Genomic DNA, 461,373 nt, shown 5'->3' with positions numbered 1-461,373 from the left:
GTCCCCTTGGCCTCCAAATAGGTGTTAAATTCCTTGAGCACATAATCTGGAATAAAAAGGGTGTCCGTTTTTAGCTGCTTAAGTTCCGCTTTGGCGGGCCCAGGCCGAAAGCCAGAACGCTTTTGTCCCCGCTCCAAATAGTCTTGCATCTGCTGCAAATAATTTTTAAGCATCCCCTCCGACCAATTAAAGATATGGCCTTCCGTATTAAATCGATAGTCATAAATCAGCGATGGATCTTGACTCGTCTGCGCATCGGGGTACAACTCCATGCGCGCCAGCCGCTTTTTTTGCGCATTTGCCCAAAGCCAAAGTTCCAAATAAACATAACTAGAGCGCTGGCTGGCATTGCTAATTTTATCGTCTCCAAAAAGCAAATAAGCATAGCCCTTTTTGTTTTTATACTGCAAATATTCTTGATAAGAGACAAATTTTAAAGGCGTCAACCGCCATTCTTGCTCAATTATTTGCCGATAACTATGGTTTTGAGCGGTATCATAAGCAGGCATAAACACCAAGGTCGTACAGCTTTTCAAATCGGGCAAAAACTGACAATTCTCAATATCCAATTGGGCAGATAGGCTATGGCCCCAAAAAAGGCTAAAAATCAAAAGAGATAATAATCGCATAAGTAATATAGGTTAATCTGATTTAATTTGGGGCTGCCCTTCGCTACGCTCAGGTCGGGCTATCTCGCAGCTCGCTCTTCGCTCGGCCCTGCGCGGGCTTTGCCCGCTGGGTCTGGCCCTTTGGGCCACCCCTGTCTATCCCTCAGCCAGAAAGCGTTCTGGCCAAGACTAAATCGGAAGAGAGTTAAATTTTGGCTAGGCACCGAAAAAATTGGGCCGTAAATAGTTCCCTAATTTAAGTAGGGTAGGATTGTTCTTAACAAATATTAACATAAGTTAAAATACCTATGCTTATTATTTAGATTTATTAGGTCCTATCGGCCTTAGCCAAAGAATGGCTTGAGGACCGATTTTTTATTAGAGTTTTCTTTTTAAAATTAGTTTGCCATAGTTTTTTACTATTAAAAAACCATATGGCAGAAAATTTTTTGTTTTGCCTGCATTGAAATAGGTGATTTATATAGTTTGAGGATTAAATTAAATACTTGGTTTATTTATAATGTTTGAGTTTAGTTTTAAAATTTTATTTGGTTAAGACTTTTTTTTCTGCTTAAATTTGAAGCAATCAAAAAATCTATTAAACTATTTAATCCCTGGTTTATGAATTATTTATCCTTTAAACAGCTAGCCTGTTGTCTTTTTTTATGTTTTTCTTTTGGCCTTTCGGCTCAGCATAACCATCCTCCTGGCCCTCGAAATTGTCATGCTATGGATGTTTTGCAACTGCAACAGCAAGCTGATCCCGCTACGCTACAACGTATGCAAGATATTGAGCAGCATACTCAGAACTACATCCGTTCAGGCCAAGCAAGTAGTAGTCGTTCGGTAGTGACTATCCCTGTAGTTGTGCATGTAATTTATAACACAACTGCTCAAAACATTAGTGATGCACAAATTCTTTCTCAAATTCAGGTGCTCAATGATGACTTCCGTCGAACTAATGCCGATGCAGACAATACTTGGTCTCAAGCTGCGGATTCAGAAATCGAATTTTGTTTAGCAACTGTAGATCCTGACGGAAATGCCACAACGGGAATCACCCGAACTTATACTTCTGTCTCTAGCTTCTCTACCAATGATGCTATGAAGTATAGCAGCCAAGGAGGAAAAGATGCTTGGCCACGTGATCAATACCTCAATATGTGGGTCTGTAATATCGGTGGCGGCATTTTGGGCTATGCGCAATTCCCTGGCTCTGGCTCTGCCGCTACAGATGGTGTAGTGATGGGCTATAAGTACTTTGGTACAGTAGGCCAAGCTACTGCTCCCTTTGATGGCGGACGTACTGCTACGCATGAGGTGGGCCACTGGCTCAACCTTCGCCACATCTGGGGCGATGGCGCTTGTGGAGTTGATGACTATGTGGGAGATACTCCCGCCTCTGATGCCGCTAACTATGGCTGCTCTACAGGCCATACATCTTGTGGCTCTACAGATATGGTCCAAAATTACATGGATTATTCTGATGACGCTTGTATGAACTTGTTTACAGCTGGACAAAAAGCTCGTATGCAGGCCCTCTTCGCTCCCGGCGGCTTCAGAGAAAGCCTCCTTAGCTCTAATGGTTGTGGTGGAAGCACTGGCGGAGGAACTACATTCTGTAGTAGCGCTATTTCTAGCTTTCCCTATTCAGAAGGCTTTGAGTCTGGCCTAGGTAATTGGAGCCAAAGCAGTAGCGATGACATCGATTGGACACAAAATAGCGGAGGAACGCCCTCGTCTTCTACTGGTCCCTCTGCAGCTTCAGAAGCGACTAACTATCTCTATATTGAAGCCTCTTCTCCCAATTATCCAAGTAAAGTGGCCATTTTGAATGCCCCTTGCTTTGACTTGGCCGCTCTAGCCAATCCCGAATTTAGCTTTGATTACCATATGTATGGATCGGCTATGGGAACACTTAGTCTTCAAGCTAGTACCGATGGAAGTAGCTGGACTACTCTATGGACAACTTCATCAAATCAAGGCAATACTTGGCTATCTACTACTGTAGATCTTAGTGCTTATGTTGGAGAAGTCGTGCAACTCCGCTTTTATGGCAGTACAGGAACTAGCTATACTAGTGATATGGCTATTGATAATATTCGTCTAGAAGATGCTGATGGTAGCACAGGAGGAGAACCGAGCTGTGGAGAAACCCTAAGTCTCAATATTAACTTTGATAATTACCCTGGAGAAACAAGTTGGGAGATCATTGATGCAAGCAGTACGGTGGTAGCTAGTGGCGATAACTACAGCGGTAGCAGCTATAGCGAAGATGTATGTTTGCCTTCGGCTTGCTACGACTTTGTTATCTATGATTCTTATGGAGACGGTATCTGCTGTAGCTATGGTACTGGTAGTTATAGCCTCACTAACGCCCAAGGCGATGTACTTGCTAGCGGCGCTAGCTTCGGCAGTAGCGAAACTACTAATTTCTGTCTTTCTAGCAATAGAATTGCAGCTAATGTAACTACTACAGAGAATTTCTCTCTTTCGCTTTATCCCAATCCCGCTCGCGAACAACTAACCGTAGAGCTCAATAGTCAAGGAGTTGTCGATGCCCAAATCTTTGATGCTATGGGCCGCCAAATTTGGTCTGGCCAATTGCAAAATGGACAACATAGCATTGCCCTCGATCAACTAACCGATGGACTCTATTATTTTACAGCCATCCAAGCCGATGGCCAGCAAATCAAACAGAAGTTTGTTAAAATCAACTAATTAGTTGAAGATATAAGCACTTTTTGGGCGACTCCATTCTTTGGAGTCGCCCTTTTTTTGTCCCAAAATAAAGGAAGCGCTTTATTTGGCCGTATAAGCAAGGATCTCTTTTTAATAGAGGGGGGACCCTTAAAGAAAAAATAGAGGCTTAAATTAAGCCACGGAGCCAATCTGAGAAGTCCGTAGCGTTCCGTGGCGGCCACGGAGCCAATCTAAGAAGTCCGTAGCGTTCCGTGGCGGCCACGGAGCTAATCTGAGAAGTCCGTAGCGTTCCGTGGCGGCCACGGAGCCAATCCGAGAAGTCCGTAGCGTTCCGTGGCGGCCACGGAGCTAATCCGAGAAGTCCGTAGCGTTCCGTGGCGGCCACGGAGCCAATCCGAGAAGTCCGTAGCAGTCCGTGGTGGCCACGGAGCTAATCCGAGAAGTCCGTAGCAGTCCGTGGTGCCCAAAAAGCAATTTACTTTATCCTCTAGCTGAAGATGCTTATTGAGTTTAAGTGCTAGATGGCCCCTCTTAGATGACTATAGGCCTAAGACGAAAAATAATCGGCATCCAAAATATCTGTATTCTCCAAAGATTTATCCTTGGGCTGATTCAAAGGCTGTGATAAAAAACAAAAGCTCATCCCCATGGCCCCCATAGCCCAGGCATAATAGCCCCAATCAAAGCCAGTGCGCAAGAGTAAAGGCCAGATAAAGGTCCCAACTAACATCAAAATTACTAGAGAATTTTTGAGTAGAATATAGCTCCCAAAAGGCCGCAAGAGCTGATAGGCAAACATGAACAAGACCAGAAAATTGGCCATATTGGCAAAAAGTAATAAAGGATGATCGACCATCTGCTTGAAAAAATAAATAGGGACCTGATAGCCCCAAAGCGACTGGGCCGGCATATCCAAGCCAAAACGCTCCTCAATCAATAACTCTACTAAAGGATGTAGATGATAAGCAGGTAGACAAAAACCCAAAAGGTAAAGGACCGCAAAAACATAAAAGGCTGGTTTGGCCCAAGGGTAGGAGGTCCGTTTAATTGGAGCGTGCAACATATTCCTGAAATTTGTTATTTTGGGGATGTACAATAGCAGAGAAAAAATAAGAACGACAGAGAGAATGAGGCCCTTATCTTACTCGTCTAATGCTTGAGGACTATTTTATACTTCCTTTGCTAATATAGCCAACTGATGAAGACTAAAAATAAGCAAAGAACAGCGCAAAATTAACCGCCAAGCGCAAGGACTCTCCTCTTTAAATGCGTTCTAAAAATAGATGTCGACTAAGATGCAAAATGTATTTATATATGCCGCCAGCCGAACGCCTCGTGCCGCTGGCCAAAATAGCGGCCCTCTACAAGAGATCAAACCGATCCAGCTGCTAGATAGCAGCATACAAGCGGTCTTGAAGGCCCAACCTACCGTTGCCGACTATATTGGTGACCTCTTTTTGGGCTGCATGACCCCCGTGGGCGAACAAGGTGGCAATATCGCCAGAGCCGCTGCCCTTTATGCAGGCTTGCCCTATCAAGTGGCAGGTACCCAAATTAACCGCTTTTGCGCCTCGGGCCTAGAAGCTCTGCAAATGGCCGCAGCTAAGATAGAACTCGGTTGGGAGCAATTGGTTTTGGCCGGAGGCCTAGAAAGTATGAACCGCGTGCCCGAACTCAGCGACGGAGGTGCCATGATCTACGATCCATTGGTCCGAGCCGCCGTGAATTTTGTGCCGCCCAGCCTAAGCGCCGATCTCCTCGCCAATTTGCAGGGATTTAACCGCCAAGAACTAGATGAATACGCTTTCGAGATGCACCAAAGAGCCCTAAAAAGCCAAGCCGCTAAATGGCTTCGCCACAACGCGGCCCTCGTCTATGACCAGAATGGCCTGCCTATTCTCGAAAAGAACGAATGTCTCCGCCATGGCCTAAAGGCTGAAGATATGGCCCAGTTCGCCCCCATTTTATCCGAAAAAGAAGCCAAGGACCTCGATGTAATGGCCCTTATGCGCTATCCCTCTTTGGAATATGTGGAGCATTTGCATACTCCCGCTTCTGCCGCCCAACTGGCCGATGGCTCGGCTATGGCTCTGCTCGGTAATGCCGAAATTGGCGAAAAATTAGGCCTCAAAGCCAGAGCTAAGGTCCTTAGCGCTAAGGTGGTGGCCGTCGATCCTACCCTCAGCTTTACCGCTGGCCTAGAGGCGGTCAAGCAACTACTGGCCCAAACAAAAATTGACAAAAAAGATATTGAACTCTGGGAAAAAGTGGAGCTTTTCGCCGCTGTCGGCCTACATTTTACCCAAGCACTAGATATTCCACTGGATCGATACAATATTTTTGGTAGCGATATCGCCTGGGGCTATGCCGCTGGCGCCATGGGCGGCATCGCTTTGGCCAATTTGCTCGATGGACTCGAAAAAGAGGATAAACGCCTAGGTTGTATCTCTATTTCGGCCCGAGCGGGGCTTGGTGCCGCCCTGCTGATTGAACGAGTTGAATAAATAACCCTTACTGCTGCTTTTTTGGGGCGTTACTCCTTTCAGTCGTCGAACTGCGGACTAAAGTCCTTGTTGTCGCCTCGCTGCACACTCCTTTTAAATAACAAATGGGGGCCTAAAGGGCTTGCTGTTCGGCAGCTCGCTGTCGTTTTTGGACCTCCGCCTCGCTTTGCTCGTCGGCGCTACGTTCGGCAGCTCGCTCTTCGCTCGGCCCTGCGGCCTGACGGCCTGGGTCTGCGGCTGCGCCGCCCTGCCTTCCATCGCTAGGCCTGCGGGCCTTCGGCCCTGTAGGACGCAGTAGTTGGACCAAAAAGGCGGCCCACTTATTTTTCTACTTCAATCTCGATTTTCATGCTAGACTTTAGATCCGATACCGTCACTCGGCCAAGCAAAGGAATGTTGGCCGCCATGCAAAAGGCCCCCCTAGGCGATGACGTTTTTGGCGAAGATCCCTTAACCAATGCCTTAGAAGAAGAAACAGCTCAACGCTTTGGCTTTGAGGCCGGCCTCTTCTGTCCCTCTGGGACCATGGCCAACCAAATTGCGATCAAAAACCATAGCTCGGCTCCTGGTAGCCTCATTTGTGATCAACGGGCTCATGTATATTTATATGAGGTAGGGGGCATTAGCTTTCACTCTGGCCTTACCCCCATTTTGACCAATGATGAGGCGGGATTGATGCAGCCTGCGAGTTTGTTGGCCGCCTTGCCCAATCCCAATGATTTGCATAAGGCCGCAGCCCAGCTTTTAGTTTTGGAAAATACCTGTAATAAAGGAGGTGGAAGCTGTTATGAGTTGGACCAAATGCAGCAATTATCTCAATTGGCCCGTGCGCAAGACTTAGCCGTCCATTTAGATGGGGCCCGCATTGCCAATGCCATTGTGGCCAAAGGTTATAGCGAAAAAGAAGTAGGGGCCTGCTTTGATAGCATTTCGATCTGTCTTTCTAAGGGCCTAGGGGCACCTATTGGCTCTTTATTATTGGGCGCTAGCAGTTTTATCCGTTCGGCTAGACGTCTGCGCAAGCTCTTTGGTGGTGGAATGCGGCAAACTGGCCAATTGGCGGCGGCTGGGCAATATGCTTTGGCCCAACAATGGGATCGTTTGGCGGAGGACCATGAGAAGGCGGCCCAACTAGGCGCTTTGTTAGAAAAACAAGGCTATTGTGAAGAATTGGCCCCTGTACAAACTAATATTGTTCTCTTTCGTTTAAGGGATGAATTATCGCCTCAGGCATTTTTGGACCAATTGGCGGCCAAAGGCCTGTTTGCTGTTCCCTTTGGGGGGCAATGGATACGTCTAGTTACTCATCTGGATATCTCTGCAGCAGATATGCAGCAGGCCGAGCAAATCTTGCGCTCTATTTAATTAGGCCGTGCAGGGCGGCTGGGCTGCCCTTGGCCCAAAGGGCCAAAATGGCAAAGGCCAAATGGGAGTCCTGTCACTTCTATCCTTTGATTTAAATTCCTGCTATTCAGCGTTATTTTTCTCAGCCATAGCTAAGGCTATGCCTTTAAAAAATGCCTTGACTAGCCTGAATTTTTTATCCAAGGATGGCCGAAGCACAGGACTCCCATTTGGCCTAGCGATGTGGAGCAGTGGCCGCAGGCCAGACCGAGGCGCAAAGCGCCGAAGGGCCGAGCGAAGAGCGAGCTGCGCAACGTAGCGCCGCAGCTTTGCTGCGGAGGCCCCAAAACAGCAGCGAGCTGCGCAACGACAACAAGGACTTTAGTCCGCAGTTCGACGACCAAAGGGAGTAACCGCCGACGAGCGAAGCGAGGCGGAGGCCCCAAAAGAAAAATAAAAAGAAGAAATGGAAAAGATCAAAATAGGCTATTCGCCTTGTCCCAATGATACCTTTATCTTTGATGCTTTGGTGCATGGGAAAATAGATACAGAGGGATTAGAATTTGAGGTACATCATGCGGATGTAGAGGAGCTTAATCGCTTAGCTTTTGCGGGGGAGTTGCCTGTTTGCAAGTTGAGTTATCATGCTTTTGCGCATTTGTGGAAAGATTATCAACTCTTGCGGGCGGGTTCTGCTTTGGGGAACAATTGTGGGCCTTTATTGGTGGCGGCACGGCCTTTTTCGGAAGAAGAAGTGGCGGGAGCAAAAATTGCGATTCCGGGGCAGCATACCACGGCAAATTTCCTTTTATCCTTTGCTTTTCCTGCGGCTCAGCAGCGGCAAGAATATTTGTTCTCGGATATTGAGGGGGCTGTTCTTGCTGGGCAAGTAGATTTGGGCTTGTTGATTCATGAAAACCGTTTTACCTATGCCCAAAGAGGCTTGCATAAGGTAATGGATTTGGGGCAATATTGGGAGGAGCAAACGGGTTTGCCAATACCTTTGGGCGGCATAGCGGTTCGTAGAGATTTGCCAGAGGAGCTCAAGCAAAAGATTGGGCGCTTGTTGCGTAAATCGGTAGAATATGCCTTTGCGCACCCATTAGCTTCGGCGGAATATGTAGCGGAGCATGCGCAAGAAATGGATGTAGAAGTTTGTCGGCAGCATATCAATTTGTATGTTACCGAGAACAGTATAGATTTTGGACCAAAGGGAGAGGCGGCCATTGCCCAGTTGATGCAGAGCCTCAATATTCAAGCAGATTTGCCCCTTTGGGTAGCGATTTAAAGGCCTTATTTTGTCAGCAGAAATTATTGACCGCTATACGACTTTGGCGGAGCCCCGGGAGGGATTGTATAAGGAAAAAGGGAGTAAATTCATTGCCTATGCCTATGAGGTAGAGGATGAAGAGGAGATCCAGTTATACTTGGAAGAGGTTCGGCAGTTGCATTTTAAGGCGAGGCATCATTGTTATGCTTGGCGTTTGGGTTTAGACAAAACGCATTATCGGGCCAATGATGATGGAGAGCCTTCGGGAACGGCGGGCCGGCCTATTTTGGGCCAAATTGATAGTTTTGGATTAACGCATTGTTTAATTATTGTGGTGCGTTACTTTGGGGGGACCAAATTGGGGACTTCAGGTTTGAAAACGGCCTATAAGGCGGCTAGTTTTGAGGCCTTGAATGAGGCACCGACGGTTGTTCGGATTCTGAAACAGAAAGTCAAGCTCTTCTTGCCCTATCCTTTACTTAGTGATTGGATGAACTATTTAAAGGGGGCGGATATGGACATCAAAAGTTCTGATTATGCGGCGGAAGAAGTCGTTTTGACGCTTTCGTTGCCCTTATCTCGCTTGGCAGAGTTGCAGGCGCGCTTGGATGATCCTTTGATTACAGATATTAAGACGGAAGGGCTAGAGGAATAGCCCCGAGGAAAAGGAAAATATAATGAAAAAAGCCCTCAAGCTATTCGCTTGGGGGCTTTTGTTGGTTAAGTGCTTTTTTGTTAAGACCTCCAGCGCCAGAAGGCGAGTAGGAGGAGGAAAAAGGCTGCGGCTCCGCCCAGATAGTAGGGCCAATAATTTGGCTGGGGGCTTAGGGGCAGGGCTTGGCGGTTGCCAAAGATAATAGGAGCGGCCCAGAAAAAGGGATGGCAGTGTATTTCTTGGGCATTATTGAGATAATCTATTTTGGCGGCTTGTAGAGCCTTATCTTTAGGGAGGCCTTGTTCGAGTTGGATATAGAAGCGGCGCATAAGGTAGACGGCCGATTCATCGTTCCAGGACCAAAGCGTTACCATAGCCGAGGGGGCGGCGCTATGGGCCAAAGCTCGACCAAGGCTCATAACCCCTTCTCCATTACTTTGTTTGCCAAGGGCAGTTTGGCAGGCGGAGAGGACGAGCAGATCTTGTTTCTCTAGAGAAAGGGCGGCTAGTTCTTTACTATCTAGTCGACCATTTTCGCCTTTTTCGGGTAAAAGCAAAAAGGCGTCACTACTATCTGGGGCCAGAGCGTGCATAGCCAAATGTACTAATTGATAGCCGCCAATACTAGCCAACAACTGTTGCTTATTGGGGAAAGGCTCTATTTTTTGAGAGCGATAGCGACTGTTTAGCCAAGATACTTCTTCTTGGGCACCAGCTAAGGGTTTATGTATGGGGCTTTCCCAATTATAAACGGGGGCCAAGGCAAGCATCTTAGGTCTTTTTTGGGGAATATGTTGTTCTTGTTTTTGTAATACCTCCCAGTTGTACACATATCGGACACTTTTTGTTCGGATGAGATAGGGCAGGGTCTTGAAATTATCTTCGGGTAGAACTGCACGGCTAAAGAGGAGTTCAAAGGGAAGGTATTCCAAGACGCCATCACTAACGATACTCAACTGGTCAAACTCTGCTATGTTTTTGGGGAGCAGGAGTTCTGATAGGAGTTGAGCATCATCTACAAAGTTTTTGTAGCGTTGTTTGGCATCCAATTCAAAGAGTTGTTCGCTTTGGTAGAAGCCATTGAGTAAGCGGGCAAGCGGGGCTTTGAGTAATATTTTGTTCAGTTCTTTCAATTGAATTTCCTGACGGCCGATACTCAGACAAAAGTGATTGTCTTTATGAGAAAAATAGTGGAGGAGTAATTCTTTGGTCCCTAATTCTGCTTGTAGTTGTCTAACATTGGGCAGTTGCCAGTTAGCTGCATTTTTTCGGGCTTTGTCTAGGCCAAACTCTTTTTCTAGTTTCTGCCAATTACTTTTTGCTTGTTCATATTGCTTTTTGAGGCGGGCGAAGGCCGCTTTATCCTGAGGATCGGCTTGGGTCCAAAGCTCTTCATAATAAACAGCTTGATTGCGTGCTTTTAAGCAAGCTTTTTCTTGAGCGGGGGAAAGTTGTAGGCTCCGAAGTTTTTGGTGTAGGGCCAAGCTGTGGTTCAAGAGGACCGATTTGCTGGTTTCAAAGAGGGCGAGGAGTTGGTTGCGCATGTCTTCTTTTTGAAGATACTGCGCTTTGTGTCGGTAAATATGGTCAATATAGGCGCCATAAAAGTGTTTGGCGGTATTGAGCAATAGTTGTTTATCACTTTGGTTAGGGCTGCGTTCCAATTGTTTATGAATATCGCGTTGGAGGGCGAGCAATTGTGTTTTTTTGCCTATAAAGTCATTATAGTTGGCATAATTTAGCCAGAGCGTCCAGCAGCGAAGGGCTAAGCGAGGTTCTCGATAGTTATCTTTACCTAGATAACGATTTTTTTCTAGGGCCTGAGTTGTTTTTTCCAGAATGACTTTGCCCAGTTTATGTTTATCTGCCGCATCGGCCCATTCAAAATAGAGATCGGCTAGGGCGGGGCCATTTTGCGTGATATTTTTTAGTAAAATGCTTTCGGCTTCTTGAAAAAGGACTTGAGCGGCAGGCCAATCTCGCTGAGATTTAACCTTGGCCAGCCTCATTTTAGCAACACTTACTTTGGGGCTGTCTGCACCTAAGCTTTTTATATAGATGTTTATGGCTTTTTGTAGGCGCTTTTCCGCTTGTCCGTATTGGTTGAGTTTGTAAAAAGAAACAGCTGAGTGTTGTAAGACGAGGGCATAGCGGGGGTGGTCTTCTCCAATTAGCTTTTTGGCGATATCTAGGGCTTGGTGTTGGTATTCCAAGGCGTTTAAGGGGCGATCCATACGATGGTAGAGCACGCCCATATTGTCATATAACCAAATGAGGGAAAGTTGTTCTTCTCCCCCGGTTGCTTTTCGCAAAGCGAGGGCTTTGTTGTAGTAATTTAGGGCACTGCCAAAGCGGTCTTGATAATCGGAAAGAACGGCCAAATCATTATAAATTTTGGCCAAGCTTTTTTGGATTTTAGGGTCCTTAGGGTTGCGTTGACTTTCAATTTTGAGGGCCTTTTGCAAGAGTCGATCCCCTTCTACATAAAAGCCTTTTTTTATTTCTCGGGCGGCTTGCAAGACCAGTAAGCTACTATAGCGGCTACTGTCTAAGGTTTCAGCAGATTCACAAAGCCAAAGGGCGGTATCGCCATAGCTTTGCTCTAGTTCATAGGCTTGGCTATAATAGCCAATATCGGCAATGAGGCGATAGGCATCTAGGGTTTCTACATCCTTGTCCCCCAACAACTTTTTGCTGTTGTTGAGGCAGGCAAAACCATGTTTTTGGGCCAATTCATATTGGCCAAGGACTCTAGCCATTAGGCTAGCATTATAATAGGCGCGAACCTTTAGCGTAGCTAGTTCGCCTGTGTCGAGCAAATGAGTTCTACAGCGAATTTCTTCTTCAAAAAGCTGTAGTGCTTCACTATAATTTTTGGCTTTAAATTCTTTTTTGGCCCATTGGTTATAGCTTAAGGCGCCCAAAATACTTTCCTCCTGCCCCAAGGCTTTTAGGCTGTCAATGCGCCCCTTTTCTTGGCCCATTAAGCTTTGGGGCAAAAAAAATAGAAGAAGGGCTAAAAATAGGATTGCTAGGGGATGTTTATAGTATATCTTCTTCATCTTCTTGCCAATAGGGTTCTACAATACAAAGGAAATGAAAGGGGGTATCTCCTTTTTGTTCGACATATTGCTCGGCCTGAGCAGGAACTAAACAGCAATCACCTGCTTGAAGCAATTGCTCCTGACCATTGATGAAAATGCTGGCTTCTCCAGAGAGCACATAATAAAGCTCACTGCCTTTTAAGCGATGAGGCAAACTCGATTGCCCTACATCCAATTGGGCTTTGGCCAAACTATAACCAATGGGCCAGCTATCTTTTAGGGGGTGGGCAATTTCTTGCAGAAGGGTTGCATCGCCTGCTAAGAAAGCGGGACTTTCTCGGGCGGCTTTGAAGTATTGAGACATGTTTGTTTGTTTTATCTGTTTATAAGATAAAACTTATCGCCCAAAAGATGAAAGTAATACTCTCTTTTGTGACAAAATACTTTGAAGGCTTGTTTAGTCTTTATTTTGGGGCCCGCGGCCAGCAAGCTGGCCGCCGCTATGCTTCGCCGCTCGCAGGTTTGCTCGGCCCTGCAGCCCTGCGGGCTTTGGTCTGGCCTGCGGCCACGGCTGCGCAGCGCTGGGCCGCTCAACGATCTTTTTTTCTTTGGGCTTTTTGTCTTCGGCCCTTAAATTCAGGAGGGTTTTAATCCTCCTGAGTAAAATCATTGCGAAGCAATACCATTTGGCTGTGGGCTAAGCCCACAGCAAGGCTGAGGGGCTGGAGCAGGGCCGCCGAAGGCGGCAGACCAAAGCGCTGAAAGCGCTGCAGGGCCGAGCAGACCTGCGAGCTGCGCAATGGCCCGACCCGCCCGTAGGGCGGGGCAGCCCCTAATCTTCTTCTTTTAAAAGCACCAACTGAAAGGCCTCATTTTTAAAGAGAAGGGGGAGTTTTGTTTTTGTTTCGGCATACAGCAACGCATATTGGGCCTGATATTTTTGTCCAAGGACCAAAAGCAGGCTATCGGGCCGTTGTTTCCAGTGAGGGACAAAGGCATAATCTACGGCAGCAAAACTCTGTTGATCGGTCCAGCCATAGACATCAAAAATACGCTCTTGCCAGGCTTTCATAGCTGTACCGCTAAAGGGAAAGGCCTTAAAATCGACCACCAAAGCGCGCTGGGCCAAATAGCGCAATTCGGGCTGCATGGGGGGGCTTAATAGGCGGGCATCTTTGGGGGTTGCCTCCTTTATGTATTGGGCTACTTCATAGAGTTCAGGCTGATAATAAGCTTGGTCAGATAAGCTATAGAGGCGACTCATATCTCGTTCAAGCGGCGACATGCCTGGAGTTCTGGCTGTTTGGGACCAAAAAATAATGAAAGCAAAGCTGGCAAGTCCTGACAAGTAAGTTGGCCATTTTTTTTGCGGATATATGCTGTACATAACAGGCCCAAAAAGCAAAAAGGCGATCCATAGATAGGCTTCGGGAGAAAAATCTAAGGAGAGATAAGTTTGCCAAAGTCCGTAGACGGTTAGGGCGAATAGAAGGGGGAGTTCTAGGGCAAGGGACCAGCGCCAATTGGGGAAAAAGCGGTTACGCAGGCGAGTGAGGATAAAAAGTAGGGCAATGCGGAGCCCATTGGTCCAGCAAAAGCTATTGAGTAAAAAGGCCCAAACATAAAATTGGTCGAGTTGCTTGCCTTGTCGAATTTGGCCAATGGCGCCAGCCAAGCCCAAAAGAAAGAAAAATTTGCCGAGATAGAGAATGCGATAAACTTGGGCGGTGGCCATTAATTTGCTGGGCTGGATTTCTACAAAATAATAGCCGATATAGGCTAGGCCCAAAAGGCTAAGAATAAGGCCCAGAATAAAAAAGCGATCAATTTTTTGGAGCTGCAGTACGCCTTTGGGCAGATATAGAATGGCTAGGTAGGCAATTAGATAATAGGCATTTTTGGGTTCATCACGGACCAAAAAGTGGCTAGGGAGAATATGGTGAGGAGCTCTAAAGTGTACATATATATTATAGAACTCCTCTACGCTAATATTCTCTTGGGCCGAAAGAAAATAGGGACCAAGGCTGAGAGCGGCAGCCAAGCCAAAAAGTCCAGCTCCTAAGGCTAAAGCTTTCCATTGCTTGGCGGTAAAGTGGGGGCGAAAAGGAAGGCTAAGGGCATAGAGTCCGCCTAGCAAAAGTGTAGATTCTGGACCCACCAAAGGGTGAATTAGGGTGGCGAGGGCAAGAAAGGCCCCAGCTTGCACAAATTTTTGTTGCCAGAGCTGTGGGAGGGCCAGCAAAACCAGGGCAAAAGCCATACTATTGGGCGTGAGATAAACCGCATGGATTTCGGCTACGGAGCCTAGGCTTAGGGTGGGAATAGACAGGCAAAAAAGCGCCGCTAAATTGGCCGAAAGTTCATTCTTAAACAGCAATTCTCCCATGCGATGCGCTGCCCAAGCAATGGCCCAATTGGTCAGAAAACAGAGCAAAAAAAAGGCTAGGGGCAAACCAAAAACCTTTATAAACAAAATAGTGAAATAATTGCTGTAAATTCTGGGGTTGAAGCCAGAATCATTGGCATTGATAAAGGCATCGGAGGGTAAGAAGTCTGAATTTAGCTGACGGAAGAGCAAACTAAGGTGCTCTTGATGGTCCCAAAGTCCAAATTGATAGCCCCAAATAGTAGTAGTAAGGGCCATGAAGGCGATAAATAGCTGAGGGTTAGCCCATTTAGCGGCAAGCATTTAATTGTTTTGGTTAAATTTTGAGAAAATTTAATTTTTTTGCGTCAATTCTGTAACCAAATGGATTCAGCTGCGTAAAAGAGAGTGTATTTAATCAAACAGAGATTGCAATCTAGTTCACATTCATAATCCTTCTACAAAACATTACGCATGAGCAAATCTTTGAAGTCCAAAGAAGAAGTCCAAAAGGCCTTTAAGCAGTTATTGGCCCAGTATGAAATCCAACAAAAAGCGATTCTGACTAAAGAAGAATCGGCTCGCTTGGAAAGAGAAGCCGCCCTTTTGGAAGAAACTGAAGGCCTCAGCCCTCAAGGGATCATCAAAAAAATTGCAGACCTACAATGGGAGGTAGCGAGTACCACCGAAAATCTTCGCGAGCGAGTATTGGCCGAAGTGGATCAACTCGAAAAAATGCGGACGGCCCTCAAGGTACAAGAAAAAAACCTAGAAGCTCGCTATCAAACAAAAATTGCCGCCAATGCACTTTTCATCCTTCAGCAAGAGCAAAAGCAAAGAGCCGAAGAATTGGAAGAAGAGCATAAAGAGGCGCTAGAAACTTTGCAGGCAGAAATGCAAGAGCAAAGAGCTGATTGGGAGCAAGAAATTGCCGATTTCCAAGAAGAACAGGCCGAAAATAAGGCACAATTGGAAAAAATGCGTGAGCAAGAACTGGAAGAATATCGCTATCAGCTTGAACGCCGCTATTTGCGTGAAAAAGATGCTTTCGAAATGCGAAAAACGCAGCTTTTGCGCAAACTAGATGAAGAAGAAAGAGAAAAACAAAAAGATTGGGATCAGCGCCTTAAATGGTTGGAAGAAAAAGCCGAGGAATTTAAGGAGCACAAAGAAAAAGTGGATGGTTTTGAAACCGAACTAGAAGAAGAGGTCAAAAAGGCTAAGGATAAAGCCTTTAAAGAGGCCAACCGAGATGCCAAAGAGGCTCAAGAACTTTATGAAAAGGAAATGGAAAGCAAGCGCAAAATTGCCGAGCTCCAAATTGAAAGCCTATCGAATCGATTGGAAAACCAAAAGTCCGAAATTGAAAAACTCAAGGCCGAACTCAAGGAATCTGTGGCTCAAATGCAAGCCCTTTCTATTAAAGCACTAGAAAATAAACAGGCTTCCTAAGTATCTAGGCCAAAAATGTAGAGGGATTTTTTAACGCCCCAAAGTCCCAAACCTCAAGGGAGTGCAGCGCAAGCCGCTATTTTGCTCCATTAGCCAGATGATTCTGCTTCGTTTGAGGGCTGAGGGGAGTTAAAATCTCTTCTTTTATCGCTTATATCTTCTTTTTGTCTTCAACTCTAAAATATATATATCATGGCTGTATCCATGCGCAATACCAAAAACCAAATCATGAATGCCTATAAAGAGGCTTTGGCTAAGGTCAAAGATTTGGAAAAACAACTCAAGAGCAAAGAAAACGCAGTTGCTCCAACTACAACAAGCAGCACCAAAACGGTTATCCAAGAGAAAGTGGTCTACAAAACGGCGGAACTCAAAAATTTGGAAGGCATTATTGCTACTCTGAAAGCTGTAGAACAAGGCATTGCCCCCGCTTTTAGCGATAATTCTGCCTTGCAAGCCGTAGAAGCCGAAAAACTCCAAAATCTCCAAAAGAAATTGGAAGAAGAAGGCCAAGAGATTCAAAAACTCTATGATATTGAGGTAGATGCCGATAGCATGCTCAAAATTATTGAGGAATATCTCGATAGCCAAAAGCAGTTTGAAGAAGAATTTGAGGCCAAAGAAAAAGCCTACAAAGAACAGCTGGAAGAACAGCAAAAAAACTGGGATAAAGAACAGGAAATCAAATCGGAAGAAATTGCCGAAATGCAACGGGAAGCCGAACAAGAACGCAGCCGCGATAAAGAACAATACGATTACCAACTGAAGCAGGAACGCAAAATAGAAGACGATAATTACAAGCAAAAATGTAATCAACTCGAACTCGAATTGCAAACGATTCAGGAACAGAAAGAAGACGCCTGGAAAGTAGAGGAAAAAACAGTCAAAGATCAGGAGGAAGAACAGGCAAAATACAAGGCCGACTTTGAAGAACTAGAAGAAAAACTCCGCAAAGAGGTCAAAAAAGTAGAAGCCGAAGCCAAAGGCATCGTCGAAAGAGATCATAAGGTCAAAATGAAAATGCTCAAAACTGAGCAAGAAGGCGAACTCAGCGCTCTTCAACATATTATTGATGATCTAAATAGTACTTTGGATAAACAAAAGGACCAAATCCATAAGCTCTATGCACAACTAGAAGATACACAACGTCAAGCTCAACAATTGGCCGTCAAAGCATTAGAAAATTCTTCTTCTGCCGATTCGTTCAAAGCGATGCGCGAAATTGCTATGGAACAAGCCAAAAATATGGGCAAAGGCAAATAAGCTACTTTTTTAATTGGAATGTGAGAGGGGAGCAGCGAAAGCTGCTCCCTTTTTTTGTCCTTAAAACCGATAAAGCGGAGCCGAAAAAGGCTTGTCAAAACCCAAGCGCAATCCAAAATTCAGGGTTTCGGCCCCCAGTTCAGAACTGCCAAAGCGAAAGAAGAAGGCAAAACGCCGCTTTTGTTTCTCTTCAAATTGGACCAATTGCTCTAAACCAAATGCCAACTCAATAACCCAACTATAAAAATAGGGATTGGGAATCTGCCGCAGATTTTCAGGCCGATCATAAAGATGTATCCGACTCCACTGCAAACCCGCTCCCAAACTCATAAAACCCGCAACAGCAGCATCTTTCTTGCTGAATCGTTGCTGTGCCCGAAAAATAATAGGAAAAGATAGACTGCCCAACCCCCCATAGTTCTGGCTGTTCATCGCAAAAGGCTGATACTCTGCCGCTACCAAAAGCTGATAACTTTGCCCATTACTAGCTTGCCGATGTAGCCCCAAACCTAAACCCGGCAATAAATTAAGCCATTGCCCCGCCGAAGCGCCCTTTTGTCCAAGTAACTGCGCCTGCCGATAGTTTTGATAAATATTGAGGTCCAAATAACTGCTCCAACCCCAACTTTGAGCCGATAGGGGCGATAAACTGCAGTAAAATAATAGAAAAATGAGCTGCCTGTGCATAAAAGACCAATCAGAAATGAGGAATTGGCCGCAGTTTTTTATTTCCCTTAGGACGCAATTGAAGCTGTAGTTGTGGACTATACCCCAACTGGCCCGAAAAAGCATTGTAATGCGGCCGCGCGCCAATATTCCACTGCAAACTAAGATCGTCGCTTACATCAAAACTACTCAGATGAGCGTCTACAAAAGCATCTAAAATCGTTAGCCCGTAAAATCCAATCAGCCCGGCTACAGAATACTCATACTGCTGCCGGTAAGCATCACGCAAAATTTTTAATTGGGCATCGGTCAAACTCGGATCACAAGTATTTACAGTATTCGGATCATTGTCAACCACAGCCAAATAAGACTGTCGATAGCACTGATATTTTTGGCGGTTGTCTATAGATAGATACACTAAGGTCCCTATGCCCCCATAGACAATCGGCAATTTCCAATAACGACGGTTATAAATTTGTCCGCCTCCCGGAATCAAAGCCCAACGCCAAGCTTTCTGTGGGTCCAATTGTCTAGTTTTTGCCTTTGCTCTGGGCCCATCCTCAGGCACCAAACGCAAACTGTCCTGCCCCCAAAGAGGACAGGACAATAGCAGTAAAAAAGCAAATAAAAAATTAAGCTTCATAGTTGAGTTGCTCTAAAATGCGCTCCAAATCATCGGGATCCATAAAGTTGATAATGATCTGCCCCTTGCCCTTTTCATTGGCCTTGAGCTGCACCTTGGCCCCCAACTGAGATTTTAACCGATCTTGCAAATTCTGATAAGCAGGCGATAAGGTTTTTTTCTTCTCCTCCTTGGGCCCTTCCTCTTCCTGCTCCTTTTTCGCCAATTGCTTGTTGAGCCAAAGACGTGTCTCTTCTACCGACCAGTTGGAACGAATGATTTCTTTATACAAATAAAGTTGCTCGTCCAATTTCTCCAACCGACTGAGCTCCGCCAAATGCCCCAAAGCAATCATACCCGATTTCAAACCCATTATGGCTTTGTCCAATGAATTGCCCTTTTGCAAAAGCTTGCTGTATTGCTCTACCTTGCGCACTGATAACTTATCTTCCATGCAGGCCTCAAACAAAATGCTCTGCAATTGCTCTTCATTCAAACCCGCCAAGGCCCGCGCATGCCCCATAGATATCTGCCGCGCCTTAATAGCATTCTGAATCTGACCCGGCAAACGAAGCAAACGCACATAATTACTCACCGTGCTCCGCTTCTTATTGACCCGCTTAGATAATTGCTCTTCCGTCAATTTCAACTCATCCATCATCCGCTGATAGGTACTCGCAATCTCTATCGCATTCAAGTCCTGCCGCTGAATGTTCTCAATCAAAGCCAATTCTAACATGGCCTCATCATTGGCCACCCGAATGTAGGCCGGCACCTGCCCCAAAGCCGCCAGCTTAGAGGCCCGTAATCGACGCTCTCCAGAAATGAGCTGAAACTGATTCTCCCCCAAATGCCTTACCGTTATCGGCTGAATGAGCCCATGCTTCTTAATCGATTCCGATAACTGCAATAAGGCCTCCTCATCAAACTCTAAACGAGGATTGTCCGGATTGAAACTGATCTGATCTAAGGGAATATCCGCCACCGTGTTCGATAATTCCCGAACCAATTCCTCTTTATTCACCTCAATATTGGGATTGATTTTCGAAAAAAGGGCCCCAACCCCTTGTCCTCTATTTAGCTTTTTTGCCATGGTACTTTATAAATCGTCTAGTTGAAGCCCCAAAAATACGCTTTTTTTACAGAAGTTGCCTAAAAACTATCTCTTCCCTTTTTTTTAGGGGCGTTACTCCTTTCAGTCATCGAACTGCGGACTAAAGTCCTTGTTGTCGCTGCGGCTTCGCCTTGCGGCGCTACGTTTACTCCCGTTGGTCGTCGAACTGCGGACTAAAGTCCTTGTTGTCGCAGCTCGCTGCTGTTTTGGGGCCTCCGCCTCGCTTCGCTCGTCGGCGCTACGTTCCGCAGCTCGCTATTCGCTCGGCCCTGCGGCCTGACGGCCTTGGTCTGCGGCTGCGCCGCACTGCTGCACATCGCTAGGCCGCTCATCTTTTCGCCCTGCTTTAAACGCCTGTTTTCAGCCGCCTATCTACTGGACCCCCCCTAGAGTCATCTGTATTCTTACATTTAGCTGTGGCGTTGCGCCACAGTCGTCTGCATTCTTACATTTAGTTAGGGGAATTCCCCCAAGGCGTCTGCATCGATACATTTAGCTAGGGGGATTCCCCCAAGGCATCTGCATCAGTACATTTAGCTAGGGGGATTCCCCCAAGGCGTCTGCATCGATACATTTAGCTAGGGGGATTCCCCCAAGGCGTCTGCATCGATACATTTAGCTAGGGGGATTCCCCCAAGGCGTCTGCATCGATACATTTAGCTAGGGGGATTCCCCCAAGGCATCTGCATTGATACATTTAGCTAGGGGGATTCCCCCAAGGCGTCTGCATCAATACATTTAGCTAGGGGGAGCTGTCTAAGGCCCTATCTTTTTTTCTGGACCAACCCTACGGCAGTTTAGCTAGCTTGGCTTAAAAACAAAATATAGAAACCCCTTGTATTTTGGGGCCAAGAATCCTGCAGCCTAAAGGCTGCAGGGCCATAGCTGTAGGTTGAAACCTACAGCCAATTAACGAATACATTTTAACATAGTATGCAGGGTTAAAACCCTGCATAAACAAACATCTTCTAGGCTGCCTAAATCATAAATGCAGCAATTCTGAGGGCCGTTAAAAGCTGTGGAGGGTTTTAACCCTCCACGCTATGGATCTAGGATATTTTTTGTTGTCTGGCTGTAGGTTTCAACCTACAGGCCCATGTAGCAGGCCCGAAGGGCCGCAGGCCTAGCGATGTGCAGCAGTGGCCGTCAGGCCAGACCAAGTAGTCGCGCCCTCCTTCGAGGAGGCTTTTTGTTTAGCTCTATTGATTAACTAGGTCTAGACTGAATTTTCTGTATTGGTCCTTTGGTGCAAAATTTCTATCCTATAGTCCTGTGGGTTAAAACCCACAGCAAAAAGGGAGGCCATGCTGGACCTACAAAATGGGCCGAAGGTTAAAACCTTCAGCCTATAACTAGATAAAAACAGCCAGTTCTAAGGCCAAAAGATTTAAATCAATGAGGGTTAAAACCCTCATTCCATAAAAACATTGCGAAGCAATACCACCCTTGCTGTAGGTTTCAACCTACAGTATCGGCCTAGCGATGTGCAGCAGTGGCCGTCAGGCCAGACCAAGCGGGCCTCAGCCCGCGCAGGGCCGAGCGAATAGCGAGCTGCGGAACGTAGCGCCGACGAGTGAAGCGAGGCGGAGGCCCCAAAACAGCAGCAGAAGAATCATTAGAGAGGCATAAAAACGGCCTGCAGGGGAGGATAAAGGTCTAGGTATATAGGGGGATGTAAATATTAAGGAATATTTAAATTGAGTAGAGATTAGTTTTATACCCTATTATTTATTAGACTTTTGTTAAGATCGCTAGGGGTTTTATTGGAATAAAAAGACTGGATAGGAAAAATGCAATCTCAGGATTTTTCACGTTCTTTAATATAAGCGCTTAGAGCGGCACTACTTAACAACAATTATTAACTGCCCCCTAATTTACTTACAGCATGCATAGAAAAATAGCATACATTTTAACACTTTTCCTGCTATGGTCCCTGAGTTGGGGGCTAAAAGCGCAGATCGCCTATGTGGATGTTCCGGATCAGACCTTGACGGTGGGGCAATCGGCGACTTTTGATTTGACATCGGATGGAGACAATGAGATCAACATCTCGGTCAATTTGAGTGGGAGTACATTTATTACCTTTACGCGGCCTGCTTTAAATGCGGGGGTTAGTCAGACGGCGACCCTGCAATTATCGGGGCCGAACATTCAGAAATTGGCGGCTGGTGCTTCGATTGGGCCGAGTTCTGGGACCTATACTGCGGGTTCTACTTTTTTCTGTTCGGCTTGTATTCAGGCACTTTATCCTTGGGCGGCCCCACCAGTTAGTGATGTTTATGTGGGCTTTCGGTTTGTACGGAATTCGGGGACCACGCATTATGGCTGGGTACGAGTAGATGTACCGACTACGGCCAATACGGTAACCATTAAGGATTTTGGTTGGGAGCAAAGCCCAAATACGGCAATTATTGCTGGGGCAACGGGGCAGGTTTTGGTCAATCAGATTGTGGTTTATGGACAAGGCGGGCAAAATACGATTAGTACGCCTAGTGGCAGCCTTCAGATGTTTGCGGCAACCACGCCTACCAATGCCACGGATACTTCAAAAACTTGGACGACCAACAATAACGCTATAGCAACAATTAACTCAAGTACGGGGCTTTTACAGGCTGTGACCAATGGTACAGTACGAGTTTTTGCTACGGCCAATGATGGTTCTGGGGTATCGGGATTTAAGGATATTGTCATTTCTGGGCAGTTTAAGCCTGTGAGTAGTATTCAGATTGGGGGCCAAGGCGGAGCGAGCGCTGTGGTGTCTACCCAAACCCTACAAATGACTACTTATGTTTTACCCACAGATGCGACGGATACCACAGTAAGTTGGGGCGTCATCAATGGGACGGGAACGGCCACGATAAACGCTTCGGGAGTATTGACTGGGGGGAATCCTGGTACGGTGCAAGTAACGGCTACGGCCAATGATGGTTCTGGTAATTCGGCCACGGCCAATATTACGGTAGATCCTTTGATGGTATCTAGCATTTCGGTGCAGGGCCAAGGGGGAGCAACAAGCGTGCAGGCTGCTGCTAGCTTGCAGATGGTGGCCACAGTCAGTCCTACTAATGCCAGCAATACAGGTGTAAGCTGGTCCGTAAATAATCAGACGGGTTCAGCAACAATAAATCCGAGTACGGGTTTGCTTTCGGCAGGGAGCCCAGGAACGGTAGAAGTTTGTGCCACGGCCAATGATGGTTCGGGTGTAGTGGGATGTACTGTAATTACGGTAGATCCTATTTTAGTATCTAGTATTACGGTGCAAGGGCAGAGTGGGCAGACAAATGTGCAAGCTTCTGCTAGTTTACAGATGTTGGCCACGGTTAGTCCAGCCAATGCTTCTAATCCATCGGTTAGTTGGTCTGTAGTAAATGGAACAGGAACGGCGACGATCAATAGTTCTGGGCTATTAACTGGGGGGAATCCTGGAACGGTGCAGGTTTGTGCCACGGCCAATGATGGTTCAGGGGTATCGGATTGTGTAACGATTACGATTGACCCTATTTTGGTGTCTAGCATTAGTGTGCAGGGGCAGGCTGGGGCGACGAGCGTGCAGGCTTCAGCTAGCTTGCAGATGTTGGCCACGGTCAGTCCTGCTACGGCTTCTAATCCATCGGTTAGTTGGACTGTAACGAATGGCACAGGAACGGCGACCATCAATAGTTCAGGTGTATTGTCTGGGGGGAATCCTGGTACGGTGCAAGTATGTGCTACGGCCAATGATGGTTCTGGGGTATCGGATTGTGTGACGATTACGATTGATCCTATATTGGTGTCTAGCATTAGTGTGCAGGGCCAAGCTGGAGCGACAGTTGTACAATCTTCTTCTAGCTTGCAGATGTTGGCTACAGTTAGTCCAGCTAATGCGACCAATAATACGGTCAGTTGGTCCGTAGTCAATGGGACGGGAACAGCAACGATTAACAGCTCAGGTGTATTGACAGGGGGCAACCCAGGTACGGTGCAAGTATGTGCTATGGCCAATGATGGCTCAGGGGTATCGGATTGTGTAACGATTACTGTAGATCCTATATTGGTGTCTAGCATTATTGTGCAGGGCCAAGGGGGAGTCGGTACAGTACAGTCCTCCTCAACCTTGCAGATGTTGGCTACGGTTAGTCCTGCCAATGCGACAAATAATACAGTTAGCTGGTCCGTAGTTAATGGCACAGGCTCAGCGACGATCAATAGTTCTGGTGTATTGACTGGGGGAAGCCCTGGAACGGTACAAGTATGTGCTACGGCCAATGATGGCTCAGGGGTGTCTGACTGTGTGACGATTACGATCAATCCTATTTTGGTGTCAAGCATAACGGTGCAGGGCCAAGGGGGGGCGACAGCGGTGCAGTCATCTGCTACATTGCAGATGTTGGCCACGGTCAGTCCTGCGACGGCTTCTAATCCATCGGTCAGTTGGACCGTAACAAATGGAACGGGAAGTGCGACGATTAACGGTTCTGGTGTATTGACTGCGGGTAGTCCTGGCACGGTGCAAGTTTGTGCCACGGCCAATGATGGCTCAGGAGTGTCGGATTGTGTAACGATTACGATTGATCCCATTTTGGTGTCCAGCATAACGGTGCAGGGCCAAGGAGGTGCAACAGCTGTGCAGTCATCTGCTAGTTTGCAGATGTTGGCCACGGTTAGTCCCGCCAATGCTTCTAATCCTTCTGTAAGTTGGACCGTAACAAATGGAACGGGAACAGCAACCATCAATAGTTCAGGAGTATTGACTGGGGGTAATCCTGGAACGGTACAAGTTTGTGCTACGGCCAATGATGGTTCTGGGGTATCGGATTGCGTGACTATTACGATTGATCCTATATTGGTGTCTAGCATTAGTGTGCAGGGCCAAGGCGGAGCGACAAGCGTGCAAGCTTCTGCTAGCTTACAGATGTTGGCCACGGTTAGTCCCGCCAATGCTTCTAATCCCTCTGTAAGTTGGACGGTAACAAATGGTACGGGAACAGCGACCATTAATAGTTCAGGTGTATTGACAGGGGGCAACCCTGGCACGGTGCAAGTTTGTGCTACGGCCAATGATGGTTCTGGGGTATCGGATTGTGTAACGATTACGATTGATCCTATTTTGGTGTCTAGCATTAGTGTGCAGGGCCAAGGGGGAGCGACAGCGGTGCAAGCTTCTGCTACATTGCAGATGTTGGCCACCGTTAGTCCAGCCAATGCGACAAATAATACAGTCAGCTGGTCTGTCGTAAATGGAACGGGAAGCGCAACGATCAATAGCTCAGGTGTATTGACGGGAGGCAACCCAGGAACCGTACAAGTATGTGCTACGGCTAATGATGGCTCAGGGGTATCGGATTGTGTAACGATTACGATTGATCCCATTTTGGTGTCCAGCATAAGCGTGCAGGGCCAAGGCGGAGCGACGAGCGTACAATCCTCTTCTACATTGCAGATGTTGGCCACTGTTAGTCCCGCCAATGCTTCTAATCCCTCAGTTAGTTGGACCGTAACGAATGGTACGGGAACAGCCACGATCAATAGTTCTGGCGTTTTAACAGCGGGTAATCCAGGTACGGTACAAGTATGTGCTACGGCTAATGATGGTTCTGGAGTATCGGATTGTGTAACGATTACGATTGATCCTATATTGGTGTCAAGCATAACCGTGCAGGGTCAAGGGGGAGCGACAACTGTACAATCCTCTTCTACATTGCAGATGTTGGCTACGGTCAGTCCTGCCAATGCTTCTGATCCCTCAGTTAGTTGGACCGTAACGAATGGTACGGGAACAGCGACTATCAATAGTTCTGGCGTTTTAACAGCGGGTAATCCAGGTACGGTACAAGTATGTGCTACGGCCAATGATGGTTCAGGGGTATCGGATTGTGTAACGATTACGATTGATCCTATATTGGTGTCAAGCATAACCGTGCAGGGCCAAGGCGGAGCGACAATTGTACAATCCTCTTCTACATTGCAGATGTTGGCTACGGTCAGTCCCACCAATGCGTCTAATCCTTCTGTAACTTGGACGGTAACAAATGGTACGGGAACAGCGACTATCAATAGTTCAGGTGTATTGACAGGGGGTAATCCAGGTACGGTGCAAGTTTGTGCTACGGCCAATGATGGCTCAGGGGCATCGGATTGTGTAATGATTACGATTGACCCAATCTTAGTGTCAAGCATTAGTGTGCAGGGCCAAGGAGGCGCAACTACTATTCAGGCAGGAGCTAATCTTCAGATGGTGGCTACAGTAAGTCCAACTAATGCTTCTAATCAGACGGTAGTTTGGTCCGTAAATAATCAAACTGGAACGGCTACAATTGATTCGAATACAGGCTTGCTTTCGGCAACTACAGCAGGAACGGTAGAGGTTTGTGCTACGGCTACTGATGGTTCTGGGGTATCGGGTTGTACCGTCATCAATATTACAACAACGACAATCTTTGTGAGTAGTATTAGTGTACAGGGTCAAGGTGGAGCGACTAATGTGCAGGCAGGATCTAGCTTGCAAATGGAAGCGACAGTCAGTCCCGCTAATGCCTCTAATCAGACAGTAGTTTGGTCGGTAACGAATCAGACGGGGACGGCCACAATTGATCCGAATACAGGTTTGCTTTCAGCAACTACAGCAGGAACGGTAGAGGTTTGTGCTACAGCTACTGATGGTTCTGGGGTATCGGGTTGTACAACAATTACGATTTTAACTGCAGTGGTAGCTGTTAGTAGTATTACCGTACAGGGGCAAGCTGGACAAGCTAATGTAACCTTAGGAAATACCTTACAAATGCTGGCGACAGTAAATCCGGCTAATGCAACAAATACTACAGTAAGTTGGTCCGTAAATAATCAAACGGGGACGGCTAGCATTGATCCTATTACTGGCTTATTGACTACTAATACAGAGGGAACGGTAGAGATCTGTGCTACGGCTACGGATGGTTCTGGAGTGTCAGGCTGTACTATTATTACGATTGATCCGATTTTAGTGTCTAGTATTACGGTGCAAGGCCAAGGCGGAGCGACAACTGTGCAGTCTTCGACTAGTTTACAAATGTTAGCGACAGTCAGTCCCGCTAATGCCTCGAATCCATCTGTGAGTTGGGCTGTGAATAACCAAACAGGAACAGCGACGATTAACTCTAGTACAGGGGTCTTGACCGCTGGTAATCCAGGAACGGTAGAAGTTTGTGCTACAGCTAATGATGGCTCAGGCGTATCGGATTGTATAACGATTACGATTGATCCGATTTTAGTGTCTAGTATTACGGTACAAGGCCAGGGCGGTGTTACTAATGTACAGGCTAATGCAAGCTTACAAATGTTGGCTACGATTAGTCCTGCTAATGCGTCGAATCCTTCTGTAAGTTGGAGTGTAACGAATGGAACAGGAACTGCAACCATTAATAGTTCTGGTGTTTTGACAGCTGGTAATCCTGGGACGGTACAAGTTTGTGCCACCGCTAATGATGGCTCAGGCGTATCGGATTGTATTACAATCACGATTGACCCAATTTTAGTGTCTAGTATTACGGTACAAGGCCAAGGCGGTCTTACTAATGTACAGGCTAATGCAAGCTTACAAATGTTGACGATGATTAGTCCCGCTAATGCGTCGAATCCTTCTGTAAGTTGGAGTGTAACGAATGGAACAGGAACCGCAACCATTAACAGTTCTGGTGTTTTGACGGCAGGTAATCCTGGGACGGTACAAGTTTGTGCCACAGCTAATGATGGCTCAGGCGTATCGGATTGTATTACAATCACAATTGATCCGATTTTGGTATCTGGTATTACGGTACAAGGTCAAGGCGGAGCGACAACTGTTCAATCCTCTACCACATTACAGATGTTGGCGACGGTTAGTCCTGTCAATGCTTCTAATAATAGCGTGACTTGGTCGGTGAATAATCAGACAGGCACAGCGACGATAAACTCAAGTACAGGAGTTTTGACAGCGGGCAATCCTGGTACCGTCGAAGTTTGTGCTGTGGCTAATGATGGCTCTGGTGTATCGGATTGTATAATAATCACGATTGATCCCATTTTGGTATTTGGTATTACGGTACAAGGTCAAGGGGGAGCTACGGCTGTACTTTCTTCTTCGACTCTACAAATGCAGGCGATTATTAGTCCTGCGAATGCCTCTAATCCAAATGTAACTTGGACTGTAAGCAATCAAACAGGAACAGCGACCATCAGTAGCTCAGGTGTTCTGACTGGGGGCAACCCTGGTACTGTGGAGGTTTGTGCTACAGCTACCGATGGTTCTGGCGTTTCAGATTGTACTACTATTACGGTCACTACCAATATTGTATTGGTATCGAGTATTACGGTACAAGGTCAAGGGGGAGCAACAACTGTTCAATCCTCTTCTACATTGCAGATGTTAGCTACAGTAGCTCCTGCGAATGCCTCTAATAATAGTGTGACTTGGTCGGTGAATAACCAAACAGGAACAGCAACGATAAACTCAAGTACAGGAGTTTTGACAGCGGGCAATCCTGGTACCGTGGAAGTTTGTGCTACAGCCAATGATGGATCTGGAGTTTCAGATTGTATCATCATTACGATTGATCCTATTTTAGTGTCTAGTATTACAGTACAGGGTCAAGGGGGAGCAACAACTGTTCAATCCTCTTCTAGTTTGCAGATGTTGGCTACCGTAGCTCCTGCGAATGCCTCTAATAATAGTGTGACTTGGTCGGTGAATAACCAAACAGGAACAGCGACGGTAAACTCAAGTACAGGAGTTTTAACAGCGGGCAATCCTGGTACCGTGGAAGTTTGTGCTACGGCTACGGATGGCTCTGGTATATCAGATTGTATCATCATTACGATTGATCCTATTTTGGTGTCTAGTATTACGGTACAAGGTCAAGGTGGAGCAACTACAGTGGCTAGCTCTTCTACTTTACAGATGTTGGCTACAGTTAGTCCTGCCAATGCCTCTAATCCTACTGTCACTTGGTCGGTCAATAATCAGACGGGCTCTGCAACGATTAGTGCCTCAGGGGTGCTTAGTCCTACTTCTGCAGGCACGGTAGAGGTTTGTGCTACGGCTACGGATGGTTCTGGCGTTTCAGATTGTATTATTATTACGATTAGCAATGTCTTTATTCCTGTTACAGCAATTAGTGTACAGGGCCAAGGAGGAACGGCTAGTATCAACTCAGGGGCTAGTTTGCAGATGCAGGCTACGGTAACTCCTGCTAATGCAACTAATCCTACTGTGACTTGGTCGGTGAATAACCAGACAGGTTCTGCTACAATTAACGCGAATACTGGGCAATTGATGGCTGGTAGTCCTGGTACGGTAGAGGTTTGTGCTACAGCCAATGATGGTTCTGGAGTTGTGGGTTGTACAATTATCACGATCAATGCTGTTTTGGTCAGTGCGATTAGCGTACAGGGCCAAGGTGGAGCAACTACAGTTCCCGCTAACGCTAGCCTACAAATGTTGGCTACAATTACTCCTGCTAATGCAACCGATAATAGCGTGACTTGGTCGGTGAATAACCAAACGGGCTCTGCTACGATTAACCCTAGTACAGGGGTGCTTACTGCTGGTAGTCCTGGTACAGTAGAGGTTTGTGCTACAGCCAATGATGGATCTGGTATATCAGATTGTATCATTATTACAGTAGATCCTATTTTGGTCAGTACGATTAGTGTGCAAGGCCAAGGGGGAGCAACTACAGTACCTGCCAATGCTAGCCTACAGATGTTGGCTACAGTAACGCCTACTAATGCTTCAAATCCTTCAGTTAGCTGGACGGTCAATAACCAAACGGGCTCAGCCACGATTAACCCAAGTACAGGGATGCTGATGGCAGGTAATCCTGGTACGGTAGAGGTTTGTGCAACGGCTACTGATGGTTCTGGCGTTTCTGATTGTATTGTGATAACCGTAGATCCTATCTATGTTAGCGGAATTAGCGTGCAGGGACAAGGGGGCCAATCTTCGATCACGACACTGAATGGCAATTTGCAAATGATTGCTACGGTAACGCCTACTAATGCCTCTAACCCAACCGTAGTTTGGTCTGTAAATGATCCTACAATAGCGACGATTGATCCTAATACTGGTTTATTGACAGCAGTAAGTAATGGTTTGGTGACTGTAACAGCCACAGCTACTGATGGATCAAATGTCTTTGGTTCTACAGTTATTGTGATCAATAACCAATCGGTAATGGTGCAAAGCATTTTGGTGAATTCTCAGTCGGGAATTGACCATATTACAAGCAATGCAGGGAGTTTGCAAATGATTGCTACGGTGCTGCCCACTAGTGCCAATAACCAAAATGTAAACTGGTCGGTATCAAATAGCAGTATCGCAAGCATTAACGCTACGGGTGTGCTACAAGCACTTACTAACGGCGTTGTGACGGTAACTGCAACGGCTACCGATGGCTCTGGCGTATCGGGTAGCAAACAGATTACGATTAGTAACCAAGGGGGACAGGGCCAGATTCTGGTCTCTTCAATTCAAGTGCTTTCTGCAGGTGGAAACACAGAAATTAACTTGCCCAATGGGACCTTGCAACTGTTTGCAGTAGTTTCTCCAGCCAATGCAGATAACCCTAATGTGAGTTGGTCCGTTTCTAATACTTCTGTGGGCACGATTGATCAATCTGGAGTCCTTACTGCTAGAGGAAATGGTCAAGTATTAGTGGTGGCTACAGCTCAAGATATGTCTGGGGTTTCTGGCTCTATTCTAATTGACGTGAGTAATCAGCCAACAGCTACAAATCCTATTGCGTTGACTGAAGGACAGTATCGGATTTATCCAAATCCGCTTCAAGAGATTCTAAATTTAGAGTTGGAATTGCCAATGGCTGTGCCTGAAGCCCGCTTGCAAATTTTTGATTTTGCGGGCCGCTTATTGCTTGATCGTGGATTGAATCTTCCCGAAGGTTTCTCGAATACACAAGTTCAGCTTCCAGCTGATTGGCCTTCTGGACTTTATTTCCTACAATTACAAACACCCAAGGGCCAGCTCTTGGGCCAAAAGCTACAAAAACCATAAGCTAGCTTTGTATAACTGAGAAAAGCCTGTTTGCTATTTGCAGACAGGCTTTTTTGTTTTGGGGCCTGCCGCCTTTGGCGGCCGGGCCCTTTCGGGGCTCGCAGCTTTGCTCGGCCCTGCGGCGGCTTTGCCGCCTGGGGCTGGCCTGCGGCCACCCCTTCAGGCCCCTAGGCCAGGCTGCCCTGCGGCTCAGCTACAAGCCGCTGTCGCGGCTTCAAGCTTCGCCGGCTCGCGCCAAGCGCGCCCGGCCGGCTCTGGCCCCGCTAAATCTATCTTTTTTACTTGAATGAGGCAGGGGAGCAGTAGGCTAGACCTAGCTTTGGGCATTCGTTGAGGCGGGGCTTCGCCTGGGGGCTGGGCTCCTTTGGCCTTGGGGGCCAAAGCGCCCAGCATTCCGTTCGTCGCTCCGCTCCTCACCCCTAAAAATTATGCATTGGTCCATCCTCCCCAAGAGCTTCCCTAAGGAAGCTCGCAGCGGGGAGGGTGGGCGGGGACATATCAACAAATGACGAGCGCAGCGAGGAATACCACTCTGGCTGAGGGATGGATAGCAGTGGCGCGAAGCGCCAGACCCAGCCGCCAAAGGCGGCGCAGGGCCGAGCGAACAGCGAGCTGCGAAACAGCCCGACCCGCCCGGAGGGCGGGGCAGCCCCCAAAAAAGCTGCTGCAACAAAAATGTTACAGCAGCTAATAAACAGCAGCTTCAGTATACTTACTTCACAATATCCAAAAGCTCAATTTCGAAGATCAGAATAGAGTTGGCGGGAATTTTTTTGCGCTTTTGAGCGCCATAAGCTAAGGCAGAGGGAATATACACTCTCCATTTGGCGCCAGTGCCCATCATGGGCACAACCTCTTGCCAGCCCTTAATTACCCCCTGAATGGGAAACTCGGCGGGTTCGCCACGGTCTACAGAGCTGTCAAAAACAGAACCATCTAGCAAAGTACCGTGGTAGTGCGTGCGTACTTTATCGGTAATAGTTGGTTTTGGCCCTTTCCCCTCTTTGAGTACCTCATACTGAATACCAGAAGGCAGGCTAATGATCTTCTCATTTTTCTTGGCATTCTTTTCAAAAAATGCCTTTTCCTGCTCTTTTGCCTTTTGGGCCATTTCGGCCAGCATCTTTTGGTAGGTCGTATTGACAATTCGTTGGGCATTTTCGCCAGTCATGCTAGGGGCTCCTTCAAAAACAGAGGCAAAGCCCTTGTCAAAGCCAGCAAAGTCAAAGTTATTGGCGTTGAGCATCCCTTGCGACTTTACATTAAAGCCCACCATAAAGCCAAACTCAGCCGAAAAATTCTCTGGGGCTTGTGGCATAGGGTTTCCAGATTGCTTAGCGGCGGCACAGCCCCCCATATATTGTTGGATTTTTGGCCCAACTGTCTGCATTTGGAAAGGCTCTTCTCCTTTCATGGCCTTTTGGAAGTTAGCCGTAAACTCAGCAACATTCAAGACATCGGCAGTAATGCCAGCGCCATTCATGAGGTCGCTAGCGATATATACACCAAAGGCCTCTGCTAAACGCGCTGTTGTTTGTTGTTCTTTTTCTGTTTGGGCCATTGCGCCAAAATTGGCGAGAAAGAGGAAAAAAAGCCCGAGGGTTATCATTTTCATTTTAGCGAGTTATAGTTAAAAAAATACTTCTGCAGCTATATAGCCACAGAAGTACCTTTTAGTTACAAAAAATGGGAAGTCATCTACTTCACAATATCCAAAAGCTCAATTTCGAAGACCAAAATAGAATTGGCGGGAATGCCTGGGCGGCCTTGAGGACCATAAGCCAAGCCAGAGGGAATATAGACCTTCCATTTAGCGCCAGTAGCCATCATGGGCAAAACCTCTTGCCAGCCCTTAATTACGCCCTGAATGGGAAACTCGGCGGGTTCGCCACGGTCTACAGAGCTGTCAAAAATAGAACCGTCTAGCAAAGTACCGTGATAGTGCGTGCGCACCTTATCCGTAATGGCTGGTTTTGGTCCTTTCCCCTCTTTGAGTACCTCATATTGAATGCCAGAAGGCAGGCTGATGATTTTATCATTTTCCTTGGCATTCTTTTCAAAGAATGCTTTTTCATCTGCTTGAACAGCCTTAGCCGCCTCTGCCTGTAGCTTCGTCATTGCAGTTTGGATAAGCTGCTGGGCATTTTCGCCAGTCATGCTAGGGGCTCCTTCAAAAACAGAGGCGAAGCCTTTGTCAAAGCCAGCAAAGTCAAAGTTATTGGCGTTGAGCATTCCTTGCGACTTTACATTAAAGCCCACCATAAAGCCAAACTCAGCCGAAAAATTCTCGGGGGCTTGGGGCATAGGGTTTCCAGATTGCTTAGCGGCGGCACAGCCCCCCATATATTGTTGGATTTTTGGACCAACTGTCTGCATTTGGAAAGGCTCTTCTCCTTTCATGGCCTTTTGGAAGTTAGCCGTAAACTCAGCAACATTCAAGACATCGGCAGTAATGCCAGCGCCATTCATGAGGTCGCTAGCGATATATACGCCAAAGGCCTCGCCCAAATTGCCGGCAAGAGCAGGGGCATCGGTAGCGGCTTTTTCTTCCATTTGTTCTAGGTTTTCGCCTAGTTCTGCAGCACCTGCTTTTTCTTTATCTTCTGTACAGCCAACAAGGCCCAAACCAGCAGCTAGTGCTAGTACTAAAAACTGTTTTTTCATTTTAATTTGATCGTTCTGAATAGTCTAAATAATGCGTTCAATTACTCTCCAATAGAGAGTAGCTCAATTTCAAAGATGAGAATAGAGTTGGCGGGAATACTACCCACTGCTTGACTTCCATAAGCTAAAGCAGAGGGAATATAGACCTTCCATTTAGCGCCAGTGGGCATAAGCTGTAGGATCTCTTGCCAACCTTGGATCACGCCACCAACGGGAAAGGTAGCTGGCTGTCCACGCTCTACCGAACTATCAAATACGCTCCCATCCGTAAGGGTGCCATGATAGTGTGTAGTTACGGTGCTTTCAGCTGTGGGCTTTTCGCCCTCGCCAGCTTGTAAAACTTCATATTGAATGCCTGACTCTAGCGTCTTGATGTTTTTGTTGTTTTTGGCATTGTCTTCAAACCATACTTTTTCCTCAGCTAGTTTAGCTTCGGCTAAAGCAGCTTGCATGGCCTCCATACGAGCCATAAAGCGCTCTTGAGCTTGATCCATCATCTGAGGGCCTAACTCACTTTCTAGCGCTTTCATGATTCCAGCGGCAATTTCTTCTCCAGATAAAGAGTCTTTGGGAATACCTTGCATAGCAATGCTAGCGCCAACTAAGAGGCCATAATTATAACTGAGGCCTAGACTGTCTACTTGTACAGTTTTCTGTTTTTTCTTACGCTTTTTCTTGCGTCTTTGGGCCGAAGCCTCAGGAGTCATGCTCAACATCAAAATGAGCAGCAAAAAAGCAGCACCCCAAGAAGAGGCATTCATAGATAGTTTCATATAAAGTAAAGTTGTATGCTGTACTAGTTGGGATAGCCTCAAAAGGCTATACAAACAGAAGGCTCGTTAGTCCAAAAGGAACAAAACGAGCCTTAGCATAGTGAAAGTTATGATTTAGGCCTTAATTTCTTGGCCGTATAGTAGTGCCCGTTGCTCTTTGACGCTTGGGTCACGGAGATAATCATCATAAGGCATGAGCTTATCAATGATTCCATTGGGCGTAATTTCAATAATTCGGTTGGCAATAGTTTGTACAAACTGATGATCCGAAGAAGTAAAGAAGATATAACCAGGGAATTCAACCAAAGACTCGTTGAGCTTAGTGATTGACTCTAGATCAAGGTGAGAAGTAGGTTCATCTAATACTAAAGCATTACCCTCTTCAAGCATCAGGCGAGAGAGTAAGCAACGTACTTTTTCTCCCCCTGAAAGGACTTTAGATGATTTTTGAGTCTCTTCTCCAGAGAAAAGCATACGACCCAAGAAACCGCGGATAAAGGTTTCATCTTTTTCTTCAGAATATTGGCGCAACCAATCCACTAGATTGAGGTCCACATCAAAGTAGTGATTGTTTTCGTTGGGTAAATAAGACGGGGTTACTGTAACGCCCCAGTTAATGCTGCCCGAATCAGGCTTGAGTCCCTGCTCACCAACTAGACACTCTAGGAATTTAGAAACCGCCAAGCTGTTCTTAGACAAAAAGGCAATTTTTTGATCTCTTTGAACGGTAAAGCTAACTTTATCAAAGAGCGTTTCTCCACCTAGGCTCATCTTAAGATCGCGAACCTCTAGGATTTGGTCTCCTACTTCACGGTTTTGCTTAAAGATAATACCGGGGTAACGACGAGTAGATGGCTTGATCTCATCCAAGTTGAGTTTTTCCAAAGCCTTTTTACGAGAAGTTGCCTGTTTGGCCTTTGAAGCATTGGCCGAAAAGCGCTGGATAAAGTCCGTGAGCTCTTTTCGCTTTTGCTCCATTTTCTTATTCTTATCAGCCATCTGGCGAGCAGCTAACTGGCTAGACTCATACCAGAAGGTATAGTTACCAGTATGTAGATTGATGCGCATGCGATCTACATCGGCAATATGTGTACAAACAGCATCGAGGAAGTGACGGTCGTGAGATACCACAATAACGGTATTTCTAAAGTCAGCCAAGAAATCCTCTAACCACATGATAGTTTCTGCATCCAAGTCGTTTGTAGGCTCATCGAGAATCAATACATCGGGATTACCATAAAGTGCTTGGGCCAATAATACCCGCACTTTTTGGCTAGTATTGAGCTCTTTCATGGGCTTGTGGTGTAGCTCTTCGGCCACGCCCAAGTTACTCAATAGCTCGGCCGCATCGCTTTCTGCTGACCAGCCGCCCATCTCTTCAAAATCGGCGCTGAGTTCTCCAGCACGCATACCGTCAGCCTCACTAAAATCGGGCTTTAGGTAAATTTGATCAAGTTCTACTTTGGTATCGTACAACTTTTTGTGGCCCATCATGACGGTGTCCAAAACGGCAAAATCATCATAGGCAAAGTGGTCCTGCTTAAGCACAGACATCCGTGTACCAGGCTCTAGAGAAATTTGACCAGTGGTGGGATCAAGCTCTCCAGATAAGATTTTTAGGAAAGTTGATTTACCCGCTCCATTGGCCCCAATAACGCCATAGCAGTTGCCGGTAGAAAAAACAACATTCACCTCATCAAAAAGGATGCGTTTGCCGAAACGCATAGAAAGATTGCTGACAGTTAGCATTTATGGTTGGTTTGTGGCGGTGTTCAAATGATTTCACTTAGTTGGCCGCAAAGTTACTGATTTATCATTGGATTTCCTGATATCCCTTAGATTTTAGCAGTTTTAAGCCCGAACTTATTGTTTTGAGGGGTGTTAGCTCGTGATTTACGTTTAATTTACGGGGAGCAGCAGCTTTAGCTAGATGTCAGCGAAGTTTGTTGAAAGCAACGAAGTTTCATTTGGCTGAGGGATGGAAAGTGGGGCGGCGAAGCCGCAGACCAAAGGCAGGCGTAGCCTGCCTGCAGGGCCGAGCAGACTTGCGAGCCACGACACAGCCCGACCCGCCCGCAGGGCGGGGCAGCCCCAAAAAAGAATAAAAATAAAAACATGCTTCATTTGTAGTGATTAAATGGAGCAAAGTTAGGATAGGGGGAATTATTTAGGTGGACATGGATAGTTTTCGGTTTTTAGTGCTCCATTCAATAGTGACAATGAGCAATAAACTAAGGCCAAATAGGGGGAATAATAGGCCCAATAGGCCAATTAAGCTATAAAGGAGATAAGGTTTTTTGAAGTTGCGGTGTTGGCTGGGGAAGCCCCAGGCGCCCTTGGGTTTTCTGTAGAGGTAACTGGCTAAGGCAAACAGGCTAGAAAAGAATAGGGAAATGCCCATGATTAGGACGAGTAAAAAGTTCCAATAGCCAAATTCTCCTTGATGAAAGGCCATCAGCCAGAGTCGGGCTTGCATCAGTGGGCCAATATCGGTCCAGCTGCCTCTATAGAGTACTTCTCCGCTGTAAGCATCTAGGTGGTAGATTACTTTTTTCTCCAAAGCTACTTGGTTATTGCTCAAACTATAGACTTCTTTGGCAGAATTAGGCAAGCTTAAGCTCAATTCTCCTTCTACGTCCAGTTGCTCTACAATTTGAATAACTTCATCTAGAGATAAGGCTGTAGTTTGAGGATTTGATTGCCAGGAACGGGCATGCCATTCTTTGGGAAATCCCGTATTTGTCTTCTTTTGGATGAACTTAAAGGCACCGCCCCAAACATCTGTCCATGGCAAACCACCCAAAAGTAATAGTAGGAGGGGGATGGCAAAAATAGCTGATAAATAACTGTGTAGTCCTATTACTAATTGTCGCCTCCCCTGCTTCATATACTTATACTGCTGCCAATTGGGCCAAAATAAATACAAACCCGTAATGATTAAGACAATCATCCAGCAAGCTACTAACTCCACGAGTTTGGTTCCATATCCTCCAAGCAATAACTCTCCGTGCAGTTTTCGGACCTTATAGCTATTGGTTTCTCGCAAGGCATACTGATGGGTCAAATTCCCTTGATAAGGGTTAATATAGGCAAATGCTTTACGGCCAAAACGGCCATGAGAAAAAACGCTATATTGTTCATTAGACAAGCCTAGTTCAACAGTTTGCGGAACCAATTCCCAGTCTTTTTTTAGTTGATCCCATTGCTCTTGCCAGCTCCTTTTTTCTTTCAACTGTTCCACTTGCGGAAGCTTTTGAGCGAGTTGATCTTCCTCATAAGCATCTTTGAATAAATAAAGGACGCCTGTAAAAGCTAGGATTAAAATGATAGGAAGACTGAATAATCCTCCTATAAAATGCCAACGCCAAACCCAAGCAAATAGCTGTCTGTTTTTCATGATATAAATAATATGGGGGCCTTTAGAGCAAGTTGTAGTAATTATTTTTTTAGTCTTAGCACTACAGCTTAAAAAGCTTATGCTTGCCAGAGTGCTTATTGCCCAAGGCCCCAATAATAAAGGAAATAGAGATGATTTCGAGCCAGTTTATTGGCTGTACAAAAAACTACTTAAGGGTATAAGCAACCCCCAGTTGCAAGTAACGGGGGCGCCCTAAAGAATAACTCTCTCCCCATAGACTCGCACTAGCTACTGTAGCGTAAAGCTCATCGCTTAGATTCATCAAATGGGCCCAAACTTCTAGATTCTTATACTGATACCCCAACCTGAGATTAAAGCAGTCAAAGCCATTGTACTCTTTACTATTAGCCTGGTCCATATAGTACTTATTCAGGTGACGCCATTCTAAACGCAATGAGAGGCCCTTTGCAAATGAAGGCTGATAGCTGAGCATACTATTCATGAAGAATTTAGGTGCTAAAGGCATATCGTTGCCAGAGAAATCATTTCCTCGACTATCTTCAAAGTCTGTAAAACGATGAATGGAGTTAGTTGCTTGCACACTCAGGTTCAAATCCTTTAACAACTGAATGCGTAAACTATACTCTAGCCCATAATGCACTGTTCCACCAGCATTTTGACGGATAGTCGTGCCATCATCTTGTAAAACGGAGATAATTTCATTCTCTCCACTCATATAGTAGGCCGATAATTCTATGCGAAGTCGGTTTTTCCAAATCCCCAAATAACTACCTAACTCATAGTTTTGATAGTAAACAGCATCTAACATAGGAATGCGCTGCCCTACGTATAGTGCAGATACCTGAGGTGGCACAAAGCCCTGTCCATAGTTAAGGTAAATGCCCTTAGTTTTGCTGAAGTTGTAATTCAAGCCCAACTTAGGCGTTAAGCGATAAAAACTGTTGCTGCCATCTTCTACTGCTGTATAGGCATTTGCCCCTAATTGATTGTCAAATGAATAGTTGAAATAATCAAACCGAAGCGCTGCAGTTAGCTTTAGCCCTTCAAAAAGGTCCATTTGGTACTGCATATAAGCTGCGGTATTCAAAAGATGAGCGGTATAATCGGCTAAGCTGCTGTCTGTAGTTGTATAGCTATTATACAATCCCTCTTCTGTCTTCTGAATTTGAATATATTGAGCCTCATAAGTATTGGGACTATAATCTAGTTGTCCACCAATAATCAACTGAGCATTTTGCCAGGCCCAATTTTCCTGATGTTGCCCTAAGAGCCCCCAACTAATAAAACTATTGTCATTGATTTGTCCATGCGCCAATAAGGGATCACCCTGCCCACTCCAAGGTTTGTAATCATCGCTGACTCGATAAGAAGGGTTTTGCTCAATCCCATTATTCCGAAAGTAAACAATGGCTTTACTAAATGAATGGCTGTTCCACTGGCGCTTGGCATCTATTCTTGCTCGATAAGATTTTACCTTCCGATAAGTGAAGGTCTGATCTGAATCATAGGAACGACTAAAAAAAGCAGTGCTATCCAATGATCCTCGCATCTCTGAATGGTAATCTAAGATAGAGAGCTTGGCCGATAAACTTGTTTTGTCATCCAATTGATAATTCCCCCCAATATTTAAGGCCATTTTGTAAAAATCACTATGTGCTAATAATCCATTCCGCTGCTGAGCATAGTAACCATTCAACTGTATGCCCAAACGTTTATTGAAACTACTAGAAGCTTGCAAATCTGCTCTTGCATAGCCCATGCTACTGCCCTGTATTCCCAACCTCGCCTGAGGCGTCAAACTACCTCTAGACGAAATGAAGTTGATGGCTCCCCCAATGGCCTCACTGCCATATAAACTAGATGCCGGCCCCCGAATTAACTCAATTCGCCCAACATCTGCCATGTTGATCTCTAAAAGTGCATTATGATTGAAGACCCCAGAGGCCCGTATTGGTAACCCATCTTCCATATATAAGTAAGAAGCGCCATAGTCTACGGGCCTGCGAATGCTCATGCTGTGCTGCTCATTACCCAAATCAACCATGTTCACCCCCGCCAACTGATTGACTAGCTGGTCAATTGTAGTGGCCTTGGTTTGCTTTATGTCTTGAGCAGATATACTGCTAATGGCTACTGGTGATGTACTTCGACTCGCTACCGATCGACTTGCACTAACTAAGAGCTCATCTATCGCTAAAGCTTCTGCCGATAAAGAAATATGAAGCGCTTCTGTCGCTAAAACAACTAAGGAAGTATAGCCTAATAACCGAATTTCTAAACTGTCCTTCTCTGCTTTTGCTGAAATCTCAAACTGCCCTAAGTCATTAGTTTGAGTATATGATAAACCATTGCGGTTTATAATCTGTACATAGGGTAATGGCGAGCTACTCTCGCTATCAATTACCTGACCTTTGATCATTGTTTGCCCCCAACTATTGAGGCTAAGGCATAGAAATACCATTAAGACAAATAAGTCTTTCATTTTTTAGAAGGGAATAAATAAGACCTAGAGCTCATGATCAAAGAAGTACTCCTCTGGGCCTATATATGTTAATTAAATTGAAATTTATGCTGCAAATGTAAGCGCTTCCCCGCTAAGGCAAATACTATAAATATGGTCAAGCATGTCCTTTTTAAGGACTATATCCCGCTTTGGGGGATATCTATAAAAAAACCGCTAGCCCTTACTCAGAACTAGCGGTTTTCTATATTAACATCTTCTGCAGATGGCTATTTGACCAACTTCATCTCGTCAATCAACCAGCTGGCCTCGCCATAACGGTCAATGACCCAAAGCACATAGCGAATGTCTACCACAATGTTGCGACAACGCGATTCATCAAACATGAAGTCACTCATGGTACTCTCCCAACTACGATCAAAGTTAATTCCCATCAAACGCCCTTTGGCATCAATGACCGGACTACCCGAGTTGCCCCCCGTAGTGTGGTTGGAAGCCGTAAAACAGACCCAAAGCTTCCCATCCTGTGTGTAGGGACCAAAATCCTTGGCCTCATACAAATCAATGAAACGCTGGGGCAAATCAAAATCAGGATGATCTTTCTGATACTTCTGCATCACCCCATCAATAGTAGTATAAGGCAAATATGCCATGCCATCATGCGGAGCCGAACCCTCTAGTTTGCCATACGCAATGCGCAAGGTAGAGTTGGCATCCGACCAATGCCGCTGTTTGGGAAACATCGTCAATGCTCCCTTGACATAGGTTTCCATCAAGCCCTCTTCCTGAGCCTGAAACGCCCCATAACTAGGTGCTACCTTTTGTAGGTAGTTGCTGTATAAACTAGCCGCCAACTTTAAGGCGGGGTCCTTCGCCAATTCCTGAGCGCTTTTGGCATCAAAACGCTCTAATAAGGCCGCTACTTTCTTTTCATGAAGAAGCAAAGAGCCGCCAAAGATAGTTTTACCCATTTCAGCCCATCCTTCAGCAAAGTCATCAGGCAAAAGACTCTTGTCCATATACTCTACATAGAGCGGGGTCAATTGCTCATAGATTTTTTGGTCCACGCCCAAATCGTAGTTCTTGAAAAAAGCCGCATTGGCTTCCTTCAAACGAGCAATTTCCCCTTCTAGCTTACCCGAAGCAGCTAACTCCTCGTAGCGATTGGCCAAGTTGTTAAACCCATAGCTAAATCGCAAGAATTCTGGCCCTACAAAGAAGTACTCAATGAATAAAGCCCGAGCAAACTCATATTTCTGATTCTCTTTTTGCAAAACTGCCAATTCCTCTAGTACGCTACCAAATTCTTTACTCCACTCTTCTTTGCTCTGCGCACGAGTAGTGTACTTTTTCTCCCAATTGGCCTTTTTCTCCAAGGCCTTGAGATCACGCAAGCCCCCCAATTGGCCAATCCACTTCTTCCAAGCATTGGCTACTGAAGCCTGCTTAGCAGCATACTTGATGCGAATCTCATCAGAATTGTTCATCGCTGGCTTAATGATACCTAAAGTAGTCTCTCTCATCTTAATCCGAGCAGGACGCTCCTGATCCATGTAAAACCCTAACTTGGCCGCAGAATAATGCTGGTCTGTACGACCCGGAAAACCATATACCATCGTGAAATCTCCCTCTTGCTTGTCTTTCATACTAATAGGCAAGTAATGAGCAGGCTTGTAGGGACGGTTGGCCTCACTATGTGCCGCAGGCGCATTCTCCTCATCCGCATAAATGCGAAAGACAGAAAAATCACCCGTATGACGTGGCCATACCCAGTTGTCCGTATCTCCTCCATACTTCCCAATGGCCGAAGGCGGAGCCCCAACCAAACGAATGTCATTGTAATCTTGCGTGATTAACATATAGTAGACATTTCCCTTATGGAAAGGCTTGATCTTGGCTTTATAGCCCTTTTCCTGCGCCGCCGCTGTTTCCAAAGCTTTGATGTTGGCCGAAATCTTTACGGCTTTCTCTTCTTCGGTCATGGCCTCTGTGGTCCCCTTCAATACATCATGGGTCACCTCACGCATCTCCTTAACAAAGGTCACATGCATCCAAGGACAAGCCAATTCCTCCGAACGATTCTTGGCCCAAAATCCATGCTTTAAGTAGTCATTCTCTAAGGAAGAGTGCTGCTGAATGGCATCAAACCCACAGTGATGATTCGTCAAGATTAAGCCCTGATCAGAAACAATCTCTGCCGTACACCCCCCGTCAAACTGAACGATGGCATCTTTCAAACTCGATTTATTGGTCGAGTAAATCTCTGAAGGCTTTAACTTTAATCCATAGGTCTTCATGTCCGAATAGAACATATCAATCAGCGCCGGAATCCACATCCCCTCTCCAGCCCAACTCATAGGCATGAAGAGCAATAGCGCCACTACAAATGCTAATAATTTTTTCATTAGTTAGTTTTATATATACACAATGTTTCTATTTTTTTGGGGCTGCCCTTCGCTTCGCTCAGGTCGGGCTGTCTCGCAGCTCGCTCTTCGCTCGGCCCTGCGCCGCCAAAGGCGGCTGGGTCTGGCCCTTTGGGCCACTGCTGTCCATCCCTCAGCCTGCGGCCCTTCGGGCCTGTACACTGGATAATTCTAGCAGACTAAAAGAATTGCTTTAATAGTTGCTTGGCCTCAGCATTAAATCTACTGTTCTGATCTTCCACCCAGCCCTTGAGCTGCTTCTCTTGCATGGCCTCCGCTTTTGGACTTAGCGCAAAGTCCGCCAAAAACTGATAAAACTTATAGTCGCTGTTCTTACTTAAGTGCAAGTCTTCATCATACAATTGCGCAAAGCGCTTTAATTGCCCCCTAGCCTTGGCATATTGGTCCTGACGTAGGTATATGGCCGCCAATCCCTCTACCAATTCATAGTTATCTGGGGCTGTTTGTAGCAGTTGCACCAAGATTTTTTCGCTTTTCTCATACTCGTAGTTCTCAAAGTATAAACGAGCTAAAGCAAATAGCTCCTCAAACTCGGGCGCAATAGCCGTGGCCCGCTCATAATAGGGAATGGCCTTATGATACTTATGCTCTGGCAAATAGGCAAAGCCCATCATCTTATAAAGGTCCGCATCAAAGGCATTGATGGCCTCGGCCTTGGCCAAATAGTCTTGACTGATGGCCAACTCGCCTTTTAAGATATGCAATAGGACCAATGATTTGTAGATTAAAAAGGGATTTTCTGGCTCTTCTTGGAGCAACTCAAGGTAGTCCCGCTCTAAAGCCCCTAAGGCCTTGAGCTGCGCCCCCTTGGCCCTTAATTGGAAAGGTTCCTTCTTAGAAAACTGATCGAGCTCCAAAAAGAAGACTTTATAGAATAGGGCCGTGAGCTGCGCCGTCTTTAAGGCCAGCTTGATCCGCAAGGCTTTGGGGTTTTCCCGCTCTGCACGCTCCAAAAAGCTAAGGTCCAATTCAAACTTAGCTAGCTCTTCCAAACCATAGTTCTCCCGCTGAGCAGGCAACTGCATCATGGCCCGATAGGTCGTGAAGAGTAAAGCCGTTACATAGATATTGGGATCCATCGGGTCCAGTTGATAAGCTGTATCTAGCTGCCGTTGGGCCTTATCTAGCTGAAAGGTCTGCAACTGATATAGGGCCAATTGCGCACGAGCCCGCGCTAGCTTCGGTTGCCGCTGACAAAAGCCCTCCCATAAGGTGGGTAAGCCCTCTAGGTTGCCCACCGTCAACATCATATAACTAATGTCTTCCAATACCTCTATGTTGGAGGGATTGGCCTCATAAAGCTCTACCGAATAGTTATAGGCTTTCTGCAAATAGGGAAAACCCTTGTCGGGCTTGCCCTGATCGTAATAACTTTGATAGATGTCAATCAAAAGCTGAACATCATTCTCCAGTTTGGGGTCCTCATAAGCTAAGAGTAGCTCTTCTAGACTGCGCTCTGGTGCCTGCGCTTCTGGCGGCAACTCTGGCTCCAACATAGAGCGGTTGTAACTCAAAATGATGCTGGCATTTACTTCTGGAAAAGCCACCGCCTGCCGAATGGCTAGGCTGTCTCGCCCATCTCGCAATAGCTGGGCCGCTAAACAATAGGGAAGCAACAGAATGACAAATAAATGAGCGGTTCTAATCATGACAGTTTGCTTTTTTTATGGGGAAATGAGTGGCTGATCCAGAGGAGCGCAGCGACTGGCTGAGGGATGGAAAGCAGTGGCCGCAGGCCAGACCCAGTTTTTTTGAGCGCAGCGAAAAAAAACGCAGGGCCGAGCAGACCTGCGAGCTGCGACACAGCCCGACCCAAGGCCGTAGGCCGCAGGGGCAGCCCCAAAAAAGACTAGTCCTGTTGCTGCTTATAACTTTCAATATGCTCGATCAAAGCAGGCAAGGACCAAGCCGTTTCTACGCTATAGTCCCCAATCTTGGTCCGTCTAAGGGCCGTCAAATAGGCCGCATTATCTAGGGCTCGACCAAAATCATAGGCCAAAGAACGAATGTAGGTCCCCTTGCTACAAGCTACCTCAAAATCAACCAAAGGCAGCTCGCGCTTTGTCAACTGAAAGTCGAATATCTCGATATGACGCGCTTTGCGCTCCACTTCTTTGCCCTTTCTCGCCAACTTATACAAGGCTTGGCCCTTAATCTTTACGGCCGAAAACATAGGCGGATATTGGGCAATAGGCCCCAAGAATTGCTGCCGTGCCTGCTCTAAGGCTGCAGCATCAATCCCCTCAATAGATTGCTGCTCTATCTCTTCAGATTCCGCATCATAGGAGGGCGTAGTGGCCCCCAACTTGAGCTGGCCCGTATAGGTTTTGGGCATGCCCTGCAAGCCATCAATTTGTTTGGTGTATTTGCCCGTGCAAATGAGCAACAAACCCGTGGCTAAGGGATCTAAGGTGCCCGCATGTCCCACCTTGATTTTTTTTACGCCCAAGCTGCGACAAAGGGCATAGCGAATCTTATTGACCACATCAAAAGAGGTCCATTCTAAAGGTTTATCGACTAAGAGGAGGGCCCCTGCCTGAAAATCATAGGGCGCTGTTTGATTGAGTACTTCCAAGGTTCTTATTTTGATTGTCATCGAACAAATGAGGACCAAGCCCAAAGGGCCCGCCCTAGCTGCGCAAAGCTAGGCTTTTTTGGGCAGTTTTGCTAAGGCCTAAGCCTTTTTGACTAGCTGCAACCGCAGGCGATCTGGCCCAGCCTTCTGCTCAAAGAGATGCCCCAAACGACGGCCTAAGACGGCCAAAACTTCTTCGCTATTGGCCAAAAGATATTGGGCCTCCCGCTCAAATTGACTGAGCTGCTCATCTTTGTAATATTTACTGAGCTTTTTCTTTTGTCCCCCCATGCCCAATGGCCGAAACCGATCGCCCTGCTGCTGTTGACGGATATGTAGCCCCTTTTCTAGCTCTTCCGCCATTAGCCCAGGCCCTGTTTGCGCCCAATAGAGCCGCAAGCTTTGCCCATTGGGTAGGGGCAGCCGACTTTCTTGGCCCTTTTCTGGAATAGGCAGCGTTAAGGGAGCCATAGGGGGCCGCTCAGCTTCGGCCAATACTAAACCCCAAGCCATTTCCTGCAAACGATATGCAGGGGCTAGATAAATACCGCCAGCCTGCTGCTGCCGATTCTCCCAAAGGGCCCGAATCTGCTTAGGGGCAAAGCCCAAAGGCCGCAACCAATATTGTAGAAAGAGCGCCGGCTCCGAACAATCCTCTAGGGCCAGCCAACTTAGCCGAGCCAGCTCCCCATTTTTCCCAGCAGCCAATAAACGGAGGCGATAAGCCTGCATCTCCTTCTGGATAAAGCGGTTTTCCTCCTGCAATAAGCTTATATTTTGGGCCAAACGTCGCTTATAATGCGGATAAGCCTGCTCAATTTCAGGCAAGACCCGATTTCGCAGAAAATTTCGCTTGTACTTGCTCTCTCGATTAGAAAGATCCTCTTTCCAATGAATGTTTTGCCGTAGAGCATAGGCTTTGAGCGCCTGTTTGGGGACCGACAAAAGGGGGCGGCAAAGCTTGCGCTGCTCATCCTTGGGCAAAATTCCTTGCATACTGCCCAATCCCCCGCCTCTTAGCTGCTGCAAGAAAAAGGTTTCTACCAAATCATCTAAATGATGGGCCGTCAGGATGTATTTGGCTCCCTCTTGCTGCCGAATTTCCTCAAAATACTGATAGCGCAGACTCCTAGCTCGCCCCTGCAAATTGCCGCCCTGCTCGGCTAACTCTTGCCCCAAGTCATAAGTCCGACTATAAAAGGGGATGCCCTTTTCTTCCGCCAATTGGGCCAGAAAATCCGCTTCTTCCTGAGCACTAGCCCGCAATTGATAATTAAAATGTACCCAAACTTGGGGCTGTTGCCACTGCATAAGCAAATGGGCCAAGACCATAGAGTCTAAACCACCACTGATCCCCAAAACAAGCAAATCCTCCCCAATCTCAAAAAGCGATTGAGCTGCTACATATTCTCGAAGCTCTTGGGCTAAAGACATAAACTGTAGTTCTATATAGAATGAAGGTGTAGTAAATGATTTTTTGGGGGCTGCCCCGCCCTACGGTCGGGTCGGGCTGTGCCGTGGCTCGCAGGTCTGCTCGGCCCTGCGCAGGCAAAGCCCGCTCGGTCTGTGGCTACGCCACACCACTATCCATCCCTCAGCCTTAGGCGCTGCGCGCCTTGGCGGCGGCTAAAGCCGCCTGCAGGGGCTAAAAAAAAGCTCTTTCAGCAAAAGAAAGAGCTTTTTTTATGGAGCAAGAAGACTTAGGCCTTGTATTTATGCCATTCGGCCTCTATTTCCTTTTGTAGACTTTGAAGGTCCTCATGTTCTTTAAACAACTGACGTAGAGGATGGAATTTGTGCATCGATGGCGCTACAAATTGCTCTACATCCGCTCTCTTGATGCTGTTTTCACTCAAGATGATGAGCCGCTCAATAACGTTGCGCAACTCTCGGATGTTCCCCGTCCAATCCATCTCCTGTAAAAGGGCCAAAGCATCGGCCTCTACTTTCTTGGCTGGTCGTCCATAGTCTTGGCAGATGGCTTCTACAAAATGCTCGACCAATAAAGGAATGTCTTCCTTGCGCTGGTTAAGAGAAGGGACCTGTATAATGATTACAGCTAGACGATGGTATAAATCTTCACGGAATCGGCCCGCATTGATCTCCTCGCGCAAATCCTTATTGGTAGCAGCTACCACTCTTACATCTACCTTGATCTCCTTATCGCCCCCTACTCGAGTAATTCGGTTCTCCTGTAAGGCCCGTAGTACCTTAGCTTGAGCCGACAGACTCATGTCGCCAATCTCATCTAGGAAAAGGGTACCCCCATTAGCCTGCTCAAACTTCCCGATACGCTGCTTGACCGCCGAAGTAAAGGCCCCTTTTTCATGACCAAAGAGTTCGCTCTCAATTAACTCCGAAGGTATGGCGGCGCAGTTGACTTCTACAATCGGTTGATCGGCCCGATTACTTTTTTCATGCATCCATCGAGCGACTAGCTCTTTACCTGTTCCGTTGGGACCAGTAACCAAGACCCGCGCATCAGTAGGCGCTACTCGATCTATCGTCTCTTTGATGCGTTGCACCCCTTCCGATTCGCCAATGATCTCTTGGGTCTTGCTCTTTTTGATCCTTCTTTTGAGGACTTTGGTTTCTGTAACCAAAGAAGACTTATCCAGCGCATTGCGGATGGTAATCAGTAAGCGATTGAGGTCTGGCGGCTTAGAGATATAATCAAAAGCCCCTTTTTTAACGGTCTCTACCGCTGTATCTATGTCTCCATGCCCCGATATCATAATCACGGGCAAATCAGGTTGCAGGATTTGCACTCTTTCAAGTACTTCCATCCCATCCATCTTGGGCATTTTGATATCACAGATGACTGCATCGTAGCCGCCCTTCTTAAGTTTAGATAGGGCGTTAATGCCATCCTTGGCCTCATCTACTTTGTAGTCTTCCATTTCTAGAATATCTCGCAACACATTGCGGATACTCTCCTCATCATCAATGATTAGTATTTTTACCATAGGGTTTGCTCTTTTTATAGGGCCTTAAGATAAAGATTATAGGCCATTTTTAAAATTGGGCAGCCCTTTTTCCTCCATTACATATATAGACTAGCCCTTAATGAATAGCTGGCGAAAGGCGCTAGGGGAAAACTGGCCTTTTGGGGCTGCCTTTTATCTCGTTCATTATTAGTGGTTTCTAATAAGATAGCTTAGAAGAGCTGCCGCCCTATTATTTCCGCCAGAGCAGGGAAACGGAGCGTGGATTTGGGGCTGTGGCTGCCACAGAGTAAAAACGGAGCGTGGATTTAGGTCTGTGGCTGCCACAGAGTAGAAACGGAGCGTGGATTTGGGTCTGTGGCTGCCACAGAGTAGAAATGGAGCGCGGATTTGGGGCTGTGGCTGCCACAGAGTAAAAACGGAGCGTGGATTTAGGGCTGTGGTCGCCACAGAGTAAAAACGGAGCGTGGATTTAGGTCTGTGGCCGCCACAGAGCGGAAACGGAGAGCGGATTTAGGTCTGTGGCTGCCACAGAGTAAAACGGAGCGTGGATTTAGGGCTGTGGCCACGACAGCGCAGAGACAGAAGTTATAAGTAGTCTTATGGGGATCATCAGCCTAAATCAGTTGAAAAGAGTAGGGGAATTGGGGACGGGATAGGCCCGACTAGATAAAATCCTAGGGCTGTTCTTTTCCTAAGTCCTAGGAGACCAGTAGATAGCCTTATCGGGAAGGTAAAAACAGGGCAACAGAAGTTAAACAGTAGCTAATGGTAATAACTTAGATATAGTTGGATGTAAGCCTAAATATTATTTGCGTAAATTAAAAGTGTTAAAAAGTTAGATTTATTTATAGTTACGCTTGTAGTTGTAAGATAAAAGATCTATACTTGTAACGTTACGATATTGTAGCATAACCATAAAGCAGTATTATGGAGAATAACACTAATTGGCACTGGCTGATTAATTTCTTCTACAACAGCACACGAACTTCTAATAAGAAGATGCATCAGTTAGCGTCTGATCATGTGAGCAAGTTGCGCCAGGTAGCCCCTCGGGATGCCGAGATTCAATTTCTATTGGATTTTTTGGAGCCTTTCTTTTCCGCATTCGTTATTCAGTATGAAAAATCAACGGATGATCGTGCGGTCTATCGAGATTTGACTGCTCAGTTTAGCAGTTTATTGACGGATGTAACTTCTGAACAGCTACATGTTTGGGATTTGCAGATACAGTTGGCTTATGGACGCAATAGCCGAGAGTATGCGGTTTTGTTTCCGCAGGGTCGGGCGCCTTTTCAGACGGGGGGCTATGAACCTCGGATTCGAGCGGTAAAAGCCTTGGGACGTGCTTTGCAAAATGATCCGCAGTTGGCTACTTTGGGGCAGGATATCCTGGCTTTGGGGCAACAATTGGAGGACTTACGCAATAGCCAACAAGGGATTGAGTTTGACTTTAGCAGTAACTCTTTGCAATTGAGCCGAAAGCGAAAAGAACTAGCAGAAGCCTTGTTTGGGGTTTTTGGTCGCTTGAAATTTCATTATTACAAAGAGCTAGCGACAGTAGAAAACTTCTATGAGCTCAAGTACTTCCGTTCGGCGGCTAATGCTGGGGTAGAAGAAGAGGAAAGTCCGATCATGGAACTTCGTTTGAGCCCCAACAGTCAGCAGACCTTTTTTGCTGGACAAATAGAGGGAGGCGAGATTGTTCGCTTGGTCAACCTAGAGGGGGGCGATATTCAGTATTACTCTCTAATAGAGGCCACAGATAGCCCTGACCGCAAGTTGGATTTGTTCTCTGGGCAGAACCTGGACTACAGTGTTCCTTTGGACCATAGAATTTTGGTTTTGGAGAATACCAACTCCACCGAAGTTAAGCTATCCATCGAACTCATTTAATGGAGAAATGACCAATTCGTTATGTTTAATTGTAGGAGAGACTATCTAAGCAAAGATGATAGTCTCTTTTTCTTTTTTAGGCGGGAGGAGTTCTGCGCTTCTGTTTAGAGTTCCTTATATTCGCCCCTCAAAATTATTGTATTGCTTATGTCTGCATCTAGCTTATTAGACCTCTTTGAAACTGGGGGAGGCGTGGAGAAAAAAGGGACCTATGTAGAGGTCATTTTGCCCTTGCCTTTACCTAAATTATATACCTATTCTGTTCCTTTTCATTTGAAGGAATGGTTACAAAAGGGGGTGCGAGTAGAGGTGCAGCTTGGGCGGCAGGGGCGTTATGCTGGTTTAGTATATGCCATTACCGAGGAAAAGCCCGACTATCAAACGCGGCCTATTATCTCGGTTTTAGATGATTTTCCAGTGGTCACGGAGGAACAGTTTCGCTTATGGGAGTGGATGTCGGATTATTATCTCTGTAGCATGGGCGAATTGATGTCGGCAGCATTGCCTGCGGGCCTTAAACTAGCGGGGGAAAGCAAACTATTGTTGGCCGAGAACTATGAGAGTAAGCCTTGGATGCAACTGCATCAAGAATTGCCAGGAGATGAGGCCTTAGTGATTGAGCAATTACAAAAAAAAGGCGAGCTCAGCTTGACCGATATTCAGCGGATGTTAAAGCTTAAATCGGTACATAAGCTGGTCAAATCGCTAATAGATAAACAGTTGGTGCAGCTCAAAGAGGAGTTGCAGGAGCGTTATAAGCCCAAGCTAGAAGATTGGGTAGCTTTGGCCCCACCTTATGAGCTCAACAATCCAGCAAGTATAAAAGAAGCCTTTGATCTCATTGGTAGTCGAGCGCATAAGCAAATAGATACCTTAATGGCCTTTATGCAATTGGGGCGGGAACAGAAAGAAGTGCGTAAAAAAGAGCTGTATGAGCGGGCCAAAATAGATAGTGCCTTGCTCAAAAAGCTAGTGGACAAGGGGATATTTAGCATCTATCAAAAGGAATTATCTCGCTTAGACGACTATGAGGGCGAGGCCGAGGGGAACTATGCTCTTTCTGAGCAGCAGCGGCAAGCCTACAGCCTATGTTTGCAGCAGTTTGAGCAGAAAAAGCCCGTTTTGTTACATGGGGTGACGGGTAGTGGGAAGACACAGGTTTTCGTGGAGTTGATTGAGCATTATATAGGGCAGGGGCAGCAGGTCTTGTATCTTTTGCCAGAGATTGCTTTGACGGCTCAGATTGTGGGGCGTTTGCAAAAGCACTTTGGAGACCAGATATTGGTTTACCACTCTAAGTTTAATAACAACGAGCGGGTAGAAATTTGGCGGGCGGTACAAGAAGGCGTGCCGATTATCTTAGGGGCGCGTTCTGCCTTACTCTTACCTTTTCAGAGTTTGGGGCTAATTTTAGTTGATGAGGAGCATGACCCCTCTTATAAGCAGCAAGATCCGGCGCCTCGATATAATGCCAGGGACACGGCTGTATTTATGGCCCATTTGCATGGGGCCAATATTCTTTTGGGTTCGGCTACTCCCTCTTTAGAGAGTTATCAGAATGCTTTGGAGGAAAAGTATGCTTTGGTGCAGCTTGATCAGCGTTATGGGGGGCTGGCCTTACCTAAGATAGAGATTGTGGACCTAGGAGAGCAGCAGCGGGAGAAGCGCATGCATGGTATTTTCTCTGCCTATTTACTAGAGGCCCTCAAAGAGACCTTAGCAAATGGGGAACAGGCTATTCTGTTTCAGAACCGCCGAGGATATGCGCCAGTATACCGTTGTAAGAGTTGTGGTTGGACGACAGAGTGTAAAGATTGTGATGTCAGTTTGACCTACCACAAATACAGCAATAATTTGCGCTGCCACTATTGTGGCTATCAGCGTTCTTTGCCTAAAAGCTGTGATGCTTGCGGCAGTCATGAGTTAGAAATTATTGGTTTTGGGACCGAAAAGATAGAGGATGAGCTACAAATCTTTTTGCCAGAGGCTCGTTTGGAGCGGATGGACTGGGATACCGTTCGTGGGAAAGACGGGCATGATCGGCTCATCAATCGCTTTGCCGATGGGCAAATAGATATTTTAATTGGGACACAAATGGTGACCAAAGGCTTAGACTTTGATCATGTTGGTCTAGTGGCGGTCCTATCTGCGGATCAAATGCTTCAGTTTCCCGATTTTAGGGCCAATGAACGGGCCTTTCAGTTGATGACACAGGTAGCTGGGCGTGCTGGACGGAAGAAAAAGCAGGGGAAGGTCTTGATTCAGGCCTATCAGGCTGAGCATGAAATCCTGCGGGAGGTTTTGCAGCACAACTTTCAGCAGTTTCAGCAAAGGGAGTTGGCTGAGCGACGCAGTTTTAAGTACCCGCCTTTTCAGCGTTTAATAAAAATACAGTTTAAGCATAAGAAGCGGGACCAGCTATTGATGGCGGCAGAATGGGGGGCTAAGTTTTTACAATCGCGTTTGGGTGACCGGGTATTGGGGCCAGCGGAGCCTTCTATTGCTAGGGTGCGGACCTACTACTTAATGGATTTGTTAATCAAATTGGGTCGAGGAGGAAAAAGTTTGCGGGCGGCCAAAGATAAGATTAGGGATATGCAGGAAATGCTTCGGCAGAAGGATGGCCTAAGTGGTTTGAGAATTGTCATTGATGTAGACCCATATTAAAGACATAGGCTTAGGGCTGGCTATTAGGCCTAAGCTTTGTTTGGGCCTAGCGCTGTGCAGCAGTGCGGCGCAGCCGCAGACCGAGGCCGCAGGCCGAAGGGCCGAGCGAAGAGCGAGCTGCGAAACATAGCGCAGCAAGGCCGTAGGCCGCAGCTGAGGCCCCTAAAAAAATAACAGCAGATTGTTAATCTTCCCCTAATCTAAAAGGGGAGACTTGAGCAAATGGAATTATTTTTGGTAAATTGGGGAAGAAACTAGTAAAAATTATAAAACAGGATATTATATGAAATGGACGACTCGTCTTCTTTTTGCGGCTGGTTTGTTTAGTGCCAGCTATGGTTTACAATCTTGTGGAGAGCCTGCGCAAGCGGCGCCAATGCCTTCAGTAGTTAGTCAGGAATCGGCCCCTAAAGGGGACAATTTTAGTTATGCTTATGGGATGCTTTTAGGAAGCAATCTCAAGGCGATGGGCATGGATTACAATGATGTAGATACTAAAGAATTGCTAGCGGGTTTGCAGGCTGCTTTGGAGGGTAAAGGAGAGGCGATGATGGATCAGGCGGCGGCACAGCAGTTAGTCAATAAGACGTTTCAGGATATGCAGGCTAAGGCGGGGCAGGCGAACTTAGTGAAGGGGCAGGAATTTTTGGCAGAGAATGCCAAGCGTCCCGAGGTAAAGGTGACTGAGTCTGGTTTGCAGTATGAGGTACTCAAAGAGGGTGTGGGTGGAAAGCCGAGCATTAGCAACAAAGTGAAAGTACATTATCATGGGACCTTGATTGATGGAACTGTTTTCGATAGTTCTGTGGATCGGGGCCAACCGATTTCCTTCCCCTTAGGAAATGTGATTAGAGGCTGGCAAGAAGGTTTGCAATTGATGCCTGTAGGGGCTAAATACAAATTATACATTCCGGCAGACTTGGGATATGGAGGCAGAGCAGCGGGTAAAATCCCTGCGAACTCTGCGCTTATCTTTGAGGTAGAGCTATTGGCTATTGAATAAGCTTGGGATAAAATAGAAAGAGCGCTTGCATCCTTGGGATAGCGAGCGCTTTTTCGTATCATTGCGGCAGAATTTATACAATCGAAATCAACTTATGAAAGAACTTAGTTATCAAATTGGGCTTTTGCTTGGTAGCAATCTCGCCAATCAAGTGAATCCTCAGGATATGGATGTAGAAGCGATGGGTCAAGGTATCCAAGCTATTTTTGGAATGTCTGCTACCAATGAAGAGCTACAGGCTGCTTCTCAGGCGGTACAAAACTACATGCAAGGTATTGCTGCTGCTCAGGCTGCAGAATCTGTAGAGCAAGAAAAGAGCTTCTTGGAAGAGAATGCTAAACGTGAGGAAGTAGTTAGCCGCGAGAGTGGTTTGCAGTATGAAGTATTGGTAGAGGGTGATGGTACTATCCCCACGGCTAAGAATACTGTAGTTGCACATTACGAAGGTCGTCTACTCAACGGAAAAGTATTTGACAGTTCTGTATTGCGTGGGCAGCCTGCTACTTTCCCTGTAGGTAATTTGATTCAAGGCTGGCAAGAAGCCTTGCAGTTGATGCCTGTGGGATCAAAATGGCGTCTATACATTCCTTCTGCTTTGGCTTATGGAGCCAACGGAGCAGGAAATGACATTCCTCCTCATGCTACTTTGATTTTTGAATTGGAGTTGTTGAGCATCCAAGGCTAATCCGTTAGCGATAAAGTATAAAAAGAGTCCAGTTTTGGGCTCTTTTTTTTTAGGCTATAGTCATCGATAAAAAGAGGAAGTTGGTCTTTATGGACTATGAGGGGATAGGGTAAAGCAGTGGATCATTATTATCTTTAGAAGATTATCTTCACAATCAATAAAACCAAAAAACATGAACGTACAAGCTTATGCCGCTCAGGAAGCGGGTGGAAAACTAAGTCCTTATACTTATGAGTTGCCGGCTATTGGCAAAGAGGAAGTAGATGTAAAAGTACATTATTGTGGGCTATGTCATTCGGATTTGAGTATGCTCAACAATGAGTGGGGGAGTACTCGTTATCCTTTTGTTCCTGGCCACGAGATTGTGGGGGAGGTAGTAGCTGTAGGTACTGAGGTGAAGGGATTAAAGGTAGGCGATTTGGTTGGCGTAGGTTGGTTCTCTTCCTCTTGTATGCACTGCCCTAGCTGTATGGGAGGGGAGCAGCATCTTTGTGGAGAGGCGCAGGGGGTTATTGTTGGTCGGCATGGAGGTTTTGCCTCTCATGTTCGGGCACATTGGTCTTGGGCGATTGCTTTACCAGAGGGAACCGATATGAGTAAGGCGGGGCCCTTACTTTGTGGAGGGGCTACAGTTTTTAATCCCATTTTGAATACGGGGGTGCGTCCCACGGATAAGGTTGGGGTAATTGGAATTGGTGGATTGGGCCATTTGGCGCTCAAGTTTTTGAAGTATTGGGGATGCGAGGTAGTGGCCTTTAGCTCTAATCCAGCTAAGACCGAAGAAATTTTGGCCATGGGAGCAACCAAAGTAGTTAATTCACGTTCTGCAGATAGTTTGGCAGCAATCAAGGGGCAGTTGAATTTTATCATCAATACCACAAATGTAGCTTTAGATTGGAACGCCTACCTCAGTTGCTTGGCGCCCAATGGTCGTTTGCATACGGTGGGAGCTGTTCTAGAGCCTATGCAGATTCCTGCTTTTAGCTTGATTGGTGGACAGAAGTCTGTGAGCGGTAGCCCCGTGGCTAGCCCAAGCGATATGCTCAAAATGTTTGAGTTTTGCTTGCGTCATGATATCTACCCCGAAGTACAGGAGTTTCCTATGAGCCAAATCAATGAAGCCATTGCGCATTTGGAAGCGGGCAAGGCCCGTTACCGTGTTGTCCTAAAGAATGATTAGTTCTGATAATCAGGAGCTTAAGATATTTTGTAAATCAGGGATAAAGTTGTACTTTTGTGCTGATTTTATCACTCAATCTAGTTGTTAACTGAATGGAAACAGTAAATAAGTTGAACTACAAAGTAAAAGACATCTCACTAGCTGACTGGGGTCGCAAAGAAATTACGCTAGCCGAAGCAGAAATGCCTGGTTTGATGGCCTTGCGTGAGAAATATGGAGAGAGCAAACCTCTTAAAGGAGCTCGTATTGCAGGTTGTCTGCACATGACTATCCAAACTGCTGTTTTGATCGAAACTTTGGTCGCCTTGGGCGCTGATGTAACTTGGTCATCTTGTAACATTTTCTCTACTCAGGACCAAGCTGCTGCTGCAATTGCTGCTGCTGGTGTACCTGTTTTTGCTTGGAAAGGCATGACAGAAGAAGAGTATGAGTGGTGTATCGAGCAAACACTACATGCTTTTGAAGATGGTCAATCTTTGAACATGATCTTGGATGATGGTGGAGACTTGACAAATGTAGTTTTGGATAAATATCCCGAAATGGCTAAAGGCGTATTCGGTATCTCTGAAGAAACCACTACAGGTGTACACCGTTTGTATGAGCGCGTGAAAAAAGGTACTTTGCCTATGCCCGCTATCAATGTAAACGACTCTGTAACTAAGTCTAAGTTTGATAACAAATATGGCTGCCGCGAGTCTGCTGTAGATGCTATCCGCCGTGCTACTGACATTATGTTGGCTGGTAAGGTTGCTGTTGTAGGTGGTTATGGTGATGTAGGAAAAGGTACTGCTGCTTCTTTGCGTGGTGCTGGTTGCCGTGTAATCGTTACCGAAATTGATCCCATTTGTGCCCTTCAGGCTGCTATGGACGGTTTCGAGGTGAAAAAGATGAGCAACGCTATTCCTCGTGCCGACATTATTGTTACGGCTACAGGTAACAAAGACATCATCCGTGCTGAGCACTTCAAAATGATGAATGACAAGACCATCCTTTGTAATATCGGCCACTTCGATAACGAAATCGACATGGCTTGGTTGAACAAAACTTATGGTAACACTAAGGTAGAAATCAAGCCTCAGGTAGATCTTTATAATGTAGACGGAAACGACATCATCGTATTGGCTGAAGGCCGCTTGGTGAACTTGGGTTGTGCTACTGGACACCCTTCTTTCGTTATGTCAAACTCATTCACCAACCAAACTTTGGCTCAAATTGAACTTTGGACCAAGCGCGACGGAGATGAGTACGGCAAAGACGTATATATGTTGCCCAAGCATCTTGATGAAGAAGTTGCTCGCCTACACTTGGCCAAAATTGGCGTTGAGCTAGAAGAGCTTAGCCAAGAACAAGCCGAATACATTGGCGTAACAGTAGAAGGTCCGTTCAAACCAGAACACTACCGCTACTAAACCATATCGCCCTTTAGGGCCAAGAGGTCACCGAATGCCTTCGGTGGCCTTTTTCTTTTTCTTATGGCTGCGGCCAGTTGCAAAAGCAACGAAAAAAGCTTAGTTTTAACCAACTTATTAAACGTATAGTATTTAGATGCAGAAAATGCTGTTACATCAGGAAGGATTTCATGGCACAACAGGTCCAATTATCCCAAAGAAGAAAGCCAAGTTACGCTTTGAAGATTTTTTGAACTTTTTTCCGCCTGTAGAACTTCCCCTAAGCATCAGCTCTGATACAGAGAAGCTCATCTCAGAGGCTCATGAGCCCCTAAATGCAGCTTGGATGTATGAATTTGTATTGGAGTATGGCGAAGAACTAGATGAGTTTACTGAATTTATGCCCTGTTTTTGCCTCGCCCAAAGCGAACAGTTTATCGGCTTGGTCTATTGGCAGGCTTCTTTGGAGGGCAGCGCCTACTTTTTAGCTACTTTTTCTCCTGCTGGCCATATTATTGACCATAAGATTTTGGCCGGAACGCTTTATTTGGAAGACGGCATCAAGCAGATGGTTTGTACCGTGGCCAAAGATTGGAGCATTCAGCGAGTAGAAGGGCAAATTGATGCTCAAGGCCAACTCCTCAAAGAGAATACGACCCAAAGCAAACGCTTGCAGATCACACTAGATGGAGAAATCCTAGAAGATGTCTAATTCGTTTGTCATTTAATCCTTTTGGGGCCCGCGGCAGGCTCAGCCTTCGGCTTCGGTTTGCCGCCGCTATGTTGCGGGGCTCGCAAGGCTGCTCGGCCCTTCGCGTTTTGCTGCTGGGCAGCAAAAACGCTCGGTCTGGCCTTCGGCCACCCACTCCACAGCGCTGGGCCAACTAATCCCCAAGGTTTCCCTAGCTTTTAGCAACAAAGAAGAGCAAAGCAAAAAACAAAAGAGCAAGACAAGGCGCAAAATGTCTTGGACCAAAAAAAATACTATCCTCCTTGATTGAACTTAATGCAAGAACAAAGGCTTTAAGTAATGATCTAAAAGGCCCGCAGGGCCTAACTGGCTGAGGGATGGACAGCAGGGCCGCCACAGGCGGCAGACCAAAGCCCGAAGGGCTGCAGGGCCGAGCGAGCAGCGAGCTGCGACACAGCCCGACCCGACCAAAGGGAGGGGCAGCCCCAAATCATCATAAAAAGACTAGTCTATAGCTTGTAAGAAAGACTAGCACAAACTGGGTATAAGGCCTCCGAAAATTGAGGCAGCCCTATTTAATCAATATAGGCTTGCAAAGGCAGGCCGCCCCACTGCTCCGTTTTTTGAGTATGGCCCCGCCAGGGCCCAAAGAGCAGTATTAAACAAAAGAATATGGCACATAAAAAAAATAAACCCAAGCGCAAGAAGCAATTGAGCGCTGGAGAACTGAAAAGTCAAATTGCTAAACTCTTTATCAATGACCACAAGGCCCGTTTGGGCGTGAAAGATATTGTTAGAAAATTACCTATTGCCAATAGCACGGATGCGGTGCAATCCGCTCTGACGGCCCTGCAAGAAGAAGGGGTCATTTATCCATTAGCTAGAGGAAATCGCTATCGCATTGACCGCTTTTATCAGCAGCGATTGGTAGAAGATGACCGCAATGGGCAAGGGCAGTCGGGACGTAAGGATCGAGATAACCGCAAAAAGGGATCGGGCTGGCAGACAACTACCGGAACCGTAGACCCCACCCGCTCAGGCGCTGCCTATATTGTACCCGATGACGCAGAGTTGGACCGTGATGTTTTTGTTCCTCAAGGCGCATTGGAAGGCGCGCTCAAAGGCGATTTGGTGCAGCTAAAATGGCGCTTATCTCGCCGAGGCAAACCCGAGGGCCGAGTGATTAAGATTTTAAAGCGCAACCGAGAAACCTTTATTGGTACGCTGGTGGTGTCTAAGCGCTTTTGCTTCGTCATTCCCGATGAGAATACGGTCCCTATGGATATTATTGTGGACCGCAACAGCCTGATGGAGGGCCAAAGTGATGATAAGGTAGTCGTACATATTACCGAATGGCCCAAACCCAATAGCAATGATAACCCCAAGGGGGTAATTACGGCCGTATTGGGCAAGGCGGGAGGCAATGATATTGAAATGAAGTCCATTTTGATAAAACAGGGCTTCGAGCTAGATTTTCCAGAAGATGTAATGGCCGAATCGGAAGCTATTCCACTCGAAATTCCCGAAGAAGAAATCCAAAAGCGTTTGGACCTTCGCAAAATTCCTACTTTTACGATTGATCCCGCTACGGCCAAGGACTTTGATGATGCCCTTTCGGTAGAAATGTTGGACAATGGCAATTATCGAATTGGTATTCACATTGCCGATGTAACTTATTATGTGGCCAAGGGAAGTCCATTAGATAAAGAAGCCGCTAAGCGGACCACTTCTGTCTATCTGGTAGACCGCGTTTTGCCTATGCTCCCCGAAAAGCTATCTAATGGGGTTTGCTCTTTGCGTCCGCATGAAGATAAGCTGACCTTTTCGGCCCTCTTTGAGTTGAATGCCAAAGGACATGTGGTCGAAGAGTGGTTCGGGAAAACGGTTATCCACTCGGATCAGCGTTTTGCTTATGAAGAGGCGCAGGAAATTTTGGATGGGGCAGAAGGGCCCTATAGCCAAGAGTTGCGCATCCTGAATCGCTACGCACATATTTTGCGCAAAGCTCGCTTTAAGAAAGGCGCCATCAGTTTTGAGTCGCCAGAAGTACGCTTTACGCTAGATGAAGATGGCAAACCTGTAGATGTTTATCTCAAGCATCGCAAAGATGCGCATATGTTGGTCGAGGACTTTATGCTATTGGCCAACCGCCGTGTAGGGGCCAAGATTATGAATATCTATCGCAATGGAGGCAAAGAAATTCCTTTCGTCTATCGCATTCACGACCTCCCCGATATGGAGAAGGTCAATGGTTTTGGAAAATTTGCCGCTCAATTGGGCTATCGCCTAAAGATTCAGGATGTGGACCAAGTGGCTGGCGCCTTTAATAAGATGCTGAAAGCCGCTGAGGGCAAACCTGAGCATGCGGTCTTGCATCAGTTGGGCATCCGCACCATGTCGAAGGCTGCTTATTCTACCCAAAATATTGGGCACTATGGATTGGGTTTTGAGGATTACTCGCATTTCACTTCGCCTATTCGCCGTTATGCGGATGTATTGGTCCATAGAAACTTGCAGCATTTCTTAATGAATGAAAAGCCGCCCTATACTTCAGAGAAACTAGAAGAAATTTGTGGACATATCTCCAAAAAGGAGCGTAATGCCATGGATGCCGAAAGGGAGTCGATCAAGTATAAGCAGACCGAATATTTGCAGGGACGTTTGGGCCAGGTTTTTCAGGGCCATATCACGGGCATGACCGAATATGGTATTTTTGTCGCCCTAGATGAGAATTTCTGTGAAGGAATGCTCCGCTTTGAAAATATGTACGATCAATTTGTGCTAGAAGAAGACCGGTTTCACATTCGCTCTTCCTCAGAGCGCTTCAAAATGGGAGACCCCATTTGGGTGCGGGTAGCTAGTGCCAATTTGGAAAAACGCCAGGTGGATTTCCAAATGGTCCGTGCAGAAGATGCCATTGCCGAATTGAACTTGAGCGAGGAAGATTTGCGCCCCAAACTAGAAGAAGGCAAAAATGAGGTGGTCGAGATTGAAGCCGTTCGCCGTACCGATTTAGATGAGCTTTATGTTCGTTTAGCGGAGACCTTCGGCAGTAGCGATATCTGTCAGGAAAATGCAGAAGCAGAGCGCAATTGGACCTATCAACTAGCCAGTTCTACCATTCATCGCAAAGGAACTGTTCTTTTGCAATATGCTTGGTTAGCCGAAGAAGGGCAGGAGTATCCCGCACAAATGACCGCCCCCGATGGCGAAATCGATCAGGAGAAATGGGCCAAGATAATGCCTGAGCTAAAGGCTTATATTCCCAACTTCTCTTTGGACCAATTGACTGACACGGCTTATTGTCCATTCTATACCGATAAGGAGTCGAGTATCAGCTCTGCGGACCTGATGCGTTGTCAAGCCTTCTTCTTTGACTGGATGTCTTATTTGCAGGCAGAACAAGTGCTTTGTTTCTCGGCTCGCTTGAAGAATTATTTGGTCAAAAATGGCTTGATCCGAGAGCTAGAAGAGCTAACGGTAACTTCTGGCAAAAGAGAGATTCGCATCTTTAGAGGCTATATGCCTTTGGCCAATAAAAAACTACGTTTTGCTTTCTTTCCTAGCTTAACCACTAGCTACAACAAAAAAGCAAAAGAAGAAGCTTGGACTTGGGCCCTAGAAAAGCCATAAGCCAAAGCTGGATATAAGGAAAAGCCGCCTACACAGTTGTGTAGGCGGCTTTCTTCTGTTAAAACGACAGCTATTTTCCTTCTTTCTGAGCCCAAGCCAAGGCTTTTTGCTCATGTAGCTGAATAAAATCATTTTTATGGGCCACATAGCCCGCTGGATCTAGGCGATATAAGCGAGCCCCTTCCAACTTAATGGCTTCATAGGCTTGGCGATGTTCTGCAAACTGCCGAAGGTAGTCCCGAAAGGCCAAATGTCGCTTTGCTCCATAAGAATCAAGCACAAAAGCATGTAGTTGATGGCTGCGGTTTATTTCTCCCTTTTGGAAGTAGCGTCGGCCTGGGATGCCAAATTCTCCTTTGACCAAATAGCCCAATTGTTCTAGCTTGTGGGCTGCTTGGTCCAGCTTTGCTAAGCTATCAACCTCCATCAATAGGTCAATAATCGGTTTGGCCGATAGGCCAGGCACAGAAGTGCTTCCAATATGATGAATTTGGACCCGCATATTTTGGGGTAAAACACTCAAAATGGCCGCTTTTTCTTTAGCAAAGGCTTGGGGCCAGTCTTCTTGATAGGGACAGACCTCAATAGTTCTGATGTTCATATACTTTTGTTTTGAGGGCAAAGGTAGCGGATCTCTGCTATAATGCAGTTCTTCAAAACAGGCTTTGTTTTTAAACTAAAACCTGTACCTTTGTTGCCAGAAAGATCATCCTTTCTGTTTAACTAAAACTATGCTTCAATATGGATTTTGATATCATTGTTTTGGGCAGCGGCCCTGGCGGATACGTAACGGCCATTCGGGCCTCTCAATTAGGTTATAAAGTAGCTGTTGTAGAGCGGGAAGCCCTTGGTGGTATTTGTCTCAATTGGGGATGTATTCCCACTAAAGCACTGCTCAAAAGTGCACAGGTATTCAATTATATTCAGCATGCTGCTGATTACGGCATTCAGGTTAGCGAAGCCAAAAGCGACTTCTCTGCTGTAGTGCAGCGCAGCCGTGGCGTAGCTCAAAAAATGAGCGGCGGCGTCAATTTCTTGATGAAGAAGAATAAAATCACGGTTCTTATGGGCGAAGGCAAGTTGTTGCCTGGCAAAAAGCTTGAAGTGACCGATGATAAAGGCCAAAAGAAAGCTTATTCAGCCAAACATATTATCGTTGCTACAGGCGCTCGCGCCCGCCAGTTGCCCAATTTGGCCATTGATGGCAAGCACGTAATTGGCTACCGCGAAGCGATGACGCTACCCCAGCAACCCAAGAGTATGTTGGTGGTAGGTTCTGGCGCTATCGGAATGGAATTCGCCTATTTCTACAATAGCATGGGCACGGAAGTCACTGTTGTAGAATACCTAGACAACATCCTTCCCCGCGAAGATGTAGATGTCTCTAAGGAAATTACTAAGGTCTATAAAAAGGCCAAAATGAAGATTAAAACCAAAGCCGCCGTACAAAAGGTAACTCCTTTGGCTAATGGAGGCTGTGAGGTGGAAATCCAACAGAATAAAACGGGAAAAGTAGAGAAAGTAACTGTAGATGTTGTTCTTTCTGCTGTTGGCGTAACCCCCAATACCGAGAATATTGGCTTGGCTAATTTAGGCGTTAAAACAACCAAAGCTGGCCATATCGAAGTAAATGAAGTTTATGCTACCAATGTTGCTGGCATTTACGCAATTGGCGATGTGCTAGAAACTCAAGCTTTGGCCCATGTTGCTAGCGCAGAGGGAATCACTTGTGTGGAAGCAATCGCTTATAAGGACGGTAAGTTTGAGCACGCCCCTCAAGCTATCGATTATGATAATATTCCCGCCTGTACTTACTGCTGGCCCGAAGTGGCTTCTGTTGGTATGACGGAGGAGCAAGCTAAAGCTGCTGGCTACGAGCTTCGCATCGGTAAATTCCCCTTCTCAGCTTCTGGAAAAGCTAGTGCCGCTGGCGATAATGCCGGTTTTGTCAAATTGATCTTTGATAAAAAATATGGCGAGTTGCTCGGTGGCCACATGGTGGGCGCTAATGTGACCGAAATGGTGGCCGAACTAGTAGCGGTTCGCAAACTAGAAACTACAGGCATGGAACTGGTGAAAACAGTACACCCTCACCCCACCATGTCAGAGGCAATTATGGAAGCTGCCGCTGCCGCCTATGATGAAGTCATTCACCTATAGAATTTCTAGGTCAAGGATGTTTTGGGGCCTCCGCTGCGGCTTCGCCTTGCGGCGCTACGTTTCAGGGCTCGCTATTCGCTCGGCCCTTCAGCGCTAAAGCGCTTCGGTCTGGCCTTCGGCCACCCTTGCACATCGCTAGGCCATTATACAGCAAAGCCGCTGCCCAATTAAAGGGCAGCGGCTTTTTGCGGTTTGGACCAAAAAATACTTAGGCAATGGCCACTTCAAATACCATCAGTTTTTTATTGAACGCATAAAAAAAAGCTTAGAGGCCTAAAAAATAACAGCATTTTTATACCTTATAAAGACAAATGAGAGAAAACAGTTTCCCTACACAAAACCGATAAGATGAAAGCCAAAAAAATAACCCTTTCGCTAGCTGTTCTAGGTCTAATGGGCCTACAGGCTTGCCAGCCTTCTACTCCCAAACGAGGCTTTGAACCTATAAAAACAGAAGAAGCCGAAACAAAGGCAGCTACTGCAACTACTCAAGAGCAAGAGCAATTGGTCCAACCCGATAAAGTAGAGCTCGTTTATCCCAAAACAGAAAAAGGACAAACCGTAGACGATTATTTTGGCCAAAAAGTAGCAGATCCTTATCGCTGGCTAGAAAAAGATACAGATGCCAAAGTAGAAGATTGGGTGGGCCATCAAGAAAAGTTGAGCCGCAATTATTTGGATGCTTTGCCTGGCCGAGAAGCCTTAAAAGATCGCCTAGAGAAAATCTGGAACTATAACCGCTATTCGGCTCCAAGAAAGGAGGGCGGCTATTATTATTACACCAAAAATACGGGCCTACAAAATCAGTCGGTCCTTTATCGTTCCGCTAGTCTAAATCCCTTAAAAGAAGAATTGGTTTTAGATCCCAATACCTTGTCTAAAGATGGTTCTGTTTCTTTGATGGGGCTTTGGTTTTCTAAAGATGGGCGTTATATGTCTTATGCGATTAGCGAATCGGGCTCAGACTGGCGCAGCATTAAGGTGATGGACCTAAAAGATAAAAAGGTCTTAGCGGATGAGGTAAATTGGGTGCGTTACTCCAATGTTAGTTGGTTTGAGAATGGCTTTTTTTATAGTCGTTACGATGCCAATGAAGCAGAGGATAAATATAGCCGTAAAAACGAGTTTCATCAGTTGTACTACCACCGTTTGGGCCAAAAGCAGGCAGAAGATGAGTTGATCTTTGCCGATAGAAGTCACCCGAGCTACAATTTTAGTCCAGAAGTAACAGAGGATGAAAATTACCTGCTCATTTATAGTACAGCTAGCACTAGTGGCAATGGAATTTATTATAAAAATCTCAAGCAGAAAGATGCAGGGGTAGAAGTTTTGGTGAGTAATTTTGACTATGATTATAGCTTGGTCAACAATAAGGGCAGTCGTTTGTATTTTAAGACCAATTACAAGGCGCCCAATTATCAATTGTTAGAAATAGATCTTAAGCAGCCCGAAGAAAAAAACTGGAGTTCTATTTTGCCCCAGCAGAAAGAGGCTTTAGAGTCGGTGATTATGTTGGGCGATCAGTTTGTGGCCAATTACATCAAAGATGTGCGCAATCAGTTGCGGGTATATGATGCCAAGGGAGAATATAAGGGCCGTTTGCATTTGCCCAAGGTTTTGGGTAGCGATAGCCCTGTGGACATTAGTGATTTGCGGGCCTTTCCGAATGGAAAGGGGGGGAGTTATAGCGTAAGTGCGTTTACCATTCCGAGTACAGCTTGCACCTTTGAGTTAGATAGCCGAAAAAGTGAAACTTGGCAGGCGCCCAAATTGGCCTTTAATCCCCAAGACTTTGTAACGCGGCAGGTATTTTATAGCTATAAAAATGGAAAAGAAACCGTTCGCATTCCTATGTTTATTACGCATAAAAAGGGCCTAAAAGCGGATGGGAAACGGCCAACCTTGCTCTATGGTTATGGTGGATTCAACATCAGTATTATGCCTTCATTTGCTTTGGAGCGTATTCCACTATTGGAAGCGGGAGGTATTTTCGCGGTAGCCAATATTAGAGGGGGAGGAGAGTATGGTAAAGATTGGCATCAGGCGGGAACGCAGTTGAATAAGCAAAATGTGTTTAATGATTTCATTCAGGCGGCGGAGTATTTGGTCAAAGAGGGGTATACCAATCCCGATAAATTGGCTATAGAGGGCCGTTCTAATGGAGGCTTATTGGTTGGGGCTTGTATGACGCAGCGTCCAGACTTATTTAAAGTGGCCTTTCCGATTGTGGGTGTTTTGGATATGCTTCGTTATCAGGAATTTACCATTGGTCGTTTTTGGGCGGCAGATTATGGTTTGAGTACTGATGAAAAGCAGTTTAAGAATTTATATAGTTATTCGCCAGTGCATAATGTAAAGGCGCAAAAGTATCCAGCGACCTTGGTCATGACAGCGGATCATGATGATCGGGTGGTGCCTGCGCACTCTTTTAAGTTTGCGGCGGCCTTACAGGCCAATGCGCAGGGGAATGCTCCAGCTTTATTGCGGATAGATCGTTCGGCGGGACATGGAGCGGGCAAGCCCACGGCCCAGCGGATAGAAGAGATTGTTGATAAATTGGCCTTTATGCAGTTTAATATGATGGATTAGGCGGTATTTTAGGAAAGAGAAAAGCCCACAGCTAAAGAAGCTGTGGGCTTTTCTCTTTTTTTGGCGGCGGAGCCGTCTTTTAAGGCCTAGCGATGTGGAAGGGGGGCCGTTAGGCCAGACCGAAGCGCTTTAGCGCTGAAGGGCCGAGCGAACAGCGAGCCCTGCAACGTAGCGCCTGCCGAAGGCAGGAGGCCCCAAAACAAAAAGGGGAAAAACTTGTTTTGGATTATTGGTCGTATTGATGGAGTCGGTATCTTTCGATCAGTTCGATTAGTTTGCTAGGGTAGGAGGAAGAAGTGGCATAGCCGGCTTTTCGGAGGCCTTTGGCCCAGCCTTTATAGTCTGTAGTTTTGAGTTTGAAGAGGTCGGCATATCGGCTGCCATTTCGGAGGAAGTCGGAATGTTGTTTAAAGCTTTCTTCAGCGCTGCTATAGGCTCTGAAGCAAGAGGCTTTGAGTTTATAGGTTTTTCCGTTCCAGTTGCTGCCGCATTTGATTCCGAAGTGGTTATTGGCTTTTTTGGCGAGTTCGCTGCGGCCGTAGCCAGATTCGAGGATAGCTTGGGCCATTTTGATGCTAGCGGGAACGCCCGTTCGTTTCATCTCGGCAATAGCGATAGGTTTGAAGCGTTCTATGTAGGCGGAGGCGGTAGCCGTGGCGCTACCACTGCTGGCATTACTATTATTATTGTTAGAAACCTCTAGGAGGTGACAGGCTGAAAGGCTAAAGAGCAGGCAGATGGCCAAGAGGCGAGAGCATGTTGCGGACATAAAAACTTTTGTTTTTAAGGATAAAAAAGTGACTTTTCGGGCTTTAAGACGTTCCTTTGGGCTAAATATTGTGGTCTTTAGCGTTGATTTTTTAGGCAAAGCAGAAAAAGCCTTATTTTTGGGGCTGAAAAATAACTAAAGCTTATGGAAAAGAAAATTATGCTCACGCCTTTGGAGCTAAAGGTGATGGATATTTTATGGAAATTAGAGCGGGCGTATATTAAAGATATCTTAGCGCATTGGCCAGAGGCCAGCAAACCGGCTTACAATACCGTTTCTACTATAGTCCGCATTTTGCAAGATAAGAAGAAGTACATTGGGCATATGGAAAAGGGGAGGAGTCATCAGTACTACCCTTTGGTGTCTAAGGAAACCTATCAGCAAGATTTTTTGGAAAATGCGGTAGAGAAAGTCTTTTCGGGTTCTGTACACTCCTTGCTTTCTGCGCTTATAGAGCAGGAGGGAATGACGGACGCGGATTTAGAGGAGCTCAAAAAATTATTGGACCGATAAACGCTACTTATGCTAATTTTTCTACTTCTTTCTGCGCTACTATTGGCTGCAGGGGCGCTCTTTTATTGGGCATTGAGAAAGCGATTGTCTTGGCAGAATAGAAAATTATTCATCTGGACATTTTTGCTAGCGGCTCTGCTTTTGCCTAGTCTTATGCCTTCTTTGGAGCATTATTTTGAGAAGACATGGATTGACTATGAGAGTTATGAGGGTTGGAATCAGGTAGATATTGAGGATCCTAAATTATTGTCTTGTTATAAATCGGCCAATAATAGTGAGGGGGTTTGTCATTGTGAGATTAAGCAAAAGGCGGCCTTAGTTGACTTTCAGCCTGATCCCTATTATGATACCTTAATGGATGTTCGTTGGGCTTTGGAGTCGGTGTTTTTGCTCTTAGCCACTTATTTTTTACTGCGATTTTTATGGCGGTTTGGGGGCTTGATTTGGTTGCGCTTGCAATCTTATGCAGAGCCTAGGGAGCTAGAGAATCAGTCATATCAAATGCTTTATCCTAAGGGGTATAAAAGTTATCCCTTTAGTACGTTCAGTTTGCTGCGACATTATATTCTTTGGTCGCCAGCTTTAGATTGTTTAAATGAAGAAGAGCAACAGGCTGCATTTTATCATGAGTTGGGGCATTTGAAGGGGCGAGATAGTTGGGCTGGATATTTTTTGGGCCTATTACAGATTTTTTGGTTTTGGCATCCGCTCTATTATGTTTTTCGCAAAGAACTCTTGGAAATCAATGAACTTTTAGCAGATGATTATGCGGCTCAGCGCTTAGCCAGCCGTAGAAGTTATGCAGAAATGCTGCTCAAGATGACAGCCTTTCAGCACAAGGGACAGGCTTTGGCCTTCTTTTTGGCTAAGAAAAAATTGCAAAAGCGCTTAGAAGTTTTGCTCTTTCAAGCCGCTCCAAAAGGCTGTACCAAAAAACAGTTTCAATTGTTACAAATTTGTTTGTTATCAGGGCTTTTTCTGCTTTCTGTTGGCTTGTATTTCCCTTTACATCGGCAATTTGATGCGCAACCAACAACAAAAAAGGAGCAGTTTTTTTTACCTAAAAATACAGAAAATGGTTAGCCTGCGTTATATAATAAGATGCAGCAGAATAATCAATGTATACGTTTTAAGATCAATCAAACTAAATTAGATGAAAAATATACTAGCCTGTAGCTTGGTCGTTTTATTTCTCTTTATGGGACAAAATGCTCAAGCTCAACAACAAACTGGACCCAAAATTAGTACAAATATTCGCAAGCTGCCTACAAATGCCGAGGAGGTGAAACGGATAGAAAAAGATATTGCCAAAGTAAAGCAAAACCCTGATCGTATTGCAGATGGAACGCTGGCCAAATATGAGGCTGCTTTGGCTCGCCGCAAAAAAGCTTTAGCCTTAGAAAATGAGGAAAGAGCGGGTTTGGCTAAACAACAAAAGTCTTCAAAATAAGATGGATAAGGGGCTGCCCCTCGCTTCGCTCGGGTCGGGCTGTTTCGCAGCTCGCTGCTCGCTCGGCCCTTCAGCGCTAAAGCGCTTCGGTCTGGCCCTGCGGGCCACTCTCTCCATCCCTCAGCCTGCGGCCCCTAAGGGGCCTGTATAGCACCCAACCTCCCCCACAAATCAAGCGCTTAGCGCTTTTTTTTATCGCTTAGAGGCAATAGCCTTTTAAATCAAGCTAAAATCTATGCTATCCTACCAGCAGATGACTCGATTTTTTCTATTACCACTTTTGGCTTTGCTGCTGATGCCAGCAGCAGCCTCGGCCCAAGGGGCTACTTGTGCAGCCGCAGAGCCCTTTTGTTCTGGCTCGGGCGTTACTTTTCCTGCAGGGACGAATCAACCAGATGCGCCTGCAGGAAATAACTATGGTTGTTTAGGGTCTCAACCCAACCCCGCTTGGTACTATCTACAAATTGATCAACCCGGCAGTCTGACTATTAACTTGACAAATAGCAATAACGTAGATATTGATTTTATTCTCTACGGCCCCTTTAATAACGCAGGTGCAGCTATTGGACAATGTGGCAACCTCGGTAATGGGGGGGCTAGTGGAGCAATAGAGTCTTGTAGTTACTCTGCGAGCGCTAATGAAACAGTAACAATCACTGGAGCTACTCCTGGAAGTGTATATGTATTACTGATTACCAATTACTCTAATCAGCCTACTCAGATATCAGCAAGTCAGTCAGGGGGGAGTGGGACAACAGATTGTGGTATCCTTTTACCCTGTGCCCCCGTTAATTTTAATGATCTTACAGTGAGTAGTCCCTATGATTGTACTGGAGGGGCTATTACATTAACAGCCGATCCTACAACTGCCTCTCCAGGCGATTTAGGAATCACCCCTGGTTTCGCTTTTGATATCATAACAGATGCTTTTTCTGCCACGCAGAATACTTTGCGCGTTTATGATGGACCCAATGCAACAGGTAATATTATTGCCTATTGGGGGCCAACAAATACGGGAGGGAACTATCAGGGGCAATTGCCCTCAAATAGTCAGTTCCAAACGACAATTGAGTATTTAGATCCTGCGACTTCCTACTCAATGGAGTGGTGTGATTTGGGGAACAGCGGAACATTTAGTAATGAAATCCGAATGTCAGGGTCCAATACCATTATTTCTAATACCATACTGAATGGTGGTGCGGGTTGTACCATTATTAACTTAGGTACTCCTGAAGGTATAGGTACTTTTTCTGGACTAGGTGTTGTTGACAATGGTAATGGTACAGCTAGTTGGGACCCTTCAATTGCTGGAGGAGGAGTTCATAATATTATTTATGATTGGGATAGTGGAGATGGTTGTGTCGGAAGCGAGCAGCAAACGGTAATTGTTTGCTGTGATACAGGGGCAACTCTAATTACTGCAGCACCCGATACAGTTTGTAATGGAGATTCTACTTATCTCTCTGCTAATTTGCCAGGTGCGGTCACAACTCCTTCTGTTTTTAGCAACCCCAATAGTGTTGGTATTAACTTTGGCGGATATGTACGTTCAGATATTACAGTAGGAGCTGTATCACCTTTAGTTTTAACTAGTAACAGCATTGATTCTGTATGTGTAAATATTACGAATAACCCAACCTCTAATATAAACTTAACATTAGTATCCCCGAATGGAGACAGTATTGATTTATCTAGCGGAAATGGAGGGATAAATACAGGAGCTTTTAATAATGTCTGCTTTTCTCCTAGTGCAACAACCTCTATTACAGCATATTCAACTCCTTTTTCAAATATACCAGCCAATGCGATTGTTTCTCCTGAAGAGCCTTTTTCTAATCTTAACTTAGGAGCTAGTAATGGAACTTGGTCTTTAGCTGTTTCTCATAATTCTTTAGGGGGAGCAGGGACAATTAACAATTGGTCTATTTACTTTGCCCCTTCTTCTGCTAGTAATACTTATGTTTGGTCTGGACCAAACCTAAGTTGTACGACTTGCGCAAATCCTGCAGCTGGACCTACTGTTAGCTCAGATTATAGTGTAACCCTCACCGATGCAGTGGGGTGTACCTATGTAGATTCTGTACGAATTGAGGTAGGAAGCTCTTTAGCTCAACCTACGGTAAATTGTGGAATGACTACTGCGAATGATATTACGTTTGATTGGGGCGCAGTTCCTTCAGCTACAGGATATGAGGTGAGTTTAGATTCAGGGCTAACCTGGCTTAGCCCAACAGGAGCGCTAAGCCATACAGTAACTGGTTTGGCACCAAGTACTTCTGTCCATATTTATGTGCGTGCTTTGGGAGGGACTGGGATTTGTCCAAATCCTATTGATTCTATTACTTGTACAAGTTTGAGTTGCCCTCTTATTCTGACTATCAACAATCAAACTAATGCTAGTTGTAACGGCTTTGCAGATGGAGAGGTAGATTTTGTTGTGAGTAACGATATAGGAGCATTAAGTTTTCAGCAAATCGCCCCAAGCTTAGGAGCTGTCCAATCTAGTCCTAACTTTACCGGTCTTGCAGCAGGAACCTATACGTTTGAAGTAAATGACGCTAGCCTTGGATGTGGCGTAAGCTCTATAGTAACAATTACAGAACCTGTGGCTCTGAGTATAACAACAACAGGTCAAGACGTGAGCTGCAATACGGGAAATGATGGGGAGGCGACGGCTACAGCCCAAGGAGGAACTTTTCCTTACACCTATAGTTGGGATGATGCTTTAAATCAAACCACCGCTACTGCTAATAACCTAGTTGCGGGAATTTATAATGTAACAATTACAGATGCAAATAGCTGTAGTATAACTGATCAAGTAGTGATTTCTGAACCTACTGCAGTAAGCAGCACAATGAGTAGTACGGATGTAAACTGTTTTGGTGGAGGAGATGGATCAGCTTCTGCTGTTGTAACAGGTGGCGTTGCTCCCTATGTTTATATATGGGATGATCCTTTGGCTCAAAATACACCTACAGCTAATAATTTAACAGCAGCTACTTACACTGTTAGTGTTACAGATGCGAATGGTTGTTTGCATATCAATTCTATTGTAGTTAATGAACCCACAATTGCGCTTACAGCTAGTCTTACGGCTATAGATGCTGCTTGTTTTGGACAAGCAAGTGGAAGTGCAACAGTTATAGCTTCAGGTGGAACTAGTCCTTATACCTATCTGTGGAATGATGCGAATGGGCAAAGTACTGCTACTGCTATGAACCTTGAGGCTGCAACTTATACTGTAGAAGTTACAGATGCGAATGGTTGTCAATTAGTGGATAGCGTTGTTGTTAACAATGGAGTTATTATTACTTCTACGACAAGTGCTAGTATGGTGTCATGCAATGGTGGAAATGATGCTAGTGCAACGATTACCCCTATCAATGGAAGTGCACCTTATACTTACCTTTGGGGCGATGGTCAGACAACCCAAACTGCTACAAATTTGTCAGCTGGTTCTATCTGCGTAACAATTACAGATGTAAACGGTTGTTTGCATGATACCTGTATCCAAATTACAGAACCTACAGCCATCACTGCTACTTTTACAACTAATAGTATCAGTTGTTCTTATAACACGGATGGAGAACTTACTGTAAATGCCACAGGGGGAACTGGAACCTATAGTTATATTTGGTCTAATGGCCAAACTACACAAACAGCCACGGGCTTGTCTGCACAACAGTACTACCTAACAGTAACTGATGCTAATGGCTGTACATATGTTGACAGTGCTCAGGTAAGTAGCCCTCCAGCATTGCAGCTTAGTTTAATCACAGATTCTGTAAGTTGTCGTTTTGGTAATGATGGCCAAGCTTCAGCCACTGTATCTGGAGGAACAGCTCCTTATGTATACCACTGGTCACCTACTAATAGTGGTTTAGCAGTCAATAGTGACTTAACAGCAGGAACTTATCGATTGACAGTAACTGATCTTAATGGGTGTACTATTACAGATAATGCTTTGATTGGTGAGCCTGCTACAGCTGTACAAGTAAACTTTTTGAGCTCTAATGATGCTGGTTGTTTTGGTGCTGAAGATGCAAGTATTGATGCAGATGCTCAAGGAGGAACACCTAATTATACTTTTGTATGGTCTAATGGAGAACTTACTGAAGATCTCAATAATATAGAAGCTGGTACATACACACTTACAGCTACAGATAGTCGAGGCTGTTCAGCAACAAATACAATTACTATTTCTCAACCTGCAGAGATTGTATTGAATGTCCAACAATACTCTAATTACAATGGAGCAGCGATTAGCTGTCCAGGAGCCTCGGATGGAGCGGCACAGGTGACGGCTAGTGGAGGCGTATCGCCTTATGTATATGCATGGTCTGGTCCACAGGCGCAGAATGGTACACTTGCGACGAACTTGGCGGCAGGGACTTATGCGGTAACGGTGACGGATGCCTCTGGCTGTACGGCAATAGATAGTATTAGTTTGGCGGATCCTGTACCTTTGGATGCGACAATCCAGCAGGTGAATGTCTTTTGTGCCAATGATTGTGATGGACAGATTATCGCTACGGCCGTATCTGGCACAGGAACGCTAGGTGTTAATGGCTATGAATACCGAATATTAGGTCCTGGTCAAACGGGTAATGTATTCAGTAGCAATAATAACTTTACGGGCCTTTGTGCAGGGACTTACACGGTAGAGGTTCGTGATGGGAATAACTGTGTGTTGCCTGTATCGGTAACGATTACGGAGCCAACAGCCATACAGTTGAGTCTGAGTGATACAGATGTGTCTTGTTCAGGAGGTAGCGATGGAACGGCTACGGTAAGTGCAACAGGCGGAACGGCTCCATATAGCTACAACTGGGATAATGGGATGACTGCTGCGACGATTACAGGCCTATTGGCGGGTACTTATGAAGTGACGGTAACGGATGCGAATGGCTGTGATATGGTATCGACTACAGAAGTAGAAGAGCCAGCAGCGTTAACAGCGAGTATGAGTGGGAATGAACCTAGCTGTAATGGAAGTACAGATGGAACTGTAGCCGTAATGGTTCAAGGAGGTACGCTTCCTTACACTTACTTCTGGTCAGATGGCCAAGGAACGGCTACGGCCGTGGGCTTGTCAGCGGGCACACATAGTGTGACGGTAACAGATGGGAATGCTTGTCAGCTTGTAGAAAGCTATGTTCTAGGCGAGCCTACATTGCTGACAACCAGCATTACGACTAATGCGGCAGCCTGTGCTGGAGCGAATAGTGGAAGTGCAACAGCGGTACCGACAGGAGGCACGGCCCCATATACTTACCTTTGGTCAGATGGTCAAACGACAGCGACTGCGACGAACTTGGCGCCAGGTGCTTATTCGGTAGTGGTTGTGGATAGCCAAGGCTGTTCGGTAACGGATCAGGTTTTATTGCAAAATCCCGATCCAGTAGTATTGAGCTTTGTCTCAAGTGTGAATCCGAGCTGTCATGGAGATATGGATGGAAGTGCAACGGTAGTTGCTACAGGAGGGGCAGCCCCCTATAGCTATGCTTGGCCCAATGGCGAGATGACAGCTAGTGCTACAAGTTTAGCAGGCGGACAGCATACGGTAACGGCTACAGATGCGAATGGTTGTAGTACGACCTTAACGGTGAACTTGGTAGAGCCCGCGCTCTTGGTTGTCGATACGATTCGGACGACAGGGGTGAATTGTAAAGGGGGCTCAGATGGTACAGCGACGGCCTTCTTGACAGGGGGAACGCTACCTTATAGCTTTGCATGGTCCAATGGCATGACGGGTCAAAGTATTAGCGGTTTGGCCGCAGGTACTTATGTGTTGACGGTAACGGATGCGAATGGTTGTCAGACGCTTAGTCAGGTGATTGTCATGGAGCCAACAAGTGCTTTAGTAGCGACATTGAATACAGCAGATGCCCTATGTTTTGGAGGTGCTTCTGGTCAAATTACGGCCATTGTGAGTGGGGGTACGCCCAATAGTAATGGAGACTATACTTATGCTTGGTCGAATGGAGCGAGTACAGATGTAAACTCGAACTTGAGTATAGGAACCTATAGTGTGACAATCACGGATGGGAATGGCTGTTCCGTGGTCCGTACAGCAACAGTGAACGAGAGTTCAGGAATCACGAGCCAGATCGTGAATGTAACGGATGCCAGTTGTGCAGGTAGCGCAGATGGAAGTGCACAGGTAACAGCTTCAGGGGGAACAGGGACCTTGAGCTATCAGTGGTCAGATCCCTTGGGTCAGACGACGAATGTAGCGACGGGTCTATCTGCAGGGACTTATTATGTGAGTGTAACGGATCTGAATGGCTGTACGCAGGTAGATACGGCTGTAGTGGGAGAGGCCTTGGCCTTGAGCATTACGGTAGCGATAGAAGATGCCTCTTGTTATGGAGAGTCTACAGGTTCTATAAGCATAACGAACTCGAATGAGCCTTTGCAGGCGAGCTATTGGAGTAATGGCGTTGTAGGAACGAGCATTACGAATGTAGCGGCAGGCGAGTACGAAGTAGTGGTCCAGTCGATCAATGGTTGTGTGGATAGCTTTAGCTATGTGGTAGGCGAGCCTTCGGAATTGTCGGTGAGCTTGAACCAAGTACGGGCAGTAGATTGCTACAATAACAGTACAGGCGCCTTAGGTTCTACAGTAGAAGGCGGAATATCACCTTATGTTTATATCTGGTCGAATGGGTTGGCAACGCCAAGCTTAGACAGCATAGCTGCGGGCAACTATACGCTTAATGTGGAAGATGCGAATGGCTGTAAGGCAGATACGAGCATCAATTTGGCGAATCCGACGGAAGTAGGTATTGGCAACCTCAGTATTAGAGGCGTAGCCTGTGTGGATGATGCGAACGGAAGTATCCAAGTAGATGGAATTGGTGGCTCGACCCTATTGGGGGGCTACACTTACAGTTTGGATAGTGTAAACTTTACAGGAGGCAATCTTTTTGTTGGTTTGGAGTCGGGAATTTATCCTTTGTATATCCGAGACAATAATGGTTGTATGTATGATACGCTAGTAACAGTAGAGGCGGCAGATCCATTCTTCCTGACGAGCTTTGGTCCAGCCTTAGATTCAGGCGAAGTGGAGTATGTGTTGGAGTATGGAGATACGTTGACGCTATTTGCAGACTTGAATGATACGACTGGGGCGATTTGGGCTTGGACAGAGATTAACTCTGGGGCATTGGTGGATAGCAGTTTGACGGCTTCACTGACGCCTTATGATGCAGGCATTTATCAGTTTACGGCCACGAATGCTTCGGGCTGTGTTCAGGATAGCTCGATTGTGGTGAAGATGGTTAAGCCTAGAAATGCAGCAGCCCCTACGGCCTTTACGCCGAACAGTGATGGGAATAATGATCGTTTCTTTGTTCAAGCTGATGAAAAGGTAGAGCAGATTCTAAGCTTTAGAGTCTATGACCGCTGGGGCGAATTGGTGTATGAGGGCTTGAACCTTGATCCGAATGATCCTTTACAGGGTTGGGATGGTAGCTTTAAGGGCAAACCAATGAACTCTGGAACCTTTGCTTGGTCTGCAGAAGTGCTCTATATTGATGGAGAGACGACTGTGATTAAGGGCGCAGTGAATTTGCTTCGCTAGTTAGCGGAAGGAATTAAATAGATAAAGGGCTGTCGGAAAATCCGACAGCCCTTTTTTTGTGGAGGATGGGCCCGAAGGGGGCATGTCATGCTGGGCGCTTTGGCCCTTGGGCCAAAGGAGGCCAGCCCCCAGGCGGAGGCGGCGGAAGGGAAGGCTGAACTTGAAATGGAATATATTGAGGGGCAGACTAGGTTAAAAGCAGGGGAGGAGGTGGCCGCCGCCTACCGCCGGCCGGGCGCGCTTGGCGCGAGCCTGCGAAGCTTGAAGCTGCGGCAGCAGCTTGTAGCTTCGCAGTTGGGCGGGCAGTGGCCTAGCGATGTGAAGGGGTGGCCGCAGGCCAGACCGAGCCGCTGAAAGCGGCGAAGGGCCGAGCGAATAGCGAGCCCTGCAACGTAGCGCCCGCCGCAGGCGGGAGGCCCCAAAAAATTATTGTTTAATAAGAGGCTGTGCCCCATAGGCTGTTTGCAAAATATATTGTCCAGCGGTTAAGGATTGAAGATTTAGACGATAACGACTGCCTTTTTCGCCCTCTTCAATGAGTTGGTAGGAAAGAGGGAGCTCTTGCCCCATAAGGTTAAAAAGGCGCAAGGAAGCTGATTGGACAGGACAAAAGATAAAAGCCTCTTCTTTGGCGGGCTGAGGGTAGAGTTTAGTTTGGAATTCAATGGCCTGACTGCTTTGCAATAGCTTAGAATAAAGCTGTAAACCTGTTTGTTTCTTAAGTACAAGACGATAATAACGATCAGCAATTAATTGGCGGTTGTCCTCATAAGTTTGAAGCTCTTCCTTAATCGAAAAATTAGCTATAGTACTCCACTGCTCTATTCCATTGGGGCTAGACTGCAACTCGAGTGATTGAGCACTGCTATCTGGCCAAAAGTTCCATTGAAGTTGTGTTCCATTGAGTTCAAAATCGGTTACCCAATCTTGAGCAAGTAAAATGGTATTACAGCTATTATCTGCAGGGCAACTAAAAACGGGGCTACCATCTGAACTACAGCCATAACAGGTCAATGAGGCACAAATGACCATATTGCCATCCAAGCGATCATAGCTATAAAGGTTAGTCGCTTGCAAATAGCCACAGCTGCTAGAGTATAGGGGGCCATAGGCTTGTACATCATTCTGGACGAAAATGCGTCCAGAGTTGTCAACGGTACCAGGAATGTCTAAGTAACTACTATAGATCTCTCCTTGAGAACCCGGATGGCAATCGCAACCAAAGTTTTCTAATAAACTAGAGCTATTATTGACCGCCAAACGAGCAGAAGTCTCTAAATGACCATAATTACTGATCCGCCCAGAGTTAAGCTGTAAATCTCCCTGAGCAATCAGACTGCCCTCCTGGATAACTGTTGAATTATTAAAATCTATATCTCCAGCTATAAAAAAAGTTCCGCCTATCGCATTCTGCAAAAAGGCGGAACTGAACTGAACTGTGCTAATATCTACCTGCCCATAGTTGTAAAAATAATCTCCACTAAAACTGACCCCATAAGGCTGCCCACTACAAGGAAGCGAAGGAACATTAGTAAACTGCCCATAGTTTTGCATAATACTCGTATTGGCGAAGTTGCTGGAATAAAAATTCGTACTTCCTGTATTATAAAACAAAGGTGCATTATAACCATACATGTTTATATAGCTTGCCGATAACTGCCCATGATTGTAAACTTCCCCAGGATGGTTTAAAATACCAACATTTAAAATGCCCTCATTCGTAATCTGTGCATTGGCACCATAAGCCCCAAAATTATAACAATTGCCCGAAGCTTGACTTAGATTACCCGTAGGAGAAATATATAACTCCCAATCCCCAGCAGAATAATCCTGATCTAAGGTAATCGTATGGGTAATAGTAATTGTAGGACTTCCATAACCTGGAGGAACTTGCCCATTAAGCCAAGTACTAGGATCCGACCAGTTGCCATCCTGAACGGTTTGGTATTGTGCATAACTACTCGCCGAAAAGAGCAAAATACTGTAGCATAAAATTAAGAGCCGATTGATGTTCATAATGTAGATGTTCTTTATAAGTGTTGGTGATTAAGGTAATGAAAATACAGCTAGATCCCTTAGTATATAGATTTCTAAATTTAATTCTATGTGAACAAACCTAAGACAAAAGCTCTAACCGAAAAACGCTAGGAAACTTTAAGTTGTTATCAAATGAAGATGAGAGTTTTCCCCCCTAAGGTATTTTAAGGATAACACCTAGGAATAATACTTATCGGGCATAAAAAAAGCCTAGACTCCAAACTTGGAATCTAGGCTTAGCTTTATTCTTTCAACTTTAAGTCGCGAATGGCCCGCACATTAGAGAGCCGATTTCGATGCTGTAAGTATTGTTGCTGTCCCGATTTTAAAAATCCTCGCTCCTGCAAGATAATTAGGGTGTATCCCTGTAAAGAAGGTTGCAAAATAATCTTATTTGGTAAGTCCGATTGATCATTCTGCTCAAAGATGATCCGCTCTGTATCAAATTGACTAAGCATATACCGAGCAGGTAAACGGCTATCATCTAAAGGAAGATCAAGAAACACCTGACGCAAATCCTCATCATAAAAAATTCGCATCCGCTCCTCAAAAATTTTATCCTCTCCTTTCTTCAATACCGCTATGCCCTCTATCACATTCGGCCCTAATAGCCGCCAACGCTCAATCGAGGTTCCCGCCTCTGGCGTCTGATCTTCATACTCCCCCAATAACCACTCAAACAGCTGAATGCGAGGGTGTATCTTATGCCGAACCACTTTCTTTCTCGACTTTTCCTTGGCTCTTTTACTAACTAAGCCCCGCTTATTCAACTGCTCAGCCTCCTTAGGAGCCGTCATTACTGCATTTTGCTCCTGTAAGGCCTCTATCTGTGGGGCCAAACTAGGATCTGCAGCCGGAGGACTAGCATAGTTCCTAGCTATAGACGGATTCATTTTAGGCAAAGGATAATCAAATTCCGCCCTCGCCTCTTCCTGAACCAATAAGGGTTCCTCTTCTACAACTTTTTCTTCCGGACTCAGAATAACAATATCATCCGAAGCCTCTTCCTTTGATAACTTAATATCATCAAAATCATCTGCGGCTAAGGGCTTGGGAGCCTTCTCTTGCGCAGCCCGAAAAATCTTTTTGGCTTGCTCTTTCTCTTGGGCCTCAAACTGAGCTTCCTGCTCCTCCGCATTGAGCGGAAGCGCCTCACTTTCACTCTCCAACTTCATTTCTTCCGCCAATAAACCCCGATCAGAAGACTCCGCCATTTGATGGGCTGTCTTTAGCTCGGCCTCCCGCTCAAAAAATAAAGGACTCGCCAACAAAACCGCAGCCACAATGGAGGCCGCCGCAAAATAAGGCGCAAGCTGCATCAGTCCGCCCCTAGGCCGAGCCGCCGACTTGGGAGAAACTTGTTCAAATTTAGGCAAATCCTCCTGCTCACTACTGCCCTCAGGACGATCCAATTCCCCGCTAATGCGAGACCATAGATCATGACTAGGCTGTTCGTCTAGCTTGTCGGCATTCTCCCGAAAGAGCTTAGAGATGTAATCCTCTCGACTCATAATTTAGTGTGTATAATAACATTTTAAAAATGGGATGAAATTTACTCCGCACGTCGAATCTGTCGGGCCGCCTCCACTAATGCACGCATCTTCTTTTTGGCCAAGATCAATTGCGATTTCGAGGTATTGATGCTAATGTCCAACATCTCCGCAATCTCCCGATGCTTATAACCCTCAACAACATAAAGATTGAAAACGGTCCGATAACCCGTAGGCAATTGCTCCAGCAAATCCAAAATCTCTCTGGCCGATAACTCGTCCTCTACACTCACCTGAACCGCCTTGGCTGGCACTTCCGTGATCTCTACATGCTCACTAAATCGATACTTCTTCCGCAAAAACATCAAGGCCTCATTGACCACAATCCGACGAATCCAACCCTCAAAACTCCCCTGCCCAGAATACTTGTCTATCTTCCTAAAGACCTTGCAAAAGGCCTGTACCAAGACCTCCTCCGCATTTTCGGTGGTCTTCACATACCGCCTACTCAAACCAAACATCTTGGCAGAGTAACGCTGGTACACCTGCTCCTGAGCAAGGCGGTTCCCAACACGGCATCCTTCAATGAGTTCCTCTTCGGTCACAGTTTTAGTGCTTTGATGTACAGAATAGCTTCGAGCTGCTGGCATAGGGTTGTATTTTCATAATTCAACCTTATAGATGCAACTACCGTCTGATTAGGCGTAAACCTTAGTCCAAAATTACTCTTTTTTTATCAACTTACTATATAATGTTTACTTTTTGGGGCCTCCCGCCTGCGGCGGGCGCTACGTTGCAGGGCTCGCTATTCGCTCGGCCCTTCGCCGCTTTCAGCGGCTCGGTCTGGCCTGCGGCCCCCCTTCCACATCGCTAGGCCAAAAAAATGCCCTGCAGGCAAACAAAAGCAGCCTGCGGCCGCTGAAAAATAACGACAAAGAACACAAAACTAGCTTTCAAGCGCAAGAGGAGTTGTTTTTAAGAGGAGTTCTGAGAACTGCTTTAAAGACGAGTTTCTTCCTCCGCGCTTGAGTACTAGTTTTTTGCTGTTTTAGGCATTTTTTGACAGGATAGCAGCGCTATCGTGGAGAAAAAAAACGAAGCAAGAGAGTAAAATTAGTTGTCAGCTGCAAGAGGAGTTATTTTTAAGAGGAGTTCTGAGAACTGCTTTAAAGACGAGTTTCTTCTCCGCGCTTGAGTACTAGTTTTTTGCTGTTTTAGGCATTTTTTGACAGGATAGCAGCGCTATCGTGGAGAAAAATAACGACAAAGAGCGCAAAACTAGCTTTCAAGCGCAAGAACAGTTGTTTTTAAAGGAGTTCTATAATAAATAACAAAAAAAACCGACCTTTAGGTCCGAATTTACCTACTCACACATAAATTTGCATTTTATGTCTATCATTACCACTGCCCAATATATCCTAGAAGACCTACAAACTGCCATCGAACAACTCAGCGATGAGCAATTTTCTACCCCCAATACCCTAATCAACGCTTCCGTAGGTCAACACAGCCGCCACATTATCGAGTTTTTCCAATGCCTAGAAGAACAAGCCCCAGAAGGAAGCATCTGCTATGACCTGCGCGAACGAAAAAGAGAAATCGAAACCTCTACCGAAGCCGCTAGCCTCGCTATCGACGAAATTCTCGCCTGGCTCCAAACAGAACCCCAAGAACAAGAACTACAACTATTGGTAGATCACAGCCTAGCCAAAGAAGAACAAGAAAAAAGCCCCATCCAAAGCTCTCTACATCGCGAAATCGCCTTTAATGTAGAACACGCAATCCACCACATGGCTATCTTCAAAATTAGCCTCAAATATGCCTACCCCCAAGTCGAACTAGCCGAAACTTTCGGCCTAGCTCCTTCTACTTATCGCCACCAACAGCGACAAAACTAATCCAGACCGCCTTTGGGCCCTGAAAATAAAAACAAAAGTCCTCCAGCGACCGAGATGGTCGTGGAGGACTTTTTATTGCCTGAAAATCAAGATCGAATTAGCCCTTGTCCTAAGCCGAAGGATATTGCTCTATCATCACCTCAGCCACAAATTCATTGGGATTCTCCAAGATGAGTAAATGATGCCCTGCTGGAACAATAAGACTAACCGACTCATCCAACTGTAGGTGGTGGACCGTCTGCGCCTGATCTCCCGCATTGGCCAAGGTATAAGCCATTACAGCCGCTCCCCCCGTATTGGTCAAGACCAAACGCTGGTCCATCTCTAATTCATTCTCTAAAAAACGCTCTCGACTGCTGGGCGCCAAATTAACAGACAAACTATTAAGAGCCTCATCGACAGCTTTGCTATTCCCTGTAGAACGTAAGTACTGCATTTCATAAAGCTCCTCAACAATGTGCAAGGACTTATTATAAATCTGAAGCAAACCCGCAAATACATAGTGAATCGCATCTGCTAATTCGATGCGAAGACGCTCCAACTCTCCACCATTCCCATCTTCCTCCTCTTCAATCCCCTGCTGGGCCCCTCTTGCATCTCGAATCTGCTGGGCAAACTGACGAACATCCTGCTCTAAGTTGCTTAGACTCGAAAAACGCTGCAAACTATCCGCTAAGACAAATACCGCATCAATACGCATCTCATAAGCCCCCGTCTGAAAAGGAGCACGCCCACGAGGAAGCAAAGCCTGATATTCAATGCTCGTAATCGGATGCTGTACCTGTATCAATACATCCCAAGTCCGAATCAAACTGCCCGATAGCTCCGCCAAAAGCCGCTCTATCGTTAATGTATTGATCCGATAGTTACGCGTATCTAATTGCCGCTTCCGATAATGTGTAATGTAAGCATCATAATAGGGAATCAAATACTGCAACAAAGGATCAATCCGAGGCTCCCGCAATGCCCGTCTACGCAAACGATCAATGTGATCCGTAGCTAGCAAGTACATCAGCTTGAAATTCTTTTTTGTCCTGTTATCAAAGGTGTTTTGCAGAAACAACCAAAGTGTATCGTTCATCTGCCTGAAGTTTTATTGTTTATAAAATAGTTATAACATTACAAGTGTAGGGCTAATGTTTTGAAACATCAAGAAGTTTACTAAAAAAGTTATAACTTTTTTGATATTTGTCTTTAGGGCTATAGTATATACATGTTTAAATTAGGATTGCCAAGCTGCTATTTCAATATCTTTCTGTTTAATAGCTTGTTACCCTTTGAAAATGGAAGGACCAATAAATAGATACAAAACTGTGGAGTGTTAGCCACGGAGGTCTACGGACATCTCGGATTGGCTCCGTGGCGGCCACGGAGGTTTACGGACATCTCGGATTGGCTCCGTGGCGGCCACGGAGGTTTACGGACATCTCGGATTGGCTCCGTGGCGGCCACGGAGGTTTACGGACATCTCGGATTGGCTCCGTGGCGGCCACGGAGGTTTACGGACATCTCGGATTGGCTCCGTGGCGGCCACGGAGGTCTACGGACATCTCGGATTGGCTCCGTGGCGGCCACGGAGGTCTACGGACATCTCAGATTGGCTCCGTGGTGGCCACGGAGGTCTACGGACATCTCGGATTAGCTCTGTGGCGGCAGTAGCATGTCCTTCATGAGCCCAACCGTCAGCCCCAAAAACAAAAAATGCTGCCCCTTATTTATAAGGGGCAGCATTTTTTTATTGCTAGACAATGATTTTCTTTGTAATAGGGCGGTGAATTTAGTTCTGTAGGATGAAATTTATTATCTTATAGCTTATTCTAAAATAAAAATATAAAGTAAATGAAGAAGACAATTGTTGTTGTTTATGGACGATCTAATGAAGGTAAATCTGAGACAATTAAAGCTGTTTGTCGAAAACTGTTGGAGATGTTTCCTAATGCAAAAAAACATTTACCTGAAGGCGTTTCGGATATACAATGGGAGATAGATGTTTTAGCGGCCCTAACTGTTAATGGTGTAAAAATTGGCTTTGAAAGCCAAGGAGATCCAAAAAGCAGAATGGTAGAAGATGAAACATTAGAGTTATTAGCATCTCCAAATGGGGATTTGGGAAATTGCGACATTATTTTCTGTGCAACACGAACTAGAGGAGAAACAATCAAAACCGTAGAAAATGTAGCAAATAAACATGATTATTATACTATCTGGAGTAGTAGTCTTTTTGGACCTAATTTAGATACGAAGGTTCTTAACGATATCGCAGCGGATGCTTTTGTACAATTAGTTGTATCGTTAATGTTGAATAGAGTATAAGTACAGAGCAAAGAGAGTATAGACTCTACTTGAAATAGATTCTAAAAAACAAAAAATGCTGCCCCTTATCCATAAAGGGCAGCATTTACTATAATATATAGTATAAGGTTTAATGACCATTCTTTAGGGCCGAATCTCTAAGGCGTTGTAAGAAGGGAGAAGCAAAGATAAAGTCTTGTAGTAGTTCATTATCGCTACCCATAACTTCTCCGCAATTGCCGACCCAGGCCAACTCGCCAAAGTAAAGGAGGTTGATCTTATCGCCAATCTCCATAACCGAGTTCATATCGTGAGTGTTGATGACGGTGGTCATCTGATTTTCTACGGTAATTTGATGAATGAGTTCATCAATGCGCATAGAGGTAGTAGGGTCTAGTCCAGAGTTGGGCTCATCGCAAAAGAGGAACTTGGGCTTGAGGATGATAGCTCGGGCAATACCAACCCGTTTTTGCATCCCTCCACTAATCTCTGAGGGGTATTTATTATTGGCGCCGCCTAGCTCTACTCTTTCTAAGGTCTCATCTACGCGGATGCGCTTTTCTTTAGCCGTCAATTTGGTAAACATATCGAGGGGGAAGCGTACATTTTGCTCTACAGTCATAGAGTCAAAAAGGGCCGAGCCCTGAAAAAGCATCCCCATTTCGGTGCGGATTGCTTTACGTTGTTTATTGCTGAGCTGAGTGAAATTGGTATTGCCATACCAGATATGGCCAGAAGTAGGTTGTAGCAGACCCACCAAAATTTTGAGCATAACGGTTTTACCCGCTCCACTCTTACCAATAATGAGGTTGGTTTTTCCTTCCTCAAAGACGGTACTAATGCCTTTAAGGACCTCTTGTTCACCAAACTGTTTCTTAATATTTTCTACGCGAATCATAGCGGAATTGGACTAATGGTAAAGATGAAAATCTAAGGGGCCGAAGCCGAAGGCCGAGCGCAAGAGAAATGGTGGAGCGGCCTAGCGATCTGTAAGGGTGGCCGAAGGCCAGACCAAGGCGCTTTGCGCCGAAGGGCCGAGCAGAACTGCGAGCCCTGAAAGGTAGCGCCGCAGCAAAGCTGCGGAGGCCCCAAAAAAATAAAAAAAGAAGGAGCAAAAGCCATTAGGTCATCAAGAGGGCAATCACATAGTCGGCCAAAAGGATCATGATATTACTAATCACTACGGCCGAAGTACTGGCTTTTCCCAACTCGATGCTACCGCCTTTAACGAAATAGCCTTGGTAGCAAGAGATAGACGTGAGTAGGAAGGCGAAGACAAAGGCCTTGACTTCCATCATGAAAACGTTGTAGGGAATGAAGAAGGAACGCAAGCCCTGCATAAATTCAGAGACCGTGACGAGCTGCCCGATCACACAGGCCAAATAGCCGCCAGCCATTCCCATAAAGGCAGACAAAATGACGAGCATGGGAATCACAACGACGGCGGCAATGATCTTGGGCGCCACCAAATAGGCTGCTGTATCTACCCCCATCACTTCTAGGGCATCAATTTGCTCCTTTTGGCGCATCCCGCCAATTTCTGCCGCAATGTTAGAGCCCACTTTTCCGGCCAAGGCCAAACAAGAGAAAGTGGGGGCTAGCTCGATAATCATGATATCGCGAACGATATAGCCAACGTAGTAGGGCGGGATCGAGGAAGCCTGCAATTGATAGGCGAACTGAACGGCGGTAACCGCTCCAATAAAAACAGAGACGAGGCCCACAATAATGAGAGAGCCTACACCAATATCATTCATCTGCCGAGCGGTCGCTTTCCAGTACATAGAAAACCGCTCGGGTTTGGCAAACATACTCTTCATGAGTATGAAATACCGACCGAGATGGTAAAACATAATGCGTAATAATTTTTGGCAAAGCTACTATTATTTTTTGTCCTCTAGCTTGCTTTCTGCCTTTTTTTGTCCTTATAGCTCTTTAATAAGCCTTTTATAATGCTGTATAATGATCTGTTCATCAAAACGATTAAGGGCCATTTGACGACCTGCCTCTCCCATCTTTTTTAGTTGCTCTTCGGGCAACTGGCTCATTTTGAGCATAGCAGCTGCTAGGGCTTGAGCATCTTTGGCAGGGATCAGATAACCATTTAGACCTTCTTCTACAGTTTCTCTACAGCCCGCTACGGCGGTGGTAATTACCGCTTTAGACATGGCTAGGGCTTCGAGCATCACTCTAGGCAAGCCCTCTCGATAGGAAGGAAGAACCACGACATCGGCCTGGGCCATAAAGTCTTTGACCTTATCGGAGCGGCCAAAATACTGCAAATTGCCTAAAGCTTGGGCCGCTTCTAAGGTTTCTGGAGCAATACAGGCGGGATTATCGGGGTCTAGCCCCCCAAGAACCCAAATTTGCGCCTTAGATTGGGCGGCTTGCAAAAGCTCTGCGGCTTGCAAAAGCTCATTGACCCCCTTGTCCTTGAGCAAACGCCCCACAAACAAAAAGGTAAAGGCCTGAGGTTTTTCTTGCCCATTTACTGGGGCAAAAACTTGGGTGTTGATGCCCGAACCCGGGATGAGTAAGCTCTTTTCTTGAGCCACTAGTTTCCGATCAATAAAGAGTTGGCGATCATCACGGTTCTGAAAAGCCACCCAACTGGCCCTTTTGAAGGCATACTTATATAATCCTTGGGCCAATTTGCTGACGATATTGTCATGCAAGAAGGTATACCCCAAACCCGTAACCGTACAGATACTGGGAATGCCTGCCCATTTTGCCGCTAAGGCCCCATAGATATTGGGCTTAATGGTATAGAGCAAAACTAAGTCGAGCTGCTCCTGCTTAAATGCTTTATAGAGTTCTCGGCAAAGCTGCATCTCTTTAAGGGGGTTGCTGCCCTTACGATCGAGCTGCCCAAGGGGCAAGAAGCGGGCTCCTGTCGCCTCAATTTGGGGGACATATTCATCTGCAGGGGCAATGGCCACTACCTCATGCCCATCGGCAATCAATTGTTTGATGAGGCCAAGCCTGAAGTTGAGAATGTTCCAAGCCGTATTGACGACTAAACCTATTTTTTTTGCATTTGCCTGCTTCGCCATGCTTTTTTACTTAAATTTGTCTGTCCAAAAAACTGGGCGCAAAGTACAGACTTTCTATTACTTTTCTCGAATTTTATTAAGGCTTTAGCCAAATGCCCTTACCCACTTCCTGCCTGGCCCTGGTCCCCATTCTGACGAGCATCGACTTTTTGCTCCTGCCGTTTTTTATCCTTTTTTACACAGGGATATTCTGGGCATTTCGGAACTGGCGGTACAAGGACCCTATCGTTCGCCGATACTTTTTGCCCGCCCTATGGTTTCGTCTAGCTGGGGCTTTTCTGACTGCCCTAATGTATCAATACTATTATGGCTATGGCGATACCTTTTATTATTATCAAGGGGTAGTCGATATCTTCAATGCCTTTTTTAGATCGCCAATTACAGGCCTAGAGATGATTATCTCGAACTATGATAATTATTCGGGAGAAGCTAAGGATGCCTTAACCTACCATCTGCTCTTTCGGCAAAATTCTGCCGCTGCAGTAATCCGTACAGGAGGCTTTTTTAGCCTTTTTAGCTTTGGGAGTTTTATCGGGACCTCTTTTGGCATAACCACTTTGGCCTTCCTCGGCAATTGGATGCTCTATCGGGTGTTTACGGATATCTACCCCAAACTACATTTACCCTTTGCCATCGCTGTACTTTATGTCCCTTCTCTTTGCTTTTGGGGGACAGGCGTGATGAAGGACCCTCTTTCGCTAGCAGGCTTGGGGATGTTTGTTTATGGGCTCTATTTTTTAGCCTATAAACGAAGTCGAGGATATATTTTACCCATTTTTGCCCTGATTATAGGCCTATATTATGCCGCAGTGATTAAGGCTTATATCGCTTTGGCACTGATGCCCGCCTCCTTGGTTTGGATTACACTTTTATATAAGGAGAAGATTGAAAATAAGACGGTTCGGATGCTGATGGGGCCAGTTCTCCTCGTCTTTGGGACGGCCTTTGGCGCTTTGGCTTTAATGCAATTGGGCAGCATCTCTGAAAAATTTGCCCTAGAAAACATGATGGTCGAGGTAGTCCGCACACAATGGTGGCTGTCGGTAAGTACCGAGCGAGATGGAGGAACGGGCTATAGCTTAGGTCTAGTAGAGCCTACCGTCATGGGCATGCTCAAAACTTTTCCTGCCGCAGTCAATGTGAGCCTCTTTCGTCCCTATCCCTGGGAGGCCCGCAAAGTGATTGTTATTCCCTCTGCCGCCGAGGCCCTATTTACCCTTCTTTTTACGGTTTATGTTTTCGTCCGAGTAGGCGTATGGACCACTCTAAAGGCTCTCTTTAAAGATCCTACGGTGCTTTTCTGCCTCATTTTTGCCATCATTTTCGCCTTTGCGGTCGGCTTCACCTCAATGAACTTTGGCGCCCTGGCCCGCTACAAAATTCCCGCTCTTCCCTTCTACTTCTCGGCCCTAGTTATCCTGCTCTCCTACAAAAAGAAATAGAGCATTCTCGACTAACTCAAACTTCTTGAGTATCTTTGTGGTTGATTTGGGGCCTCCGCAGCTTTGCTGCGGCGCTCCCTTGCAGGGCTCGCAGTTCTGCTCGGCCCTTCGGCGCAAAGCGCCTTGGTCTGGCCTTCGGCCACCCTTACAGGCAGCTAGGCCTGCGGCGGCTTCGCCGCCTGTAGGGCGCCCAAAAAGAGCCCGCCCAAACTAAAAGAAGAAACTAACTTATGATTTTTGATACTTATGATGTCGTTGTTGTTGGTGCAGGCCATGCGGGCTGCGAAGCTGCCGTAGCAGCAGCCAACCTAGGGGCCAAAGTCATGTTGGCCACCATGAATATGGAAACCATTGCCAAAATGTCTTGTAATCCCGCTATGGGCGGGGTGGCCAAAGGGCAAATCGTTCGAGAAATCGACGCGCTAAACGGCTATTCAGGCATTGTGACGGACCATACCATGATCCAATTCCGTCTGCTCAACCGCTCAAAAGGCCCCGCTATGTGGAGCCCCCGCGCCCAAAGCGATCGTATGCGCTTTGCCGAAAAATGGCGCCTGATGCTAGAAGCTCATCCCAATATTGACTTCTGGCAAGAAATGGTCACGGGAATTGTGGTCAAAGACAAAAAGGCCGTTGGAATTCGCACCTCTTTGGGCCTAGAAATTCCCGCCAAATCGGTTATCCTCACCAACGGGACCTTCCTCAATGGCATTATCCATATCGGAGAAAAGCAAATGGGCGGTGGCCGTGCTGGAGAACGAGCCGCTAAAGGCATTACCGAACAATTAGTAGAGCTTGGCTTTGAAGCTAGCCGTATGAAAACAGGCACCCCGCCTCGGATCGATGCTCGCAGCATCAATTGGTCGGCTCTGGAGATTCAAGAAGGAGATCAGCCTGCGGGAAAGTTTTCTTATACAGATACTCCAGAACTCAAAGAACAACGTCCCTGTCATATTGGTTATACCAATAAGAAAGTGCACGAATGCTTGAAAGAAGGCTTTAGCCGCTCGCCCATGTTTAATGGTCGAATTCAGGGCCTAGGTCCCCGCTATTGCCCTTCTATTGAGGATAAAATCAACCGCTTTTCAGAAAGAGATCGACATCAGTTGTTTGTAGAGCCTGAGGGCTGGAATACCGCCGAGATTTACCTCAATGGTTTCTCTAGCTCCTTGCCCGAAGATGTACAATTTAAGGCCATGCGCCTGATTCCTGGTTTTGAGCAGGCGAAGATGTTTCGCCCTGGCTATGCCATTGAGTACGATTTCTTTCAGCCTACACAGCTCAAACAGACCTTAGAGACGCGTCTGGTAGATGGACTTTATTTTGCTGGACAAATTAACGGGACCACAGGATATGAGGAGGCCGCTTGTCAGGGGCTAATGGCGGGAATCAATGCCATCCGCAAGGTCCGTGAAGAAGAGCCTTTCGTACTCAAGCGCTCTGATGCCTACATTGGGGTATTGATTGATGACTTGATTAACAAGGGGACCAATGAACCCTATCGGATGTTTACTTCTCGGGCCGAATATCGCATCTTGCTCCGTCAAGATAATGCAGATATTCGCCTTACACCAATTGCTCAGGCTTTGGGCATGGATGTAGAGGAGCGCATGCAGAGAGTTCGGGCCAAAGAAGCGGCTGAGCGAGATATCCGTGAATTTATGGAGACCTATAGTGTGCGTCCAGAGGCCATCAATGGCTATCTGGATAGCTTAGGGTCTGCGCCTTTGCGCCAACCGCTTAAGTTGATGAAGGTATTGCTTCGTCCCAAGGTAAACGCTACTGATTTGGCGGTGCATTTGCCAGAACTCAAGGCGGTCTTGGACCAATATCCTGCAGAATTTGTCGAGTACAGTGAGATTAAGGCTAAATATGCGGGCTACATTAAAAAAGAAGAAGAGCAGGTAGAGAAAATGAACCGTTTAGAGTCGGTACGTCTACCCGAAAACTTTAATTATTACAACATCCAGGGCCTATCAGCAGAAGGGCAGGAGAAACTGAGCCGTATTCGTCCGGGCAGTATTGGTCAAGCAAGCCGCATTAGTGGGGTGTCGGCCAGTGATATCTCTATTTTGTTGGTGTATATGGGCCGATAAATATCTATTAGTATGTCAGGACATCATCATGAGCATCATACGGGCTGTAGTCATGGACATCATCATCACCATCATCATGGGGATAGTGAAAACATGGGCCGTGCATTTCTGATTAACATCAGCTTTGCGATTTTAGAGTTGTTTGGTGGTTTTTGGACCAATAGTGTGGCCATTTTATCGGATGCTTTACACGATTTTGGCGATAGTTTAGCTTTGGGCATTGCTTGGGGGCTAGAACGCTATGCGAGTAAGGGGCGGACCAAAAAGTATAGTTTTGGTCATAAGCGCTATTCTGTTTTAGGGGCTTTGATTACGGCTTCTATTTTGGTTTTGGGTTCTATTGGGATCCTTTGGGCGGCAATTGGTCGCTTTATGGCGCCAGAACCTAGCAATGGTTTGGGGATGTTGGGCTTTGCCGTTTTGGGTATACTCGTCAATGGTTGGGCTGTCTTTAGCTTAAAGGATAGTGATTCACTGAATGCAAAGGCCGTGCGCTTACACTTATTAGAAGATGTCATGGGCTGGGTCATTGTATTTGTGGGTTCTTTGGGCATCTACTTTTTTGAGTGGTATTGGCTTGATCCATTGATGTCGGTAGCTTTGGCGCTTTATATACTATATAATGTATCAAAAACCTTAAAGCAGACCTTTGAAATCTTTTTGCAAGCTACGCCAGTAAGCATTGATACAGATGAGCTTAGCGCCTTTTTGTTGGCCGAGCCTGCTGTTTTGGACCTACATGATTTGCATTTGTGGACCATCGATGGGCAATCTCATATCTTCTCGGTGCATTTGGTGGTCGATCAAGCTTATCAGAGTTTAGCAGAGCTTTCTCCGATTAAGGCCAGGTTAGAAGCGGGCCTAAAAGAGAAGGGCGTGAGCCATGCCACCTTAGCTTTTGAGTTAGATGGGGTAGCTTGTAGCTTGGCAGACTGTTAATCATCATATTAACGACTGAGCCCTGAAGGGGCGAAGGCCAATAGCGGCTGCAAGCCGCAGGGCCTAGCGCTGTGGAGCAGGGCGGCGCAGCCGCAGACCAAGGCGCTTTGGCCGCAGGGCCGAGCAGAACTGCGAGCTGCGCAACATAGCGCAGCAGCTTTAGCTGCTGAGGCCCCAAAAGAATTATACAACAAACAGCAAAATAGCGAAAAATGAAAACGGAACAGCATCAGAAAGTCAATACATTATTTAACAGTTGGGCGGGCACAGAACGTGGCGAGCGCATGGCTTTGGGGCATGATCCTTTGTTGCAGCCGCTAAAAACCGATTGGAATTGGGAGCAAGTAGAGGCTGTTTTGGACCTAGGTTGTGGCAATGGACGGGCTTTGTCTTTGGCGCAGGCTTGGGGGGCAAAGCAATTGGCGGGTTTGGATGTATCGGACAAAATGATTGCCGAGGCGAAAAAGAATGTTCCTACTGCAGATTTGCAAGTGGGGAGCATTGAGGCCTTGCCTTGGGCCGAGGATAGCTTTAGCCATGTACTTTCGGTAGAAGCTTTATATTATTTAGAGGATCCAAATCAGGGATTGGCTGAAATCCGCAGAGTATTGAAAGCGGAGGGTCGTTTGGCCATCATGATTGAGTTCTTTGCGGAGAATGAGGCTTCTCATGTTTGGGCCGAGAACTTACCGACGGCCATGGTCATTTGGTCGGAAGCGGAATGGGTAGCGGCCTTGAAAAAAGCGGGTTTCCCCAATGCCAAAGCGAGCCGCATTCGGAGAACGACGGTCAAGACAGAGGCGGAATTTCAACCCTCGCCCTCCTTCCCTTCTTATGCACAATATCTGGCTTATGTAGAGGCGGGTGCGCTTTATCTTCAAGCTTAATGAATAGCTAGAAAGGTCCTTAGTAAATCTTACTAAGGACCTTTTTTTGAGGAGTTTAGCGAGTATTGGTTTTAGACCAATTCTAAAGGAGGGCTTAGATTTTTTGCTCTGCCCTTTTAGCCTTATTTTTGTATTGAATAGTGAAATAGATAGGGGATAATAGTCACCTAAAAGTGTAGGTTCTTGCCTTATCTTTGTTTTAGAAAATCACCGATGATATGAAAATACTTAGCCTTAGTTCTTTGGCCTTAGTGGCCTTATTTTTCTTTTTGCCCAAAGCGCCAGAGGTGCAGCCTATTCCATTAACGCCAGCATTGCCCACTAATGCAGCGGAGTTGGGGGAGCGTTTATTCTTTGACAGCATTTTGTCATTGGATCGGACGATTAGTTGTGCTTCTTGTCATATTCCAGAGTATGCCTTTGCGGATACTTCTGCTTTGAGTAAGGGCGTTGGTGGGACTTTAGGGGATCGGAATACGCCTTCGGCGATGAATATGCTTTCTCGAGACATCTTTTTTTGGGATGGGCGAGCGGCTACTTTGGCCGAGCAGGCGCTTGGGCCGATAGAGAACCCTGTAGAGATGAACTTGCCTTTAGATTCGGCTATTGCTCGTTTATTGGCAGACGAATATTATGCTGCGGCTTTTGCGGCCCTTTATCCAGAAGAAGGATTGACCAAAGAAAACTTGGGTTTGGCCATAGCGGCTTATGAAGAAACCTTAGAGACGGGTTCTGCTTATGACCAGTTTGCGGATGGGGATAGCTCGGCAATTTCGGCCTCGGCTATGCGAGGCATAGAGATCTTTAATGTAAAGGGGAAATGCTTTGACTGTCATTTTGGTCCAGACATGACGGGAGATGAGTTTAAGAACATTGGGACCTACAATGGGCAGCAATTTAATGATGTTGGGCGTTTCTCGGAGACCAAAGACAGCAATGATTTGGGTAAATTTAAGGTGCCAGGTTTGCGCAATGTAGCGGTTACGGCTCCTTATATGCATGATGGAAGCTTTAAGACGCTGCGTGAAGTGATTGAGTACTACAACAGGCCTGATGCTTTTCGTCCACATGCTATAGGTCGAGACACGCTATTGAGAGAACCTTTGGGCTTGACCGAGCAGGAGATGGATGATCTAGAAGCCTTTATGCGCAGTTTAACTGCCCCTCAATTTGTACATTTATTAGCAGAGAAAGAGGATTAGGAGAGATGCTTAGTGACAAATTAGAATTAGTGCCATAAAAAAGGGCCAAGCAATTGCTTGGCCCTTTTTGTTTTAGCGGATGATCGCTTTATTATTCTCCTTGAGAAAGCGAGTAAGCCCGCTCATCGTCAAAGTTGTAGAGGTTTTCTGTTTTTACTACATCAAAACCTTCGGCATGTAGGCGTTGGAGGAGGCCCAAAACGCTTTCGTAGCTAGCGGCACCTTCTTGGCTGATGAAGCGGCAAGGCCAGTGGTCTGTACAGTAGGTTTCTGGGCGACCGTTGGGATAAACCTTTTGGCCACGGTTGGTCACGGCTTTGAGGCGGAGACCATTTTGGGCTAAGGCTTCTAGTTTTTGGCCCAAGGTATTGGGGTTACGCTCGCCATTTTCGCCAGCCCATTCTAAAAATACATCGATACCTACCAATTCTTTCTTCGCACGGCTAACAGTGGGGCGTTTAGCTTGTACGGGTTTGGCATTAGCGTCATAAGTCACCTCTTTGAGTTGGCTTGGTACGCGGCCTAGGCGTTCGATGATTGCATCGGCAAAGGCTTGAGTGCCCACTTTTTCTTTGCTGCTTCCTTCGGTGTAGATATCGCCAGTGTGGATACCATCTTCGAGGGTCACCATCAAAGCGTTTTGGATTTTAGCAGCTACTTCGGCTTGGCCGAGGTGTACCAACATCATGCAAGCGCCATTGAGCAACCCAGAGGGGTTAGCGATGTCTTTGCCTGCGATATCGGGAGCAGAACCGTGGATGGCTTCGAACATAGCGAAAGTTTCGCCTACATTAGAAGAACCACCGAGTCCAACAGAGCCAGCTACTTGAGCAGTGATATCAGAAATGATATCGCCATAGAGGTTAAGAGTAACGACTACATCAAAACGTTCGGGTTGATCGGCCAAAAGAGCAGATCCGATATCAATAATCCAGTGATCGGCTTCGATTTCGGGATATTCTTTAGCTACTTCATTAAAGATTTGGTGGAACATACCGTCGCTCATCTTCATGATGTTGTCCTTAGACATACAAGTCACCTTCTTGCGGTTGTTGGCTTTGGCATATTCAAAAGCGTAGCGGATGATGGCTTCGCTACCGGGGCGAGAAAGCAACTTGAGGCATTGGAAAACCTCAGAGGTTTGGCGGTGCTCAATCCCTGCATAAAGATCTTCTTCGTTTTCACGGATAACCACAACATCCATAGTGGGGAAGTGGCTATGTACATAAGGCGTATAAGCCTTAACGGGGCGTACATTGGCGAAAAGGCCCAAAGTTTTGCGAATGGTTACGTTTAGGCTTTTGTACCCGCCTCCTTGGGGAGTAGTAATGGGGCTTTTGAGGAAAACGCCAGTCTCGCGGAAAGTCTCCCAAGCAGAGGGATCAATGCCAGACTCTTGGCCAGAGAGATAAACCTCTTTACCAATTTTTACCGTTTCATATTCCAATTCAGCACCAGCTGCTTTCATAATTTTAAGTACGGCCTCCATAATTTCCGGTCCAATACCGTCTCCGTAAGCCACTGCGATCTTTTTCATGCAGGTTTTTCTTATTTTTGCGTGAAGTAATTATCCAATAAGTTATTGGTAGTATTGCTCTATATATAGATTTCGCAATTTAGTTTAAAAATCATAATATGCCAAGGTTTTGGGCGCTCTTATCCGTTTTATCTTTAGTTTTTGTGAGCAGTTGCACGATTCGTTTTAATGATTGGGACATTAGTCAAGACGTAAAGACATTTTCCATTCAGCAATTTGAAACAACGGCGGGCAATGCACCGCCCACCTTGGGCCAACAGTTCTCGGAGCAGATTAAGGAGCGGATCATGAATGATACACGTTTGGTCTTTAATGCCAATAAGGGGGATATACAGTTTTCGGGAGCGGTAACGAACTATGAGGTTAGTCCTATTGCGCCTCAGCCTGGGGCTACTGTTAGTTTGCAGCGCTTGACGATCAAGCTGAATATTCAGTTTAGGGATAATACAGACAAGGAGAAGAACTGGGAGCAGAGTTTTAGCCGCTTTTCAGATTTCTCGGCTGATGTGGATATCTCTTCGGTGGAGAGCCAGTTGGTGGAAGAGATTTACGCCCAAGTTATTGAAGATGTATTTAATAAGGCTTTTGGGAACTGGTAATTCTTGGTCCAATAAACGGTTTTGCAGGCCCGAAGGGCCAATGGCCATAGCCAGATTTAAACGCACTCGCTTTTATAGTTTGCAGCAATTTCCGGCTAGTCGTCCCTATTTTTCTCGGCCATAGCGAAGGCTATGCCCTTAAAAAATAGCTGGCCTAGCAGAAAATTCATAGCAAACCATGGCCAAAGCAGCGCGATTAAATCTGGCTGAGGGATGGTAGTGGGTGGCCGAAGGCCAGACCCAGCAGGCGAAGCCTGCGCAGGGCCGAGCGAGCAGCGAGCCCACGCACAGCCCGACCCGAGCGAAGCGAGGGGCAGCCCCATAAATAAGCCAGTTACTTGATCGGTAACTGGCTTCGTCTTTTGCTAAAGTTTATTCCTCAAAAAGGAATTGGCGCAATTCGTTTGCTTCATCGGCTTTGATTCTGCCGGCCAAAAGAAGGCGCATTTGGCGGCGGTGGAGGGCCTCCTCATAGCGTTTTTCTTGTTCGGCGGTTAGGGGCAGTACCTGTGGGACCTCTCGAGGGCGTTTGCTTTCGTCATCAACGGCCACAAAGGTAAAATAGGCATCATTGCAGCGGCGGGTATTTCCGCCTTTGATATCGGCAGAAAAGACCTCGACATAGACCTCGACGGAGGTTGAAAAGGCGCGAGTAACGCTACATTGTAGTGTAATCACATCGCCTAGTGGAATAGGTTTTTGGAAAGAAACATGGTCTACAGAAACAGTGACTACATAGCTTTCGCAATGTCGGCCGGCGCAGATGCCAGCGGCCACGTCCATCCATCGCATTAGGTTGCCGCCCATTAGGTTATGGATAGGGTTGGTGTCGTTGGGCATAATCATTTCGGTCATGACCGTTTTCGAGTCGGCTACTTTTTTTGCTTTCATGCTAGAATCTAAAGAGTTTTGAAATGCTATTTTAGGAGGGGGAGCCTCAGCAGCAAGCTGCTGCGGGCCTTTTCAGGGCTCGCAGGTCTGCTCGGCCCTTCGCTGCTAAAGCAGCTCGGTCGGGCCTGCGGCCCCCCTTACAAGTCCCTAGGCCTGCGGCGGCGAAGCCGCCTGTACGCGGCAATAAAATCTCGGACTATCGCTAAAATATGGGGCAAAGGTAAACGCTTTTTCATTATTTTGGGCCAAATCGAACTTAAGCTAGGGTTAAATCAACTAAATATAAAGCATGACCAGCCAGTCCACCACCGCTCAATACTTTGCTTCCATTCGCAGCTCGGCAAAGGCCTTGCAAGCCTTTTTTGAGGCTTTTCCCAAAGGGGGGGATATCCATCATCATGCTTTGGGGGCACTTTTGCCCGAGGCCATTTGGGCTAAGGGAGAATGCTTTTGGGCCAATGCAGAGGGGCAGTTATCGACTATTGCTCAACCTGGCTTTTTGCCTTTGTATAGTTACGATAAAAGCGAAATGCTAGCGAACTGGTCAGTAACAGGGGCGGCGCCTGAACAACATGCTCAGCAATTTTTTGATTTCTTTGGTAAAATTGCCCCCATCTTTCAGGGCCAAGAAGGCTATTGGTTGGGCCAAATTGCCCAGCAGGCCGCAGCGGAGAATATCCTTTATGTAGAAACCTTAATTGAGGCCCCAGCTGCCCGTCAAAAGTTATGGAGCTGGACCGACGACTGGGAATATAATCAGCCTGACTTTGAGGGCTGGAGCCAAAGCCTAATCAACTATGGAGTAGGGGATTTAATCCAAGAAGTATTGGCCGAAATAGCCACTTGGAAAGCGGAATATCAGGCTTTAGCGGGGCCAAAGGCCCAGCTTGGGCTACAGTGGTATGCGGTACGGACCTATCCCTTGCCCATGGTATTTGCCCAGTTGTATCTGGCTTTTCAGTTGGCTCAGGAATCGGATTGGGTTTTGGGCGTCAATTTAGTGGGGCCAGAACATGCCGAGCTCTCTCAGGCAGAATTTGAGGGGCAGATGCAGGCAATTCGCTACCTCAAACAATTATTTCCAGCCGTTTCTTTGGCCCTACATGCTGGAGAGTTAAGGTCCGATATTTTGGCGGGCCGCCCTTACCAAAATCCCATTGAGCAAGCGATCCAAATTGGGGCGCAGCGCATTGGGCATGGGGTGGGCTTAGCTTTAGAAGAGCATTCAGCCACTTGTTTAGAAATGATGAAAGAGCGAGCTATTCCCTTAGAGTTATTACTGAGTAGCAATGCCTTTATCTTGGGGCTGTCTCCAGATCAACATCCTTTTTCTACTTATTTAGCGGCTGAAGTACCTATTGTGCTCGCTAGCGATGATCCGGCCCTTTTGGCCACTAGCCTGAGTCAGGAGTATTGCCTTTTGGCCCAAAACAGTCAATTGGGCTATGAGGACTTTAAACAGCTCTCCTTTAATAGTATTCGATATAGTTTTTTGCCTCAAAGAGAAAAAGAAAATTTGGAGCAGGAACTAAAAAAGGCATTTTTGTCTTTTGAAAGCCGTAAAATTAACCCCATTAACCAATAAAAATTAAATCTAATGATCAATTTTGAAGATCGTCTGAGGCAAGCCCTAGAGCAGGGCTATGATTTTTCGCCCACCGAAGTTGTTGGCCGCGCTTATGAGATTGTGAAATCTCAAATGGGCTTTTTTATAGGCTTTACGTTAATTTATCTTGTCGTCAGTGGAATAGCTTCTAGTTTAGCTCAGGCTATTTCGCCAGGTTTAAATAATGTTATATCAACGATTTTATCGGCCCTTTGGATACCGGGCTTCTTTTATGCCGCCCATAGCGCTCAAAAAGGCGAGGCCATCTCTTTCAATACCTTTATGCAAGGCCACCAAAAGGCTGGCAAACTCATTGGTTTTCAGGTTTTGTTGGGGATACTCGTTTATTTGCCTCTACTCCCTGCCATTGCTTCTCTATTTCTGCAAGATAATATTGTGGAGGAGATTATATTGATGCAGGAAATGGCCCAAGAGGGAGAGTTTTATATGCCTGTAGTGAGTAGCCTGTCCATTATCCTTTTTGCTATTGGTTTTGCGATTACTCTTTTCTTGAGTGTCGCCTATTCTTTGGGGCAAGTTACGGTGGTTCTATCTGACTTTAGTGTTTGGGGCTCTTTAGAGGCTAGCCGCAAATTGGTCCAGCAAAAGTTCTTTACTTTTGTCGGCTTCTTTTTTGTCATTTTAGGGATTAACCTACTTGGTGCTCTGCTGCTTTTTGTGGGCATGTTAGTGTCTATTCCCGTCAGTTTAGTCAGTACTTATATCGTATTTGCGGATATCTTCAAACTTCAAGAAGATGATGATCAGGAACAAGATCTTAGGGATCATTTTGTTAGCCACTAGCCTAGTTTTAGGCAGTTGCGAAAAGGCCAGCGAAGAACGCTGGATCAATGAGCGGAATGAAATCAGAAGCTTTTTAGAGCAAGCGGGAATCGACTATTATGAAGATCCTGAAGCGGGTTATTTCCTCTACTTTTTGCAAGAGCCAGATACCCTTAAAGATCAGCCCGATATTTCTTCTACGCTAGAGCTGCGCTATAAGGGCCAAATCTGGCAAGGGGCCACTTTTTACAACAGCTTTGATAGCAGCTCGGCCGATATGCTGCCTCTTTCGGGGACTATCCCCGGCTTTCAGCTCGCTAGCCAAAAGATGTATGTGGGCAGCCAAGCTGTATTTATTTTGCCCTCTCGCCTAGCTTATGGCGAGCAGGGCCTAGCCCCGGATATTCCTGGGCACAGTATTCTCTCTTTTGAGCTTTCTCTGGAAGAGGTGCATGTACATTTCTAAATTTTTCTAAACTCTAAATCAATGAACAACTTTGAGCGCCGCTTAGAACAGGCGGTGCAGAACAATTATCGCTTCTCCGCTGGCGATGTACTCAACAAAGGCTATGAACTCCTGCGCGATTACTTTTTTTATTTTATTGGCTATACCTTATTATGGGGGCTAGCTAAGTTTCTGCTTGCCATTATTGGCCAGCTGACTTTTGAGATCTTATCAGATATACTAAACCTTTTTGTTAATGCTTTTTTTGTTGCGGGCTATTATTATATGGCCGATAAAATTTATCGAAAAGAAGAACCGAAGTTTAGCGATTTCTTTCTGGCTGGCCCCAAGCTGCTTAAACTCACATTAACCTATTTTTTAATTTGCATATTGGTTGTCATTCCCTTTTTGCCGATGATAATTGTTTTGATCATTGATCAAAATAGTGAGTTTGATTCTCTATCTAATATGATTAGCTCTAGCATTGGCCAGTCTTCTTTTGGCATTATTAGTTTCAGTCTCTTATTTTTAGGGGGAGTTGGTTGCTTTTTAACCTATGCCGCAACCTCTTTGGCGCTGCCTATTGTCACTTTCTCTAATTTAGGACCAGTAGAGGCACTGAAAGCAAGTCTGAAACTAATGAAAGGGAATTTTCTGAGCTGGTTTTTTTATGCCTTTATCTCTTTGCTCTTGCTATTTTTCGCCGCTATCGCCTTGTTAGTCGGCTTGTTGGTGGCCATACCCGTTGTTATGCTGGCCCAATATGTCATCTTAGCCGATGCCCTCAAATTTGGCCAAGAAGAAGAAATAGAAGACGCTGGAGATCTAAGCGACCATTTTATTATAGAATAATATTTTTTTGGGGCTGCCCCTTCCGCGGGCTTGAAAGCCAGCGCAAAGCGGTATCGCTTTGCGAAGCTATACAAAATGAGGGTGAAAACCCTCATGAATGATCGGGCGGGTCGGGCTGTGTCGGGGCTCGCTGCTCGCTCGGCCCTGCGCAGGCTTCGCCTGCTGGGTCTGGCCTTCGGCCACCCACTGCCATCCCTCAGCCAGAAGGTTGTTTATTGCCTTGAACGTTTAACAAATAACAAAATCAGTGTGTATGAAACTTAGCCCTATTTTTTATCAAAAAATAATGCTGGCCGTCTTAGGTGTAGCTATGGTTACTATGGCTACTCATGCAATTACAGACAACTACAATCGCAAGAAATGTCGTGAAGTGGCCGAAACATGTGAAAATGGATTTACTGATTATAGCTATTCCAGCTATTATATAGGACGCTGTAATTGCCGTATAGAATGTGCTGATTAGCAGCTTTGTATTGACTGCTGATTTGTGCTCTGTTTTCCAATCAAGCGCTCATTTTTTTCCAAAAAAATGAGCGCTTTTTTCATTTGGGCGCAAACTTTGCCTTAGCCTAAGCGAACTCAAGATCTTTTACTAAAAACAGACTCGCTATGAAAATGATCAAAATATGGGGAATGGCCCTAATGGCCTTGGCTTTAACCACTCAAGCAGAAGCCCAAAATGCAGTAAAAAAATTGAAAGTGACTCAAGCCGATCTCAACCGAGATCAACAAGAGTTAGCTGATTATCAAGTTCGCCTAAATGCCCTTAAGTCAGCTTATTCGGCTAAAGATTATGCTGGGGCCGAACGTCAAAAAAATCTTTTGCTTCAAGATGTGGCTCGTGAATTTGGGCAAACCCAAAATCGTATTAACGAAGCAGGAATCAAAATTAAAGAGCGGCCCGAAAAAGGGGAGGGCCATAAGGGCAAAGGTAAAGGAAAGGGCAAAGGCAAGGGCCACAAAAAAGGTAAAGGCCATCAGAAAGCCCACAAGATGCAAGGACCAAAAAAAGTCTATCACCAACAAAGACGCCTAAACGAAAAACTTCCTCAAGCACAATTTGGAGCCAATCTGGACGCCGAAAAAATGGATAAAGCCATCAAAGGATTTGAGCGCTTTGCCCAAACCCTAGAAAGCGATATTATCAATACCAAAAAAGCTTTGGGTCAACTGCCTATAGAAGAGCGGCCAAATAAAGGCAAAGGAAAAGGCAAACAAAAAGATACCGAAGAACTAGACGATTAAGGAAGATCAAGCAATTTGGTCCAAAAGCGCCCGCTGCCCCAAGCAGCGGGCGTTCTGCGTCTAGAGGCGGCGCAGCCGCCTGGCCTAGCGATGTGAAGGGGGGCGGCGTAGCCGCAGACCAAGGCGCTTTGCGCCGCAGGGCCGAGCGATCAGCGAGCCCCGAAACGTAGCGCCTGCCCTAGGCAGGAGGCCCCAAAATGTTACTAAAAACTTAAAGTATACAAATATCGCCTGCGATACAAAAGTCTAGATTATATTTGTATCGTAAGCGACATTAAAAATCACCAAAAACCAACATAATTATGCTTATTTACAGCACAGCAGCCAAGGCCAAAGGTGGCCGAAATGGAGAAGTAGCCACAGAAGATGGCGTTTTGAGCGTATCGGTACGCATGCCCAAGGCTTTGGGTGGGGCCAATGACGAACACACCAACCCTGAGCAATTATTTGCGGCCGGTTATGCGGCTTGTTTTGATAGTGCGCTCAATTTGGTGGCACGAACCCAAAAGCTCAAGATTACTTCTGAAATCAGAACGGAAGTGGGTTTGATTAAGAATCAGGAGGGCGGTTTTGACCTCAAAGTGGCGATTGAGGCCAAAATTGAGGGCGTAGAAAAAGCCCAAGCTCAGGCGCTTTTAGAGGCTGCCCATGCCGTTTGTCCTTACTCTAGAGCCATTCGAGGGAATGTAGATTGCAGCATCAGCTTAGCAGATTAGGGGCAAGAATTTTAATTCTTTGTAGGGAGAGGGCTATCTTTGGTCCTCTCTTTTTTTGTTTAAATCTGTACTTATGGACGAAAAGACAGCTTTACGGCTCGACCAGCAGTTTTGTTTTCCGGTTTATGCGGCTTCGCGCCTGATTATTCGGGCTTATCAGCCTTTGTTGGCCCCTTTGGGCATTAGTTATCCGCAATATTTGGTCTTTTTGCTCCTTTGGGAGGAGGATGGCCGTAGCATGAAGGATTTGCGAGAGCGCCTTTTGCTCAATAGCAACACCATCACCCCCTTGATAAAGCGGATGGAAAAAGAGGGCTGGTTACAGCGCCAAAAAGACCCTCAAGATGAGCGAGTTTGGCGTATTCATTTGACAGACAAAGGGCAAGCGCTCAAAGAGGAGGGCCAAAAAGTGCCTACTCAATTGATTGCGGGCCTAGAAAAAAGTGAATTGCAGCTAGAAGACCTGCATGAACTCAAAAAAGGCCTAGAGTTGCTGATCGAACAATTGAGCTAGTTCGATAAGTTGTTTATCTTTGCGCCCATCAGCAAAACTCTAATTTCTTGAAATATTACTGCATTGCCGGAGAAGCTTCTGGCGACCTACACGCTAGCTTTTTGCTTTCGGCCCTCAAAACCCTAGATCCTCAAGCCCAGTTTCGCGCTTGGGGGGGCGATCTTATGCAGGCCCAAGGGGCCGAGCTAGACAAACACATTCGGGAGCTGGCCATTATGGGCCCCGTTGAGGTTTTGCTCAAGATTTTTAAGATTTTCCAGAACTTTGCCGATTGCAAAAAGAATATTCTCGACTTTCAGCCAGATGTCCTGATTCTCATTGATTATTCGGGCTTTAATCTGCGTATGGCCAAATGGGCCAAAAGTCAAGGCCTAAAGGTGGTCTACTATATTTCGCCTCAGGTTTGGGCCAGCCGCGCTAGCCGTGTCGAGAAGATCAAGCAATATGTAGACGAAATGTATGTGATTTTGCCTTTTGAGGAGGAATTTTACCGCCAAAGGGGCATGAAGGTGCATTATGTAGGCCATCCGCTGATTGAGGTGGTGGATAAACACCATCCCAATCCCGATTTTCTGGCCCAAAATAATTTAAGCGCAGATCAACCCATTATTGCGCTTTTGCCCGGTAGCCGAAAACAAGAAATTCGCTCTATTCTCTCCTTGATGTTGACCGTTTTGCCCAGTTTTCCAGAAGCTCAATTTGTGGTGGCAGGTGCACCGAGTTTAGAGCCCGAATTTTACCGCAATTTTTTGGCGCCTTTTCCCCAAGTCACTTTTGTCCAAAACCAAACCTACGACCTGATGGCGCACAGCCAAGCAGCCCTGGTCACTTCGGGAACAGCCACCTTAGAGGCCGCTCTTTTCGAGCTCCCGCAGTTGGTTTGCTATAAAACGCACCCAATTTTTTATTGGATTGCCAAGCAAATTATCAAGGTTCCTTATATTTCGCTGGTCAATTTGATTATGCAAAAGGAGTTGGTGCCCGAATTGATCCAAAATGATTTGAATCCTCAACGCCTAAAAGCGGAACTCCAACAACTTTTTGAGGATGAAAATCGTCAACGTATAGCCCAAGAATATAAGGCGCTGCGCAATAAACTTGGCCAAGCTGGCGCCCCTCAACGGGTGGCCCAAGGCATTTTGAAGTTTCTGGCGCCTCCAAAAAATTAAGATATGATGTACTTAGCAAAAATTGAATTTGCCTCTCCCAATTATGACGACTTGGTGGCTCTCCGCAAAGAGGCCCTGATTGATCCTCTGAAAATGACTTTTGAACTGGAGGACTGGACCGCCGAGGCCGAGCTTTTGCATTATGCCCTCTTTTCTGAAGACCATGAGCTTTTAGGCGGCGTGATCCTCAAACCCGAAATCGAAACGGAGGCGGGCAAACGCAACGAAAAAGCCGAATTGCAGCAAATCGTGATCGCTCCAGAATATCAGGGCCAAGGCCTTGGCCGATTTATGCTCTCTCAACTGGAAAGAGTGGCCCTTTTTGCAGGCTGGAACCACCTCAGTCTGCTCACACATACCGCCGCTAAGGCCTTCTACGAAAAATTAGGCTATAAGCAACAAGGCAAAGAAAAAATGATTCAAGATCAGGCCCACCACCTGATGGTTAAACGCATGAAGGAAGAGTTGTTGGTAGAGGCCGAAGCCCCTCAGTTGGAAGCCCCCATTACCGAAGAAACAACGGAAGAAGAGCAGTAAGATGAAGGTTTGGGGCCTCCGCTGCGGCTTCGCCTTGCGGCGCTACGTTTCGGGGCTCGCTATTCGCTCGGCCCTGCGGCGCAAAGCGCCTTGGTCTGGCCTGCGGCGCCCCCCTGCACATCGCTAGGCCTGCGGCCCTTTGGGCCTGCTGAATCCAAAAGTACCTTCGCTTCATCATAAAAACAGCTAAATTGAAAAAAGGAACTACCCTAGAATTAGATATCGTAGATATGGCCTTTGGCGGCAAAGGCATTGCTAAACTCCCTACCGAAAATGGGGAGTTTATTGTCTTTGTAAACAATAGTATTCCAGGCCAAAAAGTAGCGGCTCGCATTACCAAAAAGAAAAAGCGCTTTGCCGAGGCCAAGCTCATTAAGGTTTTGCAGCCCGCAGCCGAAGAAACAGAATTGCCCTACCAACGGATTCCAGGCGCTCCTTTTGCCGCTTGGCCCATAGAAAAGCAAAGAACGGCCAAAGAGCAATCTACCCTAGAGATGTTCAAGCGCCTAGGCGAATGGGAAAATGTAGAAGAGGTTTTTGAAGGCTATATTGCCTCGCCCAAAAGCTGGCACTACCGCAACAAAATGGAATATTCTTTTTCTAGCCTGCGCTCAGAGCTAGGGACCGAAGAAGAAAGTTGGGATTTTGCCCTAGGCTTCAAAAGAAGGGGCCAATGGTGGGCCGTAGAAAACCTAGATGCAGATTCTGGCCTCTTTGATGAGCAATTGGAGTCGCAGCTGTTCCGCATTCGCGAGTTTTGCGAAAAAACGGGCCTTCCCGCTTGGGATCCCGCCAAAAGCGAAGGATTTTTCCGCTTTTTGGTGGTCCGAAAATCATTTGCTCAAGATGCGCTTTTGTTTAATTTGGTGACTACCTCTAAAGGCTTGGACCAATTTGACCAAGCTGCATTTGTGGACCTACTCAAAGATATTTTGGGCGAAGACCGTCTAGCCGGCGTTTTGCATAGCCTCAATGATGAGGTAGGCGATGCGGTCAAGCAATTGCCCGAAAACCAAAAGTTACTTTATGGGGAGCCCAAGGTGGTAGAAGAATTATTGGGCCTCTCTTTTGAGATTTCTATGCAGAGCTTTTTCCAGACGAATCCCGCCTGTGCAGAATTGCTCTACCAAAGAGCCATTGATTATGCCGAAGAAGCTATGGCCAAATTGGGCCAAGAAGGTCTTTGGGTGATGGACCTCTTTTGTGGAACGGGAACCATTGCCCAGCTTTTGAGCCGTAGCCCCAAAATTCAAAAAATTATTGGGGTAGATATTGTCCCTGAAGCTATTGAGGATGCGGCCAAAAATGCGGCCCGCAACAATATTGAAGGCATTGAGTTTTATGCTGCTGATGTGCGCAAATTCCTTTGGGAATATCCACAGTTTAAGCAAAAAATTGGGGTCATTGTATTGGATCCGCCTCGTGGGGGAATTGTGCCCAAGGCCTTGCTAAGAGTGATTGAGTTGGAGGCGCCTGCTATCGTTTACATTTCTTGTAATCCAGCTACACAAGCTCGTGATAGCTTGGTCCTTAAAGAAGCGGGCTATGAGGCAGTAAAACTCAGTTTGGTGGACCAGTTTCCGCACACTAGCCATATTGAATCGGTCATTTTATACTTGAAAAAATAGCCTAGACGTCTGGGAGGTTGCAGGCGGGCAAAGCCCGCCTGCAATTGGCCTAGCGATCTGGCTGTTTTTAGCTGTAGGTTAAAACCCACAGCAACTGTGGTATCGCTTTGCGATTATATATAAATGAGGGGTGAAACCCTCATGAATTAAACGTAGCGCCCGCAGCTTGCTGCGGGAGGCCCCAAGAGATACAAAAGTCTTGCGATTTTATAAGAATTTGATTCCCCCAATTTGGCAAACTGCTCGAGCCATTTTGCAAGAGGGAGCCCATGCGCACCGCAGCATACAGCAGCTTTTGCGGGCCAACAAAAAATGGGGCAGCCGCGATCGTCGTTTTGTGGCCGAGCAAATTTACGAGCTTATTCGCTGGTATCGTTTGTACTATGAGCTGGCCTTGGAACGGCCGCCAGAGACGGAAGCTGATTGGTGGTTGATGCTAAAAACTGCTTGGTTGTTGCAAGGGCAGCAGCCGCCAGAAGATTGGCCAGAGATGCAGGGATTGGATAGTTTAGAAATCTGGCGTCGGCATCGCTTAGCGGTAGAAAATCGAGCGATTCGAGAGTCTATTCCAGATTGGTTGGAGGAGCGTGCCCTACAGGAAATGGGGGAGGAGCGTTGGGCGAAATTATTGCCTGCACTCAATAGTTCTGCCGATGTGGTTTTGCGGACCAACAGTCTTAAGGCGCCTCGGCAAAAGGTTTTGCATCGTTTGCGCAAAGAGGGTTTGCCCGTAGAGCTTTTGGGGGATCGGGAAGCTTTGGTTTTGGGTCAAAACCGAAAATTTACGCATTTAAAATCTTATGAAGAGGGTTGGTTTGAGGTGCAGGATTATGCTTCTCAGCAGTTGGCCCATTTTCTTAAGCCGCAGGCGGGCAGTTACTTGGTAGATGCTTGTGCGGGGGCCGGTGGAAAGAGTTTGCATTTGGCTGCCTTGATGAAAAATCGGGGAGAAATATTGTCTATGGACCTCTCTGAGCATAAGCTCAAAGAGTTGCAGAAACGGGCCAAAAGAGCAGGAGTAAGCATTATTAAAACAGAGAAAATTCCTGCCTCAGGGCGTTTTTCGCCAGCCTACTACAACATTGCCGATTATTTGGTTTTGGATGTACCTTGCTCGGGTTTGGGCGTATTGCGTCGAAACCCACAGACAAAGTGGATCATCAATCCAGCGTTTTTGGAAGAAATACAGGCTACACAGGCGCATATATTAAGAGAGTATTCACTTTTGTGTAAGCCTGGCGGGCAGTTACTTTATGCCACTTGTAGCATTCTGCCTTCAGAAAATGAGTGGCAGGTTCAGCGTTTTTTGCAAAGCGAGGACGGTCAAGAGTTCGAATTGCTCAAAGAGCAGCATTTAGGGCCAGATCGGGGGCCTGAAGACGGTTTTTATATGGCGCTATTGCAGCGCAAAGGCTGATTTTCTGGAGTGATAAAAGATGTTTTTCGGTCAACTTCATTATTTTAGGGCGCTTTTTAAGGAAAAACTAAAAAACCTTAAGGCGCTAATAAGGTCGAAAAAAAGTAAAACAACTTATATATATTTGCTCCATCCCCATTGGGCCAAATATGCTTTGCATAAAGAGCGAAATCTCAATAAAATCTAGCGAATTGGCAAGTGAAAATTTGGTGATTATACCCACCTATAACGAAATTGAAAACATTGAACATATCATCAGAGCAGTTTTGGCTTTGCCCGAAGATTGCCCTTTTGATATTTTGGTGGTTGATGACGGCTCTCCTGATGGTACAGCCGAAAAAGTACAGGAATTGCAAAAAGAAGTTGCCGATCGGCTTTTTCTTATGCAAAGAGCAGGCAAACAGGGCCTAGGAACTGCTTATATAGCAGGTTTCAAATGGGCCTTGGAGCGAGATTATCAATATATTTTTGAGATGGATGCCGATTTTTCGCATAATCCCAAAGATCTTCCTCGCTTGGCCAAGGCCTGCAGTGAAGGAGGCGTGGGCGTAAGCGTAGGCTCTCGTTATGTGAAGGGGGGGAAATTAGTGAATTGGCCGCTTAAACGCATCCTGATGTCAAGAGGGGCCTCTTTTTATGTTCGCCTGATCACTTGGATGCCCGTTTCGGATGCTACAGCTGGCTTTGTTTGCTATAAGCGAGATTTTTTGGCCCAACTAGATTTTGAGAAAATCCGTTTTAAAGGCTATGCCTTTCAAATTGAGATGAAATTTGCCGCCTGGCAATTGGGCTTTAAACTCCGAGAAGTTCCTATCACCTTTAAAGACAGAGAAGAGGGCGCCTCTAAAATGAGCACCGCAATCTTTAGCGAGGCGTTTTGGGGCGTTTGGAGCATGCGTTTCAAAGCTTTTGGTAATTCTTATGCCCGTCAGTAGGGCCCTTCCTTTTGCACAACAACTTTATAAAACATATGGATATCCTCTATTATTTATCGGTATTTATTTTGGGCTATTTGCTGCCTTTTGCCGGTATTTCCAAACTCTTTGAAAAAGCAGGAGAAACAGGCTGGAAAGCCTATGTACCCATTTTGAACTACCTGAGTTGGGCCAAAATTGTGGGCCGACCTAGCTGGCATATCATCTGGCTTTTTATTCCTATCGTCAATATTTTTACTGTAGCCGCTATGGCTATTGAGCTTAATCGTAGCTTTGGAAAATATGGCTTTTTAGATAATGTTTTTGCCATTGCAGCCCCCTTTGCTTGGTTTCCCTATATGGGCTTTGTCAAAAAAGATGAATTGAGTTATAAAGGCCCAGCCCATCAACAGAGAAAGGAGTATAAGGCCGCCTATAAAATGGCTGTGAAAAATAAGGACCAAGTGGCTATCCGCCGATTGGAAAAAGAACGCCCTTTTCCCAAAAAGACTTTTATTCGGGAATGGGCCGATTCTATTCTCTTTGCCGTTTTTGCCGCTCACTTTATTCGCCTTTTCCTAATCGAAGCCTATACGATTCCCACTCCATCTATGGAGGGCTCGCTTTTGGTCGGAGATTTTCTTTTTGTGAGTAAGGTGCATTATGGCTCTAGAATGCCAATGACGCCACTATCTTTCCCCCTTTTACACAATGTAATGCCCCTAACTGGCGGCGAATGCTATTCTAAATGGCCAAGTTGGGATTATAATCGAGCTCCAGCCCTACAAAAGGTAAATCGCTACGATCCTGTGGTCTTTAATTATCCCGAAGGCGATACTATTATCAAAGGGGTAGACTATTCTAGCGATTATCATAATATTCTTAAAAGAACGCCCAAAGCACAAAGAGAGCTGACCCGCCAACAATTGCTTAAACGCTTTAATAATCGTATTGTCACTCGCCCTATAGATAAGCGAGATCACTATATTAAGCGTTGTGTGGGACTGCCAGGCGATAAGATTGAGGTTCGCGCTAACCGACTTTTTGTCAATGGCCAAGAACCCGATATTATTCCTGGTGTGCAGTATGCTTATGAGTTAGTGCCTCAAGATAATAAGAGCATCAACATGAATTATGTAGATGATAATTACGCACTTTCTATTACTTCAACTTATGGAAAGGCTAGTAATACCAGAAATATTTCTCCTTTGGTGGTCGAGCAGATGTTGCAAGACCCTCAGTTGGCTCCTATCCTAAAAGAAATTCGCCCTATTGTAAAGGAAAAAGGCGCAGGTCAAGGGATTTTCCCCTACAATGCAGCGCTTTTCCCTTGGAATAATCATAATTATGGGCCTATCTGGATTCCCAAAAAGGGCGAAACGATAAAGCTCACTATGGATAATATCGATCTCTATAAAAGAGTAATTACCGCCTACGAAGGCCACGATTTACTTATCCAAAATGGCCAAATTACCATTGATGGCCAAACGACAAATAGCTATACTTTCGAAATGGATTATTACTGGATGATGGGAGATAACCGCGATGATTCTGCGGATTCTCGTTCTTGGGGCTTTGTTCCCGAAACCCATGTCGTCGGTAAACCGCTGTTCGTCTGGATGTCTATTGGTCCCAACGGTATTCGCTTTGACCGCATTTTAAAAAATGCCGCTCAATAAAAAGCGAGATGAAAGTTTTAAGCCCTTCTGCAGTTTGCTGTAGAGGGGCTTTTTTGGGGCTGCCCCTCATTGCATTCGGGTCGGGCTGTTCGGGGGCTCGCTGCTCGCTCGGCCCATCGCCAGCAAGCTGGCTTGGTCTGGCCTTCGGCCACCCCCTACCATCCCTCAGCCAGTGCGGCCCTTCGGGCCTGTAGGACGCAGATCTTGGTCCAAAATAAAAGGCCCAAACCTTTAGGTTTGGGCCTTCCTTGCTGTAGGTTTTAACCTACAGCATCGGCTGAGGGGCTGTAGCAGGGCCGCCGCAGGCGGCAGACCAAAGCGCTGAAAGCGCTGCAGGGCCGAGCAGACTTGCGAGCTGCGCAATGGCCCGACCCGCCCGCAGGGCGGGGCAGCCCCAAAAAATAATTGACTAATCTCTAATAATCAAAGCTTCGCGTTCTGGACCAGTAGAGATCATTTTCATCGGTACAGCTAGCTCTGTTTCTAGGCTATGAATGTAATCTTGTAGCTTTTGTGGAAAATCCTCAAACTTTTGAATGCCTTTGAGGCTGCTTTGCCAGCCCTCATAGCTGCGATAGTCCAAGCTAATGTCTTCAAGGACCAAATCATGTGGAAGATCTTGGCTTTTTTGTCCGCCATAATTATAGGCTGTAGCCACTTTGAGTTCTTCCATTTCGTTAAGGACATCTACCTTAGTAATGACCAATTGGGTCACTCCGCTCAACATGATGGTATATTTGAGCTGGGGCAAATCGAGCCAACCGCAGCGGCGGGGACGGCCTGTAGTTGCGCCAAACTCTCCACCTGCTTGGCGAAGATTTTCGCCTTCTTCGCCAAAGAGTTCAGAAGGGAAGGGGCCGCTACCTACGCGGGTGCAATAGGCTTTGGTAATGCCGATAACCTCTCCGATCTTTTGTGGAGCCACGCCTAGGCCATTGCAAACCCCAGCGCTAATGGTATTGGAAGAAGTGACAAAGGGATAAGTTCCAAAATCAATATCGAGCATAGAACCCTGGGCACCTTCGGCCAGAACTTTTTTGCCTTGGGCCAACTGCTTATTGATAAAGTATTCGCCATCTACCAGTTGATGGCCTTTTAGGGTTTCTACAGCGGCAAAAAAGGCTGCTTCTTGTCCAGCCAAATCAAAATCTACTTCAGGGTAAATTTGGGCCATTTTCAAGTGCTCGGCTTTGAGTTCTTCATAGCGGGCTTTGAAATTGGGCAAGAGAATATCGCCCATACGGAGGCCACGGCGAGCAATTTTATCGGTATAAGTGGGGCCAATTCCTCTGAGGGTAGAGCCAATTTTACCATCGCCTTTGGCGGCTTCCATCACGGTATCGAGCAAACGATGTGAGGGCAGGATAAGCTGTGCTTTTTTGGCAATAAAAAGCCGCTCCCCAAAATTTGGGACAGCGGCAGAGATACTTTCCATTTCTTTAATGAGGGTAGTGGGGTCAATCACTACGCCATTACCAATCAGGTTGAGCACCTGTGGTCTGAAAATCCCAGAAGGGATGGTGTGCAGTACAAATTTTTGGCCATCGAGGACCAAAGTGTGCCCAGCATTGGGGCCTCCTTGAAAGCGAGCGACAATATCGTATTGTCGAGCTAAATAATCTACGACCTTACCTTTTCCCTCATCTCCCCATTGGAGTCCCAACAGAACATCAACCATAGTTGCAAAATTTTGTGTAGCGAAAAATGTAGATGGAATCTACTTTTGGCGCACAAAAATAAAAACAACTTTTGAAAAGCGGTCAAAGAACTTGCTTTAGTTCTTCATCAAGGCCTGCAAAATATTTAAGGCCTCTTCTCGGCTGTCGGCTACTTCAAAGGTAGAGCGCAAGCGAGTCATGAGTAGGAGTTGCTCAATTTTAGGAGAGATGTGGCAAAGGGCCAATTCTCCACCGGCAGAGCGGGCACGGGTTAAGATGCTAATTAAAAAGGCTAATCCAGAGGAGTTCATAAACTGCATTTGCCCCAAATCAATCAAAAAAAGGCGTTGTCCCTGAGCAATCAAATGCTCTACTTCTTGAATGATGGCCTGATTCTCTTCTGGATTCCAAAGATCATCCAGCGCTAGGATGCAAATGTCTTCTAATTGTTCTAGTTGAAAAGTCATTGGGCCCTATTTCTTTTTTTCGCGGCCTTCTTTGCTGTACCCATAGAAGGTTAGCGAATGGTGAGTAATTTCGAAGTCGAGCATTTCGGCTACCAACTCCTTGATTTGCTGAATACGGGGATCACAAAATTCAAAGACTTCTCCAGTCTCAATACAAACAGCATGATCGTGCTGCTTAAAGCCATAGGCTTTCTCATATTGAGCCAAGTTTTTTCCAAACTGATGCTTGCGCACCAAATCACAGGCCACCAAAAGCTCTAGCGTATTATAAACTGTAGCTCGGCTAACCCGATAATTCTGGGTTTTCATATGAATATATAGCGCTTCTGCATCAAAATGATCATTGCGCTTATAAATCTCTTCCAAAATGGCAAAGCGTTCTGGGGTCTTGCGAAGGCCATTTTTAACCAAGTAAGTAGAAAAGATTTTGGTTACTTCGTTTATAGTGTTTTGCGTTTTGTTCTCTGACATAAGTTCGACGGTTGATGAGTTCGATTTGAATGGGCCAAAATAGGTAATTTTCTATATATAACGTTCTTAACTGTAAAAGGTTTTTGTGACATCTACAAAATGGAGTAGAGTAAAATTCCCAAAATGAGCACAAAAAGTACAAAAACCCATTGAAAATAAGAAGATTCGCTTTTGTAGTCCTGAAAAAGTAGCTCTAAAAGCTCTGGCCACTCTCTTCCTTTTGCCCGTCCTTCTCGGGCCAAAACAAAATAGGGACGCCCCCCTTTGGGGCCTTGCTGTCCATGCTTCTTAAGAATAAAAAAGTCAAGGTCCAAAAAGACCAATTCATAGAGCTCATGTTTACCCCCAAACTTAATAATTAGGCCACCTAGACTAGCTTCCCAACTTCCGCTGGCAATGTCGCCATCCAAAATGCGCAGATAGCTTCCGCCCTCCTTAAATACATGTAAAACCGACTCCTGAAAATCAAGGTCGTCACGTACTTCTAACCAACGTTTATCTACATAAACTGGAGTATCTGCTAAACTATCACTCATGCTCCGAACTCTTCCCATGAGATATCCAATTCCCTCTGGTAGGCTCTTAAATTCAGGTAGTACCTCGTCTACGGCACCAAAAGCATTGTTCCAAAACGCCATTTTTCTATCGTTTAGTAGGGGCAGTGTTTGCAGCCATTGCCACAACAATATCCCCGCTGAATCAGGTAGTATTTGCTAAATATCCAAAGCCCATTTTCCTTATAAAAATGCTTGCCTTCTACAAATTCATGGGCCTTTTTAGGTAGCGATTCCTGAGCCGCCTGCGCACAAATTTCATTCAATTCGCACAAGCAGTTTGCACAATAACAATCTTTCTTACTCTTGGCCAAATGGGCCTTTAAGGCAGGTCCAATTTCTAGGCCCACACACTGACAAATGGCTATATTTTCAGGCTGACACTCAAAGTTTTTGTGACAGCTTGGACATTCTTTTTTCATTTTGTTTCCTTTTTAGGGGCTGCCCCGCCGGCGGGTTAAAACCCAGCGCAAAAGCGGTTTCGCTTTGCGAAAATCTATGAATGAGGGGGAAGTCCCCATAAAATTGCCTGCGGGTGCTGTGGGCCCTGCTAGACGCAAAAGGCCAAAATCGGCTTTTTTTATACAAGTGCCAAGAAAATATGCAGAAGATAGAAAAGACTAAGGCTGAAAGGGACGGCCCTCAAAACGAACTAAAAGATAGATTTCTCCTGCCCGACAAGTTTTTAAGAAACGCTCTAAAGCTCGCACTTGTCGATTCAAATCTAAATCTAAACTGCGATCATCAAACTCAATTTGCTGCAATAAATAACTGGCCGCTGCCCGATTGATTAACCCATAAGAATAGGGAATAAGCGGTTTTTGGCCAATTCCTTCGGTATCGGTCCCATAAGGACCAATCTGCAAATAACGCTTCATCTGATCCAATTCCCAAGCTTGTAGCGCTTGCATGACCTCAAATTCCTGGTGCAAATCAGAATATTCAAAAATATCTGTTGCTCTTGCCGGAGCCGCTGCCCGAATATTCTCCACCAAAGTTTCCGAAAAATAACGCTCTTGCCCCATAAACCAATAATGAGGGTAAAAACGCTCACTCTCAAAGGCCAAAACCTGCATCAAAAAAGCTGTATGGTCAAAATAATGACACTGATTACTGCGCCATCTCGCTCGATATATTTGTAAGGATTTTATCGTAGAGCTCCTAACTACTTCTACTTGCTGCTCAAAATCACTATAATTGGCCCTATACCAAAGCTCAAAACTACGGTTGGTTTGCTTAGAATCAAATTTTCGCAAATCCTTGAGCATCTTCCGAATTTGAGCCTGTACCTTTCGCTCTTCACCCTTTTGTACCGCCTCCGCAATTTCTAAAAAACGCTCAAATCCCCCCTTCTCTATAGTGTAAAAGCAAACTTTGGCGTAGGTAGTAGGACGTTCCGTTTTGTTCTGGGCCAGAAGAAAAGAAGAGCAGATCAGCAAAGATAAAATAAGGCAAAAAGTTCTTAAACTGTTAAATTTCATAAGCTTACCCTCTCAATGAAAGAGATTCTTTTGGTTTTTGGGCCAAAATAAATACATTTGCAGCCGCTTTATGTGAAAAAAGATTTTTGATCGTGTCTTTGGTCCTCCCAAAAATAGCTGCTTAAACTAAGCAGAAGGACGAAAAACAGAAGAATAAAATATATGAATTCCATATCTAAGGTAGAGATCTTTCAGATTTTTTTGCTCTATATGACCCTCTTGATCGTAGGAGATCAATACATTCGGATGCAGCAAGAACAATTGGCCGAAGAAAAAGCCCAAGCCGAAGAATTCGCCGCAACTATGGCTACTTTTGCCGAAAAAGTAAAAGTTATCCAAGCCCTAGAGCTAGAAAAAGCCCAAATTGAACAATCGGATATTACTGGGATGAAATCACTCATCCAACGCAAACGCCAAGCCGCAGCCAAAGCCAAACGCCGCGCTCAATTGGCCGAAATGCGCCAAGCTGTTTATCCTCCTGTTCCCGTAAAGTTCCAAGGAGAACTTACCCTAGAAAAACGGATCCTCATCCGCTCTGAAATTACTGCCGCCGCCAAAAAATACTTAGGTCGCCCTTATGTTTATGCCGCCAAAGGCCCCAATGCCTTCGATTGCTCTGGCTACACTTCTTTCGTAATGCGCCTCTTTGGAATCGAAATCTCTCCCGGCTCTCGTTATCAAGCAACTCAAGGAAAACATGTCGACCTAAAAGACGCAAAAGTAGGAGACCTCCTCTTTTTTAGCCGTTACGGCAAAGGCGGTATGGTTACTCATGTAGGACTTATTCTCAGCAATACCGCAGAAGGCATCACGGTTATTCATGCCAATGGCCCCCGCCACGGTATCATGATCGAAAATGTGAGCAAGTCTTCTTACTGGAAAAAGAAAATCCTATTCGCTCGTAACGTTATTGACCCCGTCGGAGCAGAAAATCAAGCTGCTCCCTTGGCCGAAAAATAAAGTCAGCCTTGCCAAAAGGGCCGCTCTCCATTAGAGAGCGGCCCTTTTTTTGTTCGCTTTTCTATAAACTTGGAGGCTTTCTCAAGTTTATATCATTTCCCCACTTTTGTAAAATCCCTCAACTTATGAAGAATGTAATTCTAGGCTTAAGCCTATTGACGCTAATGGGCTGCAAGCGTAGCTGGTCCGCAGAACCCAGCCTCTTAGTCAAAGCCGACCAACTTAAAAGCTTAGACCTCAGCGATGGGGCCTGGCAAAGAGTTTCTAGTGATATTGCGCAATTTGATCAACTAAAAAAGCTAAATTTAGCGGAAAATGAATTGGAGGACCTGCCCGATGATATTACCAAATTGCAGGCCCTCAAAAAACTAGATCTCTCTAACAACCAGTTTGAAGAACTCCCCCCTAGCATTTTTCAACTGAAGAATCTCAAGGAGCTAGATTTGCGACATAACCGATTGGACAAGATTCCCAAAGAAATTGCCCAACTCAAGAAGTTGCAAAATCTCTACCTAGGAGGCAATGCCATTTCTGCAGCAGAGCGGCAAGAGCTTCGAGGCTATTTGCCCAAAACTCAAGTGGTTGGCGGAGAGGAATAAATCTTTTGAACTATGAGCAAGATGTATGCAATGGTCTTGGACCAAAAAAAATCTCCCGCAGTTTATCGCCAAATTGAAAAGCCTAGTCCCCAAGCTGATCAAGTACTGATTAAGGTGGAGGCCGCCGCGCTCAATCATCGCGATTTATATATTACGCAAGGCCTTTATCCTGGCGTTCGAGAAGGTGTTATTCTAGGCTCAGATGCTAGTGGCGAGGTGGTGGAATTAGGTCCCCAAGCCGATAAAAAATGGCTGGGCCAGAAGGTTATCGTCAACCCCAACCAAAATTGGGGCGAACAACAAGCCGTGCAAGCCAAAGCATATAGCATTTTGGGAATGCCTCAGCATGGCAGCATGGCCGAGTATCTTCTGGTCCCTCAAGATCGCCTGTTTTTGCGACCCGCCCACCTTTCTGCCGAGGAGGCGGCCGCCCTACCCTTGGCTGGACTCACGGCCTATCGCGCGCTCTTTAGCCGAGGCCGCTTGCAGACAGGCGAACGCCTATTTATTTCGGGTATTGGTGGGGGCGTGGCCCTGACGGCCCTGCAATTGGCCCAGCCCTTGGGTATTGATATTTGGGTTAGTTCTGGACAGGCCGAGAAGATCGAAAAGGCCAAGGAAATGGGGGCCCTAAACGGAATTTCCTATAAGGAAGAACAATGGCATAAAGCCTTGTTGGCCCAAGATCCCGCTGGCTTCGATTTGATTATTGATAGTGCTGGCGGCGCAGACTTTAGCTATTTTGTTGATTTGGCCCGCCCTGCTGGACGGATCGTTTTTTATGGCGGAACCCGAGGCAAATTCCAAATTAACCCCCAAAAGATGTTTTGGAAACAGCTCGATATTATGGGCAGCACTATGGGCAGCGATGAAGACTTTGCCCAAATGATTGCTTGGGTAGAACAGCATAAAATCAAACCGTTGGTGGAGCAAGTTTGGCCATTGGCCGAAGCACAAAAAGCCTTTGATTGTATGGATAAAGGCCAACAGTTTGGCAAATTGGTCCTGAAAATGAATGACTAACTCCATCTCTTTAAGTGCGATATAGAAGAAGCTGCAGAAATGTAGCTTCTTTTTTTTTAGGGGCCCGCGGCCGCCGCTATGCTGCGGGGCTCACAGGTCTGTTCGGCCCTTCGCTGGCTTCGCCAGCTCGGTCTGGCCTTCGGCCACCCGCTCCGCAGCGCTGGGCCTTTTGGCCTTCGGCCAAGGCGGCTTTGCCGCCTATTATTGGACCAAAATAACTTTCTTTTCAGGTGGGCTAGATAGGACAGGAAAAAGAAGCTCTCTCCTAAAAAGAGATAAATTCGTGTTGGCCTAGGTCTAGAAGGAGCGAAGCGACTGGCCTAGCGATGTGCAGCAGTGGCCGTCAGGCCAGACCTAGGCGGCAAAGCCGCCGCAGGGCCGAGCGAAGAGCGAGCTGCGAAACGTAGCGCCCGCCGAAGGCGGGAGGCCCCAAAACAGCAGCGAGCTGCGACAACAAGGACTTTAGTCCGCAGTTCGATGACCAAAGGGAGTAAACGTACCTCCGCAGCAAAGCTGCGAAGGCCCCAAAAAAGACAAATAAAATTATTTTAAATACTTTCATTCTATGGTAGAGGCGCTTAGAAGGCCAATAATATTTTAGATCTGATATAAATTACCCAATCTTTTTGTTGAGTAAATTAAAATGCTTACCATTATATAGATTTTTATATATAAGCGATAAAACAGATCGACTATGCCTGAAAAGACCTATGATGAACTCTATAATTGGAGTTTGGAACAGCCCCTAGAATTTTGGAAAGCGCAAGCCCAGCGTTTGGCTTGGCATAAGTTTCCGGAGACCATATTGGATGATACAGGAGATTATCCGCAATGGTTTGCGGATGGGGAGTTGAATTTATCGGCGCTTTGTTTGGACCAGCACATTGCGGATGGATATGGGGAGGATTGTGCGTTGATTTATGATTCTCCGGTTAGTCAGACCAAGGCGAAATATACGTATAATGAATTGCGAGATTTGGTAGCGGCCTTTGCTGGAGGTTTGCGGGAGTTGGGTTTAGAGAAAGGGGATCGAGCGGTAATTTATATGCCGATGATTCCGCAGGCTGTAATTGCGATGTTGGCCTGTGCTCGTTTGGGAGTGACGCATTCGGTTGTTTTTGGTGGATTTGCGGCTCATGAGTTAGCGATTCGGATAGATGACTGCAAGCCGAAGGTCTTGATTACGGCTTCTGCGGGGATTGAAATACAAAAAATAATTCCGTATAAAGTATTGGTGGATGCGGCTTTAGAAGAGGCGGAGTTTCCGCCTGAAAAGGTTGTATTATATAATAGACGGTTGGGCATTGAGCATCCTGAGCGGGATTATGATGTAGATTTTGAGGAATTGCTCAAGGCGGAGCCTGTAGATCCTGTGATTGTATTGGCTAATCATCCTTCTTATATTTTATATACATCGGGCACTACAGGAACGCCCAAGGGGGTTATTCGAGATACGGGGGGCTATGCTACGGTTTTGCATTTTAGCATGCAGCATATTTATGGGTTGAAGCCAGGAGAGGTTTTCTGGGCGGCTAGTGATATTGGTTGGGTTGTGGGGCATAGTTATATTGTCTATGGACCATTATTGCATCGGAACACCACCATATTATTTGAGGGCAAGCCGATTAGGACGCCAGATGCGCGTACTTTTTGGCGGATGATCGAGGAGTATAAGGTATCTTCTATGTTTACGGCGCCTACGGCTATTCGGGCGATACGTAAGGAGGACCCAGAAGGGGAGTGGATCAAGAAATATGATTTATCTTCTTTGCGTTTTCAGTTTTTGGCTGGAGAGCGTTGTGATGCGGCGACTTTAGAGTGGTTGCAATCGAAGTTAAACAAGCCAGTGATTGACCATTGGTGGCAAACAGAATCGGGTTGGCCTATGTTAGCCAATATGGCGGGGCATGAATTGATGCCGATCAAGCCAGGTTCTGCGGGTCGTCCAGTTTGTGGATTTGCCTTTGATATATTGGATGAGGATGGGCAGGCATTGCCTGCGAATGCAGAGGGGTTGTTGAGTATTCGGACGCCATTGCCTCCGGGTTGTTTGATGGGGCTTTGGGAAAATCCAGTGCGTTTCCAGAAAAGTTATTTTAGTCAATTTGAGGGCTATTATAGCACAGGAGATGGGGCTTATATAGATGAAGAGGGGTATTACTTCATTACGGGCCGGGTGGATGATGTCATCAATGTGGCTGGGCATCGCTTGTCTACGGCCGAGATGGAAGAGGTGTTGGCTGGGCATCCAGCGGTAGCGGAAGTTGCTGTAATTGGACGAGCTTGTGAGCTTAAAGGGCAGCGGCCTATGGCTTTTGTCGTTTGGCAGGGGCAAGAGGGGAGAGCGGAATCTGTATTAGAAAAGGAATTGGTGCAGTTGGTACGGACAAAGATTGGTGCGGTAGCGGCCTTAAAAGAGATTTTGCCTGTGCAGCGTTTGCCCAAAACGCGTTCGGGTAAAACCTTGCGTCGGTTGTTGCGAGACATCGTAGATCAGCGTCCTTACAAAATGCCATCTACAATAGATGATCCTAGCGTTATTCCAGAATTGCAGGCCCAAATTCAGGCCTATAGATAGTATTGATTAGAAAGCCCCTATTTAGGGGCTTTTTTGTGATTGTAGGTACAGTTTTTTGATAAAAGTTTTGGATATTAGTTGCTTAGACCATTTTAAACATCAATGAGGGTATGGCAAAACAAATTCGGACAGCTGTAGCGGAGCTAACTCAGTTAGGGCCCAACCTAATCAAGGAGGTTTATACTGCAGAGCAGGTTCATGAGCTATCGATTGTAGAGGAACATGTTAGGCAATGTCATGAGCATTTTGGGGTTGGGGGCTATTATCTGACGGATATTCGCAAGCTAAAATCGGCTAAAAAAGAGGCAAGGGAATATTTGCGAGATCATTCTCAGGTGGTTGCTGTGGCTATTTTAGTGCAGGGGGGCTTATCTATGTTAATGGGAAATTTATTTATAGGCTTTACTAAACCCCCTTATTTGGCAAAGGTTTTTCATAAGGAAGAATTGGCCTTAGCTTGGTTGGTTAAGCAGGGGGCAGAGCTTTACCCCTAAGGAAAAGCTTAAAACTAGGCTTTTAGCGAACAGAAATGATTTCCAAGGAGTTCTGTTAAGGAACGAACAAGATTATATATGAGTAAGCAAATTAACACTGCTTTTGCAAAGGTTTGGCAATTGAGCCCAAATCTAATAAAAGAAGTATACCATCCAGGGCGGGCAAATGATATGGATATAATTAAGGATCATATACAACTTTGTCATGAGACATTTGGTTTAAACCAGTATTACGTCACAGATATTCGATTATTAAAGTCAGCTTCTAAGGAAGCTAGAGAATATTTGAGAAATCATTCTGGAGCAGCGGCAGCGGCAATTATTGTAGGTGGGGGGCTATCAAAGATGCTAGGCAATATGTATATGAGTTTTAGTTCGCCACTTTATCCCACTCGAATTTTTCAAGATGAGAGAAAAGCAATAGCTTGGTTGATTGAACAAGGTGCCGAGGCTCCGTAAATTATACAAAGATGAAAAAAGTAGAGACAGCATTGGGGAGAGCTTTATTTTTTGTTCAGGAATATGGTCAAAGGGATAAGGACCAAAAGCTAGAGGAGAGGACCTATAAGAAGTCAAGGCACATATGGCGCTTATAAAGGAACTTTTTATGTCAGATAAGTACATTTTTTTCTAAAAAAATAACACATTAGTAGGCGCTCTTAGAAGCAGCCAATTTTTAATAACTAAGAACTATGGCAAAAAAAATACATACAGAAGTAGGCTATATACTTCAATTAGGACCAAATGTCGCCAAGGAGGTCTATTTAGTACCCGAGGTAAAGGAAATCAATATGGTCAAGGACCATGTTAGGCAGGGGCAGGAGCTCTTTGGAGTAGGGGGGTATTGTCTGACCGACATTCGCAAATTAAAGTCTATTAGCAGAGAGGTTAGAGAGTATATGAAGGAGCACTCTACAGTCACTGCTGTAGCCATTTTGGTTAATAGTGGTCTATCGATGATGGTGAGCAACCTATTTATAAATATCAGTCGCCCCCCCTATTTGGCCAGAGCTTTTCGGAAAGAATCGGCGGCATTAAAGTGGTTGGAAGAACAAGGCGGGATCTTGTATTCTGAGTAGGATCCTACCTCTGAGAAATCATTCTGGAGCAGCGGCAGCAGCGATTATCGTGGGGGCGGTCTATCAAAGGTGTTAGGCAATATGTATATAAGTTTTAGTTCGCCACTTTATCCCACTCGAATTTTTCAAGATGAGAGAAAAGCAATAGCTTGGTTGATTGAACAAGGTGCCAAGGCTCCGTAAAACAAATCCCCATGAAAAAGATAGAGACCCCCTTAGGCGATGTATATCAACTTTCTGATAATTTGATTAAGGCTGTAATAAAATTGGCTAAGGTTGATGACTTGGAGTTGGTTAAACAACATATGCAAATGGTCCGCGATCATTTTGGAACGCATAGTTTTTACTTATCTGATACTCGTTTAGTTAAACATACGAGTATGCGGGTTCGTAAGTATTTGGCAGAGCAGGCTACAGTTTCTGCGGCAGCCATTTTGGCTAAAAATAGCATCACAGTGATGCTCGCCAATATGTTTATTAACTTTAGTAAACCCCCATACCCCACAAAGCTATTTAAAGAAGAGGCCGAGGCTATTGCTTGGCTGATCGAGCAGGGCGCTCAGCCCCTTACAAAATAAACCTTATGAATAAAGTGAAGACTCCTCTAGGAGAGGCTTATGCCTTATCTGGAAATATTGTGAAGAGCATTACCTTGGTGGCTCAACTGAATGATTTAGAGGTCGTCAAAGAACATGTAAAGGCTATTCGAGAGGCCTTTAGTGATAATAATTATTATATCTCGGATACACGCTTTGTGAAGCATACCAGCATTGAGGTCCGACGATATTTAGCGGCGAACACGAGGGCCAAAGCGGTAGCTATTTTAGCCAAAAGTGGCCCTGCGGTCTTGCTCAGTAATATCTTTATCAGCTTCAATCGCCTTCCTTACCCGATTAAGCTTTTCAAAGAAGAAGCAGATGCTATTGCTTGGTTGGTAGAACAGGGGGCTGAAGCTCCAAAAAACTAGTTTTTTTAGTAGTTTTGTCGCAGAACAATATCTACTATGAATCAAACTATACTCGACCTTTATCAGGAGCATTTTGGCGCAGCCGCCCAAGAGATCAAAGCGCTGCCCCTTTCTGGTTCCGATCGCTTATATTATCGTCTTTCTTCCCCTTTTGGACAGGCTCTGGGGGTGGAGAATCCCGCTCAAGAAGAGAATTTGGCCTTTGTTTCTTTTACGCAAAGCTTTTTAAAATTGGGCTTGCCCGTCCCTAAACTTTTGGCCCAATCCCTAGACCAAAATTGCTATTTGATTGAGGATTTAGGTCCCAATACGCTACTCCAAAGCCTAGAAGAAGCCCGCCAAAATGGAGAAGGCCATTTTCCCAATCGCTTCTATCAATATTATAAAAAAGCCCTGATCGCTCTGCTCGATTTACAGATTGAGGGCCATCAAGAAGTAGATTATAGCTTGGCTTATCCCAAAGCTGATTTCGATAAACAATCCATGCAGTGGGATTGCCAATCATTTAAGTATTGGTATTTGCTACCCGCCAAACTCCCCTTTGATGCCGAGGCCCTAGAGCAAGATTTTGATCGCCTAGTCGAATTTTTGGCCCAAGCTCCTGCGCATTATTTCATGTTTAGAGATTTTCAAGCGCGCAATATCATTATTAAAGATGAACAGCCTTATTTTATTGATTATCAGGGAGGAAGACGTGGTCCGCTTCAATACGATTTGGTCTCTTTGCTTTTTCAGGCCAAAGCGCAATTGTCCAATAAAGATCGCGAACGCTTGCTAGAAGAGTATTGGCAGGCACTCAAAAAACGAGACCCCAAATGGGATCGCCAAGAGTTTGAGCGCTATTATCTGGGCTTTGTGCTTTTGCGCAGTTTGCAGGTCTTGGGCGCCTATGGTTTTAAGGGACATTACCAAAAGAAGGGACATTTTCTGGCCAGTATTCCCTTTGCCTTGGCCAATATTCGCTGGTTGCTGATGCAAGATTTATTGCCGCTACCCGAGCTGAATCGCCTGCTTAAAGGGCTAATCCGACAGCCACAAGAACAATTGCCCCAACCCCAAGAACAAGCCCTTCGCCTACATATTTCTTCCTTTTCCTACAAAAGAGGCTTGCCCGAAGATCCCACGGGGGGACACGGAGCTGGCTTTATCTTCGATTGCCGATTTATCCATAATCCAGGCCGATATACGCCCTACAAAAAGAAAACGGGCCTAGACGAAGAGGTCAAACTCTTTTTGGTAGAAGACGGCGAAATTGAACAGTTTTTAGCCCAGATTTTTCCTGTTATTGAGGGGGCTATACAAAAGTATTTGGACCGTGGGCATTCCGATTTAGGAGTGCATTTTGGTTGCACGGGCGGCCAACATCGATCGGTCTATTCTGCCGAGCGATTACAACAGTTTTTGCAAAGCCGTTTTGGCCCAGAACTCGATATTCGCCTCAACCACCGAGAACGTCCTCATTGGCCAAAATAACAACTGTATTTTTGTTGTGTTTTGGGGCCTCCGCCTCGCTGCGCTCGTCGGCGCTACGTTTCAGGGCTCGCAGGTCTGCTCGGCCCTGCGCGGGCTAGGCCCGCTGGGTCTGCGGCTTTGCCGCCCCCCTTCACATCGCTAGGCCCGCGGGCGCTGCGCGCCCTGTCCGCCGCAAAATAGGATCAATAGAAAAGCCGCATTCTCTAAGTAGAGAATGCGGCTTTATTTTAATCCATCGCTTAGCGATTAGATTTTCTTAAAGAGGGTCAAGATATCGCCCACTTTATCCTTGAGGTTTTTACGCTCTACAATAAAGTCGAGGAATCCGTTGTGAAGGAGTGATTCTGCTCTTTGGAAACCTTCGGGCAATTCTTTTACCTTAATAGTTTCCTTTACAATTCGGGGACCTGCAAAGCCGATAAGCGCGCCAGGTTCCGAAAAGTTAAAGTCGCCCAACATAGCAAAAGAAGCGGTAACACCTCCTGTGGTGGGGTCAGTCATAAAGGAAAGATAAGGCAGGCGAGCATCAGCCAATTGGGTGAGCTTGGCCGATACTTTGGCCATTTGCATAAGAGAGAAGGCTGATTCCATCATACGAGCGCCGCCAGATTTAGAGATAATCATAAAAGCGCAGTTGTGCTTAATACAATAATCAATAGCCTTGGCAATTTTTTCACCTGTAACAGCTCCCATAGATCCGCCGATGAAAGAAAAATCCATAGCGGCAATAACGAGATCATTTTTATGGACCTTTCCTTTAGCTACGCTAAGGGCGTCGACTAGGCCCGTTTTTTTGCGGGCGGCTTCTAGGCGTTCTGGATAAGGCTTGAGATCTACAAAGTTGATAGAATCTACAGCGGCGATATTCTCAAATAGTTCTTTGTATTTTCCATCATCAAAGAAGAGTTCAAAGTAAGCGCCAGAGCCTAGGCGCTCATGGTGCTTACAGCTAGGACAAACATAGAGATTTTCTCTGAGGTCCTTTACCGTTACACGGTGCTGGCATTTCCCGCACTGATGCCAAATTCCTTCTGGAGCTTCTTTTTTCTCGCGGGTAGAGGTTGTAATACCTTTATTGTCTCTTTTGAACCAACTCATAGGCAATTCATTTTTCTTCGGTCAGGCCGATGGTTTTGGATGATCTGTGTGGTATCCGAGTTCCTTTAAACTAAGTTGGTCAGGGACCATTATTTTAAAGGCGCTCTCTTATAAGATACAAAAACTAGAAGCCTTCCCCCAATCGAATTTGTCAGGGGAAGGCTTATTTTTTATTTTTCTTTAGGAAAAATCTTTGCGAAGAGGTCGTATTCTGTTGCATCGGTAATTTCTACCCAGGCAAAATCACCAAGGCGGAGATAATCGTTTTCTTGCATTTCGATAAGGACCTCATTATCAACTTCTGGGGAGTCAAATTCGCTGCGGCCTACAAAGTAGCCTCCTTCGATGCGGTCGACCAAAACCTTGAGCTGTTGCCCAATTTTTTCTTGGTTGAGTTCGAAAGAGATAGCTTGTTGGACTTGCATAAGGCGGTTAGCGCGTTCGGTTTTTACCTCTGGGCTAATATCATCTTCTAGCTGATGGGCTAGGGTATTTTCTTCATGAGAGTATTGAAAAACGCCAACGCGTTCGAAGCGCATTTCTTCGACAAAGGCGAGGAGGTCTTCAAATTCTTCTTCTGTTTCGCCGGGGAAGCCAACGAGGAAAGTGGTACGCACGGCAATACCGGGAACGAGTCGACGAGCTTCCTCGATCACTTCTTTGGTCCCTTGGCGGTCAATTTGGCGGCGCATTCTTTTGAGTACTTCCGTATTGATATGTTGTAGGGGCATATCGAGATAATTGCAGACCTTGGGCAGCTCTCGGATAGCGTCAAAAACGTCTGTGGGGAATTTTGAGGGATAGGCGTAGTGTAGGCGGATCCACTCTAGGCCTTCAATTTCGTTGAGGGCATGTAGTAATTGGGCAAGACGGCGTTCTTTATAAATGTCGAGGCCGTAATAAGTGAGTTCTTGAGCGATGAGCATTACTTCTTTCACGCCATTTTTGACTAGGCCTTTAACTTCTTGGACCAAATCTTCGATGGGTTTAGAAATGTGTTTGCCGCGCATAAGGGGGATGGCACAAAAAGAGCAGGTACGGTTACAGCCTTCCGAAATTTTGACATAAGCGTAATGAGGCGGAGTCATGAGCATGCGTTCGCCTAGTAAATCTTGGCGATAATCGGCCTCTAGTTTTTCGAGTAGGGCGGGCAGCTCAAGAGTACCAAAGAAAGCGTCTACTTCGGGGATTTCTCTTTGGAGGTCCTCTTTGTAGCGTTCAGATAAGCAGCCCGTGACGTATAATTTTTCAATATTGCCCTCGGCCTTTTCGTCTGCATAGGCGAGGATTGTATTGATTGATTCCTCTTTGGCTCGGTCGATAAATCCGCAAGTATTGATAATAATAATATCCGAATCATCTTCTTCGCTATCGTGGCTGACCTCAAAATCGTTGACACGGAGTTGGTGCATAAGGATTTCGGAGTCGACCATGTTTTTAGAGCAGCCCATGGTGATCACATTGACCTTATCCTTTCCTATCTTTTTGGTTTTCATTTTCTTTCGTTCTAATTTTTGGCCCTAATTCCGATTAGGGTAGGCGCAAAGATAAAGAAGTTGAACGAAAATTGCCTTTGTTGGCCAACTTTTAGGCATTTTTGCGGGGCTCTTTTTTAGGGAACTTTAGTTCAAAGAAGTTTTTTTTTAGAGTAGAGAGTAGAATTTATTTTTTGTGTAGGGGGTTTTGCAGCTTTGTAGGGTGGAGCGTTGGGGCCAAAGAGAGAGCTATTCTTTTGCTTTTGTCAAAGCATACTTGAAGCGAAGAATTTGCATTTGGCCTAGCGATGTGCAGCAGTGGCCGTAGGCCAGACCGAGCCAGCAAAGCTGGCGGAGGGCCGAGCGAATAGCGAGCTGCGGAACGTAGCGCCGACGAGCGCAGCGAGGCGGAGGCCCCAAAAGAAGATTATACATTTAATACCATATATATGCGATATTTAGTAGGAAGTTGTTGGTTAGTTTGTCTCTTTTTGGCTACGGCTTGTCAGTCTGATCAGCCAGCGGCAGTAGTAGATAGTGAAGCGCGGGCTGCGGCTCAGCGGGAGGCTGGGCCTGGTTTTCAGTTGCAGATTTCGGGAGATACGGCTCATTATGAGCAGCTTGTATTGGCCAAGGAGGTAGAGCCATTTGGGGAGGAAGCGCAGGTGACGCAAATTCGTTTGAGTTATCCGAAAATTACGGATTTCAAGGCGGAAGAAGTGAAAGACAGCATCAATGCGGTGATTTATGAGATTATGTTGCTCAATGATGCGGGGGAGATTGCGTATGATAACTTGCAGCAGCGCTTGGATGCTTTTATTCGGGAGTATGAGATGGCCAAGGAAGAGATGAAAAAGCAGTTAGTTTTACCTAATCGTTGGACTTGTGAGGTAGAGATTAAGGTCGTTTTGAACAGCAATCGGATTTTATCTTTGCAATTGCATGAGGCCAATTTTACGGGTGGGGCGCATCCGAATAGCTACACGAGGTACTTTAATTTTGATTTGAAGACGGCTAAGTTATTGGCTTTAGAGGATATTTTTGTGGAGGGGTATCAGCAGGAATTATTGCAGACAGCCGAGCGATATTTTCGGATGGCTAGGGAGATTCCGGCTAAACAGCCGATGGGGGAGACGGATTATGAGTTTCCGGGAGGGCGTTTCTTATTGCCTCGGAACTTTGCCTTGGGGAAAACGGGCATAGCTTTTTGTTTTAATCCGTATGATATTGCGCCTTATTCTATGGGGACCATAGAATTTGAGTTGCCCTATCAGGCCATTTTGCCAATTTTAAAGCAAGAGGCTGTTTTATAGATGCTTTCTTATTGTTTTATTACGCAAACTAGTTGAAATGAATTAGTTTACGTTTTTTAAAATGATAAACAACAAAGTAAATGTTTGACACTAAAATGTTGAGTATTTCGAGGCTTCCTCAACCTCGTCTACCTAAAAACAACGAAGAATTATTGGAACGGGCGAAATCTAAAGCCAAAGCATTGGGTTTGTATTTAGATGGGCTTTATTTGGGGCATCATGATATGTCTGCTTATTTATACCCCTTTGCAGATGAAGATCGTTTGATTGGTGCAAGTTTGATGACGACCTTATTATACTATGTAGATGATCTTTTTGGAGAGGATAATAAAGTTCGGTATAGCTTTGATTTAGATCGGTTTAAGGCGGCTTGGGAGCGGGGTGAACAGCCTGCCGCAAGAGATGAAGTTGAGGCGCAGTTGTATAAGGCTGCAGCTAGTTATGGGGCTGATTTTAGAGCTGCTGTACCGGAAGATTTTTGGAATTATTATCAGGGATATTTGGATGCTCATTTGGCGCACAGCATATCGCCTGCAGCTTATACGAATAGCGAAGAGTATTTGGAGACACGCCTTCATTTTGGGGGAATGTATCCGACTTTGTTGTTAATTGAGTATTGTGCAGAAGAGTATTTATCCTTGGATTTGCGAGAGCATCCTGACTTTGTGGCTGCTCAGAAAGCTTTGGCTTTGATTGCAGTGATTTCTAATGATTTGATGTCTTACCCTAAAGAACAGCACAGTCAGTTTAACTTGCTGAATGTATATTTAGAGACTGCAGAAGCGGAGACTTTAGAGCAGTCTATTCAAAAGACAATTATCTACCTCAATCAGTTACATAAGAATTATGAGCAGGCTAAGGCTGCTTTTTTAGCAGCAGAAGAAGCTAAAGAGCCATTTATTAAACAATATATTTCTTATTTAGATAATATGCTGGCAGCCTGTTATCATTGGCAGGTTCAGACCGATCGTTATAAACATCCGGAGCATATTTTAACAGATTTAAAAAGTAGTTAGCCTTTTAGAGAATGGTTATAGTCTATTTTCTCTTTGAGCAAGAAAGAGACTGTTTTATAGGGAATAATGTTTATATTTGCATGCTACACAGGCTAGTATTGAGCTAGTCTGTGTTTTTTAATAGATTTCCCCAACTAATTTTTGAAGAACAAGCAGATGTTTTACGCGAAAATGTTGAGTATTTCGGCTTTACCTCAACCGGAACTCCCTAAAAACAACCAAACTGTATTAACGAAGGCAAAAGAAAAAGCCAAATCTTTGGGTTTGTATTTAGATGGACTTTATTTGGGCCATCATGATATGTCAGCCTTTCTTTTTCCCTATGCAGATGAGGAGCGCTTGATCGACGCTAGTTTGATGGCGAGTTTGCTTTACTATATAGATGATTTATTTGGAGAGGATAGCGAAGTACGGTATAGTTTTGATTTGAATAACTTTAAGGCTGCTTGGGAGCGTGGAGAAATAAGTTGTTCTAGTGAACCTATTGAAAATCAATTGTATGAGGCGGTGTCTAGTTTAGGGGCGGCCTTTAGAGCTAAGGCCTCAGAAGAGTTTTTGGTTTTTTATCAGGGCTATCTTTATATGCATTTGGACCATAGCTTGGCGCCTTGCTTGTATACAAATAGCCAGGAATATTTAGATTCTAGAGTGCATTTTGGAGGGATGTACCCAACTATACTATTGATTGAATACTGTGCGAACCAATATTTGTCGCCAGAGATGCATGCAAATTTAGATCTTTTGGCAGCACAAGAAGCTTTGGCGTTGATTGGAGCTATTTCTAATGATTTGATTTCTTACCCCAAAGAAAAGCATAGTCAATTTAATTTAATTAATGTTTATTTGGCAACAGGAGAAGCCCAGAATCTAGAGCAAGCTATTCAAAAGACGATCCTTTATATTAACCAGTTACATAAAACTTATCAGCAAGCAATATCCGCCTTTTTAGCTAGCCCTGATGCGTCTTCAGTGGCTCGGCAATATGTTGATTATCTAGATAATATGCTGGCAGCCTGTTATCATTGGCAGTTGCACAGCAAACGATATAGACATCCAGAGCATATTTTAGAAGACCTGAAATTACTTTAGGCAAGTAAAAAAATATATTAGCAGGCACAAAAGTTGAGGAACTAAAGGGCAGTATATTTTAAACCCATATAACCCTCAAATCATGAAAAAAAAGCTAGGGCAATCTGAGCATTTAGAGTATTGGCTAAGAGCAAATGGAATATTTGAGATTGCGCCTGCTCATGGTAGTAGCAAAACCAAGGAAATAGGTTTGGAGGAGGCTAAATATAGCTTATCACTTCAAAAAGCCTGTTTTGAAGAAACTGGAAAAAAGGTCAGGATTATCGCCAATTTAGCCAATATGTCTAATGTGAGTAAGCCCGCCCGAGATTATGGTAAAACGGAAGAGGGAAAGGAGATAAAAAAATACGTGCGAGCATATGCCTTAGTCGCTCCCAACTTATTTGGGCGTTTGGTGGGGAATATGCTGGTGGGTAGTTTTAAGACAGACTATCCTGTAAAGCTCTTTGCTACAGAAGAAAAGGCAGAAAAATGGCTACTCTCTTTAGAAGATTAGCCTTAATAAGTTGAAAAAAAGTACAAAAACGCAAACTGTTTGAAGAGCAGTTTGCGTTTTGTAATTTATGTCACATAGGCTTTTATTCCTCTGCAAAAAACCTTAACTTGAAAGAAGAACAACCAATTGCAACTATGGAACAACTTCAAAAACTAGGGCAAACTCAAAATAGTGCTTATTTTATGAGGCCAGACGGCCTTATTCTTGCCACAACAGTTAATTCTACTCCCTTGACCAAAACAGTCATTTTAGAAAATTTTGAACTAATTAAGCAAATTTCTACAGACCTCGGTCAACCCATAAAAATTTTAGCCGAATCAGAGCAACTACAGCGCTTGAGCCGTTGTGCTAGAGACTATATGCGTACAGAAGAAGCGCAAAAATATGATCAATACGTTATAGGAACAGCAATGCTTACCCAAAATCAACTGGCTAAAATGTTGGCCAATTTTATTATGGGGCTCCGAAAGCAAGCTCGCCCTATGAAAATTTTTACCAACAAAGCCGATGCTCTTGTCTGGTTAAAGAGTCTTTAGACTAAGTCTATATTTTTTATAATTCAATGAAGAACAGCTAACCCCATGATTTCCCCAAAATTAGCAAAACATGAATTTAGAAAAAATTGGTGTAGCGGGCCCCACCCACTACTTTCTTCGCCCAGATGGTATCATTTATACCCAAAGTTTTGAACCTACCCCCATTACCTTAGCCGTTTTTCAAGCTAACTTCGAGTTTATTAAACAACTGTCCGAAGAACGAAATGAACAACTTCGGATGATTATTAACATTGCCAATGCGAGTAGCTTAGATAAGGATGCGCGAAACCTTATTAGAAGTGCTCATATTCAGACGCATTATGGTGGCTACATTGCAGGTGTCGCTATTCTAGCCGCTAATCAATTATCCAGAATGATCGGTAATTTTATGCTCGGCCTTCGAGGGAAAACATTGAGCCCTTATCCCCTCAAGGTCTTTGTACAACAAGAAAAAGCCGCCAACTGGCTAGATGCAATCTAATTTTTATCTAAGATGATTGATAGACCTTTCTCAAGAAAATCAACTATCAATCATCTTAAGGTCTATCCCCTTCATTGGCTCAGCCAAAATTGTCTAAAATCCCCATTATTCATGCAACTAGAAAAAATTGCTACCCTAGGCGAAACTACCTATTACCTCCGCCCAGATGGTATTGTTTATACGGAAAGCTCTAATAATGCCCCTCTTAGCGTGCAGGCCATTCAAGAAAGCTTCGAGTTTATTAAAAAAATGGCCATAGAACGCCAAGAAGCCTTATTGCTGCTCAATAATTTTGATGGCACACAAAAGCTAAGCAAGGAAGCTAGAGCCTACATTAAAGGTGCCGATAGCGAAGTCTATAATGACTACGTTTCAGGCTCCGCCTTAGTCGCTAGAAACCCCATCGCTAGAATGATCGGCAACTTTATTTTGGGCCTGAAACAAAGCGAACAAGAAGTGAAAATGTTCTCTTCAGAAGAAACGGCTGTAAAATGGCTGCTCGAACGCCCCAAAAAAAAGGTGAATTCTACAAATTGAACACTTAATTTCAGAAATGTCTAGGGGCTGCCCCTTCGGCCCTCTGGGCCTTCGGGTCGGGCTGTATCGCAGCTCGCTGCTCGCTCGGCCCTGCGCCGCCAAAGGCGGCTGGGTCTGGCCTGCGGCCACTGCTGCCCATCCCTCAGCCAGGCGCTGCGCGCCTTGGGCGGGCGCTTTGCGCCCTACTCAAAAATTCCTTTTCTCTTTACCTAATACACCCTTCAAACTTAATTATCTATGCAACTAAAAAAAATTGCAAGGGTTGGCCCTACCAATTACTTTTTGCGCCCCGATGGAATTGTTTACACGGAAAGCGAATCCCCTTCTCCACTGACCGTAGAAATCATGATCGAAAATTTCGAGTTCATCAAACAATTGGCCCTCGAAAAAGGTGAAGCCATACGCATGCTCACCGATTTTAATGCGGCCCAAAAAGTAGATAAAGAATGCCGAGCCTATATCAAAAGTCCTGAAAGCCAAGTTTATGATGATTATATTGTTGGCACCGCTTTGCTAAGCGAAAAAGCAATTGCCAGAATGATCGGCAATTTTATTTTGGGGCTTAGAGGAACAGGGAAAGAGGAACAGCAACATGTAAAACTTTTTCAATCGGAAGAAAAAGCAGCTCAATGGCTGCTCCAACTCCCCGATAAACCATTAACCGCCCCACAAGATGAAACTAATCGGCCAAAATAATAGCACAGATTATTTTCTGTTGCCCCAAGAAATTATCCTCCTGAAAGCTAGGAGTTCAGTGGTTAAGCCATCTATCGACAGTGTTCGAGAAAGCTTAGAACTCAATAAAAAGATTTCTATAGAACGAGCAGAACCGCTCTTGCTTTTGGTCCAACTAGAAGGAATGCAACGCCTCAGTAAAGAAGTGCGAGATTTTCTTAAGTCTGAGGAAGCTAAAAGTTATGATGTTTATATCCGTAAATCTGCTTTTGTGACCAAAAGTCAGCTAAGTAAAATGTTGGGCAATTTTATTATCGGTTTACATAAGACGAATTACCCTTTGCGTATTTTTTCTAAGGAAGAGGTGGCCCGTAATTGGCTTCTAGATAGCTAGTTTTAGGTCCTAGAGGGCCGAAGGCCCGCCGGCCTAGGGATGGTAACTGGTGGCCGCAGGCCAGACCCAGCTTTTGAGCGCAGCGAAAAAGCGCAGGGCCGAGCGAAGAGCGAGCCAGTGCACAGCCCGGCCGCCGCAGGCGGCAGGCCCCAAAAAGAAAAGGCCCAAAACATAAGTTTTGGACCTTTTTTTATGCTTGGCAACAGGCTAAATGACTTCTAGTGCTTTGCCCACTTTGGTAAAGGCAGCAATGGCTTTTTCTAGTTGCTCGCGGCTATGTCCTGCCGACAATTGCACCCGAATACGGGCCTTGCCTTTGGGGACCACGGGATAGAAAAACCCAATCACATAAATGCCTTCTTGCAAAAGCTGAGTGGCCATTTTTTGGGCCAAAACGGCATCATAAAGCATGATAGGCACAATAGGGTGATCGCCAGGAATGATATCAAAGCCAGCCTTGGTCATTTCTTTACGGAAAAATCGGGTGTTTTCCTCTAGGCGGTCTCTCAATTCCGTTGATTCCATCAATAAATCGAGCGCTTTAATTGAAGCGCCAACGATAGAAGGGGCCACGGTATTGGAAAAGAGGTAGGGACGAGAGCGCTGGCGCAGCAGGTCCACAATTTCTTTGCGAGCGGCGGTAAATCCACCCGAAGCGCCACCTAGGGCTTTGCCCAAAGTGCCCGTAATGATATCTATGCGGCCCATAACATTGCGGTATTCATGGGTTCCGCGGCCAGTTTTGCCCAAAAAGCCAGTAGAATGGCATTCGTCAATCATGACCATAGCGCCGTATTTTTCGGCTAGGTCACAGATTTTGTCAAGCTGGGCAATGGTGCCATCCATAGAGAAAGAGCCATCGGTAACAATCAGTTTGCGGCGGCAATCGGCGGCATCTTGCAACTGCTTTTCTAGGTCCTCCATGTTATTGTGTAGGTAGCGGAAACGCTGGGCCTTACAGAGGCGAATGCCATCGATAATAGAGGCATGATTCAGTTGATCGGAAATAATGGCGTCTTCTTTTCCCAAAAGGGGCTCAAAAACGCCACCATTGGCATCAAAAGCGGCCGCATAGAGAATGCTGTCTTCAGTGCCTAAAAATTCGGCAATTTTTTGCTCCAATTCGCGGTGAATATCTTGTGTGCCACAAATAAAGCGCACAGAAGAAAGACCATAACCTCGGTAATCAATGGCATCTTTAGCCGCCTGAATAAGGGCGGGATGAGAGGATAGGCCAAGGTAATTATTGGCGCAGAAGTTAAGGACTTCGCCTGCTTCTTGGGTATGAATTTGGGCAGCTTGCACACTATCAATAATCCGCTCGCTTTTCCAAAGGCCAGCATCTTTAATGTCTTGGATTTCGGCTTCAAAGCCAGCTTTTACATTATCGTACATAAGTTTAGAGAAATTGAGTCTCGTTATAATTCGGTTTCTTGCGCTTTTGCAGTTGTTCAATCATATCTTTGGTCATACTGCTCAGGTCGTATTCTTCTTGCCAGCCCCAATCTTGGCGGGCTAGGCTATCATCAATGTTTTCGATCCAAGAATCGGCAATGGCCTGACGGAAGTCGGGCGTATAGCTAATACTAAAATCGGGAATATGTAGTTGAATTTCGGCCGCAATTTCTGCAGGCGTAAAACTCATGGCTTGTAAATTATAGGCATAATGAATCGAAAGTTGGTCTACTGGCGCCTCCATAAGCTCTAAAGTAGCCCGAATGGCATCGGGCATATACATCATAGGAAGTTTGCTATCGGCCCGCAAAAAACAATCGAAATGCTCGCCATTAACGGCCTTGTGGAAAATATCCACGGCATAATCAGTGGTCCCTCCACCAGGCATAGATTGATAGCTAATGAGACCAGGGTAGCGAATTCCCCGCACATCTAATTGAAACTTTTCAAAATAGTAGTTGGCCAAATCTTCGCCCACCTTCTTAGTAATGCCATACATAGTAGAAGGTTCAAGGGGCGGAAACTGCGGTGTATTTTGCTTGGGCGTGCGCCCACCAAAAACTGCAATAGAACTAGGATGAAAAATTTTGCGAATCCCTGTATTTTGGGCTACCTGCAAAACATTCAGAAAGCCCTGCATATTCACATTCCAAGTGAGCATAGGGTTTTCTTCCCCTTTAGCCGACAAAAGAGCCGCCAAATGGTAAATTTGACTCACCCCATATTTTTGAACAATTTCGCCCATGCGCTTGGCATCCAAAACATTGAGCTGCTCAAAATGCCCAATAATTGTTTGTCTAGGCGCCTGCAAATCAGAGCAAATGACGTTGGCTATGCCGTAAATTTGGCGTAGATTTTCGGCCAGTACGCTCCCAATTTGGCCATTGGCCCCCGTAATTAAAATGACTTCTTTGCCCATAGTTGTAATAAAAGTAGCTGTTTAAAATAATAAAGGTTTTGGGGCGTTACTCCCTTCGGTCGTCGAACTGCGGCTTTGCTGGCTCGGTCTGGCCTGCGGCCACTGCTCCACATCGCTAGGCCAAATAGCGCCCGGCCACAAACTAGGCCCTAAAAGCGCAAAATAAAGACCTTGGGCTCAAATTATTGCTTTTTTAGCAAAGCTTAAAGCCTAAAAATCAAAGAATATTTTTTTGTTAAATGCCCCTTTTGTAGATATATATTTTTATATATAGCTAGAAGGCAGCTCCTTAGGGCCTTATATCGAACAACTTATATTTTTAGCGGGTTAATTAGCGGGAAAGCCTTATCTTTGAGGAGAAAAACATCTTTACCTATATTTTACGCAAAAATATTATGCTAAATCTCATTTTATTTGGCCCTCCCGGTAGCGGAAAAGGCACCCAAGCTGCAAAATTGGTAGAACGCTATGGTCTTTTGCACATTTCTACAGGGGATCTATTTCGCTCAGAAATCAAAAATGAAACGTCTCTAGGACTAGAGGCCAAGTCTTACATCGATAAAGGTGCTTTGGTCCCTGATCAAGTGACCATTAACATGTTGGCCAAAAAAATGGGAGAGCATCCTGAGGCCAAAGGCGTTATCTTTGACGGTTTTCCTCGTACAGTAGCTCAAGCAGAGGCCCTAGATGAGTTGTTAACTCAAAAAGGTACAGCTGTAAGTCAACTTCTTTCCTTAGAGGTTGAAGAGGCAGAAATCGTGAAACGCCTACTTGCCCGTGGCAAAGAATCTGGCCGTAGTGATGACCAAGATGAAAGCATTATCCAAAACCGAATTGCTACTTATAAAGCACAAACTACTCCCGTTGCAGACTATTATGGTGCTAAGGGAAAAGCTCAAAAAGTAGCCGGAATGGGAAGCATTGATGAAATTTTTGAGCGTCTTTGCACTAAAATTGACGCTGTTTTGGTATAAAATCCAAAGTTTTTTTGTTTTTTAGTAAGGAATTTAATTCAAGGTTGTTCAACTTTGTATTAAACAGACAAGCCCCAGCAACAAACTGCGGGCTTGTCTGTTTTACTTTTTTGGGATGGAAGTGAACCGCTTGCTTCCAATTCTTACTCAAGAAATTGAGTGCCTAAAGCAAACAGTTCTTAGCTTCAGCTCATTAAACTTCCATAATAAAGAAGTTTACTAATAATCATTTAACACCCATACCTTAAGATTTTTAAACTTATGTACTACCGCCTGTCCCTCTTGGCAGAAGACCGGATAGAAATGCCTGGCCCCTCACATTTCATTGATGCCAATGCCGCTGTCCTCCGACTATTCGAAACCGCAGAAGACAATATCGTCTACGAAATGGTGGAAAAATATGTGCGCGATGCCTTCGACACAGAAGACTTTGAGTTGCTGGTCCAAAATATTCAAACCTTTGCAAAACGTTCAGACCAAGATGAGTTTGAACGCCTTATGCAATTATTGACTGACGAGCACTGGAAAACTATTCAGGAAAAAGGCTTTCAAGCCCTGCCCGCAGAAGCTACCGAAAATGCCGCAGCTTATTGGTACCTCACCAATATTATGGGTGCTGCCCGCCCTGATCGCGTTCAGCCCAAAGAGGCGTTGCGCATTCAGTTTGAGGTAGAGGGTAATGGCGAAGACCCTCTCTTTACTGCGGAGGATACTGGCCGTTATGGTGAGCTTTATCCCTTTGCTGTTCGAGCTTTGCTAGATGCTACTGCTGCAGAAGGCGAAATTGGAGATTATGAATTAACTGGTCCTTTAGTCACGTATTTTGAAAAACTAAAGGAGTCAGAAAAAACGAGTTTAGCTAGTGATGAGCCTTTTGACTTTGGTAGCTTTGGGGATGATGCTTATGGTGTTGTCTTTGGTGCTCAAGTTATTCAAGGGCCAAGCGAAAATGCAGATGGTGTAGAAACTGCTATTTATGAGTTTATTGTAGAGCCTAACTGGTTGGCTGCAGCACTCAAAAAAGAATGTCAAACTTATGCTTTCTCTGAATTTGGAGAATAAGCCAATGAAGTACTACATATAGGTAAAAGCGCCTGAGCAAATTTGCTCAGGCGCTTTCCTTTTTGGCCCAATGGCTTTATGCTAAAAAAAGTAAGGGCTTTTTAGTAGTTTTGCAGCAAGAAAATGGCCAGGCCCTTTTGGCCTAGCGATGTGTAGGGGTGGCCGCAGGCCAGACCGAGCAAAAACTTGTTTTTTGCGAAGGGCCGAGCGAATAGCGAGCCCCGAAACGTAGCGCCGCAAGGCGAAGCCGCAGCGGAGGCCCCAAAAAAGAAAATTAAAAAAGAACAATGGCAGATAGTCCAAACTTTATAGATCATGTAAAAATGCATTGTCGCTCAGGTGCTGGGGGCAATGGTTCTGTACACTTTTATCGGGATAAATTGACCTCTAAAGGGGGGCCTGATGGGGGGGATGGTGGCCGTGGTGGCCATATTATTTTGAAGGGAAACAAGCAACTTTGGACCTTGTTGCCACTCAAATATATGAAGCATGTGATTGCTTCGCCAGGGCAGTCTGGTAGTGGTAGCCGCTCTTCTGGGGCGAATGGAGAAGATATTATTTTGGAGGTGCCTTTGGGGACCATTGCCAAAGATGCCGAAACGGGCGAAATTGAGGCTGAAATCACAGAAGATGGGCAGACCTATATTTTGTTGGCAGGTGGACATGGTGGAAAGGGAAACTGGCATTATCGCTCAGCGACCAACCAAACTCCGCAGTATTCTTCTCCAGCAGGAGAGGGCAAGGAAGCTTGGAAAGTATTAGAGTTGAAAGTTTTGGCCGATGTAGGCTTGGTGGGCTTCCCGAATGCTGGAAAATCTACCCTTTTATCGGTACTTTCTGCAGCCAAACCCAAAATTGCCAATTATCCATTTACTACTTTGGTGCCTAATCTTGGGGTAGTTTCTTATCGGGATAATCGCTCTTTTGTGATGGCAGATATTCCTGGAATTATTGAGGATGCGCATAAAGGAAAGGGCATTGGACACCGATTCTTGCGCCATATTGAGCGTAATGCGGTATTGTTGTTTATGATTCCGGGCGATGCTGAAGATATTAAGGAAGTGTATCGGATTTTGCTCAATGAGTTGAAGAGTTATAATCCAGAATTGCTGGATAAGCCTCGATTATTGGCCATTTCTAAGTCAGATTTGCTAGATGAAGAGCTCAAAGAGTGGATCACGGCTGAATTGCCCGAAGATTTGGAGACGCTCTTTATTTCTTCTGTGGCCCAAAAAGGTCTGCAAGAATTGAAGGATAAGTTGTGGCAAATTATGAATATTAGTATAGAGGATTAGTATGAAAAAATCGCAGCTATACGGTTTGCTAGGGGGATTTATTTCCTCTGCGGCCTTGGCCGTTTTATATGTAACGGACAAAAACTATTTGTTGGAAGGCTACGAAAAGCTAAGTTGGCTCATCATCTGGGCGGCTTGCTTTATTGCGGTAGCTCAGGAGCGTTCGGCCAAAGAAGACCAATTTATTGGCTTTTATGAGGCTTTGCGGCCTGCCTTTCAAACCTTTGTCTATGCTTATGTGATCAAGACAATTTTTATTTATCTTCTTTTTGTGTACATAGATCCCGAATTACTGGAGCTATCGAAGCAAAAAGCGATAGAAATTTTTATTGAGCACAAACCCGCCGAAGAACCTCAAGAAATTTTTAATGGGCGTCTAGAAGCCTATAAAAAAGAGTATTTTGGACCAAGGCTTTTTGATTTGGGTATTATGCTAGAAGTCATTTTGGGCTTTGTCCTCTCGGCAATTACGGCCTTTGTGATGCGTCGTGATCGCCCTGATTATTAAATTCTAATGAAACGATGACCAAAAATGTATTGAGCTGGGGCCAAATTGCCAAACAAGCGGCCTATTTGGGCTCCCTAACTGGACTTGGCTATTTTGTCGGAATTACGCTGATGCACTGGGCCGGTATGGGCCTAGGCGATTGGATTAACTGGGTGTATAGAATTGCCGTTATTACGGCAATTGTTTGGACCATCATGGCGTTGCGTTTGCGCAATCCCGCTGGGCTTTCTTTTCTAAAAGCTTATTCGGGTGGCCTAATGGTTTCAGCTGTTTTGGGCCTTTGGATGATGGCTTCTGCCTTTATTTTTTATGGCCAAATTGCCCCCGATTATCTCCAAGAGTATGAGACCTTTTATGTGCGCAACCGAGAAGCGCAGATGTATAAAACTCAGCTCAAAAATATCAATGCCGAACTCGCAGAAGATCAAGCAGCCAAAGAATTAACGGCCCAAGATAGCCTGATTGTCCAGAACGGCTTGGAAAAACACATGGAAGGTACAGCCTATTTTTTTAGCGTTTCTGGCCAAGCGGTAATCAACCTGATTTATAGCCTCGTTTGGGGCCTGCTCGTGAGTTTGCCCGTGGCTTATATGTCGATGTCTAAAAAAGAATAGCCCTAAACTTACGCTTATGCTATCTTCAAAGAAGGTCCAATATCCCTATGATATTTCAATTGTGGTTCCCCTCCTCAATGAGGAAGAATCTTTGGCCGAATTGGCCTCATGGATTCGCACGGTCCTGCAAGAACATAAATTGAGCTACGAAATTATCTTTATTGATGATGGAAGTAGCGATTCTTCCTGGTCAGTTATCCAACAATTGGCCCAGGAACAAGCCTGCATCCGCGGCCTGCGCTTCCGCCGAAATTATGGCAAATCCGCCGCCCTCAATACGGGCTTTCAATACGCCCAAGGCGAGGTGGTGGTCACTATGGATGCCGACCTGCAAGATTCTCCCGATGAACTGCCCGAACTCTACAAAATGATCGTAGAAGATCGCTTTGATCTGGTTTCTGGCTGGAAGAAAAAACGCTACGATCCACTCTCCAAAACAATTCCAACCAAAATCTATAATGGGGTGACCCGCCTGATGAGCGGCATCCACCTCAATGATATGAATTGTGGCCTCAAAGCCTACCGCAATGATGTGGTCAAAACCGTAGAGGTTTATGGCGAAATGCACCGCTATATTCCCGTCATCGCCAAGGCTTCTGGCTTCGATAAAATTGGCGAAAAAGTGGTCCGCCATTACCCCCGCAAACATGGGGTAACCAAATTTGGCATGAACCGCTTTATCAATGGTCCACTCGACCTGCTTTCGATCATTTTTATCAGCCGATTTAGCAAAAAACCCATGCACTTTTTTGGGACCATGGGCCTGCTTTCCTTCTTTATCGGCTTCCTCATTTTAGCCTACCTCAGCATCGTCAAGCTGCTTTATTCCGAATATGGCATGACAGATCGCCCCATTTTTTACCTGGGCATTCTCTCTGTCATCCTAGGGAGCCAACTTTTTCTCACAGGCTTTTTGGCCGAATTGGTCGCCCGCTCGGCACCCAATCGCAACCAATACGCAATCTGGGAATACCTCCAAATTAAAAAGAAGAAAGAGGAGGACGATGATGAAGAAGATGATGATTAGGGGCCTCCGCTGCGGCTTCGCCTTGCGGCGCTACGCTTCAGGGCTCGCAGGTCTGCTCGGCCCTGCGCAAAAAAACAAGTTTTTTGCTGGGTCTGCGGCTTCGCCGCCCCCTTTCGCATCGCTAGGCCATTTGGACCAGCTTCTTGCTCAAACATGATAATAATCCCTACTTATTCAATTTATAAAATACAGATATATGCTTATTCAGGATATTTTCGCCCGCGAATTGCTCGATTCTAGAGGAAACCCTACCGTAGAAGTAGAGGTCGTTACAACTAATGGCATTGTAGGCCGTGCAATGGTCCCCTCTGGTGCTTCTACCGGTAAGCATGAGGCCGTTGAATTACGCGACCAAGATCCCGACCGCTATATGGGTAAGGGCGTTCAGCAAGCCTGCCAAAATATTAGAGGCCCAATTACAGAAGCGCTACTCGGCTTCAATGTTTTTGAGCAAAAAGCCATTGACGAAATCTTGATTGCCCTAGATGGTACGCCCAACAAAAGCCGCCTAGGCGCCAATGCTATTTTAGGCGTTTCTTTGGCCGTAGCCCGTGCTGGTGCTCAAGAATCTGGCTTGCCACTTTACCGCTATATCGGTGGTTTGGGCGCAGATCAAATGCCCGTTCCCATGATGAATATCCTCAATGGAGGTTCACATGCCGATAACTCTATCGATATTCAAGAGTTTATGGTGATGCCCGTTGGCGCAGCCAGCTTTGCCGAAGCTTTGCGAATGGGAACAGAAGTGTTCCACCAACTCAAAAAGGTCCTCAAAGCTAAAGGCCATTCTACCAATGTTGGTGATGAAGGTGGTTTTGCCCCCAACTTAGGCTCTAATGAAGAAGCTATCGAAACCGTTTTAGAAGCTATTTATGCTGCGGGCTACGAGCCCGGCCGCGATTTCTATATTGCCCTAGATGCCGCTGCTTCTGAGTTTTATATTGAAGAAGAAGGCGTTTACCACTTCCACCAATCTACAGGACAAAAATTGACCACTGAAGAAATGGTCGATTTTTGGGCCGATTGGGTAGAAAAATATCCTATTGCTTCTATTGAAGATGGCCTCTTTGAAGATGATTGGGAAGGCTGGCAATTATTGACTGAACGCTTGGGGCATATGGTCCAATTGGTTGGTGACGATTTGTTTGTGACGAACACAGAGCGACTCTCTAGAGGCATTGCCGAAGGTTGCGCTAACTCTATCCTAATTAAAGTTAACCAAATTGGTACCCTAACCGAAACCCTAGATGCTATCCGCATGGCACAACGCCAAGGGTATACCGCCGTGATTAGCCACCGTTCTGGAGAAACAGAAGATACCACAATTGCCGACCTAGCTGTAGCCTTGGCCACAGGCCAAATTAAAACAGGCTCTGCTTCTCGCTCAGACCGTGTTGCCAAATACAACCAATTGCTCCGCATTGAAGAGGAGTTGGGCGAGCAGGCAGACTTTTTGGGCAAAGGGGCCCTTAAAATCTAGTTATAAAACAAAAAGTTGTTTTAAAAGCCTCCGAAAGGAGGCTTTTTTGTTTATTTGAAACAAAAAGTTGCTTTTTCCGTAAAATAGAGCTGTAGGTTTATTTCTTAATTACCAAAAATCAGCAGCCTATGCAGGAAGAAAAAGGGCGGGATGCGCTCCATCAGCGCTTTAAAGAGGTCTTTGCCCTCTTGGAGCAGAATGAGCAGATTGTGCGGCGACATCGAGAGAAGGGCTTTTCCGCTTTGGCCGAAAAGCTATTTGGCGATCGACGTTACGGCAGTCTGCTCAACCAATTTTTACAGGACAAGCGGCAAATTAACTTTGAACAAGCTCAAACTTTTGCCCAAATTTATGGCCTCAACGAGGCCTATTTACTGTTTGGAGAAGGGCCCATTTTTGAAAAGGCCCATGAACGCTCCCTAACGGGAAATGCCCAGTTTGTGGGGGGACAAAGAGGCAATATCTTATTCTCCAATATCGAAGCCCTGGCCTCTTCAGCCATTGATGTAGATTTGCGAGAGGAAAATCAATGGTTTTCTATTCCAGGCCTAACGGGCCAAGATTATGTCGCCTTTTATATTAGTGGGAACTCCATGAGCCCCACAATCGCCGCTGGAGATATGGTGATCTGTCGCCCGATCGAAAGCTTTGAATACATTCAGGATAATGAGGTCTATGCCTTGGTCCTTCAAAATGCCGTACACGTAAAAAGAGTGCAAAAAATTTATGAAAAGAGTAAGCTCAAACAGCTCAAACTCATTTCAGATAATCATTTGGAACATGACCCTTTTTATATCGATTTGCCCGAACTGCGTAAACTACTCAAGGTAGAGCGCAGACTCTCTAGCTTATAAGTTCGTCTCTAGCCTCCGTTTAGGAGGCTTTTTTTGTACCTTAAGGAAGCTAAAATAAATAAATATGTGGTTTGAAGAACTATTTGGCTTTGCCGAGCAAAATCCCGCCCAAGTAAGGGCCAACTTTCGCTTAGATGGAGAGTATTTGGAGTCCCTCGTTAATGAAAAACGCTATGCTTGGGGGCGTTTAGAATGCCCCAGTTTGGCCGATTTACGAGCCAGAGCTCAAGTTTGCTCTAGCCCAGGCCCACTAAAGCTGTCCGAATTAGTGGCCAATGTACAAGAATTACATATCGAAGAAGAAGCCAATGGCCTATTTCAAGTGGCCTCTCAGTTTAATTTATTGGAAATGGCCAAACCCAGTTTGCAACCAGAAGATGGTATTGGCATTTATGAGTATGACCGGACTCAAGGACCCGCCGCAGCCATTTCTTGTGGGGCAGGGACGGTCTACCGAAATTATTTTGTCCCCATGGAACAGCAATTGGGACAAACCGCAGGGCAACAACTAAACATGATTGCTGATCTTTTGGCGGCCCTAAATTGCCAAGATTATCAATATCAAAATGGCTATTTGTTTATGGAAAAGGCCAGCTTGCTTAAAATTAACGAGCAACTGGCCCAAATGTCAATTGCTGAGCGAGAAGCACTAAAGGGCAAACTAAGAGTTGGCCTGCAATGGCAGGCCGAAGTGACTTTAAGTAAAGCCCAAAAACGCCAAAGTCAGATTTATGCCTCTGCTTTGCCTATTGCTTATTCGGCTTTACCGCAAGCAGATTGGGCCCCGCTGGCCCAAATCGTTTTATCGGCTAGTTATGAGATGAGTTTTTATTTGGCCCTAGAAAATTGGCAAAAACAGGGAAATCCCCGCTTATACCTGACTCTTTTGGGTGCAGGCGTTTTTGGGAATCCCTTGTCTTGGGTATTAGCGGCTATTGCCGAGGCCAAGGCAAAATTTATAAACTGTCCGCTAGAGGTGAAAATTGTGAGTTATGGGCAGGCTAATCCTGCTTTGCAATCGCTCTTCTAGCACGCAAAAAAGCCCCTCCAATTGGAGGGGCTTTTTTGTTTTTTTATGGCCTAGCGATGCGGCGGGGTGGCGCGTAGCGCCAGACCCAGGAGCCGAAGGCGACGCAGGGCCGAGCAAACCTGCGAGCCCCAAAGCGTAGCGCCGCAAGGCGAAGCCGCAGCGGAGGCCCCAAAAAATAATTATCCAACAGGAGCCATAGTCACCATGGCTTCCAAAGTAGGGGCCGCGCTACCGCCTTTAGGCTCAATAGTGATGGCAAAAGCTTGGGGCTGAGCCACAGATTTCATGGGCAAAATGCTGCCTTTTTGGGCTTGATCGGGCAAAACGCCCAAATCGATGGGTTGGCCTTTGACGATAGCCCAAAGTTGATAAGATTGATTATTGGGAAGTTGAGGTAGTTGGCCCGCCAGCAAATAAGTTTGTTGCGCTTGGGGGTTCCAGAAAATGGTTGCCCGTTTATCGGGATGTCCTTCTGTGCCTGGCAATTCTAAGCGCTCTAAAGCGGGTTGGGTCAAGATATTTCGTTCCTCTTCACAGGCCAAAAGTTGAGCATTTAGCTGGGCCAAATCTTGTTCTAGACTTTTCTGTTTCGCGCTCTCTTTTTCTAGGCTACTCAAGAGCTTTTCTTTCTCTGCTTTCTGTGTGAAATACATGCAGCTGGCCAGTCCAAGGCCCATAGATAGGCCCAAAGAGAGCAACCAAGGCAGTTGCGCCATCCAATGAAAAGAAGATTGTGCTGGCTGGCTAGTTAGGCTGGTCGGAGCAGTTTGCGGATTTAGTTTTTGGGGGCCTTTAGGCGGTAATTGACTCAAAATTCGTTCTTTGAGTTCGGGAGGGGGAGACGTACTTTCGGCCGCCGCCAAAAGTTCTAGGCCCTCCTCAATGCTGTTCAGCTCTTGGCGAAGCGCTGGATATTGCACTAAAAGGCGTTCTACCTCTAGGTTTTGTTCTTCAGAAGTGAGGCCCAGTGCATATTCTTCCAGAATGCCAGATGCTATATATTTTTGAATATCCACGCTATTAGTTTACTAGTTTTCTCAATTCGCGAAGCCCGATGCGCACTCGACTTTTAACGGTGCCCAAAGGGATATTTAGTTCTTCAGCAATTTCTACCTGCGTATAGCCATCAAAATAGGCTAACTCAATGACCTTTTGGTAGTCAAGAGGGAGTTGTTTGACAATCTCTTTCAGGCCAATCGTATTCACATTCAATTCCGTTTTTCCAATTTCAACGCCTTGTTCTAGGCTATTGGTCTTGTGATATTGATGTTTGTAGGCATTGGAGCGGTAGACGTCGATGGACCGATTGCGTGCAATTCGGAGCATCCAAGTCAGTAAACGCCCTTTTTGGGCATCATAACGATCAATGTTTTGCCAAACCTTGACAATTACTTCCTGTAATACGTCTTGCGCTAGGGGCTCGGATTTTACAATTTTGAGAATCGTCCCATATAAAATGCCCGAATAGCGCTCGTAAAGCAGCTCCATTGCCGCCTTGTCGCCTTCTCTGAGGCGCAAAATTAGGCGGTCTTGTTCCATGTTGTAGCTAGTATTTGTTGTAGACAAAAGATTCGGATAAAAATGAGGAAATCAGTAGGGAATGGCTCGTTCTTGGCGTTAAATAACGCAGCTTGCCACTTAAATGTAAGCATTTAAAGGAGAAACATTTTTTATAATTAAAGGTTTTCTTGAAATAAGAAAGACTAAAATCCCGATTTTGGCAAATTTAAATTGGATGAATGGCGGTTTTTCTTTTGGGGCTGCCCCTTCCGCTAGGTTGAAACCCAGCGCAAAGCGATATCGCTTTGCGAAGCGATACAAAATGAGGGTTAAAACCCTCATGAATTATCGTTCGGGTCGGGCTGTCTCGCAGCTCGCTATTCGCTCGGCCCTGCAGCGCTTCGCGCTTTGGTCTGGCCTGCGGCCACTGCTGCCCATCCCTCAGCCGCGTCGCTTCGCTCCTTTGCGGCGGCTGCGCCGCCCCCTAGCCGCAAAAAATATGGACCTAAAAAACAAGAACTACTTATAAACTAAAGATTTTTTTATTCCTACAGATAAAGTTTCGTAATTTTGCCCCCTCAAAAGCGCCTAGCCGCTTAATTAAAGAAGAATCAACGACTTGAAGATTATGCTGATACAGCGATTTAAATCTAAAATTCACCGCGCTACGGTGACCGAGGCGAACCTCAATTATGTGGGGAGCATCACAATTGACGAAAGCCTAATGAAAGCCGCCAATATCTTGGAGGGCGAACGCGTGCAAATCGTCAATAATAACAATGGCGCAAGATTAGAAACTTACGTCATTAAAGGAGAGGCCAATTCTGGGGTAATCTGCCTGAACGGTGCCGCTGCTCGACTCGTACAGCCTGGCGATGTGGTTATCATTATTGCTTATGCATACATGACTCCTGAAGAATCAGCCAGTTTTGAACCTATTACTATCATGCCCAAAGAAGGTAACCGCTTGCCCTAATCTATCTTAGACTAACTGCTTTATGGCCGAAACAAAGAAGAATTCTCCCCTAAAAACATTTATCCAATTCATTCTATTTCTGGCCGTGGGCCTAAGTATTCTCTATTTTGTCTATAGCAATCAAGAAGCCGCCTATCAGGCAGAATGTGCTTTTAAGCTCGACTATGATTGTGAGGGCAAATGCGAGCATGATAGCTTACTCAACAAGCTGATTGTTGATTTTGGGAGTAGCTCTCCTTTTTGGTTGTTTCTGGTTTGCCTAGCTTTTATGCTTAGTAATGTCAGTAGAGCTTTGCGCTGGAAACTCCTAATTGGACAGCTAGAAGATGGTCGTTACAACATCAAATGGTACAATGCATTTTGGGCCACGATGGTCGGCTATTTGGTTAATTTGGCCCTGCCCCGAGCAGGAGAACTAGCCAAACCCGCCACCTTGGCCCAATATGAAAAGCTTCCCCTAGACAAACTCTTGGGAACAATCGTTACTGACCGCATTATGGATGTGGTTATGCTCTTGCTCATTATTGGCTTGACCTTTTTGCTGCAGTTTGAGCAACTCTACAATTTCCTAATGGGAAAAACCAAGGCCGAACTCATCTGCGCCAAAGAGTTACCTATAGTCGAGGCCAGCGATAATAGCTGGCTACTTTGGCTATTGGGTGGAGGAGTTGTAGCTGGCCTTTTGGCCCTTGTACTTGGTCTAATTTTCCGCAAGCAATTGATGCAACTGTCTATTGCACAGAAAGTCTGGGAAATGGCCCTTAATTTCTGGGCAGGCATCAAAACCGTTTTCTCGCTACGTCGCCAAAAGCTCTTTTGGTTTATGTTCCATTCTGTAGTCATCTGGCTGATGTACTTCCTGATGACCTACCTTTGCTTTTTTGCTTTTGGTCCCACCGCTCATTTAGGCCTGATGGCGGGGTTGCTCGTCTTTGTTTTTGGCGCCTTTGGGATCGTTATCCCTTCTCCAGGTGGGATGGGCACTTATCAAATTGCCGTAACGGCAGGACTTGTAATTTATGGCGTTGGCCGAGCAGATGCCTTCGCTTTTTCCAATATCTGTTTTTTCACAATCAACCTATTCTGTAATATAGGGTTTGGTCTTTTGGGCTATATGTTGTTGCCTTTGCTCAACAAAAACTATCAGCCTAGTTGGACCAAAGAAAACAATTAGAAGATGCAAAATTTAGGGCTGATTGATACCCATGCACATTTATATTCGGATAAGTTTGAAGAGGACCGCAGCCAAATGATGCAGCGGGCCTTTGATGCAGGCTTAAGCCATATTTTTCTACCCAATATTGATAGTAGTTCTATTGCTCCTATGCTAGAGCTAGAAGCGGCCTATCCCCAACAATGTTTTGCCATGATGGGGTTACATCCTTGCTCTGTAGGGGGAAATATGGAAGAGGAATTGGCCTTAGTTAAAACTTGGCTAGAGCGTCGTCCCTTTGTTGCTGTAGGCGAAATAGGATTAGATTATTATTGGTCCATGGAGTTTGTAGAACAACAAAAAGAAGCCTTTCGCAGACAGTCTCGCTGGGCCATGCAACTCGATTTGCCTATCGTTATCCATGCTAGAGATTCAATTGACGACCTCATTAGCCTAGTAGAAGAATTACAAAAAGAAGGTCCCCTAAGAGGAGTGTTCCATTGTTTTACGGGAACCCTAGAACAGGCCCAAAAAATTATTGATTTAGGCTTTTATCTTGGTTTTGGTGGTGTGCTTACCTTTAAAAAAGCAGCTTTGGACCAACTTATTCCACATCTGCCACTTTCTAAACTCGTTTTAGAAACCGATGCGCCTTATCTCAGTCCCACACCTAAAAGAGGCAAACGCAACGAAAGTGCTTACCTTTTGTATGTGGCCCAAAAAATGGCAGAGATCAAAGGCATTTCTTTAGAAGAATTGGCCCAAGTTTTAAAAGCCAATAGCTTAGAATTATTTGATCTTTCGGTTTTGGAGAAAAGGAGTAGCTTGTCGCTAGATTAAACAACTATAGCTGTAGAAATATAAAGGGGCTGTCGATAACTCGACAGCCCCTTTGATTTTAGCCTTCTTTCTGAGTCAATAACCACTCTATGGCTTTTTCTTCTGTAGGGAAAATCTTCATGGGATAGCCATGCTTAAACAAAGACATAATCATATTGCCAATCATGCGAGACCACAAATTGCTAGCTACAAAAGCATAAGCTAGAACATAATTATCCACTTCTTTACCTGCTGGCGTTTTGGCAAAATCTCGAACCTCCTTAGAGATTTTAGTCATGCTCGTCAAATTGGAAAGCACAAGGATTTTTTTGCCCTTTTCTTCAGAAATACGCTTCTGTACCCCTAAAGAATAAAGTGCTTCTTCCATATTGACTTCAATCACTTTTGCATTTTCATTGGCTACGCGAATTGTTAAAATATCATGTTCGTCTAGCCAAAATTCTAGCTGTTTGGATTGATCTATCTTTTTACTCATGAATCTGTGTTCTTTTCTTAGCCCTTAGTTAGTGATAAGATTATCTGCTGTGAAAATCTTGGGGTAGGGGAATAGAGGATTATGAATTAAATTCTTATTGAGTTGTTGAAGCTGTTCGCTGTTCTAACAACCAAGCAATAGCTTTCTCTTCAGAACTGAACATCTTAATAGGATAGGTTCGTTTGAAGATTCTGCCAAACATATTTCCCATCATTCGATTCAAGCGGTTGGGGGCAATTAAAGCATAAGCCAAGGCATAATTGTTAATTGCTTGGCCCTCATTGCTCTTGGCAAATTCTCTAGCCGCTTTGTTGACTTTAGATAAATCGCCTAAGTCTGCTAAAATCAATAATTTCTGTCCCTGATCTTTAAATAAGCGTTGCTGTACTCGTAAGGAATGACGAGCATCTTCTTCATCAATCTCTTTCTTCCCCGTCTTATCTACTAAGCGAATCACTAAAATATTATGCTCTTCTAGCCAATACTCAAATTGACCAAACTCATCTATCTTCTCTGCTGTCATAATTGTTGTTTGGACAAATTTAAAGCTTTTAATGCTTTTTCCCAGCTCATTAGAACGAATCTAATCATTTTTAATTAGTATTTTTCTAAATAAGGAATACTATGAGTGTCAATTTTATCCATTCTATCGATAAGTGTAACATGGCCCAGCGCTGCGCAGCGGTGGCCGCAGGCCAGACCAAAGCCCGTAGGGCTGCAGGGCCGAGCGAATAGCGAGCCGCGAAGCATAGCGGCGGCCGACCTAGCCGAAGGCTAGCTGGCCGCGGGCCCCAAAACAAAAAAATAAGTTCAATAAATCAGCAAAATAGGCTTCTCGTTAAAAAGCCGTATTTTGGACCCAATAAAATTAGAGAAGATGACAAATAAAGCGATTGCCGACCAATTTAAATTGTTGGGGGGGCTGATGGAACTGCATCAGGAGAACCCCTATAAGATAAAGTCCTATAAAACGGCTTACCAAAACCTGAGAAAAGTGGATGGCGCCTTGGCCGAAATGCCCAAGGCGGAGCTGAAAAAAATTAGGGGAATTGGCGATGCAATTGCAGATAAAATTATAGAGTTGCAGGAAAAAGGCGAACTGCGTCTATTGCAAGAATATAAGGCCAAAACGCCCAAAGGTATTATTGCTTTGATGAATATTAAGGGCTTGGGGACCAAAAAGCTTTTGCAACTTTGGCAAGAATTAGAAATTGAAAGCCCAGGAGAGCTGCTATACGCCTGCCAAGAGAACCGCCTACTTAGCCTTAAGGGATTTGGAGAGAAATCGCAGCAAAATATGGAAAGCCAACTGCAGTATTATTTTCGCAGTTTGGACCAGCACCGCTGGGCCGAGGTGGCCGATGAAGCCGAAGATTTATTGTTAGATCTCCAAGAGGTTTTTGGGACCGAAAATGTAGCGCTTACAGGGCCTTTTCGCCGTGAAATGCCTGTTGTAGAGGCCCTAGATTTTCTCATTGCCGATTTTGATGGCGACCAGCTAGCGGCTGCCCAACTTTTTGATGATTTGGGCCCAGTAGAACCCAATTTGCCCTCTTATTGGCAGGCGCATTCTAAGGATTCTAATATTTTGCTGCGCTTTCATCCTTGTGCCAAAGATCGTTTTGGCTTGGGGCTTTTGCAATCTACGGGAGGCGTTGATTTTTTTAGAACCCTTACGGAGCAAGAGGATTTAGAGGCTTGTGTAGGTCTTTCTGAAACCGCCATTTTTGAGAAATTGGAACTGCCTTTTATCTGGCCCAGCCAAAGAGATGCGCCAAAAATCTATTGGCGAGCTAAGGCGGGGAAAATCCCGCCCGCTATTGAGCAAAAAGAGATACAAGGAATGCTGCATTTGCATTCAACCTATAGCGATGGGGCCAATAGTCTAAGCGAAATGGCCGAACATATTCGCAGCCTAGGCTATGCTTATATGGGGATCACGGACCACTCTCAATCTGCCTTTTATGCCAATGGCCTTAAACCCGAAAGAGTAAAGGCGCAATGGAAGGAAATCGATGAACTAAATGCAAACTTTTCGGATTTTCATATCTATAAGGGCATCGAGTCAGATATCAAATATGATGGGAGTCTAGATTATGAAGCAGAGGTATTGGCAGGCTTCGATTTTATCATCGCTTCTGTGCATAGCCATCTAAAAATGAGCAAAGAAAAGGCTATGGAGCGCTTGCTCAAAGCAATTGCCAATCCTTATACCAATATGTTGGGCCATCCTACAGGCCGCTTACTACTTTCTCGTCCTGGTTATCCCGTAGATCATGCTTTATTGATAGAAGCCTGTGCCAAATATAATGTGGCCATTGAAATTAACGCCAATCCTTTGCGTTTAGATTTGGACCACCAATGGATTCCCTACGCCTTAGAAAAAGGCGTGAAATTAGCCATCAATACAGATGCCCACCAACTCAGAGGCCTAGACGATATCCGTTATGGCTTGCAGATGGCACGCAAAGGCCTTTTACCCCGATCGGCCTGTATCAACTGCTTTAGTGACAGTGAATTTGCGGCTTGGTGTAAACAAAAGCGTTAATTTTGAATTTTAGCGACTAATTTGCATCTTTAAGTTCATATCCTCCCCACAGCTACCCTAGGCCCCACCAAATTAGCTAACTTATGAAAGTATATTGTGTTCCTGGCCTAGCCAATGACTATCGAATGTTTGAGAACTTGGCTCCTAAATTATTGAGTCAAAATATTGAGTATTTAGAACATCTACCTCCTCAACACCTCAAAGAATCGATAGAAGAATACGCCCAGCGTTTATATAAAACGATCGAGGCACAAAAAGAAGAGGAGGCCGTTATTATTGGGATGTCATTAGGAGGGATGATCTCTGTTGAACTCGCCAAATTGCGCCCTTTTAGTAAGGTTTTTCTCATTTCTACCGTAAAGCATCCAGCCGAAATGCCCTGGCAAATCAAGCTAGCGCGCCGCCTTCCATTGGAGAAGGTTCGGATTCCAGCCTGGCTGCTTCGTTCTACCGTAAAGCCCGTTACTTGGATGATGGGCGTGACCAACTCCATTGGTCGAGAGCATATTAAAGCCATGATTGATTCGGCAGATCCTCAGCATATTGCTTGGGCGCAGTATGCGGCGGCCAACTGGCAAAATGATCTGATTCCAGACAATTATGTGCATATTCACGGCAGTCGCGACGAGATTTTTCCCGCCTATATGGTCAAGGCTAGCCATTTTATCAAGGGCGGCAACCATTATATGATTATGGACCGTTCTGATGAGTTGGCCCATATCATCAACCAAGAATTAGCGATCTTAATGGGGCAAAAAGCCTTGCCTTTTTCTATGATGAAGTAGATGTTTAGGGGCCTCCGCAGCAAAGCTGCGGCGGTTATTCCCTTCGGTCATCGAACTGCGGCCTAAAGGCCTTGTTGTCGTTTCGGGGCTCGCGCTCTGCTCGGCCCTGCATTTTTTTCGCTTTGCTCAAAAAACTTGGTCTGGCCTGCGGCCACCCCTCCACATCGCTAGGCCGGGCGGCTTCGCCGCCCCCAAACCCAAAAGCGCATGAATTACGATTTACCCCCACCCAATGAGGCCCAAATCCGATGGATTGAGCGTTTGTTACAGCCTTGGAACTGGCTCACAGAGCCGGTATATTTATCAGATTATAATATTCCTGATAAAGGGCCTGTATTATTTGTGGGCAACCATAGTTTGATGGGGGGCTTGGATGTGCCTTTGTTAGCCTTACATCTTTATCAGGAACATGATATTTTTCTGCGCATTTTGGTTGATCATGCTCATTTTAAGTTGCCTTTGGTCAAAGATTTTTTGGCTCGCTTGGGCGAGGTAGAAGGTAGTCGAGAGAATGCCTTGGCCTTAATGCGGCAAAATCAATATTTATTGGTTTATCCGGGAGGGGCTAGAGAGGCCTTCAAGCAAAAGGGAGAGGCTTATCAGCTATTGTGGCGGGACCATTTGGGGTTTGCGCGTTTGGCCATAGCGGCGGCTTGTCCCATTGTGCCCTTGGCAGCGGTGGGGCCAGAAGAATGCTATGATATTGTATTGGACCGAGAAGAATTATTGCAAACGCCTTTGGGCCAAATTATGGAGCGTTTTCGGCTGCGCAAAGATTTGTTGCCGCCTTTGGTCAGGGGCTTAGGGCCGAGTTTTTTGCCCAAACCCCAGCGTTTTTATTTCAAGTTTGGCCGCCCCATAGATAGTCGCCCTTTTGCGGCTTTGGGTGAAGAGGCAGGGCCACAGGCCCTGCGGGATCAAGTAAAAATGGCTCTAGAAAAAGAAATAGCCGATTTGCAAGAGTATCGGAAAATAGATCCCAAAAAAGAATTTTGGCGAAGAATATTGCCCTTTTGATGGAGCGCAGCGGCTATAGCCGCTGCGCTCTTTTCGTTTAAACTCATTTTGGCTGAGCGATGTGCAGGGGTGGCCGTAGGCCAGACCGAGGCGGCATTGCCGCCGAAGGGCCGAGCAGGCTTGCGAGCCCCGAAACGTAGCGACCCGACCAACGGGAGGGGCTGCCCCAAAACAAAAAACTAGCGTTTAGAAAAAAGGAGCAAATAAAGCGGGCCTAAAAAGTGGGGGAAACGGACGAGAAATTCGGAAAAATAGAGGGCAAAATCGCCTAAATCTAGAAAGGCGTAGCTATTGGCTAGGGGGCGGGCGAGAGCGGTGATGAGGCCCCATAAAAAACAATAAAATAGGCCGATTTTTCGGCTTTTGGGCCAGAACAGCAAGCCAACAGCTAGGAGATCAAGGGAGCCCATAAGCAAGAGAAAACTTTTGGCTTGTTCGGCCGAGAGTTGGAGGAAGTGCATACACCAATTGAGCCAGTCGACAGGAGGGGGATAAAGGCCAATAGCATAGCAGGCGTGGGCTGTAAAGCAGATGCCTGTGGCCCATAGAAGCAGGCGATTCCGTTGGGGGACAATGAAGAGCAGCGGCCAGCAAACTTGCAGGCTATACTCCCAAAATTGGGGAGCTTGTAGATTTTTACTCAGGGCAAAAAGCAGGGCTAGAAAGAGAAGACTTAGGCTACTGCTGTAGGCTAAAAATTTTGTTTTGAAGAAGGGGAGGAGGCTGGCCGTAAGCAGCCAAAAACAGCCCATGATAAGGCTAAAAACATTAATATAATCCTCTTGAAAGAGTTGGATATAATTGTTTTGGGAGAGAAAGAGGAGCCAGATGTCTTCATTCCAAAAAAAAGCCCGCCAGGGCAGGTCGGCAAAAAAGGCTTGCCAGCTACGGCCGAGAAGAAGGGCTAGGAGTCCGACCTTAAGCCAGAGATTGGGATTTAACATATATGGCATGAAATTAACTATAAATTGCTTGTCAGTTTTTGGTAAGATTTGATATAAAAAATTAAATTTACTCAACATAAGCAAAGAAATATGAATATAGACGCCAATAACACCCAAATAGATTTGGCTCCAGGCCTTATTGAGTTTTTGCCAGAGCGCAGATTAGTTGTGATTACGATTAAGCCCGTAAAAATCAATGCAGAAGATGTTGAGTTATTAAAATCTACGGCCCGGAAGTTAATAAATGTTCATCAACAGCTAATGTATATCCTTTTTGATATTCGGAAAATCAAGGGCTTTACTAAAGATGGTCGAGATGCTTTTTCTAAGGATAAAACGCCTATGGGGCGATCGGCGGGAATATTGGTTGGCTTTGGAATTTCTAGGATTGTCGCTAATTTTATGTTAGGTTTAAATAAGCCGCCTTATCCGATTAGGGCTTTTCGAATAAGGAAAAAGCTTTGGATTGGTTAGAGCAGCAGCGGGAAAAGTTAGATCCAGATTTTGCTTAAAAAAAGAACTATGCAAATAGACCCAAAACAAGAGACTATCGATTTAGTTGGAGGAGTTGTTCACTATATAAGTGATCGGCGGTTATTTAGTTTGACGATTAAGCCGACTAAAATATCGGCTGTAGAAGCGGCTGAGTTCAAGATGACAATTCGAGCTATGGCTGCGGCCCAAGGGCAGCCAATCTACGCCCTTTTTGATATTCGGAAGATCAAGGGCTTTACCAAAGATGGTCGAGATTATTTTGCGCATGATCCTAATCCTATGGGGCGTTCGGCAGCTATCTTGGTTGGCTTTGGAATTTCTAGAATTGTCGCTAACTTTATGCTTGGTTTAAATAAGCCGCCTTATCCGATTAAAGCTTTTTCTAATAGAGAAAAAGCCTTAGATTGGTTAGAAGCGCAGCGGGAAAAACTTGATTCAGACTTTAGTTAGAACTATGGCAAAAAAATTAGGAGCATTTGGCCAGTTAGAGTATTGGTTATTAGATAATGGCATTCTTTCTATACAAGCTCAGGGAGAAAAAACGGAAGAATTAACCTTGGCAGAGGTAGAGTATGCAATACAGACACAAGCAGAGTTGTTTGAGCAGAATTCGAATCAAAAAATCTTGATTCTGGCTAATTTGGGGACAATGTCGAAGCTGAGCGCAGAAGCAAGAACTTTTTTAAAGTCAGACCAAGGAAAACAGGTTAATCATTCTATAAAGGGCAATGCTTTGGTTGCGCCTAATTTGCTAGGGCGAATGATGGGCAATATGTTAATGGGAATTTTTAAGCAAGAGTATCCTATTAAGCTGTTTAAAGATGAGAAACAGGCTATAGCTTGGCTACTTAGCTTATAAAAAATATAAAGATGGCAAAGAGGATAGATGCTTTTGGTCAATTAGAGTATTGGTTATTAGATAATAGTATTTTAGAAATACGCACAATTGGAGATAAGAACAAGAGCAAAGAAGTTTCTTTGGAAGAAATTGTGTATGGGATAGAGGTTCAGCAACGTTTGGCCGAAGAAGAGCAGCAAAAAATTATTTTGCTTGCGGAAATGTCTAGTATGTCGAATTTAAGTAAGTCTGCCAAGGCTTTTTTAAAGTCAGGAGAGGGGCGTGAATTAAATGATATCACATTAGCAAATGCCTTATTAGTGACTAATGCCTTTAGCCGAATGTTGGGAAATATGCTTGTAGGGATTGTAAAGAGTGATTACCCTGTAAGGATATTTAGTAATAAGAGCGAAGCAATAAAGTGGTTGCTGGCTTTTAGAAAAAAGTAGGATGGAAAAGAAAATAGATAGTTTTGGCCAAATAGATTACTGGCTACTAGAGAATGGAATCTTAGAGTTCCGATTGGCAGAAGGGCTAAGTAAAGCCCAGATGTTAAGCTTGGATGAGGTGTTGTTTACACAGCAGCTACAGCAGCGGCTTTATCAAGAGCGCAAAGAGAAACTCAGAGTTCTGGCGCGCTTAGACAGCATCTCTAGTATGTCTAAGGAGGCTAAAAATTTTGCAAGAACAGATGAAGGGCTAAGTTTAAATAAAATTACGATGGCTTATGCCTTACTTGCCCCCAATCTAATTACGAGGATGCTAGGGAGTGTGCTGGTTCGTATTTATGGCCAAGATTACCCTATTAAGTTATTCACAAACCGAGAGCAGGCCATTGAATGGCTCCTATCTTTATCCGAAGACTAATTTACTGTTTTAGGGCTTTGCGAATAGCGGGCTTGAGTTCTCTATACGTATAGGTTGCGTCAAAACTGCTGCTGCCCGTAAAATATTCGATAATTTTTCCGTTTTTATCAATCAAAATATTAGAGGGATAGGCGACAACCTTATAGGTTTTTGCTACTTCTTGGGCGTTATAAAGTAGGGGGGATTTGCTCTTAAACTCTTGGGCAAAGGCTTGCGTTGTGGTCAGATCATCTCTAGATAGGCCTAAAACAACTAGCCCTTCTGGCCCAAAATCTTCTTGAAGCTGGTTCAAACTAGGCACTTCTACCTGACAGGGTTTGCAATTCTTGAAAAAGAAGTTAACTAAAACAACCTGGCCTGCATAATCGCTTAATTGGACGCTTTTTCCATCCAAATCTTTAAGCTGAAAGTTGGGCGCTTTTTGGCCTAAAATGGCCTTTTTTTGATTCTCCAAATACTGAAGATAGTCTACTTCCCCTTGTTCCGGATTACTTTCGGCAAGGGGCTTTTTTGTGCCACAAGCAAGGCCCAATAAGAGCAAACTAAAAATGAGTAGACGCATAAATTACTTGGATTTGATATTACAATACTGAGCTTGGGCGCGGGCAGCTTTGTCTAGGCCCAAATTTTTGGCCTCTTCTAAGCATTGACAACCTTTTTCGGCTAGCCCCAATTGCAAGAGCAATACGCCTTTATAATAAAGGGCTTCGGTCCAGTTGGGCTGATAACTCAAAGCTTGTTCATAGGCCATTAGTGCTTGGCGATAAGCCTGTTGTTGTTGCAATAAGAGGCCTTTTTTTAGCCAAGCTTTGGGGTTATCAGTTTGCAAACGCAAGCTTTGATCTAGGTCTGAATAAGCAGCCTGGTTTTGCCCCAACTGCAAGAGGGCAGAAGCTCTATAATAGTAATAATGCGCCTTATTATCAACAAAGCTAATGGCGGTATCTAGCTGATTTTTGGCAGCGCCATATTCCTCAAGTTCCAAATAACAAAGGGCCTTGTAGTAAAACAAAATATCGCTCAATTGTCCTTCTTCATTGGCTTGCATGGCTTGGTCCAAGGCCAAAACAGCCTGTCGATACCGTTGCCCATCAAATTGTGCAATGGCTGTTTTCAAGAATGCTTCGGCTTTGGGTTGCAATTCTAGCTCATTGAGGGTTGGAAAGCTTTTTTGGCCCCAAAGTGAAGCAAAACTAGCTAAAAAAAGGCCCAAGAAAAGGCCATAAGGAGAAAGAGAAGATAACATTGCAGTCAAATATTTAATCAATGGATACTGTTTTGGGGCTGCCCCTTCCGCCGGGTTGAAACCCAGCGCAAAGCGGTATCGCTTTGCGAAGCGATACAAAATGAGGGTGGAAACCCTCATGAATTATCGGTCGGGTCGGGCTGTGTCGCAGCTCGCAGTTCTGCTCGGCCCTGCGGCGGCTTTGCCGCCTGGGTCTGGCCTGCGGCCACTGCTATCCATCCCTCAGCCGATGCTGCGGTTAAAACCGCAGCCAGGGCCGTTATAGCTTGCTCATTGGGTTTTGTCGGACAAGCGGCCAGGGCTGCTCAGCCAGAAGCAGAGAAATTCTGTGGAGCGGCCCAGCGCTGCGCAGCGGTGGCCGTAGGCCAGACCGAGGGCAAACGAAGTGCTGCCCGAAGGGCCGAGCGAATAGCGAGCCGCGCAGCATAGCGGCGGCCAGCTCTGCTGGCCGCGGGCCCCAAAACAAAAACTGATCCTATCCTTTACTCATTATCTAGAATCTGATTATTTAGGGCAAAGACCACTAAACCCGCAACATTTTTGGCCCCTGTTTTCTCGAGTAAATTGCGTTTGTGGGCATCTACGGTGCGTTTAGAAATATAGAGTTCATCGGCAATTTCCTGATTAGAATATTCCTTGATAATCAGGGCTAAAACTTCTTTTTCTCTAGAGGTGAGGGGGGCTAGTGGATCGAAGCGAGAGCGTTTTTTTCGGTTGGCTGTCCCCAAATTATTCATAACAATTTGGGTAACTTCTGCGCTATAAAAATTTTGGCCTTGATAAACAGCTCTAATTCCTTGTTTGATTTCTTGCTCGGTAGCTGTTTTGAGCAAATAGCCTTTGGCGCCTGCCTTAATCATCTCTTTAATATGCTGGTTTTCGGCCAGCATACTGAGGGCTAGAACATTGAGCTCGGGGAGTTCTTGGCTAAGGATTTGGGTGCAGCTGATGCCATCCATTCCATCCATATTGATGTCCATCAGGACCACATCTGCGGTAATTTCCTTGAGTTTATTGATTGCTTCTTGGCCATCGGCAGCTTCGCCAACAATTTCGAAGTCTTGAGCTTCTTCTAGGTGGGCCTTAATGCCATCGCGAATGAGTTTGTGGTCGTCTACGAGGAAAACTTTTATTTTTTGCATAGTAGTGAAGCTTTAGAGGGGGATTTCAACCATAATAACGGTACCCTGTTGTGGGCGGCTTTCAATAGTAAGGGTACCGGAAATGGAGTTACTTCGGTTGCGCATACTATTGAGGCCAAATTGTTGTTTGCCCAACTTTTCTTGAGCATCAAAGCCTTTGCCATCATCTTCGATAATGAGCATGATGACATCGGGGTAGTGCATAAGTTGGATACTAACTTGTGTAGCTTGGGCGTGTTTAAGAATATTCGTAATGGCCTCTTGTGTGATACGGAAGAGGGCGAGTTCGACTTTTTGAGGTAGACGTTTATTGTGTAGATTATCATAGAAAATGAACTCAATGTCATCTAGTTTTTGATAACCTTCTAACATAGATTGTACGGCAAGCACATAGCCATAATCATTGATGGCTTTGGGCATGAGGTTGTGCGAGATATTTCGGCCTTCTGTGATAGCCTCCTGCAAATACTGCAGGGCGCGGTCTAGCTTTTGTTGATTGCGCTCTGTTAGTTTTGCGCGATCTTTTTTCAGCCCTTCTAAATTGAGAGAAATGGCCATGAGGAGTTGTCCTAAGCTATCGTGTAATTCCTTAGCAATACGGGCGCGTTCTCGGTCCTCGGTGGCCAAAATAGCGGCGACGGTTTCCTCCTCACTTTGTTTTTTCTCAATGAGAAAGGCAATTTGGGCTGCTACAGCTTCGATGAGTTGTAGTTCTGTTTTGAGGAAGGGGTCAGCGCCTTGGTTTTTGAGTTGACTTTCCTTGTAGGCTAGGCGTAGCGTTCCTGTTTCGCCATTTTTAAGTGGGATATTAGCGCTGAGTTGATAGATGCTTTCTTCGGGGAAGTCATCTGTTTGCCATTTTTTATTTCCCAATTGAATTTGGGCCTGACAAAATTCTGGAAACTGCCAACTAGGTGGAATTAGTCGTAGAGCTTTTTCAATCAACTCTTCTAAGTTGGCAAATTCATGAGCGGCCAAACGAGAGAGGTCTAAAATACAGCGTAGCTGTTTATTGCTTTCAGAAAGGTCATAGTAAAGTTCTTCTATGCGCTGTTCATAGCGAATTCGGTCGCTAATATCACGAACAATTAGGTGGCGAAGTCCTTGACGCAATACGCCCTGCGTTCCGCTTTCCCATACTTCGGCCATAAAAGAGCTCCCATCGCTTCGGTAAAGGGGGATGCGGTCTAGTTTTACGGTATCACTTTGTTCTAGTGCGGCTTGTAAACTTCGGCCACCTAATTGAGCAATTTTTCGAATATTTTGTCCTGTAAGTTCTTGTTCACTCCAGCCAAAAAGGGTACAGGCGGCATGATTTACTTCTTGGATGTATCCATCTTTATAGATAATAACCGCTTCTCGAGTAGCATTAGATAGGCGCTTGTATTTCTCTGTACTTTCTTTGAGTAAGCGTTGTTGTTGTTGGTTTTCACTCATATCTCGGATGAGTAAGTAACAAAGGTCGCTATCGGCTAATTTTCGATGATGGAGTTGAGCGGGGAAGAGTTGTTTATTTTTGTGTTTGAGTACTACGTCTTTGCGGAAAATGGGCTCTTGTACAGCCATTTTTTGGAGCTCGATCAATTGTTCTTCGCCTTCAAATAGGAGTTGAATACTTTTCCCAATAACTTCCTGTTCTAGATAGCCCAACATTCGACAGAAGGCACGGTTGACCTCTCGGATGACGCTTTTTTCCAAGATCATTACGCCTTCAAAGCTGGCATCCGCTAAGTTTTTATATTTATTACGGCTTTCTTCTAGTGCTCGTTTAGCCTCTTCGGTTTGAGTGATATCTCGAATAATGACATAGCGGAGCTTTTGCTCCTTGTTATACATAATGCGCTCTTCAAACTCTACTGAAAAGGTGCTTCCGTCTTTTTTTGTCATTAGAGAACGGCCAGAAATCTCTTCATCGCTTTGGTAAAATTGTCGAATTTCTCTGCGGCTAAACTGTCGATTTTGAAAGTTGAAGGTAGACATGAGATCAAAGGTCTCTGAGCCAATGAGTTCAGTTTCTTCATAGCCAGTAAATTCACAAAAGGCTCTATTGACTTCTTGAATAATGCCATCTTCATGAATGAGAATAAGCTCCTTGGTTGCATCAGACAGCCGCTTATAACGTTGCTCGCTTGCTTTGAGCATTTGTTCAGAGAGATGCTCTTTGGTGATGTCTCTAATAATCACATAGCGATAGGAGGTATTATCTAATTTGATTTGGCTGCCTCGTACTGAAACATACATGACTTGGCCCGATTTCTTGTGGCGAGATTTGACAATAGACTGTCGTTTAATACCCGCATCTTGTTTATTCTCTCGGAGAAAGGTCAAAATTTGCTGCACTGCATCTTCATGCACCAAGGCAGAAATAGGAAGTCCAGACACTTCGTCTTTATCTAAACCTAATATCTCTCGGGCTCGAGTATTCATTTCTTGAACTATGCCTTCTTCATGAATGACTATGCCCTCTTCTGTGGCACTAGAAAAGCTGTCATAACGTTGCTTTACTTCTTCTAAAGCAGAGGTACAAGCTTTTTCATTGCTCTTATCTATGAGATAAATATAGTGAGCTTCTGCTTTAAGACAAAAGTATCCCCATTCTCCGTTTTTCTTTTGTAACTCTAGTTCAAAAGCATCTGCAGACTCCTCTTTCTGTAAACGCCGCCAAAGATAATTGAGTAAGTCCGCTTGCTGTTTAGAAACTAATAACTCTCTAAGATCTTTACCAACAACCTCTTCTTGGTTCCAACCCATAACCTCCTGGAAACGAGGGTTTACTGTTTGGACTTCATAGTGGTTGTGTTGAATGAGTAGCTCTCTACTCATTTCAAAAATCTCGGCAACCTTAGGCTTTTTGTCTACGGGAATTAAAATACTTTGAATGTAGCCCTCTGGCTCTAATATAAGCAACTGCTCTTGTATCCAAATAGGCTGAGGGCTAGAAGCTGCTAGACGAAAATAAAGCTCTAAACGCCTTTCTCCCCTTTTTATAGCTTGCCGGATTTGTTCATTATACCAAGACTGGTCTTCTTGTTTTAGCAATTCTAAAAAGCTACTTCCGACCTCTAGATGTAAACCATTAGTAGGGCCATGCCAATCCAAAATTGAAGCATCAGGACTTAATGCGCGCTTACAATAAATAAGACCAATGCTATTCAAAAAATGCAGTCTATCCATTGGGGTAAAACTTAGAGTAAAGGGGAGAAGAAGGGCGGTCTAAACCGCCCCCCAAAAAAAACTATTCGCCAAAAAAATCAATAAAAGCATCCGCGATTTCTAAACCAATATAACGCTGTGCTTCTAGTGTAGAGGCCCCAATATGAGGAGTTGCAGAAATTAAAGGATGCTGCAAAACTGCCTCTGAAGGACTAGGCTCATTATCAAATACATCCAATGCCGCTCCAGCCAATTGACCACTATCCAATGCCGCTAATAAATCAGCCTCAGAAATTACTCCTCCTCTAGAGGTGTTGATGATGCAAACGCCTTTCTTCATCTGGGCCATTTCTTTGGCCGTAATCAAATCTTTACCACTAGGAACATGAATCGAAATGAAATCACTCTCCTCTAGTAGTTGCTCCATCGGTACGGTCTGTAACTCTACCGCCAAACTCGCATTCTCTACCGCCGGAGGCTTAATGTAAACATTGACCTTGCGCTCCTCCAAATCTGTAGCCAATACTTCCATCCCAATTCCCATGGCTAAACGAGCCAACTCCTGACCAATTCGACCAAAACCAATGATCCCCAATTTGCGACCACTAACCTGCAAGCCCTGCGCATACCGCTTCTTGAGCTGCTTGAACTCACTACTGCCCGTCTGGGGCATCGCCCGATTGGCCTGATACAAATAACGAGACAAACTGAAAATTTGCCCCAATACCAACTCTGCTACCGCCAAAGAAGATGCCTTGGGCGTATTGATGACCTTAATGCCCTTCTCCCGAGCATAATCCACATCAATGTTGTCCAAACCTACTCCCGCACGAGCAATGATTTTCAGTCGTGGACAAGCATCTATCAACTCTTTGCGGACCTTGGTCGCCGAGCGAACAATAATCGCATCATAGTCCTGTAACTTATTGATCAATTCCTCTTGAGGAATTTTATTGGTGTCTACCTCGTAATTGGCCTCTTCCAACAAGAGTTGACCATCGGGATGTATGCCGTCATTGGCTAAAATTCGGATCATTTTTTCTGAAATTTGCGGGCAAATAAATATTTTTTAGATCTATAGAGACCCCTTTAAAGATAGAAATTATTCAGAGCCTAACTAAGGCTACTCTTCTTTTTTTTAATTCAACTAAGCTAGCCCCCTGTCTATCAAAGAAAAAAGCTCTCAATATGGAAGTAGTCCATATTGAGAGCTCTGAAATTATAAGAGATATTTTCTACCTAACGAAGCCCAAAAAGCTCCTTAGCCGAAATCCAGCCCTTAATTTCGCCATTCATCTCCTGTACCTCAAGCCAACCATCCATTTGCTGCAAAACAAAAACTACAGCAAATTTATCTAGTTTCCCCTTGGCCTCTGCTTGCTTGGCATCAGCATATACACTAGCCTCTTGGCTCAATACTCCCACACGCAAATAAGTGGCCGGCTGAGATAACATCAATTTCTCGCCCTCGCCATACAAACTAGGATCACATTGCCCACCAGGATTAGCCGCTAACTTTAACGTTACCGCCTGTATCTCCTGTGTCAAAGTTCCCTCTACTACCTCTTCACTGCCCGGAAAATAAGCCTTTACCGCCACTTCTTTGCCTGCCTCCGTTAGCTGTCCCTCCAAAAAGAAACTACAACCATTACCAGAACCCAAAGGCATATCATAATAACCCGTAAGCTGATTGCCCTCAAATCCAAGGACCAAACTGCCATACTCCCCAGTCGGAAAACTAACTTTAGCCTCCGCAGCGACTACTGTTAACTCTTCCTGTGGAGCCTCCGTAGCCGATTGCTCAATCTCTGACTCATCTTGCTGCTCAACCTTGGGCGCAGATTCTTTACAAGCCGCTAGACTCACTAGCAATAGGACCAAAAGGGCCCAATTCTTCAAAATAGTCATGCTTTTGTATACTTGTTTATTGTCCGTTAATCGCTTCTACAGCTACAATTTCAGGAATAGCCGACTTAACCGTAGACTCAATCCCCGCTTTCATCGTCATCCCACTCATCGAGCAAGACTGACAATTGCCTAGCCACTTGATCTTTAGGTGCATCTCTTCGGTCAAATCAATTACCTCTATGCCGCCTCCATCTGCCTTCAAATGCGGACGAATGCTGTTCAATGCCTCATCCACTTTGGCCAATACTTCTTCTTTATTCATAGTTCTTACTGTTTTATCATTTTTTAGGGGCTGCCCCGCCCTTCGGGCGGGTCGGGCTGTTTCGCAGCTCGCAGGTCTGCTCGGCCCTTCGCCGCAAAAGCGCTTCGGTCTGGCCCTGCGGGCCACTGCTGTCCATCCCTCAGCCTGCGGGCGCTTCGCGCCCTGCAAAACGCAGAGAAATAGCCCGAACACAAAAATACGCTTTTTTAGCAAGAACTTTAAAGAGCTGTACAGTTTTTAAAAGTTCAATAAGCCTTGCAATTGATCGCCAATCAAACTCTTTTGACGCAAACCATAATATAAAGAGCAAGCAAAATATGGAGAAGGAGCCAAATCTGGAACAACTAAATGCTCCTGCCCCAAGATATCCAATTGCCGATAAGGCATATAGCCCCCCTCTAAATAAAGCTTCCAGCCCTTCTTACTCTTTAAATGCAAGGCCAAACCCGTCCGTAAATGCAATTGCTGAAAGTATAACCGCTGCCCAGTTCTCGGACTCGGATAACCCATACCCGTACTCCCCAAACTCGCCAATAGGTCCAATTTGCTATACCGATTAAATTTATACTGCAATCTCGTCTGTAAGGGCAAAGTAATATTCCACCAAGTCTTTTTCCCCAAACGCAAATCGGTCCCTATAAACGGAAGGGCCAAAACCGGAAAAGCCTGATCCGCACTAGCCGATACCGCCAAGCCATAATACCAATAGTAAAATATCCGCTTGAAGTTAACGACCCCAATCGCCCCCTGAAAATAAGGCTGAGTCCGATCCAATTGACTAATGTCTTGTTGCATCCCCAGATTAAATGAATAGAACAATAACCGCCATTTGGGAATCAAATGAATGCCCGTGATGCCAGTCTGTAGGCCCAAGGCTTGCTGCCCCTTCGGATTCATAAACCCCAAACTATCCGCTAGGCCCGCTTGTGGATATAATTGCGTGAACTGCGGCTTGAAGGTCCAAAATATCTGATAGGCCTTGATCTTGCCCATCTTGGCCAAATCCTGCCATTTCCGTACTTCCCAGATTTTGTTCCAACGAATGCCCAAACCCAATTTACTCTTAATTGGCACCACCAATTGAGCCGAAAAACGAGCAATATGAGGCGCCTCTAGCTGCTCCGCCCCTGGCAGTTGATAATCAGCATTGAGCTGCAAACTAGGCTGAAAAAACCGATTGAGTATAAAAGACTGTGCCCCCAAAGAACTCCAAGAACAACAGAGTCCTAGGCCCAAAATATATAAGGCTATTTTTGACATAAATCATAAAGGTTGAAATGAGCTAAAGCTCCTTTAATGGACAAAGCGCTAGAAATATGGCCCAGGGCGGGCTGGCCTAGCGATGTGAAGCAGTGCGGCGAAGCCGCAGACCAAGGCCGTCAGGCCGCAGGGCCGAGCAGACCTGCGAGCTGCGAAACAGCCCGCAGCAAGGCGAAGCCGCAGCTGAGGCCCCAAAATAGTTGTTTAATCCATCAACTGAATGGGAAAATGTGCCTCGCTTTTGGCCCCTTTGAGTCGAAGGTAGTATTGCCCCGCAGGCAAATCCCCCACAAAATATTGCGTTTGCCCCATAAACTGCGCTTGGCGCAATAAGCGGCCCAAAGCATCGTAAAGCTCTAGCTGCTGCTCTTCTTGAGCGGGCCCCTCTATTTGTAGGTGTTGGCGGGCCGGCTGGGGATATACCCGATAAAAGCTTTGGGCAGTAGACAAATTGGCCAAGCTCGTTTGCAAATTGATACCCTTTTGACGAGGCAGGCTAATGAGCTGGGCCTCATCCTCGGCCGTTAGCGATATTTGGGCCGAACTATGTCCCGCATCAAACTCGATTTCCACCTGACTTCCATTGGCATTTTGGTTAATGATCTGCCCATTTTGGACCGACCAACAGTAGTGCTCACCCACCTGCGGCTGCGTCACCGAATAAGTCACTGCTTGTTGTGGCGCAGCTGCCACTGGCCCCTGAATCTGTGGGGCCGCTGGACGCATCTGGGCATAGAAAAAGGCCGCCGTTTGCTCAATCATAGGCAACCAAAAACTATTGGGCCCATTACTGCCCCAGTCGCCATTGTTTACGCCCCAGTATTCATGCCCTTCGCCCGCCTCTATCTGCGTCTGATGAGGAACATTGAGGGCCGTGAGGACCGAATCCATTGGCCGACTCCCACAAACCACAGGAGCCGTGAGCAAAATAGACGAAAATGGCCGAGCACAATCTACATCTACAATCGCATCTTGGTCGCCATGAAAGAAAATAACTGGCGCCTGATTGTTGCCGCTCAACATATCTAAATCAGCAATAGCGCCCCAATAAGAAGCCACAGCTAGCGGGATAGAATCGACATCCTGAGCCGCTACATTGCTCCCCATAAAGGGATTGAATCCAGTTAACTCAACAACGGGCCGACTGTGCAAGGAGCCCAAATCATCGGTAAATAGGTTTTGCTCATAGCTTTCTGGAATCCGCTCACTCTCTTCCACAAAAGCCGCATGCAAGCAGGCAAAAGCCCCCGCACTACTTCCCCCCACAAAAACTTTATGGGGGTCAATGCCAAACCATTGGGCATTCTTTCTAAAGAAGCGAATGCCCGCACTAATATCTTGGCTGCCCCGCCAAACTGCCCGCTTAACACTACTTCCATTGGCGGGATCAAAGCCCGTGCGGTACTGAATGCTAGCCGCAACAAAGCCCCAATGAGCCAAGGTATCGGCCAAGGCTTGTACGTCTTCATTGTCTTTGGTGCCCACTAAAGTAGTGCCCCCCATGAAAAAGATATTGACAAATCCACCCCCATGGGCCAAAATTACAACAGGCCGATTGCGGACCGTATCCGTAGGGGGCGGCATATAAATGTCCATAACCAAATCTTGGTCAAAGGTAGTCTCGGCCCCAAAAGAAGAACCCAATAAAGAAGGAGCATCTTGACTATAAACCACCTCTTGAAAAACTTGAACGGAGGAGAAAATACGCTCTTGATAACGTTTGCCTAAACAGTCTTGAGCCTTCAATAGAAAAGGAAGAAAGCTCAAGAATAGGAGGGTAGAAATTCGCATAGTTGTTTGATTTATTGTTAAACTCCTAAAATAAGCAAAAGCAAGGGATTTTTAATAAAGGAAAAGAACTAGAGAGAATAGGTGAAACCCCTCAGGATGGGTAAGGCAACCCCTCAGCTTTATTTTCATAGAGAAAAGCCTAATAAAATAAAGGAATCCGCTTATTTTTTATAAATAAAGCAACTATTTTAAGGTTGTCTCTGATCGATAACCCTAATGAAATTGAAATTATGTCTTACCGAGAAGTAACACACAAAAGCTGGTTTAGCCGCATCATCAACTCCTTTGTCGGTGTCTTGTTTGGCTTTCTCTTTTTTCTAGGCTCCTTTTTTCTACTCTTTTGGAATGAGGGCCGAGTTAACCTAGCTAAAGTGGCCAAAACGGCTCAAGAAATAAGCGCGGGAGGAAGCGCAGAGGCGGGCCAACTCATTGCCTTAACTGGCGCACTGAAATCCTCCTCTTCCTTAGGCGATGACTACCTCAAAGCTGGCAACTATATTTATCTGAATAGACGGGTAGAAATCTATGCTTGGAAGGAAGATAAGGATAGCAAAACCAAGAAAAATATTGGAGGTTCGGAGACGACCACCACAGATTATAATTATCGAAAAGAGTGGACCTCTAGCCCAGAAAACTCTAGCAATTTTAAGGTAGATGGTTATCATAACCCTAGCATGCGCATCAGAGAAAAGGAGCAAAAGGCCAATCAAATAGAACTAGAGGGTTTTCAGCTGGAACAAACGGAGGACCTCAGCCTAAGCGCCGAGCTGCTCCACCTCAGTCAAAGCCTGCTCAAGGACCAAAATGAGGTAGTTTGGGCCAGTGACCACTATTTGTTTTCGGGCCAAGGGAGTCTAGAAAACCCTCAGATAGGCGATCTCCGCATTAGCTATGAGGCTCTGCCCAATCCCAGTCCCCGCATGACACTTTTTGCAGCCTATTCGGCCACTAATCGCTTGGCCCCTTTCAACAATGATCGAGTAATGGGCTTTTACCGTGCCCTAAAAGGCGATAAAACCGAAGCCATTAACTACCTCCAAACGGAACATAATACCACGCGCTGGATCCTTCGAGGACTAGGCTTTTTCCTAATGTGGATGGGCCTATCCATGATCTATGCGCCCATCTCGGTTTTTCTCGATATTGTGCCTATTGCGGGCCGAGTCACTCGCTTTATGGCGGGGGCGGCCTCTTTCCTCATCTCGGCCATATTGAGCAGCATCACGATCCTCATCTCCCTAATTCTACACAACTGGATCGCCCTTTTAATCACTATTTTGCTGGTTGGGGGTGGCATCGTCTACTACCTCAAATCTAAAAAACAAGCCGCCTAAACAAAAAGGCCAGCTCTTCCTCAAGAGCTGGCCTTTGATTTTTTTAGACTAGATGATTTTTTTTTGGGGCTGCCCCTCCCTTTGGTCGGGTCGGGCTGTTTCGCAGCTCGCTGTTCGCTCGGCCCTGCGGCGCCTTTGGCGGCTCGGTCTGGCCCTTCGGGCCACCCGCCAGGCAGCTCAGCCTGCGGCCCTATCGGGCCTGTAGAGCCGTTTAATAGGACCAATCATTTTCCATCATTAGCTTAGAGAGGCGGCTCATATCTTCGGCAAAGACTTCATAGCCTTTGGTTTGCATAATAAATTGATGGGCGGCTAGCACGGCCTGCTTAAACCAGGGCATCTCTTTGGTCAGGGCCAACAATTTGCTGAGGCCATAGGCAAATTGCTCGGCTTGGATGAGTTGGAGGGCGTGCTGCATTCTATAGTGAGGGCTCCAATAAAACTCCTCGGCATATTGTTCCCAATGTTTTAGATTGGCGCTTTTTTGCAAAAAGGAAATGGCATAAATAGGGGCCTGTAAACCGCCTTGGGCCAAAGAAAACAATTGCTCAAAGGGGAGTTGTTGTTGGCCTTGGGCCAGCTCTTGTAAAAAGCGTTGATAAATGGGCTGGGCTTTTTGGACCTCTCCTTGCCAAAGCCAGATTTCGGCCTGTTGGAGCTGGGCGGCTTTGAGCAAAGGCTCTTGTTTTAGGGCTTGGGTCAAAAGCTCAAGGGCCTTTTCATTTTGGTCCAATACAAAATAGAGTCGAGCCTGCTGAGCCAAAAAGTCAGCAGAGGGCGTTTCATTCTTCTCTTTGAGGGCTGTTTGGGCCAAGCGATCATCAATAAGGCGGTGCAGCTTTTGCCAGGGGGCTAGTTGAGCGCCCAGCAAACGATCTAGAAGGGCATAAACTACCGTGCGTTTGTCCCAAGGGGCATCTACGGCTAGCCAATCTTTAAAGGCCGCGGGATAGGCTTGGGCAAAGGATTGAGGGAGTCCCTGTTCTGCTTTCCATTCTAGTTCTAGGCCTTGGGCCGGAAAGCCCAAATAGCGAGAAATGAGCCGCTGGCAATCCTCTTCAAAGGCTTGGGGATCGGGTGGGCTAAGGATTTCCTCTTCTATTGGCGGCGGAGAAACTTCCTCTAGGGGAGGAGTTTCGGGGGCAGCGGCTTTTTCGGGCTTTGTTTTTTTGGACCAAAATTTCTTAAACATCAATCTTTAATCTTAAAGACAGCCGTGCGCACTGCTTTAGTGCTTTGGCCGTCGGGTTCTTCTTCTAGAATAAGGGCTTGGGCGGCTTCTTGTTCAAATACTTGGGCCATATTTCGGACAAGGCCAAGCGGGACATTGGTCTCTAGAGCACCTTCTAATAGCTCTTGGCTCTCCCATTTGCCAATGGCTTCGGCCAGTAGTTCGGCTAGGGCAGAGCGGTTTTGCAGGCGGTTTTGATTCTCTAGGAAACGAGGATCTTTGGCCAGCTGCTCTTCTCCGATGAGTTGGCAGAGGGCCAAAAACTGTCGGTTGCTGCCAATAGCGGTAACGACTAATTGGTTGTCTTCTGTTTTAAACTGTTCGCCATAGGGGGCAATATTGGGATGCAGAGAGCCCATGCGTTGGGGCAGATGGTTTAGCATTAGGTAGTTGCTAGCTTGGTTGGCTAAGGCGGCAATAGCTGCATCAAAAAGGGAAACGCTGACATAGGCGCCCTTATGTTCTCTTTCTCGGCGCCAGAGGGCTAGCAAAATCCCTTCTTTAAGTTGGTGAGCGGCGAGCACATCAATAAGGGCGACGGGCATTTTAGTAGCGGGGCCATCGCTTTGGCCATTCATATACATAAAGCCTGTTTCGGCTTGAAGGACTAGGTCAAAGGCGGGGCGTTTGGCTCCTTCGCCAAAGCCGTTAATGGCCCCATAGATCAGCATGGGGTTAATTTGAGAGAGGATATTATAATCGACACCTAGTTTTTCGGCATCGCCGGCTTTAAAATTAGTGATTACAATATCGGCTTCTTCGGCTAGGTGATACACCACTTGGCGTTCATCTTCATCTTTAAGGTCGAGAGGGAGGATTTCCTTGCCCCAGTTGACCGAAGCGAAGTAGGCTGAGCGGGGGCTATTGGGGTCTTCTTGTTCTAGTTTCCAGCTTCTGGTGACATCGCCCTTTGGGGTTTCGATTTTGAGGACATCGGCGCCTAGTTCGGCAAAGAACATCCCGACAGAGGGGCCGGCCAAAACAGAAGAGAGGTCTAAAACTTTTATATTTTCTAAACTAATCATTATATTTTTTTTGTAGATGAGTTCTATTAAACTAGCGTTTCTATTAGAGCTCTTGGGCGCAAAGATGGGCATTCCCAGCTTTTTTTAGTAAAATTGTCAGTAATCTTCTAAAAAAAAGAGGAGAAAGGCGTTTTTTGTCTGCAGGAATTGGCGACCGCAGGGAGCCAATTGGCTGAGGGATGGACAGCAGGGCCGCCTTAGGCGGCAGACCAAGGCGCTTTAGCGCCGCAGGGCCGAGCGAATAGCGAGCTGCGAAACAGCCCGACCTGAGCGAAGCGAGGGGCAGCCCCAAATCAAAATAGGGAACTTCCTGATTAAAGCTATCCTTATCCTGCTGTTGAAAATTGGCCTAGCTTTTGGCCCAGAACGACCTACATTATTATTATCATAACGCAATAGCCATGACATTTAAGCGAACCGTATTGTTGGCACTGTCTACTTGCTTTGGCATTTCTCTATCGGCCCAACAGACGGCCTTGGAGCGTGCGGGAGCCCTCTATAACGAGCAGAAGGTAGATTCGGCCCTATTCTATTATGAACAGGCCCTTAGCCAGACCCCCACAGACAAGAATTTACAATTGAAGATGGCAGAGTTGTATCTGCAAACGAATCGTCCAAAAAAGGCTGCCCAGTATTATGGCAGCTTGATCGAGTCGCCCAATGCGGGAGTCGATCTATATTTTTGGTATGCTTATGCCTTGCAGATGGATGGGCGTTATCAGAAGGCCAAGGAGGTGCATGAAAAGGCCAAAAAGCACCCGGATATGGCGGGCAATTATGCGGCTTTACCTTTGTTAGATGCTTATATTGCTTCTTGTGATTTTGCGTTGAAGCATCAAGGGAAGCGTCCAGTTTTTGATGTTCGCAATGAGACAGCGGTCAACACTTCGGCAGCGGATTTTAATCCGGTATTTGCTGGAGACCAGATTTACTTTGCGTCTAAGCGTATTGTGCAAGATCCAATGGGGATTGGTGGGTATTCTGATGCCAATGAAGATTATTTGTATCAGGCCGATCGTCAGAACAACCGAGATTTGAAGAATGCGGAGACAGTATTTCCCAAGGGGAATATGGATTTTACCAACCGTTATAAGCTTTCTCCTGTGAGTAGCCTCAATGGGTTGACCTTTGTGAGTGGGAATAACTTTTCTGCTGCGGTGCGTCACCCGATGGCTTTGGGAGGGGGCAGCAGTAGCTTTAAGATGGGTTACTATAATGCACCCTTGGCAAGTATTCCGCCAGAAGATCCCACAGAATTTCCGCATTATGCCAATCAGTCGGCTTTTCCTGCCTTATCTGATGGGGGCAAAACCTTGTACTTTGCGGCCAAGGGCTTGCCGGGTAGCTATGGTGGTTTTGACCTATATGTAAGTTATTTTAAAGAGGGGCGTTGGACTACTCCGCAGAATTTGGGTCCCAATGTCAATAGCATTCGGGATGAGATTTCTCCCTTTGTAGATAGCAAGGGCATTTTGTACTTCTCTTCTGATGGAAAGCCTGGTTTTGGTGGTTTTGATGTTTATCGAGCGGAGAATGTAGCGGGTAGCTGGAAAAAAGTGCGGAACATGGGGCCTAACCTCAACTCTAGCCAAGATGATGTTTACTTTATCTTTGAGCCGGAGAAAAATATGGGTTATCTGGCCTCTAATCGTGAAGGTGGACAGGGCGATTATGACATTTACTCTGCTTATTTGCAGGGAAATGTAGAAGGGATGCCTTTAATTTCTAGTCAGGAAGAAGACTATGTTGTAAAGAATCCAGAAGGGCAGTCGGGCCTTACCAAAGAGCAAGAAGATCAACTCAATACCCTAGAAGAAATTGCAGACAATGTAAATGGGGGAGAAGGGAATGGAAGCAATATGTCTAAGGATGACATCAATGACTATGTGGTCAATCCACCTAGCACTGATGACAATAAAGGCACGAGCAATAATGAGGGTTATGTAGCGCCAACGAATAATAATACAGGAGGCAGCAACAATTCATCTACAACCAATAATCAGAATACCAACAATAATCCTTATGCGGGCAAGCAAATCCCTTGTGCGGATAATGCTTATATTGGAGTAGTGACCGATGCTGTAAGCAAAAGACGTTTGGCTGATGTTTGGGTATATGTTCGCCACCTGAAAACAGGGGTAGAGTATAAAAAACAAACCTCTAAATATGGAGAATATGCGTTGATTTTGGAGCCACAGTCTCAGTATGAGATTCGCTTTTCTGCTGCGGGTTACCAAAACGACATCATGGAAGTATTTACGGGAGATGGCCAAAAGCGAACACTTTTGGGTAGCAAGGCCATTCAGCCTTCAGCAACCAATGGTTTGGCTTTAGTCAATAATGATGGACAGTTTATGGGCCGTTCTGGAACACAAGAAGAGGCTTTGCCCAATCAATTCCGCAGAGCCAATGAGTTACCACAGGCGCTAATGCCAGACAAAGGCTATTTGGTGCAAGTTGGCGTATTTAAATCTATGGACAAAGAGCTACAAAAGGAGTTGGGCCAATATGCCAACCTTCTCACGGCTCCCTACAAAAATGGAGAAGCAAAAATCTATCGCTTAGGTGTTTTTGCCGATAAGGCTCATGCCGATGAGGTATTGGCCAAAGTACAAGGCATTAAAGGCCTCAACAAGTCTTTCTTGAAAACCGAAGCCTTGAGTAATCGCACTGCAGCTGAGCGCATGACTAACAATATGCAAGTGGTCTTCCCTTTGAAAAAGGAAGTGGCTGAAGTGAATCCTCCAGCAGTCGAAGAAAAGCCTGCAAACAATACCAACAAAGAGGAATTGCCTCCAATTGTAGAAGACCCCAGAAATAGTTATGCAGATAACCAACTGCCTGAGGGAACTACTGCTCGTGGAGGGGCCAGCCTTTTACCTGCGGAGCGTCCTTTAGAGTTTAAAGTGCAGCTAGGCGCTTATAAAGATGCCTCTGCCGCCAATTATCCCGATTTAAGTCAGATTGGACGAATTGAGCGCCAGCTTAATCCCAACAATGGATTGACTTATTTCTATTTGGGGGGCTATAGCAATATTGATGATGCCCGTAAAGCCGATACCGAAGTAAAACAAAAAGGACTCAAATCCTTTATCGTGGCTTTTAAAGATGGAAATAAAATTCCTGTTAGCCAGGCCGTCAAATTGGCCAACTAGACCCCTTGGCCTAAGCCAAAGGCCCGCTAGCAATTTGCTAGCGGGCCTTTTTTATTCCACTTATTAAACCAGAAAATCAGGCATGCGACTACTTTTAATCCTCCTCTGTTTACCTTTTCTTTTACTCGCTCAAGAACAGCCTTTTCAACAGCGTTTTTCTGGCCAAATATCTGGCGTGCAGGCTTGGTCGCCCCAACAAGGAACCGCTCACTTTTCGGGCCTGCGCTATTTACCCAATTATTTTGCTAGTCGTAGTTGGGACAGCAGCCAGCAGGCCATTAGCTTTGATGTAGCCTTGAACGTATCCGCTTCCGCAAGTTATTTGGGGGGGGCTTTTGAGACAAATCTTCGCCCTTACCGCTTTTGGTTGCGCTATACAAGACCCCGATTAGAACTGCGCTTAGGCCTGCAAAAAATAGATTTTGGCAGCGCACAATTGCTACGCCCTTTGCAGTGGTTTCATCAAATTGACCCAAGAGACCCCCTCGCCTTGACCAATGGCGTTTATGCCTTTTTGGGCCGATATTACTTTAAACAAAACGCCAATATTTGGTTTTGGGCCCTCTATGGTAATCAGCAAAGAAGAGGTTTTGATTTATTATCCACTCAGGCCAATTTACCCGAATTGGGCGGCCGATTTCAGTATCCTTTACCCAAAGGAGAACTGGCCCTGAGCTACCACTACCGCTGGGTGAAGTCGGATAGCAGCTTGGCCTATCTGCCCAATATGGGGGCCCTGCCTGAACATCGCTGGAGCCTAGACGGTAAATGGGATTTGGGGATCGGCCTCTGGTTGGAAGCCGTACAGGTCTATCGCATGAAGGCACTTGGCCCTTACCGAGCTGTGCAACAACTCAACCTAGGTCTAGATTATACCTTCGCTTGGGGCAATGGCCTCAATTGTAGCGCCGAATATCTATTTTTAGGCTACGGAATTAGCCTGTTTCAGCGGCCTTTGGCTGGACATACCTTCGCCTTTCAGGCGAGCTACCCCCTTAGCCTCTACGACCAATTATCCCTAATTTACATTAGCGGTTTTCAGGGGAAAAGAGGCGGCCAACTCAGCTATAGCCATCAGTTTAAGCACTTATCCCTTTACCTAATCGGTGGCTATAATCCCAGGGTAGGGACTATAAACGTACAACAAAATGACTTGAGCCAGCAGTTTTTAGGCTGGAACCTCCGACTCGTTTTGGCCTATAATTATTAAGATTTGGGGCTGCCCCTCGCTTCGCTCGGGTCGGGCTGTCTCGCAGCTCGCTATTCGCTCGGCCCTGCGCAAAATTTCGCTACGCTCATTTTGCTGGGTCTGCGGCTTTGCCGCCCTGCTGTCCATCCCTCAGCCTGCGGCCCTTCGGGCCTGTAGAACGTATAACTGGACCTAAGTATTCCTGCGCTTTTTTATAAAATGTAGTTGGGCCAATTCTTCAGATCATAGCCCGTTGTTTTTGAAAAGTTCTTGAGAGAAGCGCAAAAAAATAACTACTTTTGTGGCCTAAAATGAACAGTAAGCAAACCCAAAAGGGAAAAAGCTGTTTTGTTAAAGAAAACAAAATTATAGACTATATAAAGAACTTATGGCTAAATCAAAAGTAAAAAATGCGCTAATTGCTTTGCCTTTAGTATTTGTGATGATCGTATTTCCCTTGGCGGCAGTATATATGTCGAGAGCAGGTTTGATGAATTATAAGGAGCGTAAAGCGCAAATGCACTATTTGGCAGACTCCATTAAGTTGGAGAATATCCATTTGCAGGATACTGCCGGAGAGGCCTATCCCTTAAATAAGTATGAGGGCCGGGTATTACTGCTTAATTTTTATAAGGATGGAGATGCCGAGAATGAAAAAGTATGGTCAGAAATGCTGCGGGTACAAACCGAGTACAGTAAAAAAACCACTAAGCGTTTGCGCTTGCTGAGTTTACCCGTTGGTGCAGATAGTCTGAAAATGCTGAAACAGTTTTGGGCCAAAAATGAACTGCCAGACAATAACTGGCAAACCCTCAAAGGACGGCCCGATAAGATACTCAACTTGGCTGTAGAAAATTGCAAGTTGGGCCAAGATACCTTAGGACATACTTTAACTTTAGTCTCTATGGACCAAACCCTGGCCATGCATTATAATGCCTTAAAACCAGAGGAAATCAACCGGATGATGGAGCATATCGCCCTCTTATTACCCGCTAAAAAGGACCGAAAAAAATTACGTTATCAGGGAGAACAGGAGCTTTATCAATAGCCTTTATCTTCTATAAATTTAACAAATTATGAGTGAACCTATCTTAGACGAACAGGGAGCAGGAGTAAAGAACCACAAAAAGCTAAATCTAATTATCACAATTATTTCTGTGGTATTGCCTTTGGTGGTGGCCCTGCTGTTCTCTGTGAAAATTGAGGTCAATTTTCCATTTAATGTGTATTGGCTACCTGCAATTAACGCCATCTTAAATGGCGGAACTGCAATTCTGCTGGTTTTGGCACTAGTAGCGGCCAAGCAACATAACGTGAAATTACATAGCCAAATGATTTATGCCGCTATGGGATTATCACTACTTTTCCTATTGGTTTATGTGCTTTATCATGTGACTACAGGACATACAAAATTTGGTGGAGAAGGCACAGAAAAACTAATTTATTTGTTACTATTGTTTAGCCATATTGCCTTGGCTGCAATTCAGGCGCCCTTGGTTCTATTTGCCTTCTTGTATGGCTATACCGGACAAGTAGAGCGCCACAAGCGATTGGTAAAGTTTAGCTATCCAGTTTGGCTATATGTTTCTGTGACTGGAGTCATTTGCTATTTTATGATTGCACCTTATTATCCCGCTTAAACTATATCTTATATGAAAGCGATAAAAAAATATCTCTATCTGTTTAGCCTAGGATTGTCTTTACTGTTAGTAGCAGCTCCCCAACAGGAGTTGGCTGCTCAGTGTCCCATGTGTCGAATGTCAGCAGAAGCGGACCTGAAAGCTGGGGGAACTAAAGCCAAAGGTTTAAACGACGGTATCCTCTACATGTTAATTTTACCTTATATCCTAATGGGAACAATTGGCTTTATCTGGTACCGCAACCAACGCCAAGTCGGACAGCAACAACAGTTTAAAGACTTGCGCCTGCTCCTAGAACCACTAGACTAAACTGAACAAGCATTTAAAGTTTGGCCCAATTTTCGATTGAAAGTTGGGCCTTTTTCATTTTTTAATGGCTTGTATGCAAAAGTTTCAGGTTTCGGCTTCAGTCCTTCATTTTAGCCCTCAAGTGGCCGATCATTTCAATAAATTGGGGATAGGCGTAGAGCTTTCTGCTTTTTCTTTACCCCATTATTTGTCGCCTAATCGCTTGCCCGATTTGTTGACCCAAACAACTAATTTACTTTCCAATTTTAAGGGGCCAGTAAGCATGCACGGCCCATTCTTCGATATGAATCCCATTGCTCGCGATCCCTGGATTTTAGAGGTCTGCCGCAAACGAATGCTCCAAAGCTTAGAGTTAGCAGACCGCCTAGGCGCCCGCCAATTGGTCTTTCACGCCAATTATATCCCGCATCGCGCAAAAGATCACGACCACATCTTTGTCGAAAAACAATTGGAGTACTGGCCAAAAATTGTTCGAGCAGCCGAAGACTACGATATTAGATTGTTGTTGGAAAATACTAGGGAGCATAGCCCCAAACTCTTATACGATATTTTGACCCCTATCAATTCCCCTCATTTTAAAGCTTGCCTAGATACTGGGCATACGCACTGTTTCACTCACTCTAAGCTCCCCCTAAAAGATTGGGTGGCTGGCTTAGGCGAACAATTGGCTTATGTGCATTTGCATGCCAATCATGGCGATTTAGATGAACATCTGGCCTATACCGACGGTAATCAAGATTTTACAGGCTTTTTTGAAGGCCTACAAGCCCTACCCAAATGGCCCGATTTAATTATTGAGGTGAAGACAAAAAACGCCTTTTTACGCTCTTTGGGCGCTTTGCAGCGAGCAGGATATTTAGCCCCAGCTTATGTCTAATGCTTCTACCTATTTATACCCAGTCCAATGGCTAAGAGGTTTAGCAGCTATTGCAGTTATGCTTTTTCACTTTTCCGAGGGCTATTTGCCTGCCTCTAGTTGGGCCCATCAACTATTTGCTTTTGGTGGACTGGGGGTACCCGTCTTTTTTATGCTGTCTGGCTTTATTTTACCCTATAGCCTAGACCAAAACGGCTACACGCATCAACAGTTTGGCCATTATTTTAAACGACGACTCTACCGCTTAGAACCCGCTTATTTACTGAGCATAGCTACAGCTTTGGCTTTGGCCGCTTTGGCTGCCTACTTTTTTCCACCCTCTAATTTTGTCTGGAGCTGGCCCCGCTTATTTTTGCATCTAGGCTATTTGATTCCTTTTGTAGAGGAACAAACTTGGCTTAATCCCGTTTATTGGACCTTGGCCGTGGAGTTTCAGTTTTATCTGTTTTTGGGCCTGACTTACCCCTGGATCAAAAATCCACTTTCGCCCAAAGCTTGGCCTATTTTGTTGCTGCTTTTTTTAGGCCCTTGGCTTTATAGCTCACCCGTTTTTTTTCCCTTTCATGCCCCTTTGTTTCTTTTGGGCTTGCTCTATTATTATTGGCGCAAAGCTGCCGTACCCAAAACTATTTTACTTCTCCTTATAGGCAGTTTACTCTTCTTTCTGAGTTTTCGTCGGCCTGATATGCCCTGGATTTTATTAGGGGCCTTTTTAGTGCTGGAGGCGCCAAACCGCCCTAGTCGTCTAGCCAACATTTTGGGGCAGGCTTCTTATCCCCTCTATTTATTCCACAATATTATTGGCGCCTCCGTTATTTTGCATCTTCTGGCTCCCCGATTTGATGGCGTTTGGCGCCTGCCTCTAGTCTTGGGTACAGCCCTTTTTTGCTTGTTTTTTTCTTATGCCATCTACTATTTTATAGAGCGACCTATTTTAAAAAAAGGTTGACTTTGGGGCCCGCGGCCAGCTAGGCTTTGCCTAGCTTGGCCGCCGCTATGCTGCGCCGCTCGCAGGTCGCTCGGCCCTGCGGCGCTTGCAGCGCCTTGGTCTGGCCCTTTGGGCCACTGCTGCACATCGCTAGGCCTGCGGCCCTTCGGGCCTTCGCAAAAGCGGTATTCGTCGCTTCGCTCCTCATCCTTAATTAGGACCCCGCCCACCCGCCCCTCCAATGGATTCCCTAAGGAATCCATTGGGGGCGCGCTTGCGGGAGCTGTTTAATATCGCCCAAAAAAAGCAAGGCCACCTAGCCTTGCTTTTTTCTTTACTTCAACTTATGTCCTTGTGGATCTATCAACTTTCGTCTTTTGATGCTCCAGGTTTGGGGTTTAAGGTAAGCATATTGTTTAGAGGGGGAGAGCTGAAAGGTGAACTCAAAATGCTTGTGGTGTTTATTTTTTTCGGGATAGAAAAAACTGCTTTGTCCGTTAATTTGTAGCTCTACTTGGGCCAAGTTTTCGCCTTTAGGGAGCTTGCAATTATAGTAGAGTGGGGCATAAGTCTTGGCCAATTCTTCCCGTTCTTCAGCTGTTCCTGCTCGCTGAACTTTACCTCTTTCCTCAATTGTTGCTAGTAGCTTGTCCTGATCCTGTCGGCAATAAAAGCTATCATTTACAATCAAGCTGCCAATTTCTTTGGGGGCGGCTTGAGCCGAAAGCGCATTGATGCAAAGCGATAAATTTTCTGGTCCATGGCTTAGAGAATCAGACTGGACCAAAAAGCTATCAATCTGATAATCAGATTGTAAAAAGAGTTTGTCTCCTTTGGCCTTCCAGCTGCCTTCAGCGCTTAATCTCGCCCATTTTTCAATGCGGACATATTCAAATCTTCCTTTTTCTTTCAAATTAAGTTGGATTTCTATATCCTTATCCTTATATATATAACTGCCTTCTTGGGCCAAAACTGAGGAAATAGCAATAAAAAGCAGGGGGAACATCCAGAAAAATTTTTGCATAGTTCTTTTCTTTGTTGTTTAGAATTGACGATTATTCTTGCAAAAACTGCGCCCAGCATGAAAGCATTAGAAGTCCCTTTGCTTGCCTACCAAGAGCAGCTACAAATTAGAACCCTAGAGGGGCAAAAACAAATTTTTGATCCTGTCCGCCGTAAGTGGCTGGTCCTACAGGCCGAAGAATGGCTGCGCCAGCTTTGGATTCAATATCTCCAAGCCGAAAAGGCCTATCCCTTTAGTAAAATGCAGGTTGAGAAAGGCTTGGCGGTTTATGGCCAAAAGCAGCGAACCGATTTGCTCTTATTTGATAAGGAGAGCAGGCCTTCGGTGCTCTTTGAGCTTAAAGCACCGCGGCAGGCCCTCAATGAGTTGGTATTGGACCAGATTATGCGCTACAATAGCAGCCTGCAAATGCCTTATTTGATTATCTCGAATGGACGACAGAACTATGGCTTTGTTTGGAACGGTAAATTAAAAGCGTATGAAGTTTTAAGGGAAATTCCATTTTACGCTGAAAATTAAGAGGGAACTTCCTATCTTAATTACTTGATTTAGCCCCAACTATTTTGCTCGAGCAAAGTTGGTCCAATTGGCCTAGCGATGTGGAGCAGTGGCCCAAAGGGCCAGACCAAGGCGCTGCAAGCGCCGCAGGGCCGAGCGACCCGACCAAAGGGAGCCGACGCAGCGAAGCAAGTAATAGCGAGCTGCGCAACGTAGCGCCGACGAGCGCAGCGAGGCGGAGGCCCAAAACAGCAGCGAGCTACGCAAGGACGACAAGGTCTTTAGACTGCAGTTCGACGACCAAAGGGAGTAACCATCGCAAAGCAGCGGAGGCCCCAAAAAAGAAAAAACAGCTAACAATAAAAAAGAGTAACTTTTAATTAAAAATGAGGGGAGAACTACTCCCAAGCTCCATTAGAAACTCAGAAAAGCATTTTCGATGGACCAAGAGAGCCCGTTTGAACCTGTAAATTTAGCACTCTATTATTATGAGTAAATCCATGCGTTTTTCCGCATTAGAAAGCTTGCTAGCCCGCGAAAACACCCCCGTACAAACGCCTAGCAGCCGCATTTCAGACTATTTTGGTAGCCAGGTTTTTGGCAAAAAAGCCATGCAAGAATTTTTGCCAGCCCGGATTTACAAACAAGTCATCCAAACAATTGAATCAGGGGAGAACCTTGACCGTGAGACTGCCGACCACATTGCCGATGCAATGCGCAATTGGGCCAGTTCTAAAGGCGTGACGCATTATGCGCACTGGTTTCAACCGCTTACTGGCCGTACGGCCGAAAAACACGACTCTTTCTTTACTTTAGATGGCCGAGGAGAAGCCATTGAAGAGTTTAGAGGAGAGGCTCTTGTCCAACAAGAACCCGATGGCTCTAGCTTCCCTGGTGGAGGTTTGCGTTCTACTTTTGAGGCCCGTGGATATACGGCCTGGGATCCTAGTTCTCCCGCTTTTATTTTGGAAGTAGGAGATGATAAGACACTTTGTATTCCAACTATTTTTGTCACCTATGGGGGGCAATCATTAGATTATAAATTGCCTTTACTCAAATCGCAATCTTGCTTGGAAAAGGCGGCGGTAAAGGTTTGTCAGCTTTTTGACCCTGCAGTACAAAAGGTCTATGCGACTTTGGGCTGGGAACAAGAGTATTTTTTGATTGATGAAGCGCTTTATGAGGCTCGTCCTGATTTGCGTTTTACGGGTCGCACCCTTTTGGGCCGTTCTGCGCCCAAGGGGCAGCAATTAGATGACCACTATTTTGGTTCTATTCCAGAGCGCGCCTATGCCTATATGCGTGATTTGGAGGTAGAATGCCATAAATTGGGGATTCCCGTTCGCACTCGTCACAATGAGGTGGCTCCTTCTCAATATGAGTTGGCGCCTCAATATGAAGAAATCAATGTGGCTGTAGACCACAACCAATTGTTGATGGATTTGATGGATCGCATTGCGCGCCGCCATAAGTTGCGGGTGCTTTTGCATGAGAAGCCCTATGCCAATGTGAATGGCTCGGGTAAGCACAACAACTGGTCAATTGCCACGGATACAGGCAAAAACCTCTTGTCTCCAGGTAAAAACCCAGGCAAAAATCTACAGTTTTTGACCTTCTTTGTCAATACTATTCGCGCCGTTTATGAGCATGCAGACTTATTACGAGCCAGTATCGCTTCTGCGTCTAATGACCACCGTTTGGGGGCCAATGAAGCGCCTCCCGCTATTATTTCTGTCTTTGTTGGAGAAGCCTTGACCAAGGTTTTAGATGCCATTGAAGAAGGCGATAGCACAGAGGCTGAAGTGAATCGGGTGTTCTCTTTATTGAGCAAAATTCCCGATCTTGAGAAGGATAATACAGACCGCAACCGAACTTCTCCCTTTGCTTTTACGGGCAATAAATTTGAGATTCGGATGGTAGGCTCTACGGCCAACTGTGCTGGTCCAATGACGATTATGAATAGCATTATGGGCCAGCAGCTAGAAAAATTCTATGCTGATGTAGAGGCCCTAAAAGCAGCTGGTCAAACTCAGCAGTCGGCTATTTTACAAATAATTAAGCGTTATCTTGTAGAATCTAAGCCCATTCGTTTTGAGGGCGACAACTATAGCGATGAATGGAAAGAGGAAGCAAAAAGCCGTGGCTTGAATAACTTCACAACCACTCCAGAAGCTCTTGCTGCTTATGCTTCAGATAAAGCCAAGGCGCTATTTACGAGCACCAATGTACTTTCTGAAGAAGAGTTGGAGGCCCATTTAGAGGTCCGTTTAGAAAGCTATGCTTTGCAACTGCAAATTGAATCGAGAATTTTGGCCGAGATGGTCGTCAATCAAGTGATTCCCGCTGCCGTTCGCTACCAAAATAGCTTGGCGCAAAATGCCTTGCAACTCAAACAATTGGGTCTAGATGAAACTAGCTACGCGGCTCAAAAAGAGTTGCTGGCCGAGCTTTCAGAGGGCATTTCGGCTCTAAAAACAAAGGCTTATGCAATGAAACAAATTCGCGTTAAAGCTTCTGCTCAAGAGACCGAAGAAATGGCCCATACTTATTGTAATGAGGTGAAACCATTGATGGATGAAATCCGTACGGTTTCCGATCATTTAGAAGGTTTGGTTGATGACCAAGAATGGCCGTTCTTGAAATATCGCGAAATGATGTTTATGAGCTAAACATCTTGCTATAAGGCATAAAAAAGCGGATCCACTGAAGTGGATCCGCTTTTTACTTTTATCACCTAAATTTTTTAAATGCTATAGGTTTTCCCTTCTTCGGCTGCGGCTGTTTCTGCAAATTCGCTCTGCGCTTCCCGCAAAAGCTCATCTGTATTTTGATAGCGGGTCGAAAAATGCCCAATCAATAACTTTTTGACCTCAGCCAGTTTGGCCATTTCTCCAGCCTGTTTGGCGGTGCTATGCCCCGTCTTCTTAGCATTTTTCAGTAGCTCGTGCAAAAAAGTGGCCTCATGATAAAGCAAATCTACTCCTCGAATGAGCTCTGCCAAAGGTGGATGAAAAGCAGTATCCGAACAATAGGCATAAGTTCGGGGCGGGGGAGGGGGCGTACAAAGCTCTTCATGTGGCCAAAATTTACCCTCTGCATCGGTAAATCCTCCTCCCGCTTTAATGGCGGGAATTTGTTGGTAGGGAATCCCCAACTCCAAAATGCGATCTTTACGCATATTCGGATAAGCTAGTTTTTCCTTAAACAAAAAACCCTGACAAGCCACTCGATGTGCCAAAGGTAAACTAAATACTTGAAAACTAGGGGTGTCGAGTAAAAGCTCTGATTGCTCCGAATCACACTCCCGAATTTCCAACGGATAACTCAAGTAAGCATTCATTAGACGCATTTGGACCTCCACCCACTCCCGAATTCCTTTTGGGCCATAAAGTCGCAGCTTTTTCTGTCGCTGATTCAAGCCAAAAGACATCAATAAACCCATTAGGCCCAAAACATGATCTCCATGCAAATGGCTAATGAAAATATCTTTAATCTGAAAGGCCTTCACCTGATAACGCTGCACGGCAATCTGACAACCCTCACCACAATCAATCAGGCAGTAATGCTCCCGAATATTCAAAAATTGGGCAGAGGTAAAACTCTTATAAGTAGGTAGGGCCGCATTGCTGCCCAAAATGCTTACTTCAAAACGCATAATTATACTTCGTCTTCTTCAGCTGGTGTCTCGTTCTCCAATTGAGAACGTAGGGCTTGCATCATCACCCATTTTACAGCCTGTTCCAAATTCTCCTTGATATCCAAAACGCTATCTAAGCGCGAAATGCTAATCAAGGTTTTTACACTGGGATGCTCTACGCCCGTAAGCACAAACTGCCCCCCTTCTTCCGTCCACAAACGGTTGCCTGTCAAAATGGCACTCAATCCAGACGAATCGACATACTTCACTGCCGACAAATCCAAGATCAAATTTTTGTTTCCGGCATTCTTCAACAGAATCAATTCCGATTTTAGTTCAGGTGCCTTCAAAGAATTCAAATTTTCTTCCTGAAGGCTGACTAGAGCGTACTCTTCTGACTTTTCTACTGCGTATTTCATAGTCTGTTTTCTTTTCTGGTTCTATACAATATTAGGTCCTTTCCAATAAAAAATCTAGCCATTTTTGGCCATTGTGGACCCTTTTTTGTCTTTTTTGATTTAAATTGATTTTTGGGGCCTCCGCCTCGCTGCGCTCGTCGGCGCTACGTTTCGCAGCTCGCTATTCGCTCGGCCCTGCGGCCTAACGGCCTGGGTCTGCGGCTGCGCCGCACTGCTGCACATCGCTAGGCCTGCAAAACGCAAAAAAAAGGACCAAAGCCCTCAAAAGTATAGGGCCTAAAATAAAAATAAATTCTTTCGATTTAAGAAAATAATCTTTAATATTGGACAGTCAAGAGACAAGGCCAAATCTTTTTAAAGCGGCTTGCGTTTATAAAAGTGAGGCCATTTGCCCTTGAATACCCGATTTTAGAAAATAACCTTAGTTTGAATATGCCTGATAATCGCTTTTCTCCCAAAGTCAAAGAGGTCATTTCTTTCTCTAGAGAAGAAGCCCTTCGCTTTGGACACGACCAAATTGGAACCGAACACCTTTTGCTCGGTATCCTTCAGGATGAACAGAGCCTGGCTGTGGCCGTCCTACAATCTTTAGATGTAGACGTTGCCGAATTACGCCAAGCCATTGAAGATTCTGTACAAAAAACAAAAAGCAGACAACGCCCTTCTTATACAGTAGGCAACCTGCCCCTTACTCGCCAAGCCGAAAAGGTGCTCAAAATTACTTTTTTGGAGGCCAAACGCATGAAAAATGATTTGGTAGGCACCGAGCATATTTTGCTCTCTTTACTCAAGTATCCAGAAAATCTAGCTGCTCGCGTTTTACAAGAGTTTGAGATTGATTATAATGGCTATAAAGCAGAATTAGATTATTTGCTGGCCGAAAGCAATCCCAACTTACTCGATGCCGCAGGCGGAGAGGATGAGTTTGAGGAAGAAGCAGGCAGATCTGGTGGCCGTGGCCGCGCTGCTGGCGGTGCTGCCAAAGGTAAATCGCATACGCCTGTACTCGATAATTTTGGCCGCGATATTACCAAATTGGCAGAAGAGGATAAATTAGATCCTATTATTGGCCGCGAAAAGGAAATTGAACGCCTTTCGCAAATTTTGTCTCGCCGTAAAAAGAATAACCCTATTCTCATTGGAGAACCTGGTGTGGGAAAAACGGCTGTAGTAGAAGGTTTGGCCCTTCGCATTCAACAGCGCAAAGTGTCTAGAACGCTTTTTGACAAGCGCATTGTGATGTTGGACCTAGCTGCATTGGTAGCTGGAACCAAATATCGCGGACAGTTTGAAGAGCGGATGAAAGCCATCATGACAGAACTGGAAAAATCTAGAGATGTCATCCTCTTTATTGATGAAATTCACACGATTGTAGGCGCTGGTGGAGCTACTGGCTCTCTAGATGCTTCTAATATCTTTAAGCCCGCTCTCGCCCGTGGAGAACTCCAATGTATTGGTGCTTCTACTTTGGATGAGTACCGTCAGTACATTGAAAAAGATGGCGCTCTAGATCGTCGTTTCCAAAAAGTAATCATTGAGCCACCTTCTCCAGAAGAAGCCATTCATATTTTGAGCAATATCCGGGAGAAGTACGAGGCTTTCCATCATGTAGAATATACAGATGAAACCCTAGAGGCTTGTGTAAAACTTTCTGATCGCTATATCTCTGATCGTTTCTTGCCGGATAAGGCCATTGATGTTATGGATGAAGTGGGCGCTCGCGTACACCTCAAAAATATCCATGTGCCGAAGCATATTATGGAGCTAGAGGCCGAGATTGAAAAAGTGAAAGAAGAAAAGAACCAAGCTGTTCGAGACCAAGAATATGAAAAGGCTGCAAATTTCCGCGATAGCGAATCTAAGTTGATTCGTCAGCTAGATCAGGCCCGTATTGATTGGGAAGAAGAATCGAAGAGCAAGCGTTATCCAGTTACCATTGAGGATATTGCCGAGGTAGTATCTATGATGACGGGAATTCCCGTAAGCAATGTAGCAGAAAGCGAAAGCGTCAAGCTATTGAGCATGGGCCAAGACCTCAAGGATAATGTAATTGGTCAAGATGAGGCCATTGTAAAGATTACTAAAGCCATTCAGCGTAACCGCGTGGGCCTAAAAGATCCGAATAAGCCAATTGGAACCTTTATTTTCCTCGGTCCAACTGGGGTGGGTAAAACAGAGTTGGCCAAAGTATTGGCCAGACAGATGTTTGACTCAGAAGATGCTTTGATCCGCATTGATATGAGTGAATACATGGAGAAATTCTCTGTGAGCCGTCTTATTGGAGCGCCTCCCGGCTACGTAGGTTATGAAGAAGGGGGACAATTGACGGAAAAAGTTCGCCGTAAGCCTTATTCTGTGGTCCTTTTGGATGAGATCGAAAAAGCGCATCCCGATATCTTCAATATTTTGTTGCAGGTATTGGATGATGGCCAATTGACAGATGGCTTGGGCCGTAAGGTAGACTTCAAAAACACTTTGATCATCATGACCTCAAATGTTGGGGTACGCCGATTGAAAGATTTTGGAACAGGAGTAGGATTTTCTACAAAAGCAAGAGAAGAAGCTGCTGCCGATGAGGCAAAAGGTGTGATTCAAAATGCGTTGAAGCGGACCTTCTCTCCAGAGTTTTTGAACCGTATTGATGATGTAATTGTCTTCAACTCTTTGGGCAAAGAAGAAATCTTTAAGATTATTGATTTGAGCCTTAAGAACTTGTATAAGCGAGTAGAAGAGTTAGGATTCAAATTGCAGTTGAGCGATGAGGCCAAAGATTTCTTGGCGGAAAAAGGTTATGATCCGCAATTTGGTGCTCGTCCACTCAATAGAGCGATCCAAAAGTATTTGGAGGATCCGCTAGCCGAGTTTATCCTCAATCAGAAAAATCAGTTGGCAGATGGCACCGTGCTAGAAGCTAGCCTGAATAAAGATGAGGAAATGGTCATTGCGGTTTTCTCTGAGGAAGAAAGTAAATAGGTCCAAATAGACCAAGCACAAAAAGAGCTAGCAATTTGCTAGCTCTTTTTTTTGTTTAGCTGGTCGAGCCGGCCTAGCGATGTGCAGCAGTGGCCCGCAGGGCCAGACCGAAGCCCGAAGGGCTGAAGGGCCGAGCGAATAGCGAGCTGCGAAACGTAGCGCCGACGAGCGAAGCGAGGCGGAGGCCCCAAAACAGCAGCGAGCTGCGGAAGGACAACAAGGTGTTTAGACCGCCGTTCGATGACCGAAGGGAATAACCAAGGCAAAGCTTCGGAGGCCCCAAAAAAGAAAAAAAAGAAGTGCTAAAAGCCTAGTATTTTGTAATTCTAACTTTGATAGTCCGACGAAAATCTACTATATTAGCCAGTGAACAGGGGCAAGAGCAACTGACTATCATATTCATTCACAATAACCGCATCCCTATGAATAGCTTTGAAAAAGTGAAGAATTATCTGCTGGAAATGGGCCATGAAATTACCCATGAAAGCGTGGAGGATAATATCTTTGTATTAAACAATGAGAATCAAGGTATTTGTAATTTAATGTTGGACTGCGAGGGCGAAGTCCTTGTTATGGAACAGCACATTTTTGATATTGAGGAAAAAGACGCTGCTTTTTTGAAGCGTTTGCTACAGATTAACCGCGAACTCATTCATGGCGCTTTTGTTTTGGATGAAGAGGGACGTCGAGTGCTTTTCCGCGACACATTGGCCCTAGAGAATTTGGACCGCAATGAGCTAGAGTCTTCAATTAACGCTATGGCGATTGCTTTGGTAGAACATGCTGAAGAATTTATGGACGTAGCGGCCAAATAATTGAACTTTTTCCTTTTATTTATCATCTTATCTAAGTGAGCGCCTTAAACGCTCTTCTTCTATCAACTAAAATATCTGACCTATGTGGCAATTTTTGAAGCGCTTGTTCCGCCTTGGTAAAGCCGAAGCTAACTCTGCCCTTGATAAACTAGAGAATCCCATTAAAATGACTAAGCAGGGGATTCGCGATTTGAAAACAGACCTCGACAAAAGCCTACAAAGTTTGGCTGAGGTTAAGGCAATTGCAATTCGTACCAACCGCGAAGTACAAACCTACAAACAAAATGCGGATGATTACGAAAAGAAAGCTATGGCTTTACTCAAAAGAGGCCAAGCTGGACAAATGGAGCCTGCTGAGGCTGAGCGTCTAGCTACTGAGGCTTTGGCTCGTCGGGAGGAAAACCTTAAATTATATCAGTCGGCTCTTCAGAATAAGAAGAAATATGACGGTATGGTGACCACCATGGAAGGCAAAATTCGTACGCTCAAAAGCCAAATCGCTAAATGGGAGAACGAATTGCGCAGCCTAGAAGCTCGCGATAAAGTGAGTAAGGCAACCACCAAACTCAACAAACAATTGTCTAATATTGATTCTTCTGGAACCATGAGCATGCTTGAGCGCATGAAAGAAAAAGTGGAAGAGCAAGAATCTTTGGCTGAAGCTTATGGCGATATGGCTGATGAGAGCAAAACGATTGATGATGAAATCGATACTGCACTCAATGATCCTACCGTAACAGCTTCTGCTGCTTTGGATGATCTAAAACGCAAAATGGGAATGCTTCCTGCTCAGGAAGAGCGCATCGAAATCAAAGAGAAAAGTGATGTGACCATTAAGATTGAGGTAGATGACAAAACAAAAGGTGCTTAATCCACCTTTGTTTGCACAGTAAAAAAGTCGCTCTCCAATATTGGGGAGCGACTTTTTTATGATCTTTATCGAAGAATTTATAAACTGGCAATCTGCAAGCCAGAGAGTTCAAAGGCTGTAGTTAGTGCCTCTTTCATACTACCGCTGGTTTCAATTTCATCTAATTGAATGCCTAGTTCTACAATAGTTTGGGCTACTGCAGGAGAAATACCAGACAAAATGCAGCGGCAGCCCATCAGCCGGCTCGCCTTACTAATTTTGAGGAGATGGTTGGCTACGGCGGTATCCATAATAGCCACTCCACTAATGTCTAAGACAAAAACCTTAGCTTGTTTTGAGGCAATTTGATTGAGTACCGTTTCCATAATATCTTTGGATCGTTTAGAATCCATGATCCCTACAATGGGTAAAAATAGAATTTCCTCCCAAATTTGGGCAACAGGGGTAGATAAAGATGCGTTTTGCAATTCTAGAACCTCATTAGAAATAGAATTGTAACGATCTACGATTAAGGCCGTATCCATATTGAGCAACTCATTATAGGCCGTCCATAAATCGAAACTGGCTATCTTTTCTTGCTGAAAAAAAGTTTTGAATAACTTCGAAAAGAGAACGATGCCATCATAGTAAAGGTCCATAGGTAAACCTACTCGAGCATGTACTTCGCCAATGCGCTTGCGACTCTGAATGTAGTTCTCATCTACTTTGGCAGCCCAAAAGCTTTGCCAGTAGCGAAGATGTAAGTTCTTGAGATGCTGAACCTGTGCTTCTGATTCGGCATAGGCCGAAAATTTAGGGTAGCTGAGCATGCGTTCATAAAAATCGTCAACAAGTTGGGGGAGTTGGGTAAGAATTTGGGGACTAACAGAACGAATCTGCCCTAAAGTCTCCTCACTGATATAGAAATGGAGCTTATAGGCCTCGGCCGTGAAAGTCTGCATATAGTTGTTTTTTTACGTAAAATTTGTTTTTGTGACGCAAACTTAAAGACAAAAAACTGATTCTAAAGTTTAAGAATAGGATTTAATTTTTTGCTAAGCGCCTCCATTATGGAGAGCACTTTATTTTACCTTGGTCACTAACCAAAGGAAATAATTTTAGGAGTTTTCTATGAGTTAAGGGATCTCTTCGACCAAATGCTATAGATTTATTATTTTTGTCATTCTAAACAATAGGCGAACTGAAAGTCGGCTATTCCTAAATTATATTATATGCTATCTACCTTATTTCAGTGGCTACTTATCTTGAGCCAGTTTAGTCCCGCTCAAGAGCTGCCAGAACCCGCAGTAGCGGCACAAAAAATTTGCGATTGTGCCCAAACTTCTGAATTGATTGCTAAAGAAGCTGCTTTTCGAGCAGCCCCCAAAACAGCTGCTCAAGGCGAATACCTAACGGCCTTTAAAACTTTTCATCAATGCGCCGATTTTAATGGAATGCAGACGAGCTTGCGAGAATTGCCTGCTCGAGATCGTGCCCAATTCGAAGGCGCCTTAGAAGAAGCTATCTCTGCTAGTTGCCCCGATTTGGCCCAATTACTGACCAAACTCCGCTAAATTTATGCGTCTTCTTTTTTTCTCCATTTTTGCCCTATTTTTGACGGCCTGTCAACCCTCTCCAGATGAATTGGCTAGGCATTTGGCCAAAGATTGGTGCGATTGCAACCGCGTTCTTCTCCCTCTCTATGATAGTTTGGAACAGCAAAATAGTCCTGGGCAAAAATTGCAACTCTTAGATAGTATGCAACTTAAAGTAGCCGAAAATATCGCCTGCTTAGGAGGTGAGCAACTTTTGCAAGAGTTAGAACAAAAACTCAATCGCCAAAATAGAGAGCTGCTGATTCGACAGTTTGAACAACAGCAAGCCGAGCAATGCCCCGAACTGCTTCGTTTACAAGAGCGCATGCAGCATACTGTTCCTTCCCGTTAAATGAGTTCAACAAAAAAACAGCCGATATGTCTACTTCTTCCTCTGCTTGGTTAGAGCAGTTTCAGCTCTGTTTGCAGTGCCAAAATTTGGCCCTATTTCAACAACTCTGGGCCAATGTCGCCCTTGAAGATGCCCCATTTTTGTCAGCATCCGACTTTTTTCAAACTTGCCTAGAATTAGGCGATGCCATTCGCCTAGGCCAAGAAGAACGCTTAGATGAGCAACACCTTCTGTTAGAAGTAGAGTTTTATTTGGGCCAAAAAGAAAGCTATAACGATAGCCTCTGGCTGCTTTTGGTAGAAGAAACGGCAGGCCTAAAAATTTGGGCTGCTGCCGAAAGTGCTGCTGCCGAAGCCCTACAAGCTATTTGGGAAAGCCAACAATCTACAACCGAAGAAAAACCAGTACATTTAGCCGCCGCCGAAGAAGAAGTTCAAGGTTTTTTGACAGATTTTGAGCAACTTTTGCAAGCTGAAGATATGGAAGGCCTGGCCGCCCGCTCTAGTTCCAAAGCTTTTAATCACAATTTAGCCGGTACCGGCGGCCTAGCCGTAGAAGAGTTTTGCCGATTGAGAGCCCTCTACCGCTGGGAAATTCAGGCTTGGCCTGACTATGCCACCGAATTTAAGGAAGAAAAAGCCCTTTTGCTCCCCATCAGTTGCACACACCCACAAGCCGCCCGCTATAATCGCGAGCTCTTACTTTTATTGGTCTACCAAAATGAATGGAAAATCTTAGGCATTGGGGCCGAACTCCGAGAAATGCGCCACCTCTTCCTAAGCTTTAAACAAGGCTTACTCGTTAAGCGATAAATGAAAAGAGAGCAGACAGTTTGTTTGCTCTCTTTTTTTGTTCAATGATTTTTTAGGTTTTTGGGGCCCGCGGCCAGCTAGGCCTTTGGCCTAGATTGGCCGCCGCTATGCTTCGCCGCTCGCGCTCTGCTCGGCCCTGCATTTTTTTCGCTTTGCTCAAAAAACTTGGTCTGGCCTGCGGCCACGGCTGCGCAGCGCTGGGCCTGGGGAGCGGCTTCGCTTCTGATTTTTTGTTTGATTTAGAGCTTAATATTTAATAGTAATACCTAATGCTTTAGGGGAATTTTAGCCATGAATAAGGGCAGATACCCTATAACTTTCTGCTTCATGAGCAGAGGAGTGGCGCTAGAAAGTTTAAAGGTTTCTTGGCCAGCATAATAAAAATAAGGACATAGGTATAAGACCAAAAGATATTTTCTTTTGAAGGACTTATAAAGGGGGAAACAAAATATGATAGAAGAAGGTAGTTGACCCAAGAAAAAATCTTAAAAAAAGTTAAATATAGCTGTTCCTATACGACGGTATTTTTGTCATAAACCAGTAAATTCCCAACAAAATGATATTACTCGCCAATTACCTCCTAGAGAACACTGAATTATGAAAAAGTATTACCTGAGTTTATTGCTCTTGAGTGTATTGACTGTTGCTTGGGGGCAGCGGAAAGCAAGCAATGGCAGTCAATTGATTGAAGGGCTCTTAATAGATGCAGAAACCCTAGAGCCTTTGGGCGGGGTCATCGTTTTTGTAGAAGATAGCTACCCTATTATTTCTACAAGTTCTGATGCTGATGGCTATTTTCGTTTGGACCGTGTGCCACTAGGTCGGCAAACGCTCAAAGCACAAAAAGCAGGCTACCGTACTTTTTATACGGACAATATTGTTTTGCGCTCGTCTCGGCCTGCTTATGTTGAAGCGAGTATGGAGGCCGAAAAGGATTTGAAATGGGGAGATGATTTTAGAGAAAACCGGCCATTAAATAGCTCTTCTGTAGTTTCTTCTCGCTCCTTTAATGTAGAAGAAACACAGCGCTATCCTGGCGCAATCAACGATCCAAGTCGAATGGCACTCAGTTTTCCTGCGGTCCAATCTTATTGGGATAATAATGCAGATATGATTATTCGGGGAAACCCTACGGCTACCCAAACTTTTTTCTTAGAAGGGGTAGAACTCTTAGGAATGGGCCATTTTGCGGCGCCCATGAGTAGAAATGGAGGTGTATCGGCTTTGAGTATTGCGCTTTTAGATAAATCAGATTTTTCTGCAGGGGGCTTTGCTGCAGAATATGGCAATACCCAATCTGCTATTTTGGATATGCACTTTAGAAAGGGGAATCCAAATCATCAAGCTTATAGTTTTCGATTTGGAGTAATTGGTATTGATTTTAGTGCAGAGGGTCCCATTCAGAGAGGACAAAGTAGTTTTTTGGTGAACTATCGTTATTCTACCTTAGGATTGCTTTCTCAATTTGGTCTTCATGTGGTCCGTTCTAATGTGGCCAATACTTTTCAGGATTTATCTTTTAATTTAAATTGGGAATCAAAAGATCGTCGAAAAGAAGTTCGCTTTTTTGGTCTTGGCGGTTTGGGCTCTGAGCAGTGGCTGATTAAGGAAGATACGACTAATTGGATCAATCGCTTGGATCATAATAGTATTGATAGCCGTACTGCAAATGGAACTTTGGGCCTGAAATATAGTGAAGTCTTGGGCCGTGGGGCATATTTTCAAGCAACTTTGGGTGCTTCTGTAAATGGAACTATTTATAATGTGAATAACGCGCCCATGGATTCTGTTCGGATTGAGTCGAATAGCCTTTTGGTCCAACAATACAGCATTTCAGGCGTGTATAGCAAAAAACTAGATCAAAAGTTTCGTTTGAAAACGGGATTGAGTGTTTATGGGCAGCTATACGATTTGCATCACGATTATTATAATTACGATACCGAGCGACTAGATACTTTTTTACAAACTGGCTTGAAGTTTAATTATTGGGCCAGAGCTTATGCGCAAATTCAATGGAATCTCTCTAAGCGCTGGCAAATTTTGGGCGGTGGGGCCTTGCTCTTTCAAGGTTATAATAATACTTATTGTATTGAACCCCGAACAGCTTTGATGTATCGACCAAGCAAAAAAACAAAATTGGCCCTTTCTTATGGTGTTTATGGTCAATTGTTGCCTTTGGGCACTTATGAAACACAAAGCAAAATTAACCCCAACGAAACTTTAAAGATTGCGCATTCGCAGCATCTTATTTTAAGTTGGCGCCAAGCATTGCGTTATGATTTATCTACTTTGGTGGAAGCATGGTATCAGTATGGGAGTAACCAACCAATTGGTAGTGAGACGGGAAGTACATTTTGGTTATACAATCAAAGAAAGAGTTTTGGCCGCGTTCCGCTTACTTCTTTGGGCGCAAACCGAAATTATGGTATTGACCTGAGCATTGAGAAAGTATTTCGCAGAGGCTTTTTCTTGATGAGTTCGCTTTCGCTTTTTAGATCTAATTATAGAGCGATTGATGATAATTGGTATCGCAGTCGCTACGATAATAATTATGTAGCTAATTTTACCACGGGTTATGAGTGGACTTTGCCAAAAGGCGGACGATTATTGTGTAGTGCTCGTTTGTTGAGCAATGGCGGTTATCGTTATATGCCTGCCGATACGGCGGCTTCCTTGGCCCAAAACCGAATGGTTTTCGATGAAAGTCAAGGTTATACCTTAGGGCAATCAGATGAAGATGTACCTGTTTATTATCGGGTAGATTTGCGTTTGGCGTATCGAAAAAATTATAAAAAATCTTCTCTGACCCTTTCTTTGGATGTGCAAAACTTGACTAATAATGTCAATAATTTGTATCAGCCTTTTTATCATCATTTGGAAGATCGAATTTACAATGCCTATCAAAGTGGGTTGTTGCCTGTTCTTGCGATGGAGTTAGATTTTTAAATAGATTTTAGCAGAAGATGCGAACCGCTTACTGAATTTTCAGTAAGCGGTTTTTTTGTCCATTTTATTCTTTCAATTTTAGAATTAGTTGGCTGTTATGCTCATTTTTTTGCTTGGGCCATTATTAAATAAATTTCTGAATAGCTCTATCTTTTTTGTAAATTTGGCGCAGGTCCAGATTGCGGTGGACAGGGCGCGCAGCGCCCGCATCGGCTTAGGGATGGACAGGGGGGCGGCGCAGCCGCAGACCCAAGTTTTTGAGCAAAGCGAAAAAACTGCAGGGCCGAGCGAATAGCGAGCCCCGAAACAGCCCGACCCGAGGCCCAAAGGGCCGAAGGGGAAGCCCCAAAAAACTAGAAGTCGTTATAAAATTGCGGAGAATATGTCAGAAAGCTCTCGGAAAAGAAGGGAAAGAAAAAGAGCCCAGGAAGAGGCCAAAAAACAACAACAAAAACAAATAAAGTTAAATTTGGAGGAAGCCCCAAAAGAAAAAAAGGGTTTGTTGGCTGTTTTGCGCCCCATTGAGTTGGTGAGCGGTGGTTTGTTAATCGGTTCGCTTTTATTGTATGGGGTGTCTAGATGTAGCCGAACGGAAGAGCTTCCGTCTCCAGAAGTGGTTGCGGTGGATAGTGCGGCGGTGCTACAGCCTGCTGCTCCTCAGGCGGCGGCGGTTAAATATTATGTGGTTTTAGATAGTTTAAAGTTTCGGACGGGCCCTTATTTGGATAGCACATTGATTCGGATTTTGCCGCATGGCGAAGAATTGATTTCTTTGAATAAGGTAACGGATTTTGAACAGGGCCTTAGAGTTTCTGTTGATGAATTTACGCGAGAGCCTTGGGTGAAAGTGCGCGATAAAAATGGCCGTGAAGGTTGGGTTTATGGTGCAGGTATTCGTCCTTACCGCAAAAATAAACCTGCGCCTCGGCCGGAGCCTGTGGTGGAAGAGGAAGCAGAGAATAGCAATAGCGAAACAGAACAGTAATTTTAGATGAAAATTTATCGCCAACTAGAAGCTTTGCCCAAATTTAAGCGGGCAGTGCTGAGCATGGGCTCTTTTGATGGAGTACATTTGGGGCATCAACATATTATTAAGCAGTTGGTCCAACTGGCTAAAGAGCGAGATGGAGAAACTGTTTTATTAACTTTTGATCCGCATCCACGAATTGTTTTGGCCCAAAAAAGAGGCGAACCGACCAGCTTGCGTTTGTTGACGAGTTTGGAAGAAAAAGCCGAAATTTTGGAACAGGCGGGCATTTCTCATTTGGTGGTGGTGCCTTTTACCGAAGCCTTTTCTTCTTTGAGTCCAGCAGATTATTTGGACCAATTTCTCTTGCATTATTTTCAGCCCGCTTGCATTGCCATTGGTTATGACCATAAGTTTGGCAAAGGGCGCGCTGGTGATATTCATTTTTTAAGAGAGGCACAAAAAAGCCGCAGTTTTGAACTCAAAGAGTTTGATAAAAAGGAAGTGGATGAGATTGCCGTGAGCTCGACTAAAATTCGCAGAGCAATTTCTGAAGGCAAAATTATGTTGGCCCAACAATTATTGGGGCGGCCGTATAGTTTTGGCGGAAAAGTAGTGCAAGGTTTGCAACTAGGCCGAAAACTAGGTTTCCCCACCGCCAATATTGCCGTAGAGAATCCCTATAAGCTCTTGCCGCCAGAAGGTATTTATGTGGCGCAAGTTATTTTGCCCAATGGCGAAAAAAAACAGGGCATGTTGTATAGAGGGCCGCGCCCCACTTTGGAAAATGAACCAAATATTACACTCGAAATTAACATTTTTGATTTTGAAGGGGACCTTTATGGCCAAGAACTCAAAGTAGAAATGCTCAAATATTTAAGAGCGGATGTTCGCTTTGAAAATTTGGACCAACTTTCGGCACAATTGGCGCAAGATCGCCTAGATAGCCTCGCTTTTTTTGCCCACCAATAAATTTTAATAAAAATGCCTACTTCTAAAGTAGCAGCCCAAGCGCCGCTGGTGGCTATCGCCATACTCAACTATAATGGAGCCGATTATCTTGAGCGTTTTTTGCCCTCGGTTTTGCAAACGACTTACGCAAATACCCAACTTTTTGTCATTGACAACGGCTCTACAGATGATTCTATTGATCGGCTAAAAAAATGGGGCTTTGAACGCTTTATGGCCACGGCCGACCAACCTTTGCCCCCCGCACAATCTGCAGATAGAAAAATTCCACGCTATTATATTGACTTGCCCGAAAATTATGGTTTTGCAGAAGGCTATAATCGAGGCTTGGCCCAATTGCAACATGCAGATTATTATGTGCTGCTCAATTCTGATGTAGAAGTTAGTCCCGATTGGATTGAACCCCTCATTCATTGCCTAGAAAAATCGCCCCAACGAGCAGCCGCCCAACCAAAAATTTTAATGGAAGCCCAGCGCAATTTATTTGAACATGCTGGCGCAGCAGGCGGTTGGATGGACCATTGGGGCTATCCCTTTTGTCGCGGACGAATTTTTTCCGAATTAGAAGAAGATAAAGGGCAATACGATCAAACCGAAGAAATTTTTTGGGCTTCTGGAGCCGCACTTTGCATTCGTAGCCAACTTTATCATCAGTTTGGCGGATTAGATGCCGATTTTTTTGCACACATGGAAGAAATAGATCTTTGTTGGCGATTAAAAAGAGGCAATTATCAAATTTATGTTTGTCCCAAGGCCAAAGTTTGGCATGTAGGCGGCGGAACCCTCCCAATGTATAACCCCCGCAAAGATTATCTCAATTTTAGAAACAGTTTGGTTTGCCTACTCAAAAATAAAGAGGGGGGCTTGGGCCTCTTCCTCCTTTTATACTGGCGACTTTTATTGGATGCTTTGGCCGCCATTCGCTTTATGAAAGAAGGAAAATGGGGGAGTATTGGCGCTATCGTGAAAGCACATTGGCATTTTTTCTTTGCCTTTCCAAAACACTGGAAAAAAAGAGCAGAGATCAAAGAACGCCTCTCTGCTTATGCCTATAACAAAAAACCTCAGTTTAATAGCACGGGCTATTTGCGCAAAAGTATTGTCTGGCTGCATTTTGCCAAAAAAGTAAAAACCTTTAAAGAACTGGACCTATAAAATTTTTTTGGGGCTGCCCCTTCGGCCTACGGCCTTGGGTCGGGCTATGTCGTGGCTCGCAGGTCTGCTCGGCCCTGCAGTTTTTTCGCTGCGCTCAAAAACTTTGGTCTGCGGCTGCGCCGCACCACTTTCTATCCCTCAGCCGCTCATCCATTTTTTTTCTTTGGGCTTTTTTCTTCGGCAGTTTTGCTGTTGTTTTTTTAGGACCTCTGGGTTAAAACCCACAGCAAAAAAAGAGACCATTCTACATCCAATAAAATGAGCCGAAGGTTAAAACCATCGGCGCATAAAAAATATTGATTGTAGCTGAGGATTTTAATCCTCGGCTACTTTTTTTATGCTGTTTTGCAGCGGTTGCTGTAGGTTTTAACCTACAGGTCCAATTATTTTTTTCACCCTAAAAATTATTCATCAGATTTATCCATTTTTTCCCAAGAGAAATTTCTGCCCTTGTTTTTTATGGAGGCTTTTAAGCCTCCATTTTTAATGCAATGCCTTTTTGTTGCATGGCTGTAGGTTTCAACCTACAGACCATAGCAGTTTTTTTGCCCTAATTACTAATTGAAAGCCGCTAATTGAAAGGGGATTTTTTCTTCGGCAGTTTTGCTGTTGTTTTTTTAGGACCAGTGGGTTAAAACCCACAGCAAAAAAAGAGACCATTCTACATCCAATAAAATGAGCCGAAGGTTAAAACCATCGGCCCATAAAAAACCTTGATTGTAGCTGAGGATTTTAATCCTCGGCTACTTTTTTTATGCTGTTTTTGTACTCTTGCTGTAGGTTTTAACCTACAGAACACTGCAGTTTTTTCTCAGCAGAAAAAAAATGTAGTTAAAAATCTTTTCATCGCCTAGGGACAAGCACCTAGCTAAGTTTTTTTGTCAGCTCACTAATATTCTATATCAAAGAAGCCTTCTAGACTTTCTCCATAAATTTCGGAAGGAATTGCTTCTGTACCATTTCTAACGATTTGACTTAGACAATGGCTAATTTCTTCTTGATTAAAGGCTTTGCCTAGAATAAATTTTTTAAGCTGAAAGAGTTGGGGACTAATTGTTAAGGGAAGGATTAAGTCTTCTTGGCTGCTTAAAGCAGTTTGCTCAGGATAAAAACTGAACTTAAGGATAAAAGAAGGTTGTTTTCTTAGCAGAAAGCGTACTCTAGCGCTAATATTTTTTATTTCGGGATTATTGGGGGCATCTTCTATACTTAGAATTTCTGCATCGGCCTCTCTTCGGTCCATATAGTCACGCATAATTTGGTAAGCATAATTTTCTAGGCATTCCTCATCATATTTCATAAAGGTATCAATTCTCACAGAGAAGTTTCGCTGCTCAAAAAACATTTCAGGAGTGTATAAGCTTATCTTTTGTTGACTTTGATAAAGGTATTCTGCTTCTAATTCTTGGGGCAAAAAAACACTTGGAAGAGAACGGCTTATTTTTTCAAGCAAATATTGGATGAGTAGCTCGATTAACTCCAGAGACAAAGCCTCCTTGGTCAAGTAGATATAATGTTTATTGCGCTTATCAAAAGATAGATTTTTTTCAGGCGGAATATTTTCGAGCTGAGTCTTAAAAAAGGCATCTAGCCGCCATAGTTCGACATAATAAGGATCTCTAATATCAAATTTTGGAAACAGCACCTCAAAATGGAGACGATACTTATCTTTTGGGGCTAAGTCTGTATTATTCAGCTCTTCTAGGCCCAAAAAGTGGAGACTTAGTTCTTCGCTAAGCTTATAGTATGTATGCAGGCTCATTTTAGGCAATTTGTTTAAAATATTTTTTTTCTGTTGGGCCATATAATAAGTCCCAGCCTTTGAGCAAAACTTGATAATAGTTGCTTAAAAAGTGGTTCAATAGATCTACAGGCCGTTTGATAGCCATCAATTTGATAGTTGGCTGTTGATCCAACTGCTTTTGTGGCAAATCTTTTTGCGACTGCCCTTTTAATAAGCCCAAGCTAATGAGTTGCTCATAAATGAGTGCTAGTTCTGCCAGCTCTTCCAAAATGGCTGTGGGTTGGCCCAAAGCTTTAAAAATGAGGAGAAACTCTGCAAAGAGAAATTTTCTGCGGCCAATAAAATGCTCCAAACCCGCAGCGCGCAAGCGTTTGCGCAAAGTGGGATAAGAAATGCCGTAAAAAGCCTTGAGCATTTTCTTAGTTAATTTATAATCCTGCATTTTTTGTTGGAGACTCATCATGGGGCTATATTTTTTGTTGTTTTTAAAGTTAAAACTAAAAAATACTAATGTCAATAGACTGAGCAATAATTTTTTAGACAAAAAAAGCGGCAGAAAAATCGATCTGATTTTTCTGCCGCTTGCTAATTGAAAGCCGCTAATTGAAAGGGGAGAAAATTATCCTTTCTCTTTGGCGTCTTCTTCTGCTGCACGAGTCAAAATTTGATCAATTTGCTCGGGATCTAAGCGTTTGTACAAGATATTTTTTTCTTGGTCCAACAAATAGACAAAAGGATTCACTTTTACATTATAAAGTTTTTTGGTCAAGGCCAAAGGATAAGCTTTATCGCTGGTGTTGATCCAGTTCATGCCCAATTCTTTGATCTTTTTCTTACAAGCATCTACATCATCAATGTTTTTGCTGCAAATCCCATAAATTTCAAAGCCTTTGTCTTTCCATTTTTCATAAACGGGGACCAATTTCTTAGAGTTTTTGCTACAATTCCCACAGCTAGGATCCCAGAAATAAACGGCTACAAAACGCTTTTTCAAACCATAAAGGCTAACGGGCAAGCCCGTTTTAATATTTGTGAGTTTAATATCCTGCGCTTTTTCTCCACAAAGGCTATAACGCAAATCTTCTACATTCTCACAAATTTTCTCCAATTGCTCTTGATCTACCCACTCAGGTTTTTCAGCCCCACAATAATATTTGCTACCAATATGATAATAAACATTATCCATGCAAATTACTTTGCTATTGGCGTAGCGATTGAGCAAATGCGCAGCCGCAAATTGATACATATCTTTGTCGCCAGCTTTAATAATATTGCCCAAAATAAAATCAACAGAAGCATTTACAGAGTCAGGATCTTGCACTGTTAATTTATCACAGTAAAAATCTAGTTTTTGCTGAAATACAGGTGTGCGAATCAAACGCATATCACCAAAGTCAAAATCATCCCAATAATGTTTCTTGAAATAATAATAAGCTTGGGTGCGATCGCCTGCAATAGATTCGGGCACTTCGGGTTGACGAGAAGCCAAAATTAACTTGGTCGATAAGTAGTTGGGGCGCTCCTTAATCATTTTTTCCTGATAAGCCGTCACTTCGCCATTGAGCGTTTTCATTTTTTGTTCTAGCTCTTCTTTCTCCGCCTGTAATTTTGCCTTTTTTGGCCCTTGGCCCTGCATTTCATCCAACTCTTTTTGCAGTGCTTGCAAGCGAGTTTGCATATCTCTATTCTTTTCGGCCTGCTTAGACAAAAAATGTAGATAATCTACAAAGGCCGTATTATCCTCAGAGCCTTTAATCTTTAAGTTTTTAACCCAGTTTCCCCCCTCATCATTGGTTTCTATCGTCAATTTCTGCTCTTCATCAGAAGGGACCAAGAATTCAAAATAACTATTGGTCGGCTTGGTCAAAATCAAATACACCCCTTTTTCTAAAAGCGTATCTTTTTTAAACTCAAAATAACCCTGATCGTTGCGGCCAATGGCCGTATCTTTTACATAAGTTTTGTCTCCCAAACGATAACCCAAAATACAAGTATCGTTCTTATAATCTTTTAATTTTACTTTGATGTCATAGCCTTTTTGGGCCCAAACTCCTTGCGCAAAACAAAGCAAGGAAAAGGCGACTAAGCTGCGTGCAATCCAATTCATGTAAAGCATTTTTGTTATTGAGATAAATCTAAATACTGTCAACAAAACTAAGTTTTTTTAACTAAGTTTCTAGTTAATGGCTATTTAAAACCAAAAACGGCAATTTTGTTGGCAAAATCTGTTCAAAAGCTAGGCCAGCAAGAAAAAAACGAATTCTGCCGTTTTTTTGTCCATTTTAGGAGCATAATTTTTTGGGGGCCTCAGCTGCGCTGCGCTTGCTGCGCTACGTTCCGCAGCTCGCTCTTCGCTCGGCCCTGCGCAAAAAAACAAGTTTTTTTGCTGGGTCTGCGGCTACGCCGCACTGCTGCACATCGCTAGGCCAAAAGCGTTTTTTTGCGCTGAATTTATTTCTGGGGCTTTTTTTTCGCTTTGGCTAAACAAGAACGCCAAAATGGGCTTAAAGAGAGGTAGGGTTTTAAAAATATGGCCTAAGTTCTTAGCTTCGTTGCAAGGCTTAGGAAATTTGGTCCTTGGCCCGCAGGGCCAAAATGGCCTAGCGATGTGCAGCAGTGGCCCGCAGGGCCAGACCGAGCAAAAAATGCGCAGCATTTTTTGTGAAGGGCCGAGCGAGTAGCGAGCTGCGCAACGTAGCGCCGACGACCGAAGGGAGGCGGAGGCCAAAAAAATTATCATTTAAAAAAATGTATGAATATGAAACTAGAACACATTGGAATTGCCGTAAAAGACTTGGCGGCCAGCAACGAACTTTTTGCTAGCCTTTTGGGCCGAGCGCATTACAAAATTGAAGCCGTAGAGTCGGAAGGGGTGAGCACTAGCTTTTTTATGGCTGGCGAGAGCAAAATTGAGCTTTTGGAGGCCAGTCGAGCAGATAGCCCCATTGCCAAATTTATTGAGAAAAGAGGGGAGGGGATTCATCATTTGGCCTTTGAAGTAGAAGATATTGAGGCCGAAATGAAAAGATTGCAGGCTGAAGGTTATCGTTTGTTGAATGAAACGCCCAAACGCGGGGCCGATAACAAACTCATCTGTTTTTTGCATCCGAAGTCTAGCAATGGTGTTTTGGTAGAGCTTTGTCAAAGTATCAAAGACTAATGCCCGATGATATTTATTTATACCTTTTAGCGGCTTTTGGAAGTTTACTAGCGGGTTTTATCAATACTTTGGCGGGCAGTGGGTCCGTCATTACCTTATCCATTTTGATGTATGTGGTGGGGTTGCCGGCAAAAATTGCGAGTGCGACCATTCGCTTTAGCATTTTGGCCATGTTGGGTTTTACCTTGCCACATTATCAACGGGCGGGAAAAATTGATTGGAAACGAGACTGGTTAATGGTTGCGTCTACAGCAGTGGGCGGAATTTTTGGTATCTTTCTACTTATCTATGTCGATAATGCCGTCTTTAAAGACAGCATGAAGTATGTTTTTCTCGCTTTATTGTTTGTCGTTCTATTTGATAGTAAACGTTGGTTGAAAGAAACGGATCCTTCTGCGCTTTCGCCTTGGATTGTGGTGCCGCTTTTTTTTGTTGTGGGCCTTTATGGAGGTTTTATACAGATGGGCGTGGGCTTATTGTTCTTGGTGGTGACTGTTTTGGGGGCTGGCTATAATATTATTGATGCGGGCGGAATAAAATTGGCGGCAATTGCTAGTTATACCATTTTTGCGGTTTTGCTTTTTGCGTATAGTGGTTTGATTCGCTGGGATTTTGCCTTGGCCATGAGTGTAGGAGAAATTGCGGGTGGACAATTGGGCGCTCATTTTGCGGTTAAGCATCCCAAAGCGGGACTTTGGGCGCATCGGATGTTGGTCGTCTTGCTAATTTCCGTAGTCGTTCGCGCTTTCTTCTTTTAGCAAAGAATTTTCAAATGTTTGGAAAAAATAACTGGTCGGATCGTTTACAAAAGCGATTAACGGCTTATATCGATGAGCGTTTTGAGGAATACCGAGAGCGTTTGGCCGAAGATTTGGCGAGGGGAGTGGCTCAATTGGGCCAACTCCTCAGCCTTTTGGCTATTTTGTTATTGGTGGGATTATTCCTTAGTTTAACCCTAACTTTATTGTTAGCGGGCTTACTTTGGCCACTTTTGGGCGCTTGGGCTTTAGTCTTGGCTTTTGGCTTGATGGCAATAGGATTGAGTGCAGGAGGCTATTATCTTTGGAAAAATCGAACAAAATTAGTGCATAGCCCCATTTTTGAGCAAATTCATCAGGCCTTATTGGGCGAAAGCAAGGAGGCCAAGGACTTAGCAATAGAAGAAGAAATAGAGATAGAATTTCCCACTCCATTAAGCGAAAATAAGGAAGATGAGCAAGAGCGCAACGAACAATAATAGCCAGCCGCCAGCAGGGAGCCTACGCATTTATTCTTGGGCCCATTGGGCCATAAGCAGCGCCTTATTGATGGCTATTTTACTTTTTGTAGCTTATCTTCAACTCGAAGAAATTCTTTTCTTGAAAGGAGAGCTCTTGCAATTGAGTTTGCCTGCTTTTACGGGAATTTACCTGACCTTAGCCAACTGGAATTTTATTAAAAAATGGGCTTTGATCCTTTTGCCCATTTGGTTAGCCGTAGCTTTAGCTATTGGATTATTGGGAATTTTAGGCGCTACCCTTTTTCTCTCAGAAGTAGAACCTGGAGAGTATTGGTGGATTGATTTTTTGGTCCAAATTCTCCCCGCTTTATTATCGGGCCATTGGTTGTATAATGGCTATAGCCAGATGAGTAGAAGAGGAAGTTGGACCGTTTATCTCCTCTTACTTTTTTGGTGCGTTTTGGGGAGTCTGCTCTTTTTTAGCGATACGATCAACTTTTTTATTTTGCAAGCCATTTATTTGAGTGGTTTGGGAAGTATTCTACAACTGATTCATCGTTTGGGTTGGGACAAAACTTAAAACGGAACAAAAAAAAAGTGAGCTCATTTGAGCTCACTTTTTTTTGCAGTAAGAAAAGCGCTTAGAGGCTAACCGTTGCTTCTGGAGCAGCAGCTAGGATTTCTTCATTGGCTTGATCCTTAAATTTATCGAAATTATTGACAAACTTGTTCGCTAGATTTTGAGCCTTCACATCATAAGCTGCTTTATCGGCCCATGTATTACGAGGGTTCAAGATTTCGGCAGGAACGCCGGGGCAGCTTGTAGGCATAAAGAGACCAAAAACGGGCATTTCTTCATAGTCAACAGCTTCTAGTTGTCCTTCCAATACCGCCGTGATCATAGCACGAGTATATTTTAGGGCAATGCGGCTACCTACACCATAAGGACCAGCAGACCAGCCCGTGTTGACCAACCAAACATTAACATTGTGCTTGCGCATGCGCTCGCCCAACATTTCGGCATATTTGGTGGGGTGTAGGGGCAAGAAAGGTGCACCAAAACAAGCAGAGAAAGCACTTACGGGCTCGTCAATACCTGCTTCTGTACCTGCAACCTTAGCGGTGTAACCAGAAATAAAGTGATACATAGCTTGGCCAGGCGTCAATTTAGACAAAGGAGGCAAAACACCAAAGGCATCACAAGTCAAGAAGAAAATATTTTGTGGAATCCCACCTTTAGAAGGTTCTAAAGCATTATCAATATGATGAATGGGATAAGATACGCGAGTATTTTGAGTAATGCTGGTATCGGCAAAATCAGGGGTGCGAGTATTGGGCAAAAACTCCATATTTTCTAGAATAGCACCAAATTTAATGGCATTCCAGATTTGGGGTTCTTTTTCCTCACTCAAATCGATAGTTTTGGCATAACAGCCTCCCTCAAAATTGAAAACGCCTTCTTCTGACCAGCCGTGCTCATCGTCTCCGATAAGGTTGCGCTTAGGATCAGCAGAAAGCGTAGTTTTTCCTGTGCCAGAAAGGCCAAAGAAAACAGCAGTGTCGCCATCTTGGCCCACATTGGCCGAGCAGTGCATAGAAAGTACATTGCGCTCTTGGGGCAAAACATAATTGAGGACAGAGAAAATTCCTTTTTTAATCTCTCCAGTATAGCCTGTTCCTCCAATGATAATCGCCTTTTTGCTAAAGTTGATGATCGCAAAGTTCTCTTGGCGAGTACCGTCAACTTCTGGATTGGCCATAAAGCCAGGCGCACAGAGAATGGTCCATTCTGGATTTGCGTTTAGCAGTTCTTCTTCGCTAGGGCGCAAAAACATATTGTTGGCAAACATAGCCGACCAAGGCTTTTCTGCAATCAGACGCAAGCTTAGGCGGTAGTTTTCATCAGCACAAGCATAAGCATCGCGGATGAAGAGGTCTTTGTCTGCAAAGTATGCGGCAATTTTGTTGTAAAGCGCATCAAATTTTGCCGGCTCAAAAGGCATGTTGATGCTGTTCCAATCTACGGTGTTCTCCGTAAGTTCATCTTGTACTACAAAGCGATCTTTGGGCGATCGACCTGTAAATTTGCCCGTTTTAATTCTGATCGCTCCCGTATCTGCCAGAACGCCTTCTCCAAGTTGGATGGTATGCTCTACTAGTTCGGGAACAGGAAGGTTCCAGTAAGCAGTCGCAAAATTGCTTAGGCCATAATTGGCCAAGTCAGCCTTCGGGTTTTTAATTCCTACATGCTTCATTGCGTCGTTATTTTGATAGGTACAGCTGCACTTCTGTTTAATTAGTTTCTAGAAAAGCAGCTGAAGATGAAAGATTTAGAGGCAAAACCTCTGATTTTAAAATAAAAAAAACGCCTACTCATATTTTTTTTTGCAGTAGGCGTAGTTGTTCTATATTAACGATGATTCGCTAGTTGATTATTGTTAATCGTGCGGCCAGGATAAAGTTTTAAAGCTTCTTCTAGGCAATCTAAGGCCTTATTCAAATCCGCTTCATTCAATACATAGGCAATCCGCACTTCTTGTAAACCAAGGCCCAAGGTGGCATAAAAACCAGAACCAGGCGCCAACATGACCGTTTCCCCATCTAGCTGAAAAGATTCTAACAACCACTGGCAGAAATTGTCGGTATCATCCACAGGCAACTGAGCCAACAAATAAAAAGCACCATTGGGCGTGGGAGCAATTACCCCCTCCATAGCTCTTAAACGAGCCAAAACCAACTGGCGACGCTTGTCATACTCAATTCTTACCTGATCCAAATAATCCATATCGGCATCAATAAAGGCCTCTCCCATAATTTGACCCAAAGTAGAAGGACTCAAACGCGCCTGGGCAAATTTCATGGCCGTTTCCAATACCGCCTTGTTTCTAGTCACCATCAAACCAATTCTAGCCCCACAAGCACTATACCGCTTCGAAATAGAATCAATCATAATTGTGTGCTCCTCCAATCCCGGAATCGCCAAAACCGATAAATGCTTCCGACCATCATAACAGAAATCTCTGTACACTTCATCCGAAAACAAATATAGATCATATTTTTTTACCATCTCCCCCAAAGCCTCTAACTCGGCAGGGCTATACAAATAACCCGTGGGGTTGGCCGGATTGCAAATCAAAATCGCCTTGGTATGCGGCGTGATTAAGGCCTCAAAAGACTCGATCGGCGGCAAGGCAAAACCATCCTCAATACTAGAGGTTATCGGACGAATATTGATGCCCAAACTTTGCGCAAAACCATTGTAGTTAGCATAAAATGGCTCAGGCACAATGATCTCATCCCCCGCATCCAAACAAGCCATCATCGCAAACATCAAGGCCTCAGAACCTCCATTGGTCACAATAATGTCGTTATGCGTGAGCTGAATCCCATAACGTGTATAAAATTCGACCAACTTGAGCCGATAAGACTCCATACCCGCAGAATGACTATACTCCAAAACCTCTATATTGGCCTCCTTTACGGCATTCCAACCAATATCTGGCGTGACAATATCCGGTTGCCCAATATTCAAATGATAAACTTTTACCCCCCGGTTTTTGGCCCTTGTCGCAAAGGGAACCAATTTCCGTATTGGCGAGGCTGGCGTGTACTGACCTCTCTGTGAAATCGATGGCATAAGCGTAAAATTGTATTGTTGTTGTTGCTGTTGTTTTCTTTTTGGGGCCTCCGCAGCAAGCTGCGGCGCTACGTTTCGGGGCTCGCTATTCGCTCGGCCCTTCGCCAGCTTTGCTGGCTCGGTCTGGCCCTGCGGGCCACCCCTTCACATCGCTAGGCCTGCGGCGGCTGCGCCGCCTGCTATTCGCAAGAAATAGGACCACAAAAATATAAAAAGGCTTGGGCTTTTGAGTTCTCTCTCTGCTTTATTTAGCTCAAGCCCCCTCTTTTTTTGACCAAAAGCAGACAAATCTAGCCCAATCTCTTCTTTAATAACTACTTATGTAAAACGCTCCAACTTTTGCTAAAGTTGGAGCGCTTGCTCTTTGGCTATTGTTCTGCTAACAGATTCTAAAGCACTTTGTTGTGTTTTAATGCTGCTCTTTCTCCTAATACTTCTTCTACATAGTCAAATGTAGAGAGAATCTCAGGTTTGCCATCTACTACAGCTACATTATGCTCAAAATGCGCAGAAGGCTGCCCATCAATAGTAGAAATGGTCCATTTGTCTTCTAAGGTATGCACCTTATGGGTGCCCAGGTTAATCATCGGCTCAATGGCAATCACTAAACCCTCCTTGATCTTTTTGCCCTGCCCCTGACGGCCATAATTCGGAACCTGCGGATCTTCATGCATCTTTTTGCCCAATCCATGCCCCACCAATTCGCGAACAACACCATAGCCTCGCTCTTCAGCCAATGCCTGAATTGCATGCCCAATGTCTCCAATGCGCTTGCCTACTCGGGTTTGCTCAATACCTCTATACAAACACTCCAAAGTAGTATCCAACAAACGCTGACGCTCATCAGAAATATCTCCTACCGGAAAGGTATAGGCATGGTCTCCATAAAAACCATTCATCAACACACCACAGTCTACCGCAATGATGTCCCCATTCTCTAAGGGACGCTCGGTAGGTAAACCATGCACTACCTGCTCATTTACTGAGGTAAGTAGGGTGCTCGGACAACCATAAAGGCCCAAAAAACCAGGCTTTCCACCATTATCACGGATAAAAGCTTCTGCCAATTGGTCCAAATGCTTAGGCGTTACCCCAGGCTTGATCTCACTGGCCAACATCCCCAAGGTCTTTGAAACCAAAAGGGCACTTTTGCGAACCAGCTCTATCTGTTCTTTCGTCTTATAAATAATCATAGCGCGGATATATAAATTTGCTGGGGCAAAGGTACAAATTTTTCTAGCCAACCAAGCCCTCCGCTTAAATTATGTCGCCACCCCCTTAACTAGCTATCTAAATCATTCAACCACTTATGTTCTCGACCTAACCAGTTATGTTTTTTAGTAAGCCAGTTATGTTTCAGACATAACTTTTGCCCTTTTTGATTTTGTTACATTATTTTTGTTTTTAACAACTCCCTAACAATTGAGGATTGAAATCCTATTACTGCAGCCTAAAGGCCGCAGCCAATTTTTTGGGTTCAACCCACAGCAATAGGGGGGCTTTTTCTGTGATTCTCTTACTTCGCCAATAAAATTAGAGGCTGACTAAAGGGGATGGCGATGATTCTATAGCCTAGGGCCTTGGCCCTAGGGTCTATTCATATTAGCCTTGATGGCCGAAGGCCAAATCGGCCTAGCGATGTGCAGCAGTGGCCCGCAGGGCCAGACCGAGCCAGCTTTGCTGGCGAAGGGCCGAGCGAATAGCGAGCTGCGCAACGTAGCGCCCGCCGTAGGCGGGAGGCCCCAAAAAAAATTAAAAAACTTAGGATATGTGTGAAGAGCTACATCAGTTGTATCGAGAAAAATATGGGATATCGGAAGTGGATTGGGCGCTTTTTTCGGCCAAGTTGCTGCGGCAAAATTTTGATCGGAAGGCGTTGGTTTTGGCGGCGGGTAAAAGAGAGGATTATCTTTCTTATGTGGAAGCGGGTATTTTGCGTTTGTATTTGCCTTTAGGCGAAAAAGAATTGACCTTGGGCTTTGTGTTTGCGGGAGATTTTATTTCGGTCTATGATTCTTTTTTGGAGCAAAAGCCCAGTCTTTTTTCGGTAGAAGTAGTTCGGGCGGCTACGCTTTGGCGCATCAGTTATGCGGATTTGCAGTTGATTTATGCGCAAACGGAGATAGGGAATTTGATTGGGCGGAAAATGGCGGAAGAGTTGTTTTTGCTCAAGCAAAAGCGAGAAATTGCCTTGTTGACTAGGACGGCCGAGCAGCGGTATTTGGATTTATTTGAGCAGCGGCCAGAGTTGATTCGGCAGATTCCCTTGAAATATATTGCCTCTTATATTGGGGTGAGTCCGCAGGCATTGAGTCGAATTAGGAAGCGGATCAGCCTTTAGGGCGTTTTTCTTAACCGAGGTTCATTTTATTATTGGTCTTGGGCGCGTACTTTTGAGTCGAATCAAAATACGACTTATGAAACCGCTTATACTCTTAGTTTCTGTCTTTTTATTGCTGCTGTTTATTCAAAAGTTGAGAAAGCAGCCTTTGGCTTATTTTGTGGCTGGGCGCTGGGCGCTTTCGGCCATGTTTCTGTTTACGGCTGTGGCGCATTTTGTCTTTAGCGAGGGCATGGCCCTGATGTTACCTAGCTATATTCCCTATCCATTTTTCTGGGTATATCTGACGGGAATAATAGAAATTTTAGCAGCCATAGGCCTACAAATAAGGGCCGTTCAGCGACTGACGGCCCTATTGCTCATTATATTTTTGATCTTAATTTTGCCTGCCAATATTTATGCGGCCTTGCAAACTGTGAATTATCAAACGGCTAGTTTTGATGGGCCTGGATTATCCTATCTCTATTTTAGGATTCCCTTGCAGTTATTTTATATATTCTGTTGTTGGTTTTTTGGTTTTGCTAGCAAAAAGTAGTCTACCAGCCCCCAGAGGCGCCACCGCCCCCAAAACTGCCGCCCCCCCAAGAAGAAGAGGAACTGGAGGAGCTATAACTGGAGGAAGAGGAGCCCGAGTAGGAACTATAGCCGCTGCTGCTATAGCGGCCACTGCCACCGCCACCACCGCCCTTGAAGCTATCCTTGGTCATTTCGGCAAATTGTCCCCGAAAATAAATGGCCCAAAACAGCAGCAAAACTAGGTAAATGCCAAATTGAGTCCAGACTAAAGTGGGGGTATAAGAAAAGCTTTTGCTGGCAATCAGGTAAACGGGCAAAAAACAAAGCCCCACCACGATAAAAAGGTAGATAGGGGCGCCCAAAAGGGCCATGAAAAAGTTGATCCAAGGATAGGGGCGAATGGTAAGCCCCTCATAAAGGGCCGATAAAAAAACGACAATCAAAAAGCTGTATAAGACCCAATCAAAAGCCTGGTTTTCGGCAATGAAGGCTTGGGCAGAAAGGCTGCGATTGATGCTAATTTCATTGGGGAGTCCCTGCAATTGCAATTGGACCATTTGCAGGCCTTGCAAACAACCCTCGCCAAATTGTCCCTGTTTAAAAGCGGGCGTTAAAACTTGGTCGATGACTTCTTGGCAGTATAAATCGGGCAGGTGTTCCTCTAGACCATAGCCCACTTCAAAACGGACCTTTCGCTCTTCTTTGGCCAAAAGCAAAAGCAGGCCTTGGTTCGTTTGGGCATTGCCAATGCCCCATTTTTCGGCCAATTGTTGGCTGTAGTCTTCAATGCTCCAGCCGCCCATATTTTGGACCGTAATCAGGGCAATTTGTACCCCTGCTGTATCATTAAAGGCTTGGAGCTCTTGCTCTATTTCTGCGGCTGAAGCCGCATCAATCATCTCTGCAAAATCATTAACGGCTCTATAATTGGCGGGCCGAGTTGGAAAATTTTGGGCCTGCAAGCAAACGCTCAGGCCCAAAATAAAACTGATAAAAAGTAGTCTCATGCTAGTCTAAAATTACAAAGCTCGTTCGGCGATTTCGCTGATGCTCTTCCTCTGTACAACTATTGCAATCGCAGCTAGCGGCCGGGCTAGATTCTCCGTAGCCTTTGGCGGTCAGGCGATTTTCTGAAATCCCTGCTTGAATTAAGTATTGCATAGTTGATTCGGCCCGTTTTTGCGATAAACTTTGGTTGTAGCTATCGCGGCCGCGGCAGTCCGTATGCGAGCCCATTTCAATATTGAGTTCGGGGTTTTCATTGAGCAAACGCACCAATTTATTGAGTTCTTCAGCCGCATCTGGCCGAATATCCCATTTGTTGTAATCAAAATAGACATTTTCTAGCACAATCTCTTTTCCTTTTTCAAAGGGAGACAATTCAATCTGAATGGCCAAGGTCCATTGATTGGTATCGGCTGGAATATTCAAATTGAAGGTGGAAAGGGTATCTAGAGCAGTAAAATAACCCGCTTTGGTCGTCTGAAAAAAGTAGGTTTCATTCGTATCCAATTGACTAAAGAAACTCCCATCGACATCTGAGCCCATAATCCAAACGGTATCTTGAGTAGAAATCCGAATGCTAGCGCCCATCAAGGGATTTTCTTGGGCGGGCTCGCCATTGAGGCTATCTGCGGGAATAATTTCTTTGACCATACCCGCTAGCAAGAGCTGAAATTCTTTTTCTTCTAAGGTATCGCTTTCAATAGGCTCTTTAGGCAAGGCTTCCGTAAAGGCATAAATATCATCAGAACCTCGGCCAGTATTGCGGTTGGAACTAAAATAGCCCTTGCGAATAATGCTGTCTTCCTTCTCGGCATAAGGGTTTACGATAAGCCCAAAATCATCGGCTCCCGAATTGATTGGGGCTTTGAGATTTTGGGGATTCACCCAGCGGTCCAAAAGGCGAGGGGCCTTAAAAATATCCAAGCCGCCCATGCCAGCATGTCCATCCGAAGCAAAATAAAGGGTGTCGGCATCTAGGGCTGGAAAAACCTCATTGCCCTGCGTATTGATTTCGTTGCCCATATTTTGGGGCTCGGACCAGCGCTCTTCGCTGCTCACCCAAAGCGAAATATATAAATCATAGCCTCCAAAGCCTTTTTTGTCATTGGCGGCAAAAATGAGCCAGCGGCCTTCGGGATCAATGCAAGGGTGCATATAATTGACAAATTTTCCCCCTAGGCGAATTTCCTTGGCCTTAGACCAGCTGCTGCCCGCTTTTTCGGCCATCATCAGGCGGCAAAAGTCTACGCCTTCCTTTTTATCCGAGCCACATTCTGTAAAAAAAGCCCATTTTCCATCGGCAGAAAAAACGAGATTCCCCTGATGAAATTCTGGGTCCCAATTGCTCACCTCTAGACGTTTTAGGCTGTCTGTTTCTAGGTCCAAACTATAAAAGTCAAAAAACTTTTTGTTGGTCCATTTATAGCTTTTCTTGCCCTCAGATTCCTCTCGGTCGGAAGAAAAAACAAGGGTTTGTTTATCCTGTATAGCGGGCGAAAAATCGGTAGCCTCCGTATTAAAAGGCAAATTTTCAATGCTAAAAACGCTACTATCGGCTAGAGCGAGCCATTGTTTGGCTTGTCGGCAAGCCTGAATATGCTCTAAATAGCGGTTGGCATCGCCTGCATCGCGCCCTGCTGTTCGATAGGCCTGAATAGCCAAATCATAATCTTCGGCCTGTTGCAACATTTTGGCCTGAAAAAGGGCGGCATCGGTGGCATAGCGCAGTTGGCTGGCTTCGGCATACCAATTGGCGGCCTCTTTATATTGGTGGGTGCGGCGGTAAGATTCGGCCAATTCATAGGCCTTTTGGCCCTTGATTTTACTTTCTTTAGCCTTCTTAAATTCCTTTTGCAACATCGGAATCGCCACCGAAAATTGCTTGCGATCATAGGCGGTGCTACCGTCTTTTATCCGCTCGGTATAGGTACAAGCTTGCAGGCTCCAAAGGGCCAAAACAAGCAAGGGAAGCCAATATTTATACATAGATGATTATTTTTTAGGGTAAGATGACTGATCTTTTGGGGCTGCCCACTCGCTTCGCTCGGGTCGGGCTGTGTCAGGGCTCGCAGGTCTGCTCGGCCCTGCGGCACTTGCAGTGCCTTGGTCTGCGGCTTCGCCGCCCCCTTTTCCATCCCTCAGCCGCGGCGCTCCGCGCCTGTAGGGCGCAGAAAGACCAATTTTAGCGCATTTTGCTGCGCTTCACCAAATAGGGGAGAAGTACTTGTCTAAAGTCTTCTTGGATATCGGCCTCTACAAAGTCAATTTTATATTGTAAACACTTCAGTTTAAGCGATTCCTTATACTTTTTGACCTGTTGCTTATAAAAGTCTTTGAGTTGATTGGGCTGCAATTTGAGTTTTTCTCCTGTTTCAATATCAATAAACTGATAAGGGCGGTTCTCAAATTCAAAGTCCAATTCGTATCGCTTATCTACCACATGAAAAAGGATGACCTCATGCTTATTGTACTTTAAGTGTTGGAGGGCCGAAAATAGCTCTTCGCCATCGCCATCCTCAAACATATCGCTAAAGATGACCACCAAAGAGCGGCGATGAATGCGCTCGGCAATTTCATGTAAGGCTTGGGCGGCATTGGTCCCCTTTTGTCTACTTTTTTGGCTGAGGTACTGCTCGATATAAGAAAAGAGCAAATGCCTATGTTTACTACTCGATTTGCAGGGGGTGTGTAGTTCTACCTCTTCTCCAAAGACCGAAAGTCCGTAGGCATCCCTTTGTTTTTGGAGCAGATGGACCAAAGAACCCGCTGCTAAAGCAGAAAAAGCCAATTTATTCAGATGGGGCGTTTTGCTAGCTTTGGGCGCTTCTGGAAAGTACATCGAAGAAGAAATATCGAGTACAATTTGGCAGCGGAGGTTAGTTTCTTCTTCAAATTGTTTGGTATAGAGACGATCGGTGCGGGCATAGACTTTCCAGTCGATATTTTTGGTCGAGTCTCCTTGGTTATAGATGCGATGTTCGGCAAATTCTACAGAAAAGCCATGAAAAGGCGATTTGTGTAGGCCGATAATAAATCCCTCAACGACTTGTCTGGCTAAGAGGTCCAAATTTCCATGTTGTCGAAGGTCGTATTGTTCAAGAATAGAAGGCATAATTAAAATTTGATTGGTCCACAAACTAAGAAGTTTTGTGGATTAAGCGAAACGGGATAGCCAATAGAAAAAATAGCCTTGTCTTCACTTTTTGAAAACAAGGCACTATCAAACTATTCAAGAGATGGCGTTGATCTATCTTGTATGGATGGGCCATCGTTTAGTACAACGGCCCTCGAACTAAAAAGATAGTCGAGGGCCGTCACTTTTTGAGTACTTTAACAAACTTTATTTGGCTTAGGCCTTATAAAAGTTTTGGATGAGGCGGGCCTTCATTTCTCTAAACTCATTCTCATCGATTACGCCCATATCTTTAAGTTCGGCCAATTCTTTGAGTTTTTTGACAATGACCTCATTGCCGTCATTGGCTGGGGTTTCTTCTGTTTTGGGGGCTTCTTTTTTTGCTTCAACTTCCACCTCTACTTCTACGGTGCGGGCTTGGTCTTCTACAGAATCTGTAGCTTTGGCTTCTTCTGCTTTGGGGGTTTCTTCCTTAGCTTTTTCCTCTTTACGGATATCTTCGGCTACTTTTTTCCCTTTTTCGAACTGCTCGTTATAGTAGCGTTTGAAGCGGTCGCTATCAAAGTCCATAAGGTTCCCGCCGCTTTCAAAGTGTTGTTTAAACACTTGGCCAAGGGCATAAGTAGAGGCCGCCGACATAATAGACATCGAAGCGCCACCTAGGGCAGAGCCTACGCCTGGAATCAGTTTGATGAGGGCGTTGGCGCCTACTTTAGAGAGGCCTGAGCCCGTAATAGAGGTAATGAGGGCTTTGCCTTCAGTTTCTTTAAAATCTACTTCATAGATGTTGCTGATCGAGCGGATCATATCGAGTTGCACGGCGGCAACGGCTAGAAAGTCAGCAACGGGGAAGGGGATAAAACCGGCCCCCATAGACCACATAACGTGTGCACGAATAGTTCTTTCGGCTTTTTGAGCCCGGTCTTTACCATTGTTGTTCGACATTTTTTTGGCGAATTTGTATGCTTTATAAATTGAGTTGGGATCCATCATGTGTATTGATGATTTCAGCTATAAGATAGTTTAATCTAGGCGAAAAAAGGAAGAGAAGGTTATTTTGGTTCCTTTTTAAATTCTTTTTAAGAAGTTGGGTTTGGCCCTAGCGCAGGCGTAGCCCGCGCAAGGCCTAGCGATCTGCAGGGGTGGCCGCAGGCCAGACCGAAGCCTGCAGGGCTGAAGGGCCGAGCGAACAGCGAGCTGCCGAACGTAGCGCCTGCCGCAGGCAGGAGGCCCCTAAAAGCCATAATACAATCCTGCTCGGTAAGTTACTGGATTGACATAGGTGGTTCCGTTACGCAAATAATAGATGTCGAAGAGGAATTCGCTAAAAATGCCAAAGCCATTTTCAAAATTGCTGGTATAGCCAAAGCCGATATTGGCTCGGGGTTGAATGTCTTGGAAATATTTGGGGGAATTGGGTCCTCCGGTATAATTAGGGTTACTTTCTCGGATATAGAGCTGTTCTAGTTCGCCATGTAGGTAAAAGCTTTCCCAATATTGGGGGAGGGGGCGGATGCGGGCAAAGACCTTGGGGCCAATGAGGTGGAGGTTAACTTGGCTAGTCATTTCATACATATAGGTGTAGTTGATACCAAGGCCGAAATGAGCAAAAGTGCTTAAACGGTAGCCTATTTGGGGGCTAAAATCAATACGGAAAAGGGAGTTCCAGAGGTCTAAGCCGGCAGTGCTACCAATAAAAAAGCCTTTGAGAGGATTTGTTTTTTCTCGACTTAGGTCGCCAGGGCGGTTATTGCGCAAAGGTTTGCGTTCTTCTTCCATATCATAGGCTTCATCTTCAATTTGGGCAAAAGTAGAGAGGCTCAGGAGGGAGAAGAGGAGGAGGAAAAAGTAGCGGTAAGTCATTTTTATCATATTAAAATTGCTTTTCGAGGAACTTTTCAAGAAAGGGGCCAAAATAAGCCTAAAATTCTCCTTTAGGAGGGAATTGAGCGCAAAGGTAGTCAACTCATTTTTTTAATGGGGTTTGTTCTTCAAAAACGCAGGCTAGTGTATAAAAGTAAGGCGGTTTTGGTTCAGATAGCTTGTCAATAGTATTCTGGCTTTAAATAGAGGCCTTTATTTGGACAGATTACTGATACTTTTACTGTGATTTAGCGCACTATTTTTTTGGTTTTAAACTGTTTTTTTGTGACAGAGGCAGTCCGCCTCCTTAAAGAGAATGAACAAACCAAAAGAACGATGATGAAACAACTACTGCTTTATTTTTTTCTATTGCTCACTATTGGGCCGGGGCTGTTTGCCCAGCAAGCTGTCGATTTCCGTATGTGGATTGAGCCAGTAGATAGCTTTAGTCAGATTCCAGCTTTGCAATCTTATGTGATTGGCCACCATAATAATAAATGGTTGGTTATGGCGGGCCGAATAGATGGTTTGCATCAGCGGCAGCCCAATGCTTCCTTTAGTAGCAGCGAAGCGAACAATCAGATTTATGTGATTGATCCAGAACAAAAAACTTTTTATGCGGCTCCTCTAACGGCCTTGCCCACTTCTTATCAGGAGCAGTTGAGCTCGACCAACCTCAATTATATTCAAAAAGATAGTACGCTTTATATTTGTGGGGGCTATGGGTATAGCGCTACGGCTCAGGATCATGTGACTTATCCCTACTTGTTAAAGCTGGATATTTCGGCTTGTATGCAGGAAGTGATGCAAAGCCAGACGGTTTCTAGTCAGCATTTTATGCAGTTGCAGGATACGGCTTTTGCGATTACGGGGGGGCAATTGAATTATATCGATTCTACTTTTTATTTAGTTGGGGGACATTTCTTTGGGGGGCGTTATAATCCTCAAGGTCCTACACATGGCCCTGGTTTTACGCAATATTATAGTGATGCGATTCGCAGTTTTAGTTTGAGTGAACAAAATGGGCAATTGCAAATTAACAATTATCAGGAGCAAGTAGATAGTGCCAACCTTCATCGCCGAGATTATAATTTGGTGCCTCAGGTTTTTCCTAATGGAGAGGAGGGGTTTACGATTTTTACGGGCGTGTTTCAGCATCAGGTCGATTTACCTTGGTTGAATACCGTAGACATTGATGCGCAGGGGAATTATACTGTTCGTCCCGTTTTTGAGCAACTGCTCAATCAGTACCAAACGGCTCGTTTGCCGATTTACGAGGCGCATAATAATAGCATGCACACCTTCTTTTATGGGGGAATTGCCCAGTATTATTTTGATGCCAATGGTCAATTGATGAATGATCCCAATGTTCCTTTTGTAAAAACCATTAGTCAGGTCAGTCGTTTTGCTAATGATAGCATGCAGGAGTATGAGTTGGTCCAGAAAATGCCTGCTTTTTTGGGCGTTGGAGCCGAGTTCATTCCGCAACATTCCGCTTTTCGCCATAATGGCATCTTAGAGCTGGATCAATTGCCAATTGGGCCCAATTTAGTGGGCTATATTTATGGGGGGATTGAATCGGATTTTGACAATATTTTCTTTATCAATGACGGTAGTCAATCTCGACCATCTACCCAATTGTTTAAGGTTTATGTAGAGCGGGATTCTGCCTTGTATACTGCTGTAGAATTGGTCCAGGACGATTTAAATATAGGACTAAGGCTGGCCCCAAATCCTACTGTAGGCCAGTTGCAGCTCTCTTTCCAATTAGCTCAAACTGAAAATCTAAAATTTGCCATTTACAACAATAAGGGGCAATTGGTTTGGGAAGAAAAAGCCAGCCAATTTGCCGCAGGTCAACAGCAAAAAATAATTCAGTTGCCTGCTCATTGGCCTGCGGGCAGCTATTACCTAGAACTACAATTGAAGGCGGGGCAAAAAACGACATTGCCCTTTGTCTTTCAACCCTAATAGTTGATTCACTACTTGGATGCTCCTGCTGGCTACGGTTAGCGGGAGTTTTTTGTTTTGGGGCCTCCCGCCTACGGCGGGCGGTTACTCCCTTCGGTCGTCGAACTGCGGCCTAAAGGCCTTGTTGTCGTTCGGCAGCTCGCTGCTCGCTCGGCCCTGCGCAAAAAACAAGTTTTTGCTTGGTCTGCGGCTTTGCCGCACTGCCTACCATCGCTAGGCCAGGGAGTATTTTGCTCTCGGCCTTTTCTAAGTGGAGGGATAGCCTTTTTTTCTATAAATCACTTCAATAATGGCCCGCTGAAAAGCTGCGGCTTGCCCAAAGGCAATTTCAACTTCAATGGGGAGAACATAAATGGCTTGTTCTTTCGTCCAGGGGGCCAAGCGGATGCTATCTTTTTCGGTGGTCAGCAAAATAGCTTTTGGCCCTAGTTGTTTCAGCTTTTGCTGAATATTTGCCCAATCTTTTTGGGTATACAAGTGATGGTCGCCAAAAGCCATTAAGTTAACATTCAGGCCTTGCTGCTCCAGATAGTGGACCAAGGGGGCTGGTTTGGCAATTCCTGTCAATAACAAAATAGGCTGGCTTATCCAGTTAGAGGGTTCCTGCTTCTCTCTGGTCGAACCCAACAAATAGGCCTGCCCATAGCGGAAATAGGAAAAGAAGACCTTTTGATGGGGGAGGGGCTTAATTTTCTTCAAAAAGGCTTGGGCTGCCTCCTCACTCAAGTCGGCTGGGCATTTACTGACCACAATAATTTTGGCCCGCTTATAATTGAAGGCAAACTCTCGTAAACGGCCAGCAGGCAAGGGGGCATCCTTAAAAAAGGGCTGCTGATAAGTGGTCAATAATAAATAAGCATCGGCAATCAGGGGCCAGTGTTGCATAGCATCATCCAAAACGACCAATTCGGTAATTGGGGCTTTCTGTAGGATGGCTTGCATGCCTTCGGTTCGCTTTTCGGCAACGACAAAGGGAATTTGTGGAAACTTTTGATGAATCTGCAAGGGCTCATCGCCTACCTCTTCGGCTGTAGATTGCAAACTCAACCAGCGAAGTCCTTTGGTTTTTCGGCCATAACCTCGGCTCAAAACCGCCAAATGATGGTAGCTCCCCATTTGCTTTAAAATATATTCTACATGCGGACTTTTTCCCGTGCCGCCCATAGATAAGTTGCCTACTACCAAACTCGCCCGTTCAAACCGCCGACGTTCCCAAAACCCTTGGCGATAGCCCCATTTGATTAACTCAACAATGCTACCGTAAATCAAGCCCAAGGGCCAAAATAAATACTTAAAAATGCCGTAGCCCATTTTTACATTAAAGATAATGAATGCTAAAAAAAAAGCGAGCCTCTTGTAGAGACTCGCTGTATAATTTCTAGGTTAAAAAAGCCTTATTCTTCAGTAGGTGCAGTGGCTTCGTCGCTACTGGCTTCTCCATCCTCAAGAATCTCTTCATCTTCCTCCCGATCAGCATCCTTAATCAGGGCCACATCGGCAATGGCATCGCCATTTTTGAGGTTGATGAGCTTAACCCCTTGAGTAGAACGACCATTGATTGGCAACTGTTCCACCATAAAGCGAATCGTCAAGCCCGATTTGTTGATAATCATCAAATCATCGCGATCGGTCACGGCCTTAATGGCAATCAATTTACCCGTTTTCTCAGTCAATTGCATGGTCTTGATTCCTTTACCACCACGGCTTTGGAGACGGTACTCTTCTAGCTCCGTACATTTACCCAAACCATTTTCAGAGATATTGGCAATCTTTTTCTCCTCTTCGCCTTCTGCAAAGGTAATCATACCAATGAGCTCTTCGTCTTTGCCGAGGTTCATACCTTTTACCCCTGCGGCATTACGGCCCATAGAGCGCACATCTTCCTCTGAGAAGCGGATGGCTTTACCATTGCTGGCCGCCAACATGATTTCTGATTTACCATCAGTCAATTTGACTTCTAGCAACTCATCGCCTTCTTTGAAGGAAATCGCATTGATCCCTGCTGCACGAGGTCGAGAGTAAGCGCGCAAAGGCGTTTTTTTCACTAAACCTTTGCGGGTAGCAAAGGTCAAGAAGTGATTATCTAGGAATTCATCATCTGTGAGATCTTCAAGAACGATATAAGCTTTCACCTTATCATCTTCGGGTAATTCCACAAAGTTTTGAATAGCTCGGCCCTTAGTACTTTTGCTTCCTTCGGGAATCTCATACACTCGCTTCCAGTGACAACGTCCCTTTTGGGTAAAGAGCAATAGGTAGTCATGTGTATTAGACACAAACAAATGCTCCATAAAGTCTTTATCACGGGTAGCTGCAGCTTTAGACCCTCTACCACCACGGCTTTGCGTTTGGTATTCGCTACTTACCGTGCGCTTGATATAGCCCAAATGAGAAATAGTAACGACTACTTGCTCATTCTTAATCATATCCTCAATAGAAATCTCTCCAGCGGCATGCGTAATATCAGTCATGCGTTCATCTCCATATTGAGCAACTACTTCTTGTAGTTCTTCCTCAATAATGCCTTCTCGACGCTCTACTCTAGCCAAAATATCTTTAAGGTCCTCAATCTCGGCCATGATGCCTTTGAATTCCTCTTGCAAGCGGTCTCTTTCTAAGCCTGTAAGGCGCTGCAAACGCATATCCAAAATGGCCTTAGCTTGTTTCTCTGAGAGCTTGCCTCCTTCTAAGGGGAATTCTTTTAAGAAACTATCTAAAGCATCTCCTTTGGGCGAGAAGTCAAATTCCATTAAAGCTTGGCGAGCTTCCTCTCCATTTTTAGAGGCTCTAATAAGCGAAATGATCTCGTCTAAACGATCCAAAGCGGCCAATAGACCTATCAAGATATGGGCTCTGGCTTCATTCTTTTTGAGGTCAAACAAGCTACGTCGCTCAATGACTTGCATACGGAATTTTACAAATTCCACAATCAACTCTTTTAAGCTCAATAAACGAGGGCGACCATCCACTAAGCAGATGTTATTGACCCCAAAAAAGCTTTGTAGAGCAGAGTATTTATAGAGTTTGCTCAAGACTACCTGAGCATTGGCATCTTTGCGCAAGATAATTACAATGCGCATCCCTTTACGATCCGACTCATCACGAATGTCCGTAATGCCCTCAATCTTTTTGGTATTGACCATCTCGGCAATTTTCTGAATGAGGTTGGCCTTATTGACTTGATAGGGAATTTCACGAACAATAATCGCTGTGCGGCCATTCACTTCCTCTATTTCGGCTTTTCCACGCAAAGTGATGCGACCACGGCCTGTTTCAAAGGCCTGACGAACCCCCTGTGTACCATAAATAGTGCCTCCAGTAGGGAAATCTGGCCCTTTGATATACTGCATCAAGCCTTCTACATCAATTTCTTTATTGTGCAAATAGGCAATGATTCCCTCACAAACCTCCGTGAGGTTATGCGGCAACATATTAGTTGCCATACCTACAGCAATACCAGAGGCTCCATTCACCAACAAATTGGGAATGCGAGTAGGCAAAACAGTAGGCTCCTGCAAACTATCATCAAAGTTGTATTGATAATCAACGGTCTCTTTTTCAATATCCGCCAACATCTCCGCACTGATTTTGGCCAAACGAGCTTCCGTATAACGCATAGCCGCAGGACTATCGCCATCTACAGAACCAAAGTTTCCCTGACCATCAACCAAGGTATAACGCAAAGACCAATCTTGAGCCATACGCACCATGGTGTCATAAACAGAGCTATCACCATGAGGGTGGTATTTACCCAAAACCTCCCCGACAATACGGGCAGATTTCTTATGGGCTTTGTTATGGACCAATCCCAGTTCATGCATGCCATACAATACACGGCGATGAACCGGCTTGAGCCCATCGCGCACATCTGGCAGGGCTCTCGAAATAATTACAGACATAGAATAGTCGATATAAGCCGACTTCATCTCATCTGTAATGTTAATAGGGACAATTTTCTGTTCTGGATTCATAATATATAAAACGCTCTTTTGAGACTAATTCTTTTATTATTTTTGGGCCTCCGCCTCGCTCTGCTCGTCGGCGCTACGTTTCGCGGCTCGCTATTCGCTCGGCCCTTCGCAGGCTCCGCCTGCTCGGTCTGGCCTGCGGCCACCGCTGCGCAGCGCTGGGCCAAGGCGGCTCCGCCGCCTTCCTAAACCGATTTTGCCCCAAGGATTAAAGAGCCCACAAGATAGTATTTTTATGCTATTTTTTATAACTTATCTAAGGGTATTTCCCCTACTGAAAGTCCTTGTTTTACTAGCTTTTTACCGCATTTTTTTGGTACACAAATTTAAGCCAATGTTTAAGTGGATTCTCTGCCTTTTTATCTTCGCTTTTTGCTTGTATAGCAGGCCATTAGCTGCTCAATTTAAGCGTTTTCAAATTGGCCCTAAAAGTTATCGATTAAAACTTAAGGCCGAATATTCCCTTTCTAGTGGGGCTACTTGGGCGCTTGGTTCCTTTGCCCAACTAGAGGATCGAGCGGACCTTGCCCGTGGGGCAGGCTATGGCGCTTTTGTAGAGGGCCGAATCCAATTCCGATCTAGCCAACACCCTATCTGGATCCCCCAATTACAACTGGGCTATATGCAATTGGGCCAACAAACAGCAGCTTGGAAAGAGCAGTATAATCTATTTGAGGCAAAAGCGCAAGACTGGTCTAATCTTTACTTGATGCCTGGGTTGAGCTTTCAAGGCGGACATTGCTTGCAGTTTCAAATCCGGCTAAACGCAGGTGCTTTTGTCCTTTGGGGCTGGAACGCCCAAAGAGGAATACTCAACGCAAACGAACAATTAGATCGCTATAGCTGGAGCTTTTCGCCCGCAGTGGGCGGCGCCCTAGAATTAGGCGCTAGCCTCCAATATCGCCTAAATGAAAAATGGACCCTCTTTAGCGATTTTTCCTACTTCAGAGGCCGAGCAGGCCGCGAAGGTACCCGCCGCCACCAACTCTTCGCCTTAGATAGCCAACAAAACCCGCTAAGTCCGCCGCTCTTTGAGCTAGATGAACTCTTTTTGCAAAGAGTAGATTGGCTGAGCCTAAAATTAAGTCTAGGCCTGCGTTATCGAGCCTTTAAGTATTTACACAACCCCAACAAACGTTACTGGAATTATTACTAAAGAGCTAAATCAAGGGCCAACCTCTTTAAGAGGTTGGCCCTTGCTCTACTTGCTAGCGGGACTGTTTGAAATTTTGTGTCTGCCCTTTTCTGCGCCTAGGGGCTTCCCTAGGCGATGATGTTTGAAGTGTCATTAACGACTTCTGAACTATAGTCAACGATGTCTGGAGCATCATTAACGATGCTAAAAAGGTCATTCTTTAGTTCTTTGGATAAGTTCAGTTATCAATAACTTTAACAAAATCTTCACGAAAGCCAAAAAGGGCTTCAGTCCGCTAGTCTACAGCGGCCATAAAGCCTTTAGCCCAGAGACCTAAAAGAGCAAGAGAAAAGCTAGGTCGAGCTAGGAAAAAGTTAGCTCAGTAGACTAATTGATTAAGTTCCTTTACTTAATGCTTTAACTAGTTCATAACAGAAGATAAGTAGTTAGCCATAGCTTAGTCTGGGCTAAACCAATGATTTAGCGCTTGGAGTTGGGGGCAAAAAAAAAGGGGGCTGGGCCCGCTGGGTTCAAAAACCAGTTGGAAGTTACTTAATTTGGATAAGCCCAGGTTTTGGGGCATAGAGAAAGGGACAAGCGAAATTTCGCTTGTCCCTTTTTGGTCCAATGAGCAGTAAGTTTGGGGTGGCGGAGCCGCCTTGGCCGCAGGCCAAAATGGCCCAGCGCTGCGCAGCGGTGGCCGCAGGCCAGACCCAGGAGGCAGAGCCGGCGCAGGGCCGAGCGAACAGCGAGCCCCGAAACGTAGCGCCGCAAGGCGAAGCCGCAGCGGAGGCCCCAAAGTCATCTTTTAATCTTGGAGACAGCGACAAGAGGCCACTAGAGATTTATCAACTTCATCGCGTTGAACGCTATAGTAAAAGCTACTGCTAATGTTTCTGGTAAATGCTTTTGAGGAGTTGTTATCGCTACTGCTCCAGAAGGATGCATATAGAATAGTTGCGTTTGTGTTTAGGGGAAGAGCATTAAAGTTGTAGGAATCGTTGGCGGGGGCCGTGGGGGCCCAACTAAGGGAACGCATAGCAGGGGCATGATCGCTTCGCCAACCTGGCCCCAGCCAGTCTAATTGACTGCGAAAGCGAGGGCTGTGTATTTTTTCTAGTTCGGTCCATTCTAGATCAGAGGGGAGGCGCCAGCCTGGGGGGCAGGCCGTCATAGCGGTATTCCAATCATACAAACGGCCATATTCTGGGCCAGAGTTGTTTGGGGGAAGGCTAGAGCCAGCTGCATTATAGCGAAGGTTTTGGGCAAACCAAGTCATGTTTTTTAGTTGAATAACATCATAGACTTCGCCATCTCGAGGATCGGTAAACTGTTCTAATTGAGGGGCTATTTCAATAGAAATGCTACTGCTCGCTTGGCCTAAAATAGGTGATTGATATTGTATCTCTAATTGTTCATTGGTCACTGTATTATTGAAGTGCCCATAAATAGCTAGTTGCAGGCTACTATCAGTTAGGTCTATAAAGTAGCTAGAAATTTGGTTCCCAGGGAAAACAGTACGGATGTATTCGCTGTCAAATAATCGTCTTTTTTCCTGAAAGCTTTGTTGCTGCTCTAGAGCCAAGGGGGGGCAATTAAAGTTTTGCGGAAATAGGTCGTTCCAAATGCTAAAAAGTTGTGTTAGGTTACTACTAGCTTGTTCTAAGCTTTGACAGATGGGCAGCTCGCTTTCTTGGTCCAGTTGGTAGGGACTGCGATAACTCAGGCTATGCTGGAACGTTTTTGTTTGGGCTTTTTGCATTTGTACGCTTGTACTAATTGGAAGGGGAAGACCTGTGCTAGCGTCTATTTCCGATAAATAAAGCTGATGAGGAATGAAGGCCGTTTGCATGAAATCATTATGTAGCCAAGTACAACTCATAAAATCGCTATACCCATTGCTTAAAGCAAACTGAGCAGAAATATTTAGACCACTAGAAGCAGGGGCCGCCAAACCTTCCTTTACCCAAGCAATTAGTTTGGGAAAATGCTTTTGGATGCTATTTTTGCGGGAGTTGTAGTAATTAAATTGGCTTTCAATAGCTTGCTCTAAATAGTCTTCATGCAGACTAGGCGCTTGATAATTACTCAGATTATAGGGCGAAATATGGATTTCATCCATCCACCAGCTATTGGCCATTAACATCCTAGCGGCTTCTTCCTTCTCTGCTAGGCTTCCATTCACTAGCGCTTGTTCGGCTAGTTGGAAATATGTGCGCAATAGTTGAATATCCTGACGAAAGGAAACACTATCGATATTAGCGGGTAAATTTTCTAGATCATCTAGTTTGCTGCTCAACCTAGCTTTATATTCATTCAAATATCTACTGTGATCCGAAATATGGATAGGTCCCTCCTCAATATAAGTAGCCTTAAAATCAATACCATTGAGATAGCTTCGCCACTGGTGCTGGCCTTCCCCTAATTCTGGAATTTGAAAAACCAAAAAATCACCGACTTTATATATGTTTACAGCATATTCATTGTCAATAACAGCTGTATATTGATCTTTGGATAGAGACTGCCCCGCTATGGAAATACAGGCATATTCTAAGGGCCTGTAGCTTGTCTCTGGAAATTGAAGGGGGGCGCCATCAATTTCATTAGCCTCTTTTTTACAAGAACTTAGACTAAAGAATAAAAGAACAAAAGGGACTAGAAGGGGGATAAATGGTTTCATAGGATTAGGCTTGTTTTCTGTTGTTTTTCCCAAAAAAAGGGACTTAACCTGTTGCATTTCTATCCCAAAGACTTTTTTTAACTCTAAATAGTTGCTTTTTGATTTTAATTTGGGGCTGCCCCTCGCTTCGCTCAGGTCGGGCTATGCGGCAGCTCGCTGATCGCTCGGCCCTTCAGCGCTTCGCGCTTCGGTCTGGCCTTCGGCCACTGCCTACTATCCCTCAGCCTGTGGGGGCTTCGCCCCCTGTAGGGCGCAAAAAAGCGGCTAGCGGGAAAATCCCACTAGCCGCAGACTAACTTAAACTTACTGAACGAATACGTCCAATCCCAAAAGGCTTACAAACTATTTTCTAATACATATTCTTCATGCTCTCGGCCTGCTTTGCCATCAGCGGCATCTACTGCGGCCTGAACATCAATAAAGAAGTTTTCGGTACCAATATGCTCAATAATATGCCCACGGTAAAGAGCATCTCGAACGGGACCCTTGGCCCCCGCCACAAAGAAATGAGTCCCTTTGGCCTGAATCTCTTTGGCTACATCTTCTAAGGCATGCATGGCACTAGAGTCAATGGCATTGATACTTTCTGCATTGATGATGATGGCTTTGAGTTCTGCTCCCGCTTCTTCTACCAAGCGCTCAATGCTTTCTCGGAAGAAAGTGGTGTTGGCAAAATATAATTGGGCATCAAAACGGAGAATGAGCAGGTCGCTGCGCTCTTCCAATTTATCAAAACGCTTCACATTACGGTAGTGCTTACTGCCTGGAATACGGGCCAAAATGGCCAAATGTGGGCGGGTCGTTTGGTAAATAATGCTAAATAACGAAACGACAACCCCTAAACCAATTCCTTGCTCAATCCCTAGCGAAAGGGTAGCTGCAAAAGTGAGGATAAGCATCCAGAAATCGCGGCGGTCAGCTTTCCAAAGATGAATCGCTTCTCGATAATCAATTAAGCCAAATACTGCCACCATAATAACCGAGGCCAAGATGGCTTTGGGCAAATAGTAGAATAAAGGCGTAAGGAAGAGCAGAGTCAAAATAATGAGTGAGGCCGAAAGAATAGCCGCCATGCCCGTTTTGGCTCCCGCTTGGTCATTTACTGCCGTGCGAGAGAATCCCCCCGTAGTAGGAAAGGCCTGCAAGAAAGATCCACCAATATTGGCTAAACCTAGGCCAATAAGCTCTTGATTGGGAATCACTTTATAGTTTTTGTGCTTTGCCTGAATGGCTTTGGCTACGGCAATAGACTCCATAAAACCCACCAAAGAAATGGTCAAGGCAATAGGCAATAATTTTTGGAAGTTCTCTAGGCTAAAAGTAGGAATTTGAGGTGTAGGCAAACCACTAGGCACCTCGGCCACAATTTTTACTCCCGCATCAACAAGGCCCATTCCCCAAACACTAAGAATACCAAATACAACGGCTACCAAAGGGCCAGGAATATTGATGCCCACCTTTTTATTCAACTTTTTGAGGGCCAGAATAATAGCAATTCCCCCCAAACCAATGAGCAAGGTACTTATATTGGTTTCTCCTGCTCGCTCAATAGCTTGCCCAATAATATCATGCACATGATGCGAGCGCTGTAGGTTAATTCCTAACAAATGCTTGAGCTGCGAAAATCCAATAATGAGGGCCGCTGCAGAGGTAAAGCCACTAATCACTGGATGAGAGAGAAAGTTGACCAGAAAACCCATGCGCAAAACCCCAAGGGTGAACTGGAAAATACCCACCATTAGGGCCATCATGATAGCCAATTTTACAAATTCATCGGGATCTTGAGTAATGGCCCCAACACCAGAAGCCACCAACAAAGAAACCATAGCTACTGGACCAACGGCCAGCTGTCTAGAGGTCCCAAAGAAAGCATAAATAATTAAAGGAAGAATAGAGGCATAAAGCCCATAAATAGGCGGCAAACCAGCTAACATAGAGTAGGCCATCCCCTGAGGAATCAACATAACCCCCACCGTCAAACCTGCGGACAAATCGCCTTTTAGGTCATTTTGGGAGTATTTGGGGAGCCACTCTAAGGCGGGTATAAATTGCTTGATATTCATAATAATTTGTACTTTAATGCTGTAAAAGAGGTCAAGAATTATATTGAGGCGTTCCGTCTGTTAACAAAAGTACTGCAGCCAATTTTTAAAAAAGGTGACGTCTATCACGATTTGACCAAATTGTTTACTGATTTTTCCAACTTTTATGCAAGATCCCCAAATAAAATCTTTGCTCAGCCAACTGAAGCAAATGCAAAACCGCATTGAGGAAGAAAGCTTTAGCCAAGAGGAATACAAAGAATTGGCCCTCTCTTTAGGTCTGAGTTATACGGATTGGGACAAACTAGAAGCCGCCTACGAAGATTTTATCGGTAGGACCAAAGGCTATATTCAGCACCAACTCGGACTGGAGGCCTTACAAGAGCTAGAACAGGCTCGACTCATTCGGCCGCAGGGCGAAGACCTGGCCCTCTTCATGGCCCAAGCATATTTGCTCTGTTACCAAGAAAAAGGAAAGAAGACCGACCAAAAAGCAGCCAAAGATTGGGCGCAGCGACAATTACAGCTCAATCCTGAGGACCAAAGAGCTATGCAGCTGCTGGTGCAGTTAAAAGAAGAAGAAAGGGCCCCCTTTAGAGCCCAAAATGCGGCCCCTAACTTTGATTTGGCCAAAGCTCCTCAACCAAAGCCCATAAATAAAAAGGCTAATGGTATTGCTTTAGTCATTCTGATGGCATTACTAGCTGTTGGGGGTTTAGTACTTATGCCTGGCCAAAGTCATGATCGAATCAATCAAATTCCCGAATTAGTAGCTCCTCAAGTAGTTAAAGCCAGTGAATCTATTGCTGCCCGCTGGGAAAAAAGCAACATGATTGCTGGAGATGGCGAGATTGTGGGCTTATCTGCCGAACTAGAAACGATCCATCGGGCAGAGGAAAAAGAGTTTACCTATCGTCTAAAGGGCTATTTCAAACTCCTGAGTTCGGGCAGTGGTAGTGTAGTGGCTTGGGTGCATTATTTGGACCAAAATGGGGAGAAGCTCTGGAGCAGCCCATTAACTTTTGATATTCCAAAAGGGGCCAAAATGGGCGATTATGTGGCCATTCAAGAGCGGCATCAGTCTTATGGAGATCCGCCTCCTGTAACAGAGCTCTTGTTGGAGCTAGAGTTGGTCAATATTAAGGACCGCTTCAGCCCAATGCTTCCAAAATCGCTAAAGCTGTTTCCCGAAAAGCTGAACCAAAAGTATTTTTTTAAGGCGGAGGCTATGGCTAGTGAATTAAGCTATAACCAATTTTCCAACTCTGTTTATCATCATTTGAGTTTGCGCCTTAAGCAGTCGGCTAACTCGCCAATTAAAAAACTAAAGGCAAAAATTGTATATCTAGATGGGAACGGCCAGCCTATAGATAAGCAGGAGCTGCTGTTGATTGGGCCTGAGGACTCGCCATTGAGTAATCGCTATCCTTATATTAAGGCCTATCAAATCAAGACGGCTTTAAAAAATGCCGAAAAGATAGCCGATTATCAAATTGAGCTTTTAGAAATTGAGGAGTAGGGGCCCTCAAAATTTTTTAATAAAAAACTAGATAGATGAAAAAAAATAAGCTTTCCACTACAATAATGTTTTCCTTGGCTATGACCTTTATGGCCGCTTGTGGGCAAAAGCCAGTTATTGAAGCAAAACAAACTCCCCCAGAAAAGCCAACAATTGCTGAAAGGGCAATGCCTCCTGCTGTTAATGGACAAGCCTTGGCCACTAATACTGAAAAAATATCGGATCAGCTAATTATCATAGAGCAGTTGAGCGCCGCATTAGACACTATCGACAAGCCAGGCCAACCCAAAGAAGGACAACTACTCATCTCTAATACAAGCTTTGTTATTGAGTCAAAAGCTTATTTTAAAGTAGTAGATAGTGAGCTTCAGCTGCTTACTTTTTGGGTCAAATATTTAGACGATCAAGATAATGTGCTTTGGATGGATCCTTTTTCGATAGATGTACCAGATGGCTTGACTCCTCAAGATTATTTGCCCCTCTATCTAAAATATGAAGGAGAGGGGGAAATTCCTCCTGTGGCTAAGCTAGCCTTTGAGGTAGAGAATCTTTTGGAGGGAGAAATAGTGGATGCAGTAGCCAAGCCTATAAAGTTGATCAATTCGGAAAAAAGTCAAAAATATGGGCTAAAATTAGAGGAACGCTTTTCCTCTTTTACTAGGGAGGACAACGGCATTATTCATCACCTTAGCCTGAGGCTGCAACAGTCATCTAAAGCGGATATCAAGTTTTTAAAAGCCCGACTTAGTTATTTTGACCAAGATAAAAAGCTGTTAGATCAACGGCCATTAACGCTCCTTGGCGCTAAGGATATGCCCCTAAATAGTCAGTACCCCTATATGAAAGGCTATAAAATTAAAACAAGGCTAGAAGACAGCACTGCAATTGGAAATTATCAAATAGAGCTTTTAGATATTAAGGAGTAGGGGCTGCCCCTCGCTTCGCTCGGGTCGGGCTATGCGGCAGCTCGCTGCTCGCTCGGCCCTTCGCCAGCTTCGCTGTCTTGGTCTGGCCCTTTGGGCCACTGCCTACTATCCCTCAGCCTGCGGCCCTTCGGGCCTGTAGAACCGCATAAAAGTGGCTGTTTTTACTGTAGGTTAAAACCCACAGCAACTGTGGTATCGCTTTGCGATTATATATAAATGAGGGGTGAAACCCTCATGAATTAAACTAGCGCGCCCTTTTCGCAGGCCCTTGGGCCTGTTCTCTTCGGCCTAGCGATGTGCAGGGGTGGCCGAAGGCCAGACCGAAGCGCGAAGCGCTGAAGGGCCGAGCGATCAGCGAGCCCCGAAACGTAGCGCCGCAGCTTTGCTGCGGAGGCCCAAAAAAAGGTCCCTAACAGCAACAGTTAGAGACCTTTCTTATTTAAGCTTCTTGGATGAGTTCCACCACAGCCTCCACCCAAAGCGGATGGTCATTGAGGCCTTCTACCAGTTGGAGATGTTCTCCGCCCATCTCTTCAAACTCTTCGGCATATTCTTCCGAGATTTCGATAGTAGTTTCTAGGCAATCGGCCACAAAGGCGGGACAAAAGACCAGGATTTTGCGGTCGCCTTTCTCGTAACGTTCTTTGAGCAAATCGCTGGTATAGGGTTCTAGCCAAGGGTCTCGGCCGAGGCGAGATTGAAAGCAATTGCTATATTTTTCTTTGGGCAAATTTAGGGCCTCGGCAATAGCGCGGCTAGTGTCATAGCATTGGGCGCTATAGCAATGTTGGTTCTTGATGCTGAAGGTTTGACAACAATCTTCGGATTGCATACAGTGATTACAGCGGTCGGCCTTGACAAGTTGGCGTTTGGGCAAGCCGTGATAAGAGAAAAGAACATGATCGTATTCCTCAATATTGTGTTCTTGGGCACGAGCCACGAAGGCAGCGATCATTTTGGGATGATCGTGATAAGAATTGATAAAGCTAATTTCGGGAATAATTTGCTCTTGGCGGAGCAGGCGCATGACCTCATCATGCACAGAGCCCGTAGTAGCCGAGGCATATTGCGGGAAGAGAGGAAGAACGACCAAGCGGCTAATTTGTTGGGCCAGCAAATGATCTAAGGCCGATTTGATCGATGGATTTTGGTAGCGCATCCCAAGTTCTACGATATAGTCCTCGCCCAATTGTTTTTGGACCTCCTCCTTGAGAAAATAGCCAAAGACCTTGAGAGGCGAGCCTTCTTCAGTCCAAAGTTCTTGATACAATTTGGCTGAAGCGCCTGAGCGGAAAGGGGCAATAATGCCACGGACCAGAATATTTCGGGCAATAGGGTTAATGTCAATAACCCGCCCATCTAATAAAAACTCTTTGAGGTAGCGGTAAACTGCTCCTCTAGTTGGGGCATCGGGAGTGCCCAAGTTAACAAGTAGAACCCCAGTTTTTCCGGCTAAAGCCATAAATTGTCACTTCAAGTCGTCAAGAAAATAAATGTACCTATAAAGCGATCCAAGGACCGTTTTGTTTAAGGAAATGCCCAAAAAAGCGCTGCAAACTTAATCATTATTTCTTTTTTTGTGGGGCTTTTATTCAGATTATAGGTTTTGGGGGCTTTAGTTTTTTATCTTTAGGAGCAGCGTATTGCTGTTTAAAGCAGTTTAGTCCTAGATTCGCAAACCTTTCTTTATGTTTTATGCAGCAGCCCAGAAGGCAGCACACTATTTTGATTCGGCCCAGTACATAAACTGTTTAGAGGCCTTGATTCGGGCGGCGGGCTTTTATCTATTTGAGTTGAAAGAAGGGCAAAAGCCAACTTTGTTGCAGCTGCGGTTTTTAGGCGATTGTGCTTTAATGCAAAGTCGATTAGCCGAGGCGCCTTTTGTATATTTGGCAGAGCCTAACCCTTTGTTTACATTATTGATTGATTCAGAGAAAGTTGATGTAACGGCATTAAGTTTGGCCTTAGTTGCCTTTCAGCAGCAAACGGCTTTGCTCTATTTCGTCTATTTTTTTATGGAGCAGCAAGGGGAGCCTTTGGCGAGTAGTGAAATACAATTTCGCTTGAGTCAACCAGAACATATAGCTTTTTATTGCAGCAGTCAACATAAAGGAAAAGAAAAGCTAACAGAAAATTTTCAACGGTTGTTCAAAGAAAAGCGAAGGCAAGCCTTATCTTTGTCAGAAATTAAAGCCTTGCCCGCTAGTTTAGAAAAGGTTTCGATACTGGAAAAAATGCTTGTTACGAGAGCAAAAAAAGAAGTGGCTTTGCTTTTAGCACAAACATACATGGACCTAGAAAGGCTAGAAGAGGCCTTAGAGGGCTTCTTAAAGGCACAGTTGTACGGGGCCTCCAAGCAGCAAGTCATTTTGCCTTGTCGACAGTTAGCCGCTCGTCTTTTAAGGCAGGCCAAAACGGGCAAAGAACGCAAACATTGGATAAGCTTTCTCGAAAAAATCAACTAGTTACTGGAATTTATCTACTCAAAATGAACCGATAAAATGCCAGTTTGATTATATTTATACGATGAATTTAATGAGTTTAATAGACTCATTTCGCTAGAAATTGATTTTTTTTGTCGTAAGAACAAGATATTCCCCAATCCCCTTTCCCCCTTAGAAAATGTTCTCACCAATAGACTTTCAACTTCTCGACCAACACTACACGTTTAATCTAACAGGCTTATGGGGCAATTATATCTACATACTTTTATCTTTTTTCTGACTAGCTTTTTGCTTAGCTTGGGCATAAATGCTCAGACTCAAGATATATTTGAGAGTCTAAGAAAACAGGCTGAATTGGGAAAAACCTACTTCATTGGCTTAGCCAATGCAAATAGTGAAGAAAGCTATGATCTGGCTGAGGGCTATTACCTTAAGTTTGTCCCCGCCGAATATGAAGTAACCGAAGATAGTATTCTCGTCTCTCCAGCCCTAAATGGAAATTTTGATACGACGAATTATTTCATGAGTACCGAAATTTTAACGCTCAGAGATCCCGTCTCAGAATGGCGGCCCGCAGATGTTTCTGAAATCTGCCGCCAAGATGAAGAACCTAAACATAAGGTAGCCGCTTGTTTGGTCAAATTAGCCCCAGAATATAAAGTTGTCAATACGCGCTTTTATCCCTTTAAAGATATTTTGGACACCAGCCGTACGGATCATGTGATCCCCGCAGTCTATGAAGTAGTCAAAAGACAAACCCTAAAACAAAAAAGCCGAATTGAAATTATTCCAGAATCCTCAGGTAGACCCAGTCTCAAAGCAGGAGAAAAATTGCGCTATTTGCCCCCAGGCCAATGGCAAAGTTGGGCAGAAGTTGTCTGCCCCTTTGGCGTATTTAATGCCCCCACCGCCTACGAAATTCAAGAGGCTTTGCGCAAATTAGGCTACAAAATTTCTAAAACAGGCGACTATGACGAAGCTACCCGCCTTTTCCTCCGCCAATTCCAAAAAGACTATGGCATCAATCCCGAAGAAGGCGAACTCTCTCAAGCAACTATAGACAAACTTGGCCTAGAAAGACGCCCGCTGATTAGCGTAGATTATTAGGACCAAAGTCACATAACAAAGAAAAAAACTTAGCTACCTTAAGTAGGTGGCTAAGTTTTTTTTTAGGCTAATCAAATTAACAATTACTTAATGCCTTTATTCCCTTAGCCGATAAATTATTATTGCATTTTGAGCCTCCTAAAGCCAAAGACTTTTTGATGCACTAATCTATATCACGAAATGCCAGAAATATACATCTATCTCGGCTTTGCCCTCGCGGCCTATTCGGTCATCGGCAACGATGTTATCCAAACCCTTGGAACCTTTATCAGCTCTAATGAAAAGCGCCCCTGGTGGGTCCTTTGGCTATTCGCTGGCGGTATTCTTACGGTCACCCTTCTTTACGGCTGGTATACCCATGGCGGAGACGTTTCTTACGGCCGCCTAATCGGAGACCCCGACAAATTTAGCTTAGACAACCCCAAATACCCCTTTATCCAAGATATGAGCTGGTGGTATATCCTTCCACCGCTAGTCCTTTTAGTCGTTACCCGACTAGGAATCCCCGTGAGTACTTCTTTCCTCATCCTCACTTTTTTTCTCCCCAAAGGGCTCACGCCCATGATCATTAAGTCGCTGATTGGCTACGGCGTAGCCTTTGGCACTGGACTCGTCTTTTATTTGCTCGTTTCTCGATTTACAGAACGCTATTTCTTGCGCAATCCCGAAATTAGCAAAAAAGGTCAGCTGTTTTGGACAGTCCTACAATGGGGCTCTACAGGTTTTCTCTGGACCCAATGGCTAATTCAAGATTTTGCCAATATCTATGTCTACCTCCCCCGCCAAATTAGTCCCCTAGAAATGACGCTTAGCCTCGGCTGGCTCTTGCTACTTTTGGGCTATATCTTCAAAAAACAAGGAGGCGCAATCCAAGGCATTATTAAGTCTAAAACCAATACCAGCGACATCCGCTCAGCTACTTTTGTAGACTGTATTTATGGCGTGGTCCTCTACTTTTTCAAAGAGCTTAACCGCGTTCCTATGAGTACAACTTGGGTGTTTTTGGGCTTGCTGGCTGGCCGCGAATACGGTATCCGCATCGCTGTAGAAGGCCGCGCAGATGGCAATATGCACCGCATGGTTTTCCGCGATATCGGTAAGGCCGCCCTCGGTCTCGTGATTTCTGTGGTCCTCGTTTGGGTGATCCACGTCATCAAAACTGGCGAACTTTGGATGGATATTTAATTCCATCTCTACTGAAATAGGAAAACAGCCTGCAATTGATTTTGTAGGCTGTTTTTATTTTGGGGCCTGCCGCCTTCGGCGGCCGGGCCCTTTCAGGGCTCGCAGGTCTGCTCGGCCCTGCGCCGCTTTCAGCGGCTGGGTCTGCCGCTACGCGGCACCCTTGCAGGCCCCTAGGCCAAATGGAAGCCCTGCGCTTTGGGCCTTGCAAAATGACCTTAAAACAAAAGATAAATCAACGGAGCTTGCCCCTCTTCCTTGGCCCGCTCATTGACCGCCGCCACAGCATCTAATAACAAAAAGAGCCAGCGCTTCCCTTTAGGCGAATCATAGGCCGAAAGCTGCAAAATAAGCTGCTCTTCCAAGCCCAAATGGATGTTGCTCATGCCGTCTTCTTCATAGCGCAAAGAGGACCAACAATCAATTAAAGCGTGAATATTGGCCCCATAAAATGCAGGAAAACCAAAAAAAGAAGCCAACTGAGCATGTAAGTCCGCTTCTTCCTTAAAGTCTACTAATCGTAAATCTAGTTGCATGAAAAGAATTTAATCGGTTAATAAGGAGGCGGCTTTTTGGCCCAACAAACTGCCTAGGGCTACGCCCATACCGCCCAAACGCAGCGCATAATAAACGCCTTCCTCAGTTTGGCCCAAAAGGGGCTTTTTTTGTGGCCCTACGCCCAAAATACCCGACCAACTTTGGCTAATGCCTACCTTTTGGTCCAGTACATTATGCAAGTAATCCGCTAAAAAATCTTGAATTATAGCCGTTTGGCCCAGCTCATCGGTTGTTTCTCCTGCAAGGTCCAGATGTCGGCCACCACCCAACAAAATCCGTCCCGCTATGGGCCGAAAATAAACATAGCCCGCTTGGGCGTGGCAGGGCCGTTTGAGGGCCAAATTGGGAATGGGATTGGTCAAAATTACCTGATTTCGAGCAGGTTTTAGGACTAGTTTAGGCAATAGGCGAGGGCCAAAACCATTGTTGCAAATTAAGAGTTGTTGGCTGTATAGCGCTAGTTGTTCTGGACCAAAACGGAGATTTAAACAAAGGCCCTTGGGGCTTTGTTCCCAGTCTAAAAGCTCGGCTCCCCAACGGATGCTAATCCCAGCCATTTCTGCTTTTTGGACCAGGCTTTGCATCATTTTTCCCGTGTCAATTTGGCCCTCTAAGGGATTTTTGAAAGCTGCCGAAAAATTTTGTAAACCTTCTTTTTTTAGCGCATCTTTGGCCAAGGGAACAAAGAGTTTTTGGCCCTCAAAAAGGGGGGCTAAACGCTTGTTGAAGCTGGGCAACTGGGCCAAAATGGCTTGATATTGCTCTTCTTCTTCTGTCCTAAAAAGTTCTAGGCTAGCACTGGCTTGATAAGCTATGTTTTGATCGCCTAGGGTTTCTCGCAATAAGCGCAAGCCCAAATAGCGTTGATAGAGTAGCTCCTCTAATTCTGGCCAGTTATGTGTTTTAAGGTCTTCGTACAGTTCGCCAGGGCTACCAAAGCAGGCAAAGCCTGCATTTCGGCTACTGGCCCCAGCGGGTAAGAGGCCTTTTTCTAGGACCAATATTTTAGCTTGGGGCTGTTGTTGTTTTAAATTTAGGGCGGCATTTAGGCCGACCAAACCGGCTCCGACAATAACCACATCTTGTGGTCCGAAGAATTGTTCTTTTTCCCAGAAACTTAGCATGAAACTATCATTTAGTTGGCTTTCGAGCATTAAGTGTATTGGCCTAGCGATGTGCAGCAGTGGCCGTTAGGCCAGACCCAGCCGCTGAAAGCGGCGCAGGGCCGAGCGAATAGCGAGCTGCGAAACGTAGCGCCGACGAGCGAAGCGAGGCGGAGGCCCCAAAAAATCAAGATACTAAAAATGAAGAAAAACGTCTTATTCTGTTTATTCCTTTTGGGTTTTGGCTCTATGCAGGCCCAAAAACTTTTATTGAGTGAAAATTTTGATGCGATAGAGGATTTAGACAAGGCAAAAGGCTTGCATTGTCAGGGTTCTGCGGCGATTATCCCTACGGGTTGTGCGGCGGATAATCCGGCGCTTTTGCTCTTGGGAAATGGCTCGAGTATGGAGCTCAGGTTGCCGGAGTCGCCTTATGGCATAGGGAGTTTGCGCTTTGATTATCGGGTGCAAAATGTGAGTGCGGGCCATGGATTTAGGATTGTGTACAGCTATTATTCGGAAGAGGATAAAAAATGGTCGGAATATAGCAGTCAGGAAATCAAGAGCAATAGTAGCATTTGTTTTCCCAATCCGATACAGTTGGATGAGTTGGCCTTGAGCAAGTTGAGTCGGGTCAAAATGAGCATTCAAAATTATGAATCTGGAGAATTATTGATTGATAATATTCAGGTAGAGGAACTGTCACAAACTGCATTTAATCGTATACAAACCTCTCGAATATTGGAGGTAGAGAAAGTGAAGATTGAGGAAAATATTTTGGAAAGTATTCGGAAGGCGGAGCATCGAAATTATGCCAAGGCAGCGAGGCGGCTCAAGGACATTTATTATAGTGAGGTGCAGACCATAGGCAATGTGTATAATTATGTGGGCCATATTGACATCTCCTTGCAGATTTATGATATTTTTCATGAGCGCAGTGAGATGGCCAATCCCTTGGCTTACCAGGAGTTTCAGGCTTGGTTGGGGACCATGGAAGAGCTATCGGATTTGGCGCAAAAGGATTACATCAAAGATTTGAGAGAGGAGTTTGAGCGGCAGCGACAGCAATATAATGCAGAGCTAGTACAAGGGCGTTCGAGAGCGGGCAAGGTGCTCAATTTTGCGGCTGATGTGGGAAATATTTTGACTGGAGGCAAGCTAAAGAGTGTCATCAATAGTTTTAAGGGCGTATTTTCGAGCTTGTTTAGTCGGGCCAATATTGAGGCCAAGTACAAGCCCTTTAAAGAGGTCATTTTAGAGAACGTTCGTTTGGATGGATGGAGAGGCAAACATAATGTGAAGGTCTATCAAATGGATCCAGCAATACAGGAAAAGAATGACTCTTTAATCCAAACGGGCCGGCAAAAATATCAGCATTTTTCGGCTTTCTTTTCTATTGTAGAGGCGGAGTATGCTTCCTTGGATCATCATTCTAATAGTTGGAAAAATGTCAATTTGCGGATGCGGGACTTGAGTAAAGATGCAGAAGAGTTGTTATCTGAATACATTGCTTTGATTGATCCAAAGTTGGCTCAGGACGGCGCTTTTATCAATAAAGTGTTGGATAATGAAAAGGAGGCGATGAAGAAATTGAGTGCTTCTGTAGATCAATATTTTGAGAATTTACTCAAGTTTTCGACGAATAAGGAAGAAAAAGAAGAGCAGATCAAAGCGATTTCGGCAAAAATACAGGAAGTGGATGCTCTTTTGGAGCGCTATCGTTTGGCCAGCATGCTCTTTAAAAACCTTTTTGAGGGTTTGCGTCAAACTTTAGAAGGCCGCAGCAATCCTTGGGAAGATTGGATGAAAAAGCAAAACTCTAAGGAGTTTGAAAAAGCGGCGGGGCATTGGAATGATAAGCGGAAAAAGCTGGTTAAGGACCTATTGCCGCAAATCATTGAGAAGATTGATGATGTTTATGTACAGGTCAATTTGAGAGAAGTGCAGCCTATTTGGCGAGAATAAAAAAAGGCCCCCAAGATCATTGATCTTGGGGGCCAACTTTATGCTACCCACTTAATGAAATGGGATTTAAAGCTTATCGTTGGATAACGATAGGCGCTGTATGTTGTGTGCGGCTCTCTTCATCAATGATGCGGAGCATATACATGGCTGGAGCCAAATCCTGTGTATTGATCTGCAAGTTTTGTTGACCCACAGCATTTAGGCTTTGCGTATAGACCACTTGGCCGTTTAGGGCTACCAGTTGTAGTTGAAGCTGACGGCTTTCGGTCAACTCAAAGTTGAGGTTTACATAATCCTGAGCAGGGTTAGGGAAGATGCTTAGTTCATCAAGCCCTTGGATACCTTGAATGCTAAGAACGATGATAGTCACTGTATCGCTAGCTTGACAACCATTAGCATCAGTAACAATAACGGTTTGGAAGCCGGTATCTTGGATGCTTGCTGTGGTTTCTCCATTAGACCAATTGTAGCTGTAAACAGCAACACCACCAGCAGCATTAGCTGTAGCCGTACCATCGTTATTGTCTACTGCATTTACTGTCAAAACAGTGGGTTCAGTAATTTGAACGCTATTTTGTGTACCACAACCAATGCTATCTGTAATGGTAACACTATAAGTTCCTGCATTGAGGCCTGTAGCTGTAGCCGTAGTTTGGCTGCCAGCATTGGCATCCCAAACATAGCTATAAGGTGCAATACCAGCTAGTCCTAAAGCAGTAGCTGTACCACTAGCATCTCCATTACAAGCTAAATTTACAGCTGAAACAGTAGATACAGTATTAGAAATCGCCAATACTTGAGTATATACATTGTCTGTACTGTCGTAATCGCCAGGCACCTCAATGCTTACCTCAAAGATTCCGTTGCCAGAAGCAGCCGGGAAGGCAGGAAGGTTAACCACTACAGAATCATCCATAGGAACGTTGTAGACCGTGTCTACAAGAATAGTAAAGGGCAGAGTGCTTAGTGTCATGGTATAAGGAACCATGGCCAAATCACTATTTCCGCCATTGTAGATGACCATTTGTGAGCTAGGGATATTATTGGCATTACAATATGTATTTTGTAGGCCATTAACTACCACTGTTGCACTAACTGCAGGGTCACAACGTACCGCATCAACATTGAGGCCGTAGTTTCCTGTGTTAGAGCCAAAACCTTCTACTAAGATGTAGATAGTATCTCCTGCATTATAGCTAGGATCATTAATGATATCAAGAAGAAGGTAAGAGGTTGTTCCTTGTCCACCATCATCATTGTAATCCAACTGAGTAGTGCCGTCAGCTGCATAAACACGGAGGTATGTATCAAAATCAGAGCTATCTAAGCTAATGAATAGCGTATCTGTACAGTTGTCAAGTACATGCTGGAACCAAACATCGGCAGAGCTATTTCCAATAGTATTTTGGAAACAACCTGTCGTTGCTCCAGAATTACTAAAAGGAAATGCATTGATGCTAATGGCTTCTTGAATAGTATTACCAGCAAGAGGAGGAAATACCGCCTGTACATCTAGCTGGAAGTTTCCGCTGGCAGTTCCAGCGCCTTCTACCAAAATATAAATGGTATCTCCAACACTAATAGTAGTGCCCACAGGAATGCTAAGCGCAGCATTGCTGTTCCCAGCACTATTGTCATCACTAAAAAGTAGGGTTGTGCTATCCGCAGCATAGATGCCCAAATAAGAGTCATAATCAGAACCTGCTAAAGAGATGACAATAGAGTCTAGGCAGTCTTCTACAATATATTGCAACCAAACATCAGAAGCAGCTTGCCCAGTACTATTGCTGTAACAAATAGTAGCGTTGCTGAATGCAAAAGGAAGAGTATTCATAGAAATAGCCGTATTGGCCCAATCTCCGGCAGGAGAACTACTTGTAGTGGCTTGTACATCTAGTACATAGTTCCCTGTGCTAGATAAAAAACCTTCTACCAAAATATAAATGGTATCTCCAGAATTAAAGTTAGCATTATTTAAAATGCTCAATGCTAAACGAGAAGTAGATCCTGCACCACCATCGTCATTTGTTGCCAAAGAAGTTGAGGCATCAGCAGCATAAACACGAAGATAAGTGTCAAAATCAGAACTATCTAAACCAATGTATAAAGAGTCTGTACAACTAGGAATCACATACTGGAACCAAACGTCAGCAGAACTATATCCAATAGAGTTGGTATAACAAGAATCTGTTGGACCAGCTTGATTGAAGTTAGGCGTGCTAATAACAATCGCATCACTAGCTACATCTCCCTGAACACCAAGGCAAAGTGTAGTGAAACTAACTGGACCTACCCAGTTTGTCTGACCACCCGTAGAACAAGTTTCCCGTACATAAACATCATAGGTGGTTCCATCAGCCAAACCCGTAGCTGCAAAAGGGTTATTTGTAGTTGTTGTCCCTGAGGTAGGAGCAGGAGCCCCACTAGCTACAATGGCTACTTCAGCCTGTCCCCCTCCACTATTGCTAGACCAACTAATGTCTGCAGAAGTGGCGGTAATATTACTTGCCGTCAAAGCTGTGGCATCCAAACAAGGAGTAGCCCCAATGCTCAAATCATCAATGTACCAGTTGTCTCCATCATTTTGCTCCATTACAAAAGCAACATAAATAGATTGGCCCACATAAGCACTAAGATCTACTGTCTTAGGGGCATAAGTCGTCCCAAAATCAGTCTCTACCTGAGTGTCAATCGTCGTAAAAGTAGTCGTGTCCGTCTGAGAGGTAGTTGATACTCGAATGGTATAAACAGTACCATAATCAGTACTTAAAAGCTGACGCTGGTAAAAAACCATGCTACTCGCTCCAGCACTAATATTAACTAAAGGCGTTACCATCCAGTCTACAGCATTTCCTCCCGTAACACTCTCAAAACGAACATAGGCCGCCTGAGCCCCCGTATTTGAGGAGGTAGAGGCCTGCCAAGACTGCGCTGTCCCAATCCCGTTATCAAAAATAGCCCAACCCGTAGGAGGAACGCTGCCCTCAAAATCTTCTATCAACTGGGCCGAGGCCGAGAAAGACAGAAAGCTGAGGCAAAACAGCATAAAAAATTGAATCGATAGTTTTTGCATACAAAAGTAGATTTCAAGCAGGTGTCCCCGCTTTGTGGAAAAATGGTTAACCCCAAAAATAAGCGTTCTTTAGTAGAAAAAGGCAGCTTTTAAACGCATTTTCGGACTTAACTAATAATTAAGTTCTTTTTTTTTCTGTAAAACACAAATTTAGATCTTGTCACAAAATAATAAAATTTATGATCTAATCTAGGGGCTGCCCCTCGGTTACTCCCTGCGGTCGTTAAACTGCGGCCTAAAGGCCTTGTTGTCCCTCGGGTCGCTATGCTTCGGGGCTCGCAGGGCTGCTCGGCCCTGCGCGGGCTTTGCCCGCTGGGTCTGCGGCTAGGCCGCACCCGCTCCGCAGCGCTCAGCCAGCTCCACCTTATTAGGTTGCTTTGCCCGCGCAGCTGCGGCCCTTTGGTCCTCCAGTACGCATTAAGTTTAAAGGGCCGAAGCCGATAACTTAGGGCCTGCTCATGGGATGAGCAGGCCCAGCGCTGCGGCGGGGTGGCCGAAGGCCAGACCAAGGCGCTGTAGGCGCCGCAGGGCCGAGCAGCCCTGCGAGCCCCAGAGCATAGCGGCGGCCGCCTTTTGAACAAAAGGCGGCCGCGGGCCCCAAACTAAATCCCCTAAATAGAGAATTAGTTTAGATATTTAAGCATTTTTTTAGAATTTGGACCATCTGATAAACATCCTCAAAAGAGTTGTAGATGGGGGCCGGCGAAATGCGAATGACATCGGGCTCTCTCCAGTCACCAATTACTCCATTTTCAACCAAATCATCAAAAAGACTGCGGTCAGCGCCCTTTACTTGGATAGAGAGTTGTGCGCCCCGGTCTTTAGGATCTTTGGGCGTTAGAATACGGATGCGATCGGTGGGTAATTGGTTGAGCAAAAACTCTAAATAAGCCGTGAGTTTTTTGCTTTTGGCCAGCAAACGATCCATGCCCGCTTCATTGAAAAGGGCCAAAGAAGCGCGCATAGGCACCATGGCCAAAATAGGTGCATTACTAATCTGCCAAGCATCGGCATTGGGGGCGGGTTCAAAAGTAGCCGGCATCTTAAAGCGGCTTTCTTTGTGGTGGCCCCACCAGCCTTCAAAACGAGGAATATCTTTGCGGCCAAGATGACGCTCATGCACAAAGGCGCCCGCAATACAACCAGGGCCAGAATTGAGGTATTTGTAATGGCACCAAACGGCAAAATCCATCCCCCAATCATGCAACTGAAGCTTAACATTACCTGCGGCATGGGCCAAATCAAAGCCCACCATAGCACCAATTTCATGACCCTTTTTAGTAATGGCTTGCATATCAAAACATTGGCCCGTATAATAATTGATACCACTCAACATAACTAGAGCAATGCTGTCTTTTTCCCGCTCTAAGGTTTGTAAAATATCTTCGGTCCGCAAATGATCCTCGCCCATACGAGGACGAAGTTGAATCAATCCATCTTGAGGATCAATTCCATGAAAACGCAATTGCGAATCTACCGCATATTTGTCTGAAGGAAAAGCGCCGCCCTCAATCACAATCTTATAACGCGTTTTTGTGGGCCGATAAAAAGAGACCATCATCAGGTGCAAATTGACACTTAGGGTGTTCATGACTGTGATCTCTTGAGGAAGAGCTCCTACAATGGGCGCCAATTGCTGGCTAAACTCTTCATGATAGGTCATCCAAGGCCGCTTGGCTTTAAAATGCCCCTCTACGGCCAACTCTTTCCAAACATTCATCTCTTCTTGCATCAGCTCTTGAGCAAGGCGGGGCTGTAGACCCAAAGAATTGCCGCAAAGATAAATGATAGGGGTTCCATCAGCCTGCTTGGGAAAATGGAACTGGGGACGGAAATGCGCTAGGGGATCACTAACATCCTGTGCTCTGGCATAGTCCAAAGCATCTTCAAATTGTACCTCTTGCATTAGATATGTTTTTCAATCGAAAAAAAGACTTTCTCTGGGCCTGAAGTTACACTTTATTCAGGGCAAAACAAAAGCGCCCCCAATATTCTTGGAGGCGCTTAAATGTTCGGCTAACCCAGCCTTAGAAAGGAAAAATATAGCCTAATTCTTCTTTTTCAATATGTTGTATTTGTACCGATAGATTGCTCGTATGGAAAACTCCACGGCTAAAATCGAGGATAAATTGAGGCGCAATTTGATACATCAATTTTTCTGCCATGGAGGTCGGATCAAAAATAACCACCCCTCCAGCTGCAGTAATGTCTTTTTGGAGCTGCAATCGAGCTTCTTGCGCCAATTCTTTCCCTTTGAGATCTTTGATTGGGAGCTCTTCTAAAGCCCCAATTTGCTCCTCTAGTATCTGGCTCAAGCCCATTGCTTCGCCTTCTTTTGCATTAGATAATGGCTGGAATCGCTCAAGCTTGATTTTGCCATCAATTTTTCCAGAAAAACTCATGCGGCGCTTTTGGTTTTGAACCATGTCCCCTTGAGCAATCTCAATCTGAATAGGGCTGTAAACTACTCCTTCTGCTGCCGCCAAAACAGGACGAATCGCATAGGGATAATACTCAAATTGATGCGTCTTTTTGTTATAGGCAATCAAGGCCACAATATCAAAATCGCTAAAATCTGTGAGTTTTACTTCAGTTTTGACTTCATGCTTTTCCTCTTCTAGGGTCATGGGGTTAAAAGAATAAACCTCATCATCCCGCTGCGGATAAGCCGCCATCCATTGCGCAGGATCTGGAGAATGAGGCAAGCCCGCAGAACTAACGTTTTTTAGCTCTTTTTTGACTAAAGCATCATGCAACTTAAGCCCTAAATTTTGAACTAATGTAGCCCCAGAATTCTCTTTTAAAGAAAATGTACTGCGCCCCATAAAACTAATTTCTTCTCTACCGCTGAGTTGATCTAGTAGTTTTTGAGGCTGAGCATAGGCCAGTTGAACGAATAAAATACTAAGGCAAAACATAAGGAGATTTCGCATAGAATAGTTATTTAAACATATAAAAAACAAAATGAAAAATTTAAAGACAGGGCCGAATAGGGAATTTACCGCTGCCTTCTGCTTACTATTTCCTAAAAACCGAATTTAACTATTTTGTTACAGACTCATCGGAAAAAAACTCTGCTTGGGCTGCATAAAAATGGATTATGTCCATTTAACTTAGCGCCTATGTTTGTTTTTTCCCTAAATTAGAATGTCGTTTTTGACTAAACCCTAAGATTTTTTTATGCGTAATCTACTCCTTCTTGTTTTTTTAGCTTGGGCCCCCCTTTTGATAGCCCAAAAAATTGTACTAACAGGACAAGTAATTGATGATGACACGGAAGAGGGGGTCCCTTTTTGTAGCGTGTTTATCCCAGGTGATATCCCACTAGGGGTAACCTCTGATGTAGAAGGAAAGTATCGAATAGAAATGGAGCTTTCTAGCTTACCCAGCGATACTATTATGGCCGCTTCCGTGGGCTACGATAACCTGATAAAAAAAATTGATACGACAAAGCTAGAATTGATTATCAATTTTCGTCTAAAGAGTAGCTCTGTAGAGCTAGAAGCCGTAACCGTTCTGGCCGGAGAAAATCCAGCGAATGAAGTCGTTCGCCGTATTGTAGCCAATAAAGAACGCAATAAGCGCAAAAACTTTGATAATTATCAAGTAGAATGCTACTCTAAAACAGAATTGGACCTCAATAATATTGACCCAAAAATGAAGGATAGCCCTTTGTTTAAAGACCTCCAATTTATCTTCGATAATATCGATTCTACCTCTGATGTTAAACCCTTTTTGCCCGCTTATGTAGCTGAACGTATCTACGATATTTTCTATGTTAATGGTAAGGGCAAAAAAGAACTACTCAAAGCCCAAAAAGTATCCGGCGTAGAAAATACAACCGTTGTCGACTTTATCGGCCAAATGCATGACGAATTTGACCTCTACGATAACTATATTACCGTACTGGGTAAAGAGTTTATTAGCCCCTTCGCCAATAATGGCCTCTTTTTCTACGAATACTATATCATCGATTCTACTCACATCGAAGACGAATGGTCCTATAAACTTAAGTTTAAACCCAAACGCCGTGGCGAAAATACCTTCTATGGCGACTTCTGGGTCTCTGTTGAAAATTATGGGCTCGAAATCGTCAATATGAGAATGAGCGAAGACGTAAACGTGAACCTCGTGAACCGCCTGCTCATCTATGCCGAATACAAACAACAAGATAGTATCTGGCTCCCCTATAAAGAAAAAACCGTTATCGACTTCGCCCTAAGCAAAAAACGAGAAAAAATGATGGGGGTGATCGGCCGAAAAACCCTGATGTTTAAGGACTTTAAAATTGGCAAAGAGACGGTAGTAGAAACCTATAAAGAAGTCGATCCTGAGGATATAGATTTCATCTCCCTCGAAAAAGCCGATTCTTTCTGGACCGAACAACGACACGAAAAACTGACCGATAACGAAAAAGCAGTCTACAAAATGGTCGATAGCATCAAAACGGTCCCTATCTACCAAACCGCAACCAAGCTATTATCTACCATATCTACAGGCTATTATGAACAAGGCCCCCTCTACCTCGGCCCCTATGGCTCTATCTTCAATTATAACGATATCGAAGGAATCCGCCTAGGCTTTGGCGTCGGAACAGGCCCTAAATTCTCTAAAAGATTACGCATCTATGGCTACGGGGCCTACGGCTTCGGTGATAAACGCTGGAAGTACCGTCTAGAAGGCCAATATGTCTTCAACCGATTCAAAAGAAGAGAAGTTGGCGTAAAATATATTAACGATGTCCTTTTCGATAACCGAAATAGCGAACAAACCCCTAGCCAAGGCCTTTTTGCAGGCTTCCTCCGCCGAAATGTGCCCCCAAAAATGCTGGCCGTTAAGGAGTTTAAAGCCTATTATCAACATACCTACAAAAAAGGCTTCTCCAACCGCCTGGCCGTTATCCACCGAAATCTAATCCCCCAAGGAGCCGCTTTTAGCCGCTCCGATAGAGGCTTCAATTTCCGCTATTATCCCAATGCCAACGACTACACAAAAATCGATACGGCTATTACCACTACCGAAATCCTCCTCAAGTTTCGCTACGCCTACAAAGAAAAACTCCTGCGTAGCTACTTTAGCGACCTCTCTATCGGTACCGAATTTCCCATTATCGAACTGAGCTACCTGGCCGGAATCAAAGGGGTGCTAGGCAGCAAATACAATTATCACCGCATTAGCGCCGAAATCTCCCACTGGTTTAATGTCGGTCCCATCGGCTGGTTTTCTTACCGAATCGAAGGCGGAAAAGTCTTTGGCCGCCTGCCTTACCTCCTGCTCGAAAGCCATCCCGGTAATGAGGCCTATTTCTACAATCCCGAATCCTACAACCTCATGAATAGCTTCGAGTTTGTGAGCGATATCTGGGTGGGCGTTCGCGCCGTCCAACATTTCGACGGCTTTTTCCTCAACAGAATTCCACTCATCCGAAAACTCAAATGGAGAGAGGTGGCCTTCTTCCGCGGCGTTTGGGGCAGCCTGAGCCAAGAAAATCAAGCCGCCAACGCCCTCAACCACCAAGATAATGGCGGCCCCTATTACGGCAGCTTCAACCGCGGCCCTTATATGGAAATTGGCGCCGGAATCGAAAATATCTTTAAGGTTATCCGAGTTGATGCCCTCTGGCGCCTTAGCTATTTCGATAACCAAGATGCCCAAAAATTCTCGGTCCGTGCTACACTAAGCTTCTATTTCTAAAGATTTGGGGCCCGCGGCCGCCCTCCAATTTGGGGCGGCCGCCGCTATGCTCCGCAGCTCGCTATTCGCTCGGCCCTTCGCAGGCTCCGCCTGCTCGGTCTGGCCTGCGGCCACCGCTGCGCAGCGCTGGGCCATTTTGGCCTGCGGCCAAGGCGGCTCCGCCACCCCAAACTTACTGCTCATTGGACCAAAAAGGGACTAGCGAAATTTTCGCTAGTCCCTTTCTCTATGCCCCAAAACCTAGGCTTATCCTAATATAACTGACGGAAAATAGTTTGCATCTGTTTGTCTCCTACCCGATACTGCTCCCGTACCTCCGCCGAAAATTGCTGACTCAAGACCCGCAAGTCCTGCGCCTTATCCAAATTAAATAACTTCCAACTGGTTTTTGAACCCACCGGCCCTGAACGCTGAAAAGCCCGTAATCCCCAATTGTTGGCCCTAGTCAAACCCAAACAAAATGGCTCGACGACCCGCCAGTCATCCTGATCATTATATCTAAAGGCTACAAGTAATTGCTGGGAAATTGCATGATGTAGGTTGAGATGAAGTGCTGTGTTCGATTTCATAAGTCTAGCCGTTTTAAAGATGATGTAACTATTTTACGTACAAAGCTGTATTTTGTTACCTTTTTGCTTAGTTTTTTAGGCCTCAAGCCCCCCTTTTTTATACCCAACTCCAAGCGCTAAATCATTGGTTTAGCCCAGACTAAGCTATGGCCAACTATTTATCTTCTGTTATGAACTAGTTAAAATATTAAGTAACGGAACTTAATCAATTAGCCTATTGAGCTAACTTTTTCCTAGCTCGACCTAGCTTTTTACTTGCTCTTTTAGGTCTCTGGGCTAAAGCCCAAGCTTTCTGGCCGCTGCAGACTAGCGGACGGAAGCCCTTTTTTTGCTTTCGTGAAGGTTTTGTTAAAGTTATTGATAACTGAACTTATCCAAAGAGCTAAAGAATGACCTTTTTAGTATCGTTAATGATATTCCAGACATCATCGCCTAGGGGCTTGTCCCTAGGCGCAGGAAAGGGCAGACACAAAATTTTAAATAGTCCCGGATTTCGATTTGGCTGAGGGATGGACAGCAGTGGCCCGCAGGGCCAGACCAAAGCGCGCAGCGCTGCAGGGCCGAGCAGACCTGCGAGCTGCGGAACGTAGCGCCTGCCGCAGGCAGGAGGCCCCAAAACAACATAAAAAAAGCCTAGCATCTTAAAGACACTAGGCGAGCTGGTTAATGCTGAGAGCAGAATGGCTTATTCGGCAATTTTGCTTTTGTCATTAGTTTTGATGCTACAGCCAAAAGCGAGGGTGCTATTAGGGCTGGGGGCTTCATTTTTGAGCAAGGCCTCCAAGGCATCGGCCAAGAAAGTTTTGCTTACCTCTTCTGCTTCTTTGCTATCGTCAAAAGCTCCTTTGTAAACGAGTTTAAGTGCATCGCCTTCTTTGTTGAGCAAAAAGCAGTGAGGCGTTTTGGTTGCGCCAAAGAGAGGGAAAACGTTTTGGCCTTCATCGAATAGATAAGGGAAGCTAAAGCCTTTTTCTTTGGCTCTTTCTTGCATTTTTGGGTAGCTATCATCTTCATTGACCTCAGGGTCATTGGGGTTGATCGCGATAACGGGATAGCCGAGTTCCTTGTACTTTTTGTCCAAGGCGATAATGCGGTCCTCATAAGCGATAGAGAAGGGGCAGTGGTTGCAGGTAAAGATGACCACAAAGCCTTTGGCTTCGGGATAATCGGCCAGGCTGACCATATTGCCATCTACGTTTTTGAGTTTGAAATCGGCTACGGCATCGCCCAATTCATAGCGTTTGCTAGGGGTGGTTTCTGCTGTTTCTGTTTTGCCTCTAGTTTCGGCAGTTTGTTCCGTTTTGTTGGTTTCATCTGTGGCCGTTGTTTTGGGCGCCTCCGATTGGCAGGCTGTAAATAGGCCCAAAAACAAGAGCATAATTAAACTTTGCTTGATCATGTAATTATTATAAAATAGTCAGGAAATACGATGAAATTACAGGGGCAAAATGGCCTTGAGTTCTTCGCTGCTATGGAAGCTTTGGCGGTGGAACTGATGTTGGCCTTTGCCTAAAATGAGGGTGGCGGGAATAGCGCCAGACCAGTTTTCGTCAATTTTGGGGAGCCATTCATTCACCTTTTTTTGGTCCAAGAAAACCACCTGCCCAATCTCTTCTTTATCCATAAAGGGCAGTAGTTTTTTCTCTAGGCTTTTGGTAAAATCGAGGCTAACGTAAAGGAATTTGACCTTGCCGGCTAGTTCTTTTTCTAGGGCGTTGAAGTAGGGTAATTCCTTAACACAGGGGCCGCACCAGGTTGCCCAGAAATTGACGACATAGAGTTCTTCGCCATCTTTTAGGCTCAGAATATCTTTTTCGAAGCCTTCAAAATGATAGATTGGGAGCGATTTACCTGCTTCGGTAGTTAGGATTTTATCGGCATTGGGAAAATCGCTAGAAGTTGTGTTTTGCGATTTTTCTTCTACCACCGCCACGGTTTGGGCGGGTTGTTTGTTGGCTGTGCTAGCCGTTTTGCTATCTGTTTTAGCTTCTTGGCAGGCGCCCAAGCTAAGGGCGAGCAGTGCAGTAAATAGGAGCTGTTTCATACTGTTTTTTTTTAGTCCTCCTCAAATAGGAGAAGGAAATCTTTTTGGAGAGGGTTGAGTTCTTGCAGCAATTCGGATAGCCATTTTTGGCCACCTAGGCGGAGGTAAAATTCCATAAAATTGCTGTATCGTTCTTGGAGTTTGCCTTTGGGTAAGAGCTTGTGTTGTAGTTTTTGAATTTTGGCTAATTCGGTATCCATTTTTTGTTTTTCGGCCCGCATCAATCGCTTTTGGAGTTTATCCAAGCTCTTTTGAATTTGGGCTTCTTGCGCGGCCACCGAAGCTTTGAGGGTAGGGTCTACGGCTGCGGTTTTCTCGCCAATTTGTTCAAAAATGGCTCTGATTTGGGCTTGTTCCGCTTCAAAATTGAGTTCGTGTTCGGTTTGTCGGCGGACAAAATCCTGTCTTAGTGGTTCGGTTTCTTCAAAGAGTTGAGGCCAATCAAAACCTAGGGCCAGCCAATTTTTTGCCGAGCGGGCATCGATCAACTGTACCGAGTTTCGGCGGACCAAAATGGGAAAAGGCGTTTGGTAATGGGCAAATTGGGCTTTGCGCTCCATCCAATAAGCCAGTTCGCCGCCGCCGCCTATGTAGGCTAGGTTGGGCAAAATCTGCTCTTGATAAAGTGGGCGCAAAATGACATTAGGGCTAAATCGCTCGGGATGCTGCTTCAATTCGGCCAAAATTTCAGATTCAGAGAAGTATAAATCTGTATCTAAAATCTGATAATCGCCAGCTTCGTTTTGGATAATTCGGCTGCGGCGATTAGGGCTTAGGTAAAAGAGGTTGATATCGCGGGCGTAGGCTTGTGGACCAAAACCCGCTGATTCTAACTCGGCATAGCTTTTCTCCAAAATGGCCTTAGAGGTCTGCTGCAAAAGCTCTTCTTTCATCACTTCGGCAAAGCTCGCTTTTAGGGCGGGGCTGCCTGCGCGCAGCACCACTAAGCCATAGCGACCAAAAAGGGCATGCACCCATTCCATAAAGGCTTGGCCATAGGTTTTGGGGCCAGAAAAGGCGGCTTGTAGGCTCGTTTTTAGCTCTTGGGCTTCTGGGCTATCGCCCAAAATTTCAAAAAGCTCGCTCAAAACAGGCGCTAGGCTTTCTATATCGTATTGCCCCAAAGGCCCGCCTTGATGGTCTTCCCAAACTAAGGGGTGGCCAAAAAGGTAGGTATGGTTAATTTCTTCAAAGTCGTGATCTTCTTCGCCTAGCCAATAAACAGGCACAAAATGATATTGGGGGTAAGCCGTTTTTAGCTCTTCTGCTAAACGGATAGTGCCCAAAATTTTATAGACAAAATAGAGTGGACCTGTAAATAAATTGGGTTGATGTCCAGTAGTGACCGTAAAGGTTTTTTCTTGCCCAAGGGCGGCCAACTGCTCTTTTAAGATTTGGGGCTGCTCCAAGTTAGCGTATTGGGCCTGAAGTTCTTGGACCAAAAGCGCACGGCGCTTGGTCGAGAACTGCCGTTGCTGAATGGCTGGACCAAAACTGTCTATTTTGGCCGAAGCAGCATAAAATGGCCGTAGGCGCTGGTCGCCAGCTTGGTAGGCCTGATCAAAAGAAGAGAGTTGGGGGATTTTGGAATAAGGAAGCGCTAGGCGTTGCATGGCTGTATGTCTGATAAAATGCTGTTTAGATAATGGTTGAACTGAGTTTAAAAAGTGGAGACAAATAAAAGCCAATAGAGTTCATTTTTTTTTGGGGCTGCCCCTTCCGTCGGGTTGAAACCCAGCGCAAAGCGGTATCGCTTTGCGAAGCTATACAAAATGAGGGTTGAAACCCTCATGAACTATCGGGCGGGTCGGGCTGTGTCGCAGCTCGCAGGTCTGCTCGGCCCTGCGCCGCCAATGGCGGCTGGGTCTGGCCCTTCGGGCCACTGCTATCCATCCCTCAGCCATTGCTGAATTAGCCTACTCAAAATTTCAACTAAACTTTTGGGTGAATTGATCCAAAGATAAAATCTCTATATAAAAAAGGTTTGTTCTTCATGGGTTTTAAGAAAACAAAAAGCCTAGCTGTTGATTAAACAGCTAGGCTTTTTGAGGAAAAGGAAGGCGAAATTAACGCATATCCACTTCTCTGATGCCAGGATATTTTGTTTTGTCAAAGACAAAATCGCTGGCTTTGGGTTGGGCGGCTTTAAGGACCTTAATATCTAGGGTGTAGATAGTACCGTCCTTGGCAAAAACTTTAATTTCATTAACCATTGGTTTAGCACGGTCAATTGTGGCTCTAATTTTAAAGAAATCGGCATCTTTGTCATGGGGTTTGAATTCGATTTCGCAGATATCGCCTCTTTCTTGGGTGAGGGCGTAGAAAAATTCATCTTCGGCCTCATAGATCTTCATAATTTTAGAGGGAGACATCATGTCTTCATCTTCGGGCTCATAATCATTGATTTGGAGCTCATTATTATTTTTCATGTACATCCAGAGCGTGCTGCCATCGCAATATATTTCGTTGCCATTATTATTAACGTGAAACTTATCGCCTTCTTGGGTAATTTGGCCTTGTTGGCGTTCTTGAGTTTCACGGTTATCAATAAGCAACTCATATTCTGCATAAATTGCATTATATTGAGTGTACTTTTTTTTCAGTTTTTCCAGAACCTTTTTGGCGGCTGGGTCTGATTTTTCCACATTGGCTAGGGCCTTTTTAAAGAAAGGCGTTTGGGCTTGCAGGCTATTTAGGCCGAATGTCATCATTAGGCAAAAAGCGAAAAGCAATTTAATTGTTCTCATGCTAATAAAGTAGTTGTAGGAAGTTCTGAAAACGCTAGTTTGTCTTTTGGGGGTATAGTGACTTGAATTGTTTAGTTAGTAGGGGGAGTCAAGGGGACCGAACTTGGTTAAAAACAAAAGCAATTCCAACTTTTGTTTATTGGGACTCGTCTCCTTGCAATTTGCTCTCGCCAATCAAAAATTATTCCAAGGCGTTATTTATCTTAACATAAGCAGTCGATAGATATTTTGAATATTTTAGGAGCACTTAGAGCTTTAATAGGCAGTGCCGATATGGCCAATATTGAGTTAGCCTTTAGTTTGGCGGAGGGGCAGTCTGTGCCTTTGCGGGAGCTTTTGGCGCCATATTATATGCTTTGGCCAAGGGCGGAGCCGCCAGCAGAAATGAGTAAGGAAGATCTTTGGGCTTTATTGCAGCGTCCTTTCCTCAACTTATCTAATCGAAAGTTAGTAGAGTTGCCCAAAGAGATTGGGCAGTTTAGGGCTTTGGAGCAATTGGACCTTTCTGGAAATCAGTTGGAGACTTTGCCACAGGAGTTGGGAGAATTGCCTTATTTGCACAGCATCAATCTGAATACGAATCGATTAGAGGCATTTCCTAGTTTTTTGGGGGCTTTGCCTCATTTGCAGCAGTTGTTTTTGGGGGTAAATAAGATAAAAACCTTGCCTAAAAGGGCCGAGGGGTTTCGGGCCTTGCGTAATTTGCAGCTTTTTGATAATGAGTTGGAGGAAGTTTCCTTTAGTTTTTTTCAGGCCGAGGATTTTGGGATGCTCAACTTGAGTCGAAACCCTTTGCGGGAGCTTTCTCTTTTTGCAGATGGGCAGTTTGGGCAGCTGCGTAAGCTGGAGTTGAGTGGTACCCAATTGAGGCAATTGCCAGCGGATATAGGTCTTCTTTACTCACTGACGCATTTAGATCTTTCTTATAATCCGAAGTTGGAGGAATTGCCAGCGAGTTTTGAGCGGCTAGATCGGCTGCAAATTTTAGAAAGTAGAAACACGCCGCTCAAAAAATTGGACCAGTGGCTGCAACGAATGCCATGGGTCGACTTTTTGGTTTAGCTTTGCTTGGCCTAGCGATGTGCAGCAGTGGCCGTTAGGCCAGACCCAGCGGGCGCAGCCCGCGCAGGGCCGAGCGAATAGCGAGCTGCGAAACGTAGCGCCCGCCGCAGGCGGGAGGCCCCAAAATAAAAACAGAACCCTATGAAACAACTATTTATCCTATTACCATTTTTACTGTTGAGTTGGGCCGTATTGGGCCAAAAAGAATTGAAAACTGCCAAAAAGCTATTGAATCGAGGCGATTTTTATGGGGCGGTAGAAGCTTATGAGCAGGCCTTTAAGGAAGAGGCATTTCAGGGGCAGTCGAAATCTAAGCAGGCCGAGGCTTATTGGGGCTATGCAGAGGCCTGTCGGCAGAGTTTTAATTTTGGCAAGGCCGAGTCTTATTACCGCAAATTGAGTCGGATGGGAGAGGAGCGGGAGGCTTTTCCGAGTATGGACTTCTACTATGCGTATACCTTGAAACACAATGCTAAATACTCGGAGGCTGTTGTAGAATTTGAGGCTTTTTTGGCTAAGCTGGTTAAGGGGAAAGAATTGCAATTGTTGCAGGAGCGGGCCAAGCATGAGTTGGCAGCTTGTAAATTTGCGGAAGAGATTTACAAAAAGCCGATAGAAGGGGTAGAAGTGATTTCTTTGGGGGAAAAAGTGAATACGGCTTATTCTGATTTTTCGCCACATTTGGTTGGTAATGAGCTTTATTTTTCGGCTTTGCGTTTTGAGCAAGATGCTAAGCGTAGGATGAGTGCCAAGGCTTCGACCAAGCAATATTTGTATGGTAAGATTTTGCGTTCTAGAGATCGTGGAGCAGGAGATGCTGGTTTTGCGCCTGGTCTCAATCGGAAATATACCAGTGTGGGTAATTCGGCGCTTAGTGCAGATGGGCAGTGGTTATATTATACGCTTTGCGAGCGGAATCCAGAGAATGAATTGGAATGTGAGATTTATAGAGTGCCGAAAAAAGGCAATGCTTGGGGCAAGCCAGAGGCTCTGCCCAAATCAGTGAATGCGTCAAGGGGGTATACAACGACTCATCCTAATCATAGTTTTGATAGCTTACAAAATAAAAGTTTGCTCTTTTTTGCTTCTGATCGCAAAGGGGGATTTGGGGGCTTGGATATTTGGTGCGTAGAAGTTTTGGGGGAGAATCAGTATGGAAAACCCTTTAATTTGGGGCCTGAAATCAATACTAAAGGAAATGAGGCCACGCCTTTTTATCATGCCAAAACGCAAACGCTTTATTTTAGCTCTACTTGGCATTTGGGTTTGGGGGGCTATGATATTTTTAAGGCCAAACGAAAGGCAGATAGTTGGTCGGCCCCTCAAAATGTGGGCGTGCCGCTCAATTCTGCGGCCAATGACTTATACTTTTACATTGCGCCAGAGCTAGACACCTTTGGTTATTTTTCTTCTAATCGGCCTGGCTCTAAAATCTTGACAGGAGAGTCTTGTTGCAATGATATATATGCCTTGACCTTGCCGGTGGAGATTGAGCCTGGGGACTTGATTGTAGAGCCAGAATTGAGTCCTTTGGATAGCCTTTTGGCCCAAGATCCAGTATTGACGGGGATAGAATTGGAGCCAGAAGCCCCAGCGGCAGTTCCAGAAGCGCCCAAAAAAGATAGTAGTTTAACGCCTCCTGTGGCCGTTGTGGATCCTGTTGATCCGCCAGTAATCGAGCCTGAAGTGCTAGACAGTTTGCCCACAGAAGTTGTTGAAGAAGCGCCTAGCATAGCCAATTTACTCGAGAAACTGCCCATTAGTTTGTACTTCCACAATGATAGTCCAGACAAACAAACTTATGCCACTACTACAAAAATGAGCTATACAGAATCCTACCAAGCTTATTTGCAACTACAAGCGCAATATGAGGAGGAGTTTTCGGCCCAATACGATGGGGTAGAAGTGCAGCAACGGGCCAAAGCTAGAGTAGCTAAGTTTTTTGAGCAGGAAGTGGCGGGCGAGTATGCCCGTTTACAGCATTTTTTGGGGCAGTTGCTCACTCTTTTGGAGTCTGGGCAAGCCGTAGAGTTTCACTTGAGAGGCTATTGTAGTCCCCGTTCTTCTTCGGCTTATAATATTAACTTGGCCAAAAGACGGATTTCGAGTATGCGCAATGAAATGGAGCAATTTCAAAACGGGGCCTTTCAGCCTTATTTGCGCTCTGGGCAGCTCAAATTTGTAGAGCTTTCTATTGGTGAAACGGAGGTGCCCGCTGGCGTTAGCGATGATATTAACGATCCTCGCAACTCTATTTATAGTGTAGAGGCTGCGGGCCAAAGAAAAATACAGATTGAGATGATTATGGCGCAGCCAGAGGAAGAGTAGGTTTAAGTTATCAATAACTTTATTTATTGAAATAAGTTTAGTTTGGATTTTAGTTTTGGGCATTATCTGGATTTTGAAATTATTTTAATAATGCTCTATTACTTATTCTACTCATTGTCTATCTTTTTAGTTTGGGGGCTGGCCTTTTTGTATGGAGGCCAACCCTCAAATTATAGCATTTTGTTGGGGCTATTCTATACCTTTTATGCTAGCTATTATATTCGGCAGTTGATTAAGGGCACTGAAACCAAATGGCATATTTTATTAAAGCTATTTGCTCCCCTGCTTTATTTTGGGCTATATATCTATACCTTAAAGGAGAGGGGCTATTCTTGGATGGTCCTGCTTAATTCTCCATTTACGGCGGCTACTCTGTTAACCCTAGGAATTCAGTTTGATCGCCGTTTATTCCCGAAGCAAGCCATGCAGTTTTTCATTTTGACAGGAATTATCATTTACAGTTTTCGCTTTTATCCTCAGCATATAGAGTTATCTAACTATGAGCATCATCAGCAGGAGCCTAGCTACAATTTTGCAGAAAAAAAAGCAGAGGAGCCCAAAAGAGATAGCAGTTACAATATCTTTAGTCAATTCTTTTTGCAAGAGGAGGGAGATACTGTGACCTTGGCTCAAAATGGCCATTATGTGCTGATTGAAACTTGGCATGAACGCTGCCCACCTTGCCTGAAGGCCATTCCAGATATGCAGCCTTTTTATCAAGAACTAAAAGGAAAGTTGGATCAATACTACATTTATGTTCCAATAGATAAAATGACAGAATTAAACCAAAACAAAGTCTTTAACTTTGAAAAAATTAAAGAGCATGAACGCATTCGCATTGATTTAGGGCTACAGCAGCAGTTGGGCCTCAAAGGGTTTCCATATTTTCTGTTGTTTAATCCCCAAGGAGAGCTAATTTTTGAGCAAAGAGGCTACAATGAAAAAAAACGTTTGGAGCTAGAAGCCCTAATCCGGGAAAAAATCTTGTAGGCCGAGAAAAAAGGACAAAAAAGTCGATTTTTTTATTAGATTTGTGCAACAAACTACTTTCGTGCTGCTCAAAAGGAAAAAGAGAGCAGTACACTTACCATCAATGCATTTTAGTTATGGCAACTATTACCGGAATTCCTCAGGTAGACCTGAGTCAGTTCGTAAAGGGTGATGCCTCTCAGCAAGCTGCTTTTGTTGAGGCCCTAGGAAAAGCATTTACAGAAATTGGTTTTGTGGGCGTCGTGAATCACGGCATTCCCAAAGAGTTAATTAAGAAGTTCTTTGAAGAGTCTGAGCGCTTTTTTGCACAAGACTTAGAAACCAAAGACAAATATGAGGTCAAAAATGGCGCTGGACAAAGAGGATATTGCTCTTTTGGCCGCGAACATGCCAAACAATCTAATGTTGGTGACCTTAAAGAATTTTATCAGTTCGGCCAAGAGTTGCCCGAAGGACACGAACTCAAAGATGTGTACATGGATAACATCTACACCGATGAGTTGCCTGAGTTCAACAAAACAGCCCGTGAGTTGTACCAAGCTTTTGAAGCTTCTGGCGCTCACTTGCTAGAGGCTATCGCTATTTTCTTGGGACTAGACCGCAATTATTTCAATCCTCATATTGAGGGCGGAAACTCTATTTTGCGCGCTATTCACTATCCTCCCATCACAGAAGAACCCAAATCGGCTATCCGCTCAGAAGAGCATGAGGATATCAACCTCATTACCCTTTTGGTGGGCGCTTCTGCCGACGGACTACAAGTGCGTCCCTTGGGCCAAGATTGGATCGATGTGAAAGCCTTGGGCGATGGTATCGTCATCAATGTTGGAGATATGCTACAACGCCTCACCAACAACAAATTGAAGTCGACTACGCACCGTGTAGTGAACCCACCACGCGAACTTTGGCACACTTCACGCATCTCTATTCCTTTCTTCTTGCATCCCCGCAGCGATATGGATTTGACTTGCCTAGAAGATTGCGTAACCGAAGAAACGCCCCTACAATACGAGCCAATTACCGCTGGCGAGTACCTAGATGAGCGTCTACGCGAAATCGGACTTAAAAAATAAACGCCTTGCTTGCAAGCGTTTTAAATAGAAGAGCAGTCTCGCTTTAGAGGCTGCTCTTTTTTTGATTTTTTTATAGATTTTTGTTTTTTGGGGCCTCCGCTAAATATAATGTGGCGGCGGTTACTCCCTTCGGTTGTCGAAGACAAACTAAAGTTCTTGTTGTCGTTGCGCAGCTCGCTGCTGTTTTGGGGCCTCCCGCCTTCGGCGGGCGCTACGTTGCGCAGCTCGCTATTCGCTCGGCCCTTCGCCAGCAAGCTGGCTCGGTCTGGCCTGCGGCCACTGCTCCACATCGCTAGGCCAGGGCCCAACCCTTTTGCCAATACATCAGTTTAAGGAGAAATGGCATCTTTGATAGGGCAGGGCAATTATTTTTGGCCCAAAACTTGGCTAATAGGCTATAAAGGGCCGCAGAAAAGGGCCAAAAGTCCCCACTACAGCTGAGCGGCTGAGGGATGGACAGCAGGGCCGCCAAAGGCGGCAGACCAAAGCGGCTTTGCCGCTGCAGGGCCGAGCGAATAGCGAGCTGCGAAACAGCCCGACCCGCCCGCAGGGCGGGGCAGCCCCAAAAATCAAATACTGAATAATTAAAAAAATAGAAATGAAAAACCTCTTATTAAGCCTAACGCTACTGTTGTCTACCATGAGCTTTTCCTTTGCACAAAGAGCGGCTTATGTGGATATGACCAAAATTATGGATGCTGTGCCCGAATATAAAACGGCACAGGCCGAATTGGACCAGTTGGCAGAGCGTTGGCGGCAAGAAATTGCCAAAGAATACGAACAAATTGAACAACTTTATCGCGAATATCAGGCAAGAGAGGTCTTGATGAGCGAAGAGATGAAAACCCAAAAACAAAACGAAATTATTGAGAAAGAAAAGGCCGTTAGAGCCTTGCAAGACCAGCGTTTTGGACCAGAAGGAGAGCTTTTTACTAAGCGCCAAAGTCTAGTGAAACCCATTCAGGAAAAGGTTTACAAAACCATCGAGCTATTGGCCAAGGAGCGCAATTACGACTTCATTTTTACGGCTCCCGATGGCAGCCAAATGATTTATGCCAAAGCCGATAAAGACCTAACTGCAGAGGTCGTAAAGCGCTTGGGTAAATAAGTTCCTTAGATTTCGCCAAAAAAAATTATTTTTGTGCGCTTAATTCGTCAAACTTCAAAATTTTAAGAAATACTATGAAAAAGCTTATGCAGCTCAGCAGCATTTTGATGTTGCTTACTTTTATGGCCTTTAGTTCAGTGAGCTACGGCCAGCAAAAAATTGCCTACGTAGATGCTGATGTCATCATTCCCAATATGCCCGAATATAAAAGAGCCAAAGCCGAGGTAGAATCTTATCGCAAGATTTTGGAAAAACAACTAGAGGGCAAGCAAGCTGCTATGCAGCAGTATTATGCTGATGTCATGGCTAAAGTTCAAGCGGGTCAAATGACTCCTTTGCAACAAAAAGAAGCCGAGCAGAAATTGGCCAAAATGCAAGAAGATTTGCAAAAACAGGCCCTAAAAGCCGATGAGGATTTGGTACGCAAAGAGCAAGACCTCACTAAGCCCCTATATGAAAAATTTGAGGCTAAACTCAAAGAAGTGGCTACTGATAATGGTTATGCTTACATTTTGGACAAAAAAATGTTGCTTTATCACCAAGGTGGCACTGATGCCACAGCCAAACTAAAAGCCAAGCTCGGCATTTAATTTCACCCCAAAACAATCAGAATTATGAAATTTGCTTCTTTTTTTAGCCTAATGGCCTGCTTGCTCTTTTTAGCAGCTACGCCATTGTCGGCCCAAAAAATGGCTCATGTAGATGGCGATGCGATTATTCCCAATATGCCCGCCTATAAAAGAGCAAAAGCAGAGGTAGAATCTTATGGCAAAATTTTGCAAAAGCAACTAGAAGCTGAAAGCAAAAAGGTCCAGGATTTTTATACTAGCACCATGGAAAAAGCACAGAAAGGTTTGCTTTCTCCTGCACAACAAAAACAAGCGGAAGAACAACTGCAACAAATGCAGCAAGGTCTGCAGCAAAAAAGCGCAGAAGCAGAGCGTTCTTTGGCCAAAAAAGAACAGGATCTTGTTAAACCACTCTATGAGCAGTTTAATAAGGCCCTTACCGATGTAGCTGCCGAAAATGGCTATAGCTATATTATGGATATCAAGCTCATTATGTACTCTGAAGGAGGCATTGACGCTACCGCAAAAGTAAAAGCAAAGTTGGGCATTTAATCCGTTTTGTTTTACGAGAAAAAAGGGAGTTGACCATTCGGTCAACTCCCTTTTCTTGTCCTAAAGCAGCCTTTTTACTTCTTAAGGTCGTTTAGTAAACAACTTCACCAATCAAATTTACCCAACTATGCGCTTTTTTTTTCTTAGTTATTGGTTGCTATTTTCGACTTTGCTTTGGGGCCAAACGCTGCCTGGAGAGTATATTATCTTGCTTCATAAAGAAGGCCAAATTCGTCAGCTGATGGCCAAATTGCCTGGCCAATGGGCCGCCCCAGAATTATTGATTCCCCAAGGACGCTATTATTTGCTCAAAACAGATGCAAGTACAGATTATTTGCCAGAACTTTTAGCTCAGCCTGAGGTACAAATGGCCCAAAAAAATCGCCGCCTTAAATACCGCCAAATTCCCAATGATAGTTTATTGGGCCAACAATGGCAACATCAAAATACAGGACAAGCTGGAGGTCCCACGGGCTTAGACCATAACGCTTTTCCCGCCTGGCAATTGGCTGGCGGTGGCGATAGCAGTGCCTTAGGTGATCCGATCGTTCTGGCCATTGTCGATGACGGTATAGAAAAAACGCATCCCGATTTAGCTCCCGCTATTTGGCAAAACCAAGCCGAAATTCCCAATAATCAAATTGATGAGGACCAAAATGGCTATGTTGATGATTTTTGGGGTTGGAATAGCAACAGCCAAAATGACCAAATTCAAGGGGGAAATCATGGGAGCTCTGTAGCCGCCTTAGCCGCTGGTCGAGGAAATAATGCTACGGGCATCGCAGGTCTAGCCTGGAACAGCCAACTGCTGATCGTCCGAAATGATTTTAATACCACTGAGGCCAATATTTTGGCTGCTTATGGCTATGTATTGCGCCAACGGCAACGCTACAATCAAAGCAATGGACAAGAAGGGGCCTTTGTTGTGGCCTGTAATTCTTCTTGGGGCTTAGATAATGCCTGGCCACAGAGCGCTCCACTTTGGTGTAGCTTTTACGATAGCCTTGGCCATGCTGGAATTTTAAGTGTGGCCGCTACCACCAACAATAATGTCAATGTAGATCAAGTCGGCGATTTGCCCAGCCTTTGCAACAGCGAATATCTTATCATTGTAACTAATCTTAATCGTTTTGGCTTGTTAGCGGGGGGCTATGGAGCTGCTTCCGTAGATATTGGTGCTTTTGGCGATGGGGTCTTCACTGCCAGAAATGGAAATAGTTATGGCGTTTTTGGCGGAACTTCTGCCGCAACTCCCTCTGTAACTGGAAGTATTGCCTTGGCATACTCTGCCGCCTGTCCCAACTTTATACAATGGGCCAAACGCTGGCCCGCCGCTGCCGCTCGAACAATCAAAAGGATGGTTTTGCAAAATGGAACGCCTTCTGGTAGCCTGCAAGGCATTACGAGAAGCTCTGCTTATCTCAATGCAGGCCAATTGGTCCAAGGAATGCCCTGCCCCATAGATAGCTGCCTTTTGCCCCCCGATTTTTATCTCGAAGCTTTTGAAGAGGGCTTTTACCTACACTCGCCACATTATGAGGATAGTCTGCAAGTTTTGCTTAGAACCGATGCTAGCTTCCCTTGGGATACGCTCTACTTGTCTAGCCGAGATACCATTTCAGGCCTAAATAATTGCCAACTGTATGAGTTGAAAATCTATCCGCTTTGTGGACCGAGCGATAGCCTTTTGCTGCAATTAAGTACCACAGATTGTTGTTTACCCCCTCAATCGGAAAGCTGGAGCCTGAATAGCAATCAACAAAGGGAGTTATTGGCCCATTTGCCCAGTAATGCCGCTAGCTCATCCCTGCGTTTTCGGCCCTATAATAGCGGACAAGCTTGGCAACAATTGAGCTCTGCCGATAGCTTTTTTATTTTGCCATTGCTCGATAGCTGCCTCCTTTTTGAATACCAACTCCAAAGTCATTGCCTAAGAGGCGATAGCAGTGATTGGGGGCCCTTACACTTTTTCCGTACAGAGGGCTGCCAAGATTGCGGCGCCCAGCAATATTGCGATATGCAGGGCCAACAAAATACCTTTGATTGGATTGAACGCCTTCGTCTGGACCAATATGAGTCGCAAACGGGCAATAATGGTGGCTATTTTTATCAAGATAGCACGGTGTTGCATTGGCCTATCGGCCAGTCTATTTCTTTTGAGGTGGAACAGGGTGATGTTTATCAGGAAGCGCTCCGAATTTGGCTAGATCTCAATGCCGATGGCGATTTTGATGAGACCAATGAGCTGCTGTACGAAGGCCAATTTAATGGACAACGTATTCTTGCGGGCCAATTGTATTTGCCCCAACAAGCACAGCCCGGCCCCAGCTTGTTGCGATTCAGCCTGCGCTGGAACCAATACGCGGAGCTCTGCCAACAATATCAAAATGCAGAAACAGAAGACTATTGCGTTTATCTTACGCCTTATACCAGCACGGTTTTTAACGAAAAACAAGCCCTAAAACTTTGGCCCCAACCCAATTCGGGCGAATTTCAACTCAGTCTGCCCACCGCAGGCAATTTTCCCTATACACTCTACAACCTACAAGGCCAAATTCTAGAAAAAGGACAACTTCAAGGCCCAAATACCAGCCTAAGTTTACAAAATAAATATCCCGCTGGACAGTACTTTTTGCAAGTCGGTTCTTGGGCTAGCCCATTGATACTAATAGATTAGTTGTTTTGGGGCTGCCCCTTCCGCCGGGTTGAAACCCAGCGCAAAGCGGTATCGCTTTGCGAAGCGATACAAAATGAGGGTGGAAACCCTCATGAATTATCGGGCGGGTCGGGCTGTGTCGCAGCTCGCTGATCGCTCGGCCCTGCGCCGCCTTTGGCGGCTGGGTCTGGCGCTTTGCGCCACTGCTGTCCATCCCTCAGCCAGATTTAATTGCGCTGCTTTGGCCATAGTTTGCTATGAATTTTCTGCTAGGCCAGCTATTTTTTAAGGGCATAGCCTTCGCTATGGCCGAGAAAAATAGGACCGACTAGTGGGAAATTGCTGCAAACTATAAAAGTGAGTGCGTTTAAATTTGGCTATTGCCTGCGGCCCTAACGGGCCTGTAAAACGCAGAAATTACTCTTCTCGCTTATAATGTTGAGCGGGATGAAATGAGCGCAAACTCTCTTTCAAATAGCGATTATCTAATTGGCTATAGAGCTCTGTGGTGGTTATAGAAGCATGTCCTAAGAGTTGCTGGACCAAACGAAGATCTGCTCCGCCTTCTACCAAATGCGTAGCAAAACTATGGCGAAAACTATGGGGCGAAATGTTTTTATCTATGCCCGCATCGGCTACCGCTTTCTTGACAATCAAGAAAAGCATTTGCCGAGAGAGCTGTTTGCCTCTTCTATTTAAAAAGACAATATCTTCTGATTTTGGGGCAATCTTTAGATGCTTCCTTTGGTCCAAATAAAAAAGTAGCTGTTGTTTAGCTGATTCACCAATAGGGACAATGCGTTCTTTTTGGCCCTTCCCCCAAAGGCGAATAAGGTCCATTTCTAGCAAAAGGCCCGATAGTTTAAGCTCGCAAAGCTCGCTGGCCCGTAGCCCACAGGCATAAAGCAGCTCAAGCATGGCCCGATTGCGGTGCCCTTGGGCCTGAGAAAGGTCAATGGCATTAAAGATTTTGTCCACCTCATCAATGCTGAGGTATTCGGGTAATTTACGCTTTTGTTTAGGCGCCTCTAGTAGGGCAGATGGGTCCTTTTCTATCAGGCCCTCTAAACGCAGATAGGCAAAAAAGCTTTTGACAGAAGAGAGCATACGAGCTTGGCTGCTGTTGGCCAAACCCAACTCTTGCAGCTCTTTGAGAAAAGCACGAAGGATATGCTTGTCAATTTCGGCCAGTTGCTCTGCCTGGCCATTGAATTTAAGGTAGCGGTTAAGTTGCTTCAAATCACTTTTATAGGCAGCCAAAGAGGCTGGTGATAGGCCTTTTTCTAATTGCAAAAAAGCCTCAAAACCTGGTAGGTAAAGATCTAGCATACTGATAATTGGAGATATAGAGTATAGCCTTAAAATGAAAGAATTATAAAATAGAAATTTAAAAAAGTTAAAATTTGTCTAATAAAAAAGCAGAAAAGGCTGCTTTCGCAAAATTTATTTCCCTAAATTAGAAGCCTAAAGCGGAAATTTATGTACCGTTATTCTGAAAGTGTAGAGGTTTTTTTCCCACAAGGGGAAGAAAATCTCTTTTTTTTGGTCCTATTCGGTTCTACAGGCCCGTCAGGGCCGCAGGCTGAGGGATGGACAGCAGTGGCGCAAAGCGCCAGACCCAGCCGCCAAAGGCGGCGCAGGGCCGAGCGATCAGCGAGCTGCGACACAGCCCGACCCGCCCGATAATTCATGAGGGTTTCCACCCTCATTTTGTATCGCTTCGCAAAGCGATACCGCTTTGCGCTGGGTTTCAACCCGGCGGAAGGGGCAGCCCCAAATAAAAAAAAGCACAACAACCATAGCGGTTATTGTGCTTGTGTTTTGGCAAAAAGAAAAGCCTAGCCCAAGTCGAACTTGGCAAATTTCTTTTTGAACTTGTCGATACGTCCAGCAGTATCTACAAAAGTCATCTTTCCTGTGTAGAAAGGATGAGAGGCGCTAGAGATCTCCAATTTAACGAGGGGATACTCATTGCCATCTTCCCAAGTGATCGTGTCTCTGCTAGGAGCAGTAGAACGAGTTAGGAAGCTGTAGTCCGTAGAAATATCTTTGAACACGACAAGACGATAGTCTTCTGGATGCAATCCTTGTTTCATGGCCAAAAATTGGTTTTGAATGATGATTCATAATAAAGCGAGGGCAAAAATAAGCATAAATCTCAAAAAAGCAAGAGAAAACCCAACTTTTATCGGAGCTGAGTGAGCTCTGAACGCAAAAGTTTAATTTTCTGGTTGAGGTCTTTGAGTTTATGTTCTTCGCCATGTAATTCTATGAGTAGTTCGTTACGGGTTTTGAGCAATTTCCGATAAGCTTTATCGAGTAATTTGTCGTCGAGTTGAGATTCTTGGCGAATTTCTTTAGAGGCTTTTTTGACAATATCCTCGATTTTAATTTTGTGTGTTTCTCCTTCTTGGACCAGTTGCTGTTGGGCTTGGTCGTAGCGGTTTTGGATGTGGTTGAGCTCTTCTTCAAAGCGATTTTTCCAGTCTTCTAGCTGTCGAGCAATCTGAGCTTCTTGGCTTTTGTCGATGCCCTCGGCGCCAGCCCAATAGGGCAGTTGTTGGAGTTTTTGCTCTGGGCTATGGCCCAAAATATTGGCATAGGGGGCCACTTGCAAATAGTCGTGATACTTTTGTCGAAGCGCCCGGATTTCCTTGGCTTCGGCTCGCATTAACTCTCTGGCTTTTTGGTCCTGTACCTTAATTTGATAGCTTTCTTTAGCAATATCTGCTTGAATCCGTTGGTTGGCTGAGCGAACATTTTTGCCATAGGTGTTTTGGAAGTTTTGCTCTCGCTTTTCTTTGAGTTTTATCAAGGTTTCTAGCTCTTGGCGAATATCCTGTACCTTTTGTTTAAGCTTAACCCGCTCCGTAAATAGGCTATATTGTTTGTCCTCTAAATAGCGGCGACGCTGTGCTTTGGTCAACGCCATTTGTTCTTGAGCAAACTCTACGACTTGCCCTACTTTTTTGCTCACAAATTTTAGGATACTTTGGCCTGAGCTAATAATTAGCGGAATGAGCACGAAAATCCAGCTGGTAGGGCTAGTGATTAGGTTAAAAATGGTTCTTGGGATAAAGAAAAAGAGTTCAGAGAGCACCTCAAAAGCAGTTGCAAAATCGAACTCATCGGAGACAAGACCTATGAGGAACACAAAGATGACAATTACGACAAAGACAATTCCTACAAATTTGAGCAAATTGAGGGCAATGCGTCCTGCTGTACGATAAATTTTTAGGGTTTTATCCTGAAAGCCTTTTCGGTTCAAGGGACCATCAGCCATTTGTTGCTGCAATTCCTTGAGTTCAGGAGCAGCCAGCTTGAGCTCATCTACAGCTCGGCTTACGGCCAGCTCATACCAGTTTTGCTGCTGTTTGTGTTCTACCGAAAGGACCTTAGAAGGCAAAGGCCGATCAATCAACAACAATGGGCTATTCAAAAAAGTATTGCCCCATTCTTCTGCCGAGATACGCTGTTCTGGCTCCTGATGCCCATCGACAAAAGTCCGATTAAAGAGTGTTTGTATCTCTTCTTCGAGCTCTTCAAATTGTTGGTGAGGAGGCGGAATAACACTAAACAACCCTCGCTGATGATGCACATACAAGCCCTGATGAATCTTATCGCCCAAAGAAACCAAATGGTCATAAGGTGGTAGGGCAGAGGCCGCAAATGGGTGAATCCCCAACAAAAGACGGTAAAAAATAACGGCCAAACTAAACTCATCCCAACTCTTAGGAATAGATTTTTCGCCTGGACGAAGGCCTTCATAATACTCTGGCGGTGTATATTCAGGCGTTACCACTGTAGCGGGAAAAACAGTTTGCCCATTTTCTACAACCTCAATAGAATCCATATCCACCAAAGCAATCAATCCATTGCTCTGAATCAAGACATTATCTGGCTTGAGATCAACTAATACATAGCGGCCCGTGGCATGCAATTGTGAAACCGCTGCCGCAATATTATAGCAAACCTTCATCCGAAGACGCCAAGCATCCTCATGCCCAAAGGCTAGGCGCTGCCAAGCCCGGCCCAAACGCTTGGGCAAATTGGGCGCACAAAGCACTTCCAGCTTTTCACCTTTGGCCTTGGGCATGAGGTAACCCACAAAATTATCTTGAGCATCATAGAGCAACTGATCCACCCAAATAATGGGCTGATGCATACCTTCTTGCTCCACATTTGGCCGATTTTGAAGCATATAGCTCAACTTCTCCTCTCGGCTTTCGCTTTTGCGCTTATGCGGATGATAAATTTTGGCCACATAATCTAAATAACGAACGGGATGCTCAATGGCATACAGACCGCCCTCCCCTCCACTCGCAAAGGGTTTATCGGGCAAACTGATGGCCTCTTTACTGCCGGCTATATAAAACTGTTGGGGCATAGTTTAAAAATGGGTAGAAGATAAAGGATGGAAGCACTTGTATTTTTTCTTTGGGGCTTCCCCTCGCTGCGCTCGGGTCGGGCTGTGTCGCAGCTCGCTGCTCGCTCGGCCCTGCGCGGGCCTTGCCCGCTAGGTCTGCCGCCTGCGGCGGCCCTGCTGTCCATCCCTAAGCCAAGGCGCGAAGCGCCTTTCTGGACCTTTAAATATTTTTTTCTTGGGGCACCTCCGCTAGACGAACGGCCAAAATCATACTTTTGTCGTCAATCTCATGCTTAAATTGCTTGGTGCCAGCGGTCAAAAAGCCGCTCCATAGTTTATTGATTTCTTCCTGGCTTTTTTGCTCTTTGTGCAGCTGGCGCAAACCAGGCACATTAGGCTCAAAAAAGCGAGGAAAAGGACGATTGGGATCGCTGTATTTCTTTGTCTTGGGGTCAAAGATATTGACCTCAAAAGCGGCCTTTTCACAACCGTCACTCATGAGGGCAAAGGCGCGAATTGGGCCAGTCGTTACCGAGCTTTCAATGTACTCTTCAATGCCAGCGGGATTCCAAATTCTAGAGGTAATAAAGACTGTTTCATTGGCCTCATTACCTCGATAGGGCGCTATAAGCGCCTTCCATTGGCCTGGAGCATCTGAATAAGCAGCCCGGCCATCGCCAATATGGACGCTCAGCAAAGCCCCTTCACAATAAAGGGTAGCCAAAACTGTACAGGCCAACTGAGGGAGAGGAATTTCTCTCTGCTTCGCAAACTGCATCAGCCTTTGCATCACCAATTGCAAGGCTCTTTGGGCCTCTTTGCGCCAAGTTTTTTCATCGGGCAATTGGCTGGGGGACCAAGCACAACGCTTAATCACCTCCTCTAAACAATGGGCCGTGTTTCGGGCCACAAAATCAGACCCAATATGTGATTGGGCCGCAGAACCTGCACCGTCACAGACTACCGCCACGCCCCAATCTTCATTGATGCGATGATGTGCTGTGCTATCTTGGCAAGGGATACCCGATTGAATATGTCCGTTGCCAATTACCGAAGCATAGGCTAAGACCCAAGGGCTTTTTTCTTCCTGACTCATAAGCAATAAAAAATCAAGGGCTCGCAATTTGGGCCAACCCTTATTCTAAATTATAGGGAAGCAGTTCTTGAGAATCGTCTCAAGAACTGCTTGGCAAAAAAATTAAAACTTCATTTGGGCCCAATCACTAATTGGGGGAAGCTCAATGGTTTCTCCTTCCTTAGATTTAGTGATGATTCCAATACTGTTGCTCAACCACTTGAAGAACTCAGAGAACTTGTAGCCAGCTAGGGGCATGGGGGGAGCCGAGGGCGGACAGATGCGCTGCAAGGTTGCATGATTGTAGCCTTTTACCCCCAATCCAAAGAAAGTAAATCGCTTGCCTTCTACGGCCTCGCGGATTTCGGCAGAAATGCCATTGACATCCTGGTCTCTATCGGGTTCGCCATCAGTAATAAGAACGACAATTGGGCGATAATAAGGCTGTCCTGTTTCTTTGTACCATTGTTTGCGCTCTTCGGTTTTGCGCATGGCTTCTCGAACGGCATCGACCAAACGAGTAGTTCCACTTACGCCCAAAGTAGGCATATCAAAGCCCTCAATGAGAGAGGGTTCTTGAATGGTGTTGATGCGGCTACCAAAGGTCACAATGCTTACCTCTAAGCGGTTGGCCGCAATAAGGTCCTCCTCAATGGCGGCATAAAACTCTTGCAAGCCACGGTTGAGCTCGCGAATAGGTTCTCCACCCATAGAGCCCGAAGTATCGAGGACCAAGGTGCACAAACATTTTTGTTCGTAATTGTCTGGGGTTTCTCCCTGAAAGTAACTCATAACTATATTGATTATTTCAGCTGATGCACGAAGATTTTATCTATTATTTAAGTGTTTTTTTGTTTTCAAGGTTCAGTTAAAAGCCAACTTAATTGGTCCTATTGGCCTAGCGATGTGCAGCAGTGGCCCTTAGGCCAGACCAAGGCGCTGTAAGCGCCGCAGGGCCGAGCGAATAGCGAGCTGCGAAACGTAGCGCCGACGAGCGCAGCGAGGCGGAGGCCCCAAAAAAATAGCTTATAAGCGCTTTTCATTGATAATGGCCAGCAGCTCGTCGCGATAATTTTTGCCTACGGGAATGCTTTTGCCGTTGAGCTCCAGCATATTGCCTTCTAGCATAGCTATTTTGCTCAGGTTGGCGATATAAGAACGATGCACCCGCTTAAAGAGATGGGCGGGCAGTTTGGCTTCTAGTAATTTCATGGTTTGCAGGGTGACGATACGTCCTTGCGGGGTGTGCAAAATGACATAATCCTTGAGCCCTTCAATATAAAAAATTTCGTCAAAACGGACCTTAATGAGCTTTTTATCTGCTTTGACAAAAATGTAGTCGCTGCCTTTGGTCTGTGGCTCCTCTACTGGTGCTTGTCGTTCTTGGCCGCGATTTTTTTGTAGTTCTATAGCCTTGTTGATTGCTTTGACAAAGCGATCGAAAGCGATGGGTTTGAGCAGATAATCAACTACATTGAGTTCATAGCTTTCTAGGGCATAATTGGAGTAGGCCGTAGTAAAAATGACCAGTGGAGGTTGGGCCAATGTTTTGAGAAAATCAATGCCAGAAATTTGGGGCATGTGAATATCGAGCAGCATCAAGTCTACCTTTTGGCTATTGAGTTGCTCAAAGGCTTCGATGGCGTTTTGGCAGCTTCCGATTAGTGTTAGGCTGGGGAGCTTTTCGATATAAGTTTGCAGCACGTCTCTGGCTAGGGGCTCGTCATCAACGATTAAAACATTCATATTTCTTCCTTTGTCAGTGTTAAGAGGACCTGATAACTGCTGGGGTCCTCCATGATTTGGAGTTGGTGTCGTTTGGGGTACAATAGCTCAAGTCGGCGGCGGACATTACTCAGGCCAATGCCACCTTGGTGATAAAGCTCGCCTTTGGGCTCACTACTTTTGCTATTTTCTATCCTAAAGTTAAGTTTTTTTTCTTCAATTTGTAATTCTATCCAAACATAGCCCTCTTCAATACTGTTAGAGAGCCCGTGTTTAAAGGCATTTTCTAGAAAGGGAATAAAAAGCAGGGGCGGAACTTCTACGCTTTGCGGAAGCGGCTGCGGGTAATGTAGCGCAATTTGGGCCTTGTCGCCATAACGGATTTGTTCCAAGGCCAGATAGTTCTCCATATAACTGATCTCTTTTTGTAGCGGGACCATCTTTTCGTTGCATTCATAAAGCATATAACGCATCATGGCCGAAAGGCGGAGGACCAACTCTGGCGCCTTATCCGATTTTTTTAGGCTGAGCGCATATAAGTTATTAAGGGTATTAAAAAGGAAGTGGGGATTGATTTGAGACTTGAGAAAACTAAGCTCTGATTGCAGATTCCGCTTTTCTAAATCTCTCTTGATGCGCTCTTGCCGCAGCCACTCTTTGCCAATCTTTAGGGCCGTACTCAGGCTCAAAACAAAGAAGTTGAAAAGAAAATGAATATGTTGGTTTCTCAGCAGATGTTCCTGGGCCGCCGTATATTCGTCCATGACCCAATATAAACAAATGAGCTCTAGAGGTGTAATGAGGAAGGTGGCAAAAGTAGCCATCAAAAAATACTGGCCTATTTTCTTCTGCGCCAAATATTGCGGCAAGATTTGCCAAAGATTCCAGTAGACCAAGGCCATCACAAAAAACAGATGGATGCCCAAGGTTTTGAGGGTAAAAGGTAGCTCTGGCCAACCATTGTAATTGATGGTCAGCATCAGGTTGAAATAGAGCAGCCACAACAATAGATGGTAGAGCCAAGGACGCTCTACATAGCTCCAAAAGCGGCTCATCCAATTTAAGGGGACAGTCGATTCCATAGGTTAAAGTTCTTCACTCCAAAACAGCTAATGCTCATGAAGCTATATCATCAATTTATATTGGTGGGCCTTTTGGCCCTTATTGGTCTTTATTTGTACTGGATAGAGCCCGAAAAGGGCCTTAGTCCAGCAGAAAAAGCCACAGCCTACCAAGAGACTCTGGCCCAAATTGATCAAAAAAAGCGCATTTTCCAAAAAAAATATAAGGAGGACCGCATGCTGGCTATAGCCGAAACGCGGGCCTTTGTTACGGACCAACTCAGCCAAAAGATTTTTCCAGCCTGGTATGGCACGCCCTGGGCCTTTCATGGCACTAGCCAACAACCTGGACAAGGAAAAATTGCCTGCGGCTACTTCGTTAGCGGCTGCCTCAAAGATGTTGGCTTTAAGCTCCCCCGTGCCAAAATGGGGCAGCAAGCCGCCTCGGTCATTATCAAGTCTATGGCGGCCAAATCTAGTATTCAAACCTACACCAAAATGGCTGACCTCCAGTTTTACCTCAAGCGAGCTAGCCCCGGAATCTTTATTCTGGGCCTGGATAAACATGTGGGCTTTATCTGGAAAAATGAGGCGGAAGAGTGCTTTTTTATCCACTCCTCGGGCATGTACCCCCGCCAAGTGGTCCAAGAACCCTTAGCAAAATCTAAATCTGTCCTGAAATCTAAGATTAAAATGGTCGGCGCCCTAGGCCCTAATATGGCGCTTTGGCAAAAATGGATGCATAATGAACGGATTAAACTGGCTTCTTAGCTCAACCCAAAAAGAAGAGCAGCACTCAAGGCCCCAAACCTAGGTTTGGGGCCTTTTTTATGCTAGCAGCTTTATAGGAGGAGTTGGGGCCTCCTGCCTGCGGCAGGCGCTACGTTTCGCAGCTCGCTATTCGCTCGGCCCTTCGGCGCTACGCGCCTTGGTCTGGCCTGGGCCACTGCTGCACATCGCTAGGCCAAGAATGATATTGCTCCGCAATGTTTTTATGGAATGCGGCTTAAAACCCATATTGATTTAAATCTTTTGGCCTTTTATCTATCTCATCTTAGTCAATTGATCCTCCTCTAGTTATGGGCTGAAGGTTTTAACCTTCGGCCCATTTTATTAGGGCTTAGATGGACTCCCTTTTTGCTGTGGGTTTTAACCCACAGGGCTATATATTCTAGCCTAGGGCCTTCGGCCATGGCTGCAGAACCTCCTAAATAATTTGAAGAAGAGCTATTCGGGATTTGTGCAATGGCATTTGTAAAGTTAGGTAAGCTATTGGGGATTTGCGAAATGGCATTTGTAAAGTCGGGTAAGCTATTGGGGATTTGTAAAATGGCATTTGTAAAGTTGAGCAAGCTGTTTTGGATTTGTAAAATGGCATTTGTAAAGTCGGGTAAGCTATTAGGGATTTGTGAAATGGCATTTGTAAAGTTGGGTAAGCTATTAGGGATTTGCGAAATGGTATTTGTAAAGTTAGGTAAGCTATTGTGGATTTGTGCAATGGCATTTGTAAAGTTGAGCAAGCTATTCGAGATTTGTAAAATGGCATTTGTAAACAATTTTCATCTTTCAGCTTCGGCGCTAGCTACCCGCTTTCGGTCTATAGCGCAGACAGAAAATAAGCTCTTCAATAAGCTCATTTTTAAAGCGGGGCTTTGTACCTTTGCGCAAAAAGCGATGCCCCGATATATCTACATCCTATTGCTGCCCTTCTTTTGGGCCTGTCAATCAGAGCCTGCGCCTTTGGTCGAGCAACAACCCTTGCTTGAGCCTGATAGCCTGCCTTTGCCTGCAGCCGAACCCATAGATAGTCTGCCCATTGATTCCTTAATCAAGGATTGGCACAAAAAGGACCTAGGCCAGGGCTACAGCATCTGCTTTCCCAAAAAGCCTAGACGATTGCGCAATAAGAGCCGAAGCAAAACCCGCTACCGCTTAGAGGCCAAAGCTTATAGCTTGCAACTAACCATAGCCGACCTCAAAGAAGAGCAATCTTATGCAGACTATCAGAAAGATAAAGAGCGCTTTTATGATCTGGTCTTGCAAGATCTAATCATGGACCTAGATGCCAGTAGCCGAGAGGCCAATAGCATTGATTTGCAAACAGAAGAAAGCTTTTTATATCAGGATATTTATCCAGCGCGCAACTTTCGCTTAGCTGGGGCCGACTTTCAGCTATCGGGACGATTGATCGTTATCGGTAGACATTTATATAGCCTAGCTGTTGTCTCCTTTGAGGGCTGGACGCCCGATGTACAGGAAGTAGAACGCTTATTTATGGCCTCTTTGCAAAAAGAACTGTATATTGAATAGCTAAGAAAAAAGATAATCCCCTCCGAACTCATTGGTACCTAATTGTCCTTTCTACTGGATGACTATTTACAATGGGACCACTAAAAAAAAGAAATCATGAAAATACTGACACTAGAACAACTAAGAGCTGCAGAACAAGCTGCCTTAGAGGCCGAGCAAATTAGCAATTTGGACCTTATGCAACGGGCGGCCAAAACTTTTGCCGATTGGGTGGCCGAGCAATTTCCCGCTGGAGAATACCAATGGCTTAGCTTTCTTTGTGGCTCTGGTAATAATGGTGGAGATGGCTTGGCCGCTGCCCGCATCCTTTCCGAAATGGGCTATGGGGTAGAGGTTTTTATCTACCGCTTACAAAGAGAAACCGAAGACTTTTTGGACCAATATGAGGCCCTGAAAGCTAGCGGAGAAGTAGAAATTACCGAAATTTTCAGCCTAGAGGATCTTCCCGTTTTCGATGAACGTGAAATTATTGTAGATGCCCTTTTGGGCTCTGGCCTCAACCGCCCCTTAGAGGGCGAATTGGCAGAGATCGTAGAAGCCATCAATCAATGTCCCAATATCATTTTGGCCCTAGATAGTCCCACGGGCCTACAGGCCGAACAACCTACGCTCAGCAGTAGCATTCAGGCCGATTATACCCTGAGCTTTGAGACGCCCCGCTTTGCTTTTATGTTTCCCGATAATTATGATCGGGTGGGCGAGTTTCACTTCCGCTCTATTGGCTTGCCCGAGGAGTTTATTGCCGATTTGCCAGCGCACAATTATTATGTGACGCCTAAAACGATTGCCAATATTTACCAAAAACGAGGCAAGTACGCCCACAAAGGCCTTTTTGGACATGCCTTGCTCATTATGGGTAGCCACGGAAAAATGGGGGCGGCTATTTTGGCCACCCGTGCTTGTTTGCGGGCGGGTGCTGGCCTAGTGACGGTGCATGTGCCTAGCTGTGGATATGAGGTGATTCAGGGCGCTGTGCCCGAGGCGATGGTCAATTTAGATGATGATCGCTATGTGTTTACCCGCATCTACGACCTCCAAAAATATAATACGATTGCCATCGGTTGTGGCCTGAGTACGAAGAACAAGACCCGCAATGCGCTTTGCTATTTGCTCAAACATCGAGATACGCCCACCGTTTTGGATGCGGATGCTTTGAATATTTTGGCGCAGAGTCCCGACTGGTGGGAGTACATCCCCAAACAGAGTATTCTCACGCCTCACCCCAAAGAGTTTGAGCGTATGTTTGGCCGCAGCCACAACAATTTTGAGCGCTACGAATTGCTGCGCCAAAAGGCCATGGAACTAGAGGTATACATCATTCTCAAGGGGGCCAATAGTTGTATTGCGACTCCAGAGGGCAATTGCTACTTTAATTCAACGGGCAACCCAGGTATGGGGACCGCAGGTAGTGGCGATGTATTGACGGGCATTTTGACGGGCTTGTTGGCCCAACCTTACAGCCCCTTAGAAGCTTGTATTTTAGGGGTTTATGTACATGGTTTGGCCGGTGATTTAGCCGTAGTCGAAAAGAGCCAAGAGGGCCTAATGGCAGGTGATCTAATTGATTATTTGGGCAAGGCCTTTTTGGCCCTCAACCCCAAGCGCAAAAAGATACAGAAGAAGGTCGAGAGCAAGCATCCTATTGTCTAGATTTGGGGCCCGCGGCCGCCTTTTTGGTCCAATTTCTTTAAATAAGCAAAAGCATGCAAGAACATTTAGAACGATATATAGAGGCCCTGATATTTAGTGCAGAGCTGCCTATTAAGTTGGGCGAAATAGTAGATTGCTTGGAGTCTGCTTTTAGTGATAGTTTCAGCAAAAAGCAGGTACAATTGGCTATAGAGGGCTTAATGGCGCGCTATCAACAAGAGCAGTATAGCTTTGAGCTTTTAGAAATTGCAGAAGGCTATCAGTTTTTGACCAAAAGCAATTACTATGATTTGATCGGGGTTTATCTCAAGCAGAAGAGCAAGAAAAAACTATCGCGTTCGGCCTTAGAGACCTTGGCCATTATTGCTTATCAGCAGCCAGTGTCTAAGTCGGAAATGGAGCGAGTGCGGGGGGTAAGCTGTGATTATGCGGTGCAAAAATTACTAGAAAAAGAATTGATAGAAATAAAGGGGCGATCTACAGAGCCAGGGCGGCCCTTATTATATGGAGTGAGCAGTAAATTTATGGAGCATTTTGGTTTAGCTTCTATGAAGGATTTGCCCAAGCTCAAAGAGTTTAAAGTGCCAGATAACGCCATTGGCGAGGCAGAAAAGTTAATATAAGCATGAAAAAAGAAAAGTATACGGGACCATTTCGCAATAGACGAAAGGGGCAACCCCAGGAGCAGAAAGAAGAGCCTAAGGGGCTACAAGAGGAGCGCAGCGATATGCGTCTGAATAAATATTTGGCCCATTCGGGCGTAAGTTCTAGACGCAAAGCCGATGAGATCATCAAAGAGGGGCGAGTTACTGTAAATGGCCAGGTCGTTTTGGAAATGGGGCATCGGGTAGAGCCAGAAAAAGATGAAATCAAGTTAGATGGGAAAGTCATTACGCCCATTAAAGAGTATGTTTATTTGTTGATGAACAAACCTTATAATGTCATTAGCACCGTTAGTGATGAGCGGGGGCGGCGGACCGTATTGGATATTGCCAGAGAGCATACGTCTAAGCGGGTGTATCCTGTTGGGCGTTTGGACCGCAACACGACGGGTTTGTTACTTTTGACCAATGATGGAGATTTGGCTCAAAAAATGGCGCATCCCAGTTATGAGGTGACCAAAATTTACCGCATTACTTTAGATAAGCCGGTGGCGGAGGAGCATGTAGAAGCTATTCGCAACACTTTAGAGTTGGAGGATGGTCCGGCTCCGGTAGATAAAATTGATTATGTGCCGGATAGTGATGGCCGCAGTTTGAATGTAGAGCTACATATTGGTCGCAATCGGATTGTGCGGCGATTATTTGAGCATTTTGGTTATGAGGTCAAGCGTTTGGACCGAAGGAAATACGGCATGTTGACCAAAAAGGGTTTGCGGCCGGGGCATTGTCGGCCTTTGCGGGCGGATGAGTTAGCGGTTTTAAAGCATTTGACCTAAGTAAGTAGAAAAGGAGTTAGAGAGATGAAATCTCTAGCTCCTTTTTTTCGTTTGGGGAAAGCGGGAAGGTTTTTGGCCTAGCGATGTGGAAGGGTGGCCCTCAGGCCAGACCAAAGCGCGCAGCGCTGAAGGGCCGAGCGAATAGCGAGCCCTGCAACGTAGCGCCGCAAGGCGAAGCCGCAGCGGAGGCCCCTGAAAAAAAAGAAGAACAGCAGGGGAAAACGGATAAATATTTGCAGTTTAGTAGTATAAAACATTCACTAATAAGAAACCATATAATTATGAAAAAGCAGATTTTGGGGTTATTCCTTTTGATGATGGGGGCCATACAGTTGCAGGCGCAGCTACAGTGTTTGAGTGGAAACTGTGACAATGGGATTGGTCGGGCTCGGAAGTTTTTGGGGGAGATGCCTCAGGGGACCTATGAGGGAGAATTTAAGAATGGGAAATTTGATGGATTGGGAAAGTTTTCTTTTGTCAAGGGAGGCTTTTTTGAGGGGCGATTTAAGAGTGGTTTATATAATGGCGAGGGGGTATTGGTTGATCCTGAGGGGAATATCAAGGCGGGTCGTTGGGAGGACAATATTTTGGTAGAGGTCAATCCCAAGATTCGCAAAGCGAGTGAGTGTTTGGAGGGCGATTGTGAGCAGGGTTATGGGAAATCGATGGATTATAAGGGTCGAGTTTATGAGGGCTACTTTGTCAATCGGAAATATGAGGGCAAGGGCAACTTGACTTATACGGATGGCAGCAAATATGAGGGAGATTGGAAGAATGGTTTGCCAGATGGAGAGGGCACGCATTATTATCGGAATGGGCACAAATTGAGTGGTCGTTGGGTAGAGGGGCGTTGCACAGAGAATCCGATTAAGATGTGGGCAGTAGTTGTTGGGGTGGCCAATTATCAGGACTTTGACAAATTGACCTATACTATAGATGATGCGCGAAAATTTTATAGTTTTTTGCGTAGTCCAGAGGGGGGCGCTTTGCCCAATGAGCAGATTAAGTTGTTGTTGGATGAGGAGGCTACGGCCAAAAACATCTTGAATACCATGGGGGATTTGTATGAGCAGGCGGACAGCAATGATCTCATTATATTTTATTTTGCGGGCCATGGTTTAGAGGGGGGCTTTTTGCCTGTAGATTATCAGCGCAATGGTAGCAACACCTTATATCATACGGCAGTGGCCAATATGTTGAATGACAGTGAGGCCAAGTTTAAATTGATTTTGGCGGATGCTTGTCACTCGGGTAGTTTGATGGCCACTTATGCGGAATATCGGGACAATGGCAATGAGTTGCCGCCTGCCAACAACATGAACATGGGCCGTGATGTGATTGCGCAATATAAAGAGAGTTTTAAGCGGGTAGATGGTGGTTTGGCCATGATTTTATCTTCTGCCTCGGAGGAAATTTCTTTAGAGACCAAAAAATTTGAGCAGGGAGTATTTTCTTATTTCTTGATCATGGGGCTCAAAGGTTATGCGGATAGTGATGGGAACTACATCATTACGGTGCAGGAGTTATTTGACTTTATTGCTAAGAATGTTCGCAAGTTTACCTATGGCTTTCAGACGCCCAAAATGATGGGATTTTTGAGTGAGGATTATATGCCCAAGGGCTTGAACAGTGAGGAGATGGAGGAAAAAAACAAAGAATTTGTAGAAGAGATGCCAGTAGGTTTTGGTTCTAAAAAATAGGGTGGGGGAGGAGCTTCTCCTTTGAATAATAAGGATTTGGGGCCCGCGGCCGGCTAGCCTTTGGCTAGGTCGGCCGCCGCTATGCTGCGCGGCTCGCAGCTCTGCTCGGCCCTGCGGGCTGCGCTTTGCTTGCCCTGGGTCTGGCCTTCGGCCACCGCTGCGCAGCGCTGGGCCAATTGAAAAAATAGCTTCCTAGTTAGGAAGCTATTTTTTTGGCAAAAAGTCTAAATTATAGTGTAAATACGTATAAATTAGATCTAGATATCTTGACAAAAGGAGAAAAGACTCTTTTGAGGGGCTTGTTCAAAGTAATAGATTAGAAAATGAGAGCAGCTAGCCAAGCTAAATCTGATACTAAATAATAATTAAAAGTTAAGCGACAAACTGGACTAAATCTAAGCAGGGGGCAAACTAAGGCCTTAGTTTTTTTCTTAAAAGTTAAGGACTTAATAAAAAAATCATTTAGGAGGGCCTAGATAAAGCAGCATAAAGCTTAGGTAAAACGCTTATAAAGTATTAGTTTTAGGAGTTGTACGCATCAAGTAAAAGGATTAACCTAGAGAAGAATATATGAGACAAATTATACTTAATTTTTTGTTGTTGTTTTTGTCGGCAACGACAGTATTTGGGCAATTGGATGGCAATCTAGCGTGGTTGTTACGGGACACGGCTGCACCTATGCCCTTGATGGGGAATAATTATGGGGTAGTCACTAATGATCATGGACAGGGAGTAGCTCATGACACAGATGGCAATATATATACAGTGGGTTCATATAATGATGGCCGTATTTTTTTATACAAGCTTTCTCCTGCGGGTGATATTTTGTGGGAGGTAGACATGAGAGTGGACAATAGTGCTCCTAATCCTGCATCAATGAGTCCTTCAGAGGGAAATGCTATTGTAGTTGGTACGGATGGGGTGTATATCTCGGGCTATTTTAGTACGAGTAAAAATGCTACTCGATTATTATTTTCTCAGTCTGGAGGAAATTCCCAAGCTATTCGAGATGTCAATAAGCCTGTTTTTTTTGTTGCTAGATATAATTTTGACGGGACTTATTCTGATGCTACATTTATTACTGCGGAGAATTCTGTCGGTGGTTTGTTTAACACGGTTTCGGTTCTTTATGGTATAGATATAGATTTAAATAATCAGTGTTTTATTGTTGGAAAAACCTCATTGTCTTTGACGGGAGAGAGTACTACTAATGTTTTGAATAAGACTACTTGTTATAATGGTCGAGGGACAGAGGGAGTTATTGCTTCGTTGAGTGTAGGGGGGAGCATTCCGTTAAAATCTATGAAGGGGTTTACCTCTAATTATAATGTAGCTTTATATGGTGTGGCGGTTGATCCTTCGGGAACTGATGTTTATGCAGTAGGGGGATACACAGGGGATTATATTGGGGAGCATCATTTTGGTTCGGCTACAGGAACTTGTTCTACTAATTCTGGCCCAGCAAATTTAAGTACGAGAGAGAATGGTTTTGTTGTTCGCTTGACGAAAAGTCCTTTTGCAGTTAATATGCGTAAGCATTTGACAGCAGCTAATAGTTTTTCTTCACAGCGGGTTGTAGATATAGAGATAGATCCTTCTGAGCAGCATGTTTATTTGGGTTTTCAGTATCAGACTGAAACAGCTGTAAAGGTAAATGCTGCAGCGCTATCATTGACAGAAGTAAACTCGGCTTCAGGTTCTTGGTCTGTGGGGGTTGGAGAGTTGATTACGACTTCGACAGGTAGTGATTTAGATTTTGCATGGTTGCAGCGTTTGGGGGGGGCTCCTGAACTACCTGTAGATGCCTTAAGTCCGGGAAATATTTTGGAGCTTGATGATTTGGGCAATGTCAATATTGTTGTTGCCATAGAGGATTACCCTAGTTTATCGGTGGGGAGTAGTCCAATTGTTAATGGTACGGAGCCTGGGTTACAAGTTATAGGAAGTCCTTTGTTGTCTGGAGATGGAGGACAAGACATTGCAATCGTAAGTTTTGGTCCTTCTGGTAGTTATAATAATCATGTTGCTTTTTGGGGAACGGGAGATGAGTATGTAAAGGGGATTATCTTTTTGGATGATGCTTATTATCTTTCGGGTTATTCTGATGGGGAGACAAATTATTCTCCAAATCCTTCAGCGATGTATACGGAGACTAGTTCTGGTAATGATGCCTTTATTGCGAAGTATGACTGTCCGACGATCGCATTGGTTGGGGAGAAAGATACGATTTGTTATGGAGAAGGGATTGATGCGTTGATTTCGGGGAGTACACCTCCGTCTAGTGTAAATTTTCAAAGTACTTGGATAGATGTTACACATGGGACTACGGTAACTAATAGTCAGTCCTATTATGGTTTAAATACGAATACATTAGGTACAAATCAGTTAGTTGTTGAGGCTGTAGAGACTTATTCTGGTTGTGTAGACCGAGATACCTTAGATTTTACGGTTAACCCAGCTGTTTCTGTAAATACCTCTGTGAGTAATTCTGTGATTTGTTTTGGTGATTCGACAACTTTGGGAGCTTCGGCTACTCCATCTAATGGAGCTAGTTATGTTTGGTATGATGAGGGGCAGAATATTGTATCTACGGCACAGAATGCTTTATTATTTGATAATGGTATTTATACTGTAGAGGCCACTGTAGATGGTTGTAAGGGGCAGACTTCTGTTAACTTGGACTATTATCCTTTTACTACGGCACGCATTATTCCTGACACGGCAAAAATCTGTGCTAATACTGGAGCTTTATTAACGGTGATTGACTGTCCTGGATGTAGTTATGTTTGGGATGCTCCAAATAATTCATGGTCTAGCTCAAATAATGAAAGTATTTTAGCAGATGTTTCGGGGACTTATCGGGTAGATGTGGCAGATCAGTATGGTTGTCCATCAAGTTTGCAACGTTATGTATCTCCGGGTAGCTATTTGACTCCCCCCATTTATGCAGAAGATATTAGTGGAGATTTCCGTGCTTCTATATGTAATGGCAGCCCTGTTGTTATTCGCTCAACGCCTAGGGATTCTTGTTTAACTTGTCAATATTTGTGGAGTGATGGTAGTACTAATGCATATACCTTTGCAATGGGAACGGGCACTTATAGTGTAACGATTACAGACGTTGTTAGTGGTTGTGAGGGGCGTTCTAATGATTTGGTTATTGCTAGTAGTAGTTTAGCTACTCCTCAGGTTGTTGCGGATCCGTATAATATTTGTGGATCTAGTGCAGCAACAATAAGAGTGGATAACCCATGTTTAGGCTGTAGTTATGGTTGGTATAGAACTGATAATAATGGAAATATATCTTCAGGTACGGTTGGCGTAGGAGTTGTGCTGAATCGATCTAATCTAGCAGATACAGGGAGTTATATAGTTAGAGTGACTGATAGCTTAGCTTGTGAAGAGGAGTCTTCTGTTGTGGATATTGGGTATTCAGTGGGACCAATTCGTCCAGTGATTTCTGCTACTGGGGAACATTTGTGCGGTACAAATACTATTGCAATGAGCACAGTGAGTTGTGTAGATTGTAATTATCAGTGGACTCGAAATAATGCGATAATTCCTGGGGCGACTTCTTCTACTTATACTGCTAGTCAAGCGGGAGATTTTAGAGTTGTTGTACAGTATCCTAATAGTTGTAGTAGAACATCTGATCCTAAGACAATCAGTTATATTCCATTTTTACCTACTATTGGGCCATTAGACCCATATTTGTGTAATGGAAGATCAGTAGAGTTAAAAATCCAGGGGACTATTCAGCAGCCACCTCATTGGACTTATCAATGGATGTATAATGGTCCTGCTATACCTAATGCTGTTGGGTATTATTATACGGCAACCCAACCTGGGACATATCGTTTGCAGGTAACTAATGAGCATGGTTGTGTAGCACTTACGGATAGTGTTGTTGTTCGTTCTTCTGCTGCTGGAGCAAATCCTGTAATTAATGCAACACCCTCTATTTATAGTTGTGGAGGAGCTCCTGTAACTTTAACTGTTCCTCCATGTACTACTTGTAAATATAGTTGGTATACGGCTACTGGTGGTTCTCCATCTACAAATACTTTGGTAAATTCCTATCAGACTAATGTACCTAATGGCTATTATGTAGAAGTTGAAGATACATCTTCAGGCTGTACTTATCAATCGCCAGTAATTGAGATTAAGGATACTATTCTTCCTGTGCCAGCAGTTGCTGTAGCTAGCGCTACAAATATCTGTAGTACAAGTCCTGTTGTTTTATCTACTCCTGCTTGTGCAGGTTGTCAGTATATTTGGACATACAATGGGTATGATGATGTTGGTTTACCTGTAAGCTGGAAAGATACTGTAAGTCAAAGCACATATTCTGCAGATACAACAGGTGGGTATCAGGTGCAAACTGTACAATCTGGTTGTGCATCTCCATTTTCGAATTCTGTCCCTATTACTCGTTCTTCATACAATGCGCAGTTAAACACAGCACCTTTGGCGAATGTTTGTAATCAAGATACTGTTATTATCGAGGCTGTGCCAGATACTACTGTTTGTCCAAATTGTACTTATGAGTGGTTTCAGGATAATGTCCAAGTACCTATACCTAGCGATCAAGATTATTTTGAGGTAGTACAGGGGGGGGATTACTATGTAGTAGTTACCCAAAACTATCCAGGTTATTCTTCTTCTCCTTATACATTTGGCTGTACTGATACTTCTGTGGTACGAAACTATAGTGATGTTAGTTTGGGGGTAGCGATGCGGGCTTCTTCTGAAGCTATTTGTGGTCCTTCAGGCCAGGTAGTATTAGAAGTTGATTCTTGTGTGGGTTGTACTTATAATTGGTATTTTGATGGAGATACTACTAATGGATACAATTATAGTAACTTAGGGGTAAACGATACCTTTTACCTTGTTAATGGGGTAGCCGCTACTGGGATGTATAAGGTGCGGATCGGCTTAAATGGTTGTACTGTAGAAGATTCGATTTATTTATATGATACTACTGCTTTAGCTATTGCTTTAGATACTACTACAGCACCCTATGCAAATATTTGTAGTGGACAGCCTTTTGAGTTGTCATCTAATTGTTTAAGTTGTGATAGCATAAGAAATGCTTCACTTAGTTATCAGTGGTATAGAGATAGCGTTATCATTCCTGGAGCAATTGGTGCTTCTTATCAAATTGATAATGCAGCAAACTATCAGTTGGTTGTTTCTGACCAATTGGGATGTGTTAATTACTCTAATTTAACAACAGCAATAGAGGTTGTCCCTCCAACTAATTTTGGGTTAGTACTTGATCCTGTTTCTGTTGTTCCTATTTCTCAAGGACCTATTTTATTAGATAATTATTTGCAGCCAGCTACGGTGCATAATTCTGGAAGTTACTTTGCATTGCCTCAGGCTGCTGCAGTTACTACAGATAGCTTTATACCAGCTTTGGCCGGGTCTGGGAGTCATATTGTTACCTTTGAGTATCAAAACCAAAACTGTTTCTTTGAAACGTTTGATACAATTGATGTGCTATCTCCACCAAGTTTAGATGTGAGTAATCTTAATCCCTTAGCTCCTGCAGAAGAGGCGTGTCTACGCGATAGTTTGTTATTTTATTTAGGGAATATTACTTTAGAACCGAACCAACTACTTTTTGCTACATCTGCCACTACTTATGATACAATCCCTGTATCAACAGCAGGGTTAAGTCAATACGCGGGTGTATGGTCTGGAAGTATCCCTGTGATAGTACCTTCTTCGGCCGTAACAGGTAAGGTTGTTTTGCGAGATAGTATTAGTGGAAATGAATATATTTCAGACTTTTTTCTAGTTGTTCAGAATCCTTCTGTAGCAATTAGCTTGAATGGGGTCCCTCAACCACTTTGTTCCGCAGCTGATACTATTGCCCTTTCAGGTTTCCCTCAACCAGGAACATTTAAAGCAGCTTATGCTGCTACTCCAACTACTTATGAGCCAACACTTATTGCTGGTAATGATTTGTTAGTGGAAAATGTGCAGAACTATACTCCTATTTCGGGGACGCAGCAACTAGAGGTTACCTATATATATCAACCTACATATTCTAATAATGCAGCAGCCTGTCCAGATTCTGTGGTGGCGGTTATCCCTGTTAGTGTGAATAATAATGAGGTTGATAGCATTGAGTTTACTCCTATATCTATAACAGAGACTAATGTTCCAATGACGGAACTCACTCGTTTAATTTGGCCACTTGATAACCGCTTTTTTACAGGTTCTTATGTAGGAACTTATATTAACAATGGAGAATTACTTGCCAATACGATTCCTATGCCTGCTGCAGCTAATGAAACAGTAGATACGGCGATTTATCGCTTTGTGAATGGAAGTTGCAGAAATGAAACTGAGCAATTGATTGATGTTTGGCAAAAGCCTATTACCCTAGATTCTATTCCTAAATTTCTATGTCGTAATGCAGATACTATCTTTATCGGTCGGACTGCTAACTCTATGTATCTAGAAATAGATGGAATGACATATTTACTGGACTCTAATTATGCTTATCGACCTAGTTTAGGGGTGACAGATAACGTAAATTATAGTTATGATGAGTTTATCAATGTAATGACTCTAAGCTCTAGTAATGGTGGACTTCAGCCGATTAACTTGACACAGGGAGCCGAGCGCTACGCCTTTATCCCTACGCTGGTTTCTGGTACAACAACAAATCTCTCTATTAGCTTCCGTTACGAGCGCTATCATACTTACTTCACGCCAAGCTTTTCTTCAAGTAATGTAGTTTATACTATTGCCCAATTAACGAAGCAGGTGGTAATTGAAGATCCTATTTCGGCTCAAATCAACCCAGCCATTTTAGCAGATACTGTTTTCTGTCAAGACAATAGTACTCAACAGTTTTCAGGGATTCCTAATGGAGGACAATATTATATTAACTACCAACCATTAGCAGGGAACTTGTTTAACCCTAATCAGCAGGCAGCTAGCCAAGGGGTTGGTAGCCAATTACTTACTTATGTGTATCAGGGGAATGCCTGTGTAGATTCTACCTCTGCTTATATATACATCCCTGACACCTTTTCGGTGAGCATCTTTGCGCCAAATGGACCAGATTACTGCCGCTTGGATCCTGCAGATACGATTTCTGTTAGTTCTTCAGTACCTGGAGTACTAGATACTGCTGCTGGAATGTTTTTGGTCGGAACAATCCGATCTGGACAGGTCTTTAATCCCGCTTATGCTCCCGCTGTTGTGGGTGGAAATAATGTGGTATATATCGCCCAAGATACCTTTGGCTGTGAGGCTCGAGACAGTGCACTTTTTACAGTCTTTGCTATGCCTGATATTGCCATTACAGCTCTTGATTCTGTTTATTGTTTAAATGCAGATACCACAGTTCTAGACCTATATGAACATAATACAAGCTGGCATTTGCAAACATCAGCTGGGTATAATACTGGAGATATAGTGCAGTTGACTGGTAATGGTGTCCGCAATGGCGGAACAAATCCTTCAGACCCGATCTACAACCCCTCTGCCGCTGGTGTAGGCTTAGATACTATTACTTACGACTATACAGATGTAAATGGTTGTAATACAGTACTTACACAGTATGTGGAAATTTTGGCCTTGCCTAACTTGACACTTACTACCGATAATGGGGCTTCTCTAGACTCTTTTTATTGTGAAGGAGACTCTATTCAACTTTTTGCGACACCTTTAGGCGGAGATTTCTTTAGCCTATTTAGCTATGAGCAAGGAAACTCTAGTAATACTATCCCGTCTAGCTTTGATACCTCTATAAGCCCCCCTCTCTTTACACCATTTATTAGTGGAACGGCTATTCCCTTTGGTGAAGAAGGACTTGCTTATACTTATCAAGATCCCGTGACGCTCTGTAAGGACACCATTGTGGATACTATTCAAATCAATAACTTCCTTACAGATGCAACAATTACAGGCTTACCTACTCAGATTTGTGCCGATGATACAATCTATGTATTAACTGTTAATCCTAATGGTGGACCAATGCCCACCCCAGGGCTAACTACAGGCTATTTTGGAGCTTTTTCTGCTATAGATACAAATATGATTGTAGACCCAGTGGCTGGACATTTTAATCCCGCTCTTTCTGGAATTTTTGATCGAGGTAGAAGTGCAATTGTTACCTATACTTACTTATCAAATGGCTGTTATAATACAGTTTATGATACCGCTGTTCTTAACCCTCTTCCACAGTTGATTTACAACATGCCAGGTGATAGCCTCTTTAATCGGAATGATCCTACTATTCATGCTTGTTTTAGTCAACCCGCAGCCACTTTACAGGCTTATAACCAATATCAAGGAAATATTAACCCCATTCCTCAATATATTGGTACGCAACCTAGCCAAAGCCAATCAGGTATTTTTACCACTAGTAGTGGTTTGGGAATGACCTGGAGTGTTACCTTTGGTAACTGGGCTTATGAAGCTCAACAAGCCAATGGTGGTGTAGACACTATTCACTTTAGCTTTACAGATGCACGCGGTTGTAGCAATACCCGTTCAGAAGTAATTGTGATTGATACCGTACCAACGCTAGGATTTGCTGGCTTTGATGTCAAGCATTTAGATACTACTCGAGGCTATTATGTATACTGTGAAAATGATCCAACAAGCTTGATTATTCCATCTCCTTTTGGCGGAACGAGCTACTTGAATTACAATGAGATCCCCACGGGTATCTTTGAACTAATTCCTGATACACTAGCTTACGGAGATACCACTAACTTGCACCGAATTACTTATGAGTTTACCTCTGCCCGCTATCATGCTGGAGGTGTCTGCTTAGACTCAACTATTCAATATGTTGAAGTTCGACCTACACCAAACCTTCAATTGATGAATGCTCCTAGTACGTTCTGTGTGGCCGATAGCGCTCAACGTGTTCCTCTCTCAGCAACTCCTTATGGCGGAACTTTTGAGGATATTACACTTGGAGCTATTGCAGGCATTGTTGGAGATAGCCTGTTTAATCCTATGGCCCAATTGGGGAGTCGACAAGTTATTTATTACTATACCGATACTGTTTCTGGATGTACAGATACAATTCAGCATCAAATTGATGTCTATAATGCACCAGAGGTCCATTTCTTTAGCGAAGGGGGCTGCCAAGGAGATAGTGTTCTCTTTAATGCTTCTTCTCCAGGCCTAAGCAATAGTATTCCTGCTCTAGATAGTATTACAATGGTCATCTGGAATTATGGCGATGGTTCAACAGATACATTATTCAATTTGTTAGACCCCGTTAATGTGCCCACACAATATCATAATTACGCACAAGCTGGCATTTACTTCCCCTCTCTCACTATTGTGAACCGAGGCCAGTGTGATACAACTTTCTCTCGTCGGATTATTGTATCGCCTAAATATCTAGTAAATGATACTACGCCTTATTTCCAAGACTTTGAAGTGGATGCAGGCAACTGGTTCCAAGAAAATGAAGATAGCACCATTAACCTACCCAATGACTCTCTTTGGGCTTGGGGACTAGCAGATGGCTTCCGAATTACAACCATTCAATATGGTAACCATGTTTGGGCTACTACACCTAATGGAGCATATCCTGCCGCAGAGGCCGCTTGGGTCTACAGCCCTTGCTTCGATATCTCTACTTTGCGCCGCCCAATGGTTAAACTAAATATCTGGAGAGATAGCCGCCAAGGAACAGATGGTGCAGTGATGCAATATTTTGATGATTCTACACAAACTTGGAGAAACCTAGGGGTTCGTAATAAAGGACTCAATTGGTACAACCCAACTTATGTAGTTAGTGACCCAGGTAATCAAGATGGAGCACCTATTGGTTGGTCTGGAACTAGCAACGGCTGGGAAGATGCCCGATATCGCCTAGATGTGAGTGGTGGTGATTTACGCAATAGCAATAATCTCCGACTCCGTCTTGCTTTTGCTGCCGCTGAGGGTAGTGGAGGAGCTCTTTATGAAGGCTTTGCTTTTGACGACGTATATGTCGGTAATCGCAGCCGCTCCGTTTTGATAGAACACTTTAGCAACCAGAATGCACCAGGTATTGATGATGTAGAAACAGATCTATATAATACAGTATATAGCAACTTATACGGACGCGATGTACATATTCTACAAATTCATACTAATTACGGGGCTTATGATTACCTCAATGTGTTCTCAGCCAGTGAATCTAGCGCCAGAGTTTTGTACTACGGAATTAACGATGCCAATCAGGTTCGCTTAAATGGAGCTAACCTAGCTAGCTCAACCGCCAACTTGGTCCGTTACCAACAAGAACTCATGGATATGCAGATGCTGCAAGATGCTATGTTTGATATAAAAATGTACCCTGTAGACGTACTCAATGGAGTGTTAACTGCAGATTTTGAAATTAAAGCGCTTCAAGATCTCGCACTTACAACCGATAGTTTGGATGTACATGTAGCCATTACAGAGGATACTATTGGAAGCCTCCAAGGGCACAATATGATGTCTGTTATGAGAGTTATGTTGCCCGATGGAGCAGGAGAACATATCCCCAGTACTTGGGTGATGAACGATATGTTACCTTATACCAGAACATGGACCTTTAACCCCACTACAGTCAATCCCAATAGACTTAAGGTGACGGTGTTTATCCAAAATCGCCAAACCAAAGAGGTTTTGCAGGTCAATAGTTCTAGAAACCTCAATATCTTTAATGGCCCCGTAGGCCCTGTTTCTGTTGAAACTTTAGCCGATGAAGATGGAGCCGAAATTTTGGACCTCAATCTTTATCCCAACCCGGCCAAAGAGCAGTTCCAAGTTGATTTTGGAGCAGCCTTGAAAGGGGAGTATAACTGGCAATTGGTCGATCTATTGGGCCGCCAGTTGAGAACGGGCGAATTGCGTGAAGGAGACCAAAATTTACAAGTACAAACCACTGGATTGACACCTGGAGTTTATATCTTTAGTGTATATAACGAGACGGTATATAGCCAGCGAAAAGTGGTTGTTTATCGTTAATAAGCAGGTGAGTAGTAAAGCAAAAGGTTTACTACTTGCCTCTCTTTAGGCAAATGTGCTTTTCTAGAAAAGCATATTGTTTTTGGGCCTCCGCAGCAAAGCTGCGGCGCTACGTCCGGCAGCTCGCTGTTCGCTCGGCCCTGCGCAAAAAACAAGTTTTTGCTGGGTCTGCGGCTTTGCCGCACTGCCTACCATCGCTAGGCCATTTTGGCCCTTTGGGCCAAGGGCGGCAAAGCCGCCTCGAGCTTAGCGTATTGGCTTCGCGCCAAGAAAGGGAAGCGGCCCAAACAGCCGATAGCAGAATGCTTAATTTGGCTTATTGGCTTATTGGCTGAGCGGCCTAGCTGCCTGAAAGGGTGGCCCTTAGGGCCAGACCGAGCCAGCTTGCTGGCGAAGGGCCGAGCGAAGAGCGAGCCCTGTAAGGGAGCGCCCGCCGAAGGCGGGAGGCCCCTAAAAAGAAAAAAGAAAAAAAGACCATATCAAAACAAGCAGTCTATGCTACACAAACTTTTACAAACGGTTTTTACTTTTGGCCTACTGTTATGGGCCAGTGCTTCTTGGGCGCAAAACTGTTCATTGCCAGCTACAGGCTATCTTTTTGCGGTAAATGATGCCAATGGGAATTGTATTCATAGAGAGCCGCTCACAGATCCTTATCAGTCGCCTTCTGGATCAATGGCAACTCCTGATTATCAATTTAATTATTGTACATCGGGAGGAACAAATTTGTCATTAGCTGCGGGGGGATCTTGGTCTAACATTACTTGGGGGCTTGAAACCTCAAGTCCAGATTTGTCTTTGAATACTACGGGTGCTGGTGGTATAAGTAATACACATCCACTTAGTGGAGGGACAGTTGGTACTAATTATCCGGTGCTGGAAATTGACGCAGCTTATGCTGGTACAACCATAATGCTAAGATTGGAGTATACAGGAGCTGCTGATTCGAATAATGATAATGGAGGCATTTATTATATCCAGATTAACTTGACAGATCCTATTGCTGATGTTACGCTAGATCCTACTGAATTGAGTATTTGTAATGGAGAGTCAACGGATATTGATGCGAGTGCGAGCAACTGTGTATCTTGTCCTACATATAGTTATGAATGGTTTGATGGGGCTAGTTCGATAGGAACGGCGGGAGCTAACTTAGTGGTTAGTCCTACTTCTTCTACAACCTATACATTGGTTACAACCACAGATAATTATTGTGTGCATTCTCAGCCTGTTCCTGTGACGGTTCAGGATGTGCCTGTTTTGAATCCAATATCGGCAGCTGATATTTGTGCAGGAGGGGTGACTAGTGTAACTACTTCTCCCTCTCTTTGTTTGTCGGGTACTTGTCCAAATGGAATAATTTGGTCTTGGTCGGTTACGCATGGAGCGACATCAGACCCTGATGAGTCGGGAGGGGGACAGACTACTCCGGTTTTTAACGATTTGCATACTGCTGCAGGGACTGAGACAGTTACATTAACTGGGAATTTGAATGGTTGTATTGCAAGTGTATCTAGTGGTTTTACGATTTTTGCAAAACCTTCTTATACAGCAACCACGAATTCAACGAGTATTTGTTTGGGGGAAACAATTAACTTAGGGGCGAATATTTCGGGCAGTATAGCTTCGCCCTATACGGCTACATGGACTTCTAGTGACCCTGTAAATGCGGCTGTAGGAACTCCGTCTGTGAGTTCTGTGACTACTAGTTCTACTCCTTCTGCGCCTTCTGGTTCTTATGATTATACTTTGAGTATTAAGGATAATAATCAATGTACAGGAGCGACTGTTGCGGTAAGTGTGGAAGTGAAGGATAGTTTTGTGTTTGCTGCGGGGCCGTATAATGTTACTTCTGTGAGTACTGTAGGGCCTGTTATTGGGGGGGATAACACCACTGAGATACAGATAGATGATCTAATCCAACCGACAGATAATCGTTGCGATGGTAATTTTACAGATCATAGGGGGCAGGGCGGTGAATATCAGAATAATAAAGATTATACTAGAACTATTTGTCCGGGTACTCCTGGGGCCATGCTGCAGGTTGTATTTACTTCTTTTGAGTTGGAGACTTCTTATTACACACCGACAGAAGATTATTTACAGGTATATGATGGGACAAATACTTCGGCTACTATGATTGACGAGTATTATGGCTATAATGGTTCTCCCTATGGTCTTTATGGATCATCTAATTATGGTTCAAATGTACCTGGAACGATAACGGCTACGAATCCTACAGGTTGTTTAACGTTTAAGTTTCATTCTAATGGAAGTTATCATTATGATGGTTGGACAGCGGATATAAAGTGTATAATTACTCCTTATGTAGATAATATAAGCTATGATAACTCTGCGATGGTGAGTAATATATGTCAGGGGGATTATACTGTTTTGGCTTTATCGGAAAGTGATCCTGATTTTGATTTCCCGTCAAATGCGGCAGATATTGATTGGCAATTTGTCAGTGGTCCAGCTGCTGCTCCAGCGGCTTTATATTTCAATGACAATAAGGAGGTTTATGTAGGACCATTCACTACGGCAGGAACTTATGTTTACCGGGTAGATGTAGATGCTGCAGGAACGGATTGCCCTTCTGTGCATTGGTTTGAGGTACAGGTAGATCCTCAGCCTACAGTAACTTTGAGTACAACAAATGGTACAGGGCCTTTCTGTTCGAGTGAGGCTGTAGTTTTGTCAGGTTCTACATCTGGAGGTAGTTTTTCTCGTTGGGAGAAAAACGGAGTAACTATTGCTGGTGCGACGAATCCGACAACTTTGAGTGATATGCATAGTAATGTTGGGGGGAGTTCTACGGAGACGGTGACATATTCATATATAGCGGGTTCTGGGCAGTGTGAGGCGGTAGCAACTATAGATATAGAGTTTTATCCAGAAACTGTTGCAGATATTCCTCATTCGGGAAGAACTTATTGTGTTACGGGGAATCCTATTCCTGTACAGGCTTCGCCTGATCCTAGTCAGGGCGGGAGTTATGCTTATAGCTGGTCGGCTTCCCCTGTATTAGCTCATAGCATTAGTTCTAATGGCTCGGAGTATACTTTTGACAATCCTTTGGATGGGGAAACCTCTACATTAACACTGACGGTAACAGATGTAAATAGCTGTACGGCTACGGATACAGAGTTATTTGAATTTGAGGATTGTGGGACCTTCGTTTTAAATACAACCCCAGTATCTGGAGATGTTTGTATGGGGGATAATATCATTTTGGAGGTAGTAGACAATCAGGATGCAGCAGCTATTGCCGATGGTAGTTTACGAATAACCTACGATTGGTTTGATGGAACAAGAACACTTTCTACAACTCCTGGTGGGAATCAGCTCACCTACTTGACATCTCCTTCAATGCCAACAAATTTAGATGTTACGGTAACATTGGAGCAGTATGTATGTTTTTTAGGTTCTGGTACGAATCCTTCAACATGTCTTTTTGGGGCTTATCAGCTTGTATTAAGTGATAATTTGCCTGCGACCGTAAATGTTATTGATCCTTCTCCAGTTTTGGAGCCAGATACGGCTGTAGGGCCTTATTGTTATGGAGATACTTTAGATGTAGAGGCGAGTTGTTCTTCATGTCCTTATCCTTTGACTTACAGTTGGCCTAGCCACCTATCTTTTTCTGGTGAGGGGCCACATCGAATTGATCTTTTACAAGATACGATGGTTATTGTAGCTGGACATTATAATGGTTGTGAGGGAAGAGATACTGTATATTATCAGGTCAGGCCTTCTTTGGAGCCTACTATTGTGCAGGGGAATTCTATAGCTTCTTGTTTGGGCGATTTTGTTAGTTTGGATGCGACAACAGTAGCTTGTTCAAATTGTAGTTATAGTTGGAATACTGGACAGTCTGGAACAAATATATCTGTTAGTCAAGATGGGGACTATATTTTTTCTGTAGAGCAGTATGATTGTGTAGAACACGACACAATAACACTTGTTAATTACAATCAGGTGCAGCCTATTGTAGAAACTGCGGATTCGGTGGCAATAACGGGAATTTACTTGCCTCTTTGCGATGGAGCGCCCGTGACACTTCATGTGGATCCTACTTCTTGTCCTTCATGTAGTTTTGCTTGGAGTAATGGATCTACAAGTCCAAATTTTACGGTGAATACTTCTGGAGGATATTATGTTAATGTTATTGATAGTAATGGTTGTAGAGGATCTTCTGCTCCTATTTTAGCAGTACCTTCATTGGAGGGACAGGGGGCGATTGCTACAGCCTCGCCCAATCCAATGTGTAATGACTCTATTGTAGAATTGACAGCTACGGCTTGTGCTTCTTGTAGTTATGTTTGGTATGATAGTAATAATGATACTGTTGGTTTGGGGCGGACTATTACCTTAACTGGAGGATCTGCAGCTGATACCTATTATGCAATTTTGACTAATGAAGATGGATGTGAGTATGCAACCAATCTTGTAGATGTAACATACACTGTGCTTAATGCACCTCAAATTCTAGCTACTGCGGATAGTATTTGTGTGCCTAATGGGACTTCAACCTTAAATGTGGTGGTGGAGCCAGATTATATTGGTTATCAGTGGTATAAAGGTTCCACAATGCAAAGTGGCTATGTTGGTTCTAGTTTTACTGCAACATCAACAGGTGCGTATTGGGTAGAGGTATTACACAGTAGTGGTTGTGTTTTATCTTCTGATACTATCGTGATAGATACAGCTGGTTTTGCTCCAACGGCAGCAACTTTGGCAGGAAATACAACTGAAACAGTCTGTCCAGGTGATTCTGTAACCATTACTACTGCAACAGAGGTAGGTTGGACTTATCAGTGGTATCGAAATGGAATTGCAGTATCAGGTGCTATAGGTTCCGCATATAGTGCTAGCCAAGCAGGAAACTACTATGTAGAAGTAAATGCTCCAGGTTGTTTTGCCATAACTAATCAGGTAGTTATACAAAAAGCTGCTGTAGATAGTGTTAATGCAAGTACTGATAAATTGGCTATTTGTCCAGGTGATGAGGCAACTTTGTCTGTAACGCTTTGTATCGGTTGTGAGTATCAGTGGGTAAATGCTACGAATGGTTTAGACCTTACAACATTAAGTAATACTAATTCTAGTTATACAACTAATGTTGGAGGCTCTTTCTACGCTAGAGTAGAAAGCAATAATAATGGTTGCTTTGTAAATTCTGATACGATAAACATTGCTTCCTTGGCTTTAGTGACCCCAGCAATTAACATTAACAGTAGTTCACCTTATGTTTGTGATGGCCAAAGTTCTACTTTAACAACATCTCAATGTAGTTCTTGTACTTATACGTGGATGAGAAATAATGTTCCTGTTTTTGGAGCCTTAAACGACACGTTTTTTATTGTTTCAGATCCTTCTGATGCAGGAACTTATAGTGTAGCAGTAACTTATGCTAATGGTTGTCAAGATACCTCTATTGTGGAAAGTATTTTAGATGGTTCTTATGATCTAGCAATTGAAATTGATCCTAATAGCCCAGACAGTATTGTATGTAATAATAGTCCTGTAGACCTTCAAATTGATTCGGTGACTTCTGGGAGTTTGTACTGCAACCTAGGCTGTACCTTCCAGTGGTTTAGAGGGGGATCTCCTTTGGTGCCTTCTAATGCGAATGCTTATACGACTACTGAAGGTGGTTTTTTCAAATTGCGGATGACTGACTCTAGAGGATGTATTGAAGAGTCAAACACTGTAACTGTACGAGAAGTGGACCTTAATCCATTTGTAACTTCTAATGCTACAGCGATTTGTGGTCCTGGAGGAACTGTGGAACTTAGTTATACTGATTCTTCTAACTGTGTAGGTTGTAGTTATCAGTGGTTGAAAGGGGGCTCTGCGGCACCACTCTATGGATTAAATACAAGTAACACAACACCTTTCTATGAAACAGACTCTGTAGGAGTATATTCTTTAGAGGTAACGCAACTTGGGTGTGCTGCTTTATCGAATCAAGTTGCCCTAAATCGTCTTAATGGCTTGAGCATTCCTGTAAGCTCTACAAAGGCTAATATTTGTGATGGAGATACGCTAACGATTTACCGTATGGGCGGAGGTTGTGCAGGTTGTCAGTTTCAGTGGTTGCTGAATGATCAGCCTATTCTTTCTGCGACGACTCCAAACTTTTTGGTAAATAATATTCCTGGCAATTACACTCTAGAAATGGTTGATGCAGCAACTGGCTGTACAGACACTTCTGCTACGATTAGTTTATCTAATGTAGCTGCGCCTACTGGATTTGACCTAACACTTTCAGCAGCAGGTATTAGTCCTTTAACACCAACTGGTGCAGCCGTAAGCTTATATGATGCTGTTCAGCCTTCAAGTATTCGTCAGTCATTAAATGACAGCTTCTATAGCCAGCCTTTTGATGCTAGCTTGAATGCAAACTCAGGACTATTTGGTATTGGAAATGAAAGCTTTGATCCTTCCATATCTGGGGCAGGATATCATCAAGTTTACTATCGATATGACACTTTAGGTTGTAACTTTATTGCTGATGATATCATGTTAGTCTTTGAAGATCCTTCCGTAGACATTTTTAACGAAAACCCTGTAGCTCCAAGTCTTGAAGCCTGTGTAGCTGATACATTACAGCTCCAAGTCAACAATATGCCATTTTATGTCGATTCTATCTATTTACGAGATGTAACCAATAATTATGTTCTTGTACCTATTGAAACTAATGGGCTACAGGCTCAAACCTATGGTTCTGATATTGTTTACACTGGAGTGATCCGTTTGGGAATCCCTGCATGGGCCCAGGAAAGTTTTATGATGATGACTTCTGCTGCTAATGCAGATACCTTTTTTACTTCTTTTGTTCTTGTTCATAATGAAAATTTAGAAATATCTGGATTGCCTGGAGTTATATGTTCTAATGGAGATTCAATTGAACTAACAGGGACTCCAACAGGAGGTTTCTTTACAGCAGAATATACTGGAGCCTCAGGAGGTTCTACTATAGCTGCAAATACCCTGATTCCTGGGGCATTTAGTGGCTCAACCTTTTATCCAACAGCTGCGACTTATGGAAGTTATGGTAGCGATCAAGTGCAAAATGTAAAAGTAATTTACAATTATGTAAATACTTATACCAATGGTTCTACCTGCCCGCTAACAGATACAGATACTGCCTGGGTTGATGCTAGAGGTGTATTTCTAGATAGTATACAGTTTAATCCAATCTCTATTTCTCAAGATAGAGAGCTATTGAAAAACCTTGTTTACCGCGTTTATCCATATTCAGCACAACCTAGTCAGTGGGAAGCAGTAGGTACCATTGGATTTAGTGGCAGCTTTACCTTCCCCGCAGGGGCTCCTATAGATTTCTTGCCACCTAATGCAGGTTTAGGAACGCATGCTATGACTTATGTTATTAACAATGGTGGTTGTGAAAATTCAGTAGAAGATTCTATCGAAGTGATAGAGGCTCCTCAATCGATAGGAATTCGGGACTCTATTTGTCGAACAGAAACCTTTGCTAACTTTGGTCGTGAAACAGGACTCTACAGCTACTTTGATGGGCCTAACATTCCAATCCAAGCTGGTGTAAGCTTTAGCGATACAATCAATATTATGGTAGTTGGTAATACAGCTGCTGCTGGCTTGACAACTGTGAACTCTGCTACTAACTTAGAAGAGTATAATTATGACCCCACAGCAGTCCCAGGTAACTATGATACGCTAAGTTTAGAATATGTTTATCGAAAAGTAGAGTACGTTTTTGGTACTCCTGTAGACACAGTAGAGTATGTAGTTGGTTCTATCGTTACACCAATATTTATTGAGGATACTTTCCAAGTAGAAATTATTGATAGTATCGTGAATGATATTTATTGCGAAGAGAATGAACTCTTTCTCCTTGGAGGAGCTCCCAGTGGAGGAATCTTTACCCTTTCTGGTGGAACTGCAGCTTATGCAGCTGGAGACACATTAGTAAATAACATTTTGAATCCTTTTGATGTGCATAGTCCAGAGTCTAGTAATACTACTTATGACTTGACTTATATTAAACAGGGAGCAGTTTGTCAAAACTCTGATACAAAACAAATTACGATTCCTGAACCACTTGACCCTAGTTTCTTGCCTGCTAGTATGAGCACTATTTATTGTGCTTCAGACCCTATTGACCCAATCAACATTAGTACTCAAGGAAGTAATTTTACGAGCTTATGGTTGGTTAATGGTGTAGCACAGGGAGGCCTGTTTTTTAATCCTGGGCCATTAGTTCCAGGAAATCAAGTGGTGACACATATCGTAACAGATACAATTTTTGGTTGTAGCTATGAAGCAATAGATACTTTTGTAGTTAATGCTTTGCCTCAGCTTTCTGTAACTCCCTTATTACAGTCTAGCTATTGTACAAATGATTCTATTGTAACACTAGAGGTTTCTCCTAACCCAGTCTGCGCTCAGTTTGTCTCTGGTGGACAGGATATTCTATTTGCTAACTTTGATTCTTTGGCTTTCCCTCCAGGTGGGTGGTTGGCTTTGAATAATAGTGCAAGCGGTAACCCTTGGGTGAGAACAACTATTGCTCCCTATTCTGGTGTGGGGGCAGCCTATGTAAATAGCTCTAACGATGTGGAAGATGCATGGTTGTTTACCCCTACGCTTAATCTCGTCACTGGGCATACATATCGCATTAGTTTCTTTGCTAAAGCCGATAACTGTACTCCTCCTCCTTGTGATCCAGCTCAAATCAATGTCTATATGGGGCAAGGACAAAGTATCAGTGCCCAACAAGCTGGTATCCAAATTGGAGACACTGCTATTCATCAAACTTTCTATAATCCCTACTCTTTTGATTATCTCCACACAGGAGTAACTGGAAGCTTTAATTTTGCTTTCCAAAATGCGTCGGGTATAGATGCTCAGGGAATTACACTGGATGATGTTAAAGTTGAAGACCTATCACAAACGGGTTGTATAGCAGGTGGTTCAGGATCTATGATTGGTCCTGGCATTAGCTATGTTGTAGACTCTACTTATACTTTCAACCCTCAACTGGTTACCCCTGGCGCATATAATGTACGCTATGTGTATACTGATGCAAGTACGGGCTGTACAGATAGTATTCAAATGCCAATTAAGGTGAAGCCTCACCCTATTGTGAGCTTTACAAATCTAGATTCTCTTTATTGCTCTAATGCAGCAGCTATTGCACTTAACCCCAGTCCTCAAGGAGGAACGTTCACAAGTACAGGACCCAACCTTGATTTAGCTGCTTTGGCCTATGATCCTGTAGCAGCACATAATAACGAAGTAGTAAGCTATAGCTATACTGACCTCAGCACTTTATGTACCTCAATTATTCGCGATACAGCTACTGTTATGGCAATTCCTGATAGTGCAACGTTTAATGGGGTCGATACTTCTTATTGTGTTTATGAGGACTCTATTTTCCTTGATTTTGTTCCTGTTTTTGGGGCCCCCTTACCAGGTTATTTTGTAGGGGCCGGAGTTTATCCCGATTCTGCGGGAGCTGGCGTTTCTGTCTTTTATCCCGATTCTGCTGTCATCCAATCAGGGCGCTATGGGGAATTTGAACTCCGCTATATCTATCCTACAAATAGTATTTGTGTAGATACCGCTAAAATTATTACCCGAGTAGATGCTCGGCCTGACTTGAACTTTACCAATATGCCAGATAGCATTTGTCTAAATGCAGGGGCGGTTCAAATTCGAGTGAATAATCATGTAATTACTGGCGCACAAGGCCAAATAGAATACGACACCTTGGTCGGTATTGGTCCTGTGTTTGGCGGCAACTTCTTGCCTAGCTTAGGCTTGCAAGATACCCTAGTGGCCCGCAATTTTGGCGTAGGCTGGCATCATATCGATTATAGCTATACAGATAGAAATGGTTGTAGCTCATCCATCTCAGACTCTTTCCGCGTAGATACAATTCCAGAACTCTACTTTACAGGGTTAAATGCAGATCGAGTATACTGTGAAAATGAGACGCCAAGCCTCTTATTAGCTTACCAACCCTATTATCCTGGTTCTGGTTACCTAGAAATTACTTCTGGACCAGATACCTTTAATCTTGATAGTAGCTTCTACCTAATCGAACCTATACGATTAGTAGATACCAATAGTACTACTCGTCTTTACGATGTGTACTATACCTATACGGATTTGAATGGTTGTACAAATGAGTTGACAGACTCTTTTGAAGTCCGACCTTATCCACGAATTTTCATGAATATCTCGCAAAGCTTCTGCTCTGCAGATACTATTGAAAACTTGATGCCTTATGTCACGCCTCAAGGAGGTATATTTACAGATGATCTAGTTGTTACTGATATTCGCCAAGATTCTTTCTTGGCCCTTAATGGCAATTCAGGACCTCGAAATATTACCTACTATTATTACGATACACTTACAACTTGCTCTAACAGTGATCAACAAGTTGTTACTCTCTACAATACCCCCGAAGTCGATTTTTATGCTTTAGGCGGTTGTGTAGCAGCAAATATCACTTTTGTGGAAGATACCTTGGCGTCTAACCTAGTCGCTGGAGTAGATAGCATTTGGCAAATAGAATGGATTTATGGTGATGGTAATAGCTCTGTCGTTGTTCCCGCATCTGGCGTGAGTATCCCCAACCAAGTCCATACTTACAACACAGATGGTAACTATCAAGTACAACTGGTGGTGAATAACCAAAACCAATGTATTGATACAATGAGTAACCAACTGATTGTTTCGCCCTATGTGAATACAATTCACCAAACACCTTATGTCGAAGATTTTCAAGTAGATGCCGGCGGTTGGTATCAAGAAGAAGCAGATGTTCTTCTACCTGATTCTTTGGCCCTATGGCAACGCGCTGAGCTAGTCGCTCCCGCAATCAATGATCCTGGAAATTTTGCTTGGGTAACTGCTGCACAAGCCCCTTATACTTACGGTGCAGGTGAACATGCTTGGGTTTATTCTCCCTGTTTTGACTTTACACAATCTTGGCGCCCCATGATTGTACTCAATACTTGGAGACATACACTCAATGATATTGACGGTGCTATTATGGAATACTATGATAATGCTACTAATGAATGGCTACGCTTAGGTGATCCTCAGGTAGGAATTAACTGGTACCAAACAGACTTCCTCCTTTCTCGCCCAGGTAACCAAGCTGGCTTGTCTAGTCCAAAAGGTTGGACCGATAGTAGCAGTACTTGGGATAATAGCCGATACCGCCTAGATCACCTGACTGGTGAAGATTTTGTCCGCTTCCGCATCGCTTTTGCTTCAGATGCTAGCACAATTACTACGGATGGATTTGAAGGCTTTGCTTTCGATAGCGTCTGGGTAGGAGAGCGTAACCGCAATCTTCTTCTTGAGCATTTCTCTAACTATTATCATGTCAATACTCAGGGAGATTCAATGGATGCAATCAATGCTTATGTATACAATGACCTTGTCTACAATAATAACAATGGTCGCGACCTTAACCTGATTCAATATGCTACAGATATCAATAGCCAAGATCCACTCAATGTTCTTAACTGGGAGGATAATAGTGCCAGAATATCTTATTATGGCGTATCTGATAATAGTAGCTACCGACTCAATGGTACTATCCGAGGCGTTAACTTTACAGAAGAATTAGATCAATGGAATATCGATTATGATATGATGCAGTTCGCTGACTTTAATCTCCAACTCGATCCCATTGTCTTTTCTGGAAATACACTGCAGATTGATGCAGAAGGAGAGGCGCTTAAACAACTAGATTCTTCAGATTACTCTTTCCATGTCGTGATTACAGAAGATCGAGTTTCCAATTACAGAGGATTCCCAGAAATGGCCGTAATGAGAACTATTCTGCCCGATGCAGCTGGAGTGCAATACGCACAGCCTTGGGCTGTAGGCGAACAGTTTAGCTACTCTGGAAGCTGGGTGTATAACCTAGGCTCTCTAGATTCAAACAACCTACAAGCAGTAGCCTTTATTCAAGATAATGCGACTAAACAGGTCCTTCAAGTAGCAACTACTCGAGACCTTACTATTTATCCACCTACGGGCGTACTCAACGAGGAAAGTATTCAATCTATCGGAGAGGAGCTCAACGGCATTACGCTTTATCCTAACCCCGCTACAGAAGCTTTCCAAGTTGCCTTTACTAAAGGACTTAGCGAGGATTGCCAATGGCAGCTTGTGGATGTACTCGGCCGCGTACTACAAGACGGAACAGCTCAAGCAGGAAGCCTGTCTATTCAAGTGCAAACGCCTAACCTCAGCGAAGGAACTTACTTCTTCATCCTAAAAAATGGACAGGCTATGGCCCAACGCCAAGTCGTGATCGTTCGTCCTTAAGCTGATTTTTGATAGGTTGATTTTTATAAGGTCTAGCTCTTTTAGAGCTAGGCCTTTTTTGTTGAAATGATTTGGGGCTGCCCCTCCCTACGGTCGGGTCGGGCCATTGCGCAGCTCGCTGCTCGCTCGGCCCTGCAGGCTTTTTCGCTTCGCTTCAAAAGCCTTTGGTCTGCCGCCTTCGGCGGCCCTGCTACAGCCCCTCAGCCTGCGGCGGCCAAGCCGCCTGCAAATCGCAAAAAGTGGTATTCGTCGCTGCGCTCCTCATTTCTTGATATTCACCCGCCCACCCTCCCCTCCAAAGGATTCCTTAAGGAATCCTTTGGGGGAGTCCGGGCCATTGGTCCAATCTGCTCACAGCAGGCGGCAAAGCCGCCGCAGGCCTAGCGATGCGGCGGGGTGGCCGTTAGGCCAGACCAAGGCGCTGAAAGCGCCGAAGGGCCGAGCGAGCAGCGAGCCCCAAAGCGTAGCGCCGCTAGGCCAAAGGCCGAAGCGGAGGCCCCAAACAAAAAAAAGCCAACCGAAAACGGCTGGCTCTTTTAAAATAGCGTACAAAAAAACTTAAGGATTGTACTTGCTAATGCGTTCTGTGCGAATAATATGGCGATTTTCATCAAGCATCCGAAGCATATAAATACCACGGGGCAGGCTGCTCACATCAAATTTATCTTGTTGTCCATTTACCTGAAACTGCAAGAGCTTTCTACCCACCACATTATAAATCTCTAGGTATTGGACCTGCTGCGCAGCATCTCGAAGCATTAGGTGCTCCACCACAGGATTAGGATAAACTGTAGGCTTCTCGGCTTTGGGCGCATACATTTTTTTAGCCGAATGCTCATTTTTTGCCGAGGCAGAAAAGAGCACCGTTTGAGCATCTTGCTGTTGGCCCTTTTCATAAATCTTAATTTCTAAGTTGCCAATACCTTCTTTACCATTAGGACGAAAATTTACCCGGAAATTGTCTAGGCTCTCTTGTGGCCCTAGGTTAATTTGCTTCTTTTGAACCAAAGAAGAATAGCATTGTCGATCGCAAACCGCAACTTCCCAACCGTCTGGGCAGAGATTGCGGTTTTGTTCCCAAATTAGGGTGATGTTCTGCTTGCTTTCATTTTTAAGGCTGATTCTAGGCCCAATTTCTGACTGGCAGCCGCCCTGAAGGCTTGCATAATCTGCCGAGACCGAAAAGTTTTGAGCGGAAAGAAAGCTAGTGAAAAAAAGAAAACAAAAAAGATGTATAGTTTGCTGCATAAGCGAGAGGGTTGAGTTGGATGATTTTTGGATGGTTTCAGCCTAAATTGGGCCAAAGCAAGCTTGCTTGCGCAAAAAGACTGAATTTTCATTTAATATACAATTTATCCGACTAAAAATAACCCCTATTCACAAGCTTTTAACGATTTGATGACTTTCCCGAAAACTAGTTTAAACAGTTCCGCCATAAAGCTAAAAAAAGTCTCTTTGAACGATTGTCAAGAGACTTTTTAACTTATCGTATTAGCGCTTGTCGTATTCTAAGAATATAGGAACAATATAACGCTCTGTAGAAGTAGCAGAAAATTCAATCTTATTCTCTTTAAACTCAATATGATGATTGCCTACAATCTTTTCCTGATGGGCGGCATAAAAACGTTGGAAAAGGTTGAGCTGGCTGTCCTCCATTTCGTTAATTTCCATAAGAAAGCTTTCTGGTAGAATCTGTTTCTTAGAAAATAGAATACAGATATAATTTTTAGTGCCGTCAGGATCTACCTTAAAATGATCTCCTTTAGCCGTAGGCACTCTAAAATTGCTTTTTTCATCCTTAAAATATTGTTGATCGCCTTCTTGTGGATAGAGTAGACTGAAGCCTCGTTCTTCATCACCTTCAAGGATATAAATAAAGCCTTTTCGGAAGTTGGTAATCTCAAAGAAATAGGCTGTTTCAGGCAAAAAGTTGCCATTTACCCTGTAGAGGTTTTGAAGCAACTGCACATTGGGCGTACTCGCATTGATGTTGAATACCACCTCTCCTTCTTGACCATACTTCTCTTTTAACTTTTTTAGGTACTTTTTAGTGGCATCCGCTGGAGGCGGAAATTTAATATAATTACGAATATAAGTAGCCGTATATAACATACGCTTAAGCTGACCACGACTGAAACTTGTCCGACAACCCTCTCTAGGGTTATCCGACATAATATTATTCACCATAGGCTTATAAAACTTGCGGTTGGCATCTTTTAAAGTACCTACATAATCACAACGATCATCAATAGAGCGACGATCAAGTCCTGGATCAGCAGGCGTATCGCAAACCTGATCGCCTTCTGTCTGACAGTTCTCGCCAGAAACTAACTCTTCACTTCTTTGGCCCTCTATAGGCCCCGCAGTAGGGTACAACCCAAAGAAATGCCCCATTTGTCGCTTAAGTGTAGTTTGATTACCCAAAGCTTTTTGGCTAATAAAAATACGATTTATAGGATTGGCAGAAGGTGGATGAGTATACCCAGAATAACTATTGCGCTCCCCTTGGATTTTATTTACGATGTAAATGTTAATGACATTCGTTCGATCATGTTGGCGGCAAAGCTTTTCTTCATCAACAACAGGAAAACGATAAAGCGCATCATCTCGAACATAATTGTAGTCTTCTAAAGGCAAAAATCGAATGCTAGCCTTTAAAAAACTCTTGTTGAGCTCTCGAATTGCAGCCTGAACTTCTGCTATTTCACTGCCTCCACTACCATCACTCTTCGCAACAATGTGAATCTTGAGCGGAAACTCTAATAGACCACGACTAACACTATCGTTAAACTGCTCAATAGCTTTAATGTGATCTTTCATAAAATCGAGCTGCTCTTGGTTGTAGGTTGTACCAGATAACTTTTTACCAAAACCACCAAATCCTCCACTCCGAGGACGCTGAGCCATTAAGCTCGTACTAAGCAAAAAAACAAAAAATAGTAAACTGAACTGGGCTTGCCTCATAATAAGAAAATTGAAGTTTTTTAAATTAGGAATTCATACAGAGGACTACAAAACTAAGGCCTAGCTACCGTATTTACGAAGGACAAAGCAAATTTTATAAGCCCTAGGATGTTATTTTATAAGTACTCTTGATAAGTTAAGCGCCTTAATGCCAATAAAAATTAGGAATACTTGTAAGAGCACTTGTTTAAGTCTACAAAACTCAATATATTCGACTCGCTAAAGCAAAATAAAACATTAACCTGCCAACGTATATACCTATATGAAAACGAAAATTGATTTCTCTAAAATTGCGGAGCTAACAAAACCTGCTTACGAAAAAGAATTTAAACGCCTAAGTAAAGCTGCTTTTACGCAAGCTAATAGCGAAGATACCGCTGTTACTTTTTATGTAAAACGCCAACACAAGTTTGCCTGTGGTGCTGAAGGACCTCTTATGCTTATTGCAAAACTAGATGCAAAATGGAAAAAACAAGCTAAAGAAGATCTCAAAGGCGATAAAAAAATGATCATGATCGCCAAGGCCTTTGTTAAGGAAGGTGAAAATGGTGCTACGCTAGAAGTTAGCCCTATGAAAGGAAATGCTCCTTTAGCTAAAATCGCTAAAGAAGCTAAGGCTATGCTTAAAAAAGCAAAATTGACTTTGAGCGAATTTACAGCTAGCGCCGCTTCTGCAGAGCTAACCGATGCAGCAGAAACTGCTGAAGAACAGCCCCAAACAGAAGAAACCACAGCAACAGAAGAGCCCGCAGCTACTGCTCCTGAAGCAGCAACAACGGTTGACCCTCAACTAGAAAAGAAAAAGGCTAAAGCCCGTGAGGTAATGGCCAAAATGCTTGAAAATCTTCAGAAGATTGAAAGCAAACTCCAAAAATAAACCAGCAGGCTAAAGACTGACCTCATTAAGAGAGTGCTGATCGAAGTGCTTAAAAAAGAGCTTTTCTTTAGCTCTCACTCTCTATCCGTTCAATTTTAAATTAAACTATAAGAGCATGGCCAACGTAGAAAAGCTACAGCAACTGCTTGGGAAATATCAAGAGCAACTCAAAACGCTCAAAGACTTGTTTATGGCTGACGGTAAAATCGATGCCAACGAACAAGCGACACTCAATCAAATTGAAGAACTAATTAGCTCTATCGGTGCATCTATCGGATCTGCCGTAGATGGAGCTACCGCAGCGGCCGCTAGCAGTCGCTCTATCTCTGCCTCTGTCGGTAAAGGCGGAACCAATAAATTGGAAGATGTAAAAGTCGTTCAAGAATTACTTAACCAAAAAGGCCAAAACCTAACCGTTGATGGACTTTGTGGAAAAGGAACCATCGGCGCTATTGAGGCCTTCCAACAAGCCGAATTCGGCTGGAAAGATGGCCGCATCGATCCAGGTGGAAAAAGCTGGAGCGCCCTTTCAGGAGGTGGAAGCGCTGCCAGTAGCGAAGATGCCGCCGCCGCCGACGAAACAAGCAGCGAAGAAGGATCTAGCGAAAGCAACTCTGGAACTACCGATGCCGCTGCAGCCTCTGGCGAGGTGGAAGAAGCACTTTCTGCGAGCTCTAAAATCTCTGCCTCTGTAGGTGCTGGTGGAAAAAACCAATCGGCAGATGTGCTCCGCGTTAAACAATTACTCAATAAATTCGGACATAAATTGACCGAAGATGGAAATGCAGATGCAGCACTTACGGCCGCTATCAAGGATTTCCAAACTAAATATCGCGGAAGTAGTAATCCCGATGGTCGTGTCGATGCAGGTGGACGTACTTGGAATTCTTTGCTAGGTATGGGCCGAATTCAAGGCCAACTAGAAGCAATGGCCAAACAATATAGCGTAGAACCTGCCGTTATTATGGCTATCCAAACCGTAGAGTCTGGCGGAAATGGCTTCTTCTCTGATGGCCGCCCCAAAATCCTTTTTGAAGGACATATTTTCTGGAACGAACTCAAAAAAGTGGGCAAAGATCCTAACGCTCTCCGATCTGGAAACGAAAATATTATCTACCCCAAATGGGATAGTAGCCAATATGCTGGCGGAACTAAAGAGTACGACCGCCTCGCAAAAGCCGAAAAAATCCATAAAGAAGCCGCCTATAAAGCAACTTCTTGGGGCGAATTCCAAATCATGGGATTCAACCATTCTACCGTAGGCTATAGCGATGTTTTCTCTTTTGTAGAAGCCATGAAAGTTCCCAATGGTGCCTCACTCAAAGCCGTGATGGAGTTCGTTAAAAATAACAATCTTCTCCGCCACGTACAAGGCAGCAGCAAGGACTGGGCTTCTTTCGCCAAAGGCTATAATGGCCCTGGCTACGCCAAAAATCAATATGATAAAAAATTGGCCGCCGCTTTCGCGCGCTTCCAAAAAGTATAACATTCAGCCCCAAAGCTGAGGACTAATACTAAAAGTCTCGTTCCTAAATGGAGCGAGACTTTTTTGTTTTTGGGGCCTCCGCAGCTTTGCTGCGGCGCTACGTTGCAGGGCTCGCTATTCGCTCGGCCCTTCGCCAGCAAAGCTGGCTCGGTCTGGCCTGTGGCCACCCTTCCACATCGCTAGGCCGCTCAACAGCCTTTTTTGCCCAAAATAATTGCTTCGGCCCTCTGATGCCCTTAGAGAAAAGCCAACTTTTAAAAAAACTTTTCCTGAGGTGCTAACCTTGCTGGTTGTAAGGAATAAAAAATAGAAATGAAGTACCTCTTATTCCTTTGCCTGCTTTGGTCCGCTAGTCCCTACGCCAAAAAATATGGGACCAACTACCAAAAAGCCCTCAACTTTTTAGAAAAGCATCAAACCCTTTTGGACCAAACAGCAGCTAGCCTAAATATAGAAACAGCCGAACTCAATGCTGTGGTATTTCCAGAACTGCTCCGCTACAACCAATTGCAAGATATACTAGAAACAAAAGCCCTAGAACAGGCCTATTTGCGTGGTTTAGCTGTCGATTTTTCTATTGGCCCTTTTCAAATGAAGCCTTCTTTTGCCCAAACTTTAGAAGATCGTCTTGATTTAGAGATTGATAGAAGTCCGCAGGCGCGTTTGGCCCGTCTCAAAACCCTAGAAGGACAAGTATTTTATTTGCATTGCTTTTTAATGCTCTGCCAAAAAGAAAAACTGCCCACAAGATGGAACAAAGTAGAGCTTTGGAGTTGTAAATATAATTCAGGCCTAGATAAAACAATAGAAGAGTTGGCCTATTGGCGTCAGCAAAAAGCCTTTCCCTACGGACCAAAAGTGAGTCCCGATAATCAAGATAATTATACTGATATCGCCTTAGATTATTATGCCCAATTTGGCCCAAAATAGTTGGCAAGCCCAGCTTCGGCCTAGGGATAGAAGCTGGTGCGGCGCAGCCGCAGACCAAGGCCGTCAGGCCGCAGGGCCGAGCGAACAGCGAGCCAGCGAATAGCCCGGCCGCCCTAGGCGGCAGGCCCCAAAAAACATCATCAACAGAAAAAAAAGGACCTATGAAAAAGCAAATGTGTATACTTGGTTTGGCATTACTTAGTCTATTTGCCTGCCAAGAAAAAATAGGGGAAGAGCAGCCTCAAAAAATGAGCTGGCAGGCCCAGCGGCCCTTTCAGGATATTGATATTCCCTTTGAAGAATATGAAATTGATGCGGATCAAGATACCGTTTTGGTTTTGCCTCAGGGCGGCGCTTTTTACTTTAAGGGAGGGGCTTTGCGCCAGGCCAATGGCGATACTGTTTATGGAAAAGTAAGTTTAAAATATCGCATTTTTCATGATGCGCCCAGCGCTTTTTTGGCGGGCATGCCCATGGCTTATGAGGCGCAGGGAAAAAAGCAATATATGGCGACAGCAGGCATGTTTGAGTTACGGGCAGAGCAAAATGGGGCCCAATTGCAGATGGGGGAGGCCATGAAAATGAAAACGCCCTCCTTTCAGAAAGAAGGAAATTATAGCTTTTTTCATTTGAAAGAGGAGGATGGAAAATGGGAGTATTTGGACCAAGAATATGAGATTGAGGAAAATAAAAGCAAGCAAAAGGCGCTCAAAAAAGTAAAATATAAGGCTCAAAACATCTTGAAAATGCCTTTGGAGGCCAAGTATTTTTGCTTTGATTATTCGGCTATTTTGGATGTGACTTATAGTGAAGATTACGGTCAAATATATGCGAATCGGGAAAATCCAGTAGTGGGCCAAAAAGCCCATAAATACGGTCTTTCTTGGTTAAATAGTAGCTGTTATAAATCTATTGATTACAAGGGGACTAGCTTGCCAGCGGCCATGATGGTTTGGAAGCGATTGAGTGGTGGGCGTTTTCCGGCTTGGACCAAAGATAAAGATTTTGATGCCTTAGCGTTAGAGCCTATTCGGGGCAATATTTATCGTTTGACTTTAAACTCTCATGATGGGACTGAGGAATGGAGTGGGCGGATAGAGGCGGTCATGCCTTTGAAGCAGCTCTATCGTTATAGTCCAGAAAGTTGGGCCCGTAACTATGAGAAAAATATGGCAGAAATTGAGGTAGAGATGCAGCGATTGCGTCAAGAGGCTGATTTATTTCGCAGTTTTGAGCTCAGTGAATTTGGCATTTATAACTATGATCGCTTTTTGAAGTGGGAAGATGCACAGCCTATTGTGGCTCAGTTTGAAGTGGAGGGAATTGATTTGCCGGCTAATTTTAAGCTAGAAAAAGTCTTTTGCTTTCCGCTTAATGAGGCTAGTTTGATTGATTTGCCGGCTCATGATTGGAATAAAATCCGTTTGCATCCTGATCGGCCATTGCGTTTTTTAACGGTCTTGCCTAATGATCAAGTGGGGCTTTTTGATTTAGATGATTTTGCGGCTATAGATTGGGCTGAAATTGATAATCGTCCTGCAGATCAGCCCTATCGAATTGTATTGCAGGCGCAGTCGGGCCAAATAAAAACCTTGGCAGATGTAGAGCAGCTTTTTGCGCCAAAGTTAGCGGTCCGCTAGCTTTTATAGGCGGATAATTGTTGTTCTAATTTGGCCTTTTTTTGCAGAATAGTTTCAATTTCGGTTAAATTATTTGGGGCCCAAGGTCGTAAGAGATGCTTTTCTTCTTGGAGTTGAAGGTGTAATTTATGTTGATGTAGATGCTTGAGATTATCGAGTTGCTCCTTATGTTTTTTATGTAGTTGTTTAGCCTCTTCTTCCAGTGTTTGGTAGAGGGGGCTTCTTTCATCAAGAATAGCTTGCATTTTTTTATTAAACATCTGCTGGGCTTGGCGGACTTGTTGTCGCTTTTGCTGATAAGCTTGACGTATATTTTGGGCTTTTTGGGCCAAAAAGGCATCTCGGGCCTGCTGTTGTAAGTCGGCTTTTCTTTTGGCAAATTTAGGGCGTGCTAAGCGGGTTTTTTCTTCTAATTTCTCACGTTCTTTGGCGTAAAATTTATCAATGCGCTGTAGTTCTTGCAGAAACAGTCGCTCTTCTTTATAGCTAGCCTGTAACCAGATCATGAAACGGTGGGCCATATTAACATCAGACTGGCTAAAGTCGGATAAATTAAGTGTACGTCCATCCTTAAAGATCAGTTGAGCTTTGGGGATATTGATTTCCTTTAGTTGGCTCATAGAGTGAAAACCGGCCTTATTAAGTTTAAGGATGAGTCTTAGGCCTTCTCGAGCTCTTAAATGCAAATGTTGCTTATGGCCTATTTTGAGGTTATTGAATCGGCTGAGGTTATCGTGTTGGGCTTGTATGTCTTGCTTTTGGCGATCTTGCAATACTTCTCGTTGCTCTTGAATGTAAGATAAGAAGTGTTTCTCTTCGGTGGCAAGGCGTTCAAAGGCGAGGCGCTTTTCTTTTTGGGCCATGGCTTTAAACTGATGGAAATCTTGGCCCAATTCTTCTTGCTGGTTGTCAATGAGTTGGTCTTGTTCAGCTTTGCGCAAAATCTCAAGGGCGGACTTAAAGTCATGAGCTGGGCTCAATAAAGGCAGTTCTTTTTGGAGTTGGGTCAGAATGGGCGCCAAAATATAGGCTTTATGTTCTTGTTCTTGGGCCAGTAATTTCTCAAAGGCGGAGTCTAGTTTTTGTAGTCCCTCCAAATAACTCTGCTTGATGGCCTTACTTGTTGTTTCTAGCGTTTGGAAATTGGGAAGTTCTGTTTTTAGAACTTGCAACAAGTTGGTTTTTGCCTCTTCTAGCTTTTTATGCCATTGGTCCAATTTTTTTTGTTGAGCTTGAGCATTCTTTTTTAGGGTTTTCCATTTGAGGCGTTGGGGATTGATGAGTAGGTGAATGCCATGTAAAGTAAAAGGGAAAATAAGAATAGGGAAGGCAAAAAAGCCTTGGATGATGAGCATTATTTGCCAAAAGGGGTACTGAAGTAGGTCCCTTGTCATCCATTGATAGATGGCTGGAAAGCTGTTGAGTAGAGCTGCTACGGTAACAATAGTGGCAATAATACTCAGAATAAAATTTCCCCAGCTATCCATATTGCTCTGTATATTGATTTGCTGTACAGACTTGGGATATTGTAGTTGAGGCATTTGCCAAGCTAGGGCCATTTTATAGTCTTGGGGAAGGTAGTCGCTCCACTTTTTTTCTAGTTGTTCTAGGGGCGGCAAAATATCGGAGGGGCGGCGTAGCCGCTTAAATTGCAGGTCCTGTTGCAGCAGCATTTGCTGAAAACGTTGTTTGAGTTCTGGGTCTTTTAACTCTTCGAGTATGGCCCAGCACCATTCTTCGGCTAGGGGGCGCAGTTCGGGCAGGCTATGGCCTTCTACAAAGCTATGCATAAATAGTGTTTGCAGACTAGTAGATAGCTGTAGAAATTCTTGATGGGGTGGGGGGATGATCTTAAATAACCTTTTGGCTTCTGGATGATGGACAAATAAACCCGCCTCAATTTTTTGGTGTAAACTTACCAGTTGGTCATGGGGCGGCAAAGCAGAAGCTGCATAGGGATGAATACCCAGTAGAAGTTTGTAGAGAATAACAGCTAAAGCAAAGCTATCCCAGCTACTCTTAAAGCTGTTAGGTTTAGGGTTTTGGTAATATTCTGGAGCGGAGTATTCGGGGGTGGCTACAGGGGCCATAAATTTTAGTTGGCCATTTTTATGGACCTGTACAGAGTCCATATCTACCAAAGCTAATTGGCCATTGCTCTGCAGGATTACATTTTCGGGTTTGAGGTCGACTAAGACGTAGCGATCTTGCTGGTGCATTCGATAGATGGCCAGGCTAAGGTTAAAGGCGATGCGAAGTCTTAGGTCGCGGCTATTTTTTTGGTCCAATGCCAAACGTTGCCAATTTGCATTTAGCTTTTTGGGGAGTTTGGGGAGGCAGAGTAATTCTAATTTTTTGCCTTGGACAAAAGGCATAACAAAGCCTAGAAACTGTCCAGATTGGCTGAGTAAAATATCTTGGGGCCAGACAAAACTAGGCCATTGGCCGGCTTGAAATTCTTCTGGGGGGTGTTTGATCAGGAGGGCGATCTTTTCTTCTCGCTCTTTTGTTCGTTTGGGGCGATGGTAGATTTTGGCCACCATACCTCGCCAATGAGTGGGGCTTTTGATGCGGTGTAAGCTGCCTTCTCCGCCAGAGGCAAAGGGTTTTCTTTGGAGTTGGATTTTATCTTTGGTGGTTTTGGCGTAGCAAACTAGGGTCATAGACAAAAGGGATTGTGGCAGAAGAATAGGCAATCTACTGAAAAACTAGCTGAGTTCTTAGGCTAAGCCTGCCTTTTGGTCCAATTTGCGGTGGACAGGGCGCAAAGCGCCCGCAGGCTGAGGGGCTGGAGCAGGGCCGCCGCAGGCGGCAGACCAAGGCGGCTTTGCCGCCGCAGGGCCGAGCGAGCAGCGAGCTGCGGAATGGCCCGACCCGACCGAAGGGAGGGGCAGCCCCAAAAGAGTAGAATAGACAAAATATTTTTTATCTCTTTTAAATCCCCTACCTTTGGCCCGAACTTTCCGTTTTGTTTGGAAAAGGGGTAGAAATCTGCTCCCAAATCCATGTTTTTAGAAAAAAAGTCTGCCAAAAACGCATGAACTACAACTCTATACGGCTAGGCGTTTACCTAGCTTGCCTGTTTTGTCTGAGCCAGCCCCTATTGGCCCAAAGTGATAGCCTCAGCACTATTTCTGCTGATACCAGCCTCCCTGTGATGGATTATGAACTCCCGCAAACCTATGAAATTGGGGGCATCAAGGTAGAAGGTTGTGAGTATACCGACCCCAATGCGGTGATTGCCGTTTCGGGATTAAAAGTGGGGGAGAGTATTAAGTTGCCTGGGGATGACATTGGTAAATCTATTCGTAAACTTTGGACGCAGGGTCTTTTTGTCGATGTGCAGATTTTGCTTGAGCGTCGTTTGGGGGAAGCTGTTTTCCTTAAAGTTGTAGTCAAAGAGTACCCTCGTTTTGCCCGTCATGCTTACCGTGGGGTGCGCAAAGGCTGGCAAGATGATTTGAATGAATTGCTCAATCGCTATTTGCTCAAAGGGCGTGCAGCGACTAAGAGCATGAAGCGGAGTGCCGTGCGAGAAATCAAAGATTTTTTGGCAACTAAAGGTTATCCCGATGCGACTGTCTCTGTAGAAGAAGAGGAAGATATTGTGTTGAAAAATAGTATTCGTTGGGTCTTTAATGTAGATCGTGGCAAGCGGATTCGCATCCAAGATATTAACTTCGTGGGCAATGAAAAGGTATCGGATGCCAAGTTGCGCCGTCTGCTAAAGGATACCAAAAGAAAGCGCCCAATTATGGGGATTTTCAAGCCTTCAAAATATATTGAGTACGATTATAAGGCCGACAAAGAGAACGTTATGGCTTATTATAATAAGATTGGTTTGCGAGATGCAAAAATTCTCCGCGATTCAGTCTATATCGTAGAAACACCCAAGAAAAATGGTAAAGTAAAAAAGTCTATCCAAATCGATATACATATTGATGAAGGGACAACTTACTACTTTGGCGATATTAAGTTTAGAGGGAATAGTTCTTATTCAGATGAGGTTTTGGGCCGCATTCTAGGCATTCGCAAAGGGGAGGTTTATAATGAAGAACTCTTGCAGAGCCGAATTAGCTTTGACCGCAACGGCCGCGATTTGAGCACGCTTTATATGGATAATGGCTACTTGTTTTTCCAAGCTAATCCAGTAGAAAAAGGTGTGAAGAACGATACCGTAGATATCGAAATCCGCATTCAAGAAGGGCCGATCGCTACCATTGACCGAGTAATCATCAAAGGGAATGACCGCACTCACGAGCATGTTATTCGAAGAGAATTGCGCACCTTGCCTGGGGCTAAGTTTAGTCGCTCAGATATTATGCGTTCTCAACGCGAATTGATGGCCCTTAACTATTTTAATCCTGAGGCGATGGGCATCAATACTCCCGTAAATCCTCAGCGCGGAACTGTAGATATTGAGTACACCGTAGAAGAACGCCCTTCTGACCAATTGGAGCTTTCTGCTGGTTGGGGAGGATATAGCAACGGATTGATTGGTACGCTTGGGGTGACCTTCAATAACTTTTCTTTACGCAATCTCTTTAAGGCTGAAGCCTGGAACCCCTTACCTCAAGGAGATGGACAACGCCTTAGCTTGCGCGTGCAAACCAATGGTCGCTATTTCCAATCCTATAACTTCTCTTTTACAGAGCCTTGGTTGGGCGGCAAAAAGCGCAACGCCCTTTCTGTTAGCGCTTACCACTCTAGATACAACAATGGACAAACACCAGAAAGTAGCAGTTTTCAACAGCTATTAATTACAGGGGTTACGGTAGGTCTTGGTACTCGTCTACGCTGGCCCGATGACTATTTTGGTTACCAAATCGCTTTGGAATACCAAAATATGAACCTCCTCCGCCGCTATGACTTTACCATCCCTACAGGGATTTTCAATGACTTATCCATCCGTCAAACCCTTTCACGGAACTCTGTAAATAATCCACTCTTCCCCGAATCAGGTTCGACCATCTCGCTCTCTATGAAGCTGACCTTCCCTTACTCTTTGGTCAATGGCTGGGATTACACGGATACAGAACTACCAGATACCGACCGTTTCCGTTGGGTAGAATATCATAAATGGGATTTTGAAAGTGCTTGGTATACCAAAATTGCTAAAAACTTAGTCATTAAAACCGAGGCTAAATTAGGCTTCCTAGGTAGCTATAACAAAGATGTGGGCTTGTCTCCCTTTGGTCGCTATGAACTAGGTGGTGATGGTATTTCTAACTTCGTCGGCCTTCAAGGTAAAGACATTGTCTCTCTCCGTGGATATAGCGATCCCGTTGAAGATGTTTCTGCCGCCAATGAAACAGGAGCAGCCGTCTACAATAAATTTACGGCCGAATTGCGCTACCTGCTTTCTCCTAACCCCAATGCAACAATTTATGTTCTGGGCTTTGTACAAGGTGGAAATGCTTGGTCTAGCTTCCGTGAATACAATCCATTTATGCTCAAACGCTCTGTAGGAGCTGGTCTCCGCGTTTTCTTACCTATGTTTGGTACGCTTGGATTCGATTACGGTATCGGTTTCGATAAAGACCTGCCGGCAGGCTCTTCTATGTTTGATTACGGTTCGTTCAATATCGTTTTAGGTTTTGAGCCTAAATAAATAGAACCTAGCTTATATTATTTAGCAGCAGTTTTCTTCCAGAGAACTGCTGCTATTTTTTTTGGGGCTGCCCCTCGCTTCGCTCGGGTCGGGCTGTTTCGCAGCTCGCTATTCGCTCGGCCCTGCGGCGCTTTCAGCACCTTGGTCTGCCGCCTTTGGCGGCCCTGCTGTCCATCCCTCAGCCAAACCCATCCACCGAAAAAATGGCATTCGTCGCTAAGCTCCTCATATATAGTAATTTACCCGCCCACCCACCCCTCTACGGGATTCCTTAAGGAATCCCTTCGGGCTGTCTGGGCAAAAACTGACCAAAATAATTGAAAAAAACTGAATAAACAATAGAAAATCAGAATATCAAAAAGGTTTTTTTCTTTTCCCAACAAGCTTTGAAAAACGGCTATAAAGTCCTTAACTTTCGGTAGTTCAAGAAAAAATCTGCCCGCCGCAAGGCAAAATACCTATCTAACATATACATATTATGGCCATCAGCAAGCAACAAAAAGAAACTTTAGAATTGCTGCAAAAGAAAGCCAACGAATGGCTCTCTAACTATTATCAGTTTGGGCTTTCTACAGACCCCAACACTGCAGCCCAACATAGCCAAGTATTGGCCACTTTGCATCAGACACAGGCCGCTTTGGCCAAAGCTGATCAAGATGAGCCTGGCCTAGAAGAGCAAGGGACCATCCCTATGCCCGAAGGCGCTAGCGAAGCCCGTGAAGCCAAAAGCGACGAACGGACCGCCCAAAAAGCTGCCGCTGAAGAAATTGAAGAAGAAACGGAGGCCGATATCGCCAATCAAGCTAAAGGTAATGCCGATCTAGAAGCTACGCTCAATGGCTGGAAAGACTTGGCCGTCTCTTGGCTAGACACTGGCATTGATAAAATCCTTTCTACGAAAACTGGCTTAGATAAAGGCATCTTGGCTACAGCCCAAGAGTATATCGGACAAGCAGAAGGCTGGCTCCGCATCGCTTCCCTATTTACTGGAGGCGAACTTGGCGACAAAGTAGAAAAAGTACAGGGCTGGATCGATCTAGCCAAATCCGTGATCGAAAAAGTAGAAGCCCTAGATGAATACCTAGCTCAATGGAGAGACCTAGCCGTAAGCTGGATGGAAGGCGGCATCTCTTCTGTGGTTAGTGGTACCCAAGTCGTAGGAGACCTCAGTAACGCTGTAGTTGCAGAAGCTCTAGACTTTAAAAAACTCGCCCAAGATTTTGTCGATAAAGCTAAAGCCCTAGGCGATGCTTCTCTAGATGAGAAAGTGGCAAGAGCCGAAGAATGGCTCGGTAGCACACATAACTTACTCGATAAGGCTAGTGATATTGTTGATAACCTCTTCGCCGATGCAGATAATAATAGTCTACCCGACTGGTACGATCTCTTGGCCCGCGAATGGGACAAACTAGCCGTTACAGATATTATCCCTGGTACGGATATCGACGATGCGGTCATCGCTAAAATCAATGACTTTAAAGCCAAAGCCGAAGAATGGCTGGCCAAGGCCACTGCCGAGATTAACCCTGCAGTACAAGAAAAGATCGACCTAGTTAAAACTTGGATCTACAATATCCAAAAGCTCTTCTCTCTAGCCGAAAAAGGAAAAGAATTTGTCGATGCCCTCAAAAATAAAGATTTCAATGCCGTTTATGACCAACTCTCTACCCTTTGGAGCGAGCTAGATGGCGCTAACGATATCTTTGCAGGGACCGATATAGATGATAAACTCTTGGCCAAAGTTCAAGAGTACAAACAAAAAGCTGACGAATTTGCCCGTATTGCCAATTCTCTAATCGCTAAACTTCCCGCAGGCGAACATCTAGGAGAAGTACAAGATTGGATCAAGATGGCTATGCAAATCGCTACAGATATGGCCAATGGCGAAGATGTCGTTGGAAAATATATCCAACTCGCCAAAGAATGGGCCCAAGGCCAAATCAAAAGAGTATTGGATGGCCAAGAAGAATTCACTGCCGAAGTTGCTGGCCAAGTATCAGGCTTCGTCAATGAAGCTAAACGCTTTATGGCCGCTGCCTCTGCCATGAAAAATGGCGACTTTAGCGATAAGGTGGCCGCTGCTGGCGAATGGATCCAGTCTTCTGAAGGCCTACTCGATAAAGCCTCTGACCTGATCGGCCTAGCTGTTGGTGATGCCGATGGAAATAACCTGCCCGATTGGTATGATCGCCTAGCCGCCGCTTGGGATGATATCACTGGAGGTGGAGATCTTATTTCTAATACTAATGTAGATAACGAACTCATTGGTAAAATCAATATTTTCCGCACAGAAGCCGAAAAATGGCTAGCCAAAGCCGTAGAAGTTGGGGCCGAGATCCAAGATAAGATCACTATGGTCAAACAATGGATCGAAGTCGGAGGCAACTTCCTTAAAGAAGTGGCAGGCTTTATTGAAGATATTAAAGAAGGAGATTATCTCTCTGTCTATGAGAAGATCAAAGCAGCTTACCTTGGCCTCGGAAATACAGATGATATCCTAGAAGGTACAGAAGTAGATAACCGCCTCTTAGCTAAAGCTAAAGAATTACAAGGCCAAGCCGAATCTTGGTTGGCTAATGTTCTTACAGGAGGCCGTGCCAACGGAGAAATGACTGATGAGGTTAAAGATATCCTCGGTGCCGTAGATAATGTCCTCACTTTTGCCTTGACCAAATACGAGGTACAAGATTCTATGATGGAATTCAATGAGGATAAAATTGTTATTGATTTCCCCAATGCAGCAACACTCACAGATGAGCAAGAAGCCGCTATTATCGGCGAATTCTCTGGTGGATTCGACGGACCTTTGGTCAATACGCTAGGAGCTGTGCTTACCCGATTGAACCAAGATATTCTTACCCTTGGCTCTCAAGTAGATGGGGCCTACCGTCAAACCCTAGCCGCAGGAGGCGCCTCTGCAGAAGTCTACCTCAAAGCCAAATCCGATTATGAGTCGGTTATGAAGAAACAAAAAGACTTGATGAAATTACTAGAGTCTGTGCGTAAAGTAGTCGTTACTTCTATTGGCTTGGCCCTTACTCCCGTTAATCCAGCCGTTGCAGCAGGAGTAACCGCACTCCTTAGCGGTAGTGTGAATGGTTTTGGTGATATCGCTAAAATGTTACTAGGCGCTGCAGGTGAATCTGGAGGAACCCTAGGACAAATTGGAGGCTTCCTTTCTCTTGCCCTACCTGGCGGTTCAGACTTGTCTACTATGGCTCAAGCCCAAAATGCTGGTTTGATTGACTTAGAAGGACTCTATAACCGAGGGGTCACTAGCAAATATGAAGAGATGAAAGTGCTCCTTACCAAAATCCAAGAGCAACTAGATATCGTCTATACTAACCTCTATAAACAAAGAGCCGATCAGCTAGAAGATGCTAAAGGGGCCATTGCTAGTGGTGCTGACCAATGGAAACGACTACGTGCCGAAATTATGAGCAAGTACGTTAATACCCAAGAAACAAGAATCAACGAAAAGGCCGCTTACTGGCTCCTTAGCCGTGCCCAATACGCGAACTGGTTGTCTAAAAAGACGGATACTGTTATTGTAGACAATGTAGTAGACGCCCTAGAACGCTTCGAGATTATGAAAGAAGCTGGCGTTAAGGAATGGAATAAGGGTGCAGGAGGAAAAGTTGCCCGCGGACTAGGTTGGTTGCTCGGTGGCTGGGCAAGCTTTGGCTATGATGAAAAAATTGAACAACTCAATAAATGGGGCCGCCAAGAAATTGGACGCCTCCACAACCAAGCCGTATGGAATGAGGCCTTTGCCTAATCCTCTTCCTGCGATTTGAACCTGTTTTATCTCTGCCAAGATAAAATACATTAACCCAAAACCAGTTTGCTTCTGCAGACTGGTTTTTTTATTTGTAGGAAGATACCCTTAGCCCTTATCTACTCTCTTGGCCAAGCCTCTAAGCATGAAAAATAAATGCAAAATTCAGTAGAGGTATATCAGAACACTATAAAACAAAACAGGAGTAGCTCCTTAGTGGGGCTAGCTCCTGTTTTTCTGTCCATTTATTGCTATTTCACTAAAGAAATAGCCTATAAGCATTGGATCAGGCTATAGTACCTCAATCTGAAGCTTGGCGGGAATGCTATGGACATTATTCACCACCAACAACCGATGCCCATCAGGCACCATCATACTTACGGATTGCAAAGGGCTAAGGCTGTACTCTTCCAAAGGCGTATCTACTGCATTGACTACCGTATAATACTTGAGCTGTCCACCCTCCAAATGAGTAATGCGAATCGTCTCGCCACCCTCTAGTAGGTCCTCTAACTGCCCAGAACGACTGTTGGCCTCCAAACTAATCTCAAAATTATTGATATCCTCCTCCGCTAAATCACTATCCTCTGTGGCTGTTCGGAAGTAATGCAGGCTGTAAAATTTCTCTACCTCATACAATTCCTCATAGTAGTGGCCTTTCAAACGAGAAAAGACCGCATATAAGCCCTTGGCCAAGTTCAACCGCTGCTCCTCTAACGCAATAGAATTAGCCGAACGATAGACCTTTAACCGCTGCTGCTGTGTACGCAAATCCTGTAGCTGCAAACCATAAGCTTCTACATCTTGGCCCAATGTACTGAGCTGAGGATCCATGCTTAGGCGCTCTGCTAAACTGAGGACAGTCTCTATCCGCATTTCATAAGAACCTGCCTGAAAAGGCTTGCGGCCCTCTGGCAACATCCGTCTGTAGATATTGCTTCTCATATCGTAGACCATCTGAATCTGAATGTCCCACTGACGAATAGTGTCAGCCGATAGATTATCTAGCATATCCTTAAAATCAGCCGTTTTTTCTGCTAATAGAATACGATCCTGATTCGTCTTGCGATACTGGGCAATAAAACTATCAAAGAAAGGCAATAAGAAAGTAAGTAAGTCTTGCAAAAAAGGATCATGAACAGCCATCTCTTGCAGCTTGCGAAGATGATCGGCAGCCAACAGATACATCTTACGATGTGAACCCTCTGTAACCGAAATAAAGAAGTTGATCAGTTTGGACCAACGAACCAAATCATTCATAGTTAATGAGTTTGAATATTAGTAAATCATGGTAACGTTATAAACTTAGAGATAAACTTTCGTAAAATCAAATGTTTTATAAATAAATATAACTTATTTAACTAAATAATGTACTGAATATGTGTTTTGCTGATAAAACGAAGCCTTTTTTTCACTTAAACAGGGACTTGGGTCGGATCTTCTCCCCTCTGAAATAAAACTATTTAGCTGGAGCTTTTGCATCCCTAGTTTTAAGGGACTGCTTTTATAGTCTGTTTCTGGAAGATAAAGAGAGAAGAGGGGAGGTATCCAGCCATATTTTTCTAAGGAATGCAGAGAAGAGTTTTCCCAGAGCATTATTTTTCTAGCGAATGCTCTGATGCAGTTGTTTTGGACCTATATTTTTCTAGGAAATGCAGAGAAGAGTTTTCCCAGAGCATTATTTTTCTAGCGAATGCTCTGATACAGTTGTTTTAGACCTATATTTTTCCAGGAAATGCAGAGAAGAGTTTTCCCAGAGCATTATTTTTCTAGCGAATGCTCTGATGCAGTTGTTTTGGACCTATATTTTTCCAGGAAATGCAGAGAAGAGTTTTCCCAGAGCATTATTTTTCTAGCGAATGCTCTGATGCAGTTGTTTTAGACCTATATTTTTCCAGCCAATACTCTAATGCAATTACTTTGCTTCGCTATTTGTCTAGCTAATAGTCAATTAGCTTTATTTTGAAGGGCTGTTTTTTCGCCTAAGGTGCTGAATCAAGCCCATCAGCTTAAAAGTTTTAGTTCTTTATTAAGAATTAGTCTAGTTTACTAAGCTGAATTCGTTATTTTTGCGGCAGAACAACCTTAGTCAATCTTATATGAAACAATCACTATCCTTAATCCTCTTATCTCTTCTCTTTTTTACCGCTTGTAAGAAGGAAGAGGGGAGCCTAAAAGCAGAGGCTGGCGAAGAATACAGCGGTGGGGCGGCCACCGTCTTCAATAGTTCTCGCAATGCCTTTGGTTTTCAAACCTCAGGCTTATCCTCTATGGATGAATTGGCCTTTTTTACGGGCAACTCCTTCTTTAATCAATCTTGGGTATCTTCGCCCTCTTCTACCACAGCCCGTGATGGGCTGGGCCCCTTATTTAATGCTGTAGCCTGCTCCTCTTGTCATTTCAAAGATGGGCGGGGGCGCTCTCCTGCTTTTAGTGGAGAGGTAGGACATGGCCTATTGCTTCGTTTATCTGTACCTGGTGCTCTGGCAGGAGCTGCAAACTGGCCCGAACCACATTATGGCGGGCAGCTACAGGACCAAGCGATTAACAATGTTGCTGTAGAGGGAAAAATATCGATTAGTTACGACTATATTCAAGGGCAATATCCTGACGGCAGTAGCTATGAGTTGCGCAAGCCTACCTATGGCGTACAAGATTTAGGCTATGGTCCTTTAGCTGCAGATGTAGAAATATCGCCAAGGGTGGCCAACCAATTGGTTGGGATGGGGCTGATTGAAGCTATTCCCGAACAGCATATTCTGGCCCTAGAAGATCCTCAGGATATGGATGGAAATGGAGTGTCTGGACGGGCTAACTGGATCCCAAACGCTAACGGACAACTGCTAGGCCGTTATGGCTGGAAAGCCAATGCAGCAACTCTAGTTGAACAGATTACAGCTGCTTTTCAAGGGGATATGGGGATTAGTTCTTCCCTTTTTCCCGATCAAAATTGTAGTCCAGGTCAAACCGATTGCGAGCAAGCACCTAATGGGAACAATACCCAAGGCTACGAACTAGACGATCAGACCCTAGATAGAGTAGAACTTTATTTGCAGGCTTTGGCTGTACCCGCTCGTAGAGATTGGGATGATCAGACGGTCCTTAAAGGCAAAAAACTTTTCCTAGAAACGGGCTGTGCTGATTGCCATCGTCCAAGCTTTGAGACAGGAGAACATGTATTGGCTCCCTTGTCCAATCAAAAGATCTATCCATATAGCGACTTTCTTTTGCATGATATGGGAGAAGGTCTAGCCGATAACCGCCCTGACTATCTAGCCGATGGGCAAGAGTGGCGAACGCAACCCCTTTGGGGCCTTGGTCTCATTTCAACCGTTAATGAGCATTCAGAGCTTTTGCATGATGGCCGAGCCCGCAATATCGAAGAAGCCATTCTTTGGCATGGGGGAGAGGCCGAACAGGCTAAAAATGCCTTTATGGCCCTAACGGCAGAAGAGCGCAGCCAACTGCTCGCCTTTTTGAATTCACTTTAAGCAGTCATGGCTTTCTGCGTCTTGCAGGCGGCGAAGCCGCCGCAGGCCTAGCGATGTGAAGGGGTGGCCCAGAGGGCCAGACCGAGCCAGCTTGCTGGCGAAGGGCCGAGCGAATAGCGAGCCCCGAAACGTAGCGCCGCAAGCGTAGCGCAGCGGAGGCCCAAAAAATAAAACTACATATATATAGTATGAAACGATTAGCTTCTCTTTTGGCGATTATTAGCCTTTGTTTCCTTTTTGCTTGTAGCAAGCAGGATAGTTTTGATAAAAATGCCCTTTTGCAGGCTTGGCAAACGGAAGTTATTGCCCCTGCTTGGCAAGAAGTAGCGGCCCAGGGGCCCAACTTAGCCACTAAGGTTAATTTGTTTTTGGCGCAGCCCAGCAATACTAGTTTGGCAGATGCCCGTGCTGCTTGGCGCTCGGCCGCAAGGGCTTGGGGAGCTGCAGAACCCTTTGTTTTTGGCGAGATGAAAAGCCAATATATTCACTGGGCCATTGCTAGAAGTCCAGTCAATAGTAATTCAATTGAAACCAGCATTTCGGATACGAGCCGAACCTTGGACAGCCTTTATATGCAGCAACAGAGTAGTTATGCCAAAAGTCTTTCGGCCATAGAATACCTATTGTTTGCGGATAGCAGCCAGCAATTGCCTTTTTCTGCTCGTCGGGCGGAATACCTGCGTTTGGCGGTTCAAACTTTGGCCCTAGAGATGCAAAAGCCCCAAGATATTTGGGAAAATCAGGGGGAGGGCGAGCGCTTTGCCGCAGCTGAAGGTTATGATTTGGGCTCTGCGATTAGCGAGCTAAGCAATAGCATGATTAACTTGGCTCAGGAGATTAGCCGCAAGAAGCTTGGAAAGCCTTTGGGCAAGGAGAATGATGGCATTTTTATGCCTGAAACTGTAGAACATCCCGATGCACATTTCAGCCTAGGCTTATTAAAGGCCAATTTTGAGGGTTTGGAAAATGCCCTTTTGTTGGGAACGCCTAGTTTGCAGGCCTATTGGGAATCGGAAACTAGCAATGAGGTCCCTACGCAATTTGCGGCCAATTTGCAGGCAGCTATCAGCCTTTGCGAAAGCCTAGGGGAGGATTTGCAAGGGGCTTTGCAAAACCAACCCGATCAGGTTGAGGAGCTCTATGATTTGAGTCGAGAAATTTACCTAGCCTTATCCAATGATATGGCGGCTGTTTTTGGCATCACGGTCTTACCTAGCGACAATGACGGCGATTAAAGCATACCTAAAGCAGGAGCGGGAAGTTCTTCCCCTTCTGCTTTTTCGCATTTTATTGGGCAGTCTTTTTCTTTGGTCGGGCATTCGCTTTTGGGCCAAGGGTTGGATTGAAGACTTCTATCTGAGTCCCGACTATCACTTTCGTTTTTGGGGCTGGGACTGGCTGCCTTTGGCGGATCCGCAGCTTTGCTATCTCCTGTATAGCCTGATGCTTTTGGCTGCTTTGGGGGTTTTGTTGGGGGCCTTTTATCGCTGGAGCATGGCGCTCTATTTTTTGCTCTTTACCTACTTTGAGCTTTGGGAGAAATGCCTTTATTTGAACCATTACTACTTTGTGTCCTTATTGGCCTTTCTGCTTTGTTTTGTGCCCCTGCATTGCAATGCTTCTGTAGATGCTTTTTTTCGGCCAAGCTTGAGGCGGCGGCATTTGCCCAACTATTATTTTCTCTTGCCTAGGGGATTGATCGCCTTGTTATATGTCTATGCGGCCTTAGCCAAGTTAGAGCCGGACTGGTGGTTTCGGGCGCAGCCCCTAAGCATTTGGTTGTCGGCTCGATCCTCCTATCCTGTCTTGGGTCCCTTATTGGCTTGGGGCCCCACGGCCTTCTTGATGTCTTGGGCGGGCTTTTTTTATGATTTGCTGGTGCCTTTTGGTTTAAGTTTCCGCAAAACGCGTGCATGGGCCTATTTATTTGTCATCCTCTTTCATGCGATGACGGCTTTGCTCTTTTCCATTGGGCTTTTTCCCTATGTGATGATGGGGGTAGCCCTAGTTTTCTTCTCGGCAGAGGAGTTGGGGCGGCTTCGGTTCATCTATTTGCCACAGGATCATTTGGAGCAGCCTTATCGCCTCTATTGGCCCAAATTGCAGGCGGGTATTTGGGGAGTTTTCTTTATTTGGCAATTGCTATTCCCTTGGCGTTTTTTGCTTTATGAGGGGCCAGTTTGTTGGCAGGAGCAGGGATTTCGCTTTAGTTGGCGGGTCATGTTGGTCGAGAAAGTGGGGCAGTTGCATTATCGGGTAATTGATAAAAAAGGGCGGCAAAAACTGCTCTATCCAGAGGATCATTTACTGCCTTGGCAGTTGCAGCAGATGCGTTTTCAGCCAGACATGATTTTGGCCTATGCTAAAGATTTGGGGCGGCGGCATCAGTATCGGGCCATCTATGCGGAGAGTTGGGTGTCTTGGAATGGGCGGCCATCTGCTCGGCTGATTGACCCCAACTACAACCTTTTGGAGGCGGAGAATGGTTGGAAAAACTGGGATTGGGTGCTTCCTGCTCCAGAATAGCTAGTGATTGATATGGATGATTTGGGGCCCGCGGCCGGCTAGGCTATCGCCTAGGTCGGCCGCCGCTATGCTGCGCGGCTCGCAGGTCTGCTCGGCCCTGCGGGCTCCACTTTGTTTCGCCCTAGGTCTGGCCTACGGCCACCGCTGCGCAGCGCTGGGCCAGACTAGCTTTTGGCGGGGGGCTATATACTGAAAGAGCGCTTATCCGATTAAGGATAAGCGCTCTTTTTTTGCTTAGGGTTTGCGGTTGCCGAACATCTTTTGGAGATTATTCTCTCTTTTCTTTTTGGGTGTTCGCTTCATAATCTCTATTGGGCTTTGGTCATTGACCAGTACATTATTGGGGTCATCTTTAAAGACCTTATCAATGTATACCCAGCGGCCTTTTTTGAGTTCTAGACCGCAGTAGCTTCCGTCGGGCACATTAGAGGCGGGTGCGCCGGGGACGGCTCGGCCATAAATCAGGTGATCGAAGATCACTTTTTGTTGGTCTGCATTATAATTGAGTACAGCGGATACTGCGGCGGAGTATTGGACAATATGGCGGTTAACAGTGCGCTTCATGCCTCGGCCATCTTTAATATCAATAATATTGTGTCCAAATTTAGGGGCTCCTTTTCGGTCAAAATAGAGGATGTCGAGCACCTTTCTACGGTCAAAGAAAGAGTAAGAGTCTCGGCCAAAGAGCAGATAATATTCTTTTCCGTTGGACTCGAAGGGGTGTAGGTTATAGTAGAGGGCGCCGTACCAATTACTGGCAGAAAGGCGGCCAAATTGGGGGCTTCTCATTTCATCGGACTTATCTTCTAGGAAAAACAGTTGTCCATCTGCTTTTTGGATAAAGCCAAATTGGGTGTAGTGGTCTTTATCTACATAGAGTTCCCAGCTAAAGATGCGAAAGCTTTGGTTGGGGGCATTTAGGACAGAAATCCCTTTAAGGTCGGCAAAGGGGTAGCTATAGCTTTGGGTATCTTCTAGGGTAGTTTGCAGTTCATTTTTCAGGCTTTGGGCCAGCAGCAAGCGGTTAAAGCTATCGGTTTCTTGGTGTATCCGCATAGCCAGTTCAGAGAGTTCAATTTCTTTTTGGGGATAATCTGTTTGGGCGAAGATTAGGCTGGGCAGGGCCAGCAAAAACAAAAGCGGATAATACATAAGCGATATTTTTAAAAAAAAGAGAGAGTGACCAAGGTATTTTTTTTTGTTGGGAGCTTGGCCTCTTGGGCAAAAGATTTTTCCAAAGTTGTGCCAAGCTGAGCGAATAGGAGAGAAGGGGCCAATTGTTTTATACCCTAGAAAAATAGGAAGGCATAGTATAAGTTTTTGCTCTTCACTTTTGGATAGAAAGTAATGAGAAAGCCCCATAACGCAATAACTCATCTAGATGTGCAGCAATTTCTCATCAAATTATAGACAAATACTTTCCTTTTTAGTCCTATGCAAACAGCATGGAATAGAGAAGAAAGGAAAAGTACTCTTTATGCCTTTTTTTACTTAAAGTAAGTGTAAGCAGCTGGACAAGATTATCTTTTTTCCTTACCTTAAGGAAGTAATTATACCGTAAACCTACCTATAACCTGAGCAAATGTATACCCTAAGGGGAGAGTGATGTTGTTTGGTTAGGGGTTAAACACAAACTATGGACAATAAAACTGCATATTTATATGCTGCCGCAGTACAGGGCATACAATCCTTCATTTTTGAGACCAACAAGCTAAAAGAGATCGCTGGAGCCAGTGAGTTAGTGGCCAAGGTCTCTGATAAAGGAGAGTTTATTGAATTTTTGAAGTCTGTTGGTGTCAGCAAACCCTCTGAGGAGAACTTCCTGATTGCTGCCGCAGGAAATATCAAGTATATTTTTGACAGCAAGGAAGATTGTGAGAAAGTCTTTAGAGAATTCCCCTATCACATTGCAGAAAAAGCGCCTGGCATCACTATTAGTCAGACGGCTTTGTCTATTGATAGAGAGGAAATCAATGAAAAAGTCATTCATGACTTAGAAAACCGATTGAAGGCAGAGCGTAACCGCCCCATGCGGCCCAATACCCTCTCTTGGATGATTACGGCTCGGGTGCCAGAGACTGGGCGGCCAGCTTTGGGAGAGTTTCCTAAGGAGTATGTTCCTGAAGAGAAGAAAACGGAGCATGCTAATCGGCGTAAAAAGTTAGTAGGGGATTTAGAGAGAGGAGAGCTAAATACAGGTCGCTACAAAAAACTAATGGAAATTAGTGATAGTGAGGACTCTCTATTAGAAAGAAGCTTAGGCATCAAGAAGAAAGATAAAGTCTGTCATTTTGCCAAGGAACTTAGCGACCTTTGTTCTGAGGATGGACATAGCTGGTTAGCTATGATTCATGCAGATGGCAATGATTTGGGGCGGATTATTCCCAAGTTATTTAAGGGGGTTAAAGGGCAAGCATTTATAGATAAGCAGATTAAGTTTTCAAAGGCCTTAGACAAAGCTACTATCAATGCTGTTCGTACTGGACTTGCAGCTGTTTTTAGCGATAAAGATAAGTTTGAAAAATACTATGAAGACAAGCTTTCTGTTCCCGTCTTAGGTATTCGCCCGATAGTGATTGGTGGTGACGATTTAAGCATTATGGTGCCTGCAGAAATGGCATTAGATTTTACTGCTGCTTTCTTAAAACATTTTCAGCAGGAGACAAAAAGTGAATTAGAAGATGTTTTCAAAGGAACAAAGGGCTATGAGTACGTTAAAAACGGCCTTACGGCTTGTGCAGGAATAGCCTATGTGACGGAGAAGTTTCCTTTTCATTATAGTGCAGATTTAGCAGAAAGTCTTTGTAGTTATACCAAGAAGGTAGCTAAGCAAGCTAGGGCTAAGTCAGAAGAAAGCAGAGGGAAGGAGAATAAAGAGACTATTCTAACTCCTGCTAGTTTATCCTTCTATAAGTTAGAGTCTTCTTATGCTAAGGGCTATGGCGACTATTTAAAGAAAGAGCTTTTACCTCCTATCTATAAGCTTTTAAAGAAAGAGCCCGATGATAATAAAGACGTTGAGAAAATTCTGAACGATAGAGGTGCTCTAAGTCTCAACCCTTATTTCTTAGCAGAAAAGCCTTTAATGGGCTCGGAAGCTGTTGTACAACAGGCTACGGTAGCCGAATTGAATAATCGTCTGGAGATCTTGAGCAAAGGCAGTCTAGCTAGCCGCTTGCGTAGAGTATTATCTATGCTTTATACGCATAAGCCAGGAGAAATTCAGTTTGAGTTGGAGCGTATTGCTACTTTCTATCCCGAGGAGCTAAAAGGTTTAGGCATAAACCTTCAGGGAAGCGATGATGTGGCTGGCGAAATAGTTAAAAATTGTCAGCAGCTACACGATTTATTGAGTCTACACTCATTCTCTAAATTTACTCAAGAAGAACCCGCATAAATCACAAAATAGACATGGAAAACATAAAGTATCAAATAGAGTTTTTCTCTGATTGGCATATAGGCAGTGGTTTATCTATTGCAGGAGATGTTAATGCAGCAGTATTAAAGGATGATAATGACTTGCCTTATATCCCGGGCAAAACCTTAAAGGGAATGTTTCGAGATGCTGCAGAGCAATTAGTGGAACTCAAAGAAGAGAACAGCGCCGAGCATGCAGCATGGCAATTCTTTATTAAAGAGGTCTTTGGCGAGCGAGTAGAAGCAGGAGGACATGAAGGTGCTGCTGGGCAGTGTTTCTTTTCTTCGGCGACTTTGAGTAGTAATCTACAAGAGCTTTTTGAGCAAGAGCCTTCGCTAAAAGAAGGGCTATATCGCAGTATTACTGCTACTGCAATCAGTTATGAGACAGGCGTTGCCAAGGAACATAGCCTAAGAAAGCTAGAGGTTTGTGCACCTATGGTTCTAGAGGGGGAGATAGAAGGGGAAATATTGGCCAAGCATAAAGACAAGCTAGAGTGCTGTAGCAAAATGATTAAGCAAATGGGCCTTAGCCGTCATCGGGGGCTCGGTCGTGTACAGTTCTCTTTTACTAAATAAAAGCCCAAAATATTATGATAAAACTTCATTTTAAATGTGAGCTCTGCTCTGATATCGTACTGAATGCTAGTGCGGCTACCTCTTCTTCTGCCTCGGAGCATTTAGATTATATTCCTGGCAATAAGTTTTTGGGAATACTAGCCAAGAAAAAGTATGGAGCAGCTAAAACAGTTGAAGGTATTGCTGTAGATACTGTATTTCATAGCAATTCGGTCTGCTTTAGCGACGCACATCCAATAGTAAAAGGAAAGCGAAGTCTAAAGATGCCCTTAGACTTTTTTACAGATAAAAATGATGAGGATAAAGGGATTTACCTTAATCATTTATTAGATAAATGTCATTATAAAACCCTTAGAGAAAATGATGTCCAAACGCGGCAGATGCGTAAGGGGTATTTTATTGAAGAAGAGGGTACAATTTATAAAGAAGACAGTTTATACAGTGATGCCCGCTTTTCTGTGAAATCTGCCTATGATAGAAATAAAAGACGGCCTAAGGATGAGCAGATGTTTGGGTATTTCTCTTTGCCTAAGGGCAGTGTCTGGTCCTTTTATGTTACCCTAAAGGGGGCGGCGGCTGAATCGGAGAAGCTAAAAAAATTGATTGTTGAAAGCCTAGTAGGAAAAGCCAGTATAGGAAAATCTACTACTGCTGAGTATGGTCGGGTTTGTATTACTCATAATAAGGAGTTAGATGTAGAAAATGTTGTGCATGAATCTGTTACAGTAGGTAAGGATGAGTGGATCAAGGTATATGCAGCAAGTAACCTTTGTTTTCTGGATGATAGTGGGGAATTCACGCTTAGTCCTAAGGCAGAGAAATTAGATGAAAACTTAACTGGAATGGAAATCTGCTGGTCCAAAACACAGATTCGCCACCGCTTATATACTAGCTGGAATGGCCACCGAAAGGCTAGAGATGCTGATCGTTGGATCATTGAAAAGGGATCTGTCTTTTTTATCAAGGCAACCAAAGAGGTAAAGCTAAAGCGAAAACAGACGGTCGGTCTTTTCCAGAATGAAGGCTTTGGGGAAATCATTTTCCAGGATAAGGTTTTTGATAAAGAAGTACCTGCTATTTCTGAGGACTACAAGCGATACGAGAAGCCAAGGGAAGATAAGCCAGAAAAAGCCGATAGCTCCAAGACGGAAGGTGAAAGCAAGAAAGCTATTCCACTCAATAGCAAAGAGCAGCAGATTCAAAAATACCTGAAGCGCATTAAGCAAAGAACGGAGGAAAACAGCACGGCTAAAGAGGTGATTACTTTTATGAAAGCATATCAGGGGGAGATGGTTAACTTATCTTCTAGCCAGTGGGGGCAGTTGCACAACTTTGCAATTAACATTGAGGATGAGGATAACCTAAAAGACTTGCTCTTTAACAAAGACATAGGGTTTTTGAATACCGCTAGCCGTAAAAATACATGGAAGCGAAACTTAGTAAAAGGCTTAGAGCAGAAATATAGTCGCTTCTTTATTATACAGCTTAGTAATGAGGCAGCAAAACGCAAGTAGTTTTTGTATTGGGGCCTCCTGCCTGCGGCAGGCGCTACGTTTCGCAGCTCGCTGTTCGCTCGGCCCTGCGCAAAAAAACAAGTTTTTTGCTTGGTCTGGCCTTCGGCCACTGCTGCACATCGCTAGGCCAGCAGCGTTTAGCCTTATTTTATACCCTAATGGGAGTACTCTCCCAGAAAATAAACCGAATTATGAGTAATCAGAAAAAGAACTATAGATATCAGGCTTTTTGTGTAATAGAAGCGCAAAGTCCTATACAAATAGGCAGCGGGGAAAAAGCCCTGACTGTCAGCAATAGCTTATTGAAAGATGCCTTTGGCTTTTATTATATTCCAGCTACAAGTTTGACTGGGGTGCTGCGTCATCTCTTTTGGGAGAAGGATGGAGCGCAAAAAGAAAGTGAAGGTTTAAAATCTATCTTCGGTTATCAAGAGGAGAGGAAAGATGGAGGCCAAGGAAGTCGCCTTATTTTATCGTCGGCTCATTTGCTCCTCAATGGGAAAAAAATAGCAGATGGACTCTCTGCTGTGGATTTAATAGAGGTAGATGAGCAACTAGAGGGGAAAGGGAGTGGCTTTGAGCATCTTCAGCCTGTACGCAGAGAGCATGTGCGCATCAATCATAGAGGAGTAGCGGATAAAGAGGCTAACGGAAAGTTTGAGTCAGAATTATTGCCTAAAGGCTGTCGCTTTGCCTTTGAGATAGAGCTAGTAGGAACAGTAGAAGATGCTGAGAATTGGGAAGCTATATTATCGCTCTTGCATCATCCGCTTTTCCGTTTAGGAGGTGGTAGCCGCAAAGGTTTTGGTCGATTTAAGGTGGAGCAACTAATAACAAGAAGTTTGGACCTAAATCAAGAGGACGACCTACAAATGTATTTGGCCAAAAGTAGCCAGTTGGCTTATAGAGAAGCAGGGCAGAATAAGTATGTCGCCTTTAAGCCATCTAGCAAATCAGAACAAGCCTTTAAGCACTATCGCTTGAGCTTAAGCGCAGAAGACTTTATGCTATTTGGTGGAGACTTTAATGTGGACTTGGCAGAGAAAGCTTTGGCAAAAGCAAGAGTAGAGAAGACAAAGAAAAAACAAGACGGAAAGGAGTCCGACGAAAAAAGTTTGTCGCTTACATCTGCTTTAGCCGACTTCACACCAAAGACAGAAAAAGTAATCTATTGGGATGGAGGGACAATGGCAACTACAGATTGCTATCTAATGCCAGCTAGTTCTATAAAGGGGGCTATTGCGCATCGCTTTGTTTATCATTTGAATAAGCTGTTGGGTATTTATGTGGACCAGCAGGAAGCTGATCATGCAGAAGTGGAAAAAAAGCTAGCTGACTATGAGCAGCAGTTGGTGGCGCTAGAAAATGATCAAGCTAAATCATTAGAGGTGATAAATGATGGACTAAAGAATTTGGCAGAATTAGAAAAAAAAATGGTCCAATTAACAGAACGCCTACAAAATATGGGAAATGCTGAGACGGTAGAGCTACAGAAAATGGCATTATTTGGTGAGGCCTTAGATGCTAAAGCTGCGAAAGGGCAGAGAGGTCGCATTTTATTTGAGGATATTTATTTGGCTAAAGATACAAACTCTAAGAAGGTCTTTAACCATGTAGCCATAGATCGCTTTACGGCTGGGGCCTTGGACCAAGCGCTATACAGTGAGGAGGTTTTACAGCCTAGAGAGTCAATGACGCTTAACATTTATGTAGAGCAAAAAGCTTTTGAGGAGAATCAGGTACAGCAAGCCCTAGAAGCTAGTCTAAAAGATCTTTGTGAGGGCCGTCTGCCCTTAGGGGGTGGCGTGATGCGTGGACATGGCCGAATGAAGGGCAATATCCAAACGGCGCAAGCTTAATGGCCCTTGAAGAGCGGGCCTTCGGCCCGCTAAAGCGGCAGCGCTGGTAGTGGGTGGCCCGTAGGGCCAGACCCAAGCCGCCAAAGGCGGCTGCAGGGCCGAGCGAATAGCGAGCCCACGGACATAGCGCCCCGAAGGGGGCCGCCCAAATCATTATTAGATCAAGAATAGAAAAGCAAAGATGAAAATAGCAGAACAGGAATATAAAAAGCGGAAAATAACGCTTGAGGAAATCAAAGCGGGCTTGTATGAAGGATACATTTGGCGGAAATCAGCAGAGCGGCCAAAGTTGTATTCTGATGGACTCAACTATAGTGATAAATTTGAGAAATCCCTGGATGCAGAGGTTTTAAAGGATACTTTGGAAGCCAAGGATGATGATGGATTTATTGTAGAAGCGGCCTTTGTAGATCTTGCAAGCAAGGAAAGTCTGCACATTCGGCAGTTGGGCGGGGAGTTAATGATTTACTGTGTGAATTTGGCAGAGATAGAAGGAAATGAGGCTTTTAAATGTCTGCCTACTCATGAGCTGCGGATGGCCAAAAATAAGGAGCAAACAATTTTGTTTAAGGAAGTATGGGCATTAGTGGAGGCTGGAAATGATGAATTTAATGCAGCAGCCTTTGAGCCCATGGGCTGGGCTTTTGCTGGATTTAAACACCCAAAAAACGAACAATAAGATGAGTATAATAAAAGCGCCGTACAATTTTGTGCCTTTAGAGAAGAAAGTGTTTTACCCTGCTTGGGGGCCATTGGTTTCACATGATCAACCATTTAAAGATGGTCTTTCGGGAACCTTAGAGGTAGAGCTAAAGACACATAGTCCTATTTTCATTGCGAATGGAGTTTTGGAAAAGGATAAGGTTAATTACAACTGTAAGGATGGGGAGCTAAAAAGTACCAAAGATGAGCCATTAGCTTTTTCTCACTATTATGATGTGAATGGGAATAAGCAGTATTTTATTCCAGCTACTTCTTTAAAAGGAATGTTGCGTTCTGTCTTGGAAGTATTGTCTTTTAGTAAGATGAATTTTTATAACGACCATCGTTATGCTGCCCGTGATTTGAGCTCTCATGACAACTTCTATATGAAGGAAATGAAGTATCAGAAGTGTGGTTGGATGAAGAAGGAGGGGGATAAATATATTATAGAAAGTTGCAGAGAGCCCAAAAGAATTTCCCATAAGGAATTAGATCGTTCTTTTGATTTAAAAATGTCCGATTATTTTCAAGGTAAAGTTTCTTTAAAGTATGAAAAAACTACTGATGGGCAAGTATCTTCGGAATACAATAAGTATAGCGAGCAAGAGGATTATTTAAAGTCCGCAAAGCATAAATATGAGTTGTATCCTAAAATAGGACTAAAAGATGTTTTTATAGCGAGAACAAAAGATGATAGAGAGCGGGAAGTTTGTACGCTGTCTGAAACAGAAACTAATCAAAAAGGAAAGGTAGTTTTTACAGGTCAGCCATCAAAAAGGAAAGAGCCAAAGGTAGGAAAACCCTCAGGAAAAGCATTTGAGTTTATCTTTCCCGAGACAAGGGGCGAGCAGTTTGTGGTTTCAGAAAAAGTAATTGCTGACTTTAAGTTTGCTTATTTTAATTTTGATGAGCAGCGGCAATCTCATGATTGGAAATATTGGAAGAAACGTTTAGAGGCTGGCAAAGAAGTTCCTGTTTTCTTCATTGAAGAAGAGGGGGAAATTAAGAGCTTAGGTTATTCCTATTTATATAAGCTGCCCTTTGAGCATCGGATTGGAGAATACTTTAAGGACCAAAGATCAAATGAGCTTGATTTAAGTCAATGTATTTTTGGTAATGTTGATGAGGGAGACCAAAAGAATAGCTTGCTCATGCTTAAGGGACGGGTTCAGTTTTCGCATGCTAATTTTATTAAGAAAGATGATCTTGAAGGAGAGACAGTATCAGCTGTTTTAAGTAGTCCTAAGGCTTCTTATTATCCTAGCTATATTGATCAGGGGGCTGAAACAAAAGTTCCTTACAGACAGCCTTATAAAACATATATGGATGATCCCAAAAGAGTAAATCTGGCAGGTCGGAAGCGATATCCTATACATCAAAATTTTAGTTATGAAAAACTTCCTTCAACAAATGGCATAAATAGAAAAATACTAAGTCATTTTAAGCCATTGAAAGAGGGCTTGACAGCAAAGTTTAAAGTTCATTACCACAACTTGCTTCCAGAGGAGTTAGGGGCTTTGATTAGTGCAATTACGATGCATGGAACGGATAGCTGTTTTCACAACTTAGGTATGGGGAAACCTCTAGGTCTTGGGAAAGTAAAGCTACATCTAAAAACAGAAGAAATTGAAAATAGAAAGGTTGCAGCTTATATGGGGCAGTTTGAGCTTTTGATGCAGCAATTTTTCAGTGATGAGGGGGATGAAAAAAGATGGTTGAATAGTGATCCCTTAAAAGAATTGTTGGCCATGACAACAGTACAAAAACAACAGTATGACTTTAATCTTAAGTATATGAAACTTAAGGATTTTAGAAGTGCAAAAAATGAAAATAAAAAGAAAGGGATAATGAAAGAAGCCCTCATTCGCTATACGAAATTAGGAGCTGTGTCACCAGATAAAACCGAGACAAGTGGGGGGCAAGTCTTAACTCCAATTACAAGGGGAAATGCTAGAATAGAACTTATAAAAAAAGCTTTAGCGCTAAAGACAAAAGCAGAGGCTGTAAAAGAAGGACTTAAAAATGAGAAACCTAAAGCTGAACGTCGGCAAAAGGAAGCTGAAGCACAAGAAAAAGAGCGTCAAAAACGAGCAGCAGAATTGGCCGCCAAACAAGCTAAAATAGATGCTAAAAAGGCTGCTCTTGAAAAAGCAGAAGAGGAGCGAAAGGCCAGAAAACGGGAGCAAGCAGCTCAAAAAGGACTGGAGCCCGTCAAGGAGAAAACCCAGTTGGGGCAGGTGCGTACCATTGTCAGTCAGTTTATTAAAGCCAGTGGAGAGGAAACCCTTGCCGAGGACTATTGGGAAGAACTAAAAGAGAATTTAGCTATAGCTTATTCCAATAGCCCTAAAGGAAAGCAAAGGGAATGGAAAAAGAAATTGGCGAAGGAACTCAGCAACTGGCTAGGCTCTCCCACCACCGCAGAAAACTGGGCGAAAGAAATTTTGGGCCTCTCCAAATAATCCCCCTATCTTCAGCTATACAAGTATTGAAACACAGAAAAATACCCTATGGCGAAGAAATACATCAGCTACAACGAAGAGCTAGCCAGAAAGCTACAAAAGAAGTTTGGCCTTAAAGAGACAACGATTCGGGTCTGGAAACACCGACAGGGGATCCCCGAGCGATATGCCGACCCCAACTACCAGCCCCGAACTGTTGCCTCTAAAAGCCAGCTCAAAAATTGCCGCCATTTTTTGGCCTCAGCTTTATCAATCGTAGCCAGTTTGAGGGGATTCCCGCCCATACCCTCAACGATTTTATGAATTCCGATAAGCATAATACCCTGGCCCTACTACAGGCCGAGCAGCTGCTCAACCATCGGAAATTCATCAAAAAAGAACTCAAAAAAATTATTCATAAACAAGATGGCAATGCCCTAGCGGCCATCCTCCAACTCCCCTTTATTCGCCCCACGATCCTGCTCGGCAACCATTATGCTGGCCTGCGTCATCGCTTCGATAAGCTGAAAAATGAGGATTGGGAGACGATCAAGCCCCTACTGCAAGCCGCCTTGGATCAACTTTAACAAATGAATCAGAAGAAAAAGGTTTTTATCTCGTTTTTGGGAACGAATGGATATGGCGAAACAAAGTATTATTTTCCTAATCAAGATGTAGATACTGTAAAATCTACTCCTTTTGTTCAAGAGGCTATCTTTAAACAATGGCCTTTCCCTGAGGATAAATGGGATGCACAAATTGATGAAGTAGTTATATTTACCACTTTGGCGGGGCCTTGTTGTATAAATCGTAACTTACTGATTAGTAACAACTTCCAACTTGACAGCATTAAGCTCATTTAAAATTTGAATACGCATCAGGACTTCTTGCTTCTGCATTTTAAAGCTGAGCGAAGAGAGCCGTTCAGAGAAAAAGTGCTTGAGTCGCATCATTGCAGTTTCGCTTAAATTTCGACGATGATAGCCTAAATCTTGTTTCCAAGCAGTAGCTCCCAACTCCCAGATATATAAAATATCATCATTGCGATAACTGTCAACCAGCTCTCCATCTTTTCCTTTTTTTAGGCGAGCATTTTTACGTGGGGGAATAAACGGTACCGCTCCAGCCTTACAAATTGCTTCCCGACATTTTATTTGGTCATAGGCGCCATCTGCATAAACTTGGCGGATATTCAAGGATTTCATTTTTTTCATCATTTTGGGGAGTTGAGAAGCATCGGTTTTTCGCTCTGTGGTAATCTCTACAGATAATATTTCTCCTGTTTTATCATCCACTGCTAAATGTACTTTAATCCAGCTAGAGCGCTGCTTTTCCAAGTATTTTTTTCTTAACCATTCTCCCTGTCCTTTTGTTTTTAGTCCTGTACTATCTATTGCTACCGATCTTTCTTTAGTCCTCTTTTTAGACTTAATATTCAGTTTTAGTTTCTTGACTCTACGATATATTTGAGTAAAAGATATGGGCTTAGCATCCAAATTATATTTGGAAATAACGCATTTTAGAATACCTTCTAATTGTCGATATCCAAAAGAAAAAAGCACTTTTAAACGGAATAAATAGCGAATAAATTCATCAGAAATTGTTTTAGGTCTGCCGCGTTTTGAAGGCTTAGCTATGAGGTTTTTGCTTGCCAAAGGCGGGAACCAAACATTAAAAAGAAACTTACCTTGGGCCGTATAAAATCTGTTGGTTAGTGCGTAATTCTGTATGTTTTTTTTAGATTTGTCATGGGACAGCTCGAGGTTTTATTGTTCGTCGAAAAAACTTAAATCTACGGGGCTTGTCCCTTTTTTTATGCCTAATTCGCAAGGTTTTTTGTAATTAGCTGGTTTTTAATTTATTAGATTTATGCAACAAGGCCCTTTGGCGGCTAAAGATAAAAACTATCTCAGCCGAGTTATACCTTATAATCAGTCTTCGTCTCAGCTGACAGAAGAAGATAAAATGGGCTTAGAAGCTCGTTTTCAACGAATGAAAGAGGAAGGATATATAGGGGCATTTAAATCAGTTGATATTTTAGAGGGCTTCACTGAGGAAGATATTTGGGAAATATTTAGCACTATTGTTAATGAATTAGACGCACTACAAACAGATAAAAAAGGTGGTAAATCTGTAGAACTTGAGCTATACTTTGATATTACGAATGGATTTCGGTTTTTCCCAATGTTGATGTTTAGCCTTATTAACTATGTCTCTGCAGTCCAAAATTGTAAGCTGAAACAGGTTTTATATGGTAATTATGATGCAGGAATGGCAGTGCGGCAAGAAGCTTTAGGTAAGCTATCTGAAGAGCAAAAAGCAGAATTGAGACAGCAAGCTGTTGAAGCACCAATACAAATTCTAACCAATATCGTAGAACTTAATCAATGGACAGAGGCTGTCGAAATGTTTACTAAATCAGCTGATGCCTATAGCTTAAATAAATTGCTAAAAGATAGTGTCAACGTTTCTGAAAAAAAGCTTGGCGAAGAGCTCTTTGCTTTAACTGAGGCGGTTAAAACTTGTCGCGGAAAGGAGCTTACTCAAAAGTTAAAACTGAAAGAGACAAAAAAACGAATTCAATCCCTTAAGATGGATAGTTCTGGAGGGATGAAAAAACAGCTTAAGCCTTTACTGAATAAAATTGAATCAAAAATTAACAATTTTAACTCTAAAACAACAGAGAATGGTTTTGCTGCAGTAGAGTGGTGTATTCAGCACGGAATGGTTCAACAGGGGTATACTTTTTTACAGGAAACTTTGATTAGTTGGTTGATTGAGCAGACTTATAACCTGTCTCAAATAGATGACAAACATCTTAGAGATATTGCAAAATCAGCTTTGAGACAAAATAATCTATATGATAAGAATGGTAAAAAAGGAACAATTAACTTTTGTTATAAGAATACATACTGGTATCCATTTACTAGAGAGCAAGTGAAAGATAAAGCTAATGATTTAACTAATAATAGGAAGAAATACAGGGGGTTAGATAGTGCATTTTTGGAAATTACTTCAGAACGTTTAGGCGGCCTCCGTAATGACATTAACCATTCTGGCTATAATAAAAAAGCGGGTTCCGCTAAGGTACTAACCCAAGAACTACAAAATCTTAGCAACCGCATCCTCCAAATTATCCAACCCTCCTACAAATAGAACTTTCTAGTTTTATCTCATCTGGGGCTGCCCCTCGCTTCGCTCGGGTCGCTCCCTTCTGGGCTCGCAGGTCTGCTCGGCCCTGCGGCGCCAAAGGCGCCTAGGTCTGGCCTTCGGCCACCCGACAGGCAGCTCAGCCTGCGGCGGCTTCGCCGCCTGCAAAACCGCAAAAGGGCCAGAAAACCATTTTTCTGGCCCTTTTATGTCCCATAACATAGCTTTTCTTTCAAAAGCTTAGGGCGATTGCTATGTTTCCAAAATATATAGCCAGCTAGTCGGCTTATTTTGGAATTTCCTACGGCAAATAGCGCTAAACTATTTTACTTTATCAGTTTAAGCTCCTATATTTAAGATTGTCTTAATAGTTGTTAAACTAAATAAAATAGTATGCAGAAAATAACTACTCTGGGCTTACTCATTTTGGGGAGCCTATTTTTTTCCTCTTTACTCTCCGCCCAATGCGCCTACATTTATGTAGACCCAGCGGGAACGAGCTTGGGAGATGGCTCAGAGGCCAATCCTATGGACCTACAAACGGCCCTAAATGAGGCCTGCCTCCAAAATAGAACACATATTCGCCTGCTAGCAGGTACCTATAATCTAACCGATAAAATAGTTATTGATTGTGATGCACTCATCATTGATGGAGATTGGGAAATCCTCAATGGAGTGGGCCGAAAAAATTCTAGCTTAGCCACAACTATCAATATTAACTCTTCTCTAGAAACAGCCCCCTATGATGGTGCTTCAGGGACGGTAGTTGGCTATTATATAGGTATTGAGGCCATTAACTTCAACGATTTCCAAATTCTGGATATTGATGTAAATGTAAAAAATGGCGGAGCTTCTGGCAGTGTATCTGGTACTACTGGCAATCGAGGCCGCTCTGTCTATGGCTTCTATTTCCGCAATGCCAATAACTGGCAGATCGAAAGGGTAACCATGAATACAGGCCAAGCTAGCCGCGGAACAAATGGCGCTGCTGGTGCAGCAGGCTCGCCAGGTGTTGCAGGTGGCACAGGAAGTCAGGCCCAATGTAATGATGATTGTGCCACGAACCGAGGTGGAAATGGCGGTTCTGGCGGCGGCGGCGCTGCTGGCGCCCCCGCAAATAATGATTTAAGTTGCCGAAACTCGGGACAAGCAGGAAGTAATGGCACCGCAGCCACTGGCCGAAACGGTGGCGGCGGTGGCTCTGGTGGAACTGGTGGTGCAGAAGATAATCGAGGCGCTGCTGGTGGCTCAGGTGCCGCTGGTGGCGGTGGAGCTGGTGGCGCTTTTGGGGCTGGATCCATTGGTTTTAATACCACAAACGGAGATGGAACTTGTAGCCAGGTGAATGCCCAGTCAGGAGCTCCTGGCCAAAATGGAGCCAATGGAACTAATGGCGCAGCTTCGCCTATCTCTAATACTTTTGACCTCTTCTGGCTGCCCGCTGGCCAAGGAGCTACTGGTACTGCTGGTACTGGTGGCGGCGGCGGCGGCGGCGGTGGCGGCGGCGGCGGTCAAGGTTGTTTCTTCTGTACAGATGGTACTGGTGGCGCTGGTGGCGGCGGCGGTGGCGGCGGCCAAGGTGCCCTAGGTGGAACTGGTGGCTGGGGATCTGGTAGCTCTTTCGCCCTCTATGCTTATGCAAGTACAGGCTCTAGTAATAATCTAATCTTAAATCCCGCTGCTGCTGCTACTGGTGGAACTGGTGGCGCAGCAGGTATTGGCGGCAATGGTGGTGCTGGCGGTTTGCTTGGCGGCTCTAATGGTGGCCTATTAGGCTGCTCTACTTGTGAAGTTGGAGCGGGTGGTCTCGGTGGCCGTGGTGGTGATGGTGGAAATGGCGGCCGTGGTGGTGATGGAGCTGATGGACGTTCTGAGACGGTCCGCAGCGTCAATGGAAGCGCTCTTACGGCAACTAGTTCGGCTGGAATTACCCAAATTATTACTGCCCAACCTCTAGAAGGTTGTACCAATTCCGAAATCTTAATTACTAAAGATGGAGGAAGCTGGTCTTTACCCGCAGGGGCTAGCTTTATCAATGACCTAAATAGCACAACTTCTAGCTATGATAATAGCTCAGCTACAGCAATTATTAGCTATACCGCTACAGGTCCACAAAGTACTGGCCTTAATGGCACCGCTTACGATGCCATGGTCCAAATGAATACCAACCGAGCTTTACCCGCTTTTGCAGCCTCTATGCTGACCGATCTTTGTGAAGGAGAAACTTTCTTTATGAGTAGTTCAGCTCTAGGGGTAGAATATCAATGGATTATTTTTGAAGCGGGAACAAATGTGAATACTCCTGTAGCCGCTTTTACTACTCAGGTTGCTAGTTGGATGCCGCCAAGCTTAGGAACGGTAACCAATTATAGTGTTCGCCTTCGGGTCCGTACTGAATGCTGTGGCTGGTCCGCTCCCAATTACTTCGACTTTACGGTTAGAGATGCTGCTCCAGCTCCTTTAGCAACAGGTGATAATATTTGTGCAGGGGAAACCGCAAGTATTTCTGCAGAGGCAGTAAATGGGGGAATGCTAAGCTGGTATGAAGACCCCTTGGGCCAAATCCTTTTGCAAACAGGCCCTGGTCCTGTAGATACCTATATTACAGACCCACTTAGCCAAAATACAGTTTTCTATGTTAGTGAAGGAGCTGCTAGCTGCCCTGGCGGAATTACCTCTGTTTCTGTGCAAGTAGAACCTTTACCCGCTCAAGCTGCAGCCTCAGATGTATCTCTCTGTGAAGGCGAAGATGCTATTCTAACGGCTACTGGCTCAGGTACTGGAGATTTAGTATTCTATGACGCCAGTCAAAATGAATTAGCTCGCCAAACAATGAGCTTTGCTAGTCCTAATGCTAGTCATAACCTAGGCGCATTAGCTGCTGGAGCTTATACCTATTATGTGGCAGAAGATAATGGAAACTGCCGTTCTCCTCTTCGGCTTATTGCCGTTACGCTAAATGCCCTACCCGCTAGCCCCGCTACTACAGGCGCTAGCATCTGTGAGGGCCAAAGTACTACGGTAAACGCTACAGGAAATAGCATCGCTTGGTATGCCGATGCTGCTTTGACTAACCAAGTTGGAGCTGGCAATAACTATAACACACCGATTTTAAACACCGCTACGAATTATTTTGCAGTAACAACTTCAACCCAGGGCTGTATTTCTCTGCCCGCTACGGCTACTGTTGCCGTAGAAGCCTTACCTGCAGCAGTTATCGCTAGCGGCACAAGCATTTGCGCTGGAGAAACTGCCACCCTAAGTGCTACAGGCGGAACAGGTACCCTAAATTGGTATGCAGATCCCGCCGGAGCCAGCTTAGTGGCTACGGGAAACAGCTTTACAACAGCTGCGCTCAACCAAAACACTACATATTATGTGGGGGAGACCTCTAGCTCAGCCCAAGCTTGTGAAGGTCCATTGACTGCCGTAACGGTAACGGTAGATGCCCGACCTTCAACTCCTTCTGTAAGTGCTCAAGATGTTTGTGATGGAGCTGATGTGATTTTATCGGCCACTGGTTCAGGAACTGGCGATCTGGTTTTCTATGATGCCAGCCAAACAGAAATTGGCCGCCAAACGATGAGCGCTGGAAATGCAACCCAAAGTCTAAATGCTGGTCTTTTTGCTGTCGGCAATTATAGCTTCTATGTAGCTGAAGATGATGGCGTTTGTACCTCTCCTTTACAGGTCGTTGGTTTGGCGGTAAACGCTTTGCCAGCTAGCCCCGCTACTATAGGCGCTAGCATCTGTGAGGGCCAAAGTACTACGGTAAACGCTACAGGAAATAGCATCGCTTGGTATGCCGATGCTGCTTTGACTAACCAAGTTGGAGCTGGCAATAACTATAGTACGCCAATCTTAAATACCGCTACTGATTATTTTGCAGTAACAACTTCAACCCAAGGCTGTATTTCTCTGCCCGCTACGGCTACTGTTGCCGTAGAAGCCTTACCTGCAGCAGTTATCGCTAGCGGTACGAGCATTTGCGTTGGAGAAACTGCTACCCTAAGCGCCACAGGCGGAACAGGTACTCTAAATTGGTATGCAGATCCTGCCGGAGCCAGCTTAGTGGCTACGGGAAACAGCTTTACAACAGCTGCGCTCAACCAAAACACTACATATTATGTAGGGGAGACCTCTAGCTCAGCCCAAGCTTGTGAAGGTCCATTGACTGCCGTAACAGTAATGGTAAATGCTCGCCCTTCAACGCCATCCGTAAGTGCTCAAGATGTTTGTGATGGAGCTGATGTGATTTTATCAGCTACTGGTTCAGGAACTGGCGATCTGGTTTTCTATGATGCCAGCCAAACAGAAATTGGTCGCCAAACGATGAGCGCTGGAAATGCAACCCAAAGTCTAAATGCTGGTCTTTTTGCTGTCGGCAATTATAGCTTCTATGTAGCTGAAGATAATGGCGTTTGTACCTCTCCTTTACAGGTCGTTGGTTTGGCGGTAAACGCTTTGCCAGCTAGTCCAGCTACCACAGGGGCCACAATCTGCGCTGGAGAAATGGCTACTATTTCCGCTGCAGGCAACAACATTAGTTGGTATGCCGATGCTGCTTTGACTAACCAAGTTGGCGCAGGAAATAGCTACAATACTCCCGCATTGACTAGTAATACTAGCTTTTATGCTGTAGAAACTAATGCCAATGGCTGTACTTCTTTGTCCGCAGCGGCTTTAGTTACTGTAAATGCGCCACCCGCTGCGCCTAGCGCAACAAATGTAACCATTTGCCAAGGGGAAAGCGCTACTTTCAATGCAACGGGAACCGGAGCCATTTCTTGGTATGCCGATGCTGCTGGAACTATGTTGTTGGCCTTAGGCAATAGCTATACAACCGCCAATTTGCAACAAGCCACTACTTATTATATGCAGGCGGTGAATGCCAATGGCTGCGCTTCTGCATTTATGCCTGTAACGGCTATTGTGAGTCCTTTGCCTTTGGCCCCCGCTGCTTCTGCAGCGACTATTTGTGAAGGCGATGATTTGATGCTTACCGCTTTGGGTTCAGGCTCAGGGGATTTGGTGTTCTATGATAATAACCAAACGGAGATTAACCGCTTTAGCATGAGTGCTGGAAACAGCAGTGCTAGCTATAATGCGGGCGCTTTGTCTGCAGGCAATTACAATTTCTTTGTTCGTGAGGAGCGTTTGGGCTGTAGCTCTGCCCCCACAGCAGTTTTGGCCAATGTACAGGCGAGTCCCGCGGCCCCCACGGCCTTTAATGATAGCCCGGTTTGCCAAGGGGAAGAAGCCTTTTTACAAGCAAATAGTAGCCCTGGCGCTACCTATAGCTGGAGCGGTCCCAATGGTTTTGTATCGAGCAATCAAACTATCCAATTGACGGACCTGAGCCCAGCCGATGCAGGTTTCTATTATGTTCAGGCTTTTGTGGGCGGCTGCGCTTCGGCCTTTGATTCTACAGAGGTACAGGTTTTGGCCGCACCTCAACTGATGGGGCCAATTAGTAGTAATGCTCCCCTTTGTGAAAATGAAACCCTAAACTTGGGCGTGAATATACAAGCTGGCTGGACCTATGCTTGGACCGGCCCCAACGGCTTTACTGCTAACCAAGCTACAATCAGTATCCCAGCCGTGACGGAGATCAACCATCAAGGGTTTTATACGGTGCAAGTGACAGACAATAACACGGGCTGCCAATCAGCGCCTTTGGCCACTTTGGTCCAAATTAACCGCTTGCCAGAGCCCGGAATGGCCTTTAGCAATAGCCCCATTTGTATGGGCGAAAGTATTCAGTTGTCGGTGCCTGCGGTCCTTAATGCTAGCTATAGCTGGACGGGGCCCAATGGCTTTAGTTCCAACGATCGCGCTCCCGAAATTACCGCCGCTACGGCCGATGAGGCTGGACAATACAGCGTTTTGGTGGCCGTGGGCAATTGTAGCAGCTCGCTAGATGTAGAGGTAGCCGTGAATAGCTTGCCCAATGTCAGCATTATGGCCGATACAACGATTGAAGAGGGCGAAAGCCTACAATTGTACGCTACTGGTGGCGTAATTTACGAATGGAGCCCCGCCGATTATCTCAGCTCTAATGCCACGCCTACGCCCATTTTTTCTGGAGCGCCTGTTGGGCAATATAGCTATGAAGTGAGCATTCAGGATGCGATTGGTTGTGCACTTACCGAAACGGTAAATGTTGAGGTGACTCCCCGTACCGATTTGCTCATTGTCGATCTCTTTACACCCAATGAGGATGGAATCAACGATTATTGGCGGATTGATTTTCTCCAAAATTTTGAGCCTTATACCATTCAGGTCTTTTCTCGTGGAGGGCTAGAGGTCTTCCGCTCTACGGCTTACAATAATGATTGGGATGGCACGCACTATAAAACGGGCCAAAAACTGCCAGAAGGCACCTATTATTATGTGATCCAAGCCAACTTTAAGGAGTTTACTGGAGCCGTTACCATTAAGCGTTAATTTTTGTTTTTTGGGCCTCCTGCAGCCCTTTATATTGGGGCTGCAGGCGCTACGGTCCGCAGCTCGCTGTTCGCTCGGCCCATCGCCAGCTTCGCTGGCTCGGTCTGGCGCTTTGCGCCACTGCTCCCCATCGCTAGGCCGTTCGGCCTGACGGCCGCTTCTATCTTTAGCGGTTTTGCAGGCCCGAAGGGCCGCAGGCCTAGCGATGTGAAGGGGGGCGGCGCAGCCGCAGACCAAGGCGCTTTGCGCCGCAGGGCCGAGCGAACAGCGAGCCCCGAAACGTAGCGCCTGCCGCAGGCAGGAGGCCCCAAAAAACAATATTTCAAAGGACAATAGAAATCTAAATATAGATGAAAGGAATTTATAAATTAGGTCTTTCGCTACTGCTAGCCTTGGGGCTGCAAACGGCTGAGGCGCAGCAATTGCCGGTATTTGGCCATTATATTTACAACCCCTACCTCTATAATCCGGCGCGGACGGGGGACCAGGGTTTGGGCAGTTTGAACCTCAATATTAAGCGGCAGTGGAGTAGCTTGCCCTATGCGCCTCTAACGGCAGCTTTTTCGGCTGAGGCGCCCATTCAGAACCGAAAAATGGGCCTAGGAGGGATGTTGTATACCGATCAAACGCATATTATTCGGAAAGTGGGTGGTTTGGCCTCTTATGCCTATCACATTCCTTTTTCGGAGGATGCTAGTCATGGATTATCGGCGGGTTTGTCGGTGGGTTTGGTCAATCAGCGCTTTGATTTTCAATCGGCCGATGTAGAGAATGAAAACGATCCTGAAATATTGGGAGATCAGGCGCAGGGAACGGCCTTTGACTTTAATATGGGCCTAAATTACCGTTGGAAAAAGCTGAATGTTGGCCTTTCTATGTTGCAGGGGCTCAACAATCAAATTCGCTTTTTGGATGCTTTAGAAAAGGAGGTGCGTTATGTCAATACGCGTCATTTTATGGCCTCCGCGGGTTATGAATTTGCTTTGGGAGAGGAGAAAAAGTTTTTTGTTCGCCCTGTAGTCATGACGCGAATTGTGCCCGGTTTGCCTGTTCAGTTGGAGGGAAATCTGCTTTTTGGTTGGAAACAGTTGCTTTGGGGCGGTTTTGCCTATCGTTCGAGCAATAATGAGACCGCTACCTCGGCTATAATTGCCACGCTGGGCGTCAATGTTCAAAAGCAGATGTTTTTTGCCTATAGTTTTGAGATGGGGGCCGATGGCAATTTGAACAATGCCTTAGGCAACCAACATGAATTTATGTTGGCTTATCGCTTCAAGGAGCGGAAACAGAAAAACGAAAAACTCGAAAGCGAAATTGAAAAAATGAAATCTCGCGAGTTGGACATGATGGAGCGAATGGATCAGCAGCAAAAGGGCTTGGACAGTCTACGTCAGGCTCAGGCGGAGAGTGAGGCGCAGCAAGCCGCGGATAAGGCCGCTATGCAAGAGCAGCTCAAACAGCAGGCAAGTTTGTTGGCGGATCAGCAAAAAGTGATGGCCAAAAACAAAAAGGACATCGAAGAATTGCGTCAAGCGATTAAGGAGCAGCCCATGATGTATGATAAAGTGGGATCAATCTACTTCAAGCAGGGGCAGGCGCAACTGACGGGAGAAGAAAAGGCCAAGTTAGAAGCTTTGAAACAAGTTTTTGTAGAAAAGCCCAAAGCGATGCTCTACCTTTTTGGGAATGCGAGTACCGATGGCGATCCGGCTAAAAATCTACAGCTTTCAAATGAACGTTGTATAGTCGTGCGTAAATACTTAATCAAATTGGGTTTAGATCCTATGCGCATTATGGTTTTGCCTATGGGCGAGGATAATAGTTTGGAGGGAGATGAGCAAAAAATCAATCCCAATGATCGTCGGGTAGACTTAATCTTATCCGAATAACTAGAAGAGTCGTATTTTTTAGATTGGCCAGCAGCGAAAAAAATCGCTGCTGGCCTTTTTTTCTGTTCAATTGAGTATTTTACTCAAAAGCAGTTTCCATGTCTAGCCTTCGTTTATCTCTTTTTGCCCTCTTGTTTTTTGTCCAACCAACTTGGGCACAGTATCCTGCGGCCCCTAACCCTATTGCTTATGTAACGGATTTAGGCGACTTTTTAACGGAAGAGGAAGAACTCAATTTATCTAGGGTTTTGCTCAATCAATACCGAGAAAAGGGCCAAGTTCAGCTAGTGGTGGTTACGGTTCCCGATTTAGCAGGACAAACGGTAGAGCAATATGCCCAAGGTTTAGCCGAAAGCTGGGGCATTGGCGATAAAGACTGGAATAATGGGGTTTTGCTGCTGCTCAGCCGAGCCGAGCGAAAGGTCCGAATTGAGTTGGGCTATTGGATGGAAGGCCAAATTACGGACCTAGAAGCCAAAAGAATTATTGATAAACAAATTGTGCCATATTTAAAAAATGGCAACTATTACGATGCCCTTTTAGTGGGTTCAGAAGCCATTTTGCAGGTTTTTGATGAGGGGTTTTCTTCTGAAGAATTAGCCAAACGAAAAAAGGAAAAACGAGAGGCTTTAAGACGGGAATATGAGGAGCGGAGAAAATCAACATTTTGGCTAAGGACATTTAGAACTTATGGGCCATTGATCCCCTTTTTAATTTTACTGATCTGGGGGGGGTGGGCCGCCAGTAAAAAGGGAGGTAGCAGCAGCCGAACCTATCGAAATGACCGAAAAGGTTATTCTCCAAGCTCTTCCTCCTCTAGCTATAGCGATTATTCGGATTACTCTGACTATTCCGACTACTCCGATTATTCGGACAGCAGTTTTGGGGGCGGAAGCTTTGGCGGGGGGGGCGCTAGCGGAGATTGGTAGGGCTTAGCCTTCTTTTATTCCGCCATTTTCAATCAAAAAGAGCTTGAAGTCTGCCCGATAACGCAAACTATCTAGCAATTCTAATAAGCGGTTTTCATGCGTATCACTGATAAATACTTGTCCAAAATCTTGGCTCATCAATAAGGCTAACAATTGCCCCACTCGCTGCGCATCTAGCTTATCAAAAATATCGTCTAGCAACAAAATTGGAGATTTTTGGCTGCTGGCCTTGAGCGCTTGATATTGGGCCAGTTTAAGGGCCAATAAATAGGATTTGAGCTGCCCCTGAGAGGCAAATTGCTTGAGCGTTTGCCCCTTCATCCCAAAGATTAAATCATCCTTATGTGGCCCTACCGTCGAGCGCTGAAACTGTATATCTTTGCGTCGATTCTCTCGCAAGAGCTCCGCAAAATCTTGCTCCAAAAGGGGAGAGCTGTAGCGCAAACTCACCTCTTCTTGTCCCTTAGATAATTGCGCATAAACTTGCTGAAAAACGGGCTGCAATTCCTCAATAAATTTTTTTCGGGCCAATACAATCGCCTGAGCGGGAACCAACAACTGCCGATCATAGCTGTCGAGCAAAATAGGGTCGGGCTGGGCGGGATAATCTACCGATTTGAGTAGGGCATTCCGCTGCTTAATCAGCTTGTTGTATTGCATCAATTGATGCAGATAATTGGGCGATTCCTGACTCAAACTCAGGTCCATAAAACGACGCCTTAACTCACTGCCCTCTAACATCAATTTGTTATCATCTGGAGCAATAAGGACCAAGGGATAGCGCCCAATATGATCGGCCAAACGCTCATAGACCAGTTTGTTGCGCTCAAAAGTTTTTCGCTTGCCCTTGGCGGCCTTCACTACAATTTCTTCGCTTTCTTCTCCCCGCTCAAATTGGGCCTGTAGGCGAAAAAAATCTGCCTCAAAACCAATCAAATAACGGTCTCTACTCACAAAGTTGCTTTTGCCCAAACACAACAAATGAATGGCATCCAGCAAATTGGTTTTGCCCATGCCATTTTGGCCCACAATACAATTGAGCTTGGGCGAAAATTCAAATTGACTATCCCTATAATTTTTAAAGCCCTGCAAACGCAGGGCTTTGAGCTGTTGGCTACGCATCTAGTTCTCTGATAAGGTCTCTGAAATATCTTGACTGTAAGCTTGTATGGCCGGAATTATACTCGCCAAAATCCCCAAGCCTAAAACACCAAAGAATAGCCAAGTTTCTCCCGCCAATATGCGCCAAGCATCTACACTATAACGGTAGGTTTCTTCTATATAACCCGCCAATATGCCCATACCTAAATGACTAATCAACAGCCCTAGAAGACCCCCAAAAAGCGCTACTAAAATGCCCTCTAACAAAAGCATAACTAACAACTGAAAAGCCGAAGCCCCCATGCTGCGCATTAAGGCCAATTCATATTTGCGCTCCTTGATCGAGTTGTACAAGGAAATAAACATACTCAAGGCCGAAATAATAATGATGATGGCCGCCAAATAGTAAAGCAGCTGCGCCCCCATGCCCATATTGTCCATCAAGCGACGCAACTCAAAGGCCGGAACGGCATAACCTAGCTCTTCTAAACCCTCTGTTTCATCAATAATTTTAGGCAACATAGTAGAGGCCATGGCCGAGGTTTTTCCCTCCGAATCTTTGGCGTAGCGAATCAATACGGCCGTAATCTCTTTGCCTTCTTCCGATATAGGCGCTAGTTCTGCTGTATGTTCATGGCCATGCTCATGCCCTTCATGGCTGTGCTCATGCTCCTCATGATTGTGCTCTGCCTCGCCATGCTCATGTCCTTCATGGCTGTGCTCTGCTTCACCATGATCATGCCCTTCATGGCTGTGCTCATGCTCCTCATGATTGTGCTCTGCTTCACCATGATCATGCCCTTCATGATCCTGCTCTTCTCCTTCTTCATGCTCATGATCATGACTTTCGTGCACCCGCCAAACGGAGGCCACATTGGTCAAAATGAGCTGGTCCAAAACGGTTTGATTGGCCTTGAAAATCCCCACTACGGTATAAGCATATTCTTCATGCACATGCATACTCTCGCTTTCTAGACCATGCGCCCCAAAAAAGGTATCGCCAATTTTGAGTCCTAGTTTTTGGGCCACTTTGGCGCCTAAGGTCACCTCCAAATCCTGACTAAATAGCTTTCCTTCTGCCAATTCAGCCCCATAATGTTGGCCCAATTGTTCATCTGTACCCACAATCCGAAAACCTTCATAACTATCGCCTAGGGCCAAGGGAATCGCCGCTTCAATAAAGGGGTTTTTTTTCATCCAACGCACCTTAGCCAAAGGGATATTTCCCGTGGGCACATCAATATGATAAACCGAAGACAAAATCATTTGTAGCGGGCTCCCTTTGGCCCCAACCACCATATTGATGCCCTCAATATTCTTATAAAGCCGCTCTTCCATCTGCTGATTGAGCAGCAAGAGCAAACTGCTTAGCCCCACTCCCAAGGCGACCAAAACCAAGCTCAAACCAGAATTTAAGGGGCGGCTTAATAAACTCTTCCAAGAAATCTTAAATACATTCATAAACTAAAGTAGACGGTTGCTAATGTTGTTTTTTAGGGGCTGCCCCGCCTTTGGGCGGGTCGGGCTGTGTCAGGGCTCGCTATTCGCTCGGCCCTTCGCTTTTTTCGCTTTGCTCAAAAAGCTCGGTCTGGCCTTCGGCCACCCTTTTCCATCCCTCAGCCGCGTCGCTTCGCTCCTTTGCGGCGGCTTCGCCGCCTGCTAGACGCGACTAAAAAAACGCAATTTTTAAGGAAGTTCAAAGCCTAAACCCTAAATAACGACCAAGTGCAGGACCCTAAGGACCAAAAAGCTCAGCGGCCGCAGCCACAAGCCCAAACTAAACAACCGCTGCTGAGCGGCCTAGCGATGCGAAAGGGGGCGGCGAAGCCGCAGACCAAGGCCGTTAGGCCGCAGGGCCGAGCAGACCTGCGAGCCCTGAAGCGTAGCGCCGCAGCTTGCTGCGGAGGCCCAAAAAATAACTATAAAAAATACAAAATACTTGCGTTAATAAATGGAGTTACTTAAATTAGGTATATCATTAAGTTAAAACCTCAGTTTATGCGCAATTATTTACTCTATTTACTTTTGTTTTTGCCCTTGGGACTTTGGGGGCAAGTTTGGACGCCCAACAGCATGGCGGCCAATGGGGGCCGCCATCGGCTTTGTCAAGACAGTATATATTTTGCTTTGGAGGGCGGGAGCTTGTACGGGCAGCAGAGCGGGCAGTTTTTGTTGCCTACTGGACCGACTGATCGCTTGGTTTTGCGGCAGCTGGGCCAATATATTTACATAGATAGTTTGGGGCAGCCCTTATTTTTTGAGCTTTTGCCCATTTTGCAGCCGCCTAGGCAGTTGGAAGTTGGCGCATTTTGCCAGCAGGATGCGCGGGCGCTGGCCCCTCAATATTTTCATTATCGCTATTTTTTGTCGGACAGTCTGCCCGATCTTCGACTCCAAATTTATGAGGCGGGCCAGCTCTTGGAGCAGCGGCTATTGTCGGCCAATGGGCCCGGCCATCATCGAGATAGCATTTTGCTGACTTGGGCCAGCGATAGCAGCCAGCTCTATTTTGGCCTCTCTTGGGAAAGCTGTGGGGGCCGCGATTCTATTGGGCAGTTTTTGCCCAATTACCGCTCGCCCTTTGGGGGCTGGCAACTGCCTCGACCCTATGCGCTAGGCGATGACTCTCTGTATACGCCCCAGCTTTATAGCTTGTTGGATACGGGCTGGCAAAGCCAATTGCGCCTGGGACAACAGCCCTTGGGCCTACTACATCAGCGCTATTATTATCCGCAATGGGCCGGCCAAGATAGCCTGCGGCTCTGCATAGAAAAAGCAGGCTGCCGCTATGAATACGACAGCCTGCTGAATATTGAACCCGCTCCCAGTTTCGCTTGGCAAAATTTAGAAATTGGGGCGGCAGTAGGAGAAGCCTGTGTGGGGGATAGTATATATTTTTATTGGACCAATTTGAGGGCAGTTCCAGCTCATGTTTTATTGCAGCAACTCAATGGGGATTCCTTGTTAATTGATTTGGATAGTCTGCATTTACAGGCCCAATTTATTCGTACTAAGGCGGGGCAAAACTGGCGTTCGGCCAGTGTTTATTTATTAGATAGTAGTGGGCAGCGTTTATTAGAGGCCCAGCCTATTTTGATGCCAGATATTGAGTTGGCATTTAGTCCCTTAAAAACGCCCATTTGCGCAAACGATCATTTGTTAATTTATGCGCAACCAGCGGGAGGTGTTTTTTCGGCGGAACAGCTGGATACTTTGGGCGGCAGAGCAGGGAGTTGGCAGCCAAATTCTGCCTTAGTTGATGGAGATACCTTAAAGGCGGATCAGTTTATTTTTGCCAATCCTGCTTTGAATTATGGGCAAGCCAGTATTCGGTTGACCTATAGCTATTTGCCTACTTATAGCAATCAGGGATTTTGTTCGGATAGCATTCATTTATCTGCAGAATATCCCCTTATAGATAATCGATTAAATTCGGCATTTTTGCCTCCTCAACTAGTTGGGGAGAACATTGAGTTGGGAGATATATTGCGGGATCTTCGTCCGAGCCCGCAAACTGCATATTTTACGGATTTGGATACAAGTTTTTCAGGAACTTATGTACAATCTTTTGCTCAAGCGGATTCCTTTTTGGTTCATTTATCGGGCAGCGGCGAATATCCAGTAGATTTATCATTGGAAGCTGCGGGTTGTTCTAGTGAAATAGAGTTGAATTTGTTCATTCAGCCTGCGGCCAGTATTCCTGATTTGCCGACGGTTATTTGTACTGGGGCCGATACCGTAGTTTTTCATCGGGATAGTTTATTTTCTTATTCCAATTGGACCATAGATACAATTTCTAGAAGACAGTGTGTGCAGATGAATACGACGGTGCTTAGTCAAAGAAGTCGGATTCTATATAATTGTCAGGATGTGCCTAGTCTTCTACGTCGTCGAAAAAGAAATGAGTTAGTAAGTGTTCAGGCTTATGCGGACCAAGGAGTATTTAGTTTGAATGATTTATTGTCTGGGGCGCAGCCTATTGCTGCGGCTATATCGGCCCCCAATGCTTATAATGGACAGCCTGAAGATTTTTATTTGAATATGGGGGCTATAAATAACTTTTTGGCATCAGCTAATGATAGTTCTTGTTATGTGGCCATGTTGTTTAGGAGCATAGAGGAACGTCAATATTTTAATGAGGCGGGAACGGCTCTAGATACTAGTCGAGCGGCAACTTATGATAGTAGTTATTTTGCGGCTATACAGCGCATAGAATTTGTTGATGTGGCCAGTATTGGAATTGTGGATAGTTTATTAGCACCTACTTATTGTTATAATCAGCAGCTATTTCCTTTGGCGGTGCAGCCTGCTTATGAAACGGGCTACTCGACAATTAGTATTCGTCAGTTAGGGACTAATAATACTTTAACCTTAGTAGATGACATTATTGATATTGAAGGCGATCCATATTTTCAGGATACGGTAGATAGAGAGTATATTGTTCGTTATGAGTATAATAAGTATTATGGATGTCAATCTGGTTTACAGGAAGACACCTTTAAAGTCATTGCACCTTTGGTTTTGGATTTTATAGGACCACAGGCCAATAGCATCTATTGTGAAAACAGCCAAGAAGTTTATTTAAATGCTTATCCTACGGCCAATATGGGCTTATCTGCTCAGTTTGTTGGGGCGGGTATGGGCTATTTGAATAATGGTCAGCAAGCACCTTTGGCCAATACTTTTTCGCCTGTTTTAGCAGACACTGGAGCACATACGATTAGCTATATTTTTACAGATTTGGCAGCTTGTGAGCATCGTTTAGATAAAACTTTTCGGGTACAGGCATCGCCTGCGGTTAGTTTGCAGACTTTGGCGAGCCAACAGGACTTTTGTGCTAATGATACTGCGGTTGTTTTAGTGGGGCAGCCTGCTGGAGGGCAGTATTTTGGTCCTACTATTTTAGGGGATAGCATATTTCATCCCAATCAAGCTTATTTACTAGATAGTGCGGCGGCCTCGGGCGGGGTGCTGCTTTGGTATAACTATAGTGATAGTTTGGGTTGTACTGCTACAGATAGTTTGGACCTCTCTATTTATCCCTTGCCTAGTCCTGAAATATTGAATTTAGCTCCAGCCTATTGCGCTAATGCCTCGGCTTTTTTATTACAGGGAGGCGATCGTTCAGGGCTTATGGGGCAAGGCCAATTTTCAGGTTCTGCAGTGATCAATAATGTGTACACTCCGCAATTGGCTTTATCCGCTCAAGATACAGTCTATTATCGTCGAACAAATCAGTATGGATGTCAGCGAGAAACTATGCAGCTGGTCCAAATTGATACTATTCCTCGGCCTCGAATTTTACGACTTGATAGTCAGTATTGTTTGACTGAACCCTCTTTTAGCTTGCAAGGGCAGCCCCAAGCAGGGCCAAATGAGCAAGCTACATTTAGTGGAGCTGGTGTGAGCTTTTTGAATGGCCAATTTAGTTTTTCTGCCCAACAGGCAGCAAATATGGCGGGTATTTTACAGCCTATTACGATTAGTTACCAATTTGTGGATAGTCGGGGCTGTCAGGCTCAAAGTCAGCTTCAAACACTAATAAATCCCTTACCTCAAGCACAGTTTAATCTAGCTACGGCCTATTGTGTAGATGCAGAAATAGACAGTTTGGCTAATTCTATCCAAACACAACAATTTGCTGCCGCATATTTTCAAGGGGCAGGGATACAGGATAGTAGTTTGGGCTTGTTTTCGCCAGCTTTAGCCGCTCAACAACTAGGTTTTGGTTTGCAACAAATTCAATTTTTTGTGCAGGATAGCAATGGTTGTCGCAATAGCAGTAGCCAAACTTATTGGCTAAATGATTTGCCCACAATCAACATTACAGGTTTACCTACTGCAATTTGTAATCAAGGGACAGATTTGGACATTCGAGCTTTTCCTGCAGGAAGTATTGGTAGCCAAGCACATTATGCACATAATTTTCCAACTAACAGTTTCCAAATTCGCTCCGCGCTGCAGGCAGAGGCTAGTTTAAGCCCTACGGCCTTAGCCGCTCAGCCTTATTTTTTGGCCTATACTTATACCGACGCTAATGGCTGCACAAATAGTGATACCGTATTTACTACTGTTTTTGCTCAGCCTCAAGCCCAAATACAGGGCTTAGACAGCAGCTATTGCGAGCAAGAAGATAGCATTTATATGCAGGGAAATGCTGTTTCAGGAAAGTTTTCTGGTCCGGGGGTTCTGCAAAATAGTAATGTCTTTATTCCAAGTAGAGCTGCTGCAGGTAATCATACAATTAGTTATTTAGTAGAGGAATTACATTTATTCCCTACTGCTCAAGATAGCCTGATTTGTAGCGATTTGGCGCAATTTCAAGTACAGGTCCGTCCCAAACCTAGACCTACTTTATTGCAGCCCATAGCCAATAGTAGTTTTTGTGTGAGTAGTCCTTCTCAACGGATTATTGGAGATATTCAAAATCACAGCTTGCTATTCGATTCATCCTATGCTGGAGCGGGCTTACGGCCAGAGTATATCCAGATTATAGATACCATGACTGTGAATGGTCAAACGGTGAATATTTATATCATTGATACTATTTATCATTTTGAGCCAGCTTTAGCGGGCCCAGGACTACATGAACTCCAATTCACGGCTACGAATATTTTTGGTTGTGTAGATTCTGTGAGCCAGTTAGTCCAGGTTTTACCTAGCCCTGCACCAAGTTTTGTGTTGGATAGCCAGTTTTGTGAATCGGCTCCTCGCCAAATTCTTTCGGCTAGTCCCGCTGGCGGTATCTTTATGCTTAATGGAGATACTCTGCTCCAAAATGAGTATCATCCAAATTCATTTTATCCTCAACAGCCTTTATCGCAAAGTCGCCAAGATACACTAGTTTATTTAGTGGGCAATGGTAGTTGTGAGGCTAGTGATAGCCAGTTAATCACTGTTTTTCCCAATCCTTTGGTCAGTTTTAGTTTGGGCCAGAACGTAGATGCCTTTTGTTTAGGCCAAAATGATAGTTTAACCTTATTCCCCCAGCCTTTTGGGGGGCATTTTTCTGGAAATGGGGTCGCATTTGGCCAATCGATCTTTTGGGCAGATAATGCAGGTTTAGGAGAACATCCTATTCACTATGAATATACGGATAGCCAAGGCTGTCAAGGAATTTACTGGGATACGCTGAGGGTGTTTAGCCAGCCAGAATTAGCACTGGATGCGGCTGGAGGCTGCCTAAATGATGCTTATCTGTTTTGGAATAGCTCTTCTTTGGGCCTTGCGGGGCTCTTTCAAAATCAGGTTTTTGATAGCATAACCCAAGCTTATTGGCAGATAGCTGGAGGAACGCCTATTGCAGCCTCTTTCTCTGCTCCTTTTCAGCTAGACAGCTTTTCGCATCAATTTGCCCAAGCGGGCAGCTATTGGGTGAGCTTAACGGTCGAAAATCAGGGCGTTTGTTTGACCAAAGACAGCATTTTAATACAGCTATCGCCCAATGTACAGCCTACTGCGCAATTCCCTTATGAAGAAGATTTCAATCAGGATGATGGACAATGGTTAGCTGAAAGCCAAGCGGGTTATCCCGATAGTTTATGGGAGTGGGGAATGGCCCAAGGGCAGCGAATCAACAGTCTACAAGATAGCGCTCATTTATCAGTTTGGGCCAGTCGTTTGTCTGGCGCTTACCCCGCCAATCAAAGTGCTTGGGTCTATAGCCCATGCTTTGATTTAAGCCTTTTGGACCGCCCTATGATCAGCCTCGATATTTTTGATGATACTGATCCTGGAAATGATGGGACGGTCATTGAGTTCTATGATCCCCAACTAGCAATTTGGCGACCTTTGGGTGAGCTAGGGCAGGGGCTAAACTGGTACAATGAGGACATTATTGCAGGCCGTCCTGGAGTACAACAATTGGCCCCCAGAGGCTGGTCGGGCTCAGGCGCAGGCTGGCAAACGGCCCGCTATGCCTTAGATAGTTTTAGGCAGCAGTCTTTTCGCTTTCGGATTGCCTTTGGGGCCTTGGGCGTTAGCCCCACAGCCTATGAAGGCTTTGCCTTTGACAATATATTTCTGGGCAATCGCCGCAAAAAGGTTTTGCTAGAGTACTTTTCCAATTTGGGGCAGGCTGATTTGGGGGCGGCTTATACGCATCTCAATCAAATGGTTTATCGTCCGCCTTTGGTGCAAGATCTGGTTTTGATTCAGTACAATACCGCTTTTCCCAGCTATGATCCTTTTCATGCTCAAAATATGGCGGATCCTTCCGCTCGCCTGTTATTTTATGGCTTATCGGAGGCGGGGAAATTGGTCTTAAATGGTCGTCGCTTTAGTACGGCAGCCCCCTATGCCATGCAATTGCAGCCCATAGATGTGGAGCGCGATCGCTTAGCCGATCCGCTCATGGATATTCAGGGGCAGTCATTTATTCAGGCCAATGAAATAAGCCTATCGCTTTCTCTTACTGCTCTGCAGGCCCAGCAAGAGGCTAACCTTCGGCTTTATGTGGCCTTGGTGGAGGACTCTCTTTTTTATGATAATGGACAGCCCCTGCAGGCTTTTGTGCGCAAATTATTGCCGGATGCAGCGGGAACAGATCTGCCTAGAAATCTATCTTTGGGGCAGCAACTGAGCTATAATTTTAGCCAGCCCTTATCGCCTGATTGGCGGCCACAACAATTGCAATGGGTTGCTTTTGTACAAGAGCAAACTGCAGATAGTAGTTTTATTCATCAGGTTTACAGCAGCCGAGATATTTCTATTTATTTGGGCCAAGAAACAGCTTTAACAGCGGCTCAAGCTCCTCAGTTATCGCTTTTTCCCAACCCCAATATTGGGCCTTTTCAGTTAGTTCTGGAACAGCCCGCTGCTCAGGCGGGAAACTGGCAACTGTATAGCCTATCTGGCCAATGTCTAGCTACTGGAAATTGGGCCTTGGGCCAAAAAGAGCAGCAGCTAATGATGCCTGAAACCGCCTCGGCTGGAACCTATATCTTGCGCCTGCAAATAGGAAATTGGCTTCTTCAAAAGAAGATTGTTTTTAAGGACTATTAAGCTTTGGGGCCCGCGGCCGGCTAGGCCTTTGGCCTAGGTCGGCAGGCGCTATGTTGCGGGGCTCGCAAGCCTGCTCGGCCCTGCGGCGCTTTGCGCCTCGGTCTGGCCTGCGGCCACCCCTTCACAGCGCTAGGCCAGTCGCTTCGCTCCTTCTAGGCGCAGCAATATATCCAAAAGTTATGGGCCGATGGTTTTTACCATCGGCCTATTTTTGAAAATTGGGGAACAGCTAGCGCCTATTTTTAGTTAGGGGCTAGATATATTTAACAGTACAATTTTGGCTATGATAAAATTAAATTTTAAACCTATTGATAAGCCCTTGGAATATCTGGTGGATTACTATTATTATTATTATCTTCCTTTTATGATTCGTTTAAAAGAAAATACTATGGCTGCTTCAATGTTTATTGATTTTTTTAGTGAAAATAGTGGAGTATTCATTCAATCCGCTTTTGACTCTTGGAGTAAAACTCTGTCTAGAATGGATCTCGTCTCATTAAATAATGAAAAAATAAAAAAACTAGAGGATGGTGAATTTAATCGTTTAGAGTTGAGTGATGAGTTTTATAGCTGTTCTCTAGAGATAGAAATAGGCGATGACCTTGAACATCATAGGTTGGGGATGATGACTGCTTTTATGAACGAAACGGCTATGCTTATAACGATTGGAGAAAGTAGGGGGCCAATTAAGTATTACCGAATAAGTGAAAGTATTTATCTTGGAACAGACTCTGATTCATCTTGCTGCGCCATCTTGCTTTTAGATTTAAGCGAAGCGGATCTTAGAGAGATTAAGTTGCTGTAGAAAGCCTTAATTTTTGTTAGTGATTGACTTAGTATAAAAGCATTTTATGGGCCACCCGCCTTTGGCGGGCGGTTACTCCCGTTGGTCGTCGAACTGCGGACTAAAGTCCTTGTTGTCGTTTTGGGGCTCGCAGGCTTGCTCGGCCCGTCCTTTTTCGCTTTGCTCAAAAGTCGGTCTGGCCTACGGTCACCCCTGCACATCGGTTACTCCCTTTGGTCGTCGAAGACGCCCTAAAGGGCTTGTTGTGGCCGTTTGGCCTTCGGCTATGGACTGTAGGTTGAAACCTACAGCCAATTAGCGAATGCATTTTTGTGTTCAATGGAGGGTTGAAACCCTCCATAAATAAACATTTTTAGCCCTTCTTTGCTGATGGAGCCTAGTGGAATAGAAAATCCCCTCGAATGAGGGGATGACGATTTTTTCGATAGCCTAGGGCCTTGGTCCTAGGGTTCCTATGAAATTTATGGGGGAGAAAAAAACAAAATCAAACTACCGAAGAAAAAAATAACCCTTGTTCAAAGCGGTAGAGGATTTTAATCCTCTCCGCACTATAGATGTAGAATGGGGTTGTTGTATGGCTGCTGGTTTCAACCTGCAGCCACAGCTAGCAGGGCCGCAGGCCTAGGGGCCTGTAGGGGTGGCCGCAGGCCAGACCGAGGCGCAAAGCGCCGCAGGGCCGAGCAGGCTTGCGAGCCCCGAAAGGGCCCGGCCGCCAAAGGCGGCAGGCCCCAAAAAAAAGGAAAATAGCATCTTTAGCCCTCGTTCTTTGAAAGGAAGTTAAGTCGCTTTTGTTAGGAGATGGTAGGAAATATTATTGTTCATCATTAGTCTTCAGATGACTACAATTGATTAAAATGGTACATACATTTAGGTTGTTAAAAGCTGATTGGGGGATTTCAATAACTATTGATGCAGCGATTGTTAGGAATCCTAGTCCTGTAAATGACGATAGCGTATTATTGGATTTAGAAAATGTGAAGCTTAATGAAGAGGTAGTGAGTATTTAACTTTGGGTTTAGAGTGGTTTGTAAAAAGTGTAGATATTGAAAACCTTATAAATGAGTCTAAGCTGATAAAAATTAGGTCAATTAATTTTCATTATGCTGATTATCAAAAGGAAGGTTTTTTTTTCGCTATGGCTAGTTGGGCCGCTAAATATTTTGGAGTAGAAATGCTTGCTTATGAAGCATTTTTTGATAGGGGGCAAAATAAATATATATTTCCTCTATTAGAAAAAGGGAAATAGCTGTTCATCTGTACGAATAGCCTTTTTGTTCAGGCTGCAGTTCTATAGAGAGGATATATGCAGTTTTTTACTCTCTGGAAGATATTGCATCAATTTTCTGTGGAAGAGGGAGTGGCATTTAGTAATCCAAATAAAGGCGTTCAATGGACATGTTTTTAAACCAAAGGTGGATTTATATAGGACTTATCATAATTTATGTGGCAGGGAATTACTCCTGTTCTTCTAACAGAGAAGAGCATCTTAAGAATGAAATGGAGGATGTATTGGAAGCCTGTGTTATTGAATTGCCAGAAGGAGTAGAAACAGACTTTTTTTCAATGAGTTACGTCTTAGTTGACAGTTTGTTTTTTGATATATCAATCTGTCATAAAATTATAGAGCCTTGTCAAAAGCAACTTTTGGGATGTAAATATCAATGTGAAACCAAGGGGAAATTTATACTACAATATGATTGGTCAAATGAAAAAGTGATCTCATTGGCTAAAAGTTGTGGAAATTTTTGTGTTGAGAACCACTACTATTCAGTTGATGAAAATGGGCAACTCCGTACGCCATACATAGCCCAAAATATTTTAGCTCAAGATACTGTTGAGAATATCATCTTAGAGCTCACTGTATCACAGGATACGATTGTGGTTGTAGATGTAGTAGATAAAGTTGTTCTAGCTAAAACTGACTTGAAAGATTTAATAGGAGCAATAGATGTATCAGAAAATTTTAATTTGATAGAGCTCAAGAAATCTGCTGCGGTATTAAACTATGAGTCGAAAGAAGGGGGGATTAAACAAGTAAAACTAAATTGGGAATAAGTGTTTATCCCTACTAGTCGCCCTATCTATATTGATTTGCAGCAGGGCCTCCCGCCTTTGGCGGCGCTACGTTCGGCATCTCGCTATTCGCTCGGCCCCGCGGGCTGCGCCCTTGGTCTGCCGCTGCGCGGCACCCTTGCAGGCCCCTAGGCCTGCGGCCCTTCGGGCCTGTAGGTTGAAACCTACAGCCAATTAACGAATGCATTTTTGTGTTCAATGGAGGGTTGAAACCCTCCATAAATAAACATTTTTAGCCCTTCTTTGCTGATGGAGCCTAGTGGAACAGAAAATCCCCTCGAATGAGGGGATGACGATTTTTTCGATAGCCTAGGGCCTTGGCCCTAGGGTTCCTATGAAATTTATGGGGGAGACAAAAACAAAATCAAACTACCGAAGAAAAAAATAACCCTTGTTCAAAGCGGTAGAGGATTTTAATCCTCTCCGCACTATAGATGTAGAATGGGGTTGTTGTATGGCTGCTGGTTTCAACCTGCAGCCACAGCTAGCAGGCGGCGAAGCCGCCGCAGGCCTAGCTGCCTGAAAGGGTGGCCCTTAGGGCCAGACCGAGCCAGCTTGCTGGCGAAGGGCCGAGCAAGCGCGAGCCCTGCAAGGGAGCGGCCGCCGAAGGCGGCAGGCCCCAAAAAACTGGCTTTCCAAAAATTACTTTTATTGGACATCAGCCAATAAATGGCTAGCTTTGGTCCAAAAGAATATGAAAAATATATGCCTACTGATGTTCATTATAGGTTCAGTTGGAGCTTTTGCTCAGTCTGAATTGCGCCCTTTGAGTATGTTAGAGGGGGATACTCTCGTTCGAGCTAAAATCTTTGTGAAAAACCCTGAAAAGTTCAAGGCGAAAAAAGGAAAAATGTACTTCTGGTACCATAAAGATCGTTTATTGGGTACAGAAGCCGCATATTCAGGCTTGTTGTTAGAAGGGCTTTATGAGCGTTTTTATCCAAATCAAAATCTTTTGGAAAAAGGCTTTTTTCATAAAGGGTTAAAGAATGGCCTTTGGCAAAAATGGTGGGAAAATGGGCGCTTAAAAGAAGAGTTGAATTGGAAAAAAGGGCAAAAAAAAGGAATTTTACGCCGCTATAATGCTGCTGGGCAATTGATTGAAAAAGGGCAGTATCGCAAAGGGAAATTGCATGGGAAATACTATTTTTTTGATCCTGAAACTGGCCGCTGCATTCAAGTAGAACGCTACAAAAAAGGAGAGAAAAAAGTAACTAAACCCAAAAAAGAACGGAAAAAGCAGCCAGCAAAGGCCAAAAAGCCTAAGCCAGCGCAAAAAGAAAAAAAGCCCAAAACAAAAAAGAAGGCCAAGCAAAAGAAAAAATCGGCAACTACTTCTTCAAAATAGTATGACGTTCGGCTCGCCAATTTAACCAAATAGAATCGGGGAAAATAGCCATTAATCGAATTCCCTTGACGGCTTCGCCCACTGTTAGGTTGGGGAAAAACTGATCGTCAATTTTAAGAATCGCAATACTGTCGGATTGACTTATGGCGTAGCCCTGATAGCGGACTTGAGGCATTTTGGGGAGAGCGACTTTCTTTTCGATTTTTTTACTCCTTTTGGGCTCCTTTTGAGCAAAACTAGGTTTTTGATCCATTTGCCGTCTTGGTCCAGGAGAGGAAAAATGATAAGCTTGTTCCTTCAAAAAGGGATCTTCATAGTCTAAAGCAAGTTGATAGCCCTCTTTATTGACCGCCTGCTCTTTATTCCAATTGGCAAATTGTATGGGAGGCATAGAGCGATCGTCTTCAGGGGCAAAGGCCTGGTATATTCGGTAAAATACAAGGCCCCAAACAAGAAGCAAAAGTGCTCCTAGGATATATTTGCTATAACTTTGTTCTAAAATTGACATCTTTTCTAGTTGATCATCACTTGCCAAAGCGGACTGTAACTGCTTAATTGTCCATTGACTCCCACTGCACGAACTTTCCAGTAATAGTTGCCCGATCCCTTACCAATCGTGTCATTGGCTAGCAAGTTAAAATTAGCCGTTTGACTGGCCCTAATCAAAAATGGATTACTTTCATTTTCATAATAAAAATAAATGCTATCTCTTTGGTGCTGACTAGCGCTTCGCCAACTAAAGTTGGCTGGCAAACTATTGATTTGACTAGCTGAACTAGGCTGTGTAAGCTCTGGCGCAATATTCAGTGAAAAGGATAGGGTAGCGCTCCATGCAGTACTATCTAGATGTTGTCGGATAGCTCTTAGTCGCCAATAAAAAGTTCCTGTTCCCAATTGTTGCTGAAGCAGATAGTAGTCTTGCGAGATTTGCTGGTCAATAAGCATCAATTGAGAATTGAAACTGGGATGACTGGCCACTTGCAAACGATAACTTTGAGCCAAGCTGAGCCCCTCCCAAAGAAAAAGAATGGAATCAGTACTAAAATTAGCTAAATCTGCTGGCTGAATGAGGTACAAGGACTGATGACTTAAGCTGCTATCGGTTTCAATCCTGAGATTGAAGATTTCATAATCTGTACTAGAGCTTCCATTGATGCCCCTTACTCGCCATTGATAATGGCCCGGAGAAAGCGTTAGCCGATGACTATTCCCAAGAATTGTACTGTCTAAGATATAAGCAGAAATTGCCGAAAAACTATCTTGAACAACTTCTAAGCGAAAGGAATCAACAACTTCATCGGCAGCCCAAACCAGCTCTTGCAACTCTTGATTACTGCTGTAGCCATCATTAGGCGCCAAAAGTTCTATTTTTAGCTTGGAAAGATCCTCTTCCAATAAAACCCCACAACTAAAAGGGAGTAGCGCTAAAAGAAAAAGGGCTGTAGATAAAAGTAGCTTATTCATCTAATGTCTGAATATTTTGGAGCTCTAAGGATAAAATGAGTTCTGTCTCTCGATTGTCTCTATTGCGCTGTAATTCAAAGAAACTATGAACGACCTGCCCCAGTTTTAACTCCTGTTCTAACAAATAAATAAAGGAAAGTAAGGCCTTATAATTGCCCTGAAGCGAAATCTGATGTAACTGTAATTCATATTTCCCCTCTCTATAGGTCCGGGCCTGAGCCAACTGCCGTACCTGCAACTGATGCGCAGCCGACCAACTACTTACTACCTCAAATAACTCTGTGGCACTAAACGGACGCTCAGAGCTTAAGGCCTCAGATTGCGCCAAAGCTTGCCGATAATGAGCAATTTCTTGTTCCAATTGTGCTTCTTGGGCAATTTGCTGCCCTAGCTTTCGATTACTTTGGTAAGCCGCATAACTTTTTGAAAAACTCAGCTGCCAAGATAAAAAAAGAAGAAAAAGGCTGCCTAAACCCAAAAAAAGAAGCCGCTTTTTATAGGCAGTTGTGTCTAATAAGGCCATGCTATCTGTAATTCTTTTCTATACCCTCATCCTAAAATAACCGTTTTGCTTTTAACCGCTATTTTGAAAGAGTAGGCTGCAAAGATGCCTTTTTTTATTGAACTTATTAAAGAAATGTGTTCCTTTGTGGGGCAAAAGAACAAGCACAATATTTCTATGAAAATTTTAAAGAAAAAGCTAAGCGCTTTAACACTAACAGAACTCATGGTGGTCCTTGTCATTATTGGCATTCTCATTCTATTGGCTCTCCCCAATATGAAGGGACTTTTTGGCCAAGCATATAGCCTAGAAGCCAAAAAACAACTTAAATTCTTACATAGTCTACAAGAAGGCTATCACGCTATGAATTTTCGCTATTCCGATGATTTTAAACAACTTCGCTTTGAACCCCCAAAAGTGAAAGCCAATGGCGGAGATGCCGTTTACGATTATGAAATTGTCAACGCTTCTAAACAAAGTTTTTTGGCCAGAGCAACCGCTACCGAAGATTTTGATGGAGATGGCCAACTCAATGTTTGGGAAATTAACCAAGATGGCCAATTGCAAGAAGTGACCCTAGATTAAGCCCATGAATTGGCTAATTATCGGCCTTCTAAGCGCTATCTTATACCAAGATTTTAAAGAGCGAGCCATTTACGCTTTTTTGCCAGTTTTGCTGCTCTTTTTTGCGCCGGCCAAGCAATTTTACCAACTAGGCTACATCCAATACGGATTTATAGGCTTCAATTTACTTTTGCTGAGCCTCCAATTAGTTGCGCTACAACTGTATTTTCTACTCAAAAATGCCCGCCTTTACAGTATCGTTAATCGCGAAATTGGCCTAGGCGACCTCCTGTTTTTTCTCCCCCTTTGTTGCTTGTTTTCCCCACTCCAATTTATCTTTTTCTTTATCATCAGCCTTGCAGGTTCCCTAATTGCTTACCTGCTGTTTTCTAACCTCCTGGGCTGGTCCAAAGAAAGTATCCCCTTGGCCGGCAGTATGTCGGCTTTCCTCATTTTTTATCTACTCTTAGAGCAATGGACTAGCTTTTCTATGTATAACGATTCCTTTTTTTACCAATGGATAGGATAGTAGCTCTTTTTTAGGGGCCTCCCGCCTTCGGCGGGCGCTCCGTTTCGGGGCTCGCTATTCGCTCGGCCCTTCGGCGCAAAGCGCCTCGGTCTGGCCCTGCGGGCCACCCCTACACATCGCTAGGCCATTGGCCCATTTTCCACCAAATACTTGATTATGATAGACTGGGAAGATCGCCTTCAACAAATTGACAGAAAATTGTTGCAACGCCTCAGCGATGAAGAAGCTTGGCGCTATCAGCTTATCCTATTTAAAGAAGATGAAAAGGGCTTACATGCCGCTGTGGCCGAAGATCAATCCGACTTGACTGCTTTGGCCCTAGAATTAGAACTCTTATTGGGCCAAACGATTCAGTTTTACCCCTTACCCAAGGCTGTTTTGCAACCCTTTTTGGGCCAACACTACCGCCGCGATAAAAGCTACCGAAAACAAGAGAAACTAAGCACTACAAAAGATAGCTTGCTTTCCCTACTCCTAGAAGCTGAAGAGCTTGGCAGTAGCGATATTCACTTTGAAGTCTATGAGAAAAAAGCTCGGATCCGCCTGAGAATAGATGGCGAATTGATCGAACGATATAGCTTGGAAAAGAAAGATTACCCCAGCCTAATCAATAAAATTAAAATTAAGGCCCAACTCGATATTGCCGAAAAACGCCTGCCCCAAGATGGCCGAATCTTTCTAGAAGAAGGCGGGCAAAAATTAGATATTCGAGTTTCTGTTTTGCCCACACTTTATGGCGAAAAAGTAGTTATGCGATTGCTCCGCAACAATAGCAGCCAAATGAAGCTAGAGGAGCTCGGTTTTGATGCTCAAAGCCTCAGACGCTATCAAGAAGGCATGATGATGCCAGAAGGCTTGGTACTGATTAGTGGACCAACAGGATCTGGGAAAACAACAACGCTTTATGCTAGTTTGCATCAACTCAATACTGTGGGCCGAAATATTATTACCATTGAAGATCCTATCGAATATACTTTGGAGGGAATCAATCAGGTGCAACTCAAAGAGGCTATTGGACTCGATTTCGCTAGTAGTATTCGAAGTTTTATGCGCCAAGACCCCAATGTAATTATGGTGGGGGAAATTCGAGATCGGTCTACAGCCGAAATGGCGATTAGAGCATCTTTAACGGGGCACTTGGTTTTTTCTACCATTCATACCAACTCTGCTTGGGGAATTGTGGCCCGTTTAGTAGATATGGGAGTACCCGCTTATTTGCTAGCCGATACCTTGAATACGGCAGTGGCTCAGCGCTTGGTGCGCTTACTTTGCCCCGCCTGTAAACAAGCAGAGGCATTTCGGCCAGAGTTGTTGCCTTATAGCTATACCTTAAAACAAAAAATTAGTCAGCACTATCTAGCAAAAGGTTGTGCAGCTTGTAATTACACGGGCTATAAAGGCCGAAAAGCCATTTATGAGGTTATCCGAATAGATGAAGATTTGGCCCAACATATTAAAAATAAATCATTTAACGTAAAAACATTACTTCAGGAAAGGGGAGTAGAAAGCTTGGCGGAAGCGGCTATAAAGCTTTTAGTGGCTGGAGAGAGCACAATAGGAGAGCTTTATCCTATTTTGGCTGCAAGTAGTTAGTAAAGCTTGCTTTTGGCTGTGGCCTTGGGCCGCCTTTCAACGCCCAAAGGGCGTCTTTTTGGCTGAGGGATGGACAGCAGTGGCCCGCAGGGCCAGACCGAGGCGCTTTGCGCCGAAGGGCCGAGCGAATAGCGAGCTGCGAAACAGCCCGACCCGACCGCAGGGAGGGGCAGCCCCAAAATAAAAAAAACAAAAAGATGAAAACAAAAGGTCTGTTACTCTTACTCTTGATGCTTGTGGGCCATATTGCTGTGCAGGCACAATTGGATGAAGATCGGTTTGAGTTGTTGGAGGAACAGCTCGATCGTTTTTCTAAGCAAGAGACAAATTTGAACAAAAAAATAGACATTTCTGCTTTGGGGACGGTTAGTGAGATTATCACGGCGGTGGCTCAGCAAAGTAAGCTTAATATTACGATAGATCCGCAGTTGAAGCAGGCGGTTGTTAGTAATTTTTCTAAGGTTAAGATTAAGGATTTGTTGCTTTACCTTTGTCGGCAATATAATTTGGATTTGGCCTTTTCGGGTTCGATCATTACGGTTTTTCCGCACAAAAAAGAGCTTCCCGTACCCAAGGAAAAAGAGTTGGCCAAGTATAATGCGTTTACCAACAAATTGAGTTTAGACGCTAAGGCTGAGCCTTTAGATAAGTTATTGCGTTCCATTACGCAATCGACGGGACAAAATGTAGTGGCGAGTAAAAAGGCCCAGCAATTGGCGGTTTCGGTTTTTGTGGAAAAGACGGAGATTGAGGATGCTTTGGGGCTTTTGGCTCGGGCCAATGAATTGCAATTGAGCAAAACAGATGAAGGGGCTTTTTATTTGGCCTTGAAAGAAGAGGAAATTGATCCGACATTGGCCAAAAACAAGAATGCTAAAAATCGATTAAGTATGGGGGCTGGAGTTGATTATCAGGCCATCCAAAACCTTTCTATGCTTGTTACAACAGACTCGTTCAGTCAAGAGCAATATTTAGACATAGAAGCCATTGACATTCCCCTATTAGATCTTATTCAGGCTGTTTCTATTGAGTTGGGCCAAAATTATTTTCTATTTGAAGAAGGGGGCGCCAATGGGGGAAGAGGACAACAAAGGGGCCGTAATAATAATAATAATCGACAGCAAAATGGAACGGCTTCTAATCCAGCTATTTCTATGAAATTGAGTCATGCCACTTATAGTGAGTTTTTAGATTATATTTTAACGGGGACGACTTTAACCTATAAATTATCGGAGGGGATTTATTTAATTGGAGATCGAGAGCAGGAAGGTTTACGGACGGCAAAGGTCGTACAGTTACAAAATCGATCGGCTCAAGAAATTGAAAAAGTGATTCCCTCAGATTTGCAGGAGCGGGTAGATATTCAACCTTTTTTAGAGCTCAATGCGGTTTTATTGAGTGGGGCAGCTCCCGAAGTAGCAGAGATAGAGGCTTTTTTGCAGTCTATAGATAAGCTGGTTCCTGTCGTTAATATTGAGTTGATTATTTTGGATGTACAAAGGAGTTTAATCAATGAGAGTAATTTAGAGATGGGCTTGGGCGAGTCGCCTGCTAGTGATCAGGCAACCTTGACGCCAGGTGTATCTTTTAGTTTTGGGGCAGAGACTATCAACCGTTTGTTAAATACTTTAGCGGGAAGGGGAATTGTCAATTTGGGGCGGGTTGTCCCCAACTTTTATGTTTCGATGGGAGCTGTAGAAGATGCGGGCTTAATCAAAACGAAGTCAAGGCCACAGCTTTCAACTCTTAACTCTCATGAAGCGACTTTTACTGTGGGAGAAACTCGATATTATCAGGAAACTAAAACGACAGTTCAGGGGGTGCAAGGAACTGTGACTCAACAGGATGTAAACTTTAAATCTGTACAGGCCAATTTTACCATAGGAATTTTGCCTCAGGTATCTGGAGATGAGCAAATCACGGTAGATATCACGGTCAGCCAGTCTGATTTTACTGGAGAAACTCAGATTGGGGCGCCTCCAGCCCAGTATACCCGAACATTTGAGTCGGCTTTGCGAGTACGCAATGGCGAAATGATTGTATTGGGTGGTTTGAATACTAAACGCAAAGAGGAAAGTGCAAAAGGGGCGCCTTTTTTGGCTAGGATTCCCTTACTTAATCTTTTGGGAAGCCGAAAGAAAACAAAGTCAGATAGCGAGTTGCTTATTTTTATTAAACCTACAATAGTCTACTAATTATGCAAGCGAAAATGGCATCTTGGTTATTATCTACAAAGCAATTGGCTGGGGTAGAATGTTTTTGGACCGAAGAGGGCTACCGTTTGCAACTTGTAGTTTTGGCCCAAAAAAAAGGGGAGGCAAGCATTGTTCAACAGGCGGCTAATTTAGGTAGTTGGGATGAACTAAAGGATTTGCTGCCAAAGGATTGTCCAATATTTTTTGGCTGGAATAGCCCTAAGCTTATCTTTAAATCTTTTGACCGAGCATTTGAAAATAAGGAGCAAGCCCTAAAGACAATATTTCCCTCTGCGAAAGCAGCGGATATCTTAGTAGAGTTTTATCCCAAAAAAGAGGGACAGTTAGTTGTTTTGGGGCGAAAAGAAGAGCTATTGGATTTATTGAATTTGGCTCAAGAGGCTGGCTTGTCTATAGTCTATGCCAATTATGCGCCTTTTGTGGCCACCGCTTTATTTCCCTATTTAGAAGAAGAGCGAGTAGTTGCTAATCATTATGAGTTTTTTTTGGAAGATGGAGCCTTGAGTGAACTGCTCAAGCAAGAGGGAACAGCCCAAGAATTAAACTTGGGCGATGAGCAGCTTGATAGCCGGATGTTGGCTGCAGCGGCTTTAGCTTTTATTGGTTTAGAGGATGTTGGACAGACGGCTTTGGATATTCCCTTACTAAAGGATAATCAGGAGCGATTGCTATACAAAAAACTACTGGAGTTGAGTACTATCGCCCTTTTATCTTTTTTCTTTATCAGCTTGTTGATCAATTACTTTTATTTAGAGCAGCTGGAACAGAAAAACGAATCCTTGAGTTTGGAGCTAGCCCAAAAGCAACAATTGATTGCCGAAAGAGATCGGCTTAAAGAAGATTATGAACAGCAGGTAAATTTGGGAGCTGGAGCTAGCTTAGGCGAAAAAAGTCAGCAATCTTTTTACGCCGATCAGTTGGCCAGTAGCCTGCCAAAAAGCATTCATTTATTGGAGCTAGAAATCGCTCCTTTGCTAGAAGATAAAAAGGCGGAGCGAGAAGGAAAGGCGCCAAATTATCAACAAGGACTTATCCGAATTAAGGGGATTTCTAAGAAGTCGGTCTTTTATAATGATTGGAAAAAATCATTGCAAGCCTTGAGTTGGGTAGAGCGTATAGACGATATTTCTTATCAGAATATAGATCATTATCAAGCCACTTTTGAGTTATTGGTAATTTGTAAAAAGGAAGGCGAATGAAGCAAAAACTAAGCGGGCGGGCATTGCTTTATGCCATTGTGGTTAGTCTGCTCATTGCGATTATTCTAACGGCTTTTTTAATGTTGTCCGCTAGTCATCGTTTTTTGCAGACAAAGTCGTTTTTGCAAGGCCAGTTAATTCGCAATGCAGATGCAGGCATTGCCTATTTATTGGCCCAAGAAACTGAGATAGAATCTTGTATTTCTTTGTATGGAGAGGCCCAAGATAGCGTTTGTCTTTTTAAGCGAAGTTGGGGAATGTATGACTATTTAGGGGCTCGGAGTTTTCATCGACAAGATAGTTTTAGTCGCTTGTATTTGGTTGGTCAACTGCCTGAAGGCCGTTTGAATGCAGCAGTCTATTTGGCGGATAGAGGAAAGCCGCTGATGCTGGCGGGGAAAACCCTGTTGAGAGGTGCCGCTTATTTGCCCAAAGCGGGATTAAAACGAGGACGGGCTGCTGGTCAACAGTTTGAAGGGGGGCAATTGCTTTATGGCGAGGAGCGAAGAAGTAGTAAGTTTTTACCGAGTTTAGCATTAGACAAATTGAGGCATTTGGACCAACTGCTGACTTTGCCTGAACAGCAAACCACTTTGGCCCCAAAAATTCACTGTTCTTTTGAACAAATGCCTAAATATATTTTAGCCGAAGAATTGTATCTACAAAATGAGAATTTAAAAGGAGCCTTGCTCATTCGAGCTGAAAAAGCAATTTATGTTGGAAAAGAGGCCCAACTAGAAGAGGTCATCTTGCAAGCGCCCAATATTATTTTTGAGTCGGGTTTTGAGGGCAGTGTTCAAGCTATTGCGAGCGATACAATTATTGTACAGGCAAACTGCCGCCTTAAATATCCCTCTGTTTTAGCCGTTTATCGCAATCAATTGGCTGAACAAGCCAGTTTTTTGCAATTGGATTCGGCTTCTATCTTAGAGGGGATTTGGATTTCTCAAGAAGAATATAGCCCGCGTATGGGCCGCTCTAGGCATCGTTTGGCGCCAACGAGCAAAGTCCGAGGATTTGTTTATAGCAATGTTTACTTAGATATGCAGGCCGATATTGATGGGCAGCTCATGCTTCGACAACTGAGTTTGAAAACGCCTGCAGCGGTTTATGAAAATTACCTGATTAACGTCAAAGTTGAATTGGAAAAACGCCCAAAACGTTTTTTATTGCCGGATATTTTTAAAGAAGGAAGTCCCAAAAAAAGAGGAATTATTAAATGCTTAGAATGACAAAAAAAGTGGCGGGCAGCTCTTTATTGGAGAGCATGATGGCCCTACTGCTTATTTTTATTAGCTTGGCTTTCGGACTAAATTTTTATTTACAATTGCTAAAAGCCGATGCCATCCAGCAGCAATCTTTGATTGAACTTTGCTTGCAAGATATCCGAACGACAGCTTTGGAGCAGGGACCTTCAGAAAATCAGCAGTTTGAGCGCCCCCCTTTTATTATTGAACAGAAATGGCAAAAAGAAAATGCGCCTTATCTCTATCGTTTAGAGCTAACCGTTTTGGATGCGCATAAAGAAGAATTGCGAATCGATAAACAGTGGTTATATTGGCCTGTGGATTAAATGCTTGTTTTGGGGCCTCCGCCTCGCTTCGCTCGTCGGCGCTACGTCCGGCAGCTCGCTGCTCGCTCGGCCCTGCGCAAAAAACAAGTTTTTGCTTGGTCTGCGGCTTTGCCGCACTGCCTACCATCGCTAGGCTGCCCAACAGTCTTTCTTCTTTTGGCGTTTTTCTTCGGCTGCTGAACGGTTTTTCGCAGATGGGCTGAAGTCCATTGTTGTTATAGGTTTCAAGCTACAGTAAAAAGGCCCGAAGGGCCGTCGGCTTAGGGATGGATAGCAGTGGCCGCAGGCCAGACCCAGTTTTTTGAGCGCAGCGAAAAAAACGCAGGGCCGAGCGAGCAGCGAGCTGCGACACAGCCCGGCCCGCCCTTTGGGCGGGCAAGCCCCAAAAAAATAGGAGATGAAAAAATATGCGGCATTTACTTTAGTAGAGCTTATTTTGGTGATGTTGTTGGCTACCTTTGTATTGTCTATGGGGTTGTTAGCTCATCAGATAATGGATCAATTGTATCGTCAATATGAGCGAGAGACGGAGGCAATTTTGGAATTGGATGCTTTTCGGGCCATCTTGCAGACTGATTTTGTGCGTAGTCGGAGTGCTATTTGGGAGGAGCAGCGGTTAATTTTGGAAATGGATAGTCTGCAGTTATCTTATTCTTTTGAGCGAGATTTTGTTTGTCGGCAAATTCTGGAGATGGAGGCCAAAGTAGATACTGTATTTTGCGAGACAAAAGCATTGCGTTTGTATTGGGAGAAGGCTTTGCGGGAGGAAAATGGGCCAGTAGATGCTTTAGATTGGGAAATAGAAGATTTGGATTTTGTATTTAGGATTAGGAGCCAAAAAAACAGGGATCAATGGGAATCAAATTAGCGCAAAAGGAGAAAAAAAAAGTGGAAAGCTCTAGTTCTTTTTGGGCTTTTATGAATAAGGATATTAGTTTTGGGGGGGCTTTTTCGGCTAAGAAAAAGCAAGCTTTTTATGAAGAGTTAGCGTTATTATTGCGGGCGGGTTTAGATTTGCAGACGGCCTTAGAATTATTGAAAGAGAATTTAAAGAAGAAAAAGGAGCAAGAGATTTTAGGGCGTTTATTAGAGGAAATCATTTCGGGGGCTCGTTTTTTTGAGGCTATGCAGCGTTTGTCTGTATTTTCGACTTATGAGTGTTATAGTATTCAGATTGCGGAAGAATCGGGTCAGTTACAGGCTGTATTAAAGGATTTGGCGGCTTTTTTCAGGAAGAGTTTGAAGTATCGGCAGCAGCTTATTTCTGCTCTATCGTATCCTATTTTTGTTATGAGTTTTTCTTTTTTGGCGCTTTTCTTTTTGCTGCGTTATTTGGTGCCCATGTTTTCGGGGATTTATGAGCGTTTTGGTAGTGAATTGCCTTATTTGACGCGTTTGGTCGTGCAGGCTTCGGATTATAGCAGTCGTTATGGGGGCTATGTTTTGCTCTTGCTGCTAGGGTTAATTATATTTTTATATAGTCAAAAAAAGGCGGTTTGGTGGCGAAAATGGCGGGCGAATATACTGTTGTTTCTGCCTATTTTTGGGCCGATTATCAAGCGAATATATTTAGCGCGTTTTGCTCAATCTATGGCTTTATTGTTAGGGGCGCGTTTGCCTTTGTTGCAGGCTATGGATTTATTGGATCAGATGATTGATTTTTATCCTTTAGAGCTAGTATTAAAATCGGCTAGTCAGAAGGTATTACAGGGAGATACTTTAGCGGAGGCTTTGGGAAAGGGAACTATATTTAACAATCAGTTTTTGGCGCTTATTCGAGTAGGGGAGGAGGCAGGTCAGTTGGGGCCTATGTTTGGGCGTTTAGCAGAGCAATATAATGAAGAAATAGAGCAGCGAACGGCTATTATTGGTAGTTTGTTAGAGCCTGTTTTGATTGTTGCCTTAGGGCTGATGGTGGCAGTTATTTTGGTGGCGATGTATCTACCGCTATTCCAGTTGAGCACATCTATTGGTTTTTAAACCAATTATAGGAGGCGGTGATTATAATTGGGTTGTGTTTTTTTATTTTTTTCAAGCTTTTTTGTGACAACTATTATATTTTTTTAAAAAAAATATAATAGTTGTGCCATCTGTTTTTAATGGCTATTTCTGATCTTTTTTTTGTTTTATTTTAGTACTTGTGACTTTAGCTGACAAGCTGTCTTAATAATTGAGTACATTTGCGCCCACAAAGTGGAGAATAAAAAAACTAAAAAACATAACAAAAGGGGGCGAAAAAAAGGGGGTGTTGACCTAAAAATGTTGTCCTTATTTTCCTCTTGAGGGAAAGTTAATAGATTAGTTATAGTGCCTGTATTGGATAAGGCAAGACCCAAAATAAAGAAATAGCAGAAAGCAATAAGATGAGAAATAAGTTAGGGATTTTAGCCATATTGCTTCTAAGTGGGCAGTTATTATTGGCTCAAACGGGATTGGTCGCAGATTTACGAATGAATGGAGATGCGGATGATGTTCAAGGGAACCATTCTGCGACAGTAAATGGAGCGACTTTGACGACCGATCGTTATGGTCGTGCGAATAGTGCATATTATTTCGATGGACAGGACGATTACTTGGAGTTAAGTAATTTGAATGCCTTGAAATTTTCGGAATTTAGTTATTCCGTCTGGGTAGAAGTGACTACAGTTAGTTCGGGAAGCTATATGCCTATTATATCTATAGGGGGATCGAATGGAGATCAAGGAATATTTATAGCTAATAATTACTATAGTCAATACACGGGCTGTATTGGTTATGGTTGGACAAGTTGCTCAAGTACAACAGCATATAATGCAAGCACAGGAGTGGTTCCAAGTTCAACATGGCATCACATTGTTTATACAAGAAATGCTACAGAGGGGAAGATATATATGGATGGAGTTTTAGCTTCAACGAAGACTATCCCTTCAAGTTGCCCTCCTTATTATGCCACTTCTCTGGAACGAGCAGTAGTGGGAATGCGATTTAATCAGACAAAGCATTTTAAGGGGAAGTTAGATGAGCTGAAAATCTTTAATTATGCATTAGATGCTGATGAGGTTTCAGCGGTATATGAAAATAGTGCAGAAATAGGAGTGTGTTATTTGGATATGCCAGAGGAAGAGGAGGGAGTGGTAGAGTATACGGAGGGAGTACTCACGTCTTCTAGTTTAGAAAGAACAGAGATTAACTTTTCGGAGCAGATTTCCCCGATAGCCTTTTGTAAGGTTTCTCCCATTCCTGATTTAGGAGATGCAGGTATTTTGGGGTTTTCTCTACAGCTAAGTTCTTTTGGGGAAGATGAAGCCTCTAGTTATGTTGGGGTAGGTTTTAGACAAGAAAGTAGACAGTATTACTTTGAATTAGGCCTTGACAATATCCATATTTATATGGATAAGGAACTTATCTATACTGCGAGTAATAAAACAGCCTTAGGTGATCGAATAGAGTTAGGCTTAGAGCAAAGTGAAATTCATTTCTACAAAAACGGTTTAGAAATCGGGGAGCCTCAGGCTATTAGTGAGAAAGAATCGGGTAGGCTGTATTTGGGATTGACTGGTAATACTGCAGCTGTTGAGAATATTCGAATACGTACAATTTGTCAAGAACAAGATTTTAACTCAAATGCGGAGTTAGTCATTAACTCTACGACATATGAATGTATGGATTTTGTTGCAGGCCCTCCATATTATGAGTTAAAAGATGAATTAGATGGAGCTTTTTATGATTGTGTATCGGCTACAGTCTACTTTAGGTATAAGGAGAGCTATTTGTCAGAAACCGATCTAGGTTATACGATATATGATAACAGCTATAATGATGTAACAACTAGCTTTACGTTAGAAAATGTACATCGCCAGGATACTAAAAAAGAATATGGAACAAGCTATTTCAAATTGCAGGGAGATAATTCTACTTCAGGGTTTTATATTCTAGAAGTTTATGATGCAAAAGGGCAAGTTAAATATTTAAGGTTTAAAATTTAAGATAGTGAAGCATATAAAGTTAATAGGAGTAGGGGCCCTAGGGGTACTTTTAGGAGTCTTATTATTTTTTTTGCTAGATAGTTCGAAGACGCAAAAAATAGCTTATGTATCCTTGCCTGATTTGCTTAGTCAGTTTGATTTTGCTAAAGAATCAGAGCAAAAGGTACAATTGATTACAGATAAAAGAAAAGCAATTTTAGATAGTTTACAGTATCTTATTGTAAAAGAAGATAGTAGTTCTAGAGGTGCTTTAGTACAGGAATATCAGTTAAAGGAGGCTCAATTTGAAGCTGATTTGCAAACATTTCAACAAGAGTTGCACACACAAGTCGTCGAGCAATTGAGTCAGTATTTAAAGGATTATAATGAAAAACAAAAGTACGACCTAATTTTAGGAGCAAGGGGAGATGGGGCTATTATGGCAGCTAGTGAATCTATCAATATTACAGAAGATGTTGTAATTTATATAAATGAACGGTATAAAGGAGGGGCCAAGTAATGTTGAAGTATCTATTTTTTGCAATTATAGCTATGGTTTTGCTCTTGGCTTCTTGTCAGCCTGATCGTTTAGCGCCAAAAGAGTATTTAGAATGGGTAGAAAACCCTTCGAATCATTTTCAGCAGAAGAAGTTAATTGGTGAGAATGAATACATAGTACAATATGGAAATATTGATTACATCTATGCTCAGCAGGCTTTGCAATCTGGAGTAGCTCAGGCTCAAAAACGTAGGGAGGAGGAAGACAATGAGTTTGTATATCTAAAATTTAGAATACAAGATGTTGAAAAATCAATGAATCCTTTAGAAAAGAATGTTCCTGATGAGGAGACCTATTACCAGAGATTAAACTATTTGGCATTTGGTATAGAGGAAGATATTTTGTTTTTAGAAGGGACAGATACTTTAGGGCTAAGGTCTTTTCAATTCGTGCGAAATTATGCTTTAGCTCCATATTTAGATTATGTGCTCACTTTCGAGCGAAAAGATATAAAAAGTCAAGCGGATTATACTTTTGTGTATAAGGATAAGTTGTTTGGAGCGGGAGAGGTACGGCTTAAATTTGAAAAATCTTTATTAGCTAAAGTTCCAACTTTAGAGTTATAAACAAGAAGACATTTTAATAAAATGAATATATTTATACGTAATAACAAGAAGTTTACAGCTACATTGTTGACAACTTTGTTTAGTTTGACAGTTTGTCCTTTTCAGTTGTTTGCATTGACTTCAGGTCCTTCTCAGCAGGAATATGCAGCCTTTGAGCAGGCTACTACAACAGAGATGGTAGACCTATATTCTGGAGACTTTACCTATAATATTCCATTATTAGCTGTTCCAGGCCCTCAAGGAGGATATCCAATTAACCTAGCTTACCATTCTGGAATTGGAATGGACCAAGAAGCAAGCTGGGTTGGTTTAGGTTGGACGGTGAACGTTGGAGCTGTAAATCGTTCTTTAAGAGGTTTGCCAGATGATTTTAATGGAGACAAGGTGGAGAAAAAGTCACATTATAAGAAATCAACTACTATTGGGCTTAATTTAGACCTGAATAGATATAAAGAGGTTTTTGGAGTACGTAGAAGGAGTGGTAGGTATTCGATACCAACAGGTCAAATATATTGGAATAATAATAAGGGGATTGGATTTAGAGTAGAATCCTCTATTGGCGGAGGAATATTTAGTGCTGATTTAAGTTATGATACACAGTCGGGTATCGGATTAAGTCCTACATTATCTCTTTCTAAAGAATACAAAAATGCAACACTTAGTGTAGGCGTTGGGGCTAATATGAATTCTAGAGAAGGAATTCGTTCTTTGAACTTCGTGGCAGGTGGAGAAGGAAGTTCAAAGAGCAAAAATGGTAGAAAAAGTGCAGGTGGAAATGCTAACCTAGGACTAACTTTTAGCAAGAACCAGTCTGTACCTATGGTCACTATGCCCACGAAAACAACACATCTCAAATTAAAAGGAATTTTTGGTACAGCTAGTGGTTGGGGGACTTTTTTGTCTAGTTTTCCTCTAAATTGGTCTGGTGTTGTTGTCAATTCTCGTCAATCAAAGGAAAGTTCCTATTTTTTAGATGCTTATGGATATCTCAATTTAAATTCGTCTAAACTACAGGATGCCTCAGCAATAACAGACTTTAATGCGGCAAGTACATCGTATAATCTAAGCCAACCTAATTTACCGACTTCTACCTTAACTCATGATGTCTTTTTGATGACAGCTCAGGGAATTGGTTCTGCATTCCGTGCACATCGCTCAGATATTGGTATTTTATCTCAACACAAAAATGAACATACAATAAAAAATTATTCCTTTGGTGCAGAACTAGCTGTTTTTCCCTACCATATTGGGCTAGATGTTGGTCTTCCTGTTTTGTTAGGAAAAGGAACCATTAAATCTGGAGGCTGGTCAGATGACTTTAGTCTATTAGATCATTTAGCATTTACTGAAGAACAGAATAGTCGACCAGACTATGAACCTAGCTACTTTAAGGAATTAGGAGACAGACCAGCTTTGTTATCTAGTAATCATTACAATGACTGGGGAGGGGATGAAGCTGTTAGAGTTAATATTTCAAATTCTTTGTCTGGAATAGAGGCAACAGGCTTATCTTCAGGGGCTACTGCAACTGCGGAACGATCAGGATTTGACGGAACAACAGAGCGAGCAGCACGAACTGTTCCAGTTCAAAAGTTGACTGCAGATGAAGCTAAAATATATGGTTTTAGTAAAAATCTTACTTATAAGGATGCTACAGGTTCTAATACTGTAGAGCGTAGAAAGTTTCCAACGGGAACTCAGCCTATAGGGCACCATATTTCCGAAATTATTTCTGTACAGCCAGATGGTATGCGCTACATTTATGGTTTAGCTGCATACAATTTGTCACAGGAGGATCTTGTGTTTTCAGTAGAAAAGGATGATGCAGCATTAACAGATTATAAGATAGATGTTCCTACCGGCGAATATTATAAAAGTGGTAGTTTAGCAAGTCCAGACCAAGAGTTTTTAGATAAGACAAAATTACCTGCTTATGTAAATTCTTGGATGTTAACAGATGTAGTATCTGCAGACTATATTGATGTTACTGGAGATGGAGTTACCGATGATGATCATGGTTATTGGGTGAAGTTTAAGTACAAAAAAACCTCTGATGAATATCATTGGCGTGTACCCTATAGCCAAGCTAACTATATGCCTGGTACATCTAATCCCTATGATGACAAAGGGAGTTATTCTAAAGGGGTAAAAGAACTATACTATCTTGATGAGGTACATACAAAAACACATGTAGCTGTTTTTGAAACAGAAGAACGAACTGATGGCTTTGGTGCGGACCCTAACAATATTAATGGGGGGAAAGAAGCTAATGTAAGTGATGGAAATAAAATGTATAAGCTTAAAAAAATAAAGCTTTATACTAAAAAAGAGTATGAAAAATACAAACAAAATAGTGCCAGAGGCATACCTACAAAAGTTGTAAACTTTGAATATAATGATGAGACTGCAGGTCTCCCAAATTTATCTGGAAATACACCTAATGCAGCTACTGCTTCAACAGGAAAATTAACGCTTAGAAAGCTGTACTTCACTTATGGCCTATCTTCAAAAGGGAGTGCTACACCCTATGTATTTGACTATATAAAGTCAAGTGCAGGAAATACCGCAAACTACAATTCAGATCTAAATCCAAACTATAGCGATCAAGCTTACGATTGCTGGGGGAACTATCGTGATATAACTAAGTATCAAGGTGCTAATGGAGAGGTTTATCCTTATATGGAATTCCCATATGTAAATCAAGATGATCCTGAAGATCCCGCTATTTGGCATCTGACTTCTATTAGTTTACCTACTGGATCTAAATTAAATATAGACTATGAAAGAGATGATTATGCTTATGTAGAAGATAAAAAAGCACTACAAATGTACGACATTTTAGGGCTGGGAAATGATTTATCCGAAATTCCTAAAAATCAAGCTAATGAGTACTACCAAAGAGGGGTCTACGATGATAACTCAGGGGTTTATGAACAACAAAATGCTTTAAGCTCAGCAGCTGGGGATAAAATTTTCTTTCCATTGAAAGAGCCAATGTCTATGACAACAACTCTCGCAGACTTAAATGCAGATTTTTACAAAAAGTACTTGGAGGAAATCAAATATGTTTACTTTAAATCGAGAGTAAACCTTAAAACAATCACAAACTCAAGTTCTCCTTTTAATGGTAATAATTATGATTTTATTAGTGGGTATGCTAAGTTAGAAACTGCTAATCCTGGAGTTGATTATGGTGTGGTGAGCTCTGGTAATCAAGGGAGTAGTTATGATATTGGTTTTATTCGTCTAAAGCCAAGTCAAATTGAAGGTTTAGGAGGTGTTTCCGTTGGAGAACTTCACCCCATTCAAAATGCAAGTTTTCAGCATATAAAAAAATATCGTTCAGAGCTTATTTACCCAAATAATAGCATTTATCCAGAGATTGCTGACCTTACTAATTTTGTAAGCGATATCAACAGCATGTTGAATGGATATAAAATACATCTTAGAGAGCAGGGCTTTGCAAAAAATATTAGCCTGAGTGGTTATTCGCAGATTCGCCTAATGGAACCAACTGGAGTTAAATATGGTGGAGGTGTTCGAGTGAAACAGATCACTATTCATGATGGCTGGGAGGATATGACTAATGCCAATTACCTATCAGGAAGTTATGGGCATGTTTATGATTATACCACAGAAGAGAATGGCCAAAAAATTAGTAGTGGCGTAGCCTATGAACCTATAATTGGAGGAGAACAAAGTCCTTTGGCTCAACCTATCGAGTATGAGTATAGTAATCTAGCTAATACAAGCCATCAGAGCTTGTTTATGGAAACTCCTCATATGCAACAATATTACCCAGGGGCTTCGGTTGGCTACGGAAAGGTAACTGTTCGCTCATTGAAAGCAAACTTAGATATTTCAACAGGAACAACTAAACAACCAACATCTCCTATTGCAGTCTATGAATTCTTTACCCCAAAAGATTTTCCTGTAAAGGTAAAATATACAGAACCAGCTGTTAAAAAACCAATACCCTTAGGGATGGGGTTTGGCCTAAATGGTAGTGAGAATGACCATAGCGCAGACATAGGCATAACTTATAGTGAGGCACGCACAGGAGCAAGCCAAGGTTATGTGATTATCTTAAATGATATGCCTGGAAAATTAAAATCTATAGGACAGTATACCGCAAATCCACTTACATCAACGCCAGAGGCCTTAATAACTAAACAAGAGTATATTTATCATACAAATAGCCAAGGCGAACTGCAAAATGAAGTTGATGTCTTTACTGAAGATAGAAAATACCAAAAGGCATTGCTAGGTATAGAGTACGATGTTTTAGTGGAAATGCATGAAAATAGAGAGAATTTATCTTCTGCTCAAATCGACCTTAACCTAGATCAGGCTGGGATCTGGCCTATTGTAACCATTTGGGGAAAATGGAATAAGTCTATAAACACTAGCCGAACAGCTGTTGTCCAGAAAATTATTCACAAGTCAGGAATTTTAAAGGCAACTAGAATTATTGACGGCCAAGCAGTAATTACTACGGAAAGCCTAGTCTATGATGCCCTAACTGGAGAGGCTTTACTCACTAAGGTGCAAAATGAGTTTAAGGACGAAATCTACTCCTATAAACAAAAAGCAAGATGGTTTTATGATGGTATGGATGCAGCCTTTAAAAATGTGGGACTAAAACTAGAAGGGGAAAATGGAAACCCTGTCTTAGTTAAACAGGTTAACGGACAATACGTAAAACATTCATCTAGCAGCCTTGATTTAGCTAAGTACTTTACTGTAGGAGATGAACTATCAGTTAGAGTAAGTAACACAAGTACTTATGTCCGAGCATTTGTCTATGGTCGAGATGATTCTCAAGGAATTATTGGCCTATTGGATGAAGCTGGAAACCCTTTGAATATTGGAAGAATAGGAGCCCTTGTCATTACACGCTCAGGACATAAAAACTTTGTACATACAAATGCAGGAGCTATCGCTACACTAAACCAAGATTTTAGCCCAGCCCCATCTACAGGCACGGCTACTCTTGATTTGAATAATCAAAAAGTCTTAAATGCCTCTGCAGTTAAGTTTAAAGATTATCACTCTACTAAGGTTTGTGAAACTACTTATAGCTGTGATTATGGTCTTTGTGTAGACTATCTACCTGGGGTTTCTACAGATGCCAACCTGATTACCGTAGAAGTAGATGGAGCAGCAGTTACAGATTTTTCTGTAGGAGGAAGCTGTGACAATGGTGGAGCTCTTTTGCCTTGTATTGACGCGAGCTATGCAGATGTTCAATCTGGTGATGTGATCGTTTATATTGATGGTGTAGCACAAGCAGCTTCTTCTATTACAGAAAGTATTGCTAACTATAATTGTTCCTCAGTACCCAATACTATATGTTACGGCATACCACCAACTTTTTTTGGTTATGCGAATCCTTGTGAAGGATACTGTGTAAAAATGCGATTAAAATTTACTAATAATACAGTATATAATTATCCCGTTTCTGGAAGTAGTGACTTTACAAGTCTTATGTGTAATTCATGTAGTAATTGTGAATGTGTTCATGATGCAACTAATCCTCATTTTTTACATGTAAAACAACACTTAGGAAATGCCACAGGAAAAGTTGTTAGTGCGGGTACAGTGTATCCATTGGGTGGACAAGGGATGTGTCTCCCTGTATCTACTGCAGAATGGTATGATAAGTATCAGTATAGTTATTTATTTGTAGATTTTAGAAATTTACCCTCTCCACATGTCCTTAGAACACAACTACAATCACCTGCTTTGTGGCAAGGTGGTGGCCAATCTGTACCCAACCTGGTCCTAGCAGCTGTTTCTCCAGGTTCTACTCATGCAATTAGTGTAGAGACAGCAAATGGTTCCGTCATTTATGAAAATGCTTCCTATACCTTTGGTGCAGCAGCCTCTGGACAGCAAGTTACAGTGCCAATCCCTTTAGGAGATCATACTGTAGATGTATTTAGAGATGGGAATTTTGTCGAAAGCTTTTCGGCTTCTTCTTCTTGTAATGATCGAAATGATGCAAGCATTCTTGCCTCTTGCAATGAAGGAAGCACAACGAACCCCTTCCTCACAGGAGAAAAAGGAATTTGGCGCACATGGACCTCTTTTGCCCATAAAGGGGATAGAGAATATCCTAATGCTATTGGTAGTCCAGGCCTAAGAGAAAAAGGGATACTTAGTTCCTTTACCCCTTTTAGCTGGGCATCAACAGCTACTAATGAAAGTTGGGAGCATGCAGGGTTTGTCACCAAGTACTCCAAAGAGGGGCATGCCTTAGAAAGTCGAGATGTACTGAAGAATTATTCAGCAAGTCTATATACGGATAAGACAGATTTGCCCATTGCAATAGCTGGAAATGCTCGTTATCAGGATATTATGTTTGAAAGCTTTGAAAATTACGATAAAGATTGTGATGCACACTTTCAGATTATGGACCCAGTTTTAACAACAGAAGAAAGCCATACTGGACAATATTCAATGTATATGGATATGGCAGCAGGAATATCAGGAATTTTTACAATAACAACAATCAATTTAGGCCGCTTTGATGAAGCCGCCTGCATTGCAGCCTTGCAACGAGATGGGTTTAGTGTAACAGAAGAAATAATGAATGGCTACATTTATGAGGCAGAGGATGCAGATGCTATCCCAGAATATCTCAAGCCTAATCCCTCTAACCAAAAGTTACCCGAAACATTGCCGCTAGAATGTAGCTGTAACGGCAAATTTTCTCCTTTACCAACAAAGCCTTATGTCCTAAATACTTGGGTGAAAGAGAACCGAGCAGCTGCAGCAGCTATTGATACCGCCTACCACTTTATTGAGTTACGCGTAGTTGCTTTTGACGCTTCCAGTAATACACTAGGGTTTTTTCAAACTAAACCCAAAGGAAATATTATTGAGGGATGGCAACAACATGAAGTAAGTTTTGAATTACCTGCGAATACTACACATATAAACATTGTGGCTGTCAATACGAGCAGTTCTGGTGCGTATATAGATGATATCCGAATTCATCCAGCCAAGGCCGCTATGGAAACCTATGTTTATGATCCTATTCATCTAAAACCTTCTGCTGTTTTGGACAACAGAAATCACGCAACTTACTACATCTACGATGAAGAAGGGCAATTGATAAAGGTGAAAAAGGAAACCGAAGAAGGAATCAAAACTATTCAGGAGTCAAGAGCTCACGTCATCAAACGAGATTAGGCATTTTTTGAGCAATTCTATTGCTTACTACCTGAAAATTATGAGCATGAAAAGCATTTGGAAATCAGCATCTCTGCCACTACTGATTATACTGCTGACCCTTGGAGTAAGCAGTAATTTAAGTGCGCAAGATTTAAAAAAGGATCTTCAAAAAATTTATCAAAGCTATTTAGATCGAAGAACATACAAGTTTAAAGTCTCTACGATAAGAATAATGGGCAAGGAGAAAAAAACAGAGGGAATAACCACCTTTCTGAAAAAAGAGAACCTCTTTGTTTCTGAAAATAAGGACTTTGTAATGGTGTTGGGAGCCGGTAAATGGCTAAAAGTAGATTTTGTTCACCAATTGATGATTCTAAAAGATACTAAAGACACTCGCCCAATGATTGAAGATGGCCTAAAAGCTTTAGAAAAACTAGGTGGAGAACAGCCCCTTAGCTTTAAAATGCAAGGGGGAAAGAAAATATATAGTTTTTTAACTAAAGAGGAGTTGGGCCTAACCGAAATTCGGCTAAGCTTAACGGAACAAGCTATAGATCGAGTAGAGTATATCTACCAACTCGAAATAGGGGAGGAACCGCTGATTATCCAGATGTTGTACCAAGAACAAAGATTTGAAGAAAAAGAGATAAATAAATATCAAATTAATCAATTTATAAACTGCAAGGGAAATAGCTGTCAGCCTCAATCTCCCTATTTGCATTATCAAGTTTTATATAAATAGTGTTTGGGGCCTCCGCAGCGGCCTGCGGCCTTGCGGCGCTACGTTCGGCAGCTCGCTATTCGCTCGGCCCTGCGCAAAAAACAAGTTTTTGCTTGGTCTGCGGCTTTGCCGCACTGCCTACCATCGCTAGGCCGCTCAACGAGCTGTTTCCTTTTGGCTTTCCTCTTCGGCGGCAGGGCCGCTTTGTCCCTAGCCAGAGACCATAATTTATGAGGGCTTAGGATGGCAGCGCGAACTGACACTCCCTTAAAAGGCCCATCGGGCCTTGGCTTAGGGATGGAAAGCAGTGGCCCAAAGGGCCAGACCAAGGCGGCAAAGCCGCCGCAGGGCCGAGCGAACAGCGAGCTGCGGTACAGCCCGACCCGACCAAAGGGAGGGGAAGCCCCAAAAAGAAATGCACCTATTTTACTAGAGAACATCTTTAGTGAGTAACAAAAAAATTAGCGTTAAGATCTAGGACCTAAAAATCCAATAGCCTACTTGCCTTATAAATCAATCTGTAATGAAAATACAAAGTATACATAAAGCCATTTTAGTGATTTTGATTTGTCTTTTAGGGCAAATGGCAGCTAAAGCACAGACCTCATCATTATCCAATGAGTTGCATGGTACACAAATAACAAATACGGCTCAAATAGGAACCGAAGATATTTGGTATACCTACATGCAGGCCAACTCAGATTGGGAGGATTTGGGGCTAGGAGCTACTGCTTTTGATCAATCAAAGCGATTTACCAATGTAAAGGCTGATGCATTTGTGAATCTGAAGTGGGAAGGAAGCGATGGAATTGTATTTCCTCATGATTGGACCTATGAGGTAGTTGTGAAAATCTATAGTTGGGCCGCAAATGGAGATCCGTTGCCCACAACACTAGAGACGTTGACGATTAACTATGAGCCTGGACATAATCAAGTGTTTACAGATCAGGCTGGTGTTCGAGTGCCTAATGCTCATAAAGTAGTGGCTCAGATACAATCTATTGCTTATGCAGAACGAGGAGGGACGCTTCAGCAAGAGCCCTCGGTTCGAGTTGATTTTTTTGAAGATCTCTACTTGGAAACGAGAGTAGAGATTGAACGCTATTTCAGCTTAGATTTAGGGGCAAGTTTTGCCTTAACTCGTCAATCTTTAGACCTTACTAAACGACAAACAACTTATGTTTGGCCTTTTTTAGAAGGGGCGACTTCTTATGATTTTGAATGGATGCATATCTCTGATCAGTTGATTGGTGGTGACATCAGAGATTACGTGGAAGCATATGGTTGGGAAAAGGCTAGCCGAGTAAATTTGAAAGGAAATCGCTATACCTTGGAACTCCCTTATGAGTCAGGAGCGCTTTTCTTTAGAGTGCGAGCGGTTGGTCAATCTACAACAAAAAAGCAAGCAGTTTATACTGCTTGGATGGAAGGACCTTTTATTTTTGTACACGATAATGGAGATATTCCTCCTTATGATGGAAGCACAAATGGTTCGGCAGCAAAAAACTGGCTATATTCGGCAGCTTATGCTGAAAATGGAAAGCGGACAGAGCTTTTGAGCTTTGCAGATGGAACAGGACGTTTACGACAATCTGTAACTAAAGATAATGATACAAAAGTAGCACTAATTGGAGAAACGGTTTATGATTTTGAGGGACGTCAAGCTTTGGCTATAGCGGCTAGTCCCAGCCCGGATCTTTCTAGTGAATTAAAGTATTATGAAAATTATAATATATCTGCTCAGACGAATAAGCCTTATTCGGCAGTAGATTTTGATTTGGACCAACATTATAGTGGTTCTGCTCCGGCCTTATTGGCAACGACTTCTGGTACAGCTCAGTATTATTCTGCCAATCAAGCTCATGCCAATAATGAATTAGGGGCCTATACTCCCGATGGAGAGGGGGCGCTTTATGCTCAATCTGTTTTTGATAATCAGGGCCGGATAAAAGAGAGTTATGGAGTAGGAAAAACGTATAACAAAGATGGCGGTCATGGAGTTAAATATATTTATGGAACGGTTGACCAAAGAGAGTTAGATAAACTATTTGGTGCCGAGGTGGGCTATAGCGAGCATTATCGAAAGACCGCAGTTATTGACCAAAATGGTCAAGTTTCTGTTTCTTATGAGACGCTTTCTGGGCAAGTTATTGCAACTGCATTAGTAGGTGGTGCTCCAGAGCATAATGGGACCGCCATGCTAGATGATTTAAATTTAGCTAATTATCATTATGCGAGCTACCTCAATCAGGTTGAAACCATCGATCTTGATCTACAACAGCATAATAGACAAGAAATAGATGGAGATGATGTTGTATGGCGATCTAGTCGACCATTTACGCCCTTGAGTCTCAATGAGACTTACACTTTTGAATATACTTTTAATCCTGGAGAATTTAGCTCGCCCTGTCTTACAGGAGATTGCGAGTATGAATTACAGATTAAGTTGTATGATGATGCTTCGAATGAGTATATATTGGCTAATACTACAGCAGGGGTAAGTAATGTTAATTTAGGAGGGCAAACGGCTGTAGTGTTGAGTGACATGAATGCACTTTCGTCAATAAATAGCACAACAGTTACTTTTACGATTACTACTGGAACAGACTTCCCAATAGGAAGTTACCTTATTGAGAAATCAGTTCGCCTAGTAAATGTGAGTACTCAACTGGCTGACTTTAGAACAGAATTAGAGCAGCAATATCAAGAGTATCAGGATTATATAGCTGGAGGCCAACAAGGTGTAGATCCTACTACAGATGACTGTATTGATTTTAGTCAATATGAAGTTGTAGTTGATTTAGGCTGTAATGAGACCATAGAAAGTAATTTGTCATCATCAGATATCTATTGTGAGGCAACATATAACATCTTGGCTGCAGATATGAGCCCTGAGGGACAGTATTTTGATAATTTAGCCATTAACAGCACTAATACAGCGAATAATTTTTGGCTAACACATAACTTAACTACTGGAGCGGGAAATTATGACTTTGACTATATAGACCCCACTACAGGAACATTAACCTCAGCACAAAACTGGAATGAGGTACGAGATAATTGGCAAGCTGGCTGGGAAGATATTTTAGTTACAGAACATCCAGAGTACTGTATTTATGAGGCTTTTTGTGCTGAAAACTCACCTTATGTATTGGCGAGAGACTATGCTTATGGTACAGCTGGTTTTATGACAATGACAGAAGCAGAGGCACAGGCTGCAGGGATTCTAGATGCTAATGGTGATTGGTTAAGTCCAGTAGCTTGTCAACAAATGAGAAGTAACGATTGGGAAAGCCACCCTCTTTTTGTAGGAGATCCTATTATAGACCCAAATCAATTTGATTTAGGGCCATATGACCTTGTTACTGAAATTGGATCAGAGCTCTGTAATTATGGTGGATCTGGGCAAACGCTTTGGGAGGTTGCAGAAGGAATTGCTGCAGCAGATCCAGATGTTACAGCTTGGGAAATCTTTAAACAACATTACCGTCAAATTAGAGATAAGGAGATTGATAACTACTTTGCAGCAACTGCAGCTAATTGCTCGTTTTTGTCTGATGATGACAGTGAGCTAGGTTTAGCCTCTCATCAGTATTCTACAAGTTCTTTTTACGTAATTAGAATTCCTCAAAGAGGAAGTCAAGAGGCAAATGTAGCAGGAGCATTTACAAATACTGATGGTAGCTTAAACATTGATGCAGTTAATGATTATGCAAATGCTAATGCAGTATTACCTGCTTGTGGTTATTTAAGTGCAGAGTTAGTCATCTCAGAATCCTTAACAAATGCCTCAGGTTCATATACCCTTTTTATTGAAAAAGGAGTGACTAGCCCGCAAGTTTATGATTTGTCTTCAGCCTTTGATGTTTATTATTCAGCAGGAACCTATTGGGATAGAATTCCGACCATTCAGGCAAATCTGGATGCTCAGCTGTCTAGTATAAATACAGCCAATAACTTTAATATACAAGCAACAGTAAGAGAAGGAGGAACCTCTGATGAAATTGTAGTTGAAGTGAGAGTTCCTGCTACAGAATCTATTTATGACCCATCAACAGGGACCGTTTCTAATCAAGCTAGTGAGTATGTTACCTTAAATTTGGCACTAGATAGATATTATTCTGGCAGTCTTCAGACTATTGTTACCGAAAACTTTATAGAAGTTAGTTGTAATGATCAAGCAACAACCATAGAAGTATGTTTTTGTGAGGGAATCAATGATCTATTAACGACAGTGGGGGATGGAACACCTTCTAATACTGCTGTAGGAAATTTGCTCAATGAAGCTAATTCTAGTTTAGCTTTGGATGGAACACCTCCTTATACTGCTGTTGCCAATTTACTCAATGAGGCTAATCCTGGTTTAGCTTTGGATGGAGATATAGTGGAGTGTTGGTCAAATTATTGTGAATCAGAAGCACCAGTAGGTGGATTCACAGATATAGAAGATTATCAGGCATTTATTGATTTATTAACGACAGGAGGAACTTATAATTCTTGCACAATTGCAGCTGTACCAGAAGAACTTCAATGTTGGGCAGATGATGAAACTATATCTTGTGAAGAACAAGAAGCTGCTCTCTCTACACATTATACAAATCTAGCCGTAGAAGCTGCTATTGATGAAAAAATTAGAGCGCTTCGTAGTCAATTACTTGCGGAATGTGCTGCAGTAGAAGATCGGATGACCATGACTTCTACAAATAGAACTTACCATTATACACTGTATTATTATGATGCTGTAGGGAATTTGGAGCGAACCATTCCTCCTGCAGGAGTTCACTTTTTAGACCCTGCTAATTATCCCGCCGTAGATGCTGCACGGGCTAATGCAAGTACGCTTACAGCGAACTGCTTGCCTGAGCATAGTATGCCTTCTCATTATGTATACAATGCATATAATCAGGTGGTTAGTAATAGTTCTCCAGATGAAGGAGTAGTGCAGCTTTATTACGATAAATTAGGCCGTCCAATTTTTTCTCAAGATGCCCAACAAGAAATTGATGGCAAGGCTTCTTATATCATTTATGATGATTTAGGGCGGACTGTAGAAACAGGAGTTGTAGAGGAGTCTATTGGAAAGTCTATAGCAGATTATATAACTCAAGAGTGGTTAACCGACCAAAATGAAATCTACAATCAAAATTTCCCCAATTACTATGTAACCTATAAAGGTTGGCAAAAAACAGAGGTACGTAAAATCTATTTTGATGAGCCTCTAGCAACTACTCTAGTCAGTAGTTTAGATGGCCAACAACAGCATTTAAGAAACAGAGTAAGTGCCCGACAGTATTTGCCTGATGGGGTAAATATTGAAGAGGAAGAGCTGTATAGCTATGATGTGATGGGGAATGTCACAAATTTTGGACAGTATTATAGCTACTTGGCTTATTCAACAGTGAAAAACTGGGAGTACGATTTTGATCTTATTTCTGGAGCTGTTCATGAAGTAAATTATCAGAAAGGGAAGAAAGATGAGCTTTCTTTCCGCTATAGCTATGATGCAAATAACCGCCTCAAAAAAGCCTATTCTTCCGTTAATGGATTTATTTGGAATGAGGAGACTAGCTATGAATATTATTTACATGGTCCATTAAGACGGGTAGAGTTAGGCGAACATAAAGTACAGGGCTTAGATTATGTCTATACACTAAATGGACAACTAAAGTCAATGAATGGAAATGCTTTGTCTGTGGTTGATCCCAGTTCGGGGCAAAGACGAGACCCCGGTAGAGATGGCCAAGCTCTAAGTGATATTCATCAAATTGCAGATATACATGCCCGAGTGGCAGAAGATGTCTTTTCTTATGGCGTACATTACCATCAGAATGATTATCAGGCAATATCAACTACCGCAAACGGACAAAGAGCAGCTATGCTCAACTTACCCACTGATTATGAGCAAGAACTCTTTAATGGAAACATTAGTTCTGTAGTGTTGTCTATGACTGCCCCTGAATATGTGAGTGGGCAGCAGGAGGCTATGGATGTCATCTGGAAGAGCTACCGTTATGATCAATTGAATCGGTTGACTGCTGTTCGCAATGCTACTGCTACTGCCGCTAGTCTATCGACGAATGCACCTTGGTCTGCTAACCCCACAAGTATGAAATGGGCTACTAATTATAGCTTTGATGCTAATGGGAACTTACTTAGCTTGGAGCGCTATGAAGGCAATGCCCAGTTGATTGATGATTTTAGATATCACTATCAATCAGTTAATGGGGGGGGGACCGTTAATTCACTAGATTTCAAAAATAACCAGCTATTAAAAATTGAAGATGGCGTTAGTACTCAGTTGATAGATGGAGAACTATATGGATCGACCACAGAAAACTATGAGTATGATGCTAATGGCTCTTTGCTATCCAACAAACGAGAAGATGTAGAACAGTTGCATTGGACGCCTTCAGGTAAGTTAGCAAAGGTAGATTATACTACAGCTAGTGGCAAGGCCGATGTGTCTTATCGCTATGGCCTAGATGGCCATCGAACACTTAAGATTATACAAGCTGAAAATGCTGATTACTGGCAGTATACCGTTTACCTAAGAGGTGCTTCAGGGGCATTGGAAGCTACTTATGAGTATGAAGCCAAACCCACTTGGACGCCCTACTCAACAGTGACGACAGAGATTGCGACAGCAGTTTATTTGCGTACGCAAGAACTGGGCGTGGCGACATTGAGAAGAGAAGGCATAGCGTTTTATAGTGATATAGATAGCGCAGCTCCTGTACAGTATCAAAACGAAAGAGGCTATCATCGTTATGCGCTAAGCAATTTCCGAGGAGATTTGCGGATGGAAATTAGCGATATTAAGCTTCCAATGGGAACAGACTTAACAGTAGCAACTTACTATCTTGCAGATGTATTATCGGCTACAGATGCTTATGCCTACGGTTGGGAAATGCCTGGCCGGAACTTTCCTGGGGCTATTCCTCCAGAATATGGCCATAATGGAATGCGCAAAAGCCCAGAAATTGGCTCAGGGCATCATACTACATACTTTAGAGAGCTAGATGGGCGGATGGGCCGCTGGTGGTCTACGGACCCCATTACCTTCCCACATCAATCGCCCTATAATACCTTTGATGGAAATCCGATTTATTATACGGATGCTTCTGGGGCAAGTGTAGTTAGTCCTGGTCTAGAATGTCCCACTTGGAGTGAATCTAGTATAACGGAATCTGAATATAAAGTTGCTGTATCAACGGAAATTAGCTCTACCTCTTTTTCGAAGAGTTATGTGGCAGAAGTGGCTGCTGGAGCTGGCCCTCCTGTTAAGGGGGTATTAGGAGCTCAATTAAAACTAAAGGTAGGACTTAGCCACAAAAAGAAAATACCATTCCATGTTAGTGGAACCATAAGCGCTGGTTTACGAGGAGAAAACGTGCAGGGAGTTATGGATTTGTCAATGAGTGTGTATTCCGGAGGGTTGGGAACTTCTGAACAGCAACCTATTGGAATGGATGCAACATTAGCGTTTCATGGAACTTTTGGTAGTGATATGGGGACGGGAGACGTAATGGATATTTATACATTGAACAATATGACAGCGTCTGCAATTCCAAATCAACAGCGTTATTCAGCTACTTTTGGACATATGTGGACTTATAATACAGCTATTAGCGAGCTTACCAATCAGGGGATTATTGGAGCTAGAATTGGAAATTTCTCTTTTTATGCCAATAATGACATGAAGCTCTTTTCATTACTTGGTCTTGCCATATCAAGATTGGAAAAAATGGGTATATTGAACAAAGGAGATTTAGACTGGATAGCCAGTCAGACAGATTGGGGCTGGACTGGAGGACTGATCCTTATAGCAAGGATTCGGGGAAGGATATATGAAGGAGGATATCAAAGCTTTACTGGAAAGTTTGAGATAGATATTGAACGAAACAAAAGAAAACTAATTATAGACCCAATTACAGGGAAAATTATGTTTAGTCAAACACCATATCATCAATCTCTAAATCTAGCTTCGACCTTTATTCGAACTAATGGCGTTACTGTAGATATACTCACAGATGGTTGGTTCCAACACTTTATTCATACATATGTAGTGAAGACACCATTGTTTGAATACAACCGACGTGGTGTAATAATATCTGCTGACCATACCGCTAATATGCATCCCTAAGTGCTTTTCGGGGCAGATTTTCTCTTATGCCGTCCTAAATTTTTGCCACCGCTCTGATCGTATAACAAAATCATTTTTATGAAAAAGAAGAACTACCGCTCATATCAACTGGCCCTAGTTGGCTTGCTGCTTTTGCTGCAATATTCTTGCGCTATTTGTTCTGCAACGACTACAGCTAAAGGAAATCAAATTCCCCGAAAGTTTAAGGATTCGTATGTGACCAAAGCAGAGGACCTTTACCCCAAAGATTTGATAGATACAAATGCGATTTATTATGAATGTGATGATCCAGCTATTTATGATTCACCAAAATGTTATTTTATGCGTTTTTTTGCAGACGGTAAGTTGTATGCTAGTACAGGATTAGACAGTCTAAATAATGAGGTGGCCAATAATATGGTTAATGGTTTTGCTGGTTATTATTTAATTAAGGATGGGGAGTTAATTATCAAAACTTATACCTATGCGTATTGTGGATATTATATTATAGAATGGGCGAAAATATTTGAGGATAAGATAGTCGTATATAAAACAGATGATTATTATTGGCGAATAGAATTTGATTACTACCCTAATTCAAGTTCTGCTAAAGAGATAAATAGGGTATACTACAAACTAGATGTTGGTAAATTATACAGCCAGCCAGATTGGTAGTTGGTTTTTAAGCGGGGCCTCCCGCCTTCGGCGGGCGCTACGTTTCGGGGCTCGCTGTTCGCTCGGCCCTGCGCGGGCTGCGCCCGCTTGGTCTGGCCTTCGGCCACCCCTGCACATCGGTTACTCCCGTTGGTCGTCGAACTGCGGCTTTCAGCCTTGTTGTGGCCAGTCGCTTCTTCTAGATGCAAGAGATTAGTCTTTCTAGTTATGGGCCGATGGTTTTAACCATCGGCTCATTTTTATTGTGCTTAGTATGGCCGCTTTTGTTGCAGTGGGTTTCAACCTACAGGTATATATATCCATCCTACAGGCGGCGAAGCCGCCGCAGGCCTAGGGGCCTGCAAGGGTGCCGCGTAGCGGCAGACCCAGCCAGCTTGCTGGCGCAGGGCCGAGCAGATCTGCGAGCCCTGCAAGGGCCCGGCCGCCGCAGGCGGCAGGCCCCAAAAAATAGTATCTTTAGACCTCGTTTTTTGGAATGCGCAAAAGCCCAGAAATTGGCTCAGGGCATCATACTACATACTTTAGAGAGCTAGATGGGCGCATAGGCCGCTGGTGGTCTACGGACCCTGTGATTCATGCAGGAATGTCTCCTTATTCGGCTTTTGATGGCAACCCAATTTACTATGTAGATCCTTTAGGGGCAGATTCGGGATGTCCTGACTGTTCAGAGGAAGAAATTGAACATAGAGAAGCCAATGGGCAAGTTTGGGATGAGGAATATGGTGGCTGGACCGAGAGAGCAGCTATTACAAAAGGCAAAGCAGGTAAACATGCTAAAAAGCGTGCTGCGTTTATCAAGTATATGAGAAGTATAGGCTATACCCAAGCGGATGTCAATACTTACCTAAAGCTGAAAAAAAGGGGAAATAACCCAATTGTCAACAATATAGAATCGCGTATTGCAGAAGGACGGTACGAACCAATTTATGATCCGAATTCACCTTATGCTGACAAGTGGAGGGCGAGTTGGAATAGTGGCATCTATTCGAGTGATTATGGAAGAGGGGTAAGCAGTGTTGTAGGCACTATGGGGACCGTTGCCGTAGTAGCAGGACCAGGGCTGGTCATAGCTGCAAGTGGAATGTCTTCAAATGTTGCACGTGAGATTGCTGATGAAGTGGCAGATCAAGCTGTTGAATATGCGACAGGTTATAGTTTGCCTCCTACTTCTTTTACGGATCTAGCTCAATCAGGAACTAAAAAAATAATTAAACTAGGAACAAAAACGGGGCGTTCTTCTCGACAGGCGCATAGCGCTTTACAATTAGATGATGAAGTTTTTGATTTAATTTATAAAGGTCGTGATAATCCGATTCTTACTGCTACGCTCAGGCCAGGGTTGGCACGAAATCGACCATTTAGTGCAAAAAAATTTGAAGAATATACTTGGCAAGAAATATCTATACATCCCAAACAGTTTAGTCTCATACAGGCTGCAGCTAGAAAAAGTGTTTTACGACCACCATACTATAATATGTTTGGATTGCTTGGTGGGAAAAACTGCACGACATATTGTATAGATTTAATGAATAAGGGAGGCATGAATATTCCAAAAACTTTTTATATAAAACCTCCCCATGGAACTAGATCACCTTATGGATTAAGAGATTTTTTTGATAAAACTGTTAAATAGTCTTCCAATGCCAATGCATTTAAAATATATTGTTTCATTCAATAATCTACCCAAAATAAAAGAAATCCGAAGTGCTCTGTTAAAAAATTCAGGTACTGACTTTGATTTCAGTTCTCTAGATTTAGAAGAAAAGAATTATTATGTTGATATCTATCTTGAAGGTTCTTCTTCAGTGGAAGTTGAAGTAGACACCAATAATAATGAGTTAAAACTTTATACTACTACTTTTAGGTTATATTATCTAGAGGGACATTTACTAAAGGTCTTAAAGGATTTTGGGGGGCAAGTTGAGCCAAATGTGAAATTACCATACTGGACAAAAAGACCTTTAAATAGCCTATCAGAGAAACAACAGGAAAAAATTCTAGGGACTCCTAAGTACAAAAAAAAATGGTGGGAAAAGATTTTGGATAGTATTTGGTGATATTTGGGATAGGCGTTCATCCGTACTAGTTCACGTCCATACTCGGCCAGTTATTCTATCTATATTGATTTGTAGTTGGGGCCTCCCGCCTTCGGCGGGCGCTACGTTCGGCAGCTCGCTATTCGCTCGGCCCTGCGGCCTGACGGCCTTGGTCTGCGGCTTCACCGCACTGCCTACCATCGCTAGGCCAGTCGCTTCGCTCCTTCTAGACGCAAGAAATTAGTCTCGCTAGTTATGGGCCGATGGTTTCAACCATCGGCTCATTTTATTGTGCTTAGTTTGGCCGCTTTTGTTGCTGTGGGTTTCAACCTACAGGTATATATATCCATCCTACAGGCGGCGAAGCCGCCGCAGGCCCATAAAAGGGATTAGGGTTTTTGCTAATCCAGATTATTATAAACGAATGGCACAAAAAATATTAAAAGATGCAAAAATAAAATAATGGATGATCAATCGTTTTTAATGCAAGGCGAAATAAAATTTGTGAAAAAAATTAACGATACTCTTAGACTAAAAGATAAATCTAGAGTAGTAATTTACAATCCATATTATTTGGATGGTCATATTTCAATATATTTGAGATTCAAAACTGAAGTAAAAACCTTCAAATTAAATACTATTGAAATAGTTGAATTTATAGTGCCATTTATCGGAGTATTCAAAGAGCCAATTCAACCAAATAGTGTTTTTAGCGTTGGGACAGGTTTCGAAAATTTTGGTGAATTGAAATATTTAACTACAATTGGTTTATGGGAAGATAGTATTTGGTAAAGCGTTGCTGCTCGCTACTACTGCGCCGTCCATTTTGCCGACAGTCTCATCAAAAATGGGCTTAGATGCGGTCTCACAGTCGTGCAGCTACTCAGTGGAATAGCCATGTTCGCAAAGCTCATTAGTTATCTGCTTCGCTGCCCCTGTAGTGCAGCCTTGCATGCACATCGGTTACTCCCGTTGGTCGTCGAAGACGCCCTAAAGGGCTTGTTGTGGCCGTTTGGCCTTCGGCCAAGACTGTAGGTTGAAACCCTCCATAAATAAACATTTTTCAGTCCGTGCTTTCTTCTTTGGCGGCTGGGCAGTTTTGGGCCATGGGCTTCAGCCCATGGTTGTGGGGCTATGCAAAGAGCGGGCTAAAGCCCTTGTTTGCTGTTTATTACAACTCATTATGGGCCGATGGTTGAAACCATCGGCTCATTTTTATTGCGCTTAGTTTGGCTTTATTGGTTGCTGTGGGTTTCAACCCATAGGTATATATATACATCCTACAGGCCCGAAGGGCCGCAGGCCTAGGGGCCTGAAAGGGGGCCGCGTAGCGGCAGACCAAGGGCGAAATGAAATGAGCCCGCAGGGCCGAGCAGCCCTGCGAGCCCTGCAAGGGCCCGGCCGCCTTTGGCGGCAGGCCCCAAAAAAACTACTCCAAAATACCTAGGTGTAAAATGCGGCCGCCAGAACTATTGACTGGACTCACACTTTTGCCAATAATAATTCCTGCCTGTGGAGCGCGATATTCTGCAATGCGATCGCCAAAGATGTTTTCCTGATGGGCAATGAGCTGCCCCTTTTCAATATAATCAGTTACTTTGGGGTGGACATGCAAGAGCCCCCCCTTGCGAGTATAAATCCATTTGGAGGACTGACAAACGGGAATGTTGGCTCCCTCCTGAGACTCATAGGCATGCTCTAACATATTGAGCATGGCCAATACATTGTAAACGCCCTCTAGACTTTGGGCAATGATGGCCGGCTGAAAAACATTGGGATTGCCCAACTCTAAGGTAATAGCGGGAATCCCTATCGCCTCCGCTGCCCCTCTTAAGGTGCCATTAACGGCTGGGTTGTGCAAAATAATTTGTGGGTTCTGCCGGCGAGCCATTTCAGCACTGACCTGATTGCTCATGTCGGCCCGAATGTAATAGGAGTTGATCCGACCAAAGCTAGCTGTGTGAAAATCAATGAGATAATCAACCTGCTCCACAAATTTGTGGAAAAAAGCATAGGCATAGGCCTGACTCACATTGCCTCGCGCTTTGCCCGGCATGATGTGATTGAGGTCTACATTATCCTGAAAACGACGACGTTTTCGGAAAAAAGATGGAATATTGACGACAGGCGCAGCCAAAATGGTCCCTGAAAGCTTAGTGGGGTCCAATTCATTAAACAAATGCTGAATAACGGGAATCCCATTGATTTCATTTCCATGAATAGCTGAACTCAAGCCCAATATAGGCCCAGGTTTCGCCCCCTGAGCCACAAAAATGGGAATGGCCAAAGGATCTCCAAAACCATCGGAGGTGAGCGTGAGCCAAAAACGATAGACCTTCCCTTTTTCTAAAAGGTCCAAATCGAGTTGCTTAATTTTAGGTGCTTTCATTAAATAGAATCAAAGTAGTGAATAAGTCCCTCAATACTAGCTTGTAGGGCCGCTTCTCCAGCAGGAGCAATGCCGCCAATACTCAAGGTATTGAGTTCGGAAAGTAGGCGTTTGCCATCTGTTCCCATTAAGGTGTCGAGCCCATATAATAAGATGCCTTTTTCTTGAAGAATAGGGTGGAGGGCAGCCACCATTGCTTCTTCTTCAGGGCTTACTTGGCTGGCTTCGGCATGCCCGCCCTGTGCCACATTGCACATCCAAGAATCTTTGGCCGGAAAACGAATGGCCGCCGTGATAACCTGACCATTGCAAACCACAATTCGCTTGTCGCCCTCGGCTACTCGCTCTAGGTATTGCATCCCCAAATAATCGAGCTCTTTTTGCTGACTGGCCCATTCGGTATAGGGCTGCTTGTTGTTGCCCTCCCAAACATAATCATCGAGAATGCGCAAAACGCCCTGCCCCCCATAGTTGAGCAAAGGCTTGAGCACAATCGGAAAACGAGCCTTAAAGGCTTCTAATTCCGCCAAAGAGCGAATCCGCGCCATAGGCGGACAATGCTCCGCGATCTCTAGCAAGAAAGCTTTGGAGCTGGTTTGTAAAATCCCCGAAGGGCGGTTAATAATTCGTTCTTCTGGAAAAATCTGCCCCAACCACTCCAAAAAACCATCGGCTAGGGGACGGGGCAGACGAAGAAAAATAAAATCATAATCACTCAATTGGCCCGAAAAGCTAGGCGCAAAACAACTTTGATCCTCCTGAAAGGCAAAGTCCGCTTTTACTTCTGCCAACTGCAGTTGCTGGCTGCTCATCTGATAGAAAAAAGGGGCATTTTGGGCCAAAGCTCTACTCGCTACATGCACAGCCGCTACCTTAGGGTGTTGTCTAAGGGTTTTAGCCAAACCATAAAGCGAGTTGGTCGCGCTATGGCGACTAGGATCAGTGAGGATGAGGATTTTATAAGACATATACTAGTGTAGAATTTGGTTGAGGAGCTGGCTGTCGTTGTTAAGCGATTCAAAGAGCTTTGTACGCATCCGCCCCTTACTGTTGAGTAGTGTAGCCGCCATTTTATCAATGGCAATCATAGAAAGTGTAGTTTGAATGTAGGCTTCAATCAAATCATCTAGACCTACCCCCAATTTATTAAAATCTCTGCGGTCCATCAAAATCAACCGGTTGGTGTCGCTATCCCAACCCCCATCATCTCGCTTGATAGAGAGGTTGGTCCCTAGCATGCCCCAAGAGTCGGTCCCATCAATCAGTTCTTGAGCCAAAGGCAAGGCCGCCCGACGAGCATAAACGCAAAGTGGGCGAATCCCCTCTGGCGTAGCCTGAACCATAACGCGAAGATCAGCCACAAAGCTTTCTCCTTTGGCATTGGGCAAGGTGCCTACATGATAGAGTTTCCCCAACTTACTAGTCGAGCTCCAATTGTAGTTGCCAATCAAGCTCTGCACAATAAATTGATCGTACTCAAACTCTTGCTCCATGAAATCATCAAGCTCTTTTTGGCTAACAATTGTATAAACACCCTGCCCCGCATTGCTATAAGGCACTTTGATTACAGCTTGTCCACCCAGTTTGCGCACCCAAAGCGGAATCTCATTCTTAGAAACATCCCAAATGGTTTCGGGCGTAAGTATATTCAGCCCAGAGTCGGCAATCTCTGAATTATAAATGTCGTAGGCTTTGGCCGCCACCATTTTGTTGCGCCCCCCAGCCAAACAAGCAATCGAAGGATTCAAAATTTTGGTCTTGCTATAAATCGGCAAACGATCCCAAGGACGCTGAGTGAGGTAACGGAAAGCCGCCCGAATAGGCTGCCAGTTGCCCTCCGCATCCCGAACTTCCATTTGCGCATCCACAAAACGAACCGATGGGTCGGGATCATCTTTGGGAAAAGCCACATAATAAACCTGCTCTTGCATAACATCGGCCATAGCCGCCGCATAACCCGAAGCTTCCATGGGGTTTTTATCATAAACAACGGCCAAGCCCCCTTTTACTTTTCCTCTTTTGAGCAAAGGCGCAAAGGTTCTTTCCATCAATAAACGATAACCGCCTTGCTCCTGAAAATCATCCGTTAGCGGCATAGATTTTTGACCAGATGGACAAGAGTTGGTCTCAATCACTACCATCTTGCGGTTCCCTTTTTCTGTGGTCACATGAATGAGGTCGGCCCCCGCCCAGCGAAATTGCTGCGGCTGATAATTGAGGATTTTACGAAGGTTATCGTAACTCACTTTGGGGTGAATATGACAATAACGTCTTAAAATACGCTCCTGATCCAAGTTCAAAAAGAAGTTGACCATAGGATGAATTGTCGCATTAAGCGCTTTGGGATACCAGTGTTTGTCGGCTTCAAAATGACCGGGCTGAATAATTTGGGCAGCTTGGCTTTTGGGTATAGACATAAGTTAAAGAGGGAGTTAGATGCAATTGGTCTTGAATTGCAACATGAAACAATAATTTCCGCATTCAAGATGCAGTTTTTCCCCTAAAGTCAAATTTTTTTGCTCCTTTTTTTAAAAATGATTTTTTAAAGGCCCTGTTTTGGGGCCTCCTGCCTGCGGTAGGTGGTTACTCCCTTCGGTCGTCGAACTGCGCCTTAAAGGGCTTGTTGTCGTTCTAGGGCTCGCTATTACTTGCTTCGCTGCGTTGGCTCCCGTTGGTCGGGTCGCTCGGCCCTGCGGCCTTGGTCTGCGGCTTCGCCGCCCTCTTTCACATCGCTAGGTCGATATATAGCTGCGCAAAAAGTAGCCATCAAAAGAGCAGGATGATATATAGCTGCGCAAAAAGTAGCTATCAAAAGAGCCGGATGATATATAGCTGCGCAAAAAACAGGCATCAAAAGAGCAGGACGATATATAGCTGCGCAAAAAACAGGCATCAAAAGAGCAGGATGATATATAGCTGCGCAAAAAGTAGCCATCAAAAGAGCAGAACGGTATATATCCAAGCAAAAAATAGCCATCAAAAGGCTGGAATGATGTATAGCTGGACCTTTTTCAGTGGGACTGTTCAGGATTTTGTGTATCCGAATAGAATTTGGGCCTTTAGCTTAGTGCTTAAAAGCAGGATTTAGCCAATCATCGCTTAGAGACAAGCTCTAGGCGCAGAAAAGGGCGTAGACAAAACTTTAAACAGTTCCTTTTACAGGTCTAGAGGCGGCGAAGCCGCCGGCTGAGGGGCTGTAGCAGGGCCGCCGAAGGCGGCAGACCAAGGCGCTGCAAGCGCCGCAGGGCCGAGCAGACCTGCGAGCTGCGAAATGGCCCGACCTGAGCGAAGCGAGGGGCAGCCCCAAAAAAGAGGTCTTTAGATAAGCTTATAATTCTTCGCCGCAATATTTACAATAAATAGCATCTTGAGCATGGCCCTCTTTTAGGCAAGCTTTGCAAACCTGGGTGCTAGGGGCGGCGCCTTTTTCTTGTTGGATGATTTCGGCTGTAACCATGCCCGTAGGGACCGCAATCACGCCATAGCCCAAAATCATAATGAGGGCAGCGACGAATTGGCCCAAAGGGGTGGCGGGGGCAATATCGCCATAGCCTACGGTAGTTAGGGTAACAATGGCCCAGTAAATACTGCGGGGAATAGAGGTAAAGCCAGAGCCAGCCTGTCCCTCAATTAGGTACATCAGGCTGCCCAAAACGACCACTAACAAACTAATAAAGCTAAGGAAAACAGTAATTTTGGCCCTAGAGCGGTAGAGAGCGCCCAAGAGGAGATTGCCCTCATTGAGAAAGCCTCCTAGCTTGAAAATCCGAAAAATGCGGATGAGGCGCAGGGCTCGCACCGTTAATAAGCCCCCAGAAATAGGGAAAAAGAGGCCCAGATAAGTGGGCAAAATGGACAATAAATCAACTAGGCCAAAAAAACTAAAGACATAGCGTCTAGCTTGATAAACGGCGACAATACGGAGGATATACTCTAGGCTAAAGAAAATAGTAAAGACCCATTCCAAGACATAAAATAGGGCGCCATAATCCTTTTGGTACTCTTGGACACTCTCTAGAGAAACTGCCAAAACACTACAAAAGATGGCAATTAGGAGCAAGACATCAAAGGTTTTTCCAGCGAGGGTATCGGCTTCAAAGATAATTACATGCAGGCGTTCTCGCCAAGCTGCCCAATTTTTGGGGCGCTCTGTTCTCTTCATTTTGATTTTTGTTGCGTAGTTTTGAGCCCCCTTTTGTCAAACATATTCAGATGGGAGGCGTTTGCCTGAAGATAGCAAAAGCCAGTCATCTAAAAAAGCGTTCATTTTATGGAACTGAATAAACAAAAAATTATCGAGGCGCTCCGGGAGGTAAAAGATCCTAAGTCAGGCGAGGATATTATCTCGGCCCAGATGGTGGAGCAGCTCGAAACTGATGAGAAGAACGTCAGTTTTAGTCTACTCCTGCCGGCCAATATGGATGCAGGGACAAAAAACAGCCTCAACTTTGCCTGTATAGCGGCCGTTAATTCGGTTTTTCCTGAGGCGGAGGTGCATGTGCATGTAAAAACCACGGTGGTCCAAACGGCCCCGACCTCTATTGTACCTCAGATTAAGAATATCATTGCCGTAGCTTCTGGAAAAGGGGGTGTAGGAAAAAGCACAGTATCACTCAACTTAGCTTTAGGCCTAAAGGCTTTGGGGGCTAGAGTGGGCATTATGGATGCGGATGTTTATGGTCCTTCTTTGCCAACCATGTTGGGTTTGCAAAAGCAGCGGCCTAGAATTAAGGACATCAATGGGCAGCCTAAGATTGTCCCTATTGAGAAATATGGAATTCCTTCTATTTCTATGGGCTATATTATTGAGCCTGAGCAAGCGGTAGTGCTTCGTGGGCCTCGTTTGGCGGGGATCATCAAGCAGTTTTTTCAAGATTGCTTATGGCCTGAGCTTGATTATTTGATTATTGATTTGCCTCCGGGTACAGGAGATGTGCAGCTCACTTTGGTCCAAACGGTAGCCGTAACGGGGGCCGTGATGGTCACTACTCCACAGGAGGTTTCTTTGGCCGATGCGGTCAAGGGCATGAATATGTTCCGTCTGCCCAATGTGAATGTTCCCATTTTGGGCGTGGTGGAAAATATGGCTTGGTTTACGCCAGCCGAATTGCCCAATAATAAGTACTACATCTTTGGGCAAGGAGGGGGAAAACAATTGGCCAAAGAAGCGAATAGCGTACTTTTGGGCCAGATTCCCTTGGTGCAGGCCATCCGTGAGGGGGGAGACAATGGTTTGCCCGCCATTTTGAATGAGGACCCCATTACCAAAGAAGCCTTTATGAATGTGGCTCGTCAGACCTTGCGGCAGGTAGCCATTAGAAATGAGGCCATGCCGCCCACTTCTATGGTGAATGTTCAGTCATAGCAGCTGGTCCAATTGGCCCCGCAGGGGCCAATTCGGCTGAGGGATGGACAGCAGTGGCCCGAAGGGCCAGACCCAGCTGCCGCAGGCGGCGCAGGGCCGAGCGACCCGACCAACGGGAGCCGACGCAGCGAAGCAAGTAACAGCGAGCTGCGACAACCAGCCCCTATAGGGGCGCCAGTTCGATGACCAACGGGAGTACACAGCCCGACCCGACCGCAGGGAGGGGCAGCCCCAAAATAAAATTAGAAATAACTCAACCTTTATATGAAAGCCTTTATTTTTCCGGGCCAAGGTGCCCAATTTGCAGGCATGGGTGAGGAGCTTTACCAAAGTTCTGAGCAGGCCCAAGCCCTTTTTGCTCAAGCCAATGAGATTCTTGGATTTGATATTACAGAAGTCATGCGCAAGGGTAGCGAAGAAGATTTGCTACAGACCAAAATTACGCAGCCAGCGGTATTTTTGCATGCGATCATTACCTATTTGACCAAGGTAGAAGAGGCGGATCGTCCCCAAGCGGTGGCGGGTCACTCTTTGGGCGAGTTTACGGCCCTTGTTGCTTGTGGCGCCCTTTCTTTTGAAGAGGCCCTTAAGTTGGTTTCGGAGCGTGCTTTGGCTATGCAAGCGGCTTGTGAAGCGGTAGAGGGAACCATGGCGGCCATTATGAGCCGTGATATCGAATTGGTGGAGAAAATCTGTGCGGAAGTGGAAGAAGTGGTGGTACCAGCCAACTACAATAATCCTGGTCAATTGGTGATTTCGGGTTCTGTAGAAGGGGTGGCTAAAGCCTCTGAAGCATTGAAGGAAGCGGGAGCCAAGGTCATTCCGCTCAAGGTAGGTGGGGCTTTCCATTCTCCCTTGATGAAAATGGCCCAAGATCGTTTGCAAGCGGCTATTGAGCAGACGGAATTTAATGCGCCTTTCTGTCCGATTTATCAAAATGTAACGGCTAGTCCAAGCCAAGACCCTGAAGTCATCAAGCAGAACTTGATTCAGCAATTGACTGGGGCTGTGCGTTGGCAGCAATCGGTAGAAAAAATGATTGCGGATGGTATGCAGGAGTTTACCGAAGTAGGTGGCCGTGGCCGCATCTTGTTGGGTATGCTTCGCAAAATTGACCGTAGTGTAGGTATGGAAATGCTCAAGTAATTGCGCATTTTGGACCGATAAAAAAGGCCAGCTCTGAAAAGAGCTGGCCTTTTTGTTTTATTCATAAATTTCAATCCATTCCTCCTTCCATTCGAAGGTAATATTATTGCCGAGGGCCAGAATTTCTTGCAGGCCATCTTCTTGAAGTAGCTTAAAGTACTCCTTAGAATTGAAGGCCACCCGACGTAGATTTTTGGGCGCTTTATCCAGTAGTAGATAATTGGCATCTACCCAATTATTGCCTTGGCGGTAGAGGGCACGGCCAGAGCGGTTGACAATAGCCGAGGCATTATCTTGGGCCAAGTCTTTATTATTCATTTCGGCTCGTTCTTGCTCCATTTCTGCCATATTTTGGGCCTGATTCATCTTTTTGAATCGTCTAGAAGCACGGACCGAGGCGCTTCCAGAGCTTTCTTTGAGTCCTTGGGCGGCATCTCTTTGCACTTGATCGTCTAGTTCTTCTTCAAAAACTCTTGGTGCAGGGCGAGGAACGGGACGGGGGCCTGGATTTGTCGCAATTGGCTGGTCTTCTACAATCAAATAGCTGGTGTAGGGGGTAATAATGCCGTGCTTTTTGGCTAGGCGGATGACCTCTTGTTTGAGTTCTTCTTGTTCGCCATTAAAGCGGATTTGGTCCAAAAGATAGCCTACGGCTCTAAGGGCCCAGAGGTCGGGAATAAAGCTGTGTTCCTCTTGTTTTTTCTTGAAATCCAGTTGGAAGTCAAAGGTTTTCTCCTCCCCATTGACCAAGGCTTTGAGTTGGAGCTTAGCGGGGCCCTCGCCTTTGTAGCGGCCCATAATATTGAGGCTTTCGCCACGGAAGAGATCCTCCGTTTTGCGGGGGTAGAGCTGTTCTACCTTTACATTTTTATCAAAAACCAATTCGATATTGCTGAGGACGGGAGAGGCGGCCTTGAGGTAGAAGTTAGAGAGTTTGAGTTCTAAATCTTCGTCTTCTAGGGCATAATCGCGATAGCCTTTAGACATTTCGGTCATTTGGTCCAGCAATTTAGTATTGATATCGCTACCAATCCCAAAGGTAAAAATGCGCACCTGATCTTTTTGGTAGCCCGCCAATTTGTCTAAAAGAGCTTGGGGCTCAATTTCGCCAATAGTGGGTTTGCCATCGGTCATGAAGATGACGAAAAAGGGACGTTTGGCCTTTTTTTCTTTGCGGTCTAGGGCCATTTGCAGGGCTTCTTCGATATTGGTGCCGCCAATAGCGCGCAGCTCGTCAATATATTCCTTGGCCTCTTCTCGGTTGGTTTTGCTATTGCTTTTGAGCTGGCCAAAAAGGCTTTGGGCCTCTGTAGAATAAGGGATCAGCTCAAAGCGATCTTCTGGTCCCAGATTATCGACGCAGAATTTTAGGGCTTTTTGGGCCTGTTCCATTTTTTTGCCCGACATAGAGCCCGATTTGTCAAAAACAAAGACGACATCCTTGGCCATCACGGCTTTGGGATCGGTCCAGCCTGGACTCAAATTGAGGAAGAAATAGCCATCTTCTTTGCCCTTTTGGTATTGCAATAAAGAGCTACTAATGGCCTTATCTTCGGCCCGCCAATAGAGCTCGAAATCTCGATCGGGCCGAATGTTTTTTTGTTCAAAACCCACTGTAGCTGCCTTTTCCCCTTTGCGGATGAGCTCAATTTCATGGCTGGGACTATACACATTTTTGATCGCTTGCTTATTGCTGAGCTTTAAGCGCAGGCTGATATTCTGGATGGGTTTGGCCGAAAATTTAGCGCTATTCATGGGCAGTTTATAGCTCAAGCCGCCATCATCTTTTTTGAGTGCCTGATGATAAGTGAGCTCAATTTTTTGCTCAGATCGGGGCTCAATCGGGAAAATTCGGACCTTAAATAGTTCTTGATTATAATATTCGAGCAGGGCGGGATCTTTGGCCTGCCGAACAATTTGCTCATAAATTTGCTTAGCCTTTTTGGCATCTAGCAGCTCGGCCTCCTGCATTTTTCCGTTCACCGTCATGGCAAATCGCTGAATCACGACCTCTTTGGGCACAGGAAACAAAAAATAAGCTTCTAAGCGGCTGTTCGTCGGGTTATAAAAAGTTTGTTTAATGGAAGTAGAGGCCATAAAATCGGCAATTTCTACTTCGACCTGCGTGCTGCGGTTTTCTAGCGGAAACAGAACCTGTCGGCCATTGCCACTACCGTCGGGCATCACAATCAGAAAGCCGCTGGCCCAAATAGGGAGACTGAGGAGCAGCAGACAAAAAGACATCAATAATTTCATAAGGATAGCAGTTAAGTGAATTGAATCTATACCTTATAAGATGCAAGAATGGTCATTTTGGCGCAGAGCAGAACGATTTTAGGATTGATTTTTTGGGGCTGCCCCTCGCTTCGCTCGGGTCGGGCCATTTCGCAGCTCGCTGTTACTTGCTTCGCTGCGTCGGCTCCCGTTGGTCGGGTCGCTCGGCCCTGCAGGCTTTTCGCTTTGCTTCAAAAGCCTTTGGTCTGCCGCCTTCGGCGGCCCTGCTACAGCCCCTCAGCCTGCGGGCCTTTGGCCCTGCTAGACGCATTGGGCAAAAAAAGAGGCACAGCAAAAAGCTGCGCCTCTTTTAGCCTTTAGAGTTTGCGTCCATCAGAAATTTTGGCAACTCGGCGGGCGTGTCGGCCTCCTTCAAATTCTGCGGCCAAAAAGCTTTTGAGGATAGTTTTGGCTGTTTCTAGTTCTACAAAACGAGCGGGCAGGGCCAAAACATTGGCATCGTTGTGTTGGCGGGCTAGGCTGGCCAGTTCTGGCAACCAGCAGAGAGCCGCCCGAATATGTGGATATTTGTTGGCGGTAATGGCTACGCCATTGCCGCTGCCGCAAACGATAACCCCTAAGGCAAAATCGCCTTCTTCCATGGCTTGGGCCATAGGGTGGATATAGTCGGGATAATCTACAGAATCAGTAGTATGTGGACCAAAGTCTTTGAAAGCATAACCTTCTTCTTCTAAAACTGCTTTAAGGGCCTCTTTATATTCAAAGCCAGCATGGTCGCCTGCAAGGGCAATTTTTCTATCCTGCATAGTTTTTAGCTTTTTTTTAACTTTTAACAATAAAAAAGTTGACAATCCAACAAAAATACCTAATTTTTAACTGTAATTCTTTTAACCAAACCTTACAAACTTAATTATTATGGGAATTGTCATTGTATTAATTATCTACTTAGCGATTCTTTTCGCTGTTATTGGTGGTACCTGGAAAATCTTCGAAAAGGCTGGAAAGCCCGGTTGGGCTTCTATTGTTCCTGTTTACAACATAATTGTTATGTTGGAAATAGTTGATCGGCCACTTTGGTGGATTATTTTACCTATAGTCCCTGCGATTGTGATTCCTTTGGAATTAGCTAAACGCTTTGGCAAAAGCACGGGTTTTGGAGTTGGCTTGTTGCTGCTTCCTATTATCTTTGTGCCTATGCTTGGTTTTGGCGATGCTGAATTTTTGGGCGGAGAAAAAGATGAGTTAGATCACATGATTGCCTAGAAGATGAGTTAAATAAGCCTCAGTTTGTACTGAGCATTGAATGAAGAACTTTGCCCTTAAATAAGGCAAAGTTTTTTATTTGAAGCAGTTCGCGTTAACAAAAAAGGAGCAAACAGAAAATATCTGTTTGCTCCTTTTGCTTTTGGGCGGCGCAGCCGCCTGCGCGCCTAGGCTTAGGGATGGATAGCAGTGGCCGTCAGGCCAGACCGAGCAGGCTTTGCCTGCGAAGGGCCGAGCGAACAGCGAGCTGCGGCACAGCCCGACCCGCCCCTAGGGCGGGGCAGCCCCAAAAAATCTTAATATGCAGGACAGTGTAGGGGCATAAATCGGTAAGAAAAGCCGACTGTAAGCATCATGTAGCTATCTCTGGTGCTGCTATCGCCTCTTTGTCGGCCTGTTCCTCCAAGTCGTTGGTCCGAGATTTCGATAGAGCGATCGGAAAGGGCGGCGGCCACGGTACCATTATAGTCGCCTACGGTTTGGGCGTTGGCATAGCTGCCACTAACATCATCTAGGTAATCGGTAAAGGTAGCGCGGTGCCCCAGCTCGACATTCCAGCTCCAGTGATAATCTACATGAAATTTGAGACCGATACCGAGGATAACCATAGGGCTAACTAGGCTATATTCTTGGCCTGGGGCTTGGCCTTCTGTGCCTAGGGGTTGTAGGTCGTAGAGGACATCATTGTAGCGGGCTTGGGGGTTAAAATACATCAGGCCAGCTCCGGCAAAAAGGTAGGGCGAGATATCGGCATCATCGCGGCTATCGCCATGAAAGTCTTGGAAATTAAATTCTATAATGGCGGAGCCCTCCAAGATATTGGATTGAAAGCTGAGGTTTCTGGCTTTGGCGTAATCGCTAGCGGCTTGGGCATCGTTGGCCCAAACATGGGCAAAGCCTGCATTGAGGCGAAGGCAGATGCGGCCATCAAAGTTTTTACGGGCCAAGAGGTTGAGGGCTGGGCCGGGGTGTTTAACGGTAAAAAAGGGATTGAGATCGCCAAAATAAGAGGCGGCGCCAGCGCCTGCACCCAGTTCCCAGTTTCTTTGGGCGCTAAGGGCAGTTATAGAAATGGCGGCAAATATAAAAAGCAATGCAAATCGTTTCATAATTCAAGTTTAGTCAAGCTTGCGCAACTCCTCAAAATAGAAGTGCTCAAGAAAGAGGCAAAAAATATGCAAGAAAGGGTAAATTTTGAATCGATAGCTATAGTTTTAAATCTGTGCTTGCCCAAAAAGTTTAGGAAACAAACGTTGGTGGGCTGGATAGTTATTGCGTAGTCTCATCGTCTTCTTTTTTCTTTCTGTAGTCATTCCAGAAAGCGGACTCTCCTTTTAAGGCTGCTTCATACTTTGGAGGGAGCAACCACTGCTCGTAGTCGTCTCGTTTAGATGTTCTAAGGAAGTGATCCCAATAAGTTTTTTTAGACATGCTATCCCAGTGAATAATTCCATGGATATACTGCCAGCTTTGGAACATACTAAGGGCCAAAAACAAGCTGAATAGGCCAGTTAGTCCCCAACGTATAATTTTGGGCCAATTAAAAAAAGTTTGAAAAAAGAGGGCAAAGCCCAAAGTTAAAAAAGGATAGATATCAATAAATGCCCGATGTCCAAAACTGCCCCCATACCACCAGCACCACCAAGATAAAATAATATAGCTATTGAGCGTTAGGTAAATAGGAAAGGCCCAGCGAAGCGTTTTGGGCAAGCGAAATAAGCCGATAATTCCAAGAAGCATTAAGGGACTATAGAGTAACCAACCTTTGGTGTAAGAAAATAAACCGAGAAAGATTTTGGGCTGATCAAAGAAGAAGCCTTCTGTATATTCGCCATTTTTGTAGGAATAGCAAACCCAGTCGCCAGAGGCATATTTCCAGTAGACTAATTGTGGAAGTAGTACTAAGGCAGCAACTAATAATAAACTGATTAGCTTTGGAGCTTGTTTCCAAAATAATTGTAACTGTGCTTTCAAACTGCTCCAATGATAGACGCCAAAAAGAATAAAACTCAGGCCAATTAAGACATTATTGGGCCGAACAAGCACGATTAGTCCAGATAAAAGCCCAAGCCAAATCGTATGTTTCCAGCTTTGCTTCTGAAACCAAAGTTGAGTACATCTCAAAAACAAACTAAAGAGCATAAAGTTATGTACATGAGACATTGGCCCTTCATGAAAAGTATAATAGGCCAAATTACTGCCTAGAACAACAAAGACGAAGGCCCAAGCAATAGATTTTTCATCAACATAGGCCAATAAAAACTTTCGCAAACTCAATAGCCCAATCAATAAATGAATAGGCCCCGCCAACATAATCATAATTTGATAGGGCCTAGAAAAACCATCGGCGGGCATCCCTGAATGTAGATGAGCCCAAAGATGGCCCAAGAAAAAATAAGGCGAATACAAAACCGCCATCCCCATAGACATCTTAATCACTCGATCGCCATCCTCCGTGTATACAGGTTGGTAAAAACGATCAATATATTCTGGATGCAGATCTAAAAAACTCAACTTCAGATCTCCCTCAATAAAAGTTGCTGGTAAATAGGCATAATAGGACCAAATATCATACATGATCGGGGAGATTCTAGACCATTTGTGCATGATAAAAACGAGGGCCAATAACAGAATAAAAAGACTATAAGCTGCTATCTTGCCCCAAGGTCTAGGAGATGCTTGTAAGGAGGAGTTCATTTATTATTTCATTTTATAAGCCCCCAAAATACAAACAATGCAAAAAATAGAACGCTTAATCGTTAAAAAAACGGCACACTACCATACTTTGGGTGAACTTAATGCCCAAACAGAACATATTTATTTGGCGATACACGGCTACGGACAAGATGCCAGCCGCCTGCCCCAAAAGTTTAGAGAACTGCCCAATACTTTTGTGATCGCCCCAGAGGCCCTTTCCTCTTTCTACTGGAAGGCTAGCAGCGGCCAAGTTGGTCATTCTTGGATGACCAAAAATCACCGAGAAGACGAAATTCAAGATTATTTGGCCTATCTCGATCAACTTTATGCACATTTTGCCCCCAATTTTCCTCCCAATGCAAAGTTTCATCTATTGGGCTTTTCTCAAGGTGGAGCTACCGCCCTCCGCTGGGCGCTGCACCGACAACCCGAAAGACTCCATAAGTTTATCATTTGGGCCGCAGATGCCCCACCAGAACTAGATTATCAAACTGACTTTTTAGCTCAACTTCAGTTTTATTGGGTTTGTGGCCAAGAAGATGCCTATTTTCCAAAAGAACGCCTGAATACACAAATTGACTTCTGGAAAAACTTGCCCTATCCGCCCCAAATTAAACTTTTTGATGGCCCTCATCGCATCGATAAAGCGGTCCTGAAGCGTATTCACGAAGAAGGTAATTAACAGTTGGGGCCTCTGCTGCGGCTTCGCCTTGCGGCGCTACGCTTTGGGGCTCGCAGGTCTGCTCGGCCCTTCGCAGGCAAAGCCTGCTCGGTCTGGCCTGACGGCCACTGCTGCACATCGCTAGGCCAAATAGGAATCCTGCGCTTTGATCATTTCAACTTAGCTCAGGCATTTTTAAGACCTGATCTACTGTTTAGAGGTCTTAAAAATAGAGGGTAAAGCGCCTAAAATTAGCCTTGAGCATTAAGGACAGTTGTTTTTGAATCAGTTCAATCTTATATTGAGGCCCGCTCAATCAAAGAAAAACTTAAATCTGCACTACAAACGGGCATTAGCCCAAAATCTTTTTATATTCTTTATGGCAATAGCTAAAAATGGCCCTATCGGCATTTTTGATTCAGGAATTGGGGGACTCACCGTTGCCGCAGGTATTAGTGAGGCTTTACCTCAGGAATCCATTATTTATTTGGGAGATACGGCGCATCTGCCTTATGGCGAAAAAAGTCCGGAGGCTATCGCCAATTATGCCTTGCACATTAGTCGCTTTTTGGTGGACCAAGGTTGCAAGATGCTGGTGATTGCCTGCAATACGGCTTCTGCAGCGGCTTTGGGGCGGCTCAAAGCCTATTGGGGCGATCGGCTACCGATTGTGGATGTGATTACGCCTTTGGTGAAAAGTATGGCCCAAAAGAACTACAAAAAAGTGGGCGTAATTGGGACCAAAGTAACCACACGGATAGATCAATATCCGCAGCAGCTGCAAGCCTTGCGGCCCGATATAGCCGTAAGTTCTTTGGCAACGGGTATGTTGGCTTCTATGATAGAAGAGGGGTTTATCAACAATGCGGTGAGTCAGGCCGTATTACATCAGTACCTCAGCTATCCTGATTTTCAGGATATAGAGGCGCTCTTGTTGGCTTGCACGCATTATCCGCTTATTCGGCCAGAGATAGAGGCTTTTTATGGGGGGCGAGTGGCGGTATTTGATTCTATTGCGGCTGTGGTAGAAGAAGTAAAGCAGCAGTTGGCCCAAAATAATTTGCAGGCAGAACAGAATCTGGCTCCCTTGGCCCAGTTTTATGTCACAGATTACACCCCAGCTTTTGAAAAGGCCACGGCTCTTTTTTATAAGCGAAAATTACATTTGCAAGAATTGGATTGGAAAGAAGAGGGCTTGAGTTTTGCCAAAACATAGGTCCTACAGGCCGCGAAGCGGCCGCAGGCTTAGGGATGGATAGCAGTGGCCGCAGGCCAGACCGAGGCGGCTTGCCGCCGCAGGGCCGAGCGAATAGCGAGCTGTGACACAGCCCGACCCGACCGAAGGGCGGGGAAGCCCCAGAATACTATACAGAACGAACAGGAAACAAAATGAAGTACAGAAAATTTTGGCCCTTGGGGCTAGTCCTTTTAGCTGGAATTAGTTTGGCCAGTGGTGGTCGGCTGCTTCGGTTGGCCCAGAGTATGGAAATCTTTGCGGCGGCTTACCGCTCCGTTAATCGCTATTATGTAGATGATACGGAGGCCAGTAGTTTGATGCGGATAGCGATTGACTCGATGAATGGGAGTTTAGATCCTTACACGAACTATTTTTCTGAGGCGCAGATTGAGCAGTTTCGCATCAATTTTAAGGGGTCTTGGGATGGGGTAGGCATTGAGTTGGTAGAATATCAGGGCAAGGTATTGGTCAATGAATTGGTAGATGGTTCTGCCGCCAAGGCGGCGGGCATACAGATTGGCGATCAGTTGTTGCGGATTGATGGCAGTGATATTTCGGGTAAAAAGCTGGAAGATATTGAGCGGAGTTTGCATGGAAAAGCGGGCACGCAGGTCTTGGTAGAAACCCGTAGGGGGGCGGCTGTGCCTAAGGAGCACAATTTGACGCGGACCAAGGTAGAGCGCAAAAATGTGCCTTATTACAGTATGTTAGATGACAGCACGGCTTATATTGTTTTGACAACTTTTACAGAGCGGGCGGGTGGAAATGTATCGAATGCTTTGCAAGAGTTGCAGGAAAAGCACAATCCCAAGCAAGTTATTTTAGATTTGCGAGACAATGGTGGAGGGCTTTTGATTGAGGCGGTTAACCTTTGTAATGTCTTTTTGCCCAAGAACAAATTGATTGTTTATACCAAAAACAAGGTAGCGAATTGGGATCGTTCGTTTAATACGAGAAGTCAGCCTTTGGATAGTAAAATTCCGTTGATTGTTTTAGTGAATGGGCAATCGGCTTCGGCCTCGGAGATTGTGGCGGGGGCGATACAGGATTATGATCGGGGGGTACTATTGGGGCAGCGTTCTTTTGGGAAAGGCTTGGTGCAGAACACCTATGATATTGGGTACAATTCTAAGGTAAAATTGACCACGGCTCGTTATCATATCCCTTCTGGTCGTTGTATACAGGCCTTAGAGTATAAAGGGGGGAAATCTAAGCGAATGGAAGACTCTTTGCGGAGTAGTTTTAGCACAGAAAATGGCCGTGAGGTTTATGATGGGGGAGGTTTGGAGCCTGATTATAAAATTGAATTGGCAGAAGTAAAATACCTGTTAGATGCTTTGACGGAAAGTCGTTTGGTCTTTGAGTTTGCCAACAATTTTAGGCAGAAAGAAGACAGCATTGCGCCTGCATTGGAGTTTCAGGTATCCGATCAGCTCTATCAGGAGTATGTACAGTTTTTGGCCCAAAAAAATTATGCTTTTGAGTTGCCTAGTGAAAAGCAACTGAAAGCAGTGGAAAAGACGGCTAAAGCGGAAAAGAAATATGCTGCACAGCAAGCTAGTTTTGAGGCCTTAAAGGGGAAATTACTAGCTCAGAAAAAGCTGTTAATCAACAAGGAAAAAGAGGCAGTTTCTATTCAGTTGCGCCAAGCCATTCTGCGTCGTTACTATAGTGAAGATCAGGTCATCATGGCTCGATTGAAAGAAGATAAAGAAGTAAAGGCGGCTATTGCCCTTTTTGCTGACCGTCAGGCTTTTGATCAGTTATTGGAAGCCCCAGAAAAGTAAATTCACTCCATATTAAAACCAACTATAGACATGTTTGCTATAAAATCAGCTAAAAAACTACTATTCGCATTTCTCATTTTGGGTGGCGGCATTGGTTTGGCGACCACCTTGACCGATGAGTTTGAAATTGCGAAAAACTTAGAGCTCTATGCGAATGTATATCGAGAGCTCAATACTTATTATGTAGATGATATTCCGCCAGAAGATTTGATGAAATCGGGTTTGGATGCCATGCTCAAGAGTTTGGACCCTTATACCACCTACATTCCAGCGGATGAGGTAGAGCGTTTTCGCTCGTCAATTACGGGCAGTTATGCGGGTATAGGGACCAGAGTGCGGGCTGTTTCTTCTGGAGGTTTGGTCACAGCCATTTATCCGAACGGACCAGCGCATAAGGCGGGCTTAATGGCGGGGGACACAATCCTCTATGTTGATGAGGTGGCCTTAAATGGGAAGCAATTGAGTGAAATTAGCCAAGAGTTGAGAGGGAAGATGGGCCAAGCTATGCAATTGACGGTTCATCGTCCAGGGCAGCCTAAAAACTTGACTTTTAGTCTACGCCGCCAAAATATTTTAATTAACAACCTGCCACATTATGAGGTATTACCAGGTAAAATAGCCTATTTCTCGCTCACTACTTTTTCTGAAAAAGCGGGGCAACATTTGGGGGAAGCCTTAGAAGCCTTGCAAGAAAAAGAGAAGCTCAATGGTGTTATTCTGGACCTAAGAGGGAATACTGGTGGTTTGTTGAGTGAAGCTGTAAATGTAATCAATGTCTTTGTGCCCAGAGGGCGAGAAGTCGTATCTATTCAGGGCCGAGAAAAATCGCAGCAGCAGATTTTTAGAACCCTCAACCTGCCAATAGATAGTAGTATTGCATTGGCCGTTTTAATCAATGAGCGCTCTGCTTCGGCCTCGGAGATTGTAGCGGGAGCTATACAAGACTTGGATCGTGGGATTATTATTGGGCAGCGCTCTTTTGGAAAGGGCTTGGTCCAAAATACAGTAGATTTACCTCATGGAGCCAAGCTCAAATTGACTACGGCCCGCTATTATATTCCTTCTGGTCGCTGTATTCAGTCTTTGGAATATGAAAATGGAGAGCCCAAAGTGATTGCGGATTCTTTACGCCAGGCTTTTCAAACCTTAGCAGGAAGAAAGGTATATGATGGGGGAGGGATTCGCCCTGATTTACCTTATGAAAATAAAGAATGGCTGAGCTTGAAGAAACAACTATTGGCTAGCCCTGCTATATTTGATTTTGGGGTGCAGTACCGCAGTAAGAACAAATTGCCAGAGGACTTAGAAAAATGGAGTTTGAAGGCGCAAGACTTTGATGACTTTATGGCGCTGATGGATAAAAACGCTTATCTTAAGAAAAGTAAGACAGCTTTGGCATTAGAGAAGTTTGAAAAAGAACTAGCCAAAGAAGGAGAGATGGAAAAAGCCTTGAGCCAAGAACTCGCTAGCTTAGAAAAAGGCTTGAGCAATCTGGAGCGCAATAAGATTTTGGCGGCTAAGGATAAGATTTTACATTTGCTAGAAGTCGAAATCGTAGAGCAAGAAAAGTTGATTGCCGCAGGAATTGCCCATAGTCTCAAAGCAGACAGTTGTTTAGATATGGCCTTAGAATTGTTGGGAAAGGAGAAAAAATATCAAGCCTTATTAACTCCTTAATGCTGCCCGTTTAGCGGAGAAGCCATTTTAATTCTTAACAAACAACAGTGCTATGAAATACCTCCTTTTTGTTTTACTATTGCTCGTTGTGCGCCCTACTTGGGGCCAAAGAACCGCCAATATTGCTCCACACAAATTGCCGCTAAAGGTCCAAAAAGCCTTTGAAGGTAAATATCCTCAAGCTCAAGTGAAACAAGCCATTTGGCAAGAGGTGGATACAAGTTATCAGGGACAATTTTGGGATGAGGCCAATGGCATTTATGTTTTGGCCTACTTCGATGAGGCGGGCAAATGGCTCAAATCTGAAATGGAGGTAGAACCCTCCGCTTTTACCATGGCCATCAAACGCTTTTTGGAAAAAGAATATGACGATAGAACCATTAGCTACGTCCTCGCCACCCAACACCCCTTAGGAAATTATACTTATTGGATTGTCCTAGAAAATGAAACTGAAATCCTTAGTCTAGAGTTAGACGCTTATGCCAAGATTCTCTACCAAGAAGTAGAGCAAATCCAAGTTAAAGCTGGCGAAGGATTAAGGCCTTAATTTTTTTTGATTTTCACTTGAGGATTTAAGCTTTTTTTGCAAGTTTTGCGGCCCCAAGCAAAGAGGCCCAATGAACGCACCGAAAAAGACAAGAAGACAACCTTATACACCACCACCACTTAAATTAGCAAGTTGTGAACACCAAAAAACGTATTATCAAGGATTATGATGCTCTAGCAGAAGAGACCCTTGATCAAATTAAACTCCGCTACCCTCGTGGATTTGCCCAGCACTTGGTCAAATATACCGACCGAAACGGTAAGCTGGTTTCTGCACTTCCCTTCGAATGTGAAGATATTTATTACCTGGTCCGAATGACTATTCGCGAAGCCGAACAAATTATCGAAGACGATGATGACTACGATGATGACGGTATGCTCCGCGATGACTTTGGCCTAGATGATGAAGACGATGCCGCAATCCTCGATGAAGCTAGCCAAAGCGAAGAGGAAGAAGAAGAGGCCGAAAGACTCAAAAACGACGACTAAACTGGCCGCCCCCTCTGTTTTAATTGACAACTCATATATCCAAAACATATTATGAACTTTATCATTTACGATCTAGAAGCTACCTGTTGGAAAAGCGATGCAGAACGGCGGGGGCGCAGCCAAGAAATTATCGAAATCGGCGCACTTCTCTTTAATGAATATGCCGAATTACAATCTAAGTTCGAAAGCTTTATCCGCCCAACCGAACATCCTCAACTCTCCGATTTCTGTACGCAACTGACCGGCATTAGCCAAATTGAGGTCAATCAAGCCGATGAATTTCCCGAGGTCGTTGAAGATTTTCAAGATTGGATCGGCCTAAATAAAGGCGAAGATTACCTACTCTGTTCTTGGGGCTTCTTTGACCGAAAAGCCCTCGCCCGAAACTGTAAACTACACGATTTACCGGCCGATTGGACCGATAAACACATTAGTCTTAAACATCAATATCCCCGAATCAAGGGCATCCGCCGAGAAATCGGACTTAAAAGAGCTGTAGAACAAGAAGGCTTCGAGTTTGAAGGCGCCCACCACCGCGGAATTGATGACGCGATCAACCTGGCCAAAATTTTTGTTAAATACGCCAACCAATGGCGCTTTTAATCCCTTAAATGGAAGAAAAATATGAATCCCTAATTACTGGGATTATTGAGCAAGGCTACGGGCTGGTAGATGACTTTCTGCCAGCCTCTTTTGTGGCCGATATTCGAGCTTATTTGCTTGCCCAAAAAGCCGAATCTAAGTTCAGACCCGCTGGTATCGGCCAACAAGCCACCCAGCATACCACTATCCGAAATGACCAAATCCTTTGGATAGAACCCGATAGCCCCCAAACCCTAGAAGCCCAATACCAAGAGGCCCTAATGGGCTTTCTGCACTACCTCAACCGCAGCTGCTATACCGGCCTGCGCACCGCCGAAATGCATTATGCTTTCTACGATACAGGCAGCTTCTACAAAATGCATGTCGACCGCTTCCAACACGATAGCCGCCGACAGTTTTCCGCCATTTTTTACCTGAACGAAAATTGGAACGATACCGATGGAGGAGAGCTTTTACTCCAACTCGCCAATGGCCGAGAAATGAAGATTGCCCCCCAAGCAGGTCGGCTCGTTTGTTTCAGAAGCCACGAATTACCTCATGCCGTTTTGCCCGCCAAACGGCCCCGACTCAGCATTACCAGCTGGATGCTGAAGTAATTATAAAACAGTTAGTAGCTTTCTACTAGCTGTTTTTTTATGCCGACCTTGTCGCTGTTTTGGGGCCTGCGGCCGCCCTCTAATTTGGGGCGGCCGCCGCTATGCTTCAGGGCTCGCTACTCGCTCGGCCCTTCGCAAAAAACAAGTTTTTGCTCGGTCTGGCCTATGGCCACCCTTGCGCAGCGCTAGGCCATGCTGGCCTTCGGCCAGAGGCGGCTTCGCCGCCTATTTGGACCAAAAAAAAAGCGCAGCCTCCCCCAACGGAAAGACTGCGCCCTAGTTTATTAACGCTTAAAAAAGCCTAAGCCTTATTTCAACATCTTTCGAACGAAAGGAGGCAAAGCAAAAGCAGCTTGGTGTACAGCACCATCATAGTAGCTCAAACCATGCTTTTCTGAGAAAGCATTGGCCGCTGCTTGATCGAGCTGAGGCAATTTGGCTTGTCCATCTTTGCTCGCCATGGTAAAGCTCCAAGTACCTGTGGGATAAGTAGGAATTTGAGCCAAGTAAACCTCTACGGCCTCAGCACCAAAAATATCCTTTAGGCAATGGTTGAGCTCAACAAAAGCTTTTTGGTGGAAGTGAGGGCTTTCGCTCTGCAATACCAAAATTCCATCCTTTTTAAGGGCTTTTTGTACATTTTTGTAGAACTCCTCAGAGAAAAGTCCTTCTGCTGGACCAGCGGGATCGCTACCATCCACAATGATAATATCAAAGCTTTCTGCAGCAGCTTCAGCTACATAAGCAATGCCATCGGCAATTTTGAGGTCCAAGTTAGGATGGTCAAAAGCAGCAGCAATCTGAGGCAAATGCTCTTTACAAGCTTCTACCACATTGCCGTCAATTTCTACCATGGTTACTTTTTCTACTGAATCATGACGGAACAATTCGCGAACAGTTCCCCCATCGCCACCACCAATAACCAAAATGTTTTTGGGTGCAGCATGGCTCAACATAGCAGGATGCGTAATCATCTCATGATAGATGAATTCATCCTTTTCAGTAGTCATGATAAGGTTGTCAATAGTCAACATTTTACCAAAGGCATGAGATTCTAGTACCTGAACCGTTTGGAACTCTGATTTTTTGCGGTAGAGCAAGTTGCCTGTATGACGAAGAGATAGCGCAAGGTTTTCGTCTTTGTCGGTAAACCAAACGTTGCGGCTAAATTTAACTTTGTGCTCAAGTTGAGACTCAGTGCCTTGTCTTTCTTTGAGGAGGTGGTCAATATTTACTCGCTTGAGCAAATCAGCTTGTCCACGATTGATCTCCATGGCTGAACCGTAATCTGCTTCAAAAGCTGTTTTTAGGTAGTCATAAGAAATCCAAGGGTTTACCTCATCGCCACAGGTAAAAAGGTCTACGGCTGCATAGCCGTATTCGGGCCAAGTGTGAATGGCCAAGTGGCTTTCTTGAATAACTACAACGCCAGAAACGCCATAAGGAGAGAAGTGGTGGAAAGTCGCATTGATAACCGTTGCTTGGGCTTCAATAGCGGCATTTACCATAGATTTTTCAATAGTGATAACATCGTTGAGAATGTCGGGAGAACAACCAAAAAACTCAACCAAAATGTGTCTTCCTAAAGTCTTGCTCATCAGCTAAATGTGAAAGTTGTGCGCAGCAAGGGCTGCATGAAAAAAATGAATTTTGCTTGGGGCGGCAAAAATAGAACAAAGTCTTAAGTTGCAAACTTTTTTTGCTTTTTTTTTAAAATTATTAGCGTCTATTTTAGGCCTATAGTAGTTAAGGGGACTGTTGGCCAATAGCACTTATTTTGTTTCTTTGTCTCGCCCAGTTTAAGTTGGGGAAAATCTTTAGAATATCGAAAATATTTTAGTTTTTTTAGGAGAAGCTTCTTTCTTCTGTTTAGAGTCCTACTTTAGAGTAGGCTAAATCGGACTATATTGGCCGTAGGCCAAAACGGCCTAGCGATGTGCAGGGGTGGCCAAAGGCCAGACCGAGCAAAAAAGCGCAGCTTTTTTGCGAAGGGCCGAGCGAGTAGCGAGCCCCGGAACGTAGCGCCTGCCGCAGGCAGGAGGCCCCAAAATAGTATTTAGGCCATCATCATCATCTAGTTTAGCATTATCATGAAACGAACAATATTTTGGTCCAGCTTTATTTTCCTTTTGGGTTTGCTGCTTATTTTATCGGCAAATAGATTAGAGAAATGGGCCTATCGGGCGCCAAGTTTAACGGAGGCAGCAGAAGAGTTGAGGGCGGCGGTGGCTTTTTGGGAGGAAGATTTGGAAAGACGTATTGAGCGACGAGAGTTTTTGATGCGCTCGGTAGATAATGAGTGGCCAGAGGATAGTTTGGAGCGATATAATGAGTTGCCTTATACGCTTTTGATCTATGATGAAGGGGATTCCTTGATTTATTGGAACAATAATGATGTAGCGCCTTATCAGACGGATGTACGCTATAAGAATAAGCCAGAGCGCAGGATGATGGACATGGCTGGCTCTAAATATTTAATGATTAAGCGGCCCTTTAAGGTAATTTTGAATCAAGAGGAATATCGTTATACATTGTTGGGCTTATTGCCTATTTATCTGCGTTTTCCAGTACAGAATACTTATTTGGACAATAATTTTCCGTTGATGTCGGAGGAATTTGGGGACTATGTTCGCCCTAGTATAGATAGTTCTGCCCAGCCTGTTCTGGATGAGCTGGGCTTGGAATATTTGCGTTTGGAGGAGCAGCCCAATTATCCCTATCGAGATACTGCTTATGGGGCTTTGGTCCTTTATTTATTGGGAGCTTTTTGTTGGATTGCCTTGCTTTTTCGTTTGGGGGCAGGGCTTACGCTTCAAAAAGGGCAACTAGTGGGGACCCTCTTCTTTTTGGGGGGGAGTTTAGGGCTTCGGCTTTTGGGCGTGTATACTGAATTGCCGAGATTAACGCATGATTTGCCCTTGTTTAGTTTTAAGTTATCGGATGATGCTTCTCTTTGGTATTATGCTTTAGGGGATTTATTATTGGATTTAAGTTGGATTGTTGCTTTGCTCATTTTTATTTTGGCCAATTGGCGAGAGCAGCCAGTTAAAACTTGGGTGAGTTGGCGAAAAAATACGCTAACGCTTTTTATCTTTTCGGTTTTGGTGGGGGGCTTTTTGTCGCTAGAGCTCCTTTTGCGCGATATTGTCCTCAATGCTAATGTATACTTAGAGTTTGAGAACTCGACTAAGGTGGATGCGCCTTCTTTCTTAGCCATGTTTGCTTTGGTCATCCTCTTTTTTTCCTATTTCCTGTTGGTCAACAAGCTTTATCGGATGTTGGCTGTTTTGCAGTGGAGTTATTTACAGCAAGGCAGTTATTTATTGACTTGCTTAGCCTTTGGGGCTGCTTTGGGCTTGAGTATGGGACTCCCTATTTTTTATATATTGGCCTTAGTGGCTTTTGTTATTGCTTTTGGGATATTATTACTCTGGTTTGTTCAAGAAAAGCAATTGACCTTTATGTGGTTGACGGTTTGGTTGCTCTTTTTTAGTGGAGTAGGGACCTTATTGATAGAGCAGGCCAATCATGAGAAAAACTTGGTCCTTCGCCAAGATTTTCTTAAGGTTCTTACCTTTGAGCAAGATCCGAAAGTAGAAGAAGCTTTCTTAGAATTAGAGCCAAAATTACTCAATGACAACTTTTTTAAGGTTTATTTTAGCTCGCTGTATATCCCTTATAGCCAAGTCGTAGAGCGGCTAACCTACCTCTATCTCGACAATGCCTTCTTTGGCCGCTACGATTATAATATCTATTTGTACAATAGCCTTAATCTGCCTAAAAAGGGAGAACAGTTACCTTATGGACAGCTCAAAGACATTTTTGAGCGCTCACAAAAGATGGCTAGCCCCAATCTCTATTTTTATTCAGATAAATCAGGCCGCTTTATTTATTATGCCGACTTAGAAGTTCGGGAAGGGGGGAAGTTATTAGGACGAATTGTTTTGGAGCTTCGGCCTAAAGAAGAAGATAGCCAAAACTCTATTTATGTAGAATTACTGTCCTTGCCCAAAAGTCGTTTGGAGCAGACTTATGGAAACTTTGAATATGCGCTTTACAAAGGGAACCAAAGAGTATTGAGCAAAGATGGCGATTTTGCCGCTTACTTACCGATTGATGAAGAACTGCCCGAACCCAAGGAGTTTCTACGCAAGAAAAAAGAAGATAAAACCTATTTGCTCTACCAAGATGAGCGCAATTACTTGGGCTTGGTGGCCCTCCAAAAAACCTCTTGGTTACAGCCATTTAGCCTTTTTTCATACATTTTTTGTATCGGATTCTTACTGCTTTTTGTGCTTTTTGTTGGCTTAGCCTTTATGAAGTATTTGCTAAAATGGCAACCCATAAAAATTGAGTTTAAAGCTTCTCTACGAGAACGTATTCAACAGGGAATTGTCTTGGTAAGCCTCTTTTCTTTTATTGCGATTGGGGTGGTAACTATTTTCTATTTCCAAAATGAATACAACGATTATCACAAACAGCGCTTAGAGCGAAAAATTGCGAGTACGGCTAAAACGGCAAGCTGGCAAATTGTCAACCGACCAGATTCTAGCAAAATGATCCCAGACGCAAAGGATTTAGCCAATATCCACAAAATTGATGTGAATGTTTATGGCCTAGATGGCCGCCTGCTCTCTTCTTCAGAAGATGCCGTTTTTGAACGCCGCCTACTTAGCCGACAAATGGACCCTGTCGCTTATCGGAAAATGCGCTTTCAGCAGTTAGATAATTATCCGCAAAGAGAAACAATTAACCACTTAGAGTACCTTTCGGGCTATGTGCCCCTACGCGATGAAGAAAATGAAATTATTGCTTTTCTTAATCTGCCATATGATTTGGCCGGAAGCAATAATATTCGTTCTCAAGATGTGGCGGAGTTCCTTGGCGCCTTACTAAATGTCTATGTGATCTTCCTGATTTTAGCCGCAGGGGTGGCTTTCCTTATCGCTAATTCCGTAACCCGCCCCCTCTCTATTATTGGCGAGAAATTGCGCCTTATTAAGGTAGGCGAGAAGAATGAACAACTGGAATGGAAGGGGCGAGACGAAATTGGCGATTTTGTCCGCCGATTTAATGAAATGCTTCTCGCCCTTGAAGAAAGTTCTGAAAAATTGGCCCAAAGCCAAAGGGAGTCTGCCTGGCGAGATATGGCCAAACAGGTGGCACATGAAATTAAAAACCCACTGACGCCCATGAAACTGCAATTGCAACTATTGGAAAGAGCCGCCAAAAAAAGTCCCGAAAAAGCCCAAGAAATGATGCCCCGTATCTCTAAGGCTTTGGTGGAACAAATTGATAATCTGGCCCGTATCGCTTCCGAGTTTTCCAACTTTGCCAAAATGCCGCCCCCAGAAAATGAGGTGATCGCCCTAGACGAAATGCTGCAATCTATCCAACAATTGTTCAAGGAAAATGAAAGCGAAACCGAAATCGAACTCTTGCAGCCCTTACCTCAATTAGCCGTTTGGGCCGATCGCAGCCAAATGCTGCGCATCCTCAATAACCTGGTCAAAAATGCTATCCAAGCTATTCCCGAAGAACAAAAAGGACATGTCCAAATCCAGTTGGAACAAGCCGGAGAAGATGCCCTGGTCCTCGTCCGCGACAATGGCTGCGGCATCCCCGAAGAACAACGCAAACGCATTTTTGTCCCCTATTTTACAACCAAATCTTCTGGCACAGGCATCGGCCTCTCCATGTGCCGCAAAATGATCCGAGCTATGCAAGGCGAAATCTATTTTGAAACAGCAGAGGGCAAAGGCACCGACTTCTATATTCGCCTCCCGCTTTTCAAACAAGAGCATTAGGTGTTGGGGCTTGCCCGCCCTGCGGGCGGGCCGGGCTGTGCAGCAGCTCGCTGATCGCTCGGCCCTGCAGGCTTTTTCGCTTCGCTTCAAAAGCCTTGGGTCTGCCGCCTGCGGCGGCCCTGCTTTCCATCCCTCAGCCAGGCGCTGCGCGCCTCTGGACCAAAAATCTGCACTTTATTTATCCACTCAACTCTTTTTCATGAAGCATTTTTTCCCCCTCTTTCTTTGCTCGCTCCTCTTTTTGGCCTGTGAACCCACACAAATTGTCGAAAACCAAGAGGTGCCTAAGGATACGAGCCAAATAACGCGTCCAGCTCTAGATACTTTTGTCCATTTTCGCTTCCTTGCCGTAGGCGATTTTATGCAACATGGAGACCAAATTCGAGCCGCCTACGATCCCGCCTCAGGGCAGTTTGATTATGAACCCGCCTTTCGCTATCTCCGCCCCCTTATAGATGCTGCAGATTTGGCAATCCTCAATTTGGAGCTAACCCTAAATGATAAAAATAACTTTAGCGGCTACCCCATGTTCCGCTCACCAGATACTTTGGCCCATTTTATTAAGGCTGCAGGTTTTGACTTACTCTCTACGGCCAATAATCACACAAATGATAATTTTAACTATGGCCTACAACATACCTTAGATGTATTGGATAGCCTAAATTTGGCCCATACAGGCAGCTTTCGAGATAGTACAGAACGAAAGGCAATTTATCCCCTTATTTATGAGCTAGAAAAGGATAGTGTTAGCCTGCGCTTAGCCGTTTTGTCTTTTACTTATGGGACTAATGGCATTCCGACCCGCTCTCCTGGCCTAGTGAATCTCATGGATAGCCTACAAATTAGAGCCGATATTGCCAAAGCTAAAACCCAAAAGCCCGATCTAATTGTTGCCTTGGCCCATTGGGGATTAGAATATCAACTACAACCCAATAAGGAACAACAAAAATGGGAGGCCTGGCTAAGAAATGAAGGCGTGCAACTAATTATTGGCGGACACCCCCACGTTTTGCAGCCTTTGGCCCAAGATAGTAGCAGTGGCCATTTTACGGCTTATTCATTAGGCAATTTTATCTCTAATCAATTTCGCCCGAATACAGATATCGGCTTGGTCCTCGAACTTGATTTTCAAAAGAATCGCTTGACGGGAGAGCTGCAGCCCAAAGGCGCCAGCTATATTCCTCTTTGGCGCCACATCCATCATTACAAACAAAAACCTGTAGAAGATTGGATTTATACGTTATTGCCTATTTCGGCCCTTTTGGCAGATAGTAGTAACTTTGCCCAATTGTCTGAAGCCGAATGGAACAGCATGAAAACAACCTACCTTCGCAACCAAAAGAATTTGGCCAAGGGGGCTGGCCAAGAGCGCTTGTTGCCCGCCAATTATTGGTTGGGCTTTCCGCCCATAGATTCGATTATTACGCCCTTGCCAGCCAGAAAGCATAATTTTCGGCCAAGGATTCGCTAAGCGGGCGGCGAAGCCGCCCCTGGCCAAAGGCCAGTATGGCCCAGCGCTGCGCAGCCGTGGCGCGAAGCGCCAGACCAAAGCCGCCCAAGGCGGCTGCAGGGCCGAGCAGAGAGCGAGCGGCGCAGCATAGCGGCGGCCGCCCCGTTAAAAAGGGCGGCCGCGGGCCCCAAAAGAAAAAAGGTCTAGCCTGTAGAGACTAGACCTTTTGGTTTTATCGATGTCGGAAGAGATGCCCTTCTGTAAAATCGAGATAGGGTTGGTAATTTTCTTCTAGAGCGCCATAGCCATAAGGCGCATACATATAATAGAAGTCGAATTGGGCATTGGCCTCGAATTGAGTAGGATAGGCTATGAGGCTAATGCCAGGATAAATCCCTCTTTGCATATAGTATTGAAAGCTAGGGTGATGTAGCCAGTAGGTGGCTATGCTGTAGTGGCGTTGGTCTTTTTGAACTAATCGGTAGACTTCTGCAAGAACCTTTTTGTTATCCTGATCATAGGTCCATTCTTGAAATACATGAGCCTGCCAGCTTTGCGAAAAGTTGTAGAGCTGAAGCATGAAAAGTCCGCTAGCCAAGTAGATATGAATCCGCCATTTTTGGCTCAAAGCCGCAAATAGTGCAAAGCTGAGTAGTTGGATAAAGGGCAGATAAATGAGGGCTGTCCGATCTATGAGAAAGCGTACTTCAAAAAGCTCATGTGCCAAAATATGGCCGATACTCATGAGGCTGAGCAAAAGCGTGCTCATAAAAATAAGGCGATAAATAGGGGTGTTTTCTTTTCGTTTTAGGGCCAAAAAGATAAGGCCAGCAAGGAGCAAAAGGGGATAGGAGTAGCTGAGTAAGTAACTATACTCTTCTAATCCAATTCCGGATAGCTGCTGCTTGGCTAAAGAGCCAATAGTGTCCTGAATGAGCCCTTTTTCGCCACCAAAGTAGAGCTCTTTTCGCTTAATGAGGCCTTTAAGTGGCTGGCCAATAAATACAATTAAACCCAAAAGGCCCAAGCCCATCACCGCTAATTGTTGCCCAAGCTCCTTTTTGTTGAGTTGGCTAAACAAGAGATGATAAAGGCTATAACTGCCAAAAAGGGCCAAAAGGGGAATCAGTTGAGAAAAGTTAGCATAAACGGAAAGGCAGGCAAAGAAAACGGCCCAAGCTAAGGATTTTGCTTTCGGCTTTATTAAAAAAAGTTGTGTGAAAGCCAATAAGAAAAAACCGTAAGAAAGACCATAGCCTCTGGCTAGGGCAAAAAAGTCATTGAAGTAAGCTTGCCCCAAGACCCAAATTCCAGCGAATAAAAAGAGCGAAAAAGATAGCTGCGGCAAAGCCTTGAGTAAGCGCCAGAGAGCATAGGCAAATAGTCCACCCGCGAGTAAATTGGGCAAACGCAAAGAAAGCTCTGCCGAACCAAAAAGGGTATAGCAGAGCTTCATGAGTAAACTATTGAGAGGATGGTTATTTGCGGTAGCACCTCTAGCAAAAGTCATGATCTCCCAGCTATTTCGGCCAATTACATAGTCTAAATAACTGCGACTTTCATCGTGGGTGAAAGCACAAAAATAGGCTTTGTAAATAGCAAGGGCTAAGATGCTAATGGCTAAGATGCTGTATGCTAGGTCTTTGCTCCAGTTGGATAAGGGGCGGTTCATGGATTTTAGTTTTGTGCAGCTCCTCTAAGGACTGTACGAATTTGCTTATGTAATACTTTCCAATCCGATTCCTCACTCAATTCTGTCTGAGGAACATCAGGGAAGATTTGGAGAATGCCTGGCAACAAATGAGTAAAATACTCTTTGATTTCTTCCGCAGCAGTCTCTTTTTCAATATAATCGGGCAGCTCGGTCAATAGCTCCTCTTCAGAGGCTTGCCCAATAATGATTGCATCTAAAGGATGATTGAGTTCTTCCAACAACTCTTTGAGGGCCTGGGCCTCTTCTAAAGAAGAAATGCAATCGGGATCAAGCAACCAACCCGCCTTAATGTTGCGAGGAAGCTTGCGCAATTTGCTCTGCATCAATTGCTGATAACGAGCTTTTGGATCCAACTCGCCAAGGTTTTTGCCCAAGGCCGATTTGCTGCCGGCCTCTTGCATGAACAAATCACTGAGCGATAGATAGTAGTAGTCTTCTTGCAAGGCCAGTTCTTCTACTTCAAGGCTGTAGACGGCATAAGGGGGCTCTAAGAGCAATAGTGTTTTCATTCTTCTTAAAATTCATAGGCACCAATATCCGGCTGAGCATCTCGTCCCTTGCTCTCTGCATCATCAGTTACGCTCGGATTGAGCGAAATGCCTGCATTGATAAGCGGAGAAGCACTGCTGTCTATTTGGTACGCATACAGTTCTAAATCTCTAAAATAAGGTTCTTGATTGATGAGGCAATTAAATTGCCCCGTAGAAAAAGTATCTACTTTTAGTAGGCAGTTTTCAAAAGCATAGTCCCATTGGGCCCCTCCACTAAAGTCCTCTAAAGAACCCAGCTCAATTTCTTCAGCCCGATTGCCATAGATGACAGAGTTTTGAAAGCGAGCGCGAAGATCTGCTGTTACGGGAACTTCATTCCCATCCGCATCATAACGAACTTCAAAGTCACGCATACTCAAAACCGCCTCGTTTCGGCCCACAAAGGGATTGGTCCCAAAGTTAACTAGATTACAATGTCTAAAGGTATAATCTCCCCCCAAAATATTGATGAAATTATATTGGTTGGAGTTGGCTAGGATGCAGTTCTCGGCCCAAAGACTCCCGAACCGAGCCAAGATGCAGCTGCGATCTACATTGTAAATCATGCTTTTCTTTAGCTCCAATTTGACCGTGGGATGATTTGGTGCCAAAGAATCTATGACAATCCCATCTACGGCATTGCGAATAATGCAACCATGTATTTGGTTGTTTACACTTTCCGCCATGAGGTAAATTCCCCCATGCTGAAAGGGCAATTCCTGATAATCCTCTTCCAATCGATGGGTTTTGAACTCGGCAGGCTGGTTGAGGTCGCCCCCTACATTCACTTTGATCGAGGAATTATGCCCAATAACAATGGTGGCCCGATCACCGGGTCGGCTGGTAGGTCCCCCAAACATGAATACCTCGGTCCCCCCAGGTACCGTCAAAACCGAACTACTGTCAAAGTAGAGTTGGCCCAAAAAGATATAGGGCGTATCGGGGGTTAGCTGGATCTGCTCATTGACAAAACGCGTCTGATAGCCTCTTCGCCCAACATAAATCGCATTCCAACCATAGGCCTCTAAGTATACCTTTTGCTCGCTGCCATTGGTCTCAAATAAAATGGAGTCTAGCCGTATCGCATCCCCATTGTTGGGGTCAATTCGAGCAGAAGCCAAGATATATAAGCTATCTCCCCCCGCTAATTCAAGGTCCTGAACATCTAGAGCATTTTGGCCATCAATGTTTAAACTGAAATCAGAGCTTCCTCCTCCAGCCAAACGAATGCGACTGATCTTTAAGGTTTGATTATGTGGATTATATACCTTAAATCGCCTGCTGGCCGAGCCCATGTCCGTAAAAACGGTATCAAAACTCAAGGTATCGAGCTCAAAGCGAAGATCCGCCCCCGCTCGCGTTAAGAATTGCTCTTTTCGGCAGGCGGTAAACTGTAAAAGGAATAAAAAACAAAGGCCCAAAAAGGTCCAGGAATATTTTTTTAAGATCATATAGCTTGCTATTCTTTTTCTACTAAACGCAGCTCAGCGGTTTTTGGCAAAGCTACAATTTTTTAAGCATAATATTTTTCCGCCTTTCTATTTGCTCAGCCTGCCGAGAGATAAGCATAAAATGTTTTGGAGCTCTTCTTTCTTTTTGATTTGGGGCTGCCCCTCGCTTTGCTCGGGTCGGGCTGTGCGCGGGCTCGCTATTCGCTCGGCCCTTCGCTTTTTCGCTGCGCTCAAAAGCTTGGTCTGGCGCTTCGCGCCACCCGCTACCATCCCTCAGCCGATAGGCTGGGGTTTCCCCAGCCTTGGAAGCGGTATTGCTGCTCTATCCCCTCCAATCATGACCAAAAACAAAAGAGCATTGCCGCTTTGCCGCTGATTTGGACCAATCTCTAGCTTCCCATCTCCTCTGGGGATTTCCCCAAGGCAATCGGAGGCGGCAAATTAGCGTGGGGAAATTCCCCAAGGCGTTTGGATTTTTCCGATTAGCGTGGGGAAATTCCCCAAGGCGTTTGGATTTTTCCGATTAGTGTGGGGAAATTCCCCAAGGCGTTTGGATTTTTCCGATTAACGTGGGGAAATTCCCCAAGGCGTTTGGATTTTTCCGATTAGCGTGGGGAAATTCCCCAAGGCGTTTGGATTTTTCCGATTAGCGTGGGGAAATTCCCCAAGGCGTTTGGATTTTTCCGATTAGCGTGGGGAAATTCCCCAAGGCGTTTGGATTTTTCCGATTAGTGTGGGGAAATTCCCCAAGGCGTTTGGATTTTTCCGATTAGCGTGGGGAAATTCCCCAAGGCGTTTGGATTTTTCCGATTAGCGTGGGGAAATTCCCCAAGGCATTTGGATTTTTCCGATTAACGTGGGGAAATTCCCCAAGGCGTTTGGATTTTTCCGATTAGCGTGGGGAAATTCCCCAAGGCGTTTGGATTTTTCCGATTAGCGTGGGATAGCTGTTTAAGGCCCTATCTTTTTTTTCTGGACTGGGCCTACTACAGATCAGCTAGGCTCGCTTAAAAACAAAATATTGAAAACCCTTGTATTTAAGCGCTTGTCATTTTACCCTAGGGGCAAGTCCCTAGGCTAATAGTAGTAGTCGCCCCCTTCTTTGAGGGGGCTTTTTGTTTAGCTCTATTGATTAACTAGGTCTAGACGGAATTTTCTGTATTGGCTCTTAGGGACAAAGTTTATGTTTGAAGAGCAAGCGAATAGTTAGTAGTTAAAGATTTTGTTCGCTTAACTGTTTAAGTTCAGGAGGAAAGACGAATCCCCTCGAAGGAGGGGATGATAGATTTAATAGCCTAGGGCCTTGGCCCTAGGGTTCCTATGATTTTTTTGTGGGAATGAAAAAACAACAGCCCAAGCGCCGAAGAAAAAAAATAGCCCTTGTTAAAAGCGGTAGAGGATTTTAATCCTCTCCGCACTATATATGTAGAATGTAGTTGTTGTATGGCTGTGGGGTTCAACCCACAGTATTGGCCTAGCGATGCGAAAGGGGGCGGCGCAGCCGCAGACCAAGGCCGTCAGGCCGCAGGGCCGAGCAGAACTGCGAGCCCTGAAGCGTAGCGCCTGCCGTAGGCAGGAGGCCCCAAAAAACAAAAAAGCCCCAGCAAAAGCTGAGGCTTCTATAATTAGCTAAGTAGGATTAGAATAAATTTATGATTAGGAGGACGAGGGCCAGCATAACGACTAGGCCAAAAATCCAGAGGAAGAAATGGTTTCTGCGGCCTTCATAGGCAGATTCTACCTCAATAGGGTGGATGCTTTCTCCGGTCCAAAGTTGGGCTGATAGCCATTTGTAGCGGTTGGCAACCAGCAGACAGGCGGGCAAAAGAAGAAGGGTAACCACAGTGGCCACCAACAAACCAAAGGCAACCGAAATAGCCATAGGAATGAGGAATTGCGCCTGAAAACTAGTTTCTAGTAGGAGCGGGCCGAGACCAAGAACGGTGGTGAGCGTGGTCAAAACAATGGCCCGGAAGCGAGAGCGTCCCGCTTGGAAGGCGGCCTCCATGGGTTCTAAGCCTTCTTTGACAAAGCCATTGTAGGCCGAAACGAGGACCAAGGCATCATTGACCATAATTCCGATTAGGGCGATAATACCGAGCACGGAGAAAAAGCTAATGGGGGCATCTAGGAACCAGTGGCCCCAGATTACGCCGATAAGGCCAAAGGGAATCATGCCAAAAACGATCAGGGCTTGACCAATAGAGTTGAAGGTCAGGGCCACAATGATGAACATCAAAATAAGGATGATGGGCAAAACTTGTTTGATTGAGTTGGCACTCTTGGTTTGCTCTTTATTTTGGCCTTCAAAAGAGAACTCTACAGAGGGGTATTGCGCCTTTAGTCGGGGCGTAATTTCCTCTTTGATGAGCGTGGTGATATCCGAAACTGAAACTCTTTTATTGGCGATATCGGCTTCTACCTTTACCTCCCTTTTTCCGTCCAAGTGCTTAATGCTCACTACGCCGCGTTCAATCTTAAAGTCGGCAATTTCAGAAAGGGGGAATTCGCGGCCATCGGTAAAGCGGATGCGCATATTCTCTAGCTGTCCGATATTGGCTCGATCTTCTGTTTTGTAGCGGACCCAAACGCGGACCTCATCGCGGCCTCTTTGTAGGCGTTGGGCTTCGGCACCGAAGAAACCGCCACGAACTTGGGCGAGTACTTCTTGTAGGTTGAGGCCTAATTGGCGGCCTTTATCATTGAGCGAAACATTGATTTCTCGAAGACCGGGTTGGTTGTCATCCAAAACATCTTTGAGTCCTTCAATAGCTTCTAGCTCCTTTTTGAGTGCTTCTACGGCCTCATCCATATCTTTCAAGTCTGTTCCTAGAACAGCCACAGATACGGGCTTACCAAAGATAGAGCTTCCGCCATAAGAGAGGCTTTCTGGCCCCATGAGTGTTCCTACTTTGGCCCGGATAGAGTCCTGAATGGCCAAAACGGGAGTAGCGCGTTGTTCTCCATCCATTAGGGTAATGGCGAGTTTGCCATTGTAGCTGGCTGGACCGAGGCTGCGTTCAATCTTTTCGATGATGTCTTTACCATCTTCTCTTTGAGCTTTGTAAATCTCATTGACTTCCCAGGCTTTCTTTTCGATATAGGCGAGGATTTCATTGGTATTTTGCTCTCGAGTTCCTGCGGGCATGGTGAGGGTAATGTCAATATTATCTCGTTCAATGAAGGGGAAGAAAGTCGTTTTGACCATTCCGCCACTAACCGCAGCTACAGAAAGGACCATTAGGCCGACTAAAACGGCAATAGGTAAACTTCTTTGGAAACCCGTCAAACAAAGTTGAAGAACAGGAGAGAAGAGATGGTCTCTCATCCAGCCCATAAAGGCATCCATTCCCCCAATCAAGCGATCGAAAAACTGCTCAAAAAGTGTTTTTTTCGCATCTCTGGCCATGGCTCTAGAGTGGGCTAAGTGCCCAGGGAGGATCAGTATACCTTCTACTAGGGAGAAGATAAGGGTCATGATCACCACAAAAGCCATGTTGCTAAAGATATCGCCAATGCGTCCCTCAATAAAGAAGAACATGGAGAAGGCGACCACGGTCGTCAAAATAGCCGAAATAACGGCGGGTAAAACCTCCATGGTTCCTTCTAGGGCGGCTTGGTTGTGGTTCATGCCCTGTTCGTATTTGGCGTAAATATTTTCTCCGATAACAATACCGTCATCGACAAGAATACCAATTACGAGGATCATCCCAAAGAGCGAAACGACATTGATCGTCAAGTCAGCAGAGCTCCCAACAATAAACATCCCTGCAAAGGAAATGGGAATAGCAGCAGCTACCCAAAAGGCAATACTCCAGTGCAAAAAGAAGCCTAAGGCCAAAAGGACCAGAATAAAACCAACCACACCATTTTCTACCAACAAGTCAATCCGCTGTTGCAAAGTAACTGAGCCATCTCGAATGGTTGTTGCTCGGATAGGACCTGCTTTGAGGTTGTATTCTTCTACATAATTGCGCATATAATCCGCAATGGTCAATAAATCTTCCTCATCCGTATTCTGAATAGTAATGACCACCGATTTTTCCCCATTCATGAAGCTACGCTCAGGGTCATCGGCCCACTTGTCTTCTATGTCAGCCAGCTGATAGAGATAGATAATCCCTCCATCTGCTGTATTTCGGACCGGAATATTCTTTAACTCTTCGGCATAATAGCCTTTGTTGCGGGCCCGAACCAATAATTCTTCTTCTTGGCCCTTAATGCTCCCCCCCGTAATCTCTAGGTTACTAGCCTGAACGGCCAAGGCTGCTTGCTGAAAGCTAATGCCGTAGCGAATGAGGTCTTCTTCGCGAAAAGCTACCTCAATTTCCTCATCTGGAAAGCCCGAAAGCGTCACCTTCGACATAATTGGGGTTGAGCGCAACTCATCTTCCATCTGACGCGCCTCCATCTTTAGGGTTTTCAAAGGCACATTTCCGCTAAGCGCAAAGCTAAAGGTAAAGTTGCGGTTCTCTTCTTTGTAAATCCGCAGAGACTCCATGCCCGCAGGAAAAGAGCTAATTTGATTTACCGCATTTTCCACATCTTGCTTGACCAAGTCAATGTCAAAATTACTATTGATCTCAACAGTTACAGAAGCAGCATTTTCAGAAGAAACCGAATTAACCTGCTCCAGCCCCGTCAGGCCTTTCAGGTTTTCTTCAATTTTTAGCACAATACCTTGCTCAATTTCCTCTGGAGAAGCACCAGGCAAAACCGCCTCGATATTGATGAATTTCTCGGGCGCAGGCGGAAAGAAAGTCGATTTCATATTCTTTAAGCCAAAAAAGCCAAAGAGTAGAATAACGACCATCAGGATATTTCCCGCAATCGAGTTTTTAATAAAAAAGGATACTATAGATTTCATAATGAACTTATCGTTAGAATATATTTTTGGGGCAGCCCCGCCCTTCGGGCGGGTCGGGCTGTGTCAGGGCTCGCTATTACTTGCTTCGTTGCGTCAGCTCCCGTTGGTCGGGGCGCTCGGCCGTTATTCCCTTTGGTCATCGAACTGCGGCCTTCAGTCTTGTTGTCAGCGTTAAAGCGCTTCGGTCTGGCCCTTTTCCTTCCCTCAGCCGTTGGCCCTAGGGGCCAGGGCGGCCAAGCCGCCCTCAATGGACCAAAATTTAATTGGCCAATTCTACTTTCATGCCTTCATAAGCAGCAGGAAAGGGCTCAGCCAAAAGCGCTTGGCCATTCTCCAATCCTCTAACTAAGGCCGTTTGCTCCGAAATTTTCACCGCCTGAATGCTTTGTAGCGCTAGGCTTTTTTCTTTGCCCTCTTGAATGACAAAAACAGCGGTATCACCACGCAATAACTTACGGGGAATCTCCATAACATTAGCTAGACGGTTAGCAGATACCTCTCCCGTTAAAAACATGTTTTCTTTTAGGTTGGGGCCCGATACGCGAATAAAAATGGCTACCGTTTGGCTCGCTGCATCAATGGTACTAGAAATCCGACTGATGCTTCCGCTCCATTCGCCTTCTACATCCTCCGATTGCAATTGTACCTTATCTCCCAAACTGATATACTTGAGGTCCACTAATGGAACAGAGGCCTGCAATTCATAGGCATTGATATTCATCAGGCTACCAATTCTTTGGCCTGCCCGAATCAATGAACCCGTATTGATGAGGGCTTCTGTGAGCTCTCCCGAAAAAGGCGCGCGCAGTTCGTATTTCGTCAAGCGCTCTTCAGCACTCTTAATGCTGTAGTATAGATTATAAATATCCTTTAGGGCCAAGAAGTCCTTTTCTCGCTCCGATTTAGGTTCAGGTAAATCGGCAATAAGGGCCTCGGGCTTGAGTTGGCTGCGGTAGTTTTCCCACTGCTCCAAACTCTCCGAAAAGTCAATTTTAATATCAGGCAACATACTCGTAATGACACTGAGTAATTGGGCTCTTTGGGCCCGCAAACTGAGTTCTGCCTCTTTTTTATCTACCTTAATGAGCAATTCGCCCTTAGCAAAGCGAGTCCCTACTCTAAAAGGTTTGGAAGTGGCCAAAAGACGGCCGCCCACCTCAGAAAAAAGCTCTGTTTTTTCAAAGGGAACCAAACGTCCATAAAGCTGTACTTCCGTTTGTATCTCTTGATTTTCTACCGTAATGGCTCGAACTTTCTTCAGAATGGCTGCGGTTTCAGCCTTTTTTTGTGTTTCTGGTCGCTTAGATAATCCTCTAGCCACAACAAAGGAGAGAACTAAAATAAGCACTGCTACAGCAGCAATAATAATTTGGCGAAGCATATAAAGGGTGTTTCAACATCTTTTTGGTTATCAATAGCGCAAAGCTAACAGTTTTCACTTTTTTTTTGTTGTGCATACATGCATTTACAAAACTTTATGATTTTATTCATATTAAGTGTTGTTTGTTGATTATTAGCGGTTTGTGTTCTATTTGTGGTGGTTTTGGCTGCTATAAAATAGATGAGTTCCTCTATTTTATAGATGTTTATTTCTGACTTGTTAAGAGCCTGCTAAGGTCCCTAAAAAAAGCTATTACTATAAAACTAATCTAAATAAGCCCTTAAAACTTCAATAACATATCATTCCTCGTTGAATTATTTAAATATAAATATATTTGCGGCCTCTTAAACCAAGTGCTCTGTTCTTGTTCCTACCTTAGAAGTAAAGGTCACTTATCTAGATTTTTTAAGAGCTCATCAGTAGAACACCTAAACTGAATAATATAAAGACTGTTTATTAGCCAATAACCAGCTTTAATTTTTACTTGCCATGACTAAGTATTGCGCCCAAGAGTATCGGTCTCGTTTTTATATTACTGACTCCACTATGGATGAGATCGATGCTGCCTCGGCTTTGATTCTTCCTGAAATACATGAAGTTATAGAGGATTTTTATGAGGAGATGATGAGCCACCCTACCTTTGCGGCCTACTTTAGCTCTGAGGAACATGTAGAACACTTAAAGCAGTTGCACGAAAAGTATTGGACGAGCTTTTGGTCCAAAAAAGTAGATGAAGAATATATCGCTGACCGCGAACGCATTGGTGATGTGCATGCACGTATTGGCTTACCCCTAGACCTCTACTATGATGGGGTGGTTCTCTTTACGCATCTGTTCAAAGCACTTTTTGAACGCCTAGGCATTCAAAGCTATGAGTTGCTCTCGGCTTATAATCAAAGACAAAGTTTAGATGTAGCATTAGTAGTCGGCAGCTATAATGATGTAACTAGCAAAGCGCTAAAAGCACAAAACGAGGCCTTATCAGCTCCCGTTGCCCGCCTCTGGGACGATATTTTTATGCTTCCTATTGTCGGAATTATCGACTCTAGACGAGCCGAGGGAATTATGCAGGCCGTTCTGAGCAATGTTGGAGAGACTCAAGCTAAAGTCTTTATCCTCGATATCTCTGGAGTTGCCGTTGTCGATACCGCTGTAGCCAACCATATTATTAAGGTCTCTAAAGCCGCAAGACTAATGGGCTGCCAATGTATTATTTCAGGCATTACTCCCGCTGTGGCCCAAACTATTGTCGAATTAGGCATCAATACTGATGAAATTAGTACCCGAGGAAGCATGAAGGACGCCCTTTCTGCTGCCTATCAAATAACAGGCGTCAAGTTTTAAGATAAAGAAATGGCCGCTAGACGGAAGTCTAGCGGCCATTTCTCTGTTAACGCTGCCCTTGTTCTTCTTCTATTTTTTGAATGATAACCCGCAGCTCGGTATCATTCAACATATTGTATTTCCCTTCTTCGGTGCCCGAAAAAATATAGTAGGAGTAGAGTTTTTTCCGCCCTTCTTTTTCAAATTCCTTGAAAAATGGCTGATAGACCTCTGCATACAGTTCTTTTTCTTCTTCTTGCAAGACGCTGCCTTCTGATAAGAGGATACCCCAGGCCGTTTCGGTTAATGCGGCCAATTGCTCGAAATGATTTTTTGCACAGATGTTAATGTCATCATTGCTCAATAAGGTTGCTCGACTAAGCGGCATCAAAAATTCTAAGGATAGAGCATTAAAGCCTCCGTCTAAGTCTAAGGGAGGCATAAAATTGATATTTAGCTCAGCTGCTCGTTCTTCTTCTTTGGCCTTTCGCAGTTCTTGGCAACTACTTTCCCAATTATCGCCAAAAAGGTATTGCTCTAAAAAACTGATGGCCACATCAGCCTTGCTGTTTTCGGGCTCCAAAAAAAGACCGAAAGTCATGGCCATAAGGGCCGCATCTATATGCTCCAATCCACTTTCTACAATGCCCAATAAAACAAAGTCGCGGCCTCCAGCATCGCCGCTTAGGCATATTTTTTTTAGCCATTTTTGACTTTCTTCAAGCTGCTCTGCTCTTAACGCAATAAAAGCGTAGTTGCGCAAAAAAATAACTTGCTCGCCATGCTTCTTAATGGCTTTTTGGGTCAACTTGCGTAGCTTTTTGTAGTCTTCTTGTGTTAAATAGTTATTTGATAATTGCTGAAAAGCATGCTTGTAAAAACGCTCACTACTCTTTAAAACCTTTAAGGCATATTTGTTAGAGCTCTTAAAGTCATTTTTATTGCGATAACTCAAGGCTAATTCTGTATAAAAGAGGTCTTTATTTTCTTGACTACATTGTTTTAAGCCCTCGGAGTAAAGACTAATCGCCTTCTCATAATTCCCCGCATCATGCCGCGCTACCCCCTCTTCATAAAGTGCTTGGACCTGAGGAGAAGAAAATTCAATTTGTGCCCAAAGGGGAAAACTGAAGCAAAGGAGAAAAAGAGCAATAAAAGTTCTCATGTTTTTAGGTTTAGATGTTCTTAATACTTCACTAATACTCTTCCAGATGTTAAGATACATTTTTTTGGCGTTTTGTTTTGGGGCTGCCCCTGCGGCCTGCGGCCTTGGGTCGGGCCATTGCGCAGCTCGCTGCTCGCTCGGCCCTGCGCGGGCTCTGCCCGCTAGGTCTGCCGCCTGCGGCGGCCCTGCTCCAGCCCCTCAGCCGCGTCGCTGCGCTCCTTTGCGGCGGCTTTGCCGCCTGTCTGCTGCAAAAAGGACCAAAAAAAATGGCCCAAACTCCCCCAAGGGATTCCCTAAGGAATCCCGAAGAGGGGAGGGTGGGCGGGCTTTGACAGCAGCCGAAGGCTGCTGAGCGCTTATGCTCGGCCAAAGGCTTTTGTTCTGGGGCTGGCTTTAGCCAGCCTCTCGGCTGAGGGATGGAAAAGGGGGCGGCGCAGCCGCAGACCAAAGGCTTTTGAGCGAAGCGAAAAGCCTGCAGGGCCGAGCAGAACTGCGAGCCCTGACACAGCCCGACCCGAGCGAAGCGAGGGGCAGCCCCAAAAAAGAAACTAATCTCGCCAGAGAAAGGGAAAGAGCAGCAAGACAATACTGCCTAAGATGAGATCAATGGCCAAAAGGATGAAAATGTCTTTATAATACATTGTGTCGGTCATTAGGCCCAGGGCAATTTTGCTGAGGCGCAGCAGCGTCATCAGGATGGGAATGACGATCGGAAAGCTGAGAATGGCCATTAGGGTGGCGGCCTGTTGGGCTTTGGCGGCAATGGCAGCCACAAAACTAAAGGCAATAGAAAAGCCAAGGCTGCCTAAAAACATGAGCAAGAAAAAGAGGCCTTGAAAGCGGATGGGATTGTCCATAATGAGCGAAAAACTGCCATAGGACAGGAGACAAACTACAAAAAGCAGGAGCGTATTGTAGAAAATTTTGGAGAGAATGAGGGCCGAAGGTTGCAGCAGCGAGTAATAATAGAGCTGCCGTTCTTGATTTTCTTGCACAAAGCTTTTGGCCACGGCATTAACCGAGGCAAAAAGCACGATAATCCAATAGAGAGCGGCCCAAACCACCCCAGAGGTTTTTTCGCCCACAATGCTATAGACCACAAAAGTAGTGGATAAAACGTAGAGTAAAATGCCGCCAATAGCTTGTCGCTTTCTCCATTCGATGCGGGCATCTTTCTTAATCAGGGCCCAGGTTTGTTGCAAGATATTCATGGGGGCGAAATTAGTAAAAAGGGAGCGCAAGCGGCCAAAAATTAGTGAAATTCTTCTTGGCTGAGGCCTTTGACAAAGGCGTAGCGGCAGTGGTCTTCCCATTGTCCGTTGATACAAATAAACTGCTTGGCGATGCCTTCTAGCTCGAAGCCCAGTTTTTCGATTAAGCGTCTGGAGCCTTTGTTTTGGGGCATAATATGGGCCTCTATGCGTTGCAAATCAAAGCGCTGCATAATTTCTGGGTTGAGCAAGCGGAGGGCTTCTGTGGCTACGCCCAAATTATTGAAACTTTGGTCGACCTTATAGCCTAAAAAACAAGAGCGCATAGCGCCATAAATGAAGTGGCTATAAGAGATATCGCCAATGATGCGATTTTTTTGGTTATCGCTGCGATGAAAGATATAATAGCGAATAAAGCGGCGCTGTTGCTGTAGCCATTTTTCTTCATTGAGTCGCAGCTCTATGTTTTCTAATTGACAAAAAGCTTGAGGCCAGCGGGGCATATAGCGCTGAAAAAAGTAACGATTGCGAACCAGATACTCTTGTACCTGCTCAGCATATTCACTGCTCAGTTGGGTGAGGCCCAAGCGCTGGCTTTCAAGCTCAAAAGGCATAAATGATTTATTTAAATTGCATGGTATATTCGGCTACGGCCTTAATAGCAGCTTCAGAGAGCACGCCTTCATAGGCTTGCATGGCGCCTTTCCCTTTTTTGATATGCGTGATGCGCTCTTCTAGTGTTAGAGTAGATTCGGGCAATACTTTGGCGCCATTTAGGGCCATTTTACCATCGGATCCATGACAAACCACGCAGTTTTTCTTGTAGACCATAGCGCCATTAACGGCTTTTTTCTCTGGGGCCTTTGTACTGTTGCTGCTCGTGCTATTATTCTGTTGTAGGTTGCTCTCATTTGGGCCGCCACAGGCTGCAATAATAGCTGCGATAAACAAACTGCTGATAATTAGTCTTTTGTTCATGATGTACATTTTTGATAGCTGGAAAATATGTTTTTTAGCTGTAAAGCTGAACCCTTAATAAGACTTTTTGCATTATATTGTATGTGCAAAAGCACACAAAGCCAAGCCCCAATATCTTTTTTAGAATCAGTACAAATTGTAAACATGGAATTTCTCCCCTTGATCGCCTTAGGGCTTATTCTTTATGTATTATTTTCTTCTTTCAAGATGGTCAGAGAGCGTTCTGCTCATATTGTGGAGCGTTTAGGGCGCTATAATCGCATCTTGCATCCTGGGTTAAACTTTGTGGTTCCCTTTTTAGATAAAGTGAGCAAGCAAATTAACCTCAAGATCCAGCAAATGGATGTGCATATTGAGACCAAAACTAAGGATAACGTATTTGTCAAGCTCCAAGCTTCGGTGCACGTACAAGTTATGGATACCAAGGTGAAAGAGGCCTATTATGAATTGGATAACCCCTATGGCCAAATTTCTTCCTATATCTTTGATGTGGTCCGCGCTGAAGTGCCTAAAATGGATCTAGATGATGTTTTTGCCCGCAAAGATGATATTGCCACTGCGGTTCGTATGGAGTTGGCGGAACATATGGAAAAATACGGTTATCGCATTGTCAAAACCCTAATCACAGATATTGATCCCGATCCCTTGGTCAAAGATTCGATGAACCGCATCAATGCCGCCCGCCGAAATAAAGAAGCCATTGCCGAAGATGCAGAAGGTCGCAAAATCTCTAAGATTAAGGATGCCGAAGCCGAAAAAGAATCTAAACGCCTACAAGGGGAAGGGGTGGCCGAACAACGCTTGGCCATTATTAAAGGTTTTGCCGATTCGGTAGAAGACTTTAGCAATACCCTTAGCGATGTTTCTCCCTCTGAGATTATGCAGTTTGTGTTGCTCACCCAACATTATGACACGGTTAAGGAAATTGGAGAGAAAAACGCCTCTATCTTGGTGCCTTATAGCCCTGGTACGCTCTCTGGCCTCCAACAACAAATTATGGAGGGTACCCAATTGAGCGACAACCTCAATAAGTTGAAAATCTCTTCTCTAGAAGAAGAGGCCATCAAGAAAGCACAGGAGAAACACTAAATTACTTTCTCTTAACATGAAAAAGCGGATCAAGGAGCTAGCTCCCTGATCCGCTTTTGTTCTTTATCCCTTCCAGAATGGAGGACGCTGCAGCTTGGCCGCAAAGCGCTTGCCCCTAATCTCTACCAAAACTTCAGTATCTTTTTTGGCCCAATTAGATTGGATATAAGCCAAGGCAATAGATTGTTCTAGGCTAGGAGAGGGGCCGCCAGAAGTAATGCGCCCAATTTCTTCTCCAGCTGCAGAATAAACCAAATAACCTTGTCTAGCTGGACGTTTCCCTTCCATGACCAATCCATAAAGTTTTTCTGTAGGCTTATTTTCCTTAACCGCAGCAATTTTGTCTTTACCCACAAAATCGCCTTTTTGCAATTTGGTGATCCAACCCAAACCAGCGGCAATAGGAGAAGTGGTATCGTCAATATCATTGCCATAAAGGCAATAGCCCATTTCCAAGCGGAGGCTATCGCGAGCACCTAGGCCCACAGGCTGAATAGCATAAGGGGCACCAGCCTCAAAAATGGCGGTCCAAAGGGCTTCCGCATCTTCATTGCGAATATAAATCTCAAATCCACCAGCTCCGGTATAGCCTGTAGCCGAAACCAATACGTTATCTAAGCCAGCAAATTTTCCTTTCTGAAAGCTATAATATTTCATCTCGCCCAAGGCCATTTCGGTCAATGATTGCAGGGCTTCAGTAGCTTTGGGGCCTTGTACGGCCAACAAAGTCGTTTTATCCGAAATATCAATGAGCTCACAGTCAAAGCGATTTTGAGATTGCAACCAATCCCAATCCTTTTTCATATTTGAGGCATTCACCACCAACATAAAGGCTTGTTCCCCTGCAGAACATTGGTCTTCGCCCAAGCGGTAGACCAAAAAGTCGTCAATAATTCCCCCTTCTTCATTGGGCAGGCAGCTATACTGTACATCGCCAATCTCCAAACGGCTGGCATCATTAGAGCTCACCCATTGGACCAAATCCAGCGCCTCTTTTCCACGCACAATAAATTCGCCCATATGCGAAACGTCAAAGACACCTACAGAGGAACGCACGGCCAAATGCTCGGCTTTGATTCCCGCATAAGAAACGGGCATATCATAACCCGCAAAAGGGACCATTTTTGCCCCAAGTTGTTCGTGAATATGGTGTAAGGCTGTTTTTTTCATGATCTATAGTTTTGTTCTCAAGCGCCATTTTTGCCGCCTAGATAGGTTGTTTGTTCTTGCGGCACGAAACTACAAGTTTTTATGTTTTGTCGAGCTTCTCTTCGGCTTTAATTTTTCTAATGCTTGTTTTCTGTTGTTTTGGGGCTTCCCCTCGCTTCGCTCAGGTCGGGCTGTGTCGCAGCTCGCTGTTCGCTCGGCCCTGCGCGGCTTTCAGCCGCTGGGTCTGCCGCCTTTGGCGGCCCTGCTATCCATCCCTAAGCCTGCGGCGGCTTCGCCGCCTGTCAAACCTTAAGTATATTAAAAACTGTTGTTGGTCCAACAAAAAAGCTGTACCTTAAAATTATCAATCGATCATTTTTTACTTAAATAAATTTATGCAGACCATTAGATTATTCATGAGTGTTTTGGCCCTTTTGTTATTGGGGCAGACGGCAGTACAGGCCCAAATTGTAGAAGGAACTTATAAGCTGCGAATTGCCGCTATGAGTCAGGCGATAGACAGCAGTATCTTTGCTCCTTTGGCCCAGTATGGCGTATTGAGTTATGAGCCTACAGATAAGGGCTTGACCCGAATTTATTTGGGCAAGTACTTTGGAAAAGCAACAGCTCAGCGCATCTTGGCAGAGGTGAAGAAAAAGGGCTTTAACGCCGCTTACATTGTACAGGAAGATGTTCTATTTGAGTCTGTAGACGGAGATGCCTTGACGCATAGTTTGCAATTTTCAGCCGATCGGCTTTTGGATGTATCAAAATTACAGGCTAAAGCGGCTTGGAATGAAGACTTGGCCAAGCAGTTGCACATTAGCTATGCTAATGGGTATTATCGAGTATCTTTTGGTCTCTTGAATCCGAGTTTTCAGGCTGTAGAAGTAGAAAAGTTTCGCAATGCTTTGTTGAGTTTGGGCTATAAAGAGAGTTTCTTGCGTCGTTTTTCTAATAAGAAAACCGCCAACAAATAGGCGAATGAGTAGCATTTTAGATTATTGGGAGGAAGAAGAGGTCAAAGGCAATTTACTAGCCTTACTGCTTATAGACTTAGCGCTCTTCTTTTTGATGGAGGCCAGTAGACAGTTGTATGCAAATTTTTCGGTTGAAAATACGGAGATAGTATACCTCTATTTATTGGCCTTTATGTTATGGAATAGTTGGCGGGCATTATCTCCTTTTATCAAGCGGCCCAATTTTGATCGTTTTTGGTTGTGGACGGGCCCGCAGTTATTAGGGCATTTTTGTTTATTATTTTCAGGGATATTTTGGTATTGGGATTGGCCGGCTTTGGATTTGAGTATCTTCTGGGCCTCGGGAGCTCTATTATTTTCAGCCTTATTTCTTCCTTTGAGCAATTTAATTCGGCAGCCTAGATCGGCTTTGACGATGTCGCCGCTTTGGTTATATTTTTTGGCGCATTGTTTTGGCTTAATTGGTTTGAGTTATACGGTATTGGATTGGCCAAGGGGGGGCGTATTTGTTGATTTAGGATTTATTTTGTCAGCAGCGGCAATCGCCTTATTTTTGAGTTTATATTATTTCAATAAAAAAGATTTTGGGTACCTATTGTATTATGTAGGGCCATTATTGGCATTGGGCTATTACTGTTTTTTGGGGCAGAAGAATGCCTTAGTCAACTATTTAGAGTTAGTTCCTTTAGAAGGGCTTATTAATTAGTTGGTGGTCAATGGCCTAGCGATGTGTAGGGGTGGCCGCAGGCCAGACCGAGGCGGCTTGCCGCCGCAGGGCCGAGCGAATAGCGAGCCCCGAAACGTAGCGCCGCAGCTTTGCTGCGGAGGCCCAAAAAATAAAAAATAAAAAAAGAGATGAAGCAACTAATGGTATTGATTGGGCTCCTATTTTTTGTGGGGAGTGTATGGGCGCAGGGGGTCAATACAGATCCTTTTGAGCCTACAGATCGGGATAAATTGTTTAATGAGATTGAGGATGTCTTGACTCAGTTTAAGCGAGATGATTGTGAGGAGACGCTCAAGCGTTTTAAGAAGGCGATTAAGGAGCGGCGAGTAACGGATCAGCATTATGAGGGCTTTTTGAGGTTGACTAATGAGATGGTGGGGTTGAAGATGAAGCGGCATAATTACATTCGTCCTTTATTGGAGACCATTGTATCTTTTGCAGAAGATGATGGCTTGACGCAGAAGTATTTTGATCGTTGGATAGATATTTCGCTTCAGGTATTGGAGGGGAAAGAAATTCGAGATAATTATTTGTTTGAGAATTATCTCAAATGGTCTTTGGGGTTTTGGATTGATAATAATCTGTACAAGGTGAGTAGGGGGAGTCATACATGGAAGGCAGATAGTCGAAACTTTGTGATTAAGTTTGATGCGGGAGAGTTGGGGATTCAATATAAAAATACGACGCTTTACTGTTTTAATAAAAGTGATTCATTGACTATAGAGGAAGCTTCTGGAGTGTATTACCCCTTGCGCAAGGAGGCTGTATGGAAAGGGGAGTCGGGAGTAGTCTATTGGCGTCAGGAGGGGGCTGAGGATGCTCGTTGTGAGATCAAGAATTATAATATTTTAGCCAAGCAAACGTCTTATAAGGTAGATAGTTCTACCTTAATTTACCCTTCTGTTTTTAAGGAGTCAATGATAGGGATCTTTGAGGATCGGATTTCGAGAAGGTCAGAGGTATATACTTATAAGGATGAGGAAACGGGGAAAAATATGGAGGGTATTCGGCAGCCTACAAGTTTGTCTTATCCGCGTTTTTACTCAAAGTCTAAGCGGGTATCGATTGAGGATATTGGAGAGGGGGTTGATTATCGGGGTGGATTTAAGTTGGAAGGGAACTATGTGCGTGGGTATGGAGATGAGAATGACCGTTCGGTTATTGAGATTACGAATAGTAAAGGAGAGCTAGTTGTTCGGGCATTTGCCGAATCTTTTGATATTGCCAAAGGGCAAAAAGTAGAGTCTTTCTCGGCAGAGGTAAGCATTTATTTTAGGACAGAGAATGGGGTTGATTCTATTTATCATCCCAATATCTTGATGCGTTATGATATTAAGAAAAAGTACCTCAGTTTAGAGCGAGGAAGAGATAAGACCTCTAAAGTACCTTTTACTAACTCTTTGCAAGATGGAGAGTTGCGGACAAACTCTATTCGTTGGCAGATTGACAGTGATGAAATGGAGTTGGGGGATAACAAAGAGAATATGGAGGTCACTTCTGATGAGTATTTTGATGATGATGTCATGCATAAGTATCAGTTGATTGGGACAATTAACCCCATTATTAAGTTTGGGTTGATCTCAGAGGCTCTAGGGGCAAGTTTGGAACAAAGAGCTAATGGCGAGTGTCCTGATGATGGCTTAGCAAAATGGGATATGGAGTTGACTTTGCAGGTGGATGATAGTCGAAGATTACCGCCAGAGTTTTTGCTTGGGATGTTAGATAAGCGAATGGAAAAACTGCATATTATGGATTGCAAAACCATTCAAAAGGCAAAGTTGAATCCGAAGTATAAGGTTATTCGCAACTATGACGACTGGAATCAATTTGAGAAGGGATATCCCTCTGTGTTTTCTCAGGGGATGATAGATGCTTATTATTATTGGGACTTTATCAATGATGTACGCTCTCCTTCTCATAATCGAGATAATGGCTCGACATTAATTCAGGAGTTGATTGCTGATGGTTTTATAACCTATGATCCTGAAGAAGATTTGATTGTGTTACGTAAAAAGCTTTTTCACTATAAAGAATCAGCCCGTAAGAGTGATTTTAATGTACACAATTATGACCAGATTAAAATTAAGTCGGTGCCATCAAAGGCCAAGCAACGTTCTTCTAATGCGACCTTTAATATAAAGGAACAAAGCATGGAGACCAAGGGAGTCATTTCTTTTACTCTTTCAGATAGTCAACGCGTATATGTTTCGCCTTTAGAGCAAACAGTAGAAATGTTGGCGAATAAGGATATGCTCTTTAATGGTGTAATGGAAGCCGGCCTGCTTAAATTTACAGGTCAAAATTTCCGTTTTTACTACGAAAGCTATGAAGTAGCTATGGATAGCATTGATTTCATTGACTTTTATGTCTATGAAAGGGAAAAGTATCCTTCTGGGCCTTATGCAGGTTTTAATAGCAATGAACGAGCTACCACAGATGAAGGCCAGCCTTCAAAAAAAACAGTCTTAATTAACAACCAGCTGAGAAATACTAAAGGAGTATTATCTATTGATGCACCGAGTAACAAATCGGGTAAGCAGGAAAGCCCTCCAGAAATGCCCTCCGTCTTTGTGAGTGATACGGCCTATGTCTATTTTGAACGAGAAAGCCGTTTAAATGAAATTTATGGAGAGCAGGTCTATCCTAAAGAAGACTTTTATTATCAGGTCTATCCTAAGTTTGAAATTCATACTTTAAAGGATTATGACTCAGATAATTTGCGTTTGAGAGGCTGCCTAACACCAGCTGATATTTTTCCTAAAATTTACGAGCCATTAAAAATTATGTACCTAGACCTTTCTCTAGGCTTTGAATCCGAAACGCCAGGTGAGGAAGGTTATCCTATTTACTTGAGAGAAGACCCTGGAAAAGGAAAGGGACGATTTAAAGGCGCTTTTGGAATTAGTAATCAGGGCTTTTTGGCTAATGGAACCTTAGATTATTTAGGGGCAACTATTTCTTCAGAATACATTGAGCTTTTACCAGAGCGTTTTGTGGCAGATAGTGTAAAGGATTTTGCTCTAGAAGAAGAAGTAATTGATGGCGTAGAATTTCCAAAAGTGGATGGACAATCTGTATTCATCGACTGGGCCCCCTATAGCGACTCTATGTATATTGAGTCGGATATGGAAGAAGGCGTTCCATTTCAGTTTTTTGAAAGTGGAGAATATGTTTTGGATGGCTCATTGAACCTAACACCTAATGGACTACTCGGAAGAGGAATTTTTGAGTGGGATGAGGCTACCCTAAAATCAAATCCTGGAGGAGACTTTAAATTTGGTCGAAATAGCGTGACTTCTCCCTCTACAGCAGTTTCTATCAAGCAACAAGGCGAGGTGGCTTTTGCTTTTGATAATAATAATGTAGAAGCTATTGTAGATTTTGATAAACGAACGGGAGACTTTATTGCTAGGGAAAAGGACCTGAGTACAGATTTACCCTATAACTCTTATAAAACCTCTTTGGATCGCTTCCACTGGGATATGGATAAACGAAATATCCACATTGATGCGACAGAAGGTAAAGCAGGCTTTTTCTTAGCCACAGAAGAAAGCCAAGATTCTCTCTACTTTATGGGCGAATCAGCTGACTATGATCTGAATACAGGTTTACTTCAGGTTGATGGGGTAGACTATATTCGAGTAGCCGATGCCTTTATTTATCCTATTAACCAACATATTGAAATCGAAGGGCATGCACATATGCGTACCCTAGATAGCTCTAGAATTGTAGCAGATACCTTTAACCAAAATCACCAAATTCTAGATGCTACAATCAATATTATTAGTAAGCGAGAATATACCGCAGATGGATTTTTGGAATTTAATGTAGACAACTTTAAAGACCAAAAAATCAAATTTGATAATATTCGAGTAAAACAGAATGAAGCTCAATTTATTACTTTCGGTAGCGGTGTCCTAGAAGAACAAGATAGCTTTTATCTCGATCGCCGCACCCGCTTTAAGGGAGATGTGGAAATGAGTGCCGAGTCTAAAAACTTGACCTTTAGAGGTTTTGCAAAATTGACATCTTCTGTCATTCCAAGACCACAATGGTTCGGTATCGACGCCCGAATTGATAAAAAAAATGTAGCCATTGATTATGAATTACCAACTAACCCTGAAGGGGAGGCGCTTTATGTTGGACTCTATTTAGGTATGGACTCTTTATACCTCTATCCCTCAATTTTGGCCCCTAAACGAGATCCAAAAGATCGTGGAATTTTTGAAGCCCGTGGACTGATTAAATTTCACCAGTTTAAACAAATGTATATGTTCGGAGATTCGGTTAAAGTTATGGACCCCGATACGCTTGGGAACCTAATGACCGTCTCAGAAAAGAACGCTAAGGTAGAGGCCGTAGGAAGCTTTAATTTAGATGGAGGCTTTAAAAAACCAGAACTTCCCCCCATTAACATTAAGTCTTATGGCGACTTTAGCTTCTTCCTAAATAAAGAATCAGAGTTCCGCTTCGATATGGCCTCTCTAATGGATTTTTACCTTCCTGATCAACTCGCCAACTTAATCATCGAAGATCTACAGTCTAATGAAGAAACAATTGAAGAAATCCTCTATACTAGCGTGACAAACCGCTCTTTCAAAGCTAGACTAAAAGAGTTTGTCCCAGATAACGAGGCTTTCGATAAGGTCTGGAAAAAAGTAGCCAATGATAACCGATTAGTCTTGCCCAAAGAACTCAATCACACGCTTTTCTTCTCTAAAATGATTATGAAGTGGAGCCCGAAAACACAGTCTTTTGTCGCAAATGGTCGCCTGCAGTTGGCCTCTATGATGGGAACACATATTGGCCAAGTACTCAAAGGAGCCGTAGAGGTCCAAATGGACCCTTTCAGAGATGATGTACTTAATATCTATTTTGTCTCTCCCAATGGAGAGTGGTATTATTTCCAATATAGTAAAGGAATTCTAACCACAGCTTCCTCTAAACCAGAATACAATAATGCAGTAGCTGGATTGAAACGCAAATTTGCCAAAGTGAAAATTAATGGCAATACCTACTCAGTAGAAGCTGGAAACTCTGGGATGTACTCTCAGTTCCGCCTCCGAGCCAACTCCGCATTTTAATTTTATATGCTTTAACTTGGGGGCTTCGGCCCCCTTTTTTTGCCCAAACAATTTCTAGAATGCTCCAACTTATATTTGCCTATTTTATCAGCCTGCTAGCCATTTCAGTATTTAGCAACCTATTAGCACTACTAATTAAATTAAGCCTCAGCTTTATGCTGCTAATTTTAGCTATACCTTTCCTGAAAACAGGCGAACGTAAGCTATTTAGCGAAAATACCTTGCTTATTCAAGGTATCGAGTTTTTGGCAGCCTTGGCCCAAGGAGCTGTTATGCTCCCAATTGCCCTCTGGGTTTTTGATTACTGGGAAGTTGACCTAACAAGGAGCTTCCCCTTTGTTTTAGCTATATACCTGAGCTGGTATAGCTGGCAACAATACACACAAACTCGCAAAAAAATTAAAGCCCTAATCGCCGCTAAACAACCCCCAAAAGAAGGGCAAAGTTATGAGGAAATGCTGCGGGGAAAACTTAATAGCAGCCTAACTAGCCTTTTTGGCCAATTAACTGGACTCTTTTTGTATTATATCAACTATTATTAGGGGCTGCCCCTCCCTTTGGTCGGGTCGGGCCATTCCGCAGCTCGCAGGTCTGCTCGGCCCTTCGGCCTCTGGCCTCGGTCTGCCGCCTTCGGCGGCCCTGCTCCAGCCCCTCAGCCTGCGGGCGCTTCGCGCCCTGTACAACCCTTAAATTAGAACTCAAAGCAAAACTTAGCTTCTGCTAAGTTTTGCTTTTTCTTATTCCCCTGCTTATCCCACTAGAAACAAGTAAGCCATAACAATAAAACCAAACTGTCAGTTAGGAGAGCAAGGCTTGTCCAGCCACAAGCAAAAAAAAGCTATTGAGTATACACTCAATAGCTCCTTCTAGAAATCCAAAGAACTTAGTTCTTTAAAACATCTGGATATTTTTTAGCTTCTGCTGTTGGACTAAGCCATGGCGGAATCGTATGTCCCTTGTCCCCTTTATAGGAGACCTCTCCACCTTCATCAATGGAAAATTCCCAGCTATGAATTTTTTGACATTGATTTACACAGTTTCCAAACTTAACACTGTAAACCAAATCCCAACCTTCTTTTGTTCTTTCAATGCTGATGTCATTGCCATCACCATAGGGAAGCGTCTCTTCAATAGAACCAATCCCTTCTTCGGTATAAAACTTCATCGCCAATGCAGCCATATTGATGAATTCACGAGATTGCAAGACTAAACCTGCACGCTCCTCATCAAGATAAACCATATTAGTCATCACTAAATTATACTTACGAATAATATTATTGATACTTGGACTAGCAGTAGTATCTGCACGACGCTTCAAAGGCTCTAGCCAATCCGCATCATGCTCCGCCAACAAAATAATATTTTCAACATTGGGCTGAGGAAAAGTACGGACATAATACTTAGCTGTTACATCCTGAACAGCTCCATAATCACTCAAACGAACAGCTACCAAGGCATTGTAAATAGCCTGAACGAGTTCTTCAGGAACAATAATCGTCTGCTTAGACATCCGCTGCTCACGGTCAATCAAACGAAGCGCTAAACGAGTAGCATCACGGCGATATACCATTTTAAGGTAATCGGGTAGTCGGTTGTCATTCACGAAAAACTCAGGAAGGTCTTCCATAATTTCCAAACGACCGCTATTCTTATCTCTTCTGCGTCTTCTTTGTGCATCCGCGCTATCGACAATCATGACGAGCAACAGAGCAACCAGCGCAAAAAGCTTTAATTCTTTAGGGAGGCGAAGATTTCTCATAGAATACGGTGGTGTTTTACTTTGCAATTGAATTTTGTTTGGCGGCTAGCAAATTGCATGATTTTACCCCAAAATAAAGCCGCTATCACCCAATTAATGAGTTGAGGCCAAAAGCATTGTTAATAGTAAAGATAGAAAAAAATCTACAGATCAACAATTTTTAGTTAAGGACCTAAACGACTTATCTAGCTTTTATTTCTTGAAGAAGAGCTTTTGCCTGACTAATATAGTAACCTTCCTCTGCAGTACGTAGCAATTGCTCCAATTCTTTTTGGGCAGCCGCCCACTCCTCTGTTTTTACCAAAGTCAGTGCCAAGTACCAACTTGCAATTTGTTCTTTTTCTAAAGAAATAGATTCTTCCTGACTAAGTTCCTGAAAAATAGCTTTTGCACGATCTTCTTTTTGGATCTCTAAAAAAGAAATCCCGAGCATTAACCGACAATTGGTCTTAGAACAATCCTCCAAAAGCGGAATGGCTTCGGCATATTTCCCCGCTTTATAAAGCTGCTCTGCTTCCCAAATCAATCGCGCATTAACCGCTTCACTTCCTCCTCTAGCCTGCATATTCAAAGGCTTGTAGGCCTCATAGTAGGTCGCAAAAATTTTTGGCTCTGCATTGTTCTGTTGAAAGAAATACCCCCCCACACTAAATAAAAGAACAACACTAGCCGCTATAGCCAAATAACTAAACCGAAAGAATTTAACCTTAGTAGGGCTAGCTGACTCCTCATCCCACTTACGCATATCCTCTGCTAACTTCTCTACCTGAAAACTCTTGAAGAGATGAAGATAAGCCTTAGCCTCTTTTTTATAGGCAGGGTCCTTTTTCATGCGTTGCTCTATGGCCTTGCGCTCATCAGAAGATAATCGATAGTATTGATAGTCTTCTAGTTGTTGAATTTCGTTTTCTGAAAGCATCTTTAGTTAAGCTTTTAATGAACTTGTTGGAATAAATGTAATGGGTAGTTTAGGATTTAGACAACAAGCTCATTAAGCCGCTTAAAGACAATCAGGGTTGATCCCCAATACATACTTTCTCACAACTTCAATCTCTGCCGCTGCCTCCGAACCTAAAAATCCGTGGATGTCTGTATCCTTTATGTACTTTTTATACTCATCTGTGAACTTTTTAGCTAAAGGAATATAAGACCAATGCCATTTTTCTTCCTGATATCCATACGGACGACCCGCAGAATAGACCTGACAAAAGCCAAATTCAGCCGCATGAGCCACTAACCAAGCATATTCCTTGGCCCCTTGACCCTTAAGCCAATAGTCCGGATTGATGTTGTTGATGTCAATATCTGTCCCCCAATGATGCCGCGACGTACTAGGCATAGAGTTCCACTCCAATATCTGCTCCGCCTTGGCCTTCTTGGAGGCATCCTGTGGCACAAACTGCCCATTTACCCGCTGCTCTCCCTTCCACTTCCGCTCCCAAATGGCCTTCTGCACATTAAAGGGCCGAGTGGCCGACATGATTTTTAACGATATCCCATCTTCCTTGGCGCTCAACCGCATTTCCTTAAATTTGGCCATAGCCTCTTTCCGAATGAATATTTTTCGATCAGGATAGACCAAATACTGACGATCAATCCGCTCAAAACGTTCGTCCCCAGCCGGATTAAATTGACCCATTAAGTATTCTCTACTAATTATTTCCATAATCTTGGCGCGTTCTTCCGCACTAGCCTTGGGCGATATCCGCAACGCATTGCTGTCGATCTGCTCCCAAACACTAACACTGTCTTTTTCTTTCTCTTGACCACTACTGTCAACCAGCTCATGTACCAATTCCTCCGGCTGATTAACCGCTTCTGGCGTGGCAGAAGGGGCACAGGCTACTAATAGCCCTAAGCCCCCCAATCCACTAATAATTGTCCTTTTCAAATGCATTACTTATTTAACGGCTTTTGCCCAGCGCTCAGCCACAGCAGACCAGTTAATAATATTGAAAAAAGAATTGATGTAGGACTTCCGCTGATTCTGATAATTCAAATAATATGCATGCTCCCAAACATCTAACCCCAATATGGGCTGCCCTGGCTGCTCTACAATTTTTCCCATCAAAGGATTATCCTGATTGGGCGTGCTGCAAATGTAAAGCTCCTTCTTGGCATTCACCGCCAACCAGGCCCAACCCGAACCAAAACGACTGGCCGCAGCCGCCTTGAATTCATTGGCAAACTGCTCAAAAGATCCAAAGGCTTTTTCCAAAGCTTGACCAAATTCCCCCGCTGGCGTTCCTCCTCCCTCTGGACTCATATTAGCCCAAAATAAGCTGTGGTTGTAGTGCCCACCACCATTATTGCGCAAAGCAGTATGCTCTTCCTTCTCCTCCAAACGACCCAAAAGATCTTCCAAACTATTCGCCTCTTTCTGCAAAGGATTTCCCGCCAAAGCCGCATTCAATTTCTTCACATAACCCGCATGATGCTTCCCATGATGAATGTTCATGGTCTCCGTATCAATATGGGGCAATAGCGCATCCGCCGCATAGGGCAAAGCTGGCAACACAAATTCACTCAAACCCGTAGCAGCCTCTTCTTTGCCCTGGCCCTCCTCTTTTTTAGGCTCCTCGCCCTGACAAGATTGTAAAAATAAAGGACTCAAACTCGCACCCAAGGCCAAAGTGGCCGAACGCTTCAAAAATGTTCTTTTATTCATCATTAAATAGAGATGTTTTAGTTAAATATATATAATGTCTTTGCCTTAACTATGTTTGCTCAAGGAGGCTGCTATTCTCTTTTTTACAAAAATTACTACAGCCTATTAGACGCTCATTATACAGGATATATCAGAAAAATTAAAGTCTTTAAGTTTTTTTTGTTTTGGGGCTGCCCCTGCGGCCTGCGGCCTTGGGTCGGGCCATTGCGCAGCTCGCTGCTCGCTCGGCCCTGCGCGGGCTCTGCCCGCTAGGTCTGCCGCCTGCGGCGGCCCTGCTCCAGCCCCTCAGCCGCGGCGGCTTTGCCGCCTGCTATAAACAAGTCTTTTAACTAACTCATTATTAATTGGGCATAAAAAAAGGATCAAAACCGAAGTTTTGATCCTTTTGGGCCAATGGGCTTTGCCATGGGCCGAGCGACCCGACCAACGGGAGCCGACGCAGCGAAGCAAGTAATAGCGAGCCCCGCAACCTAGCGCCGCAAGGCGAAGCCGCAGCGGAGGCCCAAAACAGCATTAAAAAACAACTACTTATTGGCCAATTGGCCGCAGGCTGCATCAATATCTTTACCTCTAGATCGGCGGACGGTGCAGGGCACTCCTCGGCGGTTGAGGTATTCCGAAAAGCGGTCAATTTTTTCGGCTGCGGCTTTGGTCAGCGTTACGCCCTCCACGGGATTATACTCAATAATATTGACTTTGACCTTGGGCAATTGTTGGCAGAGGGCCAGCAACTTTTGGGCATCCTCAATGCTGTCATTAAAATCCTTGAAAGTGATGTACTCAAAGGTCAGTTTGCTGTCTTTGGTTTGCTCATAAAAATATTGCAGGGCCTCGATTAGGGTCTCCAGATTATTTTGCTCATTGATGGGCATAATCTCATTTCGCTTCGTATCATCGGCGGCATGCAGAGAGAGGGCCAAATTGGTCCGAATGCCATCATCGGCTAGACGTTTAATCATTTTGGCAATGCCCGCCGTGCTAATCGTGAGGCGGCGAGGGGCCATATCCAAGGCCCAAGGAGCTGTGAGCAGCTCCACACTTTTCAGAACGGGCCGATAGGCGAGTAGCGGTTCGCCCATCCCCATATAAACCACATTGGTAATGGGGTGGCCGTAGGTTTCCTCGCATTGGCGGTTGACCAAAAGGACCTGATCGTAAATTTCGGGCGCGTCCAGATTGCGCAGGCGCTTCATTTTTCCAGTAGCGCAAAAGCTACAGCTCAGGCTACAACCGACCTGAGAAGAAATGCAAACCGTATAGCGGTTTTGACTAGGAACGGGAATCAGGACCGATTCAATGAGGTGCCCATCATGTAGCCGAAAACGATTTTTGATGGTGCCATCATTGGAGCGCTGCTCCATATCGAGCGTAATGGGGCGGATACAGAAGTCTTCCTCTAGTTGTTCGCGCAATTTTTTAGAGAGATTGGTCATCTCTTCAAAGCTATGTGCGCCTTTTTTCCATAACCACTCAAAAACTTGCTTGGCTCTAAACTTAGGAGCGCCTTTAGCTTGAAAATAAGCCAGCAGGTCCTCCATCTCTAATAGTCGAATATCTTGTTGTATGCCCATTATATTAAATTTGAGGGGCAAAGGTAAGGATTATTCTTGGGGCAGACTAGTTTTTTAGCGATTAACTCTAAGGGCGGAAACGCTTCGCAGCGCTTGCTGATGAAAAAAAATATTTCTGCATTTAGTTGATAAATAGTGACTTAGGTTTTTTGCTTAAAAAAACTGAAAAAACCTGGGTGCTTTTTGGAACTGAATCTAGATGCCTGCAGTTTGGCAATCGTAATTTCTAGAAAACACCCCAAAACCAAATTTTAGATGCTTTCATATTCAGATCATATCAACTATCGCTCTAGCGAGCTAAGAGGACAAGGCCGACGCCATGTCCTAGCCCCCGCTATGTTTGATACGATGGTTGATCTCGCCCAAAGTTGTAAGCATTGCACATATCCTTAAAAGTAAGCCTTGGCGCTTGCTTAGGCAACTGCCAAGATATCATATCCTCCAATATATATTTTCAGCATTTTGTCTACGCAAGCGCCAAATTGACAGTAAGTCTCCTCGGAACTATGTCAATTTGGCGCTTATTTTTTTGAGTTTTTCTTAACGCTTATCTAACTACTTAAAGGCAAAGGATTTAGGCTGAATTGTAAAAAAAAAAGATGAACTGGCCTAGCTTTTGACTTGAGTCGAGTAGCAAAAGTTCTTAAAAGCCCCTATACTTCCATAGTATTTTATACAAAGGAAGATTTAGACAAAATATTATTTCACCCAAAAAGCTGAAAATTATGAATAAGCAGCGCATCCTTCAGGCAGGAATCATCACGAAAACGCAGAGCATGGCTCAGGCGGCACCTGCACTACAGCCTCATGCGGTAAGCCTTACTTTGGTCATGGATCAGGGCAAGCAGCGCGAGCAGCATTTTGGGCAAATGAATGCCCATCGGGCCCCTCAAGCCATCAACGGCCGACAACGTTAAAAATGATTCTGTGTTTAATTTAAGTATACTTGCTCTTGGTTTTGGCCAAGGGCTTTTTTTTGTTCTAAATCGAGCTGTTTTTAGCTTTCTTGTTCATAAACAGCCATTTTTAAAGGAGTTTATTATATTTAGTTGATGTTTTGGGGCCCGCGGCCGGCTCAGCCTCCGGCTTCGGTCGGCCGCCGCTATGCTGCGGGGCTCGCTGCTCGCTCGGCCCTGCGCGGGCTTCGCCCGCTGGGTCTGGCCTACGGCCACCCCTGCGCAGCGCTGGGCCAAATGGCCCAACCTCTTATCTCTTTCTTTAAAATGGCTTTGCATGAAACAGTTCTACCTTTTTATCTTCTTTGCTTGGCCAATTTGGAGTTATGGGCAAGACCTACATTTTAGTCAATTTGATCGAAATTTTTGGGCCAACTCTCCCGCAGAAACAGGCGCTTTTGATGGCCGCTACCGTTTTAGTATGCAGTTGAGAGAGCAATGGTCGGCTGTGCCTGTGGCCTATCAGACCTTGGCGCTAGGGATGGAGCAAAAGGAGGCTTTTGCGGGTTTTCATTGGGGACTGTATTTACAGGCCGATCGGGCTGGAGATTTGGGGTTAGGGCAATCGGTTTTGCGCTTGAGTGTGGCTCGAACACAGACTTTAGCTGCCAATTGGTCGCTTAGTATTGGGGGGTACTTGGGCGCAGGACAGCGATTTGTCAACTATAAGGGCGCTAGTTTTGATGAGCAGTTTCAGGGAGATCAGTTTGATCCAAGCTGGGCCATTCAGGAGCCTGCTTTGGGGGGAGCGCAAAGCTTTCTCTTTGGCGATTTGGGGGCGGGCTTGGCCTTGATGTACCAACAAAAAGACTGGCAAATTAAGTTAGGTGTAGGGCTGTATCATTTGAATCGGCCCAAGCAAAGCTTTTTGGGCGAAGATGATCGATTTTTGCCAATTCGGGCCACATATTATGGACAAGGACATTATGCTTTGGGACCAAAATGGAAAGGGCAAACGGCGGGGCAACTACAGCGGCAAGGACCTTATTGGGAGTGGGGGATGAGCCAGCTTTTCTTTTATAGTATAGATCAGCGGCCAGGCCGAGCGCTTAGCCTTTATGGGGGCTTATCTTGGCGTTGGAAAGATAGCTGGCAGCCGCGTTTGGGCATTCAATATCAAAATAATTGGGAGTTGGGGGTGAGTTATGACGTAAATTATTCAGATTTTCAGCCAGCTAGTTTGGGCCAAGGGGGCTTTGAGCTCTTATTTGTCTATATTTGGCGGCCCCTGCCTAAGTTTCCCAGCAAAAAGAATTGTCCTATATTGTAGGCCGCCAAGAGCTATTTTGGCCCAGCGCTGCGCAGCGGTGGCCGTAGGCCAGACCCAGCGGGCGAAGCCCGCGCAGGGCCGAGCGAGCAGCGAGCCGCGAAGCATAGCGGCGGCCGACCGAAGCCAGAGGCTGAGCCGGCCGCGGGCCCCAAAAACAACAGATTTATTTATACTAAAAGAACCAATTATGAAAACATTTTGGAGTGTATTGCTCCTCTTGGCCCTTAGTGTTGGGCAAACGATGGCCCAAGAGAAAGAGGCCTATCAAATTTATGATAGTAAAGGGAAAAAGCTGAAATACAAGAAGATGCTCAATAAATTGAGCGATTTGGATATGGTTTTTTTTGGCGAGTTGCATAACAACACAATCAGTCATTGGTTGCAACTAGAGCTTAGTCGAGATCTTTACGCACAGCGAGGAGAAGAATTGGTGATGGGGGCTGAAATGTTTGAGGCTGATAATCAGGTAATTTTGAATGAGTACTTTTTTGGTTATATTGGTACCTCTAATTTTGAGAAAGAAATGCGCCTTTGGCCAAACTATCAGACGGATTATAAGCCTTTAGTAGAATTTGCCCGAGAAAATGGGTTGCGCTTTGCTTGCACTAATGTCCCTCGCCGATATGCTTCGATGGTAAGCAAACAGGGCTTGGACCAATTAGATCATTTACCAGATTATTCTAAGGTATTTTTGGCTCCATTACCAATTCAGACGAATATGGAGCTAGGCTGTTATCAGAAAATGTTGGAAATGGCTGGGGGCGATGAGAGCTTTCCGCATGCTCAAATGCTAAAGGATGCGACTATGGCTCATTTTACTTTGTCTAACTGGAATGAGGGAGAACTATTTTTGCACTTTAATGGAAGCTTTCACTCTGATTTTCATGAGGGTATCGTCTATTATATCAAAGACAAAAAACCTAAAATTAAAGTGGCCGTAATCACTACCGTAGAGCAAGAAGATATCTCTAAATTGGATCGAGAACACTACAAAAAGGCAGACTATATTTTAGTTGTGCCTAGCAGAATGACCAAAACTTATTAGAAAAGTGGGGAATTGGCTGTTATCAGAGATATAAAGCAAGTGAAAAACTAAAAAAAAATAGTAAATGCTTGTTTGGCCCCTAAAGAAGCCTTATCTTTAAAGCAAGGTAATTACAAAATAATGACGTTTTGTATTTATCAATGAGTACCTAACTCATATAGCTTATTTTTTTACTTAAAATCTCCTTATCTAATGGATGCAAGTCAAAAAGTGACCACACTTCCTGGTGAAGTTTGGCAAAAAGTTGATTTTGGTCGCCCAACCTTACATTTTGAATATTACATTTCTAATATGGGCCGCATTAAGAGCTATCACAAACGCACTACTGGAGAGCGTTTGTTGAAAGGTTCTGTGGACCACCGTGGTTTCCGTCGTTTGCATATTCGCTTGGCGGATAAAACTTATGGTGAGTTGGCTCTACATATTTTCATTGCTACTCACTTCTGTGAAAAGCCTTCAGATGAGTTTAATCATGCTGTGCATGTAGACTACGATCGTTCTAACAACAAATGGACGAACATCAAGTGGCTTAACCATGATGAGTGGAGAGAGTACATGCAAAATAGCCCTAATTATAAGGATACACGCAGCCGAAAGGAGCGTCACTATCGCATGAGTCCCGCTAAGGTGCGCTTACTCAAAAGTGCTTCTAAACGTAGCCGATTGAAAAAGAGAGAATTGGCGGAGGCGTTTGCAATTACTCCAATGCAAATTTACCGCATTGAGCGTGGTCTAAACTGGTCTCATGTTCATCCTTCAGAGGAAGATCTAGAAGCAGTAAAAGACATCAGCCTAGAAGACTTGAAAGAGCGCGTACGTCAGCTAGATGATGAAAAACAGCGTCGTTTGGCAGATGAGGATTAGGTTTTAGTCTCCTTGAATGCAAAAGAGCCCGTGAATTTTCACGGGCTCTTTTTTTATGGTAACCAAACTAAGGCAGCTAGGCCTAAGGCCATGTAAATTTTGAGCAATAGACTGAGTTGACTCCAATCTTTTTTACTTTTAGCTTTGATTAAGACAAAAATGAGCAAAAACAAAAGAGCCGCCAGCAACAAAAAATGTCCCCAAAAATAGCCTGAAAATAGCCCGAAATACGGCCAAACTAAGCCAACTCCTGTACTCAAACTGCCCAAAAGAATAAAAAAGAGCAAACTTTTAAGGGCCCAAGCGGGCAGATAATGAGCTAGACTAAAGCTGCCTTGCGCTCGATCTCCCTGCAAATCTTCTCGATCTTTTACAATTTCTCGGACCAAATTACTGCCCAAGGCAAAAACCAAATAAGCCTCAAAAAAATGCTTGGCCCAAAGGTTTTTAGCTAAGTAAGGGAGGGCTTCTTGGTAATATAAACCCAAACTAGCCACCACTAAACTGGCCACCAATAAATTGCCCCAAAAAGGCCAAGCCTTGATCTTTGCCGCATAGGCCCAAAGCAAAAAACTAATGCCCAACAAAATAGGCAATAGAAAATATGGAGAATAAATAGCGGCCAAACTAAAAGGCAATAGTTGTAGCCAAGTATAATGAACAAAGCCCCAAAAAGTAGAAATTTCTCGTCCCAATGGCCGTTTTCGATCATTCAAACGATCTATCTCCAAATCATAATAATCGTTGATGATGTAACCCGCTGCCGCCAAACTCAGCGTTGCTAAAGCATAAAGCAGATATATGGGCCAATTTTCCTCGCCTAAAGGCCGCAAAAGTAGGCAGTAAAACAAAGCTTGCCCAATCCACAACAAAAGTAGATTGGGCCAGCGAATGAGGCGAAAAAAAGCCCAAATTAGAGCTCCGTAATTTTTTCTTGCGGCCATTGGTCCTGCACTTTTAAGACTCGCTCAATGACATCGCGCACACAACCCATTCCTCCTTTTTTAGGCGAAACATATTGGCTAACGGCCTGAATTTCAGGAACGGCATCGGCAGGGCAACAAGCCAAAGCCACCAAACGCATAGGCGCATAATCAGGCAAATCATCGCCCATGTATAAACAATGGTCCAAATTGATGCGCTCGGCTTCAATCAGCTCCCGAATGCAAGAAAGTTTGTCGTGCTGTCCCGCAAAATAATTGCCTGCAGGCAGGCCCAAACCCTCAAAACGGCGCCAAACCCCCTCAGAGCGTCCCCCCGTAATGATAAAAATATCATAGCCTTTTTCTAGCGCTAGCTTAAAGGCAAAGCCATCTTTTACGTTCATGCTGCGCAACAAACGG

Annotated in this window: 338 protein-coding genes (2 of these 338 running past the window's edge); 207 read left to right on the top strand and 131 right to left on the bottom strand. The window is 44.5% G+C overall.

Annotation, left to right across the window (positions count from 1 at the left end):
* Window positions 1–629, bottom strand: partial view of a hypothetical protein gene (locus tag PPO43_RS02855; RefSeq protein ID WP_272620289.1) — the 5' portion only. The gene continues 262 nt to the left of window position 1, outside the view; only the first 629 of its 891 coding nucleotides appear in the window; its start codon is at window positions 627–629; its stop codon lies off the left edge, out of view.
* Window positions 630–1,229: 600 nt separating this feature from the next.
* On the opposite strand from PPO43_RS02855, the gene PPO43_RS02850 reads away from it, so the two are divergent.
* Window positions 1,230–3,329, top strand: coding sequence for a M43 family zinc metalloprotease (locus tag PPO43_RS02850; protein ID WP_272620288.1), 2,100 nt, complete (start codon window positions 1,230–1,232; stop codon window positions 3,327–3,329).
* 529 nt (window positions 3,330–3,858) lie between these two features.
* Here the strand turns inward: PPO43_RS02850 and PPO43_RS02845 are convergent.
* A complete protein-coding gene (locus PPO43_RS02845; RefSeq protein ID WP_272620287.1) occupies window positions 3,859–4,374 on the bottom strand; it encodes a hypothetical protein in 516 nt (171 codons plus the stop codon).
* A gap of 232 nt (window positions 4,375–4,606) precedes the next feature.
* On the opposite strand from PPO43_RS02845, the gene PPO43_RS02840 reads away from it, so the two are divergent.
* From PPO43_RS02840 to PPO43_RS02825, 4 genes are all read left to right on the top strand, one after another.
* The gene (locus tag PPO43_RS02840; RefSeq protein ID WP_272620286.1) at window positions 4,607–5,815 is read left to right on the top strand and encodes an acetyl-CoA C-acyltransferase; all 1,209 of its coding nucleotides are present in this window, start codon (window positions 4,607–4,609) and stop codon (window positions 5,813–5,815) included.
* Between the two features lie 348 nt (window positions 5,816–6,163).
* Window positions 6,164–7,180: a threonine aldolase family protein gene (locus PPO43_RS02835; protein WP_272620285.1), complete on the top strand. Its 1,017-nt coding sequence runs from the start codon at window positions 6,164–6,166 to the stop codon at window positions 7,178–7,180.
* Between the two features lie 445 nt (window positions 7,181–7,625).
* On the top strand, window positions 7,626–8,447 hold the full coding sequence (locus PPO43_RS02830; RefSeq protein ID WP_272620284.1) for a 1,4-dihydroxy-6-naphthoate synthase: 822 nt from the start codon (window positions 7,626–7,628) through the stop codon (window positions 8,445–8,447).
* A gap of 10 nt (window positions 8,448–8,457) precedes the next feature.
* Window positions 8,458–9,084: an IMPACT family protein gene (locus tag PPO43_RS02825; RefSeq protein WP_272620283.1), complete on the top strand. Its 627-nt coding sequence runs from the start codon at window positions 8,458–8,460 to the stop codon at window positions 9,082–9,084.
* Window positions 9,085–9,164: 80 nt separating this feature from the next.
* Here PPO43_RS02825 and PPO43_RS02820 read toward each other — a convergent pair whose 3' ends face one another.
* The 3 genes from PPO43_RS02820 to PPO43_RS02810 form a co-directional block, all read right to left on the bottom strand.
* Entirely contained in the window at window positions 9,165–12,146 is a 2,982-nt protein-coding gene (locus tag PPO43_RS02820) for a CHAT domain-containing protein (protein WP_272620282.1), read from the bottom strand.
* Window positions 12,127–12,492: a cupin domain-containing protein gene (locus tag PPO43_RS02815; RefSeq protein ID WP_272620281.1), complete on the bottom strand. Its 366-nt coding sequence runs from the start codon at window positions 12,490–12,492 to the stop codon at window positions 12,127–12,129. The genes PPO43_RS02820 and PPO43_RS02815 overlap by 20 nt, the downstream gene beginning before the upstream one ends.
* Before the next feature lie 468 nt (window positions 12,493–12,960).
* Window positions 12,961–14,817, bottom strand: a complete 1,857-nt coding sequence (locus tag PPO43_RS02810) for a DUF6798 domain-containing protein (protein ID WP_272620280.1) — start codon at window positions 14,815–14,817, stop codon at window positions 12,961–12,963.
* 150 nt (window positions 14,818–14,967) lie between these two features.
* On the opposite strand from PPO43_RS02810, the gene PPO43_RS02805 reads away from it, so the two are divergent.
* Together PPO43_RS02805 and PPO43_RS02800 are read left to right on the top strand one after the other, a co-directional pair.
* Window positions 14,968–15,945: a hypothetical protein gene (locus PPO43_RS02805; RefSeq protein WP_272620279.1), complete on the top strand. Its 978-nt coding sequence runs from the start codon at window positions 14,968–14,970 to the stop codon at window positions 15,943–15,945.
* A 192-nt stretch (window positions 15,946–16,137) separates the two neighbouring features.
* Window positions 16,138–17,208, top strand: a complete 1,071-nt coding sequence (locus PPO43_RS02800; RefSeq protein WP_272620278.1) for a hypothetical protein — start codon at window positions 16,138–16,140, stop codon at window positions 17,206–17,208.
* A gap of 60 nt (window positions 17,209–17,268) precedes the next feature.
* Here PPO43_RS02800 and PPO43_RS02795 read toward each other — a convergent pair whose 3' ends face one another.
* From PPO43_RS02795 to PPO43_RS02785, 3 genes are all read right to left on the bottom strand, one after another.
* Complete coding sequence (locus tag PPO43_RS02795) at window positions 17,269–17,895, bottom strand: hypothetical protein (RefSeq protein ID WP_272620277.1); 627 nt, start codon at window positions 17,893–17,895, stop codon at window positions 17,269–17,271.
* 10 nt (window positions 17,896–17,905) lie between these two features.
* Window positions 17,906–18,400 (bottom strand): DUF5683 domain-containing protein, encoded by a 495-nt coding sequence (locus PPO43_RS02790; protein WP_272620276.1) that lies wholly within the window; start codon window positions 18,398–18,400, stop codon window positions 17,906–17,908.
* A gap of 106 nt (window positions 18,401–18,506) precedes the next feature.
* Complete coding sequence (locus PPO43_RS02785; protein WP_272620275.1) at window positions 18,507–19,589, bottom strand: ParB/RepB/Spo0J family partition protein; 1,083 nt, start codon at window positions 19,587–19,589, stop codon at window positions 18,507–18,509.
* Window positions 19,590–21,495: 1,906 nt separating this feature from the next.
* Between PPO43_RS02785 and PPO43_RS02780 the strand changes: the two genes are divergently transcribed.
* The gene (locus PPO43_RS02780) at window positions 21,496–30,612 is read left to right on the top strand and encodes an Ig-like domain-containing protein (RefSeq protein ID WP_272620274.1); all 9,117 of its coding nucleotides are present in this window, start codon (window positions 21,496–21,498) and stop codon (window positions 30,610–30,612) included.
* 712 nt (window positions 30,613–31,324) lie between these two features.
* Here the strand turns inward: PPO43_RS02780 and PPO43_RS02775 are convergent.
* From PPO43_RS02775 to PPO43_RS02725, 11 genes are all read right to left on the bottom strand, one after another.
* A complete protein-coding gene (locus tag PPO43_RS02775) occupies window positions 31,325–32,173 on the bottom strand; it encodes an FKBP-type peptidyl-prolyl cis-trans isomerase (protein ID WP_272620273.1) in 849 nt (282 codons plus the stop codon).
* A gap of 137 nt (window positions 32,174–32,310) precedes the next feature.
* Window positions 32,311–33,276 carry an FKBP-type peptidyl-prolyl cis-trans isomerase gene (locus tag PPO43_RS02770; RefSeq protein ID WP_272620272.1) on the bottom strand — a complete coding sequence of 322 codons (966 nt, stop codon included), beginning with the start codon at window positions 33,274–33,276 and terminating at the stop codon, window positions 32,311–32,313.
* 41 nt (window positions 33,277–33,317) lie between these two features.
* Window positions 33,318–34,049, bottom strand: a complete 732-nt coding sequence (locus PPO43_RS02765) for an FKBP-type peptidyl-prolyl cis-trans isomerase (protein ID WP_272620271.1) — start codon at window positions 34,047–34,049, stop codon at window positions 33,318–33,320.
* A gap of 114 nt (window positions 34,050–34,163) precedes the next feature.
* Entirely contained in the window at window positions 34,164–35,798 is a 1,635-nt protein-coding gene (locus PPO43_RS02760) for an ABC-F family ATP-binding cassette domain-containing protein (protein ID WP_272620270.1), read from the bottom strand.
* Window positions 35,799–36,216: 418 nt separating this feature from the next.
* Complete coding sequence (locus PPO43_RS02755) at window positions 36,217–37,446, bottom strand: PepSY-associated TM helix domain-containing protein (RefSeq protein ID WP_272620269.1); 1,230 nt, start codon at window positions 37,444–37,446, stop codon at window positions 36,217–36,219.
* A 166-nt stretch (window positions 37,447–37,612) separates the two neighbouring features.
* A complete protein-coding gene (locus PPO43_RS02750) occupies window positions 37,613–39,910 on the bottom strand; it encodes a TonB-dependent receptor (protein ID WP_272620268.1) in 2,298 nt (765 codons plus the stop codon).
* A 248-nt stretch (window positions 39,911–40,158) separates the two neighbouring features.
* Window positions 40,159–42,294 carry a S46 family peptidase gene (locus tag PPO43_RS02745; protein ID WP_272620267.1) on the bottom strand — a complete coding sequence of 712 codons (2,136 nt, stop codon included), beginning with the start codon at window positions 42,292–42,294 and terminating at the stop codon, window positions 40,159–40,161.
* A 197-nt stretch (window positions 42,295–42,491) separates the two neighbouring features.
* A complete protein-coding gene (locus PPO43_RS02740; RefSeq protein ID WP_272620266.1) occupies window positions 42,492–43,982 on the bottom strand; it encodes a tetratricopeptide repeat protein in 1,491 nt (496 codons plus the stop codon).
* A 200-nt stretch (window positions 43,983–44,182) separates the two neighbouring features.
* Window positions 44,183–44,929: a tRNA pseudouridine(55) synthase TruB gene (gene truB, locus PPO43_RS02735; protein WP_442985433.1), complete on the bottom strand. Its 747-nt coding sequence runs from the start codon at window positions 44,927–44,929 to the stop codon at window positions 44,183–44,185.
* Between the two features lie 78 nt (window positions 44,930–45,007).
* Window positions 45,008–46,342: a tRNA lysidine(34) synthetase TilS gene (gene tilS, locus PPO43_RS02730; RefSeq protein WP_272620264.1), complete on the bottom strand. Its 1,335-nt coding sequence runs from the start codon at window positions 46,340–46,342 to the stop codon at window positions 45,008–45,010.
* A gap of 266 nt (window positions 46,343–46,608) precedes the next feature.
* A complete protein-coding gene (locus tag PPO43_RS02725; RefSeq protein ID WP_272620263.1) occupies window positions 46,609–47,874 on the bottom strand; it encodes a sigma-54-dependent transcriptional regulator in 1,266 nt (421 codons plus the stop codon).
* Window positions 47,875–48,783: 909 nt separating this feature from the next.
* Between PPO43_RS02725 and PPO43_RS02720 the strand changes: the two genes are divergently transcribed.
* The 8 genes from PPO43_RS02720 to rnr all read left to right on the top strand — a co-directional run bounded on the left by PPO43_RS02720 (window position 48,784) and on the right by rnr (window position 60,996).
* Window positions 48,784–49,749: a hypothetical protein gene (locus tag PPO43_RS02720; RefSeq protein WP_272620262.1), complete on the top strand. Its 966-nt coding sequence runs from the start codon at window positions 48,784–48,786 to the stop codon at window positions 49,747–49,749.
* Window positions 49,750–49,896: 147 nt separating this feature from the next.
* The gene (gene priA / locus PPO43_RS02715; protein ID WP_272620261.1) at window positions 49,897–52,416 is read left to right on the top strand and encodes a replication restart helicase PriA; all 2,520 of its coding nucleotides are present in this window, start codon (window positions 49,897–49,899) and stop codon (window positions 52,414–52,416) included.
* 283 nt (window positions 52,417–52,699) lie between these two features.
* Window positions 52,700–53,419 (top strand): FKBP-type peptidyl-prolyl cis-trans isomerase, encoded by a 720-nt coding sequence (locus PPO43_RS02710; protein ID WP_272620260.1) that lies wholly within the window; start codon window positions 52,700–52,702, stop codon window positions 53,417–53,419.
* 94 nt (window positions 53,420–53,513) lie between these two features.
* On the top strand, window positions 53,514–54,104 hold the full coding sequence (locus PPO43_RS02705; RefSeq protein WP_272620259.1) for an FKBP-type peptidyl-prolyl cis-trans isomerase: 591 nt from the start codon (window positions 53,514–53,516) through the stop codon (window positions 54,102–54,104).
* Between the two features lie 172 nt (window positions 54,105–54,276).
* Window positions 54,277–55,284: an NADPH-dependent aldehyde reductase Ahr gene (gene ahr, locus PPO43_RS02700; protein WP_272620258.1), complete on the top strand. Its 1,008-nt coding sequence runs from the start codon at window positions 54,277–54,279 to the stop codon at window positions 55,282–55,284.
* Between the two features lie 92 nt (window positions 55,285–55,376).
* The gene (ahcY, locus tag PPO43_RS02695) at window positions 55,377–56,693 is read left to right on the top strand and encodes an adenosylhomocysteinase (protein ID WP_272620257.1); all 1,317 of its coding nucleotides are present in this window, start codon (window positions 55,377–55,379) and stop codon (window positions 56,691–56,693) included.
* A 136-nt stretch (window positions 56,694–56,829) separates the two neighbouring features.
* Window positions 56,830–57,384, top strand: coding sequence for a hypothetical protein (locus PPO43_RS02690; RefSeq protein ID WP_272620256.1), 555 nt, complete (start codon window positions 56,830–56,832; stop codon window positions 57,382–57,384).
* 651 nt (window positions 57,385–58,035) lie between these two features.
* Window positions 58,036–60,996, top strand: a complete 2,961-nt coding sequence (rnr, locus tag PPO43_RS02685) for a ribonuclease R (RefSeq protein ID WP_272620255.1) — start codon at window positions 58,036–58,038, stop codon at window positions 60,994–60,996.
* A gap of 70 nt (window positions 60,997–61,066) precedes the next feature.
* Here the strand turns inward: rnr and PPO43_RS02680 are convergent, their stop codons facing one another.
* Window positions 61,067–61,597 carry a GrpB family protein gene (locus PPO43_RS02680; RefSeq protein ID WP_272620254.1) on the bottom strand — a complete coding sequence of 177 codons (531 nt, stop codon included), beginning with the start codon at window positions 61,595–61,597 and terminating at the stop codon, window positions 61,067–61,069.
* Window positions 61,598–61,737: 140 nt separating this feature from the next.
* On the opposite strand from PPO43_RS02680, the gene lpdA reads away from it, so the two are divergent.
* Both lpdA and PPO43_RS02670 read left to right on the top strand, forming a co-directional pair.
* Entirely contained in the window at window positions 61,738–63,156 is a 1,419-nt protein-coding gene (gene lpdA, locus PPO43_RS02675; protein WP_272620253.1) for a dihydrolipoyl dehydrogenase, read from the top strand.
* Window positions 63,157–63,504: 348 nt separating this feature from the next.
* Window positions 63,505–65,745, top strand: coding sequence for a prolyl oligopeptidase family serine peptidase (locus PPO43_RS02670; protein ID WP_272620252.1), 2,241 nt, complete (start codon window positions 63,505–63,507; stop codon window positions 65,743–65,745).
* Between the two features lie 226 nt (window positions 65,746–65,971).
* Here the strand turns inward: PPO43_RS02670 and PPO43_RS02665 are convergent, their stop codons facing one another.
* Window positions 65,972–66,514 carry a glycoside hydrolase family 73 protein gene (locus tag PPO43_RS02665; RefSeq protein WP_272620251.1) on the bottom strand — a complete coding sequence of 181 codons (543 nt, stop codon included), beginning with the start codon at window positions 66,512–66,514 and terminating at the stop codon, window positions 65,972–65,974.
* 144 nt (window positions 66,515–66,658) lie between these two features.
* On the opposite strand from PPO43_RS02665, the gene PPO43_RS02660 reads away from it, so the two are divergent.
* The 4 genes from PPO43_RS02660 to PPO43_RS02645 all read left to right on the top strand — a co-directional run bounded on the left by PPO43_RS02660 (window position 66,659) and on the right by PPO43_RS02645 (window position 76,062).
* Window positions 66,659–67,027 carry a BlaI/MecI/CopY family transcriptional regulator gene (locus PPO43_RS02660; protein ID WP_272620250.1) on the top strand — a complete coding sequence of 123 codons (369 nt, stop codon included), beginning with the start codon at window positions 66,659–66,661 and terminating at the stop codon, window positions 67,025–67,027.
* Between the two features lie 9 nt (window positions 67,028–67,036).
* Window positions 67,037–68,110 (top strand): M56 family metallopeptidase, encoded by a 1,074-nt coding sequence (locus tag PPO43_RS02655; protein ID WP_272620249.1) that lies wholly within the window; start codon window positions 67,037–67,039, stop codon window positions 68,108–68,110.
* Window positions 68,111–68,180: 70 nt separating this feature from the next.
* Window positions 68,181–68,477, top strand: coding sequence for a hypothetical protein (locus PPO43_RS02650; protein ID WP_272620248.1), 297 nt, complete (start codon window positions 68,181–68,183; stop codon window positions 68,475–68,477).
* A 235-nt stretch (window positions 68,478–68,712) separates the two neighbouring features.
* Window positions 68,713–76,062, top strand: coding sequence for a gliding motility-associated C-terminal domain-containing protein (locus PPO43_RS02645; RefSeq protein ID WP_272620247.1), 7,350 nt, complete (start codon window positions 68,713–68,715; stop codon window positions 76,060–76,062).
* 426 nt (window positions 76,063–76,488) lie between these two features.
* On the opposite strand, the gene PPO43_RS02640 is transcribed toward PPO43_RS02645, so the two are convergent.
* The 3 genes from PPO43_RS02640 to PPO43_RS02630 form a co-directional block, all read right to left on the bottom strand.
* Window positions 76,489–78,078 (bottom strand): hypothetical protein, encoded by a 1,590-nt coding sequence (locus PPO43_RS02640; RefSeq protein ID WP_272620246.1) that lies wholly within the window; start codon window positions 78,076–78,078, stop codon window positions 76,489–76,491.
* A gap of 263 nt (window positions 78,079–78,341) precedes the next feature.
* Complete coding sequence (locus PPO43_RS02635) at window positions 78,342–79,610, bottom strand: hypothetical protein (protein ID WP_272620245.1); 1,269 nt, start codon at window positions 79,608–79,610, stop codon at window positions 78,342–78,344.
* A 41-nt stretch (window positions 79,611–79,651) separates the two neighbouring features.
* Window positions 79,652–80,239 (bottom strand): RNA polymerase sigma factor, encoded by a 588-nt coding sequence (locus PPO43_RS02630; protein ID WP_272620244.1) that lies wholly within the window; start codon window positions 80,237–80,239, stop codon window positions 79,652–79,654.
* A 738-nt stretch (window positions 80,240–80,977) separates the two neighbouring features.
* Here PPO43_RS02630 and PPO43_RS02625 point away from each other — a divergent pair.
* Complete coding sequence (locus PPO43_RS02625; protein WP_272620243.1) at window positions 80,978–81,487, top strand: DinB family protein; 510 nt, start codon at window positions 80,978–80,980, stop codon at window positions 81,485–81,487.
* A gap of 109 nt (window positions 81,488–81,596) precedes the next feature.
* Here the strand turns inward: PPO43_RS02625 and PPO43_RS02620 are convergent, their stop codons facing one another.
* Window positions 81,597–82,568 (bottom strand): hypothetical protein, encoded by a 972-nt coding sequence (locus tag PPO43_RS02620; RefSeq protein ID WP_272620242.1) that lies wholly within the window; start codon window positions 82,566–82,568, stop codon window positions 81,597–81,599.
* 758 nt (window positions 82,569–83,326) lie between these two features.
* On the opposite strand from PPO43_RS02620, the gene PPO43_RS02615 reads away from it, so the two are divergent.
* Window positions 83,327–83,800, top strand: coding sequence for a hypothetical protein (locus tag PPO43_RS02615; RefSeq protein WP_272620241.1), 474 nt, complete (start codon window positions 83,327–83,329; stop codon window positions 83,798–83,800).
* Between the two features lie 109 nt (window positions 83,801–83,909).
* On the opposite strand, the gene PPO43_RS02610 is transcribed toward PPO43_RS02615, so the two are convergent.
* From PPO43_RS02610 to PPO43_RS02600, 3 genes are all read right to left on the bottom strand, one after another.
* The gene (locus PPO43_RS02610) at window positions 83,910–84,677 is read right to left on the bottom strand and encodes an ABC transporter ATP-binding protein (protein ID WP_272620240.1); all 768 of its coding nucleotides are present in this window, start codon (window positions 84,675–84,677) and stop codon (window positions 83,910–83,912) included.
* A gap of 223 nt (window positions 84,678–84,900) precedes the next feature.
* Window positions 84,901–85,632 (bottom strand): MlaE family ABC transporter permease, encoded by a 732-nt coding sequence (locus PPO43_RS02605; RefSeq protein ID WP_442985432.1) that lies wholly within the window; start codon window positions 85,630–85,632, stop codon window positions 84,901–84,903.
* A gap of 72 nt (window positions 85,633–85,704) precedes the next feature.
* On the bottom strand, window positions 85,705–86,832 hold the full coding sequence (locus PPO43_RS02600; RefSeq protein WP_272620238.1) for a glycosyltransferase family 4 protein: 1,128 nt from the start codon (window positions 86,830–86,832) through the stop codon (window positions 85,705–85,707).
* 290 nt (window positions 86,833–87,122) lie between these two features.
* Between PPO43_RS02600 and PPO43_RS02595 the strand changes: the two genes are divergently transcribed.
* The 5 genes from PPO43_RS02595 (at window position 87,123) to PPO43_RS02575 (ending at window position 93,398) form a co-directional block, all read left to right on the top strand.
* Window positions 87,123–88,274 (top strand): hypothetical protein, encoded by a 1,152-nt coding sequence (locus PPO43_RS02595; RefSeq protein WP_272620237.1) that lies wholly within the window; start codon window positions 87,123–87,125, stop codon window positions 88,272–88,274.
* Window positions 88,275–88,504: 230 nt separating this feature from the next.
* Window positions 88,505–90,370, top strand: a complete 1,866-nt coding sequence (gene mnmG / locus PPO43_RS02590; protein ID WP_272620236.1) for a tRNA uridine-5-carboxymethylaminomethyl(34) synthesis enzyme MnmG — start codon at window positions 88,505–88,507, stop codon at window positions 90,368–90,370.
* 12 nt (window positions 90,371–90,382) lie between these two features.
* Complete coding sequence (locus tag PPO43_RS02585) at window positions 90,383–91,309, top strand: cation diffusion facilitator family transporter (protein WP_272620235.1); 927 nt, start codon at window positions 90,383–90,385, stop codon at window positions 91,307–91,309.
* A gap of 212 nt (window positions 91,310–91,521) precedes the next feature.
* Window positions 91,522–92,196: a class I SAM-dependent methyltransferase gene (locus PPO43_RS02580; RefSeq protein ID WP_272620234.1), complete on the top strand. Its 675-nt coding sequence runs from the start codon at window positions 91,522–91,524 to the stop codon at window positions 92,194–92,196.
* Between the two features lie 218 nt (window positions 92,197–92,414).
* Window positions 92,415–93,398 (top strand): cytochrome-c peroxidase, encoded by a 984-nt coding sequence (locus PPO43_RS02575; RefSeq protein WP_272620233.1) that lies wholly within the window; start codon window positions 92,415–92,417, stop codon window positions 93,396–93,398.
* Between the two features lie 91 nt (window positions 93,399–93,489).
* Here the strand turns inward: PPO43_RS02575 and PPO43_RS02570 are convergent, their stop codons facing one another.
* Window positions 93,490–94,935 (bottom strand): NADP-dependent isocitrate dehydrogenase, encoded by a 1,446-nt coding sequence (locus PPO43_RS02570; RefSeq protein WP_272620232.1) that lies wholly within the window; start codon window positions 94,933–94,935, stop codon window positions 93,490–93,492.
* Window positions 94,936–95,033: 98 nt separating this feature from the next.
* Here PPO43_RS02570 and lptE point away from each other — a divergent pair, with 98 nt between their 5' ends.
* Window positions 95,034–95,534: an LPS assembly lipoprotein LptE gene (lptE, locus tag PPO43_RS02565; protein WP_272620231.1), complete on the top strand. Its 501-nt coding sequence runs from the start codon at window positions 95,034–95,036 to the stop codon at window positions 95,532–95,534.
* A 372-nt stretch (window positions 95,535–95,906) separates the two neighbouring features.
* Here the strand turns inward: lptE and PPO43_RS02560 are convergent, their stop codons facing one another.
* Window positions 95,907–96,425: an acyl-CoA thioesterase gene (locus PPO43_RS02560; RefSeq protein WP_272620230.1), complete on the bottom strand. Its 519-nt coding sequence runs from the start codon at window positions 96,423–96,425 to the stop codon at window positions 95,907–95,909.
* Window positions 96,426–96,714: 289 nt separating this feature from the next.
* Between PPO43_RS02560 and PPO43_RS02555 the strand changes: the two genes are divergently transcribed.
* From PPO43_RS02555 to PPO43_RS02490, 14 genes are all read left to right on the top strand, one after another.
* Window positions 96,715–98,010 carry an adenosine deaminase family protein gene (locus PPO43_RS02555; RefSeq protein WP_272620229.1) on the top strand — a complete coding sequence of 432 codons (1,296 nt, stop codon included), beginning with the start codon at window positions 96,715–96,717 and terminating at the stop codon, window positions 98,008–98,010.
* Window positions 98,011–98,022: 12 nt separating this feature from the next.
* Entirely contained in the window at window positions 98,023–98,835 is an 813-nt protein-coding gene (locus PPO43_RS02550) for a hypothetical protein (RefSeq protein ID WP_272620228.1), read from the top strand.
* On the top strand, window positions 98,789–99,280 hold the full coding sequence (locus PPO43_RS02545) for an FKBP-type peptidyl-prolyl cis-trans isomerase (protein WP_272620227.1): 492 nt from the start codon (window positions 98,789–98,791) through the stop codon (window positions 99,278–99,280). Before PPO43_RS02550 ends, PPO43_RS02545 begins: the two co-directional genes overlap by 47 nt.
* 21 nt (window positions 99,281–99,301) lie before the next feature.
* A complete protein-coding gene (locus tag PPO43_RS02540; RefSeq protein ID WP_272620226.1) occupies window positions 99,302–100,111 on the top strand; it encodes a DUF7847 domain-containing protein in 810 nt (269 codons plus the stop codon).
* A 253-nt stretch (window positions 100,112–100,364) separates the two neighbouring features.
* Window positions 100,365–100,574 (top strand): hypothetical protein, encoded by a 210-nt coding sequence (locus tag PPO43_RS02535; RefSeq protein ID WP_272620225.1) that lies wholly within the window; start codon window positions 100,365–100,367, stop codon window positions 100,572–100,574.
* Between the two features lie 146 nt (window positions 100,575–100,720).
* Window positions 100,721–101,356: a hypothetical protein gene (locus tag PPO43_RS02530; RefSeq protein WP_272620224.1), complete on the top strand. Its 636-nt coding sequence runs from the start codon at window positions 100,721–100,723 to the stop codon at window positions 101,354–101,356.
* Between the two features lie 302 nt (window positions 101,357–101,658).
* The gene (locus PPO43_RS02525) at window positions 101,659–102,072 is read left to right on the top strand and encodes an organic hydroperoxide resistance protein (RefSeq protein WP_272620223.1); all 414 of its coding nucleotides are present in this window, start codon (window positions 101,659–101,661) and stop codon (window positions 102,070–102,072) included.
* Window positions 102,073–102,145: 73 nt separating this feature from the next.
* Window positions 102,146–102,586 (top strand): MarR family winged helix-turn-helix transcriptional regulator, encoded by a 441-nt coding sequence (locus PPO43_RS02520; RefSeq protein WP_272620222.1) that lies wholly within the window; start codon window positions 102,146–102,148, stop codon window positions 102,584–102,586.
* 47 nt (window positions 102,587–102,633) lie between these two features.
* The gene (gene lpxB / locus PPO43_RS02515) at window positions 102,634–103,755 is read left to right on the top strand and encodes a lipid-A-disaccharide synthase (protein ID WP_272620221.1); all 1,122 of its coding nucleotides are present in this window, start codon (window positions 102,634–102,636) and stop codon (window positions 103,753–103,755) included.
* A gap of 3 nt (window positions 103,756–103,758) precedes the next feature.
* Window positions 103,759–104,292 carry a GNAT family N-acetyltransferase gene (locus tag PPO43_RS02510; protein ID WP_272620220.1) on the top strand — a complete coding sequence of 178 codons (534 nt, stop codon included), beginning with the start codon at window positions 103,759–103,761 and terminating at the stop codon, window positions 104,290–104,292.
* A 191-nt stretch (window positions 104,293–104,483) separates the two neighbouring features.
* Window positions 104,484–105,920, top strand: a complete 1,437-nt coding sequence (rlmD, locus tag PPO43_RS02505; RefSeq protein ID WP_272620219.1) for a 23S rRNA (uracil(1939)-C(5))-methyltransferase RlmD — start codon at window positions 104,484–104,486, stop codon at window positions 105,918–105,920.
* 199 nt (window positions 105,921–106,119) lie between these two features.
* Window positions 106,120–107,337, top strand: coding sequence for an RsmB/NOP family class I SAM-dependent RNA methyltransferase (locus tag PPO43_RS02500; protein WP_272620218.1), 1,218 nt, complete (start codon window positions 106,120–106,122; stop codon window positions 107,335–107,337).
* A 191-nt stretch (window positions 107,338–107,528) separates the two neighbouring features.
* Window positions 107,529–108,272, top strand: coding sequence for a polyprenol monophosphomannose synthase (locus PPO43_RS02495; protein ID WP_272620217.1), 744 nt, complete (start codon window positions 107,529–107,531; stop codon window positions 108,270–108,272).
* 35 nt (window positions 108,273–108,307) lie between these two features.
* The gene (locus PPO43_RS02490; protein WP_272620216.1) at window positions 108,308–109,930 is read left to right on the top strand and encodes a S26 family signal peptidase; all 1,623 of its coding nucleotides are present in this window, start codon (window positions 108,308–108,310) and stop codon (window positions 109,928–109,930) included.
* A gap of 409 nt (window positions 109,931–110,339) precedes the next feature.
* Here PPO43_RS02490 and PPO43_RS02485 read toward each other — a convergent pair whose 3' ends face one another.
* The 6 genes from PPO43_RS02485 to PPO43_RS02460 form a co-directional block, all read right to left on the bottom strand.
* Complete coding sequence (locus PPO43_RS02485; protein ID WP_272620215.1) at window positions 110,340–111,608, bottom strand: adenylosuccinate synthase; 1,269 nt, start codon at window positions 111,606–111,608, stop codon at window positions 110,340–110,342.
* A gap of 96 nt (window positions 111,609–111,704) precedes the next feature.
* Window positions 111,705–112,055, bottom strand: coding sequence for an STAS domain-containing protein (locus tag PPO43_RS02480; RefSeq protein WP_272620214.1), 351 nt, complete (start codon window positions 112,053–112,055; stop codon window positions 111,705–111,707).
* 6 nt (window positions 112,056–112,061) lie between these two features.
* Window positions 112,062–112,526: a Fur family transcriptional regulator gene (locus PPO43_RS02475; protein WP_272620213.1), complete on the bottom strand. Its 465-nt coding sequence runs from the start codon at window positions 112,524–112,526 to the stop codon at window positions 112,062–112,064.
* Window positions 112,527–112,618: 92 nt separating this feature from the next.
* The gene (locus tag PPO43_RS02470) at window positions 112,619–113,164 is read right to left on the bottom strand and encodes a hypothetical protein (RefSeq protein WP_272620212.1); all 546 of its coding nucleotides are present in this window, start codon (window positions 113,162–113,164) and stop codon (window positions 112,619–112,621) included.
* A gap of 11 nt (window positions 113,165–113,175) precedes the next feature.
* Complete coding sequence (locus tag PPO43_RS02465) at window positions 113,176–113,502, bottom strand: cysteine-rich CWC family protein (RefSeq protein WP_272620211.1); 327 nt, start codon at window positions 113,500–113,502, stop codon at window positions 113,176–113,178.
* A 198-nt stretch (window positions 113,503–113,700) separates the two neighbouring features.
* Window positions 113,701–114,561: a hypothetical protein gene (locus PPO43_RS02460; RefSeq protein ID WP_272620210.1), complete on the bottom strand. Its 861-nt coding sequence runs from the start codon at window positions 114,559–114,561 to the stop codon at window positions 113,701–113,703.
* A 162-nt stretch (window positions 114,562–114,723) separates the two neighbouring features.
* On the opposite strand from PPO43_RS02460, the gene PPO43_RS02455 reads away from it, so the two are divergent.
* The 11 genes from PPO43_RS02455 to PPO43_RS02410 all read left to right on the top strand — a co-directional run bounded on the left by PPO43_RS02455 (window position 114,724) and on the right by PPO43_RS02410 (window position 123,734).
* Window positions 114,724–115,521 carry a C40 family peptidase gene (locus tag PPO43_RS02455; RefSeq protein WP_272620209.1) on the top strand — a complete coding sequence of 266 codons (798 nt, stop codon included), beginning with the start codon at window positions 114,724–114,726 and terminating at the stop codon, window positions 115,519–115,521.
* A gap of 125 nt (window positions 115,522–115,646) precedes the next feature.
* Window positions 115,647–116,120: a leucine-rich repeat domain-containing protein gene (locus PPO43_RS02450; protein WP_272620208.1), complete on the top strand. Its 474-nt coding sequence runs from the start codon at window positions 115,647–115,649 to the stop codon at window positions 116,118–116,120.
* Window positions 116,121–116,132: 12 nt separating this feature from the next.
* A complete protein-coding gene (locus PPO43_RS02445; RefSeq protein ID WP_272620207.1) occupies window positions 116,133–117,143 on the top strand; it encodes a quinone oxidoreductase family protein in 1,011 nt (336 codons plus the stop codon).
* Between the two features lie 694 nt (window positions 117,144–117,837).
* Complete coding sequence (locus PPO43_RS02440; protein ID WP_272620206.1) at window positions 117,838–119,721, top strand: acetate--CoA ligase; 1,884 nt, start codon at window positions 117,838–117,840, stop codon at window positions 119,719–119,721.
* A gap of 110 nt (window positions 119,722–119,831) precedes the next feature.
* Window positions 119,832–120,215, top strand: coding sequence for a DUF7793 family protein (locus PPO43_RS02435; RefSeq protein ID WP_272620205.1), 384 nt, complete (start codon window positions 119,832–119,834; stop codon window positions 120,213–120,215).
* A 78-nt stretch (window positions 120,216–120,293) separates the two neighbouring features.
* Window positions 120,294–120,674, top strand: coding sequence for a DUF7793 family protein (locus PPO43_RS02430; protein WP_272620204.1), 381 nt, complete (start codon window positions 120,294–120,296; stop codon window positions 120,672–120,674).
* Between the two features lie 233 nt (window positions 120,675–120,907).
* Complete coding sequence (locus tag PPO43_RS02425; protein WP_272620203.1) at window positions 120,908–121,294, top strand: DUF7793 family protein; 387 nt, start codon at window positions 120,908–120,910, stop codon at window positions 121,292–121,294.
* Window positions 121,295–121,375: 81 nt separating this feature from the next.
* Complete coding sequence (locus tag PPO43_RS16230; protein ID WP_442985431.1) at window positions 121,376–121,477, top strand: hypothetical protein; 102 nt, start codon at window positions 121,376–121,378, stop codon at window positions 121,475–121,477.
* Window positions 121,478–121,488: 11 nt separating this feature from the next.
* Window positions 121,489–121,872, top strand: coding sequence for a DUF7793 family protein (locus tag PPO43_RS02420; protein ID WP_272620202.1), 384 nt, complete (start codon window positions 121,489–121,491; stop codon window positions 121,870–121,872).
* A gap of 5 nt (window positions 121,873–121,877) precedes the next feature.
* A complete protein-coding gene (locus PPO43_RS02415) occupies window positions 121,878–122,261 on the top strand; it encodes a DUF7793 family protein (protein ID WP_272620201.1) in 384 nt (127 codons plus the stop codon).
* 36 nt (window positions 122,262–122,297) lie between these two features.
* Window positions 122,298–123,734: a RapZ C-terminal domain-containing protein gene (locus tag PPO43_RS02410; RefSeq protein ID WP_272620200.1), complete on the top strand. Its 1,437-nt coding sequence runs from the start codon at window positions 122,298–122,300 to the stop codon at window positions 123,732–123,734.
* A 246-nt stretch (window positions 123,735–123,980) separates the two neighbouring features.
* On the opposite strand, the gene accD is transcribed toward PPO43_RS02410, so the two are convergent.
* Both accD and rimO read right to left on the bottom strand, forming a co-directional pair.
* Complete coding sequence (gene accD, locus PPO43_RS02405; protein ID WP_272620199.1) at window positions 123,981–124,832, bottom strand: acetyl-CoA carboxylase, carboxyltransferase subunit beta; 852 nt, start codon at window positions 124,830–124,832, stop codon at window positions 123,981–123,983.
* A 170-nt stretch (window positions 124,833–125,002) separates the two neighbouring features.
* Window positions 125,003–126,328 carry a 30S ribosomal protein S12 methylthiotransferase RimO gene (rimO, locus tag PPO43_RS02400; protein ID WP_272620198.1) on the bottom strand — a complete coding sequence of 442 codons (1,326 nt, stop codon included), beginning with the start codon at window positions 126,326–126,328 and terminating at the stop codon, window positions 125,003–125,005.
* 428 nt (window positions 126,329–126,756) lie between these two features.
* On the opposite strand from rimO, the gene PPO43_RS02395 reads away from it, so the two are divergent.
* From PPO43_RS02395 to PPO43_RS02355, 9 genes are all read left to right on the top strand, one after another.
* A complete protein-coding gene (locus PPO43_RS02395) occupies window positions 126,757–127,620 on the top strand; it encodes a DUF3298 and DUF4163 domain-containing protein (RefSeq protein WP_272620197.1) in 864 nt (287 codons plus the stop codon).
* An 80-nt stretch (window positions 127,621–127,700) separates the two neighbouring features.
* Window positions 127,701–128,636 (top strand): terpene synthase family protein, encoded by a 936-nt coding sequence (locus tag PPO43_RS02390; RefSeq protein ID WP_272620196.1) that lies wholly within the window; start codon window positions 127,701–127,703, stop codon window positions 128,634–128,636.
* Between the two features lie 156 nt (window positions 128,637–128,792).
* Entirely contained in the window at window positions 128,793–129,725 is a 933-nt protein-coding gene (locus tag PPO43_RS02385) for a terpene synthase family protein (protein ID WP_272620195.1), read from the top strand.
* An 82-nt stretch (window positions 129,726–129,807) separates the two neighbouring features.
* Window positions 129,808–130,221 carry a DUF7793 family protein gene (locus PPO43_RS02380; RefSeq protein ID WP_272620194.1) on the top strand — a complete coding sequence of 138 codons (414 nt, stop codon included), beginning with the start codon at window positions 129,808–129,810 and terminating at the stop codon, window positions 130,219–130,221.
* A 107-nt stretch (window positions 130,222–130,328) separates the two neighbouring features.
* Complete coding sequence (locus PPO43_RS02375; RefSeq protein ID WP_272620193.1) at window positions 130,329–130,757, top strand: DUF7793 family protein; 429 nt, start codon at window positions 130,329–130,331, stop codon at window positions 130,755–130,757.
* A gap of 70 nt (window positions 130,758–130,827) precedes the next feature.
* Complete coding sequence (locus tag PPO43_RS02370) at window positions 130,828–131,238, top strand: DUF7793 family protein (protein ID WP_272620192.1); 411 nt, start codon at window positions 130,828–130,830, stop codon at window positions 131,236–131,238.
* A gap of 111 nt (window positions 131,239–131,349) precedes the next feature.
* The gene (locus tag PPO43_RS02365) at window positions 131,350–131,775 is read left to right on the top strand and encodes a DUF7793 family protein (protein ID WP_272620191.1); all 426 of its coding nucleotides are present in this window, start codon (window positions 131,350–131,352) and stop codon (window positions 131,773–131,775) included.
* 237 nt (window positions 131,776–132,012) lie between these two features.
* Window positions 132,013–132,471, top strand: coding sequence for a DUF7793 family protein (locus tag PPO43_RS02360; protein ID WP_272620190.1), 459 nt, complete (start codon window positions 132,013–132,015; stop codon window positions 132,469–132,471).
* Complete coding sequence (locus PPO43_RS02355) at window positions 132,449–132,844, top strand: DUF7793 family protein (protein ID WP_272620189.1); 396 nt, start codon at window positions 132,449–132,451, stop codon at window positions 132,842–132,844. Before PPO43_RS02360 ends, PPO43_RS02355 begins: the two co-directional genes overlap by 23 nt.
* Window positions 132,845–133,051: 207 nt before the next feature.
* On the opposite strand, the gene kbl is transcribed toward PPO43_RS02355, so the two are convergent.
* Complete coding sequence (kbl, locus tag PPO43_RS02350; RefSeq protein ID WP_272620188.1) at window positions 133,052–134,239, bottom strand: glycine C-acetyltransferase; 1,188 nt, start codon at window positions 134,237–134,239, stop codon at window positions 133,052–133,054.
* Between the two features lie 4 nt (window positions 134,240–134,243).
* Window positions 134,244–135,218 carry an NAD-dependent epimerase/dehydratase family protein gene (locus PPO43_RS02345; RefSeq protein ID WP_272620187.1) on the bottom strand — a complete coding sequence of 325 codons (975 nt, stop codon included), beginning with the start codon at window positions 135,216–135,218 and terminating at the stop codon, window positions 134,244–134,246.
* A gap of 395 nt (window positions 135,219–135,613) precedes the next feature.
* Here PPO43_RS02345 and PPO43_RS02340 point away from each other — a divergent pair, with 395 nt between their 5' ends.
* The 9 genes from PPO43_RS02340 to PPO43_RS02300 all read left to right on the top strand — a co-directional run bounded on the left by PPO43_RS02340 (window position 135,614) and on the right by PPO43_RS02300 (window position 144,062).
* Complete coding sequence (locus PPO43_RS02340; RefSeq protein WP_272620186.1) at window positions 135,614–136,192, top strand: adenylate kinase; 579 nt, start codon at window positions 135,614–135,616, stop codon at window positions 136,190–136,192.
* A 261-nt stretch (window positions 136,193–136,453) separates the two neighbouring features.
* The gene (locus tag PPO43_RS02335; protein WP_272620185.1) at window positions 136,454–137,254 is read left to right on the top strand and encodes a hypothetical protein; all 801 of its coding nucleotides are present in this window, start codon (window positions 136,454–136,456) and stop codon (window positions 137,252–137,254) included.
* Between the two features lie 287 nt (window positions 137,255–137,541).
* Complete coding sequence (gene obgE, locus PPO43_RS02330; protein WP_272620184.1) at window positions 137,542–138,549, top strand: GTPase ObgE; 1,008 nt, start codon at window positions 137,542–137,544, stop codon at window positions 138,547–138,549.
* 1 nt (window position 138,550) lies between these two features.
* A complete protein-coding gene (locus PPO43_RS02325; RefSeq protein ID WP_272620183.1) occupies window positions 138,551–139,057 on the top strand; it encodes a DUF4199 domain-containing protein in 507 nt (168 codons plus the stop codon).
* 14 nt (window positions 139,058–139,071) lie between these two features.
* Window positions 139,072–139,671 (top strand): DUF4199 domain-containing protein, encoded by a 600-nt coding sequence (locus PPO43_RS02320; protein WP_272620182.1) that lies wholly within the window; start codon window positions 139,072–139,074, stop codon window positions 139,669–139,671.
* A 16-nt stretch (window positions 139,672–139,687) separates the two neighbouring features.
* Entirely contained in the window at window positions 139,688–140,698 is a 1,011-nt protein-coding gene (locus PPO43_RS02315; RefSeq protein ID WP_272620181.1) for a glycosyltransferase family 2 protein, read from the top strand.
* A gap of 196 nt (window positions 140,699–140,894) precedes the next feature.
* Entirely contained in the window at window positions 140,895–142,178 is a 1,284-nt protein-coding gene (eno, locus tag PPO43_RS02310) for a phosphopyruvate hydratase (RefSeq protein ID WP_272620180.1), read from the top strand.
* Between the two features lie 128 nt (window positions 142,179–142,306).
* Window positions 142,307–143,032 carry a S24 family peptidase gene (locus PPO43_RS02305; protein WP_272620179.1) on the top strand — a complete coding sequence of 242 codons (726 nt, stop codon included), beginning with the start codon at window positions 142,307–142,309 and terminating at the stop codon, window positions 143,030–143,032.
* Window positions 143,033–143,096: 64 nt separating this feature from the next.
* Window positions 143,097–144,062 (top strand): hypothetical protein, encoded by a 966-nt coding sequence (locus PPO43_RS02300; protein WP_272620178.1) that lies wholly within the window; start codon window positions 143,097–143,099, stop codon window positions 144,060–144,062.
* 179 nt (window positions 144,063–144,241) lie between these two features.
* On the opposite strand, the gene PPO43_RS02295 is transcribed toward PPO43_RS02300, so the two are convergent.
* Window positions 144,242–145,078, bottom strand: a complete 837-nt coding sequence (locus PPO43_RS02295; protein WP_272620177.1) for an anti-sigma factor — start codon at window positions 145,076–145,078, stop codon at window positions 144,242–144,244.
* 4 nt (window positions 145,079–145,082) lie between these two features.
* The gene (locus tag PPO43_RS02290; protein ID WP_272620176.1) at window positions 145,083–145,628 is read right to left on the bottom strand and encodes an RNA polymerase sigma factor; all 546 of its coding nucleotides are present in this window, start codon (window positions 145,626–145,628) and stop codon (window positions 145,083–145,085) included.
* A 562-nt stretch (window positions 145,629–146,190) separates the two neighbouring features.
* Here PPO43_RS02290 and panD point away from each other — a divergent pair.
* Genes panD through PPO43_RS02275 form a run of 3 tightly spaced genes read left to right on the top strand, consistent with a single transcriptional unit; the run spans window position 146,191 to window position 148,531 of the window.
* Entirely contained in the window at window positions 146,191–146,538 is a 348-nt protein-coding gene (gene panD, locus PPO43_RS02285; protein ID WP_272620175.1) for an aspartate 1-decarboxylase, read from the top strand.
* Window positions 146,539–146,560: 22 nt separating this feature from the next.
* Window positions 146,561–147,712, top strand: coding sequence for a lysylphosphatidylglycerol synthase transmembrane domain-containing protein (locus tag PPO43_RS02280; RefSeq protein ID WP_272620174.1), 1,152 nt, complete (start codon window positions 146,561–146,563; stop codon window positions 147,710–147,712).
* A gap of 3 nt (window positions 147,713–147,715) precedes the next feature.
* A complete protein-coding gene (locus PPO43_RS02275; protein ID WP_272620173.1) occupies window positions 147,716–148,531 on the top strand; it encodes a TatD family hydrolase in 816 nt (271 codons plus the stop codon).
* Between the two features lie 58 nt (window positions 148,532–148,589).
* Here PPO43_RS02275 and PPO43_RS02270 read toward each other — a convergent pair whose 3' ends face one another.
* Both PPO43_RS02270 and PPO43_RS02265 read right to left on the bottom strand, forming a co-directional pair.
* Complete coding sequence (locus PPO43_RS02270; RefSeq protein ID WP_272620172.1) at window positions 148,590–149,006, bottom strand: DUF7793 family protein; 417 nt, start codon at window positions 149,004–149,006, stop codon at window positions 148,590–148,592.
* Window positions 149,007–149,100: 94 nt separating this feature from the next.
* Window positions 149,101–149,529 (bottom strand): DUF7793 family protein, encoded by a 429-nt coding sequence (locus tag PPO43_RS02265; protein WP_272620171.1) that lies wholly within the window; start codon window positions 149,527–149,529, stop codon window positions 149,101–149,103.
* Window positions 149,530–149,883: 354 nt separating this feature from the next.
* On the opposite strand from PPO43_RS02265, the gene PPO43_RS02260 reads away from it, so the two are divergent.
* The 3 genes from PPO43_RS02260 to PPO43_RS02250 all read left to right on the top strand — a co-directional run bounded on the left by PPO43_RS02260 (window position 149,884) and on the right by PPO43_RS02250 (window position 153,356).
* Complete coding sequence (locus PPO43_RS02260; protein ID WP_272620170.1) at window positions 149,884–151,554, top strand: PHP domain-containing protein; 1,671 nt, start codon at window positions 149,884–149,886, stop codon at window positions 151,552–151,554.
* 83 nt (window positions 151,555–151,637) lie between these two features.
* Complete coding sequence (locus PPO43_RS02255) at window positions 151,638–152,339, top strand: alpha/beta fold hydrolase (RefSeq protein WP_272620169.1); 702 nt, start codon at window positions 151,638–151,640, stop codon at window positions 152,337–152,339.
* 207 nt (window positions 152,340–152,546) lie between these two features.
* Window positions 152,547–153,356 (top strand): lysophospholipid acyltransferase family protein, encoded by an 810-nt coding sequence (locus tag PPO43_RS02250; RefSeq protein ID WP_272620168.1) that lies wholly within the window; start codon window positions 152,547–152,549, stop codon window positions 153,354–153,356.
* Between the two features lie 179 nt (window positions 153,357–153,535).
* Here PPO43_RS02250 and PPO43_RS02245 read toward each other — a convergent pair whose 3' ends face one another.
* On the bottom strand, window positions 153,536–154,300 hold the full coding sequence (locus PPO43_RS02245; protein WP_272620167.1) for a hypothetical protein: 765 nt from the start codon (window positions 154,298–154,300) through the stop codon (window positions 153,536–153,538).
* 90 nt (window positions 154,301–154,390) lie between these two features.
* On the opposite strand from PPO43_RS02245, the gene PPO43_RS02240 reads away from it, so the two are divergent.
* Genes PPO43_RS02240 through PPO43_RS02220 form a run of 5 tightly spaced genes read left to right on the top strand, consistent with a single transcriptional unit; the run spans window position 154,391 to window position 156,500 of the window.
* Window positions 154,391–154,774, top strand: coding sequence for a DUF7793 family protein (locus tag PPO43_RS02240; protein WP_272620166.1), 384 nt, complete (start codon window positions 154,391–154,393; stop codon window positions 154,772–154,774).
* Between the two features lie 48 nt (window positions 154,775–154,822).
* A complete protein-coding gene (locus PPO43_RS02235; RefSeq protein WP_272620165.1) occupies window positions 154,823–155,245 on the top strand; it encodes a DUF7793 family protein in 423 nt (140 codons plus the stop codon).
* A 4-nt stretch (window positions 155,246–155,249) separates the two neighbouring features.
* Window positions 155,250–155,654 carry a DUF7793 family protein gene (locus PPO43_RS02230; RefSeq protein ID WP_272620164.1) on the top strand — a complete coding sequence of 135 codons (405 nt, stop codon included), beginning with the start codon at window positions 155,250–155,252 and terminating at the stop codon, window positions 155,652–155,654.
* Window positions 155,655–155,665: 11 nt separating this feature from the next.
* Entirely contained in the window at window positions 155,666–156,082 is a 417-nt protein-coding gene (locus PPO43_RS02225; RefSeq protein ID WP_272620163.1) for a DUF7793 family protein, read from the top strand.
* A gap of 1 nt (window position 156,083) precedes the next feature.
* Window positions 156,084–156,500, top strand: coding sequence for a DUF7793 family protein (locus tag PPO43_RS02220; protein WP_272620162.1), 417 nt, complete (start codon window positions 156,084–156,086; stop codon window positions 156,498–156,500).
* A gap of 1 nt (window position 156,501) precedes the next feature.
* Here the strand turns inward: PPO43_RS02220 and PPO43_RS02215 are convergent, their stop codons facing one another.
* From PPO43_RS02215 to PPO43_RS02175, 9 genes are all read right to left on the bottom strand, one after another.
* Window positions 156,502–157,062, bottom strand: a complete 561-nt coding sequence (locus PPO43_RS02215) for a peroxiredoxin family protein (RefSeq protein WP_272620161.1) — start codon at window positions 157,060–157,062, stop codon at window positions 156,502–156,504.
* Between the two features lie 3 nt (window positions 157,063–157,065).
* Complete coding sequence (locus PPO43_RS02210; protein WP_272620160.1) at window positions 157,066–157,746, bottom strand: tetratricopeptide repeat protein; 681 nt, start codon at window positions 157,744–157,746, stop codon at window positions 157,066–157,068.
* A 482-nt stretch (window positions 157,747–158,228) separates the two neighbouring features.
* Window positions 158,229–158,888 (bottom strand): response regulator transcription factor, encoded by a 660-nt coding sequence (locus PPO43_RS02205; protein WP_272620159.1) that lies wholly within the window; start codon window positions 158,886–158,888, stop codon window positions 158,229–158,231.
* Window positions 158,889–158,900: 12 nt separating this feature from the next.
* Window positions 158,901–162,062: a PAS domain S-box protein gene (locus PPO43_RS02200; RefSeq protein WP_272620158.1), complete on the bottom strand. Its 3,162-nt coding sequence runs from the start codon at window positions 162,060–162,062 to the stop codon at window positions 158,901–158,903.
* A gap of 61 nt (window positions 162,063–162,123) precedes the next feature.
* The gene (locus PPO43_RS02195; protein WP_272620157.1) at window positions 162,124–163,077 is read right to left on the bottom strand and encodes a D-2-hydroxyacid dehydrogenase; all 954 of its coding nucleotides are present in this window, start codon (window positions 163,075–163,077) and stop codon (window positions 162,124–162,126) included.
* Between the two features lie 203 nt (window positions 163,078–163,280).
* Window positions 163,281–163,949, bottom strand: coding sequence for a hypothetical protein (locus tag PPO43_RS02190; RefSeq protein ID WP_272620156.1), 669 nt, complete (start codon window positions 163,947–163,949; stop codon window positions 163,281–163,283).
* A 16-nt stretch (window positions 163,950–163,965) separates the two neighbouring features.
* Entirely contained in the window at window positions 163,966–164,211 is a 246-nt protein-coding gene (locus PPO43_RS02185; protein WP_272620155.1) for a NifU family protein, read from the bottom strand.
* A 237-nt stretch (window positions 164,212–164,448) separates the two neighbouring features.
* Window positions 164,449–165,471 (bottom strand): DUF6268 family outer membrane beta-barrel protein, encoded by a 1,023-nt coding sequence (locus PPO43_RS02180; RefSeq protein WP_272620154.1) that lies wholly within the window; start codon window positions 165,469–165,471, stop codon window positions 164,449–164,451.
* Window positions 165,472–165,675: 204 nt separating this feature from the next.
* Window positions 165,676–167,262 carry a T9SS type A sorting domain-containing protein gene (locus PPO43_RS02175; protein ID WP_272620153.1) on the bottom strand — a complete coding sequence of 529 codons (1,587 nt, stop codon included), beginning with the start codon at window positions 167,260–167,262 and terminating at the stop codon, window positions 165,676–165,678.
* Window positions 167,263–167,492: 230 nt separating this feature from the next.
* On the opposite strand from PPO43_RS02175, the gene PPO43_RS02170 reads away from it, so the two are divergent.
* Window positions 167,493–168,596, top strand: a complete 1,104-nt coding sequence (locus PPO43_RS02170; RefSeq protein ID WP_272620152.1) for a TMEM43 family protein — start codon at window positions 167,493–167,495, stop codon at window positions 168,594–168,596.
* Between the two features lie 211 nt (window positions 168,597–168,807).
* On the opposite strand, the gene PPO43_RS02165 is transcribed toward PPO43_RS02170, so the two are convergent.
* Window positions 168,808–169,788 (bottom strand): tetratricopeptide repeat protein, encoded by a 981-nt coding sequence (locus PPO43_RS02165; protein WP_272620151.1) that lies wholly within the window; start codon window positions 169,786–169,788, stop codon window positions 168,808–168,810.
* Window positions 169,788–170,852, bottom strand: coding sequence for a CaiB/BaiF CoA transferase family protein (locus PPO43_RS02160; protein WP_272620150.1), 1,065 nt, complete (start codon window positions 170,850–170,852; stop codon window positions 169,788–169,790). Before PPO43_RS02160 ends, PPO43_RS02165 begins: the two co-directional genes overlap by 1 nt.
* A 356-nt stretch (window positions 170,853–171,208) precedes the next feature.
* Here PPO43_RS02160 and PPO43_RS02155 point away from each other — a divergent pair, with 356 nt between their 5' ends.
* The 7 genes from PPO43_RS02155 (at window position 171,209) to PPO43_RS02125 (ending at window position 178,971) form a co-directional block, all read left to right on the top strand.
* The gene (locus PPO43_RS02155; protein WP_272620149.1) at window positions 171,209–174,007 is read left to right on the top strand and encodes a tetratricopeptide repeat protein; all 2,799 of its coding nucleotides are present in this window, start codon (window positions 171,209–171,211) and stop codon (window positions 174,005–174,007) included.
* Between the two features lie 82 nt (window positions 174,008–174,089).
* Window positions 174,090–175,217, top strand: a complete 1,128-nt coding sequence (locus tag PPO43_RS02150; RefSeq protein ID WP_272620148.1) for a hypothetical protein — start codon at window positions 174,090–174,092, stop codon at window positions 175,215–175,217.
* Window positions 175,218–175,584: 367 nt separating this feature from the next.
* A complete protein-coding gene (locus PPO43_RS02145) occupies window positions 175,585–176,244 on the top strand; it encodes an AhpC/TSA family protein (RefSeq protein WP_272620147.1) in 660 nt (219 codons plus the stop codon).
* A 28-nt stretch (window positions 176,245–176,272) separates the two neighbouring features.
* Window positions 176,273–176,836 (top strand): DUF420 domain-containing protein, encoded by a 564-nt coding sequence (locus tag PPO43_RS02140; RefSeq protein ID WP_272620146.1) that lies wholly within the window; start codon window positions 176,273–176,275, stop codon window positions 176,834–176,836.
* Between the two features lie 12 nt (window positions 176,837–176,848).
* On the top strand, window positions 176,849–177,145 hold the full coding sequence (locus PPO43_RS02135) for a hypothetical protein (RefSeq protein ID WP_272620145.1): 297 nt from the start codon (window positions 176,849–176,851) through the stop codon (window positions 177,143–177,145).
* A gap of 73 nt (window positions 177,146–177,218) precedes the next feature.
* A complete protein-coding gene (locus PPO43_RS02130) occupies window positions 177,219–178,022 on the top strand; it encodes a sugar phosphate isomerase/epimerase family protein (protein ID WP_272620144.1) in 804 nt (267 codons plus the stop codon).
* Window positions 178,015–178,971 (top strand): acyltransferase family protein, encoded by a 957-nt coding sequence (locus PPO43_RS02125; protein WP_272620143.1) that lies wholly within the window; start codon window positions 178,015–178,017, stop codon window positions 178,969–178,971. The genes PPO43_RS02130 and PPO43_RS02125 overlap by 8 nt, the downstream gene beginning before the upstream one ends.
* 313 nt (window positions 178,972–179,284) lie before the next feature.
* Here the strand turns inward: PPO43_RS02125 and PPO43_RS02120 are convergent, their stop codons facing one another.
* Entirely contained in the window at window positions 179,285–179,974 is a 690-nt protein-coding gene (locus PPO43_RS02120) for a hypothetical protein (RefSeq protein ID WP_272620142.1), read from the bottom strand.
* Between the two features lie 57 nt (window positions 179,975–180,031).
* On the opposite strand from PPO43_RS02120, the gene PPO43_RS02115 reads away from it, so the two are divergent.
* The gene (locus PPO43_RS02115; RefSeq protein WP_272620141.1) at window positions 180,032–180,493 is read left to right on the top strand and encodes a type I restriction enzyme HsdR N-terminal domain-containing protein; all 462 of its coding nucleotides are present in this window, start codon (window positions 180,032–180,034) and stop codon (window positions 180,491–180,493) included.
* A 479-nt stretch (window positions 180,494–180,972) separates the two neighbouring features.
* Window positions 180,973–183,141 carry a glutamine synthetase III family protein gene (locus PPO43_RS02110; RefSeq protein WP_442985469.1) on the top strand — a complete coding sequence of 723 codons (2,169 nt, stop codon included), beginning with the start codon at window positions 180,973–180,975 and terminating at the stop codon, window positions 183,139–183,141.
* Between the two features lie 74 nt (window positions 183,142–183,215).
* Here the strand turns inward: PPO43_RS02110 and PPO43_RS02105 are convergent, their stop codons facing one another.
* Both PPO43_RS02105 and PPO43_RS02100 read right to left on the bottom strand, forming a co-directional pair.
* Window positions 183,216–184,127, bottom strand: a complete 912-nt coding sequence (locus PPO43_RS02105; protein ID WP_272620139.1) for a ribonuclease Z — start codon at window positions 184,125–184,127, stop codon at window positions 183,216–183,218.
* Between the two features lie 2 nt (window positions 184,128–184,129).
* Window positions 184,130–184,528, bottom strand: a complete 399-nt coding sequence (locus PPO43_RS02100; RefSeq protein ID WP_272620138.1) for an STAS domain-containing protein — start codon at window positions 184,526–184,528, stop codon at window positions 184,130–184,132.
* Between the two features lie 432 nt (window positions 184,529–184,960).
* Between PPO43_RS02100 and PPO43_RS02095 the strand changes: the two genes are divergently transcribed.
* From PPO43_RS02095 to PPO43_RS02085, 3 genes are all read left to right on the top strand, one after another.
* The gene (locus tag PPO43_RS02095) at window positions 184,961–187,501 is read left to right on the top strand and encodes an ATP-dependent Clp protease ATP-binding subunit (RefSeq protein WP_272620137.1); all 2,541 of its coding nucleotides are present in this window, start codon (window positions 184,961–184,963) and stop codon (window positions 187,499–187,501) included.
* 422 nt (window positions 187,502–187,923) lie between these two features.
* Entirely contained in the window at window positions 187,924–188,316 is a 393-nt protein-coding gene (locus tag PPO43_RS02090) for a YbjN domain-containing protein (protein ID WP_272620136.1), read from the top strand.
* 82 nt (window positions 188,317–188,398) lie between these two features.
* The gene (locus tag PPO43_RS02085) at window positions 188,399–189,187 is read left to right on the top strand and encodes a PspA/IM30 family protein (RefSeq protein ID WP_272620135.1); all 789 of its coding nucleotides are present in this window, start codon (window positions 188,399–188,401) and stop codon (window positions 189,185–189,187) included.
* A gap of 77 nt (window positions 189,188–189,264) precedes the next feature.
* On the opposite strand, the gene PPO43_RS02080 is transcribed toward PPO43_RS02085, so the two are convergent.
* Window positions 189,265–190,128, bottom strand: coding sequence for a protoglobin domain-containing protein (locus PPO43_RS02080; protein ID WP_272620134.1), 864 nt, complete (start codon window positions 190,126–190,128; stop codon window positions 189,265–189,267).
* Between the two features lie 270 nt (window positions 190,129–190,398).
* On the opposite strand from PPO43_RS02080, the gene PPO43_RS02075 reads away from it, so the two are divergent.
* From PPO43_RS02075 to PPO43_RS02040, 8 genes are all read left to right on the top strand, one after another.
* The gene (locus tag PPO43_RS02075; RefSeq protein ID WP_272620133.1) at window positions 190,399–190,740 is read left to right on the top strand and encodes a hypothetical protein; all 342 of its coding nucleotides are present in this window, start codon (window positions 190,399–190,401) and stop codon (window positions 190,738–190,740) included.
* Window positions 190,741–190,744: 4 nt separating this feature from the next.
* Window positions 190,745–191,113 (top strand): hypothetical protein, encoded by a 369-nt coding sequence (locus PPO43_RS02070; protein WP_272620132.1) that lies wholly within the window; start codon window positions 190,745–190,747, stop codon window positions 191,111–191,113.
* A 26-nt stretch (window positions 191,114–191,139) separates the two neighbouring features.
* The gene (locus PPO43_RS02065; protein WP_272620131.1) at window positions 191,140–191,925 is read left to right on the top strand and encodes a hypothetical protein; all 786 of its coding nucleotides are present in this window, start codon (window positions 191,140–191,142) and stop codon (window positions 191,923–191,925) included.
* A gap of 597 nt (window positions 191,926–192,522) precedes the next feature.
* The gene (locus PPO43_RS02060) at window positions 192,523–194,871 is read left to right on the top strand and encodes a TonB-dependent receptor (protein ID WP_272620130.1); all 2,349 of its coding nucleotides are present in this window, start codon (window positions 192,523–192,525) and stop codon (window positions 194,869–194,871) included.
* 97 nt (window positions 194,872–194,968) lie between these two features.
* Window positions 194,969–195,166, top strand: a complete 198-nt coding sequence (locus PPO43_RS02055) for a hypothetical protein (RefSeq protein ID WP_272620129.1) — start codon at window positions 194,969–194,971, stop codon at window positions 195,164–195,166.
* An 87-nt stretch (window positions 195,167–195,253) separates the two neighbouring features.
* Window positions 195,254–195,856, top strand: a complete 603-nt coding sequence (locus PPO43_RS02050) for an SH3 domain-containing protein (RefSeq protein ID WP_272620128.1) — start codon at window positions 195,254–195,256, stop codon at window positions 195,854–195,856.
* Between the two features lie 6 nt (window positions 195,857–195,862).
* Window positions 195,863–196,810: a riboflavin biosynthesis protein RibF gene (ribF, locus tag PPO43_RS02045; RefSeq protein ID WP_272620127.1), complete on the top strand. Its 948-nt coding sequence runs from the start codon at window positions 195,863–195,865 to the stop codon at window positions 196,808–196,810.
* Window positions 196,811–196,822: 12 nt separating this feature from the next.
* Window positions 196,823–197,962 carry a glycosyltransferase family 2 protein gene (locus tag PPO43_RS02040; protein WP_272620126.1) on the top strand — a complete coding sequence of 380 codons (1,140 nt, stop codon included), beginning with the start codon at window positions 196,823–196,825 and terminating at the stop codon, window positions 197,960–197,962.
* Window positions 197,963–198,851: 889 nt separating this feature from the next.
* On the opposite strand, the gene PPO43_RS02035 is transcribed toward PPO43_RS02040, so the two are convergent.
* From PPO43_RS02035 to PPO43_RS02025, 3 genes are all read right to left on the bottom strand, one after another.
* The gene (locus tag PPO43_RS02035) at window positions 198,852–199,724 is read right to left on the bottom strand and encodes a hypothetical protein (RefSeq protein WP_272620125.1); all 873 of its coding nucleotides are present in this window, start codon (window positions 199,722–199,724) and stop codon (window positions 198,852–198,854) included.
* 1 nt (window position 199,725) lies between these two features.
* Window positions 199,726–200,169 carry a hypothetical protein gene (locus PPO43_RS02030; RefSeq protein WP_272620124.1) on the bottom strand — a complete coding sequence of 148 codons (444 nt, stop codon included), beginning with the start codon at window positions 200,167–200,169 and terminating at the stop codon, window positions 199,726–199,728.
* 156 nt (window positions 200,170–200,325) lie between these two features.
* The gene (locus PPO43_RS02025) at window positions 200,326–201,813 is read right to left on the bottom strand and encodes a DUF5106 domain-containing protein (protein ID WP_272620123.1); all 1,488 of its coding nucleotides are present in this window, start codon (window positions 201,811–201,813) and stop codon (window positions 200,326–200,328) included.
* Window positions 201,814–202,464: 651 nt separating this feature from the next.
* On the opposite strand from PPO43_RS02025, the gene mce reads away from it, so the two are divergent.
* Genes mce through PPO43_RS02005 form a run of 4 tightly spaced genes read left to right on the top strand, consistent with a single transcriptional unit; the run spans window position 202,465 to window position 204,665 of the window.
* Window positions 202,465–202,866: a methylmalonyl-CoA epimerase gene (gene mce / locus PPO43_RS02020; RefSeq protein ID WP_014373539.1), complete on the top strand. Its 402-nt coding sequence runs from the start codon at window positions 202,465–202,467 to the stop codon at window positions 202,864–202,866.
* Entirely contained in the window at window positions 202,866–203,624 is a 759-nt protein-coding gene (locus PPO43_RS02015; RefSeq protein WP_272620122.1) for a sulfite exporter TauE/SafE family protein, read from the top strand. The genes mce and PPO43_RS02015 overlap by 1 nt, the downstream gene beginning before the upstream one ends.
* 14 nt (window positions 203,625–203,638) lie before the next feature.
* Window positions 203,639–204,103, top strand: a complete 465-nt coding sequence (locus tag PPO43_RS02010; RefSeq protein ID WP_272620121.1) for a hypothetical protein — start codon at window positions 203,639–203,641, stop codon at window positions 204,101–204,103.
* On the top strand, window positions 204,078–204,665 hold the full coding sequence (locus tag PPO43_RS02005) for a hypothetical protein (RefSeq protein WP_272620120.1): 588 nt from the start codon (window positions 204,078–204,080) through the stop codon (window positions 204,663–204,665). Before PPO43_RS02010 ends, PPO43_RS02005 begins: the two co-directional genes overlap by 26 nt.
* A gap of 61 nt (window positions 204,666–204,726) precedes the next feature.
* Here PPO43_RS02005 and pckA read toward each other — a convergent pair whose 3' ends face one another.
* The 3 genes from pckA to map all read right to left on the bottom strand — a co-directional run bounded on the left by pckA (window position 204,727) and on the right by map (window position 208,915).
* Window positions 204,727–206,340 carry a phosphoenolpyruvate carboxykinase (ATP) gene (gene pckA, locus PPO43_RS02000; RefSeq protein WP_272620119.1) on the bottom strand — a complete coding sequence of 538 codons (1,614 nt, stop codon included), beginning with the start codon at window positions 206,338–206,340 and terminating at the stop codon, window positions 204,727–204,729.
* Between the two features lie 155 nt (window positions 206,341–206,495).
* Window positions 206,496–207,722 carry a pyridoxal phosphate-dependent aminotransferase gene (locus PPO43_RS01995; RefSeq protein ID WP_272620118.1) on the bottom strand — a complete coding sequence of 409 codons (1,227 nt, stop codon included), beginning with the start codon at window positions 207,720–207,722 and terminating at the stop codon, window positions 206,496–206,498.
* 389 nt (window positions 207,723–208,111) lie between these two features.
* A complete protein-coding gene (gene map / locus PPO43_RS01990; RefSeq protein WP_272620117.1) occupies window positions 208,112–208,915 on the bottom strand; it encodes a type I methionyl aminopeptidase in 804 nt (267 codons plus the stop codon).
* A gap of 575 nt (window positions 208,916–209,490) precedes the next feature.
* Between map and PPO43_RS01985 the strand changes: the two genes are divergently transcribed.
* The gene (locus tag PPO43_RS01985) at window positions 209,491–210,063 is read left to right on the top strand and encodes a Crp/Fnr family transcriptional regulator (protein ID WP_272620116.1); all 573 of its coding nucleotides are present in this window, start codon (window positions 209,491–209,493) and stop codon (window positions 210,061–210,063) included.
* A 76-nt stretch (window positions 210,064–210,139) separates the two neighbouring features.
* A complete protein-coding gene (locus PPO43_RS01980) occupies window positions 210,140–210,598 on the top strand; it encodes a DoxX family protein (protein WP_272620115.1) in 459 nt (152 codons plus the stop codon).
* A 1-nt stretch (window position 210,599) separates the two neighbouring features.
* On the opposite strand, the gene PPO43_RS01975 is transcribed toward PPO43_RS01980, so the two are convergent.
* From PPO43_RS01975 to PPO43_RS01955, 5 genes are all read right to left on the bottom strand, one after another.
* Complete coding sequence (locus PPO43_RS01975; protein WP_272620114.1) at window positions 210,600–211,586, bottom strand: TPM domain-containing protein; 987 nt, start codon at window positions 211,584–211,586, stop codon at window positions 210,600–210,602.
* Window position 211,587: 1 nt separating this feature from the next.
* Window positions 211,588–213,570 (bottom strand): OmpA family protein, encoded by a 1,983-nt coding sequence (locus tag PPO43_RS01970; RefSeq protein WP_272620113.1) that lies wholly within the window; start codon window positions 213,568–213,570, stop codon window positions 211,588–211,590.
* Window positions 213,571–213,766: 196 nt separating this feature from the next.
* Window positions 213,767–214,696 carry a DUF58 domain-containing protein gene (locus PPO43_RS01965; RefSeq protein WP_442985468.1) on the bottom strand — a complete coding sequence of 310 codons (930 nt, stop codon included), beginning with the start codon at window positions 214,694–214,696 and terminating at the stop codon, window positions 213,767–213,769.
* A 237-nt stretch (window positions 214,697–214,933) separates the two neighbouring features.
* On the bottom strand, window positions 214,934–215,662 hold the full coding sequence (locus PPO43_RS01960) for a DUF697 domain-containing protein (protein ID WP_272620111.1): 729 nt from the start codon (window positions 215,660–215,662) through the stop codon (window positions 214,934–214,936).
* A gap of 288 nt (window positions 215,663–215,950) precedes the next feature.
* A complete protein-coding gene (locus tag PPO43_RS01955; RefSeq protein WP_272620110.1) occupies window positions 215,951–216,589 on the bottom strand; it encodes a hypothetical protein in 639 nt (212 codons plus the stop codon).
* A gap of 327 nt (window positions 216,590–216,916) precedes the next feature.
* Between PPO43_RS01955 and PPO43_RS01950 the strand changes: the two genes are divergently transcribed.
* A complete protein-coding gene (locus PPO43_RS01950) occupies window positions 216,917–218,551 on the top strand; it encodes a T9SS type A sorting domain-containing protein (RefSeq protein ID WP_272620109.1) in 1,635 nt (544 codons plus the stop codon).
* A gap of 246 nt (window positions 218,552–218,797) precedes the next feature.
* Here the strand turns inward: PPO43_RS01950 and lpxK are convergent, their stop codons facing one another.
* Both lpxK and gyrA read right to left on the bottom strand, forming a co-directional pair.
* Window positions 218,798–219,862 (bottom strand): tetraacyldisaccharide 4'-kinase, encoded by a 1,065-nt coding sequence (gene lpxK / locus PPO43_RS01945; RefSeq protein WP_272620108.1) that lies wholly within the window; start codon window positions 219,860–219,862, stop codon window positions 218,798–218,800.
* Between the two features lie 83 nt (window positions 219,863–219,945).
* On the bottom strand, window positions 219,946–222,522 hold the full coding sequence (gene gyrA / locus PPO43_RS01940) for a DNA gyrase subunit A (RefSeq protein WP_272620107.1): 2,577 nt from the start codon (window positions 222,520–222,522) through the stop codon (window positions 219,946–219,948).
* A 331-nt stretch (window positions 222,523–222,853) separates the two neighbouring features.
* On the opposite strand from gyrA, the gene PPO43_RS01935 reads away from it, so the two are divergent.
* Window positions 222,854–223,675, top strand: a complete 822-nt coding sequence (locus PPO43_RS01935; protein WP_272620106.1) for an autotransporter protein — start codon at window positions 222,854–222,856, stop codon at window positions 223,673–223,675.
* Window positions 223,676–224,462: 787 nt separating this feature from the next.
* Here PPO43_RS01935 and PPO43_RS01930 read toward each other — a convergent pair.
* The gene (locus PPO43_RS01930) at window positions 224,463–226,334 is read right to left on the bottom strand and encodes an FISUMP domain-containing protein (protein WP_272620105.1); all 1,872 of its coding nucleotides are present in this window, start codon (window positions 226,332–226,334) and stop codon (window positions 224,463–224,465) included.
* A 335-nt stretch (window positions 226,335–226,669) separates the two neighbouring features.
* Window positions 226,670–228,397: a SulP family inorganic anion transporter gene (locus PPO43_RS01925; RefSeq protein ID WP_272620104.1), complete on the bottom strand. Its 1,728-nt coding sequence runs from the start codon at window positions 228,395–228,397 to the stop codon at window positions 226,670–226,672.
* A gap of 145 nt (window positions 228,398–228,542) precedes the next feature.
* On the opposite strand from PPO43_RS01925, the gene PPO43_RS01920 reads away from it, so the two are divergent.
* Entirely contained in the window at window positions 228,543–229,895 is a 1,353-nt protein-coding gene (locus PPO43_RS01920; RefSeq protein WP_272620103.1) for a hypothetical protein, read from the top strand.
* 35 nt (window positions 229,896–229,930) lie between these two features.
* Entirely contained in the window at window positions 229,931–230,821 is an 891-nt protein-coding gene (locus tag PPO43_RS01915; RefSeq protein ID WP_272620102.1) for a hypothetical protein, read from the top strand.
* Between the two features lie 439 nt (window positions 230,822–231,260).
* On the opposite strand, the gene hemH is transcribed toward PPO43_RS01915, so the two are convergent.
* Entirely contained in the window at window positions 231,261–232,283 is a 1,023-nt protein-coding gene (gene hemH, locus PPO43_RS01910) for a ferrochelatase (RefSeq protein WP_272620101.1), read from the bottom strand.
* A gap of 226 nt (window positions 232,284–232,509) precedes the next feature.
* Here hemH and PPO43_RS01905 point away from each other — a divergent pair, with 226 nt between their 5' ends.
* From PPO43_RS01905 to PPO43_RS01895, 3 genes are all read left to right on the top strand, one after another.
* Window positions 232,510–233,286, top strand: a complete 777-nt coding sequence (locus PPO43_RS01905; RefSeq protein WP_272620100.1) for a hypothetical protein — start codon at window positions 232,510–232,512, stop codon at window positions 233,284–233,286.
* Between the two features lie 219 nt (window positions 233,287–233,505).
* Entirely contained in the window at window positions 233,506–234,372 is an 867-nt protein-coding gene (locus PPO43_RS01900) for a peptidoglycan-binding domain-containing protein (protein ID WP_272620099.1), read from the top strand.
* A gap of 180 nt (window positions 234,373–234,552) precedes the next feature.
* The gene (locus tag PPO43_RS01895) at window positions 234,553–235,557 is read left to right on the top strand and encodes a hypothetical protein (RefSeq protein WP_272620098.1); all 1,005 of its coding nucleotides are present in this window, start codon (window positions 234,553–234,555) and stop codon (window positions 235,555–235,557) included.
* A 215-nt stretch (window positions 235,558–235,772) separates the two neighbouring features.
* Here the strand turns inward: PPO43_RS01895 and PPO43_RS01890 are convergent, their stop codons facing one another.
* Both PPO43_RS01890 and PPO43_RS01885 read right to left on the bottom strand, forming a co-directional pair.
* Window positions 235,773–236,090, bottom strand: coding sequence for a barstar family protein (locus tag PPO43_RS01890; RefSeq protein ID WP_272620097.1), 318 nt, complete (start codon window positions 236,088–236,090; stop codon window positions 235,773–235,775).
* 9 nt (window positions 236,091–236,099) lie between these two features.
* Window positions 236,100–237,236: an NAD(P)/FAD-dependent oxidoreductase gene (locus PPO43_RS01885; RefSeq protein ID WP_272620096.1), complete on the bottom strand. Its 1,137-nt coding sequence runs from the start codon at window positions 237,234–237,236 to the stop codon at window positions 236,100–236,102.
* Between the two features lie 180 nt (window positions 237,237–237,416).
* Here PPO43_RS01885 and PPO43_RS01880 point away from each other — a divergent pair, with 180 nt between their 5' ends.
* On the top strand, window positions 237,417–239,180 hold the full coding sequence (locus tag PPO43_RS01880; RefSeq protein WP_272620095.1) for a hypothetical protein: 1,764 nt from the start codon (window positions 237,417–237,419) through the stop codon (window positions 239,178–239,180).
* 73 nt (window positions 239,181–239,253) lie between these two features.
* On the opposite strand, the gene PPO43_RS01875 is transcribed toward PPO43_RS01880, so the two are convergent.
* The 3 genes from PPO43_RS01875 to PPO43_RS01865 form a co-directional block, all read right to left on the bottom strand.
* Window positions 239,254–242,253 carry a T9SS-dependent choice-of-anchor J family protein gene (locus tag PPO43_RS01875; RefSeq protein ID WP_272620094.1) on the bottom strand — a complete coding sequence of 1,000 codons (3,000 nt, stop codon included), beginning with the start codon at window positions 242,251–242,253 and terminating at the stop codon, window positions 239,254–239,256.
* 628 nt (window positions 242,254–242,881) lie between these two features.
* Window positions 242,882–244,159 carry a kynureninase gene (kynU, locus tag PPO43_RS01870; protein WP_272620093.1) on the bottom strand — a complete coding sequence of 426 codons (1,278 nt, stop codon included), beginning with the start codon at window positions 244,157–244,159 and terminating at the stop codon, window positions 242,882–242,884.
* 121 nt (window positions 244,160–244,280) lie between these two features.
* The gene (locus PPO43_RS01865) at window positions 244,281–245,186 is read right to left on the bottom strand and encodes a hypothetical protein (protein WP_272620092.1); all 906 of its coding nucleotides are present in this window, start codon (window positions 245,184–245,186) and stop codon (window positions 244,281–244,283) included.
* A gap of 247 nt (window positions 245,187–245,433) precedes the next feature.
* Between PPO43_RS01865 and PPO43_RS01860 the strand changes: the two genes are divergently transcribed.
* A complete protein-coding gene (locus PPO43_RS01860; RefSeq protein ID WP_272620091.1) occupies window positions 245,434–247,947 on the top strand; it encodes a DUF5686 and carboxypeptidase-like regulatory domain-containing protein in 2,514 nt (837 codons plus the stop codon).
* 251 nt (window positions 247,948–248,198) lie between these two features.
* Here the strand turns inward: PPO43_RS01860 and PPO43_RS01855 are convergent, their stop codons facing one another.
* From PPO43_RS01855 to PPO43_RS01835, 5 genes are all read right to left on the bottom strand, one after another.
* Window positions 248,199–248,516 carry a WYL domain-containing protein gene (locus PPO43_RS01855; protein ID WP_002660158.1) on the bottom strand — a complete coding sequence of 106 codons (318 nt, stop codon included), beginning with the start codon at window positions 248,514–248,516 and terminating at the stop codon, window positions 248,199–248,201.
* A 685-nt stretch (window positions 248,517–249,201) separates the two neighbouring features.
* Window positions 249,202–249,915 (bottom strand): thioredoxin family protein, encoded by a 714-nt coding sequence (locus PPO43_RS01850; RefSeq protein WP_272620090.1) that lies wholly within the window; start codon window positions 249,913–249,915, stop codon window positions 249,202–249,204.
* A gap of 36 nt (window positions 249,916–249,951) precedes the next feature.
* Window positions 249,952–250,560: a TlpA family protein disulfide reductase gene (locus PPO43_RS01845; protein WP_272620089.1), complete on the bottom strand. Its 609-nt coding sequence runs from the start codon at window positions 250,558–250,560 to the stop codon at window positions 249,952–249,954.
* 11 nt (window positions 250,561–250,571) lie between these two features.
* Window positions 250,572–252,173: a bacillithiol biosynthesis cysteine-adding enzyme BshC gene (bshC, locus tag PPO43_RS01840; RefSeq protein ID WP_272620088.1), complete on the bottom strand. Its 1,602-nt coding sequence runs from the start codon at window positions 252,171–252,173 to the stop codon at window positions 250,572–250,574.
* Window positions 252,174–252,626: 453 nt separating this feature from the next.
* The gene (locus PPO43_RS01835; protein ID WP_272620087.1) at window positions 252,627–253,307 is read right to left on the bottom strand and encodes a LolA family protein; all 681 of its coding nucleotides are present in this window, start codon (window positions 253,305–253,307) and stop codon (window positions 252,627–252,629) included.
* Window positions 253,308–253,535: 228 nt separating this feature from the next.
* On the opposite strand from PPO43_RS01835, the gene PPO43_RS01830 reads away from it, so the two are divergent.
* From PPO43_RS01830 to PPO43_RS01795, 8 genes are all read left to right on the top strand, one after another.
* On the top strand, window positions 253,536–254,369 hold the full coding sequence (locus PPO43_RS01830; protein WP_272620086.1) for a leucine-rich repeat domain-containing protein: 834 nt from the start codon (window positions 253,536–253,538) through the stop codon (window positions 254,367–254,369).
* A 141-nt stretch (window positions 254,370–254,510) separates the two neighbouring features.
* Complete coding sequence (locus tag PPO43_RS01825) at window positions 254,511–256,697, top strand: hypothetical protein (RefSeq protein WP_272620085.1); 2,187 nt, start codon at window positions 254,511–254,513, stop codon at window positions 256,695–256,697.
* Between the two features lie 90 nt (window positions 256,698–256,787).
* Window positions 256,788–257,687: a TlpA family protein disulfide reductase gene (locus tag PPO43_RS01820; RefSeq protein ID WP_272620084.1), complete on the top strand. Its 900-nt coding sequence runs from the start codon at window positions 256,788–256,790 to the stop codon at window positions 257,685–257,687.
* A 116-nt stretch (window positions 257,688–257,803) separates the two neighbouring features.
* Window positions 257,804–258,760 carry an isopenicillin N synthase family dioxygenase gene (locus PPO43_RS01815; RefSeq protein WP_272620083.1) on the top strand — a complete coding sequence of 319 codons (957 nt, stop codon included), beginning with the start codon at window positions 257,804–257,806 and terminating at the stop codon, window positions 258,758–258,760.
* Window positions 258,761–259,358: 598 nt separating this feature from the next.
* On the top strand, window positions 259,359–259,868 hold the full coding sequence (locus tag PPO43_RS01810; RefSeq protein WP_272620082.1) for an OmpH family outer membrane protein: 510 nt from the start codon (window positions 259,359–259,361) through the stop codon (window positions 259,866–259,868).
* Window positions 259,869–259,942: 74 nt separating this feature from the next.
* On the top strand, window positions 259,943–260,458 hold the full coding sequence (locus tag PPO43_RS01805; RefSeq protein ID WP_272620081.1) for an OmpH family outer membrane protein: 516 nt from the start codon (window positions 259,943–259,945) through the stop codon (window positions 260,456–260,458).
* A gap of 24 nt (window positions 260,459–260,482) precedes the next feature.
* The gene (locus tag PPO43_RS01800) at window positions 260,483–260,989 is read left to right on the top strand and encodes an OmpH family outer membrane protein (protein ID WP_272620080.1); all 507 of its coding nucleotides are present in this window, start codon (window positions 260,483–260,485) and stop codon (window positions 260,987–260,989) included.
* A gap of 127 nt (window positions 260,990–261,116) precedes the next feature.
* On the top strand, window positions 261,117–263,666 hold the full coding sequence (locus PPO43_RS01795; protein ID WP_272620079.1) for a S8 family serine peptidase: 2,550 nt from the start codon (window positions 261,117–261,119) through the stop codon (window positions 263,664–263,666).
* Window positions 263,667–264,062: 396 nt separating this feature from the next.
* On the opposite strand, the gene xerD is transcribed toward PPO43_RS01795, so the two are convergent.
* The 7 genes from xerD to PPO43_RS01760 form a co-directional block, all read right to left on the bottom strand.
* Complete coding sequence (gene xerD, locus PPO43_RS01790) at window positions 264,063–264,974, bottom strand: site-specific tyrosine recombinase XerD (protein WP_272620078.1); 912 nt, start codon at window positions 264,972–264,974, stop codon at window positions 264,063–264,065.
* 509 nt (window positions 264,975–265,483) lie between these two features.
* Window positions 265,484–265,741, bottom strand: a complete 258-nt coding sequence (locus PPO43_RS01785; protein WP_270099602.1) for a type B 50S ribosomal protein L31 — start codon at window positions 265,739–265,741, stop codon at window positions 265,484–265,486.
* A gap of 89 nt (window positions 265,742–265,830) precedes the next feature.
* Window positions 265,831–268,032: a protein kinase domain-containing protein gene (locus tag PPO43_RS01780; protein ID WP_272620077.1), complete on the bottom strand. Its 2,202-nt coding sequence runs from the start codon at window positions 268,030–268,032 to the stop codon at window positions 265,831–265,833.
* A gap of 199 nt (window positions 268,033–268,231) precedes the next feature.
* Entirely contained in the window at window positions 268,232–269,107 is an 876-nt protein-coding gene (locus PPO43_RS01775) for a PP2C family serine/threonine-protein phosphatase (protein ID WP_272620076.1), read from the bottom strand.
* Window positions 269,108–269,209: 102 nt separating this feature from the next.
* Window positions 269,210–269,878 carry a vWA domain-containing protein gene (locus PPO43_RS01770; protein WP_272620075.1) on the bottom strand — a complete coding sequence of 223 codons (669 nt, stop codon included), beginning with the start codon at window positions 269,876–269,878 and terminating at the stop codon, window positions 269,210–269,212.
* 234 nt (window positions 269,879–270,112) lie between these two features.
* Window positions 270,113–270,832, bottom strand: a complete 720-nt coding sequence (locus PPO43_RS01765; protein ID WP_272620074.1) for a LytR/AlgR family response regulator transcription factor — start codon at window positions 270,830–270,832, stop codon at window positions 270,113–270,115.
* Window positions 270,829–271,893, bottom strand: coding sequence for a sensor histidine kinase (locus PPO43_RS01760; protein WP_272620073.1), 1,065 nt, complete (start codon window positions 271,891–271,893; stop codon window positions 270,829–270,831). Before PPO43_RS01760 ends, PPO43_RS01765 begins: the two co-directional genes overlap by 4 nt.
* A gap of 36 nt (window positions 271,894–271,929) precedes the next feature.
* Between PPO43_RS01760 and PPO43_RS01755 the strand changes: the two genes are divergently transcribed.
* Window positions 271,930–272,643 (top strand): hypothetical protein, encoded by a 714-nt coding sequence (locus PPO43_RS01755; RefSeq protein WP_272620072.1) that lies wholly within the window; start codon window positions 271,930–271,932, stop codon window positions 272,641–272,643.
* 302 nt (window positions 272,644–272,945) lie between these two features.
* On the opposite strand, the gene PPO43_RS01750 is transcribed toward PPO43_RS01755, so the two are convergent.
* Window positions 272,946–273,392 (bottom strand): hypothetical protein, encoded by a 447-nt coding sequence (locus tag PPO43_RS01750; RefSeq protein WP_272620071.1) that lies wholly within the window; start codon window positions 273,390–273,392, stop codon window positions 272,946–272,948.
* A gap of 154 nt (window positions 273,393–273,546) precedes the next feature.
* Between PPO43_RS01750 and PPO43_RS01745 the strand changes: the two genes are divergently transcribed.
* From PPO43_RS01745 to PPO43_RS01715, 7 genes are all read left to right on the top strand, one after another.
* Window positions 273,547–274,182 carry a hypothetical protein gene (locus PPO43_RS01745; protein ID WP_272620070.1) on the top strand — a complete coding sequence of 212 codons (636 nt, stop codon included), beginning with the start codon at window positions 273,547–273,549 and terminating at the stop codon, window positions 274,180–274,182.
* 96 nt (window positions 274,183–274,278) lie between these two features.
* On the top strand, window positions 274,279–275,832 hold the full coding sequence (locus PPO43_RS01740; protein WP_272620069.1) for an NAD(P)H-hydrate dehydratase: 1,554 nt from the start codon (window positions 274,279–274,281) through the stop codon (window positions 275,830–275,832).
* Between the two features lie 53 nt (window positions 275,833–275,885).
* Complete coding sequence (gene scpB / locus PPO43_RS01735; RefSeq protein WP_272620068.1) at window positions 275,886–276,455, top strand: SMC-Scp complex subunit ScpB; 570 nt, start codon at window positions 275,886–275,888, stop codon at window positions 276,453–276,455.
* Between the two features lie 2 nt (window positions 276,456–276,457).
* Entirely contained in the window at window positions 276,458–277,270 is an 813-nt protein-coding gene (locus PPO43_RS01730; protein ID WP_272620067.1) for a pseudouridine synthase, read from the top strand.
* Window positions 277,271–277,551: 281 nt separating this feature from the next.
* Window positions 277,552–278,970 carry a caspase family protein gene (locus PPO43_RS01725; RefSeq protein ID WP_272620066.1) on the top strand — a complete coding sequence of 473 codons (1,419 nt, stop codon included), beginning with the start codon at window positions 277,552–277,554 and terminating at the stop codon, window positions 278,968–278,970.
* 570 nt (window positions 278,971–279,540) lie between these two features.
* A complete protein-coding gene (locus PPO43_RS01720) occupies window positions 279,541–289,956 on the top strand; it encodes a T9SS type A sorting domain-containing protein (protein WP_272620065.1) in 10,416 nt (3,471 codons plus the stop codon).
* A gap of 495 nt (window positions 289,957–290,451) precedes the next feature.
* Complete coding sequence (locus PPO43_RS01715; RefSeq protein WP_272620064.1) at window positions 290,452–302,298, top strand: T9SS type A sorting domain-containing protein; 11,847 nt, start codon at window positions 290,452–290,454, stop codon at window positions 302,296–302,298.
* Between the two features lie 558 nt (window positions 302,299–302,856).
* Here the strand turns inward: PPO43_RS01715 and PPO43_RS01710 are convergent.
* Together PPO43_RS01710 and PPO43_RS01705 are read right to left on the bottom strand one after the other, a co-directional pair.
* The gene (locus PPO43_RS01710) at window positions 302,857–303,546 is read right to left on the bottom strand and encodes a T9SS type A sorting domain-containing protein (protein WP_272620063.1); all 690 of its coding nucleotides are present in this window, start codon (window positions 303,544–303,546) and stop codon (window positions 302,857–302,859) included.
* 243 nt (window positions 303,547–303,789) lie between these two features.
* A complete protein-coding gene (locus PPO43_RS01705; RefSeq protein ID WP_272620062.1) occupies window positions 303,790–305,205 on the bottom strand; it encodes a DUF4384 domain-containing protein in 1,416 nt (471 codons plus the stop codon).
* A gap of 319 nt (window positions 305,206–305,524) precedes the next feature.
* Here PPO43_RS01705 and PPO43_RS01700 point away from each other — a divergent pair, with 319 nt between their 5' ends.
* The 4 genes from PPO43_RS01700 (at window position 305,525) to PPO43_RS01685 (ending at window position 310,195) form a co-directional block, all read left to right on the top strand.
* Complete coding sequence (locus PPO43_RS01700; RefSeq protein ID WP_272620061.1) at window positions 305,525–306,139, top strand: hypothetical protein; 615 nt, start codon at window positions 305,525–305,527, stop codon at window positions 306,137–306,139.
* Window positions 306,140–306,254: 115 nt separating this feature from the next.
* On the top strand, window positions 306,255–307,625 hold the full coding sequence (locus PPO43_RS01695) for an N-acetylmuramidase family protein (protein WP_272620060.1): 1,371 nt from the start codon (window positions 306,255–306,257) through the stop codon (window positions 307,623–307,625).
* Between the two features lie 312 nt (window positions 307,626–307,937).
* Entirely contained in the window at window positions 307,938–308,555 is a 618-nt protein-coding gene (locus PPO43_RS01690; protein ID WP_272620059.1) for a hypothetical protein, read from the top strand.
* Window positions 308,556–308,716: 161 nt separating this feature from the next.
* Window positions 308,717–310,195, top strand: coding sequence for a hypothetical protein (locus PPO43_RS01685; protein WP_272620058.1), 1,479 nt, complete (start codon window positions 308,717–308,719; stop codon window positions 310,193–310,195).
* Here PPO43_RS01685 and PPO43_RS01680 read toward each other — a convergent pair.
* Complete coding sequence (locus PPO43_RS01680) at window positions 310,192–312,858, bottom strand: protein kinase domain-containing protein (RefSeq protein ID WP_272620057.1); 2,667 nt, start codon at window positions 312,856–312,858, stop codon at window positions 310,192–310,194. The genes PPO43_RS01685 and PPO43_RS01680 overlap by 4 nt on opposite strands.
* Before the next feature lie 374 nt (window positions 312,859–313,232).
* On the opposite strand from PPO43_RS01680, the gene bamA reads away from it, so the two are divergent.
* Both bamA and PPO43_RS01670 read left to right on the top strand, forming a co-directional pair.
* The gene (gene bamA / locus PPO43_RS01675; RefSeq protein ID WP_272620056.1) at window positions 313,233–315,806 is read left to right on the top strand and encodes an outer membrane protein assembly factor BamA; all 2,574 of its coding nucleotides are present in this window, start codon (window positions 313,233–313,235) and stop codon (window positions 315,804–315,806) included.
* A 478-nt stretch (window positions 315,807–316,284) separates the two neighbouring features.
* The gene (locus PPO43_RS01670) at window positions 316,285–319,584 is read left to right on the top strand and encodes a hypothetical protein (protein WP_272620055.1); all 3,300 of its coding nucleotides are present in this window, start codon (window positions 316,285–316,287) and stop codon (window positions 319,582–319,584) included.
* 291 nt (window positions 319,585–319,875) lie between these two features.
* Here the strand turns inward: PPO43_RS01670 and PPO43_RS01665 are convergent, their stop codons facing one another.
* Window positions 319,876–320,844, bottom strand: coding sequence for a hypothetical protein (locus PPO43_RS01665; RefSeq protein WP_272620054.1), 969 nt, complete (start codon window positions 320,842–320,844; stop codon window positions 319,876–319,878).
* Between the two features lie 839 nt (window positions 320,845–321,683).
* On the opposite strand from PPO43_RS01665, the gene PPO43_RS01660 reads away from it, so the two are divergent.
* The 3 genes from PPO43_RS01660 (at window position 321,684) to PPO43_RS01650 (ending at window position 325,601) form a co-directional block, all read left to right on the top strand.
* Window positions 321,684–323,075 (top strand): di-heme oxidoreductase family protein, encoded by a 1,392-nt coding sequence (locus PPO43_RS01660; RefSeq protein WP_272620053.1) that lies wholly within the window; start codon window positions 321,684–321,686, stop codon window positions 323,073–323,075.
* A 188-nt stretch (window positions 323,076–323,263) separates the two neighbouring features.
* A complete protein-coding gene (locus PPO43_RS01655) occupies window positions 323,264–324,310 on the top strand; it encodes an imelysin family protein (protein ID WP_272620052.1) in 1,047 nt (348 codons plus the stop codon).
* Window positions 324,297–325,601, top strand: a complete 1,305-nt coding sequence (locus PPO43_RS01650) for an HTTM domain-containing protein (protein ID WP_272620051.1) — start codon at window positions 324,297–324,299, stop codon at window positions 325,599–325,601. The genes PPO43_RS01655 and PPO43_RS01650 overlap by 14 nt, the downstream gene beginning before the upstream one ends.
* Before the next feature lie 234 nt (window positions 325,602–325,835).
* On the opposite strand, the gene PPO43_RS01645 is transcribed toward PPO43_RS01650, so the two are convergent.
* On the bottom strand, window positions 325,836–326,753 hold the full coding sequence (locus PPO43_RS01645; RefSeq protein ID WP_272620050.1) for a hypothetical protein: 918 nt from the start codon (window positions 326,751–326,753) through the stop codon (window positions 325,836–325,838).
* Between the two features lie 484 nt (window positions 326,754–327,237).
* Between PPO43_RS01645 and PPO43_RS01640 the strand changes: the two genes are divergently transcribed.
* From PPO43_RS01640 to PPO43_RS01605, 8 genes are all read left to right on the top strand, one after another.
* Window positions 327,238–328,998 (top strand): Cas10/Cmr2 second palm domain-containing protein, encoded by a 1,761-nt coding sequence (locus tag PPO43_RS01640; protein WP_272620049.1) that lies wholly within the window; start codon window positions 327,238–327,240, stop codon window positions 328,996–328,998.
* Between the two features lie 14 nt (window positions 328,999–329,012).
* Window positions 329,013–329,597, top strand: a complete 585-nt coding sequence (locus tag PPO43_RS01635; protein ID WP_272620048.1) for an RAMP superfamily CRISPR-associated protein — start codon at window positions 329,013–329,015, stop codon at window positions 329,595–329,597.
* A 14-nt stretch (window positions 329,598–329,611) separates the two neighbouring features.
* Window positions 329,612–331,111, top strand: a complete 1,500-nt coding sequence (locus PPO43_RS01630) for a hypothetical protein (RefSeq protein ID WP_272620047.1) — start codon at window positions 329,612–329,614, stop codon at window positions 331,109–331,111.
* Between the two features lie 191 nt (window positions 331,112–331,302).
* Window positions 331,303–332,970, top strand: coding sequence for an RAMP superfamily CRISPR-associated protein (locus PPO43_RS01625; protein WP_272620046.1), 1,668 nt, complete (start codon window positions 331,303–331,305; stop codon window positions 332,968–332,970).
* Window positions 332,971–333,151: 181 nt separating this feature from the next.
* The gene (locus PPO43_RS01620) at window positions 333,152–333,649 is read left to right on the top strand and encodes a hypothetical protein (RefSeq protein ID WP_272620045.1); all 498 of its coding nucleotides are present in this window, start codon (window positions 333,152–333,154) and stop codon (window positions 333,647–333,649) included.
* 1 nt (window position 333,650) lies between these two features.
* Window positions 333,651–336,134: a TIGR03986 family type III CRISPR-associated RAMP protein gene (locus PPO43_RS01615; RefSeq protein ID WP_272620044.1), complete on the top strand. Its 2,484-nt coding sequence runs from the start codon at window positions 333,651–333,653 to the stop codon at window positions 336,132–336,134.
* 221 nt (window positions 336,135–336,355) lie between these two features.
* Window positions 336,356–336,700 carry a hypothetical protein gene (locus PPO43_RS01610; RefSeq protein WP_272620043.1) on the top strand — a complete coding sequence of 115 codons (345 nt, stop codon included), beginning with the start codon at window positions 336,356–336,358 and terminating at the stop codon, window positions 336,698–336,700.
* 3 nt (window positions 336,701–336,703) lie between these two features.
* Window positions 336,704–336,976 carry a TM1812 family CRISPR-associated protein gene (locus PPO43_RS01605; protein ID WP_272620042.1) on the top strand — a complete coding sequence of 91 codons (273 nt, stop codon included), beginning with the start codon at window positions 336,704–336,706 and terminating at the stop codon, window positions 336,974–336,976.
* On the opposite strand, the gene PPO43_RS01600 is transcribed toward PPO43_RS01605, so the two are convergent.
* Window positions 336,929–337,768 (bottom strand): IS5 family transposase, encoded by an 840-nt coding sequence (locus PPO43_RS01600; protein WP_442985426.1) that lies wholly within the window; start codon window positions 337,766–337,768, stop codon window positions 336,929–336,931. The genes PPO43_RS01605 and PPO43_RS01600 overlap by 48 nt on opposite strands.
* Window positions 337,769–337,982: 214 nt before the next feature.
* On the opposite strand from PPO43_RS01600, the gene PPO43_RS01595 reads away from it, so the two are divergent.
* The 4 genes from PPO43_RS01595 (at window position 337,983) to PPO43_RS01580 (ending at window position 348,528) form a co-directional block, all read left to right on the top strand.
* The gene (locus PPO43_RS01595; protein WP_272620041.1) at window positions 337,983–339,269 is read left to right on the top strand and encodes a TM1812 family CRISPR-associated protein; all 1,287 of its coding nucleotides are present in this window, start codon (window positions 337,983–337,985) and stop codon (window positions 339,267–339,269) included.
* A gap of 387 nt (window positions 339,270–339,656) precedes the next feature.
* Window positions 339,657–345,710, top strand: a complete 6,054-nt coding sequence (locus PPO43_RS01590; protein ID WP_272620040.1) for an Ig-like domain-containing protein — start codon at window positions 339,657–339,659, stop codon at window positions 345,708–345,710.
* Between the two features lie 350 nt (window positions 345,711–346,060).
* A complete protein-coding gene (locus PPO43_RS01585) occupies window positions 346,061–347,599 on the top strand; it encodes a PorP/SprF family type IX secretion system membrane protein (RefSeq protein ID WP_272620039.1) in 1,539 nt (512 codons plus the stop codon).
* A 98-nt stretch (window positions 347,600–347,697) separates the two neighbouring features.
* Window positions 347,698–348,528 carry a TPM domain-containing protein gene (locus tag PPO43_RS01580; protein WP_272620038.1) on the top strand — a complete coding sequence of 277 codons (831 nt, stop codon included), beginning with the start codon at window positions 347,698–347,700 and terminating at the stop codon, window positions 348,526–348,528.
* A gap of 3 nt (window positions 348,529–348,531) precedes the next feature.
* On the opposite strand, the gene recF is transcribed toward PPO43_RS01580, so the two are convergent.
* Window positions 348,532–349,650 (bottom strand): DNA replication/repair protein RecF, encoded by a 1,119-nt coding sequence (gene recF, locus PPO43_RS01575; protein ID WP_272620037.1) that lies wholly within the window; start codon window positions 349,648–349,650, stop codon window positions 348,532–348,534.
* Entirely contained in the window at window positions 349,651–351,090 is a 1,440-nt protein-coding gene (locus tag PPO43_RS01570) for an FtsX-like permease family protein (RefSeq protein WP_272620036.1), read from the bottom strand.
* Window positions 351,091–351,627: 537 nt separating this feature from the next.
* Here PPO43_RS01570 and PPO43_RS01565 point away from each other — a divergent pair.
* From PPO43_RS01565 to PPO43_RS01545, 5 genes are all read left to right on the top strand, one after another.
* Window positions 351,628–358,632, top strand: a complete 7,005-nt coding sequence (locus PPO43_RS01565) for a T9SS type A sorting domain-containing protein (RefSeq protein ID WP_272620035.1) — start codon at window positions 351,628–351,630, stop codon at window positions 358,630–358,632.
* Window positions 358,633–358,915: 283 nt separating this feature from the next.
* On the top strand, window positions 358,916–359,437 hold the full coding sequence (locus PPO43_RS01560; protein WP_272620034.1) for a hypothetical protein: 522 nt from the start codon (window positions 358,916–358,918) through the stop codon (window positions 359,435–359,437).
* Window positions 359,438–360,446: 1,009 nt separating this feature from the next.
* Entirely contained in the window at window positions 360,447–360,683 is a 237-nt protein-coding gene (locus PPO43_RS01555; RefSeq protein WP_272620033.1) for a hypothetical protein, read from the top strand.
* 143 nt (window positions 360,684–360,826) lie between these two features.
* On the top strand, window positions 360,827–361,492 hold the full coding sequence (locus PPO43_RS01550) for a hypothetical protein (RefSeq protein ID WP_272620032.1): 666 nt from the start codon (window positions 360,827–360,829) through the stop codon (window positions 361,490–361,492).
* A gap of 712 nt (window positions 361,493–362,204) precedes the next feature.
* Window positions 362,205–362,858 carry a toxin-antitoxin system YwqK family antitoxin gene (locus PPO43_RS01545; protein ID WP_272620031.1) on the top strand — a complete coding sequence of 218 codons (654 nt, stop codon included), beginning with the start codon at window positions 362,205–362,207 and terminating at the stop codon, window positions 362,856–362,858.
* Here the strand turns inward: PPO43_RS01545 and PPO43_RS01540 are convergent.
* Genes PPO43_RS01540 through PPO43_RS01530 form a run of 3 tightly spaced genes read right to left on the bottom strand, consistent with a single transcriptional unit; the run spans window position 362,842 to window position 364,845 of the window.
* Window positions 362,842–363,366 (bottom strand): hypothetical protein, encoded by a 525-nt coding sequence (locus PPO43_RS01540; RefSeq protein WP_272620030.1) that lies wholly within the window; start codon window positions 363,364–363,366, stop codon window positions 362,842–362,844. The two genes, PPO43_RS01545 and PPO43_RS01540, sit on opposite strands and share 17 nt — an antisense overlap.
* Before the next feature lie 5 nt (window positions 363,367–363,371).
* Window positions 363,372–364,322: a peptidoglycan-binding protein gene (locus PPO43_RS01535; protein WP_272620029.1), complete on the bottom strand. Its 951-nt coding sequence runs from the start codon at window positions 364,320–364,322 to the stop codon at window positions 363,372–363,374.
* Complete coding sequence (locus PPO43_RS01530) at window positions 364,315–364,845, bottom strand: hypothetical protein (RefSeq protein WP_272620028.1); 531 nt, start codon at window positions 364,843–364,845, stop codon at window positions 364,315–364,317. The genes PPO43_RS01535 and PPO43_RS01530 overlap by 8 nt, the downstream gene beginning before the upstream one ends.
* Window positions 364,846–364,929: 84 nt before the next feature.
* Here PPO43_RS01530 and PPO43_RS01525 point away from each other — a divergent pair, with 84 nt between their 5' ends.
* From PPO43_RS01525 to PPO43_RS01435, 19 genes are all read left to right on the top strand, one after another.
* The gene (locus PPO43_RS01525; RefSeq protein WP_014373666.1) at window positions 364,930–365,409 is read left to right on the top strand and encodes a prepilin-type N-terminal cleavage/methylation domain-containing protein; all 480 of its coding nucleotides are present in this window, start codon (window positions 364,930–364,932) and stop codon (window positions 365,407–365,409) included.
* A 4-nt stretch (window positions 365,410–365,413) separates the two neighbouring features.
* A complete protein-coding gene (locus tag PPO43_RS01520) occupies window positions 365,414–365,917 on the top strand; it encodes a hypothetical protein (RefSeq protein ID WP_272620027.1) in 504 nt (167 codons plus the stop codon).
* A gap of 156 nt (window positions 365,918–366,073) precedes the next feature.
* Complete coding sequence (locus PPO43_RS01515) at window positions 366,074–367,510, top strand: GspE/PulE family protein (protein ID WP_272620026.1); 1,437 nt, start codon at window positions 366,074–366,076, stop codon at window positions 367,508–367,510.
* 197 nt (window positions 367,511–367,707) lie between these two features.
* Window positions 367,708–369,705, top strand: a complete 1,998-nt coding sequence (locus PPO43_RS01510; protein ID WP_272620025.1) for a type II secretion system protein GspD — start codon at window positions 367,708–367,710, stop codon at window positions 369,703–369,705.
* Window positions 369,706–369,707: 2 nt separating this feature from the next.
* Entirely contained in the window at window positions 369,708–370,925 is a 1,218-nt protein-coding gene (locus PPO43_RS01505; RefSeq protein WP_272620024.1) for a hypothetical protein, read from the top strand.
* On the top strand, window positions 370,922–372,157 hold the full coding sequence (locus PPO43_RS01500; protein WP_272620023.1) for a hypothetical protein: 1,236 nt from the start codon (window positions 370,922–370,924) through the stop codon (window positions 372,155–372,157). Before PPO43_RS01505 ends, PPO43_RS01500 begins: the two co-directional genes overlap by 4 nt.
* Window positions 372,145–372,498, top strand: coding sequence for a hypothetical protein (locus tag PPO43_RS01495; protein WP_272620022.1), 354 nt, complete (start codon window positions 372,145–372,147; stop codon window positions 372,496–372,498). Before PPO43_RS01500 ends, PPO43_RS01495 begins: the two co-directional genes overlap by 13 nt.
* 397 nt (window positions 372,499–372,895) lie before the next feature.
* Window positions 372,896–373,366 (top strand): PulJ/GspJ family protein, encoded by a 471-nt coding sequence (locus PPO43_RS01490; protein WP_272620021.1) that lies wholly within the window; start codon window positions 372,896–372,898, stop codon window positions 373,364–373,366.
* A complete protein-coding gene (locus PPO43_RS01485) occupies window positions 373,351–374,478 on the top strand; it encodes a type II secretion system F family protein (protein ID WP_272620020.1) in 1,128 nt (375 codons plus the stop codon). Before PPO43_RS01490 ends, PPO43_RS01485 begins: the two co-directional genes overlap by 16 nt.
* A 383-nt stretch (window positions 374,479–374,861) precedes the next feature.
* Window positions 374,862–376,463, top strand: a complete 1,602-nt coding sequence (locus PPO43_RS01480) for a LamG domain-containing protein (RefSeq protein WP_272620019.1) — start codon at window positions 374,862–374,864, stop codon at window positions 376,461–376,463.
* A gap of 4 nt (window positions 376,464–376,467) precedes the next feature.
* Entirely contained in the window at window positions 376,468–376,962 is a 495-nt protein-coding gene (locus tag PPO43_RS01475; RefSeq protein ID WP_272620018.1) for an OmpH family outer membrane protein, read from the top strand.
* Window positions 376,962–377,567, top strand: coding sequence for a hypothetical protein (locus PPO43_RS01470; RefSeq protein WP_272620017.1), 606 nt, complete (start codon window positions 376,962–376,964; stop codon window positions 377,565–377,567). Before PPO43_RS01475 ends, PPO43_RS01470 begins: the two co-directional genes overlap by 1 nt.
* A gap of 21 nt (window positions 377,568–377,588) precedes the next feature.
* Window positions 377,589–384,764, top strand: coding sequence for a hypothetical protein (locus PPO43_RS01465; RefSeq protein ID WP_272620016.1), 7,176 nt, complete (start codon window positions 377,589–377,591; stop codon window positions 384,762–384,764).
* Window positions 384,765–384,810: 46 nt separating this feature from the next.
* Window positions 384,811–385,488, top strand: coding sequence for a hypothetical protein (locus tag PPO43_RS01460; RefSeq protein ID WP_272620015.1), 678 nt, complete (start codon window positions 384,811–384,813; stop codon window positions 385,486–385,488).
* A 502-nt stretch (window positions 385,489–385,990) separates the two neighbouring features.
* Window positions 385,991–393,610 carry an RHS repeat protein gene (locus PPO43_RS01455; RefSeq protein ID WP_272620014.1) on the top strand — a complete coding sequence of 2,540 codons (7,620 nt, stop codon included), beginning with the start codon at window positions 385,991–385,993 and terminating at the stop codon, window positions 393,608–393,610.
* A 78-nt stretch (window positions 393,611–393,688) separates the two neighbouring features.
* Window positions 393,689–394,264: a hypothetical protein gene (locus tag PPO43_RS01450; RefSeq protein WP_272620013.1), complete on the top strand. Its 576-nt coding sequence runs from the start codon at window positions 393,689–393,691 to the stop codon at window positions 394,262–394,264.
* Between the two features lie 475 nt (window positions 394,265–394,739).
* Window positions 394,740–395,897 carry a hypothetical protein gene (locus PPO43_RS01445; protein WP_272620012.1) on the top strand — a complete coding sequence of 386 codons (1,158 nt, stop codon included), beginning with the start codon at window positions 394,740–394,742 and terminating at the stop codon, window positions 395,895–395,897.
* A gap of 7 nt (window positions 395,898–395,904) precedes the next feature.
* Entirely contained in the window at window positions 395,905–396,321 is a 417-nt protein-coding gene (locus tag PPO43_RS01440) for a hypothetical protein (protein WP_272620011.1), read from the top strand.
* A 441-nt stretch (window positions 396,322–396,762) separates the two neighbouring features.
* Window positions 396,763–397,092, top strand: coding sequence for a hypothetical protein (locus PPO43_RS01435; RefSeq protein WP_272620010.1), 330 nt, complete (start codon window positions 396,763–396,765; stop codon window positions 397,090–397,092).
* A gap of 637 nt (window positions 397,093–397,729) precedes the next feature.
* On the opposite strand, the gene PPO43_RS01430 is transcribed toward PPO43_RS01435, so the two are convergent.
* The 4 genes from PPO43_RS01430 to PPO43_RS01415 all read right to left on the bottom strand — a co-directional run bounded on the left by PPO43_RS01430 (window position 397,730) and on the right by PPO43_RS01415 (window position 402,851).
* On the bottom strand, window positions 397,730–398,689 hold the full coding sequence (locus tag PPO43_RS01430) for a succinylglutamate desuccinylase/aspartoacylase family protein (RefSeq protein ID WP_272620009.1): 960 nt from the start codon (window positions 398,687–398,689) through the stop codon (window positions 397,730–397,732).
* Complete coding sequence (locus PPO43_RS01425) at window positions 398,689–399,657, bottom strand: ATP-grasp domain-containing protein (protein WP_272620008.1); 969 nt, start codon at window positions 399,655–399,657, stop codon at window positions 398,689–398,691. Before PPO43_RS01425 ends, PPO43_RS01430 begins: the two co-directional genes overlap by 1 nt.
* Before the next feature lie 3 nt (window positions 399,658–399,660).
* Window positions 399,661–401,106, bottom strand: coding sequence for a hypothetical protein (locus PPO43_RS01420; protein WP_272620007.1), 1,446 nt, complete (start codon window positions 401,104–401,106; stop codon window positions 399,661–399,663).
* Between the two features lie 911 nt (window positions 401,107–402,017).
* A complete protein-coding gene (locus PPO43_RS01415) occupies window positions 402,018–402,851 on the bottom strand; it encodes an ion transporter (RefSeq protein ID WP_272620006.1) in 834 nt (277 codons plus the stop codon).
* 108 nt (window positions 402,852–402,959) lie between these two features.
* On the opposite strand from PPO43_RS01415, the gene PPO43_RS01410 reads away from it, so the two are divergent.
* Both PPO43_RS01410 and fabD read left to right on the top strand, forming a co-directional pair.
* The gene (locus PPO43_RS01410) at window positions 402,960–404,054 is read left to right on the top strand and encodes an Mrp/NBP35 family ATP-binding protein (RefSeq protein ID WP_272620005.1); all 1,095 of its coding nucleotides are present in this window, start codon (window positions 402,960–402,962) and stop codon (window positions 404,052–404,054) included.
* Window positions 404,055–404,318: 264 nt separating this feature from the next.
* Window positions 404,319–405,200, top strand: a complete 882-nt coding sequence (fabD, locus tag PPO43_RS01405) for an ACP S-malonyltransferase (protein WP_272620004.1) — start codon at window positions 404,319–404,321, stop codon at window positions 405,198–405,200.
* 57 nt (window positions 405,201–405,257) lie between these two features.
* On the opposite strand, the gene PPO43_RS01400 is transcribed toward fabD, so the two are convergent.
* Window positions 405,258–407,456, bottom strand: a complete 2,199-nt coding sequence (locus PPO43_RS01400; RefSeq protein WP_272620003.1) for a VIT domain-containing protein — start codon at window positions 407,454–407,456, stop codon at window positions 405,258–405,260.
* Between the two features lie 335 nt (window positions 407,457–407,791).
* Window positions 407,792–408,241 carry a ribose 5-phosphate isomerase B gene (gene rpiB, locus PPO43_RS01395; protein WP_272620002.1) on the bottom strand — a complete coding sequence of 150 codons (450 nt, stop codon included), beginning with the start codon at window positions 408,239–408,241 and terminating at the stop codon, window positions 407,792–407,794.
* A 109-nt stretch (window positions 408,242–408,350) separates the two neighbouring features.
* Between rpiB and PPO43_RS01390 the strand changes: the two genes are divergently transcribed.
* Complete coding sequence (locus PPO43_RS01390) at window positions 408,351–408,698, top strand: DUF5684 domain-containing protein (RefSeq protein ID WP_272620001.1); 348 nt, start codon at window positions 408,351–408,353, stop codon at window positions 408,696–408,698.
* Between the two features lie 296 nt (window positions 408,699–408,994).
* On the opposite strand, the gene porG is transcribed toward PPO43_RS01390, so the two are convergent.
* Together porG and PPO43_RS01380 are read right to left on the bottom strand one after the other, a co-directional pair.
* Window positions 408,995–409,807 carry a type IX secretion system protein PorG gene (porG, locus tag PPO43_RS01385; RefSeq protein ID WP_272620000.1) on the bottom strand — a complete coding sequence of 271 codons (813 nt, stop codon included), beginning with the start codon at window positions 409,805–409,807 and terminating at the stop codon, window positions 408,995–408,997.
* 160 nt (window positions 409,808–409,967) lie between these two features.
* Window positions 409,968–411,395, bottom strand: coding sequence for a hypothetical protein (locus tag PPO43_RS01380; RefSeq protein ID WP_272619999.1), 1,428 nt, complete (start codon window positions 411,393–411,395; stop codon window positions 409,968–409,970).
* 37 nt (window positions 411,396–411,432) lie between these two features.
* On the opposite strand from PPO43_RS01380, the gene PPO43_RS01375 reads away from it, so the two are divergent.
* The 8 genes from PPO43_RS01375 (at window position 411,433) to PPO43_RS01340 (ending at window position 418,991) form a co-directional block, all read left to right on the top strand.
* Entirely contained in the window at window positions 411,433–412,077 is a 645-nt protein-coding gene (locus tag PPO43_RS01375; RefSeq protein WP_272619998.1) for an alpha/beta hydrolase, read from the top strand.
* 358 nt (window positions 412,078–412,435) lie between these two features.
* Window positions 412,436–413,272, top strand: a complete 837-nt coding sequence (murI, locus tag PPO43_RS01370; RefSeq protein ID WP_272619997.1) for a glutamate racemase — start codon at window positions 412,436–412,438, stop codon at window positions 413,270–413,272.
* 173 nt (window positions 413,273–413,445) lie between these two features.
* Window positions 413,446–415,080: a S41 family peptidase gene (locus tag PPO43_RS01365; protein ID WP_272619996.1), complete on the top strand. Its 1,635-nt coding sequence runs from the start codon at window positions 413,446–413,448 to the stop codon at window positions 415,078–415,080.
* A gap of 30 nt (window positions 415,081–415,110) precedes the next feature.
* Entirely contained in the window at window positions 415,111–416,757 is a 1,647-nt protein-coding gene (locus PPO43_RS01360; protein WP_272619995.1) for a S41 family peptidase, read from the top strand.
* 52 nt (window positions 416,758–416,809) lie between these two features.
* Window positions 416,810–417,304: a hypothetical protein gene (locus PPO43_RS01355; protein ID WP_272619994.1), complete on the top strand. Its 495-nt coding sequence runs from the start codon at window positions 416,810–416,812 to the stop codon at window positions 417,302–417,304.
* Between the two features lie 134 nt (window positions 417,305–417,438).
* Complete coding sequence (locus tag PPO43_RS01350; protein WP_272619993.1) at window positions 417,439–417,792, top strand: hypothetical protein; 354 nt, start codon at window positions 417,439–417,441, stop codon at window positions 417,790–417,792.
* Window positions 417,793–417,843: 51 nt separating this feature from the next.
* Window positions 417,844–418,395: a 3'-5' exonuclease gene (locus PPO43_RS01345; protein WP_272619992.1), complete on the top strand. Its 552-nt coding sequence runs from the start codon at window positions 417,844–417,846 to the stop codon at window positions 418,393–418,395.
* Window positions 418,396–418,403: 8 nt separating this feature from the next.
* Window positions 418,404–418,991: a 2OG-Fe(II) oxygenase gene (locus tag PPO43_RS01340; RefSeq protein WP_272619991.1), complete on the top strand. Its 588-nt coding sequence runs from the start codon at window positions 418,404–418,406 to the stop codon at window positions 418,989–418,991.
* 308 nt (window positions 418,992–419,299) lie between these two features.
* On the opposite strand, the gene speE is transcribed toward PPO43_RS01340, so the two are convergent.
* A complete protein-coding gene (gene speE / locus PPO43_RS01335; RefSeq protein WP_272619990.1) occupies window positions 419,300–420,589 on the bottom strand; it encodes a polyamine aminopropyltransferase in 1,290 nt (429 codons plus the stop codon).
* A gap of 492 nt (window positions 420,590–421,081) precedes the next feature.
* On the opposite strand from speE, the gene PPO43_RS01330 reads away from it, so the two are divergent.
* Together PPO43_RS01330 and PPO43_RS01325 are read left to right on the top strand one after the other, a co-directional pair.
* Complete coding sequence (locus PPO43_RS01330) at window positions 421,082–424,798, top strand: ATP-binding protein (protein WP_272619989.1); 3,717 nt, start codon at window positions 421,082–421,084, stop codon at window positions 424,796–424,798.
* 199 nt (window positions 424,799–424,997) lie between these two features.
* Complete coding sequence (locus PPO43_RS01325; protein ID WP_272619988.1) at window positions 424,998–426,269, top strand: CapA family protein; 1,272 nt, start codon at window positions 424,998–425,000, stop codon at window positions 426,267–426,269.
* Window positions 426,270–426,480: 211 nt separating this feature from the next.
* On the opposite strand, the gene PPO43_RS01320 is transcribed toward PPO43_RS01325, so the two are convergent.
* From PPO43_RS01320 to PPO43_RS01310, 3 genes are read right to left on the bottom strand one after another with little or no spacing between them, the layout of a single operon-like run.
* Entirely contained in the window at window positions 426,481–427,920 is a 1,440-nt protein-coding gene (locus PPO43_RS01320) for a hypothetical protein (RefSeq protein ID WP_272619987.1), read from the bottom strand.
* 5 nt (window positions 427,921–427,925) lie between these two features.
* On the bottom strand, window positions 427,926–428,471 hold the full coding sequence (locus PPO43_RS01315; protein WP_272619986.1) for an adenylate kinase: 546 nt from the start codon (window positions 428,469–428,471) through the stop codon (window positions 427,926–427,928).
* Between the two features lie 5 nt (window positions 428,472–428,476).
* Window positions 428,477–429,943 carry a hypothetical protein gene (locus PPO43_RS01310; RefSeq protein WP_272619985.1) on the bottom strand — a complete coding sequence of 489 codons (1,467 nt, stop codon included), beginning with the start codon at window positions 429,941–429,943 and terminating at the stop codon, window positions 428,477–428,479.
* A gap of 1,380 nt (window positions 429,944–431,323) precedes the next feature.
* On the opposite strand from PPO43_RS01310, the gene PPO43_RS01305 reads away from it, so the two are divergent.
* On the top strand, window positions 431,324–431,503 hold the full coding sequence (locus tag PPO43_RS01305) for a hypothetical protein (RefSeq protein ID WP_272619984.1): 180 nt from the start codon (window positions 431,324–431,326) through the stop codon (window positions 431,501–431,503).
* Window positions 431,504–431,582: 79 nt separating this feature from the next.
* Here the strand turns inward: PPO43_RS01305 and PPO43_RS01300 are convergent, their stop codons facing one another.
* Complete coding sequence (locus PPO43_RS01300) at window positions 431,583–434,810, bottom strand: efflux RND transporter permease subunit (RefSeq protein ID WP_272619983.1); 3,228 nt, start codon at window positions 434,808–434,810, stop codon at window positions 431,583–431,585.
* A gap of 259 nt (window positions 434,811–435,069) precedes the next feature.
* Window positions 435,070–436,191 carry an efflux RND transporter periplasmic adaptor subunit gene (locus tag PPO43_RS01295; RefSeq protein ID WP_272619982.1) on the bottom strand — a complete coding sequence of 374 codons (1,122 nt, stop codon included), beginning with the start codon at window positions 436,189–436,191 and terminating at the stop codon, window positions 435,070–435,072.
* A gap of 489 nt (window positions 436,192–436,680) precedes the next feature.
* On the opposite strand from PPO43_RS01295, the gene PPO43_RS01290 reads away from it, so the two are divergent.
* Entirely contained in the window at window positions 436,681–437,535 is an 855-nt protein-coding gene (locus PPO43_RS01290) for a protoglobin domain-containing protein (RefSeq protein WP_272619981.1), read from the top strand.
* A 46-nt stretch (window positions 437,536–437,581) separates the two neighbouring features.
* Here PPO43_RS01290 and PPO43_RS01285 read toward each other — a convergent pair whose 3' ends face one another.
* The 4 genes from PPO43_RS01285 to PPO43_RS01270 form a co-directional block, all read right to left on the bottom strand.
* Window positions 437,582–438,739 carry a tetratricopeptide repeat protein gene (locus PPO43_RS01285; RefSeq protein WP_272619980.1) on the bottom strand — a complete coding sequence of 386 codons (1,158 nt, stop codon included), beginning with the start codon at window positions 438,737–438,739 and terminating at the stop codon, window positions 437,582–437,584.
* Between the two features lie 488 nt (window positions 438,740–439,227).
* The gene (locus PPO43_RS01280) at window positions 439,228–439,890 is read right to left on the bottom strand and encodes a heme exporter protein CcmB (RefSeq protein WP_272619979.1); all 663 of its coding nucleotides are present in this window, start codon (window positions 439,888–439,890) and stop codon (window positions 439,228–439,230) included.
* A 41-nt stretch (window positions 439,891–439,931) separates the two neighbouring features.
* Window positions 439,932–440,504 carry a GNAT family N-acetyltransferase gene (locus tag PPO43_RS01275; RefSeq protein ID WP_272619978.1) on the bottom strand — a complete coding sequence of 191 codons (573 nt, stop codon included), beginning with the start codon at window positions 440,502–440,504 and terminating at the stop codon, window positions 439,932–439,934.
* Window positions 440,505–440,511: 7 nt separating this feature from the next.
* Window positions 440,512–440,868: a c-type cytochrome gene (locus tag PPO43_RS01270; protein WP_272619977.1), complete on the bottom strand. Its 357-nt coding sequence runs from the start codon at window positions 440,866–440,868 to the stop codon at window positions 440,512–440,514.
* Between the two features lie 144 nt (window positions 440,869–441,012).
* Between PPO43_RS01270 and PPO43_RS01265 the strand changes: the two genes are divergently transcribed.
* On the top strand, window positions 441,013–441,957 hold the full coding sequence (locus PPO43_RS01265) for an SPFH domain-containing protein (RefSeq protein ID WP_272619976.1): 945 nt from the start codon (window positions 441,013–441,015) through the stop codon (window positions 441,955–441,957).
* Between the two features lie 63 nt (window positions 441,958–442,020).
* On the opposite strand, the gene gcvT is transcribed toward PPO43_RS01265, so the two are convergent.
* The gene (gene gcvT / locus PPO43_RS01260) at window positions 442,021–443,127 is read right to left on the bottom strand and encodes a glycine cleavage system aminomethyltransferase GcvT (RefSeq protein ID WP_272619975.1); all 1,107 of its coding nucleotides are present in this window, start codon (window positions 443,125–443,127) and stop codon (window positions 442,021–442,023) included.
* On the opposite strand from gcvT, the gene PPO43_RS01255 reads away from it, so the two are divergent.
* The 5 genes from PPO43_RS01255 to PPO43_RS01235 all read left to right on the top strand — a co-directional run bounded on the left by PPO43_RS01255 (window position 443,126) and on the right by PPO43_RS01235 (window position 450,439).
* On the top strand, window positions 443,126–443,419 hold the full coding sequence (locus PPO43_RS01255) for a hypothetical protein (RefSeq protein WP_272619974.1): 294 nt from the start codon (window positions 443,126–443,128) through the stop codon (window positions 443,417–443,419). The two genes, gcvT and PPO43_RS01255, sit on opposite strands and share 2 nt — an antisense overlap.
* An 82-nt stretch (window positions 443,420–443,501) precedes the next feature.
* Complete coding sequence (locus PPO43_RS01250) at window positions 443,502–444,086, top strand: hypothetical protein (RefSeq protein ID WP_272619973.1); 585 nt, start codon at window positions 443,502–443,504, stop codon at window positions 444,084–444,086.
* 4 nt (window positions 444,087–444,090) lie between these two features.
* Window positions 444,091–444,792 (top strand): hypothetical protein, encoded by a 702-nt coding sequence (locus tag PPO43_RS01245; RefSeq protein ID WP_272619972.1) that lies wholly within the window; start codon window positions 444,091–444,093, stop codon window positions 444,790–444,792.
* 149 nt (window positions 444,793–444,941) lie between these two features.
* Complete coding sequence (locus tag PPO43_RS01240) at window positions 444,942–449,897, top strand: hypothetical protein (protein WP_272619971.1); 4,956 nt, start codon at window positions 444,942–444,944, stop codon at window positions 449,895–449,897.
* Between the two features lie 59 nt (window positions 449,898–449,956).
* Window positions 449,957–450,439, top strand: a complete 483-nt coding sequence (locus tag PPO43_RS01235) for a hypothetical protein (protein WP_272619970.1) — start codon at window positions 449,957–449,959, stop codon at window positions 450,437–450,439.
* Between the two features lie 341 nt (window positions 450,440–450,780).
* Here the strand turns inward: PPO43_RS01235 and PPO43_RS01230 are convergent, their stop codons facing one another.
* The 5 genes from PPO43_RS01230 to rlmN form a co-directional block, all read right to left on the bottom strand.
* A complete protein-coding gene (locus PPO43_RS01230; RefSeq protein WP_272619969.1) occupies window positions 450,781–451,656 on the bottom strand; it encodes a hypothetical protein in 876 nt (291 codons plus the stop codon).
* Window positions 451,657–451,837: 181 nt separating this feature from the next.
* Window positions 451,838–452,575, bottom strand: a complete 738-nt coding sequence (locus PPO43_RS01225) for a hypothetical protein (RefSeq protein WP_272619968.1) — start codon at window positions 452,573–452,575, stop codon at window positions 451,838–451,840.
* An 81-nt stretch (window positions 452,576–452,656) separates the two neighbouring features.
* Window positions 452,657–453,553, bottom strand: coding sequence for a M15 family metallopeptidase (locus tag PPO43_RS01220; RefSeq protein ID WP_272619967.1), 897 nt, complete (start codon window positions 453,551–453,553; stop codon window positions 452,657–452,659).
* Window positions 453,554–453,556: 3 nt separating this feature from the next.
* The gene (locus PPO43_RS01215; protein WP_272619966.1) at window positions 453,557–454,327 is read right to left on the bottom strand and encodes a superoxide dismutase; all 771 of its coding nucleotides are present in this window, start codon (window positions 454,325–454,327) and stop codon (window positions 453,557–453,559) included.
* A gap of 521 nt (window positions 454,328–454,848) precedes the next feature.
* Window positions 454,849–455,895, bottom strand: coding sequence for a 23S rRNA (adenine(2503)-C(2))-methyltransferase RlmN (rlmN, locus tag PPO43_RS01210; RefSeq protein ID WP_272619965.1), 1,047 nt, complete (start codon window positions 455,893–455,895; stop codon window positions 454,849–454,851).
* Between the two features lie 255 nt (window positions 455,896–456,150).
* Here rlmN and PPO43_RS01205 point away from each other — a divergent pair, with 255 nt between their 5' ends.
* The 5 genes from PPO43_RS01205 (at window position 456,151) to PPO43_RS01185 (ending at window position 460,030) form a co-directional block, all read left to right on the top strand.
* A complete protein-coding gene (locus PPO43_RS01205; RefSeq protein ID WP_272619964.1) occupies window positions 456,151–456,288 on the top strand; it encodes a hypothetical protein in 138 nt (45 codons plus the stop codon).
* 332 nt (window positions 456,289–456,620) lie between these two features.
* Complete coding sequence (locus tag PPO43_RS01200) at window positions 456,621–456,812, top strand: hypothetical protein (protein ID WP_272619963.1); 192 nt, start codon at window positions 456,621–456,623, stop codon at window positions 456,810–456,812.
* A 316-nt stretch (window positions 456,813–457,128) separates the two neighbouring features.
* Window positions 457,129–458,121, top strand: a complete 993-nt coding sequence (locus tag PPO43_RS01195; RefSeq protein WP_272619962.1) for a PorP/SprF family type IX secretion system membrane protein — start codon at window positions 457,129–457,131, stop codon at window positions 458,119–458,121.
* A 187-nt stretch (window positions 458,122–458,308) separates the two neighbouring features.
* The gene (locus PPO43_RS01190; protein ID WP_272619961.1) at window positions 458,309–459,166 is read left to right on the top strand and encodes a ChaN family lipoprotein; all 858 of its coding nucleotides are present in this window, start codon (window positions 458,309–458,311) and stop codon (window positions 459,164–459,166) included.
* A gap of 192 nt (window positions 459,167–459,358) precedes the next feature.
* On the top strand, window positions 459,359–460,030 hold the full coding sequence (locus tag PPO43_RS01185) for an NUMOD4 domain-containing protein (RefSeq protein ID WP_272619960.1): 672 nt from the start codon (window positions 459,359–459,361) through the stop codon (window positions 460,028–460,030).
* Window positions 460,031–460,083: 53 nt separating this feature from the next.
* On the opposite strand, the gene PPO43_RS01180 is transcribed toward PPO43_RS01185, so the two are convergent.
* Together PPO43_RS01180 and PPO43_RS01175 are read right to left on the bottom strand one after the other, a co-directional pair.
* Window positions 460,084–460,974 carry a UbiA family prenyltransferase gene (locus tag PPO43_RS01180; protein ID WP_272619959.1) on the bottom strand — a complete coding sequence of 297 codons (891 nt, stop codon included), beginning with the start codon at window positions 460,972–460,974 and terminating at the stop codon, window positions 460,084–460,086.
* Window positions 460,944–461,373: the 3' portion of a KdsC family phosphatase gene (locus PPO43_RS01175; RefSeq protein WP_272619958.1), read on the bottom strand. Its footprint extends 95 nt past the window's final position; 430 of the gene's 525 nt are visible here — the last part of the coding sequence; its start codon lies off the right edge, out of view — the gene reads right to left on this strand; its stop codon occupies window positions 460,944–460,946. Before PPO43_RS01175 ends, PPO43_RS01180 begins: the two co-directional genes overlap by 31 nt.

The sequence above is a fragment of the Saprospira sp. CCB-QB6 genome (genome assembly GCF_028464065.1).
Lineage (GTDB): Bacteria > Bacteroidota > Bacteroidia > Chitinophagales > Saprospiraceae > Saprospira.
This window is presented reverse-complemented; position numbering and strand designations above follow the sequence as displayed.

Excerpts from the sequence above, each read along its gene's own strand:
- PPO43_RS02560 (WP_272620230.1), bottom strand. The coding sequence starts at position 96,425 with ATGAAAGCAAAAAAAGTAGCCGACTCGAAAACGGTCATGACCGAAATG.
- PPO43_RS02180 (WP_272620154.1), bottom strand. The coding sequence starts at position 165,471 with ATGTCAAAAATAGCCTTATATATTTTGGGCCTAGGACTCTGTTGTTCT.
- obgE (WP_272620184.1), top strand. The coding sequence starts at position 137,542 with ATGGCAGATAGTCCAAACTTTATAGATCATGTAAAAATGCATTGTCGC.
- PPO43_RS02760 (WP_272620270.1), bottom strand. The coding sequence starts at position 35,798 with ATGCTAACTGTCAGCAATCTTTCTATGCGTTTCGGCAAACGCATCCTT.
- PPO43_RS01965 (WP_442985468.1), bottom strand. The coding sequence starts at position 214,696 with ATGCCTTCTATTCTTGAACAATACGACCTTCGACAACATGGAAATTTG.
- panD (WP_272620175.1), top strand. The coding sequence starts at position 146,191 with ATGCTGATACAGCGATTTAAATCTAAAATTCACCGCGCTACGGTGACC.
- PPO43_RS01215 (WP_272619966.1), bottom strand. The coding sequence starts at position 454,327 with ATGATGAATAAAAGAACATTTTTGAAGCGTTCGGCCACTTTGGCCTTG.
- PPO43_RS02425 (WP_272620203.1), top strand. The coding sequence starts at position 120,908 with ATGGCAAAAAAAATACATACAGAAGTAGGCTATATACTTCAATTAGGA.
- PPO43_RS01975 (WP_272620114.1), bottom strand. The coding sequence starts at position 211,586 with ATGAGACTACTTTTTATCAGTTTTATTTTGGGCCTGAGCGTTTGCTTG.
- PPO43_RS01605 (WP_272620042.1), top strand. The coding sequence starts at position 336,704 with ATGAATCAGAAGAAAAAGGTTTTTATCTCGTTTTTGGGAACGAATGGA.
- PPO43_RS01390 (WP_272620001.1), top strand. The coding sequence starts at position 408,351 with ATGGGAATTGTCATTGTATTAATTATCTACTTAGCGATTCTTTTCGCT.
- PPO43_RS02250 (WP_272620168.1), top strand. The coding sequence starts at position 152,547 with ATGAATTACGATTTACCCCCACCCAATGAGGCCCAAATCCGATGGATT.
- speE (WP_272619990.1), bottom strand. The coding sequence starts at position 420,589 with ATGAGCAAGACTTTAGGAAGACACATTTTGGTTGAGTTTTTTGGTTGT.
- PPO43_RS02775 (WP_272620273.1), bottom strand. The coding sequence starts at position 32,173 with ATGGCCCAAACAGAAAAAGAACAACAAACAACAGCGCGTTTAGCAGAG.
- PPO43_RS02075 (WP_272620133.1), top strand. The coding sequence starts at position 190,399 with ATGCTATCTACCTTATTTCAGTGGCTACTTATCTTGAGCCAGTTTAGT.
- PPO43_RS02620 (WP_272620242.1), bottom strand. The coding sequence starts at position 82,568 with ATGAACGATACACTTTGGTTGTTTCTGCAAAACACCTTTGATAACAGG.
- PPO43_RS02165 (WP_272620151.1), bottom strand. The coding sequence starts at position 169,788 with ATGTTTAAGAAATTTTGGTCCAAAAAAACAAAGCCCGAAAAAGCCGCT.
- PPO43_RS02780 (WP_272620274.1), top strand. The coding sequence starts at position 21,496 with ATGCATAGAAAAATAGCATACATTTTAACACTTTTCCTGCTATGGTCC.
- PPO43_RS01435 (WP_272620010.1), top strand. The coding sequence starts at position 396,763 with ATGGATGATCAATCGTTTTTAATGCAAGGCGAAATAAAATTTGTGAAA.
- ahr (WP_272620258.1), top strand. The coding sequence starts at position 54,277 with ATGAACGTACAAGCTTATGCCGCTCAGGAAGCGGGTGGAAAACTAAGT.
- PPO43_RS01450 (WP_272620013.1), top strand. The coding sequence starts at position 393,689 with ATGAAAAAGAAGAACTACCGCTCATATCAACTGGCCCTAGTTGGCTTG.
- PPO43_RS02065 (WP_272620131.1), top strand. The coding sequence starts at position 191,140 with ATGTCTACTTCTTCCTCTGCTTGGTTAGAGCAGTTTCAGCTCTGTTTG.
- PPO43_RS01430 (WP_272620009.1), bottom strand. The coding sequence starts at position 398,689 with ATGAAAGCACCTAAAATTAAGCAACTCGATTTGGACCTTTTAGAAAAA.
- PPO43_RS01195 (WP_272619962.1), top strand. The coding sequence starts at position 457,129 with ATGAAACAGTTCTACCTTTTTATCTTCTTTGCTTGGCCAATTTGGAGT.
- PPO43_RS01630 (WP_272620047.1), top strand. The coding sequence starts at position 329,612 with ATGATAAAACTTCATTTTAAATGTGAGCTCTGCTCTGATATCGTACTG.
- PPO43_RS01500 (WP_272620023.1), top strand. The coding sequence starts at position 370,922 with ATGAAGCAAAAACTAAGCGGGCGGGCATTGCTTTATGCCATTGTGGTT.
- PPO43_RS02050 (WP_272620128.1), top strand. The coding sequence starts at position 195,254 with ATGTCAGAAAGCTCTCGGAAAAGAAGGGAAAGAAAAAGAGCCCAGGAA.
- PPO43_RS02040 (WP_272620126.1), top strand. The coding sequence starts at position 196,823 with ATGCCTACTTCTAAAGTAGCAGCCCAAGCGCCGCTGGTGGCTATCGCC.
- PPO43_RS01925 (WP_272620104.1), bottom strand. The coding sequence starts at position 228,397 with ATGAATATCAAGCAATTTATACCCGCCTTAGAGTGGCTCCCCAAATAC.
- PPO43_RS02720 (WP_272620262.1), top strand. The coding sequence starts at position 48,784 with ATGGAGAATAACACTAATTGGCACTGGCTGATTAATTTCTTCTACAAC.
- bshC (WP_272620088.1), bottom strand. The coding sequence starts at position 252,173 with ATGCAACGCCTAGCGCTTCCTTATTCCAAAATCCCCCAACTCTCTTCT.
- PPO43_RS02480 (WP_272620214.1), bottom strand. The coding sequence starts at position 112,055 with ATGACTTTTCAACTAGAACAATTAGAAGACATTTGCATCCTAGCGCTG.
- PPO43_RS02600 (WP_272620238.1), bottom strand. The coding sequence starts at position 86,832 with ATGGCGAAGCAGGCAAATGCAAAAAAAATAGGTTTAGTCGTCAATACG.
- PPO43_RS02640 (WP_272620246.1), bottom strand. The coding sequence starts at position 78,078 with ATGAACATCAATCGGCTCTTAATTTTATGCTACAGTATTTTGCTCTTT.
- PPO43_RS01890 (WP_272620097.1), bottom strand. The coding sequence starts at position 236,090 with ATGCAACTAGATTTACGATTAGTAGACTTTAAGGAAGAAGCGGACTTA.
- PPO43_RS02770 (WP_272620272.1), bottom strand. The coding sequence starts at position 33,276 with ATGAAAAAACAGTTTTTAGTACTAGCACTAGCTGCTGGTTTGGGCCTT.
- PPO43_RS01770 (WP_272620075.1), bottom strand. The coding sequence starts at position 269,878 with ATGAGTTACTTTCAGGGAGAAACCCCAGACAATTACGAACAAAAATGT.
- PPO43_RS02030 (WP_272620124.1), bottom strand. The coding sequence starts at position 200,169 with ATGATGAGTCTCCAACAAAAAATGCAGGATTATAAATTAACTAAGAAA.
- PPO43_RS01375 (WP_272619998.1), top strand. The coding sequence starts at position 411,433 with ATGCAAAAAATAGAACGCTTAATCGTTAAAAAAACGGCACACTACCAT.
- PPO43_RS02745 (WP_272620267.1), bottom strand. The coding sequence starts at position 42,294 with ATGAAAAAATTATTAGCATTTGTAGTGGCGCTATTGCTCTTCATGCCT.
- rimO (WP_272620198.1), bottom strand. The coding sequence starts at position 126,328 with ATGAAAACCAAAAAGATAGGAAAGGATAAGGTCAATGTGATCACCATG.
- PPO43_RS01865 (WP_272620092.1), bottom strand. The coding sequence starts at position 245,186 with ATGCGAAATCTCCTTATGTTTTGCCTTAGTATTTTATTCGTTCAACTG.
- PPO43_RS01485 (WP_272620020.1), top strand. The coding sequence starts at position 373,351 with ATGGGAATCAAATTAGCGCAAAAGGAGAAAAAAAAAGTGGAAAGCTCT.
- PPO43_RS01325 (WP_272619988.1), top strand. The coding sequence starts at position 424,998 with ATGAAGCATTTTTTCCCCCTCTTTCTTTGCTCGCTCCTCTTTTTGGCC.
- mce (WP_014373539.1), top strand. The coding sequence starts at position 202,465 with ATGAAACTAGAACACATTGGAATTGCCGTAAAAGACTTGGCGGCCAGC.
- PPO43_RS02740 (WP_272620266.1), bottom strand. The coding sequence starts at position 43,982 with ATGATTAGAACCGCTCATTTATTTGTCATTCTGTTGCTTCCCTATTGT.
- PPO43_RS02785 (WP_272620275.1), bottom strand. The coding sequence starts at position 19,589 with ATGGCAAAAAAGCTAAATAGAGGACAAGGGGTTGGGGCCCTTTTTTCG.
- PPO43_RS02025 (WP_272620123.1), bottom strand. The coding sequence starts at position 201,813 with ATGAATTGGATTGCACGCAGCTTAGTCGCCTTTTCCTTGCTTTGTTTT.
- PPO43_RS02390 (WP_272620196.1), top strand. The coding sequence starts at position 127,701 with ATGTTTGACACTAAAATGTTGAGTATTTCGAGGCTTCCTCAACCTCGT.
- PPO43_RS01755 (WP_272620072.1), top strand. The coding sequence starts at position 271,930 with ATGAAGCTATATCATCAATTTATATTGGTGGGCCTTTTGGCCCTTATT.
- PPO43_RS01980 (WP_272620115.1), top strand. The coding sequence starts at position 210,140 with ATGAAACCGCTTATACTCTTAGTTTCTGTCTTTTTATTGCTGCTGTTT.
- PPO43_RS02060 (WP_272620130.1), top strand. The coding sequence starts at position 192,523 with ATGAAAAAGTATTACCTGAGTTTATTGCTCTTGAGTGTATTGACTGTT.
- PPO43_RS02145 (WP_272620147.1), top strand. The coding sequence starts at position 175,585 with ATGGCTAAATCAAAAGTAAAAAATGCGCTAATTGCTTTGCCTTTAGTA.
- PPO43_RS02385 (WP_272620195.1), top strand. The coding sequence starts at position 128,793 with ATGTTTTACGCGAAAATGTTGAGTATTTCGGCTTTACCTCAACCGGAA.
- PPO43_RS02810 (WP_272620280.1), bottom strand. The coding sequence starts at position 14,817 with ATGCTTGCCGCTAAATGGGCTAACCCTCAGCTATTTATCGCCTTCATG.
- PPO43_RS01785 (WP_270099602.1), bottom strand. The coding sequence starts at position 265,741 with ATGAAACAAGGATTGCATCCAGAAGACTATCGTCTTGTCGTGTTCAAA.
- PPO43_RS01355 (WP_272619994.1), top strand. The coding sequence starts at position 416,810 with ATGAAATACCTCCTTTTTGTTTTACTATTGCTCGTTGTGCGCCCTACT.
- PPO43_RS01700 (WP_272620061.1), top strand. The coding sequence starts at position 305,525 with ATGAAAACGAAAATTGATTTCTCTAAAATTGCGGAGCTAACAAAACCT.
- PPO43_RS01765 (WP_272620074.1), bottom strand. The coding sequence starts at position 270,832 with ATGAATGTTTTAATCGTTGATGACGAGCCCCTAGCCAGAGACGTGCTG.
- bamA (WP_272620056.1), top strand. The coding sequence starts at position 313,233 with ATGAACTACAACTCTATACGGCTAGGCGTTTACCTAGCTTGCCTGTTT.
- PPO43_RS01720 (WP_272620065.1), top strand. The coding sequence starts at position 279,541 with ATGAGACAAATTATACTTAATTTTTTGTTGTTGTTTTTGTCGGCAACG.
- PPO43_RS01595 (WP_272620041.1), top strand. The coding sequence starts at position 337,983 with ATGCAACAAGGCCCTTTGGCGGCTAAAGATAAAAACTATCTCAGCCGA.
- PPO43_RS01250 (WP_272619973.1), top strand. The coding sequence starts at position 443,502 with ATGCAGACCATTAGATTATTCATGAGTGTTTTGGCCCTTTTGTTATTG.
- PPO43_RS02605 (WP_442985432.1), bottom strand. The coding sequence starts at position 85,632 with ATGTTTTACCATCTCGGTCGGTATTTCATACTCATGAAGAGTATGTTT.
- PPO43_RS02090 (WP_272620136.1), top strand. The coding sequence starts at position 187,924 with ATGAATAGCTTTGAAAAAGTGAAGAATTATCTGCTGGAAATGGGCCAT.
- PPO43_RS01190 (WP_272619961.1), top strand. The coding sequence starts at position 458,309 with ATGAAAACATTTTGGAGTGTATTGCTCCTCTTGGCCCTTAGTGTTGGG.
- pckA (WP_272620119.1), bottom strand. The coding sequence starts at position 206,340 with ATGAAGCATGTAGGAATTAAAAACCCGAAGGCTGACTTGGCCAATTAT.
- PPO43_RS02380 (WP_272620194.1), top strand. The coding sequence starts at position 129,808 with ATGAAAAAAAAGCTAGGGCAATCTGAGCATTTAGAGTATTGGCTAAGA.
- PPO43_RS02195 (WP_272620157.1), bottom strand. The coding sequence starts at position 163,077 with ATGATCCGAATTTTAGCCAATGACGGCATACATCCCGATGGTCAACTC.
- PPO43_RS02265 (WP_272620171.1), bottom strand. The coding sequence starts at position 149,529 with ATGACAGCAGAGAAGATAGATGAGTTTGGTCAATTTGAGTATTGGCTA.
- porG (WP_272620000.1), bottom strand. The coding sequence starts at position 409,807 with ATGAAACGATTTGCATTGCTTTTTATATTTGCCGCCATTTCTATAACT.
- PPO43_RS02095 (WP_272620137.1), top strand. The coding sequence starts at position 184,961 with ATGCCTGATAATCGCTTTTCTCCCAAAGTCAAAGAGGTCATTTCTTTC.
- PPO43_RS01585 (WP_272620039.1), top strand. The coding sequence starts at position 346,061 with ATGAAAGGAATTTATAAATTAGGTCTTTCGCTACTGCTAGCCTTGGGG.
- PPO43_RS02440 (WP_272620206.1), top strand. The coding sequence starts at position 117,838 with ATGCCTGAAAAGACCTATGATGAACTCTATAATTGGAGTTTGGAACAG.
- PPO43_RS01310 (WP_272619985.1), bottom strand. The coding sequence starts at position 429,943 with ATGATCTTAAAAAAATATTCCTGGACCTTTTTGGGCCTTTGTTTTTTA.
- PPO43_RS01590 (WP_272620040.1), top strand. The coding sequence starts at position 339,657 with ATGCAGAAAATAACTACTCTGGGCTTACTCATTTTGGGGAGCCTATTT.
- PPO43_RS01640 (WP_272620049.1), top strand. The coding sequence starts at position 327,238 with ATGGACAATAAAACTGCATATTTATATGCTGCCGCAGTACAGGGCATA.
- PPO43_RS01465 (WP_272620016.1), top strand. The coding sequence starts at position 377,589 with ATGAATATATTTATACGTAATAACAAGAAGTTTACAGCTACATTGTTG.
- PPO43_RS16230 (WP_442985431.1), top strand. The coding sequence starts at position 121,376 with ATGTATATAAGTTTTAGTTCGCCACTTTATCCCACTCGAATTTTTCAA.
- PPO43_RS01695 (WP_272620060.1), top strand. The coding sequence starts at position 306,255 with ATGGCCAACGTAGAAAAGCTACAGCAACTGCTTGGGAAATATCAAGAG.
- PPO43_RS01270 (WP_272619977.1), bottom strand. The coding sequence starts at position 440,868 with ATGAACAAAAGACTAATTATCAGCAGTTTGTTTATCGCAGCTATTATT.
- lptE (WP_272620231.1), top strand. The coding sequence starts at position 95,034 with ATGCCAAGGTTTTGGGCGCTCTTATCCGTTTTATCTTTAGTTTTTGTG.
- PPO43_RS01285 (WP_272619980.1), bottom strand. The coding sequence starts at position 438,739 with ATGTATCTTAACATCTGGAAGAGTATTAGTGAAGTATTAAGAACATCT.
- PPO43_RS01520 (WP_272620027.1), top strand. The coding sequence starts at position 365,414 with ATGAATTGGCTAATTATCGGCCTTCTAAGCGCTATCTTATACCAAGAT.
- PPO43_RS02325 (WP_272620183.1), top strand. The coding sequence starts at position 138,551 with ATGAAAAAATCGCAGCTATACGGTTTGCTAGGGGGATTTATTTCCTCT.
- PPO43_RS01875 (WP_272620094.1), bottom strand. The coding sequence starts at position 242,253 with ATGCAAAAACTATCGATTCAATTTTTTATGCTGTTTTGCCTCAGCTTT.
- PPO43_RS01490 (WP_272620021.1), top strand. The coding sequence starts at position 372,896 with ATGAAAAAATATGCGGCATTTACTTTAGTAGAGCTTATTTTGGTGATG.
- PPO43_RS02125 (WP_272620143.1), top strand. The coding sequence starts at position 178,015 with ATGTCTAATGCTTCTACCTATTTATACCCAGTCCAATGGCTAAGAGGT.
- ahcY (WP_272620257.1), top strand. The coding sequence starts at position 55,377 with ATGGAAACAGTAAATAAGTTGAACTACAAAGTAAAAGACATCTCACTA.
- PPO43_RS01635 (WP_272620048.1), top strand. The coding sequence starts at position 329,013 with ATGGAAAACATAAAGTATCAAATAGAGTTTTTCTCTGATTGGCATATA.
- PPO43_RS02805 (WP_272620279.1), top strand. The coding sequence starts at position 14,968 with ATGAGCAAATCTTTGAAGTCCAAAGAAGAAGTCCAAAAGGCCTTTAAG.
- PPO43_RS02135 (WP_272620145.1), top strand. The coding sequence starts at position 176,849 with ATGAAAGCGATAAAAAAATATCTCTATCTGTTTAGCCTAGGATTGTCT.
- PPO43_RS01470 (WP_272620017.1), top strand. The coding sequence starts at position 376,962 with ATGTTGAAGTATCTATTTTTTGCAATTATAGCTATGGTTTTGCTCTTG.
- PPO43_RS02655 (WP_272620249.1), top strand. The coding sequence starts at position 67,037 with ATGCTAATTTTTCTACTTCTTTCTGCGCTACTATTGGCTGCAGGGGCG.
- PPO43_RS02070 (WP_272620132.1), top strand. The coding sequence starts at position 190,745 with ATGCGTCTTCTTTTTTTCTCCATTTTTGCCCTATTTTTGACGGCCTGT.
- PPO43_RS02235 (WP_272620165.1), top strand. The coding sequence starts at position 154,823 with ATGCAAATAGACCCAAAACAAGAGACTATCGATTTAGTTGGAGGAGTT.
- PPO43_RS01540 (WP_272620030.1), bottom strand. The coding sequence starts at position 363,366 with ATGTCAATTTTAGAACAAAGTTATAGCAAATATATCCTAGGAGCACTT.
- PPO43_RS01460 (WP_272620015.1), top strand. The coding sequence starts at position 384,811 with ATGAAAAGCATTTGGAAATCAGCATCTCTGCCACTACTGATTATACTG.
- PPO43_RS01225 (WP_272619968.1), bottom strand. The coding sequence starts at position 452,575 with ATGCTTTCAGAAAACGAAATTCAACAACTAGAAGACTATCAATACTAT.
- PPO43_RS01340 (WP_272619991.1), top strand. The coding sequence starts at position 418,404 with ATGGAAGAAAAATATGAATCCCTAATTACTGGGATTATTGAGCAAGGC.
- PPO43_RS02585 (WP_272620235.1), top strand. The coding sequence starts at position 90,383 with ATGTCAGGACATCATCATGAGCATCATACGGGCTGTAGTCATGGACAT.
- PPO43_RS02345 (WP_272620187.1), bottom strand. The coding sequence starts at position 135,218 with ATGGGCAAAGAAGTCATTTTAATTACGGGGGCCAATGGCCAAATTGGG.
- PPO43_RS01265 (WP_272619976.1), top strand. The coding sequence starts at position 441,013 with ATGGAATTTCTCCCCTTGATCGCCTTAGGGCTTATTCTTTATGTATTA.
- PPO43_RS02055 (WP_272620129.1), top strand. The coding sequence starts at position 194,969 with ATGCTCATTTTTTTGCTTGGGCCATTATTAAATAAATTTCTGAATAGC.
- PPO43_RS02005 (WP_272620120.1), top strand. The coding sequence starts at position 204,078 with ATGAGCAAGAGCGCAACGAACAATAATAGCCAGCCGCCAGCAGGGAGC.
- PPO43_RS02755 (WP_272620269.1), bottom strand. The coding sequence starts at position 37,446 with ATGAAAAACAGACAGCTATTTGCTTGGGTTTGGCGTTGGCATTTTATA.
- PPO43_RS02255 (WP_272620169.1), top strand. The coding sequence starts at position 151,638 with ATGAAAGTATATTGTGTTCCTGGCCTAGCCAATGACTATCGAATGTTT.
- PPO43_RS02370 (WP_272620192.1), top strand. The coding sequence starts at position 130,828 with ATGAATTTAGAAAAAATTGGTGTAGCGGGCCCCACCCACTACTTTCTT.
- PPO43_RS01495 (WP_272620022.1), top strand. The coding sequence starts at position 372,145 with ATGCTTAGAATGACAAAAAAAGTGGCGGGCAGCTCTTTATTGGAGAGC.
- PPO43_RS02175 (WP_272620153.1), bottom strand. The coding sequence starts at position 167,262 with ATGCGAATTTCTACCCTCCTATTCTTGAGCTTTCTTCCTTTTCTATTG.
- PPO43_RS02710 (WP_272620260.1), top strand. The coding sequence starts at position 52,700 with ATGAAATGGACGACTCGTCTTCTTTTTGCGGCTGGTTTGTTTAGTGCC.
- PPO43_RS02320 (WP_272620182.1), top strand. The coding sequence starts at position 139,072 with ATGACCAAAAATGTATTGAGCTGGGGCCAAATTGCCAAACAAGCGGCC.
- PPO43_RS01255 (WP_272619974.1), top strand. The coding sequence starts at position 443,126 with ATGATCTATAGTTTTGTTCTCAAGCGCCATTTTTGCCGCCTAGATAGG.
- PPO43_RS01300 (WP_272619983.1), bottom strand. The coding sequence starts at position 434,810 with ATGAAATCTATAGTATCCTTTTTTATTAAAAACTCGATTGCGGGAAAT.
- PPO43_RS02185 (WP_272620155.1), bottom strand. The coding sequence starts at position 164,211 with ATGAATAAAGAAGAAGTATTGGCCAAAGTGGATGAGGCATTGAACAGC.
- PPO43_RS01745 (WP_272620070.1), top strand. The coding sequence starts at position 273,547 with ATGCCCCGATATATCTACATCCTATTGCTGCCCTTCTTTTGGGCCTGT.
- PPO43_RS02340 (WP_272620186.1), top strand. The coding sequence starts at position 135,614 with ATGCTAAATCTCATTTTATTTGGCCCTCCCGGTAGCGGAAAAGGCACC.
- PPO43_RS01680 (WP_272620057.1), bottom strand. The coding sequence starts at position 312,858 with ATGACCCTAGTTTGCTACGCCAAAACCACCAAAGATAAAATCCAACTC.
- PPO43_RS01805 (WP_272620081.1), top strand. The coding sequence starts at position 259,943 with ATGAAAAAGCTTATGCAGCTCAGCAGCATTTTGATGTTGCTTACTTTT.
- PPO43_RS01240 (WP_272619971.1), top strand. The coding sequence starts at position 444,942 with ATGAAGCAACTAATGGTATTGATTGGGCTCCTATTTTTTGTGGGGAGT.
- PPO43_RS01995 (WP_272620118.1), bottom strand. The coding sequence starts at position 207,722 with ATGCCATCGATTTCACAGAGAGGTCAGTACACGCCAGCCTCGCCAATA.
- PPO43_RS01515 (WP_272620026.1), top strand. The coding sequence starts at position 366,074 with ATGATAGACTGGGAAGATCGCCTTCAACAAATTGACAGAAAATTGTTG.
- PPO43_RS02475 (WP_272620213.1), bottom strand. The coding sequence starts at position 112,526 with ATGTCAGAGAACAAAACGCAAAACACTATAAACGAAGTAACCAAAATC.
- PPO43_RS02705 (WP_272620259.1), top strand. The coding sequence starts at position 53,514 with ATGAAAGAACTTAGTTATCAAATTGGGCTTTTGCTTGGTAGCAATCTC.
- PPO43_RS01895 (WP_272620098.1), top strand. The coding sequence starts at position 234,553 with ATGCCAGAAATATACATCTATCTCGGCTTTGCCCTCGCGGCCTATTCG.
- PPO43_RS01760 (WP_272620073.1), bottom strand. The coding sequence starts at position 271,893 with ATGGAATCGACTGTCCCCTTAAATTGGATGAGCCGCTTTTGGAGCTAT.
- PPO43_RS01900 (WP_272620099.1), top strand. The coding sequence starts at position 233,506 with ATGGGGCAATTATATCTACATACTTTTATCTTTTTTCTGACTAGCTTT.
- PPO43_RS02315 (WP_272620181.1), top strand. The coding sequence starts at position 139,688 with ATGCTATCTTCAAAGAAGGTCCAATATCCCTATGATATTTCAATTGTG.
- PPO43_RS02580 (WP_272620234.1), top strand. The coding sequence starts at position 91,522 with ATGAAAACGGAACAGCATCAGAAAGTCAATACATTATTTAACAGTTGG.
- PPO43_RS01815 (WP_272620083.1), top strand. The coding sequence starts at position 257,804 with ATGGCAACTATTACCGGAATTCCTCAGGTAGACCTGAGTCAGTTCGTA.
- PPO43_RS02275 (WP_272620173.1), top strand. The coding sequence starts at position 147,716 with ATGCAAAATTTAGGGCTGATTGATACCCATGCACATTTATATTCGGAT.
- lpdA (WP_272620253.1), top strand. The coding sequence starts at position 61,738 with ATGGATTTTGATATCATTGTTTTGGGCAGCGGCCCTGGCGGATACGTA.
- PPO43_RS02530 (WP_272620224.1), top strand. The coding sequence starts at position 100,721 with ATGAAAATGATCAAAATATGGGGAATGGCCCTAATGGCCTTGGCTTTA.
- PPO43_RS01835 (WP_272620087.1), bottom strand. The coding sequence starts at position 253,307 with ATGAGAACAATTAAATTGCTTTTCGCTTTTTGCCTAATGATGACATTC.
- PPO43_RS02130 (WP_272620144.1), top strand. The coding sequence starts at position 177,219 with ATGCAAAAGTTTCAGGTTTCGGCTTCAGTCCTTCATTTTAGCCCTCAA.
- PPO43_RS02460 (WP_272620210.1), bottom strand. The coding sequence starts at position 114,561 with ATGAAATTTAACAGTTTAAGAACTTTTTGCCTTATTTTATCTTTGCTG.
- PPO43_RS02455 (WP_272620209.1), top strand. The coding sequence starts at position 114,724 with ATGAATTCCATATCTAAGGTAGAGATCTTTCAGATTTTTTTGCTCTAT.
- PPO43_RS02550 (WP_272620228.1), top strand. The coding sequence starts at position 98,023 with ATGATCAATTTTGAAGATCGTCTGAGGCAAGCCCTAGAGCAGGGCTAT.
- PPO43_RS01825 (WP_272620085.1), top strand. The coding sequence starts at position 254,511 with ATGAAACAACTATTTATCCTATTACCATTTTTACTGTTGAGTTGGGCC.
- PPO43_RS02205 (WP_272620159.1), bottom strand. The coding sequence starts at position 158,888 with ATGCAAAAAATAAAAGTTTTCCTCGTAGACGACCACAAACTCATTCGC.
- PPO43_RS01935 (WP_272620106.1), top strand. The coding sequence starts at position 222,854 with ATGTTTAAGTGGATTCTCTGCCTTTTTATCTTCGCTTTTTGCTTGTAT.
- PPO43_RS01315 (WP_272619986.1), bottom strand. The coding sequence starts at position 428,471 with ATGAAAACACTATTGCTCTTAGAGCCCCCTTATGCCGTCTACAGCCTT.
- PPO43_RS01280 (WP_272619979.1), bottom strand. The coding sequence starts at position 439,890 with ATGAATATCTTGCAACAAACCTGGGCCCTGATTAAGAAAGATGCCCGC.
- PPO43_RS01510 (WP_272620025.1), top strand. The coding sequence starts at position 367,708 with ATGAAAACAAAAGGTCTGTTACTCTTACTCTTGATGCTTGTGGGCCAT.
- PPO43_RS01955 (WP_272620110.1), bottom strand. The coding sequence starts at position 216,589 with ATGATAAAAATGACTTACCGCTACTTTTTCCTCCTCCTCTTCTCCCTC.
- murI (WP_272619997.1), top strand. The coding sequence starts at position 412,436 with ATGGCAATAGCTAAAAATGGCCCTATCGGCATTTTTGATTCAGGAATT.
- PPO43_RS02420 (WP_272620202.1), top strand. The coding sequence starts at position 121,489 with ATGAAAAAGATAGAGACCCCCTTAGGCGATGTATATCAACTTTCTGAT.
- PPO43_RS01320 (WP_272619987.1), bottom strand. The coding sequence starts at position 427,920 with ATGAACCGCCCCTTATCCAACTGGAGCAAAGACCTAGCATACAGCATC.
- eno (WP_272620180.1), top strand. The coding sequence starts at position 140,895 with ATGCTTATTCAGGATATTTTCGCCCGCGAATTGCTCGATTCTAGAGGA.
- PPO43_RS01550 (WP_272620032.1), top strand. The coding sequence starts at position 360,827 with ATGGACATGTTTTTAAACCAAAGGTGGATTTATATAGGACTTATCATA.
- PPO43_RS01810 (WP_272620082.1), top strand. The coding sequence starts at position 259,359 with ATGAAAAACCTCTTATTAAGCCTAACGCTACTGTTGTCTACCATGAGC.
- PPO43_RS01365 (WP_272619996.1), top strand. The coding sequence starts at position 413,446 with ATGAAGTACAGAAAATTTTGGCCCTTGGGGCTAGTCCTTTTAGCTGGA.
- PPO43_RS01330 (WP_272619989.1), top strand. The coding sequence starts at position 421,082 with ATGAAACGAACAATATTTTGGTCCAGCTTTATTTTCCTTTTGGGTTTG.
- PPO43_RS01685 (WP_272620058.1), top strand. The coding sequence starts at position 308,717 with ATGAAAAAGCAAATGTGTATACTTGGTTTGGCATTACTTAGTCTATTT.
- PPO43_RS02575 (WP_272620233.1), top strand. The coding sequence starts at position 92,415 with ATGAAAATACTTAGCCTTAGTTCTTTGGCCTTAGTGGCCTTATTTTTC.
- PPO43_RS02245 (WP_272620167.1), bottom strand. The coding sequence starts at position 154,300 with ATGTTAAATCCCAATCTCTGGCTTAAGGTCGGACTCCTAGCCCTTCTT.
- PPO43_RS01715 (WP_272620064.1), top strand. The coding sequence starts at position 290,452 with ATGCTACACAAACTTTTACAAACGGTTTTTACTTTTGGCCTACTGTTA.
- PPO43_RS02435 (WP_272620205.1), top strand. The coding sequence starts at position 119,832 with ATGGCAAAACAAATTCGGACAGCTGTAGCGGAGCTAACTCAGTTAGGG.
- PPO43_RS01730 (WP_272620067.1), top strand. The coding sequence starts at position 276,458 with ATGAAAAAAGAAAAGTATACGGGACCATTTCGCAATAGACGAAAGGGG.
- PPO43_RS01655 (WP_272620052.1), top strand. The coding sequence starts at position 323,264 with ATGAAACGATTAGCTTCTCTTTTGGCGATTATTAGCCTTTGTTTCCTT.
- PPO43_RS01560 (WP_272620034.1), top strand. The coding sequence starts at position 358,916 with ATGATAAAATTAAATTTTAAACCTATTGATAAGCCCTTGGAATATCTG.
- truB (WP_442985433.1), bottom strand. The coding sequence starts at position 44,929 with ATGACAATCAAAATAAGAACCTTGGAAGTACTCAATCAAACAGCGCCC.
- PPO43_RS01855 (WP_002660158.1), bottom strand. The coding sequence starts at position 248,516 with ATGAAATCGAACACAGCACTTCATCTCAACCTACATCATGCAATTTCC.
- ribF (WP_272620127.1), top strand. The coding sequence starts at position 195,863 with ATGAAAATTTATCGCCAACTAGAAGCTTTGCCCAAATTTAAGCGGGCA.
- PPO43_RS01275 (WP_272619978.1), bottom strand. The coding sequence starts at position 440,504 with ATGCCTTTTGAGCTTGAAAGCCAGCGCTTGGGCCTCACCCAACTGAGC.
- PPO43_RS02525 (WP_272620223.1), top strand. The coding sequence starts at position 101,659 with ATGCTTATTTACAGCACAGCAGCCAAGGCCAAAGGTGGCCGAAATGGA.
- PPO43_RS02725 (WP_272620263.1), bottom strand. The coding sequence starts at position 47,874 with ATGGTAAAAATACTAATCATTGATGATGAGGAGAGTATCCGCAATGTG.
- PPO43_RS02210 (WP_272620160.1), bottom strand. The coding sequence starts at position 157,746 with ATGTTATCTTCTCTTTCTCCTTATGGCCTTTTCTTGGGCCTTTTTTTA.
- PPO43_RS01920 (WP_272620103.1), top strand. The coding sequence starts at position 228,543 with ATGCAAGATCCCCAAATAAAATCTTTGCTCAGCCAACTGAAGCAAATG.
- PPO43_RS02105 (WP_272620139.1), bottom strand. The coding sequence starts at position 184,127 with ATGCGTTTTGAAGTAAGCATTTTGGGCAGCAATGCGGCCCTACCTACT.
- rpiB (WP_272620002.1), bottom strand. The coding sequence starts at position 408,241 with ATGCAGGATAGAAAAATTGCCCTTGCAGGCGACCATGCTGGCTTTGAA.
- PPO43_RS02795 (WP_272620277.1), bottom strand. The coding sequence starts at position 17,895 with ATGCACAGGCAGCTCATTTTTCTATTATTTTACTGCAGTTTATCGCCC.
- PPO43_RS01425 (WP_272620008.1), bottom strand. The coding sequence starts at position 399,657 with ATGTCTTATAAAATCCTCATCCTCACTGATCCTAGTCGCCATAGCGCG.
- PPO43_RS02835 (WP_272620285.1), top strand. The coding sequence starts at position 6,164 with ATGCTAGACTTTAGATCCGATACCGTCACTCGGCCAAGCAAAGGAATG.
- PPO43_RS01200 (WP_272619963.1), top strand. The coding sequence starts at position 456,621 with ATGAATAAGCAGCGCATCCTTCAGGCAGGAATCATCACGAAAACGCAG.
- hemH (WP_272620101.1), bottom strand. The coding sequence starts at position 232,283 with ATGGCTTTAGCCGGAAAAACTGGGGTTCTACTTGTTAACTTGGGCACT.
- PPO43_RS02610 (WP_272620240.1), bottom strand. The coding sequence starts at position 84,677 with ATGATTCGCGTAGAAAATATTAAGAAACAGTTTGGTGAACAAGAGGTC.
- PPO43_RS02660 (WP_272620250.1), top strand. The coding sequence starts at position 66,659 with ATGGAAAAGAAAATTATGCTCACGCCTTTGGAGCTAAAGGTGATGGAT.
- lpxK (WP_272620108.1), bottom strand. The coding sequence starts at position 219,862 with ATGGGCTACGGCATTTTTAAGTATTTATTTTGGCCCTTGGGCTTGATT.
- PPO43_RS01620 (WP_272620045.1), top strand. The coding sequence starts at position 333,152 with ATGAAAATAGCAGAACAGGAATATAAAAAGCGGAAAATAACGCTTGAG.
- PPO43_RS01950 (WP_272620109.1), top strand. The coding sequence starts at position 216,917 with ATGATGAAACAACTACTGCTTTATTTTTTTCTATTGCTCACTATTGGG.
- PPO43_RS02365 (WP_272620191.1), top strand. The coding sequence starts at position 131,350 with ATGCAACTAGAAAAAATTGCTACCCTAGGCGAAACTACCTATTACCTC.
- PPO43_RS02190 (WP_272620156.1), bottom strand. The coding sequence starts at position 163,949 with ATGACTATTTTGAAGAATTGGGCCCTTTTGGTCCTATTGCTAGTGAGT.
- PPO43_RS02485 (WP_272620215.1), bottom strand. The coding sequence starts at position 111,608 with ATGGTTGATGTTCTGTTGGGACTCCAATGGGGAGATGAGGGAAAAGGT.
- PPO43_RS01360 (WP_272619995.1), top strand. The coding sequence starts at position 415,111 with ATGTTTGCTATAAAATCAGCTAAAAAACTACTATTCGCATTTCTCATT.
- PPO43_RS01845 (WP_272620089.1), bottom strand. The coding sequence starts at position 250,560 with ATGAAACAGCTCCTATTTACTGCACTGCTCGCCCTTAGCTTGGGCGCC.
- rnr (WP_272620255.1), top strand. The coding sequence starts at position 58,036 with ATGGCACATAAAAAAAATAAACCCAAGCGCAAGAAGCAATTGAGCGCT.
- PPO43_RS02110 (WP_442985469.1), top strand. The coding sequence starts at position 180,973 with ATGCGTTTTTCCGCATTAGAAAGCTTGCTAGCCCGCGAAAACACCCCC.
- PPO43_RS02220 (WP_272620162.1), top strand. The coding sequence starts at position 156,084 with ATGGAAAAGAAAATAGATAGTTTTGGCCAAATAGATTACTGGCTACTA.
- PPO43_RS01850 (WP_272620090.1), bottom strand. The coding sequence starts at position 249,915 with ATGATCAAGCAAAGTTTAATTATGCTCTTGTTTTTGGGCCTATTTACA.
- PPO43_RS02240 (WP_272620166.1), top strand. The coding sequence starts at position 154,391 with ATGAATATAGACGCCAATAACACCCAAATAGATTTGGCTCCAGGCCTT.
- PPO43_RS01415 (WP_272620006.1), bottom strand. The coding sequence starts at position 402,851 with ATGAAGAGAACAGAGCGCCCCAAAAATTGGGCAGCTTGGCGAGAACGC.
- PPO43_RS02595 (WP_272620237.1), top strand. The coding sequence starts at position 87,123 with ATGTATCAATACTATTATGGCTATGGCGATACCTTTTATTATTATCAA.
- PPO43_RS01645 (WP_272620050.1), bottom strand. The coding sequence starts at position 326,753 with ATGTATTATCCGCTTTTGTTTTTGCTGGCCCTGCCCAGCCTAATCTTC.
- PPO43_RS01295 (WP_272619982.1), bottom strand. The coding sequence starts at position 436,191 with ATGCTTCGCCAAATTATTATTGCTGCTGTAGCAGTGCTTATTTTAGTT.
- PPO43_RS01220 (WP_272619967.1), bottom strand. The coding sequence starts at position 453,553 with ATGCATTTGAAAAGGACAATTATTAGTGGATTGGGGGGCTTAGGGCTA.
- PPO43_RS02535 (WP_272620225.1), top strand. The coding sequence starts at position 100,365 with ATGAAACTTAGCCCTATTTTTTATCAAAAAATAATGCTGGCCGTCTTA.
- PPO43_RS01650 (WP_272620051.1), top strand. The coding sequence starts at position 324,297 with ATGACGGCGATTAAAGCATACCTAAAGCAGGAGCGGGAAGTTCTTCCC.
- PPO43_RS02260 (WP_272620170.1), top strand. The coding sequence starts at position 149,884 with ATGACAAATAAAGCGATTGCCGACCAATTTAAATTGTTGGGGGGGCTG.
- gyrA (WP_272620107.1), bottom strand. The coding sequence starts at position 222,522 with ATGAATCCAGAACAGAAAATTGTCCCTATTAACATTACAGATGAGATG.
- PPO43_RS01915 (WP_272620102.1), top strand. The coding sequence starts at position 229,931 with ATGAAAAAAAATAAGCTTTCCACTACAATAATGTTTTCCTTGGCTATG.
- PPO43_RS02555 (WP_272620229.1), top strand. The coding sequence starts at position 96,715 with ATGACCAGCCAGTCCACCACCGCTCAATACTTTGCTTCCATTCGCAGC.
- PPO43_RS01245 (WP_272619972.1), top strand. The coding sequence starts at position 444,091 with ATGAGTAGCATTTTAGATTATTGGGAGGAAGAAGAGGTCAAAGGCAAT.
- PPO43_RS02840 (WP_272620286.1), top strand. The coding sequence starts at position 4,607 with ATGCAAAATGTATTTATATATGCCGCCAGCCGAACGCCTCGTGCCGCT.
- PPO43_RS02140 (WP_272620146.1), top strand. The coding sequence starts at position 176,273 with ATGAGTGAACCTATCTTAGACGAACAGGGAGCAGGAGTAAAGAACCAC.
- PPO43_RS02750 (WP_272620268.1), bottom strand. The coding sequence starts at position 39,910 with ATGAAAGACTTATTTGTCTTAATGGTATTTCTATGCCTTAGCCTCAAT.
- PPO43_RS02230 (WP_272620164.1), top strand. The coding sequence starts at position 155,250 with ATGGCAAAAAAATTAGGAGCATTTGGCCAGTTAGAGTATTGGTTATTA.
- PPO43_RS02305 (WP_272620179.1), top strand. The coding sequence starts at position 142,307 with ATGCAGGAAGAAAAAGGGCGGGATGCGCTCCATCAGCGCTTTAAAGAG.
- kynU (WP_272620093.1), bottom strand. The coding sequence starts at position 244,159 with ATGCAAGAGGTACAATTTGAAGATGCTTTGGACTATGCCAGAGCACAG.
- PPO43_RS01690 (WP_272620059.1), top strand. The coding sequence starts at position 307,938 with ATGAAGTACCTCTTATTCCTTTGCCTGCTTTGGTCCGCTAGTCCCTAC.
- PPO43_RS02120 (WP_272620142.1), bottom strand. The coding sequence starts at position 179,974 with ATGCAAAAATTTTTCTGGATGTTCCCCCTGCTTTTTATTGCTATTTCC.
- PPO43_RS02085 (WP_272620135.1), top strand. The coding sequence starts at position 188,399 with ATGTGGCAATTTTTGAAGCGCTTGTTCCGCCTTGGTAAAGCCGAAGCT.
- PPO43_RS01290 (WP_272619981.1), top strand. The coding sequence starts at position 436,681 with ATGACTAAGTATTGCGCCCAAGAGTATCGGTCTCGTTTTTATATTACT.
- PPO43_RS02470 (WP_272620212.1), bottom strand. The coding sequence starts at position 113,164 with ATGGCGTTTTGGAACAATGCTTTTGGTGCCGTAGACGAGGTACTACCT.
- PPO43_RS01800 (WP_272620080.1), top strand. The coding sequence starts at position 260,483 with ATGAAATTTGCTTCTTTTTTTAGCCTAATGGCCTGCTTGCTCTTTTTA.
- map (WP_272620117.1), bottom strand. The coding sequence starts at position 208,915 with ATGATTATTTATAAGACGAAAGAACAGATAGAGCTGGTTCGCAAAAGT.
- PPO43_RS01930 (WP_272620105.1), bottom strand. The coding sequence starts at position 226,334 with ATGAAACCATTTATCCCCCTTCTAGTCCCTTTTGTTCTTTTATTCTTT.
- PPO43_RS01820 (WP_272620084.1), top strand. The coding sequence starts at position 256,788 with ATGCTCTATTACTTATTCTACTCATTGTCTATCTTTTTAGTTTGGGGG.
- PPO43_RS02815 (WP_272620281.1), bottom strand. The coding sequence starts at position 12,492 with ATGTCTCAATACTTCAAAGCCGCCCGAGAAAGTCCCGCTTTCTTAGCA.
- rlmN (WP_272619965.1), bottom strand. The coding sequence starts at position 455,895 with ATGGGCATACAACAAGATATTCGACTATTAGAGATGGAGGACCTGCTG.
- PPO43_RS01795 (WP_272620079.1), top strand. The coding sequence starts at position 261,117 with ATGCGCTTTTTTTTTCTTAGTTATTGGTTGCTATTTTCGACTTTGCTT.
- PPO43_RS01985 (WP_272620116.1), top strand. The coding sequence starts at position 209,491 with ATGTGTGAAGAGCTACATCAGTTGTATCGAGAAAAATATGGGATATCG.
- PPO43_RS01230 (WP_272619969.1), bottom strand. The coding sequence starts at position 451,656 with ATGAGAAATCTTCGCCTCCCTAAAGAATTAAAGCTTTTTGCGCTGGTT.
- PPO43_RS01545 (WP_272620031.1), top strand. The coding sequence starts at position 362,205 with ATGAAAAATATATGCCTACTGATGTTCATTATAGGTTCAGTTGGAGCT.
- PPO43_RS02490 (WP_272620216.1), top strand. The coding sequence starts at position 108,308 with ATGGATATCCTCTATTATTTATCGGTATTTATTTTGGGCTATTTGCTG.
- PPO43_RS02395 (WP_272620197.1), top strand. The coding sequence starts at position 126,757 with ATGCGATATTTAGTAGGAAGTTGTTGGTTAGTTTGTCTCTTTTTGGCT.
- PPO43_RS02160 (WP_272620150.1), bottom strand. The coding sequence starts at position 170,852 with ATGATTAGTTTAGAAAATATAAAAGTTTTAGACCTCTCTTCTGTTTTG.
- PPO43_RS02625 (WP_272620243.1), top strand. The coding sequence starts at position 80,978 with ATGTCTATCATTACCACTGCCCAATATATCCTAGAAGACCTACAAACT.
- PPO43_RS01905 (WP_272620100.1), top strand. The coding sequence starts at position 232,510 with ATGTTTTATGCAGCAGCCCAGAAGGCAGCACACTATTTTGATTCGGCC.
- PPO43_RS02680 (WP_272620254.1), bottom strand. The coding sequence starts at position 61,597 with ATGAACATCAGAACTATTGAGGTCTGTCCCTATCAAGAAGACTGGCCC.
- PPO43_RS02410 (WP_272620200.1), top strand. The coding sequence starts at position 122,298 with ATGAATCAAACTATACTCGACCTTTATCAGGAGCATTTTGGCGCAGCC.
- PPO43_RS01710 (WP_272620063.1), bottom strand. The coding sequence starts at position 303,546 with ATGCAGCAAACTATACATCTTTTTTGTTTTCTTTTTTTCACTAGCTTT.
- PPO43_RS02270 (WP_272620172.1), bottom strand. The coding sequence starts at position 149,006 with ATGAGTAAAAAGATAGATCAATCCAAACAGCTAGAATTTTGGCTAGAC.
- PPO43_RS02635 (WP_272620245.1), bottom strand. The coding sequence starts at position 79,610 with ATGAGTCGAGAGGATTACATCTCTAAGCTCTTTCGGGAGAATGCCGAC.
- PPO43_RS01725 (WP_272620066.1), top strand. The coding sequence starts at position 277,552 with ATGAAAAAGCAGATTTTGGGGTTATTCCTTTTGATGATGGGGGCCATA.
- PPO43_RS01525 (WP_014373666.1), top strand. The coding sequence starts at position 364,930 with ATGCCTTTTTTTATTGAACTTATTAAAGAAATGTGTTCCTTTGTGGGG.
- PPO43_RS02170 (WP_272620152.1), top strand. The coding sequence starts at position 167,493 with ATGTCTTACCGAGAAGTAACACACAAAAGCTGGTTTAGCCGCATCATC.
- PPO43_RS02415 (WP_272620201.1), top strand. The coding sequence starts at position 121,878 with ATGAATAAAGTGAAGACTCCTCTAGGAGAGGCTTATGCCTTATCTGGA.
- PPO43_RS01960 (WP_272620111.1), bottom strand. The coding sequence starts at position 215,662 with ATGTCGAACAACAATGGTAAAGACCGGGCTCAAAAAGCCGAAAGAACT.
- PPO43_RS01380 (WP_272619999.1), bottom strand. The coding sequence starts at position 411,395 with ATGAACTCCTCCTTACAAGCATCTCCTAGACCTTGGGGCAAGATAGCA.
- priA (WP_272620261.1), top strand. The coding sequence starts at position 49,897 with ATGTCTGCATCTAGCTTATTAGACCTCTTTGAAACTGGGGGAGGCGTG.
- PPO43_RS01400 (WP_272620003.1), bottom strand. The coding sequence starts at position 407,456 with ATGAAATTATTGATGTCTTTTTGTCTGCTGCTCCTCAGTCTCCCTATT.
- PPO43_RS01235 (WP_272619970.1), top strand. The coding sequence starts at position 449,957 with ATGCTCCAACTTATATTTGCCTATTTTATCAGCCTGCTAGCCATTTCA.
- PPO43_RS01420 (WP_272620007.1), bottom strand. The coding sequence starts at position 401,106 with ATGTCTATACCCAAAAGCCAAGCTGCCCAAATTATTCAGCCCGGTCAT.
- tilS (WP_272620264.1), bottom strand. The coding sequence starts at position 46,342 with ATGTCTTTAGCCCAAGAGCTTCGAGAATATGTAGCAGCTCAATCGCTT.
- PPO43_RS01505 (WP_272620024.1), top strand. The coding sequence starts at position 369,708 with ATGCAAGCGAAAATGGCATCTTGGTTATTATCTACAAAGCAATTGGCT.
- PPO43_RS02670 (WP_272620252.1), top strand. The coding sequence starts at position 63,505 with ATGAAAGCCAAAAAAATAACCCTTTCGCTAGCTGTTCTAGGTCTAATG.
- PPO43_RS02465 (WP_272620211.1), bottom strand. The coding sequence starts at position 113,502 with ATGAAAAAAGAATGTCCAAGCTGTCACAAAAACTTTGAGTGTCAGCCT.
- PPO43_RS01615 (WP_272620044.1), top strand. The coding sequence starts at position 333,651 with ATGAGTATAATAAAAGCGCCGTACAATTTTGTGCCTTTAGAGAAGAAA.
- PPO43_RS02015 (WP_272620122.1), top strand. The coding sequence starts at position 202,866 with ATGCCCGATGATATTTATTTATACCTTTTAGCGGCTTTTGGAAGTTTA.
- PPO43_RS02080 (WP_272620134.1), bottom strand. The coding sequence starts at position 190,128 with ATGCAGACTTTCACGGCCGAGGCCTATAAGCTCCATTTCTATATCAGT.
- PPO43_RS02430 (WP_272620204.1), top strand. The coding sequence starts at position 120,294 with ATGAGTAAGCAAATTAACACTGCTTTTGCAAAGGTTTGGCAATTGAGC.
- PPO43_RS01565 (WP_272620035.1), top strand. The coding sequence starts at position 351,628 with ATGCGCAATTATTTACTCTATTTACTTTTGTTTTTGCCCTTGGGACTT.
- PPO43_RS02510 (WP_272620220.1), top strand. The coding sequence starts at position 103,759 with ATGATGTACTTAGCAAAAATTGAATTTGCCTCTCCCAATTATGACGAC.
- PPO43_RS02225 (WP_272620163.1), top strand. The coding sequence starts at position 155,666 with ATGGCAAAGAGGATAGATGCTTTTGGTCAATTAGAGTATTGGTTATTA.
- PPO43_RS02665 (WP_272620251.1), bottom strand. The coding sequence starts at position 66,514 with ATGTCCGCAACATGCTCTCGCCTCTTGGCCATCTGCCTGCTCTTTAGC.
- PPO43_RS02150 (WP_272620148.1), top strand. The coding sequence starts at position 174,090 with ATGCGACTACTTTTAATCCTCCTCTGTTTACCTTTTCTTTTACTCGCT.
- xerD (WP_272620078.1), bottom strand. The coding sequence starts at position 264,974 with ATGCTAGATCTTTACCTACCAGGTTTTGAGGCTTTTTTGCAATTAGAA.
- fabD (WP_272620004.1), top strand. The coding sequence starts at position 404,319 with ATGAAAGCCTTTATTTTTCCGGGCCAAGGTGCCCAATTTGCAGGCATG.
- PPO43_RS01480 (WP_272620019.1), top strand. The coding sequence starts at position 374,862 with ATGAGAAATAAGTTAGGGATTTTAGCCATATTGCTTCTAAGTGGGCAG.
- PPO43_RS01440 (WP_272620011.1), top strand. The coding sequence starts at position 395,905 with ATGCCAATGCATTTAAAATATATTGTTTCATTCAATAATCTACCCAAA.
- PPO43_RS02520 (WP_272620222.1), top strand. The coding sequence starts at position 102,146 with ATGGACGAAAAGACAGCTTTACGGCTCGACCAGCAGTTTTGTTTTCCG.
- PPO43_RS02690 (WP_272620256.1), top strand. The coding sequence starts at position 56,830 with ATGCAGAAAATGCTGTTACATCAGGAAGGATTTCATGGCACAACAGGT.
- PPO43_RS01185 (WP_272619960.1), top strand. The coding sequence starts at position 459,359 with ATGGATGCAAGTCAAAAAGTGACCACACTTCCTGGTGAAGTTTGGCAA.
- PPO43_RS02850 (WP_272620288.1), top strand. The coding sequence starts at position 1,230 with ATGAATTATTTATCCTTTAAACAGCTAGCCTGTTGTCTTTTTTTATGT.
- PPO43_RS02845 (WP_272620287.1), bottom strand. The coding sequence starts at position 4,374 with ATGTTGCACGCTCCAATTAAACGGACCTCCTACCCTTGGGCCAAACCA.
- PPO43_RS02450 (WP_272620208.1), top strand. The coding sequence starts at position 115,647 with ATGAAGAATGTAATTCTAGGCTTAAGCCTATTGACGCTAATGGGCTGC.
- PPO43_RS01705 (WP_272620062.1), bottom strand. The coding sequence starts at position 305,205 with ATGGCTCAGCGTCCTCGGAGTGGAGGATTTGGTGGTTTTGGTAAAAAG.
- PPO43_RS01455 (WP_272620014.1), top strand. The coding sequence starts at position 385,991 with ATGAAAATACAAAGTATACATAAAGCCATTTTAGTGATTTTGATTTGT.
- PPO43_RS02010 (WP_272620121.1), top strand. The coding sequence starts at position 203,639 with ATGTTTGGAAAAAATAACTGGTCGGATCGTTTACAAAAGCGATTAACG.
- PPO43_RS02115 (WP_272620141.1), top strand. The coding sequence starts at position 180,032 with ATGAAAGCATTAGAAGTCCCTTTGCTTGCCTACCAAGAGCAGCTACAA.
- PPO43_RS02355 (WP_272620189.1), top strand. The coding sequence starts at position 132,449 with ATGAAACTAATCGGCCAAAATAATAGCACAGATTATTTTCTGTTGCCC.
- PPO43_RS02035 (WP_272620125.1), bottom strand. The coding sequence starts at position 199,724 with ATGAGCCTGCATACATACTATAAGCTTAGCGAAGAACTAAGTCTCCAC.
- gcvT (WP_272619975.1), bottom strand. The coding sequence starts at position 443,127 with ATGAAAAAAACAGCCTTACACCATATTCACGAACAACTTGGGGCAAAA.
- PPO43_RS01670 (WP_272620055.1), top strand. The coding sequence starts at position 316,285 with ATGGCCATCAGCAAGCAACAAAAAGAAACTTTAGAATTGCTGCAAAAG.
- PPO43_RS01205 (WP_272619964.1), top strand. The coding sequence starts at position 456,151 with ATGCTTTCATATTCAGATCATATCAACTATCGCTCTAGCGAGCTAAGA.
- PPO43_RS01970 (WP_272620113.1), bottom strand. The coding sequence starts at position 213,570 with ATGTATAAATATTGGCTTCCCTTGCTTGTTTTGGCCCTTTGGAGCCTG.
- PPO43_RS02830 (WP_272620284.1), top strand. The coding sequence starts at position 7,626 with ATGGAAAAGATCAAAATAGGCTATTCGCCTTGTCCCAATGATACCTTT.
- PPO43_RS02570 (WP_272620232.1), bottom strand. The coding sequence starts at position 94,935 with ATGAAAAAGATCGCAGTGGCTTACGGAGACGGTATTGGACCGGAAATT.
- PPO43_RS02200 (WP_272620158.1), bottom strand. The coding sequence starts at position 162,062 with ATGGATAGACTGCATTTTTTGAATAGCATTGGTCTTATTTATTGTAAG.
- PPO43_RS01660 (WP_272620053.1), top strand. The coding sequence starts at position 321,684 with ATGAAACAATCACTATCCTTAATCCTCTTATCTCTTCTCTTTTTTACC.
- PPO43_RS02545 (WP_272620227.1), top strand. The coding sequence starts at position 98,789 with ATGATGATCAGGAACAAGATCTTAGGGATCATTTTGTTAGCCACTAGC.
- PPO43_RS02280 (WP_272620174.1), top strand. The coding sequence starts at position 146,561 with ATGGCCGAAACAAAGAAGAATTCTCCCCTAAAAACATTTATCCAATTC.
- PPO43_RS01180 (WP_272619959.1), bottom strand. The coding sequence starts at position 460,974 with ATGGCCGCAAGAAAAAATTACGGAGCTCTAATTTGGGCTTTTTTTCGC.
- PPO43_RS02335 (WP_272620185.1), top strand. The coding sequence starts at position 136,454 with ATGTACTACCGCCTGTCCCTCTTGGCAGAAGACCGGATAGAAATGCCT.
- PPO43_RS01530 (WP_272620028.1), bottom strand. The coding sequence starts at position 364,845 with ATGGCCTTATTAGACACAACTGCCTATAAAAAGCGGCTTCTTTTTTTG.
- PPO43_RS02540 (WP_272620226.1), top strand. The coding sequence starts at position 99,302 with ATGAACAACTTTGAGCGCCGCTTAGAACAGGCGGTGCAGAACAATTAT.
- PPO43_RS01625 (WP_272620046.1), top strand. The coding sequence starts at position 331,303 with ATGAGTAATCAGAAAAAGAACTATAGATATCAGGCTTTTTGTGTAATA.
- PPO43_RS01860 (WP_272620091.1), top strand. The coding sequence starts at position 245,434 with ATGCGTAATCTACTCCTTCTTGTTTTTTTAGCTTGGGCCCCCCTTTTG.
- accD (WP_272620199.1), bottom strand. The coding sequence starts at position 124,832 with ATGAGTTGGTTCAAAAGAGACAATAAAGGTATTACAACCTCTACCCGC.
- PPO43_RS02300 (WP_272620178.1), top strand. The coding sequence starts at position 143,097 with ATGTGGTTTGAAGAACTATTTGGCTTTGCCGAGCAAAATCCCGCCCAA.
- PPO43_RS01740 (WP_272620069.1), top strand. The coding sequence starts at position 274,279 with ATGAAAATACTGACACTAGAACAACTAAGAGCTGCAGAACAAGCTGCC.
- PPO43_RS01580 (WP_272620038.1), top strand. The coding sequence starts at position 347,698 with ATGTCTAGCCTTCGTTTATCTCTTTTTGCCCTCTTGTTTTTTGTCCAA.
- PPO43_RS02800 (WP_272620278.1), top strand. The coding sequence starts at position 16,138 with ATGGCTGTATCCATGCGCAATACCAAAAACCAAATCATGAATGCCTAT.
- PPO43_RS01570 (WP_272620036.1), bottom strand. The coding sequence starts at position 351,090 with ATGAATGTATTTAAGATTTCTTGGAAGAGTTTATTAAGCCGCCCCTTA.
- PPO43_RS01880 (WP_272620095.1), top strand. The coding sequence starts at position 237,417 with ATGAAGAAAAACGTCTTATTCTGTTTATTCCTTTTGGGTTTTGGCTCT.
- PPO43_RS02650 (WP_272620248.1), top strand. The coding sequence starts at position 68,181 with ATGAAAAATATACTAGCCTGTAGCTTGGTCGTTTTATTTCTCTTTATG.
- PPO43_RS01445 (WP_272620012.1), top strand. The coding sequence starts at position 394,740 with ATGCGCAAAAGCCCAGAAATTGGCTCAGGGCATCATACTACATACTTT.
- recF (WP_272620037.1), bottom strand. The coding sequence starts at position 349,650 with ATGCGTAGCCAACAGCTCAAAGCCCTGCGTTTGCAGGGCTTTAAAAAT.
- PPO43_RS02765 (WP_272620271.1), bottom strand. The coding sequence starts at position 34,049 with ATGAAACTATCTATGAATGCCTCTTCTTGGGGTGCTGCTTTTTTGCTG.
- scpB (WP_272620068.1), top strand. The coding sequence starts at position 275,886 with ATGCAAGAACATTTAGAACGATATATAGAGGCCCTGATATTTAGTGCA.
- PPO43_RS02100 (WP_272620138.1), bottom strand. The coding sequence starts at position 184,528 with ATGAAATACGCAGTAGAAAAGTCAGAAGAGTACGCTCTAGTCAGCCTT.
- kbl (WP_272620188.1), bottom strand. The coding sequence starts at position 134,239 with ATGTACGATAATGTAAAAGCTGGCTTTGAAGCCGAAATCCAAGACATT.
- PPO43_RS01775 (WP_272620076.1), bottom strand. The coding sequence starts at position 269,107 with ATGAGTCAGGAAGAAAAAAGCCCTTGGGTCTTAGCCTATGCTTCGGTA.
- PPO43_RS01345 (WP_272619992.1), top strand. The coding sequence starts at position 417,844 with ATGAACTTTATCATTTACGATCTAGAAGCTACCTGTTGGAAAAGCGAT.
- PPO43_RS01665 (WP_272620054.1), bottom strand. The coding sequence starts at position 320,844 with ATGAATGATTTGGTTCGTTGGTCCAAACTGATCAACTTCTTTATTTCG.
- PPO43_RS02445 (WP_272620207.1), top strand. The coding sequence starts at position 116,133 with ATGAGCAAGATGTATGCAATGGTCTTGGACCAAAAAAAATCTCCCGCA.
- PPO43_RS01885 (WP_272620096.1), bottom strand. The coding sequence starts at position 237,236 with ATGCTAAGTTTCTGGGAAAAAGAACAATTCTTCGGACCACAAGATGTG.
- PPO43_RS02360 (WP_272620190.1), top strand. The coding sequence starts at position 132,013 with ATGCAACTAAAAAAAATTGCAAGGGTTGGCCCTACCAATTACTTTTTG.
- PPO43_RS02645 (WP_272620247.1), top strand. The coding sequence starts at position 68,713 with ATGCTATCCTACCAGCAGATGACTCGATTTTTTCTATTACCACTTTTG.
- PPO43_RS02615 (WP_272620241.1), top strand. The coding sequence starts at position 83,327 with ATGAAGAAGACAATTGTTGTTGTTTATGGACGATCTAATGAAGGTAAA.
- PPO43_RS02630 (WP_272620244.1), bottom strand. The coding sequence starts at position 80,239 with ATGCCAGCAGCTCGAAGCTATTCTGTACATCAAAGCACTAAAACTGTG.
- PPO43_RS02215 (WP_272620161.1), bottom strand. The coding sequence starts at position 157,062 with ATGCGTCTACTCATTTTTAGTTTGCTCTTATTGGGCCTTGCTTGTGGC.
- PPO43_RS02820 (WP_272620282.1), bottom strand. The coding sequence starts at position 12,146 with ATGAAGAAGATATACTATAAACATCCCCTAGCAATCCTATTTTTAGCC.
- PPO43_RS01780 (WP_272620077.1), bottom strand. The coding sequence starts at position 268,032 with ATGCCCCAACAGTTTTATATAGCCGGCAGTAAAGAGGCCATCAGTTTG.
- mnmG (WP_272620236.1), top strand. The coding sequence starts at position 88,505 with ATGATTTTTGATACTTATGATGTCGTTGTTGTTGGTGCAGGCCATGCG.
- PPO43_RS01535 (WP_272620029.1), bottom strand. The coding sequence starts at position 364,322 with ATGAATAAGCTACTTTTATCTACAGCCCTTTTTCTTTTAGCGCTACTC.
- PPO43_RS01410 (WP_272620005.1), top strand. The coding sequence starts at position 402,960 with ATGGAACTGAATAAACAAAAAATTATCGAGGCGCTCCGGGAGGTAAAA.